Source organism: Phreatobacter stygius, from assembly GCF_005144885.1.
GTDB classification, from domain to species: domain Bacteria; phylum Pseudomonadota; class Alphaproteobacteria; order Rhizobiales; family Phreatobacteraceae; genus Phreatobacter; species Phreatobacter stygius.
Genome location: NZ_CP039690.1, coordinates 3,336,708 through 3,784,268, shown reverse-complemented (window position 1 = coordinate 3,784,268; position 447,561 = coordinate 3,336,708). Strand labels below are relative to the sequence as shown.

General features: G+C 66.8%; 449 protein-coding genes, 2 tRNA genes, 1 other RNA gene and 2 pseudogenes (2 of these 454 running past the window's edge). 261 read left to right on the top strand and 193 right to left on the bottom strand.

Annotated elements, in window-relative coordinates:
* On the top strand, positions 1-1,458 hold the final stretch of the coding sequence (locus tag E8M01_RS17850; RefSeq protein ID WP_136961357.1) for an efflux RND transporter permease subunit. 1,725 nt of this gene lie to the left of the window's left edge; only the last 1,458 of its 3,183 coding nucleotides appear in the window; the start codon falls outside the window, past its left edge; its stop codon occupies positions 1,456-1,458.
* A gap of 99 nt (positions 1,459-1,557) precedes the next feature.
* The gene (locus E8M01_RS17845) at positions 1,558-2,193 is read left to right on the top strand and encodes a TetR family transcriptional regulator (protein ID WP_136961356.1); all 636 of its coding nucleotides are present in this window, start codon (positions 1,558-1,560) and stop codon (positions 2,191-2,193) included.
* Here the strand turns inward: E8M01_RS17845 and E8M01_RS17840 are convergent.
* The 13 genes from E8M01_RS17840 to E8M01_RS17780 all read right to left on the bottom strand — a co-directional run bounded on the left by E8M01_RS17840 (position 2,190) and on the right by E8M01_RS17780 (position 15,708).
* On the bottom strand, positions 2,190-3,194 hold the full coding sequence (locus E8M01_RS17840) for a Bug family tripartite tricarboxylate transporter substrate binding protein (RefSeq protein WP_136961355.1): 1,005 nt from the start codon (positions 3,192-3,194) through the stop codon (positions 2,190-2,192). The two genes, E8M01_RS17845 and E8M01_RS17840, sit on opposite strands and share 4 nt — an antisense overlap.
* A gap of 130 nt (positions 3,195-3,324) precedes the next feature.
* Positions 3,325-4,125, bottom strand: coding sequence for an enoyl-CoA hydratase/isomerase family protein (locus tag E8M01_RS17835; protein ID WP_246088342.1), 801 nt, complete (start codon positions 4,123-4,125; stop codon positions 3,325-3,327).
* A gap of 53 nt (positions 4,126-4,178) precedes the next feature.
* Positions 4,179-5,600 (bottom strand): MmgE/PrpD family protein, encoded by a 1,422-nt coding sequence (locus E8M01_RS17830; protein ID WP_170181949.1) that lies wholly within the window; start codon positions 5,598-5,600, stop codon positions 4,179-4,181.
* A gap of 69 nt (positions 5,601-5,669) precedes the next feature.
* Complete coding sequence (locus tag E8M01_RS17825; protein ID WP_136961353.1) at positions 5,670-6,863, bottom strand: CaiB/BaiF CoA transferase family protein; 1,194 nt, start codon at positions 6,861-6,863, stop codon at positions 5,670-5,672.
* A gap of 116 nt (positions 6,864-6,979) precedes the next feature.
* Positions 6,980-7,720 (bottom strand): GntR family transcriptional regulator, encoded by a 741-nt coding sequence (locus E8M01_RS17820; protein WP_136961352.1) that lies wholly within the window; start codon positions 7,718-7,720, stop codon positions 6,980-6,982.
* 89 nt (positions 7,721-7,809) lie between these two features.
* The gene (locus E8M01_RS17815) at positions 7,810-9,090 is read right to left on the bottom strand and encodes a TRAP transporter large permease (protein ID WP_136961351.1); all 1,281 of its coding nucleotides are present in this window, start codon (positions 9,088-9,090) and stop codon (positions 7,810-7,812) included.
* 12 nt (positions 9,091-9,102) lie between these two features.
* On the bottom strand, positions 9,103-9,669 hold the full coding sequence (locus E8M01_RS17810; RefSeq protein ID WP_170181948.1) for a TRAP transporter small permease: 567 nt from the start codon (positions 9,667-9,669) through the stop codon (positions 9,103-9,105).
* Between the two features lie 133 nt (positions 9,670-9,802).
* Positions 9,803-10,795: a sialic acid TRAP transporter substrate-binding protein SiaP gene (locus tag E8M01_RS17805; RefSeq protein ID WP_136961349.1), complete on the bottom strand. Its 993-nt coding sequence runs from the start codon at positions 10,793-10,795 to the stop codon at positions 9,803-9,805.
* 100 nt (positions 10,796-10,895) lie between these two features.
* A complete protein-coding gene (locus E8M01_RS17800; RefSeq protein WP_136961348.1) occupies positions 10,896-11,621 on the bottom strand; it encodes a GntR family transcriptional regulator in 726 nt (241 codons plus the stop codon).
* A 114-nt stretch (positions 11,622-11,735) separates the two neighbouring features.
* On the bottom strand, positions 11,736-12,182 hold the full coding sequence (locus E8M01_RS17795; protein ID WP_136961347.1) for an RbsD/FucU family protein: 447 nt from the start codon (positions 12,180-12,182) through the stop codon (positions 11,736-11,738).
* Positions 12,183-12,234: 52 nt separating this feature from the next.
* Positions 12,235-13,284, bottom strand: a complete 1,050-nt coding sequence (locus E8M01_RS17790) for an aldo/keto reductase (RefSeq protein WP_246088341.1) — start codon at positions 13,282-13,284, stop codon at positions 12,235-12,237.
* Complete coding sequence (locus tag E8M01_RS17785; protein ID WP_136961346.1) at positions 13,281-14,687, bottom strand: amidase; 1,407 nt, start codon at positions 14,685-14,687, stop codon at positions 13,281-13,283. The genes E8M01_RS17790 and E8M01_RS17785 overlap by 4 nt, the downstream gene beginning before the upstream one ends.
* Positions 14,677-15,708 (bottom strand): LacI family DNA-binding transcriptional regulator, encoded by a 1,032-nt coding sequence (locus tag E8M01_RS17780; RefSeq protein WP_136961345.1) that lies wholly within the window; start codon positions 15,706-15,708, stop codon positions 14,677-14,679. Before E8M01_RS17780 ends, E8M01_RS17785 begins: the two co-directional genes overlap by 11 nt.
* 228 nt (positions 15,709-15,936) lie before the next feature.
* Here E8M01_RS17780 and E8M01_RS17775 point away from each other — a divergent pair, with 228 nt between their 5' ends.
* From E8M01_RS17775 to E8M01_RS17750, 6 genes are all read left to right on the top strand, one after another.
* Positions 15,937-16,878 (top strand): ABC transporter permease, encoded by a 942-nt coding sequence (locus E8M01_RS17775; protein ID WP_136961344.1) that lies wholly within the window; start codon positions 15,937-15,939, stop codon positions 16,876-16,878.
* Between the two features lie 7 nt (positions 16,879-16,885).
* A complete protein-coding gene (locus E8M01_RS17770; RefSeq protein ID WP_136961343.1) occupies positions 16,886-17,782 on the top strand; it encodes an ABC transporter permease in 897 nt (298 codons plus the stop codon).
* Between the two features lie 7 nt (positions 17,783-17,789).
* Complete coding sequence (locus tag E8M01_RS17765) at positions 17,790-18,824, top strand: ABC transporter ATP-binding protein (protein WP_136961342.1); 1,035 nt, start codon at positions 17,790-17,792, stop codon at positions 18,822-18,824.
* Positions 18,821-19,825 carry an ABC transporter ATP-binding protein gene (locus E8M01_RS17760; RefSeq protein ID WP_136961341.1) on the top strand — a complete coding sequence of 335 codons (1,005 nt, stop codon included), beginning with the start codon at positions 18,821-18,823 and terminating at the stop codon, positions 19,823-19,825. The genes E8M01_RS17765 and E8M01_RS17760 overlap by 4 nt, the downstream gene beginning before the upstream one ends.
* 22 nt (positions 19,826-19,847) lie before the next feature.
* Positions 19,848-21,425: an ABC transporter substrate-binding protein gene (locus E8M01_RS17755; protein ID WP_246088340.1), complete on the top strand. Its 1,578-nt coding sequence runs from the start codon at positions 19,848-19,850 to the stop codon at positions 21,423-21,425.
* A gap of 67 nt (positions 21,426-21,492) precedes the next feature.
* Positions 21,493-23,070, top strand: coding sequence for an ABC transporter substrate-binding protein (locus E8M01_RS17750; RefSeq protein ID WP_136961340.1), 1,578 nt, complete (start codon positions 21,493-21,495; stop codon positions 23,068-23,070).
* Between the two features lie 304 nt (positions 23,071-23,374).
* On the opposite strand, the gene E8M01_RS17745 is transcribed toward E8M01_RS17750, so the two are convergent.
* Both E8M01_RS17745 and E8M01_RS17740 read right to left on the bottom strand, forming a co-directional pair.
* Complete coding sequence (locus E8M01_RS17745) at positions 23,375-24,061, bottom strand: glutathione S-transferase family protein (RefSeq protein WP_136961339.1); 687 nt, start codon at positions 24,059-24,061, stop codon at positions 23,375-23,377.
* A 154-nt stretch (positions 24,062-24,215) separates the two neighbouring features.
* On the bottom strand, positions 24,216-25,538 hold the full coding sequence (locus tag E8M01_RS17740; RefSeq protein WP_136961338.1) for an LLM class flavin-dependent oxidoreductase: 1,323 nt from the start codon (positions 25,536-25,538) through the stop codon (positions 24,216-24,218).
* A 346-nt stretch (positions 25,539-25,884) separates the two neighbouring features.
* Here E8M01_RS17740 and E8M01_RS17735 point away from each other — a divergent pair.
* From E8M01_RS17735 to E8M01_RS17715, 5 genes and pseudogenes are all read left to right on the top strand, one after another.
* Positions 25,885-26,856, top strand: a pseudogene (locus E8M01_RS17735) (aliphatic sulfonate ABC transporter substrate-binding protein).
* A gap of 35 nt (positions 26,857-26,891) precedes the next feature.
* On the top strand, positions 26,892-27,686 hold the full coding sequence (locus tag E8M01_RS17730; RefSeq protein ID WP_246088827.1) for an ABC transporter permease: 795 nt from the start codon (positions 26,892-26,894) through the stop codon (positions 27,684-27,686).
* Between the two features lies 1 nt (position 27,687).
* Entirely contained in the window at positions 27,688-28,473 is a 786-nt protein-coding gene (locus E8M01_RS17725; RefSeq protein ID WP_136961336.1) for an ABC transporter ATP-binding protein, read from the top strand.
* Between the two features lie 20 nt (positions 28,474-28,493).
* A complete protein-coding gene (locus tag E8M01_RS17720; RefSeq protein WP_136961335.1) occupies positions 28,494-29,006 on the top strand; it encodes an OsmC family protein in 513 nt (170 codons plus the stop codon).
* Between the two features lie 91 nt (positions 29,007-29,097).
* Positions 29,098-30,039, top strand: coding sequence for an aldo/keto reductase (locus E8M01_RS17715; protein WP_136961334.1), 942 nt, complete (start codon positions 29,098-29,100; stop codon positions 30,037-30,039).
* 21 nt (positions 30,040-30,060) lie between these two features.
* On the opposite strand, the gene E8M01_RS17710 is transcribed toward E8M01_RS17715, so the two are convergent.
* The 4 genes from E8M01_RS17710 to E8M01_RS17695 form a co-directional block, all read right to left on the bottom strand.
* Entirely contained in the window at positions 30,061-30,801 is a 741-nt protein-coding gene (locus E8M01_RS17710) for an amino acid ABC transporter ATP-binding protein (RefSeq protein WP_136961333.1), read from the bottom strand.
* Positions 30,802-30,805: 4 nt separating this feature from the next.
* Entirely contained in the window at positions 30,806-31,681 is an 876-nt protein-coding gene (locus E8M01_RS17705; protein ID WP_136961332.1) for an amino acid ABC transporter permease, read from the bottom strand.
* 5 nt (positions 31,682-31,686) lie between these two features.
* Positions 31,687-32,436, bottom strand: a complete 750-nt coding sequence (locus E8M01_RS17700) for an amino acid ABC transporter permease (RefSeq protein ID WP_136961331.1) — start codon at positions 32,434-32,436, stop codon at positions 31,687-31,689.
* A 102-nt stretch (positions 32,437-32,538) separates the two neighbouring features.
* Positions 32,539-33,414: a transporter substrate-binding domain-containing protein gene (locus E8M01_RS17695; protein ID WP_215908760.1), complete on the bottom strand. Its 876-nt coding sequence runs from the start codon at positions 33,412-33,414 to the stop codon at positions 32,539-32,541.
* Between the two features lie 381 nt (positions 33,415-33,795).
* On the opposite strand from E8M01_RS17695, the gene E8M01_RS17690 reads away from it, so the two are divergent.
* From E8M01_RS17690 to E8M01_RS17680, 3 genes are read left to right on the top strand one after another with little or no spacing between them, the layout of a single operon-like run.
* The gene (locus E8M01_RS17690) at positions 33,796-35,073 is read left to right on the top strand and encodes an MFS transporter (protein ID WP_136961330.1); all 1,278 of its coding nucleotides are present in this window, start codon (positions 33,796-33,798) and stop codon (positions 35,071-35,073) included.
* Positions 35,074-35,080: 7 nt separating this feature from the next.
* Entirely contained in the window at positions 35,081-35,842 is a 762-nt protein-coding gene (locus E8M01_RS17685) for an SDR family NAD(P)-dependent oxidoreductase (RefSeq protein ID WP_136961329.1), read from the top strand.
* 37 nt (positions 35,843-35,879) lie between these two features.
* Complete coding sequence (locus E8M01_RS17680) at positions 35,880-36,779, top strand: polysaccharide deacetylase family protein (RefSeq protein WP_136961328.1); 900 nt, start codon at positions 35,880-35,882, stop codon at positions 36,777-36,779.
* Positions 36,780-37,099: 320 nt separating this feature from the next.
* Here E8M01_RS17680 and E8M01_RS17675 read toward each other — a convergent pair whose 3' ends face one another.
* From E8M01_RS17675 to E8M01_RS17645, 7 genes are all read right to left on the bottom strand, one after another.
* Positions 37,100-38,695, bottom strand: a complete 1,596-nt coding sequence (locus E8M01_RS17675; RefSeq protein ID WP_136961327.1) for a GMC family oxidoreductase — start codon at positions 38,693-38,695, stop codon at positions 37,100-37,102.
* A 17-nt stretch (positions 38,696-38,712) separates the two neighbouring features.
* Positions 38,713-40,269, bottom strand: a complete 1,557-nt coding sequence (locus tag E8M01_RS17670) for an ABC transporter substrate-binding protein (protein WP_136961326.1) — start codon at positions 40,267-40,269, stop codon at positions 38,713-38,715.
* 116 nt (positions 40,270-40,385) lie between these two features.
* The gene (locus E8M01_RS17665; RefSeq protein ID WP_136961325.1) at positions 40,386-41,360 is read right to left on the bottom strand and encodes an ABC transporter ATP-binding protein; all 975 of its coding nucleotides are present in this window, start codon (positions 41,358-41,360) and stop codon (positions 40,386-40,388) included.
* Positions 41,357-42,373, bottom strand: coding sequence for an ABC transporter ATP-binding protein (locus tag E8M01_RS17660; RefSeq protein ID WP_425467657.1), 1,017 nt, complete (start codon positions 42,371-42,373; stop codon positions 41,357-41,359). Before E8M01_RS17660 ends, E8M01_RS17665 begins: the two co-directional genes overlap by 4 nt.
* Positions 42,373-43,314 carry an ABC transporter permease gene (locus E8M01_RS17655; RefSeq protein ID WP_136961324.1) on the bottom strand — a complete coding sequence of 314 codons (942 nt, stop codon included), beginning with the start codon at positions 43,312-43,314 and terminating at the stop codon, positions 42,373-42,375. Before E8M01_RS17655 ends, E8M01_RS17660 begins: the two co-directional genes overlap by 1 nt.
* The gene (locus E8M01_RS17650; protein WP_136961323.1) at positions 43,280-44,239 is read right to left on the bottom strand and encodes an ABC transporter permease; all 960 of its coding nucleotides are present in this window, start codon (positions 44,237-44,239) and stop codon (positions 43,280-43,282) included. The genes E8M01_RS17655 and E8M01_RS17650 overlap by 35 nt, the downstream gene beginning before the upstream one ends.
* Positions 44,240-44,288: 49 nt before the next feature.
* Complete coding sequence (locus E8M01_RS17645) at positions 44,289-46,079, bottom strand: peptide ABC transporter substrate-binding protein (protein WP_136961322.1); 1,791 nt, start codon at positions 46,077-46,079, stop codon at positions 44,289-44,291.
* Positions 46,080-46,520: 441 nt separating this feature from the next.
* Here E8M01_RS17645 and phnF point away from each other — a divergent pair, with 441 nt between their 5' ends.
* From phnF to E8M01_RS17550, 19 genes are all read left to right on the top strand, one after another.
* Positions 46,521-47,237, top strand: a complete 717-nt coding sequence (gene phnF, locus E8M01_RS17640) for a phosphonate metabolism transcriptional regulator PhnF (RefSeq protein WP_170181947.1) — start codon at positions 46,521-46,523, stop codon at positions 47,235-47,237.
* 107 nt (positions 47,238-47,344) lie between these two features.
* Positions 47,345-48,532 (top strand): ABC transporter ATP-binding protein, encoded by a 1,188-nt coding sequence (locus E8M01_RS17635; RefSeq protein ID WP_136961320.1) that lies wholly within the window; start codon positions 47,345-47,347, stop codon positions 48,530-48,532.
* Positions 48,525-49,460: a carbohydrate ABC transporter permease gene (locus E8M01_RS17630; RefSeq protein WP_136961319.1), complete on the top strand. Its 936-nt coding sequence runs from the start codon at positions 48,525-48,527 to the stop codon at positions 49,458-49,460. Before E8M01_RS17635 ends, E8M01_RS17630 begins: the two co-directional genes overlap by 8 nt.
* Positions 49,461-49,468: 8 nt before the next feature.
* A complete protein-coding gene (locus E8M01_RS17625; RefSeq protein ID WP_136961318.1) occupies positions 49,469-50,314 on the top strand; it encodes a carbohydrate ABC transporter permease in 846 nt (281 codons plus the stop codon).
* Positions 50,315-50,350: 36 nt separating this feature from the next.
* Positions 50,351-51,643: an ABC transporter substrate-binding protein gene (locus tag E8M01_RS17620; protein ID WP_136961317.1), complete on the top strand. Its 1,293-nt coding sequence runs from the start codon at positions 50,351-50,353 to the stop codon at positions 51,641-51,643.
* Positions 51,644-51,713: 70 nt separating this feature from the next.
* Positions 51,714-52,583, top strand: a complete 870-nt coding sequence (locus tag E8M01_RS17615; protein ID WP_136961316.1) for a metallophosphoesterase family protein — start codon at positions 51,714-51,716, stop codon at positions 52,581-52,583.
* Between the two features lie 669 nt (positions 52,584-53,252).
* Entirely contained in the window at positions 53,253-54,812 is a 1,560-nt protein-coding gene (locus E8M01_RS17610) for an ABC transporter substrate-binding protein (RefSeq protein WP_170181946.1), read from the top strand.
* Positions 54,813-54,814: 2 nt separating this feature from the next.
* Positions 54,815-55,831, top strand: coding sequence for an ABC transporter ATP-binding protein (locus tag E8M01_RS17605; RefSeq protein ID WP_136961314.1), 1,017 nt, complete (start codon positions 54,815-54,817; stop codon positions 55,829-55,831).
* Complete coding sequence (locus tag E8M01_RS17600; RefSeq protein WP_136961313.1) at positions 55,828-56,820, top strand: ABC transporter ATP-binding protein; 993 nt, start codon at positions 55,828-55,830, stop codon at positions 56,818-56,820. The genes E8M01_RS17605 and E8M01_RS17600 overlap by 4 nt, the downstream gene beginning before the upstream one ends.
* Position 56,821: 1 nt before the next feature.
* On the top strand, positions 56,822-57,760 hold the full coding sequence (locus E8M01_RS17595) for an ABC transporter permease (RefSeq protein WP_136961312.1): 939 nt from the start codon (positions 56,822-56,824) through the stop codon (positions 57,758-57,760).
* Positions 57,760-58,683 (top strand): ABC transporter permease, encoded by a 924-nt coding sequence (locus E8M01_RS17590; RefSeq protein ID WP_136961311.1) that lies wholly within the window; start codon positions 57,760-57,762, stop codon positions 58,681-58,683. The genes E8M01_RS17595 and E8M01_RS17590 overlap by 1 nt, the downstream gene beginning before the upstream one ends.
* 28 nt (positions 58,684-58,711) lie before the next feature.
* Positions 58,712-59,632 (top strand): sugar phosphate isomerase/epimerase family protein, encoded by a 921-nt coding sequence (locus tag E8M01_RS17585; RefSeq protein ID WP_136961310.1) that lies wholly within the window; start codon positions 58,712-58,714, stop codon positions 59,630-59,632.
* A 381-nt stretch (positions 59,633-60,013) separates the two neighbouring features.
* Entirely contained in the window at positions 60,014-60,781 is a 768-nt protein-coding gene (locus E8M01_RS17580) for an ABC transporter ATP-binding protein (RefSeq protein ID WP_136961309.1), read from the top strand.
* 55 nt (positions 60,782-60,836) lie between these two features.
* On the top strand, positions 60,837-61,529 hold the full coding sequence (locus E8M01_RS17575) for an ABC transporter ATP-binding protein (protein WP_425467742.1): 693 nt from the start codon (positions 60,837-60,839) through the stop codon (positions 61,527-61,529).
* A gap of 43 nt (positions 61,530-61,572) precedes the next feature.
* Complete coding sequence (locus tag E8M01_RS17570; protein WP_136961307.1) at positions 61,573-62,784, top strand: ABC transporter substrate-binding protein; 1,212 nt, start codon at positions 61,573-61,575, stop codon at positions 62,782-62,784.
* Positions 62,785-62,850: 66 nt separating this feature from the next.
* Positions 62,851-63,738, top strand: coding sequence for a branched-chain amino acid ABC transporter permease (locus E8M01_RS17565; RefSeq protein WP_136961306.1), 888 nt, complete (start codon positions 62,851-62,853; stop codon positions 63,736-63,738).
* Positions 63,738-64,736 carry a branched-chain amino acid ABC transporter permease gene (locus E8M01_RS17560; RefSeq protein WP_136961305.1) on the top strand — a complete coding sequence of 333 codons (999 nt, stop codon included), beginning with the start codon at positions 63,738-63,740 and terminating at the stop codon, positions 64,734-64,736. The genes E8M01_RS17565 and E8M01_RS17560 overlap by 1 nt, the downstream gene beginning before the upstream one ends.
* A 168-nt stretch (positions 64,737-64,904) precedes the next feature.
* Complete coding sequence (locus E8M01_RS17555) at positions 64,905-65,678, top strand: response regulator (protein ID WP_136961304.1); 774 nt, start codon at positions 64,905-64,907, stop codon at positions 65,676-65,678.
* Complete coding sequence (locus E8M01_RS17550; RefSeq protein WP_136961303.1) at positions 65,675-67,003, top strand: HAMP domain-containing sensor histidine kinase; 1,329 nt, start codon at positions 65,675-65,677, stop codon at positions 67,001-67,003. The genes E8M01_RS17555 and E8M01_RS17550 overlap by 4 nt, the downstream gene beginning before the upstream one ends.
* A 24-nt stretch (positions 67,004-67,027) precedes the next feature.
* On the opposite strand, the gene E8M01_RS17545 is transcribed toward E8M01_RS17550, so the two are convergent.
* The 4 genes from E8M01_RS17545 to E8M01_RS17530 all read right to left on the bottom strand — a co-directional run bounded on the left by E8M01_RS17545 (position 67,028) and on the right by E8M01_RS17530 (position 71,799).
* Positions 67,028-67,870, bottom strand: a complete 843-nt coding sequence (locus tag E8M01_RS17545) for a DUF3313 domain-containing protein (RefSeq protein ID WP_136961302.1) — start codon at positions 67,868-67,870, stop codon at positions 67,028-67,030.
* A 442-nt stretch (positions 67,871-68,312) separates the two neighbouring features.
* A complete protein-coding gene (locus E8M01_RS17540; RefSeq protein ID WP_136961301.1) occupies positions 68,313-69,293 on the bottom strand; it encodes a Bug family tripartite tricarboxylate transporter substrate binding protein in 981 nt (326 codons plus the stop codon).
* A 107-nt stretch (positions 69,294-69,400) separates the two neighbouring features.
* A complete protein-coding gene (locus E8M01_RS17535) occupies positions 69,401-70,897 on the bottom strand; it encodes an AMP-binding protein (protein WP_136961300.1) in 1,497 nt (498 codons plus the stop codon).
* On the bottom strand, positions 70,894-71,799 hold the full coding sequence (locus E8M01_RS17530) for an SDR family oxidoreductase (protein ID WP_136961299.1): 906 nt from the start codon (positions 71,797-71,799) through the stop codon (positions 70,894-70,896). The genes E8M01_RS17535 and E8M01_RS17530 overlap by 4 nt, the downstream gene beginning before the upstream one ends.
* A 133-nt stretch (positions 71,800-71,932) precedes the next feature.
* Between E8M01_RS17530 and E8M01_RS17525 the strand changes: the two genes are divergently transcribed.
* The 3 genes from E8M01_RS17525 to E8M01_RS35275 all read left to right on the top strand — a co-directional run bounded on the left by E8M01_RS17525 (position 71,933) and on the right by E8M01_RS35275 (position 74,571).
* Entirely contained in the window at positions 71,933-72,892 is a 960-nt protein-coding gene (locus E8M01_RS17525) for a LysR family transcriptional regulator (protein ID WP_136961298.1), read from the top strand.
* Positions 72,893-72,975: 83 nt separating this feature from the next.
* Complete coding sequence (locus tag E8M01_RS17520; protein WP_136961297.1) at positions 72,976-73,917, top strand: glycine/sarcosine/betaine reductase selenoprotein B family protein; 942 nt, start codon at positions 72,976-72,978, stop codon at positions 73,915-73,917.
* Positions 73,918-74,166: 249 nt separating this feature from the next.
* Positions 74,167-74,571, top strand: coding sequence for a hypothetical protein (locus E8M01_RS35275; protein ID WP_211596656.1), 405 nt, complete (start codon positions 74,167-74,169; stop codon positions 74,569-74,571).
* Positions 74,572-74,745: 174 nt separating this feature from the next.
* Here the strand turns inward: E8M01_RS35275 and E8M01_RS17510 are convergent, their stop codons facing one another.
* Positions 74,746-75,228: a YbhB/YbcL family Raf kinase inhibitor-like protein gene (locus E8M01_RS17510; RefSeq protein WP_136961296.1), complete on the bottom strand. Its 483-nt coding sequence runs from the start codon at positions 75,226-75,228 to the stop codon at positions 74,746-74,748.
* Between the two features lie 241 nt (positions 75,229-75,469).
* Between E8M01_RS17510 and E8M01_RS17505 the strand changes: the two genes are divergently transcribed.
* Entirely contained in the window at positions 75,470-75,715 is a 246-nt protein-coding gene (locus E8M01_RS17505) for a hypothetical protein (protein WP_136961295.1), read from the top strand.
* Positions 75,716-75,743: 28 nt separating this feature from the next.
* Positions 75,744-75,932 carry a hypothetical protein gene (locus E8M01_RS17500; protein WP_136961294.1) on the top strand — a complete coding sequence of 63 codons (189 nt, stop codon included), beginning with the start codon at positions 75,744-75,746 and terminating at the stop codon, positions 75,930-75,932.
* A 187-nt stretch (positions 75,933-76,119) separates the two neighbouring features.
* Here the strand turns inward: E8M01_RS17500 and E8M01_RS17495 are convergent, their stop codons facing one another.
* Positions 76,120-76,686, bottom strand: a complete 567-nt coding sequence (locus E8M01_RS17495) for a cysteine hydrolase family protein (protein ID WP_136961293.1) — start codon at positions 76,684-76,686, stop codon at positions 76,120-76,122.
* Positions 76,687-76,805: 119 nt separating this feature from the next.
* On the opposite strand from E8M01_RS17495, the gene E8M01_RS17490 reads away from it, so the two are divergent.
* A complete protein-coding gene (locus E8M01_RS17490) occupies positions 76,806-77,243 on the top strand; it encodes an Lrp/AsnC family transcriptional regulator (protein WP_136961292.1) in 438 nt (145 codons plus the stop codon).
* Positions 77,244-77,354: 111 nt separating this feature from the next.
* Here the strand turns inward: E8M01_RS17490 and E8M01_RS17485 are convergent, their stop codons facing one another.
* Positions 77,355-77,606 carry a GlsB/YeaQ/YmgE family stress response membrane protein gene (locus E8M01_RS17485; RefSeq protein WP_136961291.1) on the bottom strand — a complete coding sequence of 84 codons (252 nt, stop codon included), beginning with the start codon at positions 77,604-77,606 and terminating at the stop codon, positions 77,355-77,357.
* A 373-nt stretch (positions 77,607-77,979) separates the two neighbouring features.
* Between E8M01_RS17485 and E8M01_RS17480 the strand changes: the two genes are divergently transcribed.
* Entirely contained in the window at positions 77,980-78,606 is a 627-nt protein-coding gene (locus E8M01_RS17480) for a hypothetical protein (protein WP_136961290.1), read from the top strand.
* 115 nt (positions 78,607-78,721) lie between these two features.
* Here the strand turns inward: E8M01_RS17480 and E8M01_RS17475 are convergent.
* From E8M01_RS17475 to E8M01_RS17445, 7 genes are all read right to left on the bottom strand, one after another.
* Positions 78,722-78,797 (bottom strand) — tRNA-Phe (locus E8M01_RS17475).
* Positions 78,798-79,056: 259 nt separating this feature from the next.
* Positions 79,057-79,647 (bottom strand): L,D-transpeptidase, encoded by a 591-nt coding sequence (locus E8M01_RS17470; RefSeq protein WP_136961289.1) that lies wholly within the window; start codon positions 79,645-79,647, stop codon positions 79,057-79,059.
* A gap of 97 nt (positions 79,648-79,744) precedes the next feature.
* Entirely contained in the window at positions 79,745-80,125 is a 381-nt protein-coding gene (locus tag E8M01_RS17465; protein WP_136961288.1) for a hypothetical protein, read from the bottom strand.
* 292 nt (positions 80,126-80,417) lie between these two features.
* Entirely contained in the window at positions 80,418-81,140 is a 723-nt protein-coding gene (locus E8M01_RS17460) for a response regulator (RefSeq protein WP_136961287.1), read from the bottom strand.
* Positions 81,137-82,891, bottom strand: coding sequence for a sensor histidine kinase (locus E8M01_RS17455; protein WP_136961286.1), 1,755 nt, complete (start codon positions 82,889-82,891; stop codon positions 81,137-81,139). The genes E8M01_RS17460 and E8M01_RS17455 overlap by 4 nt, the downstream gene beginning before the upstream one ends.
* A gap of 23 nt (positions 82,892-82,914) precedes the next feature.
* A complete protein-coding gene (locus E8M01_RS17450) occupies positions 82,915-84,957 on the bottom strand; it encodes a sensor histidine kinase (RefSeq protein WP_136961285.1) in 2,043 nt (680 codons plus the stop codon).
* Complete coding sequence (locus E8M01_RS17445; RefSeq protein ID WP_425467656.1) at positions 84,954-85,958, bottom strand: TRAP transporter substrate-binding protein; 1,005 nt, start codon at positions 85,956-85,958, stop codon at positions 84,954-84,956. Before E8M01_RS17445 ends, E8M01_RS17450 begins: the two co-directional genes overlap by 4 nt.
* Positions 85,959-86,331: 373 nt before the next feature.
* Here E8M01_RS17445 and E8M01_RS17440 point away from each other — a divergent pair, with 373 nt between their 5' ends.
* Positions 86,332-86,640 (top strand): hypothetical protein, encoded by a 309-nt coding sequence (locus tag E8M01_RS17440; RefSeq protein WP_136961284.1) that lies wholly within the window; start codon positions 86,332-86,334, stop codon positions 86,638-86,640.
* Positions 86,641-86,697: 57 nt separating this feature from the next.
* Here the strand turns inward: E8M01_RS17440 and E8M01_RS17435 are convergent, their stop codons facing one another.
* Together E8M01_RS17435 and E8M01_RS17430 are read right to left on the bottom strand one after the other, a co-directional pair.
* On the bottom strand, positions 86,698-86,970 hold the full coding sequence (locus E8M01_RS17435) for a DUF2798 domain-containing protein (RefSeq protein WP_136961283.1): 273 nt from the start codon (positions 86,968-86,970) through the stop codon (positions 86,698-86,700).
* 82 nt (positions 86,971-87,052) lie between these two features.
* Entirely contained in the window at positions 87,053-87,925 is an 873-nt protein-coding gene (locus E8M01_RS17430; RefSeq protein WP_136961282.1) for an NmrA family NAD(P)-binding protein, read from the bottom strand.
* A gap of 108 nt (positions 87,926-88,033) precedes the next feature.
* On the opposite strand from E8M01_RS17430, the gene E8M01_RS17425 reads away from it, so the two are divergent.
* On the top strand, positions 88,034-88,960 hold the full coding sequence (locus E8M01_RS17425) for a LysR family transcriptional regulator (protein WP_246088824.1): 927 nt from the start codon (positions 88,034-88,036) through the stop codon (positions 88,958-88,960).
* Between the two features lie 245 nt (positions 88,961-89,205).
* Positions 89,206-89,511 carry a hypothetical protein gene (locus E8M01_RS17420; protein ID WP_136961281.1) on the top strand — a complete coding sequence of 102 codons (306 nt, stop codon included), beginning with the start codon at positions 89,206-89,208 and terminating at the stop codon, positions 89,509-89,511.
* 80 nt (positions 89,512-89,591) lie between these two features.
* On the opposite strand, the gene E8M01_RS17415 is transcribed toward E8M01_RS17420, so the two are convergent.
* The gene (locus E8M01_RS17415; protein ID WP_136961280.1) at positions 89,592-90,998 is read right to left on the bottom strand and encodes an FAD-binding oxidoreductase; all 1,407 of its coding nucleotides are present in this window, start codon (positions 90,996-90,998) and stop codon (positions 89,592-89,594) included.
* A 169-nt stretch (positions 90,999-91,167) separates the two neighbouring features.
* Here E8M01_RS17415 and E8M01_RS17410 point away from each other — a divergent pair, with 169 nt between their 5' ends.
* Complete coding sequence (locus E8M01_RS17410) at positions 91,168-91,686, top strand: thioesterase family protein (RefSeq protein ID WP_136961279.1); 519 nt, start codon at positions 91,168-91,170, stop codon at positions 91,684-91,686.
* Here the strand turns inward: E8M01_RS17410 and E8M01_RS35095 are convergent.
* The 26 genes from E8M01_RS35095 to E8M01_RS17285 form a co-directional block, all read right to left on the bottom strand.
* Entirely contained in the window at positions 91,676-91,840 is a 165-nt protein-coding gene (locus E8M01_RS35095) for a hypothetical protein (RefSeq protein WP_170181945.1), read from the bottom strand. The genes E8M01_RS17410 and E8M01_RS35095 overlap by 11 nt on opposite strands.
* An 86-nt stretch (positions 91,841-91,926) precedes the next feature.
* A complete protein-coding gene (locus E8M01_RS17405) occupies positions 91,927-92,163 on the bottom strand; it encodes a hypothetical protein (protein WP_136961278.1) in 237 nt (78 codons plus the stop codon).
* 229 nt (positions 92,164-92,392) lie between these two features.
* Positions 92,393-94,813, bottom strand: coding sequence for an NAD-dependent DNA ligase LigA (gene ligA, locus E8M01_RS17400; protein WP_136961277.1), 2,421 nt, complete (start codon positions 94,811-94,813; stop codon positions 92,393-92,395).
* Between the two features lie 68 nt (positions 94,814-94,881).
* Complete coding sequence (locus tag E8M01_RS17395) at positions 94,882-95,577, bottom strand: hypothetical protein (RefSeq protein WP_136961276.1); 696 nt, start codon at positions 95,575-95,577, stop codon at positions 94,882-94,884.
* Positions 95,577-97,232 (bottom strand): DNA repair protein RecN, encoded by a 1,656-nt coding sequence (gene recN, locus E8M01_RS17390; protein WP_136961275.1) that lies wholly within the window; start codon positions 97,230-97,232, stop codon positions 95,577-95,579. Before recN ends, E8M01_RS17395 begins: the two co-directional genes overlap by 1 nt.
* A gap of 359 nt (positions 97,233-97,591) precedes the next feature.
* Complete coding sequence (locus E8M01_RS17385) at positions 97,592-98,467, bottom strand: outer membrane protein assembly factor BamD (protein ID WP_136961274.1); 876 nt, start codon at positions 98,465-98,467, stop codon at positions 97,592-97,594.
* 131 nt (positions 98,468-98,598) lie between these two features.
* The gene (gene lpxC / locus E8M01_RS17380; protein ID WP_136961273.1) at positions 98,599-99,531 is read right to left on the bottom strand and encodes a UDP-3-O-acyl-N-acetylglucosamine deacetylase; all 933 of its coding nucleotides are present in this window, start codon (positions 99,529-99,531) and stop codon (positions 98,599-98,601) included.
* A 361-nt stretch (positions 99,532-99,892) separates the two neighbouring features.
* Positions 99,893-101,593, bottom strand: coding sequence for a cell division protein FtsZ (ftsZ, locus tag E8M01_RS17375; protein ID WP_136961272.1), 1,701 nt, complete (start codon positions 101,591-101,593; stop codon positions 99,893-99,895).
* Between the two features lie 122 nt (positions 101,594-101,715).
* The gene (gene ftsA, locus E8M01_RS17370) at positions 101,716-103,041 is read right to left on the bottom strand and encodes a cell division protein FtsA (protein WP_136961271.1); all 1,326 of its coding nucleotides are present in this window, start codon (positions 103,039-103,041) and stop codon (positions 101,716-101,718) included.
* Complete coding sequence (locus tag E8M01_RS17365) at positions 103,038-103,943, bottom strand: cell division protein FtsQ/DivIB (protein WP_170181944.1); 906 nt, start codon at positions 103,941-103,943, stop codon at positions 103,038-103,040. The genes ftsA and E8M01_RS17365 overlap by 4 nt, the downstream gene beginning before the upstream one ends.
* Before the next feature lie 77 nt (positions 103,944-104,020).
* The gene (locus E8M01_RS17360; RefSeq protein ID WP_136961269.1) at positions 104,021-104,944 is read right to left on the bottom strand and encodes a D-alanine--D-alanine ligase; all 924 of its coding nucleotides are present in this window, start codon (positions 104,942-104,944) and stop codon (positions 104,021-104,023) included.
* Positions 104,945-105,006: 62 nt separating this feature from the next.
* On the bottom strand, positions 105,007-105,936 hold the full coding sequence (murB, locus tag E8M01_RS17355; protein ID WP_136961268.1) for a UDP-N-acetylmuramate dehydrogenase: 930 nt from the start codon (positions 105,934-105,936) through the stop codon (positions 105,007-105,009).
* 4 nt (positions 105,937-105,940) lie between these two features.
* Complete coding sequence (gene murC, locus E8M01_RS17350) at positions 105,941-107,353, bottom strand: UDP-N-acetylmuramate--L-alanine ligase (RefSeq protein ID WP_136961267.1); 1,413 nt, start codon at positions 107,351-107,353, stop codon at positions 105,941-105,943.
* Entirely contained in the window at positions 107,350-108,468 is a 1,119-nt protein-coding gene (murG, locus tag E8M01_RS17345; RefSeq protein WP_136961266.1) for an undecaprenyldiphospho-muramoylpentapeptide beta-N-acetylglucosaminyltransferase, read from the bottom strand. The genes murC and murG overlap by 4 nt, the downstream gene beginning before the upstream one ends.
* Position 108,469: 1 nt before the next feature.
* Positions 108,470-109,615, bottom strand: a complete 1,146-nt coding sequence (gene ftsW / locus E8M01_RS17340) for a putative lipid II flippase FtsW (RefSeq protein WP_136961265.1) — start codon at positions 109,613-109,615, stop codon at positions 108,470-108,472.
* A gap of 125 nt (positions 109,616-109,740) precedes the next feature.
* A complete protein-coding gene (gene murD / locus E8M01_RS17335) occupies positions 109,741-111,147 on the bottom strand; it encodes a UDP-N-acetylmuramoyl-L-alanine--D-glutamate ligase (RefSeq protein WP_136961264.1) in 1,407 nt (468 codons plus the stop codon).
* Between the two features lie 5 nt (positions 111,148-111,152).
* On the bottom strand, positions 111,153-112,235 hold the full coding sequence (gene mraY, locus E8M01_RS17330) for a phospho-N-acetylmuramoyl-pentapeptide-transferase (protein ID WP_136961263.1): 1,083 nt from the start codon (positions 112,233-112,235) through the stop codon (positions 111,153-111,155).
* A gap of 21 nt (positions 112,236-112,256) precedes the next feature.
* The gene (locus tag E8M01_RS17325) at positions 112,257-113,717 is read right to left on the bottom strand and encodes a UDP-N-acetylmuramoylalanyl-D-glutamyl-2,6-diaminopimelate--D-alanyl-D-alanine ligase (RefSeq protein WP_246088767.1); all 1,461 of its coding nucleotides are present in this window, start codon (positions 113,715-113,717) and stop codon (positions 112,257-112,259) included.
* A complete protein-coding gene (locus E8M01_RS17320; protein ID WP_136961262.1) occupies positions 113,714-115,198 on the bottom strand; it encodes a UDP-N-acetylmuramoyl-L-alanyl-D-glutamate--2,6-diaminopimelate ligase in 1,485 nt (494 codons plus the stop codon). Before E8M01_RS17320 ends, E8M01_RS17325 begins: the two co-directional genes overlap by 4 nt.
* Before the next feature lie 75 nt (positions 115,199-115,273).
* Positions 115,274-116,995, bottom strand: a complete 1,722-nt coding sequence (locus E8M01_RS17315) for a peptidoglycan D,D-transpeptidase FtsI family protein (RefSeq protein ID WP_136961261.1) — start codon at positions 116,993-116,995, stop codon at positions 115,274-115,276.
* 53 nt (positions 116,996-117,048) lie between these two features.
* Positions 117,049-117,456, bottom strand: coding sequence for a cell division protein FtsL (gene ftsL / locus E8M01_RS17310; protein ID WP_211596729.1), 408 nt, complete (start codon positions 117,454-117,456; stop codon positions 117,049-117,051).
* On the bottom strand, positions 117,453-118,424 hold the full coding sequence (rsmH, locus tag E8M01_RS17305) for a 16S rRNA (cytosine(1402)-N(4))-methyltransferase RsmH (RefSeq protein WP_425467741.1): 972 nt from the start codon (positions 118,422-118,424) through the stop codon (positions 117,453-117,455). Before rsmH ends, ftsL begins: the two co-directional genes overlap by 4 nt.
* A gap of 343 nt (positions 118,425-118,767) precedes the next feature.
* The gene (locus E8M01_RS17300; RefSeq protein ID WP_136961259.1) at positions 118,768-119,427 is read right to left on the bottom strand and encodes an HdeD family acid-resistance protein; all 660 of its coding nucleotides are present in this window, start codon (positions 119,425-119,427) and stop codon (positions 118,768-118,770) included.
* Between the two features lie 85 nt (positions 119,428-119,512).
* Positions 119,513-120,214: a M15 family metallopeptidase gene (locus E8M01_RS17295; protein WP_246088766.1), complete on the bottom strand. Its 702-nt coding sequence runs from the start codon at positions 120,212-120,214 to the stop codon at positions 119,513-119,515.
* Between the two features lie 81 nt (positions 120,215-120,295).
* On the bottom strand, positions 120,296-121,045 hold the full coding sequence (locus tag E8M01_RS17290) for a peptidoglycan recognition protein family protein (RefSeq protein ID WP_246088823.1): 750 nt from the start codon (positions 121,043-121,045) through the stop codon (positions 120,296-120,298).
* 89 nt (positions 121,046-121,134) lie between these two features.
* The gene (locus E8M01_RS17285) at positions 121,135-121,866 is read right to left on the bottom strand and encodes a TerB family tellurite resistance protein (RefSeq protein WP_136961257.1); all 732 of its coding nucleotides are present in this window, start codon (positions 121,864-121,866) and stop codon (positions 121,135-121,137) included.
* A 126-nt stretch (positions 121,867-121,992) separates the two neighbouring features.
* Between E8M01_RS17285 and E8M01_RS17280 the strand changes: the two genes are divergently transcribed.
* The 3 genes from E8M01_RS17280 to E8M01_RS17270 all read left to right on the top strand — a co-directional run bounded on the left by E8M01_RS17280 (position 121,993) and on the right by E8M01_RS17270 (position 123,453).
* Positions 121,993-122,559 (top strand): DUF4337 domain-containing protein, encoded by a 567-nt coding sequence (locus tag E8M01_RS17280; protein WP_136961256.1) that lies wholly within the window; start codon positions 121,993-121,995, stop codon positions 122,557-122,559.
* Between the two features lie 38 nt (positions 122,560-122,597).
* Positions 122,598-122,939, top strand: a complete 342-nt coding sequence (locus tag E8M01_RS17275; RefSeq protein WP_136961255.1) for a DHCW motif cupin fold protein — start codon at positions 122,598-122,600, stop codon at positions 122,937-122,939.
* Between the two features lie 145 nt (positions 122,940-123,084).
* Positions 123,085-123,453, top strand: a complete 369-nt coding sequence (locus E8M01_RS17270) for a hypothetical protein (protein WP_136961254.1) — start codon at positions 123,085-123,087, stop codon at positions 123,451-123,453.
* A gap of 10 nt (positions 123,454-123,463) precedes the next feature.
* Here E8M01_RS17270 and E8M01_RS17265 read toward each other — a convergent pair whose 3' ends face one another.
* The 4 genes from E8M01_RS17265 to E8M01_RS17250 all read right to left on the bottom strand — a co-directional run bounded on the left by E8M01_RS17265 (position 123,464) and on the right by E8M01_RS17250 (position 127,857).
* Positions 123,464-124,075, bottom strand: a complete 612-nt coding sequence (locus E8M01_RS17265; RefSeq protein ID WP_136961253.1) for a GNAT family N-acetyltransferase — start codon at positions 124,073-124,075, stop codon at positions 123,464-123,466.
* A 24-nt stretch (positions 124,076-124,099) separates the two neighbouring features.
* Positions 124,100-125,365, bottom strand: coding sequence for a M16 family metallopeptidase (locus E8M01_RS17260; RefSeq protein ID WP_136961252.1), 1,266 nt, complete (start codon positions 125,363-125,365; stop codon positions 124,100-124,102).
* A gap of 23 nt (positions 125,366-125,388) precedes the next feature.
* Positions 125,389-126,222, bottom strand: coding sequence for a hypothetical protein (locus E8M01_RS17255; RefSeq protein ID WP_170181943.1), 834 nt, complete (start codon positions 126,220-126,222; stop codon positions 125,389-125,391).
* A 216-nt stretch (positions 126,223-126,438) separates the two neighbouring features.
* A complete protein-coding gene (locus E8M01_RS17250; protein WP_136961250.1) occupies positions 126,439-127,857 on the bottom strand; it encodes an amidase in 1,419 nt (472 codons plus the stop codon).
* 186 nt (positions 127,858-128,043) lie between these two features.
* On the opposite strand from E8M01_RS17250, the gene E8M01_RS17245 reads away from it, so the two are divergent.
* From E8M01_RS17245 to E8M01_RS17210, 8 genes are all read left to right on the top strand, one after another.
* Complete coding sequence (locus E8M01_RS17245) at positions 128,044-128,823, top strand: GNAT family N-acetyltransferase (RefSeq protein ID WP_215908898.1); 780 nt, start codon at positions 128,044-128,046, stop codon at positions 128,821-128,823.
* 85 nt (positions 128,824-128,908) lie between these two features.
* A complete protein-coding gene (locus E8M01_RS17240; RefSeq protein ID WP_215908897.1) occupies positions 128,909-129,235 on the top strand; it encodes a PadR family transcriptional regulator in 327 nt (108 codons plus the stop codon).
* On the top strand, positions 129,223-129,897 hold the full coding sequence (locus E8M01_RS17235; RefSeq protein ID WP_136961248.1) for an HAAS signaling domain-containing protein: 675 nt from the start codon (positions 129,223-129,225) through the stop codon (positions 129,895-129,897). The genes E8M01_RS17240 and E8M01_RS17235 overlap by 13 nt, the downstream gene beginning before the upstream one ends.
* A gap of 61 nt (positions 129,898-129,958) precedes the next feature.
* Positions 129,959-130,576, top strand: a complete 618-nt coding sequence (locus E8M01_RS17230) for a ferric reductase-like transmembrane domain-containing protein (protein ID WP_136961247.1) — start codon at positions 129,959-129,961, stop codon at positions 130,574-130,576.
* A gap of 100 nt (positions 130,577-130,676) precedes the next feature.
* On the top strand, positions 130,677-132,059 hold the full coding sequence (locus E8M01_RS17225) for an aminotransferase (RefSeq protein WP_136961246.1): 1,383 nt from the start codon (positions 130,677-130,679) through the stop codon (positions 132,057-132,059).
* 108 nt (positions 132,060-132,167) lie between these two features.
* Complete coding sequence (locus tag E8M01_RS17220; protein WP_136961245.1) at positions 132,168-133,163, top strand: flagellar motor protein MotA; 996 nt, start codon at positions 132,168-132,170, stop codon at positions 133,161-133,163.
* Between the two features lies 1 nt (position 133,164).
* Entirely contained in the window at positions 133,165-134,193 is a 1,029-nt protein-coding gene (locus E8M01_RS17215; RefSeq protein ID WP_136961244.1) for a peptidoglycan -binding protein, read from the top strand.
* Positions 134,190-134,663: a GNAT family N-acetyltransferase gene (locus E8M01_RS17210; protein WP_246088764.1), complete on the top strand. Its 474-nt coding sequence runs from the start codon at positions 134,190-134,192 to the stop codon at positions 134,661-134,663. The genes E8M01_RS17215 and E8M01_RS17210 overlap by 4 nt, the downstream gene beginning before the upstream one ends.
* Here the strand turns inward: E8M01_RS17210 and E8M01_RS17205 are convergent.
* Positions 134,629-136,440 (bottom strand): ABC transporter transmembrane domain-containing protein, encoded by a 1,812-nt coding sequence (locus tag E8M01_RS17205; RefSeq protein ID WP_136961243.1) that lies wholly within the window; start codon positions 136,438-136,440, stop codon positions 134,629-134,631. The genes E8M01_RS17210 and E8M01_RS17205 overlap by 35 nt on opposite strands.
* Before the next feature lie 150 nt (positions 136,441-136,590).
* Between E8M01_RS17205 and rpmE the strand changes: the two genes are divergently transcribed.
* Positions 136,591-136,824 (top strand): 50S ribosomal protein L31, encoded by a 234-nt coding sequence (rpmE, locus tag E8M01_RS17200; protein ID WP_136961242.1) that lies wholly within the window; start codon positions 136,591-136,593, stop codon positions 136,822-136,824.
* 260 nt (positions 136,825-137,084) lie between these two features.
* A complete protein-coding gene (locus E8M01_RS17195; protein WP_136961241.1) occupies positions 137,085-137,690 on the top strand; it encodes a GNAT family N-acetyltransferase in 606 nt (201 codons plus the stop codon).
* 40 nt (positions 137,691-137,730) lie between these two features.
* Here the strand turns inward: E8M01_RS17195 and E8M01_RS17190 are convergent, their stop codons facing one another.
* From E8M01_RS17190 to E8M01_RS17100, 19 genes are all read right to left on the bottom strand, one after another.
* Positions 137,731-138,435 carry an AprI/Inh family metalloprotease inhibitor gene (locus tag E8M01_RS17190; RefSeq protein ID WP_170181942.1) on the bottom strand — a complete coding sequence of 235 codons (705 nt, stop codon included), beginning with the start codon at positions 138,433-138,435 and terminating at the stop codon, positions 137,731-137,733.
* A gap of 124 nt (positions 138,436-138,559) precedes the next feature.
* A complete protein-coding gene (gene creD / locus E8M01_RS17185) occupies positions 138,560-139,900 on the bottom strand; it encodes a cell envelope integrity protein CreD (protein ID WP_136961239.1) in 1,341 nt (446 codons plus the stop codon).
* Positions 139,901-140,188: 288 nt separating this feature from the next.
* A complete protein-coding gene (locus E8M01_RS17180) occupies positions 140,189-140,971 on the bottom strand; it encodes a succinate dehydrogenase iron-sulfur subunit (RefSeq protein ID WP_136961238.1) in 783 nt (260 codons plus the stop codon).
* A gap of 103 nt (positions 140,972-141,074) precedes the next feature.
* A complete protein-coding gene (locus E8M01_RS17175) occupies positions 141,075-141,260 on the bottom strand; it encodes a DUF2065 domain-containing protein (protein WP_136961237.1) in 186 nt (61 codons plus the stop codon).
* A 111-nt stretch (positions 141,261-141,371) separates the two neighbouring features.
* The gene (gene hflC / locus E8M01_RS17170; RefSeq protein ID WP_136961236.1) at positions 141,372-142,295 is read right to left on the bottom strand and encodes a protease modulator HflC; all 924 of its coding nucleotides are present in this window, start codon (positions 142,293-142,295) and stop codon (positions 141,372-141,374) included.
* Positions 142,292-143,440 carry an FtsH protease activity modulator HflK gene (gene hflK, locus E8M01_RS17165; RefSeq protein ID WP_136961235.1) on the bottom strand — a complete coding sequence of 383 codons (1,149 nt, stop codon included), beginning with the start codon at positions 143,438-143,440 and terminating at the stop codon, positions 142,292-142,294. Before hflK ends, hflC begins: the two co-directional genes overlap by 4 nt.
* A gap of 195 nt (positions 143,441-143,635) precedes the next feature.
* Positions 143,636-144,154: a dihydrofolate reductase gene (locus tag E8M01_RS17160; protein WP_136961234.1), complete on the bottom strand. Its 519-nt coding sequence runs from the start codon at positions 144,152-144,154 to the stop codon at positions 143,636-143,638.
* Positions 144,151-144,462, bottom strand: coding sequence for a pyrophosphohydrolase domain-containing protein (locus E8M01_RS17155; protein ID WP_136961233.1), 312 nt, complete (start codon positions 144,460-144,462; stop codon positions 144,151-144,153). Before E8M01_RS17155 ends, E8M01_RS17160 begins: the two co-directional genes overlap by 4 nt.
* On the bottom strand, positions 144,462-145,256 hold the full coding sequence (locus tag E8M01_RS17150) for a thymidylate synthase (protein WP_136961232.1): 795 nt from the start codon (positions 145,254-145,256) through the stop codon (positions 144,462-144,464). The genes E8M01_RS17155 and E8M01_RS17150 overlap by 1 nt, the downstream gene beginning before the upstream one ends.
* A 161-nt stretch (positions 145,257-145,417) precedes the next feature.
* Positions 145,418-145,738, bottom strand: coding sequence for a DUF2853 family protein (locus tag E8M01_RS17145; RefSeq protein WP_136961231.1), 321 nt, complete (start codon positions 145,736-145,738; stop codon positions 145,418-145,420).
* A gap of 159 nt (positions 145,739-145,897) precedes the next feature.
* Positions 145,898-146,365 carry a YHS domain-containing (seleno)protein gene (locus E8M01_RS17140; protein WP_136961230.1) on the bottom strand — a complete coding sequence of 156 codons (468 nt, stop codon included), beginning with the start codon at positions 146,363-146,365 and terminating at the stop codon, positions 145,898-145,900.
* 177 nt (positions 146,366-146,542) lie between these two features.
* Positions 146,543-148,111, bottom strand: coding sequence for a tripartite tricarboxylate transporter permease (locus tag E8M01_RS17135; RefSeq protein ID WP_136961229.1), 1,569 nt, complete (start codon positions 148,109-148,111; stop codon positions 146,543-146,545).
* 10 nt (positions 148,112-148,121) lie between these two features.
* The gene (locus E8M01_RS17130; protein WP_170181941.1) at positions 148,122-148,613 is read right to left on the bottom strand and encodes a tripartite tricarboxylate transporter TctB family protein; all 492 of its coding nucleotides are present in this window, start codon (positions 148,611-148,613) and stop codon (positions 148,122-148,124) included.
* Between the two features lie 149 nt (positions 148,614-148,762).
* Positions 148,763-148,993, bottom strand: coding sequence for a ribbon-helix-helix domain-containing protein (locus tag E8M01_RS17125; RefSeq protein WP_136961227.1), 231 nt, complete (start codon positions 148,991-148,993; stop codon positions 148,763-148,765).
* A gap of 8 nt (positions 148,994-149,001) precedes the next feature.
* The gene (locus E8M01_RS17120) at positions 149,002-149,178 is read right to left on the bottom strand and encodes a DUF4169 family protein (protein WP_136961226.1); all 177 of its coding nucleotides are present in this window, start codon (positions 149,176-149,178) and stop codon (positions 149,002-149,004) included.
* A gap of 322 nt (positions 149,179-149,500) precedes the next feature.
* Complete coding sequence (locus E8M01_RS17115) at positions 149,501-150,079, bottom strand: SspB family protein (RefSeq protein WP_136961225.1); 579 nt, start codon at positions 150,077-150,079, stop codon at positions 149,501-149,503.
* Between the two features lie 102 nt (positions 150,080-150,181).
* Positions 150,182-150,539: a transfer-messenger RNA gene (gene ssrA / locus E8M01_RS17110) on the bottom strand.
* 13 nt (positions 150,540-150,552) lie between these two features.
* The gene (locus E8M01_RS17105; protein WP_136961224.1) at positions 150,553-154,173 is read right to left on the bottom strand and encodes an AsmA family protein; all 3,621 of its coding nucleotides are present in this window, start codon (positions 154,171-154,173) and stop codon (positions 150,553-150,555) included.
* A 101-nt stretch (positions 154,174-154,274) separates the two neighbouring features.
* Positions 154,275-155,051: an extensin-like domain-containing protein gene (locus E8M01_RS17100; protein ID WP_136961223.1), complete on the bottom strand. Its 777-nt coding sequence runs from the start codon at positions 155,049-155,051 to the stop codon at positions 154,275-154,277.
* 181 nt (positions 155,052-155,232) lie between these two features.
* On the opposite strand from E8M01_RS17100, the gene E8M01_RS17095 reads away from it, so the two are divergent.
* Entirely contained in the window at positions 155,233-156,042 is an 810-nt protein-coding gene (locus E8M01_RS17095) for a 3'(2'),5'-bisphosphate nucleotidase CysQ family protein (RefSeq protein ID WP_136961222.1), read from the top strand.
* Between the two features lie 18 nt (positions 156,043-156,060).
* Here the strand turns inward: E8M01_RS17095 and E8M01_RS17090 are convergent, their stop codons facing one another.
* Genes E8M01_RS17090 through E8M01_RS17075 form a run of 4 tightly spaced genes read right to left on the bottom strand, consistent with a single transcriptional unit; the run spans position 156,061 to position 158,186 of the window.
* Entirely contained in the window at positions 156,061-156,489 is a 429-nt protein-coding gene (locus tag E8M01_RS17090; protein ID WP_136961221.1) for a YeeE/YedE family protein, read from the bottom strand.
* Positions 156,486-156,914, bottom strand: a complete 429-nt coding sequence (locus E8M01_RS17085) for a YeeE/YedE family protein (protein WP_136961220.1) — start codon at positions 156,912-156,914, stop codon at positions 156,486-156,488. Before E8M01_RS17085 ends, E8M01_RS17090 begins: the two co-directional genes overlap by 4 nt.
* Entirely contained in the window at positions 156,911-157,282 is a 372-nt protein-coding gene (gene bigR / locus E8M01_RS17080) for a sulfite-sensing transcriptional repressor BigR (RefSeq protein WP_136961219.1), read from the bottom strand. The genes E8M01_RS17085 and bigR overlap by 4 nt, the downstream gene beginning before the upstream one ends.
* A 4-nt stretch (positions 157,283-157,286) precedes the next feature.
* Positions 157,287-158,186 carry an MBL fold metallo-hydrolase gene (locus E8M01_RS17075; RefSeq protein WP_136961218.1) on the bottom strand — a complete coding sequence of 300 codons (900 nt, stop codon included), beginning with the start codon at positions 158,184-158,186 and terminating at the stop codon, positions 157,287-157,289.
* Between the two features lie 340 nt (positions 158,187-158,526).
* On the opposite strand from E8M01_RS17075, the gene E8M01_RS17070 reads away from it, so the two are divergent.
* Complete coding sequence (locus tag E8M01_RS17070) at positions 158,527-159,561, top strand: Fe(3+) ABC transporter substrate-binding protein (protein WP_136961217.1); 1,035 nt, start codon at positions 158,527-158,529, stop codon at positions 159,559-159,561.
* Positions 159,562-159,565: 4 nt separating this feature from the next.
* A complete protein-coding gene (locus tag E8M01_RS17065) occupies positions 159,566-161,266 on the top strand; it encodes an ABC transporter permease (RefSeq protein ID WP_136961216.1) in 1,701 nt (566 codons plus the stop codon).
* Positions 161,267-161,283: 17 nt separating this feature from the next.
* On the opposite strand, the pseudogene E8M01_RS17060 reads toward E8M01_RS17065, so the two are convergent.
* Positions 161,284-161,711, bottom strand: a pseudogene (locus E8M01_RS17060) (nucleoside deaminase).
* A gap of 1,067 nt (positions 161,712-162,778) precedes the next feature.
* Between E8M01_RS17060 and E8M01_RS17055 the strand changes: the two are divergent.
* Positions 162,779-165,073 carry a pseudouridine synthase gene (locus E8M01_RS17055; RefSeq protein WP_425467740.1) on the top strand — a complete coding sequence of 765 codons (2,295 nt, stop codon included), beginning with the start codon at positions 162,779-162,781 and terminating at the stop codon, positions 165,071-165,073.
* 3 nt (positions 165,074-165,076) lie between these two features.
* On the top strand, positions 165,077-165,631 hold the full coding sequence (rsmD, locus tag E8M01_RS17050; protein WP_136961215.1) for a 16S rRNA (guanine(966)-N(2))-methyltransferase RsmD: 555 nt from the start codon (positions 165,077-165,079) through the stop codon (positions 165,629-165,631).
* Between the two features lie 69 nt (positions 165,632-165,700).
* Here the strand turns inward: rsmD and mscL are convergent, their stop codons facing one another.
* Positions 165,701-166,114, bottom strand: a complete 414-nt coding sequence (mscL, locus tag E8M01_RS17045; RefSeq protein WP_136961214.1) for a large conductance mechanosensitive channel protein MscL — start codon at positions 166,112-166,114, stop codon at positions 165,701-165,703.
* A 234-nt stretch (positions 166,115-166,348) separates the two neighbouring features.
* On the opposite strand from mscL, the gene E8M01_RS17040 reads away from it, so the two are divergent.
* From E8M01_RS17040 to E8M01_RS17030, 3 genes are all read left to right on the top strand, one after another.
* On the top strand, positions 166,349-167,467 hold the full coding sequence (locus E8M01_RS17040) for an MBL fold metallo-hydrolase (RefSeq protein ID WP_136961213.1): 1,119 nt from the start codon (positions 166,349-166,351) through the stop codon (positions 167,465-167,467).
* Between the two features lie 27 nt (positions 167,468-167,494).
* The gene (locus E8M01_RS17035; RefSeq protein WP_246088763.1) at positions 167,495-168,109 is read left to right on the top strand and encodes an SCO family protein; all 615 of its coding nucleotides are present in this window, start codon (positions 167,495-167,497) and stop codon (positions 168,107-168,109) included.
* A 153-nt stretch (positions 168,110-168,262) separates the two neighbouring features.
* Positions 168,263-171,805 (top strand): hybrid sensor histidine kinase/response regulator, encoded by a 3,543-nt coding sequence (locus tag E8M01_RS17030; RefSeq protein WP_136961212.1) that lies wholly within the window; start codon positions 168,263-168,265, stop codon positions 171,803-171,805.
* 3 nt (positions 171,806-171,808) lie between these two features.
* Here the strand turns inward: E8M01_RS17030 and E8M01_RS17025 are convergent, their stop codons facing one another.
* On the bottom strand, positions 171,809-172,768 hold the full coding sequence (locus E8M01_RS17025; protein WP_136961211.1) for an alpha/beta hydrolase: 960 nt from the start codon (positions 172,766-172,768) through the stop codon (positions 171,809-171,811).
* A gap of 136 nt (positions 172,769-172,904) precedes the next feature.
* Here E8M01_RS17025 and E8M01_RS17020 point away from each other — a divergent pair, with 136 nt between their 5' ends.
* Complete coding sequence (locus tag E8M01_RS17020) at positions 172,905-173,810, top strand: patatin-like phospholipase family protein (protein WP_136961210.1); 906 nt, start codon at positions 172,905-172,907, stop codon at positions 173,808-173,810.
* Between the two features lie 14 nt (positions 173,811-173,824).
* Here the strand turns inward: E8M01_RS17020 and mutL are convergent, their stop codons facing one another.
* Positions 173,825-175,648 (bottom strand): DNA mismatch repair endonuclease MutL, encoded by a 1,824-nt coding sequence (mutL, locus tag E8M01_RS17015; RefSeq protein ID WP_136961209.1) that lies wholly within the window; start codon positions 175,646-175,648, stop codon positions 173,825-173,827.
* A 31-nt stretch (positions 175,649-175,679) separates the two neighbouring features.
* Positions 175,680-177,287 carry an EAL domain-containing protein gene (locus tag E8M01_RS17010; protein WP_136961208.1) on the bottom strand — a complete coding sequence of 536 codons (1,608 nt, stop codon included), beginning with the start codon at positions 177,285-177,287 and terminating at the stop codon, positions 175,680-175,682.
* Between the two features lie 194 nt (positions 177,288-177,481).
* Here E8M01_RS17010 and E8M01_RS17005 point away from each other — a divergent pair, with 194 nt between their 5' ends.
* From E8M01_RS17005 to E8M01_RS16990, 4 genes are all read left to right on the top strand, one after another.
* A complete protein-coding gene (locus E8M01_RS17005; RefSeq protein WP_136961207.1) occupies positions 177,482-177,868 on the top strand; it encodes a RidA family protein in 387 nt (128 codons plus the stop codon).
* A gap of 104 nt (positions 177,869-177,972) precedes the next feature.
* A complete protein-coding gene (locus E8M01_RS17000; protein ID WP_136961206.1) occupies positions 177,973-178,425 on the top strand; it encodes a MaoC family dehydratase in 453 nt (150 codons plus the stop codon).
* Positions 178,426-178,489: 64 nt separating this feature from the next.
* The gene (locus tag E8M01_RS16995; protein ID WP_136961205.1) at positions 178,490-179,455 is read left to right on the top strand and encodes a bifunctional riboflavin kinase/FAD synthetase; all 966 of its coding nucleotides are present in this window, start codon (positions 178,490-178,492) and stop codon (positions 179,453-179,455) included.
* A gap of 130 nt (positions 179,456-179,585) precedes the next feature.
* Positions 179,586-181,295, top strand: a complete 1,710-nt coding sequence (locus E8M01_RS16990) for a methyl-accepting chemotaxis protein (protein ID WP_136961204.1) — start codon at positions 179,586-179,588, stop codon at positions 181,293-181,295.
* On the opposite strand, the gene ubiA is transcribed toward E8M01_RS16990, so the two are convergent.
* A complete protein-coding gene (gene ubiA / locus E8M01_RS16985) occupies positions 181,296-182,237 on the bottom strand; it encodes a 4-hydroxybenzoate octaprenyltransferase (RefSeq protein ID WP_136961203.1) in 942 nt (313 codons plus the stop codon).
* 6 nt (positions 182,238-182,243) lie between these two features.
* Complete coding sequence (locus E8M01_RS16980) at positions 182,244-182,729, bottom strand: hypothetical protein (RefSeq protein WP_136961202.1); 486 nt, start codon at positions 182,727-182,729, stop codon at positions 182,244-182,246.
* 220 nt (positions 182,730-182,949) lie between these two features.
* Here E8M01_RS16980 and E8M01_RS16975 point away from each other — a divergent pair, with 220 nt between their 5' ends.
* Entirely contained in the window at positions 182,950-183,696 is a 747-nt protein-coding gene (locus E8M01_RS16975; protein ID WP_136964682.1) for a 16S rRNA (uracil(1498)-N(3))-methyltransferase, read from the top strand.
* Positions 183,697-183,967: 271 nt separating this feature from the next.
* The gene (locus E8M01_RS16970; protein WP_136961201.1) at positions 183,968-185,089 is read left to right on the top strand and encodes a carboxylate-amine ligase; all 1,122 of its coding nucleotides are present in this window, start codon (positions 183,968-183,970) and stop codon (positions 185,087-185,089) included.
* A gap of 194 nt (positions 185,090-185,283) precedes the next feature.
* Here E8M01_RS16970 and E8M01_RS16965 read toward each other — a convergent pair whose 3' ends face one another.
* Together E8M01_RS16965 and E8M01_RS16960 are read right to left on the bottom strand one after the other, a co-directional pair.
* Positions 185,284-185,955, bottom strand: coding sequence for an alpha/beta hydrolase (locus tag E8M01_RS16965; protein ID WP_136961200.1), 672 nt, complete (start codon positions 185,953-185,955; stop codon positions 185,284-185,286).
* A gap of 132 nt (positions 185,956-186,087) precedes the next feature.
* A complete protein-coding gene (locus E8M01_RS16960) occupies positions 186,088-186,984 on the bottom strand; it encodes a LytTR family DNA-binding domain-containing protein (RefSeq protein ID WP_170181940.1) in 897 nt (298 codons plus the stop codon).
* 27 nt (positions 186,985-187,011) lie between these two features.
* On the opposite strand from E8M01_RS16960, the gene E8M01_RS16955 reads away from it, so the two are divergent.
* A complete protein-coding gene (locus E8M01_RS16955) occupies positions 187,012-187,986 on the top strand; it encodes an alpha/beta hydrolase (RefSeq protein ID WP_246088822.1) in 975 nt (324 codons plus the stop codon).
* 8 nt (positions 187,987-187,994) lie between these two features.
* Here the strand turns inward: E8M01_RS16955 and xseA are convergent, their stop codons facing one another.
* A complete protein-coding gene (gene xseA / locus E8M01_RS16950) occupies positions 187,995-189,599 on the bottom strand; it encodes an exodeoxyribonuclease VII large subunit (RefSeq protein WP_136961197.1) in 1,605 nt (534 codons plus the stop codon).
* Between the two features lie 73 nt (positions 189,600-189,672).
* Here xseA and purD point away from each other — a divergent pair, with 73 nt between their 5' ends.
* Complete coding sequence (gene purD, locus E8M01_RS16945) at positions 189,673-190,959, top strand: phosphoribosylamine--glycine ligase (RefSeq protein ID WP_136961196.1); 1,287 nt, start codon at positions 189,673-189,675, stop codon at positions 190,957-190,959.
* Between the two features lie 77 nt (positions 190,960-191,036).
* Positions 191,037-191,945, top strand: a complete 909-nt coding sequence (locus tag E8M01_RS16940; RefSeq protein ID WP_136961195.1) for an alpha/beta fold hydrolase — start codon at positions 191,037-191,039, stop codon at positions 191,943-191,945.
* Between the two features lie 7 nt (positions 191,946-191,952).
* Here the strand turns inward: E8M01_RS16940 and E8M01_RS16935 are convergent, their stop codons facing one another.
* Positions 191,953-192,411: a nuclear transport factor 2 family protein gene (locus E8M01_RS16935; RefSeq protein ID WP_136961194.1), complete on the bottom strand. Its 459-nt coding sequence runs from the start codon at positions 192,409-192,411 to the stop codon at positions 191,953-191,955.
* A 111-nt stretch (positions 192,412-192,522) separates the two neighbouring features.
* Here E8M01_RS16935 and E8M01_RS16930 point away from each other — a divergent pair, with 111 nt between their 5' ends.
* Positions 192,523-193,398: a TIGR01459 family HAD-type hydrolase gene (locus E8M01_RS16930; RefSeq protein WP_136961193.1), complete on the top strand. Its 876-nt coding sequence runs from the start codon at positions 192,523-192,525 to the stop codon at positions 193,396-193,398.
* Positions 193,399-193,437: 39 nt separating this feature from the next.
* On the opposite strand, the gene E8M01_RS16925 is transcribed toward E8M01_RS16930, so the two are convergent.
* Positions 193,438-194,127 carry a protein phosphatase CheZ gene (locus E8M01_RS16925; protein WP_136961192.1) on the bottom strand — a complete coding sequence of 230 codons (690 nt, stop codon included), beginning with the start codon at positions 194,125-194,127 and terminating at the stop codon, positions 193,438-193,440.
* Positions 194,128-194,236: 109 nt separating this feature from the next.
* Positions 194,237-194,620, bottom strand: coding sequence for a response regulator (locus tag E8M01_RS16920; RefSeq protein ID WP_136961191.1), 384 nt, complete (start codon positions 194,618-194,620; stop codon positions 194,237-194,239).
* Between the two features lie 317 nt (positions 194,621-194,937).
* Here E8M01_RS16920 and E8M01_RS16915 point away from each other — a divergent pair, with 317 nt between their 5' ends.
* The 5 genes from E8M01_RS16915 (at position 194,938) to E8M01_RS16895 (ending at position 196,894) form a co-directional block, all read left to right on the top strand.
* Positions 194,938-195,309, top strand: a complete 372-nt coding sequence (locus tag E8M01_RS16915; RefSeq protein ID WP_136961190.1) for a DUF983 domain-containing protein — start codon at positions 194,938-194,940, stop codon at positions 195,307-195,309.
* Between the two features lie 23 nt (positions 195,310-195,332).
* Positions 195,333-196,097 carry an SURF1 family protein gene (locus E8M01_RS16910; RefSeq protein ID WP_136961189.1) on the top strand — a complete coding sequence of 255 codons (765 nt, stop codon included), beginning with the start codon at positions 195,333-195,335 and terminating at the stop codon, positions 196,095-196,097.
* Between the two features lie 115 nt (positions 196,098-196,212).
* The gene (locus tag E8M01_RS16905) at positions 196,213-196,398 is read left to right on the top strand and encodes a hypothetical protein (RefSeq protein ID WP_136961188.1); all 186 of its coding nucleotides are present in this window, start codon (positions 196,213-196,215) and stop codon (positions 196,396-196,398) included.
* Between the two features lie 11 nt (positions 196,399-196,409).
* On the top strand, positions 196,410-196,637 hold the full coding sequence (locus E8M01_RS16900) for an RAG2 PHD domain containing protein (RefSeq protein ID WP_136961187.1): 228 nt from the start codon (positions 196,410-196,412) through the stop codon (positions 196,635-196,637).
* A 17-nt stretch (positions 196,638-196,654) separates the two neighbouring features.
* Complete coding sequence (locus tag E8M01_RS16895) at positions 196,655-196,894, top strand: hypothetical protein (RefSeq protein ID WP_136961186.1); 240 nt, start codon at positions 196,655-196,657, stop codon at positions 196,892-196,894.
* Positions 196,895-196,934: 40 nt separating this feature from the next.
* Here the strand turns inward: E8M01_RS16895 and E8M01_RS16890 are convergent, their stop codons facing one another.
* From E8M01_RS16890 to coxB, 9 genes are all read right to left on the bottom strand, one after another.
* Positions 196,935-197,459, bottom strand: coding sequence for an EF-hand domain-containing protein (locus tag E8M01_RS16890; protein ID WP_136961185.1), 525 nt, complete (start codon positions 197,457-197,459; stop codon positions 196,935-196,937).
* 90 nt (positions 197,460-197,549) lie between these two features.
* Positions 197,550-198,884, bottom strand: a complete 1,335-nt coding sequence (locus E8M01_RS16885) for a M16 family metallopeptidase (RefSeq protein ID WP_246088762.1) — start codon at positions 198,882-198,884, stop codon at positions 197,550-197,552.
* On the bottom strand, positions 198,881-200,239 hold the full coding sequence (locus E8M01_RS16880; protein ID WP_136961184.1) for a M16 family metallopeptidase: 1,359 nt from the start codon (positions 200,237-200,239) through the stop codon (positions 198,881-198,883). Before E8M01_RS16880 ends, E8M01_RS16885 begins: the two co-directional genes overlap by 4 nt.
* A gap of 177 nt (positions 200,240-200,416) precedes the next feature.
* On the bottom strand, positions 200,417-201,304 hold the full coding sequence (locus E8M01_RS16875) for a cytochrome c oxidase subunit 3 (RefSeq protein ID WP_136961183.1): 888 nt from the start codon (positions 201,302-201,304) through the stop codon (positions 200,417-200,419).
* A 57-nt stretch (positions 201,305-201,361) separates the two neighbouring features.
* On the bottom strand, positions 201,362-201,967 hold the full coding sequence (locus E8M01_RS16870) for a cytochrome c oxidase assembly protein (RefSeq protein WP_136961182.1): 606 nt from the start codon (positions 201,965-201,967) through the stop codon (positions 201,362-201,364).
* 8 nt (positions 201,968-201,975) lie between these two features.
* The gene (locus tag E8M01_RS16865; RefSeq protein ID WP_136961181.1) at positions 201,976-202,140 is read right to left on the bottom strand and encodes a CoxF protein; all 165 of its coding nucleotides are present in this window, start codon (positions 202,138-202,140) and stop codon (positions 201,976-201,978) included.
* Between the two features lie 11 nt (positions 202,141-202,151).
* Positions 202,152-203,042 (bottom strand): heme o synthase, encoded by an 891-nt coding sequence (locus E8M01_RS16860; RefSeq protein ID WP_136961180.1) that lies wholly within the window; start codon positions 203,040-203,042, stop codon positions 202,152-202,154.
* A gap of 200 nt (positions 203,043-203,242) precedes the next feature.
* Complete coding sequence (gene ctaD, locus E8M01_RS16855) at positions 203,243-204,868, bottom strand: cytochrome c oxidase subunit I (protein WP_136961179.1); 1,626 nt, start codon at positions 204,866-204,868, stop codon at positions 203,243-203,245.
* A gap of 51 nt (positions 204,869-204,919) precedes the next feature.
* A complete protein-coding gene (gene coxB / locus E8M01_RS16850; protein ID WP_136961178.1) occupies positions 204,920-205,834 on the bottom strand; it encodes a cytochrome c oxidase subunit II in 915 nt (304 codons plus the stop codon).
* 521 nt (positions 205,835-206,355) lie between these two features.
* Here coxB and E8M01_RS16845 point away from each other — a divergent pair.
* The 8 genes from E8M01_RS16845 (at position 206,356) to E8M01_RS16810 (ending at position 215,523) form a co-directional block, all read left to right on the top strand.
* Positions 206,356-206,850 (top strand): invasion associated locus B family protein, encoded by a 495-nt coding sequence (locus E8M01_RS16845; RefSeq protein ID WP_246088821.1) that lies wholly within the window; start codon positions 206,356-206,358, stop codon positions 206,848-206,850.
* A 97-nt stretch (positions 206,851-206,947) separates the two neighbouring features.
* Positions 206,948-208,363, top strand: coding sequence for a metalloprotease TldD (gene tldD, locus E8M01_RS16840; protein ID WP_136961176.1), 1,416 nt, complete (start codon positions 206,948-206,950; stop codon positions 208,361-208,363).
* Between the two features lie 132 nt (positions 208,364-208,495).
* Positions 208,496-210,337, top strand: coding sequence for a monovalent cation:proton antiporter-2 (CPA2) family protein (locus tag E8M01_RS16835; protein ID WP_136961175.1), 1,842 nt, complete (start codon positions 208,496-208,498; stop codon positions 210,335-210,337).
* Positions 210,334-211,764, top strand: a complete 1,431-nt coding sequence (locus E8M01_RS16830; RefSeq protein ID WP_246088761.1) for an MATE family efflux transporter — start codon at positions 210,334-210,336, stop codon at positions 211,762-211,764. The genes E8M01_RS16835 and E8M01_RS16830 overlap by 4 nt, the downstream gene beginning before the upstream one ends.
* Before the next feature lie 68 nt (positions 211,765-211,832).
* Entirely contained in the window at positions 211,833-212,663 is an 831-nt protein-coding gene (locus E8M01_RS16825) for a DUF937 domain-containing protein (protein ID WP_170181938.1), read from the top strand.
* 137 nt (positions 212,664-212,800) lie between these two features.
* Positions 212,801-213,355, top strand: coding sequence for a Spy/CpxP family protein refolding chaperone (locus tag E8M01_RS16820; protein ID WP_170181937.1), 555 nt, complete (start codon positions 212,801-212,803; stop codon positions 213,353-213,355).
* A gap of 202 nt (positions 213,356-213,557) precedes the next feature.
* Positions 213,558-215,003 carry a sigma-54-dependent transcriptional regulator gene (locus tag E8M01_RS16815; RefSeq protein WP_136961172.1) on the top strand — a complete coding sequence of 482 codons (1,446 nt, stop codon included), beginning with the start codon at positions 213,558-213,560 and terminating at the stop codon, positions 215,001-215,003.
* A 46-nt stretch (positions 215,004-215,049) separates the two neighbouring features.
* Positions 215,050-215,523 carry an META domain-containing protein gene (locus E8M01_RS16810; protein WP_136961171.1) on the top strand — a complete coding sequence of 158 codons (474 nt, stop codon included), beginning with the start codon at positions 215,050-215,052 and terminating at the stop codon, positions 215,521-215,523.
* A gap of 41 nt (positions 215,524-215,564) precedes the next feature.
* Here E8M01_RS16810 and E8M01_RS16805 read toward each other — a convergent pair whose 3' ends face one another.
* Together E8M01_RS16805 and E8M01_RS16800 are read right to left on the bottom strand one after the other, a co-directional pair.
* Positions 215,565-217,664 (bottom strand): ABC transporter ATP-binding protein/permease, encoded by a 2,100-nt coding sequence (locus E8M01_RS16805; protein ID WP_136961170.1) that lies wholly within the window; start codon positions 217,662-217,664, stop codon positions 215,565-215,567.
* Between the two features lie 112 nt (positions 217,665-217,776).
* A complete protein-coding gene (locus E8M01_RS16800; protein ID WP_136961169.1) occupies positions 217,777-218,055 on the bottom strand; it encodes a hypothetical protein in 279 nt (92 codons plus the stop codon).
* 262 nt (positions 218,056-218,317) lie between these two features.
* Between E8M01_RS16800 and E8M01_RS16795 the strand changes: the two genes are divergently transcribed.
* Positions 218,318-219,802 (top strand): TolC family outer membrane protein, encoded by a 1,485-nt coding sequence (locus E8M01_RS16795; protein ID WP_170181936.1) that lies wholly within the window; start codon positions 218,318-218,320, stop codon positions 219,800-219,802.
* A gap of 38 nt (positions 219,803-219,840) precedes the next feature.
* On the opposite strand, the gene E8M01_RS16790 is transcribed toward E8M01_RS16795, so the two are convergent.
* The 4 genes from E8M01_RS16790 to E8M01_RS16775 all read right to left on the bottom strand — a co-directional run bounded on the left by E8M01_RS16790 (position 219,841) and on the right by E8M01_RS16775 (position 226,459).
* Positions 219,841-222,990 carry an efflux RND transporter permease subunit gene (locus tag E8M01_RS16790; protein WP_136961167.1) on the bottom strand — a complete coding sequence of 1,050 codons (3,150 nt, stop codon included), beginning with the start codon at positions 222,988-222,990 and terminating at the stop codon, positions 219,841-219,843.
* 34 nt (positions 222,991-223,024) lie between these two features.
* Complete coding sequence (locus E8M01_RS16785) at positions 223,025-224,326, bottom strand: efflux RND transporter periplasmic adaptor subunit (RefSeq protein ID WP_136961166.1); 1,302 nt, start codon at positions 224,324-224,326, stop codon at positions 223,025-223,027.
* Between the two features lie 280 nt (positions 224,327-224,606).
* Positions 224,607-225,395, bottom strand: coding sequence for a ChbG/HpnK family deacetylase (locus tag E8M01_RS16780; protein ID WP_136961165.1), 789 nt, complete (start codon positions 225,393-225,395; stop codon positions 224,607-224,609).
* Positions 225,395-226,459, bottom strand: a complete 1,065-nt coding sequence (locus E8M01_RS16775; RefSeq protein WP_136961164.1) for a glycosyltransferase family 2 protein — start codon at positions 226,457-226,459, stop codon at positions 225,395-225,397. The genes E8M01_RS16780 and E8M01_RS16775 overlap by 1 nt, the downstream gene beginning before the upstream one ends.
* A 125-nt stretch (positions 226,460-226,584) precedes the next feature.
* On the opposite strand from E8M01_RS16775, the gene E8M01_RS16770 reads away from it, so the two are divergent.
* The 5 genes from E8M01_RS16770 to E8M01_RS16750 all read left to right on the top strand — a co-directional run bounded on the left by E8M01_RS16770 (position 226,585) and on the right by E8M01_RS16750 (position 230,686).
* Positions 226,585-227,079, top strand: coding sequence for a GtrA family protein (locus E8M01_RS16770; protein WP_170181935.1), 495 nt, complete (start codon positions 226,585-226,587; stop codon positions 227,077-227,079).
* A 279-nt stretch (positions 227,080-227,358) separates the two neighbouring features.
* Entirely contained in the window at positions 227,359-227,844 is a 486-nt protein-coding gene (locus tag E8M01_RS16765; RefSeq protein ID WP_136961162.1) for a hypothetical protein, read from the top strand.
* 65 nt (positions 227,845-227,909) lie between these two features.
* A complete protein-coding gene (locus tag E8M01_RS16760; RefSeq protein WP_136961161.1) occupies positions 227,910-228,353 on the top strand; it encodes an acyl-CoA thioesterase in 444 nt (147 codons plus the stop codon).
* A 230-nt stretch (positions 228,354-228,583) separates the two neighbouring features.
* The gene (locus E8M01_RS16755; RefSeq protein ID WP_136961160.1) at positions 228,584-230,071 is read left to right on the top strand and encodes a L,D-transpeptidase family protein; all 1,488 of its coding nucleotides are present in this window, start codon (positions 228,584-228,586) and stop codon (positions 230,069-230,071) included.
* 6 nt (positions 230,072-230,077) lie between these two features.
* Positions 230,078-230,686 carry a hypothetical protein gene (locus tag E8M01_RS16750; RefSeq protein WP_136961159.1) on the top strand — a complete coding sequence of 203 codons (609 nt, stop codon included), beginning with the start codon at positions 230,078-230,080 and terminating at the stop codon, positions 230,684-230,686.
* Positions 230,687-230,704: 18 nt separating this feature from the next.
* Here E8M01_RS16750 and E8M01_RS16745 read toward each other — a convergent pair whose 3' ends face one another.
* Complete coding sequence (locus tag E8M01_RS16745; RefSeq protein WP_136961158.1) at positions 230,705-232,378, bottom strand: formate--tetrahydrofolate ligase; 1,674 nt, start codon at positions 232,376-232,378, stop codon at positions 230,705-230,707.
* Positions 232,379-232,539: 161 nt separating this feature from the next.
* Between E8M01_RS16745 and E8M01_RS16740 the strand changes: the two genes are divergently transcribed.
* The gene (locus E8M01_RS16740; RefSeq protein ID WP_170181934.1) at positions 232,540-233,448 is read left to right on the top strand and encodes a 2-dehydro-3-deoxygalactonokinase; all 909 of its coding nucleotides are present in this window, start codon (positions 232,540-232,542) and stop codon (positions 233,446-233,448) included.
* 23 nt (positions 233,449-233,471) lie between these two features.
* On the opposite strand, the gene E8M01_RS16735 is transcribed toward E8M01_RS16740, so the two are convergent.
* The 7 genes from E8M01_RS16735 to E8M01_RS16705 form a co-directional block, all read right to left on the bottom strand.
* Positions 233,472-234,743: an RNA polymerase sigma factor gene (locus tag E8M01_RS16735; protein WP_136961156.1), complete on the bottom strand. Its 1,272-nt coding sequence runs from the start codon at positions 234,741-234,743 to the stop codon at positions 233,472-233,474.
* Complete coding sequence (locus E8M01_RS16730; protein WP_136961155.1) at positions 234,740-235,096, bottom strand: YciI family protein; 357 nt, start codon at positions 235,094-235,096, stop codon at positions 234,740-234,742. The genes E8M01_RS16735 and E8M01_RS16730 overlap by 4 nt, the downstream gene beginning before the upstream one ends.
* Before the next feature lie 96 nt (positions 235,097-235,192).
* Complete coding sequence (locus E8M01_RS16725) at positions 235,193-235,579, bottom strand: MAPEG family protein (RefSeq protein WP_136961154.1); 387 nt, start codon at positions 235,577-235,579, stop codon at positions 235,193-235,195.
* Between the two features lie 179 nt (positions 235,580-235,758).
* Complete coding sequence (arfB, locus tag E8M01_RS16720) at positions 235,759-236,178, bottom strand: alternative ribosome rescue aminoacyl-tRNA hydrolase ArfB (protein WP_136964679.1); 420 nt, start codon at positions 236,176-236,178, stop codon at positions 235,759-235,761.
* 46 nt (positions 236,179-236,224) lie between these two features.
* Positions 236,225-237,157 (bottom strand): dihydrodipicolinate synthase family protein, encoded by a 933-nt coding sequence (locus E8M01_RS16715; RefSeq protein ID WP_136964678.1) that lies wholly within the window; start codon positions 237,155-237,157, stop codon positions 236,225-236,227.
* 153 nt (positions 237,158-237,310) lie between these two features.
* Positions 237,311-238,498 (bottom strand): DUF418 domain-containing protein, encoded by a 1,188-nt coding sequence (locus E8M01_RS16710; protein ID WP_136961153.1) that lies wholly within the window; start codon positions 238,496-238,498, stop codon positions 237,311-237,313.
* Between the two features lie 4 nt (positions 238,499-238,502).
* Positions 238,503-239,105 (bottom strand): TetR/AcrR family transcriptional regulator, encoded by a 603-nt coding sequence (locus E8M01_RS16705; protein WP_136961152.1) that lies wholly within the window; start codon positions 239,103-239,105, stop codon positions 238,503-238,505.
* Between the two features lie 422 nt (positions 239,106-239,527).
* Between E8M01_RS16705 and E8M01_RS16700 the strand changes: the two genes are divergently transcribed.
* The 3 genes from E8M01_RS16700 (at position 239,528) to E8M01_RS16690 (ending at position 243,211) form a co-directional block, all read left to right on the top strand.
* Positions 239,528-240,463, top strand: a complete 936-nt coding sequence (locus E8M01_RS16700; protein ID WP_136961151.1) for an N-carbamoyl-D-amino-acid hydrolase — start codon at positions 239,528-239,530, stop codon at positions 240,461-240,463.
* 120 nt (positions 240,464-240,583) lie between these two features.
* The gene (locus E8M01_RS16695; RefSeq protein WP_136961150.1) at positions 240,584-241,360 is read left to right on the top strand and encodes a hypothetical protein; all 777 of its coding nucleotides are present in this window, start codon (positions 240,584-240,586) and stop codon (positions 241,358-241,360) included.
* 204 nt (positions 241,361-241,564) lie between these two features.
* A complete protein-coding gene (locus E8M01_RS16690; RefSeq protein WP_136961149.1) occupies positions 241,565-243,211 on the top strand; it encodes an ABC transporter substrate-binding protein in 1,647 nt (548 codons plus the stop codon).
* A gap of 69 nt (positions 243,212-243,280) precedes the next feature.
* On the opposite strand, the gene pgi is transcribed toward E8M01_RS16690, so the two are convergent.
* On the bottom strand, positions 243,281-244,921 hold the full coding sequence (gene pgi, locus E8M01_RS16685; RefSeq protein WP_136961148.1) for a glucose-6-phosphate isomerase: 1,641 nt from the start codon (positions 244,919-244,921) through the stop codon (positions 243,281-243,283).
* A gap of 147 nt (positions 244,922-245,068) precedes the next feature.
* Positions 245,069-245,581 (bottom strand): RNA pyrophosphohydrolase, encoded by a 513-nt coding sequence (locus E8M01_RS16680; RefSeq protein ID WP_136961147.1) that lies wholly within the window; start codon positions 245,579-245,581, stop codon positions 245,069-245,071.
* A gap of 82 nt (positions 245,582-245,663) precedes the next feature.
* Between E8M01_RS16680 and E8M01_RS16675 the strand changes: the two genes are divergently transcribed.
* Positions 245,664-246,428 (top strand): DeoR/GlpR family DNA-binding transcription regulator, encoded by a 765-nt coding sequence (locus E8M01_RS16675; RefSeq protein WP_136961146.1) that lies wholly within the window; start codon positions 245,664-245,666, stop codon positions 246,426-246,428.
* 12 nt (positions 246,429-246,440) lie between these two features.
* Here E8M01_RS16675 and E8M01_RS16670 read toward each other — a convergent pair whose 3' ends face one another.
* From E8M01_RS16670 to E8M01_RS16655, 4 genes are all read right to left on the bottom strand, one after another.
* Positions 246,441-247,352, bottom strand: coding sequence for a copper resistance D family protein (locus E8M01_RS16670; RefSeq protein ID WP_136961145.1), 912 nt, complete (start codon positions 247,350-247,352; stop codon positions 246,441-246,443).
* 85 nt (positions 247,353-247,437) lie between these two features.
* Entirely contained in the window at positions 247,438-248,640 is a 1,203-nt protein-coding gene (locus E8M01_RS16665) for an MFS transporter (RefSeq protein ID WP_136961144.1), read from the bottom strand.
* Positions 248,641-248,741: 101 nt separating this feature from the next.
* A complete protein-coding gene (locus E8M01_RS16660) occupies positions 248,742-249,368 on the bottom strand; it encodes a glutathione S-transferase family protein (RefSeq protein WP_136961143.1) in 627 nt (208 codons plus the stop codon).
* 91 nt (positions 249,369-249,459) lie between these two features.
* Positions 249,460-249,888 carry a hypothetical protein gene (locus E8M01_RS16655; protein ID WP_136961142.1) on the bottom strand — a complete coding sequence of 143 codons (429 nt, stop codon included), beginning with the start codon at positions 249,886-249,888 and terminating at the stop codon, positions 249,460-249,462.
* A 244-nt stretch (positions 249,889-250,132) separates the two neighbouring features.
* Here E8M01_RS16655 and E8M01_RS16650 point away from each other — a divergent pair, with 244 nt between their 5' ends.
* The 5 genes from E8M01_RS16650 (at position 250,133) to E8M01_RS16635 (ending at position 253,006) form a co-directional block, all read left to right on the top strand.
* Positions 250,133-251,152 carry a Bug family tripartite tricarboxylate transporter substrate binding protein gene (locus E8M01_RS16650; protein ID WP_215908896.1) on the top strand — a complete coding sequence of 340 codons (1,020 nt, stop codon included), beginning with the start codon at positions 250,133-250,135 and terminating at the stop codon, positions 251,150-251,152.
* Entirely contained in the window at positions 251,149-251,565 is a 417-nt protein-coding gene (locus E8M01_RS16645) for a GNAT family N-acetyltransferase (protein WP_136961141.1), read from the top strand. Before E8M01_RS16650 ends, E8M01_RS16645 begins: the two co-directional genes overlap by 4 nt.
* Before the next feature lie 82 nt (positions 251,566-251,647).
* Positions 251,648-251,806 (top strand): hypothetical protein, encoded by a 159-nt coding sequence (locus tag E8M01_RS35090; protein WP_170181933.1) that lies wholly within the window; start codon positions 251,648-251,650, stop codon positions 251,804-251,806.
* A gap of 46 nt (positions 251,807-251,852) precedes the next feature.
* Positions 251,853-252,533: a leucyl/phenylalanyl-tRNA--protein transferase gene (gene aat / locus E8M01_RS16640; RefSeq protein ID WP_136961140.1), complete on the top strand. Its 681-nt coding sequence runs from the start codon at positions 251,853-251,855 to the stop codon at positions 252,531-252,533.
* Positions 252,530-253,006, top strand: coding sequence for a GNAT family N-acetyltransferase (locus E8M01_RS16635; RefSeq protein WP_136961139.1), 477 nt, complete (start codon positions 252,530-252,532; stop codon positions 253,004-253,006). Before aat ends, E8M01_RS16635 begins: the two co-directional genes overlap by 4 nt.
* A 29-nt stretch (positions 253,007-253,035) precedes the next feature.
* Here the strand turns inward: E8M01_RS16635 and E8M01_RS16630 are convergent, their stop codons facing one another.
* Positions 253,036-253,713 carry a glutathione S-transferase family protein gene (locus tag E8M01_RS16630; RefSeq protein WP_136961138.1) on the bottom strand — a complete coding sequence of 226 codons (678 nt, stop codon included), beginning with the start codon at positions 253,711-253,713 and terminating at the stop codon, positions 253,036-253,038.
* A 194-nt stretch (positions 253,714-253,907) separates the two neighbouring features.
* Complete coding sequence (locus E8M01_RS16625) at positions 253,908-255,326, bottom strand: M20 family metallopeptidase (protein ID WP_136961137.1); 1,419 nt, start codon at positions 255,324-255,326, stop codon at positions 253,908-253,910.
* 249 nt (positions 255,327-255,575) lie between these two features.
* On the opposite strand from E8M01_RS16625, the gene E8M01_RS16620 reads away from it, so the two are divergent.
* The gene (locus E8M01_RS16620; protein ID WP_170181932.1) at positions 255,576-256,265 is read left to right on the top strand and encodes a GntR family transcriptional regulator; all 690 of its coding nucleotides are present in this window, start codon (positions 255,576-255,578) and stop codon (positions 256,263-256,265) included.
* 65 nt (positions 256,266-256,330) lie between these two features.
* Here E8M01_RS16620 and E8M01_RS16615 read toward each other — a convergent pair whose 3' ends face one another.
* On the bottom strand, positions 256,331-257,383 hold the full coding sequence (locus E8M01_RS16615; protein ID WP_136961135.1) for an MBL fold metallo-hydrolase: 1,053 nt from the start codon (positions 257,381-257,383) through the stop codon (positions 256,331-256,333).
* A 76-nt stretch (positions 257,384-257,459) separates the two neighbouring features.
* The gene (locus tag E8M01_RS16610) at positions 257,460-258,125 is read right to left on the bottom strand and encodes a peroxiredoxin (RefSeq protein ID WP_136961134.1); all 666 of its coding nucleotides are present in this window, start codon (positions 258,123-258,125) and stop codon (positions 257,460-257,462) included.
* Positions 258,126-258,791: 666 nt separating this feature from the next.
* On the opposite strand from E8M01_RS16610, the gene E8M01_RS16605 reads away from it, so the two are divergent.
* The 5 genes from E8M01_RS16605 (at position 258,792) to E8M01_RS16585 (ending at position 262,878) form a co-directional block, all read left to right on the top strand.
* Positions 258,792-259,700, top strand: coding sequence for a dihydrodipicolinate synthase family protein (locus tag E8M01_RS16605; RefSeq protein WP_136961133.1), 909 nt, complete (start codon positions 258,792-258,794; stop codon positions 259,698-259,700).
* A gap of 164 nt (positions 259,701-259,864) precedes the next feature.
* On the top strand, positions 259,865-261,187 hold the full coding sequence (locus E8M01_RS16600) for an MFS transporter (protein ID WP_136961132.1): 1,323 nt from the start codon (positions 259,865-259,867) through the stop codon (positions 261,185-261,187).
* A gap of 143 nt (positions 261,188-261,330) precedes the next feature.
* Complete coding sequence (locus E8M01_RS16595) at positions 261,331-262,065, top strand: AzlC family ABC transporter permease (RefSeq protein ID WP_136961131.1); 735 nt, start codon at positions 261,331-261,333, stop codon at positions 262,063-262,065.
* Between the two features lie 11 nt (positions 262,066-262,076).
* On the top strand, positions 262,077-262,400 hold the full coding sequence (locus tag E8M01_RS16590; RefSeq protein WP_136961130.1) for an AzlD family protein: 324 nt from the start codon (positions 262,077-262,079) through the stop codon (positions 262,398-262,400).
* An 82-nt stretch (positions 262,401-262,482) separates the two neighbouring features.
* Positions 262,483-262,878, top strand: coding sequence for a hypothetical protein (locus tag E8M01_RS16585; RefSeq protein WP_136961129.1), 396 nt, complete (start codon positions 262,483-262,485; stop codon positions 262,876-262,878).
* Between the two features lie 30 nt (positions 262,879-262,908).
* Here the strand turns inward: E8M01_RS16585 and hisG are convergent, their stop codons facing one another.
* From hisG to E8M01_RS16570, 3 genes are all read right to left on the bottom strand, one after another.
* Positions 262,909-263,889, bottom strand: coding sequence for an ATP phosphoribosyltransferase (gene hisG, locus E8M01_RS16580; protein WP_136961128.1), 981 nt, complete (start codon positions 263,887-263,889; stop codon positions 262,909-262,911).
* Positions 263,886-265,028: an ATP phosphoribosyltransferase regulatory subunit gene (locus E8M01_RS16575; RefSeq protein WP_136961127.1), complete on the bottom strand. Its 1,143-nt coding sequence runs from the start codon at positions 265,026-265,028 to the stop codon at positions 263,886-263,888. Before E8M01_RS16575 ends, hisG begins: the two co-directional genes overlap by 4 nt.
* Before the next feature lie 99 nt (positions 265,029-265,127).
* Positions 265,128-266,039 (bottom strand): LysR family transcriptional regulator, encoded by a 912-nt coding sequence (locus E8M01_RS16570; protein WP_136961126.1) that lies wholly within the window; start codon positions 266,037-266,039, stop codon positions 265,128-265,130.
* A 147-nt stretch (positions 266,040-266,186) separates the two neighbouring features.
* Between E8M01_RS16570 and E8M01_RS16565 the strand changes: the two genes are divergently transcribed.
* The 3 genes from E8M01_RS16565 to E8M01_RS16555 are packed head-to-tail and all read left to right on the top strand — an operon-like array spanning position 266,187 to position 270,291.
* On the top strand, positions 266,187-267,659 hold the full coding sequence (locus E8M01_RS16565) for an FAD-linked oxidase C-terminal domain-containing protein (protein ID WP_136961125.1): 1,473 nt from the start codon (positions 266,187-266,189) through the stop codon (positions 267,657-267,659).
* 13 nt (positions 267,660-267,672) lie between these two features.
* The gene (locus E8M01_RS16560) at positions 267,673-268,851 is read left to right on the top strand and encodes an FAD-binding protein (protein WP_136961124.1); all 1,179 of its coding nucleotides are present in this window, start codon (positions 267,673-267,675) and stop codon (positions 268,849-268,851) included.
* 6 nt (positions 268,852-268,857) lie between these two features.
* A complete protein-coding gene (locus E8M01_RS16555) occupies positions 268,858-270,291 on the top strand; it encodes a heterodisulfide reductase-related iron-sulfur binding cluster (protein ID WP_136961123.1) in 1,434 nt (477 codons plus the stop codon).
* Here E8M01_RS16555 and E8M01_RS16550 read toward each other — a convergent pair.
* Entirely contained in the window at positions 270,288-270,755 is a 468-nt protein-coding gene (locus E8M01_RS16550) for a MarR family winged helix-turn-helix transcriptional regulator (protein ID WP_136961122.1), read from the bottom strand. The genes E8M01_RS16555 and E8M01_RS16550 overlap by 4 nt on opposite strands.
* A gap of 181 nt (positions 270,756-270,936) precedes the next feature.
* On the opposite strand from E8M01_RS16550, the gene E8M01_RS16545 reads away from it, so the two are divergent.
* Positions 270,937-271,359, top strand: coding sequence for an organic hydroperoxide resistance protein (locus E8M01_RS16545; protein ID WP_136961121.1), 423 nt, complete (start codon positions 270,937-270,939; stop codon positions 271,357-271,359).
* A gap of 70 nt (positions 271,360-271,429) precedes the next feature.
* Here the strand turns inward: E8M01_RS16545 and E8M01_RS16540 are convergent, their stop codons facing one another.
* Positions 271,430-272,386, bottom strand: coding sequence for a glycosyltransferase family 2 protein (locus E8M01_RS16540; protein ID WP_136961120.1), 957 nt, complete (start codon positions 272,384-272,386; stop codon positions 271,430-271,432).
* Between the two features lie 194 nt (positions 272,387-272,580).
* On the opposite strand from E8M01_RS16540, the gene aceB reads away from it, so the two are divergent.
* The 6 genes from aceB (at position 272,581) to E8M01_RS16510 (ending at position 278,874) form a co-directional block, all read left to right on the top strand.
* The gene (gene aceB / locus E8M01_RS16535) at positions 272,581-274,191 is read left to right on the top strand and encodes a malate synthase A (RefSeq protein WP_136961119.1); all 1,611 of its coding nucleotides are present in this window, start codon (positions 272,581-272,583) and stop codon (positions 274,189-274,191) included.
* Positions 274,192-274,457: 266 nt separating this feature from the next.
* Entirely contained in the window at positions 274,458-275,363 is a 906-nt protein-coding gene (locus E8M01_RS16530; protein WP_170181930.1) for a TorF family putative porin, read from the top strand.
* 281 nt (positions 275,364-275,644) lie between these two features.
* Positions 275,645-276,592, top strand: a complete 948-nt coding sequence (locus tag E8M01_RS16525; RefSeq protein WP_136961117.1) for a DUF2076 family protein — start codon at positions 275,645-275,647, stop codon at positions 276,590-276,592.
* A 180-nt stretch (positions 276,593-276,772) separates the two neighbouring features.
* The gene (locus E8M01_RS16520) at positions 276,773-277,180 is read left to right on the top strand and encodes an NADH:ubiquinone oxidoreductase subunit NDUFA12 (RefSeq protein WP_136961116.1); all 408 of its coding nucleotides are present in this window, start codon (positions 276,773-276,775) and stop codon (positions 277,178-277,180) included.
* 187 nt (positions 277,181-277,367) lie between these two features.
* Positions 277,368-278,048, top strand: a complete 681-nt coding sequence (locus E8M01_RS16515) for a DUF2155 domain-containing protein (protein WP_211596740.1) — start codon at positions 277,368-277,370, stop codon at positions 278,046-278,048.
* A gap of 175 nt (positions 278,049-278,223) precedes the next feature.
* Complete coding sequence (locus tag E8M01_RS16510; protein WP_246088760.1) at positions 278,224-278,874, top strand: flavin reductase family protein; 651 nt, start codon at positions 278,224-278,226, stop codon at positions 278,872-278,874.
* Between the two features lie 39 nt (positions 278,875-278,913).
* Here E8M01_RS16510 and E8M01_RS16505 read toward each other — a convergent pair whose 3' ends face one another.
* The 5 genes from E8M01_RS16505 to E8M01_RS16485 all read right to left on the bottom strand — a co-directional run bounded on the left by E8M01_RS16505 (position 278,914) and on the right by E8M01_RS16485 (position 282,959).
* Complete coding sequence (locus E8M01_RS16505) at positions 278,914-279,237, bottom strand: helix-turn-helix domain-containing protein (protein ID WP_136961115.1); 324 nt, start codon at positions 279,235-279,237, stop codon at positions 278,914-278,916.
* An 82-nt stretch (positions 279,238-279,319) separates the two neighbouring features.
* Complete coding sequence (locus E8M01_RS16500) at positions 279,320-280,303, bottom strand: FUSC family protein (RefSeq protein WP_170181929.1); 984 nt, start codon at positions 280,301-280,303, stop codon at positions 279,320-279,322.
* A gap of 76 nt (positions 280,304-280,379) precedes the next feature.
* Positions 280,380-280,895 carry a tRNA (N6-threonylcarbamoyladenosine(37)-N6)-methyltransferase TrmO gene (tsaA, locus tag E8M01_RS16495; protein ID WP_136961113.1) on the bottom strand — a complete coding sequence of 172 codons (516 nt, stop codon included), beginning with the start codon at positions 280,893-280,895 and terminating at the stop codon, positions 280,380-280,382.
* Between the two features lie 730 nt (positions 280,896-281,625).
* On the bottom strand, positions 281,626-282,198 hold the full coding sequence (locus E8M01_RS16490; RefSeq protein WP_136961112.1) for a hypothetical protein: 573 nt from the start codon (positions 282,196-282,198) through the stop codon (positions 281,626-281,628).
* 86 nt (positions 282,199-282,284) lie between these two features.
* Positions 282,285-282,959: a LexA family transcriptional regulator gene (locus E8M01_RS16485; protein WP_136961111.1), complete on the bottom strand. Its 675-nt coding sequence runs from the start codon at positions 282,957-282,959 to the stop codon at positions 282,285-282,287.
* A gap of 118 nt (positions 282,960-283,077) precedes the next feature.
* Here E8M01_RS16485 and E8M01_RS16480 point away from each other — a divergent pair, with 118 nt between their 5' ends.
* From E8M01_RS16480 to E8M01_RS16415, 15 genes are read left to right on the top strand one after another with little or no spacing between them, the layout of a single operon-like run.
* Entirely contained in the window at positions 283,078-283,347 is a 270-nt protein-coding gene (locus E8M01_RS16480) for a helix-turn-helix domain-containing protein (protein ID WP_170181928.1), read from the top strand.
* Between the two features lies 1 nt (position 283,348).
* The gene (locus E8M01_RS16475) at positions 283,349-285,541 is read left to right on the top strand and encodes a Mu transposase C-terminal domain-containing protein (RefSeq protein WP_136961109.1); all 2,193 of its coding nucleotides are present in this window, start codon (positions 283,349-283,351) and stop codon (positions 285,539-285,541) included.
* Positions 285,542-286,312, top strand: a complete 771-nt coding sequence (locus E8M01_RS16470; RefSeq protein ID WP_136961108.1) for an AAA family ATPase — start codon at positions 285,542-285,544, stop codon at positions 286,310-286,312.
* Complete coding sequence (locus E8M01_RS16465) at positions 286,312-286,875, top strand: MarR family transcriptional regulator (protein ID WP_136961107.1); 564 nt, start codon at positions 286,312-286,314, stop codon at positions 286,873-286,875. The genes E8M01_RS16470 and E8M01_RS16465 overlap by 1 nt, the downstream gene beginning before the upstream one ends.
* Entirely contained in the window at positions 286,866-287,249 is a 384-nt protein-coding gene (locus E8M01_RS16460; protein WP_136961106.1) for a LysR family transcriptional regulator, read from the top strand. Before E8M01_RS16465 ends, E8M01_RS16460 begins: the two co-directional genes overlap by 10 nt.
* Complete coding sequence (locus E8M01_RS16455; RefSeq protein ID WP_170181926.1) at positions 287,246-287,626, top strand: hypothetical protein; 381 nt, start codon at positions 287,246-287,248, stop codon at positions 287,624-287,626. Before E8M01_RS16460 ends, E8M01_RS16455 begins: the two co-directional genes overlap by 4 nt.
* Complete coding sequence (locus E8M01_RS16450) at positions 287,623-288,129, top strand: helix-turn-helix domain-containing protein (protein ID WP_136961104.1); 507 nt, start codon at positions 287,623-287,625, stop codon at positions 288,127-288,129. The genes E8M01_RS16455 and E8M01_RS16450 overlap by 4 nt, the downstream gene beginning before the upstream one ends.
* Positions 288,122-288,766 (top strand): DUF3164 family protein, encoded by a 645-nt coding sequence (locus E8M01_RS16445; RefSeq protein WP_136961103.1) that lies wholly within the window; start codon positions 288,122-288,124, stop codon positions 288,764-288,766. The genes E8M01_RS16450 and E8M01_RS16445 overlap by 8 nt, the downstream gene beginning before the upstream one ends.
* 8 nt (positions 288,767-288,774) lie before the next feature.
* On the top strand, positions 288,775-289,032 hold the full coding sequence (locus E8M01_RS16440; RefSeq protein ID WP_136961102.1) for a hypothetical protein: 258 nt from the start codon (positions 288,775-288,777) through the stop codon (positions 289,030-289,032).
* A 1-nt stretch (position 289,033) separates the two neighbouring features.
* Positions 289,034-289,483: a hypothetical protein gene (locus E8M01_RS35270; RefSeq protein WP_211596727.1), complete on the top strand. Its 450-nt coding sequence runs from the start codon at positions 289,034-289,036 to the stop codon at positions 289,481-289,483.
* Complete coding sequence (locus E8M01_RS16430) at positions 289,480-289,854, top strand: winged helix-turn-helix domain-containing protein (protein WP_136961101.1); 375 nt, start codon at positions 289,480-289,482, stop codon at positions 289,852-289,854. Before E8M01_RS35270 ends, E8M01_RS16430 begins: the two co-directional genes overlap by 4 nt.
* On the top strand, positions 289,851-290,069 hold the full coding sequence (locus E8M01_RS35085; protein ID WP_170181925.1) for a hypothetical protein: 219 nt from the start codon (positions 289,851-289,853) through the stop codon (positions 290,067-290,069). Before E8M01_RS16430 ends, E8M01_RS35085 begins: the two co-directional genes overlap by 4 nt.
* Positions 290,066-290,770: a DUF7168 domain-containing protein gene (locus E8M01_RS16425; RefSeq protein ID WP_170181924.1), complete on the top strand. Its 705-nt coding sequence runs from the start codon at positions 290,066-290,068 to the stop codon at positions 290,768-290,770. The genes E8M01_RS35085 and E8M01_RS16425 overlap by 4 nt, the downstream gene beginning before the upstream one ends.
* On the top strand, positions 290,767-291,084 hold the full coding sequence (locus tag E8M01_RS16420; protein WP_136961099.1) for a hypothetical protein: 318 nt from the start codon (positions 290,767-290,769) through the stop codon (positions 291,082-291,084). The genes E8M01_RS16425 and E8M01_RS16420 overlap by 4 nt, the downstream gene beginning before the upstream one ends.
* Complete coding sequence (locus tag E8M01_RS16415) at positions 291,081-291,302, top strand: hypothetical protein (RefSeq protein WP_136961098.1); 222 nt, start codon at positions 291,081-291,083, stop codon at positions 291,300-291,302. The genes E8M01_RS16420 and E8M01_RS16415 overlap by 4 nt, the downstream gene beginning before the upstream one ends.
* 2 nt (positions 291,303-291,304) lie before the next feature.
* Here the strand turns inward: E8M01_RS16415 and E8M01_RS16410 are convergent, their stop codons facing one another.
* Positions 291,305-292,030 carry a DUF4145 domain-containing protein gene (locus tag E8M01_RS16410; RefSeq protein WP_136961097.1) on the bottom strand — a complete coding sequence of 242 codons (726 nt, stop codon included), beginning with the start codon at positions 292,028-292,030 and terminating at the stop codon, positions 291,305-291,307.
* Here E8M01_RS16410 and E8M01_RS16405 point away from each other — a divergent pair.
* The 36 genes from E8M01_RS16405 to E8M01_RS16225 all read left to right on the top strand — a co-directional run bounded on the left by E8M01_RS16405 (position 292,029) and on the right by E8M01_RS16225 (position 319,429).
* Positions 292,029-292,217: a hypothetical protein gene (locus tag E8M01_RS16405; RefSeq protein WP_136961096.1), complete on the top strand. Its 189-nt coding sequence runs from the start codon at positions 292,029-292,031 to the stop codon at positions 292,215-292,217. The two genes, E8M01_RS16410 and E8M01_RS16405, sit on opposite strands and share 2 nt — an antisense overlap.
* 8 nt (positions 292,218-292,225) lie before the next feature.
* Complete coding sequence (locus E8M01_RS16400) at positions 292,226-292,624, top strand: gp16 family protein (RefSeq protein ID WP_170181923.1); 399 nt, start codon at positions 292,226-292,228, stop codon at positions 292,622-292,624.
* Positions 292,621-293,043 (top strand): hypothetical protein, encoded by a 423-nt coding sequence (locus E8M01_RS16395; protein WP_136961094.1) that lies wholly within the window; start codon positions 292,621-292,623, stop codon positions 293,041-293,043. Before E8M01_RS16400 ends, E8M01_RS16395 begins: the two co-directional genes overlap by 4 nt.
* Positions 293,044-293,114: 71 nt before the next feature.
* Entirely contained in the window at positions 293,115-293,675 is a 561-nt protein-coding gene (locus tag E8M01_RS16390; protein WP_136961093.1) for a TIGR02594 family protein, read from the top strand.
* Complete coding sequence (locus tag E8M01_RS16385) at positions 293,668-293,925, top strand: Acb2/Tad1 domain-containing protein (RefSeq protein WP_136961092.1); 258 nt, start codon at positions 293,668-293,670, stop codon at positions 293,923-293,925. The genes E8M01_RS16390 and E8M01_RS16385 overlap by 8 nt, the downstream gene beginning before the upstream one ends.
* Before the next feature lie 3 nt (positions 293,926-293,928).
* Entirely contained in the window at positions 293,929-294,186 is a 258-nt protein-coding gene (locus tag E8M01_RS16380) for an NAD(P)+ transhydrogenase beta chain (protein WP_136961091.1), read from the top strand.
* Positions 294,186-294,572, top strand: a complete 387-nt coding sequence (locus E8M01_RS16375; protein ID WP_136961090.1) for a hypothetical protein — start codon at positions 294,186-294,188, stop codon at positions 294,570-294,572. Before E8M01_RS16380 ends, E8M01_RS16375 begins: the two co-directional genes overlap by 1 nt.
* 413 nt (positions 294,573-294,985) lie before the next feature.
* Positions 294,986-295,210: a hypothetical protein gene (locus E8M01_RS16365; protein ID WP_136961089.1), complete on the top strand. Its 225-nt coding sequence runs from the start codon at positions 294,986-294,988 to the stop codon at positions 295,208-295,210.
* Between the two features lie 7 nt (positions 295,211-295,217).
* On the top strand, positions 295,218-295,718 hold the full coding sequence (locus E8M01_RS16360) for a DUF1804 family protein (protein WP_136961088.1): 501 nt from the start codon (positions 295,218-295,220) through the stop codon (positions 295,716-295,718).
* Positions 295,715-297,379, top strand: coding sequence for a phage terminase large subunit (terL, locus tag E8M01_RS16355; RefSeq protein ID WP_136961087.1), 1,665 nt, complete (start codon positions 295,715-295,717; stop codon positions 297,377-297,379). Before E8M01_RS16360 ends, terL begins: the two co-directional genes overlap by 4 nt.
* A gap of 1 nt (position 297,380) precedes the next feature.
* Complete coding sequence (locus tag E8M01_RS16350; RefSeq protein ID WP_136961086.1) at positions 297,381-299,021, top strand: DUF935 domain-containing protein; 1,641 nt, start codon at positions 297,381-297,383, stop codon at positions 299,019-299,021.
* Positions 299,022-299,023: 2 nt separating this feature from the next.
* The gene (locus E8M01_RS16345; RefSeq protein ID WP_136961085.1) at positions 299,024-300,301 is read left to right on the top strand and encodes a PBECR2 nuclease fold domain-containing protein; all 1,278 of its coding nucleotides are present in this window, start codon (positions 299,024-299,026) and stop codon (positions 300,299-300,301) included.
* Positions 300,302-300,416: 115 nt separating this feature from the next.
* Entirely contained in the window at positions 300,417-300,908 is a 492-nt protein-coding gene (locus E8M01_RS16340; RefSeq protein ID WP_136961084.1) for a phage virion morphogenesis protein, read from the top strand.
* A gap of 362 nt (positions 300,909-301,270) precedes the next feature.
* On the top strand, positions 301,271-302,329 hold the full coding sequence (locus E8M01_RS16335) for a hypothetical protein (protein ID WP_246088759.1): 1,059 nt from the start codon (positions 301,271-301,273) through the stop codon (positions 302,327-302,329).
* A gap of 7 nt (positions 302,330-302,336) precedes the next feature.
* Complete coding sequence (locus tag E8M01_RS16330) at positions 302,337-302,678, top strand: capsid cement protein (RefSeq protein ID WP_136961082.1); 342 nt, start codon at positions 302,337-302,339, stop codon at positions 302,676-302,678.
* A gap of 11 nt (positions 302,679-302,689) precedes the next feature.
* Positions 302,690-303,631, top strand: coding sequence for a major capsid protein (locus tag E8M01_RS16325; protein WP_136961081.1), 942 nt, complete (start codon positions 302,690-302,692; stop codon positions 303,629-303,631).
* A gap of 8 nt (positions 303,632-303,639) precedes the next feature.
* A complete protein-coding gene (locus E8M01_RS16320; protein WP_136961080.1) occupies positions 303,640-304,005 on the top strand; it encodes a hypothetical protein in 366 nt (121 codons plus the stop codon).
* A 244-nt stretch (positions 304,006-304,249) separates the two neighbouring features.
* Entirely contained in the window at positions 304,250-304,711 is a 462-nt protein-coding gene (locus tag E8M01_RS16315) for a DUF1320 domain-containing protein (protein ID WP_136961079.1), read from the top strand.
* Positions 304,708-305,223, top strand: a complete 516-nt coding sequence (locus tag E8M01_RS16310; RefSeq protein ID WP_136961078.1) for a Gp37 family protein — start codon at positions 304,708-304,710, stop codon at positions 305,221-305,223. The genes E8M01_RS16315 and E8M01_RS16310 overlap by 4 nt, the downstream gene beginning before the upstream one ends.
* Before the next feature lie 8 nt (positions 305,224-305,231).
* Positions 305,232-305,516: a hypothetical protein gene (locus E8M01_RS16305; protein WP_136961077.1), complete on the top strand. Its 285-nt coding sequence runs from the start codon at positions 305,232-305,234 to the stop codon at positions 305,514-305,516.
* Positions 305,509-306,819, top strand: a complete 1,311-nt coding sequence (locus E8M01_RS16300; protein WP_136961076.1) for a phage tail sheath protein — start codon at positions 305,509-305,511, stop codon at positions 306,817-306,819. The genes E8M01_RS16305 and E8M01_RS16300 overlap by 8 nt, the downstream gene beginning before the upstream one ends.
* Positions 306,820-306,838: 19 nt before the next feature.
* Positions 306,839-307,360, top strand: a complete 522-nt coding sequence (locus E8M01_RS16295; protein ID WP_136961075.1) for a phage major tail tube protein — start codon at positions 306,839-306,841, stop codon at positions 307,358-307,360.
* Between the two features lie 50 nt (positions 307,361-307,410).
* The gene (locus tag E8M01_RS16290; protein WP_136961074.1) at positions 307,411-307,722 is read left to right on the top strand and encodes a hypothetical protein; all 312 of its coding nucleotides are present in this window, start codon (positions 307,411-307,413) and stop codon (positions 307,720-307,722) included.
* A gap of 173 nt (positions 307,723-307,895) precedes the next feature.
* The gene (locus E8M01_RS16285; protein ID WP_136961073.1) at positions 307,896-311,312 is read left to right on the top strand and encodes a phage tail tape measure protein; all 3,417 of its coding nucleotides are present in this window, start codon (positions 307,896-307,898) and stop codon (positions 311,310-311,312) included.
* Between the two features lies 1 nt (position 311,313).
* Positions 311,314-311,796, top strand: coding sequence for a phage tail protein (locus tag E8M01_RS16280; RefSeq protein WP_136961072.1), 483 nt, complete (start codon positions 311,314-311,316; stop codon positions 311,794-311,796).
* 1 nt (position 311,797) lies between these two features.
* A complete protein-coding gene (locus tag E8M01_RS16275; protein WP_136961071.1) occupies positions 311,798-312,058 on the top strand; it encodes a tail protein X in 261 nt (86 codons plus the stop codon).
* Positions 312,055-313,056: a phage late control D family protein gene (locus E8M01_RS16270; RefSeq protein WP_136961070.1), complete on the top strand. Its 1,002-nt coding sequence runs from the start codon at positions 312,055-312,057 to the stop codon at positions 313,054-313,056. Before E8M01_RS16275 ends, E8M01_RS16270 begins: the two co-directional genes overlap by 4 nt.
* Entirely contained in the window at positions 313,046-313,546 is a 501-nt protein-coding gene (locus tag E8M01_RS16265; RefSeq protein WP_136961069.1) for a phage baseplate assembly protein V, read from the top strand. Before E8M01_RS16270 ends, E8M01_RS16265 begins: the two co-directional genes overlap by 11 nt.
* Before the next feature lie 53 nt (positions 313,547-313,599).
* Positions 313,600-314,043 carry a GPW/gp25 family protein gene (locus tag E8M01_RS16260; RefSeq protein ID WP_136961068.1) on the top strand — a complete coding sequence of 148 codons (444 nt, stop codon included), beginning with the start codon at positions 313,600-313,602 and terminating at the stop codon, positions 314,041-314,043.
* A gap of 246 nt (positions 314,044-314,289) precedes the next feature.
* Positions 314,290-315,168 (top strand): baseplate J/gp47 family protein, encoded by an 879-nt coding sequence (locus E8M01_RS16255; RefSeq protein WP_136961067.1) that lies wholly within the window; start codon positions 314,290-314,292, stop codon positions 315,166-315,168.
* Complete coding sequence (locus E8M01_RS16250) at positions 315,165-315,824, top strand: phage tail protein I (protein ID WP_170181922.1); 660 nt, start codon at positions 315,165-315,167, stop codon at positions 315,822-315,824. Before E8M01_RS16255 ends, E8M01_RS16250 begins: the two co-directional genes overlap by 4 nt.
* A 1-nt stretch (position 315,825) precedes the next feature.
* Complete coding sequence (locus tag E8M01_RS16245; RefSeq protein WP_136961065.1) at positions 315,826-316,794, top strand: phage tail-collar fiber domain-containing protein; 969 nt, start codon at positions 315,826-315,828, stop codon at positions 316,792-316,794.
* Positions 316,728-317,879: a hypothetical protein gene (locus E8M01_RS16240; protein WP_170181921.1), complete on the top strand. Its 1,152-nt coding sequence runs from the start codon at positions 316,728-316,730 to the stop codon at positions 317,877-317,879. The genes E8M01_RS16245 and E8M01_RS16240 overlap by 67 nt, the downstream gene beginning before the upstream one ends.
* On the top strand, positions 317,879-318,361 hold the full coding sequence (locus tag E8M01_RS16235) for a DUF4376 domain-containing protein (RefSeq protein ID WP_136961063.1): 483 nt from the start codon (positions 317,879-317,881) through the stop codon (positions 318,359-318,361). Before E8M01_RS16240 ends, E8M01_RS16235 begins: the two co-directional genes overlap by 1 nt.
* Before the next feature lie 163 nt (positions 318,362-318,524).
* Complete coding sequence (locus E8M01_RS36000) at positions 318,525-318,764, top strand: Com family DNA-binding transcriptional regulator (RefSeq protein WP_136961062.1); 240 nt, start codon at positions 318,525-318,527, stop codon at positions 318,762-318,764.
* A complete protein-coding gene (locus E8M01_RS16225) occupies positions 318,695-319,429 on the top strand; it encodes a DNA-methyltransferase (RefSeq protein WP_136961061.1) in 735 nt (244 codons plus the stop codon). The genes E8M01_RS36000 and E8M01_RS16225 overlap by 70 nt, the downstream gene beginning before the upstream one ends.
* Before the next feature lie 30 nt (positions 319,430-319,459).
* Here the strand turns inward: E8M01_RS16225 and E8M01_RS16220 are convergent, their stop codons facing one another.
* The 5 genes from E8M01_RS16220 to E8M01_RS16200 form a co-directional block, all read right to left on the bottom strand.
* A complete protein-coding gene (locus E8M01_RS16220) occupies positions 319,460-320,416 on the bottom strand; it encodes an LAPAL motif-containing putative phage structural protein (protein ID WP_136961060.1) in 957 nt (318 codons plus the stop codon).
* A gap of 336 nt (positions 320,417-320,752) precedes the next feature.
* Positions 320,753-320,828 (bottom strand) — tRNA-Lys (locus E8M01_RS16215).
* Positions 320,829-320,984: 156 nt separating this feature from the next.
* Positions 320,985-321,902 (bottom strand): ROK family protein, encoded by a 918-nt coding sequence (locus tag E8M01_RS16210; protein WP_136961059.1) that lies wholly within the window; start codon positions 321,900-321,902, stop codon positions 320,985-320,987.
* A 9-nt stretch (positions 321,903-321,911) separates the two neighbouring features.
* Positions 321,912-323,471, bottom strand: coding sequence for a 2-isopropylmalate synthase (locus E8M01_RS16205; protein WP_136961058.1), 1,560 nt, complete (start codon positions 323,469-323,471; stop codon positions 321,912-321,914).
* A gap of 341 nt (positions 323,472-323,812) precedes the next feature.
* On the bottom strand, positions 323,813-324,706 hold the full coding sequence (locus tag E8M01_RS16200; RefSeq protein ID WP_246088758.1) for a DMT family transporter: 894 nt from the start codon (positions 324,704-324,706) through the stop codon (positions 323,813-323,815).
* 213 nt (positions 324,707-324,919) lie between these two features.
* Between E8M01_RS16200 and rpsT the strand changes: the two genes are divergently transcribed.
* From rpsT to dnaA, 3 genes are all read left to right on the top strand, one after another.
* A complete protein-coding gene (gene rpsT / locus E8M01_RS16195) occupies positions 324,920-325,186 on the top strand; it encodes a 30S ribosomal protein S20 (protein WP_136961057.1) in 267 nt (88 codons plus the stop codon).
* A 799-nt stretch (positions 325,187-325,985) separates the two neighbouring features.
* Positions 325,986-326,366, top strand: coding sequence for a rhodanese-like domain-containing protein (locus tag E8M01_RS16190; protein WP_246088757.1), 381 nt, complete (start codon positions 325,986-325,988; stop codon positions 326,364-326,366).
* A gap of 157 nt (positions 326,367-326,523) precedes the next feature.
* Entirely contained in the window at positions 326,524-327,930 is a 1,407-nt protein-coding gene (gene dnaA / locus E8M01_RS16185; RefSeq protein ID WP_425467739.1) for a chromosomal replication initiator protein DnaA, read from the top strand.
* Positions 327,931-328,057: 127 nt separating this feature from the next.
* On the opposite strand, the gene E8M01_RS16180 is transcribed toward dnaA, so the two are convergent.
* Entirely contained in the window at positions 328,058-328,507 is a 450-nt protein-coding gene (locus E8M01_RS16180) for a hypothetical protein (RefSeq protein WP_136961056.1), read from the bottom strand.
* 315 nt (positions 328,508-328,822) lie between these two features.
* On the opposite strand from E8M01_RS16180, the gene dnaN reads away from it, so the two are divergent.
* The 5 genes from dnaN to E8M01_RS16155 all read left to right on the top strand — a co-directional run bounded on the left by dnaN (position 328,823) and on the right by E8M01_RS16155 (position 333,267).
* Positions 328,823-329,941: a DNA polymerase III subunit beta gene (dnaN, locus tag E8M01_RS16175; RefSeq protein WP_136961055.1), complete on the top strand. Its 1,119-nt coding sequence runs from the start codon at positions 328,823-328,825 to the stop codon at positions 329,939-329,941.
* Between the two features lie 5 nt (positions 329,942-329,946).
* Entirely contained in the window at positions 329,947-330,855 is a 909-nt protein-coding gene (gene folD / locus E8M01_RS16170) for a bifunctional methylenetetrahydrofolate dehydrogenase/methenyltetrahydrofolate cyclohydrolase FolD (RefSeq protein WP_136961054.1), read from the top strand.
* Positions 330,856-330,875: 20 nt separating this feature from the next.
* A complete protein-coding gene (locus tag E8M01_RS16165; protein ID WP_136961053.1) occupies positions 330,876-331,901 on the top strand; it encodes a 2-dehydropantoate 2-reductase in 1,026 nt (341 codons plus the stop codon).
* A gap of 93 nt (positions 331,902-331,994) precedes the next feature.
* The gene (gene grpE, locus E8M01_RS16160) at positions 331,995-332,639 is read left to right on the top strand and encodes a nucleotide exchange factor GrpE (RefSeq protein WP_136961052.1); all 645 of its coding nucleotides are present in this window, start codon (positions 331,995-331,997) and stop codon (positions 332,637-332,639) included.
* Between the two features lie 4 nt (positions 332,640-332,643).
* Complete coding sequence (locus E8M01_RS16155; RefSeq protein WP_246088756.1) at positions 332,644-333,267, top strand: trimeric intracellular cation channel family protein; 624 nt, start codon at positions 332,644-332,646, stop codon at positions 333,265-333,267.
* Positions 333,268-333,289: 22 nt separating this feature from the next.
* On the opposite strand, the gene lepB is transcribed toward E8M01_RS16155, so the two are convergent.
* The 3 genes from lepB to E8M01_RS16140 form a co-directional block, all read right to left on the bottom strand.
* A complete protein-coding gene (gene lepB, locus E8M01_RS16150) occupies positions 333,290-334,009 on the bottom strand; it encodes a signal peptidase I (protein WP_136961051.1) in 720 nt (239 codons plus the stop codon).
* 64 nt (positions 334,010-334,073) lie between these two features.
* Positions 334,074-335,561: a histidine--tRNA ligase gene (hisS, locus tag E8M01_RS16145; RefSeq protein ID WP_136961050.1), complete on the bottom strand. Its 1,488-nt coding sequence runs from the start codon at positions 335,559-335,561 to the stop codon at positions 334,074-334,076.
* A gap of 109 nt (positions 335,562-335,670) precedes the next feature.
* Complete coding sequence (locus E8M01_RS16140) at positions 335,671-336,357, bottom strand: hypothetical protein (RefSeq protein WP_136961049.1); 687 nt, start codon at positions 336,355-336,357, stop codon at positions 335,671-335,673.
* A gap of 325 nt (positions 336,358-336,682) precedes the next feature.
* Between E8M01_RS16140 and E8M01_RS16135 the strand changes: the two genes are divergently transcribed.
* Positions 336,683-338,053 (top strand): glutamate--cysteine ligase, encoded by a 1,371-nt coding sequence (locus E8M01_RS16135; protein WP_136961048.1) that lies wholly within the window; start codon positions 336,683-336,685, stop codon positions 338,051-338,053.
* Positions 338,054-338,078: 25 nt separating this feature from the next.
* Here E8M01_RS16135 and E8M01_RS16130 read toward each other — a convergent pair whose 3' ends face one another.
* Both E8M01_RS16130 and E8M01_RS16125 read right to left on the bottom strand, forming a co-directional pair.
* Entirely contained in the window at positions 338,079-338,480 is a 402-nt protein-coding gene (locus E8M01_RS16130) for a GFA family protein (protein ID WP_136961047.1), read from the bottom strand.
* Positions 338,481-338,484: 4 nt separating this feature from the next.
* Positions 338,485-339,366: a LysR substrate-binding domain-containing protein gene (locus tag E8M01_RS16125; protein ID WP_136961046.1), complete on the bottom strand. Its 882-nt coding sequence runs from the start codon at positions 339,364-339,366 to the stop codon at positions 338,485-338,487.
* A 195-nt stretch (positions 339,367-339,561) separates the two neighbouring features.
* Between E8M01_RS16125 and E8M01_RS35080 the strand changes: the two genes are divergently transcribed.
* The 3 genes from E8M01_RS35080 (at position 339,562) to E8M01_RS16110 (ending at position 341,828) form a co-directional block, all read left to right on the top strand.
* Positions 339,562-339,897, top strand: coding sequence for a DUF1127 domain-containing protein (locus E8M01_RS35080; protein WP_170181920.1), 336 nt, complete (start codon positions 339,562-339,564; stop codon positions 339,895-339,897).
* Between the two features lie 270 nt (positions 339,898-340,167).
* Entirely contained in the window at positions 340,168-340,947 is a 780-nt protein-coding gene (locus E8M01_RS16115) for a sulfite exporter TauE/SafE family protein (protein ID WP_136961044.1), read from the top strand.
* The gene (locus tag E8M01_RS16110) at positions 340,944-341,828 is read left to right on the top strand and encodes a DMT family transporter (RefSeq protein ID WP_246088755.1); all 885 of its coding nucleotides are present in this window, start codon (positions 340,944-340,946) and stop codon (positions 341,826-341,828) included. Before E8M01_RS16115 ends, E8M01_RS16110 begins: the two co-directional genes overlap by 4 nt.
* Before the next feature lie 2 nt (positions 341,829-341,830).
* Here E8M01_RS16110 and E8M01_RS16105 read toward each other — a convergent pair whose 3' ends face one another.
* Both E8M01_RS16105 and E8M01_RS16100 read right to left on the bottom strand, forming a co-directional pair.
* On the bottom strand, positions 341,831-342,313 hold the full coding sequence (locus E8M01_RS16105; RefSeq protein ID WP_136961043.1) for a PaaI family thioesterase: 483 nt from the start codon (positions 342,311-342,313) through the stop codon (positions 341,831-341,833).
* Between the two features lie 61 nt (positions 342,314-342,374).
* Positions 342,375-342,833, bottom strand: a complete 459-nt coding sequence (locus tag E8M01_RS16100) for a MarR family winged helix-turn-helix transcriptional regulator (RefSeq protein ID WP_136961042.1) — start codon at positions 342,831-342,833, stop codon at positions 342,375-342,377.
* A gap of 198 nt (positions 342,834-343,031) precedes the next feature.
* On the opposite strand from E8M01_RS16100, the gene groES reads away from it, so the two are divergent.
* The 3 genes from groES (at position 343,032) to E8M01_RS16085 (ending at position 346,812) form a co-directional block, all read left to right on the top strand.
* Positions 343,032-343,322: a co-chaperone GroES gene (gene groES / locus E8M01_RS16095; RefSeq protein ID WP_136961041.1), complete on the top strand. Its 291-nt coding sequence runs from the start codon at positions 343,032-343,034 to the stop codon at positions 343,320-343,322.
* 52 nt (positions 343,323-343,374) lie between these two features.
* Positions 343,375-345,015, top strand: coding sequence for a chaperonin GroEL (gene groL / locus E8M01_RS16090; RefSeq protein WP_136961040.1), 1,641 nt, complete (start codon positions 343,375-343,377; stop codon positions 345,013-345,015).
* 210 nt (positions 345,016-345,225) lie between these two features.
* Positions 345,226-346,812: an ABC transporter substrate-binding protein gene (locus E8M01_RS16085; protein WP_136961039.1), complete on the top strand. Its 1,587-nt coding sequence runs from the start codon at positions 345,226-345,228 to the stop codon at positions 346,810-346,812.
* Between the two features lie 36 nt (positions 346,813-346,848).
* On the opposite strand, the gene E8M01_RS16080 is transcribed toward E8M01_RS16085, so the two are convergent.
* Complete coding sequence (locus tag E8M01_RS16080) at positions 346,849-347,166, bottom strand: hypothetical protein (protein WP_136961038.1); 318 nt, start codon at positions 347,164-347,166, stop codon at positions 346,849-346,851.
* 294 nt (positions 347,167-347,460) lie between these two features.
* On the opposite strand from E8M01_RS16080, the gene E8M01_RS16075 reads away from it, so the two are divergent.
* Positions 347,461-347,868 carry a DoxX family protein gene (locus tag E8M01_RS16075; protein WP_136961037.1) on the top strand — a complete coding sequence of 136 codons (408 nt, stop codon included), beginning with the start codon at positions 347,461-347,463 and terminating at the stop codon, positions 347,866-347,868.
* 35 nt (positions 347,869-347,903) lie between these two features.
* Here E8M01_RS16075 and E8M01_RS16070 read toward each other — a convergent pair whose 3' ends face one another.
* Positions 347,904-349,073, bottom strand: a complete 1,170-nt coding sequence (locus tag E8M01_RS16070) for a site-specific DNA-methyltransferase (RefSeq protein ID WP_136961036.1) — start codon at positions 349,071-349,073, stop codon at positions 347,904-347,906.
* Positions 349,074-349,306: 233 nt separating this feature from the next.
* Between E8M01_RS16070 and ypfJ the strand changes: the two genes are divergently transcribed.
* A complete protein-coding gene (ypfJ, locus tag E8M01_RS16065; protein WP_136961035.1) occupies positions 349,307-350,212 on the top strand; it encodes a KPN_02809 family neutral zinc metallopeptidase in 906 nt (301 codons plus the stop codon).
* Positions 350,213-350,283: 71 nt separating this feature from the next.
* On the opposite strand, the gene E8M01_RS35075 is transcribed toward ypfJ, so the two are convergent.
* Positions 350,284-350,448 (bottom strand): hypothetical protein, encoded by a 165-nt coding sequence (locus E8M01_RS35075; protein ID WP_170181919.1) that lies wholly within the window; start codon positions 350,446-350,448, stop codon positions 350,284-350,286.
* A 182-nt stretch (positions 350,449-350,630) separates the two neighbouring features.
* Positions 350,631-352,370, bottom strand: a complete 1,740-nt coding sequence (locus tag E8M01_RS16060; RefSeq protein WP_136961034.1) for a hybrid sensor histidine kinase/response regulator — start codon at positions 352,368-352,370, stop codon at positions 350,631-350,633.
* A gap of 133 nt (positions 352,371-352,503) precedes the next feature.
* Between E8M01_RS16060 and E8M01_RS16055 the strand changes: the two genes are divergently transcribed.
* From E8M01_RS16055 to E8M01_RS16035, 5 genes are all read left to right on the top strand, one after another.
* Positions 352,504-353,166 carry a response regulator gene (locus E8M01_RS16055; protein ID WP_136961033.1) on the top strand — a complete coding sequence of 221 codons (663 nt, stop codon included), beginning with the start codon at positions 352,504-352,506 and terminating at the stop codon, positions 353,164-353,166.
* Between the two features lie 236 nt (positions 353,167-353,402).
* Complete coding sequence (locus E8M01_RS16050; RefSeq protein ID WP_136964668.1) at positions 353,403-354,017, top strand: LysE family translocator; 615 nt, start codon at positions 353,403-353,405, stop codon at positions 354,015-354,017.
* A gap of 20 nt (positions 354,018-354,037) precedes the next feature.
* The gene (locus tag E8M01_RS16045; protein WP_136961032.1) at positions 354,038-354,916 is read left to right on the top strand and encodes a c-type cytochrome; all 879 of its coding nucleotides are present in this window, start codon (positions 354,038-354,040) and stop codon (positions 354,914-354,916) included.
* A gap of 36 nt (positions 354,917-354,952) precedes the next feature.
* On the top strand, positions 354,953-355,720 hold the full coding sequence (locus tag E8M01_RS16040) for an outer membrane protein (RefSeq protein ID WP_170181918.1): 768 nt from the start codon (positions 354,953-354,955) through the stop codon (positions 355,718-355,720).
* A 189-nt stretch (positions 355,721-355,909) separates the two neighbouring features.
* Complete coding sequence (locus E8M01_RS16035) at positions 355,910-356,776, top strand: EamA family transporter (protein WP_136961030.1); 867 nt, start codon at positions 355,910-355,912, stop codon at positions 356,774-356,776.
* Positions 356,777-356,786: 10 nt separating this feature from the next.
* On the opposite strand, the gene E8M01_RS16030 is transcribed toward E8M01_RS16035, so the two are convergent.
* Positions 356,787-357,467, bottom strand: a complete 681-nt coding sequence (locus tag E8M01_RS16030) for a response regulator transcription factor (RefSeq protein WP_136961029.1) — start codon at positions 357,465-357,467, stop codon at positions 356,787-356,789.
* A 404-nt stretch (positions 357,468-357,871) separates the two neighbouring features.
* On the opposite strand from E8M01_RS16030, the gene E8M01_RS16025 reads away from it, so the two are divergent.
* Positions 357,872-358,630, top strand: a complete 759-nt coding sequence (locus E8M01_RS16025; protein WP_136961028.1) for a S1 family peptidase — start codon at positions 357,872-357,874, stop codon at positions 358,628-358,630.
* A gap of 28 nt (positions 358,631-358,658) precedes the next feature.
* Here the strand turns inward: E8M01_RS16025 and E8M01_RS16020 are convergent, their stop codons facing one another.
* Positions 358,659-360,743: a M3 family metallopeptidase gene (locus E8M01_RS16020; protein WP_425467730.1), complete on the bottom strand. Its 2,085-nt coding sequence runs from the start codon at positions 360,741-360,743 to the stop codon at positions 358,659-358,661.
* Between the two features lie 83 nt (positions 360,744-360,826).
* Positions 360,827-362,308 carry a dihydropyrimidinase gene (gene hydA, locus E8M01_RS16015; RefSeq protein WP_136961027.1) on the bottom strand — a complete coding sequence of 494 codons (1,482 nt, stop codon included), beginning with the start codon at positions 362,306-362,308 and terminating at the stop codon, positions 360,827-360,829.
* A gap of 71 nt (positions 362,309-362,379) precedes the next feature.
* Here hydA and E8M01_RS16010 point away from each other — a divergent pair, with 71 nt between their 5' ends.
* On the top strand, positions 362,380-363,039 hold the full coding sequence (locus E8M01_RS16010; RefSeq protein ID WP_136961026.1) for an aspartate/glutamate racemase family protein: 660 nt from the start codon (positions 362,380-362,382) through the stop codon (positions 363,037-363,039).
* Positions 363,040-363,045: 6 nt separating this feature from the next.
* On the opposite strand, the gene E8M01_RS16005 is transcribed toward E8M01_RS16010, so the two are convergent.
* Positions 363,046-364,053, bottom strand: a complete 1,008-nt coding sequence (locus tag E8M01_RS16005; protein ID WP_246088753.1) for an ABC transporter substrate-binding protein — start codon at positions 364,051-364,053, stop codon at positions 363,046-363,048.
* Between the two features lie 319 nt (positions 364,054-364,372).
* Here E8M01_RS16005 and E8M01_RS16000 point away from each other — a divergent pair, with 319 nt between their 5' ends.
* Positions 364,373-364,933, top strand: coding sequence for a glyoxalase superfamily protein (locus E8M01_RS16000; RefSeq protein ID WP_136961024.1), 561 nt, complete (start codon positions 364,373-364,375; stop codon positions 364,931-364,933).
* 72 nt (positions 364,934-365,005) lie between these two features.
* Here the strand turns inward: E8M01_RS16000 and E8M01_RS15995 are convergent, their stop codons facing one another.
* Positions 365,006-366,016, bottom strand: a complete 1,011-nt coding sequence (locus tag E8M01_RS15995) for an aldo/keto reductase (RefSeq protein ID WP_136961023.1) — start codon at positions 366,014-366,016, stop codon at positions 365,006-365,008.
* Positions 366,017-366,150: 134 nt separating this feature from the next.
* On the opposite strand from E8M01_RS15995, the gene E8M01_RS15990 reads away from it, so the two are divergent.
* Positions 366,151-367,071, top strand: a complete 921-nt coding sequence (locus E8M01_RS15990; protein WP_136961022.1) for a LysR family transcriptional regulator — start codon at positions 366,151-366,153, stop codon at positions 367,069-367,071.
* A 36-nt stretch (positions 367,072-367,107) separates the two neighbouring features.
* Here E8M01_RS15990 and pxpA read toward each other — a convergent pair whose 3' ends face one another.
* Entirely contained in the window at positions 367,108-367,854 is a 747-nt protein-coding gene (gene pxpA / locus E8M01_RS15985) for a 5-oxoprolinase subunit PxpA (protein ID WP_246088752.1), read from the bottom strand.
* A gap of 230 nt (positions 367,855-368,084) precedes the next feature.
* Here pxpA and E8M01_RS15980 point away from each other — a divergent pair, with 230 nt between their 5' ends.
* From E8M01_RS15980 to E8M01_RS15945, 8 genes are all read left to right on the top strand, one after another.
* Positions 368,085-369,188, top strand: a complete 1,104-nt coding sequence (locus E8M01_RS15980; RefSeq protein ID WP_136961021.1) for a microcin C ABC transporter permease YejB — start codon at positions 368,085-368,087, stop codon at positions 369,186-369,188.
* A gap of 2 nt (positions 369,189-369,190) precedes the next feature.
* A complete protein-coding gene (locus E8M01_RS15975) occupies positions 369,191-370,366 on the top strand; it encodes an ABC transporter permease (RefSeq protein ID WP_246088820.1) in 1,176 nt (391 codons plus the stop codon).
* Positions 370,367-370,420: 54 nt separating this feature from the next.
* A complete protein-coding gene (locus E8M01_RS15970) occupies positions 370,421-370,648 on the top strand; it encodes a hypothetical protein (protein ID WP_136961019.1) in 228 nt (75 codons plus the stop codon).
* On the top strand, positions 370,629-371,105 hold the full coding sequence (locus E8M01_RS15965) for a type II toxin-antitoxin system VapC family toxin (protein ID WP_170181917.1): 477 nt from the start codon (positions 370,629-370,631) through the stop codon (positions 371,103-371,105). The genes E8M01_RS15970 and E8M01_RS15965 overlap by 20 nt, the downstream gene beginning before the upstream one ends.
* Complete coding sequence (locus tag E8M01_RS15960; RefSeq protein WP_136961017.1) at positions 371,102-372,766, top strand: ABC transporter ATP-binding protein; 1,665 nt, start codon at positions 371,102-371,104, stop codon at positions 372,764-372,766. The genes E8M01_RS15965 and E8M01_RS15960 overlap by 4 nt, the downstream gene beginning before the upstream one ends.
* Positions 372,763-373,713 carry a 2-hydroxyacid dehydrogenase gene (locus E8M01_RS15955; protein WP_136961016.1) on the top strand — a complete coding sequence of 317 codons (951 nt, stop codon included), beginning with the start codon at positions 372,763-372,765 and terminating at the stop codon, positions 373,711-373,713. Before E8M01_RS15960 ends, E8M01_RS15955 begins: the two co-directional genes overlap by 4 nt.
* A gap of 142 nt (positions 373,714-373,855) precedes the next feature.
* A complete protein-coding gene (locus E8M01_RS15950; RefSeq protein ID WP_136961015.1) occupies positions 373,856-375,949 on the top strand; it encodes a methyl-accepting chemotaxis protein in 2,094 nt (697 codons plus the stop codon).
* Between the two features lie 95 nt (positions 375,950-376,044).
* On the top strand, positions 376,045-376,737 hold the full coding sequence (locus E8M01_RS15945; protein ID WP_136961014.1) for a DsbA family protein: 693 nt from the start codon (positions 376,045-376,047) through the stop codon (positions 376,735-376,737).
* A gap of 6 nt (positions 376,738-376,743) precedes the next feature.
* Here the strand turns inward: E8M01_RS15945 and E8M01_RS15940 are convergent, their stop codons facing one another.
* Entirely contained in the window at positions 376,744-377,592 is an 849-nt protein-coding gene (locus E8M01_RS15940; protein WP_136961013.1) for a C40 family peptidase, read from the bottom strand.
* 73 nt (positions 377,593-377,665) lie between these two features.
* Positions 377,666-378,016: a MarR family winged helix-turn-helix transcriptional regulator gene (locus E8M01_RS15935; RefSeq protein ID WP_136961012.1), complete on the bottom strand. Its 351-nt coding sequence runs from the start codon at positions 378,014-378,016 to the stop codon at positions 377,666-377,668.
* A gap of 165 nt (positions 378,017-378,181) precedes the next feature.
* Here E8M01_RS15935 and E8M01_RS15930 point away from each other — a divergent pair, with 165 nt between their 5' ends.
* The 3 genes from E8M01_RS15930 to E8M01_RS15920 all read left to right on the top strand — a co-directional run bounded on the left by E8M01_RS15930 (position 378,182) and on the right by E8M01_RS15920 (position 380,987).
* On the top strand, positions 378,182-378,658 hold the full coding sequence (locus tag E8M01_RS15930; RefSeq protein ID WP_136961011.1) for a YqaA family protein: 477 nt from the start codon (positions 378,182-378,184) through the stop codon (positions 378,656-378,658).
* A gap of 61 nt (positions 378,659-378,719) precedes the next feature.
* Entirely contained in the window at positions 378,720-379,919 is a 1,200-nt protein-coding gene (locus E8M01_RS15925) for a multidrug effflux MFS transporter (RefSeq protein ID WP_246088751.1), read from the top strand.
* Between the two features lie 105 nt (positions 379,920-380,024).
* The gene (locus E8M01_RS15920; RefSeq protein WP_136961010.1) at positions 380,025-380,987 is read left to right on the top strand and encodes a complex I NDUFA9 subunit family protein; all 963 of its coding nucleotides are present in this window, start codon (positions 380,025-380,027) and stop codon (positions 380,985-380,987) included.
* 18 nt (positions 380,988-381,005) lie between these two features.
* Here the strand turns inward: E8M01_RS15920 and E8M01_RS15915 are convergent, their stop codons facing one another.
* Entirely contained in the window at positions 381,006-381,809 is an 804-nt protein-coding gene (locus E8M01_RS15915; RefSeq protein WP_136961009.1) for an undecaprenyl-diphosphate phosphatase, read from the bottom strand.
* 209 nt (positions 381,810-382,018) lie between these two features.
* Between E8M01_RS15915 and E8M01_RS15910 the strand changes: the two genes are divergently transcribed.
* Genes E8M01_RS15910 through E8M01_RS15900 form a run of 3 tightly spaced genes read left to right on the top strand, consistent with a single transcriptional unit; the run spans position 382,019 to position 384,698 of the window.
* Positions 382,019-382,705 carry a glutathione S-transferase family protein gene (locus tag E8M01_RS15910; protein WP_136961008.1) on the top strand — a complete coding sequence of 229 codons (687 nt, stop codon included), beginning with the start codon at positions 382,019-382,021 and terminating at the stop codon, positions 382,703-382,705.
* Positions 382,603-383,808 carry a tRNA epoxyqueuosine(34) reductase QueG gene (queG, locus tag E8M01_RS15905; RefSeq protein WP_425467729.1) on the top strand — a complete coding sequence of 402 codons (1,206 nt, stop codon included), beginning with the start codon at positions 382,603-382,605 and terminating at the stop codon, positions 383,806-383,808. The genes E8M01_RS15910 and queG overlap by 103 nt, the downstream gene beginning before the upstream one ends.
* Complete coding sequence (locus E8M01_RS15900; RefSeq protein WP_136961007.1) at positions 383,805-384,698, top strand: SDR family oxidoreductase; 894 nt, start codon at positions 383,805-383,807, stop codon at positions 384,696-384,698. Before queG ends, E8M01_RS15900 begins: the two co-directional genes overlap by 4 nt.
* Before the next feature lie 275 nt (positions 384,699-384,973).
* Here E8M01_RS15900 and E8M01_RS15895 read toward each other — a convergent pair whose 3' ends face one another.
* The 3 genes from E8M01_RS15895 to E8M01_RS15885 form a co-directional block, all read right to left on the bottom strand.
* On the bottom strand, positions 384,974-385,813 hold the full coding sequence (locus tag E8M01_RS15895) for a 23S rRNA (adenine(2030)-N(6))-methyltransferase RlmJ (protein WP_136961006.1): 840 nt from the start codon (positions 385,811-385,813) through the stop codon (positions 384,974-384,976).
* A 76-nt stretch (positions 385,814-385,889) separates the two neighbouring features.
* Complete coding sequence (locus tag E8M01_RS15890) at positions 385,890-386,822, bottom strand: class I SAM-dependent DNA methyltransferase (protein WP_136961005.1); 933 nt, start codon at positions 386,820-386,822, stop codon at positions 385,890-385,892.
* A 4-nt stretch (positions 386,823-386,826) separates the two neighbouring features.
* Positions 386,827-388,227 (bottom strand): AmpG family muropeptide MFS transporter, encoded by a 1,401-nt coding sequence (locus E8M01_RS15885; protein WP_136961004.1) that lies wholly within the window; start codon positions 388,225-388,227, stop codon positions 386,827-386,829.
* 436 nt (positions 388,228-388,663) lie between these two features.
* Here E8M01_RS15885 and urtA point away from each other — a divergent pair, with 436 nt between their 5' ends.
* From urtA to E8M01_RS15850, 7 genes are all read left to right on the top strand, one after another.
* Positions 388,664-389,896 (top strand): urea ABC transporter substrate-binding protein, encoded by a 1,233-nt coding sequence (gene urtA / locus E8M01_RS15880; RefSeq protein WP_246088818.1) that lies wholly within the window; start codon positions 388,664-388,666, stop codon positions 389,894-389,896.
* Between the two features lie 113 nt (positions 389,897-390,009).
* Positions 390,010-391,620 carry an urea ABC transporter permease subunit UrtB gene (gene urtB, locus E8M01_RS15875; protein ID WP_136961002.1) on the top strand — a complete coding sequence of 537 codons (1,611 nt, stop codon included), beginning with the start codon at positions 390,010-390,012 and terminating at the stop codon, positions 391,618-391,620.
* Complete coding sequence (gene urtC / locus E8M01_RS15870) at positions 391,620-392,759, top strand: urea ABC transporter permease subunit UrtC (RefSeq protein WP_136961001.1); 1,140 nt, start codon at positions 391,620-391,622, stop codon at positions 392,757-392,759. Before urtB ends, urtC begins: the two co-directional genes overlap by 1 nt.
* 62 nt (positions 392,760-392,821) lie before the next feature.
* A complete protein-coding gene (gene urtD / locus E8M01_RS15865; RefSeq protein WP_136964663.1) occupies positions 392,822-393,580 on the top strand; it encodes an urea ABC transporter ATP-binding protein UrtD in 759 nt (252 codons plus the stop codon).
* 3 nt (positions 393,581-393,583) lie between these two features.
* Positions 393,584-394,279, top strand: coding sequence for an urea ABC transporter ATP-binding subunit UrtE (gene urtE / locus E8M01_RS15860; RefSeq protein ID WP_136961000.1), 696 nt, complete (start codon positions 393,584-393,586; stop codon positions 394,277-394,279).
* A gap of 140 nt (positions 394,280-394,419) precedes the next feature.
* Positions 394,420-396,021 carry a gamma-glutamyltransferase family protein gene (locus tag E8M01_RS15855; RefSeq protein WP_136960999.1) on the top strand — a complete coding sequence of 534 codons (1,602 nt, stop codon included), beginning with the start codon at positions 394,420-394,422 and terminating at the stop codon, positions 396,019-396,021.
* 77 nt (positions 396,022-396,098) lie between these two features.
* Entirely contained in the window at positions 396,099-398,912 is a 2,814-nt protein-coding gene (locus E8M01_RS15850) for a [protein-PII] uridylyltransferase (protein WP_136960998.1), read from the top strand.
* Between the two features lie 86 nt (positions 398,913-398,998).
* On the opposite strand, the gene E8M01_RS35070 is transcribed toward E8M01_RS15850, so the two are convergent.
* Positions 398,999-399,535 carry a hypothetical protein gene (locus tag E8M01_RS35070; protein ID WP_170181690.1) on the bottom strand — a complete coding sequence of 179 codons (537 nt, stop codon included), beginning with the start codon at positions 399,533-399,535 and terminating at the stop codon, positions 398,999-399,001.
* Between the two features lie 196 nt (positions 399,536-399,731).
* Between E8M01_RS35070 and E8M01_RS15840 the strand changes: the two genes are divergently transcribed.
* On the top strand, positions 399,732-401,675 hold the full coding sequence (locus E8M01_RS15840) for a transglycosylase domain-containing protein (RefSeq protein ID WP_246088750.1): 1,944 nt from the start codon (positions 399,732-399,734) through the stop codon (positions 401,673-401,675).
* Positions 401,676-402,357: 682 nt separating this feature from the next.
* Here E8M01_RS15840 and E8M01_RS15835 read toward each other — a convergent pair.
* Positions 402,358-403,038 carry an XRE family transcriptional regulator gene (locus E8M01_RS15835; RefSeq protein WP_170181916.1) on the bottom strand — a complete coding sequence of 227 codons (681 nt, stop codon included), beginning with the start codon at positions 403,036-403,038 and terminating at the stop codon, positions 402,358-402,360.
* A 152-nt stretch (positions 403,039-403,190) separates the two neighbouring features.
* Here E8M01_RS15835 and E8M01_RS15830 point away from each other — a divergent pair, with 152 nt between their 5' ends.
* The 30 genes from E8M01_RS15830 to E8M01_RS15680 all read left to right on the top strand — a co-directional run bounded on the left by E8M01_RS15830 (position 403,191) and on the right by E8M01_RS15680 (position 429,212).
* A complete protein-coding gene (locus tag E8M01_RS15830; RefSeq protein ID WP_136960994.1) occupies positions 403,191-403,472 on the top strand; it encodes a helix-turn-helix domain-containing protein in 282 nt (93 codons plus the stop codon).
* Entirely contained in the window at positions 403,469-404,404 is a 936-nt protein-coding gene (locus E8M01_RS15825; RefSeq protein WP_136960993.1) for a ParB/RepB/Spo0J family partition protein, read from the top strand. Before E8M01_RS15830 ends, E8M01_RS15825 begins: the two co-directional genes overlap by 4 nt.
* Positions 404,401-406,554 (top strand): DDE-type integrase/transposase/recombinase, encoded by a 2,154-nt coding sequence (locus tag E8M01_RS15820; protein WP_170181915.1) that lies wholly within the window; start codon positions 404,401-404,403, stop codon positions 406,552-406,554. The genes E8M01_RS15825 and E8M01_RS15820 overlap by 4 nt, the downstream gene beginning before the upstream one ends.
* A 61-nt stretch (positions 406,555-406,615) precedes the next feature.
* On the top strand, positions 406,616-407,425 hold the full coding sequence (locus tag E8M01_RS15815; protein ID WP_136960991.1) for an AAA family ATPase: 810 nt from the start codon (positions 406,616-406,618) through the stop codon (positions 407,423-407,425).
* A 23-nt stretch (positions 407,426-407,448) separates the two neighbouring features.
* A complete protein-coding gene (locus E8M01_RS15810; RefSeq protein WP_136960990.1) occupies positions 407,449-407,814 on the top strand; it encodes a hypothetical protein in 366 nt (121 codons plus the stop codon).
* A complete protein-coding gene (locus E8M01_RS15805) occupies positions 407,811-408,188 on the top strand; it encodes a hypothetical protein (RefSeq protein WP_136960989.1) in 378 nt (125 codons plus the stop codon). Before E8M01_RS15810 ends, E8M01_RS15805 begins: the two co-directional genes overlap by 4 nt.
* Positions 408,185-408,406, top strand: coding sequence for a hypothetical protein (locus E8M01_RS15800; RefSeq protein ID WP_136960988.1), 222 nt, complete (start codon positions 408,185-408,187; stop codon positions 408,404-408,406). The genes E8M01_RS15805 and E8M01_RS15800 overlap by 4 nt, the downstream gene beginning before the upstream one ends.
* Entirely contained in the window at positions 408,403-408,900 is a 498-nt protein-coding gene (locus E8M01_RS15795) for a gp16 family protein (RefSeq protein WP_136960987.1), read from the top strand. The genes E8M01_RS15800 and E8M01_RS15795 overlap by 4 nt, the downstream gene beginning before the upstream one ends.
* Positions 408,897-409,310: a helix-turn-helix domain-containing protein gene (locus E8M01_RS15790; RefSeq protein ID WP_170181914.1), complete on the top strand. Its 414-nt coding sequence runs from the start codon at positions 408,897-408,899 to the stop codon at positions 409,308-409,310. The genes E8M01_RS15795 and E8M01_RS15790 overlap by 4 nt, the downstream gene beginning before the upstream one ends.
* A 108-nt stretch (positions 409,311-409,418) precedes the next feature.
* Complete coding sequence (locus E8M01_RS15785) at positions 409,419-409,883, top strand: M15 family metallopeptidase (protein ID WP_136960985.1); 465 nt, start codon at positions 409,419-409,421, stop codon at positions 409,881-409,883.
* Positions 409,880-410,236, top strand: a complete 357-nt coding sequence (locus tag E8M01_RS15780; RefSeq protein ID WP_170181913.1) for a DUF2730 family protein — start codon at positions 409,880-409,882, stop codon at positions 410,234-410,236. The genes E8M01_RS15785 and E8M01_RS15780 overlap by 4 nt, the downstream gene beginning before the upstream one ends.
* 535 nt (positions 410,237-410,771) lie before the next feature.
* Positions 410,772-411,359: a hypothetical protein gene (locus E8M01_RS15775; protein WP_136960983.1), complete on the top strand. Its 588-nt coding sequence runs from the start codon at positions 410,772-410,774 to the stop codon at positions 411,357-411,359.
* Positions 411,356-411,901: a phage baseplate assembly protein V gene (locus E8M01_RS15770; RefSeq protein WP_170181912.1), complete on the top strand. Its 546-nt coding sequence runs from the start codon at positions 411,356-411,358 to the stop codon at positions 411,899-411,901. The genes E8M01_RS15775 and E8M01_RS15770 overlap by 4 nt, the downstream gene beginning before the upstream one ends.
* A 70-nt stretch (positions 411,902-411,971) precedes the next feature.
* On the top strand, positions 411,972-412,334 hold the full coding sequence (locus E8M01_RS15765) for a GPW/gp25 family protein (RefSeq protein ID WP_136960981.1): 363 nt from the start codon (positions 411,972-411,974) through the stop codon (positions 412,332-412,334).
* Positions 412,331-413,248: a baseplate J/gp47 family protein gene (locus E8M01_RS15760; RefSeq protein ID WP_136960980.1), complete on the top strand. Its 918-nt coding sequence runs from the start codon at positions 412,331-412,333 to the stop codon at positions 413,246-413,248. Before E8M01_RS15765 ends, E8M01_RS15760 begins: the two co-directional genes overlap by 4 nt.
* Positions 413,241-414,506 carry a phage tail protein I gene (locus E8M01_RS15755; RefSeq protein WP_136960979.1) on the top strand — a complete coding sequence of 422 codons (1,266 nt, stop codon included), beginning with the start codon at positions 413,241-413,243 and terminating at the stop codon, positions 414,504-414,506. The genes E8M01_RS15760 and E8M01_RS15755 overlap by 8 nt, the downstream gene beginning before the upstream one ends.
* A 1-nt stretch (position 414,507) precedes the next feature.
* The gene (locus E8M01_RS15750; protein WP_136960978.1) at positions 414,508-416,775 is read left to right on the top strand and encodes a hypothetical protein; all 2,268 of its coding nucleotides are present in this window, start codon (positions 414,508-414,510) and stop codon (positions 416,773-416,775) included.
* Between the two features lie 40 nt (positions 416,776-416,815).
* Positions 416,816-417,028, top strand: a complete 213-nt coding sequence (locus E8M01_RS15745; protein WP_136960977.1) for a hypothetical protein — start codon at positions 416,816-416,818, stop codon at positions 417,026-417,028.
* Between the two features lie 40 nt (positions 417,029-417,068).
* On the top strand, positions 417,069-419,708 hold the full coding sequence (locus E8M01_RS15740) for a tail fiber domain-containing protein (RefSeq protein ID WP_136960976.1): 2,640 nt from the start codon (positions 417,069-417,071) through the stop codon (positions 419,706-419,708).
* Positions 419,705-420,079 (top strand): DUF7936 family protein, encoded by a 375-nt coding sequence (locus E8M01_RS15735; RefSeq protein WP_136960975.1) that lies wholly within the window; start codon positions 419,705-419,707, stop codon positions 420,077-420,079. The genes E8M01_RS15740 and E8M01_RS15735 overlap by 4 nt, the downstream gene beginning before the upstream one ends.
* 277 nt (positions 420,080-420,356) lie before the next feature.
* Positions 420,357-420,923 (top strand): hypothetical protein, encoded by a 567-nt coding sequence (locus E8M01_RS15730; protein WP_136960974.1) that lies wholly within the window; start codon positions 420,357-420,359, stop codon positions 420,921-420,923.
* On the top strand, positions 420,923-422,233 hold the full coding sequence (locus E8M01_RS15725; RefSeq protein WP_136960973.1) for a radical SAM/SPASM domain-containing protein: 1,311 nt from the start codon (positions 420,923-420,925) through the stop codon (positions 422,231-422,233). The genes E8M01_RS15730 and E8M01_RS15725 overlap by 1 nt, the downstream gene beginning before the upstream one ends.
* Positions 422,234-422,493: 260 nt before the next feature.
* On the top strand, positions 422,494-423,732 hold the full coding sequence (locus tag E8M01_RS15720) for a phage tail sheath protein (protein ID WP_136960972.1): 1,239 nt from the start codon (positions 422,494-422,496) through the stop codon (positions 423,730-423,732).
* 2 nt (positions 423,733-423,734) lie between these two features.
* Entirely contained in the window at positions 423,735-424,250 is a 516-nt protein-coding gene (locus E8M01_RS15715) for a phage major tail tube protein (RefSeq protein WP_136960971.1), read from the top strand.
* An 8-nt stretch (positions 424,251-424,258) separates the two neighbouring features.
* Positions 424,259-424,801, top strand: a complete 543-nt coding sequence (locus E8M01_RS15710; protein ID WP_136960970.1) for a hypothetical protein — start codon at positions 424,259-424,261, stop codon at positions 424,799-424,801.
* Between the two features lie 173 nt (positions 424,802-424,974).
* Positions 424,975-426,984 (top strand): phage tail tape measure protein, encoded by a 2,010-nt coding sequence (locus E8M01_RS15700; protein WP_136960968.1) that lies wholly within the window; start codon positions 424,975-424,977, stop codon positions 426,982-426,984.
* Positions 426,981-427,370 (top strand): phage tail protein, encoded by a 390-nt coding sequence (locus E8M01_RS15695; protein ID WP_136960967.1) that lies wholly within the window; start codon positions 426,981-426,983, stop codon positions 427,368-427,370. Before E8M01_RS15700 ends, E8M01_RS15695 begins: the two co-directional genes overlap by 4 nt.
* A gap of 1 nt (position 427,371) precedes the next feature.
* Positions 427,372-427,599, top strand: coding sequence for a tail protein X (locus E8M01_RS15690; RefSeq protein WP_136960966.1), 228 nt, complete (start codon positions 427,372-427,374; stop codon positions 427,597-427,599).
* Between the two features lie 3 nt (positions 427,600-427,602).
* Positions 427,603-428,649 carry a phage late control D family protein gene (locus tag E8M01_RS15685; protein ID WP_136960965.1) on the top strand — a complete coding sequence of 349 codons (1,047 nt, stop codon included), beginning with the start codon at positions 427,603-427,605 and terminating at the stop codon, positions 428,647-428,649.
* A gap of 197 nt (positions 428,650-428,846) precedes the next feature.
* Complete coding sequence (locus tag E8M01_RS15680) at positions 428,847-429,212, top strand: hypothetical protein (RefSeq protein ID WP_136960964.1); 366 nt, start codon at positions 428,847-428,849, stop codon at positions 429,210-429,212.
* Positions 429,213-429,224: 12 nt separating this feature from the next.
* Here E8M01_RS15680 and maiA read toward each other — a convergent pair whose 3' ends face one another.
* Together maiA and E8M01_RS15670 are read right to left on the bottom strand one after the other, a co-directional pair.
* Positions 429,225-429,869 (bottom strand): maleylacetoacetate isomerase, encoded by a 645-nt coding sequence (gene maiA, locus E8M01_RS15675; RefSeq protein WP_136960963.1) that lies wholly within the window; start codon positions 429,867-429,869, stop codon positions 429,225-429,227.
* Positions 429,870-429,935: 66 nt separating this feature from the next.
* A complete protein-coding gene (locus tag E8M01_RS15670; RefSeq protein ID WP_246088749.1) occupies positions 429,936-430,442 on the bottom strand; it encodes a MarR family winged helix-turn-helix transcriptional regulator in 507 nt (168 codons plus the stop codon).
* Between the two features lie 205 nt (positions 430,443-430,647).
* Between E8M01_RS15670 and E8M01_RS15665 the strand changes: the two genes are divergently transcribed.
* From E8M01_RS15665 to E8M01_RS15650, 4 genes are read left to right on the top strand one after another with little or no spacing between them, the layout of a single operon-like run.
* The gene (locus tag E8M01_RS15665; RefSeq protein WP_136960962.1) at positions 430,648-431,661 is read left to right on the top strand and encodes a fumarylacetoacetate hydrolase family protein; all 1,014 of its coding nucleotides are present in this window, start codon (positions 430,648-430,650) and stop codon (positions 431,659-431,661) included.
* Positions 431,658-432,905 (top strand): cytochrome P450, encoded by a 1,248-nt coding sequence (locus E8M01_RS15660; protein ID WP_136960961.1) that lies wholly within the window; start codon positions 431,658-431,660, stop codon positions 432,903-432,905. The genes E8M01_RS15665 and E8M01_RS15660 overlap by 4 nt, the downstream gene beginning before the upstream one ends.
* Before the next feature lie 5 nt (positions 432,906-432,910).
* The gene (locus E8M01_RS15655; RefSeq protein WP_136960960.1) at positions 432,911-433,864 is read left to right on the top strand and encodes an MBL fold metallo-hydrolase; all 954 of its coding nucleotides are present in this window, start codon (positions 432,911-432,913) and stop codon (positions 433,862-433,864) included.
* 35 nt (positions 433,865-433,899) lie between these two features.
* Positions 433,900-434,823 carry a DMT family transporter gene (locus tag E8M01_RS15650; protein ID WP_136960959.1) on the top strand — a complete coding sequence of 308 codons (924 nt, stop codon included), beginning with the start codon at positions 433,900-433,902 and terminating at the stop codon, positions 434,821-434,823.
* A gap of 4 nt (positions 434,824-434,827) precedes the next feature.
* Here the strand turns inward: E8M01_RS15650 and E8M01_RS15645 are convergent, their stop codons facing one another.
* Positions 434,828-436,381 (bottom strand): hypothetical protein, encoded by a 1,554-nt coding sequence (locus E8M01_RS15645; protein ID WP_136960958.1) that lies wholly within the window; start codon positions 436,379-436,381, stop codon positions 434,828-434,830.
* A 149-nt stretch (positions 436,382-436,530) separates the two neighbouring features.
* On the opposite strand from E8M01_RS15645, the gene E8M01_RS15640 reads away from it, so the two are divergent.
* Positions 436,531-437,916, top strand: coding sequence for a class II 3-deoxy-7-phosphoheptulonate synthase (locus E8M01_RS15640; protein WP_136960957.1), 1,386 nt, complete (start codon positions 436,531-436,533; stop codon positions 437,914-437,916).
* Between the two features lie 103 nt (positions 437,917-438,019).
* On the opposite strand, the gene ltrA is transcribed toward E8M01_RS15640, so the two are convergent.
* Positions 438,020-439,369, bottom strand: a complete 1,350-nt coding sequence (ltrA, locus tag E8M01_RS15635; protein ID WP_246088531.1) for a group II intron reverse transcriptase/maturase — start codon at positions 439,367-439,369, stop codon at positions 438,020-438,022.
* Between the two features lie 459 nt (positions 439,370-439,828).
* Positions 439,829-440,761, bottom strand: coding sequence for an outer membrane protein (locus tag E8M01_RS15625; protein ID WP_136960956.1), 933 nt, complete (start codon positions 440,759-440,761; stop codon positions 439,829-439,831).
* A 179-nt stretch (positions 440,762-440,940) separates the two neighbouring features.
* Here E8M01_RS15625 and E8M01_RS15620 point away from each other — a divergent pair, with 179 nt between their 5' ends.
* From E8M01_RS15620 to E8M01_RS15610, 3 genes are all read left to right on the top strand, one after another.
* Entirely contained in the window at positions 440,941-442,680 is a 1,740-nt protein-coding gene (locus E8M01_RS15620) for an NAD+ synthase (protein WP_136960955.1), read from the top strand.
* Between the two features lie 218 nt (positions 442,681-442,898).
* Entirely contained in the window at positions 442,899-443,600 is a 702-nt protein-coding gene (gene rpiA, locus E8M01_RS15615; RefSeq protein WP_136960954.1) for a ribose-5-phosphate isomerase RpiA, read from the top strand.
* 55 nt (positions 443,601-443,655) lie between these two features.
* A complete protein-coding gene (locus E8M01_RS15610) occupies positions 443,656-444,219 on the top strand; it encodes a DUF2059 domain-containing protein (RefSeq protein ID WP_136960953.1) in 564 nt (187 codons plus the stop codon).
* Positions 444,220-444,262: 43 nt separating this feature from the next.
* Here the strand turns inward: E8M01_RS15610 and E8M01_RS15605 are convergent, their stop codons facing one another.
* The 3 genes from E8M01_RS15605 to E8M01_RS15595 are packed head-to-tail and all read right to left on the bottom strand — an operon-like array spanning position 444,263 to position 447,226.
* Positions 444,263-445,768: a tripartite tricarboxylate transporter permease gene (locus tag E8M01_RS15605; RefSeq protein ID WP_136960952.1), complete on the bottom strand. Its 1,506-nt coding sequence runs from the start codon at positions 445,766-445,768 to the stop codon at positions 444,263-444,265.
* Positions 445,769-445,775: 7 nt separating this feature from the next.
* Positions 445,776-446,249 carry a tripartite tricarboxylate transporter TctB family protein gene (locus tag E8M01_RS15600; protein ID WP_136960951.1) on the bottom strand — a complete coding sequence of 158 codons (474 nt, stop codon included), beginning with the start codon at positions 446,247-446,249 and terminating at the stop codon, positions 445,776-445,778.
* On the bottom strand, positions 446,249-447,226 hold the full coding sequence (locus tag E8M01_RS15595) for a Bug family tripartite tricarboxylate transporter substrate binding protein (protein WP_136960950.1): 978 nt from the start codon (positions 447,224-447,226) through the stop codon (positions 446,249-446,251). Before E8M01_RS15595 ends, E8M01_RS15600 begins: the two co-directional genes overlap by 1 nt.
* Positions 447,227-447,388: 162 nt before the next feature.
* On the opposite strand from E8M01_RS15595, the gene gor reads away from it, so the two are divergent.
* A protein-coding gene (gene gor, locus E8M01_RS15590; RefSeq protein ID WP_136960949.1) for a glutathione-disulfide reductase crosses the window boundary here: on the top strand, positions 447,389-447,561 show its 5' portion. It continues 1,204 nt past the right edge of the window; the window shows 173 of its 1,377 coding nt (coding positions 1-173); it begins with the start codon at positions 447,389-447,391; its stop codon lies off the right edge, out of view.

Here is a 447,561-nt window from a genome sequence, read left to right as displayed (position 1 = left end):
GCGCCCTCGGATGCCACCGCCAACCGCACGCTGAGCGCCATCGAGGCGGCGGAGAAGCATTTCCTGGCCGAGCCGGGGGTGGCCCGCATCATCGCGATCTCGGGCTTCAGCTTCTTCGGCACCGGCCAGAACGCCGCGCTCGCCTTCGTCACCTTGAAGGACTGGAGCGAACGCGGCCCGAAAGACAGCGCCGCTCAGATCGCCATGCGCGGCAGCATCGCGCTGTCGCAGGTGCGCGACGCGATCGTCTTCGGCCTGTCGCCGCCGCCGATCCAGGGCCTTGGCAATTCCAACGGCTTCGCGTTCCGGCTGCAGGCCCGCGCCGGCCAGAACCAGCAGCAGTTGGCCGAAGCGCGCGACCAGTTGCTGGGTGCCGCGCAGAAGAGCCCGATCCTCAGCCAGCTGTTCGTCGAAGGCTTGCCCGACGCTGCCCAGGTCAACCTGGTCATCGACCGCGAAAAGGCCAATACGTTCGGCGTCACCTTCGCCGACATCAACGCCACGCTGACCACCAATCTCGGCTCGGCCTATGTCAACGACTTCCCCAATGGCGGCCGGCAGCAGCGCGTCCTGGTGCAGGCCGAAGCAACCAGCCGCATGCAGACCGCCGACCTGTTGACGCTCAACGTGCGCAACACCAATGGCGGCATGGTGCCGCTGTCGGCCTTCGCACGCATCGAGTGGCAGCGCGGGTCGTCGCAGATCATCGGCTATAATGGCTATCCGGCGGTGCGCATCAGCGGTCAGGCCGCGCCCGGCTATTCGTCGGGTGACGCCATTGCCGAGATGCAGAAGCTCGCCGGCGAACTGCCGCTCGGTTTCGGCTATGAGTGGACCGGCCAGTCGCTGCAGGAAATCCAGTCGGGTTCGCTGGCGCCGCTCTTGATCGCGCTGTCCTGCATCCTGGTCTTCCTCTGCCTGGCAGCTCTCTATGAGAGCTGGTCGATCCCGATCTCGGTCATGCTGGTGGTGCCGCTCGGCGTCATCGGCTCGGTGCTGGCGGTGACGCTGCGCGACATGCCGAACGACGTCTATTTCAAGGTCGGCCTGATCGCGATCATCGGACTTTCGGCCAAGAACGCGATCCTGATCATCGAGTTCGCCAAGGACCTGAGAGCCCAAGGCAAGGGCCTGCTGGAAGCGACGGTCGAAGCGACGCACCTGCGCTTCCGGCCGATCATCATGACCTCGCTCGCCTTCGCGCTCGGCGTCTTGCCGCTGGCGATCGCCAGCGGCGCCAGCGCCGGCAGTCAGCAGGCGATCGGTACCGGCGTGCTCGGCGGCATGATCACGGCCACCGTGCTCGCGGTGTTCTTCGTGCCGATCTTCTTCGTCGTGGTGTCGCAGCTGTTCGGCGGCCGGGACAAGACTACGGATAGCACGCCGGCCGACCAGCCGACGCCCGGCGACCATGCCGCGCCCGCCAGCCGGCAGACCGAGCCGAACCCGAGCCACTAGGCCGATCCAGCCGGTTGCGGCCGCGGCACTGCCGCGGCCGCCTCGCGCATGCAGGCCTTGCCTGCACCAGACCGCTCGATGCGGAGACAGGACGGAGCCGTGCGCAGGACCAAGGCCGACGCTGGAGAGACGCGGCAGAGCATCATGGATGCCGCGGAACGCCTGTTCTTCGCCAACGGGGTGGCGGATACCTCGCTCGAACAGATCGCGGCGGAGGCCGGCGTCACGCGTGGCGCCATCTACTGGTATTTCGCCAACAAGACCGAGCTGTTCCTGGCGATGCACGACAGCGTGCCGCTGCTGTGGGAAGAGGTGATCGCCCGCGCGGTGGTCGAGGGCCATCCGGATCCGCTGACGCTTTTGGAAAATATCGCGCTGGACAGCCTGCAGCTGCTGGCCAGCGACGAGCGCCGCCAGCGCATCTACCGGATCATGACGCGCTGCGAGTACCAGGGCGATATGGCGCGCGTGCTCGACCGGCAGCAGGAGGCGATGACGCGCCAGCGCTCGCTGTTCATCGCCGCCTTCAAGCTGGCCAGCCAGAAAGGCCAGCTGAGCGCCTCGTGGCATCCGGAGACGGCCGCCCGCACCTTCGACTGGCTGTTCTGCGGCATGGTGATGGAATGGCTGCATTTCGACCAGCATTTCGACCTGGTCGCCTGCGGCGCGACCAGCATACGCCGCCTGTTCGCCGAGTTCCGGACGACCGTCGCACGAGAGGTCGCGACCGCCTAACCGGAAATCCGGATGCCGGTTCGCTCGGCGATCGCCTTGAAGCGCCTCAACTCAGCCTCGACCAGTTCGCGCGCCGCGTGCGGCGTGTTGACCCCGGCCCAGGCCTCCATGCCGGCGCCGACGAAGCGCTGCCTCAGGCCCTCCTGCAGGATGCCCTTGGCGGCGGCCTGGTTGAGCTTGGCGACGATCGGCTGAGGCAGGCCCGCCGGCGCATGCAAGAGATAGTGGATGTTCAGTTCCATCGCGGGCACGCCGGCTTCGATGAAGGTCGGCACGTCAGGGAATTGCGAGAACCGGACCGGGCTGGTGACGGCGAGCGCGCGGACCATCTGGCCCTCGATCAGGCCGGCGGCCGAGCCGAGCGAGGCGACGCCCCAGGCGGTCTCGTTCTTCGCCACGCTCAGCACCGCCGGTGCGCCGCCACGATAGGGAATATGCGGCGACCTGGCGCCCGGCCCGAGCGTGTGGCGCAGCAGTTCAGCGCCGATATGCGGGATCGAGCCGGCCCCGGAGCTCGAGAAGCTCAGGCTTTCCGAGCGCGGCGAGCCTAGCACGGCGAGCGCCTCGGCCAAGGTCTGGGCCGGAAAATCGGGGCTGACGATCAGCACCAGAGGCGAGGTGCAGACCGTCGAGATCCAGGTGAAATCCTCGACCGGCTTATAACGTGTGCCGTCGACATGCATGCTCGGCCAGATCGCGAAGGACGAGGACTCCGACAGCATCAGCGTATAGCCGTCGGCAGCCTGGCGCCTCAGCCATTCGCTCGCCAGCGTGCCGCTGGCGCCGGCCCGGTTTTCGACAATGGCCGTGGCGCCGCCGAGCTCCGTGGACAGCGCCTGGGCGAGCAGGCGCGCCGAGACATCGGTCGAACCACCCGGCGCATAACCATTGACGATCGACACCGCCCGCTCGGGATAGCCGGCGGCCATGGCCCGGGAGGCGAGACAGGGGCCAACGAGCGACGCAAGCGCCAGGCCCCGGACAAGATCGCGGCGATGCATGGTGTCTCTCCCTGGACCCCGGCCCGATCCGGCCCCGAAGCAAGGGCGGCCAAGCCGTTCTTTGTTTTGTCGAAAGGTGAAATGCGAAATGTCCGGCGTCAACGTGGCGGAGCGGCTCGCGCCGAGCCGGTCAGCGCCCCTTGAAGGCCGGTGACCGTTTTTCGTTGAAGGCCAGCACGCCTTCGTGCCGGTCTTCGGTCGGCACCATGCGATTATAGGCCTCGATCTCGAAGGCCAGGCCGTCGCGCAGCGACAGCTGCAGGCCGCGATGGATCGACTGCTTGGCCTGGCGCACCGAGATCGGCGCATTGCGGGCAATGACCGCCGCGGTCGCCAAGGCCGCATCCATCAGACCGGCGGCCGGGACCACCTGATTGACCAGGCCCCAGCCGGCGGCCTCCGCCGCGCTGAACGGCCTGCCGGTCAGGATCAGCTCCTTGGCGCGCCGCTCGCCGAGCGCACGCGCCAGCGTCTGGGTGCCACCGGCGCCCGGCATGATGCCGAGCGTCACCTCGGTCAGCGCGAAGCGGGCGGTCTCGGCCGCATAGAGGAAATCGCAGGCCGCGGTGATCTCGCAGCCGCCACCATAGGCCGCGCCGTTGACCGCTCCGATGACCGGCACCGGGCAATCCAGGATGGCCCGCACCATGCGTTCGAAGATGACATGCTGGCGCGTCCAGGCCTCGTCGGTCATGCCCTTGCGCTCTTTCAGGTCGCCGCCGGCGCAGAACGCCTTGTCGCCGGCACCGGTCAGCACGAGGCATCTGATGTCAGCGGGGTCGAGCGCGACATCCTCGAAGCAGCGCACCAGGTCGCGGCCCATCTGGGTGTTGAGCGCGTTCGACCTGTCGGGCCGGTGCAATTGCACGACGACGACATGCTCCTGGGGCTCGGACAGGCGGAGCGTTTCGAATTCCATCATGGCAGCCATCGGTCTCCGATCATGCGCTTCCAGGGCGTCTTGCGGCGCGCAGCATAGGGCGATCAGGCGGCCGACACAGCGTGCCTGAGGCCGGCCAGCCAATCGCTCACGCGTGGCAGGGCGGCGAGATCGAAACCCTGAGCGAACAGCCGCGCGGCGGTGGCGCTGTCGATGCCGGGCGCCGCGCGCTCCAGGCAATCGGTCCATTTGGCCTCGAGCTGTGCCGGCGTCAGCGGGTCTTCGACCGACCCTGGCGACACCAGGATGGTCTTTGCGAGCCTTGCACCATCGCGCAGCGTCAGCGTCACGGTGACCGGCGCGCTGCCGACGTCGGCCCCCTGCAGCGAGGTGCCGGCGGCCTCGACCACGTCGACATCGCCGAGGCGCGCCTGGATTTCCGGGCGCAGCACGGCGGCATCGGTGAAGCTCTTCAAGTCGATACGCCGGTCGGCAAGGCTCGCGACGATGGCATAGGGCGCGCTGAACAGGGCATTGAGCCCGGACTTCGGGAAAGGGTGAATCAGCGGCCTGGTGCCGCCCGGGGGCATGTCGACCCGCGCCGCCGCCACATCGGCGAGCCCGACGCCGGTTTCGCGGACCATGGCCAGGGTCGCCTCGATCATCCTGTGCAGCAGGTAGCAGCAGGGATAGCGCTTCTGCTCGAAGCCCGGCTCGGTCAGCACGAAAGGCGATCCGAGCGACAGATCGCTCGGCCAGCGATCGGTCTCGCCGCCCGAGAACGCCCTGAGGAAACCGTCCTGCTCGAGCGGTTCGGCGGCGCCTTCGATGCCGGCGGCGGCCCAGCGCGCCGCCTTCAGGCCGTTGGATGCGGCAAGGCCGACATGCAGCGACTTGACCATCGAGCCGAAATTCTTGCGCAGGCCCGAGGCGAGGCTCGCCGCGATCGCCAGGGCATGGACGATCTTGGCCTGGTCGAGCCGCATCAGCCGGGCGGCGGCGGCCGTGGCGCCAATCGTGCCGAGCGTCGCGGTGGCGTGAAAGCCGAGCGCATAGTGGCGAAACCCCATGGCCTGGCCGAGCCGGATCATCACCTCGGTGCCAATAGCGACCGCATCGGCCAGGTCACGGCCGGAGAGGTCGTGCCAAGGCACGGCCGAGAGCGCGGCGCTGAGCACCGGCGCGGTCGGATGGCAGACCGCGAGCATGCTGACATCGTCATAGTCGAGAATATGGCTCGCCATGCCGAACAGCAGCGCGGCATCGTCGGCGCGATAGGCGGCCCCCCAGAGCGAGGCGACCTCGCCGTCCTGACGCGGATCGAGGCTGCGTGCCAGAAGCCTGACCGCCGGTTCCGCGCCGCCGGCGATGGTCACCGCCAGCGTATCGACAATGACGGCAACGGCGCGGCGCTGGGCGAAAGCGTCGACCTGGCCTTCACCGATGAAGCCGGCGAGCCGGCGGGTCAGCGGCAGATCCCGCCCGTCATCGGCAAGGCGCGCGGAAAAAGCGGCATGAGCAGACATGGATCTCTCCATCAGGTGAGCCGGGACCAGCCCGGCGCGCGAATGACAAGGCTCGGCTCCGGCGCGGCATCAGCCGACCGCGCCCTGCCGGCTCAGGCGATCGATCTCGGCAGCGGCGTAACCGAGCGAGGCCAGCACGGTTCGCGTGTCGGCGCCGAGCGCCGGCGGCGGCGCCACGGCGCGGCTGCGCGCGCCATTGGCCTTCAGCGGCAAGGCCACGACACGATGATCCTTGGCCGTCTCGACCGGCAGATCCTGGACGATGCCGGCGGCCTTGACCTGTTCGTGGTCGAGCATCTCGGCGACAGTGTTCATCTCGCTGCACGGCGCGCCGGCCTGCCTCAGCGCCGCGACAATCGCCACGGTGGTCTTTTTGACGGTGACCGCTTCGAGCGCGGCCTTGAGCGCCGGCCGGTTGGCGACCCGCAACGGATTGGCGGCGAAGCGCGGATCCTGCGTGAGCTCCGGACAGCCGAGGCCGGCGCAGACCTTGTCGAACAGGCGGTCATTGCCGGCGGCGATGAAGACATGGCCGTCGGCGGATGCGAACAGTTCGTAGGGCGCGGTCATGGTCATGGCCGAACCGAGCTTCTGCGGCAGCCGGCCGGTGGCCAGATAGCTCGCGACAAACACCGTCATCCAGCTGATGCCGGTCTCCATCAGGCTCGCCTCGACCAGCATGCCCTCGCCGCTCCTGGCGCGGTGCATCAGCCCGCCCATGATGCCGAGCGCCGCCCACATGCCGGTGCCCATGTCGATCAGCGATACGCCGACGCGAACCGGATCGTCGCCCGGGCTGCCGGTCGTGCTCATGATGCCGGTGAAGGCCTGCATCAGCGGGTCGTAGCCGGGCAGGCCCTTCAACGGTCCGACCTGGCCGAAGGCGCTGATCGCGCAATAGACGAGCCGCGCGTTCAGGCCGTTCAGATCGTCATGGCCAAGGCCGCGCGCCTCGGCGCTGCCGGGCTTCATCGAATGGACGAAGACATCGGCCGTCGCCGCCAGGTCACGCAGCACCCGCCGGCCGTCGGGCTGGTCGATGTCGATGCAGATGCTCGATTTGTTGCGGTTGAGCGCCAGGAAGGTCGAGGACTGGCCACCGATCTCCGGCGGGCGCCAGTCGCGCGTGTCGTCGCCGCGCCCCGGCCGCTCGACCTTGATCACCTCGGCGCCGAGATCGCCGAGAATCTGCGTGCAGAACGGCCCGGCGACATTCTGCGTGAAGTCGACGACCTTTATGCCGGACAAAATGCTTTCGAGCATGGCGCGATCAGCCTGAGATGTTCCTGGCGCGGCGATGGAGCTTGCGGTTCGCCTATTTGTTCGAACTTAATAGGAGGCGACATGAACTGCAATCGGCCACTCGGCCAACCCGCGCCTCAGGCCCGCTGGCGGAGCATGCTGCGCAGCGAATAGCGGCCGGCCGGATAGAGGTTCTGCGAGACCTCGAAGGTCGCCCCGGTATGGGCAACGTAGCGGCGCGTCACCATCAGGGCCGGGCTGTCCGGCTCGGCGCCGAGCAAGGCAGCGATCGGTCCCGGCAGGGCCGCCGCGGTGACATCCTGCTCGACATATTCGAGCTTCAGGCCGTGCTGCTCCAGCACCCGTTCATAGATGGCCCGGTCGGGCTGACGGATCCGGTCGCGCTCCGGCGCAAACCGATCGGGAACATAGATCTCCGACCAGCACAGAAGCTCGCCATTGCTGCGGGTCGACCGGACACCGGCAATGCGGAGCCAGCGGGTGTCGGGCAAGCCCTGCAGCTCCGGCGGACCGCGCTCGGAGGTCGAGACGAAGCTCTCGTAGCGAATGTCGAGCAAGGTGTTTTCGGCAAAATCCAAGAGGCCGCGCAGGTCGCGCAGGCTATGGGCATAATGCGACACCGGCCGGGCCGACAGCACCACCGTGCCGGTCTTGCGCCGGCGGCCGAGCAGGCCCTGTTCGGTCAGGATCTTCAGCGCTTCCCTGACCGTGTGGCGGCCGACCTGGAAGCGCGCCTGCAATTCCTGCTCGGTTGGGAAGCGGCCACCGATCGGATAGACCGCGCAGGCTATTTCGTCGGCCAGGACGGCGGCGAGGTTCCGGTGCCGCGGCTGGGCCGCGCTGGTCTTGTCGGTCATGGCAGCGTCAGGCGTTTGCTGGGGCGCATGGCCGGCATGGATAAGCCAAAACCGGCCGCGCGTCTCGCCGCGGCCGGCCCGCCGCGCCGCTATTTGAGCATGCCCATGTAGCGCGGCAGCCAGAGCGTCAGTTCCGGGATGAAGGTGATGGCGAGCAGCGACAGGAGCAGCGGAACCAGCCAGGGCAGGATCGCCATCGTCGTGCGCTCGACCGAGAGGCCGGAAATGCGCGCCAGCACGAACAGCACCATGCCGAGCGGCGGATGCAGCAGGCCGACCATCAGGTTGAGCGTCATGACCACGCCGAAATGGATCGGGTCGACGCCGACCTTCAGCAGGATCGGCATCAGCACCGGCACCAGGATGCTGATGGCGGCGATCGTCTCCAGGAAGCAGCCGACCACCAGCAGCAGGAGGTTGACCAGCACCAGGATGATATAGGGATTGGTGGTGATCGAGAGCAGCGCATCGGCCGCCTGCTCGGTCAGCCGGGTGGTGGTCAGCACCCAGCCGAACAGCGATGCGGCGGCAACGATCAGCAGCACGCCGGCGGTGGTCTCGACGGTGTCGAGGGTGACCTTGTAGAGCTGCTTCCAGCTGAGCGAACGATAGAGGAAGGCGCCGAGCATCAGCGCCCAGGCGCAGGCGGCGATCGCCGCTTCGGTCGGCGTGAACCAGCCGAAGGCCATGCCGCCAATGATGATGACCGGTGTCATCAGGGCGGGGACCGCGGCGATGAACGTGTAGAACAGGACGCGCCAACGGAAGGCCTGGTCGCGGCCCATGCCGTATTTGCGCGCGCACCACCAGACATAGGCCATCATGAAGATGGTCATGACCAAACCCGGAATGATGCCGCCGAGGAACAGCGCGCCGATCGAGACATTGGCCATCATGCCGTAGATCACGAAAGGCAAGGACGGCGGGATGATCGGCCCGAGCGTCGCCGAGGCCGCCGTAACGCCGACCGAGAATTCGGTCGAATAGCCATGGTCCTTCATGGCCTTGATCTCGATCGTGCCGAGCCCGGCGGCATCGGCGATCGCGGTGCCCGACATGCCGGAAAAGATCACCGAGCCAATGATGTTCACCTGCGCCAGGCCGCCGCGCATCCAGCCGGCGATGGCCACCGCGAAGTCGTAGATCTTGTTGGTGATGCCGGCTGAATTCATCAGGTTGCCGGCCAGGATGAAGAACGGCACGGCCAGGAGCGGAAACGAGTCCAGGCCGCCGGCCATGCGGTGCAGCACCACGAAGTCGGGGATATGGGCGATGAAGTGGGTATAGACCAGCGACGAACCAGCCAGCGCGATGAACACCGGCAGGCCGGCGATCAGTGCCGCGAGGAAGATGAAGATGACAATGGCCATGGCGTGCGGCGCTCAATCGACGTCGGGAATGGAATGGGGCGGCGCGCGCCGGAAGCCGTTGCGGGCCTCGCGCAGGAGGTTCAGCGCCTGACGGAACACCATCAGGAAACAGCCGACCGCGATGCCGCCATAGACCAGCGACATCGGCCAATCGACCACCGTCATGTAGAGGCCGTGCATGCGCTCGGTGATCAGAATGGAAAAATAGGCGAGCAGGCCGACGAAGAAGAGCTTGGTGATCTCGACCGCCGCGATCAGCACCCGCCGCCGCAAGCCGTCCTGCATCAGGTTCATCACCAGCTCGACCGAGATATTGGTATTGCGGCGCATGACCATGGCGCCGCCGACGAAGACCAGCACCATCAGCAGGTAGCGGGCGATCTCCTCGGTCCAGGCCAGGCTGTCGTTCATCACGTAGCGGGTGAAGAACTGCAGGAAAATGATGAAGGCCAGCGCCCAGAACAGGGCGATCGACAGCCAGTCCTCGAGGAAATATTCGACCGTCACCTCTTCGTCCTCGGCGACGATCAGGTGGACGTCCTCGACGGGGTCTGCGGGCGCTCTCGCACTATCGGTCATGGCGGCGGTCCTGGGATCGTTCATGCGTCAAAAACCCGACGGCAAGGACCTGGGAGGCCAAGCCGCCGTGGATGATGCGGGCTGGTGAGCAGCGCTTGTCCGGAGGGCGGAAAACCGCCCCCCGGCGCAGCCCTCAGCTCGACGGCGCAAGCGCCTGCAGCGCGTCATATTCGGCGCGCGACCAGCCGGCGCCGGCCGAAGCATCGTTGTGCAGGGGGATGGCGACGGCCCGGAAGGCGGCCCGGTCCGGCTCGATCACGGTCTTGCCGAGCTTCCTGAACTCGTCCGCCAGCAGGCCTTCGGACGTGCGGATCGCTTCCGAAGCGCGCGCCGCCGCCTGCATCAGCACCTCCTGGAAGGTGGCTTTCTCGGCGTCGTTGAGCTTGCTCCAGACATGGCTGCCAACCACCGACACCAGCGATTCCGTGATGTGGCCGGTCAGCATGATATGGCTCTGAACTTCGTAGAACTTCTTCGCCATGATGGTCGGCAACGGATTTTCCTGGCCGTCGACCGTGCCCTGCTGCAGCGCCAGATAGACCTCGGCGAAAGCGATCGGCGTGGCATTGGCGCCGACCGACTTGGTGAACATCAGGAACAGCGGCGCCGGCGGCACCCGAAGCTTCATGCCGCGCATGTCCTCGGGCTTGTTGATCGCCTTGTTGGCGGTGACATGACGGGCGCCGTAATAGGTCAGCGACGCCACCTTGTGGCGGGTGCGGCCCTCGTAGCCCGACGCGATCTGCCGGAACAGCGGCGCATCGCGATAGGCCTTCCAGTGGTTGTAGTCGCGCAGCACATAAGGCGCGTTGGTGATGGCGATCGGCTTGTGGATCGAACCGGCAAAGGCGACGCCGGTATAGATCATGTCGACCGTGCCGAGGCTCAGGCCCTCGTTGATCTGGTTCTCATTGCCGAGCTGGGACGCCGGGAAGACGTCGATCTGGTATTTCCCGTTGGTGCGCTTGGCGATCTCCTGCGCGGCCCACAAGGCTTCGGTGTGGTAGGCCTCGTTGGTCTCGTAGACATGCGCCCATTTCAGCTTGGTCGTCTGGGCCCGAAGCGGGGTGGCGGCGAGTGCGAGGCCCGCGCCTGATATCAGCGCATTGCGGCGAGTGACGATCATTGGGTTTCCTCCCTGGGGGTTCCTGCCTTGTATCTGTTGGCATCGGGCGGTTGACCCGCCACTCATTGCGCGACGCCCTCGCAGGACGCACGGGCATCAGTCAGGCGACGAAGCGCTGGATGGTCGCGACGTCCTCCTCAAAATGGTTGGGGTTGATCCGGCGGATCTCCGCCAGATTGACGTCGAGACCGGCAATGTGGCGACCCATGGCCTCGGCCGCGGCATCGGCGTCGCGCGCCTCGATGGCGTCGAGCACCAGCTTGTGCTCGCGAATGACCAGCGCCATGCGGCCGGGCTGCGGCAAGGTCAGCCGGCGGTAACGGTCGACCTGCAGCTTGACGGTCTGCACCAGCGCCCAGATGCCGGGAAACCCGCCAGCCCGCGCGATCGTCTCGTGAAAGGCCTCGTCGGCCAAATGAAAGGCGCCCTGATCGCCGGCCTCGGACGCCTCGGCCTGACGGGTCAGCAGGGCCCGCATCTCGATGATCTGGCTCGGTGTCGCATGGGCCACCGCCGCCCGCACCGTCACCTCCTCCAGCGCCTTGCGCACCACGATGGTCTCGGCCAGCGCCGAGAGGCGAATGCGCGAGACATAGGTGCCGGCCTTGGAGACGACGTCGATCAGGCCTTCGCCGGCCAGCCTGAGGATGGCCTCGCGCACCGGCGTGCGGCTGACCCCATGGGCCAGCGCAATGGCCTTCTCATTGACCTGCGAGCCGGGCTTGCGGGCAAGCGAGACGATGTCGTCGCGCAGCGCCAGATAGACGGCTTCCGCCGCCGTGCGGCCGCGCGGCATCCGGCCCGATCGTGGCTCATCATTCGACATCGCCACCTGTTCCTCCCAGGGAAAGGGAGCATGTATGCCTTATATATAAGACGCAAGGGCGAATCGTGTCGGCCGCGATTTTTGGCCGAAACAGCCGGCGGAGCGGGCCATGGTTCAGCCGGCGATGACGCCCTTGCGGATCAGGAAGCAGCCATAAGGCCTGGGGTCGCCGACCTGGACGACGGCAAAGGCCTGTTCCGCCGCCGCGTAGAAATCAAAGCGCTCGAGGCCGGCCATGGCCAGGCTGCGGCCGGCCGCCCGGTCGACTTCGGCCTGCACTTCGGCCTGAACCTCGGGGATCGTCCCGGGGTCGCCGACCACCTGCATCCGCCTGACCGGATCGGCGGCGAAATCGTCGACCGGCAGGACCGACAGAATGGCGCTGGCCGCATGTCCCATGGTGAGCCCGGGCAGGCGGACCAGGCGGCCCGAAATGGTGGCGCCGGCGATCCGCTCGGCCGGATGGTTGGCGTCGACCAGAGCCAGGTCGTCGCCATGACCCATGGCGGCAAGGATCCATAGGAGATCCGGCGTCAGCAGCGGGTCCAATCCCCTGAGCATCATGATGTCCTGTCGCAAGAGGTCGGTGTCACGGTGAAACGCCTGCCGATCGTCATGCCGGCGTCGGCGCATCGGCGGGCAGCAGCCCTGCGCTCTTCAGATCGCTCCAGAGCGCCTGGGGGATCGGCTTTTTCAAGGTCTCGACATTCTGCCGGATCTCATCCGAGGTCACCGCGCCGAGCACGATGGAGGCAACCGCCGGATGGGCGGCCGGGAAAGCCAGCGCCGCATGGGCCAGTTCCGTGCCGTGCGCCTTGCAGATGGCCTCGATACGGCTGACGCGGTCGAGCAAAGCGGGCGAGGCCGGCGCATAATTGTAGAATGCGCCGGGCCGGGCGCCGGTCGCGAGGATGCCGGAATTGAACACCCCGGCCAGCAGCACGGCGATGTTGCGCGCGAGCGCCAGCGGCAGGAAGGTTTCGAGCGCGCCCTGTTCCAGAAGCGTGTAGCGGCCGGCGAGCATCATCACGTCGAAATCGCCGGCGCGCGCGAAGCGCTCGCACATCGCCGCCTCGTTGACGCCGACACCGATCGCCTTGACCACGCCCTCGTCGCGCAATCGCACCAGGGCCCGGTAGGCGCCGCTCATCGCCGTCTTGAAATGCTCCTCGACGGCGTCGCCATGGGTCCAGCGGTCGACGTCGTGGATCAGCAGGATGTCGACATGGTCGGTGCCGAGCCGGATCAGCGACTGCTCGAGCGAACGCAGCGCGCCGTCATGGGAATAGTCGATCACCGCCCGGTGCGGCAGGCCGCCGCGATAACCCGAGCCATCGGCGCGCGGCGCACGCGGATCCATCCAGCGCCCGACCTTGGTCGACAGGATCACCGCGCCGCGCGGCACGGCCCTGAGCGCGGCGCCGATGCGATGCTCCGACAGGCCGTGGCCGTAGAGCGGCGCGGTATCGATCAGGTTGATGCCGGCGGCAAGCGCCGCGGCGACCGCGCCCTGGGCCTTGGCCTCATCGAGCTCTTCATAGAGATCGCCGAGCGGCGCGCCGCCGAAGCCGATCAGCGTCGGGCGGAGCTCAGCGCCGATGCGCCGGCGCGGCAGTGGATCGACGGGGACGGTCGAAGGCCCGGGCATGGTCACCGGCGTCATCTCGGATCGACCGGCAAAGCCGGCAGGCCGAGCTCACGTTCGATCCAGGCGGCAAGGCCGAACAGCGCCGCCTCGTGCCGGCTATGCGCCAGGATCTGCACGCCGATCGGCAGGCCGTCAGGCGCGAAGCCGATGGGGATCGAGATCGCCGGCAGGCTGGTCATCGACCAGATCGCGGTGATCGAAATCCAGTCGAGATAGGAGGTCGAGGCGACACCCTCGATGTCGGCGGGATAGAGCGTCTCGACCGGAAACGGCATGGCCTGCGCGGCCGGACAGACCAGGAAGTGATGCTCGTCGAGAAAATCGGTGGTGCGCCGGAACAGCTCGGCGCGATAGCGATGGGCCTCGGCGAGCGCGGCTCCCGCCTGGTCGCGGCCACGGTCGAGGTCGCCAAGCACGGGGTCTGGAAACTTGTCGCGATCCGCCGGCAGGAACGGTTTCCACGAGCCGTAGAAACCGGCACCGCGCAGCGCGCGGAACGCTTCCATCGATCCGGTGACATCGGGCGCGCCCATGCGGACATCGACGCCGGCCTGCGTCATATGCTGCGCGAAGGCGCCGACGGCGGCGCGGATCGGCGCGGCGATCGGCAAGATGCCGAGATCCGCCGAAATCGCCAATCGCTGCGGCTTCGAGGGATTGAGCGCGGCATCGAGGAACGGCGCCTCGGTCGCCGGCGTGGTCAAGGGATCGCCCGGGTCGAAGCCGACCATGGCATCGAAGAACAGGGCGAGATCGGCAACGTTGCGCGCCATCGGCCCTTCGACCGCGATCGTGTCGAACGGGTCGGCCAGCCGCTTGCGCGGCACGCGGCCCGGCGTCGGCCTCAAGCCCGTGACATTGCAGAAGGCGGCCGGGATGCGCAGGCTGCCGCCATAGTCATTGCCATGCGCCAGCCAGGCTTCGCCGGTGGCCAGCGCTACCGCCGCGCCGCCCGACGAACCGCCGCAGGTCAGCCTGACGTCATAGGGATTGCGCGTCGTGCCCAGCACGCGGTTGGTGGTTTGCGCCCCGCCGAGCTCGGACAGGTTCGACTTGCCCAGCACCACCGCGCCATTGCGTTCGATCAGCGCGACGGTGCGGTCGGAGACCTCGGCCACCCGGTCCTTGAACAGGAGCGTGCCGCCTGTCGTGCGGACGCCGCCGACATCGGCATTGTCCTTGACCACGATCGGCAGGCCGGCGAGCAGCGTCGCCTGGCCGGTCCGCCGCGCCTGATCGGCGGCGGCCGCCTGCTCGCGGGCACGCTCGAGGCAGAGCGTCGGCACGGCGTTCACCTGGGGTTCGACGGCCGCGATGCGCGCGGCCGCCGCCTCGACCAGTTCGAGCGACGTCACCTCGCCACGCTGGAGCAGTTTGCGCGCGGTGAGCGCGTCGAGCCGGATCAGATCACTGGACATGACTGGCCTTGGACAATGCGGGAGCGGCACATGAATTGCGGACGATCAAGCGGGGCGCCATGACGGTGGTCGCGCCGGCGCTGGTGCGGGCACCGGACATGCGCTCGACCACCAGATCCAGCGCGGTCTCGCCCATGGCACGAACCGGCTGGGCGACAGTGGTCAGCCGGGGCGTCACCGCCTCGGCCCAGGACAGGTCGTCGATGCCGACGATCGAGACATCGCGCGGGCAGCTCAGGCCAAGATCGGCAACGGCGCGCAAGGCCCCGATGGTCATCAGGTTGTTGGTGGCGAGGATGGCGGTCGGCGCAGCCGCGCCACGCAACAGGTCGATCGCCGCGTCATAAGCCGCCTGTTCCTGGAAATCGGCGTCGCGGACGAGCGCCTGGTCGAAGGCGAGACCGGCGGCGAGCAGCGCCTCCCGATAGCCTTGCAGACGATCGGCCGCCGTGCGGACGATCTCCGGGCCATTGATCAGCGCGATGCGCCGATGGTCGTGGCCGACGATATGGGTGGTCGCCTCGTAGGCCGCACGGTGATTGTCGAGCACGACGGCATCGTAGCCGAGGCCGTCCATGGCGCGGTCGACCAGCACGACCGGAATTTCCAGCGCCGCCAGCAAGGCCGCGCGGTTCATCGAGACGGCGCCGGTCGGCGCCAGGATCAGTCCGTCGATGCGCTGCGACCGCAACATTTTCAGATGGGCCTCCTCGCGCTCGACCCGCTCGTTGGAATTGCACAAGAGCACAAGATAGCCGCGCGCGGCCGCCGCGTCCTCCACCGCCTCGAACAGGTCGGAGAAGAACGGGTTGGTGATGTCGCCGACGATCAGGCCAATCAGCCGGCTGGAACCCTTGCGCAGGCTGCGCGCGGCGGCATCCGGCGCGTAGCCGAGCTTGTCGACGGCGGCGCGCACCCGCGCCAGCAGTTCGGGACTGACCCGCTCCGCATTGTTCAGCGCATTCGAGACCGTGGCGACCGACACATTGGCCAGCCGCGCCACGTCGCGGATCGTCGCCATGACACCTCTCGATCGAGCCGGGGCCGGCTCAGTGAAACGATACAAACGCTTGGCTCATTCTTTCCCGAGCCGGCGACGAATGGCAAGCGTGGATCGAAAAACAATTGGCTTGTGTCGCATAATCATCTGTGACAGCCTAATTGAAACGTTTCACAACAAGCACATCGGGAGGGTTCGGGACATGACACGCAGGCAGGTCGAATCCGTCCCGGCATCGGCGTAACGGTCATGCTCGGCTATATCCTGCGCCGCCTGGCGGCCACCATTCCCGTGCTGCTGTTCGTGGCGCTGCTGGTGTTCTTCCTGTTGCGGCTGACCCCCGGCGATCCGGCGATCCTGATCGCCGGCGACCAGGCCACCACGGCACAGATCGAAGACATCAGGCAGAAGCTCGGTTTCGACCGGCCGCTGAGCGAGCAGCTCGTCACCTATGCCGGACAGCTCGCCCGCGGCGACCTCGGCAGCTCGATCTTCTCCGGCATGGCGGTCACCCGGCTGATCGGCATGCGCGTCGAGCCGACCGCCATGCTGGCGCTGGTCGCCATCGTGCTCGCCCTGGCCATCGCGGTGCCGCTCGGCACCATCGCGGCGGTCAAGGCCGGCAGCCCATTCGACCGGGCGGTGATGGCCTTCGCCATGCTCGGCTTCTCCTCGCCGGTCTTCGTCATCGCCTTCCTGCTGGTCTATGTCTTCGCACTTGGTCTCGGCTGGTTCCCAACGCAAGGCTATGTGCCGCTGGCGCAAGGCCTCGCGCCTTGCCTCAACAGCCTGGCTTTGCCCGGCCTGACGCTGGCCCTGCTCTATGCCGCGCTGATCGCCCGTATCACCCGGGCAAGCCTCCTGGAAGTGCTGTCGGAGGACTATGTCCGCACCGCCCGCGCCAAGGGGCTGCTGCCGGGACGGGTCATTCTGCGCCATGCGTTGAAGAACGCCGCCATCCCGATCGTCACCGTGGTCGGCGTCGGCATCGCCGCCCTGCTCGGCGGGGTCGTGGTGACCGAGACCGTGTTCAACATTCCAGGCCTCGGCCGGCTGACCACCGATGCCATCCTGCGGCGCGACTATCCGGTGGTGCAGGGGCTGATCCTGGTGTTCTCGACCATCTATGTCCTGATCAACCTGCTGGTCGACCTCAGCTACGTGCTGTTCGACCCGCGCGTGCAGTATTGAGGCCGCGATGGCGATGACCGAAATCACCGGCCATGCCAACCGCCGGCCGTCGCGGGCGATGCGCCGCTTTCGCGCGCTCGGGCAGTTCCTGCGCGGCCAGCCGGTCATCCTGGCCGGTGTCACGGTGCTCGCCTGCTTCGTGATGCTGGCCATCGCCGCGGCGCTGTTCCTGCCGGATCCGGCCCGGCTCAACCCGATCGTCCGGTTGCGTCCGCCGAGCCTCGATCATTGGTTCGGCACCGACCAGCTCGGCCGCTCCACCTTGTCGCGCACGCTCAACGGCACCACCGTCTCGCTCACCGTCGGCGCGCTGGTGACCATCGTCACGACGGTTTTCGGCCTGGTGATCGGCCTGGTCTCGGGCTTCACCCGCTGGCTCGACGGGATCGTGATGCGGTTGATGGACGGGGTCATGGCGATCCCCGGCATCCTGCTGGCCATCGCACTCATGTCGCTGTTCGGCTCGAGCGTGCAGAACGTCATCGTCGCCATCAGCATCGCCGAAATCCCGCGCATGGCCCGGGTGGTCAGGAGTTCGGTGCTGGTCATCCGCGAGCAATTGTTCGTCGAGGCCGCGGTGACCAACGGCACGCGCCTCACCCGGCTGCTCGCCCGTCACGTCCTGCCCAATGTCGCCGCACCGGTGATCGTCCAGGCCACCTATGTCTTCGCCTCCGCCATGATCGTCGAATCCGTCCTGTCCTTCCTCGGCGCCGGCACCCCGCCGACCATTCCGAGCTGGGGCAACATGCTCGCCGACGGCCGTCAATATCTGCAGCGCGCGCCTTGGCTCGTCGCCTTTCCGGGCGTCGCGCTGGCGCTTCTGGTGCTCACCGTCAATGTGCTCGGCGATGCGCTGCGCGATGCGCTCGACCCGCGCCTGGCGCGCCGGCCGCGGAATTGAGGCGGCGATGAAAAAAGCCCCTCTCCTCTCGGTCGAAAACCTGACCGTCTCGGTGCGCAGCTCGGCCGGCTGGACGCCGATCGTGCGCGACCTGAGCATCGAGGTCGCGCCGGGCGAAACCTTGTGCCTGGTCGGCGAGTCCGGCTGTGGCAAGAGCGTCACGGCTTTGGCCGTGATGGGGCTCTTGCCGCGCGGCGCGCGCATCGACGCCGGCCGCATCCTGCTGGATGGCCGGGACATCGCGAACCTCGACGAGCCGGCGCTGCGCGACCTGCGCGGCCGCGATATCGCGATGATCTTCCAGGAACCGATGACCTCGCTGAACCCGGTGCTGACCATCGGCGAACAGGTCGGCGAAGCCCTGATACGCCACGAAGGCCTGTCGGGACGCGCCGCGCGCCAGCGCACGTTCGACCTGTTCGAGCGGGTCCGCCTGCCCGACGCGGCGCGGCGCATCTCGGCCTATCCGCACCAGCTCTCCGGCGGCATGCGCCAGCGGGTGATGATCGCCATGGCGCTCGCCTGCAAGCCGAAACTCCTGATCGCCGACGAGCCGACCACCGCGCTCGACGTGACCATCCAGGCGCAGATCCTCGCCTTGATGGCGGAGATCCGCGCGGAGCTCGGCACCGCGATCATCTTCATCACCCACGATCTCGGCGTGGTCGCCGAGGTCGCCGACCGGGTTGCGGTGCTCTATGCCGGCAAGGTCGTCGAGGAGACCGACGTGTTCTCGCTGTTCGACAATGCGCGGCATCCCTATACGCGCGGGCTGATGCGTTCGACGCCCAGGCTGACCGCCGGCCAGGCGCGTGACGCCAGCTTCCGACTGACCGAGATTCGCGGCACCGTGCCGCCGCCGACCGACCTGCCGGAAGGCTGCGCGTTTCAGCCGCGCTGCGAGCGGGCGAGCGACCGCTGCGGGCTCGATCCGATCCTCGCCGCCGGCCTCGACGGCCGTCATGTCGCCTGCTGGCATCCCCAGGAGAATGCCCATGACGACACCCTCGGCCTGGCCTCGAGCGAGCGAGCCGCGTCATGACACCAGTGCTCTCGGTCGACGGCCTGTCCAAACATTTTGCCTTCCGGCGTGGCCTGTTCCGCGCCAAGGGGACGGTCCGGGCGGTCGACGACGTGTCGTTCTCGCTCAACCGCGGCGAAACACTCGCGATCGTCGGCGAATCCGGTTGCGGCAAGTCGACGGTCGCCCGCCTCATCCTGCGCCTGATCGCGCCGACGGCCGGCACCATCCGGCTCGACGGCGAGGACATTACCCAGGCTTCGGGCGAGCGCCTGCACCGCGCCCGGCGCAACATGCAGATGGTGTTCCAGGACCCCTTCGCCTCGCTCAATCCGCGCCTGACCGCGCGCGACATCGTCGCCGAACCGCTGATCAATTACCGCATCGCCGAAGGTGACGCGCTGGACGCCCAGGTCGCGGCGCTGTTCGAGCAGGTTGGCCTCGCCCGTTACCAGGCCGACCGCTATCCGCACGAGTTCTCCGGCGGCCAGCGCCAGCGGATCGGCATCGCGCGGGCTTTGGCGCTCGATCCGAGCCTGGTGGTCGCCGACGAACCGGTCGCAGCCCTCGATGTCTCGATCCAGGCTCAGATCCTCAATCTGATGCAGGATCTCCAGCAGGCGCGCGGCCTCGCCTATCTCTTCATCAGCCATGACCTGAGCGTGGTCGAGCATGTCAGCCGGACGGTCGCCGTGATGTATCTCGGCGCCATCGTCGAGATCGCGCCGCGCGATGCGTTCTTCCATGAGCCGCTGCATCCCTATTCGCGCGCGCTGATCGACAGCGTGACGATCACCCATCCGCGCCAGCGCGGCACCCGCCGCCTGCTGCAAGGCGAAATCCCCAGTGCCAGCGCGCTGCCGTCGGGCTGCCGGTTTCGTACCCGCTGCCCGCTTGCCGCGCCGATCTGTGCCGAGATCGCGCCGCCGCTCGAGGACAAGCGCCCCGGACATCGGGTCGCCTGCCATTTCGTGGCGCCCGAAACACCACCTGCCGCGACGGGCGGGACAGAAGAAGCATGACGAGGATCCAAGGGAGGTGGCGATGACGACGCTGAGAGGCCGATTGAAAATGGCGCTGCTGGCCGCGGCGCTTGGCATGGCGACCCCTTCCATCACCGCATTGCCGGCCATGGCGCAAACCGTCCTGAAGGTCCGCGTGTTCGGCGACCTCAAGACGATCGACCCGATCGTCAACTCGGACTACCAGGTCCGCAACCACGGCTACATGGTCTATGACACGCTGTTCGCCCAGGATGCGACTGGCCAGATCCAGCCGCAGATGGCCGAAGGCCATACGACCTCGCCCGACGGACTGACCTGGACCTTCGTGCTGCGCGAGGGACTGAAGTTCCATGACGGCGCGGCCGTGACCTCGGCCGATGTCGTCGCCTCGCTGAAGCGCTGGGGCGAGCGCGACGGCCTCGGCCAGCAGCTCATGGCGCGGACCGCCTCGCTGACCGCCACCGATCCGAAAACCATTACCCTGACCTTGAAGGACCGCTGGGGCCTGGTGCTCGACGCGCTCGGCAAACCGAGCTCGATCGTGCCCTTCGTCATGCCGGAGCGGATCGCACGCACCCCGTCGAACCAGGCGATCACCGATCCGACCGGCTCGGGCCCGTTCATGATGGTGCGGGCCGAATGGTCACCCGGCGCCAGGGTCGTCTATGCGCGATCGCCCTCCTATGTGCCACGCCCGGAGCCGGCAAGCGGCCTTGCCGGCGGCAAACGCGCCCATGTCGACCGGGTCGAGTGGCTGATCATTCCCGATGCGCAGACCGCCTTGAACGCGCTGCAGGCCGGCGAGATCGACATTTTCGAGGAACTGCCACCCGACATGGTGCAGCTCATCCGCGACAATCCGCGCGTCGTCATCGGCAAGATGTCGTCCTTGCAAGGTGTCTGGCGCTTCAATCACCTGCAGCCGCCGTTCGACAATGTGAAGATGCGCCAGGCGATCCTGCGCCTGGTCAACCAGCAGCAGACGCTCTCGGCCTATGTCGAGGACAAGAGCCTCTTCACCGTCTGCCCGTCGTTCTACATGTGCGACTCGCCCTATTTCACCAATGCCGGCTGGCCCGCCCCCGATGTCGCGGCCGCCCGCCAGCTGGTGCGCGAGAGCGGCTATGACGGCGCCCGCATCGTCGTCCTCGACGCGACCGAAACCTCGGGCAGCCCGGCCACCCAGGTGATCGCCCAGGCGATGCGCGAGATCGGCCTGAATGTCGACTATCAGGCGATGGACTGGGGCACGCTGTCGGCCCGCCGCGCCAACAAGAACCCGGTCGCGCAAGGCGGCTGGTCGGCCTTCGTCTCGGGGCCTGCCGCGCCCGACATGACCGAGCCGGTCGGCCATATGGCGCTGCGCTCCAATTGCGAGGGCGCCTGGTTCGGCTGGCCCTGCGACCCGGCGATCGAGACGCTGCGCGCCGAGTTCACCCTGGCGCCCGATCTCGCCAGCCGCCGGGCGATCGCCCAGGCGATCCAGCAGCGGGCGCTGGAAACCGTGCCCTATGTGCCGACGGGCCAGTTCTTCCTGCTGCGCGGCTACCAGAAGACCGTGACCGGGCTCCTGAGCGTCGGCATCCCGATCTACTGGAACATCGGCAAGACGCGCTGACGGCGCGCCGAGATACCGCCGGCCACAGGCGGAGCATGACCAGGACAACGGTTCAAGGGAGTGAGACATGACGACGTTGAGAGGCGGATTGAAGACGGCGCTGCTGGCCGCGGCGGTGGGCCTGCTGGCCAGCTCCATGGCGGCGCTGCCGGCGCTGGCCCAGAGCGTGCTGCGGGTGCGCCCGTTCGGCGACCTGAAGACCATCGATCCGATGGTCACCTCGGACTATATGGTCCGCAACCACGCCTACATGGTCTACGACACGCTGTTCGCCCAGGACGAGCACGGCGCGATCAAGCCGCAAATGGTCGACCGCTTCACCACCTCGGCCGATGGCCTGACCTGGACCTTCGTGCTGCGCGACGGACTGAAGTTCCATGACGGCGCGGCCGTGACCTCGGCCGATGTCGTCGCCTCGCTGAAGCGCTGGGGCGAACGCGACGGCCTCGGCCAGCAATTGCTCGCCCATACCGCCTCCCTCACCGCAACCGACCCGAAGACCATCACCCTGGTCCTGAAAGACCGCTGGGGCCTGGTGCTGGATGCGCTCGGCAAGCCGAGTTCGATGCTGCCGGTGATCATGCCGGAACGGCTCGCGCAGACGCCGTCGAACCAGCCGATCACCGACCCGACCGGCTCCGGCCCGTTCATGATGGTGCGCGCCGAATGGTCGCCCGGCGCCAAGATCGTCTATATCAGGGCGCCGACCTATGTGCCGCGCGCCGAACCGCCGAGCGGGTTGGCCGGGGCCAAGCGCGCCAATGTCGACCGGGTCGAGTGGCTGGTCATCCCCGATGCCCAGACGGCGCTCAACGCGCTGCAGGCCGGCGAGATCGACATTTTCGAAGAAATGCCGCCGGACATGCTGTCGCTGGTCAAGAACAATCCGCGGATCGCGGTCGCCAGGCTGTCGGCGCTGCAGGGCGTGATGCGCTTTAACCAGCTGCAGCCGCCGTTCAACAACCCGAAGCTGCGCCAGGCGATCCTCCGGCTGGTCGACCAGGAGCAGACGCTGCGCGCCTATGTCGACGACAAGAGCCTCTATACCAACTGCCCGTCGTTCTACATGTGCGACTCGCCCTATTTCACCAATGCCGGCTGGCGCGGCCCCGACGTGGCGGCGGCCCGCCAGATGGTCCGCGACAGCGGTTATGACGGCACCAAGATCGTGGTTCTGGATGCCACCGAGACGGCATTGAGCCCGGCCACCCAGGTGGTCGCCCAGGCGATGCGCGAGATCGGTCTGAACGTCGACTACCAGGCAATGGACTGGGGTACCTTGTCGAGCCGCCGGACCAGCAAGAACCCGGTCGGCCAGGGCGGCTGGTCGGTGTTCATGTCGGGCCCGGCATCACCCGACATGGCCGAGCCGGTCGGCCATCTGGCACTGCGCTCGAATTGCGACGCCGCCTGGTTCGGCTGGCCTTGCGACGAGGCCATCGAGAAGCTGCGCGCCGCCTTCACCATGGTGCCGGACCTGGAAGGGCGCCGGGCCATTGCCCGGCAGATCCAGGAGCGCGCGCTCGAGACCGTGCCCTATGTTCCGGTCGGCCAGTTCTGGCTGGTGCGGGCCCATCAGGCGAGCCTCACCGGGCTCATCGCTGCCGGGCTGCCGGTCTATTGGAACGTCGGCAAGCCGCGCTGAGCGGTGGCGTCGGCAAATCGACCCTCTCCGTTTGGGCTACCGGATTCACGCATCTCGACAATCCATGTCTTGGCGCGGTGTTTCTCGCTTCGTCATGGCCGTGCTTGTCACGGCCATCCACGTCCTCCGCGGTCAAGGCAATGCGTGGATGGCCGGCACAAGGCCGGCCATGACGAACAAGGACGGCGCATGCGCTATCCGTGGTTCTCGTGCGAAGCCTTGAGAGGTGGCGAATTCAGGCCCCTTTGAGAGATGTGTGAATGTCGTAGCCGTTTGGGAGAGGGTCGGTTCAGCGGTTCCCCGCTCACCCCGCGCTGTTGGCAATGTGGCGGAACATGTGGCGGCGGGCTTCGTCGTCCATCTCGGCCTTGAACACGTGCTTGGTCTTCAGGTCATTGGCGCGGGCCGCGGCCGGGCGCGCGCTGATCTCGTCGAACAGGCGCTTCAGGTTCGGGAACCTTGCCCAGGCATCGTCGCCGAGAATGAACGGCACCATGCGCGCCCAGCCCCAGGCCGCCATGTCGACGATCGTATAGCTGTCGCCGACCATGTAGCGGCGCTTGGCCAGATGGTCGTCGAGAATGCCGAAATGGCGCTCGGCCTCGTATTGATAGCGGTTCAGCGCATAGGGCACCTTCTCCGGTGCGAAATGCTTGAAGTGGACCGCCTGGCCGGAATAGGGGCCAACGCCGGTTGCCACGAACATCAGCCAGGACAACATCTCGCCGCGCAGCGCCGGCGTATTGGCGGGCAGGAACTGGCCGGTCTTTTCGGCGAGGTAAAGCAGGATGGCATTGCTGTCGAACACCACCGCGCCGTCGTCGACGATGGCGGGGACCTTGCCGTTCGGATTGATGGCGAGAAAGTCGGGATTGAACTGGTCGCCCTTGCGGGTGTCGACCGGCACCGCCTCATAGGGCAGCCCCGACTCCTCCAGGAACAACGCCACCTTGGTCGGATTGGGCGAACCGTTGAAATAGAACTTCAGCATCCCGGAGGCCTCCATGACGTGTCTCGATCACGTGTCTCGATCGGCGGCGGGACCGTTGTTCAAACGCAGCCCATGCTCGCACCGCTTGTTACGACGCAGCGGGGGATGGCGGTGATCACGGCCGCGTGATCGGACCGAGGATGCCGATGTCAGCTCATTTTGGAAAGAAGCGGTTTTCCGGCCGCGCCAGGCCGAGATTTTCTCTCAGCGTCCGGCCTTCATATTCGCGCCGGAACAGGCCGCGCCGCTGCAGTTCCGGCACGACCTTGTCGACGAAATCGTCGAGCCCTTCCGGCAGGTAGGGGAACATGACGTTGAAGCCGTCGCTGCCTTCGGTGAGGAGCCATTCCTCCATCTGGTCGGTTATGGTTTTCGGCGTGCCGACGAAGGCGAGGCCGGCAAAGCCGCCAAGCCGCTGGGCAAGTTGCCGGACATTGAGGTTGTCGCGCCGGGCGAGCTCGATCGCCCGCTCCCGGCCGCTTTTCGAGGCATTGGTTTCGGGGATCTCGGGCAGCGGGCCTTCCGGGTCGAACCGAGAGGCGTCGATGCCGAGCGCGATCGACAGCGAGGCGATGGCGCTGTCGTAATGGACCAGGCTGTCGAGCAGGTCCCGCTTGGCACGCGCCTCCTCGACCGTATCGCCGACGACGACAAAAGCGCCCGGCAGGATCTTCATGGCATCGCGCGAGCGCCCCAGGGCGGCCATGCGGCCTTTGACATCGGCATAGAAACGCTGGCCGTCGGCGAGCGTACCGCCGCCGGTGAACACCACTTCCGCGGTCTCGGCGGCGATCTGGCGGCCGGCCTCGGAGGCGCCGGCCTGGACGATGACAGGCCAGCCCTGGATCGGCCGGCCAATATTGAGCGGCCCGCGCACGGCGAGCTCCGGCCCTTTGTGATTCAGCACATGCAGCTTGTCGGGGTCGAAATAGATGCCGTTGTCGACGTCGCGGATGAAGGCATCGTCGGCCCAGCTGTCCCACAGGCCGGTGACCACGTCGTAGAACTCACGGGCGCGCTTGTAGCGCTCGCCATGTTCCATGTGCTCGTCCAGGCCGAAGTTCAGCGCCACGTCCGGATTGGCCGTGGTGACCAGGTTCCAGCCGGCGCGGCCGCCGCTGATGTGGTCGAGCGACGCGAATTTCCGGGCGATATGATAGGGCTGCTCATAGGTGGTCGAGGCGGTGGCGACCAGGCCGATATGGTCGGTGACAGCGGCGAGCGCCGGCAGCAACGTCAAGGGATCGAACGAGGTGACCGTGGCGCTGCGCTTCAGGGCCTGGATCGGCATGTTCAGCACGGCCAGGTGATCGGCCATGAAGAAGGCGTCGAAGCGGCCGCGCTCGAGCGTCTGGATGAACCGCTTCAGGTGGGCGAAGTTGAAATTGGCATCCGGATAGGCGCCGGGATAACGCCAGGCCGCCGTGTGAATGCTGACCGGACGCATGAATGCGCCGAGGCGAAGTTGACGCGCCATGGCTTGGTGACCTCGTGTCGAGAGGGGATCACGGTTCCCGGTCCGCCGGCGATGACCTCGAGGGGCTGCGGAGAGCCGTGGATTGACCTGCAAGGTGGCAAGCAAAGCCAGCCGTGGTCAAGGCCGCGGGAGTGCCGAAGGTGCCGGCGGACGCCCCGGAAAGCGGCGCTGCCAAGGGGCGCTGCCGTGGCGAAGAAAGCGGTGATCGCGGATTTCGACGATGCAGCAGCCTCATGCTACACGCATGCGACAAGAGAGAATTTATTTTCTATTTTTCACAAGAGATTGATCTTGTACGAGAACATTATTTTAGTCGGCCGCTATTTCCAGCACTTTTGAGGCCGCCATGTCCGTGATCACCCGCCGTTCCGCCGCCTCGCTGCTGCTGGCGAGCCCGTTCATCGCCGCCGCGCGCACGGCCTCGGCGCAGGTCCGCGAGCTGCGCGTCGACTATGCCACCTATAGCCCGGTGAGCCTGGTGCTGCGCGCCAAGGGGTGGCTGGAGGACGAGTTCAAGGCCGACGCCATCACCATCCGCTGGGTGTTCTCGGCCGGCTCCAACAAGGCGCTCGAATAACTCAACGCCGGCTCGCTCGACATCGGCTCGACGGCCGGCGCCGCCGCCCTGGTCGCCCGCGTCAACGGCAATCCGGTGCGCGCGGTCGGCGTGTTCTCGAAGCCGGAATGGACCGCCCTGGTGACCAGGCCGGAGAGCGGCGTGACCAAGCCGGCCGATCTCCGCGGCCGCCGGGTGGCGGTCACCCGCGGCACCGATCCGCATATCTTCCTGGTCCGCGCGATCGCTGCCGCCGGCCTGAGCGAACGCGACGTCAAGGTGGTGCCGCTGCAGCATGCCGACGGCCGGCTGGCGCTGGTGCGCGGCGATGTCGACGCCTGGGCCGGGCTCGATCCGATCATGGCCGCGGCCGAGCTGGAGAACGGCGCCAAGCTGTTCCACCGCGACGCCGAAGCCAATACCTGGGGCGTCTTGAACACGCGCGAGGCTTTCCTCGCCGCCCAGCCCCAGCTGGTCGCCCGCGTGCTGCAGGTCTATGAGCGGGCGCGGGTCTGGTCGCTCGCCAACCAGGCCGAATTGGCCGCGACGCTTGCCAAGGAGGCCAAGCTCGCCGATCCGATCATCGCCAGGCAATTGGAACGCACCGACCTGACCCATGCCAAGATCGGCCCGACCCAGGTGGCAACCATTCGTGCGGCGGGCGAGGCCTTGCAGGCGGCCGGCGTCATCCCGGCCAATGTCGACATCGCCGCTGTCAGCCGCGAGCTGGTCGACGCCACGCTCAGCCCCCGTTCGGCCTGAGGTCCGGCGTGACCTTTCGGATCGCCGAGGAGAGCATCGCAGTACGGCCGCGCCGCTTGCGGCTGACGCTGTCGGGGGCGCCGCTCGGCCTGATCCTGCCGGTCGTGCTGGCGCTTGGCTTCGAGCTCGCGGTGCGGTTCGGGCTGATCGAGGGACGGCTCCTGCCGCCGCCGTCGCGGATCGCCGCCACGCTCACCAGCCTCTACCAGTCGGGCGATCTCTGGCTGCATATCCTGACGACGCTGGCGCGTGTCGGCGCGGGGTTCGCGTTTGGTGTCGCCGCCGGCACGCTGCTCGGCGCGGCGGCCGGCGCTTCCTCGCTCATCCGCCGGCTGATCGATCCGACGCTGCAAGGCCTACGCTCGATTCCCTCGATCGCCTGGGTGCCGCTGTTCATCCTCTGGCTCGGCATTTTCGAAGCCTCGAAAGTGGCGCTGATCGCGGTCGGCGTGTTCTTCCCGGTCTATCTCGGCGTCTCCGGCGCGATCCTGGCGATCGACCGCAAGATCGTCGAGGTCGGCCGGGTGGCGCGGCTGTCCCGGCTCGGCATGGTCAGGCGCATCCTGCTGCCGGCGATCCTGCCGGCCTATGTGCTGGCGCTCAGGGCCGGCCTCGGGCTCGGCTGGATGTTCGTCGTGGCGGCCGAATTCATGGGCGCCTCCGAAGGCCTCGGTTATCTCTTGGTCGACGGCCAGCAACTCGGCAAGGCCGACCAGATCCTGGCCACCATCCTGGTCTTCGCCGTGCTCGGCAAACTGACCGATAGCGTCATCTCGGCGGTGGCCCGGCCGTTCCTGGCCTGGCAGGACATCGCCGCGGAGGCGCGCTGACATGTTGACCGTCTCCGACGTCGGCAAGACCTATCCGAACGGCACGCGCGCGCTCCACGGCATTTCGCTGAAAGTCGAGCGCGGCGAAACGGTCGCGCTGGTCGGCGGTTCGGGCTGCGGGAAGTCGACCTTGCTGCGGCTGATCGCCGGCCTCGACAGCCCGTCCGAAGGCAAGCTCACGATCGATGGCGAGACCATCAGCGGTCCCCATCCCAAGATCGGCGTGGTGTTCCAGGAGCCGCGCCTGCTGCCCTGGCTGACGGTCTCGGCCAATGCCGGCTTCATGCTGGAAGGTCATGACGTCACGACCCGTGCGGCACGGGTCGCCGAGCGGCTGGCCGCTGTCGGCCTTGCCGACAAGGCCGATGCCTGGCCACGCGAATTGTCCGGCGGCCAGGCGCAGCGGGTAGCGATCGCCCGCGGGCTGGCGCCCGACCCGGAAGTGCTGATCCTCGACGAGCCGTTCTCGGCGCTGGACGCGCTGACCAAGGCCGACCTGCAGGATCAGCTGGCGGCGCTGTGGGAGGCCGCCGGCACGGCCCGCACCACCTTGCTGATCGTCACCCACGATGTCGACGAGGCGATCGTGCTGGCCGACCGGATCATCGTCATGCAGCCGAGCCCCGGACGGCTGTTCGCCGAGATCGTCCATGACCTGCCGCGACCGCGCGAGCGCACCAGCGACGGCTTCAACGCCATCCGCCGGCAGGTGCTGGCGGCGCTCGACAGGTCACTTTCCGGCGCGCTAGATGCCCGCCGAGAGCTGCGCGCCGCCGGCGCCGGCTGAGCAGCACCGGAGACCGGATGATGGACGCCAATGCCCTGCGCGCGCTTCAGGCGCCGATCAAGGACAGATACAAGACCGATCCGGATGCAGCCGTCATCGTGCTCAAGGCGCGCGGCCGGATCGACGACCAGTCGATTGCCTGCAAGGTGGAGACCGGCCGGGCGCTGGCGACCGCCGGCCTGCATCCGGCGTCCGGCGGCACGGGCCTCGAGCTCTGCTCCGGCGACATGCTGCTGGAGGCGCTGGTCGCCTGCGCCGGCGTGACCTTGAAGGCGGTCGCGACCGCGCTCGAGATCAGCCTGGAGGATGCCACCGTCAGCGTCGAAGGCGACCTCGACTTCCGCGGCACGCTCGGCGTCGACCGCGAGGCGCCGGTCGGCTTCCGCGACATCCGCCTCACCTTCGCGGTCAGGACCGACGCGCCCGACGACAAGCTCGCCAGCCTGATGAAACTGACGGAACGCTATTGCGTGGTCTACCAGACCATCAAGGGTGGCACGCCGATCCATGCCGCGCTGGTGCGGGCGGCCTGAACCAAACCTGTCGGGGCCCCTGCCATGCGTGGGCGGACGCTGTGCCTGATGGCCCGCCGTGCCAGGCTGTGATCGACAATGGAGCCACGCCATGAACCATCGCCCGCTCGGCCGTTCCGGCCTCTCGATCGCACCGCTGATGTTCGGCGGCAATGTCTTCGGCTGGACCGCCGAGGAGGCGACCTCGTTCGGCCTGCTCGACGCCTTCGTCGCCGAGGGTTTCAATGCCATCGACACGGCCGACGTCTATTCGGCCTGGGCGCCCGGCCATGCCGGCGGTGAATCGGAAACCGTCATCGGCAACTGGCTGAAGCGGCGCGGCCGGCGCGACGACGTGGTGATCGCCACCAAGGTCGGCATGTGGGCGAAATACCCGGACCTGAAGGCTGCGACCATCGCGGTAGCCGTCGAGGAATCGCTGAAGCGGCTCCAGACCGACTATATCGACCTCTACCAGTCGCATAAGGACGACGCGGCGACGCCGCAGGACGAGGGGCTGGAAGCCTATTCGCGGCTGATCAAGGCCGGCAAGGTGCGCGCCATCGGCGCCTCCAATTTCAGCGCCGCCAGGCTCGCCTCGGCGCTCGATGTCGCCGGCGCCAGGGACCTGCCGCGCTACGTGTCAGTCCAGCCCGCCTATAACCTCTACAACCGCGCCGAATTCGAAGGCGATCTCGCCAAGGTGGTGAGCCAAGGCGGGCTCGGCGTCATCAGCTATTTCGCCTTGGCCGCCGGCTTCCTGACCGGCAAATACCGCACGGAGGCGGACCTGGCGAAAAGCCCGCGCGGCGCCGGCGTGAAGAATTATCTCGACGAGCGTGGCTTCCGCATTCTGGCTGCCCTCGATGCGGTTTCGGCCGAGCTCGGCGCGACCCAGGCGCAGGTCGCCCTGGCCTGGCTGATCGGCAGGCCCGGCGTCACCGCGCCGATCGTCAGCGCAACCAGCCTCACGCAATTGACCGAGATCCTGAAGGCCGCCCGGCTGGTGCTGCCGGCCGATGCGGTCGCCAAGCTGGATGCGGCGAGTGCGTGAGAGGGCGTGAGCACCCCTCCCTCACAACACCTTGCCCAGGAACTCCCGCGTGCGCGGGTCGCGCGGGGCCGAGAACAATTCCGCCGGCGCGGCGTGCTCGACGATCACGCCGCGGTCGGTGAAATAGACCTGGTCGGCGAGGTCCCGGGCGAAGTTCATTTCATGGGTCACCAGGAGGCAGGTCATGCCGTCCTCGGCGAGCTCGCGAATGGTCAGCAGCACCTCCTTGACCGTTTCCGGATCGAGTGCCGCGGTCACCTCGTCGAACAGCATCACCTCGGGCTGCATGCAGAGCGAGCGGGCAATCGCGACCCGTTGCTGCTGGCCGCCGGACAGTTCGCCGGGATAGGCATCGGCCTTGTCGGTGAGCCGGACCTTGGCGAGCAGGGCGCGCGCCCTGTCCTCGACGACGCGCCGGTCCTGCTTCAGGACCTGGACCGGCGCCATCATGACGTTCTGCAGGGCGGTGCGGTGCGGGAACAGATTATATTGCTGGAACACCATGCCGACACGCTGGCGCAGCGCGATCCTGTCGAGCTTCGGATCGGTCACGTCGGTGACGCCGACCAGGATGGTGCCGGCCTCGATCGGCACCAGCGCGTTGATGCAGCGCAGCAGCGTCGACTTGCCGGAACCCGAGGGTCCGATGATGCAGATCACCTCGCCCCTGGCGACATCCAGGCTGACGCCCTTCAGCACTTCGAGCGCGCCGAAGCGCTTGTGAACATTGCGGATCGAGACGAGGGCTTGGGGCACGGTCATCGGCTCAGATCTTCACCTGGTAGCGTTGTTCCAGAACCCGGGTGGCGCGTGCGATCGGGTAGCAATAGGCGAAGAACCACAAAAGCAGATAGCCGTAGAAGGGGATCAGCAGGTCGCCGCGCCGCTCGGCATTGAGCGCGCCGCGGGTCAGCGCCATGGCCTCCTCGACGCCGACCACCGAGGTCAGCGGCGTCGCCACGATGACGATGGCATAGAGATTCATCCAGGGCGGCAGCATGCGCTTGACGCATTGCGGCAGAATGATCGAGCGCAGCGTCGCCCAGCGCCGGTAGCCGAGCGATTCGGCGGCCTCCCACTGGCCCTTGGGCAGGGACTGGACCGCGCCGCGGACGATCTCGGAGACATTGGCCATCACCGGCAGGATCAGGCCAATGGTGGCGCGCAGCCAGTTCGGCACGTCATGGACCTGGCCGAACAGGGTGACCCGGAACGGCAGGACATAGATGCAGTAGAACAGCAGCACCAGCCAGGGCGCGTTGCGGAAGAACTGGGTCAGCACCCAGGACCCGGCGCGCACCGGCGGCAGCAGCGAGATCTGGGCCAGGCCCAGGAACAGGCCGAACAGGCTGCCGATGCCCATGGCGATCAGGCTGATAGCAATGTTCAGCGCGAAACCGCGGCCGATCAGCGGCGTCCATTTCCACATGGCCGCCAGCACGCTCTCCTGCCCGCCGGCCAGTGCCTGGGCCTCGGCGACGCCGCACCAGAGGAGCAGGAGAGCAACCAGCGCCAGGCCGAAACGCCAGTCGAGATCGAGGCGGGGCAAGCCCATGGCGCGGTCGGTCTCGGCCCGCACCCTGAGCCTTTCGGCGGCGGGCAGCAGAACCGGCAGGTCGGTCTTGTCGGGCAAGGCGCGCATGGCGATCAATTCCCGTAACCGGGCATGCGCATGGCCTTCTCCCAGCGATGCATCAGCCAGACCAGCAGGCTGACCAGCGCGATATAGATGAACAGGAGCAGGTTCATCATTTCCGGCACGTTCAGCGTGTCGGACCAGATCTGGTTGGCGACATAGAGCATTTCCGGCACGCCGATGGCGTAGGCCAGCGTCGTCGTCTTGATCAGGTTGACCAGGTTGTTGTTGAGCGCCGGCAGGCAGACCCGGAAGGCCAGCGGCAAGACGATGTGGATATAGGCCTTGAGCCGGGAATAACCGAGCGCCTCGGCGGCCTCGACGGTCGCCTTGGGGATCGCCTCGACACCGGAGCGGAAGATCTCGACATTGAAGGCGCCGGCGAAAAAGGACAGCGACACCAGCGCCCAGGTGAAGTTCGAAATGAGCGGCACTTCCATGCCGATGTCGTCGCGCATGGTCGGCGTGACCGCGCCCAGCGCGAAATAGAAGAAATACATCTGGACCAGCGGCGGCGTGTTGCGGAACAGCGCGATATAGCCGTTGACCAGCCAGGCCAGCGGCCGGAACGCCGCCTTCTGGACGAAGGCGCCGATGACACCGATGACCAGGCTGCCGGCAACCGACAGCACGGAGAGCTGCACGGTGGTCAGGAAGGCGCTCCAGAAGCGCGCGCGGTCGAACGGGTCGTAGAAGATCGTGAAGTTGAGGCCCCTGGTGTCCTTCAGATTGCGGAAAAACTCGGCGACGAGATCAAGCATCGAGGATCGGGCTCAAGCGGCGGCAGGCGCAACGATGCAACCGCCCGGAGCGGCCTGTCCATCTCCGGGCGACGATTTGCCGTGCAAGGCTGAATTGACCGATCAATTCGTCCGCACGTGGTCGCGCAGCGCGTCGTGCATGCGGCGCAGGAACGGGCTCTCGGCGATGCCGGCGGCCTTTTCCCATTCCAGCAGCTTGCCCGTGCGATGCCATTCGGCGATCGTGCCGCCGACGTAGCGACCCCAGGCGCTGTCGCGGTCTTCCAGCCGTACGGCAAGCCCCCAGGGCGTGTCGCTCTGGCTCGCCAGCGGCTGGTGGAAATCCTTCCAGCGGCCCGACGCATCGGCCAGCATCACGGCGATCAGGTTGTCGTCATAGATCCAGCCGAGGCAACGGCGCTGCTCGAGCGCGGTTTCGACCTCGGATACGCCGGTGAAGGCCAGGATCTCGACGCCGAAACGCTCGGTCGCGGGGCGATTGTACCAGGCGCCCTGGATGGCGCAGAGCGTCCGGCCGCGCAGGTTTTCCCAGGCCGCCGGCGTGACGCTTTTCGGCATGATCACGTTGAAGCCCGAGGAATAATAATTCGGGTGGACGATGCCGACGACGCGCCGCCGGTCCGCCACATCCGACATGGTGGCGATCATCAGATCGGTCTGGCCCTGCTGCAGGAACTGCATGCGGTTGGAAGCCACCACCGGCACGAACTCGACGCGCACACCGAGCGAGCGGGCGATGTCGCGCGCCATCTCGATCTCCAGGCCGACAAATTCGCCCTGCGGATTGCGGAAGCCCCAGGGCCGGTAGTCGGCGCGCACGCCGACCTTGAGCACGCCTTCGCGCTGGATCTTCTGGAAGGTATTGACCGGCGGCTGGGCCGCCGGCGTCGCCGGAGCCTGGGCCGCGGCGGATGTCGCCAGCCCAAGAGCCACCATCGCGGCCAGAACGCCGCTCCTGATCTGATCGGCAAATATCATGACATGCCCCTCCAAGCCCTCTCGGCCCCGATGTCCTTCGCGCCCGCGCGGCGGAAGCCGACCGCTGGCGCAGGACCGCACTGTCCCGGTTTTCCCGGAACCCGTCGAGAGCAAAGAATGATCGAGCTCAGTCCGTTTGGAGCAAGTTTGATCCACCGCAATGCCAAGGTTTGACGCGCCGTCGCGACACCGTTCATCCCTGATGAGACAGATAATGCGACAGATCTGACGCAGCCTTGTCTTGCAACGCTGCTCTGCGGCCGGTCTGCGGCCGTTGCCTCACCGGAACCCGCGCGCCATCCTGCCGGCAGGGCACCGGTCTCCCGACCATAAAAAACCATCGGAGGCTGAACGGGTCCGTTACCAGAGTGGGGGCACTTCATGTCGGCGCAAGATCGGGTCAAGAGCAAGAAGGCGGTCACGGCCGCGGTCGTCGGCAACGTCCTCGAGTGGTACGATTTCGCCGTCTACGCCTATGTCGCAAGCATCATCGCCAGAAAATTCTTCCCCGTTCAGGACGAGGTGACGGCACTCCTGTCGGCCTTCCTGGCCTATGGGCTCGGCTTCCTCGCAAGGCCGCTCGGCGGCATCGTCATCGGCCGCATGGGCGATGTCAGCGGCCGCAAGAACGCCTTGTTGCTGACCATGTTCCTGATGGCCGTCGGCACGGTGATGATCGGCCTGTTGCCGACCTATGAGAGCATCGGCTACCTGGCGCCGCTGCTGCTGGTGGTGGCCCGCCTGCTGCAGGGCTTCTCGGCCGGCGGCGAATGGGGCGGCTCGACCGCCTTCATCGTCGAATGGGCGCCGAAGAACCAGCGCGGCTTCTACGGCAGCTTCCAGCAGATGAGCGTGGTCGCCGGCCTGCTGCTCGGCTCGGGCGTCGCCGCCTTGATGAACACCGTGCTGACCACGCCGCAGATGGACGACTGGGGCTGGCGCATCCCGTTCCTGATCGGCGGCATTCTGGGACCGGTCGGCCTCTATATGCGCCGGACCATCGAGGAGACCCCGGCCTATAAAGCGGTCGCCGAAGGCAAGGTCGTGGCACCCTCGGTCGACGACCATGTCAGCCCCTGGCTGCTCGCCGGCCGGGCTTTCGGCTTCACCATCGTCTGGACCGTCTGTTTCTACGTGCTGCTCAACTACATGCCAACCTGGACCCAGCGCTATATGAGCCTGACCGCCTCGCAGGCCTTGTGGGCCAATACGATCGGGCTGCTGGCGCTGATGGTCGCGATCCCGATCATGGGCAAGCTGTCCGACCGCTTCGGCCGCAAGCCACTGTTGATCGCCTGCTGCCTCTGCTTCGTCATCGTGCCCTATCCGGTTTTCAGCTATCTCCTGTCCGGCGGCGTCTCGCTGACCTCCCTGATCATCGTGCAGGTCGTCTTCGCGGTGATGATCTCGATGTTCTCCGGCGCCGGGCCGGCGGCGATCGCCGAGATCTTCCCGACCCGCAACCGCTCGACCTGGATGACCTCGGGTTATGCCCTGGCGGTCGCCATTTTCGGCGGCTTCGCGCCATTCATCTCGGTCTGGCTGATCAGCACCTTCGGCTCGCCGATCGCCCATACCTATTACCTGGTGGCGGCGGCGGTGGTCTCGACCATCGTCATCTGGCAATTGCGCGAGACCGCCTTCGAGGACCTGCAATGAGGCGCCCATGCTGATCCGTTTCGACGGCAAAACGATCATCGTCGCCGGCGCGGCGCGCGGCATCGGGCAAGCGATAACCCGATCGCTGGCGGCGGACGGCGCCGAGGTCTTCGCCTGCGACCTGCTGGCCGAGGCGCTCGGCCCCCTCACGGCCAAGACCGAGGCCGGCGGCGCCATTCACGCGCTGCCGGTCGACATCACGGACGAGGCCTCGATCGGCGCGGTGGTCGCGGCCGCCGGCGGCGCGGTCGACGTGCTGGTCTATGTTGCCGGCGGCGTGCGCGGGCAGCAGGCACGGCCGCTGGAGGAGGTCAGCGCCGACGATTTCGACGCGGTCGTCGACGTCAACCTGAAGGGCGCCTTCCTGTTCGCCAAGGCGGTGGCGCCGGGCATGAAGGCCAAGGGCTCGGGCCGCATCATCACGATTTCCAGCCGCGCCGGGCTCGCCACCAGCCTGACCGGCATCCAAAGTTATGCCGCCGCCAAACATGGCCAGATCGGGCTGGTCAAGCAGCTGGCCCAGGAGCTCGGGCCGTTCGGCATCACGGTCAATTCGGTGGCGCCCGGCTTCATGGCGACGAGCCCCGACTATGAGCGGCAATGGGCCAGCTACACGCCGGATTTCCGCGCGACCTTCACCGATCGCATCGCCATGCGCCGGATGGGCAAGCCCGACGACATCGCCGACGCGGTGACCTTTCTCGCGTCCGACTTCGCGTCCTGGATCACCGGCCAGACCTTGCCGGTGACCGGCGCGCCGCTTTTGTGACGGCGCCGGATTCGTGATCGAGCCTGAGGAGTGATCGATGACCGAGACCCCGAAACTCGAACCCTGGCAGTGGCCGGAGGAGCATTGGCGCAAGCTGGTCGGCCAGGTGCGGGCTGGCCGCAGCTATCGCCCGAAGGCCTGGAAGGACGGCGCGCGCTGCGCCTTCGCCCTGTCGTTCGATGCCGACCACGAGACCAACGAGCTGCGTGACGGCGGCAATTCCATCGGCCGCATGGCCTGGGGCCAATATGGGCCGCGGGTCGGCGTGCCGCGCATCCTGAAGATCCTGGAACGATACGGCGTGCCGGCGACCTTCTACGTGCCGGCGGTGGCAGCCCTGCTGCACGAGGACGAGCAGCGCCGCGTGGTCGCCGAAGGCCACGAGATCGGCATTCACGGCTGGATCCATGAGCTCAATTCGGTGCTGCCCTATGAGGCGGAACGCGACCTGATGATGCGTTCGACCGAGACGCTGGAAAAGATCACCGGCGTCCGACCGGTCGGCCTGCGCACGCCGTCCTGGGACTTCAGCCCGAATACGCTCAAGATCGAGAAGGAAATGGGCCTGCTCTACGACTCCTCGCTGATGGCCGACGAGGACTGTTACGAGCTCATGCTCGAGGGTAAGCCGTCAGGCGTGATCGAGCTGCCGGTCGAATGGGTGCGCGACGACGCGGTCTATTTCATGATGCACCGGTTCCAGTCGCTGAGGCCCCACACCGCGCCGGAAGCCGTGTTCAACATCTTCAAACGCGAGTTCGACGCGGCTTATGACGAAGGCGGCATTTTCCAGCTGACCACCCATCCGCACATCATCGGCTATCGCTCGCGCATCTGGATCATCGAGGAGCTGATCAAACACGCCAAGGCCAAGGGCGATGTCTGGTTCGCGACCCATGCGCAAGTCGCGGAGTTTGCGCGCGACAATGCGGTGTGAGGCGGGAGGTCGCGGCCGGTTTTCACCGCGTCATGGCCGGCACAAGGCCGGCCATGACGAGCAAGGCCCGTTCCCCGGGGATTTTGCCCCGAGGGTTTGCGTTGCCGCGAGCCGAGCGCGAATCCGAGCGCCCGCAAGACTGATCACTTCGTCTTGCCCGGCCTTGTGCCGGGCATCCACGACTTGCCCCGGTCCCGATGCGTGGATGGCCGGGACAAGCCCGGCCAAGACGAAAAAGGGCGGTGAGGCCGGATCAGGGCTCCTGTGATCGCCGGGGAGAGGTGAAGCGGTCGTGTTTCAGGTGCCCGGCCGAAGACCGTTCACGGCGCTGCAGCCACCGCGACCTTCGCCGACGCAAGGCTCGCCGCCCGCATGCGGGCGGCAATGGCCTCACCGATCACCACGGTGGTGAGATGGGTGTTGGCCCGGCAATCGGCCGGCATGATCGAGGCATCGGCGACGCGCAGCGCGCCAAGGCCCTTGACGGTCCCGTCGGGGTTCACCACGCCGTCGGCATCGCCAAACCCGGACATCTTGCAGGAGCCGGCGGCATGCTGGATATCGCCGGTCTCCTGGCGCAGCACAGCTTCCAGTTCGGCATCGGGCAGCGCTGCCGCCTCGGGCAGGCTCAAGGCCGTGTCGCCCAGCCGGATCCACTGCGAAATGCCCGACAGCGCCGGCTGAACCGCCAGCACCGCCAGCCGCTTCACCGCGTCGGTCATGCGCAGCATGTCGCGCGGGTCGGCCAGCATGTTCTCCTCGACGATCGGATCGATGTCGGGATCGGCCGAGGCGAGCCTCAGCGTGCCGCGCGAAAAGGCATTGAACAGGCCGGCGCCAATGGCGCCCGAACGCGCGGGGTTCTCGATGCCGCGGTGGTTGAAGGCGATCAGGATCATGTCGCGCTTGCCGCCGCCGGCGAGGCCGGAACTGTAGGTGACACAACAATTGGTGTGGCGGGTGTCGGGATCGGTCGGCCGGTGCGCGTCGTCGAGTTCGACCGAGGCACGGAACAGCGGATGGTCGAAGAAATGCTGTCCGACCGGCAGGTCGCGCTCGACTGCGAGCCCCAAGGCCTTGAGGTGTCCGGCCGGCCCGACGCCGGAGCGCATCAGGATCGCCGGACTGTGGATCGCGCCGCCGCAGAGCACCACCTCGCGCGCGGCGATCTCGGTCCAGCCGTGGCCGGAAAGATGGACGCGTACGCCGGTCGCCCTGCCGTCGCGGATGAGCACCCGGTCGACCAGGGCATGGCCGCGGATTTCCAGATTGGGGCGATGCCGCGCCGGTTCCAGATAGGCTTCATTGGTCGAGATGCGCCTGTGGTCGCGGCTGTTGATCGGGTAGCAGGCGACACCCTCGCCGTCGGGCCCGTTGACGTCGGCGCACCAGGGATAGCCGGCGGCAAGCGCCGCATCGCGCAGGCCGTGGTCGACCGGCCCCCAGGCTTCCGGCGGCGCGCGATAGACCGGCAGCGGTCCGCCGCGGCCATGGCCGGGCTCGCCGCCGAGAGCCAGGTCGTCCTCGATGGTCGAGAACAGCGGCATGATCTCGCGCGCCGACCAGCCCTCGCAGCCAAGCGCCGCCCATTCGTCGAAGGCATCGGCGACGCCGCGAATGGCGATCTGGCCGTTCATCATGGAACTGCCGCCGAGCCCCTTGCCGCGCCAGTAGAAGCGCTGGTCCTGACCGGCGATGCGGCGCGTCATCAGATCAGGCCATTGCCATTTTTCCTGGAATTCGCGCCGGTGGATGATCGGGATCGGATTGGGCGTGGTGATCTCCCAGGGCGCCTCGCCGGCGCGCCAGTCGAGACCTGCCTCGAGCAGCAGGACGCGCCGGTCGGCATCCTCGGTGAGGCGGGCGGCGAGCGCCGCGCCGGCAGAGCCGCCGCCGACAATGATGACGTCATACATGAGCATGTTTCCTGGTCTTACTTCTCGACGTTCCAGAATACCGGAATGGCCGACGGAATCAGATTGCGCAGATTGGCGCGATGGGCGGCCGGCTGGGCGAACTGGCCCCAGGGAATGCCCGGCGCCTGTTCGTACATGATGGCCTGGATCTGATCGGCGAGCGGCTTGCGCGCGGCATCGTCGGGCGCGCGCGTGAAGGCTTCCAGGAGCGGCGTGATGCGGGCGTCGCACTGCCAGCCGGTATAGTCGGCGCAGTTGAAGGCGACCATGACATTGGTCAAGGGTGACGCGAGATCGAAACCGCCGGCATGGACGCCATAGACGCTCCAGCCCTCGCGCTTGGCGCGGCGCGCCAGGACCGAAGCCCAGTCCATCACCTGCAGGTCGACATTGAAGCCGACGCGCCGGAGCTTGTCGGCCAGCACCTCGGCCGAGACGCGCGGCGCTTCCAGGTCGCTCGCCTGCAGCACGACCACCGGTTCACCGGCGTAACGGGTCTGGCTCAGCGCCTTGCGGGCCGCCTCGATCGACGGCGCGGACGCCGCCGCGATGCCGGCGGTGCTCTCATAGGTGCCGCCGCACATGAAGAAGCTCGCGCAGGTCCTGGCGTAGCGCGCCGACAGGCCAAGGCCGTCGAGCACCTCGCGCTGGTCGACCAGTTGCCACAGGACCCGGCGGATCGCCGGATCATCGAACGGCTTTTGCGTGGCGTTGAGGCGATAGGCGCCGGCGAACATATGCGGCCCGGAAAAGCCCAGGACCCTGATCCGGCTGTTCTTCTCCAGCATGGGCAGGAGATCGAAGGGGGCATATTGCATGAAGTCGATTTCGCCGGCCTGCAGGGCCGAGGCGGCGGTCGCACCATCGGGGATGACGCGGATCTCCAGCGCGTCGATATTGACCCGCTTGCCGCCGGCCAGGAAATCGGCCGGCTCGTCGCGCGGCACATAGGCGGCGTTGCGGCGCAGGGTCATCCGGTCGCCGGAGCGGTGGTCGGCCTTCGCATAGACGAACGGGCCGGAACCGATGACCTCCGGGATCCGCTGTTCGCCCGGCGTGTTGGCAAGGCGTTCCGGCATCATGAAGGCGCCGGGGCTGACCGGGTGGCCAAGCGCGTGGATGACCAGGCCGAACGGCTCCTTCAGCTTGAGCACGAAGGTCTTGGCGTCGCGCGCCTCGATCGACGCGGTCGCCGCCATCAGCCGGCGGCCGAGCGCATTGCGGGCACCCCAGCGGCGCAGCGAGGCGACGCAGTCGGCTGCCGTCACCGGCTGGCCGTCATGCCATTTCAGGCCGTCGCGCAAGGTGAAGGTATAGGTCATGCGGTCGTCCGAGACCTGCCAGTCCTGCACCATCTGCGGCTTGATCTCGCCCTTCGAATCCATCGCGAACAGGGTGTCGAACACCATGTAGCTGAAGGTGCGCGAGATATAGGCGGCGTTGAAATGCGGATCGAGCGTGGTGATCTCCGCTTCCAGCACCGCGACGAGCGTGCCGGCGGCCTGCGCGGGCGGCGCCGCAAATGGGGCTGCGAGCGCCAGCGACAAGGCGAAGACCGATCGTAATTTCAGCATGATGAGCCCAGGTGAGAGATCAAGTGTGACGGCGCATCACACAGCAATGCCGGTACCATCTGACCATGCCCGCCGGCGCTCTTGAGCTATGCGTTTTCCAGCCCGCTCGGACGGGCCTAGCCGCGAAGGTGGCAAGCAACCCAGTGCCCGTCGGCGCTTTGCTTCAGTTCGGGCGAGGTCTGGCTGCACAAGGGCAGTTGGCGCACCGGGCAGCGCGTGTGGAAATGGCAGCCGGTCGGCGGGTTGATCGGGTTCGGCACGTCGCCCTGCAGCATGATGCGCCGGCGCTTGACCTTGGGATCGGGGATAGGGACGGCCGAGAGCAGCGCCTCGGTATAGGGGTGCAGCGGCGTGGTGTAGAGGTCGCGCGCCGGCGCGATCTCGACGACCCGGCCGAGATACATCACCGCGACACGGGTCGAGATGTGCTCGACCACGCTGAGATCGTGGGCAATGAACAGATAGGTCAGGCTGAACTTTTCCTGCAGGTCCTCCAGAAGGTTGATCACCTGGGCCTGGACCGACACGTCGAGGGCCGAGACCGGCTCGTCGCAGACGATCAGCTTGGGCTCGACCGCGAGCGCCCGGGCAATGCCGATGCGCTGGCGCTGGCCACCGGAAAACTCATGCGGATAACGGCTCATATGGTCGGACCGCAGGCCGACCGTTTCGAGCAGGTCGACGACACGGGCGTCGAGGTCCTGTTTCGACTTCGCCAGGCCGTGGATGATCAAGGCCTCGGCAATGATCGCGCCAATGGTCATGCGCGGATTGAGCGAGGCGTAGGGGTCCTGGAAGATGATCTGCATGTCACGGCGCAGCGCCGTCAGCGCATCATGGCCGAGCGCCATGACGTCCTTGCCTTCGAACCAGATTTCGCCGGCGGTCGGCTCGATCAGCCGGAGGATGCAGCGTCCGGTGGTCGACTTGCCGCAGCCGGATTCACCCACGAGACCGAGGGTCTCGCCGGCCTTGATGTCGAAATTGACGCCGTCGACCGCGTGAACCCGGGCGACTTCGCGCGACAGCAGCCCGCCTGTGATCGCGTAGTTCTTGACCAGGTTCTTGACGCTGAGCAGGGCTTCGGTCATCGGGCGATCTCCTCTGCTCGGATGCAGGCGACCTTGTGGCCGGGCACGATCTCGCGCAGTTCCGGCGGCGCCTCCGTGCAGACCGGCCGGGCGAAACGGCAGCGCGCCGCGAAGCGGCAGCCGGGCGGTGGGTAGAGAAGGTTGGGAACGCTGCCGCCGATCGCCTCCAGCCGCGGCTTGTTGAGGGCGGCGGTGTCGATACGCGGGATCGAGCGGATCAGGCCTTGGGTATAGGGGTGCCTCGGATTGCCGAACAGCTCGTCGACGGTCGCCTCCTCGACCACCTTGCCGGCATACATCACCACCACCCGTTCGGCGGTTTCGGCGACGACGCCCATGGCATGGGTGATCAGCATGATCGCCATGCCGAAGCGTTCCTTCATATCCTGCAGGAGGTCGAGGATCTGCGCCTGGATGGTGACGTCGAGCGCGGTGGTCGGCTCGTCGGCGATCAAGAGCTTCGGCTTGCAGGACAAGGCCATGGCGATCATCACGCGCTGGCGCATGCCGCCGGAGAACTGATGCGGGTAGTCGTGGACGCGGCGCTCCGGATTGGGGATCTGCACCAGCCTGAGCATCTCGATGGTCTTGTCGATCGCCTCGCGGCGGCCGAGCTTCTCGTGCAGGCGGACCACCTCGGCGATCTGTTCGCCGACCGAATAGACCGGGTTGAGCGAGGTCATCGGCTCCTGGAAGACGATGGCGATCTCCTTGGACCGCACCTTGTTCATCTCGGCCGACGACAGCGGCACCAGGTCGCGGCCCTGCCAGAGGATCCGGCCCTCGGCGATGCGGCCCGGCGGCATGGCGATCAGCTTCAACACCGACATGGCGGTGACGGTCTTGCCGCAGCCGGACTCGCCGACCACGCCCACCGTCTCACCCCGGCCGATTGCGATATCGACCCCGTCGACGGCCTTGACCATGCCGTCCTCGGTGGCGAAATGGGTCTTCAACCCGCGAATGTCGAGCAGCGGCTCGGCAACGCCGGATCCCGTCATCAGTTCCGGCATCACATCACCTTGCGGGGGTCGAGCGTGTCACGCAGCCCGTCGCCGATGAAGTTGATCGACAGAACGGTGAGGAAGATCGCCGCACCCGGGAACAGGGCCCAATGCGGCGCGTGGTCGAGATAGTCCTTGGCGTCGAACAGGATGCGCCCCCAGGTCGGAATATCCGGCGGGAAGCCGAGACCGAGGAAAGACAGGGTCGATTCCGCGATGATCGCGGCGGCAACGTCGATGGTGCCGGCGACGATCACCGGCCCGAGTGCATTGGGCAGGATATGCCGCACCACCTGGCGCCATTTCGACGCGCCGAGCGCGCGGGCCGCCTCGACGAATTCCTTCTCGCGCAGCGACAGGAACTGGGCCCTGACCAGGCGTGCGACCGGCATCCAGCGCAGGCCCCCGATGACCACGACGATCAGGATGAAGACGCCGCCCTCGACGCCGAACATGGTCTTGAGCGCGTCGCGGAACAGGTAGATGACCAGCAGCAGCAGCGGCAATTGCGGCAGCGACAGGAACAGATCGGTGACCCACATCAGCGCCGCGTCGACGCTGCCGCGCGAAATGCCGGCAATGGCCCCGATGATGGTTCCAACCGTGATCGCCACCAGCATGGCGGCGAGACCGACGGCCAGCGAGATGCGGCCGCCATAGATCATCCGCGCCAGGAGATCCTGGCCGAGATCGTCGGTGCCGAAGGGATGATCCCAGGACGGCCGGGCGAGCCTGGCGGAGAAGTCGATCTCGTCGATCGGCACACGCCAGATCCACGGACCGAAGACGATCGCCAGAACCATCAGGAACAGGATGCCGCCGCTGACCACGGCGAGACGATGACGGCGGAAACGCCGCCAGGCATCGAGGCCCGGCGAAACGTGGCGTGACTGAACGCCGGCGGCGATGCCGACGTCAACGGTAGGAGATGCGGGGGTCGAGCCAGCCATAGAGGATATCGGCCACCAGGTTGAAAAAAACCACGAGACAGGAAAACACGAAGGTCACCGCCATGATGACCGGCGTGTCGTTGGCGAGGATGGCGTCGATCAGCAGCGAGCCGATGCCGGGCACGCGGAAGATCTGTTCGGTAACGATGGCGCCGCCGAAGATCGCCGGCATCTGCAGTGCGACCAGCGTGACCACCGGGATCAACGCATTGCGGACCACGTGCTTGACGATGACGATGCCTTCGTCGAGGCCCTTGGCGCGGGCCGTGGTGACATAGTCGAGCCGGATGACGTCGAGCACGGCCGAGCGGATGTAGCGGGTGTAGGACGCCGCCTGGAACAGCCCGAGGACCGCGATCGGCATGATCGCCTGGCGCAGATGCTGCCAATAAAATTGCCAGCCGGTGGCGCTGATGTCGGAGCGATAGACGAAGGGCAGCCAGTCGAGCTGAACGCTGAACACCAGGATGAACAGAAGCCCGGTGAAGAAGGTCGGCAGCGAGAAGCCGACGAAGGCGAGCGTATTGGCGACCTGGTCGAAGATCGAATAGGGCTTGGTCGCGGCATAGACGCCGATCGGCAAGGCGATCATCAAGGCCAGGATCTGCGACGATCCGACCACGAACAAGGTGGTCGGCAGCCGCTGCAGGATCAGCGTGTCGACATTGATGCGGCTGGCAAACGAGAAGCCCCAGTCGCCCTGCGCCATGGCGACTATCCAGCGCAGGTAGCGCACCATGATCGGGTCATCGAGGCCGAACTTGACGCGCAGTGCCTCCCGGACTTCGGGAGGCACATTCGGATTGGTCGCGAGTTCGCCGAAGGGATCGCCCGGGGCGAGCGCCAACACGGTGAAGAGCACGAGGCTGATACCGATCAAACTCGGTATCGCGATCAAGAGGCGCCGGACGAGGTAACTGCCCATCAGCCGCCTCGCCGGTCAGAACGATCCCTTCCAAGGCATGCCATCATCATCATGCCTCGCGGAACCATTCCCCGATGAGCCAGAGCGAATTGTCCCAGCCGCTCACATTGGTCTTGAGCTTGTTGATCACGGCGGCGGTCTTGGGCCGGTTCACCACGCCCATGACATGCCCGTCGGCAATCACGAGATCGTTCATCTGGACAAACAGGGCAGCGCGCTTGACCGGATCGAGCTCGCCCTGGCCGGCGCGGAACAGCCGGTCATAGTCCTCGCTGCGCCAGCGGACGATATTGCGGCCCTGCCACTTGTTCTCCTTGGTGGCAGCTTCCCATGAACAGTACTGGTTCATGAAGCGCTCGGCGTCCGGCTGCGTCATGGTCGTGGTGAACATCTGCATGTCGCAGTAGAACTTGGTGTAGGTGTCGGGGTTGGCGACATCGGAGGAGAAGAACACCGAGCCGACGACCGATTTCAGTTCGAGATCGATACCGGCGCGCTGGCAGGCCTGCTTGATGATCGCCTGGGTCTTCTGGCGTGGCGCGTTGATCGAGGTCTGGAAGACAAATTTCAGCCGTTTGCCGTCCTTGGCGCGGACGCCGTCCGCGCCGCGCTTCCAGCCGGCGCTTTCGAGCAGTTGGGCCGCCTTCTCGGCGTTGAACTCCCAGGTCGCCTTGGCCGAACGGAACTGTTTCGGGTTGGTCAGGAAATTCGGCGTGGCGACGCCGGTGCGGCCATAGATGAACTTCTGGATCGAGGTCCGGTCGACCAGCAGGCCGATCGCCTGGCGCACCGCCTTGTCGGTCATGATCGGGTGCGGCGCCTTGAGGCTCGCGCGCTCGCCATCGATCTCGGTCCAGGGGTCGCAGGTCTGCAGCTGGATGAACTCGATGTCACCGCCCTCGGTGATCATGGTGCGGCCCTTGCCGCCGGCCTCCATGCGCAGCAGGACCTCGTCCTCGACCTGGGTGTTCCAGGCATAGTCGAATTCGCCCGTCTGCAGCACCGCGCGCGCCGCCGAGACGGCATCGCCGCCGCCCTTCATTTCGACCGTGTCGAAAAACGGCCGGTTCGGCCGGTGGTAGTCGGGATTGCGCTCGCCGCGGACGATATCGCCCGGCTTGAACTCGACGAAACGATAGGGGCCGGTGCCGACCGGCTTGAGATTGGTCGGCGCATCGCGCGACTTCGCGCCGATATAGTCCTCGAACAGGTGCTTGGGGATGATCTGGCCGAGCGCGGCGACGAAGGCATCGCCCCAAAACGGCGTCGCCTTCTTGAATTTCACCACCACGGTGTGATCGTCGATCTTCTCGGTGACGACGTCGATATAGCTGCCCGAGGTGACCGCGGCGGTCTCCGGGTTGGAGGCATATTTCCAGGTGAACACGACGTCGTCAGCGGTGAACGGCTTGCCGTCGTGCCATTTGACGCCGCGCTTCAGTTTCCAGGTCACCGACATGCCGTCGGCGGCAAGGCCGCCGTTCTCCCGGCTCGGCACTTCGGCCGCCAGGATCGGCACCATATTGCCTTCCGGGTCCCAGCCGGCCAGCGGCTCGTAGAACAGACGCGAGCCTTCCTGGTCCTTGGTGCCCACGGCAAAATGCGGATTGAGCAATGTCGGCGCCTGCCAGAACAACAGCTTCAGGGGGCCGCCGCCGCCCGCCTTGGTCGGCGTATAGGCGCTGCTCGGCTGCGCCATGGCGACGCCGTGATGGGCCAGCATCATGGTTGCCATCGGCGCAGTCAGCCCAAGTGCCACCATGCGCTGAACGAAGCTACGCCGCGACAGCGTGCCATCCTTCACCTCCGCGACCAGGCCGCGCAGTTCTTGCTCTCTCATCGAAATGCCCCTCGTCCACCGTCTTTGACGCACGCCGCTTGATGCGGCGTTCTTGAATGCACGTTTCTTCCTCATGCACGGCACGTGAAGGCACTGCGGTCGAGGCCGCTTGCGCGGCCTGCCTGGCGGCGGCCCGAGCCCTGCTATGTCGCAGCGCAGCAAAGCAAGGCATGGGCCACTTCGGCTGCGGGGCAGGTTAGCGCGGCTACGATAAAGCGCGATCCGATGTTTAGCGGATGGAAAAAACGCTTGTTTGCGCTGGACAAGCCCTCCGGCGTCGTGGTCCGCACAAGACCCTTGCGAAGGGCGAGACCGTCATCGCGGGCCGGTTTGGCCATGTTATGAGCGGGCCGGCATGGGCGCCGAAGGCATCATCGCCTGCCCGTTGTCGCGGCGGCAATCTGGCGGATGGCGCCCCGAGGGCACGACCAAGGGCACGACATGGCGAAGAACCGATTTCCGGTCTGGCGGCTGATCCAAAGCGAGCTCGAGGCGGAAATCCGCTCCGGCCTGATCGGCCCGGGCGACCAGCTGCCGTCGGAACACGAACTCGCCGAACGGTTCAAGGTCAATCGCCACACAGTGCGAACGGCCTTGGCCAACCTGGCGATCGCCGGGCTTGCCCGCGCCCGGCGCGGACGCGGCGTTTTCGTCGAGGACAAGCCGCCGGAATATCGCGTCACCCGCGATTCCAAATGGAGCGAGATCGAGCGCGAGATGAATGCCGCGCCGTCGGGCCGCCTGGTCAGCGTGTCGGAACGGCCAGCCTCGGCGACCATTGCCGAGATGCTGGGCTTGAGCCAGGGCGCGACGATCCTGATGGTCGAGACGGTGCGCGGCTCGACCCCGGCCTTGCTGATCTACAGCTATCACGTCTTCGACCGCGACCGCTTCGCCGGCATCGAGGCGGCGGTCGCCCGCACCGGCAGTTATACCGAAGCGCTGAGGGAGTTCGGTGTCGAGCGCTTCTACCGGGCCTCGACCTGGATCGACTGCCGCATGCCGCGCCCGCGCGAGGCCGAAGCCTTGTCGATCCCGCTCGATGCTCCCGTGCTGGTCATGATGTATGTCGATCGCGACGCCGACGGCCGGCCGTTGCTCTACGGCAATGCGGTGATCCCCAATGGCAGCCTGGTGGTGCGGGTCGACACGCTCTGAGCCTTCATCGCCGCAAAGCCCGATCGTCACACGCCCGTTAACTTGTCGAGTTAATGCCGACAAGTGAGGCGCGTGAGCCTCGACCACGACGATCGGGCAGACGATCCATGGCCGGCATTTCGATCAAAGGCATCCGCAAGAGCTTCAAGGATGCGCCCGTGCTTCACGGGGTGTCGCTCGACATCGCCGACGGCGAATTCCTGACCCTGGTCGGGCCTTCCGGCTGCGGCAAGACCACGCTGCTCAGGATTCTCGCCGGTCTCGAGACGCAGGACGACGGCGACGTCTTTATCGGCGACACCATGGTCGACGATCTGCCGCCCAAGGCGCGCGACGTCGCCATGGTGTTCCAGTCCTACGCGCTCTACCCCTATATGACGGTCGCCGAGAACATCGCGCTGCCGCTGACCATGCGCCGGCTGTCGACGATCGAGCGCCTGCCGCTGATCGGCCGGCTGGTGCCGGGATCGGCGGACAAGCGCGCGACCATCGACGCCGACATGCGGGCGGTGGCCGAGGGCCTGTCGATCGGTCATCTGTTGAACCGCCGGCCGGCGCAATTGTCCGGCGGCCAGCGTCAGCGCGTGGCGCTCGGGCGCGCCATGGTGCGCCAGCCCAAGGCCTTCCTGATGGACGAGCCCTTGTCGAACCTCGACGCCAAGATGCGCGTCCAGGCGCGTGCCGAGATCGCCGAACTGCATCGCAGCCTCGGCACCACCTTCGTCTATGTCACCCATGACCAGGCCGAAGCGATGACCATGTCCGACCGCGTGGCGGTCATGATGGGCGGTCATCTCTTGCAGGTCGCCCCGCCTCAGACGATCTATGACGATCCCGCCGATCTCGCGGTCGCCACCTTCATCGGCACGCCGGAGATCAACTGCATCCCCGGCACGGTGCATGGCGACGGCGCGATCGAGGTGCTCGACCGGACCTGGCCGATCAGCGTCGCCGCAGCCGCCGGCAGCGCCGTGACGGTGGCGGTCAGGCCCGAGGCCTTTTCGCTGGTGCAGGGCCCGCGGACCGAAGCCGCGACGATTTCGGGCACGATCCGTCATCTCGAACATCTCGGCGCCGAGACGCTCGTTCATGTCGCCGCCGCGCCCTTGCTCAAGCCGGCGGTCGCGCGGGTCGAGCCGGTCACCGGCAGCGCGCTTGTCATCGGCGACCCCGTGACCCTGGCGGTCAAGCCGTCGCGCATCCTGGTCTTCGGTGCCGACGGCAAGCGGCTGCGGCCGCGCGAAACCGTCGCCGTGCCGTCACGCGAACGCCTGCGCGAGGCCGCCCATGGCTGACGTCGCCATGGCACTTCCCGGCATCGCCGCGCGACGTGCCAAAGGCCGCGCCGGCGCGCGCGCCGAGATCCTCGCGGCCTGGGTGCTGGCCGGGCCCGCCATCACGCTGATGTGGATCATGCTGCTCGGCCCGGCGGTGGCGGTGCTCGCCCTGTCGTTCACCGACTGGACCTTCGGCATGCCGACCATCGGCTGGATCGGGCTCGGCAATTACCAGGAAATGTTCGCCGACGAGGTGTTCTGGAAGACCCTGAAGAACACCCTCGTCTATGTCGCCTTCGTGGTGCCGCTGTCGGTGTTCATCGGGCTCGGCGCGGCCTTGCTGATCGAGGCCGGATCGAGCCTGCGCGGTTTCTACCGCGCGGCCTTCTTCCTGCCGGTCACCTCTACCCTGCTCGCCATGGCACTGGTGTTCCAGTTCGCCTTCCATCCGAGCCTCGGCGCGATCAACCGGGTCATCGCCTTTGTCGGCCTGCCGACCACCGACTGGCTGAAGAACCCCGACACGGCGATCTTCGCGCTCGGCGTGATCGGCATCTGGCAGGCGGTGGGCCTGTCCATGGTGCTGTTCATCGCCGGCCTGAAGGCGGTGCCGAAAGAGCTCTACGAGGCCGCCGCGGTCGACGGCGCCGACGGCGCGGTCGAGCGGTTCCGGCGGGTCACCTGGCCGATGCTCGGGCCGGCCATGCTGTTCGTCGTCACCATCACCGCGACGCGCGCCTTCCAGGTGTTCGACACGGTCTCGGTCTTGACCGACGGCGGGCCGAACAAGGCGACCAACGTGCTGCTGTTCCAGATGTACCAGGAAGGTTTCTCCTTCCTGCGCTCGGCCTATGCGGCGGCGCTCACCGTCGTCTTTCTCGGCTTCGTCCTGCTCATCACCCTCGTCCAGGTGAAGCTGCAGGAGCGGCGCACCCATTACGGCTGAGGCCCGCCATGCGAACCAAGACCCTCGAACCCGGCCGCATCGGCTTCGCCCTGTTCCGGCACGCGCTGCTCGGCCTTGGCGCGCTGATCATGCTGGCCCCCTTCGTGCTGATGATCTCGGTCAGCCTGAAACCCTCGGGCGAGATCTTCTCGCCGGAATTCACACTGCTGCCGAAGGTCTGGCACGCCTGGGAAAACTATTCGGCCGCCTTCACCAAACAGCCGCTCGCCCGCTTCATCCTGAACGGTTTCATCGTCACCGGCTCGATCTTCGTCTGTCAGCTCATCGTGGCGCTGCCCTGCGCCTATGCGCTGGCCAAGCTGCGCTGGCGCGGCAAGGAAACGGTGTTCCTCATGGTGCTGCTCGGCCTGCTGATCCCGCACCAGGTGACGGCCATCCCGCTCTACATCCTGTTCTGGAAGTTCGGCCTGCTCGACAGCTATGCCGCGATCATCCTGCCCTCGACCATCTCGGTCTTCGGCATCTTCCTGATGCGCCAGTTCTTCCTGACCGTGCCTGACGACCTGATCAACGCTGCCCGGCTCGACGGCCTCGGCGAATTCGCCATCGTCTGGCGCATCATGATGCCGACCGCGGTGCCGGCGGTGATCGCCTTCGGCGTCTTGTCGCTGGTGTGGAACTGGAACGAGTTCTTCTGGCCGCTCATCGTCATCCAATCCGAGCACCTGGCGACCCCGCCGCTCGGCGTCGTGTTCTTCAACAACGCCGAGGCCGGCACCAATTACGGCCCGCTGATGGCCGCCGCCACCGCAATCACCGCGCCCTTGGTCATCGCCTTCCTCGCCGCCCAGCGCTGGTTCATCGACGGCGTCACCATGACCGCGGTGAAGTGACGCCCTGCCTTTCCGTCCCCTCCAGGAGACTTTGCCATGACGACGACACGCCGCAGCTTCATGACCACGACGGCGGCCATCGCCGGTTCGGTTGCCCTGCCCGGTTACCTGCGCGCCCAGAGCGCCACCATCGAGCTGTCCTGCCAATATTCGACCCCGGTCCTGTTCAAGGACCTGATCGAAAAGCTCGCCGCCGAATTCCAGGCGAAGAACCCGACCATCAAGATCACGCTGCGGGCGCCCGAGGTCGGCTATGAGGAAATCCTGCAGCGCAACCTGCGCGACGTGGTGACCAGCACGCTGCCCGACATCGCCTTCCACGGGCTGAACCGCCAGCGCACCCTGGAAGAGCGCGGCATTCCGGTGAACCTCAAGCCGTTCATGGATGCCGACCCGGAAACCGCGTCGCTCGGCTTCTCGCCGACGCTCCTGTCGCTCGGCCAGGTCGGCGCCAAGCAGACCGGCATCGGCTTCGCGCTGTCGACGCCGATCCTCTATTACAACACCGAACTGGTGACGGCGGCCGGCGGCAATCCGGACCAGCTCCCGACATCCTGGGACGAGCTGATCGCGCTTGCCGGCGCCATTGCCAATCCCGGTCAGAACCGGGCCGGCCTGTTCTTCGACTGGACGATTACCGGCAACTGGTCGTGGCAGGCGCTGGTGCTCGCCCATGGCGGCACCATGCTGAACGCCGAGGAGACCAGGGTCGCCTTCAGCGAAGAGCCGGGCCAGAAAGCCATCCGGGTGCTGCGCAAGATGGTCGATGCCGGCAAGATGGCCGATATCCAGTCGGCCACCGCCTTCCAGGACTTCTTCTCCGGCCGGCTCGGCATTTCCATGCAGTCGACGGCGCAGCTCGCCCGCTACAACCGCGAGATCGGCGGCCGGTTCAAGCTGGTCTGCGGCCGCTTCCCGCTGTCGGCGGCAACGCCGCGCCTGCCGGCCGGCGGCAATGTCGCGATGATGTTCACCAAGGACCGGGCCAAGCAGGAAGCCGCCTGGAAGTTCATCAAATTCGCCACCGGGCCGATCGGTGCGACCGCCATGGTCAATGCCACCGGCTACATGCCGGGCACCACCGTGCCGGCGGAACGCGACGACCTGCTCGGCAAGTTCTATCGCGACAATCCGAACCACATGGTGGCGATCCGCCAGCAGGACGTGATCACCGGCTGGTACGCCTTTCCGGGCCAGAACGCGCTGCGCATCACCGACGTGATCAACGATCACATCCAGACCGTGGTCAACAAGTCGCGCGAGCCCGAGGCGGCCCTGACCTCGATGGCCACTGCCGTGCAGGGCCTGCTGCCGCGCCGCACCGGCTAAGCACCTCTACGAACAGGCCCGCGCCGCAACAGGCGCGGGCACGTCCCTCCCCATTCCACCGAGATCCGCCATGTCCCGCGCCGTCCGCCTTTGCCTCGTCACCGACATCCATCACGGCAAGCCGTCCTTCACCAAGGCCGGCCCGGCCGCGCTCGGCCTGATGGCGGAGTTCCGCCGTTTCGTCGCAGAGACCCGGCCCGACGCGGTGCTCGACCTCGGCGACCGCATTTCGGACGAGGCGCGCGACAGCGACCTCGTGCTGGAGCAGGAGGTCGCCGAGGCCTTCGCGCCGATCGCGGTTCCGCGCTTCCACATCGACGGCAATCATGACCGCGATTATCTGACCGTCGGCGACAATGACCGGATCCTCGGCCGCAGCGCCCATCACGAGACGCTTGATCTCGGCGACTGGCGGCTGGCGATCTGGCGGGCGGATGCCAAGCTGCACCGCCCCGGCGGCTTCGCCCTGGTCGAGGCCGACCTGTTGTGGCTCGCCGACGTGGTGCGCAGCGCTGACCGGCCGTTGGTGATCGTCAGCCATGTGCCGGTCTCCGGCCATTCGCAGGTCGGCAATTATTGGTTCGAGAACAACCCGCACTATGCCACCTATCCCTCGGCCGATCGTATCCGCGCGGTGCTGCGCCAGGCCCGCGTGCCGGTGATCTGCATCTCCGGCCACGTCCACTGGAACACGCTGACGACCGTCGACGGCATCGCCCATATCACGCTGCAATCGCTGACCGAGACCTTCACCACCCAGGGCGAGGCAGCCGGGGCCTTCGCGCTGCTCGAGCTCTCCGACACGGTGCTGTGGCAGGTCCATGGCCGCGACCCCTTCACCTGGTCGACCGACCGCGCCGATCTCGCCCGGCGCTGGATGACGCCGCTGCCCGATTTCCGCGAACTCGCCGGCGCCAAGATGCGGCTGGCCGCGGAGTAGAGCGGGAGCCGGCTTAGGGGCTGCACACGTCTCTCAAAGGGATCTGAATTCGCCGCCCTTCGAGGCTTCGTACGAGAACCGCGGATAGCGCGTGAGCCACCCCTTTCCGTCATGGCCGGCCTTGTGTCGGCCATCCGCGCATGGCCTTGGCCGCGGAAGACGTGGATGGCCGTGACACGCACGGCCATGACGAAGCGAAGAGCGGCGCGCCGTCGACCTGGTCGTCGGTGTTTCCGCGTCGCCGGGGCGACCGGATTGGCCTGTCCGACCTCACCGCCGATGTCCGACCGCGCCATCCCATTCGTCATGGCCGGGACCGTGAGGCCGGTGGCTCCGGTGCGAGATCCCGAAGGGGAGCAAACCCTGCGACCTCGCGCTGAAAATCACAGCTTGTCGAGACGTGTGAATCCGACGGCGCAACCGCCTGGAGATTGTCACGGGACTGTCGTCGCGGCGAGACGCTCCTGACACGCTCGCGCGGTCTAGTCGCCGACACGTTGCGTGCCGGCGCGATGGTGCTTGCCCTGGCGGCGGCACCGGTCGCACCCACCGCGACACCAGAACTTAGGCGGCTAAGCGACTGAAGCTCCAACCGCCTTCGCATCCCTGTCACGAGCCGGGCGCACCATGCAGTCCGGCTTCTTTGCCTTGCACAGTCGGACAGACCCCATGACATCAGCGACGCGCCGGACGTTCACCAAGGGCCTCGCGGCCTCGACCGCATTGGCCGCGACCGGCCTGCCGGCAGTGGCCCAGCCCGCCCGCCGGCTCACCGTCGGCATCCAGGGCACACCGCGCTCGCTCGAGCCGCTGCGCGAGTTCTCCAACGTCGCCTGGCGTGTCGGCTACAATATCTTCGAGGGCTTGCTCGGCATCGACTACAAGAACGGCCTCGCCGTCGTGCCCGGCCTCGCCGAAAGCCACCGGCGGATCTCACCGTCGATGATGGAATTCACGCTGAAGGACGGCGTCCGGTTCCATGACGGCGAGATCATGACGTCGGAGGATGTCGCCTTCTCGTTCGGGCCGGAGCGGATGACCGGCGAGCGGGCGCCGGGACGTGCCATCGCCAATGTCTTCGTCGGCACCATCAGCCGGGTCGAGGCCATCGACCGGCGCACTGTCCGGGTGGTCACCCGCACCACCGATCCGCTGCTCGAGCAGCGGCTGGCCGGCTGGGGCGCCCAGGTCATCTCGAAAAAGGCCTTCCTGGCCGCGGCGAGCTACGAGGCCTGGGAGCGCAGCCCGGTCGGCACCGGACCGTTCCGGGTCAAGGAGTTCCGCATCGACGAACGCTGCCTGCTGGAAGCCCATGCCGGCTACCACGGCGGCAAGCCGCCGGTCGGCGAAGTGCTGTTCCGCGTGCTGCCCGAACTCGCCGCGCGGATGAACGCGCTGGCCGCGGGCGAGGCCGACATCGTCACCGAGGTGTCGCTCGACCAGGTGCGCAATGTCGAGGCCATGACCGACCGCCATGTCGTCGGCGGACCGATCCTGAATTTCCGCGCCCTGGTGTTCGACAAGGCGCATCCGCAACTGGTCGACCCGAGGGTTCGCCGCGCGCTGTCCCACGCCATCGACCGCAAGGCGATCGTCGACAGCCTCTATGCCGGCCGCACCGTTGCCCGCGCTACCCAGATGCATCCGGCCTTCGGCGCGCTCAACGACCCCACCCGCCCCGGCACGGCCTATGATCCGGATCTCGCCAGGAAGCTGCTCGCCGAAGCCGGCTACAAGGGCCAGCCGATCCCCTACCGGACCCATGCGAGCTATTACACCCAGCAGGTCCAGACCGCCCAGATCCTGGTCGAGATGTGGCGTCAGGTCGGCATCAATGTCGACCTGCAGGTGCGCGAGAACTGGCAGCAGATCTTCGACACCGCGTCGCCGCGCGGCATTCGCGACTGGTCGAACTCGATCCTGTTCCAGGACCCGGTGGGATCGTTGACCCGGCTCTACGGCGCCGCCGGCTCGGTCCAGAACGTCAGCAAGGAATGGAGCAACGCCCCGTTCAACGAGACGGCGCGGGTGCTCGAAACCAGCCTCGATCTGGCCGAACGCAAGCGCGCCTTCGCCCGCCTGCTCGACATTTACGAGACCGAGGATCCGCCGGGCTGCGCGCTGCACGACCTGGTCATGTTCTACGCCAAGAAGCGATCGGTGAACTGGACGCCCTATCCGGTCGAAAGCATGGATTTCGGTCCCGGCAACCTGACCGTGGGAGCCTGATCATGACCGCTCCCCTGGTTTCGCTCTCCGGCCTCACCGTCGATTTCGACCAGGGCGCCCGCCACGTCCGGGCGCTGCATGGCATCGACCTCACCGTCCGCCGTGGTGAGGCTGTCGGCCTCGTTGGTGAATCCGGCTGCGGCAAGTCGATCACCTGGCTCGCCGCGCTGAGACTGCTCGGGCCCCGGGCGCGCGTCGGCGGGCGTGTCGAGCTCGACCGGCAAAACCTCCTGGATCTGCCCGAGACCGAGCTGTCGCGGGTGCGCGGCAGCCGCATCGCCATGATCTTCCAGGATCCGGCGTCATCGCTCAATCCGGTGCACCGGATCGGCGCGCAGATCGGCGAGGCACTGACGCTGCACAAGGGCCTGACCGGCGAGGCCGCACGGGCCGAAGCCAAGCGGCTGATCGACCGGGTCCGCATTCCCGCCGCGGCGACCCGGCTCGACGCCTATCCGCATGAATTGTCCGGCGGCATGAACCAGCGGGTGATGATCGCCATGGCGCTGGCCGGCGATCCGGACCTGCTGGTTGCCGACGAGCCGACCACGGCGCTCGATGCCACCATCCAGGCGCAGATCCTCGACCTGATCGACGAGATCCGCCGCGACACCGGCATGGCCCTGGTGCTGATCTCGCATGATCTCGGCGTGGTCGCCGACCTCTGCGACCGCGTGGTGGTGATGTATGCCGGCCGGATCGTCGAGGAAGCGCCGGTCGACGCCTTGTTCGACGAACCCGGCCATCCCTATACCCGCGGCCTGCTCGCCGCCCTGCCCGATCTCGACGGCCCGCGCCGCCGGCTGACCGCCATTCCCGGCACCGTGCCGGCGCCGGGCAGATTGCCCCATGGCTGCGCCTTCGCGCCGCGTTGCGCCTTTGCCGAAGCCGGCTGCTCGGAACGGGTGCCTGTGCTGGCAGGCGCCGGCGACCACCGCATCGCCTGTCCGGTCGAGATCGCCGTCCCGGCCGAGCCCGTGGCGGAACCGCTGCCGGAACGGGTTCTGGTCCCGGCATGACCGCGCTTCTGGAAGTCGCAGACCTGACGCGGGCCTTCACCGTCCGGCTGCCTGGCGGCCTGTTCGGCCGCACCGCCGCGTTGAAGGCGGTGGACGGCGTCTCGTTCGAGGTCAAGGCCGGCCGGACGCTCGGCGTCGTCGGCGAATCGGGTTGCGGCAAGTCGACCACCGCCAAGCTGGTGCTCGGCATGATCCCGGCGACCTCGGGCAGCATCCGTTTCGAAGGCCAGGCCGTGGGGTCGGTCCATAACGGCACCTGGCGGGCGCAGCGCCGGCAAATGCAGATGATCTACCAGGATCCGCTGGCGGCCCTCGACCGCCGGCTGACGCTGGCCGAGCAGATCGGCGAGCCGATGGCCATCCACGGTCTCGGCGGCGCCAAGGCCGAGCGCCGCGAAAAGGTGCGCGAGCTGATGGACGCGGTCGGGCTCCGGACCGACATGGCCGAGCGCTACCCGCACGAGATCTCCGGCGGCCAGCGCCAGCGCGTGGTGATTGCCCGCGCCTTGTCGCTCGAACCCAAACTGCTGGTCTGCGACGAGCCGGTTTCGGCCCTCGACGTGTCGATCGCGGCCCAGGTGGTCAACCTGTTCCAGGACCTGCAGGAACGGCTCGGCGTCGGCTATCTGTTCATCTCGCACGACCTGAAAGTGGTGCGCCAGGTCAGCCACGAGGTGGCGGTGATGTATCTCGGCCGGATCGTCGAGCGCGGCGCGCCCGACGTGCTGTTCCACCGGCCGGCCCATCCCTATACCCGCGCGCTGGTCGCCGCGGTACCGACGCCCAAGCGGCGCAAGCAGCGCGAGCGCCTGATCCTGACAGGCGATCCGCCGAGCCCGGTCGACGTGCCCCGCGGCTGCGCCTTTCACCCGCGCTGCCCTTTCGCGATCAAGGTCTGCGGCGAGGTCACACCACAATTGCAGCCGGGCGACGACGGGCGGCTGGTCGCCTGCCATGTCGTGCACGGCGAAATGAAAGCCGCCGCCTGAGATGACCCGCTTCCTTTTGACCCGGCTGGCCCGTGCCGCGCTGACGCTCGTCTTCGTCGTCACCATCGCCTTCGTCATCCTCAGGATGTCCGGCGATCCGGCCTTGACCATCCTGACGCCGGATGCGCCACCCGAGGCGATCACGGCCTTCCGCAAGGCCTGGGGCCTCGACCAACCGCTCTGGGTGCAATATTTCGAATATTTCCGGGCGATCTTCGAAGGCAATCTCGGCCGCTCCATGCGCGACGGCCGTTCGGCGATCTCGATCGTCGCCGAGCGCGTGCCGCTGACGCTGGCGCTGACCATCCCGGCCTTCCTCTTGAAGCTCGCCATCGGCATTCCCGCCGGCATCTATGCAGCGCTTCACCGCAACAGCTGGATCGACCGGGCCATCATGACCGTCTCGGTGATCGGTTTCACCGTGCCGAGCTTCGTGCTCGGCCTGATGCTGGCGCTGATCTTTGCCGTCAAGCTCGGCTGGCTGCCCTCGGGCGGATCGGAAACCTGGCGCCACGCCATCCTGCCGATCGCCACCTTGAGCCTGGTCGGCGCCGCCGTGATCGCCCGTTTCACCCGTTCGGCCATGCTCGAGGTGTTGGGCCAGCCTTATATCCGCACGGCGAGCGCCAAGGGCGTCACCTGGCGCGACGTGGTGGCCCGTCACGCCCTGCCCAATGCGGCGATCCCGACCATCACCATTGTCGGCTTCCTGGTCGGCTCGCTGGTCGCCGGCGCGGTGGTGGTCGAGAGCGTGTTTTCCTGGCCGGGCGTCGGCCGGCTCCTGATCACCTCGGTCGCCAACCGCGACCTGGCGGTGGTGCAATGCATCCTGCTGCTGGTCGGCGCCACCATGGTGGCGGCCAATCTGATCGTCGATCTCGCTTATGGCTGGGTCGACCCCCGGCTCCGCACCGCCTCGGCCAAGACGGGAGGCGGCTGATGGACGCGCGCACGCCTGAAGACCTCTTGCGCAAGACCGAAACCGAAGCGCGCACCGGCGCGGTCGTGTCGGCCAAGGGACGGCTCGCCCATGTGTTCGAGCGGTTCCCGCCGGTGGTCATCCTGGCACTCGCCTGGATCGCGCTGATGGCGCTGACCGCGCTCCTGGCCGACGTGCTGCAGCCTTATGACTTCAAGGCTCTCGACCTGCGCGGCCGGCTCAATCCGCCGGTTTTCATGACCGGCGGGTCGTGGCGCCACCTGCTCGGCTCGGACGAACTCGGCCGCGACGTGCTGGCGCGTCTCATCGTCTCGATCCGGCTGAGCCTGTCGCTCGCCTTCATGGCGACCATCATCTCGGCCGTGCTCGGCGTCACGCTCGGTTTCCTCGCCGCCTATTTCCGTGGCCGCATCGAGCAACTGATCCTGATGATCGTCGACGCCCAGGCCTCGATGCCGTTCATGATCATCGCGCTGGCGGTGCTCGCCTTCTTCGGCAATTCGCTCGTGCTGTTCACCGTGCTGATGGGCTTCCACGGCTGGGAGCGGATCGCCCGGATCGCGCGCGGCCTCGCCATTGCCGCCAACGAACACGGTTATGCCACCGCCGTGCGCGACCTCGGCGCCTCGCCCTGGCGCATCTATGGCCGGCACATCCTGCCGAACATTGCCTCGACCCTGATCGTCTCGATGACGCTGACCTTCCCGGAAGTGATCCTGCTCGAATCCGGGCTGTCGTTCCTGGGCTTGGGCGTCCAGCCGCCCTTGACCTCGCTCGGCAACATGGTCGGCTACGGCCGGGAATATATCCAGACCGCGCCGTGGATCCTGATCGCGCCCTGCTCGGTCATCGTGCTGACCACGCTGTCGGTGTCGATCCTTGGCGACTGGCTGCGCGACCGGCTCGACCCGACGCTCAAGTGACCCTTTTTCCAACCAAGGACCCAAGACCATGACTGAGAAAACCCTCGGCGTTGGCCTGTCGATCGATGTGAAGGACCCGAACTTCAAGGATATCGGAGCCGCCATCGACGACGCCCGCCAGCTCGGCGTCAATTTTGTCGAGCTGCCGCTGCACAAGCTCGATATCGTGGTCGGCGGACGGATTCTCAGGGATCGCCTCGCCGATCTCAAGGAGCGCATCACCAATCGCGGCGTCGCCTATTCGCTGCACGGCCATCTCGGCATCAACCTGATGGAAGATCAGCATGTGATCGGCCTGCACAAGGACGTGCTGAAGGCGAATCTCGAAATCGCCCAGGCGCTCGGCGCCGTGCACCTGATCATCCATTCCGGCTTCTGCCGGCCGCAGCAGGGCAGCGCCGTGGAGCTTGCCTATGATCGCCAGCGCGAGATCCTGGCCGCCTTCGGCGCGGAAGCCGAAGCCGCCGATGTCGTGGTCTGCGTCGAAAACATCTTCACCTATGATTTCGGCCGCCATACCGCGCTGCCATCAAGGCTCGCCGCCGAACTCGCGCTGATCGACCATCCCTTCATCCAGGCGACCTTCGACTTCAGCCACGGCTATCAGCATTGCGGCCAGGTCGGCGTCGACTTCGTGACCGAGGCCAAGGCGCTGACGCCGTTCTCCAAGCACCTGCATCTGCACGACAGTTTCGGACGGCCCAAGGATTTCTGGACCTATTCGCAGACCGAGGATCTCGCCTTCGGCGCCGGCGACCTGCACCTGCCGATGGGCTGGGGCTCGATCCCGTGGGACCAGATCGCCGCCGAGTGCAGCTTCCCGGACGGCGTGGTCGGCGATATCGAACTGCAATATCGCTACTGGTCGGAAGCCCGCGATACGGTGGAAACCGCCAAGGCGTTCTGCGCCAGGCTCGGCGCTGCCGAGCTCGCCCAAGCGGCGGAATAAGCCTCGCCATGGCGCCGGGCGCGACGGTCTGAGCGCCGTCGCGCCGCGATTCCGGCTACGGCCGTCAAACGCGCCGATCAATTTGCCGTGCGCGTGCTGCGGTCGCCGCTGGCCATCGCGCCGATCATCATCTCGGCCGCTTGGCACGAACGCACCGCTGGCGAGCCCGCCCATCGCCGGTTCCGCAAGGCGCTGTCGCAGGCTGTGCCTGGCCTCCAGCCTCCGCGTGCAACCCTGCCGTGCCGCTTGCGCGGGTCCGGCCGGACCCGCGCTGGACCGTTCTAAAGACCGACTGGAAAAGGAAAAGCCCTTCGTGTTGACTGCCGCCTGCTGCCATGCAGCAATGGCAGGTGAGGAATGCGTCAAGAAGAACAGATTTGCATGGTTGAAGCGAGCGACGACAACATCCTGGTGACGGAGGGTCTGACCAAGGACTTCAAGGGCTTCACCGCGGTCAGCGAAGTCGACCTTGCGGTCCGGCGCGGCTCGATCCATGCGCTGATCGGTCCGAACGGTGCCGGCAAGACCACCTGTTTCAACCTGCTGACCAAGTTCCTGACCCCGACGCGCGGGCGCATCAGCTATAACGGCCGTGACATCACGGCCTCGAAGCCGGCCGATATCGCCCGGCTCGGTCTGGTCCGGTCATTTCAGATTTCGGCGGTCTTTCCACATCTGACGGTGACCGAGAACGTCCGCATCGCGCTGCAGCGCAAGCGTGGCGACTCCTTCGATTTCTGGGTCTCGGAACGGGTGCTGAGCTCGCTCAACGCCGAAGCGCTCCGGCTGGTCGAGGCGGTTGGCCTCGCCGATTTCGCCGAGGCGACCGCCGGCGAACTGGCCTATGGCCGCAAGCGCGCGCTGGAGATCGCGACGACGCTGGCGCTCGACCCGGAAATGCTGCTGCTCGACGAACCGATGGCCGGCATGGGCCGCGAGGACGTCGACCGAATCGCCGCGCTGATCCGCAAGGTCTCGGCCAACCGGACCATCCTGATGGTCGAGCACAACCTGTCGGTGGTGGCGGAACTGTCCGACCGGATCACCGTGCTCGCCCGCGGCCGGGTGCTGGCCGAAGGAGACTATGCCACCGTGTCCAAGGATCCCCGCGTCATCGAAGCCTATATCGGGGGAGTTGGTCATGGTTGACACAGCCGCCGACACCACAGCCGCGCGCGGCGCCGCGTCGACCGCCGCCCAGCCGATGCTGGCGGTGAACGACCTTCACGGCTGGTACGGTGAATCCCATGTGCTGCACGGCGTCAGCTTCGACGTCGCGGAGGGCGAGGTGGTGACCCTGCTCGGCCGCAACGGCGCCGGCAAGACCACCACGATGAAATCGATCATCGGCATCCTGCAGAAGCGCCAGGGCTCGATCCGGTTCCAGGGCGAGGAGACGATCGGCTACCCGTCGCGCGCGATCGCCCGGCTCGGCATCGGCTATGTGCCGGAGGAGCGTGGCATCTATTCGACCCTGTCGGTCGAGGAGAACCTGCTGCTGCCGCCGTTGGTCCGGCCCGGCGGGCTGTCGCTCGACCAGATCTATGAGCTGTTCCCGAATATCCGCGAGCGGCTGACCAGCCAGGGCACCAAGCTGTCGGGCGGCGAGCAGCAGATGCTCGCCATCGCCAGGATCCTCAGGACCGGCGCCAAGCTGCTGCTGCTCGACGAACCGACCGAAGGCCTGGCGCCGGTCATCGTCGAGCAGATCGGCCGCACCATCGCCCGCCTCAAGCGCGATGGCTTCACCATCGTCCTGGTCGAGCAGAATTTCCGCTTCGCCCAGACCGTTGCCGACCGCCACTATGTGGTGGATCAAGGCCGCGTCGTGGATATGATCCCGAACGCGGACATGGACCGTAACATCGCCAAGCTGCACGCCCACCTGGGCGTCTAGGCGCAAAAGCAACAAGAACGCATTGGACCCGGAGGAACCCACGATGGATCGACGCTCTTTGCTCGCCGGCGCGCTCGCGACCGGCTTCTCCATGAAGGCCATGGCCCAGGCGCAACAGCCGGTGCCAATCAAGATCGGCGTGCTGAACGACCGGTCGGGGCTCTATGCCGACCTGACCGGCGAGGGCTCGGTGGTCGCCGCCCGCCTGGCGGTCGAGGATTTCGGTGCGGCCGCCAAGGGTCTGCAGGTGCAGATCGTCTCCGCCGATCACCAGAACAAGCCGGATGTCGGCGCCAATATCGCCCGGCAATGGTACGACAATGACGCCGTCGACGTGATCGCCGACGTGCCGACCTCGTCGGTCGCGCTGGCGGTCAACCAGATCACCCGCGAGAAGAACCGGATCCTGCTGAATTCGGGCGCCGCGACCTCGGACCTGACCGGCCCGCAATGCTCGCCCAATACGGTGCACTGGACCTATGACACCTATGCGCTGGCCCAGAGCACCGGCGGCGCCATGGTGCGTGCCGGCGGCGACACCTGGTTCTTCATGACCGCCGACTACGCCTTCGGCCATGCACTGGAGCGCGACACTGCCGCGGTGGTCCAGAAGGCCGGCGGCCGCGTGCTCGGCGCCGTCAGGACGCCGTTCCCCGGCACCGACTTCTCGTCCTTCCTGCTGCAGGCGCAGGCCTCCAAGGCCAAGGTGATCGGCCTTGCCAATGCCGGCGGCGACACCATCAACTCGATCAAGCAGGCAGCCGAATTCGGCATCACCCAGGCCGGCCAGAAGCTTGCCGGGTTGCTCATCTTCATCACCGACGTCCATGCCCTCGGCCTGCAGACGGCCCAGGGCCTGGTGCTGACCGAGTCGTTCTACTGGGACCTCAACGACGGCACCCGCGCCTGGTCGAAGCGGTTCGCCGCGCTGCGCGGCGGCAACATGCCGACCATGGTTCAGGCCGGCGTCTATTCGGCGGTCCTGCACTACCTGAAGGCGGCCGCGGCGACCAAGTCGCGCGAGGCGGCCGGCAACATGGCCTGGATGAAGGCCAATGCGACCGAGGATCCGCTGTTCGGCACGGGCAGCATCCGCCCGGACGGCCGCAAGATGCATCCGGTCTTCCTGTTCGAGGTCAAGAAGCCCGCGGATTCGAAAGGTCCATGGGACTATTACAAGCAGATCTCGACGCTGTCCGCCGAGCAGGCCTTCCGCCCCGTTGGCGAGGGCAATTGCCCGCTGGTGCGCGCCTGACCTGACCCCGCCCAACGGGAGCGCCGGCTTGCCGGCGCTCCCGCCCCTCACCAGGATCGACGCCTCATGTTCGAGCTTCTCGGCGTGCCGCCCCAGGCCCTGTTCGGGCAACTTCTGCTCGGCCTGATCAACGGCTCGTTCTACGCCATCCTGAGCCTTGGCCTCGCGGTCATTTTCGGGCTTTTGAACATCATCAACTTCACCCATGGCGCGCAGTACATGATGGGCGCCTTCGTCGCCTGGATGCTGCTCAACTGGCTCGGGCTCGGCTATTGGTGGGCGCTGGTGCTTGCCCCGATCATCGCCGGCGTGACCGGCGTCGTCATCGAGCGGCTGTTTCTGGCCAGGCTGTATCATCTCGACCATCTCTACGGCTTGCTGCTGACCTTCGGCCTGGGCCTGATCATCGAGGGACTGTTCCGCAACCAGTTCGGTTCGTCGGGCCTGCCCTACCAGATCCCGGCCGAGCTGCGTGGCGGCCAGAACCTCGGCTTCATGTTCATGCCGAACTATCGCGGCTGGGTGGTGGTGGCCTCCGTCGTCGTCTGCCTGGCCACCTGGTTCATCATCGAGAAGACCAAGCTCGGCTCCTATCTGAGAGCGGCGACCGAGAACCCGGCGCTGACCGAGGCCTTCGGCATCAACGTGCCGCTGCTGATCACCCTGACCTATGGTTTCGGCGTCGGCCTTGCCGCCTTCGCCGGCGTGCTGGCCGCGCCGATCTATTCGGTCAACCCGACCATGGGCGCGAATATCATCATCGTCGTCTTCGCCGTGGTGGTCATCGGCGGCATGGGTTCGATCCTCGGCGCCATCGTCACCGGCTTTGGCCTCGGCATCATCGAAGGCCTGACCAAGGTCTTCTACCCCGAAGCCTCGGCCACCGTGATCTTCATCATCATGGCGATCGTGCTGCTGGTGAAGCCAGCCGGTTTGTTTGGAAGGACCGCCTGATGGCCGATACCGCCGCCTATGGAACTGCTCCGGCCGGCCTCGCCCTGCCCGAAACCAAAGGCGCGAGCGCGCTGCACCGGGCGATCTTCATCGCCCTGGCGGTGGCGCTGGCGGTGCTGCCCTTCATTCCGGTGATCGGCTATCCGTTCTTCCTGATGAAGGTGCTGTGTTTCGCGCTGTTCGCCTGTGCCTTCAACCTGATGCTCGGTTATGGCGGCCTGCTGTCGTTCGGCCATGCCGCCTATTTCGGCCTGGCGAGCTACGTCTCGGCCTATACGGCGAAGCATTGGGGGCTGACGCCGGAACTGTCGATCCTGCTCGGCACCGCGTCCGGCGCCGCGCTCGGCTTCGTCTTCGGCTCGCTGGCGATCCGCCGCCAGGGCATCTACTTCGCCATGATCACCCTGGCGCTGGCACAGATGGTGTTCTTCTTTTCGCTGCAGACGCCGCGTTTCACCGGTGGCGAGGACGGCATCCAGGCGGTGCCACGCAACAACCTGTTCGGCCTCATCCCGGTCGGCTCCGACCTCGCGATGTATTATCTGGTCGCCACCGTCTTCATTGTCGGTGTGCTGCTGATCTACCGCGTCATCCACTCGCCCTTCGGCCAGGTGCTGAAGGCGATCCGCGACAACGAGCCGCGCGCCATCTCGCTCGGCTATCGGGTCAATCAATACAAGCTCACGGTCTTCGTGCTGTCGGCCTCGCTCGCCGGCCTTGCCGGCGCGACCAAGGCCATTGCCGTCCAGCTCGCCTCGCTGACCGACGTGGCCTGGCAGATGTCGGGCGAGGTGGTGCTGATGACCCTGGTCGGCGGCATGGGAACGGTGTTCGGTCCAATCGTCGGGGCCGCTGTCATCATCTCGATGCAGAACTTCCTCTCCGGCCTCGGCGCCTGGGTTACCGTTGTCCAAGGCCTCATCTTCGTGGTCTGCGTGCTGTTGTTCCGCGAGGGCATTGTCGGCGTCATCAGCAAGGCGCTGCGCCGGCCGCTGTGACCAATGCTTCGAGCCCGCCGCGCCGGCTGCGGGACGGCGGCGGCGAGCCATTTCGAGGAGCCTTTTCCAAAAGTCCCCGGCAGGCCCGACCCACCGGGCCGCGGCGGCGCCCAGCAACACGACAATGCCATATTGATTCGCGAGATCCTGTCCGGCGGATGAAGGACCATGGCTCGCGACGGTCGCTCGAATCTGTCTGAGGTGACAGCGTCCCGGTTCGTGCCGCCGGGCCGACCGGCCAGCGTCCTGCTCGTCGAGGACGATGCCGAAATCTCACGCATGCTGATCGATGTGCTGCATGCCAGCGGGTTCCGGGCGGCGGCGGCAGCCTCCGCGATCGAGATGGACCGGTCTTTCGCCGCCGACGAGATCGACCTCGTCGTGCTCGACGTCATGTTGCCCGGCGAAGACGGACTGAGCATCTGCAAGCGGCTGCGCGGCGCGTCCGGCATTCCGATCATCATGCTCACCGCGCTCAAGGAGGACATGGACCGCATTGCCGGCTTCGAAATCGGCGCCGACGACTATGTCACCAAACCGTTCAACCCACAGGAGCTGGTCGCCCGGATTCGCGCTCTGCTGCGGCGCTCCTACGCCGACCGGCATGGGCCGGCCAGGGCGGCGCGCGCGCTCGGCTTCGCCGGCTGGCGGATCGATTGCGTCGCGCGGCAGCTGGCCGACCCGACCGGCGTGAAAGTATCGCTCACCAGCGCCGAATTCGACCTGCTGCTCGCATTCTGCCGCAACCCGGGGCGGGTGCTGTCGCGCGAACGGCTGCTGGAGCTGACTTATGGCGGCCTGGCAGGGCCGATCGAGCGCAGCGTCGACGTGCATGTCAGCCGGCTTCGCCGCAAGATCGAACAGAGCGCCGGCGATCCCGCCTTGATCAAGACCGTGCGCCTGGGCGGCTATGTGTTCACACCCAGCGTGGAGGCGCTATGACGCACCTCCTGCCACAAACCATCCGCAGCCAGATCACCGGCCTGATCGTCGTGACGCTGGCGATGGCGACCGTGCTGGTGATCTGCCTGGTCCAGCTGCAACTGCTGGGTTCCGAAACGCCGCGACTGGCGCGATCCGTCGCCATCGTGCCAATCATCACCATCGTTCAACTCGCCCATGCCGGCGCACCGGAGGAGCTGGACCAATTGGCCTCGGCCGGCGCGCGTGCCGGCATCGAGGTCCGCAAGGCCGCACCTGCCGAACTCCTGGCGCAACCGGCCGAGGCCAGCCGCGCCCGCCTGATCAGCCGGTTGAACAGGTTCGGCAATGTTCCGGGCAGCGGCGTGCTGCAGGACGCGATCGCGCTGGCGGGCGACGACGATTCATTCCTGATCAGGCGCGACGAAACCAACGGCCTGGTCTTTCGGCTGCCGGCCGAGCGCGGAATGTTCGCAGTGGTCACCCTCAGGACCGGGACCGCCCTTGGCATCGTCGCGATTTTTCTGACGGTCCTGTCGGTCTACGCGGCGCGCTGGATTACGTCGCCCTTGTCCGCCTTTGCCAGTGTCGCACGCACGTTCGGCCAGTCGCCGAACGATGCACGGGTGCTGGGCGAGCGCGGCCCGCGGGAGATCGTCCAGCTGGCGCAGGCGCTCAACGAAATGCGCACGCGCATCAGGGCGCTGGTCGAAAGCCGGACGCGCATGCTGGCCGCGATCGCGCATGACCTGCGCACACCATTGACGAGGCTGCGCCTCTACGCCGAACTGCCGCACACCGACGCTACCAGGGACAATTTGATCCGGGAGATCACCGCCATCGACACCATGCTGGGCGAGACCCTTGCCTATCTGCGCGACGATGCGCAGGCGGAGGGCATGTCGCCGGTCGACCTGCCGAGCCTGTTGCAGACGATCTGCTCCGATTTCGCCGATCTTGGCCATCGCGCTTCCTATTACGGCCCCGACCGGATTGCTTTTGCCTGCCAGCCCTCGGCGTTCCGCCGGGCGATCACCAATCTCGTCGACAATGGAATCAAGCACGGCTCCGCGGTGTCGGTCCGTCTGGCGCGCCTGGACGCCAGCCGGATCACCATCGAGATCACCGATGACGGCCCGGGGATCCCCGAGGCTCTCCGGGACAAGGTGTTCGAGCCGTTCTTCAAGCTCGATCCCGCCCGGACGAGATCGGGACAGGCCGGCTTCGGTCTCGGTCTTTCGATCGCGCGCGACATCATCAGAAAGCATCGCGGCGAGATTCGCCTGCACGACCGGCTGCCGCACGGCCTGCGCGTTCGGATCATGTTGCCGGCTTCGACGGCCTGAGGCCGCCGTCGGTCCCCACGCCGATCATCTCGCCGACGAGGTGTCGGTCCGCGCGCCATTGTCGGTCCATTCCGGCGGCAGGCCGATGGCCGCCCCCGCCAGACCGGCGACACCGCCGCGACCGAAGGCGTCGCACGCACTTTCCTTCGGCGCCGCGCCAACCATCGATCCGACCCGGTGCATGGCTGGCAGAGACGGCATGGTCTTGAACGGGCTTGCGCCGGTCACGAGCAGCTTGCTGAAGTCGTCGCCGAATGCGGAGGCCAGATCATAGGCATCGCCGGCCGGTGAGGCCCGCGGTTGGCCGATGAAGGCATTGGCGCCGCGCGCCCACATCATCGCGGCCTTCTGCGTGCCGCCACCGTCGCGTGCCTCGGCCTCGAGCGCGAGCCCGCCGAGGCCGATCGGAATTCGCACCGACGGCACCGGAACCGACACCGAGGCGGCATGGGTCGCCACCGAGGTTGCGACCGAGAGAGCCTTCGACGCGACAACCGCAGCTTCATTGGTCGGAACGATGGATGTGATGGACGCCTGGACCACCAGGTCCGCCGGCTGGGACCCTGTGACGATCTGAAACCGGTCGCTGAGGCCAATGCAGAGCGATCGATCGACGGCATTGGCGACCAGCCGGCGTTGCGTGTCGGGCAGTTGTATCTGCAGGGCAGAGGCGACAAACGTCGTCGGTACGATGCGTATCGTCTTCGCGGCCAGGATATCGTCCCGGCTCACGCTCACCTGTGCCCGCGTGAACCAACCGTCCTGAGGCGCCATATGGTCGTAAGACGAGAGCGAACCGGCACGCTGCAGCGGGACCGAGGCACATCCGGCGACAAGCGGCAGCAGCAGGCCAAACAGCACGCGCATGCCCGGCGGAAGGCCTGACGGCTCCTTGTGGGCCTCTGGCCACGATACCGCGGGATCGCGGCGGGACGGGCTCTGTCGCAAATCTCGAACGGCACTCACCATGGGGCTCCTGGCGGCGGTTTGTCTCCCGATCGCCCGCCAAGGCGAACAAGACATCGTCGATGCCGCGCCTGAAGCGATACACGGCGATCAACGCCAAGAGGTGCCCGGTGTTGTTAAGAGATGTTTCAACCGCGCGCCGCGGCTGTCCCGACGGGTCGGGACAGCCGGCCGGACCGCACCGGGCCCTCCGGCCGGGCTGGGCAGCGCACACGGATCCTGCTTTGTGGCGGAGCCCCGCGGCCTTGCCGACCGCATCCGAGCCCGCTCTCGGCAAGGCGTGAAGTATCGTCGGGATCCCGGCGTCTCTCGCCCTGCGACGGCCGCCGAAGGCAGCCGCCGTCTAATCCAGCGTGATGTTGTTGGACGCGATGGTCTCGGCCCAGCGGGTCCGTTCCTCGGCGATAAAACGGGCGATCTCGTCGGGCGTCTGCGCCTTCAGCACGATGAAACCGAAGGGCTCCAGCGCCTTGCGCAGCGTCTCGTCGGTCAGCGCCTTGGCGACCCCCGCGGCAAGCCGGGCGGCGACCTGATCCGGGATCTGGCGCGGCGCGGCAAGCCCGAACCAGACGGAAGCGCGATAGCCCGGATAGCCGCTCTCGGCGACCGTCGGCACGTCGGGCAATTGCGCCAGGCGTTCCGGCGTGGTCACCGCGAGAGCCCTGAGATTACCCGCCTGGATATGTGGCAGCGAACTCGAGATCGTGTCGAACATCACCTGCACCTGGCCGGAGACCAGGTCGGTCAGGGCCGGGGCGCTGCCGCGATAGGGCACGTGGGTCATGCGCACGCCCGAGGCCATCTTGAACCGCTCCGCGGCCAGATGCAGCGGGTTGCCGATGCCGACCGAGGCATAATTCAGCTTGTCGCCGTGGAGCCGTCCGTGGGCGACGAATTCAGCCAGCGTCTTCGCCGGCACCGAGGGATGGACGACGACCACCAGCGGCACCTCGGCAAGCAGGCTGATCAGGCGCAGGTCCTTGTCGGGATTGTAGGACAGCCGGCGGTAGAGCAGCGGATTGAGCACCATGTTGGCGCCGCTCGCCAGGAACAGCGTGTGGCCGTCGGGCTCCGAACGGCTGACCGCCTCGGCGCCCAGGCTGGTATTGGCCCCCGGCCGGTTCTCGATGACCAATTGCTGGCCGAGATCCCTCGACAGGATGTCGCCAAGGCCGCGCGCCAGCTGGTCGCTGGCACCGCCGGCCGCATAGGGCACGATGAAACGGATCGGCCGTGTCGGATAGTCCGCGGCATGCGCCGGGGCGCCGGCGCCGGCAAGGCCGAGTGCAAGGCCGAAAAGCCGGCCGGTGAAACGCAGTGCCATCAGAAGTCCTCCCTGGAATTGTTGTTCGTTGAAGGCTGGATCGAGACGTAGGCTGCTCAAGCCTGGGCGCCCCTCAGACCTGGGCGCTGCTCAGACCTGGGCGCGGCTCAGATCTGGCGGCCGCTTTTGGCCCAATAGGCGTCGCGCAGCCGGCGCTTGGCGATCTTGCCATTGTCGTCGCGCGGCAACGCGTCGACGATCTCGATGCGGCGAGGCACCTTGTAGCCGGCAATGGTTTGGCGTAGCCGCTCGGCAAGCTCGGCCGGAACCGGCGTGGCGCCAGGTTCGGGCAGCACCAGGGCCAGCAACTGCTCGCCGAACTCGTCATCCGGGATGCCGATGACGGCGCAATCGAGCACGCCGGGCAAGCGGACCAGGGCGTGTTCGATCTCCGCCGGGTAGATATTCACCCCGCCCGAAATGACCATGTCGGAAGCGCGGTCGCAGACATAGAGATAACCGTCCGGGTCGAGGTAACCCATGTCGCCGAGCGTGATCAGGCCGTCCCGGTCGATCTTGCCGCGGGCGTCGGGCTGGTTGCGATAGACGAAGTCGGGATAGGCCGGCTGGCGGACATAGATCAGTCCGATCTCACCGGTGGCGCAGTCCCGGCCGTCCTCGGTCAGGATGGCGATCCTGGCCTCGCCGATCGGACGACCGCTGCTGCCCGGACGGGCGAGCGCTTCTTGCGAGCCGATGACCGTGATCATGCCGCTCTCGCTCGAGGCATAGGTCTCATGGATCACCGGTCCGAGCCAGTCGATCATCGCCCGCTTCACCTGGGGCGCGCAGGGCGCCCCGGTGGACGCGACGAAGCGCAGCGAAGACAGGTCGTGACGGGCGCGCGTCTCCGCCGGCAATTTCAACAGGCGCACATACATGGTCGGCACCAGATAGACCACGTCGATCCGGTGCTCTTCGATCAGTTCCAACACCTCCTCTTCGCGGAAGCGCTGAGTCAGCACGACCAGCTCGGCCTGCTGCAGCGCCATCTGGGCGATCAGGCTCGGCGCGCTGTGATAGAGCGGCGCCGGGATCAGCGCCCGGCAGCCCGGCTTGATGCCGAAGGCGATTTCGGCCACCGCCCTGGCGCGCTGCTGCGACGCTTCGGCCTCGCCGAGCGGCACGGCCTGGCGAACGATGCCTTTCGGCCGGCCGGTCGTGCCCGAGGTATAGGCCATGTGGCCGCGCGGCGAGACCACGGGACCGGCATAGCGCCCCGAGGCCGCGAGCCAGCCTTCATAATCCTGCAGGCCGGCGGCCAGGGTTGCGCCCACGGCGAGCACCGGCAGAGCTTGCGGCAAGACCTCGCCTGCGGCCGCCAGCAGGTCGGCATGGCCGATGATCGCACGGGCGCCGCTGTCGCTGACGAGGAAGCCGATCTCGGCCGGCGTGAAATGCCAGTTGACCGGGCAATAGGTGAAACCGCCGATCCGGCAGGCATGGATCACGTCGAAATAGACCGGATCATTGCGCAGGAGGACGGCAACCACGTCGCCCTCCTTCAGGCCGAGAGCGGCAAGGCCGCCGGCGAGCCGGCGGCCCCTATCCTCAAGCTCCGCCGCAGACCGTTCCGTGGCGCCGAAACGCAGCGCGGCCGTCATGACCGCGGCTCCGACGACGACGCCGGCGCGTCGCGGCCGGCCTTGTCGGTGGTGTTCTGGGCGGTGATGCGCGCGCGCGCGGCCTGCCACTCGGCATCACCCCAGGCCAGATAGTCGGTGAAATAGGCGCGGTTGGCGAGCCAGTCGCCGCCGTCGAGCGCAATGGTCTGGCCGTTGATCCAGCCGCTTCCCGGTGCCAGCAGGAAAGCCGCGAGATCGCCGAGATCGGCCTCGGTGCCGACCCGCCCGAGCGGGTTCCGCCGGGCCACATCCTCCTCGCCGGCTTCGGCCGGGCGCAGCCGCTTCATGGCGCCCTCGGTCGGGATGACGCCCGGCGCGATGGCGTTCAGGCGAATGCCGTAGCGGCCCCATTCGACCGCCAGCGACTTGGTCATGGCGTCGATGCCGGCCTTCGACATGGCCGAGGGAACGACGAAAGGCGAGCCGGTCCAGATCCAGGTCACCACGATCGACAGCACCGCGCCGCCGGTGCCGCCGGCAATCCAGCGCTTGCCGACGGCTTGGGTGACATAAAAGGTGCCGCGAAACACGATGTCGGCAATGGCGTTGAAGCCACGGTGCGACAGGTCTTCGGTCCGGCTGATGAAATTGCCGGCGGCATTGTTGATCAGCGCCGTCAGCGGCCCGGCCTCGGTCCAGATCCGCTCGACCATCGCGTCCACCGCGTCGGGATCACGGATATCGACGGCATGCCAGGCGACCTTGCCGCCATGCTCGGCCATCAGGGCCGTGGCGGTCTCTTCGAGAACCGCGGTGCGGCGGCCGCAAATGTGGATTTCCGCGCCGAGCGCCAGCAGGCGCCCGGCCATGGCGCGGCCGAGACCGGTGCCACCACCGGTGATCAGCACGCGCTGGCCGGCGAACAGATCTTGCCTGAACATGACAGTCTCCTTCCCTGGTCGAGCTCGGCTCGTTTGCTTGTTGTTGACGTCATTCTACGTCGGCATAATCTCAGGACAATCCGAGCAAGCTCGACATCACTGTGAAGCAAAGCTGGACAATTGAAATCCGACAATGGCTGTCGACCTCAACCTGCTTCTGCTGTTCGCCGAGATCGCCGAGACCCCCAATCTGAGCCGGGCGGCGAAACGCCTCGGCGTGTCGCGGTCGAGCATCAGCCAGCGCTTGAAGGTGCTGGAACGGCAGATGGGCGCGCAACTGTTGCGCCGCACCACCCGGCGCGTCGACCTGACCGATGCCGGCCGCACGGCCTATGAGCATGCGATCCGGATCCGCGAGGATGCCAGCGCGGTGCAGGCGGCCATGGCCGGGCATACCAAACATCCGCGCGGCCATGTCCGCTTGAGCGTGCCGACCGGCCTCGGCCGCCTCGTGCTGGCGCCGGTCCTCATCGACTTCCTGGCGCGCTATCCGGACATCACGCTGCAGGTCAGCTTCTCCAACCGGGTCGGCGACCTCATCGCCGGCAATATCGACGTCGCCGTCCGGATCATGTCGGATCCGCCGGATACCGTGGTGGCGCGCGAACTGTGCCCGGTCGAATGGCGGCTCTGCGCCGCGCCTGATCTTGTCGAGGCCTTGCCGGTTGCGAACCCCGACGATCTCGCCGGCCATGCCATCGTCGCGCCGCCGCCGGCCGGCCGCGACCACGTCATCCAGCTCAGGCGGAACGGCCGCAACCGCATCCTGTCGGTGGTGCCGCGGGTGCAGGCCGAGGATTTCCTGTTCCTTCAGGACGCGCTGATGGCCGGCGCCGGGATCGGCATGCTGCCGGACTACATGGCCGATCCGGCGATAAGCGACGGCAGGCTGATGGCGCTGCTGACCGACTATCAGGTCATCGGTCCGGGCGACCGGATCCTGCTCTTGACCACACCGACCGCACATCCGGCACCGGCAGTTCGTGCGCTGGTCGAATTCCTGCGCGCCTCGGTGCCGGACTGGGCGCTGGCCCGGCGCGCCGGCCGCCCGCCGCCGGCCGGCACCGAGAGCGCGGCATTGCCCCGCTCCTGACCGCGCGGCCGCCGTGCTGATTTGCCTGTCGCACCGGCAAGCTCATCGATGGCATGATTGGCGGCCCAAGGAGGCGATGATCCATGACGGCCGACGACAATCTCGGATTTGCGCCCGACGACGATCAGCCGATCGCCTATATGCAGCGGACCCGCGACTATTATCTGACGCTTGGCTACGGCAATCCCTATCGCTGGGCGCATTACGACCATGTGCCGTTCCAGCCGCTGGCGAAGCCGCTGACGCAGAGCCGGGTTGCCCTGGTCACGACCGCGGCCCCCTATCAGGCCGACAAGGGCGATCAGGGACCCGGGGCGGCCTATAACGCTTCGGCCAAGTTCTACGCGGCCTATTCCGGGCGGTCGGACGAGGATCACGACGTCAGGATCTCCCACATAGCCTATGACCGGACCCACACGACGGCCGAGGATCCGAACAGCTGGTTCCCGCTGCCGCTGCTTCGGCAGTTCGCGGCGGAGGGGCGCATTGGCGCGCTCGCACCGCGGTTTCACGGCGCGCCGACCAATCGCAGCCAGAAGACCACGATCGAGACCGACGCGCCCGAAATCCTCGAGCGCTGCCGGGCCGATGGCGTGGATGCCGTCGTGCTGGTGCCGAACTGCCCGGTCTGCCACCAGACCGTCAGCCTGGTGGCGCGACATCTGGAGGCGAACGGCATCGCCACCGTGGTCATGGGATGCGCCAAGGACATCGTCGAATTCGTCGGCGTGCCGCGCTTCCTGTTCAGCGACTTTCCACTCGGCAATTCCGCCGGCCGGCCGAAGAACCCGGTGTCGCAACGCCAGACGCTTGCGCTCGCCCTCGACCTGCTGGAAGCCGCGCCGGGCGCACGCACCACCATGCAGTCGCCGCAGCGCTGGAGCGCCAGCGCCGACTGGAAACGTGACTTCATGAATCCGGCGCGGATCCCGGCCGAAGAAATCGCCCGCCAGCGCGCGGAGAACGACCGGCAGAAAGCCATCGCCAAGACGATCCGCAGCGACGGCCGGGCCGCCGGCTGCTGATCAGGCAATACGAAGCACAGCCCAGGTAAGCAGGCCGGTTTTGCACAGCCTACTCGTTCGCCGCATGCTCTTCTCTGGTTGGTATCAAGGCTGCGCAATCAGCGTTAACCGGCGGCCGCGTGCCTTTGTTTCAAATATTTTTCTGGATTTTCGCTACGTAAGAGATCAAACTCTAGGATCGCCAGCCACGAAATATCTGGCTTCCTTGTGCAAAGGTACTTGATTCGTACCGTTTCAGGAGAGCGTTCCGTGAACGTTGCAATGGACAAGAGATTCACTTTATCGGCCGCTGCAGGCGCCCTGGCGCTGTGTGCCGCATTGATTTTGCCGTCGTCCGCCGCCCAAGCCGCCCCAATGGGCGAGCGCTTCGCGGTGGGCACGGTCCTCGAGGATCAATCGCCGGTCGAAATGCAGCGCCGGCATCATAGCGGTCACCGCCATGGCGGTTATCGGCATCGCCACGGACACCACCACCACCATCGTGGACGCGGCTATGGCGGTAACGGCGCCCTGATCGGCGCCGGAGCGGCAGCCCTGATTCTCGGCGGAGCCGCGGCTGCGGCCGCTGCTTCGCAGCGCGAATGCTGGATCGAGCGCCGCTGGGTCGATGGCCCCTATGGGCCGGAGCGCCGCAACGTCCGCATCTGCGAATAACGCGGCTTCGCCGGCCGGGCCGCAACACGGCGGGACGGCGCGACAATCAACCCGCCTCGGCCCCGCAGGGCCGGGGTGGTTTTTTTGCGGCCCAAGGGCCCCCGCCGGGGGGTCAGACGGTCCGGCGCCAGTTCCGCCGATGCCTCCTCCGCCGGATGCGTTCGGGTTGCAGGGTCACCTGTCGTTCGGCTGGCTGCTCTCGAAGGTCCCGATCAGTTCCGCCTCGGCGATGATATGCGGGCGGGCGCGCGCCCAGACGGCGTCGACCCGGGCGCCCTCGCCGAGTTTCAGCGTCTCGACATCGAGCGCCGCGAGGCGGAAATGGTAGTGGTGAATGCCGTGCCCGCGCGGCGGCTGCGGCCCGTCATAGTGGGCGTTGCCGAAATCATTGACGCCGTGCCCCAGGCTCTCGGTCTTGGCTCCGCGCGTCGTGCCCTCGGGCAGTTGATCGCGCTGGCGGTCGATGTTGTAGATCGCCCAATGCCGGAACACGCCGGAGGGGGCATCGGGATCTTCGACGATCAACGCGAAACTTCTCGTCTCGGGTGGCGCCTCCTTCCACCTGAGCGGTGGCGAGAGATTTGCGCCCTCTCGCGCATATTTTCGCGGGATCGATCCACCATTGGGGAAGGCGGGGCTTTCAAGCATGAAGGCCATGGCAATCCTCCTCTCGCCGGCAGTGGCAATGTCTTGGAAAACCCGGCTCTTGCGCCAGAGTTCCGGCCACACGCACGCTGCCGTGCCGCGGACGCGTGCCCGCGACCACCACCGGCCTTGCCAAGGCCGGGCCCGGCAAGGCGGCAGAGGGTCGCGATGCCGCTTTCCGGCGGCCAAATCCCGAAGCTACGGAACTCTTGCCCGACGGGCCGGGTTGCTCCTGCACAGAAGGAGTTCCCCCATGACCACGATCCTGCGCAAACCGCCGGACAGGACGAAAGACCAGCGCTCGCAGAGCAGCTTCGTCGAGCCCGACAATATCCGTACGCCGCCGTCGGAAGCCGCGCCCGGTCCCCAGATCATCACCACCGACACGGCACGGCAGGGCCCTGCCGGCTTTCCGGTCTTGTTCGTGCTGATTGTCAGCCTGGCAGCGGCGGTCGTCGCCCTCGGCCTCTATACCGTGCTGTGGACGAGCGCGTTGTGAGGCCGGAGAACGACGGCGAGGAGCGGTCATGAACAGGCTTGACGTCGGCGACCTCGTGACGGTGAGGGCGACCGGCGAGATCGTCGCCGTCCAGGAGATCGGTCCGGGGCGGGGCTCCGAGACCAAGGTCTTCTGCCGCAGCATCCTTCATCTCGAGCGCGCGGCCGAGCTTCATTTCGCCAGGGACCTGGCAATGCGCGCGGCAGGGCACTGCTGAGCGACAGGCGCCAGCGCAAAAGGAACTCCGGCCGGCAACCCTGCCGCCCGCCTGGCGGTTACCTCATATGGTCCGCGTCACCCGTGTTCGACGGAGACCGCTGACAAGCACGTTTCGGTCGACGCCGAACTGAACGACGTCCCGGAGGTCGCTCCCAGCGAGCGGCCTCCGTCGTCATGGGCCGGTTTCAAGCGGCGGCGGCCGCGGCGAGGAGTTCGGCCGTCGTCGCGACGGTGGCGAACTCGAACCTCAAGGTCGCGACATGGGCGGCGTGGATGGCCGCCGCCGGAATGACGCCGCCCTGGCCATCAGGCAGATCGAAACAGTCGCAGGCGTCGCTCGCCAGGATCATCCGGTAGCCGAGATTGGCGCCGACGCGAATGCTGGTCGAGACGCACATATCGGTCGAAAGGCCGAAGGCCACGATCGTGGTGACGCCGAGCCGGCGCAGCCGCAAATCGAGATCGGTGCCGATGAAGGCGGCATTGACGCTCTTGGCGATCATGGGTTCGTCACCTCGAGGCGCAAAGCCCTCGCGCCAACCATGGCCGGGCTCGCCCGGGCGCAGGCTGGACCCTGGCTGCACCGAATCATGCCGGACATGCAGGATCGGCCGGCCGGCCCGGCGCCAGGCGGCAAGCAAAGCGTGGCCGTTGCGGTCGAGCTCGCGGTTCCAGCGCGGTGGCCAAGGCGGCTGGTCGAAGGCCTTCTGCATGTCGATCGGCAACAGTGCGGCGGTCTGGTCCGACAGCATCGGCGAGCCCTTCATTCGGCCCTGGGAGCTTGCCCGGCGATTGCGCCGGCCGCACTCGACAAGATGTCGTGTCCTCCGCCAGAGTGCCGGTCCTTTGGTCATCGCTAAGGACAATCGCCGTGCCGCTCGACGACCGGGATCGCGGGCTGATCGCCGCGCTGCGCCGCAATGCGCGCGAAAGTCTGGTCGCGCTCGCCCGCCGTGTCGGGCTGTCGCGCAGCGCGACGCAGGAACGGCTGCGCCGTCTTGAACGCGACGGCGTCATCCTCGGCTATACCGTGCGCCTCGGCCAGGCCGCCGAAGCGGCCCCGGTGCGCGCGCTGATCGCGGTCAGCTTCACGCCGGGGCGCAATTGCGACCATGTCGTACCGCGGCTCGCCGGCATCCCGGAAATCCTCGCCTGCCAGTCGCTCGCCGGCGCGATCGACCTGATGCTGACGGTCGACTGCGCCTCGACCGTCGCACTCGACCAGGTTCGTCAGGCGATCGCCTCGACCTCGGGTGTCGCCGATGCGACCACTCATCTCGTCCTGCGCAGCCATTTCGACGGGCGTTAGACCCATGCCGGTCGATCGCACGACAAGCCCGCATTGCCATGACGGGCAACGCGGGCCGTGATTTCGGGCGTTCCCTCCGGCCTCACCGGAGCGCCGGCTCCGGCCATCCAGCTATCCACGCACCGCCCGGCCGACGCCGATCAGGATGCAGGCGCCAATGAAACCGGCGACCAGATAGCCGAGCGTGCCGGCAAACGACACGCCGAACAGCCCCAGCAGGGCGCTGGCGACCGCGGCGCCGACGACACCAAGGACGACGTTGCCCAGGATGCCGGTATTGGCGCGCATGAACATCTGAGCGAACCAACCGGCGAAGCCGCCAACGATAATGGCTGCGATCCAGCCGATCTGAGTCTCATTCATGTCTGCCCCTCCTTGCCGAAGCATCGGGACAACACCGCGGGCCGACAATGGTTCCGTGGGACCGCCACGTCGGAACCTTCGATGTTTGACGCACGCGGCCGGCCCGGCCAACCCTGGATCCACCCGAAGGGCGGGGCGTCATCAGATCATCGACGCCCTGAGAAACCCGGACAGCTCCGTCTTCCTATACGGGGTCAAATTGCGCGTGACGGTCTCACGCAACTTACCGGTCATGATCTCGATCCGGCGCAAATAGCCCGGCTTTCACGGGAGGTGGTGCACCCGTGTTCTGCGTGACGGTCTCGTGCCACTCCCTCACTTCACCGAATATGAACGGCCGGCCGGTAGCCTCAGGGCTGAGAGGTTGCCAAGTATGGACGGCATTGACGGCGCCGATGAACTCGCGATTCCGGGCGCGATGGACGGATTGGCCAAAACGACCACGCCAACCGAGATCGTCCAACTTCCCATCGAGGCAAAAATGGCCCCGCAAGCTCCGCTTGTCGCGCTGTTTCTGGTCGCCTTCGGCGGCCTCATGGCGGGCGGGGCAATCAGCCGATTTCCGAAACTGCCGGCCGCAGACTATCTGTTCGTTCTCCTCGGCTGCGTGTCCTTCATTGTTGGATTGTCCGGCCTCATCGACAACAGGCAAAAGGGCAGCGTTGTCAGCATCACGCGCGCCGGGCTGCTCGATCGCCGTTTCTCGGACCTGTGGATCCCGTGGTCGGAGATCGAGACTGTGAATTTCCGCCACGGCCAGATGGGAGTGCTTCAGCGCGTAGAAATAGGCCTGCGAACGCCTCACTGGCGCAACCCATTATGGTTCCGGCTAGAGGGGCTCGTATCGTGGAGGGCGGTTACGCGTTTCGGCATCGGATTACGGTATTTCGACCGAGAGCCGCATGTCGTCGGGCATTCGATCGCCGTTCTGGCGAAACAAGCGGGCGCCTTGGTCGGCGCTCCCCTATCGACGGTTCAAGACTGGGAGCAGCGCCGATGATCGGGCAGCCCTGATCCACACCGATGCTGGCACCACCGAGACGCCACGAGACGAGACTTCCAACGCCCGTTCCAACGTCGTCCAGCGGAAAGTCAGCTATGTGCTTGATTTAGAGTGGTGCCCGGGGGCGGAATCGAACCACCGACACTGCGATTTTCAGTCGCATGCTCTACCAACTGAGCTACCCGGGCGCCGCACGCAACGCGACCGTTCGATGACGGCGCGACGCGAGCGAGCGGGGTTATAGGGTCTCGTTTCGGTCCTGTCCACCCTTCCGGCACGCACAATCGCATCGAAAAATCAGGATGTTGATGCAGGGGTCCTGCCAGGGGCCCGACAGGCGTCGAAACCAGCCATGATCAGGCAGCGCTGCGCACAGAAAAATGCCCCGGGCGCCTGACGGCGACCGGGGCAGTTGGAGGTCATGCGGGGCATGCACGGAGGAGGAAATCAGCGCAGGACGACCACGCGGGTGCCGACCTGGACGCGGTTGTACAGATCGACGACATCGTCGTTCAGCATGCGGATGCAGCCGGAGGACACGGCCTGGCCAATGGTGTGCGGCTCGTTGGAGCCGTGGATGCGGTAGAGCGACGAGCCGAGATACATGGCGCGAGCGCCGAGCGGGTTCTGCGGGCCACCGGCCATGAAGCGCGGCAGGTCCGGCCGGCGCTGCAACATCTGCACCGGCGGGCGCCAATCCGGCCATTCCTGCTTGCGCGTGATGTGCTGGCTGCCGCCCCATTCGAAGCCCGGCCGGCCGACGCCGATGCCGTAGCTGATCGCCTGCCGGCCCGGCAGCACGTAAAAGAGGCGGCGGGAATTGGTATCGACCACGACCGTGCCCGGCGCATAAGCCCCGGTGAAGCTCACCACCTCGCGCGGAATGGCCTGGGCCTGGGAGCGCGCCTGCTGCATCAGCGGCGCGGTCATCATCGGCTGGCGGGTATCGGGGTCGATCATGAAATTCGGGGCGGCCTGGGCCGAGGTGCCGGCGAAAGCGGCGAGCGACAGGGCGGCGGCGAGAGCAAGGCGGCGCATCGGAGGTCTCCTGGGAGCGCGGTGTTCGGTCAAGATGAGCTGGGATGCGACTGCGAAGGGATCGCGATTGCGATCGGGATCGCGACTGCGATCGGTATCAGCGGGTGGCGGCGACAGTGTCGACCGTCACGGTGCGGATCTGACGCAGTTCCCGGCCATTGGCCGCGGTCTGGCAGGTCCGGGGAATATGCGGCCAGGTATATTGGGCGCAGACGCCCCGGCTGGCGGCGTCGGCACGGTCGCCCTGGATCATGGCGGCCTGGCCCTGGGTCGCGGCGGGGCGAGGCGCACCGTCGAGCTGGTTCTTGAAGCCGTCGAACGCGCGGTGAGCGTGATCGATGTCGGCCGACGAGAAAGCGTGGGTCAGGCCGGGCGCCGGCGAAACGGCCGCGCGGCTTGCCGGCGGGATCACCAGGGCCGCGGCGACAGCGATGGCGGCGAATGCGCTGAGAACCAAGGTCTTCGACATCCGGGTCATGACTGCCTCCCCCACATGGCCCGTTCCGGGCCGGTCTCCACGTGAGTAGCGGTGGGCTTGAAGAAGGTTCATTCCTTCCGGCGCCGACCGCGTCATCGCGTTGCATGTGGTTCTAGGAGGCGGTGTTTTCGTAGCGGTGTCTTGGACGAGACGATCGCATTTCAGATCGAAACAGAGTGTTTCAAGGCTTTCCCGGCCGTGTCGCGGGCTCTCGGCCGGCGTTTCAGCCTGCCGGAATTTGTTTCAGAAGCGGGCCATCGGGCGAGACGATGCGGGGCGACAAGCCGATGCCTCAGCGCTTCTCGCCATCGGGCAGGAACATGTAACCGGCGCCGCGCACCGTCTTGATGAAGGCCGGCACTTCCGGATCCGGCTCGATCTTCTTGCGGATGCGGGTGATGCGCACATCGATCGCCCGGTCGAAAGCCTCCGGGTCGCGCGCGCCGGCCAGATCGAGCAGCCGGTCGCGCGACAGCACCCGGCGCGGGTTCTCGGCAAAGGCCTTCAGGAGATTGAACTCGGACGAGGTCAGCGTGTGCTCGGCGCCATCGTCGTCGCGCAGCATATGGCCGGCGAGATCGAGCCACTTGGTGCCGAAGCGGACACGCTCCCTGGTTTCCGGCTTGCCGCCGGCGGCCGACGCCACCGCCCGGCGCAGCACCGAACGGATGCGGGCGAGCAGCTCGCGCAATTCGCAGGGCTTGGCGAGATAGTCGTCGGCGCCGAGCTCCAGCCCGACGATCCGGTCGACCGCGCTGGCCGTCGCGGTCAGCATGATCACCGGCACCGGCGTATTACGCTTGAGGTCGCGGATGATCGACAGGCCATCCTCTTCGGGCATGTTGAGGTCGAGCACGATCAGGTCGGGCCGGCCGGCGGCAATGGCGCGCCGGAGCGAGGCCGCGCCGTCGCAGAGCGTCACCTGGAAGCCGTGCATCTTGAGATAGTCGCCGACCATGTCGCGGGCGGCCGGCTCGTCGTCGACCACCATGATGTGCTGGTTGGCGGCGGTCATGACGGCACTCCAGCCGACGGCGGCGGCAAGGTCAGGCTGAAAGTGGCCCCCTCGCCCGGGCCGTGGCTCGCCGCGGTGATGCGCCCGCCATGCAGCTCGACGATGCGGCGCGCAATGAACAGGCCAAGGCCGGTCGAGCTTTCGCCCGCGGTCGGCTTGGCCGAGAGCCGCTGGAACCGCCCGAACAGGCGGTCATGGTCTTCCGGCGACAGGCCCGGACCACTGTCGGTCACCGCCACCCGATGACCGTTCTCGCCGGTCGACAGCGCCACCGCGATGCGCCCGCCCGGCGGCGAATATTTGATCGCGTTGGAGACCAGATTGTCGATCGCCTCGCGGATCCGGTCCGGGTCGGCGCGGCCGGCGAGGGTCCGCGGACCGTCATAGACAAGGTTCTGCTGCTTGCGCTCGGCGAGCGGCCGGTTGGCGTCGATGACCGCCGCGATCACCGTCACCGTGTCGATATCGGCGAGCCTGAGCACGATGTCCTCGGCATCCAGCATGGCATCGTTGATCAGTCCGTCGACCATGGTGGTCATGCGCGCGACCGAGGAGCGCACCTGTTCGATCTGCGCCTTGGCGCGCTCGATATTGGGCGGCGCCAGCTCGAGCAGCTCGCGCATCATCTCGGAGCGGCCGAGAATGACGCCCAGCGGGTTCTTGAGGTCATGGGCGACCGTGCCCAGCACCTCGGCCTTGTGGTCGTTGGTGCGCTTCAGCCGGGTCCATTGCGCGGTCAGCCGCTCATTGGCGCCGGTCAATTGGCGCGTCCGCTCGCCCACCCGCTGCTCCAGCGTCTCGTTGGCCGCCTGCAGCTGCTCGTAGAGAATGACATTGTCGAAGGCGGTCGACAGCCGGCCGCAGAACACCGCGACCAAAGTGCGGTCGGTCTCCGACAGCGGCCGGTCGGAGCGGAGGGCGACCACCACCTCGCGGGCGCTGGCGGTCTTGATGTAGAGCATGGTCTGTTCACCCCGGAAGGTGTGGCAGCGCTGCTCGAAGGCCGAGCCGACGAGATCGGCCATGGTCTTGTCGAGACCGCTCTCGCCGGTGCCGACGACGCCGGCATAGACACCCGATCCGGCGAGGATGGCATAACCGTCGCGCTGGTCCTCGCGCAGCACCAATATGCCCTCGCAATGAGCCTGGATCAGCCCGGCGATCTGGGTCAGCACGCCCTCGGCGAGCTTGCGCATGGATTTCAGGTCGAACAGTTCGGACGCCGCGTCGACGATCAGTTCGAGGCCGCGGCGGGTTTCGACCAGCCGCATCAATTGCTGGTAGCTGCGGATCGCGGCGGTCAGCGCGGTGAACAGCTTGTCGGCGGTCAGCTCGGTCTTCGCCTTGTAGTCGTTGATGTCATAATCGACGATCACCTGGCGCTCGGGCGCCTGGCCCGGCTGGCCGGTGCGCAGGATGATCCTGACCGTGTCGTTCTTGAGCACGTTGCGGATCTGCTGGACCAGTTCCAGGCCGGCGCCGTCGCTTTCCATCACGACGTCGAGCAGCACCACCGCCATGTCCGGATGGGCCGCGAGCAGCGCCCTGCCCTCGGCGGCCGAATAGGCGGACAGAAGCTCGAGGCCGGCGCCGGCCAGCTCATAATCGTAGAGCGCGTAGCGCGTGCCGGAATGAACCGCCGGATCATCGTCGATGATCGCCACCTTCCAGCGGTGCTGCTCGCGCAGCGGCGCCTTCGGTCCATCCTCAACCACATGGATCAGATCGTCGTCGCGGTCTTTGTCGTTCATGAGGGCACTCGGATCGGACGGCATCAGGCCGGGGGACGTTCGGCGGGCTCCTGCGGCGCGCTGAGCGGCAGGACCATACGGAAGGTGGTGCCGCGCTCGGGCACCGAAGACAGCGTGATGCGGCCGCCGAGGCGGCGCGTCACGATGTTGAAGACGATGTTGAGACCAAGGCCGGTGCCGCCTTCGCCACGCCTGGTGGTGAAGAACGGATCGAAGGCCTGACGCTGGACGGCTTCCGTCATGCCGGCGCCGTCGTCCTGGAAGGTGACGACCACGGTGTCGCCGGCGGCAGCCTCGGCGACGATGCGGAACGTGCCCTTGCGGCCCTCCGGAAAGGCGTGGGTCAGGGCGTTGATGAAGAGATTGGTGACCACCTGGCCATAAGGGCCGGGATAGCTGTCGAGCACGATGCCCTCGGGCACCGAGACATTCAGCCTGACGCCGCCGCGCTTGAGCGTCGGCCGCAGGCTGGCGACGATCTGGTCGGTGGCCTCGGCGAGATCGAAGGAGCGCCGCTCGGCATGGCTGCGGTCGACCGCCACCTGCTTGAACGCCTGCACCATCTCGCCGGCGCGCTGCAGGTTCATCGACAGCTGCGCCGCCGCTTCGCGGCTGCCTTCGACAAATTCGGTCAGTTTCGACCGGCGCAGCTCACCACGCTCGACATCCCGGCCGAAATCGTCGATCCGGCGGGCCAGCGTGGAGGCGACCGTCAGGCTGATGCCGATCGGGTTGTTCACCTCATGGGCGACGCCGGCGACCAGGCCGCCGAGAGCCGCAAGCTTCTCGGCCTCGATCAGGCTCTCCTGGGTCTCGCGCAAATGGGCGAGCGCGGTCTCGGCCCGGTCCTTGGCGGCCACCAGGTCCAGTTCGGCGCGCTGCTTCTCGATGGCGTTCTGGCGGAACACCTCGACGGCGCGCGCCATGCGGCCGATATCATCGCCGGCCATCAGGCCGGCGGGCGGGCGGGCGAGATCGCCACGCACGATATTGGCCATGCTGCCGGCGAGGTCGTCGAGCGGCACCCGGATCGAGCGCGCGATCAAGGCCCAGATCGCCGCGACGAACAGAAGGAACAGGCCGGCAACGCCGACCGCCTGGACAAAGACCGAGCGCAGGGTGCGGTCGAGGCGCTCCTGCGCCGCATCCTCGTGGGAGCGGACGCGTTCGGCGACCTCCTGGATGACGGTTGCCATGACCGCCTGATTGCCGTCGATCTCGACCTGCAGCAGCCGGTTCTGCATGCCGAGCACGGTGACCAGGCGGCCGAAGCCGGCGCGCAGGGCGTCGGTCCGCTCGCGCAGGGTCTGCACCGCCGCCTTCTGGAACTCGGTCTCGGCGAGATCGATCATGACCGGCGCTGTCGCCTGGATCACTTCGATGCTCGAGGAGGCCTCGCGCTGGGCCTGCACCGACTGGGTCAGGTAATAGTCGTTGATCGCCACCAGGAAGACCGAAAAGGCCTCGCGCGACTTGCCGAGCGAGGGTGCGATCAGCGAGGCGCGGTTGCTCATGGCCGCCTCGACCACGGCGTAGAGCTGGGACAATTCGCTCGCCGGCTTGCGGATCTCGTTCTCATAGATCGACGAGATGGTCTCGCGCACGCTGCGCAATTCATCGAAGCCGAGCATGAACCGTTCGGTGACGCTGGTGACCGAGCGCGCCGGGTTCTGCAGCGCCAGATCGATCTCCTTCTCCAGGGCGAGCTTGGCCAGCAGCGCCTTGCGGCGCGCCTCGATGTCGTTCAGCACGACGTCGTTGGGCAGCGCGAAATAGCGGTGGATCAGGGTCTGCAGGCGGCCGGCCTCGTTTTCGATCGAGGCGAGCAGGCGATCGATGCGCCGGGCATCCTGCAATTCGTTCCAGGCCGAGCGGATCGCTCCGGCGCCCGAGCCGATCAGCAGCAGCAGGAGGCCAATGAAGGCGAGGTTGAGGATGACGACGGTGGCGATGCGCCAGCGCACCGGAATATGCCGAAGCGTCTGCGAGGCCGCATCCAGGCGTCCCCGCAACGACCGGATGGCGGGACGGACCACAACCCGCCTTGCCGTGGTCGCGTCCATCATTGCGCCTGGCGGATCCGCTCGACCAGCGCCGCAAGCCCGGGTTCGCCGGCAAAACGCCCGACAAGGCCAGAAACCGCCCGTTCAAAGCCGCTGCGGTCGGCGAGCGTGACGACATTGACGCCGGCCACCTCGGCTTCCCGGCGCGAGGTCTGTTCGAGTTTCAGCCATTGCTCGCGCATCGAGCGCGACGATTCACGCGCGGCGTCCCGGAAGATCGCCTTGTCCTCGGCCGACAGGCCCTCCCAGACCCGCTTGGAGACAACCAGCACCTCCGGGCTCATGGTGTGCTCGGTCAGCGTCAGATAGCGGGCGCTGCGGAAATGATCTGTCGTGACATAAGAAGGCCAGTTGTTCTCGGCGCCCTGGATCAGCCCGGTCGACAGGCCGACATTGACCTGGCCATAAGGCAAAGCCACCGGCTCGGCGCCGAGCGCCCGCATCATCTCGACCATCATCTCGGACTGCTGCACCCGGATGCGCAGGCCCTTCAGATCGTCGACGGTCCGGATCGGCCGCACGGAATTGTAGATCGAGCGGGCGCCGGAATCATAAAAGGTCAGGCCAACCAGGCCGTGAACCTCGAAGCGGGCGAGGATTTCCTCGCCGATCGGTCCGTCGAGCACGCGGTGAAGATGCTCGACCGAGCGGAACAGGAAGGGCAGCGCCAGCACATTCGCCTCGGGGATGAAGCTCGCCAGCGGCGCGACATTGGTGCGGTTGATATCGATGGCGCCAATGCGGGTCTGCTCGATCGTTTCCTTTTCCTCGCCGAGCTGGCGCGAATGGAAGATCCTGAGACTGTGGCGGCCCTGGGTGCGCTCGCGCACCAGTTGACCCATGCGTTCGAGCGCCTGGACGGTCGGATAGTCGGCGGCCTGGGTATCGGCGACGCGGAACTCGCGCGCCACGGCCGACGGGGCGGCCGCCGCCAGGACGGCGGCTCCGAACGCGATCATCGTCAGAACCGCGCGGCGGTTCCTGCGTTCGCGCCTTTCGACCATGTGATCCTCTCCACCTCGGTGGTGGCGACCGGGACTGCCGCAAACCGTGGCGAGCATGCCACAGAACGCAGGTCCTTCGCTACCGCGCTGCCCGCGCGGAAGCCGCCGGGAAGCCGTGCCGATGCCAGGCCCTCCCGAGCGCGCGGCGGCGAGCCTATGCGCCCTCGGTTTCGCCTCCGTGTCACGGCGGCCGCCGCGACGCTTCAAATGTTTCTCAAATCGTCTCCGACGAAACAAAGGCCCCCGGCCGAACCGCGCGACGACATCCTGCGGAAATGCGCAGCGGGCAATTTCGCCGGCAATCGGCGGGGCCCTCGATCAGGCTGCGCCACCGTCTTGAAGTGTCATTGCCTGCCCCCAGGAGAATACCCGCATGGTATCCCGTCTGGCCCTCGCGCTCGCTGTCGGCGTGCTCGTGCACGTTTCCGGCGCCGCCCGCTCGACCGAGACGATCGGCATCCCCGATTGCGACCAGTTCATCACCAGCTATGAGGCTTGCGTCACCACCAAAGTGCCGGCGGACCATCGCGTCACCTTTACCCAGCAGGTGGCGCAATTGCGGGCCAGCTGGAAATCGCTGGCCGAGAACCCGCAGACGCGGGCGCAGCTCGAGCAGGTCTGCCGCACCCAGGGCGCCCAGATGCGGCGCGGGCTGGAGCCGTTCGGCTGCACGTTCCAATAGCGTGGCGGCGGGCCGGGTCCCGGCCCGCCGCCCGCCCCTCGCCGCACCGCGTCGCGCCTATCGGCGGCCACTTGCCGGCGGCTGAACGATCGCCGCGACGATCCGGCGAACGACCGGCAGGGCGACGATCAGTGTCGGAAAGGCGACAAGCCAGGATACCGACCAGGCCCTGAGCCAGATCCAGGCGATGCCCTCGACCAGGCCGATGCTCTTCAAGGTCGCAATGGCCGAGACCACGGCCGACATGAAGACCGACAGGATCAGCGGCATGGCCACGGCGGCATAGCGGGCGGGAAGCTTCCAGCCGGCGGAATTTGGAACGGATGTCATTGTGGACCTCGTAGCGATGGGCTGACGTCCGGCGGTTCGGCCGGTCCTGGTGGGCGGTCATGCGAACGGGGTTGCGCGTGCCTCAGGCTCGAGCGGCGAGCTCTTCGATGTAGCGGCGCAGCGACCGCGGCTCGCGGCCGAGAAGGGCGCGCAGCGTCAGGCTATTGCCGCCGGAGCCGTGGGCCGCGTAATGGCCATGGACCAGCGCCAGCAGCCGCTTTTGGTCGGCGTCGAGCGGCAGGCTGGCGCGCGCCGCCCAATCCGCGAAGCTCGGCTCGCCGGCCGTGATCGGCCGCCCGAGCACATCGCTCATGATGGCGACGATGTCCTCGCGGTTCGGCATGCCCTCGGCACAGAGATCGAATGAGCCATAAGCCAGACGATCCTCGGTCAGGGCGATCGCCGCGACCTCGGCGACGTCGCGATAGTCGACGCGCGCAACCCGGGCGGTCTTCGGGAAGGGTTCGGCAAAGACCCCCTGGGCCAGGACGCCGGGCCAGGCCGCGCCGATGTTCTGCATGAAATTGGTCGGATGCAGAATGGTGTAGCGCAGGCCCGAGGCGAAGAGCGCCGCTTCCACCGGGATCTTGCTGGCATGGTTGGCGAGCGGCGTGAAGGTCGGCTGGATCACGGACGAGAACACGAAGGTCCGCACCCCCGCGCGTTTGGCCGCCGCCACCGTGTTGAGACCCATCCCGGTCTCGTCAGGCGCGAAAGCCGGGCCAATATGGAAAACACCGTCGACGCCGGCCAGCGCCCGATCCAGGCTTTCCGGATCGCGCAGATCGCCGATGGCGATCTCGGCCGCACCCCGGCCGCGCGCCATGGCCGCGGCGGCTTGGTTGCGGACGAGGCCGCGAACAGTGGCGCCGCGCCGGACCAGTTCCGGCACGACGAGGCCGGCGAAGCGGCCGGCGGCGCCGACGACCAGGACGGTCGGATGATGTGTCGACATGGGTCTTGATCCTCGTTTCTGGCGATGGCTGGAGCCGGTCAGGGCGGTCCCGCTCGCATCGAGGCTTGAAATAGTGACCCCTGAAAATCGGCGGTAGATTTGAAATTTGTGATATATTCTCTCGATATTCGGGAGGATGTTCTGGACAAGATCGATGACCTCGAAGCCTTCCTGGCTGTCGTCGAAGCGGGCAGCCTGACGGCCGCGGCGCGCCGGCTAGGCCGGTCCCTGCAGGCGGTCAGCCGGTCGCTGGCGACCCTGGAGCAGAGCATTGGCGTCGAGCTCATCCGGCGCACCACCCGGCAGTCCCATCCAACCGATGCCGGGCTCGCCTTCCATCGGCGGGTCAAGCCGGCCTTCGACGAGATCGTCGGCGCGCGGCTCGAAGCCGCCAGCCGCAGCGCCGAACCGTCGGGGCATTTGACGATCGGCGCGCCGGTTCTGTTCGGCCCGGCGCAACTCGTGCCGATCATTGCCCGGTTCATGGAACGCCACCCGCGAATCGAGATCTCGCTGAAGCTCTCGGACCGCTTCGCCGACCTGCAGGACGACAACCTCGACCTGGCGGTGCGCATCGGCGAATTGCCCGACACCGACCTGATGGCGAAACGCCTCGGCGCGCTTCGCCGGGTGGTCTTCGGCGCGCCGTCCTATTTCGCCAGGCAGGGCCGGCCGGATCACCCCGACGCGCTGGCCGGGCATTGCTGCATCGTCCGCACCGCCGGTGCCGATGCCGACACATGGCCGTTCCTCATCGACGGCCGGCACAGGGCGGTCAAAGTCACCGGCCGTTTTCGCGCCGACAGCACCGCGGCGACCTATCAGGCCGTGGCGCTCGGGCTCGGCATCGGCTTCACCCCGCTCTGGCAGATCCGCGACCTGGTCGATCAGGGTGTGGTCGACATTGTCCTGGAAGCCTTCGAACCGCCGCGGGCTCCCATTCACGTGGTGTGGCCGGCCAGCCGGCTGCCGCTTGCCAAGAGCCGGCTGTTCATCGATTTCCTGGCGGCCGAACTGAAGGCCGAGCGGCTCTAGGTGGCCGCGCGACTCCGGGGCGCGGCGACAACCCGTCGTTGCCTTGTCATCTCTCCTACGTCATAACGGCCGCGACGGATTCGTTCTCTTCTGACCAGGTCAGCGGAGAGAATGCTGCTCTGGTGGCGTGAATGAGAACACAGCCAGAGAGTAGAATTCCGTCAACAGCAATGGTGAAGGGCCAAACTCTTTGAAATCATTTTAATCAACCTTCGCCTTGACGATCCTCATCTGGAGCAATCCCAATGATCTCCCGTGTTATTTTTGGCCTTGCAGCCGGCCTTCTTGTCTTTTCCAACGTCAATGCACGCGCCGCCGATGATGTCGGGGTGCCCGAGTGCGACCGGTTCATCACCAGCTACGAGACCTGCGTGACCACCAGGGCCCCGGCCGCGCAGCGCCCCGTCCTCACCCAGCAGATCGCCCAGATGCGCAGCCAGTGGAAGGCGCTCGCCGCCAATCCGCAGACGCGCGCCCAGCTGCAGCAGGCCTGCACCATGCAGGCCGAGCAGATGAAGCAGGCCATGGCGCCGATGGGTTGCACCTTCTGAGGGTTTCCCCCTGACATGACGTTCGGCGCGCGAGCCAGTCAGGCCTCGCGTGCCGGGCCTCTCGCGCAAGGCCCGCCAGGTCAACCGGCGACGATCTTGCCCGGGTTCATGATGCCGGCCGGATCGACCGCGCGCTTCAAGGCCCCCATCAGCGCCAGCGCGGCGGCGCCGTGCTCCGCCTTCAGATATTTCATCTTGCCCTGCCCGACGCCATGTTCACCGGTGCAGGTGCCGCCCATGGCGAGCGCGCGATCGACGATCCGGCCCATGAAGGCCGTGACGCGTGCGACGTCGGCCGGATCATTTTCGTCCATCAGCGGCAGGACGTGGAAATTGCCGTCGCCAACGTGACCGACGATCGGCGCGACCAGGCCGGTCTCGACGATGTCCTTCTTGGTCTCGTCGATACATTCGGCGAGCCTGGACAGCGGCACACAGACATCGGACGACTGGCTCTTGGTGCCGGGCCGGAGCGCCAGGGCTGCCCAATAAGCGTCATGGCGCGCCTGCCACAGCCGGGTGCGGTCTTCGGCCTTGACGGCCCATTCGAAATTGCCGCCGCCGAAATCGTCGGCAATCGCGCGGAACCGCTCGACCTGCTCGGCGACGCCGGCGTCGGTGCCGTGGAATTCCAGCAGCAGCAGCGGGCTCTCGGGCAGCGCCAGCTTGGAATAGACATTGACCGCCCTGACCTGGACCTCGTCGAGCAACTCGATGCGGGCCAGCGGAATGCCGGACTGGATCGCCGCGATGGTGGTATCGGCCGCGGCCTTGACTGACGGGAACGAGCAGACCGCAGCCGAAATCGCCTCGGGAATGCCGTGCAGCTTCAGCGTGACCTTGGTGATCAGGCCGAGCGTGCCTTCGGAGCCGACGAACAGATGGGTGAGGTCATAACCGGCCGAGCTCTTCTTGGCGCGCCGCGACGTCTCGATCACCTCGCCATTCGGCAGCACCACCTCCAGCGCGATGACATTGTCCTTCATCGTGCCGTAGCGCACCGCGTTGGTGCCGGAAGCGCGGGTCGACGCCATGCCGCCGATCGACGCGTCGGCGCCCGGATCGATCGGGAAGAACAGTCCCATGTCGCGCAGATATTCGTTGAGCTGCTTGCGCGTGACCCCCGGCTCGACCACCACGTCGAGATCCTCGGCATGAACTTCGATGATCGCCTTCATCAGCGAGGTATCGACCGAAATGCCGCCATGAGGCGCGTTGACATGGCCCTCGAGCGAGGTGCCGGTGCCGAACGGAATGACCGGCACATCATGTTTCGCGGCCAGTTTCATCACCGCGACGCAATCGTCGACGTCCTGGGGGAAGACCACGATGTCGGGCGGCTGGTTGGCGATGACGGTGAGCGTGTGGCCATGCTGCTGGCGTACCGCTTCCGAGGTCACCGCGCGATTGCCGAACAGCGCCTGCAATTCGGCCGTGACGGCGCTCAGGACCTCGGGAGACGGGCGGGTTCTGGCGGACGCGGACATCGAATGCTCCTCGGGACCTTGCGCTCAAGCGCTCTTGTCTCGAGCGCTCTCGTCTTGGGCAAGCGGCGAGCTTAGCCGGGCGGCCGGCGGCGCGGAAGCGCCGGCAGCGCGCGGATGGCTGTCGTTCGACGGGATTGCCGGCGGCGCGCGGCTCGCTTAATCCGATATCATGACCACGATCGACCTCTGCCCGGAAACCGGACTCCCCATCACGCCGCGCCTGGCGATCCGGCCGGATTGGATCGACTATAACGGCCATCTCAACGTGGCGTTTTACGTCAAGCTGTTCGACGAGGGCATCGACCTCTTGTTCGAAAGCCAGGGGCTGGCCGAATCCTATGTCAGGGAGCGGCAGCTCGGCTTCTTCGCCGCCGAGCTTCACGTGCGCTATCTGCGCGAACTGCACCTGACCGATCCGGTCCAGGTCAGGCTGCAAGTGCTCGATTTCGACGCCAAGCGCATCCACTACTGGATGGAACTGGTGCATGCCGACGGGCGCTGGCTGTCGGCCACCATGGAATCCATCTCGCTGCATGTCGACATGACGACACGCAAGGTCGCGCCGTTTCCGGACGACGTCATGACCAAGCTCGGGATCTGGAAACAGCAGACCGCCGGGCGCGGCACGCCCGAGGGCGTCGGCCGGACCATCGGCATCCCGCGAAAGGCGGCTGCCGTCAGCGGTTGAACGGCAGCGTGAACGAACCGGCAAGCGTCCGCAGGATGCCGGCGCGCCCGAGCTCGTCGACCGGCACGGCCGCGCGATCGGCACGCAAGGCACGCGCTGCGGCGCGCCTCGGGTCGCGCTCGCGCAGCAGATGGGCAATCACCGCGATCAACATGGGAAACTCCGAGACCCCGGGTCAATGACCGCGGGGTTCAAACAGGATGATGCGGCCCCGCGAGCGGGACCGCCGCATGGTCGATGTCAGAAGCTGGACATCATGCTGCGCGTGCGGCGGATCATCTGGGTACGGGTCATGCCGAGACCGGCAAGTTCCTCGTCCGACAGATGCGCCAGGTAGCCGTTGACATAGGTCTGGGCGCGCAATTGCTGCGCCTCGACAAATGCCTCGTAGCCGGCACGCAGGAATGATTTCAAGCTGCGCCTGGTCGGAGCCGGGGCGGCGTCGGTGCCAAGCTTGTCGAGTGTGATGGTGGCCATGGTCTTCTCTCCTCTGAAAGCGAGTGGACGACCTCGAGGCTTCCTCCCTTTCGACTATCCCTATTTTGGTGCAGTGCAGCAGATTCGCAAGATTGTGCACTGCACCATCAGCCCTGCCGGCTTTGCATGGCTCGGCTCACCAAGGCTTAACCATCGCGACCGCGGGTACCTGCGCGAAAAGGCGCAACCCAAGCGCTGACGGCGGCCGGGCCGAAGACGGCGGGTCGCGTCAGGCGCCTTGAATGAGCTGCAACCACTCGTCTTCGGAGAGCACCTTCACGCCGAGCTTTTCGGCATCCTTGAGCTTCGAACCGGCGCCCGGGCCGGCAATGACAAAATCGGTCTTCGACGAGACCGAGCCCGAGACCTTGGCACCCAGCCGCTCGGCCCTGGCCTTGGCCTCGTCGCGTGTCATCAGCTCCAGCGATCCGGTGAAGACCACCGTCTTTCCGGCGACCGGCGTTTCCTTCGACACGGCCTCGGCCGCCTCGATCGTCACCTGCTCCAGCAAGGCGGCGACCGCCTTGGCATTGTGGTCTTCTTCGAAGAACTCGATGAGCGAATTGGTCGCCACCGTGCCCATCTCGCCGTCGGCGGCCAGCAGCCCATAGGCCTCGGTCGGCCGTTGCGCAGCCGCAGCCTTCAGCGCCGCCATCACGGCGTCCTCGTCGCCATAGCGCTCGATCAGGGCCGCCCGCTGGGCCTTGCCCAGGCGCCCCAATATCGTCGCCCGGTCCAGCTCGGAGCGGTCCGCGGCCTCGTGCGCCGCGGCCTCGACGACGCGCTCCAGCGTCACCGGACCGATGCCGGGAAAGCCCGACAGCTGGAACCAGGCTTCGCCGGGCCGCCCCTTGGCGGCCGCATCGATCGCCGGCAGCAGGGTCTTGATGTCAGGGAAACGCCGGGCCAGGGCCTTGGCCGTGGTTTCGCCGATATGACGGATGCCAAGACCGAAAATGAACCGGCTGAGCGTGATCGACCGCCGCGCCTCGATGGCGCCGAGCAGGTTCTTGATCGCCTTGTCCTCGTCCTGATCGGCCTTCTTGGCGGCCTGGCGCCTGGGCGGTTCCTTGCCGAGCGCGGCATAACGCTCATTGCTCACCTGGATCCGGCGCCGCTCGATAGCCTCCTTCACCTCGTCGAACTTGAGCGTGAACAGGTCCGCCGGCGCCTTGATCAGACCGGCCTGGAACAGCGTCTGAATATAGATGTCGCCAAAGCCTTCGATGTCGAAGGCCAGGCGCGACACGAAGTGCCTGAGCCGCTCGACGCTCTGGGCCGGGCAGATCAGGCCGCCGGTGCAGCGGCGGACCGATTCACCCTCGTCGCGCGCCGCGTGGCTGCCGCAGGCGGGGCAAATCTGCGGAAACGAATAGGGCACCGCCGTCTTGGGCCGCTGCTCCAGCACGACGTCGATGATCTGCGGAATGACATCGCCGGCGCGCTGGATGGTCACCGTGTCGCCAATCCGGATGTCGACGCCGTCGCGGATCGGGCTGCCGTCGCTGCCGATCGCCTTGATGTAGTCCTCGTTGTGCAGCGTCGCGTTGGACACCACCACGCCACCAACCGTCACCGGCCGCAGCTTGGCGACCGGCGTCAGAGCCCCGGTGCGGCCGACCTGAATGTCGATGCCTTCCAGGACCGTCGTCGCCTTCTCGGCGGCGAATTTATGCGCGATCGCCCAGCGCGGCGAGCGCGACACGAAACCGAGGCGCTCCTGCAAGGCGAGGCTGTCGACCTTGTAGACGACACCGTCAATGTCATAACCGAGGCTCGCGCGCTTCGCCTCGATCATCCGGTAATGAGCCAGGAGATCCTCGGCGCTCCGGCAGACCACGGTCAGCGGATTGACCGGAAAACCGAGGTCCTTGAACCAGTCGACCATGCCGGACTGGCTGTCGCGCGGCAAAGGCGGGGTGATCTCGCCCCAGGTATAGGCAAAGAAGCGCAGCGGCCGCGAGGCGGTGATCTTGGCGTCGAGCTGGCGCAGCGATCCCGCCGCCGCATTGCGCGGATTGGCGAAGGGCGCCAGCCCGCGCTCTTCCTGGCGGGCGTTGATGGCGCGGAAGTCCTCGTGGCTGAGATAGACCTCGCCGCGCACCTCCAGCACCTCGGGTGCGCCTGTCAGCGCCTGGGGCAGGCCCTCTATGGTGCGGACATTGGCGGTGACATCCTCGCCGACGGCGCCGTCGCCACGGGTCGCGGCGACACTCAAAAGGCCGTTCTCATAGCGCAGCGAGCAGGACAGGCCGTCGATCTTCGGTTCGGCGGTCATGGCCACCGGCGCGTCCGCGGCAAGGCCGAGGAAGCGCCTGACCCGTCCGACGAAATCGAACACCTCGTCATCGGCGAAAGCGTTCGACAGCGACAACATGGGTACGGCATGGCGCACCTTGGCGAATTTCGACGACGGCGCCGTACCGACCTTGCGGGTCAGGCTGTCATCGGTCTTCAGCTCGGGAAACCGGTTTTCCAGGGCCTCGTAGCGGCGGCGCAGCGCGTCGTAATCGGCGTCGCTGAGATCCGGCGCATCATCCTGGAAATAGAGCCGGTCGGCCTCGGCGATCCGTTCGCCGAGCGCGGCATGTTCGGCGGCGGCCTCGGCGGGCTCGAAGGCGTCGATGGGCTTCATATTTTTCGCGGACATGATCGAAACCAGGATTCGGGACCGGCCGATCATAAGGGGCCGGCGGGCGGCGGGCGAGCGGCGTCAGCTCAATCCAGGATACCAAGATTCATGCCTTGCGCCCTGCCCTCGGCAATCACGCTGGCGCGGTCCGGCCACCACATCGAGACGATGCCGCGAACGCCATGGCGGGCGAGCGCCGCCGGGCTCGCCGCCCATTCGTCGGCACCGTCGCGAGACCCCCTGAGCGGCGGTTGGTCATAGGTGATCGCGCCATTGACGCCGATCTCGCGAAAGAACCCTTCGGTCTGGGCCAGCAGTTCGCGCTCCTCGCCGCCACCGCCGAACAGACCGCCAAAGGCCGCCGGCGCGATGCCGCCGTGGAAGACCACGAGGGAGCGCGGGGCGACCACTTTGCGGCGCGCCGCGGTGAACAGGAAATTGGCGCAGGAGGAGACGCATTGGCGCTGCACGACCAGCGTCAGGCCGCGCGCGCGGATGGCCCGCGCCAAACGCAGCGAGACGGTCACCTCGCCACCATTGGAGGTGATCACCATGGTCGCGATCGACCGGTCGGCCGCAAGCAGCGCCATGGCGCGCTCGGCACTGGCACGGGTGATCTCGCCGGAAAAGCACAAGGTCGAACCGGCCGCGCGCACTGCAACGCCGGCACTGGTGGCGCATTGGCCGAGCGGATCGGCCCCCTGAGCCCAGGCCGGGCCCTGCGTCGCACCCAGCACGGCCAATGCCGCGCCCAACAGCCGGCCGCGCGCGCGGCACCCCATCAGCCGACCGTCAGCAGCCGCTCGGCCGCCGCCCGTGCCTCGTCGGTAATGGTTTCGCCAGCCAGCATGCGCGCGAGCTCCTCGCGCCGGAGTTCGAAGCCGAGCGGCTTGACGCGGGTCGCGACCCGTTCGCCGGCCGCCTCCTTGGCGATCAGGTAATGCCGTGTCGCCTTGGCGGCAACCTGCGGCGCGTGGGTGACCGAAAGCACCTGGACGCGCAAGGCGAGCCGCGACAGGCGCTGGCCGATGGCGTCCGCCACCGCGCCGCCGACACCGGTATCGATTTCGTCGAAGACCAGCGTTGGCGCCGACCCCTGGTCGGCCAGCACGACTTTCAGCGCCAGCATGAAACGCGACAGTTCGCCGCCCGAAGCCACCTTCATCATCGGCCCGGGACGGGTGCCCGGATTGGTCTGAACCCAGAATTCAGCCCGGTCGATCCCCTCGGGACCTTCGCCGTCATGGTTCATCTCGGTGATGAAGCGGGCGCGATCGAGCTTCAGCGGACCGAGTTCGCCATTGACGGCATTGTCCAGCCTGATCGCGGTCGCCTTGCGCTTGGCCGACAGCGCCTCGGCGGCCTTGCGGTAGGCGGCTTCGCCTTCGCGCGCGGCCTTCTCCAGCGCCACCAGATGGCCTTCGCCGGCATCCAGCGCCGCGACATCGGCCTGATAGCGCTCGGCAAGCGCGGCAAGGCCATCGACCGGCACGGCATATTTGCGCGAGACGGCGCGCAACGCGAACAACCGCTCCTCGATGCGCTCCAGTTCACGCGGGTCGAAGTCGGCCTCTCGCTGGGCCGCCTCGACCGCCGAGCGAGCATCCTCGATCCGGTCCAGCGCCTCACCGAAGGCCCTGACGATCGGCTCGATCATGGCGGGAGCCTGCTGGGCCCGCCGCTCGAGCCGGCGCCAGGCCGCGGCAAGCGAGGGAACCGCCGAACCCGGGCCAGCCAGCACATCGGCGGCGTCGGCCAGGTCGGACGCAATCTTTTCCCACTGCATCATCGCCTGCCGGCGTTCGGCAAGCTGGGTCTCCTCGCCGGTCTCCGGCTTGAGCTTGGTCAGTTCGTCGACCGCATGGCGCAGGAAGTCGCCGTCGGCCCGGGCCTTGGCAAGGCGCGCCTGGGCCGCCTCGACGGTCCGGCGGGCCTCGCGCCAGCCCTTCCAGGCGGTGCGCACGCCTTCGGCATCGGGCAGCAGGCTGCCATAGGCGTCGACCAGCGCACGATGGGCTTCCGGCTCGACCAGCGCCCGGTCGGCGTGCTGGCCGTGGATCTCGACCAGCGACGCGCCAATGGCGCGCAGCACCTGGACGCTGACCGCCTGATCGTTGACGAAGGCGCGGGTGCGTCCGTCGGCAAGCTGCACGCGGCGCAGAATCAGATCACCATCGGTGTCGATATCGGCGTCGGCCGCGATCCGGCGCGCCGGATGGGCCGCCGGCACGTCGAACACCGCGGTCACCTGGCCCTGGGTCTGGCCGTTGCGGACCAGCGCCGCGTCGCCGCGCGCGCCAAGCGCCAGCGATGTCGCATCGAGCAGGATCGATTTGCCGGCGCCGGTCTCGCCGGTCAGAACCGACAAGCCTTCGGCAAAGGTCAGATCGAGCCTGTCGATCAGGACGATGTCGCGGATCGAAAGCTGGGCAAGCATGAGCGGTCCGCGTTTCCCTGCCGAAACCTTAGGGTCCGAACTCAATAAGGATGGAGCTCACGACGCGAGGATTTTTGGCCGGATGGCAGGAGGCTTGCCGACGCAAGCCTCTCGGCTTGCTCAAGGCAAACCAATTGGTTTGCCGGGGCGAGACGACGTACCAGCCGGCCAAAAGGACCGCGCCGCTTCGCGGTGAGGCGAAAATGGCCGATGGCTGTGCGAAGCCCTTGCCCGATGGAAACATCGGGCTGTGCGCTTCTCCTGGCCCTCGGCCATTTTGGCCTCATCGTGAGCCCATCCTTATTGAGTCCGGACCCTAGGCTACGGCTTAGCGCGAACGGAGCGCGAACGGAAGGGCGTCAGCCGGTGACACGACGGAAGGCGCGGCTGATCCACGAGCCGGTGTCCTCGCGCGGCGCCAGTCCCTGGGTCGCGATCAGCGCGTAACTGTCCTTGTACCACTGGCTGTCGGGGAAATTGTGCCCGAGAACCGCGGCCGCCGTCTGTGCTTCATTGACGATGCCGAGCGACATGTAGCACTCGGTGAGGCGGGCCAGCGCCTCCTCGACGTGGCGGGTGGTCTGGAACTGCGAGACCACGGTGCGGTAGCGGTTGATCGCGCCGGCGAACTGACGGCGCTCCAGATAGTAGCGGCCGACCATCATTTCGCGGCCGGCGAGCTGGTCGCGGGCGACCTCGATCTTGCGGCGGGCGGCGGTGGCATATTCCGACTGCGGCCACTTGCGGGTGACCTCTTCCAGCACGACCAACGCGCGCTCGGTACGGCCCTGGTCGCGGTTGACGTCCGGGATCTGGTCATATTGCGCCGCGCCCATCAGATATTGGGCATAAGCCGCGTCCGACGAGCCCGGATGCAGCTGGATATAGCGGCGCGCCTGGTTGATCGTCTCTTCGTAGTCCTGGGCCTCGTAATAAGAATAGGCCGCCATGACCAGGGCCCGCTTGGCCCATTCCGTATAGGGATGGGTGCGGTCGATCTCCATGAATTTCAGCGCGGCGCGGCGCCAGTCGCGCCGGTTCTGCAGCGCCAGGCCCTCATTGTAGAGCTTCTCGGCCGGCTCGTCCGGCAGATTGGTCGGATCCGGACCGGCGAACAGATTTCCGAACGACGGCGCATTGGCGCAAGCGCCGAGCGGGAAGGTCGCAGCCAGTACCGTCGCCAGCACGAAAGTGCGGCGCGGCAGTCGATCAAACGGACGCTTTACCAAGCTCACGAACCTTCCCCGGTCTTCCCTGCGGCCCCCACAGCCCGGCAAGGCTCATACCTCAAATTAAACAGCGGGGCCACTGCCCCGCCGCAAGCTTCTGATCATGGGGTTGAGGCCAGATTGCGGCGCGCCGACGCTCAGTTGGCGTCGGGCCCATAGGCCGGCATCGCGACACCGAGATCGGCATGGCCGCGCTCGCGCCGAACCACCGATTCGACCATCTCATAAGCGCTCGGATCGGCGAACAATGTCTGCAACAGTGCGACGTTCATGCGGTGACCGCCACGATAGGAGCGGAAGCGACCGATGATCGGGGCACCGGCGAGCGACAGGTCGCCGATCGCGTCGAGCAGCTTGTGGCGGACGAATTCGTCGCGGAAGCGCAAGCCTTCCGGATTGAGGATGCGGTCGTCGCCGACCACGATGGTGTTCTCCAGCGAAGCACCGAGCGCCCGATTCGCGGCCCACAGCTTGGAGACATCCTGCATGAAGCCGAAGGTGCGCGCCCGGGCGATGTCGCGCCGGAACACGGTCGGATCGATATCGACGCCATAGACCTGGCGGCCGACCAGCGGATTGGCGAAGTCGATCTCGACTTCCATCCGCATGCCGCGGTCATGCGGGTGCAGCTCGACCACGCCGCGGTCGGTCTCGACCACCACGGTCTTGAGGATCTTGATGGCGCGGCGCGAAGCCGGCAATGTCGCCAGGCCAACCTGGTCGATCGCCGCGACGAAGGGACCGGCCGAGCCGTCCAGGATCGGCATTTCCGGACCGTCGACCTCGACGACACAATTGTCGACACCGAGGCCGGCGAACGCCGCCATCAGGTGCTCGACGGTGGCCACGCCACCACGCTCGGGATGGCCAATGACCGTCGACAGGTCAGCGGAGGAGACGTTGCGGAAAACGGCTGGAAGTTCGAGATGATCCTGGTCGGAACGAAGGAAGGCGATGCCGGTACCAGCCTCGGCCGGATGCAGGGTTACCGAAACCGCAGCACCGGAATGGACACCGATTCCATCAAGTTGGACTTGCTCGCGAAGCGTTGTCTGCCGTGCAGTCTTCATTTCGACCGTCTCTAGCCACCCGCACAGGCGGACCAATTGATCCACTTGCAAACGGGGTGGCCCCCTTCATGACCCCTCGAACCTGGTGTCCAAATCCCCATTGGCGGGCTTCGGAGGTTTCGCGGCGAATCAGAATCGCTACGGTGATTCATCACAGGCTCGAACGGGCCGGACCATAAACAGCGCCCCCAGGGGTGCCAAGTCACGGTTTGTGTCCGACTGTTACCAAATTTCGGTCGCATTCTCGCGAGTCCGTTAACACTATAAAAAGCGTGACTTAACAAAAGCTTACCCGGGCACTGGGGCCCGGGTAAGTTGATCGTCTGCAAGATTTCGTAACAATTCGGGTTGTGGATAGCGCTCAGTTCGCCTGACGCCGCAGGAAGGCCGGAATATCCAGGTGGTCCTCCTCGGCACGCGCCTGCGGCGCGGCCGGGCGGCCGTGGATATCGAGACCCGCCGGCTCGCGGCGGATCTGCGGTGCGGGCGCGGCCGGGCGCTGGGCCTGCGGAGCCGGACGCGCCGGCGCCAGCGGCGGGGCCATGCGCGGCTGGGGCGCCGCCGGGGCCTCATGCTCGTCGGCGCGGCGGGTGAAGCCGATCGCGGCGAGCTTGTCCATCAGCGACGTGCGCTTGCGCTCCACCGGATTGTCGGCCGGAGGTGCCGCCGCGGCGGCCTGAGCGGCGCGGACCTGCTGCTGGCCCGGCCGCGGCAGTTCATCGACGCTCGGCATGCGCACGGCGCGCATCGGCTTCTCGGCCGCCGGCGGGATGAAATCGCGGGCCGGCATCGGCTCGTCGCGCGGCGGCAGGCGCGGCGCGTCGAGTTCGACCGGCGCTTCGCGGAACAGCGAAGGCTTGGCCGGCACCGGCTGCAACGTCACCTCGCTTGCGGTGATCACCGGCTGCGGCGGGGCGACCGGCGCCTCCATGACCGGCGCGTGACGCAGCTGCGTCTCGACCGGCTGGGGCTCCTGCATCGAGCGGGTCTCGATGACCGGGGCTTGCGCCGGCGCCATCGAGGCGAGCTTCTGGGTGTTCTGCTTCAGCTTGGCGGTCAGCTCGGCAATGGTCGAGCCGCCGACGTTCTGGTTGGGGATATGATCGATGCCGGTGGCCACCACCGAGACCCGGATCGTCCCGTCCAGCGCCGCGTCGAAAGTGGCGCCCAGGATGATATTGGCCTCCGGATCGACTTCCTCGCGGATGCGGGTCGCCGCTTCGTCGACCTCGAACAGGGTCAGGTCGTTGCCGCCGGTGATCGAGATCAGCAGGCCGCGCGCGCCGCGCATCGACACGTCGTCGAGCAGCGGATTGGCGATGGCACCCTCGGCCGCCGTGATGGCGCGCCGTTCGCCGGTCGCCTCGCCGGTGCCCATCATCGCCTTGCCCATGTCGCGCATGACGGCGCGCACGTCGGCGAAGTCGAGATTGATCAGGCCTTCCTTGACCATCAGGTCGGTGATGCAGGCGACGCCCGAATAGAGCACCTGATCGGCCATGGCGAAGGCGTCGGTGAAGGTGGTCTTCTCGTTGGCCACCCGGAACAGGTTCTGGTTCGGGATGACGATCAGGGTGTCGACCGACTTCTGCAGCTCGATGATGCCGGATTCGGCCGTCTTCATGCGGCGCACGCCCTCGAAGTGGAAGGGCTTGGTGACCACGCCGACAGTCAGTATGCCAAGCTCGCGGGCGACCCGCGCGATGACCGGTGCCGCACCCGTGCCGGTGCCGCCGCCCATGCCGGCGGTGATGAAGGCCATGTGGGAGCCGGCGAGCTGGTCACGGATCTCGTCCAGCACCTCTTCGGCCGCGGCCGCACCAACTTCCGGGTGCGACCCGGCGCCGAGGCCCGAGGTGACCGCGATGCCCATCTGGATGATGCGATCGGCCTTGGCCGACAGCAGCGCCTGGGCATCGGTATTGGCGACGACGAAGTCACAACCGAGCAGACCGCCCTCGATCATGTTGTTGACGGCGTTGCCGCCGGCGCCGCCCACCCCGAACACGGTGATCCGGGGCTTGAGTTCCCGGATATCGGGCATCTTCAGGTTGATCGTCATCATGAGCCTCGTTCGAATCACTCACGCGACAGCCACGTCGCGTTTCTAACTCAGGTTTCGCGGCCGGTGGCACCCGGTCAGCGATCTTTTTTTCCAGCCAGCATCTCCGCCGGCCGGATCGTTCAAAAACTGTCCCGTATCCACTTACCGACGCGCGAGAAGTAGCCGTCCGTACCGGTCGCGGCGAAGAAGCGCCGCTGCGGTTCGAAATGCTCGATTCCCGCGATCTGCGGATAGACGGTAAGGCCGACCGCGGCGGCAAAGGGCGGGCCCTTGGCGCTGTCGGGAAGTCCGGTAATGCCGACCGGGCGGGCAACCCGCACCTGACGGCCGAGAACCTGGGCGGCGAGATCGGCCAGACCCGGCAATTGCGAGCCGCCGCCGGTGAGCACGATGCGCCGGCCGGCCTCCGCCGCGGCGCCCGAGGCGGTCAGCCGGTCGCGCACCATCTCCAGAATCTCGTCGACGCGCGGACGGATGATGCGAATGACCTGGGCACGGGTGACCTGATTCGGCAGGTCGCGCTCGTCCTCGGAAATCAAGGGCACGTTGATGATGTCGCGCTCGTCCGACTTGGCGGCGAAGCAGGCACCGTTCAGCACCTTGATCCGCTCGGCGTCGCTGAGCCGGGCCGACAGCCCGCGGGCGATGTCCATGGTGACGTGATGCGAGCCGATGGCGACCGCGTCGGCATGGACGAAATGGCTGCCGGCGAAGACCGCCAGCGTCGTCGTGCCCGCGCCCATGTCGATGCACACCGTGCCGAGCTCGGCCTCGTCATCGGTCAGCACCGACAGGCCGGACGCGAAGGGGGCCGCGACCATGGCCTCGACGGTCAGGTGGCAGCGCTCGACGCAAAGCATCAGGTTGCGCGCCGAAGCGACGTCGCAGGTCGCGACATGCATGTCGACGCCGAGGCCCGAGCCGAGCATGCCGCGCGGATCCTTGATGCCGCGGGTATCGTCGAGCCGGAAGCCGATCGGCATGGAATGCAGCACGGCGCGGCCCTGGCGAACCGAATGGTCGGAGGCGGCCTCCAGCACCCGGTGCAGGTCGTGGTCCTGCACGCGCGGCGCCGCGCAGGTGACCCGCGCCTCATATTGCTCGGAGCCGATGCGACCGGCCGAGACGGTGACGATGACACGGTCGACCTGGACCTCGGCCATTCGTTCAGCGGCATCGACCGCCTGGCGGATCGAGGCTTCGGCCTTGGCCATGTCGGCGACGCTGCCGGATTTCATGCCGCGGGCACGGGTATGCCCGATGCCGAGCACCTCGGCCTTGTGGGTGCGGTTCGGCAGGATGTCCGAACCCTCGCGCGGCCGGAGCCGGGCGATCATGCAGACGATCTTCGAGGTGCCGATATCGAGCACGCAGAGAATAGCCGAACGACGCGGCGAGATCGGCCGCATCTTCGGGGTCAGGCCATATTTGAACGGGGAGGTCATGTGGCTGTCCCCGTCCGGCGGCGGGCGCGCTGGCGCTCCTTCAGGGCCGCCTCATGGGCGCGGAAAGCCTCCTCCGACAGGCGCACCGTGACACGGCCGGGAACGCGCAGGTCGATCATCGAGACGTCGCGGGTCATCAGTTTCTTCTCGGCGTCGAGGCGCGTAAGCGTCGCGAGCGCCTGATCGACATCGGTGTCGGGCAGGCGAACGTCGATGCCGTTCTTCAACACCAGGGTCCAGCGCCGCTCGGCGACCAGCACGGCGGCACGGACGTTCGAGGCGATCGCCGGCCGGCCGTTCATCAGCCCGACGATCTCGCGCACGCGCTTTTCGGCGCCGCGCCCGACGACCAGCGGCAGATGCTGGAACCGGCTGTCGAGCTGGTCGACGATCACAGTGCCGTCGCCGGCGATAACCGCGATCTTGCCGTCGCGCTGCCACAGCGCGAAGGCTTCGCGTTCGACGATTTCGACCAGCAACTGATCGGGATAGAGCTTCTGCACTGTGGCTTCCGCGATCCAGGGGTTGGCCGTCAGGCGGGTGCGCGCCGCGGCCGGATCGAAGAACAGAACGGAGGTGGTCGGGCTGATGCCGGCGGCCTCGAGGATTTCCGGTTGGCTCAGTTTGGTATTGCCGGTGAGGCGCACGGCCCGCACCTGCAGGCCGGTGGCATTGGCCATCTCGTCGCCGAAGGCGAGCATGGCACCGTTGAGCGCCGGCCAGTGACCGCCGCGCTGGACGCCGTAAAGGCCGGTCGCCGCCAAGAGCAGCGCGGTGGCATAGGCACCGGCATGACGCGGGATATGCAGATTGGCGATGCGGACCGAAAGGCGGCGCAGCCAGAAATCCCAGGCGCTCGGACGCGCATAGGGCTCGGCCGAAGCCGCCTGCTGTGCCGCCATGCTGCGGCGATGGCGGGCGAGCAGGCTGCGATGCGCAAGCAGAAGCGCGTCCGCACCGACCCTATCGAGTCGTGCGATCAGCGATCTAGCGAAGCGTCCAACACCATCCATTCGACCAGCTCTGCGAACGAAATGCCTTCGTGAGCGGCCATGTCAGGGACGAGCGAAGTCCCGGTCATCCCGGGCTGCGTGTTGACTTCGAGACAGACGAGATCCCCGGTTCCACCGGGCGTGTCATCGTATCTGAAGTCCGCACGGCTGACCCCTTTACAGCCGAGCGCATGATGCGCTGCGAGGGACAGTCTTTGGACCTCAGAGTAAATATTTGGTTTAAGCGGCGCAGGAATCAGGTGCCTCGACCCCCCGGGCGCATATTTCGCCTCATAGTCGTAGAACCGGTTGTCCTGTACGATCTCGATCACCGCCAGCGCCCGGTCGCCCATGACGGCGCAGGTCAGCTCGCGGCCGGCGATGAAAGGCTCGACCAGCACGGTTTCATCGAGCCCCCATTCGGCCGAATTCAGCTCCTGCGGCGGATGCTCGTGCTCGGCGGTGACGATGAACACGCCGATGGAAGAGCCCTCGGCATTGGGTTTCACGACATAAGGCCGGGCAATCAGGTGCTCGCGCGCCGCTTCCAGGCGATGGACGCGCAAGCCTCCCGGCACGGCGATGCCGGACGCCGACAGGACCCGCTTGGCCATGGCCTTGTCCATGGCGAGCGCCGACGACATGACGCCGGAATGGCTGTAGGGGATGCGCATCACCTCGAGGATCGCCGAGAGCGTTCCGTCTTCGCCGGGCCTGCCATGCGTGACGTTGAGGACCACATCCGGCTTCAGATCGGCCAGGCGCAGCGCAATATCGCGGCCGACATCGATTCGCGTGACCGGATAGCCAACTGATTCGAGCGCATCGGCACAGGCCTTGCCGGACCTGAGCGACACCTCACGCTCGGCGGACCAGCCGCCCATCAGGACCGCGACGTGAGGTTTGGTCATGCTCTTGATCCTCGCTGATCGGTCGGCCGTCGGGACGGCGACCTGGTCGTTGTCCAATGCCGCTACTCGGCCGGCGCGCCGAGGCCGACCCGCTTGATTTCCCAATGCAGTTCGATGCCGCTCGTGTCCCTGACACGCTGGCGGACCGCCTCGCCCAAGGCCTCGATATCGGCGGAAGTGGCCTCCGGCGCGGCGATCAGGAAATTGGTGTGCAGTTCGGAAACCTGGGCACCGCCGACCCTGAAGCCGCGGCAACCGGCCTGGTCGACCAGCTTCCAGGCGGAATGACCGTCGGGATTGCGGAAGGTCGAGCCGCCGGTGCGGGTATTGACCGGCTGGGTGGCCGAGCGCTGCCGGGTGATCTCGTCCATGGCGGCGAGCAGGACGGGCGGCTCGCCGGCCGATCCCCGGAACAGGGCCGAGACGAAGATGGCGTCGTCGGGCGCGGCGCAGCGGCGATAGCCGAAACCCATGGCGGCATGGTCGAAGGTCTGGGTCGTGCCGGAACGCAGGATGGCGCGCGCCTCGACCAGGATATCGGTCACCTCGCCGCCATAGGCGCCGCCGTTCATCCGGAGCGCCCCGCCGATGGCGCCCGGGATGCCGCGCAGGAAGGCGAAGCCGGCAATGCCGGCCTCGGCCGCCGCGCGCGCAACCTTGACGTCAGGCGCAGCCGCACCTGCACGTATGAGGTGGCCCGGCAACAGTTCGATTTCGCCGAATGATTTTCCGAGTTTGATAACGACACCGGGCACGCCGCCGTCGCGGACCAGCAGGTTCGAGCCGAGACCGACGACCATCACCGGCCAGTCGAGCGGGATGTGGCGAAGAAATTGCACCAGATCCAGCTCGCCCGCCGGCTCGAACAGCAGCTGCGCCGGCCCGCCGGTGCGGAACCAGGAGAACGGCTTCATCGAGGCATTGGCGGTGACCTGGCCCTGCAGGCCGGGCACCAGCGCGCGAACGATCGGGGTCAGGTCCTCGAAAGCCATCCGGTCACCCGGAGCTGGCGAGCTTGGCGAGCTCGCCCGGCAGGGCATAGGCCCATTGGGTGATGTTGCCGGCGCCGAGACAGATGACGTAGTCGCCGGGCTTGGCGAGGCCGGCGACAATGCCGGCGAGCTGATGGGCGCCGTCGAGCGCGACGACCGATTTGTGGCCGCGCGTCTTCAGGCCCGACACGAGGTCATCACGCGAGGCGCCGGGGATCGGTTGCTCACCCGCGGCATAGACATCGGCGACAATGACCGTATCGGCATCGTTGAAGCAGGTGCAGAACTCGTTGAACAGCGAGGCGAGCCGGGTGTAGCGATGCGGCTGGACCACCGCGATGACGTGGGTGTCGGTGGAGGCACGCGCCGCCTTGAGCACTGCGGCGATCTCCACCGGGTGGTGGCCGTAATCGTCGAAGATGGTCGCGCCGTTCCATTCGCCGGTGCGCGTGAAGCGTCGCTTGACGCCGCCGAAGCCGGCCAGCGCCTTGCGGATCTGCGGCCCGGCCATGCCGAGCTCCCGGGCCACCGCGATCGCCGACGTGGCGTTCAGCGCATTGTGCTTGCCCGGCATGGGCAGCACGAGATCGTCGATCTCGTCGACGACCGCGCCGGCGCGATCACGGAACTGCACCTTGAAGCGGCAGCGGCCGCCGGTCAGGTCGATGTCGATGATGCGCACGTCGGCCTGCGGGTTCTCGCCATAGGTGATGACGCGCCGGTCGGCGATCGAGCCGACCATGTCCTGGACCACCGGATGGTCGATGCACATGACCGCGAAGCCGTAGAACGGGATGTTCTCGACGAAGGCGCGGAAGGCCGCCTTCACGGCGTCGAAATCGCCGTAGTGGTCGAGGTGTTCCGGGTCGATATTGGTGACGATGGCGACATCGGCCGGCAGTTTCAGGAACGAACCGTCGGATTCGTCGGCCTCGACCACCATCCAATTGCCGGCACCGAGGCGGGCATTGGTGCCGAGCGCGTTGATGATGCCGCCATTGACGATGGTCGGATCGAAGCCGCCGGCATCGAGCAAGGTCGAGACCATCGAGGTGGTGGTGGTCTTGCCATGGGTGCCGGCGATGGCGACGCAGGACTTGAGCCGCATCAGCTCGGCCAGCATCTCGGCCCGGCGGACCACCGGAATGCGCCTTTCGCGGGCGGCTACCAGCTCGGGATTGTCCTTCCTGATGGCGGTCGAGACCACCACGACCTCGGCCTCGCCGAGATTTTCGGTGGCATGGCCGATCGATACGACGGCGCCGCGATCCTTCAATCGCTTGATCGTATAGCCCTCGGCGGCGTCCGAGCCCTGGACCTTGTAGCCGAGATTGAGCAGCACTTCGGCGATGCCGGACATGCCGATGCCGCCAATGCCGATGAAGTGGATGGGTCCGATGTCGCGGGGAAGTTTCATGAGGCAGGTCCTGCCGGGGTAATTCCGGCGGTTTTAAGAACAAGGTCGGCCAGACGGTCGGCCGCATCGGCATGGCCCTGCGCTTTTGCCGCCGCGGCGGCGGCGATCAGCGGCGAGGGATCGGCCATGAGCCTGGTCAATTCGCCGGCGAGCCAGTCGGGGGTGAAATCGGCCTGCCGGACAACGGTTGCGGCCATGGCGGAGGCCAGTGTCGCGGCATTCATCAACTGGTCCTGGTCGAGCGCATGGGGCAAGGGCACCAGGATCGAGGGGCGGCCGATGACCGCCAGTTCGGCGACCGTCGAGGCGCCGGAGCGGGCAACGACAAGATGTGATCTGGCCAGCCAGCCCGGCAGGTCGACGAAGAAAGGCGCCACCTCGGCATCGATGCCGAGGCGCTGATAGGCCGCCTTGACGTTCGCCTCGTCCTCGCCGCGCGCCTGTTGCACGACCAGCAGCCTGTCACGCTCGGCCGGACCGAGCTTTTCCAGCGCCGGCGGCAAGATCTCGCTCATCACCCGGGCGCCCTGGCTGCCGCCGAAGACGCAGAGCCGGAACGGACCGCCGGCAACCGGCGGATCGTATGGCAAGGCGGCGGCGGTTATGACCATGGGGCGCACCGGATTGCCGGTGAAGGTCGCCTTGGCACGCAAGGCGGGGTCCTTGTCGAGCACGCCAGGAAAGCTGGTGGCGATGGCGGTCGCCTTACCGCTCAACTGGCGGTTCGCCCGGCCCATCACGGCATTCTGGTCATGGATGATGGTGGGGACACCGAGCTGGGCCGCGGCGAACATCGGCGGCAAGGTCGGATAGCCGCCGAAGCCGACCACCGCCTTCGGCCTCAGCACCCGGATCACCTTGCGGGCGTGCAGATAGCCGCGCCCGAGCGTCAGCGCGGTTTTTGCCAAGGCCAGGGGGTTCTTCGAGGTGACCGTCGCCGATGCGATGATATGGGTGGCGCGCGCCGGGAAGGCGCTGCCATATTTCTCGGCGCGTTCGTCGGTGACGAGATCGACCAGGCAGCCGCGCGCTTGAAGCGCGACGCTGAGCGCCTCGGCGGGAAACAGGTGGCCGCCGGTTCCGCCGGCGCAGACCAGCACGAGGGGTTGGCTCATCTCAGGCCCTGGCTTGGTAATGGCTCAATTCGGCCAGCGTTTCGGCCCTCGGCCGGCGGCGTGTCAAGGCGATCAGCATGCCCATGCCGAAGGCGAGCGCGATCAGCGACGAACCGCCGTAGGAAACGAAAGGCAAGGTCATGCCCTTGGGCGGGATCAGATGCAGGTTGACCATCAGATTGATGCAGCTCTGCAGGCCGAACAGCATGGCAAGGCCTGCCACCGCGAAGCGGCAGAACGGGTCCTCGTCTTTGTAGGCATGATTGAGCGAGCGCAGCACGATGAAGGCGAACAGGGCGACGATGACCAGGCACAGGATCACCCCGAACTCTTCGGCCGCCACCGCGAAGATGAAGTCGGTATGGCTGTCCGGGATGATCCGCTTGACCGTGCCCTCGCCCGGTCCCTTGCCGAACCAGCCGCCTTGCTGGAAGGCATCGATGGCGACATCGACCTGGAAGGTGTCGGCGGTGCCGGGTTCGAGGAACTTGTCGACGCGGCGCCGGACGTGGCCAAAGGTGTAATAGGCGCCGATCAGGCCGGCTGCGCCGACACCGGCAAGGCCGAAGACCCAGAGCCAGCGCATGCCGGCCATGAAGAACAGGGCGGCCCAGACGACGGTGATCAGGGTGGTCTGGCCGACGTCGGGCTGCATCACCAGCGGCGTCACGGTGGCCATGAGCAAGAGGATGGCCAGGATATTGGCCGGCATTTCCGGACGCTTGGCGCTTTCGGCGAACAACCACGCGGCCAGGACGACAAAGGCGGGCTTGAGGAATTCCGAGGGCTGCAGGCCAATGCCTGCAAGGTTCAGCCAACGCCGCGCGCCCTTGATCTCGGTGCCGATGAACAGGGTCGCGACGACCATGATCAAGGCGCCGATGAAAGCAACGAAGGCGAGCCGCCGGATCCAGCGCGGCGGCAGGAACGAGGTCACAATCAGCACGATGGTCGCCGGGATCAGGAAGAAGACCTGCCGGTTGACGAAATGAAACGTATCGAGGCCGATGCGATGGGCCACCGCCGGCGACGCGGCAAGCGACAGCACGATGCCCGTCAGCATCAGGCCGAACAGGGCGGACAGCAGCAGCCGGTCGACGGTCCACCACCATTCGCCGAAGGCCGTGCGTTCAGCGCGGGAGATCATGCGTGTTCTCCATCGAACCCATGCGTCGTCATCCGGCAAAGCCGGCTCTTTGCAGCGAGATTAAGGGGTGCACCTCAACGGCTCGTTAACCCTAGAGCGCTTCCTGCCCGGCTTGGCCGAATGTTTCAGGCGTCCGGGCCGATCGGCTCGAGCCCGGGCAAGGCCAGGACCAGATCGCGGAAAGCCTTGCCGCGGATTTCGAAATTGGGGAACTGGTCGTAGCTGGCGCAGGCCGGCGACAGCAGCACGACCGGATCCGGCGCGCCGTCGGCGGCGGCATCGGCAGCGGCCATGGCGACCGCCTGGTCGAGCGTGCCGGCTATGACGTGGGGGCTGGAGCCGAGCGTCGCCGCAAATTCCTCGGCGGCCGCCCCGATCAGGTAGGTCTTGGCGATACGCGGGAAATAGCGGGCGAGCGGGGTTATGCCGCCCTCTTTCGGTTTGCCGCCGGCGATCCAGTAGATGCGGGAGAAGGCCGCCAGCGCCTTCTCGGTCGAATCGGCATTGGTCGCCTTGGAATCATTGACGAACAGCACCTTGCCGATGCGGCCGACCTGTTCCAGCCGATGGGCGAGGCCGGGAAAACTCCGCATCGCCGCGACGATCGCCTCGGGCGACAGGCCGAGCGCCTCGCAGGCGGCATAGGCCGCCATGGCGTTCTGGGCATTGTGTGAACCGCGCAGCGACCCGACGCCGGCGATCGAGAAACGGAAGACCGCCGCACCGGCCTTGATCCGCACGATGTCGGCGCCGTCGAGGCAGAGCCCGTCCGAAACCGGATTGCGGATCGACAGGCGGACGACCCGCCGGCCGGCGCGCTCGGCGCGATCGGCCATGGCCTGGCAGTGCTTGTCGTCGATGCCGATCACCGCGGTGCCATCGGCCGGCACGCCGGCGATCAGCCGCTCCTTCACCGCCGCATAGCCGTCGAGCGTGCCGTGACGGTCCAGGTGGTCGGGGGTGACGTTGAGGCAGATTCCGACGCTCGGATCGATCGACGGGGTCAGGTCGATCTGAAACGACGAGCATTCGATGACATGGGTCCGGCCGGTGCCCGGCGGCTCCAGCGACAGGATGGCGGTGCCAATATTGCCGCCCATCTGCGCGTCGTGGCCGGATTTCGCCAGGATGTGGCTGATCAGCGCCGTGGTGGTCGACTTGCCATTGGTGCCGGTAATGGCGACGAAGCCGGCAGCGGGAGCATGGGCGTCACGCTCGCGGCAGAACAATTCGATGTCGCCAATGATGGCGACGCCGGCCAGGGCCGCCTTGCCGACCGTCCAATGCGGCGCCGGATGGGTCAGCGGCACGCCGGGCGTCAGCACGAAGGCGGCAAGGCCCGTCCAGTCCAGCGTGTTGAGATCGGCGGTCTCATAGCCGGCAGCCTCGGCCTTGGCGACCGATGCCGGATTGTCGTCCCAGGCCATGACCCGTGCACCGCCCGCCTTCAGCGCGGCGCAGGTGGCGAGCCCCGAGCCGCCGAGTCCGAAGACGGCAACCGTGGCATCCTTGAACAGGCTGACCGGGATCATCCCACTCACCGAAGCTTCAGGGTCGACAGGCCCGCCAGCGCCAGCACGAAGGCGATGATCCAGAAGCGTACGACGACCTGCGGCTCGGACCAGCCCTTCTTCTCGAAATGGTGGTGGATCGGCGCCATCCGGAAGACGCGCTTGCCGGTCAGCTTGAACGAGGCGACCTGGACGATGACCGAGACGGCTTCGAGCACGAACAGGCCGCCGACCACGGCCAGCACGATCTCATGCTTGGTGGCGACCGCAATGGTGCCGATCAGGCCGCCGAGCGCCAGCGATCCGGTATCGCCCATGAAGATCTGTGCCGGTGGCGCGTTGAACCAGAGGAAGCCGAGGCCTGCGCCGATCAGCGCCCCGATCACCACCACGATCTCGCCGGTGCCCGGCACATGGGTGATCTGCAGGTAATTGGCGAAAAAGGCATTGCCCGAGAGATAGGCAATGATGCCGAACGTGCCGCCGGCGATCATCACAGGCACGATGGCCAGCCCGTCGAGGCCGTCGGTCAGGTTCACCGCATTGCCGGAGCCGACGATGACCAAGGCGCCGAAGGCGATCATCAGGAAGCCGATATTGATCGACAGGTCCTTGATGAACGGGAAGAAGATCGAGGTGTTGAGCGGCTCGCGGGTGACGAAGACCACGGCGGTGACGGCCAGGCCGGCAATGACAAATTCGAGCGCCAGGCGGGCGCGCGACGAGAAGCCGGCATGGGTCTGCTTGGTCACCTTAAGATAGTCGTCATAGAAGCCGATGGCGCCGAAGCCGAGCATGACGAACAGCAGGATCCAGACATAGGGGCTGCGGAGATTGGCCCAGAGCAAGGTCGATATGACCAGGCCCGACAGGATCATCAGCCCGCCCATGGTGGGCGTGCCCTTCTTGGCCATGTGGCTTTCCGGGCCGTCGCTGCGGATCGGCTGGCCCTTGCCCTGTTTCAGGCGCAGCAGCTGGATCAGGCCCGGTCCGAACAGAAAGACGAAGATCAGCGCGGTGACGATCGCCCCGCCGGTACGGAAGGTGATGTAGCGAAAGATGTTGAGCGGTCCGAAGACGCTGGTGAATTCGGCGAGGAAAGCGAACATCTCTCGGGTATCTCTCGTATCTCAGGCCGCGCCGAGATGGGCGTCGTCGGTGACCTCGGCGGGAAACTTGGCTTTCAGGGTCTCGACCAGCGGCGCCATGCGGCTGCCGCGCGACCCCTTGACCATGACGATGTCGCCAGACCTGAGCGTGCGGATCACCTCAGACTCCAGTTCGGCGGCGGTCGGGGCATAAGCACCCCGACGGCCGACTGGCAAGGCCTTCCAGAGATTTTCCATCAGCGGTCCCGCGCAGAAGACCAGATCGACATGGGCGTCGGCGAGCGGCCCGACGAGGCCGGCATGCAGGGCCTCGCCCTCGGCGCCGAGCTCCAGCATGTCGCCGAGCACGGCGATGCGGCGGCCCTTCGGGGCCGGCTTGACCGCGCCGAGCACCGCGAAGGCGGCGCGCATCGACACCGGATTGGCGTTGTAGCTCTCGTCCAGAAGCGTGAAGCTGCCATGGGGCAACCGGCGCTGCGAACGCTCGCCGCGGCCCGAGACGGCCCGCATGTCGGAGAGCGCGATCGCGGCGATCGCCAGATCGGCGCCGGCGAGCTTGGCGGCCGCCAGCACGGCCAGCGAATTCATCGCCAGATGCCGGCCGGGCGAGCCCAGCTTATAGGTGACCTCCTGGCCCATGACCCGGGCATGGACGGTCGAGCACTGGGCCGAAAGCGAGACGCGCAGCAGCCGGACGTCGGCCTCTTCGTGCTCGCCGAAAGACAGGATGGTGTCGATGCCGGCGGCCCGGGCGGCGCGCGCCAGCCGGTCGAAGAAGCGGCTGTCGCGCGGCAGCACGGCGGCCCCGCCATGCTCGACGCCGGCGAAGATTTCGGCCTTGGCGTCGACGATCGCCTCGATCGAGCCAAGATTTTCCAGATGCACCGCCTCGATCGTGGTGACCACGGCGACATCCGGCCGGACCATGCGGGTCAGCGGCGTGATCTCGCCGGAATGGTTCATGCCGATCTCGAAGACGCCGAACTGGCTGGTCGCCGGCATGCGGGCGAGCGTCAGCGGCACGCCGATATGGTTGTTGAAGCTCTTCGGCGGGGCATGGGTACGGCCCTCGCGCGCCAGCACATGGGCCAGCGCCTCCTTGCTGGAGGTCTTGCCGACCGACCCGGTGACCGCGACGATGCGCGCCGCGGTGCGCGCACGTGCGGCGATGCCGGCCTTTTCAAGCGCCTTCAACGGATCGGCGACGATCAGGTAACGGCCGGCCGGCGCAGTGGCGGCCCAGTCCTCGGAGACCACGGCGAGAGCGGCGCCCTTGTCGAGCGCGGCGGCGACAAAGCCATGGCCGTCATGGGCGAGGCCCTTGATCGCCACATAGGCTTCGCCCGGTTCGAGGGTCCTGCTGTCGATGGAAATGTCGGTGACGACCTTCGCCGGCGTGCCGACGCTGCGCGCGCCCATGGCGCGGGCCAGCGCCTCGGTGGTCCAGAGCGGATGGCCTTCACTGTTGCTCGGCATGCTCATGCGGCAGACCCTTTCGAGGCGGCTTTCGTCTGAAAATCGCGGATGGCCTTCGCCGCAACCTCATGATCGGAGAAGGGAAGCGTGATGGACCCGACGATCTGGCCGGATTCATGGCCTTTTCCGGCGATCACCAGGAGATCACCCGATTTCAGGTCGCGCACCGCGGTGCGGATCGCTTCGGTCCGGTCGCCGATTTCCTCGGCGCCGGGCGCCGCGGCCAGGATCGCGGCGCGAATGGCGGCCGGGTTCTCGGAGCGCGGATTGTCGTCGGTAACGATGACCCGGTCGGCCCGTTCCACGGCAATACGGCCCATGATCGGCCGCTTTCCGGCGTCGCGATCGCCGCCGCAACCGAACACCACGACGAGGCGGCCGGCGGCAAAGGGGCGGGACGCCTCCAGCACCTTGTCGAGCGCGTCGGGCTTGTGGGCATAGTCGACCACGACCGGCGCGCCGTCCTTGGCGCCGACAAAATCGAGCCGGCCCTTGGCGCCTTCGAGATGTTCGAGCGCGGCGAAAGCCGCCTTGGGCGCAACCCCGCAGCCAATGGCAAGGGCCGCCGCGACCAGGGCGTTGTCGACCTGGAAACTGCCGAGCAGCGGAATGCGGGTGATGAAGCTTTCGCCGAAACCCGCCGCCTCGACGATCTGGCCGGCGCCGTCGATGATTTCCCGGCGAATGACGATGCCACCGGTCTGGTCCTGGCCGGTCCGGCCGATCTCGATCAGCCGCTGGCCTCGCCGCCGCGCGGCTTCGGAGAAAAACTGCCCGTCCGGGCTCGTCATCACCACCGCCGTTCCGTCGGCGGGCAGCAGTTCGGCAAACAGTCTCAGCTTGGCGGCGCGATAGGCCTCGACGGTGAGGTGATAGTCGAGATGGTCGCGCGACAGGTTGGTGAAGGCCGCGGCGGCGATCCTGACGCCGTCGAGGCGGAATTGATCGAGCCCGTGCGACGAGGCCTCGAAGGCAAGATGGGTGACGCCTTCGCCGGCCAGGGTGTCGAGCGTCTCGTGCAGGGTCAGCGGGTCCGGCGTGGTCAGGCCGCCATAGACCTCGCCGGAGGGGCGGACCACGCCGACCGTCCCGATCGAGGCGGCAGCGAAGCCCTGGGCCGCGAAAATCTGGCGCAGGAAGGCCGCGACCGAGGTCTTGCCGGAGGTGCCGGTGACCGCCGCGATGGTCGCCGGCTGGCGCGGATAGAACCGGCTGGCGGCGAGCGCCAGGGCCCGGCGGGCATTGGCGACCCTGGCCACCGGAACGCCGGCAATATCGGACGGCCCGTCCATGCTGTCGGTGACGACAGCCGCGGCCCCGGCCCTGACCGCGGCCTCCGCATAGGCCATGCCGTCGGTTTTCTCGCCCTTCAGGGCAAAAAAAACACTACCGGCCCTGACCGCGCGGCTGTCGGCGGTGAGGCCGGTGACCGGTATGGGCGCCAGGGCGGCTGGGGCATCGTCTTTCAGGAGGGCGGCGAGATCCATGGCGGCATCGGGTGGCGGGAGACTTGGGGCGCGCTCGGCCAAGCGAGCATGGAATGCACTGCGCAGACGGCGATTTTAGCGCCCGGCGCCGCGAAAGCCGACCTGGATGGTCTGCATGGCGGGCGCCATGTCGAAGCGCGGCTGCAGCCCGAGAAGCGGGGCTGCCCTGGCGATCACCCGGCCGGCGGTCGGAGCGGCGTTGAAGCCGGCGGTCGCAAGGCCATGGGTCTCCGGAATGCCCTTCGGTTCGTCGAGCATGATCAGCAGGATGTAGCGCGGCTGGTCGGCCGGGAACACCGCCATGAACGAATTGAGCAGCCGATCCTTGGCATAACGGCCGCCAATGACCTTTTCGGCGGTGCCGGTCTTGCCGCCGACATAATAGCCCTCGACGTCGGCACGCCGGCCCGAGCCGCGCTCGGCGTTGAGCCGCATCAGGAAGCGCATGTTGGCCGAGGTTTCCGGCCGGATGACGCGGGTTGCCACCGCGCGCGCCTGCTCCTGGGTGCGGCGCAGGAAGGTCGGCGTGATCAGCAGGCCGCCATTGACCAGGGCAGCCGTGCCCATCACCGCCTGCAGCGGCGCCACCGACAGTCCATGGCCGAACGAGACCGTCGCGGTGGTGATCTCGGCCCAGCGGCGCGGCACCAACGGCGCAGCGCTTTCCGGCAGTTCGGTCTGCAGCCGGGTCAACTGGCCCATGCGGCGCAGGAAATTGCGCTGATGCTCGCCGCCAAGCGTCAGGGCCAGGCGGCTGGTGCCGATATTGGAGGAATAGGTGAACACCTCGGGCAGCGATAGCACCCGGCGCTGGGCGTGGAAATCCTTGACCTGGTGCCGGCCGATGCTGAGCGGGAAACGCGCATCGATCTGCGAATTGATGTTGAAGCGGCCGGAATCCATGGCCATGGCCGAGGTCAGCGACTTCATCACCGAGCCCATTTCGAACACGCCGGTGGTCAGCCGGTTGATCCGGTCGTCGCCTTGCGAGCCGCCCGGGTGGTTCGGGTCATAATCGGGGATCGAGGCCATGGCGATGATCTCGCCGGTGTCGACGTCCATGATGACGCCGGCCGCGGCCTTGGCCCGGAAGCGCTGGAAGGCCTTGATCATCTCGTCGCGCAGCACATGCTGGACGCGCAGGTCGATGGACAGCTGGACCGGTTCCTGGTTGCGGCTGGTGGCGAAACCCGCGCGATGCAGCTCGGCCAGGCCCCGCCCGTCGATATAGCGCTCGAGACCGGCAATGCCCTGGTTGTCGACATCGACATGGCCGAGCACGTGGGAGAGCGTCGGGCCGTTGGGATAGGAGCGCTTGGCTTCGCGCAGGAAACCGATACCGGGAATGCCCAGCCGATGGATCTGCGCCTGCTGCTCGCGGGTGATCTCGCGGCGCAGCCAGACGAAACCCTTGCCGGAGCGCAGGCGCTCGCGCACTTCGCGCTGGTCGAGATCCGGCAGCACGGCGGTCAGAAGCTCGGTCGCCTCGTCGACATCGAAGGCCGCGGCGAGCTTGCGCGGCTCGGCGAACAGGGACTGGGTGCGGATATCGGTCGCCAACACTTCGCCATTGCGGTCGATGATGTCGGGGCGTGCCGACGACACCGCGTCCTGGGCGCGGCCGGCATTGCGCTGCGACGGGTCGCCGTTGACGGCATAAAGGATCATGCTCGTCGCGATGATCAGGTAGAGGCCGGCGAAGCTGACCATGGCCAGGACGACGCGCGATTTGGCTTTCTTCAACCGCTCCGCTTGCGGACCGGCGAGCAGCCAGGCGAAGAACAGCCGGGCGCGCATCAGAAACCTCGGCCGCGGCCCGTTCGCGTTCGGCTCGGTGGGATTCGGCTCCATCAACGAGCTCCCTGCTGCGGCCGGCGCGACGGCACGGGGGTTGGCCTGATCGACCCGGTGGCGTTCGGATCGGTCGCGCCGCTGCCGTCCATGGCCTCCAGCATGGAACCGATCGGATCCGGGTCGACGAATGGCTTGTCCGGTAGATTGTTGAGATTGTTCAACTGATCGATGGCCAGCGGGCGCAGGCTCAGATGGCGTTCGGCCAGCGCCTGCAGGCGATCCGGGCGGTTCAGCTTGGCCCATTGCGCCTTGAGCTCGGCGATCGCCTCGCGTTCGCGGCTGATCTCCAGCTTCAGCCGCGCCGCCTCCTCGGCGTGGCGCGTCGCCTCGTATTTGACCCGGTAGACGACGACGGCGGCAATGATCAGCGCCGCGACGACCAGAATGTTGAGGAAACGCATCATGACCGCGCCTCCCGCGCCGGCGCGCCGGTTCGTTCCGCCGCCCGAAGCTTGGCCGAGCGGGCGCGCGGATTGGCTGTGCTTTCCGCCTCGCCGGCCGCGACCGCCTTGCGGGTGATCAAGAGGAAGGTGGGGTCCGGCACCTTGGCGGCCGGCACGTGGCGCGAGCCGCCGGCGGTCCGGGCGGAGCGCTCGACCAGGAACTGCTTGACGATACGGTCTTCGAGCGAATGGAAGGTGACAACGACCAGCCGCCCGCCGGATTTGAGGATGCGCTCGGCCGCTGCCAGCGCCTGTTCGAGCTCGGCCAGTTCCTCGTTCACGGCGATGCGCAGTGCCTGGAAGGTGCGGGTCGCCGGATGGATGTCGCCGGGCTTGGACCGGACCACCTTGGCAACAATGTCGGCAAGCCGCCGGGTGGTGACGATCGGCTCCAAGGCCCGTTCACGCACGATGGCGCGGGCGATGTGGCGGGACAGCCGCTCCTCGCCATAGGTGTAGATGAGATCGGCGAGCTCGGCTTCCGGCAGCCGGGCAATCAGATCCGCGGCGCTTTCTCCCGCTATCGCCATGCGCATGTCGAGCGGCCCATCGAAGCGGAACGAGAAGCCGCGGCCGGCCTCGTCGATCTGCATCGACGACACGCCGATATCGAGCACGACGGCATCGGCCTCGTCGTGGCCGAGCGTCGCGGCCACCTGATCGAGCTGGGAAAAGCGGTCCTGAACCAGCGTCAGGCGGCCCTTGGCCTCGGCCACCAGGGCGCTGCCTCCGGCGATCGCGGTCGGGTCGCGGTCGATGCCGATCACCTGGGTGCCCGGCGCGGCGAGAATGGCCCGGCTGTAGCCGCCGGCGCCGAATGTTGCGTCAATGACCAGGGCGCCCGGGCGAAGCGCCAGCGCCTCGATCACCTCGGCCAGGAGCACGGGGACGTGACGGGCCGGTCCGCCAGCGGCATCGGTCCCTGTCATGCCGCGACCCGTCGTCATCCACACGCTCCCACGCCTTGCCACTCTCGATCGCGACCGGGAGCCTGGTCCGAGCCGCCGATGCCGGGTCCAAGCGCTGGCCTCGCGCGGGAACGGCGTCGGGAAATGCAACTCGTTTTCGACCGGCATGGCATCACGGGCGTCGGTGACGATCACGCCCGAGGACGCCCATGTCACAGGGTCCGTGTCGTCAACGCTTCATTAGCGCGATCCGCGGTTAACAAAGGGTTTCGGCAAGACTTTGGTGACCATGCCGCGGTGGACGAGCAAACGCCCGGAACCGGTCGAAACCGGGGCCGGGCGCGCCAAATTAAATGTTTCTCGGTCAGGCAGCCGAGGGAGGCGGGGGCGGGCTCGGCTGACCGGCCTCGGGCGCCGCGGCGGCCGGTGCCGGTACCGGCCGCGGCCTGACGCCATCGAAGGTCGAGCGCACGGCCTGGGCCAGCATCACGTAAGACCAGCCCTGGAAGATCAGTTCGATCGCCAGGAAGGTGCCGAGCACCCAGGTGGCGGACATGGGCCATTGCGCCACGATCAGCACGCCGAGCACCAGCGACAGGAGCCCGGACACCAGCACCCAGACCCAGACATCGGCAGGCCTGAGCTGAAACGCCATGATGATGCGCAAGATGCCGACCGCCAGCAGGGCCGAACCGGCCAGCAATGTCAGGGCGGCCAAGGCCGAGATCGGATTGTAGAAGACCAGTGCGCCGGTGACGATATAGAGCAGCGCCACCAGCAGCATCAGGATCCGGCTCTTCCAGCCTTCACGACGGAACGCATCGACCAGCAGCACGCCGCCGCCGATCAGCATCATGGCGCCGAACGACAAGGTGCTGGCGATGCTGAACAGGAAGGTCAGCACCAGCCCGGCCATGCCGAGCAGGATGAGAATGACGCCGGCGCCCATCAGCCAGCCCCAGTTGCGACGAAGCGGAATAAGGTGGGAGCCGAGCGAGTGCCCCGTGCGAGCCGTGTCCGTCATGGTCAAGTCTCCCAATTGATCACGGCAGAATGCGCCTTCCGGTCGCAAAGTCCAGGCATGCACGGCACGGCGGCCATGCCGGGCGCTATCGATTTCCGCGGGAAACGACCGGAAAATCAAAGGTCTGGTTGGGGAAGGGTTCGTTCCTTAGTTGGAAATGCCACCATTCCCGGGGATATCCCCGAAAGCCATGCCGGGTCATCACCTGCAGCAGCATCAGGCGATTTGCCCGCGCCACCGACCCGATGCGCCGATCGGCAAGCCCCGAGCGCGGATCGAAGCAGTCGAAGGCCGTGCCAAGATCGAGCGTGCCGTCGTCGACCCGCTGCCCGGGAGGCGCGGTGCAGGCGCCCTGCCCGCCACTGGCGCCGCGCGCCGCGCCGGCGCGCGCCACGCCGACATCCACGGTGCTGCCGCGGGAATGGGTCGAGCGGGCGGAAATATAGCCCTCGGCCGAGAGTGTCCGCTTGTCGACCTGCGGGTAGAACACCCGGCGCATCCGATCGTCACCGGCATCGCGGCTCCAGGCCATGAAATCCTGGACCGCTTGCACCGGCCGGTAGCAATCCCAGACCACCAGCGTCAGACCGCGGCTGGCGAGCTCGGCCTGGGCTGCGCTCAAGGCGCGCGCCGCCTTGTCGGTCAGAATGCATTCCGCGGCGCGATAGCCGGCGATCGGACGGCCGACAAAATTGAAACTGCCGTGGTAGCGGATGTCCTGGCGAATGCTGGGATCGATCGCCGCGAGATGGACAAAACCCGCCGGCAGGCCTGGGGTATCGGCCAAGGCCCGGGGCGCCAAGATCACGGGCGCCGACAGCGTGACGGTCGTCAAGAGAATCCAAACAAGTCGACGCATCCGGCAGCCTCACCGCGCCGCGAGCAGATCCCTGAGGGTCTTCAAGGTCGAGGCATCGGCAACGCCATCGACCCTGTCCTGGCGCCAGTGCCGCTGGAAGGCGGTGACGACGGCCTCGGTCAGCCTGTCATAGACACCGGTGACCTGGACGTCGTAGCCGAGCATGGCGAACAGCGCCTGGACCGCCTGGATCGGTGGACCCTCCTCGCCCGGCGAATAGGCCTTGCCGTCCTGGAACGGCGCCGGCGGAACCCACAGGCCGACGCCTGCGGCGGCCAGCCGGAACCAGGGAAACAGTTCACCCGGATCCTGCTTGCGCAGCGGCGCGGTGTCGGAATGGCCCAGCACATGGCGCGGCGCGATGCCGTGGCGGCCGACAATGTCGCCGGCAAGCGCGGTCACCGCCTCGATCTGGGCCTCGGGAAAAGGCCGGTAGCCGAATTCATGGCCGGGATTGACGATCTCGACGCCGATCGCCCGCGAATTGACGTCGCCGCGGCCCTCCCAGGAGCCGATGCCGGCATGCCAGGCCCGCCGCTCCTCGGCAACGCTCTGGACGATCTCGCCGTCCTCGAAGACGACATAGTGCGCCGAAACCCGCGGCGGGTTCGGGTCACACAGCCGCCGCAGCGCCGCAAGTCCGTCCCGCATGCCGGTATAATGCAATATCAGCATGTCCGGCCGCTCGACGCCCTTGCGGCCATCATGGTTGGGCGAAGCCGAGAGCGATGCGACAAGGGCCGAATCCGGCCGTTCCACCGGCAGCACCACGTCGTCGACCAGATCATGATGGTGATCGTGGTCGTCATCGTGATGCTGATCGTGATGGTGATTCTTGGGACCGCCGCTCACGCAAATCCCCTCGCCTTGCGCAAGGTGCTGTAGGCCGCGTTGATCGCGGCGATCTTGGCGGTCGCGAGCGCTATCATTTCGGCCGGCACGCCGCGGGCCATCAGCTTGTCCGGATGATACTCGGTGACGAGCGCCCGCCAGGTGGTCTTGATTGTCTCGTTCGACACGTCAGGGGCAATGCCGAGCACGCGATAGGGATCGGCGCCGCCGCCGATCACCACATGGCGCGACTTGACGCATTCGAACTCGGCCTCGCTGAGCCCGAAGATCGAAGCCACTTCCGCGAGATAGGCCAGTTCCGCTTCATGCACCGCGCCATCGGCGGTGGCGATGCCGAACAGGCCGTCGAGCAGGTCCTCCAGCGTCTTCGGCTCATCCTTCAAGAGATCGCGCAACTGACGGGCATAAGCGTCGAAGCCGGCGACACTCTGCTTGGCAAGATCGAACAGGGCTACGACGCGCGGTTCGTCCTCCGGCGCGATCTTGACCAGCCGACGGAACGCGTCGACTTCGTTACAGGTGATGACGCCGTCGGCCTTGGCCATCTTGGCGGCAAGCGCCACCAGGCCGACCGTGAAGGCGACGGTTTCGCGCGGCGGGCGCGCGTCGGGCGCGAGCAAACCTTCGTCGACCAGAAAATGCCCGGCGAGCGTGCCGGCCAGCGCCCCGATCGGCCCTCCCAGTGCAAAACCCGCGGCCGCGCCGCCCAGTTTTCCCCATATTGTCATGACTGCTGTTTAGGCTGTTCGGGCCACCAGGCAAAGAGCAAGCGGCAAAAAGCCGCTTCCCCTTGCGCCCTACCTGACGAAACGGCACACGGTTACCCGTCGTCCTTGCCTCATAAGGAATCACCTATGTCCGGCGGCCACGCCCATCTCGATGCCTCCAACAAGAAGATCGCCCTGCTGATCGCCGTGATGGCGCTGCTGCTCGCCCTGGCCGAGACGGCGGGCAAGAGCGCGCAGACCGACGCGATCAATTCCAATGTCGAGGCCTCCAACCTCTGGGCCTTCTTCCAGGCCAAGACGATCCGCATGACCAATGTGCGCACCGCCGCCGAGGACATGACGATCACCCGCGACGTCTTGACCGACGCGGCGGCAAAGGCCGCGATGACCCGCCAGATCGAGGCCTGGCAGCGCTCGGCGCAGCGCTGGGACAGCGAGCCGGAGACCCAGGAAGGTCGCCGCGAACTGTCGGCCCGGGCGCTGGCCGCGGAGAAGAAACGCGACAAGAAATACAAGGCCTATCACGACTTCGAAGTTGCCTCGGCGGCGTTCCAGATCGGCATCGTTCTGGCCTCCGCCACGGTCATCACCGGCGCCTTCGCGCTCGCCTGGCTCGCCGGCGGCCTCGGCATCGTCGGCATCGGCTTCATGGCTCTTGGGGTTTTGGCGCCGGGGACGATCCACCTTTTCTGACCTATCCTGGCGGCACCACTTATGAACGAGGTGCCGCCATGCGCATGTCAGAGATTGCCTTCAACACCGTCGACTGGTCGACGGTCGAGCCGACCCGCCATGCCGGCGATGTCGGCCATGCCTTGTGGCGGACCCAGCATTTCGGGCCCGCCGACAACCCGATCCGCGTGCGCATGGTCGAATATGTGCCGGGTTATGTCTCGGATCACTGGTGTTCCAAGGGCCATGTCCTGTTCTGCCTGGACGGCGAACTGGAAACGACGCTGGCCGACGGCCGCGTCTTCCTGCTCAAACCCGGGATGAGCTACCAGGTCGCCGACAATGCCGAAGCGCACCGGTCGCGGGCACCCAAGGGCGCCCGGCTGTTCATCGTCGATTGAGGGATCGCGATCGGCCCCGGCCGACCGCCACAATCTTATACTTTCGTTCTAAGACTTTCGTATAAGGACTTCCCCGATCTTGCGGGCGATATTGCAGCGCAACATATTGGAGGCGGCAAATCACTCGATTGCCCTGGAGGTCGCCATGGAGCGGATCAGGGAATTGGCTTTTGCATGGGCGGCGCGCGAGTCCGGCCTGGCCGTGCTCGGCGTGATCGGCGTGATGTTCACCCTCGCCGGCGACCCGGTCCTGGCCTTGAAGGCGGGAGCGATCGGTTTCACGCTGGTCGCTGCACTCCTGATGTTTCGCGCCGACCGGGCGCCGTTGCGCGAGCCGGAAGGCACCGAAGTCTGGAGCGGGCTGAAGCGCGAGGAACGGCCGCCGCGGGCGGTCGCGCGCCGGTTGATCGGCAGAGCCAACAGGGAAGCCGCCTCGACCTTTGGCTGGTATTCGGCCGGCACGGCCGTTGCCCTCTGGATCACCGAGATCGGCGTGACCCTGTCCGGCTTCTGAGCGCTACCGATCAGGACAGCGGGTCGCCCTTGACCATCGCGAACAGGAGATGGTCCATCCAGTTGCCGTTGATGCAGAGATATTGCCGGGCCAGGCCTTCACGGGTGAAGCCGACCCGCTCGAGCAGATTGACGGAGGCCGTGTTGTGCGGCACGCAGGCCGCTTCGATCCGGCGAAACCCGAGCGGCCCGAAAATATAGGGAACCAGCGTGCGCACGCCGGCGCTCATGTAACCCTGGCCGGCAAAGGCCTCGCCCATCCAATAGCCGAGCGAGACGGTCTGCGCGACGCCGCGCCGCACATTGGTCAGCGTGATGCCGCCGACCACCGCGGCGTCCTGGTTGCGGTGAATGAACAGCGCGTAACCCTGATCGTCACGCCAGTCCTGCCGGTAACGCGCGACGCGGCGCCGGAACGCCTGGCGGGTCAGATCATCGGGCGGCCAGGCCGGCTCCCAGGGCATTAGGAAGGCGCGGCTCGCGCCACGCAGTCCCGACCAGGCGTCGAAATCGGCCATGTCGGGCACACGCAATGTCACTTTGCGCCCGACGATCGGCTCCGGCGGCTCGTAGGCGAGGCCTACGGCGCGCAGCAGCGACAGACGGCCGGTCGATGTGTTCATCGCGATGGGTTCACGGTGACGGGCTCATGACGAACGGAATTGTTCGGCGATCCGCGCCACCTTGTCGAGCCCGCGTTTCGGGCCGATCGCGGCAAAGGTGATCGGCGACGAGCGCACCAGCTTCTCAGCCGAGCCGCGGACGTCATCGATCGTCACGGCCTCGATCTTGGCGGCGATGTCGTCGAGGTCGAGCAGGCGGCCGAAAGCCAGGATCTGACGCGCCATCTGATCGGTGCGCGCCGACGAGCTTTCGAGCGCGCCGAGCAGGCCGACCTTCATCTGCGCCTTGGCCCGGCCGATCTCGGCTTCGGTCGCGCCGGACGCGGTGGCGTGCAGGATGTCGAGGGTCAGTATCGTCAGGTCGCTGACGTCCTTCGGGTCGGTGCCGGCCGAGATGCCGAACAGGCCGGTATCGGCATAGGACCAGTGGAAGGAATGGATCTCGTAGCAGAGACCGCGCTCCTCGCGGACCTCCTGGAACAGGCGCGAGGAGAGCCCGCCGCCGAGCAGATTGGTGAACACGCCGATCGCATAGATCGCCGGGTCGAGATAGCTGATCCCTTCGAAGCCGATGACGATATTGCTCTGCTCGAGCGGCCGACCGACGGTCTTGATGCCGCCGCCGTAGCGCGCGCCCTCATGCGCCGGCGCGATGGCGTCGGTGAAGGGCGCGAATTTTTCGGCGACCAGGGCGACCACCTGGTCGTGGTCGACCGCGCCGGCCGCCGCCACCACGGTGTTCCGGGCGGTATAGGAGCGGCCCATGTAACCGCGCAGCTTGTCGGAGGTCGCCGAGCGCACCGCCTGCGGCGTGCCCAGGATGGTGCGGCCGAGCGGCTGGCCGGGAAAGGCTGCGGCAACGAAATGGTCGAACACCACATCGTCGGGCGTATCCTCGGCCGCTCCGATCTCCTGGACGATGACGTTCTTTTCCTTGGCGAGCTCACCGGCCTCGAACAGCGGGTCGGTCAGGATGTCGGCCAGGATATCGGCGGCAACCGGCAAGTCCTCGCCCAGCACCTTGGCGAAATAGGAGGTGTTTTCCGAGGCGGTGGCGGCGTTGAGATCGCCGCCGATCGCCTCGATCTCCTCGGCCATGCCGCGCGCGGTGCGCCGGCTGGTGCCCTTGAAGGCCATGTGCTCGAGCAGATGGCTGATGCCGTGTTCGTCGGGGCGCTCGTCGCGGCCGCCGACACCGACAGTGACGGTGATGGCCGCGGTCTTCAGATGCGCCATGGCGTCCGTCACGACCGTCAGGCCGGACGGGAGCGTTGTCATGTGTGTTGTCATGACCAGATTGTAGCGAGCCCGGATCAGAACCGGAAGCCGCCCGAGACCATCAATCGGCGCGCAATGATCCAATTTTCCGAGCGCAGCGTCGCATTGCCGCTGGTCGACAGCACCTGGCCGGTCGGTGCGCCGCCGGCCGTGACGATCGCCTGGCCGACCAGTGTTCGGGTCAGGTTCTGGGACGGCGCGAAGACCGCCTCGGCCTCCGCGTCGACACGGGCAAAGAACCGGCCGAACGGAATTTCGAGACCGGCACCAATGACCGCCGACGGCAGCCAGCTCGATTTGCTGCTGGCGATGGTGCCGCCGGTCGTGCAGCCCGGCGGAACAATGGTGCAGATCTTCGCGCCGGTGGCATTGAAGTCGACCGCCTCGGTGAGCCGCGCCGCGCCAAGCCCGATGCGCACGAAAGGCAGGAAGCCCGAGACGGCGTAGCCATAACGCAACGACAGGGCCAGTCCGCCGTCGAGGCTTGCCTTGTAGGCGCCGCTGGCCGAATTCAGATAGGCCGGCACGCCGGGCATGGTGACGTTGGCCGTGCCGCCGAGACGGCCGGTTCCGCCTTCCCGGCCGAGCCGGCCGCGGGCCTCGATGCCGGAGACCCAGCCCTCGCCGCCGGACAGGTTCCAGCCCAGGATCGCATGGGCGGTGACGCCGCTCATCGCGACATTGGTCGCGCAACCCGAGCCGCCGCCATAGGTGACCGGCCCAATATAGGGCAGTGTCGTGCCCGGACAGGCATAACCGTCGATGATCGAGAAGGCGCGAGGCGGCGCCGATCCATAGCCGAGCCCGCCGGCGACATAGCCGCCGGCAACGCCGCGCGAGGCGGTGGCGACGGCATTGAAGTCAGGCATGGCCGATGGCCTGACATCCTGCGCCGCGACCGGTGCGGCAAAGCCTGAAAGGGCTGGAAACAGCGCCGTGCAAACGGCAAGAAAACGCGCGACGCGGCGAACCACGACCCAACCCCCACAACCCCGACGCGACCCCGATCGTGTTTAACACGCGATGACCAAAGCGTGCGCAAAACCACCGATCGAGGTCGACGAAGTGTTAAGGGCGATGCGGGCTCAGCCCCTCGGGTCGATCGGGCGGACCGTGTCGAGCGACAGGATGTCTTCGAGCATCTTGGCGCCGATCAGCACCTGGTCCTCGCCATGCGGGCGAGCGGCGATCTGCAGCCCGACCGGCCGGCCGTCCTTGGTGAAGCCGCAGGGCAGCGACAGCGCCGGACAGGACACCGTGGTCAGCGCATAGGCGATCGACAGCCACTGGACATAGTCCGGGAAGGTGAAGCCGTCACATTCGGCGACATAGCGCTGCTCGACCGGATAGGCGGCGACGATGGTCGCGGGCGTCAGGATCAGGTCATAGCTGTCGAAGAATTTCAGCGTCCGCTGCAGCATGGTCTGGCGCTGCGCCTCGGCGCGGGCCAGCTGCTCCATGGTCAACTGCATGCCCTTCTCGATGTTCCAGATCACCTCGGGCTTCAGCTGGTCGCGATGGGTGCGCAGCAATTCGGCCTTGGTGACCGCGAAGGCATAGGCGCGCAGGACGCCGAAACATTCATGCACTTCGGAGAAGTCGGGATGGGCCTCCTCGACGATCACGCCGGCGGCCGCGAACCGTTCGGCCGCCCTGCGGGTAATCTCCTTTACCTCCGGGTCGACCGGGGTGATGCCGAGATCGGGCGAATAGGCGACACGGGCCGGCTTCCAGGCCGACCGCAAGGCCGCCCGGAAGCCGCGCTTCGGTGCGGGCAAAGAGCGCGGGTCGCGGTGGTCGTCGCCGCTCATGGCGTCCAGAAGCAAGGCAAGATCGGCGACCGTGCGCGCCATCGGCCCCTCGATGCCGAGCGTCGCGTCGATCTTGGTGCCCGGTGTCGAGGCGACGCGGCCGGGCGACGGACGCATGCCGACAATGCCGCAGAAGCTTGCGGGATTGCGCAGCGAGCCGCCCATGTCGGAGCCGTGGGCGAGCCAGGCCTGGCCGGTGGCCAACGCCACCGCCGCGCCGCCCGACGAGCCGGCCGCCGACAATTTGGTATTGTAGGGGTTCAGCGTGCGGCCGAAGACCTCGTTGAAGGTGTTGGCGCCAGCGCCAAATTCCGGCGTGTTCGATTTGGCATAGATGATGCCACCCTTCGCCTCGAGATTCTCGACCAGAATGTTCGAGGTCTCGGGAATATGGTTGGCGAAGATCGGCGAGCCCTGCGTGGAACGCACGCCTGCGACATCGGTCAGGTCTTTGATCGGAACCGGGATGCCCATCAGCAATCCGCGCCCTTCCTTCGGGCGTTTCATCAGGGCCTTGGCATGTTTACGTGCGCGATCAAAGCACAGAGTCGGCAAAGCGTTGACATGACCATCGACGGCCGAAATCCTGGCCTCGAGTGTATCGAGAAGATCGAGAGGACTGACCTCGTCTTTCTTCAAGAGCCTCAGAATGTCGGTTGCGCTCTTCTCGATCAACGACAGATCAGCGGCCATGCAGTGCTCCCCAGGATTGCCCCAGCCCAGCGTTGCACCGCCGCCACATGGCCGGCAAGACCGGCGCAGCGGTGGGACCGCTATGCGTTCTGGTCATGGGTCGTTTCGGAAGGGCTGACAAATCGACTGCCGCAGCCAAGCTTTGCGCAATTCGTCAAATGCTAAGAAGATAAGACGAAACGAAATGTGCCTCGAAAGCAGACCATCGTCATGAACGCGACCAGGACCGCCCTCAAATCCGGCGATGACGTCGAACCGGAAGTGCGGATCCGACGCCTGCACCGCCGCGATCTCAACCGCACCTGGGAATTCCTCAAGCAGGTGTTCCGCGAGGTCAACCGGACGACGGTCGAATATCAGCGGCCGCGCTCGAAAAAGCGCTTTCTCGAGGTCTATGAGGAAAAGGGCATCGAGCAGTTGCTGTTCGTGGTCAGCGGCAGCGGCAAGGAGCAGATCGTCGGTTATGCCGAATGTGCCCTGGCGATCCTCGGCACCGACAACTGGATGAACGAGCGTTATTTCCGGATGCGCGACATGCGGCCGCTGTTCGTCGAAGAGCTGGCGGTGCACCCGGACTTCCAGGGCCGCGGTCTCGGTTCCTTCGTGCTCGACCAGCTGGAGCACCTGGCCCGCCTGCGCGGCTGCACACATCTCGTCCTTGAGGTCGCCGAGAACAACAACCACGCCCTGAAATTCTATCGCACCCGGAGCTTCTACAAGCTCGACGCCGCGGTGTTCCTGGCCAAGAAAGTGGTCAACGACGCCGAACTGCTGCCGCCGCGGCCGCTGAGCAAGCGGGGCGCCACAGCGGTGGTCGAGCCGGTTGCACCGGTCGTCCTGCCGACCGACGACCCACAAGCGGCCACCCAGACCACTTCGAAGGCTCGGCCTTCGACCAAGGCGCCCCGGCCCAAGCGGACCAGTGCCGCCGGCACCCGCAAGGCCAAGACCGACACCAAGCCGTAATCACGCCGTCGTGCGTCAGGCGGTGCGGCCGTCGACTTGACGCCTAGCAACGCGAGGTATAGCGTTTCTGGGTATGGAACCGGAAATGCTCAAGGGCCACCTCGACACGATCGTACTCGCCGCGCTGGAGGCGGGGCCGGCACACGGCTATGCGATCATCGAAGAAATCAAGCAGCGCAGCGGCCAGACCTTCGATCTGCCGGAAGGCACGGTCTACCCGGCCCTGCACCGGCTGGAACAGGCGGGGCTCCTGGCAAGCGCCTGGACCACGCCCGCCGGTGGCCGGCGACGGCGCGTCTATACGCTGACCGATGACGGCCGCAAGGCGCTGGCCAGACGCCGCGACGTCTGGGACCGCTTCGCCCGGGCAGTCCAAGCCCTTGTTGGAGGAGGCCGGCCATGGCCAGCCTGATCGACCACTATCTGAACGATCTCGAAGCCCAACTGGATTTCGACCGCCGGCTTGCCCGCCGGGTGCGCGATGAATTCGCCGATCACCTGGCCGAGGCCGTGGACGCCAGCCGGGGCCTCGCGCCGGATGCCGCGGAACGCCAGGCGCTCGCCCGCATCGGCCCGGCCCGCAGCATCGCCGCGGCTTTCACGCTGGACGCCTTGAGCCGTCAGACCGAACGGCTCTGGCTGGTGATTCTCGCGACCTTCCTGGCAACCTTCCTGGCCATGCGGCTCAGGTCCTTGGGGCTTGCCGACAGCGGAACCGCCAGCCTGGTCGCAACGCTGGTGGATCGCTACGCCTTTGTCGGCGCGCTGGTCATCGGCTGCGGCGGTTGGCTCGCCGCGCGCCGGCGGCCGCCGGCCGCGGTGCTCGATGACATGGCCACGCGCGGCTTCCGGATGGTGACGCTGGTCGCCACCGCGACCCTTGGCGCATTAGTGGTCTCGATCGGCGCCGGTCTTGCCCGCATCGCCTCGAGCAGCGATGGCGCGTTCGGCTTCGCACCGCTGCTGGTCGTCGCAGGCAGCCTTGTCGAACTTGGTCTCGTCACCTGGCTGATGGTGCAGGTCCTGACCTTGCGACGACGGACCGGACGGGCCAGGGCGCTGCTCGCCGGCTGAGCCGCCCGGCGACATCAAAAACTCCCCGATCATCGATGCAACCGACCTCTGGAGGCGCGGAATGCGGACCTTTGTCTCGAAATCACTCGAAAGCTGGCCCCTGCTCGGCACACTCGCCGTCATCCTGATCGCGGCGACGGCCGCGGCCTATGGCCTCGCCGCCGGCGACAGCGATGGTCTGCGCAGCATCATCCGCCTGACGGCACGGACCTCGCTGGCGCTGTTCCTGATGGCCTTTGCCGCGGCCGCGCTGGCATGGCTGGTTCCGAGCGGGCCGACACGCTGGCTCAGGCGCAACCGCCGCCAACTCGGCCTGTCGTTCGCGCTATCGCACGGCATCCATCTCGTCGCCATCATCCTCCTGGCGCGCCATGATCCGCTGCTGTTCTGGCAATTGACCAATATCGGCAACGTCGTCTCCGGCGGGCTCGCCTATCTGTTCATCGCCGCCATGGCGGCAACCTCGTTCGACCGGAGCGCCGCCTGGCTCGGGCCGCGCGCCTGGCGCCTGCTGCATTGGACCGGCGGCCATTACGTCTGGATCAGCTTCGTCGTCGCCAACGGCAAGCGGGTTCCGATGAGTGCCTGGTATCTCCTCCCCGTCGGCCTTCTGGCGCTGGTGCTGGTGCTGCGCCTGGTTGCCAGGTTCCGCGTCTCCAGCCGACGGGCGACCATCTGACGCGGCCATCCGCCTCGCACGCCGATCAGGTCTCTCCTGCTTTGACACTCGCCGGCCGGATCGGCTTCACTTGAAGCCGCTCGCTTTGCCGGAGGATGCCATGCCGCTGACCAACCTTCAGATGCGCGACGTCGAGACCCTCGTCCATCCCTACACCAACCAGGCGACCATTCGCGAAACCGGCCCGCTGGTCATCGAGCGCGCCAAGGGCATCTATGTCTATGACGTCGACGGCAAGGCCTATATCGAGGGCATGGCGGGGCTGTGGTGCACCTCGCTCGGCTACGGCAACGAGGAGCTGGCCGAAACCGCCTACGAACAGATGAAGAAACTGTCGTTTACCCATCTGTTCGGCGGCAAGAGCCACGACCCGGCAATCGAGCTTGCCGAGAAGCTGAAGGAGGTCGCGCCGGTGCCGATCTCCAAGGTGTTCTTCGTCTGCTCCGGCTCGGAGGCCAATGACAGCCAGGTCAAGATGGTCTGGTACATGAACAATGCGCTCGGACGGCCGAAAAAGAAGAAGATCATCTCGCGCATCAAGGCCTATCACGGCGTCACGGTGGCGGCCGCCTCGCTCACCGGCCTGCCGGTCAACCACACCGATTTCGACCTGCCGATCGCCAATATCCTGCATGCCTCATGCCCGCACTTCTATCGCTTCGGCCAGGACGGCGAGACCGAGGACGAATTCTCGACGCGCTGCGCCCGCGAGCTCGAGGAGCTGATCATCAAGGAAGGCCCCGACACGGTCGCCGCCTTCATCGCCGAACCTGTCATGGGCGCCGGCGGCGTGCTGGTGCCGCCAAAGGGCTATTTCGAGAAGATCATGGCGGTGTGCGATGCCCATGACATCTACATGATCGCCGACGAGGTGATCTGCGGTTTCGGCCGGCTCGGCGAATGGTTCGGCTCGCCGGTGCTCGGCTACAAGCCGCATGCGATCTCGATCGCCAAGGCCTTGACCTCGGCCTACATGCCCGTTGGTGCGGTGATGATCCCGGAGATCATGCACGAGGCGCTGGTCAGCGAATCGAAAAAGATCGGCACCTTCGGCCACGGCTTCACCTATTCCGGCCATCCGGTCGGGGCGGCGGTGGCGCTGAAGACGCTGGAAATCTACCAGCGCGACAAGATCATCCAGGGCGCGGCGGCCAAGGCGCCGCAATTTCAGGGCCATCTGAAGGCGCTGGGCGATCATCCCCTCGTCGGCGAAGCGCGCGGCGTCGGCCTGGTCGGGGCACTCGAACTGGTCGCCGACAAAACCAGCCGCAAGGCTTTCGACGCCAAGGCCGGGATCGGCGCGAAGGCTGCGAAATTCGCCGAGGACGAAGGGGTGATCCTGCGCAGCGTCGGCGATGCGCTGGCCTTCTGTCCGCCGCTGATCATCACGCCCGACGAGGTCGACGATCTGTTCGCGCGCGCCGCCCGGGCGCTGGACAAGACCCATGCCTTCGCCAGGGCGGAGGGGCTGACCGGAACCTGATGCGCGCTCCGGCGGTTTTCACCGTCATATCGCCGCCACACGCCTTGCTTCTCATCCGGGATGGCGCAGGTTAGCCTCTGCGTCACCACAACCTGCCGACGAGTGCCGATGGCCCGCGAAATCGATCCCTTCAAGGTCACTTCCCCGCGGATCTTCCTGTTCCGGATGGTCGTGTTCCTTGTGCTCGTTGCGCTGGTGGCGGTGGTGCTGCAGCGTGAAATCAAGACCGCCTTCATGGCCAATCCCGGCCTGAACGGGCTGATCGTGGCGGTCGCGGTGATCGGCATCCTATTGACCATCCGCCAGGTGATCCGGCTGTTTCCCGAAGTCGCCTGGGTCAATTCCTTCCGCTTGGCCGATCCCGGCATCACGGTCGAACGGGCGCCGGTGCTGCTCGCCCCGATGGCGACCATGCTGGGCGAGCGGGTCGGCCGCATGACGATCTCGACCTTGACCATGCGCAGCCTGCTCGATTCGCTGGCGACCCGGCTCGACGAGGGCCGCGATCTGTCGCGCTATCTGACCAGCCTCCTGGTCTTTCTCGGCCTGCTCGGCACCTTCTGGGGCCTGATCGACACGGTCACCTCGGTCGGCCGGGTCATCAACAGCCTGTCGACCCAGGGCGAGCTCGGCACGATTTTCGAGGACATGAAGCGAGGCCTGGCCGAGCCGCTCGGCGGCATGGGCATCGCCTTCTCGTCCTCGCTGTTCGGCCTGTCCGGCTCGCTGGTGCTCGGCTTCCTCGACCTGCAGGCGAGCCAGGCGCAGAACCGCTTCTATACCGAGGTGGAAGACTGGCTGTCGTCGACCGTTCAGGACATGTCGGTGGTCAGCCCGGCGGCCGACGGGCCTGCCGCAAGCATCAGCGTCGCCGACCTGCAGCGCGCCTTCGACCGGCTGCGCGAGGCCATGAGCGAAGGCCAGACCAATCAGCGCGCCACCGCGGCCATGGCCAATCTCGCCGAAGGCATCCAAGGCCTGGTCACCCATATGCGGACCGAACAGCAGATGATCCGCGACTGGGTCGAGGCGCAGGCCGGCGACCAGAAGGAAATCCGCAAATTGCTGGAACAGATGCTGCGCGAACGCGCGGGACGGGTCTGACATGGCCCTGTCGCGCTCCCGCCGCGGCGAACGCGGCATCGATTACTGGCCGGGCTTCGTCGACGCCCTGTCGACCTTCCTGCTCGCCATCATCTTCATGCTGTCGGTGTTCATGCTGGCGCAATATTTCCTGTCGCGCGAGATCGCCGGCAAGGACGATGTGATGACCCGGCTGAACCGGCAGATCGCCGAATTGAGCGACCTGCTGCAGCTCGAGCGCGGCCAGCGCCAGGGTCTGCAGGAGAACCTGTCGTCGATCAGCGCGACGCTCGGCACCACCGAACAGGACCGCCGCCGGCTGCAAGGACTGGCCGAGCAGGCCCAGGGACAGGCGGGAGCCGCCTCCAACCGGGCGCTGGCGCTCGAAACCGAAGTCTCGGTCCAGCGCCAGGCGGCCCAGACGGCGCTGGCCCAGGTCGAACTGCTGAACCAGCAGATCGCGGCGCTGCGCCGGCAATTCGCGGCGATCGAAAACGCGCTGCAGGCCAGCGAAACACGCGATCGCGAGTCGCAGACGCGCATTTCCGATCTCGGCCGCCGGCTCAATCTGGCCCTGGCGCAGCGGGTTCAGGAATTGTCGCGCTACCGTTCGGAATTTTTCGGCCGCCTGCGCGAGATCCTCGCCGAGCGGCCGGATATCCGCGTGGTCGGCGATCGTTTCGTGTTCGGTTCGGAAGTGTTCTTCGCCTCCGGCCAGGCTGTGCTCGAACCGGGTGGACGGGCCGAACTCGACAAGCTCGCCGAAGCATTGACGCAGGTTGCCCGCGACATCCCCGCCGACATCCCGTGGGTGCTGAGGGTCGACGGCCATACCGACGCCCGGCCGATCGGCGGCGGCCGCTTCGCCTCGAACTGGGACCTGTCGGCAGCCCGCGCCATTGCCGTCGTGCAATATCTGATGACCAAGGGCATTCCGCCGCAGCGACTGGTCGCCGCCGGTTTCGGCGAGTTCCAGCCGATCGAACAGGGCGACAGCCCGGAGGCGCTGGCGCGCAACCGGCGCATCGAGCTGCGGCTGACCGACCGGTGACGCACGGGCCGGCAGCGATCCGCCTTTCGGCCTTCGATCCCGTCTGGCTGCCCACCATGGCCGACCTGTGGGTAACGACCTGGGCGGCGACCTATCCGGCGATCGATTTCGACAAGCGGCGCCCCTGGTTCACCGATCGCATCACCGCCTTCGCCGGCAGCGGCGTGGCGATCCCGCTCGCCTTCGTCGGACCCGCGCTCGCCGGCCTGGTCACCGTCGATCCGGCCGGCGGCTGGATCGACCAGATGCTGGTTGGCCTTGCCTATCAGGGCTCGGGCGTCGGACAGGCCTTGATGGGCGAGGCCAAGCGCCTGTCGCCCAATGGCTTGTCGCTCGACGTCAATGCCGACAATATCAGGGCCATCGCCTTCTATCGGCGCGAGGGTTTCGCCAAGACGGCCGAGCGGATCAACGGCCAAGGTTTCGCGATCGACGTCATGGTGTGGTCGCCGGAGCCTGACCGCCATTGAACTGCAGTTCGGCGAGCCGGGCATAGAGCCCACCGCTGGCGGCGAGTTCGGCATGGGTGCCTTGTTCGACGATGCGGCCCTCGTCCATCACCAGGATGCGGTCGCAATTGAGCACGGTCGCCAGGCGGTGGGCGATGACCAGGGTGGTACGCCCCTCCATCAGCCGCTCCAGTGCCGCCTGCACCATGGTTTCGCTCTCGGCATCGAGGGCCGACGTTGCTTCATCGAGCAGCAGCAGCGGCGCATCGCGCAGGATCGCGCGGGCAATGGCGATGCGCTGGCGCTGGCCGCCCGACAGCGTTACCCCGCGTTCGCCGATCAGGCTCGCATAGCCGCCCGGGAGCTTCATGATGAATTCGTCGGCGAAGGCGAGCTTGGCGGCCTCGACCACCTCGGCGTCGCTGGCCTCCGGCCGGCCGTAGCGGATATTGTCGCCGACGCTGGCGGCAAACACCGCGACATCCTGCGGCACCATGGCGATGCGGCGGCGCAACGCCTCCGGATCGACCTGGTCGACCGGCACGCCGTCGAAGCGAATGAGCCCGCCGGCCGGATCGTAGAAGCGCAGCAGCAGCGCGAACAAGGTCGACTTGCCCGCCCCCGAAGGGCCGACAATGGCGACCTTTTCGCCGCGCTTGACCTCGAAGCTGATGCCGTCGAGAACCTTGCTCTCCGGACGCACCGGATAGGCGAAGCGCACCGCGACAAAACCAACCTCGCCGCGCGGCGGCTCCGGCAGCGGCAGCGGATGGGCGGGCGCCTTCACCGCCGGCTCGATCAGCATGATCTCGGCGAGCCGCTCGGCGGCACCGGCGGCCTGGCTGATATCGCTCCAGACCTGCGAGAGCTCCGACAGGGCGCCGGCGGCGAACACGGCATAGAGCACGAATTGCGACAGCCGGCCGCTGGTCATGCTGCCGCTCAACACCTCCTGGGCACCGGCCCAGAGGATCGCCACGATGCTGGCGAAAACCAGGAAGATGACCACGGCGGTCAGGATGGCGCGGGCCTTGTTGGCGCTGCGGGCTGTCGTAAAGGCTTCTTCCGCCGCGGCGACGAAACGCTCGGACACGGTGCGCTCGGCGGTGAAGGCCTGCATGGTGCGGACCGCCTGGATGTTCTCATTGGCATAGGCCGAGGCATCGGCGAGCCGGTCCTGGGCGACGCGCGAGCGGCGGCGGACGTCGCGGCCGAAGGCCACCAGCGGCAGAACCAGGAGCGGGATCGCCGCGACCGCATAGAGCGACAGCTTCGGGCTGGTGATCACCATCATGACGACCGCGCCGACGAACATGATCAGGTTGCGCAGTGCGATCGAGACGGAAACGCCGACAGCCGACTTGATCTGCGTGGTGTCGGCGGTCAGCCGCGAGATCACGTCGCCGGTCTTGGCAGTGTCGAAGAAGGTCGGCGACAGCGTGGTCAGGTGCCGGAAGGCGGCCGATCGGACGTCGGCCACCACCCGCTCGCCAATGGTCGTGACCAGGTAGAAGCGTGACGCCGAGGCGATCGCCAGCACCAGCGCGACGATGATCAGCACACCGAAATACTGGGTGATCATGCCGTCGGTGGAAAAGCCGAAATCGATCATCCGGCGGATCGCCAGCGGCACCACGAGCGTCGCGAGCGAAGCCACGACCAGGGCAATGGCGGCGCCGATCAGCAGGCCCGGATAGCGCATGGCATAGGGCATCAGCCCGAGCAGCGGCCGCAAGCGGCGCTTCTTCTCCGGCGAAACGTCCGTCGGCTGATCTGCGGACGATGCGGCGACAGTCATGCTGCAATCCCATGTTCTTGCGCGATGCGCATATCAGGTGTCCGTCGTGTCTTGAAAACCCGACGAACTTCGCGTATGAGCGCGGCTTCTCGTCACAGGACGACCCGCGTGCCGGCGTATGACCGATCCGGCGCCCTTTGAGGACGACCCATGAAGACCGGCATCCATCCTGAATACCACACCATCAAGGTCGTCATGACCGACGGCACCGAGTACACGACCCGCTCGACCTACGGCAAGCCGGGCGACACCCTGCAGCTGGACATCGATCCGAAGTCGCACCCGGCCTGGACCGGCGGCTCGCAGCAGCTGATGGATCGCGGCGGCCGCCTGTCGCGCTTCAACCAGCGCTTCGGCACGCTCAGCGCCTCGCTGAAGAAATAAGCATTTTCGCCTCTTGCTGGTGAAAGAAAGCCCCGGCCCCACGGCCGGGGCTTTCGTTTGCGTGCGTTCTGTTCATCTGGCGTTAGGCCTCGCGCCGCATCGCGGTCGCCATCATGCCGCTGTCATGCTGCACTGCAAAATTAGGACTGGTCCCCGACCGAAGGCCCGCGCTAAGAACATCAGTCCAGGGAGACGACGTTCGAGGATCGAGGGTTCCACGTCAGGTGCCGCCGGATTGGCGGAGAAGCGAGGACCAAGGGATGACCGACGAACTGACTGCGTCCGGCGTAATCCGCAAGCTCATGCCGTGGGAGACCGCACTGTTGTGCGAGCACTTCCTGAGGCTCGACCCGGAAGCCCGCAATTGCCGCTTCGCCGCAGGCGTTTCGGATGACACCATAACCGGTTATGCCGACACCGCGCTCGGCCCCGACGCGCTGGTCCATGGCTTTCTGGTCGACGGCGTGCTGCGCGGCGCCGCCGAACTGCGCCTGCTGGACGACAATGCCGCCGAGGTGGCGGTCACGGTGGAGGACGCCTGGCGCTTGACCGGCGTCGGCACGGCGCTGTTCGGTCGCCTGCTGCTGACCGCACGCAATCGTGGCGTGCGCAGCCTGGCGATGACCTGCCTGCCGGCCAATCGTGGCATGCAGCGGCTTGCTGCCCGCTTCGACGGCAAGATCACCTATGCCTCCGGCGACGTGTTCGCCGATGTCAGCGCCCAGCCGGCCAATCCGCTGTCGCTCTGGCGCGAGGCCTGGCGGGATGGTTCATCGGTCGCGGCCACCGTGCTCGATGCCCAGCTGAACCTCTTGAAACGGGCCCGCAAGCGTTCGGCCGAACTCGGCGGCCAAGACAGCCGCTGATTTGACCGGCCGCTGATTTGACGGTCGCTGATCGCGCCGGTCAGCGTGCCATCGTCACGGTGGCGCCGGTGGCGGTGGCGCCGGAATAGCCGCCGGACCCTTGCGGGAACAGCCGCGCGGCGACCCGCCCGCCCGGCTGCAGCAGCACCACTTCCGAACCGCGCTGTTCCCAGGCGTTGATGCGGGCGAGCGACGGCGCCCGGCAATTCTGCGGGTTGGCCCGATAGAACTCGAACAGCGGCGTCGAGGTCAGCGTGATCCGGCAGCGGTCGCCGGCATCGCTCACCGTCCAGGTGCCGGCAATGGCGGTCGCGGACTGCGCGGCGGGCCGCGGGGCTTCCTGGCGCGGCAAGGCGGCGACCACCGGCGGCGCGGCGGCGCCGCGCGGCGGCGGCTCCTCGACCATGATGCGCGGCTGCTCGGACGGATTGGCCGGCCGCAAGGCCGGGTCGATCGCCGAGGGGCCGACATCGGAGGTGCGGCCGCTGCCGGGCGGCGGCGGGATATCTTCGGCGGCAACCGACTGATCGGGCGCCTGCTGGCCACCCGCGATGACATCCTCGTCGGCGGCCAATGGCCGGCGCTGCGGCGACGGCGCCATTGGCTGTTGCGAACCGAAGCTGCCGTCGATGCGCTGTGATCCGCTCCGGGGCATAGGCCCCGAGGCGAAGTCGCCGAAACGGTCCGACGTGCAGCCGGCAAGCGCAGCCGAGGCGAGAAGAAGGGCGACGGTGCGCGTCAGCATGGAGTGGTCCCGAATAAGATGTCGGCGCGATGCGGCGACACTGCCAAGGTCGGCCCAAGCTGCGGCGGTTCCATGGCGGTGGCGCGACATCGCGACGATGCTCAGTTTATCGTTAACCGATCCTTTACGACGTCGCAGCCGGTTTTTCCTCAGATGAGCGACCCGATAGCGCCGACCAGTCGGTCTTGACGGTGGTCAGCATGACAGTTGCCAGCACGGCGAAGACGACCACCGCACCAGTAACCAGCGCATAGTCCTCCGAGCGCAGCACGACGAACAGCAGGCCATAGGCCAGGCCGAGCTCGCCGGCGACCATGGCGCCCTCCCTGAGCCGCCCGAAAGCCAGCCCGACATAGAGCGACACCAGGCCGATGACGGCGGCGCTGGCCAAGGCATAGGCCCTGGTGAAACCGATATGTTCGGCAAAGGACAAGAGCAGCAGGTAGAACACCGTCAGCGCCGCTCCGACCATGAGATATTGCACCGGGTGGAACGACCGTGCCGCCAGAATCTCCAGGAGGAAGACCACCACAAAGGCGGCGCCGATGACCAGGATGCCGTATTTCAGGGCCCGCTCGACCAGGTGATAGACGTCGACCGGCTGGAAGAACCGGACGCCCGACCGTGCGGCGGCCAGGCGCTGGAACAGGACCGGGTCGGCCACGAACATCTGCGCCACCGGCCGCGCATAATGCGGCACCGACCAGATCGCCGAGAAGCCGGTCTCGCCGATCTCGCGCTCGCCCGGCAGGAAGGCGCCGAAAAAGCTCGGATGGCTCCAGTTGGACCGGAGCGCGATGGTCGACGTCCGGCCGATCGGCGACAGGCCGAAAGCCTGCGAACCCTTGAGCTCGAAGCGTGCCCCGACGGTGAACGCCGCCGTGCCGTCGATGCCGCCGACCGGCGCGTAAAGTGTCGGCACCTGGAAGGTGGTGGGCCCGGCACCCGGCTCGAGAGTCACCGTGGTGCCGCCGATACGCACCGACACTTCGCGTTGCAGGCCGCGCGGATCAAGCACGTGGAAGACGATTGCCGCCTCCTCCCAGACCGGAGCGACGGCGGCCGCATCGAAGCGGGTGAGATCGACCGGCGCAAAGCGCGCCTCGATATCGACCTCGCCGCGGAATACCGGCACCTCGAAGATGCCGCGCCGGCGCTGCTCGACCTTGAGATCACCGTTCTGGCGGAACGTCTCCGGCAGGATCGTCAGGACCCGCCTGACGGTGCGTTGCTCCAGATTGTCGCCGGCGCGGCTGACATAGGGCAGCACCAGGATGGGGCCGACAATGGTCTGCTCGCCGGCCCAGGCGCCGGCGACCTCGCGAACGACCTCGGCTGCGCGTTGCGAACGTTCGCCGCGCAGCGACGAAATGGCGATGAGGGGAACGACCAGCAGCAGCGTCAGCAGGCCAATGGCGGCGAGCTTGAACACCGGCGAGCGGATCAGCTGAGATCCCGAAGCCATGAATGAACCTCCCGTGAATGGAGGTCCAAACTCACGCGAGCGTGAAGGCGGCCGCAGGGTGACAAGCAGGAGTGGGCGGGGTGTTTCCGTGGCGGAAGCACGGCGGCGAAAACTGTCGCCGCACCGGTTCGATCAGCGTTCGTGCAGGCCAGGCCAGACCTGACACGCGCCGGGTCAGACTTGGCGCGCCGGGTCAGACTTGGCGCGCCGGGTCAGATTTGGCGCACCGGCTCAGACTTGGCGCACCGGTTCAGACTTGGCGCACCGGTTCAGACTTGGCGCGCCGGCTCAGACTTGGCGCGCCACCATCATCTTCTTGATCTCGGCGATCGCCTTGGCGGGATTGAGACCCTTCGGGCAAGCCTTCGAGCAGTTCATGATGGTGTGGCAGCGATACAGCCGGAACGGGTCCTCGAGATTGTCGAGGCGCTCGCCGGTCGCTTCATCACGCGAATCGATCAGCCAGCGATAGGCCTGCAGCAGAACGGCCGGGCCGAGATAGCGGTCGCCGTTCCACCAATAGCTCGGGCACGAGGTGGAGCAGCAGGCGCACAGGATGCACTCGTAGAGGCCGTCGAGCTTCTCGCGATCCTCCTTGGACTGGCGCCACTCCTTCTCAGGCTGAGCGGTCGTCGTCTTGAGCCAGGGCTCGATCGAGGCGTGCTGAGTGTAGAAACGGGTGAGATCCGGCACCAGGTCCTTGACCACGGGCATGTGCGGCAGCGGGTAGATCTTCACCGCGCCGGCCTTCACCTCGTCCATGCCCTTGGTGCAGGCCAGGGTGTTGGTGCCGTCGATGTTCATGGCGCAGGAGCCGCAAATGCCCTCGCGGCACGAGCGGCGGAAGGTCAATGTCGGATCGACCTTGTTCTTGATCCAGATCAGGCCGTCGAGAACCATCGGGCCGCAATCGTCGCGGTCGACGTAATAGGTATCGATGCGTGGATTGGCACCGTCATCCGGATTCCAGCGATAGATCTTGAACTCGCTGAGGCGATTGGAGCCGACCGGCTTCGGCCAGGCCTTGCCCTCGGTGATCTTGGAGTTCTTCGGAAGCGTGAACTGAGCCATGATATTCTTCAAGTCTCGCGAGATGGAGCGAAGCTGCCCCTCCCTTCAATCCTGAGGGCGCGCTTGTCAATCCGGTCTTTTGTCGAGCGCGATCAAGCGCGTGTCAGCCACGCATCCACCAGATGACGGCAAGCCCCAGGGCGGCCGAGACGAGGCCAATGATGCGCAATTGCTGGATCGGCGTCAGACGCATGATCTCCAGCGCCTGGCGCACCCGCATCGGCAAGGCGGCAAGCAGAATGCCCTCGATGACGAGGACCAGGCCCAAGGCGGTCAGGAAGTCTTTCATGACGCACTTCTTCTTGGCGCCATCGAAAAATCCCGGCGCAGTCGGAGAAATTCCTGGCGCAATCGAAAAGGCCGCCGCGACGGGGTCGCGACGGCCTGAATCAGTTGGAAATCAACGGCTGGCGGGAGGAGCGTCCGGCGCCCGCGCCGGTGTCGGTCCGTTGCGCTGCCCGGAGGCGTCGCCGAAATAGCGGAAGAAGTCCGAATTCGGCGAGATCACCATGCGGGTATCGCCGGTTTTCATGCTCTGCTCATAGGCTTGCATGGTGCGGTAGAAGGAGAAGAAATTCGGGTCGCGGCCAAAGGCCTCGGCGAAAATCCGGTTCCTTTCGGCATCACCCGCACCGCGCAGTTCGTCAGCCCGCCGGTTGGCCTCGGCGAGAATGCCGGTGACCTCGCGATCGGCGCGGGCGCGGATGGTCACCGCCGCCTGGCTGCCGGTGGCGCGCAGGTCGGCCGCCTCCTGCCGGCGTTCGGTCTGCATGCGGTTGAACACCGCTTCCTGGTTGACCTGGGGAAGGTCGACGCGGGTCAGGCGCAGATCGACGATCTCGACGCCGAGCGTGCCGGCCTCGCGGTTCACCTCTTCCTGGATGCGGTTCATCAGCACGCCGCGATCGGTGCGGATCAACGCCGACATGGTGGTGCCGGCGATGACGTTGCGCATCGACGAATTCACGAAGCTCGCAAGCCGGGTATTGGCGTTGGGAACCGTGCGCACCGTCTGGAAGAACCGCAGGGGCTGGGTGATCCGATAACGGGCGAAGGCGTCGACATCGAGGTTCTGACGATCGGTCGAAAGCACCGACTGAACCGGCAGGTCGAGATCGAGGGTCCGCTTGTCCAGCGGCACGACATTGTCGATGAAGGGCATCTTGAAATAGAGCCCCGGCTCGCTGATCGGCTCGCGCACGACCTGGCCGAAACGCAGCACGATGGCGTGCTGCGTCTGCTGGACCACGAAGAAGGAATTGGCCAGGGCGAAAACGACGACCGCCGCGACGATGCCGAGAACCAGTTTGGTGGTCGAGTTCATCGCGTCGTCCCCTGGGTGGTGCCGGCCTGAGGGCGACGGGTGAGCTGGTCGAGCGGCAGGAACGGCTGGACGCCGTGTCCGCCAGCGGGCTGATCGATGATGATCTTGTCGGTGCCGCCGAGAATCCGCTCCATGGTCTCCAGGAACATGCGTTCGCGGGTCACGTCGGGCGCCCGGCGATATTGCTCATAGACCTGGGTGAAGCGGCTCGCCTGGCCGCTCGCCTCGGCGACGACCCGGTCGCGATAGGCTTCGGCTTCCTGCAGCGTCTGCGCGGCACGGCCGCGGGCTTCGGGAACCACCTGGCTCGAATAGGTCCGAGCCTCGTTCTGGACCCGGCTCTGGTCCTGCTGGGCCGCATTGACGTCCAGGAACGAGCCACGAACCTGCTGCGGCGGCAAGGCCGACAGGAGCTGCACGACACGAACGTTGACGCCGGACTTGTAGTCGTCGAGCGTCTTCTGCATCAGCGTGCGGATTTCGGCGGCGATCGCCGACTGATCGGTGGTCAGGATCGGCTGGATGTTGCGCCGGCCGACGGCCTCGCGCAGCGCGCTTTCGGCAACCGACTTCACGGTGCCTTCGGGGTTCTGCATCTGGAAGACGAAATCCGCGACCTGCGCCGCGTTGACGTCCCACTGCACTTCCAGATCGATGTCGATGATGTTCTCGTCGCCGGTCAGCATCAGGCTTTCCTCGAGCACATCGCGGTTGCCGCCGCGCGGACCGCCGCCGGAGCGGTAGCCAACCTCGGTGCGCCGCACATCGGTGACCGGGACGCGGTAGACCGTGCCGAACGGCGCCGGCGGGTTCCAGTTGAGGCCCGGCGCGGCATTGCCGATGTGGCGACCGAACACGGTGTTCACGCCAACTTCGTTCTGGCTGACCGTGTAGAACCCGGTCGCGGCATAGATGAAGGCGCCCAGGATGGCGATCAGCCCGATGCCCTTGGCGCCGATATTACCGCCGCCGCCCGGCAGCACGCTCTTCAGCCGCTCCTGGCTCTTGCGGATCAGTTCCTCGAGGTCTGGGGGCTGGCCGCCGCCGCCACCGCCCTGTGGCCCCTGGCCCCAGGGGCCCTTCGGACCGCTGCCGCCACCGCCGCCGCCCCATGGGCCGCCGCCGCCTTGATTGTTCCACGGCATGAAAAAGTCCTCGCTGAGAGAGCCTGGCGACGCGGAAAAGCGTCTCTGTTGTCCAGGGATATAGAAGAGCCGCCCTCGCCTTTCAACGCGATGCCACCTGCGTCATTGCCGCATTTCGGCTCCGTGGTGAATGAGGACAGCCCGGAAACTTCAACAAAAACCATAGGCTGGGCGCTGGCTTGACGCCAGGGGAGATCAGGCGCTGCGGGCGGCACGGCGATATTCGACCACGCGGAAGGCATAATCGTCGACCGGCCCGGCCGGATGGGCGGATATGTCGCGCCCTGCCCACACCGATAAATCGATCAACGGGAAGAAAGTATCGCCGTCGGGCGCTGCTTCGACATGGGTAATCAACAGCCGGTCGGCGAAAGCCATGGCCTGGGCATAAATCTCGGCGCCGCCCATGACGACGATCTCGGTCGCCCCCGAACGCAGCGTCTCGGCCCGCGCGACGGCGAGCGCCACGTCCAGCCCCGAGGCCACGACCGCGCCGGCGAGCGACAGGCCGGGATGGCGCGTGACCACGATATTGAGGCGTCTCGGCAATGGCCGCCCGAGGCTCTCGAAGGTCTTTCGCCCCATCACGACCGGCTTGCCGAGTGTGGCGGCGCGGAATCCGGCCATGTCCGATTTCAGCCGCCACAGCAACGCGTTGTCGCGGCCGATGACGCCATTGGACGCGACCGCCGCGATCAGCAGAACCGGCGTCATGGCGCCACCTCGCAACGCATCCACTTGGCCTCCAGAGCCGCGCCGGCGTCGATGCCCAGCCGGTCAGCCAGAGCCAGGGTGAAGCCCAGCACATCGGCGATCTCGCGGGCCAGGGCTTCGCGCCCGGCGGCGCCCTCGGCCTTGTGGCGCGATCGCGCGGTGGCGGCGAGATAGGCCTGGGTCAGTTCGCCCAGCTCTTCCTGCAGCTTGAAGACGATCCAGTCCTCGCCCGGTGTTATTCCAAATGACGCTTCGTAGCGCCGGCTGATGCGCTCGGCGCGCTTTTGCACATCCGACAGTGCCGACATCACACCGCCACCGGCGCCTTGATATGCGCATCGGCCTCGTAGCCGGTCAGCGTGAAGTCGTCATAACTGAAGGAAAACAGGTCCTTCACCGCGGGATTGAGTGTCATGACAGGCAGCGGCCGAGGCTTGCGGGCGAGCTGCAGCTTCGCCTGGTCCAGGTGGTTCACATAGAGATGCGCGTCGCCCAGCGTATGGACGAAGTCACCGGGCTTGAGCCCCGTGACCTGGGCCAGCATCAAGGTCAGCAGCGCGTAGCTCGCGATGTTGAACGGCACGCCGAGAAAAATATCGGCCGAGCGCTGATAGAGCTGACAGGAGAGCTTGCCGTTCGCAACATAGAACTGGAACAGGCAATGGCAGGGCGGCAGCGCCATGGCGTCGACATCGGCCGGGTTCCAGGCCGACACGATGAGCCGGCGCGAATCCGGATTCTTCCTGATCATGGCGACAAGATTGGCGATCTGGTCGATGACCCGCCCATCCGGCGCCACCCAGGACCGCCACTGCTTGCCATAGACCGGCCCGAGATCACCCTCGGCATTGGCCCAGTCATCCCAGATGGAGACGCCATGGGCCTTGAGATAGGCAATATTGGTGTCGCCCTTCAGGAACCAGAGCAATTCGTGGACGATCGACTTCAGATGCAGCTTCTTGGTGGTGATCAGCGGGAAACCGTCGCCGAGATCGAAGCGCATCTGATGGCCGAAAACGGACAGCGTACCGGTCCCGGTGCGGTCGTCCTTGCGGGCACCGGTGTCGAGCACGCGCTGCATGAGGTCGTGATATTGGCGCAACTGAGCCTCTCGGTGCGGCGAATCTCGGGCATTATACCCGAGTGGCGGCTATCGGGCAGCCGCCTGATGACATGGCTCGTGCGGTGTGCCGGGTTCCACTGTCGTCCGGGCAACAAAAACGCCGCCCGGAGGGGGCGGCGCTTCGGGCAAGACGCGAACGCTCATTTCTTGATGAACAGATCCAGCTTCTTGAAGTGATCGGCCAGGAGATAATAGACGGTGACGCGGTTCTTGGTCTTGTCGGCCTTCAGCGCCTCATGAACCTGGGCGATCGCGGCGTCGATCGCCTTTTCATCGGTGAGGCCGAGCTTCTTGATCGCGAAATTCTGCTTCACGCGATCGACTTCTTTCGCGTCGGTAAAGGAGACGAGCGACGAATCCCGGTTGCGCAGCGCGATTCCAAGATATTTCACGATGCCGGTCACGGCCGCCTCGTTCGCCTTAGGCGCATACTTCTTCACGTCTGCCAGCCAGTCGCTCATGGTGCTCCCTCTCGCCGTTGCAGCGCAGCCCAATGGAGCCGCGCATCACGCAACGCTAGCACCAAGAATTCCCAGCGTCACCGGCTTGTTTCAATAGATATCTGCCAAAAAAACCGCCGTCTTCAGGCTATTGTCACCACGGTTTCTTAAATCACCAGGTCACTGTGCCGAAAGGACAGGCCAATGGCGATCGGCATCGCGAATGAAGCCGGCAATATTGTTCTGCCAGGTGCGGTGCACATTGGCATCGTAGTTGAGGAACAGGCGGCCATCGACGATCCGCCATTGGCGCGGATCGCCGGCGGCGCGATAGCCCTGCGATGCCGCCCAGGCGCAGTGGCCGCCATAGGCCGGCGCATAGCGTTCAGGGGCCAAGGCGAAGGCGTCCCGGTTCGCCGCGCTGGCAAACCGCCAGGTCGCGCCCTTCCAGCGATGCTCGAAAGCGCTCGAGCCTCCGACCGGCCGGCCCTCGGAAAAATAGGCGACGACATCGTGGCCGCCGGCGCCGAGCGACGACAGCGGGCGGGTGTAGATCTCGGCAGCGGCGGCGTGGTCGCCGGCCAACAGGCCCAGGCCTGCGGCAAGCCCGATGAGCCCGCGGCGGGAGGGGGACGACAAGGGATGCATGGCACGGCTCCGGAACGTCAGGCATCGGCCTCCCGGTGCGGGATAGCCGCCTGACAAGCCTGTTCGAAGCCGAAGCGGGGTTCGTTACGATGCCGGCCCGGTGTGAGGCGGGCGGCGGCGGCGCAATCCAGCGCGGACAGGATCCGGCGCGGGCAAGAACCCGCGCCGGACCGGGCTTCACTCGGTAAAGACTTCGTCGCGGCTCTTGTTGATCGACGGCAGGAACGCCACGACGATCATGATCACCGCGATGACGATCAGGGTCGCCGAGATCGGACGGTTGACGAAGTCGACGAATACCGACCAGTCGCCGCGCGACATCAGGATGGAGCGGCGGAGATACTCCTCCATCAGCTTGCCGAGCACGAAGCCGAGCAACAGCGGCGCAACCTCGAAACCCATCTTCATCAGGGCATAACCGACCATGCCGAAGAAGGCCGTCATGACCACGTCGAACGGATTGTTGTTGATCGAATAGATGCCGATCGAGCAGAACATCAGGATCGCCGGGAACAGCATATTGTACGGCACCTTGAGCAGCTTCACCCACAGGCCGATCAGCGGCATGTTGATGATCAGCAGCATCAGATTGCCGATCCACATCGAGGCGATCATGCCCCAGAACAGATCGGGCCGCTTTTCCATGACCTGCGGGCCCGGCACGATGCCGTGGATGGTCATGGCGCCGACCATCAGCGCCATCACGGCATTGGGCGGAATGCCAAGCGTCAGGAGCGGAATGAACGAGGTCTGAGCACCGGCATTGTTGGCGCTTTCCGGTCCGGCGACGCCTTCGATCGCGCCCCTGCCGAAGCGCGAGGGATCCTTGGCGATCTTCTTCTCGACCGTATAGCTGGCGAACGGCCCGAGGACCGCGCCGTTGCCCGGCAGAATGCCGAGCGCCGAACCAATGAAGGTTCCGCGCAGGATGGGTTTGGCCGCATCCTTCAGGTCCTGCCAGCTCGGCAGCAACTTGCCGATCTTGTTCTTCAGGACGTCACGGGTTTCCGGGTTCTCCAGATTGCGCAGGATCTCGGCGAAACCGAACATGCCCATGGCGATGGCGGCGAAGTCGAGGCCGTCGGAAAGCTCCGCCCAGCGGAAGGTCATGCGATCGGCGCCGGTTTCCAGATCCTGCCCGACGGTCGAGAGCATGAGCCCGCACAGCACCATGGCGATCGCCTTGACCACCGAGCCGCGCGCCAGGACGACCGCGAAGATCAGGCCCATGACCATCAGCGAGAAATATTCGGCCGGACCGAACAGGAGAGCGACCCGGGTCAGCGGAATGGCAAGGCTGGCGATGATCAGGGTGGCGACCGTGCCGGCGAAGAACGAGCCAATGGCGGAGATGCCGAGCGCCACGCCGGCGCGACCGTTGCGCGCCATCTGGTGGCCGTCCAGCACGGTGACGACCGATGTCGCCTCGCCTGGAATATTGACCAGGATCGCGGTGGTCGAACCGCCATATTGGGCACCGTAATAGATGCCGGCCAGCATGATCAGCGCACCGACCGGATCAAGGCCGAAGGTGATCGGCAGCAGCATCGCGATGGTGGCGATCGGGCCGACGCCCGGCAAGACGCCGACCAGCGTGCCGATCATGCAGCCGAGGAAGCACAGAAAGATATTGATCGGCAGCCGGTAGACCACGGCCTGCTCGAGAAGACCAAAGAGAGTGAAAGAGATAGGCTTCAGTTCCAGCGTCACGCCGAAGCCGAGCCAAAGGTTGGCGAACATATCCATCGTGTGCGCCTTACCAGCCTGCCCAGGGAGCGACCGGGATCGGAAGCTTCAGCGCAACTTTGAACAACAGAATACAGAAGATCGTCATGATCACCGCGAAGATGGCATTCGGCAGCCAGCGCGTGTCCTTGGCCGCGAAGGCGGAAACCATCAGGGCAAGCGGGCCGGCCACGACAAGCCCAAGCGGCCGGACGGTCACGGCAAACAGTAGCACCGCGCCAAGCACGAAAACCGGACCACGAACGGACCAGGCCTCCAGCTTCGGACCGATGGTGGTCAGAGCTTGCGCGATGACGACCGCGCCCACCGCCATCAGCAGGAAGGACAGGCCGCGCGGGAACGAGCCGGGGCCAAGATTGGCGCCACGCCCGCCCGAAAGATTGGACGAGGCCCACAAACAGAATAGCCCGAAGGCCACGAGAAAAAGGCCCGCCATAAGGTCCTGCGGGCTCTTGATCAGACCACGAGGCTCCGCAGTCGCATTTACGTCGGTGTCAGGCATTTTCCCCCGCTCCGAGCACCCAGGAATTCCCCAGTTTGGGACGGTGCTTTCGCGCGCGGATGACATCACGGTGACCGGCGGAACACAAGCGCCCGCCCGATCACGTCACAATGAATTTTATGGATCAGTGATGTGGTTCGACAGGGCTTTCAGGCAGGCCGCTCGTGGCGTGACCTGTAGTATTCCAGGACAAAAAGCCGGATCGAGGAAGACAGATTTCCGTGCGTGCGGTCGCCATCAATATGGCCGACCAGATCCGACAAGGTTTCTCGCCGCTCGGCCGCAATTTCCTTCACCGCAGTCCAGAATTCATCTTCGAGACTGACGCTGGTCTTGTGCCCTTCGACGACAATCGAGCGCTTGACGACATGGCTTTTCATGGTCGTCGTCACTCCGACCGCTTGTGGCCGTCAAGGCGATGCGCCTCGAGTTCGGCCCGGGCCCGTTCGATACGCCGTTCCGTGGCGGTCGCGCCGAAGCGCAATCGATTGGCGTCGGCCTTCATTTCGTCGGCAGCGCGCGCCTTGCTCTTACGCGCGCGCCTGAGGTTGACCACATCACCCATGACCCTGTTCCATGCTCGCGCCGGACTGATTGCCCCTGGTCGGCGCCCCGCCGGACGCCGCCGCGGATCGCCGCCGATCCATGACCTCACCTAGCGAGCTCCTTAGCCGCGGAACCTTTCTTATCTGTCGAGCACCGGCAAAGAAACCTTCCCTCGGTACCGCCACAGCACCTGTAGCCACTTTCCGCACCGTAAGGTGACGGTTGAGTCAAGACATCCTGAAGATAACCGTTAAAATTGCACTCAAATGGGGGATGCTACCAAACGTGGCTCAGAGGCCCGCATCACCTTGACGTCTTCGGGCAATCGTCGGCCAGCTTGCCTATTTCTTGCGGAATTTGTCGAGGCTGACAACCTCGGCGCCGCCCGGCGGCGCGGCATCGGTCTTGACCTCGGCCTCGGCCGCCGGCCCAGCCTCTTCCGGTTCCGAACCGGCGCCGCGCGCCGCGCCGCGCGGCTTGGCCGCGGCCGATGGGGCGGGAGGCTCGACCGTCGCTGGCGCGGACAATTCCTTCGGCGCAACTGCGGCCGCATCGGGCCCCGAACCGGCCACCTCGAACTGCAGGCCGAACTGGACCGAGGGGTCGAAAAAGCCCTTGATCGATTCGAACGGCACCAGCAGCCGCTCCGGTATGCCACCGAAGGACAGGCCGACCTCGAACGTATGTTCGGTCACCGACAGGTCCCAGAACTGGTGCTGCAGGACCACCGTCATCTCCTGCGGATATTTCTCGCGCATGCGGTTCGACAGCCGGACCCCGGGCGCACGCGTATCGAAGGTAATATAGAAATGGTGGTCCCCGGGCAGGCCTTCACGGACGGCGTCGGTGAGCACGCGCCGCACGACGCCACGCAGCGCATCCTGAGCCAGAAGGTCGTAGCGAATGAGGTCGGTCGGCATGGGCGCTATTTGGGTGCAATTCGATCGCGGACTGGGATCAGTCCTATAGCCGCGCGACCAGCAGAACGTCCATGGTCCCGCTGCGCGGAAACGGCGGGAGGAAGTGGAGGCTTCTGTTGCCAGGTGCCTCCGAACCCCGCCTTACAGTGCTACCCGCAAGGACTTTGATTTCGGTACCTTCACCGCATTACGCGGCGACGGCAACCGGAGCATAGTTGTCGTTGGCAACTATTGAGATAGCCCGATAACGGTGGAACCATGCCGAGCAAAAGAACACCCTTTACACCCTCGTCGATCCTGTTTCGCCCCCATCACCAAGACCCCTGACAGGATCCTGATGGTGGAGGCGCCGGGTACTGCCCCCGGGTCCGATAGGCTTATTACGATGGCCGTTTATTGCCATAGCCGGGTTGCCCCGGCAGAACCGAATATAGGCGAGGCGGCGCGCGGTTGGAAGGGCGCCGTCGCGAGCCTCAGCGCCGCATGCCCGGCGCGGGCCCGATTTCGACCGGCGGCGGCAGCGGCGGCAGGATAGACATGGGTTCGCCGGGCGTCGCGCGCTGGCCATCGAGAGCCCGGCGCACGACCGACGGCAGGTCCGGAGGCTGCGGCGGCGGGGTGGCGATCCGCGACGGCGGGCGCGGTTCGGCCGGACGGCGCAACGGCAAAGGCGTCGAATCCGGCCGGCTTTCGGGCATTTCGATTCGCGGCTCGACCGCGGCCGCGGCAGGTGCCGGTTCCAGGTCCGGCGACGCAGCCGCCGGCGCCGGCTCTTCCGGCGGGCGCAGGGGCAGGCGGGTGAAGGCGCGCTGGCGTTGCCGCTCGAACCGGTCGCTCTCGATCATTTCGATGCGCAGCGCCTCGCGTTCGACCAAGCGGAGGCCGAGCCAGCCGGAGACGTCGTCGGCATCGAGCCGGCCGGCGGCCGCACCGAGCGGACCGTCGAACCACAAGGCGATCAACGGCACGGTCTCGGCGCGCGGTGGCGGCTCGGGCGCAATCCTGACGCTGGCCGCCAGTTCGCCGGCCACCAGATCGGCGCTGCCGCTCCAGCTGACCCGCCCGCCGGCAATGGCGAAAGCAGCCTCGCCTGCCCTGAGGCGTGGACCGGACAGCGTCAGCGGAATGTCGATCGGGCCGAGATCGACCGGTTTCGCCAGTTCGCGCGTCAAGGCCGCCGCGAAGCCGGCATCGTCGAGCGGCCGGCCGAAATCCTGCGCGATCTCGGCTGTCCGGGTCGCCCGCCGGAGCGCGGTTGGGTGGACGCCGGCAACCGTCGTTCGCGGCCAGGCGTGGCGGCCTTCGCCACGCAGGCTCGCCAGGAGCGACGCCGGGCTGGTGCCGTCGCCGCTCAGCGTGATCGACAGCGGCCCAGCGCCGGCAGCCCCTGGAAAGACCAAGGCCAGCGGCACCCGATCGACGCCGAACGTCGCCTGGACAACGGTCGCCAGCGCCGTGCGATCGAGCGCGACGTCGGCGGTCACGGTGCTTGCGGCGAGCCTCGCCCTGAAATCCCTGAGCGCCGTTTTCGAACCCTGGCGGAGCAGCGTGACGGTGACACCGGTCAAGGCGGACGAGCCGCCGAGCCCGAGGCTTTCGGCGCCGACCGCGATCTCGCCATCAAGGCCGTCGAGCAGCGTGCGGCTGAACGATGCGTCGGCGACCCGGCCCGCCTCGGTATCGATCAGCCAGGCCGGGCCGGTGAGCAAGCTGGCCAAGGCCTCGAAGCTGAGGGCGCCGACGCCGACGCTGCCAATGATCGTCCGCCCCCGCCCGGCAAGGGCGGCCTTCAGCGTGGTCGATCCGACACGCCCTTCCAGCCCGTCGATGCGCCAGCTGGCTTCGCTCGATTCGATCCGCGCCGACAGATTGGCCGGAACCGTACCGGCAAGCTCCGCCGGCACGCCAGCCAAAGGCAAGATCGGCGCGATATCGGGTGATGCCAGCGTGACGCTCAGATTGCTGCGCCCATCGGTGCCGCGGGTGCCGGTAAAATTGACCAGCGTATCGGCGGCCTGGGCTTCGCCGCGCAGACTGATCGGGCTGTTCACCGGCCTGTCGACCACCAGTTCCAGGCGGCTCGGGGTCGCCGTCGCGGCGCCAAGAGGCGGCACCCCGGTGGCGAGGCCAAGGAGCTGATCGGCGCGTGGCGCTTCCAGGACGAGGCTCGCCTGGCCGGCCAGCCGCTCGAGGCTGGCGAGCTCACCGGTGCCCGCGGCCTCGAGATGCATCCAGGCCGCGCCGACGCGCCCCTGGGCCCGGAGCTTGAGCGCCGCGCCGGCGCCGGCGCCGGCCTCGAAGCTCAACGCCAGATCAGTTCCGCCGAGCGAGGCGGCTCGGTCGGCCAGCAACCGGCCGATGCGGGCCGTCGCCTCGTCGCGCGCCAGGAAGGCGACCAAGGCATCGATCTTGTCCGCGGTCAGCCGGCCGGCGAGCCGGCCATTGAGGGGACCGCCCAGGCCGTCGAGGCGGCCGGTCAGGTCGAGACCGATGCCGGCGAGATCGCGGATCTTCAGCCGCTCCGCGTCGAAACGGTTGCCGTCGGAGGCAATCGTCACGTCGAGGCCGCGCGCCGCGACACCGGCAAAGCTTGCTTCGGCGGCCTTCAACTGCAGCCGCGTGTCGGTGGCCGGATCGAGGCGCGCGCCAGCGCCGCGGGCGAGCCGCAAGAGCAGATCGAGATCGAGCGCTTCCGCCGCCAGATCGAGGGTCAGCGCATGCCGGCCGAGCGCCGGCATGTCGAGCGCGATGCGGCCCCTGGCATCACCCGCTGCGGTGGCCGCCTCCAGCCGGTCGAGGACCAGCCGGCCAGGTTCGGCCGTCATGCTGGTCGACAGGCGGATCGGGTCGTCCAGCGTACCGGCCGGCGTCGCCTGGCCGTCGAGCCAGGACAGCAGCAGGCCGGGGCGCGTGGATTGCAGCGCCAGCGCTCCGGAAAAACCGAGCTCCGGTCGGAGCGCGATCCGCCCCTTGAGCTCGACGCCACTGTCGCCGGGCAGCCGCGCCGCCAGCCGTTCGGCCGACCAGCCGTCAGCGCCGGATTGCAAGTCGCCGCGCAGGTCGGCGACCAGGGCCCCGCCAATCGTCACGCCGCTGACATCGAGGCCGACGGTGACAGGCAGGTCTGAGCCGCCAAGCGCCGGCACCGCCGCGATCAAGGCGGCGATCACCTCGCGCGGCGTGCGCGGATTGCCCGCGGCTGGCCCGCCAGTGGTGTCGGTCAGCCGGTCGAGATCGACCTGGCGGGCCGTGACGATGGCGTCGAGCGCCGGCGTCTCGCCCCAGACATAACGCAGCGAGCCGGTCGCGCGGGCCGCCCGTTCGCCTGAGCCGAGCATGGCTTCGGCCCGCTCGAAGACCAGCGCCGAGGCGGTGACCGAGGCGGCGCCGCCGATCCGCCAGGGCAGAGCCCCGGCATCACCGGACAGAATGATGGTGCCGTCGAAGCGCGGATTGCCCGGCCCGCCGGTCGTCCCTTCCGCCTCGACGCCGAAACCGGTCACCCGGTCGACCGAACGAAGGCGCAGCATCAGGCCGCCGGCTTCCGGGAAGTTCGCCAGGATCTGCAGCGGCATCGGGCGTCCGGCGACGACCGCCGAGCCTTCCAGGCGCACCGGCCCCCGCGCGCCGCGCGCTTCGCCGGTCAGCGCGATCCGCTCGGCGACCAGCGTGCGCCCGCCCGCGGCATCGGCGACCGACAGGCGGGCATTCTGGATGGTGATCTCCTCGGCCGCCAGGCCTTGGGCCGGCAGCCCCTGGTCGAGCAAGGTCAGGTCGACATCGCGCAGATGGACGGCGGTGAGCGCCGCCTCGCCGCGCAACAGCGGCGCCACCCGCAATTCGCCGCGCAGACGGCCGATCTTCGCGCCGCTTTCGGCGCCGCCAATGGTCACGTCGCGAGCGTCGACGGCGATGGTCGGCAAGAGCCGGATGGTCAGGTCGCCGCCGATCCGGACCGGCAGGCCGAACAGCCGCCCGGCTTCCGCCTCGATCAGCGGCTTGTGGCTGTTCCAATCGATCAGCCACGGCCCGACCAGAGCCGAGAGGATCGCGATGATCAAGGCGATCCCGATGGCGAGGAGCGTGTTCTGCACGATGGCGCGGTCCCGCGAGAAGCGTCTGGCGAGTGTAGGCCATGGTGATGGCGATCGGAAGGCGGAACGACCCGCCCGCCCCCGATCGACCGTTTATTGGATCAGCGGATCATACCGCCCTGATTGCCGAAGCCCCAGCCGAAGCTGCCGGCCGGTGTGGCCTGCGCCGGCATCTGGATCGTCTCCGGCCGCGGCCGGCAGACCCGGCGGGTCCAGCGCGCGTCGTGGCGCGCCAGGTCAAGATGGAAATGGTCGTAATGGAACGAGTTGTAGCCGGGCCCGAGCACCGTGGTGAAATGGTCGCAGGCGCGAATGAAGATCTCGCGCAGGAAGGCCGATTCCGCGCCGTCGCTGCGCCAATGCGAACGAATGACCACGGTCTGACCATTGGACAGCACGAAGGCGAAGACATCGAGCGCATTGCCATAGGCGTGTTCGGACATCCGCGAGGCCGAGCCGCCGACCATGCCGCGGCAGGCAAACGAGCCGGCCTTGACCTCGACGACGTTGGCGCCGAGCCAGCGCTGGGCCGAAGGCTGAACCACGTTGTCGATCCAGCGATCGACGGTCGGCACCATCTGGCAAGCCAGCGTCTGCGGCCGGTTATAGGCGACCGCGCCCTGCGACTGGGCGGCGACGCGCAGCGGAAAGTCCATGCCGCAGCCGCCGGGACCATTGATCGCGTTGGTGCGCTGGACATAACGCGACATCTGCACCGCGCCCGACGACATGCAGCGGCTCTCCAGCTCGGACCGCCAGGCTTCGCGCCGCTCATAGGCATAACGTCCGCAGGCCGCGAGCGTCAGCCCGACTGCTGCGAAGATCACCCATTTCACTGCCTTGCGGCTGAAAATTTCCCTGCCGAACACAATACTCACCGGCCTGTCCCGACAATTTGCGAGAAGCCCCTAACCCGGCGTTCATCATGACGGCGCGGGGTGAACGGCAGCCCAAGAAAGGCGGTGAAGAAAATCTGAAGAGCCTGCCTCTGCACGGGACGGCTGCAATGCCGGCGCTGGAGACGCTTCCCCTGAGCCGGAGCCCGGCCTAAACAGGAGCATGCCCATTCGGTTCAATGATTCCGCCCTGATCGACGCGCTCGGAACGCTGGCGGTCGCCGCCGGCCACCGGGTGATGGCGCATTACGGCTGCGTCAGCACGGCGAAAGCCGACGGATCGCCGGTCACCGCGGCCGACCAGGAAGCCGAAGAAATCATTCTCGAAGGCCTGGCAAAGCTCCTGCCGGGCGTGCCGGTGCTGGCGGAGGAGTCGGCCGCCGCCGGCAAGCTGCCGGTCAGCACCGACCTGTTCATTGCCGTCGACCCGCTCGACGGCACGCGCGAATTCATTGCCGGCAATGGCGAATTCACCGTCAATATCGGCCTCGTCTCGGCCGGCAGCCCGGTCGCCGGCATCGTCTATGCGCCGGCGCGCCACCGGTTGTGGATCGGTGCAGCCGGCAAGGCCGAGGCTATGACACTGGCACCGGGGGAAGTGATCACCGCGGCCGCCGACCGGTCGCCGATCCGCACCCGCGCGGTGCCGGCCGAAGGTCCGGTCGCGCTGGTGAGCCGCTCGCATCCGGAAGCCGCCAGCGAGACGTTCCTGGCAAAACACGGCGTGACCCGCCGCCTGGCCATGGGGTCGTCGCTGAAATATGCCGTCATCGCCGAGGGCGGCGCCGATCTCACGGTCCGCTTCGCGCCGATCACCGAATGGGACATCGCCGCGGGCCATGCCCTGCTGGTCGCCGCCGGGGGGCGGATGACCACGCCGGAAGGTGGCGCGATCGTCTATGGCCGCGCCGAGGTCCGCTTCCGCACGGCCTCGTTCCTGGCGAGCAGCGGCGCATTGAGGCTGACCGGCTGAGACAAGGCCGCGACGGCGTCAGACCCGGCCACTCGGCAGCAACCGGTCGTGAACGATCATGCCGATCGCCATGGCCGCGACGAACAGGGCCGTCGGCGCAAGCCCAAGGACGAGAGAAGCGACCGCCGGACCGGGGCAGAGCCCGGCCATGCCCCAGCCAAGGCCGAAAATGGCCGACCCGACGACGAGGCGCCGGTCGATGGCGGTGTCGGCCGGCAGGTCGAAAGCCCGGTCGAAGGCCGGCCGCTGGAGCTTCCGTTGAAGCCAGGTGCCAAGCCCTGCCACCATCACCGCGCCGCCCAGCACGAAGGCCAGGCTCGGGTCCCAATTCCCGGTCACGTCGAGAAAGCCGCGGACGCGCGCCGGGTCGAGCATGCCCGAGAGCGACAGGCCGAAGCCGAAGATCGTGCCGGAGGCAAGGGCTGCGAGAAGCCGGAACAAGATCATGTGCCAAGCCCTCGCATGATCAGGACGGTCAGCACGGCGGTGCCGAGAAAGGTGACGACGGCCACCACCGATCGCGGCGACAGCCGGGCGAGGCCGGCGACGCCATGGCCGCTGGTGCAGCCGGATCCGAGCCGGGTTCCGAAGCCGACCAGCAGGCCGGCCACCGCGATCAATGGCAGGGATACCTGGATATGAACCGCCGGCCATTGACCGAAACCTGCCCGATAAAGCAGCGGACCGAGCAACAGGCCGATGATGAAGGCGGCGCTGGCGGCAAGCCGCTGGTCGAGCGGCCTGAACAGCGGTCGAAACAGGCTTGCCACAATGCCGCTGATGCCGGCGATGCGGCCGTTGAGCAGCATGAGCATGGCGACCGACAATCCGATCAGCATGCCGCCGACAAGAGAAGGCCAGTAGCCGGTCATCGCGCGTCCTCCTTGGCCGGTTCGGCCGCGTCCGTGCAGAAGATGGCATAGAGCGCGCCGACAAGCTCGGCGGCCTTGGTTCCGGTCAGCCGGTAAAAGATCTGTTTGGATACGCGGCGGGTTTCGACAATGCCGGCGGCGCGCAGCACGGTGAGCTGCTGCGACAGGGTGGGCTGATGGATGCCGAGCCGGTCCTCCAGCGCGCCGACCGAGAACTCGCCTTCGACGAGGGTGCAGACCAGCATCAGCCGATTGCGGTTGGCGAGCGTGCGCAAGAGACCCGCGGCCTCGCCTGCCCGCTGCTGCATGACGGCGGCGATATTTGCGGATTTGACCTGCTGGCCAGCAGTAACGCCGATCGTTGTCATGACATCACCCCCATGCCGCGCCGTCGAGCGCGCCGAGCGGGAATTTGAGATAACGTCGGCCGTTGGCCTCGGGCTCTGGCAGCCGGCCGCCGCGAATGTTCACCTGCAGGGCGTGCAGGATCAGCTTGGGCATCGGCAGCGTGCGATCGCGCGCCTGGCGCAAGGCGACGAACTCGGCCTCGGTCTTGTCCACGACATGGGCATTGTCGCGCTTCTGCGCGGCCACCGTGCTCTGCCATAAGGGCGGGCGCCCGCCCGGCTGGTAGTCGTGGCCGGTGAACAGCCTGACATCGCCAGGCAGCGCCAGGATCGCCTGGATCGAGCGCCAGAGCTGGCGGGCATCGCCGCCGGGAAAATCGGCACGCGCCGTGCCGCTGTCGGGCATGAAAAGTGTGTCGTGGATGAAGGCCGCGTCGCCGATGACATAGGTCACCGAGGCCAGCGTATGGCCGGGCGAGAACATCACGCGGCCCTCGATCCCGCCAATGTCGAACCGGTCGCCCTCGGCGAACAGCCGGTCCCATTGCGAACCGTCGGCCGGCAGATCCGGCAGACCGTAAAGTCCCTTCCAGAGGGCCTGAACATCGACCACCCTGGCGCCGATCGCCGTCGGCGCGCCGGTCCTGGCCTTGAGATATTGGGCGGCGGAAAAATGATCGGCGTGCGGATGGGTGTCCAGGATCCAGGCGACCGACAAACCATGGTCCGCGACATGGGCCAGGATGGCGTCGGCGCTGGTCGTCGCCGTGGCGCCCGACTTTTCGTCGAAATCCAGCACGGGGTCGATGATCGCGCAGATCTTGGTCGCGGGATCGGTGACGACATATTGAATGCTGGAAGTCCGCCGATCATAAAAACCGGTGACCTCGGGGCGGCGGGCGGCGCTGCCGGCGGCTTCATTCATGACTGATGGCTCTCGAGATGAATATCGCGACGCTTGGCAACCTTCATTATATAGTCAAATATAATATATATCATGCGAAGGCAAGCGTGACGTGAGGCTGGTGCGGCCATCGCAGCCGCCGGCCGCGCCACCGCAACATGCCGGAAGTCACCGTGAGGTTTGGGAAATTTCCTCCGCCTGGATCATTTCTAAACTGCCAGTTTCGAAATATTCCAATGTATTTTCAGATACTTGCATGAAGGGCCGCGGGCGCTAGGATGCGCGTCCCAGGCATCCGGCACCATCGCTGGACTACCCAACAACCGCGCCGTGCTGAGCAGCGCATGGCGGAGATCGAAACATGACCCTGTCACCCACCCGTCGCGCCCTCCTCGGCGGCGCCGCCCTCGTTGTCGCCGCCCCGGCCTTGTTGCGCGCCCAGACGCGCGTGCTCAACCTCTATTCGTCGCGGCACTACGACACCGACGAAGCGCTTTATGCGGAATTCACCAAGGCCACCGGCATCACCGTCAACCGGGTCGAGGCGCAGCCCGATCCGCTGATGGAGCGCATGCGCTCGGAAGGCGCCAATTCACCGGCCGACGTGCTGGTTACCGTCGATGCCGGCCGCATCGAGCGGGCCCGCGAGGCAGGCCTGCTGCAGCCCTTCGCGTCCGAGGCGCTGGCAAGCCGGATCCCGGCCAGCTATCGCGATCCGGACGGCCATTGGTTCGGCTTCTCGACCCGCGCCCGGGTGTTGCTGGTTGCGAAGGAGCGTGTCGCGGATGGTGCGATCGCGACCTATGAGGATCTGGCCGATCCGAAATGGAAGGGCAAGGTGGTCATCCGCTCCTCCACCAATGTCTATAACCAGTCGCTGACCGGCTCGATCCTGGCGGCCCACGGGGCCGACAAGACCGAGGCCTGGGCCAAGGGCGTGGTGGCCAATTTCGCCCGCCCGCCGCGCGGCGGCGATACCGACCAGATCAAGGCGGTGGCCGCCGGCGAAGCCGATATCGCGGTCGCCAATACCTATTATTTCGGCGGACTGGCGCGTTCGACCAAACCCGAAGACAAGGCCATCGTCGAGAAGATCCGCGTGGTGTTTCCAAACCAGGGCGACCGCGGCACCCACGTCAATATCTCGGCGGCCGGCATCGCCCGCCACGCCAAGAACCTCGAAGCGGCGCGCGCCTATCTCGAATATCTCTCGACGGCGGCGGCCCAGCGCTATTTCGCTTTCGGCAATTCGGAATACCCGGCCGTGACCGGCGTCGACTGGCCGCCGGAAGTTGCCGCCTGGGGCAAGTTCAAGGCCGACGGCCTGAATGCCGGCGTGTTCGCCAAGAACAATGCCGAGGCCCTGAAGATCATGGATCGCGCCGGCTGGAAGTGACGGCGTGACCGACGTCGTCTTCGAGCCAGCGCCCCGCGCGGCCTGGCGTCCGGCCCTGCTGGCCGGGCGCGGAGTCTTGATCGCCCTGGCGATCGGGCTTGCGGCACTGATTTCACTGCCGATCCTGTCCGTGGTGTTGACCGCGCTGCAGCCCTCGGGCGGCGCCATCGGCCATCTCATCGAGACGGTGCTGCCGGAAATCCTGGTCAACAGCGTCGGGCTCATGGCCTTTGTCGGCGTCGGCACGGCGGTGATCGGGGTCGGCACCGCCTGGCTGGTGACGCTTTGCCGGTTTCCCGGCTCGCGCTTGCTGGAATGGCTGCTGCTGCTGCCGCTGGCCATTCCCGCCTATATCATCGGTTACGCCTATACCGACGCGCTGGCCTTTGCCGGCCCGGTGCAGGCCGCCTTGCGCGGCCTCACCGGCTGGTCGCACGGCGACTACTGGTTCCCCGACATCCAGTCGCTCTGGGGCGTCAGCACCATGCTCACCCTGGTGCTTTATCCCTATGTCTACCTGCTGGCGCGCGCCGCCTTTCTCGACCAGTCGGTCTGCGTGCTGGAGGCGGCGCGCACGCTTGGCGCCGGCCCCTGGGGCGCGTTCTTCCGGGTCGGCCTGCCGATGGCCCGGCCTGCGATCGCCGCCGGCGTCGCGCTGGCGCTGATGGAGGCGCTGGCCGATTTCGGCACAGTCGAATATTTCGGCGTCACCACCTTCACCACCGCCATCTACCGTACCTGGTTCGGCATGGGCGATCGGATCGCCGCGGCCCAGCTCGCCACCGCTCTGCTCGCCTTCGTGCTGGTGCTGGTGGTCATCGAGATCGCCGCCAGGCGCGGCCGGCGTTTCGGCGCCGGCGCCCGCCGGCACCGCCGGCTGGTGCCCTTGCGGCTGAAGCCGGCGGCGGCGGCGGGCGCGATCATCGCCTGCGCCCTGCCCGTGCTGTTCGGCTTCGCAGTGCCGGTCGCGGCACTGGCCAGGCTGCATCTCGACGGCGGCGACCCGCTGCTCGGGCCACGCTTCCTGCATTATGCCCAGAACTCGTTTCTGCTGGCCGGGCTTGCCGCCATCCTGGTCGTCGCGACCGGCGCATTCGTCGCCTATGCGGCAAGGCTGGCGCCGGGCACGGTGACGGCGGGCGCGATCCGGATCGCCAGCATCGGCTATGCCGTGCCCGGCACGGTCATCGCGGTTGGCATTCTCGTGCCGCTCGGCGCCTTCGACAATGCGCTGGATGGATGGACCAGGGCGACCTTCGGCTGGGGCACCGGTCTGGTTCTGTCGGGCACGGCGGTGGCGCTGCTTTATGCCTATCTGGTGCGCTTCCTGGCGGTGGCCGTCGGGCCGGTGGAATCCGGCCTGCACAAGATCCCGGCGACCTTCGATGCCGCCGCCCGGACGCTCGGCGCGACACCTTACGGCGTGGCGCGACGGGTTCACGCGCCGCTGCTGCGCCGCTCCCTGCTGACCGCGGCACTGGTGGTCTTCGTCGATGTGCTGAAGGAACTTCCGGCGACGCTGATCGTCCGCCCCTTCGATTTCGATACGCTGGCAGTCAGGGTCTACAATCTCGCCTCCGACGAGCGCCTGGCCCAGGCCTCGACCGGCTCGCTGGTCATTGTCGCCATCGGGCTGATCCCGGTGATCCTGATCACCCGAATGATCGCCCAGGAACGCAAGGCCGGCGAGCGCATCGCCTCCTGAGCGCCAAAGGTCCGGGATCAGCGCCGCTCACGGAAGAAATCCTTGAGCAGCGCGGCGGCGGCCGCCTCGCCGATGCCGCCATAGACATCGGGCCGGTGATGGCAGGTCGGATCGGCATAGAGCCGCACGCCGTTGTCGACAGCCCCCCCTTCGGGTCGGACGCGCCATAATAGAGCCGGCGGATGCGGGCGAATGAAATGGCGGCAGCGCACATCGGGCAGGGTTCGAGCGTCACGTAGAGATCGCAGCCGGGCAGCCGCTCGGAGCCGAGCGCCGCGCAGGCGGCGCGGATCGCGACAATTTCCGCATGCGCGGTCGGGTCCTTGTCGGCAAGCGTCCGGTTGCCGGCCGAGGCCAGCACCACGCCGTCGCGGACCACCACCGCACCGACCGGAACCTCGCCGCGCGCGGCGGCGAGATGGGCTTGTTCAAGCGCCATATCCATCGGGGCCGGGGCGCTGGACGTCCTATCTCTCGCCATTTCCGATCGTTCGTGCTAAAGGCGCCCATTCCTGCCGGGGACCCCGGCCGCGCACGCCGGATGGCGCCGCGACAACCCGATCTCACGAGACACCTATGCCCCGCAAGCGCGATGATGATCGTCCGGCTCCGAGCCGGACGCGAAAAACCGATTCCGAAACCGCTCCGAAGGCCGACAAGAAGGCTGGAGCCAAGGCCGCGACGACCGCCACCGAGACGCTGGTCGTGACTGCGCCCGCCACCGAAACCAAGCCGAAACGGACCGCGGGCAAGCCGGCGGCAACCGCCGTGGTCGCGGTCGAGGCCAAGGCCAAGCGCACCAAGACGGCGGCCGAGCCCGCCGTCGCGGTGGCCGAGGCCAAGCCGAAACCCGCCAAGAAGGCGGCCACAGCCGCCATCGCGGCACCCGAAGCCAAGCCGAAACCCGCCAAGAAGGCAGCAGCGCCCGTCGCCGCGGCCGAAGCCGCGCCGAAACCGGCCAAAAAGGCCGCCAAGAAGGCGGCCACCCCCACCGTCGCGGTGGCCGAGGCCAAACCGAAGCGCGCCAAGAAGAGCGCCGAGGCCGTCGCCGAAGTGGTCGAGACCAAGCCGGAGCGCACGCCGCGTCAGGCCGAGGTCGTCGCCGAAGCCGCAGAGGCTCCCCAGCGTGCGAAAAAGGCCGGCAAGGCCGACACCACCGCCGAGGCCGCGCCGAAACGCGGCCGGAAGGCCGTCGAGGCGTCGGACGAGATGCCGGCCTTTCTCGAAGACATCGACGAGGATCCGGTGGTCAAGGCTCTGGCCGCGGAAGCCGGCATCGACCAGCCCCGGCGTGCGCCGCGTGAGCGCGATGGCGAACGCGGCGAGAAGCCGCGCCGCTTCGAGGAACGCGGCGAGCGGCCTGCCCGCTCCGGCGACCGGGATGACCGTCCGCGTCGCTCAGGCGAGCGCGACGAGCAGCCGCGCCGCTTCGAGGAGCGTGGCGAACGGCCGCGCTTCGACAAGCCGAAAGGCGACTGGAACGACGCACGCGCCAATCGCGACCGCAACAACGTGCCGCGTGATCGCGACCGCGCGGTCGAGCCGGTCAATCGTGGCGACGAGCGGATTGCCCGCGTGCTGGCCCGGGCCGGGCTTTGCTCACGCCGCGAGGCCGAGGAATGGATCGAGGCCGGCCGGGTCAGCGTCAATGGCACGGTCCTGACCTCACCCGCCCTCAACGTGACCGAGAGCGACGTCGTCCTGGTCGACGGTGAGCGGCTGCCGGAGCGCGAGCGCACCCGGCTCTGGCTGTTCCACAAGCCGGCCGGCCTGGTGACCACGACGAGCGATCCTGAGGGACGCCCGACGATTTTTGATGCCATGCCGGAAGACCTGCCGCGGGTGATCACCGTCGGCCGGCTCGACATCAATACCGAAGGCCTGCTGCTGCTGACCAATGACGGTGGGCTTGCCCGCGTGCTGGCACTGCCGGCCACCGGCTGGCTGCGCCGCTACCGGGTCCGTGCCCATGGCACGATCGACCAGCCGACGCTCGACCGCCTGCGCGGCGGCATCGAGGTGGACGGCATCGAATATGGCCCGATCGAAGCCGAGCTCGACCGCATCCAGGGGACCAACAGCTGGCTGACCCTGTCGCTGCGCGAAGGCAAGAACCGCGAGGTCAAGAACGTGCTGGGCGCGATCGGCCTCGACGTGAACCGGCTGATCCGCGTCTCCTTCGGCCCGTTCCAGCTCGGCGAACTGCCCGAGGGCGAGGTCGAGGAGATCAAGACGCGCGTGCTGCGCGACCAGCTCGGCGAAGATCTGTCCGAATTGGCCGGCGTCGAATTCGACCGGCCGGTGTTCGAGCGGATCGGCGAGCGCGAAGAGCGCGGCGGCCGCGGTGATCGCCCGCGCCGCGACGAGCGTGGCGAGCGTCCTGGCCGTCCGGCCGGCCGCGACGACCGTCCCCAGCGCTTCGGCAGCCGGGACGAACGCCCGGCCCGTTTCGGCGATCGCAGCGAGCGCAACGAACGTCCTGGCCGCTTCGGCGACCGCGACGATCGTCCGAAGCGCTTTTCGCGTGACGACGATCGCGGCAGCCGTTTCGGTCGTGACCGGGATGGCGGCTTCGATCCGGCCGCCGAAGACGGCCGTCCGAAAGGCAAGAGCCCCGAGCATCGTTTCGGCTCGCGGCCGCGCATCTGGCGTGACGCCGAGGCAACCGATGCCGGTCCGCTCAACAAGGCGCGCCCCGGTTTCAAGGGCGAGCGCGCCAGCGAGGCCCGCGCCGATGGCGAGCGCGATTTCAAACGCGACACGCCCCTGACCGATTCCAAGGGCCGTCGCGTCAAGGTCGAGCGTATCGCCGGCGACGAAACCGTGGCACGCGAAGAAGCACCGGCCCGCGAGGAGCGCAGCTTCGGCGACCGGCCGCGGCGTTTCGAGGATCGTGGCGATCGCCCGCAACGGGATTTCAAACCCCGCGGCGACCGGCCTTATGGCGATCGCCCGTCGGGGGATCGTCCGGACCGTGGCTTCAAACCAAGGGGCGAAAGGTCCTTTGGCGACCGGCCCTATGGCGATCGCCCGTCGGGGGATCGCCCGGACCGCGGTTTCAAACCGCGCGGCGACCGCCCCTTCGGTGATCGCCCGTCGGGCGATCGTCCGGACCGCGGCTTCAAACCGCGCGGCGACCGTCCCTTCGGTGACCGCCCGTCAGGCGATCGCCCGGACCGCGGTTTCAAACCGCGCGGCGACCGGCCGTTCGGTGACCGTCCGTCAGGCGATCGTCCGGACCGCGGCTTCAAGCCGCGCGGCGACCGGCCGTTCGGTGACCGTCCGTCAGGCGATCGTCCGGACCGCGGCTTCAAGCCGCGCGGCGACCGGCCGTTCGGTGATCGTCCCTCGGGCGATCGCCCGGATCGCGGCTTCAAGCCGCGTGGCGACCGGCCGTTCGGTGACCGCCCTTCGGGCGATCGCCCGGACCGCGGCTTCAAGCCGAGAGGCGACCGCCCGTTCGGTGGCGATCGCGACGGCGGCGGCCGGGACTTCAAACCCAGGGGCGACCGTCCGGATCGCGATTTCAAGCCGCGCGGTGAACGGTCCTTCGGCGACCGCCCGTCGGGTGATCGGCCGCAGCGGGACTTCAAACCTCGCGGTGACCGTCCGTTCGGTGATCGCCCGTCGGGGGATCGTCCGGACCGTGGCAAAAGCTTCGGCGGGGGCAAAAGCTTCGGCGGAGGCAAAAGCTTCGGCGGCAAGCGCGAAGGCCGGCCGTTCGGCGACCGGCCGGGTGGCGGTGGCAAGCCGGGCGGCGGCAAGCCTTTCGGCGGCCGTCCCGGCGGGGGCAAGCGGGAGCGCTGAGGCTTGCGGATCGTCGGTGGACGTTTCAAGGGCCGCGCGATAAACGGGCCGAAATCGGACGCGATCCGTCCGACCTCGGACCGCCTGCGCGAAAGCCTGTTCAACGTGCTGGCCCATGCCTATGACGACGCTTGCGACGGCGCGCGGGTCATCGACCTGTTCGCCGGCACCGGTGCGTTGGGCCTCGAGGCTCTGTCGCGCGGCGCTGTCTTTGCAGCGCTCGTCGACCAGGGCGCCGAGGCACGCGGGCTGATCCGCGGCAATATCGATCATTTCGGTCTGTCCGCCGTGACCAATGTGCTCAGGCGCGATGCGACGAAGCTCGGCGATGTCGCGCCGTTCGAGCCGTTCACCCTGCTGTTCTGCGATCCGCCCTACGGCAAGGGCCTCGCCGAGCGGGCGCTGATCAGCGCCCGCGACGGCGGCTGGCTCAGACCCGACGCGCTGGTGGTGATCGAAGAGACGGCGGAAGCCCAGGTGGCGCTGCCCGAAGGCTTCAGGCTCGAGGAGCGGCGGGCGGCCGGCGACACCCAGCTGCTGATCGCCCGCAGAACCTGAACGATCTCGAGCCCAAGACAAAATCCCGGGAGGCGATCCCGGGATTTCGTCACGTGCAAAAGGCCAGGCTCACTTCTTCAGGAGATCGCGGATCTCGGTGAGCAGCACGACATCGGCCGGCGGCGGCGGCGGCGTGGCCGGCGCTGCGACCTCCTGCTTCTTCAGCCGGTTCATCGCCTTGACCACCATGAACAGCACCCAGGCAATGATCGCGAAATTGATCGCGACGGTGATGAACTTGCCGTAGGCGATCACCGCGCCCTGCTTTTGCGCATCGGCGAGATTGGCGGCGGTCACGGCCTTGCTGAGGCCAAGGAAGTAATTCGAGAAATCGAGACCGCCGACGATCGCGCCGATGATCGGCATGAACACGTCACCGACAAGCGAATCGACGATCCGGCCAAAGGCGGCACCGATGATCACGCCGATGGCCAGATCGACGACATTGCCCTTCAGGGCAAATTCCTTGAATTCCTTGAGCATATGGGCCCTCCTGCCGGTAATCGTCGCCGCCGCGCGAGGTTTCGCGCCCGGCTGGCTGCACGATCGGCAAATTCGCGCTGCCATGCAACCACCCACCCGGCAAGGCTGCCGGCCTGGAAAATCCTTCTCCCGGAGCCCTGCAATAGGCAATGCTCCTGCGGCCCAAGCTCCTTGCTGCGATCGGACCGACGAAATACGCTCGCGGATCGCTCGACGAGATCGAAAGTCAAGACGATGGACAGCTTCAAGACGCTTGGGCGCCGCGACTTTCTGAAGGCTTCGGCCGCCATGGCCAGCGCGGCGGCGGCCGGCAGCTTCTCCTGCATCGGCATCGCAAACGCCGCGCCAATCGCGCCGCCCGCCGTCGACAAGCTGTCGATCCGCGTCGTGGTCGACAGCGCCTTCGACAGTTTCTTCCGCCCGGCGCAGGTGAACGGCGTCTCGATCCGAGCCGCCGCACGTCCGTCGAACTGGCGCCGAACCCTGCACAACGAGTGGGGCCTGTCGCTCTGGCTGGAATCGCAGGTCCAGGGCGCGGCGCGCACCATCATGCTCGACTACGCCTATACGTCGCCGGTGCTGCTCAACAATATCGAGCTCCTGGGTCTCGATCCGGCCAAGCTCGACGCCCTGATCGTCAGCCACGGACATGCCGACCACTATGGCGGGCTGAACGGCTTCCTCGACAAGTTCCGGGCGGCGCTGCCCGCCGAGGTCACGCTTTATGCCGGCGGCGAGGACAATTTCTGCCATCGCCTGGCCGGTCCGGGAGCTGGCCAACTGGTCGATAACGGCACGCTCGACCGGCGTGAACTGGCGGCCCAGAGGATCAAGACGGTGTTGTGCGAGACGCCAACCGTCGTCGCCGGCCATGCCTTCACCACCGGCCAGATCAAACGCGACAGCATCGAGCGGGTGCTGCCCAACACCTTCGTCGAATTCGGCGTCAAGGATCAGCTCGGCTGCAATATCGCGCATTACCTGCCGGCCGAGATGGAGGGCAAGATCGTCCCCGACCAGCATCTGCACGAGCACGCCACCTGCTTCAATGTCCGCGATCGCGGCCTGGTCGTCATCAGTTCCTGCGGCCATAGCGGCATCGTCAATTCGGTGCGCCAGGCCCAGGCGGTCTCCGGCGTCGACAAGGTCCATGCCATTGTCGGCGGCTTTCATCTCGGCCCGGCGCCAGCGGATTATCTCAAGGTGGTCGTCGCCGAAATCGGCAAGCTCAATCCCGACGTGCTCATTCCCATGCATTGCAGCGGCCTGAACTTCGTCCAGGAGGCGCGCGCCCAGCTCGGCGAAAAGGTTCTGGTCACCACCACCGGCAGCCGGATCGATTTCGGCGCCTGAGGCTCCAAGCGCGACGGAATGCCTGAGGTGAACCGTATCCTGGCGACCGCCCTCGTCCTGACCGCGCTGGTGGCGACGGCACCGGCCGGGGCGGACGGCGCGCGCCGGTCGGCCGGCGAGCTGATGGATGTCGTCATGTGGGCACGCGAGCCCATCGGCGGCCCCTTCGCACTGGTCGATCATCAGGGCCGGACGCGAACCGATGCGGATTTTCGCGGCAGCCTGATGGTGGTCTATTTCGGCTACAGCTATTGCCCGGATATCTGCCCGACCGATCTCCTGGCGATCGGCCAGGCCATCGACCAGCTCGGCCCGGCCGGCGAGGCCGTCCAGCCATTGTTCGTCACGGTCGATCCGGCGCGCGACACGCCTGATCATCTCGCCGAATATGTGCCGCTGTTCCATCCGCGCCTGATCGGCCTGACCGGCAGTGCCGAGGCCGTCAGCCAGGCGGCCGAGGCTTACAAGGTCTATTTTCGCCGAGCCGACGGCGACGACCGCGACAGCTATGCCGTCGATCATTCGGCCTTCATCTATCTGATCGACCGGGACGGAGGCTATCTCGGCTTCGTTCCGCCGGGGACACCGCCCGACCGCCTGGCCGCGGCGATCCGGCCGCACTTGGCGCGGCGCGACCGCTGATCCCAGGCGAGGCCGCCGGCGCCTGTCCTGTCGCCCCGGCCGCTAAATTGGACAGCCGCCGTTGCGCATGATGAAGTCTGGCCGCCAGCGCCGCCTGGTGCCCCACGCCTTGGCCGATCGGGCCAGGCGGGCGAGAAGTGCTACGGGCCGTCGATGAGTTTGAGTTTCATCATCATCGTCACCGCGCTCGCCTATCTCGGCGGGTTGTTCCTGGTCGCCCATCTCGGCGATCGCAGCAAGTCGCGCGACCGGATGGTGGTCAGCCGGGCCTGGATCTATCCCTTGTCGCTGGCGGTCTACTGCACCTCCTGGACCTTCTTCGGATCGGTCGGGCTTGCCGCCCGCAGCGGCTTCGATTTCCTGGCGATCTATGTCGGGCCGATGATCATGTTCGGCCTGCTCTGGCCGCTGGTCACCCGCATGGTGCGCATCGCCAAGGCGCAGAACATCACCTCGGTCGCCGATTTCATCGGCGCGCGTTACGGCAAGAGCCAGGCGGTCGCCGGCATGGTTTGCCTGATCGTCACGGTCGGCACGATCCCCTATGTCGCGCTGCAGCTCAAAGCCGTGTCGTCGTCGCTCCTGACCACCATCAAGCCGGCCGAATTCGCCAACATCACCCATGAACTGCCGTTCTTCGGCGACCTGGCATTGCTCGTCGCCATGGCGATGGCGGCCTTCGCCATGCTGTTCGGCACCCGCCATGCCGATGCGACCGAACATCAGGACGGGCTGATGCTGGCGGTGGCGGCCGAGTCCCTGGTCAAGCTGGTTTGCTTCCTGGCGATCGGCATCTACGTCACTTATTTCATGTTCGACGGGTTCGGCGACCTGTTCGCCCAGGCGTTCGCACGGCCGGACATCATGGCCTCGACGCTGCGCTGGCCCGACTTCAGCACCTTCTTCGCCATGAGCGTGCTGGCCTTCGTCTGCTCCATCCTGCTGCCGCGCATGTTCCATGTCGTGGTGGTGGAGAGCTACTCGGCCAGCGAAGTCCGGCGCGCCGCCTGGCTGTTCCCGATCTATCTGGTGCTGATCAACCTGTTCGTCATTCCGATCGCGCTGGCCGGCCTGATCCTGTTCAAACCCGGCAGCTTCGACAGCGACATGACCCTGCTGCTGCTGCCGCTGTCGCGCGGCAACGACATCCTGACGCTCGCCGGCTTCATCGGCGGCCTGTCGGCCGCCACCGCCATGGTCATCGTCGCATCGGTCGCGCTGTCGATCATGATTTCGAACGACGTGGTCATCCCGGCCATGCTGACGCTGCGCGGCCAGTTGCCCTCCGGCACGGGCGGCGCCGACGAGCGTGGCGATCTCGGCTCGACCATCCTCAAGATCCGCAGAACGATCATCCTTGGCGTGCTGATCGCCGCCTATCTGTATTATCGCGTGGCCGGGGACGCCCAGCTCGCGTCGATCGGGCTGTTGTCCTTTGCCGCCGTGACCCAGCTCGCCCCGGCCTTTTTCGGCGGCATGTACTGGCAGCAGGCGACCGCACGCGGCGCCGCCTGGGGCATGGCCGTCGGCCTCGCCATCTGGGTCTATACGCTGCTGCTGCCGATGCTGGTGGAGACCGGCGCGATCAACCGCGCCCTGGTGACCGACGGCCCGTTCGGCATCGCGGCGCTCAGGCCCCAGCAACTGTTCGGCCTCACCGACCTGAACCCGCTCGCCCATGGCGTGTTCTGGTCGCTGCTGGTCAATGTGACGGTGTTCGTCGCCGGTTCGCTGTCGCGCCGGCCGATCGCCATCGAGACGCTGCAGGCCAATGTCTTCATGCCCGCCGAGCCCTCGGCCTATGCGCCGAGCTTCCGGCTCTGGCGCTCCGCCGTCACCGCCGACGAGGTGCGCAGCACGGTTGGCCGCTATCTCGGCGCCGAACGCACCGAGGCCGCCTTCGGCAGCTATGCGCTCGAGCGCGGCGCGCCGTTCGAAGGTCAGTCAGAGGCCGATATCGAGCTGTTGCGTTATGCCGAGCGTCTGCTGGCCTCGGCCATCGGCACGGCCTCGTCGCGCCTGGTCCTGTCGCTGCTCCTGAAGAAGCGTTCGGTGTCGACCACCGATGCGCTGAAGCTGCTCGACGATGCCAATGCCGCCATGCAGTACAATCGCGAGGTGCTGCAGACCGCGCTGGAACATGCCCGCCAGGGCGTCAGCGTGTTCGACCGCGACGGCAAGCTGATGGTCTGGAACCGGCCCTTCGCCGAGGTGCTTGACCTGCCGCCGGAGACCCTGCATATCGGCGCCGGCTTCGACGATGTGCTGCGCGGACTGGCCGCGCGCGGCGAATTCGGCGAAGGGGAGGTCGAGACCCTGGTGGCGGAACGCGCCCATCGCCTGCTGACCGCAACCGAACCTCAGATCGAACGGCTCGCCATGCGCGGCCTGGTCGTCGAGATCCGCGCCGCCCAGTTGCCCGATGGCGGCGTGGTCACCACCTTCACCGACGTGACGGCGAGCGTCGACGCGGCCGAAGAACTGGAGCGCGCCAACGAGACGCTGGAACGGCGGGTGCGCGAACGCACCGAGGAGCTGACCCGGCTGAATGCCGAGCTGGCGCGCGCCAAGGCGGAGGCCGACGAGGCGAACCTCTCGAAGACGCGCTTCCTGGCCGCCGCCAGCCACGACATCCTGCAGCCGCTGAATGCCGCACGCCTCTATACGACCAGCCTGGTCGAGCGGCGCGGCGAGAGCGCGGATGCCGACCTCGTGCAAAATGTCGATGCTTCGCTGGAAGCGGTCGAAGAGATCCTGGGTGCCCTGCTCGATATTTCCAGGCTCGATGCCGGCGCCATGAAGGCCGAGGTGACGAGCTTCCGCATCGACGACCTGTTCCGCCAGCTCGCCGTCGAATTCTCGCCGATGGCGAAACAGAAGGGCCTGACGCTCAGCTTCATCCCCTCGACCCTTGCCGTGCGCTCGGACCGCCGGCTGCTGCGCCGGCTGCTGCAGAACCTGATTTCCAACGCCATCAAATATACCGCCAAGGGTGACGTGCTGGTCGGCTGCCGGCGGCGCGGACCGAAGCTGTCGCTGGAGGTCCATGACAGTGGTCCCGGCATTCCGCAGAGCAAGCAGCGCATCATCTTCCACGAATTCCAGCGCCTCGAGCAGGGCTCCAAAACGGCGCGTGGCCTCGGCCTCGGCCTGTCGATCGTCGAGCGCATCGCCCGCGTCCTCGATCACAAGCTCACCGTGCGCTCCAGGCTCGGCAAGGGATCGGCCTTCGCGGTGGAGGTGCCTGTTGCGCCAGCCTTGCCGGCAGTGGCGGCCGGGCCGGCGCCGGCGCCCCTGCGCGCCGCGCCGCTCGACGGGCTGATCGTGCTCGCCATCGACAACGAGCCGAAGATCCTGGAAGGCATGCGGGCCCTGGTGTCCGGCTGGGGCTGCCGGACGCTAATCGCGTCGGGCTGGCGCACCGCCCATGACCAGCTCAACGAAACCTTGGCCATTCCCGACGTGCTGATCGTCGATTACCACCTGGACGAAGGCAATGGCCTGGATGTGGTGATGCAGTTGCGCTGGCGCTTCGGCGCGACCTTGCCGGCGATCCTGATCACCGCCGATCGCTCGCCCGAGGTGCGCGACCGGGCGCAGGAGAAGAACGTCCACCTCCTGCACAAGCCGCTGAAACCCGCAACGCTCAGGGCGCTGCTCGCCCAATGGCGCGTGCAGAAGCAGGCAGCCGAATAGGCTTCAGGCGCAAGCCTTGGTCATGAAAGCGTCGATCCGCGCGAGGCAGCGATCGGTGTTCGAGCCGGGGAAACCAATGAAGACGTGGCAGCCGGCCGGAAAGACCTCGAGCGCGGCAGCATTGCCGGAGGCGGCCCAGCGCGCCGCCATGAACAGCGTGTCGTCGACCAGGGGATCGCGTGAGCCGACCGTGAACAGGGCCGGCGGCAAACCTTTGAGATCGGCATGGATGGGCGAGATGTCGGGGCTCTTCACGTCACCGCCACGCACCAGGAAGTGGCGGACGAACATCTCGATGTCGCGGGTGTTCAGCACCAGTTTCTCCGCACCCCAGCGGCGCACCGAAGGGGTCAGCGCCAGATCGTAGCAGCCGGCATGCAGATTGGCGCCGCGAAACGGCGTCAGGCCGTGCCGGTCGCGCAGCCGGAGCAGCGTGACGGCAGCAAGATGGGCGCCGGCGCTCTCGCCGCCGATCACCAGCCGATCGGTGCCGAAACGCTTCTTGGCCTCGCGCACCAGCCAGAGCGCAGCGCTTTCGCAATCGTCCGGCCCCATCGGATAGGGGGCCTCCGGCGCCAGGCGATAGTCGACCGAAACGCAGGCCATGGCGGCGCGGTCGGCGAGCCGCTCCAGCCACATGTCGTGCTGGTCGGCCCCGCCGAGCACCCAGCCGCCGCCATGGATATGCAGATAGACGCCCTTCGGCCTGGATGGCGCGATGATGCGCAATCCGATCGGGCCGTGCTTGCCATTGATCTCGATGGTCTCGGCGCGATCTGAGACGGCCGGCGGCGGGAACGGGCCATTGCCTTCGCGCCGGAGCTGTCGGGTGACACCGATGGGTGCCGCCCAGTTGTCCCAGGTTTCCAGCCGCTTGAGGATGGCCGCGTTGACGGCCAACGCGTCGGCCGGCGCATTGGCCGGGTCGAAGGGCGAGGGATCGAACTGGAGCGGGCTGGTCATGCGCGGGGACACCGTTTGACAGCGGACTGAGACCCAACGGCTAAGCCAATTGGCCGCCAAGCTCAACCGAACTCATGGCGTCTCCCTTGCCTCGATACGTCTCCCTTGTCTCGATGGCATGGGCTAGGGTTGCGCAATGCAGCACGCCGGCACTCTCTCCGATGGCAGGACGCATTACCCCGCCGCGCCTTTCGCCCTGGTGCTGGGCGGCGGCGGCGCCAAGGGGCTTGCCCATATCGTGGTCATCGAGGCGCTCGATGAGCTCGGCCTGCGTCCCCAGCAGATTGCCGGAACCTCGATCGGCGCCATTATCGGAGCCTGCTATTCGGCCGGCATGGCCGGGCGCGACATCCGCGCCTATGCGCTCGACATGCTGCAGGTGCGCCCGGACATCCTGCGGCGATTGCTGACGACGCGGGTCGGGCGCTTTGCCGACCTGATCCGGACCGGCCTGACCAACCCCATGCTGATCGACCCGGAGAAGTTCCTCCACGTCTTCCTGCCGCCGGCGGTGCCGCTGCTGCTGGAGGATCTGATGATCCCGCTGACCGTCGTCGCGACCGACTATTATGCGCGCCTCGACATCGGCTATTCGGAGGGGCTGCTGATCCCGGCGGTCGCCGGCTCGATGGCGATCCCCGGCGCGTTGCGGCCGGTGGTCCATGGCGGCCGCGTGCTGATCGACGGCGGCATCATCAATCCGGTACCGGTCGACAAGGTCAGCGCACCGATCGTGCTGGCCGTCGACGTGCTGGATGGATCCTCCCACGACAGCATGATCGACGAAACCGTCCCGGCGCCCTGGGACGCCCTGTTCGGCTCGGTCATGCTGATGATGCAGGTGCTGAGCGGGGTGAAGCTCGAAGCGCATCGACCGACGATCCATCTGCGGCCACCGGTCGAACATTTCCGCGTGCTCGACTTCCTGAAGGTGAAGGACATCCTGGCCACCTGCGACCCGATCAAGGACGAGGTGAAGCGCCGGCTGACCCGCGCGCTGGAATCGAGCCCGGCGGAATTGCTGGAAGGGCCGCCCGATTAGGCTGTCGCCGACCGTCAGCGCCGGCCGAACAGCCGCTCGATATCGCCGAGCGACAGCGACACCGAGGTTGGCCGGCCGTGATTGCACTGGGCTGAGCCGGGGGTGGCTTCCATCTCGCGCAGCAGCGCGTTCATTTCGGCCGGTTTCAGCAGCCGCCCTGCCCTGACCGAGCCGTGGCAGGCCATGGTGGCGGCAACCGACAGGAGCCGGCGCTCGAGCGGATCCGTCGTGTCCCATTCGGCGAGGTGTTCGGCCAAGTCGCGGGTCAGTGCCTCGGCGTCGACATCGCCGAGCAGCGCCGGCGTCTCGCGCACCACCACTGCACCCGGCCCGAAACCTTCGATCACCAGGCCAAAGCGCTCGAGATCGTCAGCCCGGGTCAGAAGGCGGGCGGCATCGGCCGGATCGAGTTCGACGACGATCGGAATCAGCAATGCCTGGCGGCCAATGCCAGCCTCGGCCATTTGCCGCTTGAGCCGCTCATAGACCAGCCGCTCATGGGCGGCATGCTGGTCGACGATCACCAGCCCGTCGCGGGTCTGCGCCAGGATATAGGTGCCATGAACCTGGGCGCGCGCGGCGCCCAGCGGCTGGTCCAGGTCCTCCGGCTCGGGAGCGACGGCGGCGGCGCGCGCGTCGGCGCCCGGCGCGATATCCATGGCGAATGTGGCCTGGCCGAATGGCGCTTGGGCGAAGGCGGCCTGGCCGGCCTCGGCGAAGCCGGCCGTGCCGGGTCGCGCTGGCGAGTGACGCCAATCCCAGCCGCGCGCCGGCGCACCGCGTCCCATTGGCGCCCGGAAAGCGCTGATCGTCGCGGTTCCGATTGTGGTCGCGGTGGTTGGGGCGGCGCGGGCAATGGCGTCTCTGATGGCGCTGACGATCAGGCCGCGGACCAGGGCGGAATCGCGGAAGCGCACCTCAGTCTTGGCCGGATGGACATTGACGTCGACCTCGTGCGGATCGAGCTCGATGAACAGCGCCACCGCCGGATGCCGATCGCGCGGCATGACATCGGCATAGGCGCCACGCAGCGCGCCCAGCACCAGGCGGTCGCGGATCGGGCGGCCGTTGACGAACAGGAATTGCGAGGCGGCAGTCGCCTTGTGGAAGGTCGGCAACCCGGCAAAGCCGAACAGGCGCACGCCGTTGCGCGAAACGTCGAGCGCCAGCGCATTGTCGGCGAAGTCGCGGCCCATGACGTCGCCAATGCGCGCCAGCAGCCCGGCCTCGCCAAAGGCCTGCGCGGCATAGCTGCGCGTGCCCGCCTCGTCATCGGCGAGCGAAAAGGCAATGGTCGGATGGGCCAGGCAGAGGCGCTTCACCACGTCGACGATGGCCGAGCCTTCGGCCCGGTCGCTCTTCAGGAATTTGAGCCTTGCCGGCGTCGCATAGAACAGGTCCTCGACCTCGACCCGTGTGCCGCGGGCGAGTGCCGCCGGCATGGTTTCCCCCTCGTCGCCGGCATCGACGGTGAGCGCCCAGGCATGGGGCTCGTCGGCGTGCCGGGTGGTGATGGTGAGGCTCGCCACCGCACCGATCGAGGGCAGCGCCTCGCCGCGAAACCCGAGCGTGCGGATGTCGAGAAGGTCTTCACCGGCAAGTTTCGAGGTCGCGTGGCGTTCGACGCAAAGCGCGAGATCGGCGCGGGTCATGCCGGCGCCGTCATCGGCGACCCGGATCAGCCGGCGCCCGCCACCACCGGTCAGCACATCGATGCGCGTGGCACCGGCATCGATGGCGTTCTCCACCAGTTCCTTGACCACGGCCGCGGGCCGCTCGACGACCTCGCCGGCGGCGATGCGGTTGACGATCCCTTCGGGAAGCTGGCGGACGGGCATGGTTCTATCCTAGCGCGTTCGCGGCGGCCGGTCAGGAGCGTTCGCGGATGAGCGCCCGCAATCCCTGGCCGATGCCGCCGGCCCGGCGCGCTTCGCGCGGCGCGCCAACGGCTCCAAGCGCCAGCGCCGCGGCGCCGAGCGACTGCGGTTCGGCCGGGCGCGGCTCGGCACGCGGCTCGGACCTTGGCGCGCGCGCGGCCGGAGCGGGCTGTGGCGCCGGTGCCGCAGCGGCCTCGCTGAGAACCTCGGCGCGCACCGGGCGTGGCGGCGAGAACAGCGGGCCTTGCGCGAATTTCACCTCATAGTCGAGCAGGTCGACCACCAGCGGCTCGGTCTCGATTCCCTCGACGACAAAATCGATGCCATAACGGGCGAACAGGCCGGCAAGATCGGCTGGATGGATCGCCGCGCCCGCCGCGCCGGCGCGGGCCAGCATGAGATCGGCCGGGACCTTGATCTGGCGGAAGCCTTTTTCGGCGAGGTCGCGCGGTTCGATGCGCAGGTCGCCGACACCATCCATGGCGAAACGGAAACCGAGATCGGATAGCGCGCCGAGCGTCTCGATATCGAGCGGCGACAGGTTGCGCACCGCGTCCTGCCGGAAGCCGAGCACAAGCGAACCGGCCAGTGCCCGGTTGGCGTCGAGCAAAGCGACAAGCTCGGTGGAGAAGGCCGCGTCGCCAAGCGAGACACCAGCCAGGTCGCAGACGAGCCCGACATCGCGATTGCGCGAGGTCAGCCGGCGGACCACCTGGATGCAACGGCCGAGCGCCTCGACATCGAGCGCCGGCATCAAGCCGGCGGTTTCAGCCAGTTCGCGATAGTCCGACGGCAGGAGCAGGTCGCCGTCGGCGCTGCGCAGCCGGACCGAAGCCTGGTACCAGCGCACCTTGCGCTGCGGCAAAGTCACGATCGGCTGCAGGTAGAGATCGATGCGCCGGCTGTCGATCGCGGCGGTGATCGACGCGACAGCCTCGGCCCGCGACAGCCCGTCAAAGACGTCGGGCAGCACGGCCTCGAGGGCCGGCGCCAGATCCGACCGGTCGAGACGCTGGCGAAGCGTCTCGATCAGGCGCTGCGAGTTCGCGCCTTGCGCCTGCGTGGCGGCCGCCACCGGCACATCGGCGGCCTGCGGCGGCAGCTCGGTATCCGGCGACGTTGCCGGCACCGCCGCCGAAAGCGAGGCGGCGAGCGGGCCGACCGGCGGGAGCGCTGCGGCCGGCTGGACGGCCACCGCCGTCGCCCGGACGATCGCCGCTTCATGGACCTGCAGTGTCTCGGCGAATTGTTTGACCAGCGCGCCGAGCTGACCGATCTCTTCGGCGATCGGCTCGGTGGCGGCCCGGGCCTTGTCCATCGCCATGGTTTCGAAGCGTTCGACCCGGCGCGCCAGCTCGGTCATGTCGCGTGCGACATCGCCGGTCACACGGGTCAAGTCGGCGAGCCTCGCCTCGACCACCAGACGGTCGCCGGAACGCTGCGAGCCGAGATGGCCGATCACCATGGCGAGCAGCAGGCCGAACCCGATGGCGGTTGAAAAGCCGGCTTCGACATTGGCGACAAGATAGGCCAAGGCCGCGACCGAAACGGCGATCGTCACCATGCAGAGTGCAACGAAGAAGGAACCCGAACGAGGCATGGCTGAGCGGTCTTCATCCCCCGGCGTGAAGATCAGAGCGCGCATTCACTGCGGGCGGCGTCATGTGCGAATGCGCGCTGGCGCGACAGTGCCTCGAATCGCGCTGATTCGTCTCGAATGAACCATAGACGAAAGGCCGCATTCCCCCACAATAATGCCGTTTCCAACCGGCCACCCCAACGCGCGGAGTTTTCATGCCGAGCTTCTTCGACCCACCGACCGTTCACGCCCCGGCGCCGAGCTATCGCCACGGCGCGATCCACCAGCTCACCGGCCGCCGCCTGATCATTTCCGGCCAGGTCGCGTCCCGTCCCGACGGCACCGTGGCCGAAGGCCTGGAAGCCCAGTTCGAACAGGCTTTCGACAATCTGATCGCCGTCGTCAAAGCCGGCGGCATGGAGATCGGAAACCTGGTCAAGGTCGTCACCCTGGTGACCGTGCCGGACGCCGTCGCGACATTCCGTACCGTCAGGGCGCGCAAGCTCGGCAGCCATGTCTGCGCCGCCACCTATATCCAGGTCGCAGGGCTCGCCCGGCCGGACTTCCTGGTCGAGATCGAGGGCGAGGCCGTGCAGGACTAGGAGCGGGTACGGGACCCGGAACCGGGATGACCAAGGGCCTTCGCCCTTGGTCCTATTGCGCTGCAGCATGAATCTGGTGATTGTGCCTTCCCCTGGAGGTAACCATGCCTGTTCGCGCAATTCGCTCCCTGGCTTTCGAAGACCTGACGCTCGGCCTGTCCGAGTTGGTGTTCAAGACGGTCACCGACCAGGATATCGTCGGTTTCGCCGATATTTCCGGCGACCAGAACCCGATCCACCTGAACGAGCTCTATGCGTCGAAGACCCGTTTCGGCCAGCGCATCGCCCATGGGCTCTATACCGCCAGCCTGATCTCGGCGGTCATCGGGACGCGCCTGCCCGGACCCGGCGCGATCTACATGTCGCAGACGCTGAACTTCAAGGCGCCGGTGAAGATCGGCGATGTCGTGCGCATCCATGTCGAGGTGGCCGAGCTGATCGAGGGACGGCAAAGGGCACGGCTCGCCTGTGAATGCGCGGTCGATGCAACCGTCGTGCTCGACGGCGAAGCCTGGGTAAGGGTTCCCTCGCGCCTCGAACTCATGTCGGCGGCTTGACGGCGCAAGCGCCGGACGGCAGGGTCCGCGCGCCCTGCCCGTCAATTCCGCGATCCCGAGTTCCATGCCTCTGATCCTGCCGCCCCAGCGGCCATCGCCCGCCTTTCCCGTGCTTGCCCAGGCCACGCCGATGCCGGACACGCTGGCCGGCGGCGTGATCGCGATCGGCAATTTCGACGGGGTTCATCGCGGCCACCAATATGTCATCGAGCAGACGGTGGGGTTGGCCAGGAGGCTCGGCCGCAAAGCTCTGGTGCTCACCTTCGAGCCGCATCCACGGGCTTTTTTCCAGCCGGATCGGCCGCTGTTCCGGCTGGCCGACGGACCAACCAAGATCCGGCTGCTGGCGGCCCTTGGGCTTGATGCGGTGGCGATCGCCGGCTTCGACAAGGCGTTTGCTGCGCTGTCGGCCGAGGACTTCGTCACGCAGGTGCTGGTCGGCTGGCTCAAGGCCGCCCATGTGGTCATCGGCCAGGATTTCCACTATGGCGCGGCGCGCGCCGGCAATGCCCAGAGCCTGATCGAGGCGGGTATCGTCCACGGCTTCGACGTGACCCGCATGACCGCGCTCTGCGACGGCGAGGCGACCGTCTCCTCGACCGCCATCCGCGATGCGCTGATGAGCGGCCGCATCGAGGACGCCAACGCGCTGCTCGGCCACGCCTGGTTCATTTCGACCGAGGTCATCCATGGCGACAAGCGCGGCCGGACGCTCGGCTATCCGACCGCCAATCTCCGGCTCGACCCGAATAGCCAGCTCGCCCATGGCATCTATGCCGTGAAGCTCGGCCTCGACGGTATCTGGCACGACGCGGTCGCCAGTTTCGGCCGGCGGCCGACCTTCGACAATGGCGCGCCGCTTCTGGAAGTCCATGTCTTCGATTTCTCCGGCGATCTCTACGGCCGCGAAGTCGACGTCGCTTTCGCCGGCTATATCCGGGAAGAGCTGAAATTCGACGGACTGGACGCGCTGATCGCCCAGATGGACGAGGACAGCGGCAAGGCGCGCGCCATCCTGGCACGCCGTTGAAAGCTCCACCGCAAGCTGCATTAGCGGGCAATTTCTCACGTCATCGGTCAAAACCGCAGCGCTCTTACGAGACTATTAACCACCAGATCGGCTTCCTGGAGGGGATTTGCACCCCCAGGAAAAGCCCGAGATGGTCTCCCGCCTTCCAGTCCTGAAAATCGGCGCCAAAGCGGTCGCCTTCGTCACCGCGATCCTGCTCTTCACCGCCTGCCTCATCGTGCTCGCCGGCTGGCAATTGATCGAGACGCGCAATGCGGAACGCGCGGTCGCAGACGCCCAGACCAATACCCGGACGCTCGCCGTGCTGTTCGGGGCAGCCCATGCGGACGCCCGCTTCACGATCGCCGGCGAGCGGGTGTCGGAGGTGCGCATCCCCGCCATGCCGACCTTCGCGGATCATGCGATCGTCGACCGGACAGTGCAGGCGGTCGGCGGCGTTGCGACCATTTTCGTGACCGACGAGAAGGGCGCCTTCATCCGGCGCACCACCAACCTGAAAAAGGAGAACGGCGATCGCGCGGTCGGCACGTCGCTCGCCGCCGACCACCCGGCGCAGGCCGCGCTGCGTCAGGCCAGGGCCTATTATGGTCCAGCCGTGCTGTTCGGCCGGTCGTTCTACACCGCCTATCAGCCGGTCATCGGCGCAAATGGCAGCGTGATCGGCATCCTGTTCATCGGCATTGCCACCGAAGAGCTGCACGCCGCGGCGCTCAAGACCTTGACCGCGATGATCGTGTCGCTGGCCCTGGTGGTGCTGGTCCTGGGCCTGCTCTCGGCAGTCATCGTCCGTCGCGCGGTCAGGCCGCTGGTCGCGGCCACCGCGGCACTCGAACGGGTCGCCGGCGGCGATCTGGACAGCACCATCCCGGCGACGACCCGGGCCGACGAGATCGGCGATCTGACGCGCGCACTGACAATCCTGCGCGATGGAGCAAGAGCGGCGCGGGAGGCCGAAGCCCTCCGCCTTGCCGAGGCCCAGGCGCGTGACGCCCGCGCCGGCCGGCTCGAAGCCGCGATCATGACCTTCGAGAAGACCATGGCGGAACGGATCGGCGAAGCGGAAAAGGCGGTCGGCGATCTCGGCTCGAGCGCCGGCGAGCTGAACGCCGCCTCCCGCGCCATGGCGGCGCAGGTCGGCGCAGCTTCCGGCGCGACCGATGAGGCCACCGCCAACATGAGCGCGGTTGCCAGTGCCGCCGAACAGCTGACCGCGTCGATCGCCGAGATCGGCAGCCAGGTTGCCGCCTCCTCGGAGGTGACCGGACGGGCGGTCAAGCAGGCCGGCGACACATCCAGCCGGGTTGCGGAACTCGACAGCGCCGCGCGCAAGATCGGCGAAGTGGTCGGCCTGATCACCCAGGTCGCCGAGCAGACCAACCTGCTCGCGCTCAACGCCACCATCGAGGCCGCCCGCGCCGGTGAAGCCGGCAAGGGCTTTGCGGTGGTCGCCTCGGAAGTGAAGCAGCTGGCCGGACAGACGGCCAGGGCGACCGAGGAAATCTCGGCGCAGGTGGGACGGATGCAGGCGGCAACCAGCGGCACGGTCTCCGCCATTGGCACGATCACCGAGACCATCGGGGCGATGGATCAGATCACCACGACGATCGCGGCGGCGGTGGAGGAGCAGCAGCTTTCGACGCGCGAGATTTCGCGGGCGATCGCGGAAGCCAACGGCCATGCCGATACCGCGCGCAGCTCGATCATCGATGTCGATCGCGCGGCGACCGGAACCGGCAGGTCGGCCGGGCAGGTCGACGAAGCCACCCAGCGGCTCGCCGGCAGTTCCGCCAGCATCGACGGCGCCCTCAAGGCTTTCGTCGCCGAAGTGCGGGCGGCCTGATCAGCCGGCGGCGCGCAGCGCCGCTTCGGCCATCAGGCCGGCCAGGAAGATCAATCCGGCATCGCGGTTCGACTTGAACAGCCGCAGGCAAAGAGCCGGATCGGCAATGTCGATGCGGGCGACCTGCCAGGCCAGGTGAAGCGCGAAGGCGGCGAGCCCGCAATAGGCGAGGACCGAGCCGCCCAGCGTCCAGAGCGCCACCGCGAACAGGAAGACCGCGCCGGAATAGAACAGCGACAGGAACAGCGGCGTGCGCTCGCCGAACAGGAGCGCGGTCGACCTGACGCCGACAATGGCGTCGTCTTCCCGGTCCTGATGGGCGTAGATGGTGTCGTAGCCGATGACCCAGAGGATCGATCCGGCATAAAGCAGGATCGGCGCCGCATCGAGCCTGTCGAAGGCCGCCGCCCAGCCCATCAGCGCGCCCCACGAGAAGGCCAGCCCGAGCACCGATTGCGGCCAGGAGGTGATGCGCTTCATGAAGGGATAGATGGCGATGATGGCGATCGAGGCGATGCCCAGCGCCCAGGCGAAAGGCTTGGCGAGCGCCAGCAGCACCAGCGCGCCGACCACCACCTGGGCCATCAGGAACAGCTTCGCCTGGCGCCCAGTCACCTGGCCGGAGGGCAAGGGCCGCGAGCGCGTCCGCTCGACCATGGCATCGATGTCGCGATCGACCAGATCGTTATAGGTGCAGCCGGCACCGCGCATGGCGACCGCGCCAATGGCGAACAGCGCCATGTGCCAGAGATTGGGCAGCGCCTGGCCAGCGGCGATCGCGGCAAAAGCCGCCGACCACCAGCATGGCAGCAGCAGGAGCCAGGAGCCGATCGGCCGGTCGGCGCGGGCAAGCCTGAGATAGGGACGCCAGGATGCCGGAGCGAGCGTGTCCACCCACGAGCCGCGGACGGCATCGGCAACCCGGCCCTCGGTCATCGTCATGGCGGCTTACAGCGCGCCGGGCGTGCGCAGGTCGAGTTGCGGCCGGCGACCCGCCTGGGGCGCGAAGGGATTGGCACCGCCGGCCTCGGCCTGGCGGCGCTGCCGGTCGAGCGTCGCAACCCCCTGGCAGGCCTGACGGCGATTGCGGATGACATTGGTCAGACCGGTCGAGACGTCGTTGATCATCGTATCCGGCAGGCGGCAGAAGTCGCCATTGTCGGTGACCCATTTCTTCAGCCGCTCGAACGAGGTCTGGGCATTGCCGAGCGCCGTGCAAGCGCGCTGGGCATTGGCACGGGCCTGATCAAAATTGGTCGGCCGGCCGCGTGGCATGGCCGCCTGGGTCTGCTGCATCACCTGCTGGTGGCTCTGCAACAGCGGTTGAAACTCGCTCTGGCAAATCTCGTTGGCATTGGCCGGCACGGCAACGGCAAGCGCTCCGGCAGCGATCAGCCCGAGAAACAAGGTGCGGTTCGGCAGAGCACAGCGCATCATTCGGCCCCGGAAGGTGTCCGCAGGAAGGCGGAACTGCAAAAAACGGCATTCTCCATATCAATCCGACAGGATCGTGGCAATGCGGCACCCCGGCGCGGCCAGGTCCTGGACCCTAGCACATTCTCGCGCGCCGCGTCCGCGACGTCGCCTCGTCCTTGCCAGCAAGAGATCCCGGCGCTATCCGCGAAAAGACGGCAAGGCGAGGTTGTTTCAGATCATGGCGCTCTACGACTTCGGCGCGACGCGGCTGTTCGTGCAAGGGCCGCTCGGTCCCGGCACGGTGATCGCCTGCGACCGCGACAAGACCAATTATCTCGTCAATGTGATGAGGCTGGCCGACGGCGCGGTCCTGCATGTCTTCGACGGAGTGAACGGCGAATGGCGCGCCAGGCTCAGGCGCGCTGCCAAGAAAGCGGTCGAACTGCTGGTCGAGGACCAGGTCCGGCCACAGACCGATGCGAGCGACCTCTGGCTGATCTTCGCGCCGCTGAAACAGGCACGCCTCGACTACATGGTTCAAAAGGCGGTGGAAATGGGCGCGTCGCGGCTGGTGCCGGTGACCACCCGCTACACCCAGGTCGGCAGGCTGAACCTTGAACGGGTCAGCGCCAATGCCATCGAGGCCGCGGAACAATGTGGCGTCTTGTCGGTTACCCCGTGCGACGACATGAAGCCTCTGCCAACGGTGCTCGCCGCGCTGCCGGCGGATCGGCTGCTTGTCTTCTGCGACGAGGATGCGGCGATCGCCAATCCGGCCGAGGCACTGCAGCCCTTCGCATCCGCGCCGCAGCCGCTGGCTGTCCTGATCGGGCCGGAAGGCGGTTTCGCACCCGAGGAGCGGGCCATGATCAGCAAAAGGCCGCGAACGATCGCCTTGTCGCTCGGGCCGCGGATCCTTCGGGCCGACACCGCCGCGGTGGCGGCGCTGGCGGTCGTCCAGGCGGTTCTGGGCGATTGGAGATAGATTCGGTGAAGCGTGATCGGAGATGACGAAATGACCCGGCGCGGAAGGCCTCGCCGCGGAAAAAGTCAACCGATTTAAGTTCACGCAATCTTTCAATTGGTTACAGAACTGTGGCGGCGCGTGACCGGTTCGGCCACATTTTTGCCCCGCCCGGCTTCAGCCTGTCGCTCGCCGCGGCCCGTTTTCGACTGGGGTCGGCCGCGGCTTTGCGCGGGTTCGCAGCCTCGCGATCCGCGCCAACATTTCTGTGCCCGAACAGATGGAGACAATCATGTCGGACACCTGCCGTTTTGGTATCGAGGAAGAATTTTTTGTTGTGGACGCCGAGACCAAGGCTGTCATGCGGCGCATGCCGCAGGCCTTCTTCGATTCCGCGAAGCAGCGGCTCGGCGACCGCCTGAAAGGCGAATTGCTGCAGTCGCAAGTGGAGCTGACGAGCTCGATTCATTCATCCTTCGACACGGCGCGCAACGAGCTGAAGGCGATGCGCGGCGCCCTGGGCCAGGTCGCCGCCGAACATGGCCTGGCGATCCTCGCCTCGGGGACGCACCCGACCGCCTTGTGGGCCACCCAAAGAGCCAACGACACACCGCGCTCGGACAGCGTCATGCACGACCTGCAGATGCTCGGCCAACGCAACATCGTCTGCGGCCTGCATGTCCATGTCGAATTCGACGATCTGTCGCGCCGGGTGGACGTGATGGGCCGGATCATGCCCTACGTGCCGCTGCTGGTGGCGCTGTCGACGTCATCGCCATTCTGGCAGACCCGCGCGACCGGCCTGATGGGTTATCGCCTGGCGGCTTACGACGAGTTGCCGCGCACCGGCCTGCCGGAACTGTTCCGCAGCGAGGCCGACTACGACAATTATATTTCGCTGCTGGTCGAGACCCGGGTGATCGAGGATTCGAGCTATGTCTGGTGGGCGGTGCGTCCGTCGCGCAAATACCCGACCCTCGAATTGCGGGCGCCGGACTGTTGCACGCGGGTCGAGGACACGCTGGCGATCGCCGCGCTCTACCGGACCCTGGTCCGGCATCTGATCCGCCATCCGGAGATCAATGCCAACCTGTCGCCGGTCTCGCGCGCGCTGATGCAGGAAAACAAGTGGCGCGCCCAGCGCTATGGCGTCCATGGCAGCTTCGTCGACGAAACACGCCGTATCACCCTCTCGGTGCGCGACGTGGTGGCCGAGACCATCGACCAGGTCATGGAGGAGGCCGAGGCACTGAATTGCGCGGCCGAGGTGGCCCATTGCCTCGACATCGCGACCCGCGGCACCAGCGCCGACGGCCAGCTCGCGGTATGGAAATCAGCGCTCAGCCTGGCCGAGACGCCGCATGACGCGCTGCGCGCGGTGAAGACCTGGATCGCCCAGGAAACCCTGCAATAGACTGACGACCCTGCAGTAGACCGCAGACCCTGCAATAGATCGTCGCGCCGAGGCGGCACTGCGCTGCCGGGCTTGAACAGCGCCCCGAGAGCCCGCACCGCAAGGCGCGGGTTCTCGACGTTTCGGGCCGTGGGCTTGCCACGTCGCAACGTGGCCCACCACAGGCCGGCCGGTCGACTGCCGGGGCTCGGCGGCTACCGCGCGCCCCTCAAGGAATTCGCGAAGGCGACGATCAGCGAGACCACCTGTCCGTCAAGGCCGGCGAGACCATGGTGGCCGCCGGCCTGGCAGGGATCGCCCCGATCGACACCTCCGGTGAGCCAAACGACGCGGGCCCGCCCGCCGGCCCAGGCCGCGAATGGCGCCACCAGCGCGGGCTGCGTCACGCGGCAGCCATCCTGACGGTGATGAAGGACCAAGGTTCGCGGCAATGCCCCGGGCGAGCCGGCATAGGCCTGGAAGGTGTCGAGCATGGCCGACGTCAGGACGATGCCGTCTGGGCGGGCGGACAGCGCGGCCGGCGCGCGGGTGGCGCCCCGGCTCGTCGCCACCACGACAACCGGGCGAGCGATGGTCCGCATATATTCGACCGCCTGGGCAGGGCTGGCAGCGGCATCCAGCGTCAGCGTGGCAAAGCCTCTGGCCGCATAGACGTGCCGCGTGCGGACCAGTTGATTGCCGCGCAGCGCGGTGATGTTTCCGTCGCTCTGGATACCCAGCCGGCCGTCACCGCCCGGCATCAGGATGATGCTGCCGCGCGGACGGCCTGTCGGCCTGTCGAGCGTGGCCGAGCTTCCGAACTGCGGAACAAGCTCGGAAGCCCGAACAGGCACGCATGTCGACACCACCATGATCAAGCTCGCCACGGCCTTTCCGAACATTGTGTCCCCGCTTGCTTCGCGTCGGTTTCAACCGGATCGACTGCACGCCGTGGAACCGATCGCCCGCCATCGGCATCGTGCGGCCGGCAGAGACATGCAATCAGTTCGCCGGCCGGATCAGCCCGCCTCGGCGAGCAGCCGGCGGCCGCTGCGGCTCACCGGCAGGACCAGGCCGCAATCCAGGGTCAAGGCCGCGCGGCCGGCGCTCCGTCTGTGCCCGGCAAGGGCGTCACGCGCGACCCAGTGCGATCGGTGGATGCGCAGGCCCCTGGCAGGGCCGAGCGCTTCGACCGCCTGCGACAGACCCATCAGGATCAGGGCATGGCCACGATCGGTGTGGACCCGCAAATAATGATCCTCGGCGCTCAGCGCGATGAGTTTTGCATGGCGCAAGGCCAAGGGCAGCTTGGCCATGACGACATCGTCCGTCGCCGCATCGGCTGGCGGCGGCGTGTCCTCGGCCGGTACCGGCGCCGGCAAGGACTGCGGCCCGGCAGGCCCGTTCGCCTGCCAGCGCCGCTCGACAAACCAGCCGAGCCCGCTGAGCAGAAGGTTGATGACCAGCGTCTGCCCCATCAGCCCGCCGAACGTGACGTGGCGAAGCACGTGCGGCGACCACAGGTGCATCTGCATTTGGACCACCAGCGCGCCCGGCGGGGCCATGGCGATCGCGATGACGACCATCGCCCAGAACGGCAGGCGGCCGGAGAACAGGAAGCGCCTGGCCAGCATCGCGGTGCCGACCACCATGGCGCCGATCAACACGGCATTGCCGGCGAATTGCAGCAGCCGAACCCGGAGGTCGATGCTGACATAGGAGCCGAACGGCCCGAGCAGGCCGAGCACCAGACCGGCCGCGATGGATAGCCCGACGAAGGCGAGCCACTTTGCCGAAAGCCGTCGGCGCAGATCGGCCGCGTCGAGACTGGTCATTGGCGAAGAAACCATGTCGTTGGCGAAGACGGCCGAGACTAGGCCGGCGCTCGTGGCTAGGCAATCGGACCTCAAAGCCATCGCTCGAGGAGGTCTCTTTTGAAATATGTGATCGCCATTCCCGTCGCTCTCATCATTTGCGTCGTTGCAGCTTTCGCCGGAGTGCTCTCGCTGTCGCAGCCGGTGACGCCGCCGCCGCTCGCCGTCATGTCGCAGTCGGACCAGAAGCTGGCGCATCCGGTCGGGACCCTCCCGCCTTATGGGTTTTTCACGGCGCGCGACGGCACCCGGCTCGCCTATCGCCTCTATGAGGGCAGGCCGGGCGGTGGCGTCGCGATCGCGGTGCACGGATCGACCGGGCTTGCCACCGCCGTGCACGCGGTCGGGCGCGCCCTCTCGGCCGAGGGGATGAATGTCTACGCCATCGACGTCCGGGGCCACGGGGAAAGCGGGGCGCTCGGCGATATCGGTTATCGCGGCCAGTTGGAGGACGACCTTGTCGATCTTCTGGCCGTGGCCCAGCAGCGCTTCCCTAGGGAACGGCGGCTCCTGCTCGGCCATTCGCTTGGCGGCAGTTTCATCCTGCGCGTCGCCGGCGAGCCGATTGCCGACCGCTTCGATGCCTATCTCGCCCTGTCGCCGTTCATCTCGGTCCGGTCCGACACCAATCGTCCGAACACCGGCGGCTGGGCCGATCCCGCTATCCCCCGCATCATCGCGCTGTCGCTGCTGAACCGCTTGGGGATCTCAGGGCTCGACGGGCTTCCGACGATTGCCTATGCCGTGCCGGCAGACGCGCAAGGCAAACGGGCGCGTGTCTATTCCCATCGCCTGCTGGCCAATATGAGCTTGCCGCGCGACTGGCCGGAGGCGCTCGGCCGCATTGTCAGGCCGACCATCGTCCTGGTCGGCGCAGAGGACCAATTGTTCGTCGCAACGGCCTATGCCGCCGAGATCAGCGCGGCCAACCCGCGCATCGGCGTCGAAGTGCTCGCCGGCGTCGATCACATGGGCATGGTGATCGACCAGGCCGCGACCGACGTCATCGTCCGCACGGCCGTCCGGCTGCTGCGGACGCGATAGCCCAGCGGTCAGAACAGGTCGCCCTGGCCCTCGCCGGCGGCTTTCCGGGCAGGCTTCGGTTCGGCGCGCGGCGGAGACGAACGCGGCGCCGGCGGTCTTGGCGGCTCGTCGCCCTCGGCGCGCGCGGCCACCCGCCCGTCGGCGAATTCGATCGACAGGGCAAGGCCCGCGCTTACCGCCGCCGCGGTGCGCAGCGTCCGGCCGTCGCCGTCGCGGACCAGCGCGAAGCCGCGCGCCAGCACGCCTTGATAAGACAGCGCGCCGAGCAGCTTGGCGGCCGCCTCGAGCCGGTCGCCCCGGCGCCGGAGGATCAGGTCGATGGCGCGCGGCGCGCGGGCGAACAGGCTGTTCAGGCGCTCGCCGTCGCGGGCGATCCGATGGGACTGGGTGGTGGCATAGACGCCGAGCGAACGCGCCAGCCGGTCCGACAGCGACGAAAAGCCCTGCCGGCGCGTTTCGACCCGCCGCCCGAGCGCCGCCCTGGCACGTGCGCTCAAGGTTTCGATGCCGTCCTGGGCGCGCCCGACCCGCAGCATCAGGACGCCGGGCGCCAGCCGTCCGGACGCCCTGACCAGCCGGGTGCGGTGCGCGGCGGCATTGGCACGCAAGGCATTCGGCAGACGCTCGGTCGCGCCGTCCAGGCGCTGGCGGGCCGCCTCCAGCAGGTGCTCGGCGTCCGGCAAGGCGCGGATGGCGGCGCGCAGTCCGAGCCGGCGGTCGTCCAACAGCCGCAGCATGCCGGCGGCGTGGCGACGACCGAGGTCGCCGATTTCGACGATCAGGTCGGCGCGGACCGGCACCGCCATTTCGGCGGCGGCTGTCGGCGTCGGCGCACGCCGGTCGGCAGCAAAGTCGATCAGCGTGGTATCGGTCTCGTGGCCAACAGCCGAAATCAGCGGGATCCGGCTTTCGGCGGCGGCCCGGACGACGATCTCCTCGTTGAAGCCCCAGAGGTCTTCCAGGCTGCCGCCGCCGCGCGCGACGATCAGCACATCGGGCCGCGGCAGATCGCTGTCGGCATCGATGGCGTTGAAGCCCCGGATGGCGGCGGCGACTTCGGCCGCGCTGCCCTCGCCCTGGACCCTGACCGGCCAGACCAGCACGCTGCGCGGGAAACGATCCTCCAGCCGGTGCAGAATGTCACGGATGACCGCGCCGGTCGGCGAGGTGACCACGCCGATCACGCGCGGCAGATAGGGCAAGGGCCGCTTCCTGGCCGGATCGAACAGGCCTTCGGCGGTGAGTGCCTTGCGGCGCTCCTCGAGCAGCGCCATCAGCGCGCCGACGCCGGCCGGTTCCAGGCTCTCGACCACGATCTGATATTTGGACGAGCCCGGAAAGGTGGTGACACGCCCGGTCGCGATCACCTCCAGGCCTTCCTGCGGCTTGAAGCGCAGGCGCCCGAACACGCCCTTCCAGATCACCGCCTCGATGACGGCGCCCTGGTCCTTCAGGCGGAAATAGACGTGGCCGGACGGGCTCGCACCGCGATAACCTGAGACTTCACCGCGCAGCCGGACAAAACCGAAGGCGTCCTCGACCGTCCGTTTGATCGCGGTTGCGAGTTCCGAAACCGAAATCTCGGGAGCATTCGAGGGCGCTATGTCGGTCATTCCTGCCGAATCCGTTGCCGGAGAAGAGACTCTTGTCTAAGCCACGGAAGCGACGGCGTCATCGAGGTCCTTCATGAACGTGCTTCTGGTCGGCGGCGGAGGCCGCGAACATGCCTTGGCCTGGGCGATCTCGGCCAGCCCGCTGCTGACAACGCTCTATTGCGCGCCGGGCAATCCCGGCATCGCCGAAGTGGCGACACTGGTGCCGCTCGATGTGACCGATCACGCGGCGGTGGTCGCTTTCTGCCAATCGGCCAAGATCGACCTCGTGGTGGTCGGTCCCGAGGCGCCGCTGGTGGCGGGCCTGGTCGACGACCTCAATGGCCATGCGATCAAGGCCTTCGGGCCGACACGCTTCGCCGCCCGGCTCGAAGGCTCGAAAGGCTTCACCAAGGACCTCTGCCGCGACTTCGGCATTCCGACCGCGGCTTATGAACGTTTCACCGAAGCCGAACCGGCCAAGGCCTATATCCGCGCCCGGGGCGCGCCGATCGTGATCAAGGCCGACGGCCTGGCCGCCGGCAAGGGTGTCGTCGTGGCGATGACCTTGACCGAGGCGATCGAGGCCGTCGACATGATGTTTTCGGGCGGCCTCGGTGAAGCCGGCGCGGCAGTTGTCGTCGAAGAGTTCATGACCGGTGAGGAAGCGTCCTTCTTTGCGCTCTGCGACGGCCAAACGGCCCTGGCGCTGGCGACCGCCCAGGACCACAAACAGGTCGGCGACGGCGATACCGGGCCGAATACCGGCGGCATGGGCGCCTATTCGCCGGCCGCGGTGATGACGCCCGAGCTGATCGAACGAACCATGGCGGAGATCATCAAGCCGACGCTCGCGGCGATGACGGCCAAGGGCCATCCATTCCAGGGCGTGCTGTTCGCCGGGCTGATGATCACCACCGAAGGCCCGAAGCTGATCGAATATAACTGCCGCTTCGGCGACCCCGAATGCCAGGTGCTGATGATGCGCCTGAAGGACGACCTGCTGACGTTGCTGTTCGGCGCGGTCGATGGCCAGTTGAAAACCATGAGCGCACGCTGGTTCGACGAGATGGCGCTGACCGTCGTGATGGCGGCGAAGGGCTATCCGGGCGCGCCGGAAAAGGGCACCGTCATTCGCGGCCTCGACCAGTTGAAGGCCCTCGACGGCGCCGAAATCTTCCATGCCGGGACAGCCTTGAAGGACGGCCAACTGGTCGCCAATGGCGGCCGCGTGCTGAACGTCACGGCGGTCGGCGCGACCGTCGCGGAGGCCCAGGCCAAGGCCTATGAGGCGGTCGACAAGATCGACTGGCCGGGCGGGTTCTGCCGCCGCGACATCGGCTGGCGGGCGGTGGAACGGGAACGCGCGGCCAAACGTTAAGCCGATGCCGGGCACCCAACGGACTATCGCCGCCCGGTAGGGCTGCTAGTCTGGCCAGCCCGCTTGCAGGAGCGACCATGGCCACATCCGACCTGTTTCCAAGCTTCGCTTCCCATTGGATCGACACCTCGATCGGCAAGATCTTCGCCCGCTCGGGTGGCAATGGGCCGCCGCTCCTGCTCATCCACGGCTTTCCGCAGACCCATGTGGAATGGCATCGCATCGCGCCGGAGCTTGCCCGCTCGTTCACCCTGGTGCTGCCGGATCTGCCCGGCTACGGCTGGTCGGTGGCGCCGGCCGACGGCGCCAACCACTTCCCCTATGCCAAGCGCGACATGGCCAAGATTCTGATCGAGGTGATGGAGCAGCTCGGTCATGTCCATTTCGCCGTCGTCGGCCATGACCGCGGCGCGCGGGTCGGCTATCGCATGGCCCTGGATCATCCCGGCCGCATCGAGCGGCTGGCACTGCTCGACATCGTGCCGACCATCGTCATGTGGCAACGCATCAACGCCGCGCCGTCACCCAAGACCGAGCACTGGATCTTCCTGTCCGGCCCGAAGGGCGTGCCGGAGGCGGCGATCCTGAAGGACACCACCGGTTATCTCGAATCGAAGCTGAGCCTGTGGACCCGGGATGGCACGCTCCGATGCTACGACCCGCGCGCGCTGCAGCACTATCGCGACTTCTTCAACGAACCGAGCCGCGTGCATGCCTGCTGCGAGGACTACCGGGCCGGCGCCACGGTCGATCTGAGGGCCGACGAGGCCGACAAGGCGGCGGGCAGGACGATCGGCTGTCCGGTCCATGCGGTGTGGGGCTCGGCCGGCATTCCATCCGCCGGCGCGAGCCCGCTCGAGGCCTGGAAGCTGTTCGCCCCCGAGGCCAGCGGCGAGGCGGTCGATTCCGGCCATTTCCTGCCCGAAGAGAACCCCGAGGGCACGCTGGCCTCGCTGTTGCCGTTTCTGCGGCGACCGATCGACTAGGATCGCTTCAGAGCCCGATCGTCTTGCGTGCCTTGGCGCCGACCTTGGCCTGCAGGAAGGGCGTCCAGCCGAGCAGCAGGCCAGGCAGGCCGAGCGCCTGCCGCGACCAGTGCCAGAAGCTGAACACGTCCTTGTGGCGGATGATCAGGCCGTCGCGGCAGGTGAGCGTGCCGGTGACATTGTTGACCACCGGCCGGTCGGTCTGGCTGAAGGTATATTCGGCGATCCAGGCGACGCGCGCCGTCGTCTCGTCGGCGGTCTCGACCGTATAGGACACCGCAAGATCGGCCGCCCGCCCGACCAGAAGCCGCCACATGATACGGGTGTGCGCCGCATCCAGGCGGCCGAAGACCGGATCCTCGAAGGTTGCGTCATCGGCATAAAGCGCGCCCATCGCCTTGCCGTCGCGTGCCGCGAAAGCCTCGTAGAATGTCTCGGCGATGTCGCGCGGCGTGGCTGCTGGCATTGTCCCCTCCCCGATTTTGCAGGCAAACCTCATCCAGATCCGGACCGCCGGCAAGCCCGATCTGGCCGGGCGACTTGACCGCGGGGGCTCCAACCCCTTAACCCCAGGGTCATGACCACCACCATTGCCCTGCCGCCGACCATTGACGGTCTTTCGACGATCGCCAGCCAGTATGACCTCGTCCTGTCGGACGTCTGGGGTGTCCTGCACAATGGCATGAAAGCGCACCCCGCCGCCTCCGCCGCCCTGATGGCGATCCGCCGCCAGGGCGTGCCGGTGGTGCTGATCTCGAATGCGCCACGCCAGAGCCCTGTCGTGGTCGGCCAGCTCGACCGGCTGGGCATTCCGCGCGCGGCCTATGACGCGGTGGTCACCTCCGGCGACGTATCACGCGACTATATCCGGACCCGGCCGGGCGAACCGGTCCACCATGTCGGGCCGAAGCGCGACCTGGTGATCTTCGAGGATATCGGCACCCGGCTCGTCGGCATCGATGAAGCGGCCTATGTGGTCTGCACCGGGCTTGTCGACGATCGCAGCGAAACACCTGACGACTATACCGAGCGCCTCGAACGCATGCGCGCCCGCAACCTGTTCTTCGTCTGCGGCAACCCGGACAAGGTGGTCGAGGTCGGCGACAGCCTGATCTATTGCGCCGGTGCGATCGGCGATCGCTATCAGTCGATGGGCGGCGAGGTGCTCTACGCCGGCAAACCATTCGAGCCGGCCTACGAGACCTGTTTCGGCTTTGCCGAGCGGATCACCGGCAAGCCCGTCGATCGCACCCGCGTGCTGGCAATCGGCGACGCGATGCGCACCGATGTCGCCGGCGCCGCGCGAATGGGGATCGATTGCTTGTTCCTGGCCGAGGGCATTCACGCCGAACTGTTGCTCGGGCCTGACGGCCTGAAGCCGGCGGGCCTTGCCGCCCTGGTGGCGGAGACCGGCCTGCACCCGCGCTATGTGATGCCCAGGCTGACCTGGTGAGCGCCTGACGATCGCGGCCGGCCCGGCCCTTTCGGCCGCCTATTTGAACAGCGCGTCGACAGCATCCTGGCTGGTGCCGCCGGCATGCGGCTTGTCGAACAAGGCATCGACATCGCCCTGGCCGACACCTTCGCCATCCAGCTGCGGACCGTGCAGGATGTTCTGCAGCTTGCGCTCCTCGCGCTTGCGTTCGTCGTCGGTCATATAGCCTTCGGCATCGGCCGCATTGATCGCCTCGGCGAAGCGCGACACGCGGGCCTCGATATGCTGCAGCGTCTCGACGACCTTGGCGACGCGCTGGCCGGTAATGTCCTGGAACGAGCAGGCCTCGAAGATCAGCATCATCCGTTCGTCGACGATCGCCTTGTAGGCGGTCGGGTTGGACGGGTCGGCCGCCATCACCTCTTCGGCCGCGCCCATGATCGTGTCGGTCGCCTTTTCGGTGGCCTTGACGATGGCGTCGAGCTCCAGGCCGGCGGCCGGAATGCGGCTCTGCTTCAGGTCATTGGGCTGCAGCCGGCCGATTTCGGCTTTCATATTGGTGATGAAGGCCGCGATATCCGACAGCTCCCGATAGACCGACATGTCGATCGAGCGGAAGAAGCTGGAGAGCGATTCGACGGTCACCTCGGCGAGGCCGACGACATCGGCCAACGACACGTCGCGTTCACGCTTGGTGCGGACGAATTCGACGATCCGGTCAAGATGGTCGGTTGAGACGCTCTTCATGGCATTACCCATTCCTTGGGGCCTGGCGGCGGCGATGGCCCTATCGGCGTCAAGCCGTGGGCTCGGCTCGAGCATGAGCCGGAGCGTGCGGGATGCCTTGCGGCCTTTTTCAGTCGGCGAAGACGGCGTCGATCTTGGCCTTCAAAGTCTGGGCGTTGAACGGCTTGACGATGTAGTTGTTCACGCCGGCCTTCTTGGCCGCGATGACGTTCTCGGTCTTGGATTCCGCGGTGACCATGATGAAGGGCGTGCGGGCCAGGAAACCGTCCGAGCGAACTTCCTTCAGGAGCTCGTAGCCGGTCATCGGCTCCATGTTCCAGTCGGAGATCACCAGGCCGTATTTCTTCTCCTTCATCTTCGCCAATGCGGCCGAGCCATCCGACGCGTCGTCGATGTCGTCAAAGCCGAGCTGTTTCAGAAGATTGCGGATGATGCGGATCATCGTGTTGTAATCGTCGACCACGAGGATCGGCATCGAGAGATCAACAGCCATCTAACCTGCTCCAAGGCCGCGACGATGCTGACAAGCCCGTCGGAAATTCATGGAAGCCCAATCAAGCGAGGCTTCTTGGCGGAAAACCTAGAGATCAGCGTTGAAGAAGCGGTTAACGGACCCGTTGCCGGCCGGCAAAAAATGGCGCGTTTTGGGCAGCAATGGCCGGCAATTTTCTTAAGGTTACAGATTGGTTCAAAGCCGGTCATCGCGTCTTGACAGCGGCATCGGCTCCGGCGCGGCCATGGCATTCGGCCAGCCCGCTCGCGCCGGCCCGGCTTCCTCGGTAAACTGGGCGCCTCATGGGAGCCCTCGGCATGACCTTCTATCAAGAGCAATCGCCGTTCTCGACCGGGCTGCGCTGCCGCTGCCCACGCTGCGGCGAGGGCGCCCTGTTCGATGGCTTCCTGACACCGAAGGCCCGATGCAGCGCCTGCGGGCTGGACTATTCCTTCGCCGATGCCGGCGACGGCCCGGCGGTCTTCGTCATCCTCATCGCCGGCTTCCTGATCTGCGGCCTCGCGCTGTTCGTCGAGTTCCGTTATCAGCCGCCGTTCTGGCTGCACGCGCTGATGTGGGGGCCGTTGATCCTGATCGTGACGCTCGGCCTGCTCCGACCCATGAAGGGCATCATGATCGCTCTCCAATATGTCAACAAGGCGCGCGAGGGGCGGCTCGACAGCCAGTGACCGAGGCTTTATTCGCAAGCCACATGACCACATCCCGCCTTCGCCCGCTCGTCGTTCCGGGCCTCGTCGCGCTCGCGGCCCTTGCCGTGCTCATCCGGCTCGGATCCTGGCAGCTGTCGCAACTTGCCTGGAAGAACGGCCTGATCGCCCAGGTCGAAGCCCGCACCCATGCGCCGCCGGTGCCGTTGCCGCCGGCCGCCGCATGGCCGGCCATGACCGCCGCGGCCGACGAATATCGCCGCGTCGCCGTCACCGGCTCGTTCCGCCACGACGCCGAGGCCTATCTCTATACCGTCGCCGGCGACAGCAACCGGCCGGGCCAGCCCGGGCGGCCCCAGGGCCAGGGCTATCTGGTGCTGACCCCGCTGGTCACCGCCGAGGGCGCCACCGTCCTCGTCAATCGCGGCTTCGTGCCAACCGACCGGCGGGATCCGGCGACGCGCCAGGCCGGACAGACGACCGGCCCGGTGACGATCACCGGCCTCGTGCGCTTTCCCGAGCGGCGCAGCGTCTTTGCCGCCTCCGACGACCTGGCCCGCCGGCTGTTCTACACACGCGACACCCCCGTGATCGCCCAGACGCTCGGGTTCGATCGCAACAGCACCGCGCCGTTCTCGATCGACGCCGACGCCACGCCGGTCGCCGGCGGCCTGCCGCAGGGGGGCGAGACGCGCCTCAGCTTCCCCAACCGGCATTTCGAATATGCGCTGACCTGGTTCGGGCTGGCGCTGACGCTGATCGGCGTGTTCGCGGCCTTTGCCGTGCAGAAATGGCGCGGCACGGTCTGACCAGGGTGCCGGCGAGCCAGGGCTCTTTGCACGCCGCTTATGCGGCGAGCCCCTAATCCGAATGGCGGTTTGACGGCCGGACTCCCTAAATCCGTGACGACCGAAGGAGGTCGACATGGTATCGATTGCTCGCGAGCCCCGACCGGCCCGCCCTTACATTCACGCCCGCCCGGAATTCCCGATCCGCCCGATCGTATCGGCGGCCCGGCAAGTCACCGGCTACCTGCTGCTTGGCGTCTGCCTGGCCCTGCCGCTGATCGCGGCGTTGGCCTTGCGCGCCTATGTTTTCGTGCCGCGCTGAAGGTAACGGACATGTCCCAAGCCATCAGACGTTCCGGCGCGCAGGCGCCCCATCTTTTCATTGTCGGCCCGTGCTCGCACGGCCTGTGGACCGCGCGCGACCTCGACGGCAGCGCCGAAGGCGTGTTCCGGACCCGCAAGGACGCCATCCGATTCGCCCTGGTCGAGGGCGGCCACGACAATGTCGTCACGCTCAGCACCGAGCCGATCGAGCCGTCCTTCATGCGGGGGACATCCTGAGCGCTCTTGCCGCCGCCATGACCGGGCCGCGCAAGCCCGGATGCGACGAGCAGCTGGTCTGGCAGGATATCTTCTCGGCCTTCGTCGAGGCGACGCTGCCACTCATCCGCGATCACCTGGCGCGCGGCGTCGGCCATCACGGCATGATCGCGAACCTGCTCAATGCCCGGGGCATTCCCTGCTTCGGCCATGCACGCTGGACGGCGACCGATATCCGCATGGTTTTGAGCCATGGCGCGAGCCGGGAGCCGGGATGACCGGCTGCCGGAGATTGTCGTGCGAGTTCCGGGACGGCGGTCAGCCGGCCACTGCGCTGACCGAGGCGGACGCCGGGCCGCCGGCCGCGGGAGCAATGGTGGCCAGCGTTTGAGCCGATGCGACGGCGCCGGCCTGGGGATGCCGGCGCTGGCCGGTGCGAGCCGCATTCTGACCGCCGCCGAATTGCTCCTGGATGCTCAGCAGGGCCGCGCGTGCGGCCGTTTTCTGCGCCGAGAAGGCCGCGGCCTCTTCTTTCGAGATATTGCCGTCGCCGTCGCTGTCCATGGCCTTGAACAGGTTCCGGCGCGCGCCGGCCGAGTTGGTCGAGGCCGCCCCTTCGGCCGTCGAACCGGTGGTGGATTCTGCCGAGCCAGGCTGCAGATTTTGCCCAGACACCATGAACTCGGCTTGCGAGATCCGGCCGTCCTTGTTGGTGTCGAGCCGCTCGAAGAAACGGTCCAATTTGCCGGAATCGGATGCTTTTCCGGGGGAACCCGTCGAACTTCCCGGAGAATTCAGGGCATTTCCCGCGCTGGCCATGAGGCCGAGTGCCAATCCGTACATGACTGCTCCCTTGGGACCGTCCGTGATGATGGGACGAACCCCGCAGGATATGTGCCAAAGTGCCGGTGACCCGCCGGAACGCCGCCGGCGTCAGAACCCGATCGGCCGGCCGACGGCCACCACCAGGAGCCGCGGATCACCAAGCAGCCGTTTCGCCACCCGGCGCAGATCATCGATCGTCACCGCCTGGATCAGGCCGTTGCGCCGGTCGAGATAATCGGGACCGAAGCCGTCGAGCTGGATGCGGATGAGGTTGGAGGCAATCGCGTTGGAGGTCTCGAAGCGCAGGGCCCAGGACCCGATGAGGTAACGCTTGGCCTGGTCGAGCTCGGCTTCGGTCGGTCCGTCCGCGCCCATGCGGGCCAGTTCCGCCTCGATGACGGCCAGGCTCTCGGCCGCGCGGTCATTGCGTGTCGAGGTCCCGCCGGTCATCACGCCGGCGGCGTCGAAGGCGGCGAGGCCCGACGAGATCGAATAGGCCAGACCGCGCTTCTCGCGAACCTCGGTATAGAGCCTCGACGACAGCGAGCCGCCACCGAGGATATGGTTCATGACGAAGGCAGCAATGAAATCGGGATCGTCGCGCTTCAGGCCGGCGAGGCCAAAGGAGATGACGGTCTGGGGGACGTCGAGGGCAATGACCCGGCGTTCGCCCGCTCCGGCGAGCGTCACCTGCGGCACCGGCGTCAGCTCGGCCCGGGCCGGCAGATCGGCGAAGACATCATCGAGAACCACGGCCAGCGCCTCGGCGGTGATGTCGCCGACCACCGCGATCTTCAGGTGTTGGCGCGCCACGATGCGGCGGTGCAAGGCGACCAGGTCGTCGCGGGTGATGGCCTGGACGCTTTCGGCGGTGCCGACAGTGCGATGGCCATAGGGGTGGCCCGGGAAGGCGGTCGCCCAGAATGTCTCGTTGGCGATGGCGTTCGGATTGGTCGACGCCCGCCGGATATTGGCGAGCGCGGATTGCCGGATGCGCTCCAGGGGAGCGGCGTCGAAGCGCGGCTGCCGCAATGCCAGCTTGAGCAGGGCAAAGGCGTCCGTCTGATGCTCGCTCAGCATGCGCACCGACCCGGACAAGGCGTCGCGCCCGGCCGCGAAGGTCATTTCGATGGCCCGGTCTTCGAGCCGTTTGCTGAAGGTCTCGCCGTCCAGTTCGCCGGCGCCCTCGTCGAGCATGGCCGCCAGGATATTGGCGGTGCCCGGCCGGTCGGGCGGATCCTGGGCGGCGCCGCCACGCATGGAAAAGTCGAGTGCGATGATCGGCAAATGGGTCTGCCGGACCAGCCAGGCTTCGATCCCGCCGGGCGAGATCACCCGTTCGACGCGGCTGGCGGCCTCGGCGACGGGAGTGACGGACAGGAGAGCGGCGGTCATGGCGAAAGCCCCTGACAGGAAGCGGCGAAGCGCAGGGATCGGGGTCATCCGTGGTCCTGGCGCACGAGTTCGGCCGTGACGGCGCGGTCAAGGTCCAGCGCCCGCGCGGCGACCGCATGGACCTCGGCCAGCGTGACCTTGCGCACGCGGTTTGTCCAATCCTGCAGGTCGGCGACCGTCGAGCCGCAGACCAGGGCCGAACCATACATGCGTGCCATCGAGGCCTGGCTGTCCTGGGAAAAGATCGAGTCGGCGACAAGCCGGGTCTTCGCCCGCGCCAGTTCCTCCTCGGTGATGCCGTCGCGCACCAGGCGGCCGGTCACCTCGACCATGGCGGCCTCCAGGCGCTCCAGCGTCACGCCCGGCCGCGGCGAGGCATAGACGCCGAAGCGGCCGTCGCCGAGCGCTGCGCCGGCATAAAAGGCGCCGGCGCCGGCGGCCAGCCCCTGGTCGGCGACCAGCGCCTTGAAGATGCGTCCGTTGGGGCTGCTGCCCGCCACCTGGCCCAGGATCTCGAAGGCCTCGGCCTCGCCCTGGGCGGCCGTCGCATAGGACGGCACGATGACCGCATGGGTCATGCTGGGCTGGGCGACGCGCGCATCGGCAAGGCGCACGCGTTCCCGCTTGGCATGGACCGGCGCCGGCGGCCGGGTCCGCGGCGTGATCGCCGGATTGGCCGGGATCACGCCATAGCTGGTTTCGGCGAAGCGCAGGATCTCGTCGGGCGTGACGTCGCCGGCGACCACCAGGACGGCATTGTTCGGCGCGTAGTGACGCCGGTAGAAAGCCAGCGCATCGTCCCTGTTCAGCTGGCGGATCTCGCGCTCCCAGCCGATGACCGGAATGCCGTAGGGATGATCCCGCCACAAGGTGTTCGAGAATGTCTCCGACAGCCGCGCGCCGGGGTCGTTGTCGGTGCGGCTCTTGCGCTCCTCCAGCACGACATCCCGTTCAGGATCGACCACCGCGTCGGTCAGGACCAGACCGGTCATCCGGTCGGCCTCGAAATCCATCATGGTCGACAGGTGCTCGCGCGCCACGCGCTGGAAATAGCCGGTGTAATCGTAGGAGGTGAAGGCGTTCTCGGTGCCGCCGACCGCGGTCACGGCGGTGGAGAAGGTGTCGCCGGGCGCCCGGGTCGTGCCCTTGAACATCAGGTGCTCGAGGAAATGGGCAATGCCGGATTTACCTGGCACCTCGTCGGCGGAACCAACCCGATACCAGATCATATGAGTGACCACCGGTACCCGATGATCGGGGATCGCGATGACCTCCAACCCGTTCGGCAGGACGTGGCGGACCACCCGCTCGATCGGCACCGCGCCCACCGCCGCATGCGGCATCAGCACGGGGATGGAGCTCGCGGCAAGCGTCGTGGTGAATGAGCGGCGCGTGATCGGCATCGGGGGTCACCGCAAGAAAGAAGGGGCCTGAACCTTAGATAGCGTATTTTTTCATACCGCGCGGCCGGATGGCGCAAGCGTGATCGCCAGCGCCGGCGCCGCAAAGACGAAGGGGCGGCCGAAGCCGCCCCTTGCGAAGACCGTCAAACACGCCCGTGGCGAAAAGCGCCTGGCGCCTCAATGGCCACCGGCACCGGTGGCCGCGCCGGCAGCAGCGCCCGCCCAGCCATAACCCCAGACATAGATGCAGGCGAACAGGAACAGCCAGACCACGTCGACGAAGTGCCAGTACCAGGCGGCCGCCTCGAAGCCGAAATGCTTTTCCGGCGTCAGGTGCGTGTCCTTGTAGAGGCGCAGCGCGCAGATCAGCAGGAAGATCGTGCCGATGATGACATGGGCGCCGTGGAAGCCGGTCGCCATGAAGAAGGTGGCGCCGTAGATATGGCCCGAGAAGCTGAAGTGAGCGTGCGAATATTCGTAGGCCTGCAGCGAGGTGAACAGGGCGCCGAGTGCGACCGTGAACCACAGATACATCTTCGCGGCCTGGCGCTCACCGGTCACGATATAGTGGTGCGCGGCGGTGACCGTGGTGCCCGAGAGCAGCAGCACCATGGTGCCGAGCAGCGGCAGATGCAGCGGATTGAAGGTCTCGATGCCCTTCGGCGGCCAATGTCCGCCGGTCAGCTCGGTGCGCTGGAACTGGTGCGCTTCGCCGGGAAACAGCGAGACGTCGAAATAGGCCCAGAACCAGGCCACGAAGAACATCACCTCGGAGGCGATGAACATGATCATGCCGTAGCGCAGATGCAGCGACACGACCCGGGTATGGTCGCCCTGCTGGCCTTCCTTCACCACGTCCGACCACCAGCCGAACATGGTGTAGAGCACGCCGATGAAGCCGGCGAAGAACAGCACCGGGCCGAGCTTGAGGCCAGCCAGCGGCATCGCCTTCATCCACATGACGAGGCCGACCGCCATGACGAAAGCCGACATCGAGCCGATGAACGGCCATGGGCTCGGTGGCACGAGGTGATAGTCGTGGTGCTTGGTATGGGCCTCGGCCATTGCTGGTCTCTCCGGTTTCCCTTGGTCGGGGCTCGCGCCCGCTTGTCTCGTCGATCGTCAGTTCGCCCGGACCGAAGTCGGGGCACCGGCCACCGGCCGTGCCGCCGGCGCCTGCCGGAAGAAAGTGTAGCTCAGCGTGATGGTGTTGACGGCGCGCCCTTCCGGATCGTCGGCGATCGCCGGATCGACGAAATAGACGACGCTGAATTCACGCGTCTCGTGCGGCCCCAATGTCTGCTCGGTGAAGCAGAAGCACTGAAGCTTGTTGAAGAAGCGGCCGGTGCCGAGCGGCGCGACATTGTAGCTCGCCATGCCGGTGACGGGCTGGTCGGACAGATTGGTGACCTTGTAGGCCATGGTGTGGGTTTCGCCGGCCTTGACCGTCTGGCGCGGCGTTTCCGCCTGGAACCGCCAGGGCAGGCTCGGCGCCACATTGGCGTCGAAGCGCACGTCGATCACATGGTCGACGATACGATCGGCCGGCCGCTCGGCCACCATGGTGGTGCCGCCGAAGCCGGTCAGGCGGCAGAACATGTCGTAGAGCGGCACCATGGCATAGGCTGCGCCGAACATGAACAGGCCGAAACCAAGGGCGGCGCCGCCGACCTTCAGGTCGCGCGCCCAGTTCCGCTTGGCGGTTTGGTTGGTCGCTGGCTTGCTCATGCTGCGCCTTACATCGGACGATTGAACATGGCCGGCCCCTTGACCAGGGTCACCGCCCAGAACAGGACGCAGAGCGCGGTGAGCGCCAATGCGATGGCAACATTACGCTGCCTGCGCCGCTTCTTCTCCTCGTCGGTGAGGATGATCCCCGGCTCGCGGTCTTCAGTCGCCATGACGCCCCCCATCACAGGTATCGGGCGATCAGGCCCTGCTCGACCAGGAGCACGGCGAAGAGCGCGAACAAATAGATCAGCGAGAAGCCGAACAGACGTCCGGCGGCCTTGCGGGCCGGCGCGCCTTCGCGCAGCCGATAGACCTCGATGGCGCCGGCCAGCATGCCGAGACCGCCGGCGATCGATGCCACGGCATAACCGATGCCGGCAAAACCCAGGAACCAGGGCGCGACACCGAGCGGCGCCAGCAGGATGGAATAGATGAGGATCTGCTTGCGGGTCTCGGCTTCGCCGGCGACGACCGGCAGCATCGGCACGCCGGCGCGCGCATAGTCGTCCGACTTGAGCAGCGCCAGCGCCCAGAAATGCGGCGGCGTCCAGAAGAAGATGATCAGGAACAGCACGGTCGCCTCGACCGAGATGGTCCCGGTCACGGCGGCCCAGCCGATCATCGGCGGGAAAGCGCCGGCGGCACCGCCGATCACGATGTTCTGCGGCGTCGAGCGCTTCAGCCACATCGTGTAGATGACGACATAGAAGAAGATGGTGAAGGCGAGCAGGCCGGCGGCCAGCCAGTTCGCCACCAGGCCGAGCACCACCACCGAAAAGGCCGACAGGATCAATCCGAAAGCCAGCGCTTCGCCGAGTGAGACCCGGCCGGCCGGGATCGGCCGCTTGGACGTGCGCGACATCAGCGCGTCGATATCGGCGTCGTACCACATGTTGAGCGCGCCCGAGGCGCCGGCGCCGATCGCGATGCACAGAAGGCTGGCGGCCGACAGCACCGGGTGCAGCGAGCCCGGCGCAAGCACGATGCCGACCAGCGCGGTGAACACGACAAGCGACATCACACGCGGCTTCAGCAGCGCGATGAAGTCTCCTGGCGTCGCTTGGCTCACCATGGCCGCGCGGCTTGCTCCATTCGTATCGTCGACGAAAGCCAAAGCGTGCTCTTCACTCGTCTCGTTCCGGATGCCGAAGGCAACCGGTGCACTCGGGTCATCTCGGATACGGTCGGGGGTATCCGGGTGATCAGGCAAGCCCGGAACGCAAGTCCCGGGCTTCCCCTTAGTCGATTAGGCCGGTCCGCCGGCCAGCGCAATTATTTGATGCGCGGCAGCTCTTCGAACTGGTGGAACGGCGGCGGCGAGGACAGGGTCCATTCGAGCGTGGTCGCGCCCTCACCCCACGGATTTTCGCCGACCTGCTCCTTGCGCACAAAGGCCTGAGCGATGCCGACCAGGAAGATCAGCACACCGACGCCGGCGATGTAGGAGCCGATCGACGAGACATAATTCCAGGTGGCGAAAGCGTCGGGATAGTCGACATAGCGGCGCGGCATGCCCTGCAGGCCCAGGAAGTGCTGCGGGAAGAACACCAGGTTGACGCCGACGAAAGTCACCCAGAAGTGCAGCTTTCCGATGAATTCGGAATACATGTAGCCGCTCATCTTGGGGAACCAGTAGTACCAGGCCGCGAAGATCGCGAAGACCGCGCCGAGCGACAGCACGTAGTGGAAATGGGCCACCACGTAATAGGTGTCGTGCAGCGCGCGGTCGATGCCGGCATTGGCCAGCACCACGCCGGTGACGCCACCGACGGTGAACAGGAAGATGAAGCCGATGGCCCAGAGCATCGGCGTCGTCACCCGGATCGAACCGCCCCACATGGTGGCGATCCAGGAGAAGATCTTCACCCCGGTCGGCACCGCGATGACCATGGTGGCGGCGACGAAATAGGCCTGCGTCGCGGTCGAGAGACCGGCGGTGTACATGTGGTGGGCCCAGACGACGAAGCCGACCACGCCGATGGCGACCATGGCATAGGCCATGCCGAGATAACCGAAGACCGGCTTCTTGGAGAAGGTCGAGATGATGTGGCTGACGATGCCGAAGGCCGGCAGGATGAGAATATAGACTTCCGGGTGGCCGAAGAACCAGAACAGGTGCTGGAACAGGATCGGGTCACCGCCGCCGGCCGGATCGAAGAAGGTCGTGCCGAAATTGCGGTCGGTCAGCAGCATGGTGATCGCGCCGGCGAGCACCGGCAGCGACAACAGCAGCAGAAACGCGGTGACCAGGATCGCCCAGGCGAACAGCGGCATCTTGTGCAGCGTCATGCCGGGAGCGCGCATGTTGAAGATGGTGGTGATGAAGTTGATGGCGCCGAGGATCGACGAGGCACCGGCGAGGTGCAGCGACAGGATCACGAAATCCATCGCCGGGCCCGGATGGCCCGAAACCGACAGCGGCGGATAGATGGTCCAGCCGCCGCCGAAACCGTGGGCGCCGGGGGCGCCTTCGACGAACAGCGAGATCAGCAACAGCCCGAATGCCGGCGGCAGCAGCCAGAACGAGATGTTGTTCATGCGCGGGAACGCCATGTCGGGCGCGCCGATCATGATCGGGACGAACCAGTTGGCATAGCCGCCGATCATTGCCGGCATGACCATGAAGAAGATCATGATCACACCGTGGCCGGTGGTGAACACGTTGAAGGCGTGCGGATTGGAGAAGATCTGCATGCCCGGCTCCATGAGCTCGAGCCGGATACCGATCGACAGGGCGAAGCCGACAAGGCCCGCCAGGATGGCGAACCCGAGATACATCGTGCCGATGTCCTTGTGGTTCGTCGAATAGACGTAGCGGCGCCACCCGGTCGGATGAGCATGATCATCATGCGCGTGATCGTCATGCGCATGATCGGCGGACGCGTGAGCCTGAGCCATTACTTCAAGTCCTCGACAGCTGCTGTCGGTTATGAATTCAGGAGCGGCGCGTCAGCGCGCCGCGGGAATTGCGGTGGCGGCGGCAACCGCGGTCGGCTGGTCGGCCGCGGCGAATTTCTTCTTCGCCTCCTCGAGCCAGGCCGCGAAGGCCTGTTCGGATACCACCCGGAAGGCGATCGGCATGAAAGCGTGATCCTTGCCGCACAATTCCGAGCACTGGCCGTAGAAAATGCCCTCGCGGGTGGCATGGAACCAGGTCTCGTTGAGCCGGCCAGGAACCGCGTCGATCTTGACGCCGAAGGACGGCAGGGCGAAGGCGTGGATCACGTCGGACGAGGTGACCTGGACCCGGATGATCTTGTTGACCGGCACGACCACTTCATTGTCGACGGCCAGCAGGCGCGGCACTTCCGAACGCGGCGTGCCGCGGGCGACCCGCTCGGCGATTTCCTGCTCGCTCTGCATGGTCGAGACGAAGCTGAAATTGCCGTTGTCCGGATATTCGTAGGACCATTTCCAGGTCGAGGCGATCGCCTTGACGGTCAGATCCGAGCGCGGGATCGTCAACTGCTGATAGAGCAGACGGAACGACGGCACGGCGATGATGATCAGGATGAAGACCGGGATCACCGTCCAGGCGACCTCCAGACCGACATGATGGGTGGTCTTCGAGGCGACCGGATTGCGCTTTTCACTGAAACGGAAGCAGCACCACAGCAGCAGGCCGGCCACGAAGACGCAGATGATCACGATGATCGGCAGCAGGAAGGCATTGTGGAACCAGTGGATGAACTCCATGATCGGCGAAGCCGCGACCTGGAAATTGATGCCACCGAGCTCCGGCTGGCCGAGACCCGGGGTCTGCGCCATGGCCGGACCAAGGGCGCCGAGCAGCGCAACGGCGCCCAGGAGCGCCATGGCCCCGCCCCGTCCCGCCGACGCGCCGTTCCGCATCGCCTCACGCATGTTCTTCCGCTCCATATCCTTGGCTCGAACACATAAGTGATTTCGAGCCCGATCTTGTTCATCCATTCGCGTCTTGCGCACCGTTCGGGCGCCGCCTCGCGGGCAAAGACCCTTCACTTTCCGGCCGGGCGCGCACCGTCAAGGGATACGCCGCACACTGTGAAAGGAGGGGCTTTCGGCCCCCTTGAAACACAAAAACGCCATGCTCGCAATGCGACCGATGGGGCCCTGTGCGGCGCCCCGGTCACATCTAGCCTAAACTCGTTATAAACTCGACGACGGCACGGTGAAATCCTCCGAAAGGCGACATTCCCCTGCCTGAACCGCATGACGTACCGGCATTTGGCGCCTAGCCTTGACAGGGTTACGGTGGGATGGTCCCTCGCCTCGGCGGGCAGGTCCGACCGTCGACCTCAGCGATTCGATCAGGCTTTCGTTCCGGCGAATTCCAACTTCTGGGAGCTCTACCAATGACCAAGCCGTTCTCGATGCGGTCGCCCGGACGGTCCGGCCTCGGACAGATGGCCGCGGCGCTCGGCCTGTCGCTGGCGGCGCTGGTCGGTGCCGCCACGGTACCGGCCTTGGCCCAGGGCGCGGTCAGGACCACCCATGGCGACTGGCAGATCCGCTGCGATACGCCACCCGGCTCGCGCGCCGAGCAATGCGCGCTGGTGCAGAACGTCGCCGCCGAAGACCGGCCCAATGTCGCCTTGACGATCATTGCGCTGAAGACCGCCGACGGTCGCGCACGGCTGCTGCGCGTGCTGGCGCCGCTCGGTGTGCTGCTGCCTTCGGGGCTGGGCCTGAAGATCGACAATGCCGATGTCGGGCGGGCCGGCTTCGTCCGGTGCCTGCCGTCCGGCTGCGTCGCCGAGGTGGTCATGGAAGACACCCTGCTCAATCAATTGTCCGCCGGCCAGACCGCCACCTTCATCATTTTCCAGACGCCGGAAGAAGGAATCGGCGTGCCGGTTTCGCTCAATGGCTTCAAGGACGGGTTCGCCGCCCTGCCCTGATCGGCGCCGGACGGCTCGCGCCGAGCCGTGCGCCCGCCTACATATGGCCTATGGAAAAGTCCGCCGGCTGGCGGACTGCGATGCTTTGAAACGCCCGATGACCGATCTCTCACTGCTCGCCCGCGCCGATCTGGACGCCGCCGCCACCCGCGCCATTGTCGCCAAGGCGCTCGAGGGCGCCGATGACGGCGAACTGTTCCTGGAATACCGCCAGTCGGAATCGCTTTTGTTCGACAACGGCCGCCTGAAACAGGCCGGAACCGACAATTCCCAAGGCTTCGGCCTGCGCGCCGTCAAGGGCGAGGCGATCGGTTACGCTCATTCCTCGGACGTGTCGGAGGCGGCACTCAAGCGGGCCGCCGAAACCGTGCGCGCGGTCGCCGGCGGCTATTCCGGCACGCTCGCCGCGGCTCCCGTGCGTACCAATGTCCGCCTGTACGGCGACGACAACCCGCTCGACGGACCGCCCTTCGCCGACAAGGTCAAGCTCCTGGAGACGATCGACGCCTATGCGCGGGCCAAGGAACCCAAGGTCCGGCAGGTCACCGCCTCGCTCGCCGCCTCCTGGCAGGTGGTCGAGATCCTGCGCGCCGACGGCGGGCTCTATCGCGACATCCGCCCGCTGGTCCGGCTGAACGTCTCGGCGGTCGCGGGCTCCGGCGACCGGCAGGAAACCGGATCGCACGGGCTCGGCGGGCGCGCCGGCTATGCCGAGTTCATCACCGAGGGGCGCTGGCAATATGCCTGCGACCAGGCGATCCGGCAGGCGCTGGTCAATCTCGACAGCGTTCCCTCGCCAGCCGGCGAAATGGATGTGGTGCTCGGTCCCGGCTGGCCCGGCGTGATGCTGCACGAAGCGGTTGGCCACGGCCTCGAGGGCGACTTCAACCGCAAGGGCACTTCGGCTTTCGCCGGGCTGATGGGCGAAATCGTCGCGGCCAAGGGTGTCACCGTGGTCGATGACGGCACGCTGTCCGGCCGGCGCGGTTCGATCTCGATCGACGACGAGGGCACCGCCTCCAACCGCACCGTGCTGATCGCCGACGGCGTGCTGGTCGGCTATATGCAGGATCGCCAGAACGCCCGCCTGATGGGCGTCGCGCCAACCGGCAACGGCCGGCGCGAGAGCTACGCCCATACGCCCATGCCGCGCATGACCAACACCTATATGCTCGGCGGCGCACACAGCCGGGACGAGATCATCGCCAGCGTGAAGAACGGGCTTTACGCGGTCAATTTCGGCGGCGGCCAGGTCGATATCACCTCGGGCAAATATGTCTTCGAATGCACCGAGGCCTACCGGATCGAGAACGGCCGGATCGGCGCGCCGGTCAAGGGCGCCATGCTGATCGGCTCGGGCCCCGCCGACATGAAGCGCGTCAGCATGATCGGCGACGACATGGACCTCGATACCGGCATCGGCACCTGCGGCAAGGCCGGCCAATGGGTGCCGGTCGGCGTCGGCCAGCCAACCCTCAAGATGGAAAAGATCACGGTCGGCGGCACCGGCTGAACCCAGCCCGGCGGCCACTCCCTCCCTGTCTCTGAAGTCAACGTGGCACCCTCGGGAAAACACCAAGGGTGCCGAGGCGCCGTGCGCCGCATAAGTTAGGATCCGTCTCCCTCCCCCGAACATCGCGAGCGCATGGCCGTCGAACATTCTCCCACCGCCTTTGTCGTGCCCGCCGTGACCCTGCTCGCGGCCGCGGTCATCGCTGTACCGCTGTTCCGCCGGATGCGGCTCGGCTCGATCCTGGGCTATCTCGCGGCCGGTCTGGTGATCGGGCCGTTCGGCCTCAGAATCTTCTCCGACCCGGCGGCGATCCTGCACGTCGCCGAACTCGGCGTGGTGATGTTCCTGTTCATCATCGGGCTGGAGATGCGTCCGGCGCGGCTGTGGAGCCTCAGGCGGCAGATTTTCGGGCTCGGCGTGCTGCAAGTCAGCGTCTGCTCGGCCTTGCTGACCGCGGCGGGCATCGCCGGCGGCTTCCCGGTCGCGGCCTCCTTCGTCGCCGGCGCCGGCTTCGTGATGACCTCGACGGCCATCGTCATGCAGACCCTGGAGGAGCGTGGCGAAATCACCACACCAACCGGCCAGAAGATGGTCTCCATCCTGCTGCTCGAGGATCTCGCCATCGTGCCTTTGCTGGCGCTGGTGGTGTTCCTGGCGCCGGCAGTGTCTGGCACGCCGGAGGGCGGGCTGACCTCCCGGCTGATCGCCGTCGCCATCGGTGTCGCGGCGATCGCCGGACTGATCGTCGCCGGCCGCTATCTTCTCAATCCATTCTTCCGGCTGCTCGCCAGCTACGGCGCGCGCGAGGTGATGACCGCGGCCGCCCTGCTGGTCGTCCTCGGTTCGGCGCTGGCGCTGCAGCTCGGCGGCCTGTCCATGGCAATGGGGGCGTTTCTCGCCGGCGTACTGTTGTCGGAATCAACCTTCCGGCACCAACTCGAAGCCGATGTCGAACCATTCCGGGGCATTCTGCTCGGCCTGTTCTTCATGGCTGTCGGCATGTCGCTCAACCTATCGGTCGTCATCGCCGAGTGGACGACCGTCGCGACCTACGTGGCTGCCTATATTGTGGCCAAGGCGGCCGGCATCTATGCGGTGGCTCGCATCCTCAAATCCGACCATGCCGAAGCGCTCGAGCGCACCGTCATGATGGCGCAGGGCGGGGAATTTGCCTTCGTGCTCTATGCGGCGGCAAGCAGCACCGGCCTGATCGACGCCCAGGCCAACGCCATCCTGACCGCCATCGTCATCATCTCGATGGTTCTGACGCCGCTCGCGCTGATGGCGCTCGGCGCGCTCACGCCGGCGCCAACCCAGTCGCTCGACGACGTCGAGATCGCCGAGGGCCTGTCGGGCGAAGCCCTGCTGATCGGCTTCGGCCGGTTTGGCCAGGTGATCTCCCAGGCACTGCTGTCGGAACGCGCCGAGGTGACCATCATCGACAACGACGTCGAGATGATCCAGGCCGCCGGCACCTTCGGTTTCCGCATCTATTACGGCGACGGGACCCGGCTCGACGTGCTGCGCGCCGCCGGTGCCGGCGCCGCCCGGCTGATCTGCGTCTGCGTCGACAAGCGCGAGGTCGCCGACAAGATCGTCGAGCTGGTAAAGGCGGAGTTCCCGCTGGCCAAGCTGTTCGTCCGCTCCTTCGATCGGCAGCACACCCTGGCCCTGCGCGCCCAGGGCGTCGATTTCGAGACGCGCGAGGTGTTCGAAAGCGCCCTGGTGTTCGGCCAGGAGGCGCTGGTGGCGCTCGGCATCGAGCCAGACCAGGCAGCGGCGGTCGTCGCCGACCTGCGCAAACGTGACGCCGCCCGCCTCGAACTGCAGCAGCATGACGGCATCCAGGCCGGCGCGCACCTGATGCATCCCCAGGTGACCCCGGCACCGCTGGTCGAGCCCGCCCGACGTGCCCGCCCGCTCAACCCCGAGGCCGAGGACGTGCTCTCCGACGAGACGAGATTTTCCGGATGACCCTGGCGCCGCCGGCCAAATTCACCCAGGGCTCGACCATGCGCCACGTGATCGACATGACGGTCACCGGCGCGGTCGGACTGGTCGCGATCTTCGTGGTCGACCTGTTGAACCTGTTCTACATCGCAAGGCTCGGCGAGCAGGAGCTGGCCGCGGCCATCGGTTATGCCGGCACGGTGCTGTTCTTCCTGACCTCGTTCGGCATCGGCCTGTCGATCGCCGGGACCGCGCTGGTCGCGCGCGCCCTGGGTGCCGGCGACCGGGACCGGGCGCGCCGGCTCGGCACGTCGAGCCTGATCTTCATGGCTATCGGCATGACCGTCATCAGCCTTGGCCTGCTGCCGGTCTCCGGCACGGTGCTCAGCCTGCTCGGCGCGACCGGGCGGACGCTGGTCATTGCCGACCGCTTTCTCTGGATGGTCATGCCGGCCACGGTCTTTCTCGGCCTCGGCATGATGTATTCGAGCATCCTGCGCGCGGTGGGCGATGCCAAGCGCGCCATGTGGGTGACGCTGGCCGGCGGCATCATCACCGCGATCGCCGACCCGATCCTGATTTTCCTGTGCGGTCTCGGCGTCGACGGCGCGGCGATCACTTCGGTCATCTCGCGTGTCGCCATGATGGCGCTCGGCTATTACGGCGTGACCAAGGTGCACCGGCTGACCGACCGGCCGACGCTGGCCAGCACGCTCGCCGACGTCAAGCCGCTCGCCGCCATCGCGGTGCCGGCCGTGCTGACCAATCTCGCAACGCCGGTCGGCAACAGCATCGTCACCGCCATGATCGCCCGCTACGGCGACGGTGCGGTGGCCGGCTGGGCGGTGCTCGGACGGCTGGTGCCGGTGGCCTTCGGCGCCTTCTTCGCGCTGTCCGGCGCGGTCGGGCCGATCATGGGCCAGAATGTCGGCGCCCGGCTGTTTCCGCGGGTCCGCCAGACGCTGATCGATTCACTCATCTTCATGAGCCTCTACGGCATCGTGGTCTGGCTGATCCTGCTGATCATGTCGCCTTATGTGGTCAGGGCCTTCGACGCGTCGGGCACCGCGGCATCCGTGATCAGCTTCTTCTGCATCTATGCCTCGCTCGGCTGGGCCTTCAACGGTGCGGTCTTCGTCGGCAATGCGGCGTTCAACAATCTCGGCTTCCCGGCCTATTCGACCGTGCTCAACTGGGCCCGGGCGACGCTCGGCACCGTGCCCTTCGCCATGTTCGGCGCCTGGCTCGGCGGCCCGGCCTATGGCGCCGAAGGCATCATCGCGGGACAGTCGATCGGCGGCGTCGTATTCGGCGTCATCTCGGTGCTGATCTGCTTCAAGGTGATCGATCGCGCCGCCGACAAGCCGGCTGACGAATTGCCGGTGTCGGCCGGCCCGCCGACCGCGCAATCGCCATTCACCTCCGGCAAGGGCGCGACAGCCGGCCAGTGACGATCTTCCGGCAGCGTGATTAGATGCAGCCAAGGCCCGAGGAATCGGCTGCCCGGGGGAACGCTGCCATGTTCAATCTCGCCGACATCCTGGCTCAGGCGCAGGGCAATCAGAGCTTCGACGCCATCGCCAAGCAATTCGGCTGGTCGCCGGACCAGGCCCAGACCGCCATGGCCGCGCTGCTACCGGCCTTCACCATGGGCATGAACCGGGCGACCCAGTCGCCGACCGGCATGGCCGACCTGTTCAGCCTGTTCACCAGCGGGCCGAACTACGCGCAGATGTTCGACAATCCGATGGCCGCCGCACCCGGCATGATGAGCGCCGGCCAGGACGTGCTCGGCAAGCTGTTCGGATCGCCCGCCCTCACCCAGGCCATCGCCCAGCAGGCGGCCGCCGTCAGCGGCGTCGGCCAGGAGGTGATGAAACAGGTCATGCCGGTGATGGCATCCATGCTCATGGGCGGGCTGCTGAAAGGCGCCATGAACGGCCAGAACCCGCTCGGCTCGATCCTGGCCACGACGCTCGGCCAGATGATGCCCGGGATGGCCAAGACCGCATCGGATCCGGTGAGCGGCATGGTTGGCGTGTTCACCAATGCCATCGGCAACATGATGGGCGGCAAGCCGCAGCAGCCGGGGTCCGGATTGCCCGGCCTCGACCAGTTGATGGAGCTCGCCCGGCAAATGCAGGCGGCCAACCCGCTGCTCAACGGTTCGATGAACCCGGCGGCCGCTCCATCCGAATCGTCGGGACCGCGCACGCTTGGCCAGCAGGCCGCCGACACCTGGACCGCGACCATGGGACGGATGTTCCAGAGCGGCCGCGACATGCAGGACCAGCAATTGGCGCAGCTCGAGCAACTGTTCGAGCAATTCAAGCCCAAGCCGAAGGCCTGATCGACCAGCCGACGCCTGGCCCGGCCCGAGCGGGGCGGCAGCGCGGCCGCACATGAACGAAGTTTAACTCGGGGCCGGGGCGGTTCAGCCCTATGATGGCGACATTGCTGCGGGGGTGGCGCTCGAGGAGAAATCCGATGAACAAGATCGTTGTCGCAGGCGTCCTGGCGACCATGGTGACGGCGGCCCCCGCTTTCGCGCAGGCCCCGGCGCCGCAGCCCGGGCCGGCTCAGTCCAGCCCCGGGCCGCAAGGTTCAGCGCCGGAGCGCGGCCGCTGGGCGCAGATGAGCCCGGATGATCGCGCCGCCTTTCTCGATGCCCGCATCGCCAGCCTGAAGGCCCTGCTCCGGCTCAATGCCGAGCAGGAGCGGCTCTGGCCGCCGGTCGAGGCGGCGCTGCGCGAGGCTGGAACGCTGCGCGCCCAGCGCATGCAGCAATGGCGCGAGATGCGCAGCAACCCGAACGCTGCCCAGCTCGATCCGATCCAGCGCCTGCGCGCCGGCGCCGAACGCATGGCCGAGAGCGCCGCATCGATGAAGAAGCTCGCCGACGCGGCGCAGCCGCTCTACGCCTCGCTCGACGCCAACCAGAAGCGCCGGGCCGACGCCATTCTGAGCCGCGGCCGCGGCATGATGGGCGGCGGCATGGACCATGGTCCGCGGCGCTGGCAGCGCGGCGAAAACCGCCAGTAGCCTTCAGCCACGAAGCATCAGACAGCGGGCCCGCCTTGTGCGGGCCCGTTGCATTTCAGCGCTCCGCCGGATCTCCGTCTTTTCGCCGATCGAGACGGTTTGATCGATCTTGGCAACGGTCCGTTTACCCTGTTCACGCCACAGTGGCGGTGACAAATCCGTCCCGGTTGGTGTGAGGGGTCGCCCGGCCATGAGGCATGACATGGGCTCGCAGGAGCCTGAATCGCAGTCCTGTTCGCGTAGCGTTCTGGTGGTCGACGCCGATCCGACGTCGCGGCGCATCCTTGCCCAGAGCCTGAAGGGTGTAGCCCTCACGACCGAGGCGGCTGACAGCGACCAGGCCCTGGCGGCGTTCGACCGGATGACACCGGCCGCCGTCATCGCCTGCCTCGACAAGGGCGAGGCTGCATCGCCCGACGTCATCGAAGCGCTGCGTTACGGCGGCTACGAAGGACCGATCATCGCGGTGAGCGCGCGCGGCTCGCTGTCGGTCGCGGTCGAAGCGATGCGGGCGGGCGCCTGCGACATGCTGATCAAGCCGATCGCACCGGCCGAGATGGTCCGGCGGCTGATGTCGCAGCTCGGGCCGCAGGCCAGGTCGCCGGCCCAGGCCGACCGGCCCGACGAGGCCAGCCAGGATTTCGAAGGCTTCATCGGCAAGTCCCCGGCCATGCTCGCGGTCTATGACCAGATCCGGCGGATCGCGCCGTCCAGGGCGCCGGTTTTCGTCACCGGCGAAAGCGGCACCGGCAAGGAAGTGACCGCCCAGGCGATCCATCGCCGCTCGGGCCGACCGGCCAACCGGTTCATCGCGCTGAATTGCGGCGCCATCCCCAAGGACCTCATCGAAAGCGAGATTTTCGGCCACGTCAAAGGCGCTTTTACCGGCGCCATCGACGACCGCGTCGGCGCCGCCGAACTCGCCGACGGCGGCACGCTGTTCCTCGACGAGATCTGCGAGATGGACCTGGCGTTGCAGACCAAGCTGTTGCGCTTCATCCAGACCGGCGAGGTGCGCCGCGTCGGCGACACCCGCATGCGCCGGGTCGATGTCCGGTTCGTCTGCGCGACCAATCGTGATCCGCTGGCCCAGGTCGTTGCCGGGCGGTTTCGCGAAGATCTCTATTACCGTCTGTGCGTCTTGCCGCTGCATCTGCCGCCGCTCCGGCAGCGCGGTGAGGACGTGATGATGCTGGCGCGTGCCTTCCTGGTGCGTTTCGCGGCCGAGGAGGGCCGGCATTTCGACGGCTTCGACCCGGCCGCCGCCCAGATCGTCGCCGGCTTCGGCTGGCCGGGCAACGTCCGCCAGTTGCAGAACGTCATTCGCCGGCTCGTCGTGATGCATGACGGCAACCAGGTCAGCGCGCCAATGCTGCCGCTGGCCCTGGCGCACGGGTCGGCCGAAATCCGGCCCGATGAACCGCCGGTCGCGGCGGATCCGGCGCAGGTGCCGGCGGTCGAGCCGTTCTCGGTTCAGGAGCGGCGCATCATCGAGGAAGCGCTCGCCGCCTTCGACGGCAATCTGTCGCGCGCGGCGGCCGCCCTGGAAATCAGCCCCTCGACGATCTACCGCAAGCGCGAGAGCTGGGCCAAGGATGGCGAAACCGCCGACCAGCCGATGCCGGAGCCGGCCCGCCTGCACGCCTGAGCGGCCGATCTTGATCATCGGCCCGCCGTTGGCCTAAACGGGGCGAATGCACCAACAGTCCCGCACGATCTCCGTCATTGCCGTCCTCGCGCTCATCGGCTTGACCGCGACCGCCGAAGCCCAGCGTTCGCGCCGCGAGCCGCCGCGGCCACGGCCGCCGACCCGCGCCGAGGTCGAGGCCTATATGCGGTTCCCCGCCGGCGAGCGACTGGCCGTGGTCTCGATCAACGGCATCAGGCCGGCCGCCGTGGACAGGCCAAGCTTCACCTTCACCGCAAATTCCCGCATGACCGGCTTCGGCGGCTGTAATCCGGTCAATGCCGACTATCGCCGTGGCGTGAACGATATCCGCTTCGGGCCGCTCAATTTCATCGAGCGGCGTTGCGGCGGCGAGATCGATCGTCAGGAACGCGCGATCTTCTGGGCCATCCAGGGCGCCACCCATTGGCGCCCGGCAGGCCAGCGCGGCATGACCTTCACCGGCCGGCGCGGCACGGTCACCTTTGCCCGGGCGTTCTGAAGCCCGGGCGTTGTCGTGCCAACCGGCACCGCCCGAGTTCCTCAGGCCTTGGCCATCAGCATGAGCGGAGCGTCGGCGGCGACATGGATACCGTTGTCGCCGGGCGACAGGTGGACCCGCCGATCGTGGAAATTGGCAAGCGTCGAGCGGTGGCCGATCGAGACCAGCGTGGTGTCCGGCAGCCATTCCCTGATGGTGTTGTAGAGCGCCGCTTCGCCCGCCTCGTCGATCGCCGCCGTCGCCTCGTCGAGGAACAGCCAGTCCGGCTTGCACAAGAGCGCGCGCGCCATGGCAAGGCGCTGCTGCTCGCCACCCGACAGGATCATGTGCCAGGACGCCTCCTCGTCGAGACGCCCGGCGAGTCCCGGCAGCTTCACCGCTTCCAGCGCCTTGACGATATCGGCATCCGAATAGTCGCCGCGCCCGGCCGGATAGCTGACCGCGTCGCGCAGCGTTCCAACCGGGAAATAGGGCCGTTGCGGCAGCAGCATGAGCGACGCACCTGATGGCACGGTGACCGAGCCTGAGCCATGCGGCCAAATGCCGGCGAGTGCCCGGAACAGGGTCGATTTGCCCGACCCGGACGGGCCGGTGACCAGCACCCGGTCACCGCGCGAAACCGTCAGGCTCGGCGCGGTCACCACCGGTTTGCCATCAGGCAAGGTCACCGCCAGATCGGTGAGGGTGAGCGCTTCGCCGGCGGTCTGGGTGGCGATGGCCGGCGTCGGCGGCACCTGAACCGCCGCGGCGGTCCGGTTGAAGCCGGTCAAGCGATCGATCACCGACTTATAGTCGGCAAGCGATCCGTAGAGATTGGTGAACAGCGACAGCGCGTTCTCGACCCGGCCGAAGGCGCCGGCGGTCTGCGTCAGGGCGCCAAGCTGGACGGCACCGGAGAAATAGGCCGGCGCCAGGATGACATAGGGGAAAATGATCGACGTCTGGTTCAGGAAGGCGGTGAACCAGGTCAGCCGCTTGGTGTAGCGCATATAGTCGAACCAGTTCGACACGATGTTGCCAAACCGGCGGGCGAGCCCGGCACGTTCGGCATCCTCGCCTTTCAAGAGCGCGATCTGTTCGTCGTTCTCGCGCACCCGGACCAGGCTGAAGCGGAAATCGGCTTCATAACGCTGGCGCTGGAAGTTGATCAGGATCAGCGCGCGGCCGATGAGATGGGCGAAGACTGTGCCGATCACCGCGAAGATGAGGGCCGCCCAGACCAGATAGCCGGGGACCGATTCGAGATTGAAGCCGGCGACCTGGTATTTGAAATTGGTCGACAGGCCCCACAGGATCAGCACGAAGGAATAAAGCGTCAGCACCGCCGAGAAGAAGCGGATCATCAGTTCGAGCGTCGTCGAGGTGAACATCCGGACGTCTTCGGCGATGCGCTGGTCGGGGTTGTCGGTCTGCGATCCGGTCAGGCGCATGCGGTAATGGACGCCGCCGGTCAGCCAATGCTCGGTGAGCTGGCCGGTCAACCAGCGACGCCAGCGTATCTGGGTATATTGCGTCAGGTAGAGCTCGTAGACCGCCAGGACGACCCACAGGAAGGCGACGATGGTGAAGAAGCGCAGCTCGATCCAGAAGGTCGCCTCGGCACGCTCCTGCAGAGCGGTATAGAAGCGGTTGTTCCATTGGTTCAGCAGGACGGTCGCCAGCACCTGGGCGATATTGATGGTCAGCAGAACGAACAGCAGCCCGTGCGCGATGTAGCGTTCCTGCAAGGAGATCCTGAGCCCGAAGGGCAGCGCCACCACCCCCTTGTCGCGCGCCTCGAAATAGGGATCGGCCAGCCTGGTGATCTGCCGGATGGTACCAAGGAAACTCAGGCCGAACACCACCACCGCGAAGATCACCGACAGGAGAACGCTGGCCGAGGTCGGCAGATAGGGCCCGAGCTCGGGCCGGAGCAGGCCGAGCTGGTTGACGACCAGGATCGCCACCGCGGCCAGGTGCCAGACCACCAGGAAGCCAATGATCGCGCGGATCAGGGTTCCGGCCGATCGGCCGAAATAGCTGACCGCCGCCGCGACCAGCGTGAGCAAGAAGACATAGGGCGGCACGGCGAGCGCGCCCGAGGACCAGGCGCCTCCGAGCGCGATACCGGCAATGCCTGCTACGGCGGCGATGGGAAGCATGGAGAACCTCAGTAACAGATGAGGAAATGACGATGGATTGTCGGATGATTCAGCGCGGTGGCGCCTGAGCCCGCACAGGACCACGCGCGGGCCACGAAAGAAAGAGCAGAAATCACGTCACCGCATCCACCAGCGCCGCGCGCAACTCGTCGTCGGTCACCAGCCGCATGGCCTTCAAGACCTTGACCGCCTCGGTCCGGCGGCCGAGCCGCATGATCAGGATGACCGTCTCGGCGTCGCCGCACTCGGGATGCGAACAGGCGATCTCGCTGACTGTAACCCCGTCGTCAGGTCCCAGTGCTAAAATGTCACGAACGGCCAGGGTCAGCCGCCGCGAGGCATCGGCGATCTCGGGGTCCGCCCCACGGCGATTGAAGAAGAAGCGTGCCATGACGTGCCTTTTCGCGATGAGTTATGGCCGATCCGTGGCGGTGTCCAAAGACGATCGATATGCCACATCACACTCCCGTCAGCCGGTTGCGGCCCGGTTTCACATCGGTGCCACGGGATCGGCGCCGGCGCGGCTGATCGGCGGCCAGCCATCGCCGCGACGTCATTAGCAAATGCCGGCCGACCCGTCGTCAACCAATGCGCGGCGCGGCAATCCCGCCAGGGCGGGCCGAGCCTCGCCGAAGCGTGGTGCGGAACCTGGAATGTCACGCCACGCGACCATGAACATCGGCTGCCGCCTGATCGCCGCGACCGCCGCGACGATGATGGCGGTTGCCCCTGTCCTGGCCGAACCGGCGCGTCCCGGCCGGCCGGCACAGCAACGTGCGCATGCCGAAACCGTGGCGACACTGGCCGCCGCGTTCCAGCGCGCGTTTCGGTCCAACCCCGATATTCTCGCGCAACGCGCTTCGGTGCGGGCGACCCAGGAAGCCATTCCCCAGGCCCGCGCCGGCCTTCTGCCGCAGGTCAGCGCAACCGCCTATGCCGGCGTATTGTCGGCCCGCTCGCTGTTGTCGGGCACACCGACCAGTTCTTACCAGAGCGGCACTTTCTATCAGCGCGGCGTGGCGCTGACCGCGACGCAAACCCTGTTCGATGGCTGGCGCACCCAGAATTCGGTGCTGCAGGCGCAGGCGCAGGTCGGCACCCAGCGCGAGCAGATGCGCGCCATCGAACAGGCGGTCCTGCTCGACGTCGCCACCACCTATCTGGCCGTGGCGACCGGCCAGGCGCTGGTCGAAGTGCAGCGGCGCAATGTCGGCTTTCTCACCGAGACCTTGACCACCACCCGGACGCGGCTCGCCTCCGGCGTGGCGACCCCGACCGACGTCGCCCAGGCCGAAGCGCGGCTGAGCCGGGGTCTCGCCGACCTGAGTTCGACCGAGACCGACCTGTCGATCGCCCGCGACCGCTTCCTCAGGATCGTCGGCGCGCCGCCAGCCGCACGGCTCGCGCCGGCCAGCGCCGTGGACCGGCTGATCCCGCGGTCGCGCGACGCCTCGCGCGACATTGCCGGCCAGGACAACCCAGCGGTGCTGGCGGCGATCTCGTCGGTGAAGTCAGCGGAATCGGCCATTCGGGTCGCACAAGGCCAGATGCTGCCCCAGCTCAGCATGCAGGCCCAGGTGGCGCGCGACATCGGCATCGATGTCAGCACGCTGCGCACGGACAGCGCCCAAGTGGTCGGCCGGCTGACGGTGCCGCTCTATGCCGGCGGCGCTCCGGAAGCGCAGGTGCGCCAGGCCCGCGAACTGCTCGGACAGGCGCAGATGCAGCTCGACAGCGCTCGCGTGCAGTCGCGTTCGGTGGCCTTTGCCGGCCATGCCGCGCTCGACAATGCGACCTTCACGATCCGGGCGGCGACGGCCGAGGTTCGCGCCGCCGACGTGACGGTCGAAGGCGTCCGCAAACAGGCCGATGCGGGCCTGCGCACCTTGACCGAACTGTTGAACGCCCAGCAGGACTCGGTGAATGCGCGGGCGCGCCTGCTGCAGGCGCAAAGTGACCGGCTCGTGGCGTCCTACACCATTCTGGCGGCCACCGGCCGGCTCGAATTGCCGCGTCTCGGCGTCACGCAGCCGGCTGTCGGCGCGCCGCCGCCGCAATCCGACCTTGGCGTGCGGAGCGACGCCTGGGGCGAGCTGCGCAATCCAACCGGCCCGGCCCGGCCGGCCAGCGCGCGCTGAGCTCCGGACACCATAAGGACGGGGCTGACGACGCGTCGTCAGCCCAGCGCATTCTCGTCCCCGTCAGCCTTCTCGCGACGCGAAACCATGACGATCAGTGCCGGCAGGATGACCAGGATCAGGAACGGCGCGACCAGCACGCCGCCGACCACCACATAGGCCAGTGGCTTCTGCACCTGGCTGCCGATGCCGGTCGACAGCGCCGCCGGGGTCAGCCCGACACAGGCCGCGACGCAGGTCATCATGACCGGGCGCATGCGCACCTTGCCACATTCGACCGCCGCCGAGATGCGTTCGCGCCCCTGCGCCACCAGGCTGTTGAAATAGGTGATGACGATAATGCCCTCCATCACCGACACGCCGATCAAGGCGATGAAACCGATCGCCCCCGACACGCCGAAGGGCGTGCCGGTCAGGAACAGCGAGAAGACACCGCCGACCATGGCCAGCGGAATGACCGAGAGGGCCAGCAGCGTATCGGTGAGCGAGTTGAAACTGGCGAACAGCAGGAAGGCGATGAGCGCGAGCGTCAACGGCACCACCACCTGCAGGCGGGCGATCGCCGCAAGCAGGTTCTCGAATTCACCGGCCCATTCGATCCGCATGCCCGGCGGCAGCCTGATCTCGCCGGCGACCCGGCCCTGCGCTTCCGAAATGGTCGAGCCGAGGTCGCGATCGCGGACGCTGAAGCGGATCGGGATATAGCGCTGCTGCTGCTCGCGGTAGATGGTGGAAGCACCCGAGACCAGGGTCACCGCGGCGACCTGGCCGAGCGGGATCTGGGTGACCGTGCCGTTCTGGTCGGCAACCCCGATCCTCAGATTCTGGATCGCCTCCGGCGTCTGCCGGAACGCCGGCGCCAGCCGCACCATGATCGGGAAGCGGCGGTCACTGCCGGCTTCGAAAAAATCGCCGGGCGTATCGCCGCCGACCGCCGTGCGGATCGCGGTGTTGATGTCGCCCGGCGACAGGCCGTGGCGACCCGCCGCGACCCGGTCGATGGTGATGGCGATGGTCGGCTGGCCGAGCACGGTGAAAACAGCGAGATCGTCGATGCCGCGAACGCCCGCCAGGATCTTGCGGATGCGCTCGGCATAGTCGGTCACCTCGGCCAGGTTGTTGCCGAACAGCTTGATGGCGTTCTCGCCCTTCACGCCCGAGGCGGCCTCGGAGACATTGTCTTCGAGATATTGCGAGAAATTGAAATCGACGCCGGGGAATTCCTTCTGCAGCGCCGCCAGGATCTCCTCGACCAGCTTCGCCTTGTCGACGCCAGGGCGCCATTGCTCGCGCGGCTTGAGCGGCGTGAACATCTCGACATTATTGAAACCGGCGACCTCGGTGCCGTCATCGGTGCGGCCCTGCTGGGAAACCACCGAAGCGACCTCCGGAAATTGCGCGACGATGCGCCTGATCCGGTTGGCGTAGGTGTTGCCCTCCTCGAGCGAGATGGTCGGGTGCAGGGTCGCGCGGATCCACAGATTGCCTTCCTCGAGCTTGGGCAGGAATTCGAGCCCGAGGCTGCGGCCGGCGACGAGCGACACCAGCATCAGTCCGCCGGCGAACAGAAGCGTGACGCCGCGGCGGCGGACGGCGCGCTCCAGAAGCGGCTCATAGGCGGCCCTCAGCGCCCGGACGACCGGGGTTTCCCGCTCGGAAAGCTCGCCCTTGAGCAGGAAGGCCGCCAACGCCGGCGTGACGAAAAAGGCCGCGGCCAGGCCGCCGGCCAAGGCATAGGCATAGGTCTTGGCCATCGGGCCGAAAATATAGCCCTCGACGCCCTGCATGGTGAACAGCGGAATGAAGCTGGTCACGATGATCAGGCAGGAGAACAGGATGGCGGTGACCACCTGATTGGACGCCCCCAGAATGGTCTGCAGCCGGCGCTTCAGGTCGGTCGGACCATCCTCGACCACGCCATGCGTTCGCTTCTGATGACTTCGCTCGGCGAGCAGCCTGAAGATGTTCTCGGTCATGATCACGGTCGCGTCGACGATCAGGCCGAAATCGATCGCGCCGACCGACAGAAGGTTCGCCGATTCACCCCGCAGCACCATGATGGTGACCGCGAAGGCCAGCGCGAAGGGAATCGTGGCGGCGACCGTGATGGCGCAGCGCAGGTTGCCCAGGAACAGCCACTGGACAAAGAAGATCAGCGTGATGCCGAACAGCGCGCTGTGCAGCACCGTCGCGGTGGTGACGTCGATCAGCTCCTTGCGGTCATAGATGCGCTCGATGCGGACGCCCGGCGGCAGCACGCCGCCCGCCGAGATGCGTTCCACCTCGGCCTGGACCCGCAGGATGGTCGGCATGCTCTGTTCGCCGCGCCGCATCAGCACGATGCCCTGCACCACGTCGTCGTCATTGTTCTGGCCGGCAATGCCGAGGCGCGGCTGGTTGCCGACACTGACGGTTGCGATGTCGCGGATCCGGACCGGGCTATTGCCGACGGCAGCGATGAACGTGTCATTGAGGTCGTCGACTGACGAGATCAGGCCGACGCCACGAACCACACCGGACTGGACGCCGATCGAGACGGTGTTGCCGCCGACGTTCAGATTGGCGTTCTGCAGTGCCGTCATGACCTGGGGGAGCGTCAGGCCGTAGGCGAGCAGCTTGTTGAAATCGATCGAGACGTCATAGGTCTTGTTCTTGCCGCCCCAGCCGACCACGTCGACGACACCGGGGATGGCGCGGAAGCGACGCTGCAGGATCCAGCTCTGAATGGTCTTCAGGTCGGTGACGCTGTAGTCCGGCGGCCCGACCACCCGGTAGCGGAAGATCTCGCCGATCGGGCTCATCGGGGAAATCTGCGGCTGGGCGCCGTTCGGCAAGGGCGGCAGCAGGGCGAGCTGGTTGAGCACGCGCTGCAGAGCCAGCTCATAGGTCACGTCATAGGTGAACTGCAGCTTGACGTCGGACAGGCCGAAGACCGAGGTGGTGCGGATCAGCCGGAGGTTCTGCAGGCCGGCGGTGACGCCTTCGACCGGAATGGTGATGTAGCGCTCGATCTCTTCCGCCGACAGGCCGCGCCCCTGGGTGATCACATTGACCATGGGCGGCACGGGATCGGGATAGGCCTCGATATTGAGGCGCATGAAGCAGATCGCGCCGACCAGGCACATGGCGCCGAAGGCGAGCACCATCAGCACCCGCTGCTTCAGCGCGAATTCGACAATGGCATTCATGACGCAAGCTGCCTCGGCGGGAACGGCCTTGATGTCATCGGCGGAAGGCCGCCGTCATCTGGTCGATGAACAGCGCGCCGCGCACCACGACCTCTTCGCCAAGCTTCACGCCGTGGATGATCTGAACGGTTTCACCGCGGATCATGCCAAGCGTGACCCGGCGCAGCTCGACCGACCTGTCGGGATGGGCGACCCAGATCCGCGCCACCTCGCCTTCATAGATGATGGCGTTGCGTGGAACGGCCGGCGCATTGACGGGGTCGCCAACCTGGATCGCGACATTGGCAAACATCTGCTGCTTCAGTTCCCGGTCCGGGTTCTCGACCGTCGCGCGCACCAGCAAGCGGCGATTGCCGGCGTCGATCGAGGGCGCCACGAAATCGAGCCTGCCGACGAAAACCCGGTCGCGAAAAGCCAGCACGCGGAATTCGATCAATGCGCCGCGGGCGACCTTCGGCGCCTCGTCCTCGCGGACATAGGCGTTGAGCCAGAGGGTATCGAGATCATCGATGACGAAGATCGGATCGCCGGCACCGCCCGTGATGAACTGGCCGGGGCCGATCTTGCGCGAGACGACGGTGCCCTCGATCGGCGACAGCAGCGCCACTTCGGGGTCGATCCGCCGGCCGGCACGGAAGCGCTGGATATCCGCGTCCGACTTACCGAACAGGCGCAGGCGGTTCTCCACGGCCTCCAGCGCCGTCACCGCGGCCCGATGATCGGCGCGCGCCGCATCGAGGTCGGCACGGGCCTGGTCGACGTCACGCTGCGGCGCCGCGCGGCCGGCCAGCAGGTCTTCCTGGCGCCTGGCGTTGATCTCGGCGAGCCGCAGCTGGGTCTGCGCCTTGTCGAGCGCGGAGATCGCGGCGATGAAGTCGTTCTGCGTCTGCACCATGTCATTGGCTTCGAAGAACAGCAGCGCCTGGCCGCGGCGGACGATGTCGCCGGGCAAGGCGGTGATGCGCGTCGTGCGGCCCGAATAGGGTGAGATGACCGGCGTCGCGCTGTTTTCGTCGATCGCCAGACGACCTTCGGTGACGACCTGCTCGCGGAAGGTCGCCTCGGCGACGGTGACCCGCTCGAAGGTCGACCAGTCAGCCTCGGAGACGACGAAACGGCCGTCGCGCGGCTTGGCCCGCTCGGTCGACGCGGCTTCGGCGGGCGCCTCGCGACCAAAGCCCAGCAGTCGCGTGACGGACGGCAGGTCGAAGGCCGCGGCAGGCACCTGGCTCAGCGGCGAGACGATCAGCAGCGTGGCGAGGATGACGGCGCAGGCGGCGCGCGCGACCGGGCCGCGGTCGAGGCAAGCGGCCCAACAGGTTTTCGACTGATCCATGACGGCGCCTGCGATCTAGAAGGCCCGCCGGCGCCGCAAAGAGCCCGTCCGGCGAACCGATATCCGACCCAAGAACCCAGCCGCTGTGGACGGCCGGACCATGGGCCATGTCGCATGGCACCGGTCCACGCGGCCGCAGATGCCCACTGGCATCGGCGGCGGCGCGACAATAAGCATTGGACCTGACAGATCGATTGCAACCGAGGCGCCGGTTGGAGCCGGCCGAGGCTCAATAGCGGGCTGGATGCGCATGCGAAGACATGGACCGGGCCGGCGCGGCCTAGCCGAGCACAAAGCCAGCCGCGCCAAGCGCCTGCGGAAACCGGTCGCCGGCAAGATAAGCCAGCTCCATCTCGCGCGGCTCGTGCACCGGATCGACACGTCTCAAGGCATCGTCGACATATCCCGGATGCACCATCACCAGGCCGCCGTCGGGAAGGTCCGCCAGGAAGCGCGGGAAGATCTCGGCAAAATCGGTGGCGCGACCGAATTCATAGGCGCCGGAAAAGGCCGGGTTGGTGACGAAACCCGCCGTCTTGGCATCGGCGATGAGGCCACCGGACAAGCCCGAGATGATCCGTCCCTTCAGGCCTTCGCCAGCGTCCCGGCACTGGCGCAGCCAGGCGCCCGGAGCATGCCGGCGCGCCGCATCCAGCACGAGGCTGCGCACCACCGGCAGGAGATGAACATGCTGATGCCCGTCGATAAAGTCCGGCGGACGTCCGAACGCCCGGTCGAAAGCGGCGAACTGGGCCCCGATCTCGGCGGACAACGCCGTCTTGTCGACCATGCCGGTAAAACAGCGCAGCATCAGGCCGGTCAGACCGAAGAACCGTCGCAGGCGCGGCGCGGTCAAGGGTGCGAGTCCGCCGGTCAGCGTCACGTGCAGTCCGATCTGGAGGCCCGGCCGGCCGAGACCCAGGAGTGCCGCGGCTTCCGCCTGGAGATCCGGACCAGCCGACATCACCGATGTCGCGTTCAAGCGGCCGGCCAGCACCAGTTCGCGGATCGCCCGGGACACGCCGGGGCTCAGCGCATAGTCGTCGGCGCAGAGAATGAGGCGCTTCATCAGTCCGACAGGCTGGCCGATTGGCTGGTGGTATTGCCGGTCTTGTCGGACGCAGCCGGATTGTCGGCGGCACGCTTCAAGAGGTGCTCGCCGATCAGATAGACCGGCCGGCCTTTCAGCTCGGACAGGATCTTGCCGATATATTCGCCAAGCACACCGATCATCAAAAGCTGCACGCCGCCAATGAACATGATGCCGACGAACAGCGAGGGATAACCCGGCACGCTATGGCCGAAGAACAGGGTCTCCGCCATGATCACCAGGCCATAGATGAAGGCGATGCTTGCCAGCACGGCGCCGAACAGGCTCGCCATGCGCAGCGGCACGATCGAGAACGAGGTCAGCCCTTCGATCGAGAAGGCGAGCAGGCCGAGGAAGCTCCATTTGGCCTCGCCCTGGCGGCGCGGATCGGGCTCGTAGGGCACGCCGATCTGGCGGAACCCGACCCAGCTCGACAACCCCTTGAAGAAGCGGCCGCGCTCCGGCAATTGGCGCAATGCCTGGGCGGCCCGCGGCGACAGAAGCCGGAAATCGCCGGCATCGGCCGGGATCTTCTGGCGCACGCCGGCATTGACCAGCCCGTAGAAGGCGTTGACGAAAAAGGTACGCAGCCACGGCTCGTCGCGCCGATGCGCCTTGTAGGTGAAGACGACGTCATAGCCGTCGTCGAGCCAATGGGCGATCAGCGTTTCGGCCACCGCCGTCGGGTGCTGGCCGTCGGCATCCATGAACAGAACCGCGCCGTAGCGCGCCTGGTCGAGGCCGGCGAGCAGAGCCGCCTCCTTGCCGAAATTGCGCGAGAACGAGATGACCTGGACGTCGGCGCCCTCGGCCTTGAGACCGCGGGCAACCGCAAGAGTGCCGTCACGCGAGCCGTCATCGACATAAAGCAGCTCGACCGACAGGCCGCGCCTTTCCTTGAGCAAATGCGCCAGTGTCAGGAGCTTGGCATGGGTGTGCGGCAGCGCCTCGGCTTCATTATAGGCCGGCACCACGATGGTCAGCCCGAAAGGCTGGGTCTCGACACCTGGGAAGGCGATTACTCGCCCGTCATTCGCGGTCATCGTATTAGCGGCCCCCCGGCCGATCCTGAACAATTCACAATGATGCACTGTCTTCACAGCTGCGTGAAGTCATGCCCGACCAAGCCGGCTGTTTCATGACGCAAAAGCGTGTAGACCACGGCCCCATGATGAACGGCAGCCAACAAGATCGGTCGATCACGACCCGGTTTTTCGAGTTCGTCGCCCGCGAGGCGCCGAAATTCGTCTCCTTCGGCCTGGTCGGCGTGGTCAACGCGCTGGTCAACTACGTCATCACCGTCGGGCTCACACTGGGCGTGCTGATCCCGTTCGGCCTGGGCGCGTCCGATGGTGCGCTCGGCATCATCAAGGCGATCGGCTGGGCCGTCGCGGTGTCCAATTCTTACGTTCTCAACACACTCACGACATTTGCCGCCGAAAGCGGCCGGCGGCTCGCCTGGCCAACCTATGGCCGCTTCGTCGCGTCCGGCACGCTCGGGCTGGTCGTCGAGGTGCTGAGCTTCCTGGTGGCGGTCAGATATCTGCCGCTGACGCTCGCCGCCATCGTGCCGATCGGCTTTGCCTTCGTGACCAATTTCGCGATGACCCGCCTGGTGGTGTTTCCCGGCTCAAAATCGCCCGACGACACGATCCAGCGGTGATCCGATTCCGTCCGACCCGCGTAGCATTTGGTGGAGGCTCTTCTGAGCTTCCTTCCCGTGGCCGATCCAGCCCCCGGTTCGGCCATCCGTTGTCGCGGTCGCCTCAGCCCCGAGGCGGCCGCACTTTTTTGTCCCGACCGAAGGACGGGTGGTCCGGGGTCCGCCGATTTGGATCTGCCGATTTGCCTGAGCCCGGCCGGCGGCTAACCTGCGGCTGACGGGCGGCCGGGTGGCCCCCGCAGGTGGCCCTCACAAAGCGCGGCGAATGGACAATACGGCATGAGCATGCAGACCCCCGGGCGGCGTTTCCCGCCCTTCGACGCCGAGGACGCCATCCTCGCCATCATCGAGGGCTTCCGGACGCGAACGCTGCCGATCGCCGCTTGGACCCATCAGGCGCATCTGGCCGTCGGGCTCTGGCATGTCGCGCGCTTTGGCGAGACCGAAGCCCAGGCGCTGCTGCGCGACGGCATCCGCAGCTATAACGAGGCCGTGGGCACCCCGAACAACGACATGCGCGGCTATCACGAGACGGTGACGCTCTATTATTCCTGGGCGGCGGCGCGTTACCTCGAAACAGCCCCGGCCTTGCCGCTGGTCGACCGGGTGAACGGTTTCGTCGAAAGCCGCCTTGGCTCGAAGGACGGCATCTTCATGTTCTGGAGCCGCGACCTGCTGCTCTCGGTCGACGCGCGCCGCGCCTGGATCGCGCCGGATCTCATGCCGCTCGACGTCGCGGCGCTCAAGGCCATGGCCGTCGACTGACCTGCCTTTCCAAGATGCCGCCGATCGGGCTTGATGGCCCGCCCGTTTTCAAGCCGAGCCGGACCATGACCTCACGCCCGATAGCGCGCCCGCGCAATGCTTTCCGCTGGTTCACGCCGATCCAGACGCGCTGGTCGGACAATGATCAATATGGCCACATCAACAATGTCGTCTATTACGCCTATTTCGACACGGTGGTGAACGCCTTCCTGATCGGCGAGGCCGGGCTCGCGCCGGTCGGCGGCGCCTGGATGGGCCTGGTCGTCGACACGCGCTGCTCGTTCTTCGCACCCGCAAGCTATCCGGAGTCGCTGGAAGCCGGCATCGTCTTTGCCGAGCGCGGCCGGTCGAGCCAACGCTACGAGATCGGCATCTTCAAGGCGGGGGGAGCCGAGACGCTGGCGCACGGCCATTTCGTCCACGTCTATGTCGACGCCGCGACGCGTCGGCCGATCGCTCTGCCCGAGAGCCTGACCGCGGCGATCGACCGGACCACGACCCGGCCGTGATCCGTCGATCCCGCGGGTGTTTCGAGCCAAGCAACCACAGGATCCGCATGTCATTGACGCCGGCCAGTGCTGTCCTTCCAGGTCATTTGCGACCTTTCCGCCACGGCAGCGACCAAATATGCCGGCCCAGAAACTTCGTGGGTTGCAAGGCGTTGCCTTATTTGCGCTAAGGAGCCCACCTATCATTGTGGTTACCGATCCGATTCATGGCTTACCGCTTGGCTCTTCGCATGCTCCCGAGGTTCGTTCCGGCGGTGCTTTTCAGCGCCGTGTCGGTGCTTGCCTTCAGCATGGCGTCGGCCCAGACGCCGGTCGCGTCGGTCAATCCGCCGGTCGCGCCTGCTGCGGCCGCGCCCGAGCCGGCGCCGGCGGCGCCTGTTGCCGCACAGCCTTCGGCCGAGGCCGCGCCCGGCGCCGAGCCTGCCGCGACCCCGGCAGCCGTCCCGAGACCCCGGCGTCCCGCACCGCCACCGCCGCCGCCGCGCGTCACCGCCATTTCGAGCGATCCGCAGCCGACCTATGCACCGCAGACGGTCGCGATGACGCAGGCAGCGCTTGCCCGCTATCGCCAGATCGCACTCGCCGGCGGCTGGGGCACGCTGCCCGCCGGCGCGCGTTTCACCAAGGGCCAGCAAGGTCCGCAGGTGCTGGCGCTGAAGCAGCGGCTTGCCGCCGAAGGCGACCTCAACCCGGCTCAGAGCCACGGCCCCAATTTCGATGAAGCGACCGCCGAAGCGGTGCGCCGCTTCCAGCGCCGTGTCGGCCTCGTCTCGTCAGGCGTGGTGGCGGCGGCCACCATCCGCCAGCTCAACATACCGGTAGAGATCCGCGTCACAGCTCTGGAGAAGTCGCTGGAGCGGCTTTCCGACAGCCGGTTCCAGTTCGGACCGCGCTACGTCATCGTCAACATTCCGGCGGCTGCCGCCGAATCGATCGAGAACGGCATCGTCCGCCGCCGCCATGTGATCATTGTCGGAAAGCCGCAACATGCCTCGCCGATGGTCGAGACGCGGCTGACGGTGGTGAACTTCAACCCGACCTGGACCATCCCGACCTCGATCATCCGGCGGGACATCATCCCCAAGATGCGCCGCAATCCGGCAACGCTGGCCTCGATGCGGGTGCGCATGCTCGACGGCCGTGGCAACGAGGTCGACCCGCGGACCATCGACTGGTCGACCGAGCGGGCGGTGAACTACACGCTGCGACAGGATCCCGGCGTTGGCAATTCGCTCGGCCGCGTGCGCATCGACATGCCGAACCGCGAGGCGGTCTATATGCATGACACGCCGTCGCGGCGGCTGTTCACCTCGGATGCCCGCTATTTCTCGTCCGGCTGCGTCCGGGTCGCAGACGTCAACGAGTTCGTCACCTGGCTGCTGGCGCCGCAAGGCTATGACCGAGCGCGGGTCGATGCCGAAATGACCCAGACCCAACGCAAGGACGTGCGGCTGACCCAACCGGTACCGGTCGCCTGGGTCTATCTCACCGGCTGGGCAGCGCCCGACGGCACGGTGCAGTTCCGCGACGATATCTACGGCTACGACGCGCCGGGCGCGGCGCCCGTGCGCGTGGTCCGCCCGGCCGACCGTGCACCGGCCGAGCCGGTTCAGATCGCCCCGCAGGTGCAGCAGCAGCCCCCGGCGCATTTCTTGGGCGGCCTGTTCGGCGCGCCGCAGCAGCCGCGGCGCGATCCCTCGGCCGATCTCAGGTATTGAGCCGCCATGGCGCTGACCAACCGCGTCGATCCCTTCGGGACGATCCAGGCGGTTCCGGAGCGCGGACTGTTCTTCGGCAATCGCGGCGGCAGGTTTCACCGCGACGACCGGACGCTCAAGGCGCGGCCCTGGGCCTCGCGGCAATGGCTCTGCTGCGTGCTGTCGTTCAAGGGCCGCCGCCGCAAGGTGATGGACCGCGGCTATACGGAATTGTTCTTTCTCGACGAGCCCACCGCTTTCGCCGCCGGTCATCGGCCCTGTTTCGAATGCCGCCGCGCTGACGCCACACGCTTCGCCGCGGCCTGGGCACAGGCCAAGGGCCTGCCCGCGCCGCCGCGGGCGCCGGCGATGGATCTCGTATTGCAGTCCGAGCGCCTGGATGGCCGTGCCAAGCGGACCCATGGCGGTGCCATCGACGCACTGCCTGACGGCGCGATGGTCGCCGTCGGCGGCGCGCCTTTCGCCGTCAGGGGCGGCGCGTTCCTGCCCTGGTCATTCGCCGGTTATGGCCGGCCGCGGGCAAGGCCGGCGGGCGAGGCCAGGCTGTTGACGCCACCAGCGATCGTCGCAGTGCTCGCCGCGGGTTATGCGCCGCTCTGGCACCCGAGCGCCTGACGATCCCGATCGCACCGATCAGAACAACCCCTCGATCTCACCGTCCGGATTGACGTGGATCGCTTCGGCCGCCGGCAACCTGGGCAAGCCGGGCATGGTCATGATCTCTCCGCAGATGGCGACGACGAAGCCGGCGCCGGCCGACAGCCGAACCTCGCGCACCGGGACGACATGGCCGCTCGGCGCGCCGAGCAAGGTCGGGTCGGCCGAAAAGGAATATTGCGTCTTGGCCATGCAGACCGGCAGCTTGCCGAAACCGGCGGCTTCGAAAGCCGCGAGATCGGCGGCGGCCTTGGCCGAGATCACGACATCGGCTGCGCCATAGATCCGGGTCGCAACGGCACGGATCTTGTCGGCGAGGCCGAGATCGTCGGGATAGGTCGGCGCAAAATGCGCCGTGCCGGCTTCGCACAGCGCCACCACCTTTTCGGCCAGCAGTTCGGCCCCCTTGCCGCCCTCGGCCCAATGGCGGCACTGGATCGCCTCGACGCCGAACTGCTCCGCACAGATCCGCGCGATCAGCGCATGTTCGGCTTCGGTGTCGGAGGTGAAATGGTTGATGGCGACCACCACCGGGATGCCGAAGGAACGCACATTGACGACATGGCGGCCGAGATTGACCAGGCCTTGCCGCAGCGCCTCCAGGTTCTCGCGCGCGAGATCCGCCTTGGCCACCCCGCCATTCATCTTGAGCGCGCGGACGGTGGCGACGATGACCGAGGCCGAGGGCTTCAGCCCGGCCTTGCGGCATTTGATGTTGAAGAACTTCTCGGCTCCGAGGTCGGCACCGAAGCCGGCTTCGGTGACCACATAGTCGCCAAGTTTGAGGGCTGCCTTGGTGGCGATCACCGAATTGCAGCCATGGGCGATATTGGCGAAAGGACCGCCGTGGATCAGCGCCGGCGAGCCTTCGATGGTCTGCACGATATTCGGCTTGATGGCGTCCTTCAGAAGGGCGGTCATGGCGCCCGCGGCATTGAGGTCGCCAGCGGTTACCGGCTTCTTCGCCCGGGTATAGGCCACCACGATGCGCGACAGCCGCGCCTCCAGATCGGCGAGATCATCGGCCAGGCAGAAACAGGCCATCACCTCGGAGGCGACCGTGATGTCGAAACCGTCCTCGCGGGCAAAGCCATTGGTCACCCCGCCAAGCCCGACCGTGGTTGCGCGCAACGCCCGGTCGTTCATGTCCATGACCCGGCGCCAGACGATCCTCCTGATGTCGATGCCGAGGCTGTTGCCCCAATAGACGTGGTTGTCGACCAGCGCCGCGAGCAGGTTATGCGCCGAGGTGATGGCGTGAAAATCGCCGGTGAAGTGCAGATTGATCGCTTCCATCGGCAGGACCTGGGCCCGGCCGCCGCCGGTGGCGCCACCCTTGACCCCGAAAACCGGCCCGAGCGAAGGCTCGCGCAGCGCGATCACCGCGCGCTTGCCGATCCGGTTGAGGCCGTCGCCAAGCCCGATCGTGGTGGTGGTCTTGCCCTCGCCGGCCGGCGTCGGGTTGATCGCCGTCACCAGCACCAGCTTGCCATCCGGGCGGCCTTTCAGCCCGGCCAGGAAGTCGCCGTCGAACTTGGCGATATATTTGCCGTGGGGATCGAGAGCCTCGGCGGGAATTCCGATCTTCTCGGCGATCGCCGCGATGGGCTGCAAGGTCGCGGCGCGGGCCACGGCAAGATCATGGGACATGGTTTATCGGCACTGGGCTTCACGGGATGGGACAGGGCTCTATAGGGTCCCTACCCCAACGGGCTCAAGGGGTCCATGAAAGGCCGCCATGCAGGACAAGCTTGGGCGCCGGGTGCGGCCTGTCGGATAGAACCAACCGGACGAATGGAGAGCGCACTGACATGGCCGACGGCAAGCTGATCGGGATCGACTGGGGCACCACTTCGTTTCGGGCGGCGCTGATGGACGGCACGGGCGCCATCCGCGACCGCGTCGAAGGTTCCGACGGGCTGGTTTCGATCAGGGACGGCGCCTTCGAGGCCGTCCTGGCAGGGTCGATTGCCCAATGGGAAACGGCGGGGGTGCTGCCGATCATCGCATCCGGCATGGTGACAAGCCGCACCGGCTGGGTCGAGACGCCCTATCTCGCCTGCCCGGCCGACCCGGCCGACCTTGCCGGGGCGCTGAGGCGCATCGAGACACCTGCCGGCCGGCGCATCGCCTTCGTCACCGGCCTGTCGTTTCGCGGCACCGACGGCGAGCCGGACGTGATGCGCGGCGAAGAGACCCAGATCGCCGGCCTGGAGCTCGCCGGCTCGCGGCTTGCCGTCATGCCCGGCACCCATTCGAAATGGGTTCATGTCGCCGATGGCCGCATCGTCGGGTTTCGGACCGCGATGACCGGCGACGTCTTCGCCGCGGTGAAGAACCACAGCGTACTCCGGCTGACCACAGCCGAAGCGGTCGACGCTCCCGAGGCTTTCGCACAGGCCGTCAGGGCCGGTGCCGCCCATGCCGGCGCCGGCCTGCTCGGCAAGCTGTTCCGGCTCCGGGCCGGCAGCCTGCTGGGTGATTTTGCCGCGAACGAGACCGCCGAGCGGCTGTCGGGCCTGCTGATCGGCGCCGAAATCGCCGAAGCCCGGAGCTTCGCGCCGGATGTCGGCGGCAAGACCCTGATCGTCGGCGGCGAAGCACTCGCCGCCCGCTATGCCGCGGCTTTCGCGGCGCTCGACCTGGCGGCCGAACCGGCACCGGCGGATGCCGCCTTCGCCGGCCAGTTCAAGATCGCCAGGGCAGCCGGCCTGGTCTGACCTCGACCGCGCCATCGGGCGGCTCAGGCCGGCGTCTGGCGAGCGCCGACGAGCGCGCCGAGCCGCTGGGTCAGGAACAGCCTTTCGGCATCGTTGCCGGAGAGCCGGATCGCCTCCTGATAAGCCCGCCGCGCCGGCTCGACCTGGCCCAGTCGGGCGAGAATGTCGGCTCTGACGGCGTGATAGGGCTGATAGGCGCCAAGCGCCGCCGCGATCGTCGCGAGCCGATCCAGGGCGACGCCTGGTCCCTGTGCATAGGACAAGGCGACGATATGGTTGAGCTCGAACACCGGGTTCGGCCGCATGGCGACCAGAGTTTGGTAGATCAACGCGACCTCGTGCCAATCCGTCTCGGCAAAAGACGCGCCCTCGGCGTGAACCGCGACGATCGCCGCCTGCAACTGGTAGGGACCGGGCCGGCCGCGGCGAAGTGCCCGTTCGAGCAAGGTCGTTCCCTCCGCGATCAGGCCGCGGTCCCAGCGGCCGCGATCCTGGTCTTCCAGGGACACGATTGCGCCGAGGCCATCCAGGCGCGTTGCGCAGCGCGATTGATGAAGCAGCATCAGCGCCAGCAAGCCTTCCACTTCCGGCTCGCGCGGGCACAGCGCCGTCAGCACACGACCGAGCCTGATCGCCTCCACGCAGAGTTCGGTTCTCAGGTGCTGCTGCGATGAGGCCGCATAGCCCTCGTTGAAGATCAGATAGATCACGGCCAGCACGGCATCCAGCCGCTGGCTCCAGCCATCGGGACCCGGAACCTCGTAGGGAATACCGGCCTTGGCGATCTTGTGCCGCGCCCGCACCAGCCGCTGGGCCATCGAATCCGGGCTCACCACGAAGGCCCTGGCGATCTCCTCGGTCTTGAGACCGCCGATCGCGCGCAGGGTCAGAGCCACGCTGGTCTTCTGGTCGAGCGCCGGATGGCAGCAGGTGAAGATGAGTTTCAGGCGCTCGTCGGCAATCGCTTCCGTCTCGTCATCCTGGCTGGCCGCGTTGTCCAGGACGATCAAGGCGGCGAGCTCGGCCGACTTGGAACGGAAACTGGCTGCCTTGCGGATCCGGTCGATGGCCTTGCGCCGCGCCGTTCGCATCAGCCAGGCCGATGGAGAGCCGGGCAGCCCATCCCGGCTCCAGTGCATGACGGCCGATTCCAAGGCGTCCTGGAGACTGTCCTCGGCCAACTGGAAATCGCGCAGATTGATGATCAGGCACGACAGGAGGCGACCGCCATCGAGACGAACGAGCCGGTCGATTTCGTCCGGAATCGAAATCGCCTCCGTCGTGCCCGACGTCATGATCGCGTCAGGTCCTGCACCGGCCGGACCTCTACCGCGCCATAGGCGGCGGTCGGGATCATGGCAGCGTAGCGGATGGCGTCATCGAGGTTGTCGCACTCGAAAATGTAATAGCCGCCGAGCTGTTCCTTGGACTCGGCGAACGGTCCGTCCAGCGTCTCGGTGCGGCCGTTGCGGACGCGCACCGTGGTGGCGGTCGAGCTCGCCTCGAGCGCTTCGCCGGCAACCAGAACGCCGTCCTTGGCGAACCTTTCATTGGCGGCCTGATAGGCGGCCATGAAGGGCCCGAATTCCGGTGTTCCATAGGCCGGCGACGAATCCTGCGCCCGGTAGATCAAGGCCATGTACTTCATGGATGCGCTCCCTCTGGTTCGTGTGGCCGTCGCGATGAGCGGCACGTAATGACGAACAGGCCTTGTCGCGATCGACTCTCGGGTCTCAGAAAAAAATCAGCGCAGCGACCAGAGCAGGTAGCCGACCGCGCCAAACATGGCGATCTGTGTTCCGACCCCGCCGGCAATGCGCAGCGGCGAGGTTAGCCGCGAAGCATCGAGGCCAACAAGGTGGGCGGCGCGCGCGACGATCAACAGGATGCCCATGGCGTTGAGCCAGCCCGGGCCGAGGCCGCGCGCCTCGCAGAGCGCCATGAGGATGAGCGCCAGCGGCACGTTCTCGATGAGATTGCCGTGCCGGCGCGTCCACAAGGCGAGGTCGAGGTCGTCGCCATGCAGGATCGATATCCCGGCGCGGCCCCGCTTTGCGCTCACCACATTGGCAAGTACCATCACGGCAAACGCCAGGATCGCGGCATAAAATGCGGTGACCTGGAAGGTCATGAGTTGTCTCCGTCTGGGTCTGGATTGACGGCGCAATGACGAACGGCTTTCGCCAAATCGACAGACCCGGCAGTAATTATTTTCGACGTTCGGAACGGTGGCGTGCGCGAGCGAGAGCAGCCCTGTACTGCGATGACCGGTCGGAGAGGGTTTAAGCCAAGCGGACGTGGCGTCGACGCTCAGTCCATTCCCGGCTTGACGTTGCGTGTCTTCTTGACGCCGGAGCGCTTGGACTTGCCTTCCAGCCGGCGCTCCTTGGAGGCGCGTGTCGGCCGGGTGGCGATGCGGCGCTTCGGCCTGACCGCCGCGCGCTTGACCAGATCGACGAGGCGCGCCAGCGCGTCCTCGCGATTCATCTCCTGCGAACGGAAGCGGTCGGCCTGGATCACCACCACGCCGTCCTTGGTCAGCCGGGAGCCGACCAGCGGCACCAACCGCGCCTTGACGTCGGGCGGCAGGTCGGCGCCGGCGAGGTTGAAGCGCAGCTCGCAGGCGGTCGAAACCTTGTTGACGTTCTGCCCGCCGGGCCCGGAGGCCCGGACGAAGGTCACCGTGATATCGTCGGGATGGAGCGACAGCGAGGACGTGACTTCGATCATGTCGACCATGCCGCGCCTTCCCTCCGCTCGATCGCCCGGATAAGCGTCAGGCCGCCTTGGCGCGAATGTCGTGGCGGGCCAGCCGCTCGAACAGGTAATCGACCTCGGCGCGCGCCTTGGCCGACAGGCCGGCGCCCGGCTTGCGCTGGGCATCGGAAGCGATCACGCCACGCTTCTTCATCAGATATTTGCGCACCGCGAGGCCGGCGCCCGGCTGCTGCTCGTAGCGGACCAGCGGCAGATGGGCGTCGAACAGATCATGGGCGGCGTCGCGCTTGCCGGCCTGCTGCAGCTTGACCACGTCGACCAGCATGTCCGGGAAGGCGTAGCCGGTCATCGCGCCGTCGGCGCCACGCTCGCATTCGAAATCGAGGAACAGGCCGCCATTGCCGCAGAGGATCGAGACGTGGCGCATCGAGCCATCGGCCTCGAAACCGCGCAGCGTCGAGATCTTCTCCAGGCCCGGCCAGTCCTCGTGCTTCAACATGACGCAGGACGGCAGTTCCTGGATGATCGAGCGGATCACCTTGGGCGCCATGACCACCGTGAAGGTGATCGGGAAATCCTGGATGACGAAAGGCACGTCGTCGCCGATCGCATCCACCGCCTGCTTGTAATAGGTGATGATCTGGTCGTCGGTGCGCAGCGTGTTGGGCGGCGCGATCATGACACCGGCGGCGCCGGCATCCATCACGGTGCGGGCCAGCGAGCGCATATTGGCAAAGCCAGGCGCCGAAACGCCGACGATAACAGGCATGGACGGCCCGGCGCGCTTGATGATGTGTTTCGACAGCGAGACCGATTCCTCCTGGTCGAGCTTCGGCGCTTCACCCATGACACCAAGGATGGTCATGCCGGTGGCGCCGCAGGCGCGATAGAAATCGACCATGCTGTCCGTCGATGTGAGGTCGATACGGCCATCGTCATGGAACGGGGTGGCGGCAATCACATAGACGCCGCTGGCCTTGGTGAGATCGATACCGTTCGCCTGCATGGGACTTCCTCTCGTCGCGCTCTTCGCCGGGGCGATGTCAAGAATGCCAAGAACCCAAGCGATGCTAAGAACCTGGGCGATGCCACGAAAAAGCATGCGGGTCAAAGGCCCGGACCGCAAGGCTCGCATCCCGCGCGGTCAGCTTTGCCGCAACCGCATGGGCGGCGGCCGGCCGAGCGTCACGGCCCGCAACAGCCATTCGAGCGGGCCATAGGCAAACAGGCGAAGCCACCAGGCGCTGAGCATGAGCTGTACGCCGAAGATGGCGATGGCCAGGAACAGCACCAGCCAGGGCGGCAGCCGGCCGATCAGGCCAAGGCCGTAGGCATAGAAGATGAAAGCCGAGATCAAGGATTGCAGCAGATAGTTCGACAGGGCCATGCGGCCCGCGGGCGCCAGCAGGCGGGCGACCCTTGCGCCCGGCCCGGTCTGGAAGGCCAGCATGGCAGCCGCGATATAACCGCCGGTCAGAAAAGGCGCGGTCAGGATGCCGAGCGCGAGGCCGGCGAGCTCGCCGGCGGTGCCGACCCAGTAGACCGAAGTGAAGGCGTAGAACGCGGCCGTCGGCAGGCCAATGACGATGCCGAAAACCACCAGGTAGCCGGCAAGCGAACGATGGCGGTCGAAATCGCGGAGGAACTGGCGCCGGCCAGCAACCAGGCCAAGACAGAACATGGCCAAGGCGCAAGGGGCCTGAATCAAGCCGATCGGGATCCAGGCGGTGGTCAGGTGCTGGAGGTTCTGGCCGATGACGGCCGTGGGCGCGCTGCGATAGGCCGCCTCGGTGACGATCGCGGCCCGCGCCAGAGCTGCCCGATCAATGACCTCGCCAACGACATGGAGCAGCAGCGCGACAAAAGCCCAGACCAGGGCGGTGACCACCACCAGGACCTGGGCGAGGCCGAAGAGCTGCTCGTCCGAGCGATGGCGCAAGGCCAGCAGAACCAGGCCGAGCACGGCATAGGTGGTCAGGATATCGCCATAGAACAGCAGCACCGCATGGAGGAGGCCGATCAGCCAGAGCCCTGCCTGCCGGCGCAGCAGGCGCGGCATGAAGGGCTCGCCGGCCCGCTCGGCCGACTGCATCTGCAGGGTGAAGCTGTAGCCGAACAGGAAGGAAAACATCAGGTAGAACTTGGTTTCGAACAGCCAGGAGACCAGCCATTGCACGGCCTGGTCGAAGGGCGAGGTAAAGGCCGGATCGGCGACGCCGGTGCCGTAATAGGCCGAGGCGAAAGCCTTCATGTTGACCACCAGGATGCCGGCGAGAGCGATGCCACGCAGGGCGTCGACCCGGATGATCCGTTGCGCTGATGTCGCAGTCATGCCGTCACCGCCCCCGCGGGCCAAGGAAGCGGGTGATCAGCAGCCTGAGCGTCGCCGCCTGGTCTTTCGGCCGGAAGGTCGGGTCGACCGCCACCCGTCCGAAGATCCCGTCGATCAGCGCGCCGATCCAGGTCGCGGCGGCGGCCGGCTCGAGGCCCGGGTCAGCCTGTCCGCGCGACGCTGCTTCCGCGATCAGTGCGGCCAGCGCCGCCTGGATCTCCGCGTCATTGCGCGCCACCCGCTGGCCGATATCGGCATCACGCATGGCCTCGACGGAAATATCGAGCGCAAGGCGCGCATAGGCCGGGTCGGCCGCCAGGGCCAGGACGATATCCATGAAACCGAGCAGTTCGGCGAACAGGTCGTCGGCCTTGATCGCGTCCGCGAAATAGGCCGCCGTATCGCGCCGCTCGGCATCGACGATGCCTGCAATGATCGCCTGCTTGTTCGGAAAATAGTGAAACAGGTTGCCCGGGCTCATGCCGGCCTCGGCGCAGATCTCGGCGGTGCTGGTGCGGTGAAACCCCTTGGCCGAAAAACAGGCAATCGCGGCCTTGAGGATCTGCTGGCGCTTGGCCTCGTATTTATCGGGATCGACCTTGCGCATCCCATGCTCCTGCCAGCCAACGGACGGTGATATTTATTAGACTGACTAGTCGATCTAATAAATATCGTCAAGTCGAAAACGATCGGGCCGGACCTGGCCTACGCCCCGGGGGGCTCCTCCTTTGCCTCGCCCTGACCGTCGACGCGGGCGCAACCTCAAAACGAAAATCGCAATCGGCCATGCCATGCATGGGCCAAAGCGGCAGGATCAATGCCGCGACCGCGCCTGGTTGGCCGCGAAGCGCCATGCTGCGCGCCACGCGGTGATGTCGATCGGCTCACGCCCCCCCACTCGGCAGGTCAGCCCCTCGGGCCCGACGCCCCGCGTTGCGGTCTTGTGCCGGCTTCCCCCCGCACCCTAGGATTTGGCCCGATCGAAAGCGGCCGCCGAAGCGCAGCGCCGCGCACCAGCCAGGAGCCGCCATGTCCCGCGTTCTCACCGTCGCTGCCGCCCAGCTCGGCCCCATCCAGAAGGCCGAGGACCGGCAGAGCGTGGTGACCCGGATGATCGCGCTGATGGACGAGGCGCATGCCAGGGGCGGGAATTTCATCGTCTACCCGGAACTGGCGCTGACCACCTTCTTCCCGCGCTGGTACCATGAGGACCGCGCCGAGGCCGACAGCTGGTTTGAGGCCTCCATGCCGAATGCGGCGACCGCGCCGCTGTTCGACAAGGCCAGGGCGCTCGGCATGGCAATGAGCTTCGGTTATGCCGAGCTGACGCCGGAGGGCCGGCACTTCAACACCTCGATCCTGGTCGACCATGCCGGCAAGATCGCCGGCAAATACCGCAAGGTCCATTTGCCTGGACATGTCGACTATGACGACACCCGCTCGCACCAGCATCTCGAGAAGCGTTATTTCGAGCCGGGCGATCTCGGCTGGCCGGTGTGGAATTTCGCGGGCGGCCTGGTCGGCATGGCGATCTGCAACGACCGCCGCTGGCCGGAGACCTACCGCGTCATGGGCCTGCAGGGCGTCGAGATGGTGGTGCTCGGCTTCAATACGCCCTCGGTCAATTCACAGCGCAGCGACGAAGGCCTCGCCGACCGGCTGTTCCACCACCGCCTGTCGGTCCAGGCTGGCGCCTATCAGAACTCGACCTTCGTGGTCGCGGTGGCCAAGGCCGGCACCGAGGACGGCCATCACCTGACCGGCGGCACGCTGGTGGTCGATCCCAACGGCAAGATCCTCGGCGAGCTCGACCACGAACACGACGGCGTGCTGGTAGTGGCCTGCGACCTCGACGACACCCGGTTCGGCAAGGAGACGATCTTCGACTTCGCGCGCCACCGCCGGGTCGAACATTACGGCCTGATCATCGAACGTACCGGTGTCGGCGCGCCGCTGGGCGAATGAACCAGGGCCGCCGCCAGCAACGACGCGGCGTCCTGCGGCATTCGGTCTCGCGGCCTGTTCGCTGGCCCGGCCGGCGTCATGTAGACTAGAGCACAGGAGGCTTACCGATCAGGACACGGCATGGTGCTCAAGCCGATCATCAGGGACTTGAACACGTCGATCGAAAACCTGCGCCTCGCCTGGCGGATGCCTTGGGTGCGGGCCGCGACGGTGCTCGGCCTGATCGGTTATGCCCTTTATGCCTGGGTCCTGTTCCCGACCCAAACGGCACGCGTGCGCATCGGCATGGACGTCACTATCAACGGCGTCACCCGTTCGGCATCGAATGTGGTCGAGCTCAAATCGCGCAATGGCCTCGCTATTCTCAATGCCAACCATGCCTCGCTGCGCGGAGAAGCGGTCGTCCTGACGCTCGGCGCGCGGGCGGCGGTGGCCATGCTCATCACCCCCCTTCGAAACCCGTCGCCGGACTGGCTCATCCGGCAGGTCATCGCCGCGATGGGCGGCGACCTGCGCGAGCCGATCGAGACCGGCCTGATCCACGTCGCGGCCCAGTCGCGGCGCCATGAGTTCAGCTCCGCGGTGACCGAGGTCGACGGGCGGGAAGAGCACCCGCTTCAGCCGGATGTGATCTTCCTCGCCGACCGGCGCAACTTCCAGCCGGACCGCGACGGCCCGGGCGCCTGGGCGGAGGTGCCGATCCACCATCCCGACGCCGTGCTGGGGACATCAGGCGCGACCGTCGTGCTGTGGGTCGAGACGGTCTCGCGGCTGAGGCCGGTGACCCGCGGCGAGGTCACGGCCAAGCTGCCCTTCTTCAACAGCTTCTGGGCACGCAACCATGTCTCGCCGCCGGCGCCGCCGGCGCTGCGGCCGACCAATTTCAAGGTCGACTGAGCCAAGGCGGCGCTGCCGTGCCGGCCGAATCTGCCCGCCGAACGTGCGGCTCTGCCTTGGCTTCAGGCAGGATCGCCCGATTGCATACAGACCGAGCACCTGGATCCAGTGCGGTTATTCGCCTTATTTCATGACGTTAGCTCTCGCCGACGATCTGGCACGGAACTTGGAACCTTTCCGGCAGGCCCACTCCGGAGGTTTGCCGTGTCCCGCCTCACTCCCAGCCACCTCACCTTCACCCGCCGCGTCGTCCTGCAGGGCGCGGCGGCTCTTGCCGGCGGCGCTGCCATGACCGGTCCGGCGGCGAGCCAGACCGGCGGGCAGCCACTGCGCATCGGCATTTCGCTGTCCGACGTCCCGCGCATGTGGGGTGGGCCGGAGGGCGGCTTCGAGGGTGTCCGCTTCGGCGGCTACATGGTGTTCGATGCGCTGATCAACTGGGACATGACGAAGGCCGACGAACTGTCGCGGCTGACGCCGGGTCTCGCCGAGAGCTGGCGCGTCGATCCGACCGACAAGAAGCGCTGGATCCTGACCCTGCGCCAGGGCGTCAAATTCCATGACGGCACGCCGTTCGATGTCGAGGCGGCGATCTGGAATCTGGATTCGGTGTTCAAGCAGGACGCGCCGCAATATCACGCGCCGCGCTCCGGCCTGATCCGGTCCCGCCTGTCGTCGCTGGCAAGCTACGAGAAGATCGACGACAGCAGCATCGCCATATCAACCCAGTTCGTCGATGGTGCCTTCCCGTTCCAGCTCGCCTATCTCTGGTTCGTCAGCCCGGCGCGGCTCACGGAGCTCGGCGGCGACTGGCAGAAATTCGCTGTGAACCCGGCCGGCACCGGGCCTTACAAGGTGGTCTCGGTGACACCGCGCGAGCGCACCGAACTGGAAGCCAACGGCGCCTATTGGGACAGCAAGCGCGTGCCCAAGACCCCACGCACCGTGCTGATCCCGATTCCGGACGGCAATGCCCGGATCGCGGCACTCCGCGCCGGCACGATCGACATTGCCGAGACGTTGCCACCCGACGCGATCCCCTCGCTCAAGGCCGCCGGCATGGCGGTCGTCCAGAACTCCTATCCGCATATCTGGGCCTGGCGGCTCAACGTCAATCCGGGCACGCCCTTTGCCGATGTCCGCGTGCGCAAGGCGGCCAATCTGGCGATCGACCGGGAGGGCATGGTGCAGCTTCTCTCCGGCACGGCTCAGGCCGCCAAAGGCAATGTGCTGGCCGGCGAACCGTGGTTCGGCAAGCCTGGTTTCGACATCCGCTACGACGTCGACGCGGCCCGGAAGCTGATGGGCGAAGCCGGCTATGGACCGGCCAGGCGGCTGGCCGTGAAGGTCGTCATCGCGTCCGGCGGCGGTGGCCAGATGGTGCCCATGCCGATGAACGAGATGATGCAGGAGAACCTCAAGGACGTGTTCATCGACGTCACCTTCGAGGTGGTCGATTTCACCACCATCATCAACATGCTGCGCGGCGGCACACGGAGCGACCAGCAACGCGGGGTGCATGCCATCAATATCGCCATTCCGTCGATCGAGCCGACCGCCGGCTGGACGATCTATGACAGTGGCCTGACCGCGCCGCGCGGCAACAACTGGGGCTGGTACAACAATCCGGCGGTGGATCAGCAGATCAAGGTCATGCGCGAGGCGGTCGACCAGCCGGCGCAGGACGCGGCCATGGCCCGGCTGCATGAATTGCTGGTCGACGATGCGGCCGCGCTGTTCGTCGTCCACGACCTGAACCCACGCGGCCTGAGCCCGCGGGTCAAGGGCTTCGTGCAGGCGCGCAACTGGTTCCAGGACTATACGCCGGTCGTCGTCGGACCGGCGGCTTAGAACCTGGCCCATAGCGCATCCCTTGATGCTCGCGACAGGGGTGCACCGTCACATGCCAGGACTGAACATCTAGAGCCTGAGTTTCCGCAATGCCGCGACCAGCCCGGCGGTCGAGCCGTCGAGCCCGTCGATCGCGTGGACGCGGCCCGCCACCACCGGCTCCAGTTCGGTCGCCAGTTCCTTGCCGAGTTCGACCCCCCATTGATCGAAGGCGTTGATGCCGAGGACCGCCGCCATGACGAAGACCTTGTGCTCGTAAAGCGCGACCAGCATGCCGAGCGTCGCCGGGTCGAGCTTGCGATAGAGGAAGGTGGTGGAGGGCCGGTTGCCGGCGAACACACGATGCGGTGCGAGCGCCGCGGCTTCCTTGGCGCTCATGCCTTTGTCGCGCGCCAGGGCGGTCGCCTCCTCCAGCGTGCGGCCGCGCATCAGCGCCTGGCTCTGGGCCAGGCAATTGGCGATCAACAGGTCGTGGTGCTTGCGGCCACGCTCGTGCGGGCTCGCGGCGATCAGGAAGTCGCAAGGCACGACATCCGTGCCCTGGTGCAGCAGCTGGAAGAAGGCGTGCTGGCCGTTGGTGCCCGGCTCGCCCCAGATGACCGGGCCGGTGGCGCGCGGCACCGGATCGCCGGCAAGCGTGACGGATTTGCCCAGGCTCTCCATGTCGAGCTGCTGCAGGTGCGCCGGAAAGCGCGCCAGGCGCTGGTCATAGGGCAGCACCGCGTGGCTGGCATGACCCCAGACATTGCGATGCCAAAGCCCGATCAGCCCCATGATGACCGGCATATTGCGGGTCAAGGGCGCGGTGCGGAAATGCTGATCGACCCGCTCGGCGCCGGCCAGGAAGGCCTGGAAGTTACGTGGGCCGATGGCGATCATCAGCGCAAGACCGATCGCCGACCAGACCGAATAGCGGCCGCCGACCCAGTCCCAGAAGCGGAACATGCTCTGTTCGGGAATGCCAAAGGCGGTGACGGCGGCCAGATTGGTCGAGACCGCCGCAAAATGATGGCCGACCGCCGGCTCGCCGAGCGCCTGGGCCACCCAGGCGCGTGCCGTGGTGGCATTGGTCATGGTCTCGACCGTCGTGAAGGTCTTGGACGAAATGATGAACAGCGTGCGGGCGGGGTCGAGGCCCTTGAGCGTATCGGCCATATGGGCGCCGTCGACATTGGACACGAAGCGCACGCCGAGGCCACGCTTGGCATAAGGCGTCAAGGCCAGCGCCGCCATGGCGGGCCCGAGATCGGAGCCGCCAATACCGATATTGACGATGGTCGAAAACCGCTTGCCGGTGGCACCGCGCAAGGCGCCCGAGCGCAGGGCATCGGCAAAGGCGGCGCACCGCTCGCGCTCGGCGGCGACCGCCGGCATGACGTCGCGGCCGTCGACCAGCATGGGCGTGCCGGAGAGATTGCGCAGCGCGACATGCAGCACCGCGCGGTTCTCGCTCCGGTTGATCCGTTCGCCGGCGAACATCGCATCGCGCTTGGCCTCGAGGTCGCCGGCGCGGGCCAGGTCGGTCAGAAGCCGTATGGTCTTGGCCGTCACCCGGGTCTTGGAATAGTCCATCAGGATCGGGCCAAGCTTCATCGACAGGCGCTCGAAGCGCTTCGGCTCGGCGTTGAACAGAGCCTGAAGCGATGTCGCTTCGATCGAGCGCTTATGGCTCTCGAGAGCGGCGAAGGCGGCGGCGACGGCATCGGTCATGGCAGCGGGTTTCCGGTCTGGATGGCGATTCTTGGCGGGGACCATCGTGGCGCATCATGACCTTAAGATGATGAATTGCAGCATGATGCCATGACCGTCACCGGATCCCGCCGGCGAGCCCCGCCGGCCGGCAATGGCGCCGCGGCGTCACGCGCGCCGCGCGGCAAAGACGGCGAATTCGGCTGCCAGCCGCGCATAGATGGCGCGCTTGTAGGGCACGACCAGGTCTGGCAGACGCTCGAGCCTCTCCCAACGCCACAAATCGAATTCCGGCGGCTCGCCAGGCGCGGCATGCGACAGGTCGATGTCCTGGTCGGTTCCGGTGAAGCGAAAAGCGAGCCAGCTCTGCCGCTGGCCGCGCCAGCGGTCGAGCCGATGCGGCGGACCGTGATAGGGTGGCCAATCATAGCTGAGCTGTTCCGGGAGCATGCCGATGAGCACCGTGCTGGTGACGCCGGTCTCCTCGGCAAGCTCCCGGCGCGCCGCCGCCTCGATGTCCTCGCCGGGCTCGACGCCGCCTTGCGGCATCTGCCATTCGAAGCCGGCGGCGATCACTTCCGGCCCGTCATCGCTGGTGCGCCGGGCGATCAAGACCCGGCCGCGAACATCGAATAACGCAATGCCGACATTCGGCCGGTAGGTTGCGTCACCACCGCACATCCGTACACTCCCGAAGGACCCCATCACACGGCCGCGACCAACTATCTCCTCATTCGCATCGCATACCCGGAACGCATTGCATATGGCCAGACCGCTCGCCGTGAACCGCCACGACCGCATCCGCGAACGGATCGAAATCACCGGCTCTGCCACCGTCGGAGAACTCGCCAGCGAACTCGGCGTGTCGCGTGAAACGATCCGGCGCGACCTGAAGCTCTTGGCCGATCGCCGCGAGCTCGACGTGGTTCACGGCGGCGCCACCCGCAGGCTCGGCGTCGAGCCGAGCCTGGCCCAGCGCCAGGCCGACAATACGGCCGGCAAGGCCGCGATCGCCAGGGCCGCGGCGGCACTGGTCGAAGACGACATGGTGGTGCTGCTCGATTCCGGGACCACCGCGCTGCTGGTCGCCGAGGCGCTGACATCGAAGAGCCGGCTGACCGTCATCACCAATGGGTTGGCCAATGCGCTGCTCTTGGCCCGGGTGCCAAGCTTTCGGGTGATCGTGCTGGGCGGCGAGATCGATGCCGCCGACGAAGGTTCCGTCGGCATCGACACCATGGACATGCTCAGGAACTATCGCGTCGACATCGCCTTCGTCGCCGCGGGAGGCCTCGCTGCCGACGGCCAGCCGACCGATTTCTCCAGGCTCTGGGCGGAGCAGCGCCAGCGCATGATCGCCGTGGCGAAACGGGCCTATTTCATGGTCGATTCATCGAAATTCGAGCGCCAGACGCCAGTGCGCATCACCGGTGTCGACAATGCGACCGGCATCATCGTCGACATCGCGCCGAGCCGGCAGTTGAGCCAGGCGGTTTCGGACCGCGGCTTCGACATGCTGGTCGCCTGAGACGGGCGGCGGTCAGCCGGGCAGGCGATGGCCGTAATCGATCGGGTTGACCGAGACGAGTTCGGCGGTTGCATAAAAGACCAGCACGGCAATGACGATCTGCCGGCCGAGCGAGCGGCGCATGGCGGAGGCCGCCAGGACGTCGCCGCGCAGCATCAGCCTGGCATGGCGGAAGCGCGCGCCGAAGGCCGAAAGCAGGATCAACGCCACCAGGGCGAGCTTGGCGATCAGCGCCCAGCCGAACCAGGAGCCGGTCAGGTTGCGGGCCGCGCCAACAAGATACCAGGCGACGACCAGACCGGTGGCGGCAACCAGGATGACGAAGACTGTCGCATACCGCGACCAGACCGCCAGGGTCTCGGCCGCCGAGCGCGGATCCCGGCGCAGCGTGATGTTGCGCAAGGGGAACAGGCTGCCGAACCAGAAGGCGACGGCGGTCAGATGCAGGACGGTCAGCGCGGCCAGCTCCTGGCGCGGACGATATTGGGTGGTATGGCCGATGGCGACATAGCTCGCGGCGATCACCACGGCCCCGATGGCGCCGATGCCGGCGCCCCAGGTGCGGCGCACCAGGGCGAAAAGAACCAGGACCAGGCCGACGAGCCGCAGCAGGCCAGCGTCGCCGAAACGCGAGCGGGCAATGCCGGAATAGATCTCGAAGCGGAACGCCGCCTCGGGCATGCGGGACAGGCTCAAGGCGCGCATCGGCCAGGCGGCGAGGCTGGCGAGGAGGCCGGCCAGCACCAGCACGGCAAGCCAGCGGCGTGCCGCGGTCGCTTCGTCGGCGGTGAGCTCGCCGCTCATGAACAGCAGAAACAGGGCAACGCCGGCAGCCCCCAGCGTGCCGGCATAACCGGCGGCGCGCAGAAGCACGGTAAGCGCGTTCCAAAGGTCGCCCGAGCCTTGCCAGAACTCCAGGATCATGCCGGCCTCTCCGCGAATCCGCCTTGCCGTCCGCCTGACGGTTCAGCTAGCCCGAATTTGCCGCTCGGGCTACGGTCATCGCCGGCTATGGGAGATTTGGACGCGCGCGGAACCGCCACGCAAGCGCTGATGTCGCGGCAAATGATGCGAGCGCGATGACGAACAGAATGACGAAACCCCAGCCGGGGCCAATCGTATCGAGAACGAAGGCATAGGCCGTCGGCGCCACCGCGGTGACCACCAGGCCGGGCGTCGCGATGGTCGCGAGCACGCTGGCATAACCGTGCTTGCCGAACAGCACCAGCGGCACGGCGCCGCGCACGATGGTGACCAGGCCAATGGAAATGCCGAACAGGATCGAGAAGGCGAGCAGCGCCGGCGTCGAGGCGCCGCCGCCGGCCAGCGGCGCAAAGGCCAGCACCAGGATGCCGGTCGACAGCATGGCGAAGGCGAACGGATTTAGATTCTGCCCGAAGATCATTTCGGCGAGCCGGCCGAGCGTCTGGAACACCCCCCGGATCGAGGCGATCCAGACGGCGGTGGCGGCGGAGGCGCCGAGCATCACCACGGCCGGAATGAAATGGGCATTGAGCGCCACCGTGACGAAGGAATTGCAGGCAAGCGCAATGGCCAGAAGCAGGATCGCGGAGGCGCGCCGCGAGGCCGGCACCAGCGGTTCCGGATCCACACCATTGCCGTTCAGGCCGTTCCGCGGATTCGACGTCGCGCTCTTCTTCGGCAGCGCCAGATGCAGCGGCGTGCAGAGGACCAGGACCGACAGGGCGCAGACGATCCAGGCGACGCGCCAGCCATAGGCCTCGTTCACATAATGGCAGATCGGCCAATAGACCGTCGACGCAAGGCCGCCGAACAAGGCCAGCACGCTGATCGGCCGCCGCGCGGCGGTGCCGTGAATCTCGACCAGGGTCGCGAAGGCTGCGTCATAAAGGGTCAGACGCGACGCAAGGCCAAGGACGATCCAGGCGGCGGCATAGACGGTCGCCTCTGTCACCTGCGAGAGCAGGGCAAGGCCCAATGCCGCCACCACCGACCCCATGGTCATGGTCACGCGGCCGCCACGCTTTTCGAGGAAGCGCGCCGCCGGCTTTGCCACCAGGCCGCCGACCAGCAGCGATATCGAGAAGCCTAGGAAGATGAAGGTCTGGCTCCAGCCGAGCTCCGCCGCCATCGGCTTCGACAGCACGGATATGGCGTAGACGATGGTGCCCCAGGAAATGATCTGGGTGATGCCGAGAGCGACGATGATGAAAGCTGAGGAGATGGGCATGGCGAGCTGGCGCAACCTAGCCGAGCCGGCTCAGCTTAGACATCGCCGTTTCGGCAGAGGCCGGCTGCGCCGCGCGCTCGGCAAGACCGCCGCCGGCCCGGTCAGGACGGCGGCAGGAATGGCTGGGCGATCGCCCGGAACGGCGCCAGGGCCTCACAGCGCGCGGCGTGTCCGGCGAGCGCCGGCCAACGCTGATCGTCGAACAGGCCGGGATGGGCCTCACCAGTGCCCCTGAGAACACAGGCGACCGCAATATCGGCGTGTCCAATGGTGTCTCCGAACCAGAACGGCGTCGCCCGGATCGCCCGCTTGGCTTCGAGCACATCCAGGACGCCGCGGATCTGCATTTCCAGGCGATCAACCCAGACCTGCGATATCTGCTGGTGCAGCACCCGCTCATAGGTGAGGCTGCCGGCCTTTTCGCCGAGCCCGGCGGCCAGCGCGCAGATCTTCAAGGCGTGGCGCCGGGCCGGGCCGCTCTCGGCGATCAGCGCCCTGGACGGGCCGACGAGTTCATCGAGATAGTCGAGGATCGCGGCGCTTTCGATCAGCACTTCGCCGTCGTCGAGGATCAGCGCCGGCACCCGGATCAGCGGGTTGTAACGGGCAACCTCGTCTGAGTCGCTGAACACCGACCAGGGGCGATGCTCGAAAGCCAGGCCATAGAGGCTGAGCGCAATCGCAACGCGCCGGACGAAAGGCGAATCATATTGGCCGATCAGGATCACGGCGGTCGTCTCCGGTGAGTATCTCAGCGAGAAGCTTAGCCTGCCTCCGGCCGATTGACAGGGCCTGATCGATGATCCGGACGGCGCGCCGCTACCGGCGGTTCGCGCCGCCGCCGCCGCAACGGGCATAGACCATCATGCCGTAGCGGCCATGCGCTTCGTCATGGGTGTAGCGGGTGATGAAGGTATTGGCGTCGACGACGATCAGTTCGCGATTGGCGCGGTTGCCGGGTTCGACGGTGCCCGGCGGCACCAGATAGGTCTTGCCATTGGCCGAGACGAGCCGCAATTCGCTGGGCGCCGCGGCATCGGCGGCATGCATCATGGCGCCGCCGTTCGGCCCTCGCGCGATCACATAGGGATGGCCGCAGGAGCCGCGCGCGCCGGCGATCGACTTCGCCCGGTCGGCATCGTTCCAATAGGAGACGAAACCCCAGCGCCCGACAAATTGCTCGGCGCCCTGGGCCAGGGCCGGCGCAGCGGTGAGGACGGCGACAAGGACGAGGGCGGCGCGGCGCATGGGCGTTTCCGGGGAAGCGTTTCGATCGGCCGAGATTTAGGCGAGCCGCGCGATCCGGCCAAGAACCTCGCGCCTTGCCAAGCGCATATGGCCATCGACCGTGACCGGGAAACAACGCCATCTCGCCGTGGCCCCGGCGACAGCCATACAGGCCATGGTCGATGCGAAAAATCCGGGCTAGGGTCCGCCCTCAACGGCAACGGGCGCAGCAGTCGCCCGACGGCATGATCACGGGAGGTTTCACATGAACAGGGCAACGGGCAAGGCGCGGGCGTTCGGCAGCTTGATGCTGGTCAAATCACTGGCGCTGGTCGGCGCGCTGGCGGCATTCGGCGCGCTTGTCACGGCAGGCCCCGTCGCTGCGCAGAACTATCCGAACCGGCCGATCCGCGCGATCGTGCCCTTCGCCGCCGGCAGCGCCACCGACATCGTCGCACGCACCTTCGGCGACCGGATGAGCCTGCTGCTCGGCCAGTCGATCGTCATCGAGAACCGGCCGGGCGCCAATGGCATGATCGGTGCCGATGCGGTCGCCAAGGCGCAGGCCGACGGCTACACCATCCTGATCGGCACCAATTCGACCAATGCGGCGGCGCCCGCCCTGTTCAACAACGTACCGTTCGACATGCACCGGGATTTCCAGCCTGTGTCGTTCCTCTGTTCGGTGCCGCTGATCGTCGCGGTGTCCAACGCGGTTCCGGTCAGGACGCTCGCCGAGCTGATCGCGCTGGCCAAGACCCGCAACGACCTGACCTTTGCGTCCGCCTCGGCCTCCCAGCGCGTCTCCACGGAAATGCTGCTGGCCATGACCGGCATCAAGATGACCCATGTGCCCTATCGCCAGGGCCCGACCGCCATGCAGGACCTGATCGCCAACCGGGTGACGCTGTTCACCGCCGATCTCGGCGTGATGCTGCCGCAGGTGCGCGCCAACACGGTCCGGGCGCTGGCCGTCACCTCATCGACCCGTTCGCCGCAGATGCCGGACCTGCCGACGGTCGACGAGGCCGCCGGCCTCAAGGGTTATGAGCTGATTGCCTGGTTCGCCATGTTCACCCCGGCCAACGTGCCGGCCGAGGTGGTGACCAAACTCAATGCCGCCGTGCGCGAAGCGGCCAAGTCGCCGGAATTGCAGAATGCCCTGACCGCTGCGCTCGGCATGCAGGTCGCGCCGTCCTCGCCGGAAGAACTGAGCGCCCGGGTCCGCGAGGAAGCAGCCAAATGGATGCAGGCGGCAACCATCGCGGGTATCGAAAAGCAATGATCCGGGTTGCCACCCGCGCCGACCTCGAACGGATCGGCGAGATTCGCATGGCGGTTCGCGAGAACCGCCTGACCCAGCCGGCCAAGATCGTCGACCAGGTCGAATGGCTGATCGATCGCGACGGCTTCTGGGTCTGGGATCAGGACGGCACGATCCAGGGGTTCTCATCGGCCGACCCGCGCGACGGCTCGATCTTCGCGCTGTTCATCGATCCGGACTTCGAAGGGCGTGGCGCCGGCCAGGCCCTGCTCGCCGCGGCTTGCGCCGCGCTGAAGGGTGCCGGCCATTGCAAGGCCTGGCTGACCACTGGCCATGGCACCCGCGCCGAGCGGTTCTATCGCCTGAACGGCTGGGCCGCGACCGGTCTCGCCGACAACGGCCAGATCGTCTTCGAGAAAGGTTTCGCCGGCTGATCCGGAGAGCCGGCGAACCGCCCGTGGCCGTGCCGTTCAGTGCATGGATCGGGCGGCGCGCGGGTTTGACGGGGGATCGACCATGACACCTGCCTCGATCATCGCACGTTGCCTGGCCTTGATGCTGACGGTGCTGCTGCTGTCGACAACGGCAGGGGCCGCCGAAATCAAGGGGATGAATTCCGGTGGCTTCACCGCCGCCTATCGCGAATTGCTGCCGGCCACCGAGCGAAGGCCTTGACGGCGGTCTCCCCGCGGCTGGCGAACTGCGGTAAAATTAGCGCGCCATGACCCGCCATACCGACGACCTCGCCAATGCAATCACTCCGGAGGTGCTTCTCCGGGCTTATGCCTGCGGCATTTTCCCGATGTCGGAAGGCGCTGACGATCCCGGCCTCTACTGGGTCGAACCGGACCGGCGCGGCATCATTCCGCTCGACGGCTTCGACGTGCCGTCGCGGCTCGGCCGCACCGTCAAGTCCGGGCGGTTCGAGATCCGCATGGACCACGATTTCGAGGCGGTGATCGATGCCTGCGCCGCACCGGCGGACGGGCGCGGCACGACCTGGATCAACGGCCGCATCCGTGCGCTCTATGGCGCGCTGTTCGCCATGGGCCATTGCCACACGGTCGAGGCCTATCAGGACGGGCGGCTGGTCGGCGGCCTCTATGGTGTCCGGCTGGGCGCGGCCTTTTTCGGCGAAAGCATGTTCCATGTCGAGCGCGACGCCTCGAAGGTGGCGCTGGTCCATCTGGTGGCGCGGCTGATCGCCGGCGGTTTCCGGCTCCTGGATACCCAGTTCGTCACCGACCACCTGCGTTCGCTCGGCGCCATCGAACTGCCACGGCGGCAATATCAAAGGCTGCTCGACGAGGCGGTCGCGGCCGGCGCGACCTGGACGCCGGCGCCGCTCGCCCCTAAAGACGCGCTCGCCGTCATCCAGGCGACGAGGACCATCGCATTATGATCATCCGCCCCGCGACCGATGCCGATGGCACGCGCCTCGCCCGCCTGATCGCCCGCGTCTTCGCGGAATATCCCGGCTGCCAGTTCCTCGATGACGAATTTCCGGAACTCAGGGCGCCGGCCAGCCACTATCGAACCCATGGCGGGCAGTTGTTCATCGCCGAGAACGACAACCAACTCGTCGGGTCGCTCGCAGCGACAATGACCTCGGCGCCCGGCATCGCCGAACTGTTCAAGGTCTATGTCGCGGCCGATGCGCGCGGCTCGGGATTGGCGCAGCGGCTGTTCGCCGAGGGCGAGGCGCTGGTTCGCGCCAAGGGCGCCCGCGAGATCGTGCTCTGGTCGGACACCCGCTTCACCCGCGGCCACGGCTTCTACGAAAAGCTCGGCTTCAGCCGCGAGCCGGTCTCGCGTTATCTCGCCGATGTCAGCGAGAGCTGGGAGTTCTGCTTCCGCAAGGCGCTGGCGGGCTGAGCGGCACGGCTCGACCCGCCAAGCCGTCGTCAGGCGGCGAGCTTCAGCACCTGGGCGTCGTTGTTGCGCAGCCGGGTCAGGTAGAGCGCCTGGTAGTCAGCCGGCACCGCCGCCTTGACGCTCGGCCGCGCGGCCAGCGCCGCCCGCCAGGCCGCGACTTTCGGGAACGGCCTGGTCAAGCCGGCCTCAACGGCGGATTCCAGGGCGTCGATCTGCCGGAAGGCCGGCGCGAACACGGCATCGACATAACCGAAGGCGGTGCCGGCGAAATAGGGACCCTGGCCGAGCGTGTCTTCCAGGCGCTTGAACTTGGCGGTCACCGCGTCCCTGGCAGCGCCGAGTTCGGCGTCGGTCTTGGCCGTGCCGAGGCGAAACAGGTCAGCGAGGACGGTCGAGCCATATTCCATCCAGGCACGATGCTGGGCGCGTTCGAGCGGATCGGCCGGATGCAGCTTCGCACCGGCGGCGGTGTCCTCGATATATTCGACGATCACCGAGCTCTCGAACAGGATGGCGTCGTTCTCACCCGGCCGTTCGACCTTCAGCACCGGCACCTTGCCGAGCGGCGAAATCGCCAGGAACCAGTCGGGCTTGTTGGCGAGATCGATATAGACGACGTCGAAATCGACGTTCTTTTCCTTCAGCGCGATGATCGCGCGCTGAACATAGGGGCAGGTCGGAAAACTGATCAGCGTAAGCTTGGCCATGGGGTCGCTTTCTGCGGGGCGTGTCGGTGCGAGGAGAACGGCCTGGAGACCGGCTGATGCCGGCAGGTCAATTCTAGGTGGGCACCGACATCGCGCGAACCAAGCGGGCGCGGAGAGAAAATTCCGGCAAATTCGCGGGGCCGAAGAGATGATCCTGCGCCGCGGCCGAACCGCGACGCAGGGGTTGAACGGGCTCAGCCGAGCGACATGGTCAACGGCGGCACCACGGCCTCCGGGATCGGGCTGACATAGGGCGTCTTGCGGGTCCGCTCGGCGAGATCGGCCTTTGCCGCGGCGCGCAGCGCCGGGTCGGTCAACACCGCCGCGCCGGTGGCCGCCATGGCCTTTGCCACCTGCACCATGGCCTTGTGGGCGGCCGGGGCCTTGCCTTGCGCCACCACCTGCCAGGTATGGAACGGCGTGCCGATGGCGACCGTCGGCGCATGGGCCTGGACGGTCGGCACCACCCAGCTGACATCGCCAACATCGGTCGAGCCGATCGCCGGATTGCGCGGCGCATCGAGCGGCACCAGGAAATCGGCGAGCGGCGCATCGGTCTCCGGCAAGCCGATCGAGCGATAGACCGCGGCAATGTCCTGCGCCGACAGGGTCGAGCGGATCTGGCTGGCGAAAGCCCGGTCCTGTTCGTCGAAATGCGGCGGGCCGAGCTCCTCGAGGATCGAGTGCATCGCCTTCTCCAAGGGCCCGTTGCCGAGCACGTTGGAGACTGCGCTGACGATGCGCATCTCGACCTCGGTCTCGGTCATCATCGCCGCGCCCTTGGCGACTTTGTGGACCCGCTCGACCAGTTCGAGCATGCCGGGCAGGTCACGGGCGCGAATGGAATAGCGCACCCGGGCGGTCGCCTGGACGACGTTGGGCGCGATGCCGCCGGTATCGAGCACGGCATAATGGATGCGTGCGTCGCTCGGCATGTGTTCGCGCATGTAATTGACGCCGACGCTCATCAGTTCGACCGCGTCGAGCGCGCTGCGGCCGAGATGCGGTGCGGCCGCGGCATGGGCGGTGCGGCCGGTGAACAGGAAATCGGCGCGGGTATTGGCCAGCGACAAGGGCGGCGTCACCTCCCAGAAGCTCGACGGATGCCAGGAGATGGCGACATCGGCATCGGCGAAAGCGCCGGCCCGTACCATGAAAGCCTTGGCCGCCCCGCCCTCTTCGGCCGGACAGCCATAATAACGCACGCGGCCCGGGATCTTGTTTTCGGCCAGCCAGTTCTTCGTCGCGGTGGCCGCCAGCAGCGCGGCCGAGCCGAGCAGGTTGTGGCCGCAGCCGTGGCCGTGACCGCCAGCCTCGACCGGGCGGTGTTCGGCGACGCCGGCCTCCTGGCTCAAGCCGGGCAAGGCATCATATTCGCCAAGGAAGGCGATCACCGGACCGCCCTCGCCGGCCTCGCCGATCACCGCGGTGGGGATGCCGGCGACGTTCTCGGTGACACGAAAGCCCTGATGCCTGAGTTCCGCGACATGTTCGGCGACCGAACGGGCCTCGGTATAACAAACCTCGGGCATGCCCCAGACCCGATCGCTGAGCTCGATCAGCCGGTCCTTCGAGGCGTCGACGTGGCGCCACAACTCGTTACGATTGTCCATTCCGACCTCGCTTGATGATGTTGCGCCATTGTCCCAATCCGGCCTGGCGAAGTCCAGCTTCGCGCGCACCCTGGCAGCCGTGCAGGTCCTGCACATGCGGCGCATGGCCGGCGGCAAGCGCGCCGCCCGGGATTGCCGGCCGGCGCAATCTGATTGATTGAGAGGCGGCGGTGCCGGACAGCAATGCCCGGATCATCGCCCCTGAATGGCCATCGCCGGGGAGATCGACCTCGCATGAAAGGGCAGTCCATGACGCGCGCGACCGCAGCCGAAGAGGTCGTCCGGATCCTTCGCGACCGGATTCTCTCGGGCGTGCTCGAAGAGGGCGTGGCGCTCCGGCAGGAGAAGATCGCCACCGAACTGGGGGTCAGCCGGATCCCGGTGCGCGAGGCGCTGAAACAGCTCGAAGTCGAAGGGCTCGTCAAAATTGTCTCCCATTCCGGCGCCGTGGTGGCCGAACTCTCGCTCGACGAGATCCGGCAGACCTTCGAATTGCGCGCGGTGGTCGAAAGCTGGCTGCTGTCCGCCGCCATACCCTTCATGTCCGACGAGGACCTGGCGGAGGCCGAAGCCATCATCGCCGAGATGGACCATTCCGGCATCGAGACCTGGGGGGAAATGAACTGGCGCTTCCATGAGCGGCTGTACCGGCCGGCCAGGCGCGATCATATCACAGCGATGATCCGCAAGATCCACGAAGGCACCGACCGCTATATCTACATGCACATGAAGGTCACGGACGGGCGGCGAAAGGCTCAGGCGGACCATCGCCACATCCTGGAGCTCTGCCGGGCCAAGGATCTTCATCGCGCGGTCGCGGTTCTGGAAGCGCATATTCTCGACGTCGCGGACCGCTTGACCGAGAGTGTCGAAACCGCGCGGCAATCGGCAATGGCCAAGCGCCCCAGGCGGCGCCGGCGGACCGGTCAGCCGCAATGATCGCCCGCCTGCAGCGGCCGCTCGCCATGCCGGCCTGAGGCATTGCGAGGCCTCGGTTTGCCCTGTCAGCCGTGGCGGCGGCCGGTCGCCACCGGGCCGTCCGCCTGTTTCCAGGCACCGAGCCCGCCTTCGATATGGCAGGATGATGCAAGCCCGGCATCCTGGGCCGCCTGAACGGCCATCGCCGAACGCTCCCCGAAGGCGCAATAAAAGACCAGGCGCTTGCTGGTCGAAGCGACGAGCTCGTGCAGCAGGCCACCCGGCCTCACATTGTCCTCGAGATCGGAATAGGGCGCGTGCAGCGAGCCGGGAATGGTGCCGTGCTTGTCGCGCTCCTGCTGCTCGCGCAGATCGACCAGCACGATATCCGGCTGGCCGATCAGCGCCATGGCATCGCCCGGCGCGACCGCCCAGCCGCGCCGGGCGATCTCGGCCTGGGCCAGACCGACACGCATGTTGGCCGGCACCGCGACGTCCATCATCTTCGGATTCGGCAAATGGAGGCTGTTCATCAGGTCGACATATTGATCGACCGACGCGACCTGCAGCCGCGGATTGAAAGCTCGCTCTTCGGCGATCGTGCTGACCATGTCGCCTTTGTAGTCATGCGCCGGGAAGACCAGGGTTTCGTCCGGCAGCTTGAGCAGCTTGCCGAAGATCGATTCATACTGGGCACGCGGGTCGCCATTCTGAAAATCCGTGCGCCCGGTGCCGCGGATTAGCAGGGTGTCGCCGGTGAAGACCCGGTCGGGCAACAGGAAGCTATAGGAATCGTCGGTATGGCCGGGTGTGTAGAGCACATCCAGCGCAAGGCCTTCGATCTTCACCCTGTCACCCTCCGAGACGCGCATGGAAACCACGTCCACGCCGCTCTGCTCGCCCATGATGGTGATGCAATGGGTGCGGTCGCGCAGCGCCCCCAGGCCGGTGATATGATCGGCGTGAAGGTGGGTGTCCGCCGCCTTGACCAGTTTGAGGTCCAGCTCGCGCAACAGCTGGATGTAGCGATCCACCTTTTCCAGCACGGGATCGATGATCAGCGCCTCGCCGCCGCGCCGGCTGGCGAGGAGATAGCTGTAGGTTCCCGACGTCTGGTCAAAAAGCTGCCGGAAGATCATGACCTGGCCTCCACGCCCATGGTCGGCCGGCAGTCGTGAGGCCTCCACTACGACCGCCGCGCCCCCTTGTCAGGCCCTAAACCCGGCCCGGCTGCGGCACGATGCGGATATAGGGCCGCGGCGCTTTCCAGCCTTGCGGATAGAGCTGCCGGGCTTCGTCGTCGGTCACCGAGCCGGCAATGATGACGTCCTCGCCCTGCTTCCAGTTGACCGGTGTCGCCAGCCGGTGCTTGGCGGTCAGTTGCAGCGAATCGATCACCCGCAGCACTTCGTCGAAGTTGCGACCGGTCGTCATGGGATAGACCAGCACAAGCTTGATCTTCTTGTCGGGGCCAACCACGAAGACGTTGCGGACGGTCTGGTTGTCGGCCGGCGTGCGTGTCGTTGCATCACCGGTCGTGGCCGCGGCAAGCATGCCCCAGAGCTTCGAGATGCTCAGGTTGGTGTCGCCAATGAGCGGATAATTGGGTGCGAATCCCTGGGTCTCCTCGATGTCGCGTGCCCATTTCGCATGATTTTCGACCGGATCGACGCTCAGACCGATGACCTTGACGTCGCGCTTGTCGAACTCCGGCTTGATCTTCGCCATGTAGCCGAGCTCGGTCGTGCAGACCGGCGTGAAATCCTTCGGGTGCGAGAACAGCACGCACCACGAGTTGCCGATCCAGTCATGAAAACGGATGCGCCCCTGGGTCGTCTCTGCTTCGAAATCGGGCGCGATGTCGCCGATCTGGAGAGTCATGGCCAGTCTCCCTTCGCATCTTCGGGGGGCCGGCCCTTCCAGGGCCTCACCCCGGCCTCTGCTTGACGGGCCCGAACCGAGCACCGACCGACTGCAAAGCCTGATGAACGCGAGATCGACGAGCTTCAGCGCGCAGCGCCTCCCGCGAGGGACAATGTTCGGCTCGAACTGGTATTATCGTAACAGCTTCGCCTGTCCCGACTCAAGAGCCGACGCGCGCGTCTTGGCCTTTGCCCGACCGTCCGTCACGAGCCGACGCCCCGCGACATGCCCCTGAACGGTGCCGTCCACCCGAGACGCTCGCATTGGCGTCGGCCGCAAGACGCCCCGCCTGATTCCCGCCGCAGCGCCCCGGTTCCGCACGCCCTGCCTGCACCGGAACGATCGTTCAACGCGCCGTGCATCACTCCGAGATCAAAAGCATTTGCCATAATTGTATCCAAAATGTCGCTATTTTCGCCCATTTTCAGCCCCGTCGTCGCCTTCGAAGCGCTCGCAGCAAACGAAATTCAAGCACATTGACCAACAGATGTGCGGGATTTTCAGCATATTGAGGCATCTTGGACAGCGCTTGACGCGCTCCGCAAAAATGGCAAAATCGGATCCAATTTGGTGCATGCCGAGCATCGCGGTGATGCCGGCGCCAAAGGCCTTCAGGAGATCTTCATGGCCACATGGTCCGGCGTATTCCCCGCGGTGACGACAAAATTGAAGCAGGACGGCGCGATCGATCTCGCCGCGACGCAGGCCAGCATCGACCGCCTGATCGGCAACGGCGTCTCCGGGGTCATCGTGCTGCCAATGCTCGGCGAGAATGCCTCGATGCGCATGGAAGAAAAGGAAACCGTCATCCGCGCCGCGCGGGAAGTGGTCGCCGGCCGGGTGCCGCTGCTCTCAGGTCTCGCCGAGATCTCGACCGACGCCGCGGCCGCGTCCGCCCGCCTGTTCGAGCGCTTTGGCGCCGAGGGCCTGATGGCCTTCCCGAGCCTCGGCTACAAGACCGATCCGCGCGAGACCGCCGCCTGGTACAAGTCGCTGGCGGCCGCCTCGGGCCTGCCGATCATGATCTACAACAACCCGATCGCTTATGGCGTCGACGTCACGCCGGCGATCCTCGCCGACCTCGCCGGTACGCCGGGCATCGTCGCGATCAAGGAAGAGACCGGCGACATCCGCCGCATCACCGATCTCTACAACGCCCATGGCGACCGCTTCCGCATCTTCTGCGGGGTCGACGACCTGATCCTGGAGAGCATGGCGCTCGGCGCCATCGGCTGGGTATCGGGCATGACCAATGCCTGGCCTAGAGAATGCGTCGAGATCTTCAATCTCTGCGCCGCCGGCCGCTTCGCCGATGCGCTCGGCCTCTATCGCCTGATGACGCCGGCCTTCCATCTCGACACCCATGTCAAGCTTGTCCAGTACATCAAGATGGCCGAACACCTGGTCTATGGCGCGCCGGAATGGACACGCGCGCCGCGCCTGCCGCTGGTCGGCGCCGAGCGCGAGATGGTCATCTCCGTGATCAGCCGAACGATCGCCGATCTCGCCGCGCGCGAGAAGCGCGCGGCCTGATCGCGGCACAGCCGACGGGGCCGCGCCTGACGCGGTCCCGCCTCTGCTACCCGCCAACCAAGAAGCCCGGCCGCCCGACCGAAACCGTCGCGCGACCACGGGACTGCGCATCAAGCCCGGCGCCAGCCGGCTCGCCACAATCCGTTGAACAGAATGAGGGGATCATGTTCAAAGACAACGCTTCCGTCCTGCCCGCCGCGACAGCGCCGGCACCCGCCATGCCCGCCATCGGCGGCGTCGAACGCCGCGTGCTGATCGCCAGCCTCACCGGCAGCGCGATCGAATGGTTCGACTATTTTCTCTACGGCACGATCGCGGCACTCGCCTTCAACCGCCTGTTCTTCCCGAATTTCGATCCGGTCGTCGGGTTGATGCTGTCCTACCTGTCGTTCTCGCTGACCTTCTTCATCCGGCCGTTCGGCGGTTTCCTGTTCTCCCATATCGGCGACAAGATCGGCCGCAAGCGCACGCTGGTCCTGACGCTATCTCTGATGGGCGGCTCGACCGTGCTGATCGGCCTCCTGCCGAGCTATGACAGCATCGGCGTCTGGGCGCCGATCCTGCTGGTCACGCTGCGGGCGATCCAGGGCCTCGGCATTGCCGGCGAATGGGGCGGCGCTTTGTTGCTGGCCTATGAATATGCGCCGGCCGAACGCAAGGGCTTCTTCGGCTCGATCCCGCAAATGGGCATTCCGCTCGGCCTGGTCATGGCAACCTTGTCGCTGTCGCTGATGAGTCTCTTGCCGGACGACCAGTTCTTGTCCTGGGGCTGGCGCGTGCCCTTCGTGGCCAGCGCCGTGCTGGTGTTTCTGGGCCTTTGGATCCGCAACGGCATCGACGAGACACCGGAGTTCGAAAAGGCCAAGCGTGATGGTGACGTGGCCAAGGTGCCGTTGTTCGACACGCTGCGCTACCACTGGCGCGAGGTGCTGATCGCCACCGGCGCCAAGGTGGTCGAGACGGCGCCCTTCTATGTCTTCACCACCTTCGCGGTCAGCTATGCGACGACCAATCTGAAGATCGAGCGCTTCACCATCCTGAACTCGATCACGGTGGCGACCATCATCACCACCATGATGATCCCGATCATGGGACGGCTGTCGGACCGCTACGGCCGTCCGGCGGTGTTCCTCACCGGCACCGTGCTGATGGCGCTGTTCGCCTTCCCCTATTTCATGCTGCTCGACCTCAAGCACTATTGGGCCGTGGCGCTCGCCACCATCGTCGCGGTCGGGCTCATCTGGGCGCCGATCAACGCGACGCTCGGCACGCTGATGTCGGAGATCTTCGCCACCCGGGTCCGCTATACCGGCATCACGCTCGGTTCGCAGATCGGCGCGGCGCTGGCCGGCGGCACGGCACCGCTGATCGCCACCTGGCTCCTGGTGACGTTCAACGGCGACTGGTCGGCAGTGGCGATCTATATCATCGGCTGCTCGCTGGTCTCGCTGATCGCAGTGGTGAGCATTCGCCGCCTCGGCCGTTGACCCCGATCACGGCCCTGGCCGTGATCCCGATCGGACGCCGCGGCGCAATCCGCCCCGCGCGCCGACATCCGCGAAAAACGCCCGTCGCCCTTGCAGTTTCCTGCCTGGACGGGGGCCGCGCGACACGGCATGGCTCGCAAGCCATGCCGACCTCGTCCACCTCTCCGAGCCCCAGCGCACCAGCCGGCTTCAGCCTTGCCGGCATGGTCGAAGGCGTCAGACTGTCGCTGCCCATGGTGCCCGGCATCCTGATGGCCGCCGGCGCGGTCGGTGCGGCGTCTGCCGAGAAAGGCCTGAGCCTCGGCGAGGCGACGCTGATGAGCTTTCTGGTCTATGCCGGCGCCTCGCAACTGCTCGCCCTGCAGCTCTGGCCCTCGACCTGGACCTGGCCGGCACTGGCCGCCCTGGTGCTCGTGGTCTTCGCGGTCAATCTCCGGTTGGTGCTGATGGGCGCGGCGCTGCAGCCCTATCTCGCCCGCGGCATGCCGCGCGGCACACCCTATCTCGCCCTGGTCACCCTGACCGACGCCAATTTCGTCATCGGCTCGCGTTACAGCGCCGACGGCGGTCGCGACACCGGCGTGTTCCTCGGCGCCGGCCTGTTCATGTGGCTGATCTGGGTGGTGGCGACGGTTCCCGGCCATGTGCTCGGCTACATGCTGACCGATCCCCGGCGCTTCGGCCTCGATCTGGTCATGCCGCTGCTGTTCACCATCATGGCGGTCGGGCTGTTCCGGCTGAAGCGCGACAGGCTGGTCTGGCCGGTCGCGGCGGGCGTCGCCGTCGTCACCGCCCAACTCGTCTCCGGCTATTGGTTCATCATCGTCGGCGCCGTCGCCGGCTCGGTCGCGGCGGGACTGTTCCGCCGCCATGACTGACGGGCCGAACCATGACTGACTGGCTGGACCAAGGTTTGATCGGGCCGATCAGCGCCATCATCGCCATGGCGGCGGCCACCTATTTCATCCGCGTCCTCGGCTATTGGATCATGGGCCGCGAGCCGCTGACGCCGTTCGTCCGCGCCGCGCTCGAGGCGCTGCCAGGCGCCATCGTGGTGGCGACCATCGTGCCGCTGGTGGTGCGCGGCGGGATCAGCGCCTGGGTTGGCATGGCCTGCGCCGCCGGCACGATGATCCTGGTGCGCCGCGACGTCGTCGGGCTCGCCGCCGGCCTTGGCGGTGCCATTCTGGTGCGCGCGCTCGGCCTGCCTTGACGCCGGTCGGACCGCGCCCCAAGTCTTAATGAAACATGGCATGATTGACGATCGCGGATGTCGCTCACGAGGGCCTGACCGCATGACCATGCTGCCGCACGGCTTTCATCACATCCGCCTCAACCTGGCCCGCTCCAAGGACTTCCCGGAGGGCTCGAAACGTCACGGCTACGAGTTCGTTGCGCCGCTCAACAGCGCCGGCCATATCGACGTGGCCGCCTGGAAGACCCACAAGAACCTGTGCAAGGTGCGCCGGTTCTGGGCCGGCGAACCGGACGAACACGGCCTGCTGACCCATCGCCAGGGCGGCACCAGGGGCGCCACCTGGATCTTCGACTATGACGGGGCCGCCGCCGACGACGACGAAGCCGGCTATCGCTTCGGCGAGCACCCCTTCGAAATCGGCGAATATGTCTCGATCAAGGATGACGACGGCGCGCTGCGCACCTTCGTGGTGACCAGCGTCAATGCGGTTTGATCCGCCGCCCGGATTTCCCGCGCGGTCTGGTCAGGCGAGCGCGGCCGCCAGCGTCTCGTAGAGCGGGTTCTCGGCCGAGAAGACATAGTCGAGTTCGCTGACCGAAACGCTCTCAGCCCCCTTGTCGCGCAGGAAACGCGCCAGGGCGAACAAGGCCTGCGGCGGACAATGCAGCGTCAGCATGCCGGACGACGTCGGTCCGCCGAACGGTGCCGCCGCGCCGAAACGGGTCGTCACCTCCTCGACCAGCTTGTTGTCGGCGGCCTTGAAGCGGGTGCGAACCTCGCGGACCTTGCGGGCGCGCGCTTCCGAGGCGATGCGATCCAGCATGTCGCGGGCGCTGGCCCGCGCCGGCTCGCTCCAGGCCGCGGTGCGCGAGGCCACCAGATGGGCTTCGGATTTCAGGATCACGCCGTCGTCGAGCACCTTCAGCGCATTGGCGGCGAGTGTCGCGCCGGTCGTGGTGATGTCGACGATCAGCTCGGCGGCGCCGGCCGCCGGCGCGCCTTCGGTGGCGCCGGTCGATTCGACAATGCGGTAGTCGGCAATGCCGTGCCGGTCGAAGAAGCCGCGGGTCAGATTGAGATATTTGGTGGCGACGCGCATGCGCGAACGGTTGCGGCTGCGGAACTGGCTCGCGACATCGTCGAGATCGGCCATGCAACGCACGTCGATCCAGGCCTGCGGCACCGCGACGATGACATCGGCACGCGAAAAGCCGAGTGCCGAGAGCGAGATCATCTTGGCCTCGGGATCGGTCGTCGCCTCATGCATCAGGTCGAGCCCGGTCAGCCCGAGATGGACCGAACCGGCAACCAGTTCGCGGGCGATTTCGGAAGCCGACAGGAAAGCGACCTCGACACCGTCGAGGCCCGGGATGGTGCCGCGATAGTCGCGGACGCCGCGGCCTTGCACCGGTTTCAGGCCGGCACGCTCCAGAAAGCCCTGGGCGCTGTCCAGGATGCGGCCCTTGGAGGGAATGGCGAAAACGAGGCTCGACGGCTGGCTCATGCGCGGCCTCCCGCGACGGCGAGCCGCTCGACCCAGAAGGCGCAGCCGACCGCCGGCACCTTGAGGTCGAGGCCAAGCCGTGCCGTCATCATGTCGGTCAGCCGGTCGTAGCGGCCACCACCGACCAGCGGCTTTTCGACCTGGCCCGAGCCGTCGTGGATCTCGAAGACCAGGCCGGTGTAATAGTCGACGTCACGACCGAAATGGGTCGAAAACCGCACCGTCGAGAGGTCGACGCCGCGTTCGGCAAGCAACCCATTGCGGCGCGCCAGCGCATCGAGCGCCGCCGAAAGGTCGAGCCTGGCCTCGGCGGCGATCGCCCGCAATTGCTGCTCGGCCGAGACCGGGTCGCCTTCGACGCTCAGCACCTGCTGCACCACCGCGACCTTGTCCGGCCACAGGCCGCCCGAACCGAGAGCCGCCTGCTCCAGGAAGCGCTCGGCGATATCGGCGGCCGACCGGCCGCCCACCGTCGCGATGCCGGCGATCGACAGGAGATCGGTGACCAGCGCATGGGCCGCCTTCGGGTTGGCCCCCTCGAGCGCGGCGAGCAGGCCGGCATGGGCGGGCGCGTGGGTCGAGGGATCGGCCAGCCGCTTCAGGTCGTCGGCCAGCATGTCGTTGCGGCGGAAGTCCTTGATCAGCCGGCGGCGCCAGGCCGGCGACAGATCGAGCGCGCGCAGCAGTGCCAGGAAGATGCCGACATCGCCCATGGCGACGTCGAGCGGACCATCGGCATAAAGCCTGGCGCCCTCGAGCCCGAGCGCCACCACCTCGGCATCGGCCGCTTCGCGATCGGCGCGGCCGAGCAGTTCGATGCCGGCCTGGGCGAACTCGCCGGGCAGGCCGGGCCGGTGCCGGAACACCGGACCGAGATAGGAATAGGCTGCCGCCTCGCCCGCCCGAGCGCTTTCCAGATGCGCCTGGACGACCGGAATTGTGTAATCCGGGCGCAGGCACATCTCGGTGCCGTCGGCATCCGAGGTCAGGAACAACCGGCGGGCCATCGCCTCGCCGACCAGGTCGCGGACCAGATCGGCGGCGATCAGCAGCGGCGGCTCGGCGCGCGCGAAGCCGGCCTCTGCCAGCAGCGCGGCGAGGCTGAGATCAAGGGCGGGAGCGGCGGCGCGCGTGGTCATGACCAACCCGGAGAGAAATCAGGCGTCCTGTGTCGCATGGTCGAGTGAAAAGGTTCTGACTTTGCTCGACCATGGCTGTTCGCGGTTGCTGTAGCCGGCTCAGGCCGGAAGGTCGAGCCCTTCGTCCCAATAGGGCACCGGGCCATAGAGCGCGGCAAGCCAGTCGATGAACACCCGGACCTTCTGCGGCAGGAAACGGCGCGTCGGGTAGACCGCGTGAACACCGACCCGGCGCGAGGCGCGCCATTGCGGCAGCACGACCTTGAGCCGGCCATCCTTCAGTTCCGGGCCGACGTCCCAGGTCGAACGCAGGGATATGCCGATGCCGGCCAGCGTCGCCTCGCGGATGACTTCCGACGAATTGGTCTTGAGCGGTCCGTGCAGGCGAACCGTCTGATTACCCTCGGGACCCTCGAGCCGCCACGTGTCGGTATTGTGCGACAGCAGCGCGTGGCCTGACAGCGCGGCGATGGTTGCCGGCGCGCCGCGCTCGGCAAGATAGGCGGGGGCGGCGACCAGGAGGCGATGATTGGGCGCCAGCCGGCGGGCGACGAAGGAGGAATCGTCGAGTTCGCCAATGCGCACCGCCAGGTCATAGCCTTCGCCGACAATGTCGACGAAGCTGTCCGACAGTTCGAGATGGACCACCAGATCCGGATTGGCCGACAGGAACGACCTGAGATGCGGCGCGATATGCAGGCGCCCGAACGAGGTTGGCGCCGAGACCCTGAGCGTGCCGCGCGCCAGCGACGAGCGTCGGGTGACGAAGGCTTCGGCCTCGTCGATGGACGCCAGGATCGCCACCACCCGCTCGTAATAGCCCTGCCCGGCCTCGGTCAACGACAACTGCCGCGTGGTGCGCTGCAGGAGCCGCGTGCCGAGCCGGTCTTCCAGCCGTTTGATGCGTTTGGAAATGACCGCCGGCGACAGGCCCATTTCGCGGCCCGCGGCCGACATGCCACCGGCGGTGACGACCCGGGCAAACACTTCAAGATCGGCAAGCGGCGTCACGAAAGGTGGTCCATCTTTTCCGTTGAGGAAATAATCTTGGCCGTTTCAATCGCGTTCCGCCAGTCCCGAACCGCGCTATATTGGATGGTATCAAAGGGGCGGGGGACGCTGCGGACCTGTCGGGTCCGGACCTTTGTGGAGGAACCGATGACCATCGCCTTTCCAGAGCCACGTCCTGACGTTCTCGCCAAACGCGACGAGGTGATCGCCCGGCTGAGACAGATCGTGCCGGGTGAAGGCGTGATATCGGAAGAAAACGAGCGCCGGGCCTTCGAGACCGATGCGCTGACCTCCTACCGGCGCGTGCCCATGGTGGTGGTGCTGCCCGAGACCACCGAGCAGGTCGCGGAGATCCTCAGGTTCTGCCACCAGGAGGGCGTGCCGGTGGTGGCGCGCGGCGCCGGTACCTCGCTTGCCGGCGGCGCCATACCGCAGGAAGACGCCGTCGTGCTCGGCGTCGCCAAGATGAACCAGGTGCTCGAGACCAATTTCGCCGACCGCACCATGCGGGTTCAGTCTGGTATCACCAATCTCGCCATCTCGGGCGAAGTCGCCCATGCCGGCTTCTTCTACGCGCCGGATCCGTCGAGCCAGCTCGCCTGCACCATAGCCGGCAATGTCGCGATGAATTCCGGCGGCGCCCATTGCCTGAAATATGGCGTCACCGCCAACAACATCCTCGGGCTCAAGCTGGTGACCGTCGAGGGCGAAGTGGTCGATATCGGCGGCGAGGCGCTCGATTCCGGCGGCTATGACCTGATCGGCCTGATCGTCGGCTCGGAAGGCCAGCTCGGGGTCGTGACCGAGGTCACCGTGCGCATCCTGCGCTCGGCGGAAGGCGCCCGGCCGGTGCTGTTCGGCTTCGACGAGATCGGCCAGGCGGGCCGGACCGTGGCCGACATCATCGGCGCCGGCATCATCCCGGTGGCCATCGAATATATGGACAAGCAGGCCATCGAGATCTGCGAGGCCTTCGCCCATGCCGGTTACCCCCTCGATGTCGAGGCCATGCTGATCATCGAGGTGGAGGGATCGGACGCCGAGATGGACGCGACGCTCGCCCGCATCGTCACCATCGCCAAGACGCACGACGTCAAGGTGATCAAGGAGTCGAAATCCGCCATGGAGACGGCGGCGATCTGGAAGGGCCGCAAATCGGCCTTCGGCGCCACCGGCCGGGTCGCCGATTACATCTGCATGGATGGCACCATCCCGACCGGCCGGCTGCCCGAGGTGCTCGAGGGCATCGACCGGATCGTCAAGGGATATGGCCTGAGGGTCGCCAACGTCTTCCACGCCGGTGACGGCAACCTGCACCCGCTGGTCATGTTCAATGTCAACGACCCGGAAGAGCAGGTGAAGGCGGAACATGCCGGCGAAGACATCCTCAGGCTCTGCGTCCAGGTCGGCGGCTGCCTGACCGGCGAACATGGCGTCGGCATCGAAAAGCGCGACCTGATGCGCGAGCAGTTCAACGACACCGACCTGTTGCAGCAGACGCGGATCAAGTCGGCGCTCGACCCGAAATGGATCCTCAACCCCGCCAAGGTGTTTCCGCTCGACGCGCCCCGGGAGCCACTGCCCGGAGCACCGGCCGAGCCGCCGCGGCAAGCCGCATGAAAAGCCTGGCATCATGACCCTGCATCGCCCGACAACATCGGCCGAACTCGCCGCGATCGTCGCCGAGGCACGCGCCGCCCGAACGCCGCTCGCCATTGGCGGCGGCCTGACCCGCAGCGGGCTTGGCCGGCCGGTCCAGGCGGCCGCCGAAATCTCGACCCGGGGACTGACCGGCATCACGCTCTACGAGCCCGCCGAGCTGGTGATCGCGGCGCGCGCCGGCACGCCGCTCCGCGAGGTCACGGAAGCCTTGGCTGCCAAGGGCCAGCGGCTGCCGTTCGAGCCGATGGACCATCGCAGGCTTTACGGCACGACCGGCGAGCCGACCGTCGGTGGCGTCGCCGCCGGCAATGTTTCGGGCCCTGCCCGGATCAATCTCGGCGCGGCGCGCGATTCGATGATCGGCCTGAAATTCGTCAACGGCCGCGGCGAGGACATCAAGTCCGGCGGCCGGGTGATGAAGAACGTCACCGGACTGGACCTGGTCAAGGCGCTGGCTGGCTCGCACGGCACTCTCGGCATTTTCCATGAGATCTGCTTCAAGGTGCTGCCGGTCGCCGAAAGCGAAGCGACCCTGCAGTTGGGCGGGCTTACCGACATCCAGGCGATCGAAGCCCTGTCGACGGCGCTCGGCTCGCCATTCGAGCCGACCGGCGCGGCGCATTTGCCCGCCGGCGGCGGCGAGGCCGCGCGCACCCTCCTGCGGATCGAGGGCTTTGCGCCCTCGATCGCCTATCGCAGCGGCGAACTTGCCAAGCTCTTGAAGCGCTTCGGCATGCTTGAAACCATCGCGCAGGACCAGGCCGCGGCACTCTGGCGCGATATCCGCGATGCCGCCCTGTATGCCGGCTCGGGGACCGCGGTCTGGCGCATCTCGGTCGCGCCCAGCAAGGCCGCAGCGCTCGGCGCGAAACTCGCGGGACGCGGGGCGCGACTGTTCTACGACTGGGGCGGCGGGCTGATCTGGGCGGCGGTCGAACCCGCGGGCGACGCCGAGGCATCGTTCGTCCATGCCCAGGCCAAAGCCGCCGGCGGCCACGCCACCTTGGTCCGCGCGCCCGACGCGGTCCGGCTTGCCGTCGACGTCTTCGATCCACCGGCACCGCCGCTGATGGCCATGCAGAAGAAGCTCAAGGCGAGCCTCGATCCCGACGGCATCCTCAATCCAGGCCGCATGTACGCAGGCGTGTGACATCCAATGCAAACCAATTTCACTGCCGAGCAACTGGCCGACCCGAAGCTTGCGAGCTCTGAGAAGATCCTGCGCACCTGCGTGCATTGCGGCTTCTGCACCGCCACCTGCCCAACCTATCAATTGCTCGGCGACGAGCTCGATTCACCGCGCGGGCGCATCTACCTGATGAAGGAGATGTTCGAAACCGGCCGGCCGGCGACGGCCGAGGTGGTGAAACATGTCGACCGCTGCCTGTCCTGCCTGTCCTGCATGACCACCTGCCCATCGGGGGTCAACTATATGCACCTCGTCGATCATGCCCGTGCGCATATCGAGGAAACCTATGCGCGGCCCTGGCAGGATCGGCTGGTCCGCGCCGTGCTGGCGCGGGTGCTGCCCTATCCGAACCGGTTCCGGCTGGCTCTGGCCGGCGCCTTTGTCGCCAACAAGGCGCTCAGGGTCGCCTCCCGGCTGACCTGGAAGGGCCGCGTGCCGGTGGCGCTGGCGCGCCGCGCCGCCGGCCCGATCTCGGACAAGATCGGCCTGATGAAACGCACCCGTGCCATGCTGGCGCTGGCGCCCGAGCGACTGCCGAACCGCTCGCCGATCGACCGGCCGGCGGTTCATGCGGCGCAAGGCGCGCGCAAGGGCCGCGTGGCGATCCTGCAAGGCTGCGCGCAGCCGGTGCTGCAGCCCTCGATCAACGAGGCGGCGCTGCGATTGCTCACCCGCAATGGCATCGAAGTGGTGTTCGCGGCAGGCGAAGGCTGCTGCGGCTCCCTGGTCCACCATATGGGCCGCGAGCAGCAGAGCCACGCCCAGGCGAAACAGGCAATCGACGCCTGGATCAGGGAAATGGACGGGGCCGGTCTCGACGCCATCGTGATCACCGCGTCCGGCTGCGGCACCACCATCAAGGACTACGGTTTCATGCTGCGCGACGACCCTGCTTATGCCGACAAGGCCAGGCGGGTTTCAGCGATCGCCAAGGACATCACCGAATATGTGACGAGCCTGACCCTTGGCGCTCCGGTACGCCAGGTCGACCTGATTGCGGCCTATCATTCGGCCTGTTCGATGCAGCATGGCCAGCAGATCAAGGACCAGCCGAAAACCCTCCTGAAAGCCGCGGGATTCACCGTCAAGGAGCCGCCGGAAGGCCATATGTGCTGCGGCTCGGCGGGCATCTACAACATCATGCAGCCGGAGATCGCCGGGCGGCTGCGCGACCGCAAGATCGGCAATATCGAAAAGCTCAGGCCCGACCTGATCGCCACCGGCAATATCGGCTGCATCACCCAGATCGCCAAAGGTTTCGCCGAGCGCGAAAAGCCGATCCCGATCGTCCACACCGTGGAGCTTCTCGACTGGGTGACCGGCGGACCGCGGCCGGAAGCATTGGCCGATGCCGGCCTCGATGAGGTTGCGCAAGCGCAACTGGCGGCGGTGTCGCGCTAGACGGTCTCCGCCGCAGCCTCGTGTGCAATGACGTCGAGAGCGTCACGCAAGGCAGCGAGTTCGTCCTTCAACTGGCTGATCTCGGGCAGGCTTCGACCGATGGCGCAGGCCATGGCGATGGGCACGCCGCGCGCCTTGTCGCGCAGCTTCCGTCCTTGATCGGTGAGTGACACGCGGACCGAACGTTCGTCGGCGGGATCGCGCAAGCGCCGGACCAAACCGGCACTCTCCAACCGCTTCAACAGCGGCGTCAAGGTTCCGGAATCGAGCGCGAGGCGCTCGCCGATGGCCTTCACCGTCACGTCGTCCCGCTCCCATAGAACCAACATGGCGAGATATTGCGGATAGGTCAGGCCGAGCCGGTCCAGGTGCGGCTTGTAGACACGGTTGAAGGCATGCGCCGCCGAGTAGACCGCGAAGCACAGCTGGTCGGCCAGATTCAGGCCGTCATTCCGGTCGGGCATGGCTGCCTCCTCGCGCGGCAAAGACTCGATCGCGGATTATGGAGCACGCACTTCAATTGCGCAAAATCGAATTGCGCATGCCCTTTATTCGCAATTTAAGTTGCGCACAATTTAATTGCGTGCAATTTACAACGCCGCTCACGGGGCAATGCTGAGCCCAAGACACGGGAAGGACAACGCCATGAAGGTTCTCTACACGACCAAAGCCACCGCTACCGGCGGCCGCGAAGGCATCGCGTCCAGCGAAGACAAGCATCTTTCGGTCAAGCTGAACACGCCTAGGGAACTCGGTGGCGGCGGCGGCGACGGCACCAACCCCGAGCAGCTGTTCGCGGCCGGCTATTCCGCCTGCTTCCTCGGCGCGCTGAAATTCGTCGCCGGCAAGGCCAAGGTGGCGGTATCAGATACCACCACGGTGACCGCGACGGTCGGCATCGGTCCGCGTGACGACGGCCAGGGTTTCGGCCTCGATGTGGCACTCGCCGTCAACCTGCCGGGGGTCGAGCGGGCGGTTGCCGAGGAGCTGGTCGCCAAGGCCCATGTCGTCTGCCCCTATTCGGACGCGACCCGCGGCAATCTGAACGTTCGCCTGTCGGTCGCCTGATCGGGCCGCCAACACGCAAGAACCCAGGCAAGGGCCTGAAGCGGTCCCGCCGCTTCGGGCCCTTTGGCGTTCAGGCGGTCACCGGCTCGCCGAGCTGGTAACGCGCGACAAATTCGGCGAGGTCCGCGTCGGTGACATGCTCCTTGGCCATGGCGCGGGCACGATTGCCGATCAGCGCCCATTTGTCGAAGGGGATGCGGCTCATCACCGCCGCCCTGACCGACGGCATCGCTTCGGCGACCTCGGCAACCGTGATCACCTCGCGGCGCGCGTGGAAATCCTTTTCCTTGCGGGCAAAACGCCGGTTGCGCCCCTTCTGGATCTCGTAATTGGCAAAGCCGAGCCCCGACTTCAGATATTTCATGTGCCAATAGGCGAAACCGGCGAAGACCCGGTCGAAGTAATATTTGCGGAAATCCTCGAACCGGCGGTCGTGGACGAAATAGGCGTCCGGCGTCATGGCGAAGAAGCCGATATCGCCATTGCCCGAAAACGGCGTGCCGGCATGCACGCCAATACGGCCTTCGGCGTCGCGGGCAAGATTGAGACCGGAGAAACAATTCATCCGGCCGGGCTTCAGCCCATTCTCGCGCAGGTCGGCAACCATCGGCCGCAGCAGCCGGTCGAAGGCGACGTGGTCGTCATCGAGTTTCACAACGATCTGGCGCGAGGTCTGCGCCAGCGCGAAGTTCGAATAATTGACGACGCTATGCGGCGAATCGCCGGGTTCGGCGGCGTGTTCCTTCGAACCCGGCGGATGGACCCGCGGCAAATAGTCGAACAGCTTCAGCTTGTCCGGGCCGAGCTCGCCTTGGAGGCGGAGCAGGATTTCGGCGGTCGCATCGGTGCACTGGTTATAGACGGCGATGATCTCGTCGACATAAGGCGCGTGGCTGAGGATGGTCGGCGCAATGAAATCGGCGCCGTTCTTGGTCCGCACAAAGGCGGAAATGCCGGGCAAACGGCTATCGACTTTCAGGTCGGCCGGGCTGAAGGAATAGGTCTCGATCGATGTGACGTGCGCCATGGGCTCGAAATTTGTGGCGGGCGCGATCACATAGACGGGCATTGGATGAAAAGCCAGCGAGGCCGCCCGACACGGGATCTTTTCCCTCACGGAACAAGTGCTCGTCGCTTTTGCTTATTTTAGCAAAGACCCCGGTCGGTTAGATAATTCCCTCGAAGCGGGCGAAGGCCCGCGAGCCACGAAGGACCAGCGCCATGACCGCAGCCCAGACAATCGAGCGTGCCCTGCCGGGCGTCACCATCAAGGCACCAATGGGACCGCGTTTCGACGAGATCCTGACGCCCGAGGCGGTCGGCTTCATTGTCGACCTGCAGCGCAAGTTCAACGAAACCCGCAAGCGGCTCTTGAAGCTGCGCGCCGAGCGGCAGAAGCAGTTCGACACCGGCGCGCTGCCGGACTTCCTGCCCGAGACCAAGCATATCCGCGACGGCGCCTGGACTGTCGCATCGATCCCCGCCGACTTGCAGGATCGTCGTGTCGAGATCACCGGTCCGGTCGACCGCAAGATGGTGATCAATGCCCTGAACTCGGGCGCCAAATGTTTCATGGCCGACTTCGAGGACGCCAATTCGCCAACCTGGGTCAACCAGATCGACGGCCAGATCAATCTGAAGGACCGCTGGGCCGGCACGCTCGCCTTCACCGACCCGAAGAGCGGCAAATCCTACGCGCTGAACGATACGGTGGCGGTGATCATCCCGCGGCCGCGCGGCTGGCACCTGCCGGAAGTGCATGTCGAGGTCGACGGCGAAGCCATGTCCGGCGCACTGTTCGATTTCGGCCTCTATACCTTCCACAACGCCAAGAACGCCATTGCCCAGGGCTCTGGCCCCTATTTCTACCTGCCCAAGATGGAGAGCCATCTGGAGGCGCGGTTGTGGAACGACGTGTTCGTCCATGCCCAGGACAAGCTCGGCATTCCCAAGGGCACGATCAAGGCAACCGTGCTGATCGAAACCCTGCCCGCCGCCTTCGAGATGGACGAAATCCTGTTCGAGCTCAGGGATCACATGGCTGGCCTCAATGCCGGCCGCTGGGACTACATCTTTTCGTTCATCAAGAAGCTGGCCAAGAACCAGAACTATGTCCTGCCGGACCGCGGCCAGGTGGTGATGAGCAAGGCTTTCCTGAAGGCCTATGCCGAGCTCCTGGTGAAGACCTGCCACAAGCGCAACGCCTTCGCGATGGGCGGCATGGCGGCGCAGATCCCGATCAAGAACAATCCGGACGCCAATGCGGCCGCCTTCGCCAAGGTCAAGGCGGACAAGGAGCGCGAGGCGACCATTGGCCATGACGGCACCTGGGTCGCCCATCCCGACCTCGTGCCGGTGGCCATGGAAGCCTTCGACCGGCTGATGCCGCAGCCGAACCAGGTGGCCAAGCAGCGCGACGACGTCACCGCCGGCCAGAAGGAACTCCTGACCATCCACGAGGGCACCCGGAGCGAGGCCGGCTATCGCGAGAACATCCGCGTCGGCGTGCAATATATCGAAGCCTGGCTGCGCGGCCGCGGCGCGGTGCCGATCTACAACCTGATGGAAGATGCGGCGACCGCCGAGATCTCGCGCGCGCAGATCTGGCAATGGACCAAATATGGTGTGGCGCTGGAGGGAGGCGTGACCTGCACGCCGGCCTATTTCGAAAAGGCGCTGCCGGAGGAAATGGACAAGGTGAAAGGCGAGGTCGGCGCCGAGGCTTTCGCCAATGGGCGCTTCCCGGAAGCCATCGCCCTGTTCAAGAGCCTGTCGCTGGCCGCCGAGTTCGAAGAGTTCCTGACGCTGCCGGCCTACAAGATGCTGGTCTAGTCATCGGGAACGCCGCGCCGGCCGGATGATCGGCCGGCGGCAAGCTGACAGCTCCCTGACATTCGACGGCTGTGGCGGATCCGCCACAGCCGCTTTTGTTTCGCCCACATTGCACCACATTTGAGCAGACTGGCCCGGTCCTGCTGCCTTTATAATCTTGTCAGAAATCAGCGAACGGTGTGCTCTCGATGGGTGTTTTCGAGGTGACTTCTGCGGTTTCGCGCCGCCGGATGATCACCTTCAAGATCGCCCATGGAGAGAAAATTATGGCGCGTATGACCATCCTCGCCGGCCTGATGGCGGCGACCCTTGCAGGTCCGGCTTTCGCGGCCGACGTGGCAGTGCCGGTCGCCCCCGCGGCACCGGTCTCGCCCTGGGACTTCGCCTTCGGCGCCAAGGCGATGTCCGACTACAATTTCCGCGGCATCTCGCAGTCGGCACGCGGCCCCGCGTTCAGCGCCTATGGCGAGCTGCGCTACAACTGGCTCTATGGCGGCGCGGCGTTCTGGACCACCAAGCTGCCGAATGCGCCGGTCGGTGAAATCGACCTTTATGCCGGTATCCGCCCGGTGTTCGGCAACCTGACCCTCGATCTCGGTGTGATGTATTACCTCTACACGCCGGAGCGGCAGTTCATCACCGACTATGTCGCCGGGCCGGCGCCGGTCATCGTGGTGCCGCCGACCGCGCTTGCCGGCATCTGGACCCCGAAGAATACCGACTTCTGGGAATTCTACGGCAAGGCCGGTTATGATTTCACGCCGCAGCTGAATATCGGTGCCGCGGTCTATTATGCGCCGAACTGGCTCGGAACCGGCGCCTCCGGTACCTATGCCGAATTGAACGCCAAGTATAAACTGCCCAGCGATTTCGCCATCTCCGGCGCCATCGGCCACTACTGGCTCGGCACGACCAGCTTCCTGCCGACCGGCACCAACTTCAATATCAAGGACTATCTCTACTGGAATGCCGGCGTGTCCTGGACCTACAAGGAAACCGTCACGCTCGACCTGCGCTATCACGGCACCAACCTGAACTCGACCGATTGCTTTGCCACGACCAGCGACTATCGCGGCGTCTTCAGCGGTTCGGGGCGCTCCAACTGGTGCGGCCATTCGGTGGTCGCCACGCTGTCGGTCGACCTGCAATGGTCGAAGCTGCCGCTGCGCTGACGCCCTCCTTGATCCACGACGACAAGAGGCCGGGTTTCGACCCGGCCTTTTTCATGCGCGGCGTTCGCGCCGAGCCCGCCGGCCGATGCGACGTCACGCCGCGCCCGTGCCGCCACTGGCGTAACCCATTGAGCTGTCCCATGTTGAGCGGGCAGCGGGTTCGCCTTGGTCTTGTCACGACCGGATGATGGTGTGACATCTTCCAGCAATACGGCGGTGCGAAACCGGCTGTCGATGCGGGGGCACCCCGCCACGAATGGTCTTCCGGAGGATCTTTCCCCATGAATGAACAAGAGCGCGACATTCTCGCCGGCCTGTTTGATCGCTTGAGGTCGGCCGAGGGGCAGCAGCGCGACCCGCAGGTCGACGCCTTCATCAGAGAGCGTCTGGCCCAGCAGCCCGGCGCCGTCTACGCCATGCTCCAATCCATGTATGTCTCCGACCAGACCATCGCCGAGATATCGCGGCAGAGCGAAGAACAGCAGGCGCAGCTGCGCCAATTGCAGGCCCAGGTTCAGCAGTTGCAGCAGCAGGCCGCTCAGCCCGCGCCACAGCAGGGTTCAGGCGGGTTCCTGTCGGGCATTTTCGGCTCCAAGCCGTCGGTCCCCTCGTCCGCGCCGCGCCCGATGGGCGGGCCGCCGCAAGGTGGACCGCAGGGTGGCCCCTGGGGCCAGCCGCAGGGTGGACCGCAGGGCGGTGGTTATGGTGCGCCGCCTCCCGGCGCTTTCGGCGGACCGCCTCCCGGTGGTGGCTATGGCGCCCCGCCGCCGCAGGCCATGGGTCAGCCCGGCCCCTGGGGCGGACAGCCGCAGCAGCAACAGCCGCCCCAGCGTCAGGGCGGCGGCTTCCTGGCGACGGCCGCCACCGCGGCGGTTGGCGTGGCCGGCGGCATGCTGGCTGCCAATGCCATTTCCAGCATGATGGGCGGCGGCTCGCGCGCGGCCCAGGCGCTCGGCGGCACGCCGGCAACGCCCGCCGCCGGTGCGACACCGGCCTCGTCGACACCCGCGGCCGGATCGACCCAGGCCTCAGCCGACGACAAAGCGGCCAGCTCGCCGGACAGCGTCACCGGCAGCGACGGCGGTTATGACAAGAGCGGCAACCAGAATGCCGATTACGGTGGCGACAGGAACTACGACACCGCGTCCAACAACGGCTCCTACGATAACGCCTCGTATGACGACGGCGGCGACGACTTCGGCGGCGACGATTTCAGCGAGGACGTCTGAGCCCCTGGCCGGCGCCTGAGCGGAGGCTCGGCGCTCGAAAGAGCCGAGACTTTGCCTTGAAAGCCATGCAGCGGCCGCCCATCGGGCGGCCGTTTGCTTGTGTGCACCGCGTCATACTGGACAAGGCCCCTGACGGGTGGCATGAACCAGCGCGAACGACGAACCAAGAGCGGATGGGCGATGAAGACCTTCTTCCTCAAGTTCTTCACCTGGTGGAACAGCCAGACCTTCGGCACGCAATATACCGTGTGGCGTTACGGCGTGTTCGTCGGCGAGGACGAGGCCGGCAACAAATATTACCGCTCGCGCTACGCCAAGGATCCGGCGCTCGGCCATGAGCGGCGCTGGGTGGTCTACAAGGGCCTGGCGGAAGCGTCCGCGATTCCGCCGGGATGGTGGGGCTGGATGCACCACAAGACCGAGACGCCGCCGACCGAAGAGGCTTATGAGCCGCGGCCGTGGCAGAAGCCGCACCTGCAGAACATGACCGGCACGGCGCACGCCTATCGTCCGCCCGGCTCGACGCTTGCCGGCGGCAAGCGGCCGCATGCCACCGGTGACTACGAGGCCTGGACCCCGGGCCGGTGATCTCGGAGACCGGCCGTGATCCGGCCGGATCTCGCTGAAATCCTTTGCCTCGGCTTGGTTCCGCCACGATCGACGTGATAGTTCCAGGCTCGCACCGGGCGCCAGCGCCCTTGTTTTCATGCCGTGCATCGGGCTCGCATGGGCCCGCTGCTGAGCGGCGTAGCAGAGACGGTAGTCCCGCTTGGCGATGCTCTTTGTCCCGCGCTTCGCGCTCCTGACCGGTCTTGCCGTCCTGCCGATGATCGCCACGAGCGCTCTGGCGCAGCTGCAGCTGGGGCCGCCGCCGCAACAGCAGCAGCGCCCGGCCCAGCCGGGTCAGCCCGGCCAGCCCCAGCAGTTGAGCCCGCAGGCACCGCGCCCGCCGCAGCAGGCGCGGCCGGCCCGGCCGGCGACGCCCTCCGACACGCCACCGTCCGGCCAACCCGACGCGTCGCGCGACCAGCGCCGGCGTGCACTGCCCGGCGAGACCGTGGCACCGGCGCCGGACGAGACGGTGATCGCTCCGCCGCGGCAGCGCATCACCAATCCGACCGCGGTGTTTTCCGGCCTCGACAAGATCACCGGCCGGATCATCGCCTTCGACGTCGCGATCGACGAGACCGTGCAGTTCGGTGCGCTGCAGGTCACCCCCAGGGTCTGCTACACCCGGCCGCCAACCGAAACACCACAGACCACGACTTTCGTGGAGGTCGACGAGGTGACGCTGAACGGCGAGGTGCGGCGCATCTATTCCGGCTGGATGTTCGCCGCCAGCCCCGGCCTGTCGGGGGTCGAGCACGCCGTCTATGACGTCTGGCTGACCGACTGCAAGCAAAGCGCGCCGGTCATTCCGGGCCAGGCCCAGAGCCAGCCGCCAGCGACACGCTGAGCGCGCGGAGCGCAGGCCTCCTCCCCCTTTCGATGCGGTTCCATCCCTGCCGGACATCCGGCACGCCGCTGCGCCGCATCGCGGCAGGGACGCCGGATTGTGGGTTGAAACCACGGGAGATGCAGGGTGAATAGGAAACCCCACGCCCGGGGCCGGATGACCAGGTGCTGCCTGCATGACCATGCGCTCGATTGCCCTCGATACGCTGCCCGATGACCGCGTCTACAAGATCCTCTGTTCGCTGGTGATCCCCCGGCCGATTGCACTGGTCTCGTCGATGAGCGCCAAGGGCGAGGTCAATGCCGCGCCGTTCTCCTTCTTCAACGTTTTTTCCGAGGCGCCGCCGCTGGTCGTGCTCGGCCTGCAGCACAAACCGGATCATTCCGCCAAGGACACCACGCTCAACATCCAGGAGACCGGCGAATTCGTGGTCAATCTGGTTGACGAGGCGCTGGCCGAAGCGATGAACATCTGCGCCACCGATTTCCCGGCCGAGGTGTCGGAGATCGCGGCCGCAGGGCTGACGACCGCGGCCTCCACCCTGGTCAAACCGCCGCGCATCGCGGAGGCGCCGGCCGCGCTGGAGTGCCGGCGCGAGGTGTCGCTCGCTTTCGGCCCGCAGCGCGAATTGCTGGTCGGCCGCGTCATGCATGTCCATGTCCGCGAGGACGTCATGAACGAGCGCTTCGACGTCGATATCGAGGCCTACAAGCCGATCGGCCGGCTCTACGGCAATCTCTATACGCGCCAGCACGACGTCTTCGCGTTGAACCGCGTGAGTTATGCCGACTGGCAAGCCAGCCAGGCCAACAAGAGGACCGGCTGAGCCCGCGGGCCGGGCGCTGGCGCTGCCCGGCGTGCAAGATCAGGGCACGTCGTCATCGGCTGCGCGACCGCCCTCGCCTTCCCAGCGGCCGATCTGGCGCGTCTCGAGGCGGGTGAACTTCAGCCTGACGCCGGCGCCAAGGCCGTCCTCCGGGATGAACACGGCGCCGGCCTGCTCGAGCGCCGCCCGCACCGCGGCGATGGCGTCGGCGGGCCCGACGGCCGCGCCGCTGGCCGATTCGATCTGGCGCAGCGCCTCCACGGTGATCTTCGCCTCGGCCGCAAGCTCCGCCTTGCTCAGGCCGATGAGAGCCCGCGCGGCCGCGATCTGGCGGCCCAAGAGATGATCCTGACTGCTCGGCATGGGATACCCGTCGCTCCGGTTCGACACCGCCGATCCATAGCATAGCGTCGACCAAACGCAGCTGCGAGGAGATCGCGCGATCTCAGATCAGCGGCGCGCGGCGGGTCAGGCGGATCCGCAGCACGGTCCGGCGCAGCAGATGCTCCAGGAGCAGAGCGACCAGCGCGAAGACGCAGCCAAGCGCCGTGTCGAGAATGCGCGCCTCCAACAGCGGCAAGGCGTCACCCGAGGAGATCGCCGTGATCTCGATGGTCAGCATGACGAAGGCGGTCATCGAGGCGACACCGAGGATGCCGTGCTGCTGCTGCGCCGGCCAGCGCAGCAGGGCCACCAGGATCAGGGCCGGCATCATCGCGTGGTGCGAGGGCGCGACATAGGCGAGCAGGCCTGCGGCCATCACGCCCAGCAAAGTGCCGGCGAAACGATCGAGCATCTGCCGGCGGCTCGACAGAAAATCGACGCGCAGGACCAGGACCAGGGTGAGCATGGTCCAATAGGGCTTCTGCAGGCCGAGCGCCGAGCTGGCGAGAAAGGCGAGCGGAATGGTGATGGCGGTAGCGACCGCGAAGGTGACCCGCTTCAATTCCCGCGCATGCAGCGCCAGCATGACCGCGCGCCAATGCGGCACGGTCGAAGGGCGCCAGGCGCCGGCGGCGAGATCCCAGGCGATCGAGATGAGCCAGGCCAGCAGCGTGACGCCGGCCAGGATCTTGAGATCGAACAGGCCGAGCGGCGCCTGCAAGGCACTCAGCGCCAGTGCGAAACAGCCGAAGCGCGACATGGTCAGCGCAATGGCATGGGCGCTTTCGGTCAGCGCATAGAGGATACCGGCGAGCGCGAAGGCGAGGCAGAGCAGCAGCGGCGAGCCTTGCACCCAAGTGCCAATGGCGCCGCCGATGGCAAGCGCGCCAACCGCCGCGGCCATCCAGGCAAGCCGTGGCCAGGGCTGGCCGCCGGTATCGCCACTGAAGCCGACGATCGCCGCCAGCATGCCATAGGGCAGCCAGGCGCGGCCGCCGGCCGACAGCCCGACCATGACCGGAACCAGGACGTGGCGGTGAAACACAGCGAGCGCGCCCAGAGCGGATCGCCCGATGGCGGCGGCACGGCAGACCCGTCGGCCGTCGCGTCGTCGCGGGTTGTCACGCCGGTTCGTCCGGCTTGGCATCGCCGACGTCGAAGTCGCCCTTCTGTGGCCTGGCGAGCGGCGTAAACAGCCCGCGATCGGGTTTCAGGTCGATCAGTGGCGTGCCATCCAGGCAGTCGAGCCCACGCACCGACAAGGTCGCGCCCTCGATGCCGACCAGCGTGACGATGGCGGTGCCGATCGGATTGGGGCGGGCCGGCGAGCGCAGCGCAAAAGTGCCGCGTGTGACGCCATCATCGGCGGGGCTCTGCCGCACCAGATCGCGGCGCGACAGATGCATCCAGTAGAGCACCTCCAGCCGTTCGAAGGCGGCGATGCCGTCGAGCGCCGCGAGCCAGGGTTCGAACAGCGCGACGCGGCAGACCGGACCGTCGGGCCGGCCGAGCCGCGGACATTCGAGCCGCGAGGTCCAGGGGGTGTGGATCCGGCCGATGAAGACCAGCCCGGCATCGGTCGCCGGCGGCGCATCCACCGTCACTTCGCCTGCACGGATTTCGTTGAGCCTGACCATGATGCCGCCAATGCGCCGATGCGATGGGCCACTATCAGCTTGGCTGCCTGCTGGGACAACCGATTTGGCGGCGGAGCGCCGCGCGCGACCTTTGTGGGGGACCTGTTCATTTTGGACACCAGACGCGGCCCCTGGACACCATCTAAGGCATTGATGCGGCGGCGGTATCTGCGAGGATCGGTTGTTCCGCGCTTCTGGACAGAAATGAGCGTCACGACGGGCACCTGACGCGACATTTTGGACAGTTGCGATCGAATGTGGCGCGCTAATGCGCAATTGCGATCAATATGTTGCGGAACGACGTGCCGCAGACCGTCCGACCAGTTCGAAAGTCGTACTGGCCGGAACACCGGCCAGTTTCATCGGCGCCGGCCAAGTTCATGTATGGTCTTGCAACGCTTAGGGTTTCGACCCGGCCTCTGCGGGAATTGGCCGGCGTTGCCGGAGTCAACTGGCCTGTCGTGGCTAACGCCGAGGTGCCCGACGCAACGAGATGAACTCCGCGACCTGCCTCAGCGCAACCATGAGCCCGCCGGGCGCGACGTCGTCCCTGAGCATGTAACGCCGGGCCAGTTCGTTTTCTGGGAACTGGCCCTATGAGGGGGCCAGTTCTCTGCCTCCGGGCCAGTTTACCTAAAGCATTGGCGGTGAAGTGGATATTTCACCCGCCTTTCGATTGGGCCGGCCCTGGACAGTCGATCGAACTGGCCCGCCGGCCTGTCCCTTCTGGCTAGTTGAGGGGTATGCGCCCCTGTCGCGCTCGTACGTCCACAACCCGCTTCGCGACCGGATCGAAATCACATTCATAGGTGTGGATGATCCAGGCACCGAAGCCATTCTGGAACTTCACTTTGTCACCGATAAGCGTGATGACGCCCGATGCTCGGTTGGCCCATCGATAGTGACTGAACTTGGGCTCCAGAAGACTATCGTACCACTCGAAATTGTTCGCAGCCAGGCGCTCGACATAAGGCCGACAATAGACGCTACCCGCAATGGAGTGCTTCTCACCCCAGCATTTCAGGTCAGCCTTGCAGGCGGCTTGCTCAGCAGCCTCGCGGGTTGCGGCCTCCGCAGCCTTCTGCGCCACCTCCTTTTCCTTGCGTTCACGCTCGGCTGCGGCTGCCTTCTGCGTGGCCTCCTCGTCGGCTTCGCGTCGCCGCTTCCATTCCGCCGGATCTGTCACGCCGGCTCGCTCTGCTGCGTTCTTGTCGCTCATATTGAGGAAGCCCTGCGCTTGTGCCCGCTCGTCAAGTTTGCCGACGATGAACACAAGGGCCACCGCGCAGAGAATAGCGCTCATGATCGCTAGCCGCCTTGTGCGCCTGGGAAAGACCGCCACAAACGAGACGACAAAAGCTAAGGACAGAAAGACAATTACGACTTCCATTATATTAACCTCTCAGTCCAGAACGCCCGACCGACGAAACGGATGGCGTTTGCCTCCCGCGCGGCGATGTGCTCCGGGGTGTAGAGTTCTCTGTTGTCCGAGATGAGAAGCATCCCGCCGTCCATCTGCAGTTGGATGCGCTTGAGACGCAGCCCGTGGGGAGCCCAGATCGCGTAGATTGCCCCATCCTTCAGATCGGTTGTGTCTGTGTTGATCAGAACCATCTGACCATCCGCGATGGTCGGAAACATGCTGTCCCCGCTGGCCCGCAGCGCGATTACTTTGGCCGGGGATATGCCGAGATTGCGTAGCGACGCACGCGCGAAGACCGTTCGCCCAATGACGTTAGGCTGATCGTTCTCAGCGCCGCCCCCAGCCGCCGCGACGACATCGAGAATCGGAATGTCAACATAGGTCGCCAGATCTGGAATTTCAGTTCCAGATCCGGCGATCGTTGACGAACCGAAGAGCTGATCAAGTGATATTCCGCAGCCCTTCGCAATCCGATGAAGCGCAAGGGCTGCAGTGGCATTCACGCCCGTTCGCCAGTTGTAGATCGTTTTGACCGCCACGCCAGATCTGGGGGCAACCTTAGTCGCACCGCCAGCGCGATCGATCGCGGCGTTTAAGCGCTCCACAAAGGCGGCTTCTTCGGGCGGCAACGGCTTTTCCATATCAAGCCCCGAAATCCCTGATCAGGCTTGACACGTTTTGCCTGATCAGGCAAAGCTCCTACAAGTCTGATAGTCAGAGATGGTTATCACGGCCACATCTGGCACGCGAGGGGCATTTATGGGCAAGAACTGGCACCGCCAGGACATCATCGCCGCTGTTCGTAAGCGTGGGTCGTCCTTGCAGCGCCTCGGAAAGGAGCATGGCTTCGCCCGTGACACCTTCAACAAGGCGCTGACCGCCCGTTTTCCGAATGCCCATGCGATTATTGCCGAGTTCATCGGCGTCGAGCGTCATGAGCTTTGGCCACAGTGGTATGGCCCTGACGGCCAGATGCTCTTCTCAGCACGCGCGGATCTCCATACGCGCATGACGCTGCAGGTGGCCTGAGATGACTGTGTCATCCTGGCTTGCCGCTTCGGAGATTGCGTCAGCCCGATTGCCGGGACTGCCAACATCTCGCTCCAAAGCCAAAGACTTCATTGCGCGCATCCGAGCCGATCGTCCCGACCTCGTTCGTCCCCGCGCCGGCCGCGGCGGCGGATATGAGGTCTCGGCCGATGCGTTGCCCGACGTTGCACGTTCCGAAATCGTGGCCCGTGCACAGAAGACCGCGCTGACGGACCCCGCCGCCCCCAGCCAGGAACTGATCGACGCTCACGAGGCGGACAAGCGTCAGATGGCCTCGCGCGGCACCGGCGATCTGACGGCCCATCAGCGTGAAGTCATGGAGGCCCGCGCCGCCGTTCTGATGGCGATCGACGCCCGCTGTTTGGCCAGCGGCCTCGGCCGCAGGCCCACCGTGTTGTCCTTCCTGCAAGCGGTGGCCGATGGCCAGCTCGATCCGGCCGAGATGGACATGGTCTGCAAGGCGAACGATCGCCGTGGCGATGTCCGGACCCTGGCGCGCTCGACCATCTATGCGTGGTTCGCCGTACGGGCCGATCGCGGCATCATCGCCTTGGCGCCGGGCCAACGGGCGAAGGAGGCCCTGCCGGCCTGGTTCGACGATTTCCTGCGGCTCTACGCCAAGCCGTCCAAACCGTCGATCGCCGAGGCCCTGCGCGACTTCAACAGATCGGTCGCCCCTGGCACTGCGCAGCCAACTGAGGCGCAGGTTCGTCGTTGCCTCGCCAAGATGCCCGAGCTGGAGCGCATGAAGGGCCGCGTGGGCAAGCTCGCCATGCGCACACGGCTCGCCTATACGGCGCGTGACTTCGAAGACCTGCTGCCGACTTCGGTCTATGTCGCGGATGGAAAGACGTTCGATGCCGAGGTCAGTCATCCGATCCACGGCGGGCCGTTCCGACCTGAGCTGACCACCATCATCGACGCCGGCACCCGCCGCGTTGTCGGCTGGTCGGCAGCACTCGACGAAAACACCTTTGGCGTGGTCGACGCATTGCGCCGCGCCTGCGCCGGCGCCGGTGTTCCGGCCATCTTCTATACCGACCGTGGCCCGGGCTATCGCAACAAGGCGATGGACGCGCCGCTGACCGGCTTCATGGCCCGCGCTGGCATCACGCCGATGCGCGCGCTCCCCTACAATTCCCAGGCTAAGGGCGTCGTCGAGCGCCTCAACCAGATCTACACCGGCGCGGCAAAGCGCCTGCCGACCTATATCGGCCGCGACATGGATAAGGAGGCGAAGCTCCTCGTCTTCAAGACCACGCGCCGCGACCTCGCCATCACCGGCACATCCCGCCTGCTCCCCGGATGGGATGCCTTCCTCGAGCACGTCGAGGCCGAGATCGCCGACTACAACGGTCGGCCGCACTCGGGCTTGCCACGCATCCGCGATCCGCAGATCGCCCGCACGCGTCACATGACGCCGAACGAGATGTGGGCCGCGAAGGTTGAGGGGTTCGAGCCGATCATCCCCGACCAGGCGGAACTGGACGACATGTTCCGACCCTATGTCCTGCGCCGCACCCGCCGCGCCCTCGTCGAATGGCTGGGCAACAGCTATTTCGCACCGGCCCTGGAGCCGCTGGACGGCCAGGATGTCGTCATCGGCTACGACATTCGCGACGCCTCCAGGGTGTGGGTGCGCACGATCGAGGAAATCGACGGCGAGCGCGTGCCGGGGCGCCTGATCGCAGTCGCAACCTTCGAGGGCCACAAGACCCGCTACGTGCCGGTCTCCTACGAGCAGGCAGCCATGGAGAAGCGCCATCAGGCGCGCCGGGCACGGCTCGAACGGAAGATCGACGCGGTCGACCGCGAACTGTCGCCGGCCGCCATTCTGGACATGCGTCCAGCCGCGCCAATGCCCACGCTGGCCGATCGCGACGGTGCCTTGGTCAATGTCGGAGCGGTCGAGCTGGCCGCATCGCCCGAGCCTGTTCAGAAGATCGTCAGCATCAACGGCCGCCCGCTCTTCCCCGACGACGTCGCCTTTGCCCGGTGGGTCGCCGAGAACCCGTCCCGCGTGACCGAGGTCGATCGCGAGTATCTGCGCGACCTCATCCTAACCCACTCCACAAACGAACTGCTCCGGATGTCGGGGCTCGATCTCGTGCGCCTGCGAAGCATCGCGAGAAACGAACTCGACCATCCGGAGCGAGCGGAAAGGTCTGCATAAATGAGAAACTCCTTCGTGGAAACCGCCAACGTCAATCGCTTCTCGACGGCGCTCACGGCGCTTGAGCGGCGCGGCGCCCAGGAAGCCTGCCTGATGGTGGTCGATGGCCTGCCCGGCCTCGGCAAGACGACGGCCTTGCACCGCTGGGCGGCCCAGACTGGCGCGATCTATGTGCGCGCCAAGAAAGAGTGGACGCCGAGCTGGTTCCTCAACGACCTGCTCGCGCAGTTCCGCATCACGCCCGGCCATAGCTACCAAAGGCGCTATTCCCAGGCCCTTGAGGCGATGCTGCAACAGCAGTCGAGCCTGACGCTGCAGAAGCGTACTTTCGCGGTGGTTATTGACGAGGCCGACCACATCTCGCGGTCCGGCCGGATCATGGAGAGCATCCGCGACTTCTCGGACATGGGCGACATCGTCTTCGTCCTGGTCGGCATGGGCAAGATCCGCGACAACCTGACGGCCTTCCCGCAGGTCGCCAGCCGCATCGCCCAATATGTGCGGTTCGAGCACGCCACCAAGAGTGATGTCCGCGCCTTCTATGACCGGATTTGCGAAGTGCCGGTGGCAGACGACGTCGTCGACTTCACCCACTCCGTGACCGCCGGCTTCAATCGCGAGATCAAGGAGGCGCTCGCCACGGTGGAACGTTTCGGCCGTCGCAACGGCGCCGCCGAGGGCAAGCCGGTTCAGCTCGGCCACCTCTCCGGCCAGGTGCTGGTCAACGACCGCCGCACCGGCGCGCCGATCGTGGTTCCGGGAGGCCTGTGATGAGCACCCCTCACCAGATCGCGGTGATGGGCGCGATCGGCCGGCAGTCCATCAACATCGACCAGCTCGCCGATGCACTCCCTGTGTCGCGCAAGGGCATTTCCTCCGCGGTCGGCCGGCTGGTCGCCCGCGGCTACGTCGAGCGCCTCGAAATCGGGGTCTATCGGTTGACCGTGTCGGGGCAGGAAGCTCTGGGAGACGGTTCGGCCCGCCGGTTCACGCACTATCGGACGCGCAAGGACCGCATCTGCCCCGACAGCCTGCGCCAGCGGGCCTGGAAGGCGATGCGCCTGCAGATCCGATTTGCGATCGGCGACATCGTCACGCTGGCCGCTCGCCCGAACGACCGGAACCCGGAGAACGCCCTGAACCGCTGGTTCAAGGCTCTGACCCGAACCGGTCACATTGTCGAACTGCCCGTCCGCGCCCGGGGTGCCGCGCCAACCTCGAACGGCTTCAAGCAGTGGCGGCTGGTGCGTGACACCGGCGACATTGCGCCGAGCCTGCGTGGCGACGGCTCCGTTGTCGACCGCAACACCGGCGAGGTCTTCCCATGCGCGTGAAGACCTATCCCCAGTTGGACGGCGAGGCGCTGGCCTTGTTGCAGGCCCGCGTCGCAACCCTCGGCTCGAAGGCCGCAGCGGCGCGCGAGCTTGGTGTGTCGCGGACAGCCGTGTCATCGGCGCTGTCCGGCAGCTACGTCGGAGACACCAAGCACCTTCGGGCGAAGATCGTCGAGGCCTTCGCCGACCAGGTGTTCTGCCCTCACCTCGATCGGGCACTGGCGCCGACCACTTGCAAGACTTTCCGCGAGCGCGACATCGGCGCCTGCACCGGATCGCGGGACGACGTGAAGCACTGGCAGGCCTGCCAGGGCTGCCCGCAGAACCCGGCCAGCAGATCTGGCGCCGGTGTCCGCACTGCGGAGGCCGCATGATGACCCGGCTCTCCGACAATCTGCACCAGCTCGCCGATCTCTTCACCGCTCAAGGTCTTGCGCGGCAGGCGCTGCCGGCTCGCCTGGTCGTGCTGTTCGGCCAGGTCTTCCGGGACCTGGAGCAGGAAGCGCTACGCCTGGAAGCCGCCGGCTCGCCGGACTGGCCCGTGGCCGATCCGCGGCCCGTTCCGGTCGGTTTCGAAGACGAGCACGATCCGGCACTGGGTGCGATCGTTATCGATCTAGCCGAGATATTCCGGCGCGAGAGCTTGAACATGGGCCAGATGATCGGTCCGCGAGGCGTACTCGCCGCCACCGTGATCCCGTTGCCGGTGGTCCGCATCGAACGCCACCAGCCGGACGGCGGTGCCGCATGACCGTCTCTCTGTCCGTTCGGATCATCGCGGAAACCGTCGCCGAACATTTCGGCTTCACCTATCGCGACCTGGTTTCCCATCGAAAGCCGGTCGAGATCCGCGAGGCGCGGGCCATTGCCTATCTGATGGCCCGCCGGTTCACGCCCCTGAGCTATCCGGCGATCGGCGAGGCTCTCGGCGACCGCGACCACACGACCGTTCTCCACGGCGTCCGGACCGTCGAGCGGCAGTGTCGGACCTCGAACAGCCTCGCCAATGCCGTCTTCGAGATCGACGCGGCACTGCGGGCGGTGGAGCTGACGCTCGCGCGAGCGGCGCTCGTCCCGCCGCCCGATGTCGATCCGCTCGCCGTCGCCTATCGCGTCCTGTCGGCCGAGCGTCAGACCATCAGTCCGTCTCGGGACGAAATCCTCGCCCTGGCTGTCGCCGTGATCGGCGCAGCCGTCACCACCCCATCCCAACAATCCGAACCTAAGCCGGCACAGGAGCCGAAACATGTCTGAGCAGACCACTGCTGCCGAACCCACGATCGATATGGACGGCCGGCCCTACATGCGCGATGCGCGCGGCGCTCTCGTGCCGGTCGAGGTGATCAAGCCGATCGACCGGCTCATGGACCAGCTCGTCCGCAAAATCGAAGGCTATGCACAGCCGCTCGCCGAGCAAATCGCGCGGTTCAAGTCGCATTCATTCGCCGATGTCGATGCCTTTGTCGCTTTGGTCGGCGAGCAGTACGGAAAGAAGCTCGGTGGCGTGAAAGGCAATACCACCTTCACGACTTACGACGGCTGCTTGAAGGTCCAGGTCGCGATCACCGACCATTTCGAATACGGCACCGAACTTCAGGCCGCCAAGGCACTCGTCGATGACTGCCTGCGCGAGTGGTCTGGCGACGCGAATGTCAATCTGCGCGCGATCGTCGAGCGGGCGTTCAACGTCGACCGCGAAGGCAAGATCAATCGAGCCGAGCTGCTGTCGCTTCGCCGTCTATCGATCGATGACGCACGCTGGATCCGGGCGATGGAGGCGATCGTGGATGCCGAGCGCGTCATCGGCTCCAAGCGCTACCTCCGGATCTATCGCCGCCCGACACCGGACGGTCAGTGGGTGGCGGTCACTCTCGACGTCGCGGCGGCTTGAGGTACGCGATGGCCATCATCCATTGGAAAGACGGCGAGGTCCGGCTCGCCAGCTTCTCGTCCCGTTCGAACGGATCGAAGTCGGCGGTCACTGTCCGCCTGGAAACGTCAAACCCGCGCGCCTTCGGCTGGCTCCTTGAGGAACTGGCGGAACTCGATCGGGCGCAGAGAGCCGCGGCCCGTGTCGGCCGCCGGAAACCCGCCCCGCAGCTCCTGCTCGAAGACCTGCGCGGCGTCACCTCCGGCGAACCCGAAGAGGAGTACTGACATGAAGACCTATTGCTGGACCGACCGGCGCGGCGTCATCGGCTTCGGCCGCGTTCCCCCCAAAGACATGCTGGTGATCGCATGGGCGGAGAGCCGCCCGCTGCGCAAGGCGGTCGAGGCCCAGGCTCGCCACGCATATGACGGTACCTCGCTGCTCGTGCCAGGAGTTCCCGAGGCCGGCTCCGAGCAGGTTGCGATCAATGCGGTCAATCGCTTCGCGAGCCGCATCGCACGCGCCCTGGGATCTCCGGAGGCGCCCTTGGAGCTGACGCCCGATACGCGGGTCAGCATCGCTGAACACGATTGGGAGCGCGGCCTCGTCGAGTTCAATGGCGTGGTCGTTCGCCGGTTGTCGCCGACACATGTCCAGGTCCGCGTTGACGACGGCCTGTTGATCGCCGCGCCGATCGAGGCCTGCACGGTGATCGAAGCCGAGAGGAGCGCAGCATGACCAGCCTTGCCAAACGCACAATCGCGCGTCTGGCGGCTGACCTCGCCGAAGCGCGGGAGCATCTGGAGCGGCTCGAACGATCGCTCGGGCAAGACCTCGCCTTGCCCTTGGAATGGCGGCTGACGCCACTGCAAGGGCGTGTCGTCAGTGCGCTGCTGAGCCGTGATGTGGTGCCGGAGCAGACCCTATCGGAACTGCTCTATCTGTCACGCGGCGTGGTCTATCGCGACCCGGCGGCCGTCAAGGTGCACATCTCGAACATCCGTCGCCGGCTGCGGCCGTTCGGCATTGAAATCGCCCATCACCGGGGCCGGGGCTACGCGCTCGCGGCCGATGTCCGGGCGCGGTACGGCCAGCGGAGCGCAGCATGACAGCGCTCCCGCATTTCATTCTTCTCTGCTCGGCGGGAGCCGCCGGTCTGATGGCGCTGCTCCTGGCCTGCTGGATGGGCTTGACGCTCGCCGGCCGCGCGCCGGCCGGGCACGAGGCGTCCGCCGAGGCCGTCTTCCCGTTCTTCCTGTTCCTGGCCGTTGCGGCGGTCTGTCTGATCATCGCCCAGCACGCCGACTTCTGGAGCGCACCGTGAGCACTACCCGCGAGAAGGTACGCGCCAAGATAGCGGCTTTGCGCAGGATGACGCGCGCAGCGGGCTGCACGGAGGCCGAGGCGCTCGCGGCTGCCGCGCTGGCGGCCAGGCTCATGCAGGAACACCTTCTGAAAGAGGTCGACCTGGACATAGGCGAGGCCTCGGCGCGGGAGCCCGTTGTCCGACCAGGCTGGCGAACACTGCTGGCGGCGACAATCGCCAGATGCACCAACACCGCCCTGATCAGGATCGAGGACATCGAGGGGCGTAGGCCGGTTGCCAGCGTCATGTTCATCGGTACCTCGCCGGGACCGGAGGTCGCGCTCTACCTGAGGGACGTCTGTTTCCGTGCCGTCGACAAGCAGGTCGCCGAGTTCAAGACCTCGACCTTCTATCGCCGTCGCCGCAATCTCTCGACCAAGCGGGCGGCGGTCGCGGACTTCACCGCCGCCCTTATCATGCGGTTGCGGATGCGCTTGGTCGACCTGTTCGCTCCGCTCAAGAACGACGCGGCTCGCTCGCTCGCAGAGGCCGCCAGGGACCGCCGTTTCCCCTCGGCTTCAGGGATCAAAGTACCCCCTCGACGGAGCCGCTTTGACGAGGCCGGTTCGCTCGGTTGGCGGGCTGCGAATGACGTCGCCCTGAACCGTGGCGTTGCCGGCGATCCGGACGCGCCTAAACTGATCGGGCAGGCGCCATGACCGCAATCATCCCTTTGCGCGAGCAGATCGCTGAGCAGCGCGGCGACATCGAGAACCGAGAGCGCACCTATCCCCGGCTGGTGAACCGTGGCGAGCTTCGGGAGGCAGAAGCCGACCGTCTGCTGCAGCGGGCCAAGGCCATCCTGTCGACCCTCGTGTGGTTCCAGGAGCGGGAACACGAATTGCGTACGTTCCTGGCAATGGCACCGGCCGACCGCGCCGTGATTGTCACGCATGGGCCGCTCGTCGCGGAGATGGCGCTGGAGCTGGCGCGCCGCGAGGAAATCGCCAAAGCCGGAGGCGCAAGGCGGTGACACCTGTCCGCGCCTTCATCGACGGGCCGCTTTTCGATCGCGTCGATCTGGATCGGCTCGCCGCCCTACGCGCGGAGCGTGACCGCCTGACGCGCCTTGATGCGCGCTGGCGGCTGCGGCCGCGATCGTCACGCTGCAAGGCGCTTCAGGGCCGATTGGAGCAGCTCACTCTCGAAATTCTGGAATTGGAGAGGGCTTTTGGGGAGAGCGTGCGATGAACTCACTGCGCCTCGTTTCGCGCCCTCAGCCCCTTGATTTCTTCGGGAAGTTCGAAGGCTACGCGCAGAAACAATTTGATGAAGGCGACATAGTCCCGCGCCTCGGCATCGGTGCCAGCTTCCAATTCGTGCACCGCTGCGTTGCCGCGCTTCCTGACTTCGTCGGCCCAATCTCTAACCGAGCCGGTGACGGTCCCCTTTCGCGCGAGATCGTTGATCCGTTCGAAAGGCGTTTTCCCCTCACCGCCGAGTTCCTTCGTTGCGACCTCAAGAACAGAGCGACAGGTGGTCAGGATGAGCGAAGGGCTCATTCGCGCATCGACCATTTGCTGGACGTCGATGAACGGCTTCCGGATCCGTTCCGGCCAGGCCGGATGCGACCGATGCGGCTCAACCGTTGGATAGGTCTGTACGACCTCGAAGGCGTAGATCGCGCGCTCTTTCGCCCCGTACGAGCCGGACATCGCCAGGGCCGCCTTGGCTTGGACGTCGGTGGTCTCCACGACGAACATGACGGGGTTGCCGCAGTGCGGGCACCGCGAAAGGCCACAGAACTCAGCCCCGTGCGCCGTGGTCGTGCGCTTGGGTGGGTGGTCACTCGTCCAGTTCCACAGCGGCGGCGTGCGCTTGCCCACGTCGACGGTCCGAACCTCCGAGATCTCGCTCAACGAGAAGTCCTTCAGTTCCTTGCAATGCGGGCAACGATGTTGAATTTGGAGAATTGCCATGGCTGACCGTCGTGACGAATCGGTGGTCGATACAGTCAGGAAGGTTGAGGCGATCTTCAAGGACCGCCTGGATCAGGCCTTCACTGCGATCAACGCTGACCTGCTGAAGCTCGACGATGAAGTGGATCGGGACCAGGTCATTCAGGCCCTGGTGGTTGCTCTGTTTCGCGCGGAGACCCGTCGATGAGCCGTGCGATGCTTGCCAAGGTGCATATCGCGCGCAAGGAGTTGGCGCTCGATGAAGTTGCCTATCGCGCCGTGCTGATGTCGGCGACCGGCAAGGCCAGCGCGAAGGATTGCTCGGAGCGGGAGCTGAACGCGGCCCTTGCCGAATTCCGCCGTCTCGGCTGGCAACCGAAGGGTGGCCCAACGAAGAAGTCGGACAAGCTCCACGTCCGCAAGGTCTTTGCCATCTGGGGCGACCTCGGCCGAAGCGGCGCTCTCGCCAACGCGAGCCGCGAGGCGCTGCGGGCCTTCGTGAAGCGTCAGACTGATGTCGCGGATCCGGAATGGCTGACGGCGGCCCAGGCCAATCTGGTCACGGAAGCTTTGAAGGCCATGCAACGCCGGCACGCGTCGAAGGGGGCGGCATGACCCCGGAGGTGGAGGATTTCACGGAGGCCTTGCAGCCGATCGCCGCCGAGGTCGGGGTGGACGCGGCTCGCGCACTGGTCACTCATTTCGGCGGCACCCGCCTTTACGTGCCGAAGATCTGGCGCGACAGTCTCGACCTCAACGTGATCGGGGTGGACGCGGCGAAAGATCTGTGCAGGCTCTTCGGTCCGGAGAAGATCGACATTCCGAAGGTTGCCTATAGCGCGGCCTCGCTCCAACGTCTGACGTTGCGGCTGCGCGGCAAAGGGCTATCGAATGCGGAGATCGCTCGCGCCGTTGGGCTCTCGTGGCGCACAGTGACGCGCTATACCCATCGCGCGCCGCTGCCGGCCAAGCGCCAGCGGGCGACCGATCCTCGTCAGATCGATATCGAAGACCTGATCAGGCAGGCGGGCTGACACCGTCACCTCAGTCCGCATGGACCGCGCAAGCAGGGTCGTGACACGTCCCAACCCTTGCGAGTTGCGCCATGTCCAAAGCCTCGGCGAAAGCCCCCCATCTCGACGCTTGGCCGCTGCCGCCCTGGCTTCGGGCGGCGATCGAAGAGATCGGCACGGCCGAAGTGCCGGGGCCGAAATCCAATCCGCGCATCGTCGAGTATCGGAAGCTGTCGGGCATCAATCTGCCCGGTGACGACGGCGCCGTGCCGTGGTGCGCGATCTTCGTCAACGCGATGCTGGCCAAGGCCGGTGTAGCTGGATCTGGCTCCGGAATGGCGCGATCCTTCACGTCGTCACCGAACTTCGAGCGGCTCGCAGCGCCGGTCGTGGGCTGCATCACGGTGTTTTCGTCGACCCGCGGGCCGGCGTCCGGCCATGTGAACATCTACACCGCCGAAAACGGCATCATGTTCCAGGGGATCGGCGGGAACCAGAATGATGAGGTGAGCATCTCGATGTTCCCGAAGTCGAAGCTGGTCGGTCATTTCTGGCCCAAAGGGCACCCAAAGCCCAACGCGCCCTTCGACCAGCAGGTCAGGTTGACCCGTCCCCTCCTGCCGCACGAGCGGAAGGCAGGGCGCGATGTCTGAACATGTCGACAGCACCGGCGATCGGCGCACAGTCAACAACACGATGCGCCATGAATACCGTGTTCTCTCGGAAGACGAGAAGCGTCGAATGGCTCAGATCAAAGGCCTTGGCGAGGACTTCCTCAGGTTGCTTCATTCAATCGGTGGGACGCCTCATCAATTCGACCGCCAAGCGAGCCGCGAACTCGCCCTGGCGCAAACGAAGATCGAAGAGGCGGTCTTCTGGGCCGTCAAACACGTGACACGGTGAGCCATGGGAAAGCCCGGTTATAGCCTCACCCGTCAAGCCTTTTGGGTCTCGTTCGTGCTGGCCTGGTGTGTGATCCTTGCCATCGTCTACGGCGCACTCGCCGGTCAAGCGCAGGCCGTCGCGCTGGCGCCGATTGTGGTGCCGTCCATGGTGCTGATGATCGCAGCCCTGCTCGGCATCCATCGCGCCTTCGGATCCATGGACATGCGCGCCCAGGCGGCAGCTGCCGCGTCCCCGCTCGACAAACCGGAGGCCGGGTGATGTTCGCCGCCATTGGTGCATGGTCCATGCAGCGGATCGGCAAGGCATCTCTGATCCTGCTGGCGGTTGTCGCGCTGCTCGCCGTCGCCAGCCTCTGCATTTGGCGCACCGCTGTGACGGTTGACGGATGGATCACCTCGGCCGCCGTCTCAGCTCGCGCCGAACGTGATGCTCATTGGCGCGCGGAGTTCGAGAAATCCAACCGCTTGATCGCGGAGGCGCAAGCCCAGCGGGCGACGGCCGTCGCCGCCCTGGAGGCCGGCGCAGGCGCCGAGATCGCCATGCTGCGCGAGCAGCTCATCACCCTGGAGGGACAGAATGCGACACTGCCCGGCGCTGATCGTTGTGGTCTCAGCCGTGATCGTGTCCGCCTGCTCCCTCCGTAGCGAGCAGCCGACGCCCACGATCCGAACCGTCGCGGTGTCCGCACCGGTGCCCGCGACCGCGCGCCAGCCCTGCGTGCCGGCACCGGTTCCCGACAGGGAACTGAGCGCGCGTGAGGTCACGTCCCTGTGGGGCCGGGATCGCATCACCATCCGCGTCTGCGACACGCGCCGGTTGCTCGCGGTCGATGCCGCCGACACCGCGGCATCGCCGCTCGCGGACCGGCCGTGACCGGCCCAGTGGTTTTCATTCGGGCTTTCGCCCGCTCCCTCTTCGCCGGTCTTGGCCGGCGGAGGCGGGACCGCGCTCTGGCGGGTCCCGCAGCCCTCCTTGGGCGTTTCCTCCCTAGCCTTGCCCCGGCGCGGTTCGCCCGCGCCGGGGTCTTTCCGCGCAATCGCGTAACAGGTGCCCTGATATGAGCCCGCCCTCCGCCCGCAGTATCCATGAGCGCCTCGCGGCGATCGAGACCACCCAGACGCATCAGAACGACACGCTGAAGTCCATCAACGGCAAGCTCGACGGTATCGGCGGGCGTCTGTCCTCGCTGGAAATGCAGAGCGCCAAATACGGCGCGCTGTCCGGCGGCATCATGAGCGTCGGCATCGCCTTCATCGTCGCCAAGCTCAAGGGCCAGGTGTGAGAGCACCATGGCGCATGATGACCGGAAGAAGCGCGATGCCCGCAAGAAGTACGTCTTCGAGCGCCAGGCGCTGCCCGTCGTCGCTCTGACACTCGGCGTGCCCGAGGCGACCCTCCGCCGTTGGAAGCGGGAGGCGGGAGCCAAGGGCGACGATTGGGACACCGCCCGCTCGGCGAATACGATCGCCGGTGAAGGGCTGGATAAGCTCATCACCGAAGTCGTGCAGGACTATGTGACGGTCCATCAGGCGACGATCGAGGATCTGCGGACCCAGCAAGGGCTGACCGCTTCGGAGCGGGCCAAGATCTTGGCCGGGCTCGCGGACAGCTTCAACAAGACCGTGTCCGCCGCCGGCCGCATCTCGCCGAAGATCTCGGAATTGGGCGTGGCGATGGACGTGCTGAAGCGCTTCGCCGAGTTCGTCACCCGGCAGCACCCGAAGCTTGCCCCGCCGCTGCTGGAAGTCATCGAGCCCTTCGGCCAGCACCTGGCGGAGGTCTACGGATGACGCCCCGCCCCGACCTCAAAGGCCGCAATCTCTCGAAGAAGGAATTCGGCGACGCGCTGGCCGGGCTCCAGTCGAGCCTGCGCGCCCAGATCGAGGTCGAGGTTGATGGCTTCGAGACGGACGAGGCGGCCAGGCGCACGCGCCGCGCCGCGGTCGAAGACCCGTTGAGCGGGTTCGAGTTCTTCGCGCGCACCTATTTCCCGCACTACATCAAGTCGGCGCCGTCGCGGCTGCACCGGCACCTCTATGACGATCTGCCGGCGATGCTGACGACCGATGCGGGGCCGGACCGTAGGGGGCACCGCAAGCTGAAGATCGCCCCGCGCGGCGCCGCGAAGTCGACGCTGGTCAGCCAGATCTTCGTCATGTGGTGTGCGTTGCGGCGCCTCAAGCGCTTCGTCATCGTGGCGATGGATACCTATGAGCAGGCCGCACTGATGGTCGAGGCCATCAAGGTCGAGCTGGAGAGCAATCCGCGCCTTGCCTATGACTTCGCTGAGTTCGCCGGCGCCGGCCGACGCTGGCGCGAGGGTGAGATCGTCACCCGCAACGATGTGATGATCCTCGGCGCCGGCGCCCGGCAGAAGCTGCGCGGCCGGCGCTTCGGCCCGTTCCGTCCGGACCTGGTCATTCTCGACGACATCGAGAACGACGAGAACGTGTTGTCGCCCGAGTACCGGAAAAAGCTCGAAGCTTGGGTCGAGCGCACGGTGATGAAGCTCGGGCCGCCGGACGGATCGCTCGATCTGCTGATCGTCGGCACCGTGCTGCACTACGATGCCGTGCTCGTTCGGCTATCGAAAAAGCCCGGTTTCAACGTCTATCACGGGCGGGCGGTCGAGCGATTTCCCGACCGCATGGATTTGTGGGACCGCTGGCAGGAGATCTTCCTCAATGTCGGCGAAGACGATGCTCGAGCATACTATGCCCGGCACCAGGTCGATATGGATGCGGGCGCGGTCATCAACTGGCCGGAGGTCGAACCGCTCTATGCGCTGATGGTCGAGCGCGCCTCGTCCGAGACCGCCTTCATGTCGGAAAAGCAGGGCGAACCGATCTCGGAGGAGAGCCCGTTCCGATCGCTCGTCTTCTGGGTCGTGAAGAAGGCGTCGTGGATCTTCTTCGGCGCCGTCGATCCATCGCTCGGTCGGCACGGAGCGAACCGCGACCCCTCGGCCATCCTGGTCGGCGGCCTCGATCGCGAAACCGGCGTGCTCGACGTCGTCGAGGCCTCGATCCGGCGCCGCCTGCCCGACGTCATCATCGCCGACACGATCGCGCTCGCGAAGCTCTATCGACCGGCGCTCTGGTTCATCGAGAGCGTCCAGTTCCAGGAGTTTCTGCGGACCGAGATCATGAAGCGCGCCGTGCTGGAAGAGGTTGCCCTGCCGGCCATCCCGGTCATCCCCGTCGCCGACAAAGCGCTTCGCATCCAGCGGCTCCAGCCGCCGACCGCCGCGGGCCTGATCCGGGTCCATGCGAGCCAGACCACCTTGATCGAACAGATGCGGCAATGGCCCTCCGGCGCCCATGACGACGGTCCCGACGCCCTCGAAATGCTCTGGTCGGGCGCGGTCGCCTACGGCGGAGCGATGACCGGCGGCAGCCAGATCCTGATCGCCCGCGGCAATCGCGGCCGCACATTCGACGGATATCGCTGACATGGCCGAAACCGAAACGTCCGAGCGGAAGAACCTGCCCGCGGCCCAGCGCACCCTGATCGCCTCGGCCCGCAACGACATCACCATCCCGCGCTTCAACACGGTGATGCAGCCGCTCGATGAGACGCTGCTGGCGCGCGGCGGCGGCAAGGGATTGGCGCTCTATGACGAGATCGAGCGGGATACCCATGCCTATGCAGTGCTGCAGAAGCGCAAGCTCGCCCTGGTCGCGCGCGAGTGGGAGGTGGAGCCGGCCTCCGACGACGCGCTGGACCAGCGGGCCGCAGAGTTCGTCAACGCCCAGCTTCTCGCCTTGCCGTTCGACCAGATTTGCCTGGATCTCCTCGACGCGACCCTGAAGGGCTTCGCGGTGTCCGAGATCGTCTGGCAGAAGGACGGCGCCGCGATCGTTCCCGAGCGGGTTATCTCGCACGATCAGCGACGCTTCGCCTTCGACGAGCACTGGCAGCCGCGCTTGCGAACTTGGGAAAGCCCGCTGGACGGCATCGCGCTGCCGGCCCGGAAGTTCATGGTTCATCGCTTCGGCGTGAAGGGCAACGATCCCTACGGGCTCGGCATGGGCACGCGCCTGTTCTGGCCGGTTCTGTTCAAACGCGAGGGCATCGCCTTCTGGCTGACCTTTCTGGAAAAGTTCGCCTCCCCGATCCCGATCGGCAAATACCCGCTCGGCACCTTGCCGTCCGACCAGGACAAGCTGCTGTCGACCTTGGAAGGCATGGTCCAGGCCGGCGCGATCGTCGTGCCGATCGGCACCGACGTGTCGTTCATGGAGGCGACCCGCGCCGGCCAGGTCAGCTATGCCGACTGGTGCCGCTACTGGGACACCCAGATGTCGCTGGCGGTGTTCGGATCGTCGCTGGCGACGCATGTGGAGGGCCAGGGCTCGCGCGCGGCGGCCGAGACACACCAGGAGGGTGAGGAGCGGATCGTCGACGCGGATGCCGATCTCCTGACCGACACGCTGTCGCGCACGCTGATCCGCTGGCTGGTCGAGTTCAATGAGCCAGGCGCCCGCATCCCCGCGGTGCGCCGGATCCGGGCCAAGAACGAGAGTGCGCATGAGGACTTGAGGAAGAAGCGCGCCGAGAACGCCAAGGCTGAGCTGGACCTCCTGTTCGATCTCGCGGCCAAGGTGCCGGCGGAGCACTTCGCCGAAACCGCTGCGGCGCTTGCCGGCATCGACCTGATGCCGCAAGTGCCAATCGAGGTCTTGCGCCAGCTCGCACCCCATCTCGCTGCCGCGCGTCAGAATCTGGTTGCCGCCGCGCGCTCCGGCCAACTCCGGATCCCGGCCAACGGACGCGAGGCGGAGGCGGTACGGCAGATTGCCTTTGCCGGCAACGACTTCCACGACCACGGACTGCGCGACCTCGCCGAGCAGCTGAGCGGACATGCCGGGCCGGCGATCGACGCCATGATCGAGCACATCCGACGCGAGTTGGAAGCGGCGGACGCGGCCGGCGAGACGCTGGAGCAGGCGGGCGATCGGTTGCTCGGCGCCTTCGCCAACATCACCGTCGATCCGCTTGGCCGCGTCCTCGCCCCGGCCTTCGCGCTCGGCGAGCTGACCGGGAGATCCGACGTCCAGGACGAAATCGCGGCTCGCAAGCGGAAGCGTTGACCATGAGCGTTTTGCCGAAACCGGCGGAGTTCGCCGACCCGCCTTTCCAGGTGCCGTTCCAGGAGGCGATCGACTACCTCCGTCAGAAAGTGAACATGCCTTCGCGCACCTGGCGCGACATCGAGGGCCGCGCCCATGATCGCTCATTCGTCGTGGCGGGGGCGAACGCCGCCGGCCTGATCGAGGACTTCCGCCGCGCCGTTGACGATGCCAACGCCAAGGGCGAGCGCCTGGCCGAGTTCAACAGACGGTTCGAGGAGATCGTCCGGCGTCATGGCTGGACCGGTTGGACCGGCGAAGGCACCGAGGCCGGCCGCGCCTGGCGCGCCCGTGTGATCTACGAGACGAACCTGCGCACGGCGTATGCCGCCGGACGCTACGCCCAGATGAAGGACCCGGATGTGGTCCGCCTCCGGCCGTACTGGAGCTACCGGCATGGCTGGACGCGCACCCCGCGGCGAGCGCGGCCGGAGCATGTGAACTGGAACGGCGTCTGTCTCGCCCATGACGATCCCTGGTGGAACACCCACTATCCGCCCAACGGCTGGAACTGCTCGTGTGGTGTCGAGCCCATGTCGCGCGGCGAGCTGCGCGCCGAAGGCATCGAGCCCGGCGAAGCGCCGCCGATCGTCACCCGGCCCGTTACGGACCCGCGCACCGGCGCCACCGTGCAAGTGCCAAACGGCATTGATTTCGGTTGGGATCATGCACCAGGTCAAAGTTGGGCGCGCGGCCTGGTGCCGCCCCAGCTCCAGCAACCTCTGGCGCCGCTCGCTCCGTCCGCGCCGCGATCGGCCGTTGTCCCTGCCGCCCCCGCGATGCCGGCGGCCCGGCCCTTCACCGCGCCGACCCTGCCGGCCGGACAGGCGCCTGAGGCTTACGTGGACGCGTTCCTGGGCGCGTTTGGGGCGGCGCGCGGTCGGCCGGCGCTCCATCGCGACGCGGCGGGCCATGTGGTGCCGATATCAGACGACTTGTTCAGATCGTCGGGCGGCGACTGGAAGGTCATGAAGCGCGGCCGGGAGGTCGACGTCCTGCGCCTGGCCGAGGCGGTTCGCGATCCCGATGAGATCTGGGTGGCATGGGCGAGAGCCCGCGACGGCGTCGCCCGCCTCGTCCGGTCCTATTTGCGCCGGGACGCTCAGACCAACGGCTTCGCCGTGTTCGAATGGTCCGGTGAGGGCTGGCATGGCACCACGGCCTTTCCGGCGGACAGCGCCCGCTACCTCGAAGGGCAGCGACGTGGCGCGCTGCTCTGGCGCCGGCCGGATGCGGAATGAAAAAGCTCCCCCCGAACGCCCCGGGGAGAGCTGGTAACGAGCGCCTACGAGGGCGGGCGAGCCTCGGCGCACGAAACCTGAAGCGTCAATATAGCACTCGGTAGCGGCGGTTTGAATGGCCATTACGATCTCGATCAACTCGGCCACGGCCGACGCGATGCTGGCCGACCTTGCCGGCCGCACGTCCAACCTGCCGGGAGCGCTCAAGAACATCGGCGAAACGCTCGTCAAGGTTCAGCGGCGCCGCTTCATGACCGGCACTGATCCGCAGGGCAAGAAATGGGCACCGCTCAGTCCGTTAACTGTCGAGCTTCGCGGATCTTCTGGGCCCGTGCTCAATCGCTCCGGTCGACTGATGAATTCCAGCGCCTATCAGGTGAGCGGCTCGACTCTGCATGTCGGGCTCAACACGATCGACGCCGCCGTGCATCAGTTCGGCGCGACGATCGTGCCGAAGAAGGCGCCGATCCTCGCCATCCCGAGCAAGGGCGGTTTCGTCTTTCTGAAGAAGGCGGTCATTCCGGCTCGACCGATAGTCGGCTTCGGTCCGGAGGACGAGCGGGCGGCACGCGACACGATTACCGAGTGGCTCGCCCTGGACAAATGACGATCGCCACAGGAGGCTCAGGACGGCCTTCGCGGGCCTCGCCGCTGCCGGCGGCCACGTTCGCCGGAGACGGGGCGTTAGATACCCGTCAGAAACCCGGCAATCGCCTGCCCCGTTCGAGCCGTCCCGAAGGAAGCAGAACGCGAGCGATCGGCCCTTGCGCAACCTGACGGTCGGAGCGCAAATATCACCAGCGTTGTTCCCCCGCCCGAGTCGGCCCGAGGGGTGACGCTGTCACCTCAAACGCCTGCCTTCTCCTCCGTAGTGTCGCTTGTCTCAACCGACGAGAGCGACCGGGCAGCATGGCGAAGGCCTCCACCACCAGGACAATCGAGGTTTTCCGGCCGGGGACATTTACCCCGATGTCCGGCGTGGCCGTCACATTCTCGGCTGACGATCTCCGTGCGCTCGCCTCCGTCTATGACGCCGCGGCCGCGCCGATCCCGGCCGTCGTCGGCCATCCGACCACCGACGCGCCGGCCTATGGCTGGGCGACCGGTTTGCGCTACGACGACGCGAACGAGCGTCTGCTCGCCGATCTCGGCGAGGTCGAGCCCGCCTTCGCCGAGGCAGTCGGGGCCGGCCGGTACAAGAAGGTCTCCTTCTCACTCTTCCCGCCGGACCACCCCGGCAACCCGAAGCCCGGCGCCTGGTACCCTAAGCATATCGGCTTTCTCGGCGCCGCCGCGCCCGCCGTGCCGGGCCTGAAGCCCGTCCAGTTCTCAGCGGATGACCGAGCCGTCACCTTCGAATTCGCCGATGCTTCGGTGCTCAAGGATGTCGCCGGCCTGTTCCGTTCCTTGCGCGAATTCCTGATCGAGAAGTTCGGCTCGGAAGCCGCCGACAAGGCCGTACCGGGCTGGACCATCGGCTGGATCGACGATGCGGCCGACCGCGATCCGCCGCGCACCATCCCTGCCTATTCAGCCCCTCCCGCCCCGGAGCCCTCCATGACCGTGAAGACCCCCGCCGGCAACTCGGCGGACGACCTGGCGCGCCGCCAGGCCGACCTCGACAAGCGCGAGCGCGATGCGAACCACAAGGACCATGTCGCCTTCGCCGAGGGCCTGATCGGCGACGGCAAGCTTCTTCCGGTCCTGAAGGACAAGGTCGTGGGCTTGCTCGACGGCCTCGCCCCGGTCGGCGGAGCGGTGATCGAGGTGAGCTTCGCCGAGGGTTCTGCCACCAAGACCTCGGGCGCGCTCGACCTGGTCAAGGACATCCTGGCCGCGCAGCCGCAGGTCGTGAGTTTCGGCGCTGTCGCTCTCGGCCGCCAGCCGGGCGCGGCGGTCGACTTCGCGCTGCCGTCCGGCATGTCGGCCGACCCGGCCTCGGCGGAGCTGCATGCCAAGGCGGTCGCCTATCAGGCCGCCCATCCCACCACCGACTACATGGCCGCCATTGCGGCGGTCCAGGGCTGAGGACGCCATGCACACCCAGACCTTCACCCACACCTTCACCGCCACCGGTAGCGGTGTTCAGCGCCGCTTCGTCAATTTCGCTGGCGCCCAGGCTGGCGCGGCCGATCCCGTCCTCGGCGTCGCCATGACCGATTTCGCGGCCGGCCAGCCGACCGCCGCTCATGTGCTCGGCGTGGCCGCCGTCGAGAGCGGCGCGGCGGTGGCGCTCGGCGACGGTGTCACGCCCGACGCCCAGGGCCGCGCCGTCACCGATCCGACCGCCGCGGGCGCGGTCGCCCCGAACCGTGTCGGCCGCGCCCTCAATGCCGTCACGGCCGCCGGCCAGACGCTCTTCATCCTCATCCGCTGAAAGGCCCTCCCATGCGCGGCATGACTACCCAACAGGCTGGCATCGTCGACGTCGTCCTCACGAATTACGCCCGCGGCTACTCCAACCAGGAGTTCATCGCGCATCGCGTCGCGCCGAACGTCGACGTTCCCGCACGCAACATCCGCTTGCTGAAGTTCGGCAAGGAAGGCTTCCGCAAGCTCAACACCCGCCGGGCGCCGGGTGCGCCGATCCTGACCGTGCAGTACGGCTATGCCTCCGATCCGATCGCGCTGGCGCAGGACGCCCTTCAGGGCCTGGTGCCGGTCGAGAGCCAGGAAGAAGCGGCGCGTGTGCCCGGCATCGACATGGGCCAGCAGGCTATCACCATGGTGCTCGACAGCCTCGACCTCGGCAACGAGATCGATACGGCGAACATGGTGCGCAGCGCCGCGTCCTATGCCGCGTCGAACAAGCTCGCCCTCGCCGGCGCCGACCGCTGGACCGATCCGGCCTCCGACCCGAAAGCCGTGATCGATGCCGGCAAGGAGGCCGTGCGCCGCCAGGTCGGGCGCTATCCGAACAAGCTCACCCTCGGCGCGCCCGTGTTCAACGCGCTGTCGAACCATCCGAAGATCAAGGAGCAGTTCAAGTATACGAGCGCCGACAGCATCACCGAGGCGATGCTCGCCCGCTATTTCAACATCGAAGAGGTGATCGTCGGCAAGGCCGTCTACCTGCCGGACGGCACGGCCGACAACGCCGCCGCCACCGACATCTGGGGCAATGACGCGATCCTGGCCTATGTGCCGAAGGGCGCGAACTGGATGGTGCCGGCCTTCGCCTACACCTATCGGCTGCGCGGCTATCCCATGGTCGAGGCGCCCTGGTACGACCGCGATATCAAGTCGTGGAAGTACCCGACCACGGTCGAACGCCGGCCCTATCTGGTCGGCGCCGATGCCGGCTATCTCATCCAGACGGCAGTGGGCTGAGGCCGGTCATGACCAAGCTCACCTATCCCGTGCTCTCGCCGCTGCGCCACGACGGCAAGCTCTATTCGCCCGACGATGCGAAAGCCAATGCCGTCGCTCTGTCCGAGGAAGAGGCCGAGGGGCTGCGCGCCATCGGCGTGCTCGGCGATCCGACCAAGATCGAGGCGCCGGCAGATGAGGCCGGTCGTGTCGCCGTGATCCTCGACCACGTTGCCGGTTTCGCAGTCGGCGATTTCACCAAGGACGGAAAGCTTCGCGCCGCGGCCCATCGCGCTCTCGCCGGGAAACTCGGCTGGGAACCTAGCCCGGATGACATCGCGACCGCCCTGAAGGCGTTCGTGTCGAGCCAAGCGAATTCCGAAGCCGGCGAATAGCGCCGGCTTCGAGCCGGCCCGGCGGCAGGGACGCAAGGACAGATCGGTATCGCGTCGCCCTTGTCTCACCGGGAACCATTCGGCGCGCAAGCGCCACATGTGGTGCAAGCGGTCGACGGCCTGTGACAGCGCATTGCGCGCTTCTCGGCCCGAGGACCTGAAGCACGCCGAGGACGGAAGGCAGATGCCGTGACAGCCGGGAGAGACCGGCAACCATTTCAGCGTCAGACGACGCAGCGAGGGCATGATGTTTCTGACGGTCGAGGACATGGTGGCGACGTTCGGCGAGGAGGAAATGCTCCAGCTCGCCGGCACCGGCCCGCGCGACATGCGCTCGCTCGATCGTCCGAAGGTCGAGGAGGCCATCACCCACGCCGTCACGATGGTGCAGGGCTATGTCCGCTCCCGCTGGCCGGCCGTCGTGCCGGGTGGCACGCCCATGCTGCAGGGCTATGCCGCCGACATCGCCCGCTGGCGCCTGCGCGGTCGCGGTGGCCAGCAGACCGCCATGAACGAGACCGTTCAGAAGCGCTATGACGAGGCGATCCGGACGCTCCGCGACATCGCCGCCGGCAAGCTCACGCTCGATCTCGATCCCGCCACCGCGGCGGTCACCGGCGCGGCGGACGCGGCCAATCAGTTGCGCGTCACCGGCCGAATGCCGGATGCCAGGACGCCCGGCCTGCTCGCGGGGTTCCGGCCATGACGGACACCCTTGTGCCGCCCGATCATCCTGCCGGCACCGGATCCGTCGTCTTGGATCCGTCGAGCCCGATCGACGGCATCTGCGAAGCCGCCGTTGCCCGCCTGAAGGAGCGGCTGCCGCCGCGCGTCCAGATCGAGGATTTCCCGGCCAAGCCCGACGATTACGATTTCGAGGGCTACGAGGCCGCCGCCCTGGTCATCTATGAGGGTTCGGACTTCGACCGTGCCGGCCTGCGCGGCGAGCAGGGGATGGCTGAGGAGCTGCGCCTCACCGTCGTCCTGCTCGTCCGGTCGCTGCGCGGTGCCAACGGTGCCTATGGCCTCCTGCGCGACATACGCACCTCGCTGCATGGCGTCAGCCTCGCCGGTTCGACCGGGATGCGGCCGGTCAAGTGCCATCTCGATAGCGCGCGGGACGGTGTCTACCAGTACCAGTTCGCCTTCGCCGGGCAGCTCCCGGCGGTCCCCGTCAAATCAGGCGTGGCGATGCCGCGCACCTTCGAACGCCGCTGAGGTCATTCATGGCGCTGAAATCCTATGTCTGGCACGGCCCGCCGACCACCCTCGACATCTGGCCGGCCGAGATCGCCGAGGGTGTCGCGCCCCTGTTCTCCGGGCACCTGGTGGCCGGTGGGGTGATCCCGACACCTCTGCCCGACGACCTGTTCCAGGTCCAGTCGCTGGTGGCGTTCAAGCTGCTGGTCGAGACCGCGCCGCAGCCGATCGCCGTGCCGGCCGAGGCGTCGGAGGAACCCAGCCCCCGTCGCACCCCCAAAACCTCGAAGCAGGAGCCCACCGATGGCTGAGTATCACCATGGCCCCGAAGTCATCGAGCGCTTCGAGGCCGGCACCGTCGTCCGCGACGTCAAGGCCGCGACCCTCTATCTGATCGGCACCGCGCCGGTCCATGTGCCGCACGCAACCCCCGAGGCCCGCGCCGGCTACATCAATACGGACATCATCGTCCGCAAGAAGGAAGACGCCGTCGCTGCCTTCGGCGCCTTCTCGGCCGGCGCCGGCTATACCATTCCCTCGGCGTTGCATGCGATCTTCAACAAGGATCGCGGCCAAGGTGTCGGCACGATCATCGTGCGCAACGTCTTCGACCCGGACGTGCACAAGGAAGCCGCGGCGCCCGATCCGACCAAGGTTCTGCCGGCCGACATCATCGGCGAGTTGACGGTTGCCGGCGTGCCGAAGGGCCTGGAAGCCGCCATGTACACCTACGGGAAGTTCGGCTACTTCGCGCGCCGGCTCATTGCTCCCGGGTTTTCGACCACGCTCGGCGTCCGCCAGAAGATGCTGGCGGTGGCGAACAAGATCAAGGCGCATGCCATCGCCGATCTGCCGCCGGGCCTCACCAAGCAAGGCATCGTGGCCAAGCGCGGTGTCGCCCAGGACTACCAGGCGAGCGACGATCGGCTGGTCTACTGCGCGCCGCACGTCAAGGCGCTCGACGCCGTCACCGCCGATCAGTCGCTGCAGCCGCTCAGTCAGCATTTCGCGGGGGTGTGGAACGAGGTCGTGAACCGCGAGGAGGGCGACAACGACGGCGGCCCGGCCGCCTCGCCGTCCAACCGGGCGATGCCCGACGTCTCCGGCACCGAGATCCCGCTCGCGTTCTTCCCCGGCGATTATTCCTCGGACACGAACTTCCTCAACGAGGTTGGCATCGCCACCGCCAATATGGGCCAGTTCGGCTCCGGCATCGTGACCTGGGGCGCGCACGCCTCGACCCAAGGTGCGACCGGCCAGGGCCAGGTCACCCGCTGGCTGCACGTGCGCGCCATGTACGACGTGCTCCATGAGGCGATCTTGTTCTACCTCATGCCGCACGTCGATCGACGCGGCACCCCGCAGCGCATCGAGTACATCGAAGACCAGATCCAGCAGTACCTCAACCGCAAGGAACGGGACGGTTGGCTTTATGGCGGCCGGTTCCGCTTCGATCGGTCGAAGAACACCGCCGAGGAAATCCTCGGCGAGGGCCGCTTCTGGTACCGGATCGACGGTGCGCCGGTCGGCATCCAGCACCGCATCACGGTCGAGAACTACATCGACCTCTCCCTTGTCCGCTCAGCCCTCGGGCTCGGCGGCGCCACCTCCTGACGCCTGAGGGGACACCGCCATGCGCGAGATCAAGATCGGTCAGACCACCAATGCCGATGTCTATGTCGAAGGCAATCGGCTGGTCGGCCGGATCAAGGAATTCGAACTGGACAAGGTCGGCTACGAGCGCGTCACCCACGAGGCGCTCGGCATGGTCGGCAAGGTCAAGCTGCCCGGCCGGGCCATGGAGCCGATCGACGCCAAGATCAAGTTCTCCTGGCTCGAAACGGAGATGATGATGAAGACGGCGCTGCCCAACCGCGCCGTCCCATTCCAGTTCGAGAAGTTCGTCGACATCTTCGACCAGGGCGGCCTGGTCGCGGCCGACGGCTATCGCATCATCACCACGACGCACCTGCTCTTTGCGGAAGAGGCCATGGACGCGTTCAAGATGGGCGACGATGCCATCGGTCGTGAACTTGAGTGCTCGGTGATCCGTCTGGTCGTCAAATCGACGGAAACCGACCAGTTCATCCGCGAATACGCGCCGTTCGAGAACATCAACCGCGTCAACGGCGCCGACGTCTGGCCGGCCTACTGACGACGACTGGCAGACGCTACTCCCCACAGTTGCACCCACCTGGAGACCTCATGGCCGACAAGACCGAACAGCCCATGCGCGCGCCGAAGACCGTCACCCTCAAGCGTTCGAAGATCGTCATGATCTACGATCAGGACTTTCCGACCGAGGCCGTCATTGCCGCCCAGAAGGCGGCGGCAAAGAACTCCGGAATGTTCGCTCTCTACCTCGCTCAGCAGGTCGCAACCTTCGACGGCAAGAGGCTCACGATGGGCGAAATCCGCGAGAGAGTTCGGGGCAAGGACTATCTTCAACTCACCGGCGTGCTCCTCGGCGATGACGAGGACGGTGATGAGGACGGTGACGTCGGCCCTTTGAACTGACCGCCTGGCCGAGCCCTGGCGCCGTCATCGCCATGGTCAATGACGGCTGGGCTTACGGCGAGCTGATGGCCATGCCCGCACGCACCTTCATGTTCTGGTTCGGTGAGCAAGAGAAGGCCTGGAAGGAACGGGCGGCTGCCTCGAAGCCTCCCCGATAGCGGCAGAGGTCTCAAGTGCGCGTCGAGCTGATCCTGGAGGCGATCGACAAGGCGACGCGCGTCATCAACAACGTGCGCGCCGCCGCCCGCGGCGCATCCTCCGCCGACCAGGCCGCCGCGACCCGCGATGCCGCACGCACAGCCAAAGCGCAGCGGGCGAGCCAGCGCGTCATCGAACGGGCGGTCGACCGCACCACGGCGGCGACCGTGGAAGGCCTCGCCGCCTCGCGCGACGCCACAGTCCAGGCCAATGTCCAGGCCGCCGCCCAGACCAGCGCCTCCCGCGCGATCGAGCGCACCAGCTCCGCGACATCAGCCCAGGCGACCGCCACGCGCCGAGCCACCGCCGAGGTGCAAGCCCAGGCAGAGGCCGTGACGGCGGCCAGTCGCTCGGTCGCGCGACAGCGCAACATGATGGGCGGGTTCCGGCCCACGTCGTCCATTCCCGCTGCACCGCCCCCGACAAGCCCACCTCGCGCGGCGGCTCCTGGTCGGCTTGGCCAAATCGCCCAGAATTACAACAGCGCGCCCGTCCAGGAGGCCATCGCCCGCGGCCGCGAGCGCGCCGGTCAGCGCCAAGCCGAAGCACAGAGCAATCTCATAGGCGCCGCCGGGACGGCCGCTGCCGTCGCCGCGCCGATCGCCAAGGCGGTATCGCAGTTCAACACATACGAGGATGTGTTGACGGACGTGGGTCTGAAGGCCGAGCTCGCCGGCAGCAGACTTCAGCAACTTGGCGCCAGGATCCGAGCTCAGGCTCGCGGCCTGAATATGAGTTCCGTCGACTTGCTCAAGGCCATGGATGTCATGGTGTCGGGTGCGCTCGACGTTCGCATGGCCGAAGAAACGCTTCCCGCCATCGCGCGGGCGGCCTTGGCAACGAAGGCCTCGATCGCGGATCTCTCCGACACGGTCGTCACGTTGATCAACAATGCGAAGGTCGCGCCGGCCGATATCCAGAAGGCGCTCGACATAATGACGCAGTCCGGCAAGGACGGACAATTCGAGCTGCGTCAGATGGCTCAGTATATGCCGCGGCTTCTGTCGCTCTACGCGAGGCTCGGTCAAACCGGCGTTGGTGCAGTGGCCGATATTTCGGCGGCGCTCCAGGTCATTCAAGGCCAGACCAAGAATGCCGAGACCACCACCGCTGGCCTCAGGGATGTCATCAACAAGATCACGTCCGATCGAGCGGTGAAGGCATTCGAGGCCATCGGCATCGACATCAAGGCGGTAATGCAGGCTGCCCAAGCGGCTGGACGGCCGATCGATGCGATCGTCGAGAACATGCGGAAACTGACGAACGGTGATCTCAGTCGCATCCCGGAAGTGTTCGGCGATGTCCAGGCGCAGGCCGCCATAGGTGCGCTGATGGCGAAATGGGCCGAGTTCGAAGAAATTCGACGGAAGGCCTTGGGCGCCCAAGATACTGTCGTGCGAGATTTCGCCATCCGCCTTGGCTTGGGCGTTGAGCAGGTCCGAGCTGTCACCGTGGCCTTTTCCGAGCTCGGCGTTTCGATTGGCCAGATTTTTGCGCCGGTCACTGCTGCAAAGGCTCAGCAGGTCATTGAACTGGTCTGGGCGATAAGGAGTTGGGCCGAGGCCAATCCGGAATTGACCAGAACGCTCGGCAGCGCAGCGATTGCTGTCACGACGTTTCTTGTCGTGATGGCCGCGCTGGGTGTCGTCTCCGCGGTGGTGAGCCGTGGACTGTTCACGCTGCTTTGGGCACTGGGGCCGATTGCCCGCGTGCTGTGGTTCATTCTGGCGCCGGCTCGTCTGGTTATCGGATTGTTCGCCGGCCTCGCGTCCGGCATGGCCGGCGGCATTGCCGCCGCCGGCGGCTGGGCTGCAGCCCTCGCCCTGCTCGGCGGCAGGATCGCCGCGCTCGGTCTGTGGGTCCTGCGCCTGGCCGGCTGGCTCACCGGCATCACGCCCGCATTTCGGATGATCGCGGCAGCCGGTCCATGGGTCCTGAGCGGGCTCATGCTCGCCGCGCGCGGGTTCTTGATGCTCGGCGCCGCGATCATGGCGACCCCGGTTGGCTGGATCCTCGCCGGCATCGTGGCTATCGCGGCAGGCGCCTACCTGATTTACCGGAACTGGGATCGCATCGGCCCGATGCTGGCCGGCGCATGGGCTTCCATGCTCTCAGGTCTGCAATCGGCCTGGTCGGGCGTTGTCGGATGGATCTCCAGTGTGCTGGCGCAGCTCGGGGCGGTCATCAAGGCGGGTCTCACCGACGTGTTCGTCAACGCCCCGGTCGCCATCGCTCAGGCGGCGATGAGCGGTCTGCAATCCGTCTGGTCGGGCCTCACCGGCATCGTCTCCAGCGCGATCGAGGCGGCCAAGGGGGCGGCGGTCTCCGCCTGGTCGGGCCTGACCGGCGCGCTCTCGTCGGCAGCGTCGACGGTCTGGGCCGCGCTGCCTCCGCTCAACTGGTCGACCCTGATGACGGTCCTCAATTGGGCGTCGTGGATCCTGCCGATCCGCTGGCTGGAGCTGATCCCCGGCTTCGAATGGTCCAACATCATCCCGACGATCGACTGGCGGAGCTGGTTCAACTTCTCCTGGCGCGACGTTCTCCCAGCCTGGAACTGGTCGGACATCGTCCCGAAAATGCCGAACTGGCGCGCCTGGTTCTCCGGCGCTGGCGGCGAAGCTGCGGCGGCGGCCCAATCCGTCCAGGCGGCGGTCAACGGCGCCGCGCCGGCCGGCAATCCCACGGCCGCGACGACGGCCGGCATTCAGGAGGCGACCGCCGCCGCCCAGACGCTGCAGCAGGCGCTGACCTCCGTCGCAACCGTTGGGGCCAAAGCGGCCGAGGTACAGGCCATGGTCCAGGCCATCCCCACCGCCGCGCAGGCCGCCGTGACGGCCGCGGGCTCCACCTTGTCGGCCGCCAACTTCCATTCCCACGGCGTCGCCATGATGGAGACGCTGGCCACCGGCATCCGGGCGGGCGCCGGCTCGGCCGTTGCAGCAGCGCGTCAGACCGTGCAACAGATCCGCGATCATCTGCCGCATTCGCCGGCCAAGACCGGCCCGCTCTCCGACCTCGACCGCGTCCAGTTCGGCCAGACCCTGGCGGGGGCGATCGATGCCGGTAGTCCGCGTGCCATCATGGCTGCGCGCGCCATGGCCGCCGGCTTAGCCGCCGCGATCCCAGCCACCGTTGCCGCGCCAGCGATGGCCGGCTCGACGGCGCCGACCTTCGCGCAGGCGCCGGCCGAAGCCGGCCGGGCGGGGCAATCGCAAGCGGGCGGTTCCACCGGTCCGATCTCGGTCAGCCTGACGCTGAGCCCGAACTTCGCGGGCTCGTCCTCGGCCGACTTCGTGGCGCAGCTCCGCGCCGCGTTGCCCTCGATCGGCCACGAGCTGGCCGAAGCGATCCGATCCGAGATGTCGCGACGCGAACGCACGGAGCATTGACATGATCTTCGCCCTGCTCGGCGACATCCGCATCGGCAACGCCGTTTGGACCGGGCCGACGTCGGCCAAGGAAACGTCCAAGGCCACGTTGCCGGAGCACAAGGTCGCGCGCGGCAAACCGGTCGTCCAGGACATGGGCGACGAACTGGACACCAAGGCGCTCGAGTTCTTCTTCGACGAGACGTTCTGCGAGCCCCAGGCCGAGCTGGCCCGGCTGGAGATGGCCTTCGCCGCCCGCATGCCGCTGCCGTTCGTCGGCGGCGACGGCGCCTTCGACGGGATCCGCTGGATCATTGAAGAGATGGATGTCCAGACGCTCAAGACGACGCCATTCGGCCGGCCGGTCCGGTTTCGGATCTCACTCAAGATGAAGGAGGTTCCGATGCCAAGCCTGTTGTCGTTCCTCGGCCAGGTCGCCCGAGGCGCGGCGACCGCGCTGACGTCCACGGTCGCCTCGGCGTTAAACCCGCTTGTGAGGCGCTGACATGGCCGGCTGGATCGAGCATGTCACCGGCCCGGCCGAGCGCTGGGACCATCTCGCCTATCGCTACTACGGCGATGCCAATCGCTTCGGCCCGATAATCCGCGAGAACCAGCACCTGTTCGTCGGCGCCACCTCGGGCGGAGTAGCTTCGCCGGTCCCGACTGTGCTGCCGGACGGCCAGGCGCTACGGATCCCGGTGTTAGATCCCGACCCGATCGCGACGGACCTTCTGCCGCCCTGGAAGCGCGGGGATGCCGCATGATCCCTCTGCCGCAGCCTGCCGAGCCACTGTTCAAGCTGTTGATCAAGGGCATCGACGTTTCGTCGGAACTGGCACCGCAACTCATCTCCTGCACCTACACGGATCACGTCCACGGCAAGGCCGACGAGATTGAGGTTGAGGTCCACGACAAGGACGGCTGGTGGCGCGGCCCCTGGTGTCCAGAGCACGGCGACAAGGCACAGCTCTGGATCGGCTACAAGCCGGCTCTGCTAGTGCCGGCCGGCTCGTTCGAGCTGGACGAGCCCAGCGCCAAAATCAGTCGGAGCGGCGACACGTTCTCCATGCGCGGCGTCTCGGCACCGATCACACGCTCCCTTCGAACTCGCCGCACGCGCGGATACGAAAACCAGTCGCTCCGCCAGATCGCCCAGAAGATCGCCAGCGAGCATGGGCTGACGGTGGTCGGCAACCCGCCCGACGTCCAGTTCGAACGGCGTGATCAGCGACGCGAGCGGGATCTCGAATTCCTCTCCCGCTCGGCCGAGGAGTTTGGCGCCTATTTCACGGTCAAGGGCAACCAGCTTGTGTTCTCGCGCCGCGACGAGGTGCATGGCCGGGCGAGCGTGCTGACGATCGAGGTCAGCGATCCAAACCTGATCACGGCCGACCTGAAGAAGGGATCGCATCGGACCTATTCGCGCGCGCGCGCGAGCTATTACGAAGGCAACCAGCGGCGACATATCAATGTCGAGGTTCAGGACCAGTCCGTCCGCAACGGCGATACCCTGCGCATCGACGAACGGTCCGAGAACGAGGGCCAGGCGCGTCAGCGGGCGAGGTCGAGCCTTCAGCGCGAGAACCTAAAGAAACTGACTGGCAATCTGGTCTTCGTCGGCAATCCGTACCTCCTCGCTGGCCAGAACATTGCGCTCGGCCAGACCTTCGGCAAATGGGCGGGGAAATACGTCATCAAGCAGAGCCGCCACCACATCACCCGGTCCGGCTACACCACCAATATCGAGGTCAATGGTGTCTGATCTGGGCAATGCCTCCTTCAAGCGGGGTGTCATCGTCGAAAACGACAACGCGCGCGGACGGTCGCGCGTGCGGTTCGACGACGAAGACGAACGCACATCCGGCTGGTACTACTGGAACACGCCGAATGCCGGCGGCGGCAAGGTCTACTCGGCCCCCGACATCGGCAGCCAGGTCAACACACTGCAGGACGGCCGCGGCGAGGACGGCATCATCCTCGGCTCGCGCTATTCCGAGGTCGACACACCGCCGACCACGGACGGCGGCCTCATCAAGCTGAAATATGCCGGCATCGATATCGAGATCAACAAGGCGAGCGGCGCCATGTCGATCCAGTCGGCGGGCACGGTCCGGATCAAGGCGGCGAAGATCATCCTCGAAGGCGAGGTTGACCTCGGAGGCGAAGGCGGGCAGCTTCTCCACCGCAAAGGTGACCAGGACAGCGGCGGTGACGCGGCTGTCGGTTCGGCGACCAAGGTGCGCGCCGTCTGAGCGGGTGACTGTGTCACCTCATGGCGCCGGGCCTGTCGGGGCAAGACAGGTCCATGCCCGCGCCCGTCGACCGCCGCTCGATCCCCTATCATCACTGGCAGCCACGCATCGGCCGCCAGGCGCCGGCCCTGGGCGAGATCGTCACCGGCCTGGACGACATCGAGCAGTCCATCAACACGATCGTCTTGACGGAAAAGGGTTCGGTCCCGCTGCAGCCGGAGAAATGCACCCGGCTGATGCCCTACGTGGACCGCCGGCCGGACTATGCGATCCCCTACATCACCCGTGAGATCTGGGACGCGATCACCATCTGGGAGCCGCGCGTCATCGTCGATCGCGTGACCATCACGCGTGAGGATTTCGAGCATTGGCGTTACCCGGTGTTTTGGCGTCTGCGCTCGGACGTGGCAGGCGAGATCCGCCGCACCGTAATCGTGCTCCCGGAAGAACGTCGGCCGGGCGTGTCGACCAACGTCGGGCCCTCCAATGCGTCGTGATGATGCCGGCCCGTACAGTCTGGACACGCTGGCGGCCGTCGCCATGCCGGAGCTGTTCACGCGCGACCCCGCGATCCTGAAGGCGCGCTATGTCGCGTGGTTCGAGGAGGCATCGGGCCGGACGCTCTACCCGATGCAAGTCGAGATGCTTCTCATTGAAGCGCTCGCCTACGCCATGAGCGTGCTCGGCGAGGAGGCGCAGCTCACCGCCGAGCAGCACCTGGTCGCCAAGGCTTCGGCCGCCGGATTGGAGGCCCTCGGACCGAACCGGTCGACGCCCCGGTTGCCGGCGGCAAAGGCGCGCGTCACCTTGCGGTTCTCCATTTCCGAGGCCCGACCGGAGACGGTGTTCGTGCCGGCCGGAACGCGCGTCGCGGCCGGGGGCAGATCGTCTTCGCGACCCTCGCGCCCGCCTCGATCGCGATCGGCGCCAGCTCGGCCACCGTGACCGCCGAGGCGCTTGAAGAGGGCACTGCCGGCAACGGTTTTCTGCCCGGTCAACTCACCAGCATCCTTGATCCGGTCGGGGGTGTCGCCGTCACCAACATCACCGAGAGCAGCGGCGGCGCCGACATCGAGGACATCGAGCTTTACCGCCTGCGGCTGGCTAACGCCTACGAGCGGATTTCGACCGGCGGTTCCTGGGCCTGGTACCGGGAAACGACCATGGGCGTTTCGTCAGCAATCATCGACGTGGCGATCATCAGGCCCAGTCCCTGCTTCATCGAAATCTACCCGTTGACGGCGACCGGAGCGGCGGGCGTCGACCTGCGCGATCAGGTCGCCGCCACGTTCAACACAGCTTCCGCCCTCGACATCCGGTTCGGCGACGACGTGAGCGTCAAGCCGCCGATCGCCGTCACCAGTGCACCGGTGGTCACCGTCAGAGTGCGAAGAGCGGCATCCACCATCCAGGCCGACGCGCTGGCTGCAGCCACCGGTGTCCTAGATCGCTGGCGCCAAAGCCTGGGTTCCATCATCGCGCCGTCAGAGGTCGAGGCGGCAATCCGCAAGCTGCGGGGTGTGGTCGACGCCGAGGTATCGGCCATGCCGTTCCAGCGGCTCGCACGCAATGAATTTCTGGTGGCGACATCGTTGACCATCAACGTGATGGATCTGTCGTGACCGGTCGCGTCGACAGAAGCATCGTCCCGCCATCGGTTTCGGATGAGCGCGGCCGAGCCTTTGGCGAAGTCCTGGCTCTTGCCTTGGAGGCCCCGGATTTCCGGGTTCTTCTGACCGAGCGCATAGACACGGTCGACGCCAGCGTCCTGCCTTTCCTGGTCCGCGAGCTATCGATCGAGGACATGGTGGAGCCGGGCATGACGGACGCCGTGATCCGTCGCGTGCTCAAGGGCTCGTTCGCGCTTCACGCGCGTAAGGGCTACGTCGACAGCGTCATTGCGGGCCTTGGCTTGCTGGGTGTGCGCGTGACCCGCTGGCGGCAGTGGTTCCAGGAGACGCCTCAGGCGGCAATCGGAACGCATGTCATCTCGATCGCAGTCGATGATGAGGTGTTCGAGGCTGAGGGCCGTGCCATCACTGCTCGTCTGCAGCGCGCCATCGGTCGCATGATCGATGCGACCAAGCGGTACAGCCAGGACATCACCATCCGTGTGTCCGCGGATTGCGACGTCCCTCTCTATATCGGCGCGGCGACCGTGAGCCGCATTGCCATCCGGCCGTCGACCGAACCCATCACCACGCTCGCTGCCCGGCCGCCCGTCTTTGTCGGCGTGGCGATGGCCAGCCGCTTGCGCATCCAACCGAAGGTCTCCTGACATGAACGAGTTCATCGGCGTCGTCACGACGGTCGGCCAGACCAAGATCGCAGCGGCGATCGGCGGCGCGGCACTCAACTTGACGACGGTTCGGGTCGGCGACGGCAACGGCGTGCCGATCACGCCCGTTCCCGGGATGACCGACCTCATCCGCCGAGTTGGCAGTGCCTATGCCATCGTCTCGCAGGGCCGTGACCCGGTGAACCCGAACCACTGGCGGATCACAGCCCTTATCCCGGCCGCGGCAGGTCCGTTCGACATTCGTGAAATCGGCGTCTTCGACGCGGCCGGCGACATGATCGCGATAGCGCGGCACGTCTTGGTCGAGAAACGCTCCCCGGCACAGGGTGCCGCTGTCGAGCTGACCACTGACATCGTCTTTCCGGTTTCCGAGACCGCCCAGGTCACGGTGCAGGTTCAGCCGGAGGCGGCCATCTCGATCTTCCGCATGCTGCGCGCCGGCTTCACGGTGGTCGAGAGCGCCGGCCTAACATCGCCACCAGCCAATCCGGCGCTGGGGCAAACTCATGTTGTTCCGGCGGGCGCGACGGGCGCTTGGGCTGGCCTTGTCGGTCGTCTCGTCCAATGGGACAGCAGCCTTTGGGTCTCCGCCGATGTTCCGGCCGGCTTCGTGGTTGTCGACAACAGTAAGGGCCGGTTCGAAGGGGGACGATATTTGGAGCGCACCGCGACCGGTTGGGTCGCGGGCCTTACACAGGTCATCCAGCGGCAAGCGGGCAATTTTTTCAGTGCAGCCGGCACGCCGAATGCGCTGACGGCCACCCTGGACCCAGCTCCGGCCACGTGGGCTGATCTGGTTGGCGCGCATCTACGCTTCCTCACGGCGGTGGCGAACACCGCGAGCGATCCAACAATCAGCGTCAATGGCTGGGCGCCAAGACCATGGTCTGGGCGGATGGCTCATCGATCGGGGCGAACGCATGGGCGCCGGGTCAGTTGTTGGAGATAATCTATGACGGCGCGGCGGTCCGCGTGGTGTCCGGCGCCGATCCGCTGGCGATCAACACGGCCATTACGCGGATCGTCTATGGCGCCGGGGCCGATTTCGCGGACTTGCAAACCGCCTTTGCATGGCTCTCGCGCCGCCGGATCACAAGCACGGGCCAAGTGACGCTGCAACTGGCAGCCGGCCAATTCACCTCGTCGGCCGCCATCGGAATGTCTCACCCCGATTTAGGCCGTGTGCGTATCATTGGTGCGAACATGACCGGGGCGCTACCCGGCGACGCTGATTTCGCGGTGACCGGCAGTTCGCCGGCGGCCCGCGCCGCCGATGCGCTCACCAATCTGACCATGCTGCGCGCGCGATTTGCGACCGAGTTGCGCTTCACCGGCGGCGCTGGCATCTCCTTGGTCGGCCCGCTCGGCTTGCTCGACCAGGTGCTCATAGCCGGGGACGGATCGACCGCGCCATCCTCGACGGGCGGTCGAGGGCTGCAGATCGCCAATAGCTCAATCAGCATGGGCCGGGTTGCGGTCATTGGCTTCGGCGGCGCTGGCATTCTGGTGCGCTCGTCGATCGTCGCGATCTCCAACCGGATCTATGTCGTCGCCTGCGCCGAGGGCTTGGTCTCGGCGGCCGGCGGCGCCGTCGATTTCTCGGCGAACTTGTATGCCTATGGCAATGGCGGCGCCGGCGTTCGGGCGACGTCCGGCTCGCTGGTCGACGGCACGCTGGCCAATGGCATCATCTCTCGCGGCAACGGGGGGATCGGCCTGACCGCTGCCGATGCGGGGGTGGTCAACGCCGGTGCCGGATCGATCATCAGGCAGAACGGCGGGGTCGGCGTCGACGTTCGGCGCTCGACCATCAATCTCGGTACGCCGACGATCAGCAACAACGGGAGCTGGGGCATCGCCAATGGCCATTCGATGGTCCAGATCCTGAGTGGCGTGTTCGCGTCCAACGTCAACGGCGACAGCGTCGTCACGGATAGCGGCAACACCGCCCTGCAGAGCTGCACCGGGCTCGGCACGCTCTCACCGGCGGCCAACACGCTGGGCAATCGCAACGGCTACAACGGGGTGTACTGATGCAGGTCTATGTCAAATCCGGGCACGTCATCGCTCATCATTCCGACAGCCAGGAGGTCCCGGCCTCGGCCTATAGCGAGGACGTCACCATCGTGCCGATGCCGGACGGCAGCCCGATCGACGTTGGCGATGCGGCACCGACGCCCGATCTGAACGCCTATGCCGCCGCGCGCCGCTATCAGGTCGAAACGGGCGGCGTCACTATCGCCGGCCGGCGGATCGCGACCGATCGTGGGAGCCAGGGCATGGTCAATGGCGCCGTGGCGGTCGCCAAGGAATTTCCCGCAGACGTCATCGACTTCAGCGGCCTGAACGGGTTCATCACACTGACATCGGCCGAGATGATCGCCATCGGCCGGGTCGTCGGCAAACATGTGCAATCCGCGTTCTCGGTCCAGCGGGCAGTTGCCGAGGGCATTGCGGCTGGCGAGATCACCACCATCGAACAGATCGACGCGGCGGCCTGGCCGAGCAACGGCTGATCTGGCCGGCAGCCTCCGCCGCAACGGGGGCCGGGATGCGTCAACATCCCGAACCACGGGCAAAGCCGGCAAGCCAGTCCCGTGAAGCGTCAGAAGCTCTTACCGCCACCCCGCGCGCCGAAGTCGGCCAGGTCGAGGTGGATGATTCGGCCGAGCGGAACAAGTGGAGAACATTAGATGCGGCTCATGCAGCGCCCTGCTGCTCAGAATGGCGCCTCGCGCGCTGTCCGGCCGCGTGGACATCAAGTGCCGCCGGTGCGGCACCCTCAACAGCCTGAGGCCATCAGAGCCCGCACCCGAACGCCATGCAGAGCGTCCAGCAGGAGACGCCGCATGTCGCGGTTCGAAATCCGATCCATCGGATCGGCCACCCTCTATCGGGGCGATGCCCTCGAAGTCTTGACCACTCTGGCGCCGGGCTCGATCGGTGATGTCCTGACGGACCCGCCTTATTCCTCGGGCGGCAATGTGCGCGACAAGGCGCAGGCCACCAGCGCCAAGTACCAGTCGAGCGAGCACCGCGGCCTCTACCCCGAATTCCAGGGCGACACCCGCGACCAGCGGTCCTATCTCGCGTGGTCGACGCTCTGGATGGGCCGCGCCCGCGACCTCGTTGCACCAGGAGGCATGATCGCGGCGTTCAGCGATTGGCGTCAGGTCCCGGTGACCTCTGACGCCCTTCAATGCGCCGGCTGGGTCTGGCGCGGCATCGTCACCTGGGACAAGACCGAACGCTCCAGGCCCCAGCTCGGCCGCTACCGCAACCAGACCGAATTCGCGGTCTGGGGGACCAACGGCCCCAGGCCTCTGGTCGGCGCCACCGCGCCTGGTGTCATCCGGGAGCCGGTGCCGAAAGTGAAGCACCATATCGCCGGCAAGCCTGTCGAGCTGATGGACGGGCTGATGACGATCATGAAGGGGCCGGTCCTCGATCCGTTCATGGGGTCCGGGACCGTGGGCGTCGCCTGCGCGGCCCGCGGCATTCCCTATGTCGGTATCGAAGTTGACCCGACCTATTTCGAGATCGCCTGTCGAAGGATCGAGGAGACGCAATGCGGCCCACCGTGAGGCCGCTGCGAGAACACCCCAGTTTAGGGGTCACCCATTTTTTTCGTCTGACGATGGGGGGTCGAACGCGATCGCCATCTGAGTTGGCGCGGGGCGGTGTTCGATGACCTGAAGGACGGTATGCTCGGTCTTCAACCCTTCGGGCGTCTGCTTCTGGACCGTCCGAACTTGACAGATCAAAACGTCTCCCTTCGCAAACCGAGCCAAACTCCGGTCGACCTGATCGAGAAATCCCTTGTCGTCGATTGTTGCAGTGATCACGTTTTGACCATCGAACAACCGCCACTTGTTTCCTTCTGTGAAGGCCAGCGAGCGGATCGACAGCGCCATTCGCTGGGTAGTTTCGACCACGGTTTCGGATGGTGGTTCGATGGGTTGAACGATTGCGCGATCAGCCTTTGTCAACTGAACGGGAGCTGGGGCCTCCTCGTCCTTCTTCTTGTCGCGAGGAATGAAGGTGATTGTATCCACGTCCTCAGAGGCAAGGGTGTCCAGGAGAACCTTGAGTTCCCGCTGCACGGCAAACTCTTGATAGACACGAAGGACTTCTGCGGGGACTACCAAGCTGGTCTCGCCGCCGTCGTCACCTGGAAACCGTATGGTCACATTGCCATCGCTTGTCCGGGAGGCGCTCGTGATCGGCCGCCCCTTGAGTCTTCGAAGCAGAAAAATGAGGCCGCCACCGGCCGACCCGACGAGCCCTAAGGCCTGCACAAGCTTGAGGGCCCCGTCGACGTCCTGCGAAATTAGCAAGCCGCGCAGTTGCTCCCAGTAAGGAAGCACGACGTCAATCAGGACCTCGAACGAGCCGATCTTCGTGGCGACTGCTTCGACCTTAACGGGATTGTCTGGACCGTTGAGTGCTCGGTTTGCAGTTTCGACCACTCGCCCGAACGCAAGGAGCGCGGGCGCTAGCTGCCGGACATCCATCCGCCCTTCCTTGAGGGCTGGGCCATCAAAGGCAATCGTGAAGCTCGTCTTGCTCATTAGGTGCTCCGGATCGAGCCTATATGGCGATCCAAACGTGACGATATGGTTATCGCTCGTTGAATGGTCGTGAGGTCAAAGGCGGGAGAAGGTTGGCCAAACCATGACGAGCGCCAGCGCCCGCGCTACTGCAGAACGCCGGCGCGCGCCGGTGTCCAGAATGTCCCGTCGAACTGTCCGAAATATCGCGGCGCGCTACAACCTTAAGCCCGGCAATGGGCGGGACGAGCAGGTCGTGGCCGAAAACCGTCCGTCCGACTTAACCAAGTGTCGTCGGCGATTCCGTCTGCCTTTTGCGAAAACCCTCGAGAACAGCAATTCGATCAAAGGGTTAAGTGGTGGGTGATGAAGGATTCGAACCTTCGACCCGCTGATTAAGAGTCAGCTGCTCTACCAACTGAGCTAATCACCCATCCGCCCGCCACGGCCGACACCGTCGCGGGAGCGCGGTGACTAGCAGAGACGAATACGCATGTCCAGAACGGCGCCGAGGAATTTTCACGCGCCGCACGGATCGTGCCATGGCCGCACCCCGCCGACATGGCCACCGGCGACGCCGGATCCCGCCTCAAGATGCCGGCGGCCAGAGCCAGGCGGCGCCGCGCACGCCCGAGGAATCGCCATGGAGCGGCTTGGCGACCGGTGTCGCCACGGCATCGGAGAAGACATGCGCGCGCATCGCCTGGCCGAGATCGGCATAGAGCCTGTCGACATTGCCCATGCCGCCGCCGAGCAGAATGATGTCGGGGTCGAGGATGTTGATGATATGGGCGAGCGCCCGGCCGAGCCGGTCGACATAACGCCAATAGGCTTGGCCGGCTGCCTGGCCATGCGGCTCGCCCTCCCGGACGGCCTCGGCAATGATCTCGCTCGCGGTAAGCCTGCGGCCGGTGGCGCGGGTGAAGTCGGCGGCAAACCCGGGACCCGACAGCCAGGTCTCGATGCAGCCGCGCCGGCCGCAATAGCAGGACGGCGCGTTGACCACTTCTTCAACCGACGGCCAGGGCAAGGGATTGTGCCCCCATTCGCCGGCGATCAGATGGCGGCCGCGCAGGATCTGGCGGCCGATCGAGATGCCCGCACCGACGCCGGTGCCGAGAATGACGCCGAACACGACATGGGCGTCGCGGCCGGCACCGTCGACGGCTTCCGACAGGGCGAAACAATTGGCGTCGTTCTCCAGCCGCACCTCGCGGCCGAGCATGGCGGCGAGATCCTTGTCGAGCGGCTTGCCGATCAGCACCACGGAATTGGCGTTCTTGACCAGACCGCTCGTCGGCGACACGGCGCCGGGAATGCCGACGCCGACCGTGCCGGTTTGATCGAGTTCGGCCTCGACCCCCTCGACCAGGCCGACGATGGCGCCAAGGATCGCGCCATAGTCGTCCCTGGGCGTCGGCACGCGACGACGGACGAGCTCCCGGCCCTGATCGTCAAGGGCGAGGATCTCGATCTTGGTGCCGCCGAGGTCGATGCCGATGCGCATCGGAGCCGCTTATTCCGCGGCTTCGATGGCGCGCTGCGGGTGCAGCCGCTCCTGCTTGGCGATCACCTTGTTGAGCGCCGAAAGATAGGCCTTGGCCGAGGAGACCAGGGTGTCCGGATCGGCGCCCTTGCCGGTGAAGCTCTGGCCGTCGGTCTGCAGGCGGACCGAGACCTCGGCCTGGGCATCGGTGCCGGCGGTCACCGCATGAACCTGGTAGAGCTCCAGGATGGCCTCGTGCGGCACGATCGCCTTGATGGCATTAAACACCGCGTCGACCGGGCCGTTGCCGGTCGCCTGCACCGTACGATGCACGCCGTCGAGATCGAGTGTCAGGGTCGCCGCCTGCGGCCCCATCGTGCCGGCCACGACCAGCAGCGACATGACCTTCATGCGATCTTGGGAATTGGCCAGCTTCTCGTCGACCAGCGCCTCGATATCCTCGTCATAGATCACCTTCTTGCGGTCGGCGAGATCCTTGAAGCGGACGAAGGCATCCTCCAGCTGGTTGTCGGACAGGCTGTAGCCGAGGTGCTTCAGCTTGTCCTTGAAGGCATTGCGGCCGGAATGTTTGCCCATCACCAGCGAGGTCGATTTCACGCCGACCGAGGCGGGCGTCATGATCTCGTAGGTCTGGGTGTTCTTCAGCATGCCGTCCTGGTGGATGCCGCTCTCATGGGCAAAGGCGTTCCGGCCGACGATCGCCTTGTTGTATTGCACCGGAAAGGAGGTGACGGTGGCGACCAGCTTGGAGGCGCGGGTGAGCAATTTGCTCTCGATGCCGCAGTCGTAGCGGAAGATGTCATTGCGCGTCTTGATCGCCATGACGATTTCCTCGAGCGCGGCATTGCCGGCCCGCTCGCCAATGCCGTTGATGGTGCATTCGATCTGGCGGGCGCCACCTTCGACGCCGGCGAGCGAATTGGCCACGGCCATGCCGAGGTCGTTGTGGCAATGCACCGAGAACACCGCCTTGTCGGAATTCGGCACGCGCGCGCGGACCATCTCGAACAGCGCCTTGTATTCGTGCGGCGCGGTATAGCCGACCGTGTCGGGGATGTTGATGGTGGTGGCACCGGCCTTGATCGCCGCCTCGACGCAACGGCACAAGAAGTCGTGCTCGGTGCGGGTGCCGTCCTCGGCCGACCACTCGACATCGCCGACATGGTTGCGGGCGCGCGCCACCGAGGCGATGACCATCTCCAGGACCTGATCCGGCTCCTTTTGCAGCTTGTGCTTCATATGCACGGGCGAGGTCGACAGGAAGGTGTGGATGCGCGGCCTCACGGCGTGACGCACCGCTTCGCCCGCCCGGTCGATATCGGCCATGCCGGCACGGGCAAGGCCTGCGACGGTGGCATTCTTGATCCGCCCGGCGATCGCCTGGACGGCTTCGAAATCGCCGTTCGAGGCGATCGGAAATCCGGCCTCGATGATGTCGACGCCCATCTCGTCGAGCAGGTCGGCGACCTGCAGCTTCTCGTCCAGCGTCATGGTGGCGCCGGGACACTGCTCGCCGTCGCGCAGCGTCGTGTCGAAGATCAAGACGCGGTCCTTGGGTGACGTCGTCATGGCTTTGGTCCTTCTCAGCGGCTTGGCCGGCGGCTGCGCCCGCAGGCGCAAGACATCGCGGGCCCGATGGTTCGGGTGCGGCGATTTTCCCCTGAGCGCCAAGGCCTGATGGCCCTGTCGGTGCTCAGGGGCAGATAAGCAGAAGGAGCGAAAGCGAGGGGGTGGCGCAGAATGCGCGAATGCGGACCGGTGCTTGAGCACGCGCGATCGGCACGAAAATCACCCTCGACAGATGCGGCCCGTGCCGCAGTTGATGTCCTGCGTAACCGATCCGGGGGACCGATGCAAGGGGCAAGGCAATGGCGCTGCGCGATCCGGCCGCCACCTGGATCACCCGGGCCTCACGTGCGTGCGCGCGATTCAGCGTAGATATTGATGAGAACGCCGGTGACGACGACGGCCGCGCCGATCAGGACGGCAAGCTCGGGCTGCTCGGCATAGATCAGCCAGCCGATCAGCCCGATCAGCGGCACGCGCAGAAAGTCGATCGGTATGACGACAATGGCGTCGCCATGACGGAAGGCGTTGGTCAGGCAATAGTGCGCGGTCAGGCCGCAGACGCAGATACCGGCGACCGGCAGCCAGAGACCGGGGTCGAGCTTGGTCAGGAAGAACAGCGGCTGGCCGATCGCCACGTCGGCGGCGAGATTCAGCGGCAATTGCATCAGGTTCATCCAGAACAGGATGGTCCAGGTCGAATTCGAGCCGGTGAGAAACTTGGTGGTGGTGATCTGGATGCCGAAACAGACCGCGGCGGCGGCCACCAGCAGCGCCTCGGGGCGGAAACTGTCCATGCCGGGCCTGAGGATCACCAGGACACCGAGAAAGCCGAGGATCAGCGCGACCAGGCGCGAGGCGTTCATCCGCTCGCCAAGGAAGATGACCGCGAAGACCGCGACCCAGGCCGGCGTGGTGAACTCGATGGCGAACACCGTGGTCAGCGGCAGCACCGTCAGGCCATAGGCCCAGAGCCCCTGGCCAGCGAAATGTGGACCGTTGCGCAGGATATGGATCCACGGCTTGGCCGGCTTCAGGCGCATGCCGGGGTCATGGGCGACCAGCGCCATGACGCCGAGAATGACCAGGCCGCCGATATTGCGCAGTGCCAGGATCTCGAACACGGTCAGTCTGGCACTGAGCTCTCGCACGGAGATGGCCACCGCACAGAAGGACAGGAGCGAGCCGGCCATCCAGAAGACGACCATGCCAAAATTGCGGGGAGACGACTGGGCCATCGGGTCTCGAATGCGCCTGGGTAAGGCCGGGGCCCTTGTTCTAATGGCGCGGCAGCCCCCGGTCCCCCGCGATTTTCGCAGGGCCGGCCCGTTTGCAGTTGACGACCGGGACCCTCTTGCGTATAGACCGCCCTCCGTGGCGGCCTCGTGCCGCCGCTCTCATTTTCTTCGGGCGGCGACTCCGTCGACGCCAGCCACCGGGACAGGAAACCCATGGCCAACACCGCTTCTGCCAAGAAGGCCGTCCGTGTCATCGCACGGCGCACCGCAGTGAACCAGTCGCGCCGCTCGCGCATGCGCACGTTCCTGCGCAAGCTCGACGAGGCGATCGCCAGCGGCGACAAGACCGCCGCGACGGCCGCCCTGAGGGCGGCTGAACCGGAGATCATGCGCGCGGCCCAGAAGGGTGTTCTTCACAAGAATACCGCTTCACGTAAGGTCTCGCGCCTGGCTCATCAGATCGCCAAGATCGGCGCCTGACGCTTCATTCTCTGCAACCATTGCAGGACATACATAACCCGGCCTCGCGGCCGGGTTTTTGTTGTGCGCCGCACCCGGCCGAGCGCCACAGAAGAGGGTTCCGTAAGGGAGCCGTTGCGGCCTTGCCACAGCATTGAGAGAAGCAATGCAACCTAAATTTTTGGTTTCAAGCGAAACCAGGGGACCGTGATCCGGCTCAAGATCTCTCAGAAAAAAGTAAGCAATATCAATTGATTGCAGAGGGGACAGTTTGTATCGCATCCGCAACGATCGGCCCGGAGGTATCCCAAAACCTCTGTTCGAAGCGAATTTTTGTCTCGCCCGCGTCCAAGTCGACCTTGTCGGGATTCGGATTTCAACGATTCGTCAGTGGGTTGAAAGCCGGCTCATCGCGTGCCGAAAACGCGTAGCCTGTCAAGGCCGCGCCATTTACCATTTCTTAATTGAAATCCGTTGCCCAGGCCGGGGGCGCTGTGTATCGTTCAAAGCACTCGGGGGGGCCACTTCGAGTTTCACGAAACATCTGAAGTAACAGCCCATCGAAGGATGGGGCCGGAAAGTTTGTCCCTCTTCGAGGGTAAAATAATCCAGGTAAAACTTTAGAAAAATTGTTGAGACTTCGTGGTTCGGTTGCTGCAGCGGCGTCAAGACTAAGCGGCGATCGATCTCCTGAACAAGAATGAACCATTTGGAATGAGGCATGCGGGCGCAATGACGTTCGCATGGGGGTCACATGTCGTCTTTGAATGATGCCGGATATGCCGGGGACGTAACGCCGCGGGCTTGCCTGGAAACGCTGGTGCAGGATGCATCGGCCCAGCTCGTCGACGTGCGCACGACCGCCGAGTGGGCCTATGTCGGCCTGCCCGACCTGAAGGCTGCGGGCAAGGAGCCGATCCGCAGCGAATGGCAGGTGTTTCCGGCCATGAAGATCGACGCCGATTTCGCCGCCAAGCTGGATGCGGTTTTGGCCGAACGCGGCGTCGGCAAGGATGCGCCACTCTATTTCATCTGCCGGTCGGGCGTTCGTTCGAAGGCTGCCGCCATCGCCATGACCAATGCCGGCCATGTCAGCTGTTTCAATGTGGCCGGTGGCTTTGAAGGCCCTCCCGACGCCGACGGTCACCGTGGCCGTGTGGCGGGGTGGAAGGTCGACGGATTGCCCTGGATCCAAACTTGATTGCCTAGCGCCTTTCTTGCCGTTCCGATCCTCGACCAGGATCACCGCGTTTCGCCCTGCTAATTGCCGCATACCGACGATGGAGAATCTCGTGTTCGCCACCCCCGAACTTGTCCGTGACCTGACCGAAGACAAGACCGAGACCATGAGCGACGCCATGCGTGCGGGCGCAGTTTGGGAAAGGGTGCGCCGGCGCCTGCGTGCCGAGTTCGGCGAGGACGTGTTCAACAGCTGGTTCAAGAGCATCGAGATCGATCATGCCGCAGACGACGCCGTGCGCCTGTCGGTGCCGACCCGCTTTCTGAAGAGCTGGATCGACAATCATTATCGCGACCGCATCATCGCGCGCTGGAGCGAGGAGGCCGCGCAGCCGATCCGTATCGACATGATGGTGCGCTCGGCGGTCACCAACCGTGTGCCGTTGAAACCGAAGGCCGCCCCCGAAAGCGTCCGCCCGATCATCCAGTCCGGCGCCCGCACGCCCGACCAGGCTCCCGTCATCAATGGCCATAGCGACGCGCTCGGCGGCTCACCGCTCGATCCGCGCCTGACCTTCGACAGCTTCGTGCAGGGCCGGTCCAATACGCTCGCCCGCGCCGCGGCGCTTCAGGTCGCCCAGTCGCGCACCACCGACAGCGTGCTGTTCAATCCGCTCTACATCCATGCCGGCGTCGGCCTCGGCAAGACCCACCTGTTGCAGGCCATTGCCGGAACCGCCCAGGCCGCCGGCCGGCGCATTCTCTATCTCACCGCCGAAAAGTTCACCTTCGGCTTCGTCGCTTCGCTGAAGAACCAGACGGCGATCGCCTTCAAGGAGGCGCTGCGCAATATCGACCTTTTGATCATCGACGATCTGCAGTTCCTGCAGGGCAAGCAGACCCAGGCCGAATTCTGCCATACGCTGAATGCTCTGATCGATGCCGGCCGGCAGGTCGTGGTGGCCGGCGACCGGCCGCCGTCGGACCTGGAGAACCTGGACGAGCGGGTCCGTTCGCGGCTGGCCGGCGGCCTGACGGTCGAAATCGGCGGGCTCGACGAGAACCTCCGGCTCGACATCCTCAAGCAGAAGCTGAACCAGGCCAGGGCCCAGCACCAGGGTTTCGACGTGCCCCTTGCCGTGCTCGGTTATGTCGCCAAACATGTGACCCAGAACGGCCGCGACCTCGACGGCGCGTTCAATCGCCTGCTCGCCTCCAACCGGCTGACCAACCAGCCGGTGACGATCGAGATGGCGGAACGGTCGATCCGCGACCTCGTCCGGGTCGCCGAGCCGCGCCGGGTCAAGATCGAGGAAATCCAGAAGATCGTCGCGCAGCACTACAATGTCAGCCGCTCCGACATCCTGTCGTCGCGGCGCACCGCCACCGTGGTCCGCCCGCGTCAGATCGCCATGTATCTGGCCAAGACCATGACGCTCCGGTCTTTGCCGGAGATCGGCCGCCGCTTCGGCGGGCGCGACCACACCACCGTACTGCACGCCGTGCGCAAGATCGAAGGCCTGGTCGGCCAGGATCCGGCGCTCAACGAAGAAGTGGAAGTCTTGAAGCGCCGGCTCAACGACTGAGCCCGAAAGCCATGTTGCGTCGCGGGTGGATCACCCGCGACCGCTCATGCCCGGCGCGCCTCGACTGCGCTCGTCAGACCGCCATCGATCGGGCGGTCGTCGATCAGGGCCTTGTGCGTCCCGGCGCTCAGATGCAATCGCCGGGGTTGCGCCGGAACGGCGCGGCGTCGCGCTGGGCATATTCCAGCCCCTGCACGGCATCGCGCTCGGTGCGGGCGCTGGACAGTGCGTTCTCGTAAGCGGTGACGCCCAAGCTCGCCATGACACCGGAATTGAAGCGGACGTGGTAAAGCCGCTGATTGAGCCTCGGATCATAGCCGACCGCTTCCACCGCCCGCACGCAGAAGGCGCCGACCGGCACCGTACGCACCGAGACCGTCACCCGGTTGCGCGGATCCTCGATCTGGAACCGATCGCCTCCAGGCGCACCACCAAAGCGATCGGCGGAAGCCGGCGCGGTCAGCAGGAGCGGCACGACCGCGACCGCGGCTGCGAGAGCCAAGAGACCGGGCCCCGCGCAACGGCGCGACGCCCGCAATTGCCGTTCAAGCCATTCCTTGGACATGACGAAAGACATGACGAACTCCTCCCACCGGCCGGTGGCATGCAAAATTACCAAGCGATTCTTCTCTCTTTCAGTGGCCAATTCAAGGCTCGGCGGCATGCCGAGACCGCGCAGCCGACCCGCGCAAGCCGTTGATTCCGACGAAATCAGCCCGGAATGCCGCAACCGGCGAAGCGGCGCTTGCGCAATCGGCCAAACCGGGGTTGAAAGCTGTTCGCATGTGCAGCGCACACCTTGAAACGCGCGCGTCGGCAGGCTTGACTGTCGGCCCTTGTTTTTGAGGGGCGGCCTGATGGCACGCCCTGGTCATGTCTTGGAGCAGCGTTGATGAAGGTGACCGTTGAGCGGGCCCAGCTCCTGAAATCCCTCGGACACGTGCATCGCGTCGTCGAGCGGCGCAACACGATCCCGGTCCTGTCCAATGTGCTGATGCGCGCCGACGGCCAGTCGCTGCGCCTGAAGGCGACCGATCTCGACATCGAAGTGGTCGAGAGCCTGGCCGCCGAGGTCGGCCAGTCCGGCGGCACCACGGTGCCAGCCCACATGATCTACGACATCGTGCGCAAATTGCCCGACGGCTCGCAGGTGGTGATCGAGACGGTGGGCGACAAAGGCACGCTCGCGGTGCGCGCCGGACGCTCGCGCTTCACCTTGCAGACGATCCCCGAGAGCGATTTCCCGGATATCGCAGCGGGCGAGATGAGCCACAGTTTCGAGGTTGCCGCCAAGGACCTGAAGCGGCTGATCGACAAGACCCAGTTCGCCATCTCGACCGAAGAGACACGCTATTATCTGAACGGCATCTATATCCACACGGTCGAGAAGGCCGGCGTCAGCCTGATCCGCGCTGTGGCGACCGACGGTCACCGGCTCGCCCAGGTCGAATTCGAGGCGCCGCAGGGCGCCATCGGCATGCCCGGCGTCATCGTGCCGCGCAAGACGGTCGCCGAGGTGCAGCGCCTGGCCGACGACCCCGAAGCCACCGTCACGGTCGAACTGTCGACCGCCAAGGTGCGCTTCCGCTTCGGCGAGACCGTGCTGACCTCCAAGCTGATCGACGGCACCTTCCCCGACTATGCCCGCGTCATCCCGCTCGGCAACGACAAGATCCTGACGGTCGAGAAGTCCGAGTTCGCCGCAGCGGTCGACCGCGTGTCGACGGTGTCGTCGGAGCGCGGCCGGGCGGTGAAGCTGTCGGCCGCCGACGGCAAGCTGACACTGTCGGTGACCAATCCGGATTCCGGCAGCGCGACCGAAGAGGTCGAGGTGTCCTATGAGGCGGATGCCATCGATATCGGCTTCAATTCGCGCTATCTGCTCGACATCACCGGTCAGGTCGATGGCGACACCATCGAACTGAAGCTGGCCGATCCGGGCTCGCCCACCCTTATTCAGGATCCGACCGGCCCGGGCGCGCTCTATGTGCTCATGCCGATGCGGGTGTGACGCCAATGGCTGCCGAGATCATCGACGGCAAGGCGATCGCTCAGACCGTGCTCGCCAAAGCGCGCGCCGCGGCTTCGGCCTTCACCCCCCGGGCGGGTCGCCCACCAGGGCTCGCCGTGGTGCTGGTCGGCGAGGACCCGGCAAGCCAGGTCTATGTCCGCAACAAGAGCCGCGAGGCCGAGGCCGCGGGTTTCCGCTCGGAGCAGCATAACCTGCCGGTGACGACCACCGAGGCCGAACTGCTGGCCCTGGTGGCACGGCTCAATGCCGATCCCGGCATTGACGGCATCCTGGTGCAATTGCCATTGCCCAGGACGATCGACACCGACCGGGTGCTGATGGCCGTCGATCCGGCCAAGGACGTCGACGGCTTCCATCCGGTCAATGTCGGGCTGCTCGGCAGCGGTGCCACGGCGCGCGCCCTGGTGCCCTGCACGCCAGCCGGTTCGCTGATCCTGATCGAAAGCGTGCTGGGGCCATCGCTTGCCGGCAAGCAGGCCGTCGTCGTCGGACGGTCGAATATCGTCGGCAAGCCGATCGCCCAGTTGCTGTTGCAGCGCGACGCAACCGTCACCATCGCCCATTCCAAGACCGCCGATCTTGCCGCCGTCTGCCGTCGCGCCGACGTGCTGGTCGCGGCCGTCGGCCGCCCGGAAATGATCCGCGGCGACTGGATCAGGCCCGGTGCGGTGGTCGTCGATGTCGGCATCAACCGCATTCCGGCGCCGGAGCGCGGCGAAGGCAGGACGCGCCTGGTCGGCGACGTGGCAACCCGGGAGGCGGCCGAAATCGCCCGGGCGATCACGCCGGTGCCCGGCGGTGTCGGACCCATGACCATTGCGTTGCTGATGGCCAATACCGTGACCGCGGCGCATCTTCGCGAAGGCCTGCCACGGCCGGTTTTCGGAGCCTGACCACAACGGAGGGACCGACAATGGCAACCCGGTTCGTCATTGTCGGCGCCGGCGCCATCGGCTGCCATGTCGGCGGCCGGTTGGCGGCAGCGGGCGAGCAGGTGGTGTTCGTGGCGCGGCGGCGCATTGCTGATGCGCTGGAAGGCCATGGCCTCGTGGTCAGCGACCTCGACGGCTTTCGCGCCGCGCTCGAACCAAGATGTTTCGTCGCGGTCGACACCGTCGCGGAGGCCGCGGCGGGTGGCCAGCCGAGCTTTGTCCTGTTGTGTACCAAAGGCGGCGCGACCGTCACGGCCGCCGGCGAGATCGGCGCAGCCTTTGCTCAGGGCACGCCGATCCTGTCGCTGCAGAACGGCATCGACAACGGCGATCGGATCCGCAGCGCCGCACCCGGGTGCCAGGCGCTCGCCGGAATGGTGCCGTTCAACGTCGTGCTGACGACGGGCAGCGACGGCCGGCTGACCGCCCATCGGGCGACGTCGGGCCAGTTATATGCCGAAGACCATGTCGCATGCCGGTCCGTCGAGGCCGCGTTCGCACGGGCCGGGCTGCCGCTCAAACTGGCCGCCGACATGGCCGCGGTACAATGGGGCAAGCTCCTGTTGAACCTCAATAATCCGGTGAATGCGCTGGCTGGACTGCCACTGCGCGAGGAGTTGCTGGATGCCGGCTACCGGCGCGTGCTGGCGGCACTCCAGGACGAGGCGCTTGACGTGATGCGCAAGGCCGGCATCAGGCCCGCCAAGGTCGGCGCGGCCCCGCCGCGCCTCATCCCGACCATCCTGCGCCTGCCGACCTGGGCTTTTTCGCGCATCGCCGCCAGCATGCTGAAGATCGATTCGTCAGCCCGCTCGTCGATGTGGGACGACATCCACGCCGGGCGGACGACCGAAATCGACGATCTCTGCGGTGCGATCGTCCGCCTGGCGACGGCGCATGGCCTGACCGCACCGAAAAATGCCGCGATGGCAGATCTGGTGAAACATCCCGGCGGATCGCGGCGTTATTCCGGCCCAGACCTGCTACAGCGCCTTCACCAGCCATGATCGGTCCCTGCCCCGCGCGTCGCCAACCTTGATTTCCGGCGCGCAAGGCTCGATATCGGGCCCAACCCCTTTGTCCGTAGTCAGCGAGTTGCCATGAACAACCCGAATAAAGCGCATGAGTTCGCGCCCATCGATGATGCCCCGGCCCACGAGAACCCGCCGGGCGCCGATCCGGCCCTGGACGTGCCCAAGCACGAGGAGGCCGAGGGCGACACCGGCGATCCGCGCGAGGCGGAGCTTGCCGCCGCGCGCGCCGAGGCCCGTGACATGAAGGACCGGCTGTTGCGCACGCTGGCCGAGATGGAAAATCTCAGGAAGCGCACCGAGCGCGAAGTGGCCGACGCCAAGGTCTATGGCGTCGCCTCGTTTGCCCGCGACATGCTGAGCGTCGCCGACAATATCCGCCGCGCCTTCGACAGCGCGCCTGCCGAGGCCCAGGCCGAAGACGGACCGCTGAAGGCCTTCGTCGACGGCATCAGCCTGACCGAGCGCGAACTGCTCAAGACGCTGGAGAAGCACGGCGTCAAGAAGATCGAGCCGGACGGCCAGAAATTCGACCCCAACCTGCATCAGGCCATGTTCGAACTGCCCAATCCGGACGTGCCCAATGGCACGGTGGTGCAAACGGTCCAGGCCGGCTACGTCATCGGCGAGCGGGTGCTGCGCCCGGCCCTGGTCGGCGTCTCCAAGGGTGGGCCGAAGACGGCTCCGGCCGCGGCGTCCTCCGAAGGCGCATGAGGGAGTGACCGGGGTCCAGCCGGCCATCGAGCTGATCGGCGTGGGCGTCTTCGCCCTCACCGGAGCGATGGTCGCGGCGCGCAAGTCGATGGACCCTTTCGGCTTCATCATGCTCGGCACCGTGACGGGGATCGGCGGCGGCACGCTGCGCGATCTCCTGATCGGGGCGACGCCACTGGCCTGGATCTTCGATCCGACGGTGGTCATCATCTGCGCCGTCGTCTCGATCGTCGCCTTTTTCACGGCGCATCAGTTCGAGAAGGAAAGTCGCGCGCGGATCCTGCTCTGGGCCGACGCGGTCGGACTTGCGCTATTTGCCGTCAGCGGCACGGCCAGGGGTTTCGCGGCCGGCGCCCCGGCGATCTCGGCGATCCTGCTCGGCGTCGTCACCGCGACCTTCGGCGGCATCATCAGAGACGTCATGGCCGGCGACGTGCCCCTGGTGCTCAAGCGCGACATCTATGTGACCGCGGCGCTGGCCGGCGCGATCGTCTTCGCCCTGACCTCGTCGGTCGTCCCCTCGCCGCTTCCCGCGCTGTTCGGCTTTGCGGTCGCCTTCGTCGCGCGGGCGCTGGCGATCACCCATGGCCTGTCCTTGCCGCAATATGGCAGCCGGCGCGACGAGTAACGGGCGAGCGATCCCCCGGGCCTTATTCGACGCGCTCGAGCATGCGACGCGGCGCGCAGCGCAGGCCGGCCTCACCGGCGCAACTGGCGAATGAATAGAGGATCGCGTCGGCGCGGCCGATCAGGTTCTCGACCGGCACGAAGCCCATCGACGAGAACCGGCTGTCGGAGGAATTGTCCCGGTTGTCGCCAAGCATGAACAGCCGGCCTTCGGGAACGATCGCCTCGGCCATGTCGCTCATCGGGCTGCGCCGGTCGCGCAGCAGGATGGTGTGTGGCTCGGCGCCGGGAAGGGTCTCCCGATAAGCGGTGACGGCGACGATCGCACCGGACGGGTCGCGATAGGTCCAATGGCCGGATTCGGCGAGCGGCACCGCGGCACCGTTCAGCCAGACGCGGCCCTCGCGGATCGCCACCCGGTCGCCCGGCAGGCCGACCACCCGCTTGATGAAGTCCTCGCCCGAGACCGGGTGGCGGAACACCGCGACATTGCCGCGCGCCGGCATGGCCGCCGGAATGCGGCCGGTCTCACCGGGGAAGCGCGGCAGGTAGTCGCCGCCGACCAGGGAGAAACGGCTGTAGCCATAGGGGAATTTGACCGCCGCGACGCGGTCGCCAACCTCGAGCGTCGGCACCATGCTTTCGCTCGGGATATGATAGGTGGCAAAAGCAAAGGAGCGCAGCACCACCACGATGGCCAGCGCGCCGATGATGGTGTTGGCGAGGTCGCGAATCTTCGACATGAAAAGGGGTCCGAACGATGCGGCCGGACCATCCTTGTCGAATGCGGCCAGGATGGGGCGGTCTTCAGCTCTTGCTCAGGAGGTCCTGGATCGCCTGCACCAGTCCGGCGCGCGGGGCGGCGAACTGCGCCGGCCGCGCCGCCCGCCATTCGGCATTGTCGGTGATCGACTTGGCCGCTTCCGCGCCGGCGACCAGATCCTTGATCATCACCTCGCCGGCGGCGAGTTCGTTCGAGCCTTGGATGATCACCGCCGGCGCGCCGCGCCGGTCGGCATATTTCATCTGCGCCTTCATGCCGGACGAGCCGAGATAGATCTCGGCCCGAATGCCGGCGCGGCGCAGTTCGGTGACCATGGCCTGGTAGTCGGCGACCCGGTCCTTGTCCATGACCAGCACGACGATCGGGCCGGGGATGGCGGCGGCGTCGAGCTTGCCAAGCGATTTCAAGGCGGCGGCGAGCCTGGAGACGCCGATCGAGAAGCCTGCGGCCGGCACCTCTTCGCCGCGAAAGCGGGCGATCAGGCCGTCATAACGGCCGCCGCCGGCGACCGAACCGAAACGCACCACCTGGCCTTCGTCATTGGTGACCGGGAAGGTCAGTTCGACCTCGTAGACGGGCCCCGTGTAATATTCGAGGCCACGCACGACCGAGGGGTCGATGACGATGCGGTCCTCGCCGTAACCGCCGGCGGCGAACAAGCCGGCCATGGTGCGCAATTCGCCAACCCCGGCCGCAGCGCGTTCGAAGCCGTCGACAACCCGATCGAGATTGGCCAGCGTGGTCTGAGCGTCAGCCCCCTTGGCCGCGGTGAAAGCCAGCACGCGGCTGATCGCCGGCTCGTCCAGCCCGGCGCCCTTGGTGAAATCGCCGCTTTCGTCCTTGCGCCCGGGCCCCAGCAGCAGCCCGACCCCCTCGGGGCCGAACTTGTCCAGCTTGTCGATTGCCCTGAGCACAGTCAGCCGCTTGCCGGCATTGTCGTCGCCGCCGAGGCCGATCGCCTCCAGCACGCCGTCGAGAACCTTGCGGTTGTTGATCCTGACGACATAGTCGCCGCGCTGGATGCCGAGCGCTTCCATGGTATCGGCAGCCATCATGCAGATTTCGGCATCGGCTGCCGGCGTCGCCGAGCCCACGGTGTCGGCATCGAACTGCATGAACTGGCGGAACCGGCCGGGGCCGGGCTTCTCGTTGCGGAAGACATAGCCCGCGCGATAGCTGCGATAAGGTTTCGCCAGGGCGTCGAAATTCTCGGCGACGTAGCGCGCCAGCGGCGCGGTCAGGTCGTAACGCAGGGACAGCCACTGCTCGTCGTCGTCCTGCAGCGAGAAGACGCCCTCGTTCGGCCGGTCCTGGTCTGGCAGGAACTTGCCGAGCGCATCGGTGAATTCGAAGGCCGGGGTCTCCACCGCCTCGAAACCATAGAGCTCGTAGACCTTGCGGATGGTCTCGAGCATGGCATTGGTGGCGGCGATCTCGGCCGGCCCGCGATCGGCGAAGCCGCGCGGCAGGCGGGCCAGGGGGCCGGCTTTCTTTTTCGGATTCTCGGACATGAGGCGGCCTTTTGGCGCGAAACTTCAGGCCCGCTTGCTAGCGCACCCTCGGTTCGATGTCGACCGCAGGCCGGATCGGCGGCCAGCTGACCCGGATGTCTCGCACGGGCTATGGCTTGACGGTAAAAGACAGGTCGAACGAGGTCTGCTTGCTGCCGGCGCGGTCACGCACCGTGGTGCGCACGACATAGTCGCCAGGCTCGACGCCCGAGAAGGAATAGGTGACATAGACGAAGAATTCGCGATTGCGCCGCCGGCTGGCGGTGGCGATCGTGTTGAAGGCCTGCTGGGCGACCAGCGCCTGGCCGTCCTTGGTGCGCAGCTCGAAGTCGAGCACCAGGTCGGTGCGGAACAGATCGCCGGAGCGGCGCCAGCCCTGGCCGTTGAGCTCGACATAGACGAGCAAGGGCTGGCCGGCGTCGAAACTCGATGAATCGCGCGGGTTGAACACGCCATAACCCTGCGGCTCCTCGGCGACCAGGGTCGCCCGGCGCACGGTCAGCGGCATGCGTTCCCAGATCGTCACCGCGGCCTCGTCGAGGGCATCGAGCGCCTCGGTCGAACGGCCGGCGCTGGCCGCCTCCTGGGCCCGCTTGATGGCGGCGGAGATGTCGACCGCAGCCGGGCCAACCGGCGCCGGCAGCACGGTGTCGGGCGCCTGCTGGACCGGCGGCACCGCCTGCTGCACGGGCGCCGGCGTCGCCCCGGTCGAGGGCGGGGTCTGCGCTTCAGCGGCGAGCGGCCACGCGAGGAGGCCGGCGGCGAGCGCACAGCGTTTCAGGGCGGTCGGATGCATTGGCGAGACTGGCCTCCGGTCGAATCGCGAGCCTGACGATATCATGGCCGCCATATCATGCCCGACCGCCCGGCAAGATGACTTGGCTCCGGCAATATGACTTGGCTGCCGCGACGGCTGAGCCTGAGAGGCTGGGGCAGGACGCAGCGGGGAGCGGCCATGCAGCCGCCTGGTCAGGGCTGCATTGTGTTTGCCGGATGGCAGCACTATGACCGTCTCCCCTTTCGAAATGGTCGCGTCATCGTTATCTCCCCGGACTATCCCGCCTCCGCGGCGTCGTGGTTTGTTGCCCGGCCCGTAACCGCCTCCCGCTCAGGACATGCCGATGGCTCGTGATACCGTCGACCTCACGCCGATCGAATCTCGCGACGAACTGGTCGCATGGATCGAAAAGGGCGTGAAACCGAAAGACCGCTTCCGGGTCGGGACGGAGCACGAGAAATTCGGCTTCTACCGCGCCGATCATCAGCCCGTGCCCTATGGCGGCCCACGTGGCATCGCCAAGATCCTCGAAGGCATGGAAGGATTGCTCGGCTGGGAGCCGATTGTCGACGACGGCAATATCATCGGGCTCGCCGATGTCACCGGCGGCGGCGCGATCTCGCTGGAACCTGGCGGCCAGTTCGAATTGTCGGGCGCGCCGTTCGAGACGCTGCACCAGACCTGGATGGAGGCACATGCCCATTTCGCCCAGGTGCGCGAGATCGCCGATCCCATGGGCATCGGCTTTCTCGGGCTCGGCATGAGTCCGAAATGGTCACGCGCCGAAACGCCGGTCATGCCGAAATCGCGCTACCAGATCATGACGCGCTACATGCCGCAGGTCGGCAGCCTCGGCCTCGACATGATGTACCGGACCTCGACCGTGCAGGCCAATGTCGACTTCGGCTCGGAAGCCGACATGGTCAAGAAGCTCAGGGTCTCGCTCGCCTGGCAGCCGGTCGCCACCGCGATCTTCGCCAATTCGCCGTTCACCGAGGGCAAGCTCAACGGCTATCTGTCGTTCCGCTCGGCAGTCTGGCTCGATACCGACAACAACCGGTCGGGGATGCTGCCTTTCGCCTTCGAGGACGGCATGAGCTTCGAGCGTTACGTCGACTATGCGCTCGACGTCCCCATGTATTTCGTCAAACGCGGCGACATCTATCATGATGTCGCCGGTGCCTCGTTTCGCGACCTGATGGCGGGAACGCTCAATTCACTGCCCGGCGAGCGCGCGGTCTTGTCCGACTGGGTCAACCATCTCGGCACGATCTTCCCCGAGGTCCGGCTCAAGCGCTATCTGGAAATGCGCGGCGCCGATTCAGGACCGCTGTCGCGGATCGTCGCGCTGCCTGCCCTGTTCGTCGGCCTGCTCTATGATGACGGTGCGCTCGATGCGGCCTGGGACATCGTCAAGCACTGGACCGCGGAGGAGCGGCAGAAACTGCGCGAGGACGTGCCGAAGCTCGGTTTCAAGGCCGAGATCCGCGGCATCACGGTGCAGGAACTGGCGCGCCAGATGCTGACGCTGGCGCGTGCCGGCCTGCGCCGGCGCGACCGTCTCGACATCAATGGCTGCGACGAGACGCGTTACCTCGAGCCGATCCAGATGATCGTTGACGACGGCCGCACCGCCGCGGAGACACTGATCGAGAAATATCTTGGCCCATGGCAGGGCCAGATCGAGCCGGTGTTCGACGAACTGGCCTATTGATCACCTCGCGCCGCGTGCCGGCGCGTCACACCGCCGGGTCGCGCGGCCCCGGCCATTGGTCGCGGGCGGCCGGATCGACAACCGTCATGCCGATGCCCTCGGTCGCGCGCACCGGCACCGCCGACGGGTCGAAATCATCCAGGCAGAAGATATTGACCCCGTAGTGGTCGGGCGCGGCGCGCTTGCGGTGAAAGGTGTAGATGCCGCAGACCGAACAGAAATAGTGCTTGGCGCGGCGCGTATTCCATTCATAGAGCCTCAGCGCGTCGGCGCCGGACAGGATGGTCAATTGGCTCTCGTGGACCTTGGTCATGAGGGCATTGCGCTTGGCGCAAAGCGAACAGTCGCAGGTCGTCAGCTCGACGATATCGGCATCGAGCCGGAAGCTGACCGCGCCACAATGGCATGAGCCGAAATGGCGCCCCATCGGACTATTCGGCGGCTTGCGCGTGTTCGCTGAGGTTGTCGAGGCCGGACACCACGTGGTCGGCCAGCGCGTCGGCGAGCGCCGACATTTCGTGGGGGTTGCGCAGCAGCGCGATGCGCACGCTCGGCAGCGCCGGGAAGCCGTCCGCGGCCTGCAGCACACGCATGCCGGGACGCAGGGCCGATTCCGGCAGCACCGAGACGGCGAGCCCGGCCATGACGGCGGCACCGACCGCGGTCGAGTTCCAGCTGGCATAGAGGATGCGATAGGCGCGTCCGGCGCTCTCCAGCCTTTCGGTGGCGGCGCGGCGCCAGTCGCAGGTCGGCCGGCCGACGGCCAGGGGCACCGGATCGTCGCAATGGACCGAAGCGCGGGCGGAGGCGACCCAGAGCAGCTGTTCGCGCCGGAACACCAGGGCCGGGCCCTTTTCCGGCCGATGGGTGATGATGGCGATGTCGAGATCATTGGCCTGAATGCGTTCGGCCAGCATGGACGAGGGTTCGCAGACCACCGTCACTTCGGCCCGCGGGTTCGACCGCGAGAACCGCGCCAGGATTTCCGGCAAATAGCGGTCGGCATAGTCGTCCGGCACGCCGAGTCGGACCCGGCCGGTCAGTTCGGCGCCGGAAAAGGCCGAAACCGCCTCCATGTTGAGCTTCACAATGCGCCGGGCGTAGTCGAGCAGGCGCTCGCCATCCTCGGTCAGCCGCGAAGCGCGGCCGTCGCGTTCGAACAGCGCCTTGCCGACCCGCTCCTCCAGCCGCTTCATCTGCATGGACACGGCCGACTGGGTCTTGAACACCACGTCCGCCGCCCGGGTGAAGCTGCCGGTATCGGCAATCGCCATGAAGGTTCGCAATTGATCGATGTCGAGAAGAATGGCCATGGGGTGCCCAAAAGGTTCGCATCAACGTCTCTGATGAGAGACATTAAAAACATTCGCTTCAATGATCAATCTCAATGTGCGATCGTTTGCCCATCGGAAAGCGTCCATTCGCACGGGAGATTCCCGGCCGCACGTGCCACCCGGCACGAGCGTCAGGTGCTGCTTGTCCGCATGATGTCTGAAAGGAGACACCTCATGGCTATGATCACCGCTACTCTCGCTTCCGCCTTTTTCTCGGTGGTCGGCGTTGCGCGTCGTCAGGTCCAGGTGATCAATTCCTGGCGTCAGGCGCGACAGGACTATGCTGCCCTGTGCGAGATGGACGACAAAACGCTCGCCGACCTCGGCTTGTCGCGAGGCGATCTTCGAGACGCCACGGCAGCCGGATATTTCGGCGATCCGACTGTGATCGTCGCGACCCGTGCCGCCGAACGTGGCCATGGCCGCCGGCCGCAGGTAGTCGCCGTCACCGGCCCGTCGATCGTCCCCGACGTCGTCAGTCATCTGCCGCGCGTCGCCACCTGCAATTGATCCCAGGCGTTTCTCCGTTTCAGTGGAACGGAGAAACGCCTGGCCACGTTGTTCCCACGCATTTTGCGCGGAGAGCCTTACCCCGCGCTCCGCACAGCCTGTCCCGAGGGCCGGTCGTCCCCTCGCCCGCCACTCGGGACAACCTCAAGCCGCCGTGGTCCGCCGCGGCGGCTTTTTTCTTGTTTCCGCGCGCGCCATCGCAAGGCCGCGCATGGTTGCATCGCTCCGGCCGACCTATCGCGACCCGCGCAACGCAGATAGCAATCGCTCATGACGCTTGCGGCCTTCCCAACCGATCCAGCCTTTTATGCCGTCGGCATCACCGCGACCTTCCTGATGGGGCTCGGCAAGGGCGCCTTCGGCGGCGGCCTGGCGATCCTCGGCATTCCGCTGCTGGCGCTGGTCATGGATCCGATCCAGGCGTCGATCGTCACCGCCCTGCTCGTCGCCTTCATGGACATTTTCGCGATCGGCAGCTTTCCGCGCAGCGCCTGGTCAAAGCCCGATCTGGCCTGGCTGCTGCCGGGCCTGGTCGCCGGCACCCTTGCCGGGTTCATGGTGTTTGAATATGTCGACCAGCGCGTTCTCGCGCTGATCATCGCAGTGATCACGCTTGCCTTTACCGCCCGCTATTTCCTGAAAACCGGCGCCGCCGCGCCAAGCCTGCCGGTATCGCCACGCCTGGCGCTCGCCGCCAGTGCCGGGGCCGGCTTCACCACCTATATCGCCCATGCCGGCGGCCCGCCGCTCGCCATGTATCTGCTGCGCCGCGATCTGACCAAGACCGCCTATGCGGCAACCACCATCGTCGTGTTCACGCTCGGCAATCTGATCAAGCTGCCGGGCTTCGTCTATTCGGGGCTCGACCAGCCGGGGGTGTTCGTCAAGGCGCTGGCGCTCGCGCCGATCGTGCCGGTCGGCGTGCTGATCGGCCGGCGGCTGCATGACGGCCTGTCGCGTGAAAAGCTCTACGGTCTTTGTTATGGCCTGGTCGGAATCGCCGGCGCCAAGCTGCTCTGGGATGCGATCCGCGCATTGTGGCCGACATGACGACCCGCCCATCCAAATCGCCAGTTCCCATGCCATTCCTGGTCGGAGCCTTCGGGGTCTTCCTGCTGGCGCTGATGGACGCGCTGATCAAGAGTGTCGCCGCGGCCCATGCGACACCCCAGATCGTGTTCATGCGCTTTGCCTGCGGCCTGCCCTGGGCGATCCTGGCGCTCGCCGTGCTGCGGCCGCCCATGCCTGGCAGGGAAATGGTCCGCGCCCATCTGTTCCGCGGCGCACTGGTGGTGCTGACCGCCGGCCTGTTCTTTTATGCCCTGGCCAAGCTGGAGCTCGCCGAGGCGATCACGCTCGCCTTCCTGTCGCCGCTGTTTCTCGCCGCACTCGCGGCCCTGATCCTCAAGGAAGCGATTTCTCCGGCGGTGATGATCGCCATCGTCGTCGGTTTCATCGGCATGGCGATCATCGTCGCCGGCAAGGTCGGCGGCGGCGTGTTCGATCTCACCCGCATTCTCGGCATCGCCGCGGCGATCCTCAGCGCATTCTTCTACGCAGCCAATCTGGTGCTGCTCAGACAACGCGCCCAGACCGACGCGCTCGGACTGATCGTGCTGTTCCAGAACCTCTTCCCCATGCTCATGATCGCGCCCTTCGCCTACATGGTCTGGGAGACCCCGGACCCGCGCTCCTGGGTGCTGTTCGCCGGCATCGGCCTGCTCGGCCTCGCCGGCCACCTGTGCATGGCCTGGGCCTTTGCGCGCGCCAATGCCGGCCCGCTCGGCGTGCTCGAATACAGCGCGCTGATCTGGGGCTCGGCGCTCGGCTATCTCGCCTTCGGCGAAGTGCCCAGCTGGACGACCTGGGCCGGCGCGGCGCTGATCATCGCCGCCTGCCTGGCGGTCGCGCGGCGGCAAACCGGCCGCTGAGGTCAGGCTGCCGGCGGGCGGGCTTCGAAGATCATGCAGGTTTCGGTGCCATGGGCGATCAGACGGCCCTTGGCGTCGGTCAGGCGCGCCTCGGACGTGGCGATCCGGCCGCCGGCATGAATGACCTTGCCTTCGCAGCGCAGGACGCCGGCGTCGGGCAGAAGCGCGCGGACATAATTCACCTTCATCTCGACAGTGGTATAGCCCTGCCCCGCCTTGATGACGGTATGGACGGCGCAGCCGAGTGCCGAATCCAGCATGGTGGCGTGCCAGCCGCCATGGATGGTGGCCAGCGGATTGTAGAAATCGGCTGACGGCGTGCCCTCGAACACGGCCTTTCCGGGCTCGACCTCGACCAGCAGGAAACCCATGGTCTTGGCGATCGGCGGCGCCGGGTGGCGCCCGGCAAGCATGTCGCGCAGAAAATCGATGCCATCCTGGGCGGCGGCTTCAGCGGGCGGAACAACACCGTAATGAATCGTCATCTGTCACCTATCGTGTAACTGCACGTTACGGATGCTGCCACGGCCGGTCAAGCGCCGCCGCTCAGGCCTCGCGCGCCTTCAGCGTCCTGCGAATGGCGCGCAAGCCCTCGCGGGTGTCGTGCCACAGCGCCGCGCCCACGGCTCCCTCCATCCGGGCATGTTCAGCCTCCCAGAGCGGGATGGCGGTGGACAGGAGGCCGGTGCCGGTCTCGGTCAGTTCCGGCTTCATCGCCCGGCCTGGGCCGCTGGAAACGCTGACCAGGCCGGATGTCTCGAGCCGCTTCAGATTGCGGGTCATGGTGGTGCGGTCGAGCGCCAGCACATCGGACAAGGCGGTAACCGAGGCCACATGTCCCGAGGCCAGCGCCGCCAGGATGTTGAACTGGGTCACCTCCAGGCCGAGCGGGGCGAGGATCCGGTTATAGGCGCGCGTCACCGCATGGGCGGTCATGCGCGTCTGGAAACAGATGCAGGAACGCGCGATCCGCGTCAGCGTGGCTTGATCGGGGGCCGTCTTCATGTCGTCACGATCCGGCGAGACAAGGGCGACGTCAAGTTTTGGTCGCGAGCGGCGCGTTCTTGACTCTCTCCGGCCATACGCTTATCTCCCCGACCAGCTGTTAGCAGTCACGCTACACGAGTGCTAACAGCTCGGCCGATCTCGGCCGCCACGATATTCTGCGGCCTTCGCGCCGCTCATTTCAGGGACCATCAACCCATGAAGTTCCGTCCGCTGCACGACCGCGTGGTCGTTCGTCGCCTGGAGTCCGAGGAGAAGACCAAGGGCGGCATCATCATCCCGGATACCGCCAAGGAAAAGCCGCAGGAAGGCGAAGTGATCGCCGTCGGCGCCGGTGCCCGTGACGAAGCCGGCAAGCTGGTTCCGCTCGACGTGAAGAAGGGCGACAAGGTGCTCTTCGGCAAGTGGTCGGGCACGGAAGTGAAGATCGACGGCGTCGACCTCCTCATCATGAAGGAGAGCGACATCATGGGCGTGATCGCGAAGTAATTTCGCACCGCCCAGCCCCTCCCCTTTAGTTCTTTCCGACAGGAGTAAGCCAATGGCTGCCAAGGACGTGAAATTCGCCCAGGACGCGCGCGAGAAAATGCTGCGCGGCGTCGACATCCTCGCCGAAGCCGTCAAGGTGACGCTCGGCCCCAAGGGCCGCAACGTCGTCATCGAAAAGTCGTTCGGCGCGCCGCGCATCACCAAGGACGGCGTCACCGTCGCCAAGGAGATCGAGCTCGCCGACAAGTTCGAGAACATGGGCGCCCAGATGGTGCGCGAAGTGGCCTCGAAGACCAACGACCTCGGCGGCGACGGCACCACCACCGCCACCGTTCTCGCCCAGGCGATCGTCCGTGAGGGCGCCAAGTTCGTCGCCGCCGGCATGAACCCGATGGATCTGAAGCGCGGCGTCGACCAGGCTGTGCTCGAGGTCGTCAAGACCCTCGAAAAGTCGGCCAAGAAGGTCAAGTCCTCGGCTGAAGTCGCCCAGGTCGGCACCATCTCGGCGAACGGCGACAAGCTGATCGGCGACATGATCGCCAACGCCATGCAGAAGGTCGGCAACGAGGGCGTCATCACGGTCGAAGAGGCCAAGAGCCTCGACACCGAAGTCGACATCGTCGAAGGCATGCAGTTCGACCGCGGCTACCTGTCGCCCTACTTCATCACCAATGCCGACAAGATGATCGCGGATCTCGAGGATGCCTATATCCTCATCCACGAGAAGAAGCTGACTGGCCTCCAGGCCATGCTGCCGGTGCTCGAGTCGGTCGTCCAGACCGGCAAGCCGCTGATCATCGTCGCCGAGGACGTCGAGGGCGAGGCTCTGGCCACCCTCGTGGTCAACAAGCTGCGCGGCGGCCTGAAGGTCGCAGCCGTGAAGGCTCCGGGCTTCGGCGATCGCCGCAAGGCGATGCTCGAGGACATCGCGATCCTCACCGGCGGCCAGGTCATCTCCGAAGACCTGGGCATCAAGCTCGAGAACGTCACTCTCCAGATGCTCGGCCGCGCCAAGAAGGTGCTGATCGAGAAGGAAAAGACGACGGTCGTCGACGGTGCCGGCAAGAAGAAGGACATCGAGGCCCGCATCGGCCAGATCAAGGCGCAGATCGAGGAGACCACCTCGGACTACGACCGCGAGAAGCTGCAGGAGCGTCTGGCCAAGCTCGCCGGTGGCGTGGCGGTGATCAAGGTTGGCGGTGCCACCGAGATCGAAGTCAAGGAGAAGAAGGATCGCGTTGACGACGCGCTCAACGCCACCCGCGCGGCCGTGCTGGAAGGCATCGTCCCGGGCGGCGGCGTCGCTCTGCTCCGCGCCAAGGCCAGCATCGCGAAGCTGAAGTCGGAGAACGTCGACGTTCAGGCCGGCATCAATATCGTGCTGAAGGCCATCGAAGCGCCGATCCGTCAGATCGTCGAGAACGCCGGCGTCGAAGGTTCGATCGTGGTCAACAAGATCATGGAGAGCAAGTCGGCGACCTACGGCTTCAACGCCCAGACCGAAGAATATGTCGACATGTTCGATGCCGGCATCGTCGACCCGGTGAAGGTGGTTCGCACCGCCCTGCAGAACGCCGCCTCGGTGGCTTCGCTGCTCATCACCACGGGCGCGATGATTGCCGAAGCGCCGAAGAAGGAAAGCGCTGCTCCGGCCATGCCGGGCGGCGGCGGCATGGGCGGCATGGATTTCTGATCCAGCCACTCCAACCTCCACGCATACGGAAGGGGCGCCGCAAGGCGCCCCTTTTCGTTTGGCCTTGCCGGCATCGGGCAAGCCCTCCGGGCACGCAAAGCTGTCCAGCCATTGGCACCGGCTTTCGACCGTGGGAGTTTAAGCGATATCGAGCCGCCTGGATCCGCGGCTGGCTGATCCACCCGATGTGCAGCGAAACGGGAGACTGACATGCGACGCCGTAGCTTCCTCACCGGCGCCCTCGCCGCGGCGGCCTTGCCGCGTTCCACCCTGGCCCAGACGCCCTCCCGCGCGAATGTGCTGAAATATGTGCCGCAGGCCGATCTGACCGTGCTCGACCCGATCGGCACGACGGCCTATGTCACCCGTCACCACGCCCTGCTGGTCTATGATCAGCTCTACGGCATCGACAGCCAGTTGAAGCCGCAGCCGCAAATGGTCGAGGGCCACACCGTCGAGGATGACGGCAAGCGCTGGACGTTCAAGCTGCGCGACGGCCTGCGTTTCCACGACGGCGAGCCGGTGCGCGGCCGCGACTGCATTGCCTCGATCAAGCGCTGGGCGGCGCGCGACGCGCTGGGCCAGGCGTTGATCGTCCGGATCGCCGAAATGACGGCGCCCGACGACAAGAGCTTCGTCATCCGCCTGCACAAGCCGTTCGGAGCGCTGCTCGACGCGCTCGCCAAGGTCGGTCCGCCGGCACTGGTCGTCATGCCCGAGCGTTTCGCCAATACCGACCCGTTCAAGCCGATCACCGAAGCGATCGGCTCCGGGCCGTTCAAATGGGTCCCGGGCGAACGGCTGGTCGGCGCACGGGCGGTCTATGAACGTTACGACGGCTACAAGCCGCGCGAGAGCGGTCAGCCAGACTGGCTGTCGGGCCCGAAGGTGGCGCATTTCGACCGGGTCGAATGGCTGATCATGCCGGATCCGGCGACGGCCTCGGCCGCCCTGCAGAGCGGCGAGGCGGACTGGTGGGAAAACCCGCCCAACGACCTGCTGCCGCCGCTGGAGCGCAACCGCAATGTGGTGACCGAACAACTCAACCCGCTCGGCATCATGGGAACCGGGATCTTCAACTGCCTGCATCCGCCCTTCGACAAGCCGGCGGTGCGCCGTGTCGTGCTCGAAGCCATGTCGCAGGCCGACTTCATGACCTCGGTCGCCGGCACCGACCAGACCATGTGGCGCGAGGGCGTCGGCATCTTCCCGCCGGGAACACCAATGGCGAGCAATGCCGGCCTCGAGGTGATCACCGCCAAGCGCGACATGCCGGCGCTGCGCGAGAAACTGAAACAGGCCGGCTATCAGGGCGAACGCGTGGTGCTGATGTCGGCCAGCGACCAGTCATCGCTCGCCGCCATTGGCGAGGTCGGCAACGACCTGCTGCGCCAGCTCGGCATGAATGTCGATTTCGCCGTTTCCGATTGGGGCACGGTGGTGCAGCGCCGCGGCAAGAAGGAACCGCCGGCCCAGGGCGGCTGGAACATGTTCCACACCACCTGGACCGGCCTCGACGTGGTCAATCCGGCGGTGATGCAGCCGCTCAGGGCCAATGGCGCGAAAGCCTGGTTCGGCTGGCCCGACCTGCCGGACCTGCAGCGCCTGCAGGATGCCTGGCTCGACGCGCCCGATACCGAAACCCAGAAGCGCGTCGCCGCCGATATCCAGAAGGTGACGCTCGAACAGGTGCCGTTCCTGCCGACAGGCCAGTATTTCTCGAAATCGGCCTATCGGCGCAACGTCACCGGCATCCTCAAGGGCCAGATCGTGTTCTGGAACGCCCGGCGCGCTTGAGCGTCGGGCTGACGCCGGCGGCAAGACACGCCGGTGTCAGCCGCAGGTGGCGCTGCGGACGATATTGCGGCCGTCGAGCCCGAAGGTCAGGCGGTTCGGCCGGTAGTCCCGCGTGCACATCATGCAGTAGCGCACGGCGACGCCGGCCGGCGCGCGGTAACGGGCTCGGACCAGGGCTTCCGGGCGGCCAACGAAGCGGCGTGCCGCCGGCAAGGCCCGCCGGCAAGCGGCCGCGCCTTGCTGGAAACCCGGCAAGGCGGGCTGGGCTTCGGCCGGCACGGCCGACGGCATGGCGGCCAGAACCATCAGCAGCAGCGCGGATCCGAAGCTGCTCGTCGCGAAACCTTTGATCATGGCGATGTCCTTGCCTCCCGATGGGATCGCGGCGCGACGCGCCGGCTGATCCGTCGCCAATCTAGGCGATCTGGCGCCCGGATGAACATGGCCGCGGGTTGTATCAGCCGCGCGGCTGCGATACCCGCACGCCAGCTGCGGCAAGTGTTCAAACGCCGATCCGGCTCACCAACCCAGTGGCGACATTCTGTCGCAGGTCCGGCATGACGCGGGGCTGCATCGACTCAAGCCGGTTCATGACAGTGTCTCGCGCTCAGGGCGCGCCAAGTCGTCCGCCAGGCAAACGGGGACATCATGTTCGACAATCTGTTCGACAATCCAGCGCTCAACAATGCGGCGAAGCTTGCCGCCCGCATTCTGCTCGCGGCGATCTTCATTCAGGCGGGCTTCGGCAAGATCTTCGGTTATGCCGGCACGTCCGCCTATATGGCCTCGGCAGGCGTGCCGGGCATTCTGCTGCCGCTGGTCATCATTGTCGAACTGATCGGCGGCCTGATGATCCTGGTCGGCTATCAGACCCGGCTCGCGGCGCTGGCGCTCGCCGTCTTCACCCTGCTCGCCGCGCTGCTGTTCCACTTCCAGCCAGGCAATGCCATGCAGATGGGCCAGTTCATGAAGAACCTGGCGATCGCCGGCGGCTTCCTGCAGATCTTCGCCACCGGCCCGGGCCTGTGGTCGGTCGATTCACGCAGCAAGGGCTGAGAGCGAAGGCAGAAAGTGCGAGCCCGGGACGGGCGTCAAAGGACGCCCATCTCCTCGCGGATGCGGGCGCGCAGGGCATCGATCGGCGACAGCCGGCCGTTATTGTCGTTGACGTGCCAGAAGGTCCAGCCATTGCAGGCCTGGGCGCCCTGGACCAGGGCGCCGATCTTGTGGATCGACCCGACCTGCGGACCGCTCATCAGCGATCCGTCCGGGCGTACGGTCGCGACATAGCGGCGCTTGTCGTCGGTCAGGACGGTGCCGGCGGTCACCAGGCCGCGTTCGACCAAGGACGAGAAAGCCACCCTCGGCGCCTCGCGCGCGGTGGTGAAATTGGCCAGCGAGGCTTCCGGCAAGGGATCGATCAAGGCAATGCGCGCCTCGGCCGCTGCGGCATAGGCGGGATCGCGTTCGATCCCGATGAACCGCCGGCCGAGGCGCTTTGCGACGGCCCCGGTCGTACCGGAGCCGAAGAATGGGTCGAGAATGACATCGCCGGTTTTCGACGATGACAGCAGCACCCGGGCAATCAGCGCCTCGGGTTTCTGGGTCGGATGCAGCTTGCGGCCAGCGCCGTCCTTCAGGCGCTCGTCACCGGTGCAGAGCGGAATGAACCAGTCGGACCGGACCTGGACATCCTCATTGCCGGCCTTCAGGGCCTCGTAATTGAAGGTGTAGCGCGCCTTGGCGTCGCGCGAGGCCCAGATCAGCGTTTCATGGGCATTGGTGAACCGGCGGCCACGAAAATTCGGCATCGGATTCGCCTTGCGCCAGATCACGTCATTGAGCACCCAGAAGCCGAGGTCCTGCAACGCCGTGCCGACCCGGAAAATGTTGTGATAGGAGCCGATGACCCACAAGGCCCCGTCGGGCTTGAGCACACGCTTGGCGGCTTTCAGCCAGGCGCGGGTGAAGGCGTCATAGGCTGCGAAGCTCTCGAACTGGTCCCAGTCGTCGTCGACCGCATCGACCAGGCTGTCATCGGGACGATGCAAGGCCCTCTGCAACTGCAGATTATAGGGGGGATCGGCGAAGATCAGATCGACCGAGGCCGGCGGCAAGGCATCCAGGACCTGGATGCAATCGCCGAGCACGATCCGGCTGCCGAAACCGAGGCCGGCACTGTCGCTTGGCACAAGGGAAGGTGAACGGACCGCCCGTACGCGGTCACCTGATCGGGCGGTTCCGTTCAAACTCGAACGCATGAGGCGACACTCGGTACGCTGAACAAATGTGACGCTGCACACACGAGGGGAGAGTGGCCCGACAGGGTAAAAGGATACTTAAGTCGACCAATGAATTTGTCTTTTATTCTGTCAACAAAAGGTAAATCTAAATACTTCGTAAAACTTAAAGTGCCGTAAATCCTTGTGTCATCCTGGGAGTTGCGAAAGCTTGCCGTCGGCGGCATGATCCGGCCGATCCAAGGGGAAGTGCCATGCGCTACGATGATTTCCGGCGTTCGGAGAATGTCGAGGACAGACGCGGAGGCGGCGGAGGCGGCCGCATTCCGGGCGGCCCGGCAGGGCTCGGCATCGGCGGCATGATCGTCATCGGCCTGATCTCCTACATGACCGGCATCAATCCGGCGATCCTGATCGGCGGCTATGACGCGGTCACCGGCGGCGGCCAGGGCCAGGTGCAGCAGCAACAGCAGCAGGGCCAGCAAGGGCGTCCGGGCGACCAGATGGGCGATTTCGTCGCCGCGGTGCTCGGCTCGACCGAGGATGCCTGGACCAAGATCTTCCAGGAGGCCGGCCGGCGTTATGAAGCGCCGGGACTGGTGATGTTTTCGCGCGCGACGCGGTCGGGATGCGGCGCGGCGCAGTCGGCGATGGGGCCGTTCTATTGCCCGACCGACCGCAAGGTCTATCTCGACACGGCCTTTTTCCAGGAGCTGACGACACGCTTCCGCGGCTGCACCGGCGAGGCCCAGGCCTGCCAGTTCTCCTATGCCTATGTCGTGGCCCATGAGATCGGCCATCACGTCCAGAACCTGATGGGCCTGCTCGACCGGGTGCATCAGGCCCAGCAGTCCGCCGGCAGTGAATCCCAGAGCAATGCGCTGCAGGTGCGCGTCGAGCTGCAGGCCGACTGCTTCGCCGGCGTCTGGGCGTTCCACACCCAGCAGCGCGCCCGCTTCATCGACGAGAACGACGTGCGCGCTGCCATGCAGACGGCCGCCGCCATTGGCGACGACATGCTGCAGAAGCGCTCGCAGGGCTATGTCGTGCCCGACAGCTTCACCCACGGCTCGTCCGAACAGCGCCAGCGCTGGTTCATGACGGGTCTTCGAAGCGGCCAGATCAGCGCCTGCAACACCTTCCAGGCGCAGCAGCTCTGAGGTTGCGCCTCCGCGGGCCCAGCGGGCGCTGGTTTACGCCCGCCGCCTGAGCGGCGGGCGCGCGGTGCTTGTCAGCGGTAGTAGAACCCCCGGGCGAGTTGCTCGGCGCCGGCAGGCTTGGCTTTGGCAATGGTCGTCGCCTTGGCCGGTTTGGTCGTCGCCGCGGACGGCGTTGCCGCCAAGGCGGCACCGACGGACATCAGCGACACCAAGGCCGCAATCGTGATCGTCTTCATGGCTGGTCTCCTCCGAGGGCCGGCGCGAGGCCGGTCTGACGACGCGAGACGGGGCGCATCGGCGCCGGACGGCATGCGCGCCGGAATGCCGCCCGATATCGTGACTAGTCGAGGAGTGCGGCGCAGCGGATACGACCGATGCCGTATATCGCCGAAGCGGATCGTCGATCCGTCAAGCGTGGTTAGCGAAGACTTGCCGCGATCGCTTCGCGCAGATTGTCGGCGCCGATCGGCTTGTGAAGCAGGCGATGGCCGCTCGCGGCAGCTTCCTTAAGGCGCACCGGCGAGGTGTCGCCAGTGATGATGATCGCCGGCGGGGCGCAGCCGAGATGGGCCGCGATCTCGCGGATGGCGTCGGCGCCGGTGACACCGCCGCTCAGCCGGTAGTCGACCAGGATGAGGTCGGCCGGCGCATCGCCCTGCCGCGCCGCTTCGGCGTGAACGCGGCAGGCTTCTGCCGCCGAGCGGCCGGCATAGACCCGATGGCCCCACAGATCGAGCAAGCCACTGATGGCATCGAGGACATCGCGCTCGTCGTCGACGACGAGGATGCCGAGCCCATGCGTCGCCATGGCCGACGGGATTGCCTGTCCCATAGCGGCTGGCGCGGCGACCGGCACGGTCAGCGAGAAAACCGAGCCGCGCCCGTCAATCGAACGGAGGCCGACCCCATGCTCCAGCAGTTGGGCGACACGCCGGACTATGGCAAGCCCCAGGCCGAGCCCCTGCGCGCGGTCGTGCTCGGGATTTTGCAACTGGACGAACTCATCGAAGATCACTGCTTGCTGGTCGCCGGCAATGCCGATGCCGGTATCGAGCACCTGGATCTCGACCTTGCCGCCGCTGCGGCGACGACAGCCGAGCAGGACGCCGCCGGTCGTCGTGTAGCGAAAGGCATTCGACACAAGATTGCCGAGGACGCGCTTGAGCAGCACCGGATCGCTGTCAACCCAGAGGCTCGTCTTCGCGATCCGCCAGTCGAGCCCCCGTTCGCGCGCGGCGCCGGCATATTCATGGCTGAGATCGGCGAACAGCCGTCCAAGCGATACCGGCTCGCGCCCGACCGGGACGACGCCCGCGTCGAGACGCGAGATGTCGAGCAGACCGTTCAGGAGATCGCCGAGATTGCCGACCACCGCCTGGAGCCGTCCGGCCATGTTGCGAGCCTCCGCTGCGCGAACGTCGCCGCGCTGCGCCAGGGTCGCCAGGGCCGCGATGAACAGGCTGAGCGCGTGGATCGGCTGGCGCAGATCATGGCTCGCCGCGGCAAGAAAGCGCGACTTCGAGCGATCGGCAGCCTGGGCGCGGTCGCGCTGCCGCTCGAGGCTGCCGATCAGTTCCAGGTTTTCCGAGCGCAGCCGCACCGTCTCCACCAGTGTCAGGTAGGTGACGCGGCTATAATAGAGATTGACGGCGGCCAGGCAGATGATGAAACCGAGATAGACCGAATAGATCGGTGCTTCGCTGATCAGACAGCGCACCGCCATCGGCAGCAGCATGGCCACGAGCGAACCGGCATAGGCCGCCGGAAAGGCCGAAAGCGACGGCACCGCCCCGCAGACCAGGCCGGTCAGCACGATGCAGGTGAAGGCGAAGATATGCGGTTCGCCATGGACGAAACCGAGCCAACCGATCAAGCCCCATAGCAGGCTCGACAGCCAGGAGAGCACGGTCGCCCGCCAGGCCCAGCGCAGCGCCGGCGCGGCGGCCTCGTCCCGCTTGAAATAGCGATGGGCCAGGACGATGCGCAGGACACTCAGGAGGTAGATGGCGCCGACCCAGGTCAGCAACGCCGTTTCCGGCAGGACACCCCGGAACACATAGGCCACCGGGATCGGAATCACGAAATTCGCAAACAGCACCGCGTAGGACTGACGATAGAGAAGATCGATGAGCGCCTCGCGCGCGCGGTCGCTTTTCATGGCTGCCCCTTCAACTCCCGCCGGTTGCATGACAGCCGGCTCAGCGGACCGGGACGACATATCCGTCACAGCTTGGTATCTGCGAGGTGAGCTGCAGTCGACGATCCCAAGTCGATGATCTCATGGACCGAACATGAAGCGCCCCTTCACCGTCGTGCTCGCCGATGACCACGCGATCGTGCGCGAAGGGCTGAAGCTTCTGCTGTCGACAGTGGACGACGTGGTCATCGCGGGCGAAGCGGCCGACGGCGAAGGCGTCTTCACGGCGCTCAAACAGGGTTCCATCGATCTGCTGGTGCTGGATCTCGGCATGCCGGGCGTCACCGGACTACAATTCATCCGCTCGCTCCGCGAGTCTTTTGGCCGGCTCAAGATCCTCGTGCTGACGGCCAATTTCGAACCGCGCATGGTTCGCGCGGCAATCGAGGCGGGGGTCGACGGCTATCTGACCAAACATGACGACCCGGCCGAACTCGTTCGTGCCATCGATGCGATCCGCCAGGGCGAAACCTATCTCGCCACCGCGATCCGTTTCGCCACGGATGACGGCAGCGGCCCGCGCGCGGCCGGCGAGCCGCTTGCCGACGCCCTGTCGCCGATCGCGCTGACCCGGCGCGAGCGGCAGATCTTGGCCCTGGTTGCCCATGGCGCGACGGCCCGCGACATGGCGGAGCGGCTCGGCATCAGTCCGCTGACGGCGCGCAAGCACCGCGAGAACCTGATGCGGAAACTCGACCTCCATAGCGCGGCCGAACTGACCGCCTTTGCCGTGCGTCTTGGCCTTCCGGCCGGCTGAGGCGATCATTCGGCTCCTCCAAGCAGCACCGCCCGCCTCGCTAACGCGCCGCTAACCCTGGCAGGTTAGCCGGCCTCCGGCCCTGCCGAAATACGCTAGGCGCCGTATACGCCGCTGCCCTGTCGCGGGCTTAGGTCTGTCCCCGACACGCCTCCGGCCTCGAATCGCCGAGGCGCTGTCCCATGGACACCACCCCTGACCACAAGGGCGGTGCGCGCATCGGGGGAGCCAAGACAATGCCGCCGCCGGAACACTGGATTCCGTTCGCGCTCGCGACACTGGCCTTTGCCGCCATGCCCGGCCCCGCGATGCTCTACATGACGGCCCAGACGCTCGGCCACGGCCCTCGGGCGGGGCTCAAGGCGGCTCTCGGCATCCATGTCGGCTGTTATATCCACATCGCCGCGGCGGCGCTCGGGCTTGCCGCGATGCTGCATCATGCGCCGCTTGCCTATGCCTGCCTCAAGGCCGCCGGCGCGGGCTATCTCGTCTGGCTCGGCGCCATGATGATCCTGGGCCGGACCGGCGGTGCCGAACAGCCCACCGCGTCCGGTGCTGCGGTGTTCCGCGCCAGCATCATGGTCGAGGTTCTCAATCCCAAGACCGCGCTGTTCTTCCTGACCTTCCTGCCGCAATTCGCCGATCCGGCGGCGGCCTGGCCGGTCTGGCTGCAACTCCTGCTGCTCGGCCTGATCGTCAACGCCGTCCTCTCGGCCGCCGACATCGCTGCCGTCGTCATCGCCTGGCTGACGCTCGGCCGCTTCGCCACGGGCCTGTCAGGACGGCTGGTGCCGAGGGCCTGCGGTTCGATCCTGATGGGGCTCGGCGTGACGCTGGCGCACCAGGCATGACCCAACGAACCGGAGCGGACATGACGACATGGCGATATCTGATCCTGGTGGCGGCGGTCGCGCTGACGGCCGGCGCGGTACGGGCGGAAACGGCGGCCGAGCGCGGCCGCTATCTGGTCGAAGGCATTGCCGCCTGCGGCAATTGCCACACGCCGCGCGGGCCGAACGGCCCGCTTCCCGGCATGGAGCTCGCCGGCGGCACGGTCATGGAGGAACCGGCCTTCACCGCCAGGGTTTCGAACATCACACCCGACAGGGAGACCGGCATCGGCGGCTGGAGCGATGACCAGATCATCGCGGCCATGCGCGAAGGGCGCCGCCCCGACGGCTCGATCATTGGCCCGCCCATGCCGATCGAGCCCTATCGCGATATGTCCGATACCGACGCCAAGGCGATCGTCGCCTATCTGCGCAGCATCAAGCCTGTCCGCAATGCGGTGGCGCGATCGGACTATCGCATTCCCTTGCCGGTATCCTACGGCCCTCCTGTCGGATCCGTGCCCGATGTTTCGCCCTCGAACCGGCTTGGCTACGGCCGCTATCTCGCGACCGCACTCGGCCATTGCATCGAGTGCCACACACCTGTTGTCAACGGCCGCCGCGACATCGCGCACCAGGCCTTCGCCGGCGGTTCTCCCTTCGCCGGTCCATGGGGCGTCTCGGTCGCACGCAACCTGACCGCGCACGGAACGGAAGGCCTCGGTCGCTGGACCGACGCGGCATTGAAACGTGCCATCCGCGACGGCATCGGCGCCGACGGGACGCCGCTGCTGCCGCCCATGGGTTTTGCCTATTACCGCACCATGATCGAGGCCGATCTCGATGCCCTGGTCGCCTATCTCAGAACGCTCCCGGCGCGCCCCATGGGGCGCGACGTGCCCCCGACGGGCGGCCAATGAGCAGCTTTCCCCCCTCACCACCCAATGGAGATATTGATGAAAACGATCCTGTCCGGGCTCGCTCTCGCCGTCGGCCTGACGGCGCCGGCACTTGGCGCCGACGCGCCCCTGCGGGCTCCGGCACCGTTTGGCGCCGCGGCTTCGGCCTACCAGTGGTCCGGCCTTTATGCGGGCATCAGTGGCGGTTATGGCAGGGGCAGCGCCCACCAGGGCATGACGACGTCGGCATATCAGGGTCTCGGTCTCTATTATGGCGACGTCAATGAGAGCCTGCCGGCCAATGGCGGCCTGATCGGCGCGACCGTCGGCTATAATCGTCAATTCGACCGGTTCGTGCTCGGCCTCGAGGCGGACTTCTCGCTGACCGGCATGAAGAGCCACGGCCAGGCACCCGATGGCGATATCTGGGTTCCCGGCGATCGCGCGACCCAGAATTGGTCAACCACGCTGAACTGGCTCTCGACCCTTCGTGGCCGCGTCGGTTTCACCTTCGACCGCTTTCTCGTCTACGCGACCGGTGGTCTCGCGGTTGGCGGCGTGACCGACCGCACCCGGCTCGACTATGACGACGGCGCCGGAGGCGGCTTTTCCGCATCGGACCGGAGCAGCAAGACACATGTCGGCTGGACGCTGGGCGCCGGCGTCGAAGCGGCAATCACCGACAGGCTGACCGCCAAGCTCGAATATCTCCATGTCGACCTCGGCACCCAGACCTACCGGACCGATCTCCGGCGGATCCTGATCCACGCCGACGCCAAGGTGACCGCCGACATCGTCCGCGCCGGCCTGAACTATCGCTTCTGAACTTGCGCGCCTGAACTTGCACTTCTGAAACTGCACTTCTGAACTTGGCAGCGAAAGCCGGACCAGCGCCGGCGGCAAGCAAATCTTGGTCTTGCCGCCGGCCTCGCGCGATCCGGCATCAACGCCGGCGATGCCGGACATCACCCGATTCCGTTTGGCCAACCACGGCCCGCGCGGCAGTCTGGAGCGATGAAACCCGTCGATGTCGCGCTCGCCCTGCTTGTCACGCTGGTCTGGGGTGTCGCTTTCGTCCTGACCAAGGTCGCGCTCGAAACCATATCGCCGCCGCTCCTCATGGCGGTTCGATTTCTGGTCGCGGCCCTGCCCGTGCTGTTCGTCGCACGGCCGGGCTTGCCCTGGCCATTGCTCGTCGGCCTCGGGCTGACGCTGTTCGTCGGGCAGTTCCTGTTCCAGTTCATCGGCATCGCGCAGGGCGTGCCGCCGGGACTTGCCTCGGTCATCGTGCAAAGCCAGGCGCTGTTCACGGTCGGCTTCGCGGCGGCCCTGCTCGGCCAGGTCCCGACACAGCGGCAGATCGGCGCGCTGGTCATCGCCACCGCGGGTCTCGTCTGCATCGCCGGCACCATCGGGGAGGAGTTCGATGCCCGCGCGCTTCTCCTGATCCTGGTTTCTCCGGTGAGCTTCGCGCTCGGCAACGTCCTGCTGAAACGCGCCGGCGAGACCGACATGTTCGGCCTGATCGCCTGGCTGAGCCTGGTGCCGCCGCTGCCCGGCCTCGCCCTCGCCGCGGCGATCGACGGCCCGGCTTCGATCTGGCGCTCGGCGGTGGAGACCCCGGCGCTCGGCTGGATCGCGGCTGGCTATCTCGGGCTCGTCGCAACGACCTTCGGCTATGCGGCCTGGGGGCGGCTGATCCGGCGCTATTCGGCCGCGACGATCGCGCCCTTCGCACTGCTGGTGCCGTTCGTCGGCGCCGCAGCCTCGTCGCTGGTCTTCGGCGAGGCCTTCGGCCCCTTGCGCCTGACCGGCATGGCGCTGGTGCTGGCCGGCCTCGCCCTGCTGCTGATGCCGGCCACGTCACGCCGCCCGGCCTAGATCGCGGCCTTCAGCCGTTCAGCGCCTGGCCCGGCCAGCCCTCGGCAGCGATCTTGGAGGCGGCGATGACCGCCTGGGTCCGGCTGTCGACGCCGAGCTTGGTCAGGATCGCCGAGACATGCGCCTTGACGGTGGCTTCCGAGACGGTGAGCTCATAAGCGATCTGCTTGTTGAGCAGGCCTTCCGACAGCATCATGAGCACACGCACCTGCTGGGGCGTCAGGCTTGCGAGCCGCGTCACCAGCTTGGCGCTTTCGGAATCGCGGCCGGTGGAGAGATCGATGTCGACGGGAACATAGGTGCCGCCGTCGAGCACCATGCGTATGGCGTCACGCATCGCCTCGGTTCCCAGCGTCTTGGGGATGAAACCCGACGCGCCGAATTCGAAACAGCGGCGGATCACGTCGGCGTCCTCGGTCGCCGAGACGATCACCACAGGCACGCCCGGATATTGCGCGCGCAGATACATCAGGCCGGAAAAGCCCTTCACCCCGGGCATGGCGAGATCGAGCAGTACCAGGTCGACATCGGGGTCCGCGCTGATCAGATCCGACATCTCGGTGAACGAGCCGGCCTCGGTAATGACCAGCCTGACACCGAGCCCGGTCACCGCCTCGCGCAACGCGCCGCGGAACAGGGGATGATCGTCAGCGATGACGATCCGATAAAGCGCGGTCGCCGCATCCAACATCTGCTACCCCCATTGGCCTTCCCCGGATGATCTTCTGGCGGATCATTGCGAGCAATTTTCTCAATTCTTGCAAGGCAATACAAGTGCGAAGCCGCAAATCAAGGGAATATCGACGGCGGGCGCCTCCAGATCGCCCGGCAATTGGCCGGCCGCGCCGCCGGCGCGCTTCGCCGTGCAGGCCGCACGAGATGCTCGACAGGCGTGATTTGCCGGCCACGATGTCCCAACGGAAGCCGGGTCGGGCCCGGATGACCTCATCAGACTGTCACGGAGTTATGGGACTGCCCGATTGACAGGTCGCTCCAAGGGAGGTCTGTTAATCCCTGTGAGGTCCGGGTTGGCGGCTCTGCCCGGCTCAGAGCGCGAGGTATCCCGTGGCGCGACATATCGGTTGGATTGCTGCAATGGTCGGCCTTCTGGCGGCCATGCCTTCGGCGGAAGCGGTGATGCGCGGCGAGCCCGCCAGGGATCCCAACGGCACAAGACGTTCGACGGTTCTGATCGAGACGCCGGAAGGTGTCTGCACGGGCGCGCTCATTGGCCCCGATCTCGTCCTGACGGCCGGCCACTGCGTCTCGGCGCGGGGCCGCTATCGCGTGCGCTATCTCGACCGCTCGTTCCGGCGCGCCACCGCCAGTGTCGCCCGGGTGCAGGCCCATCCCGGCTTCGACGCCCGTCACGGCTTCGCCTCCGACGATGTCGGGTTGATCCAGCTCGCCCGGCCGCTCGGTGCCGATGCCCGCGCCGCGGCCCTGCCCGGTGGCTGGGGCGCCAATGGCCGGGGCGAAGAGATGATCATTGCCGGCTTCGGCTCGACCGAGCGGGCGCGCGCCCGCGACGGCGTGTTGCGCGAAGCCTTGATGCGGACCTCGCAGCCCAGCGTCCAGGGCCGCGGCTTTGCCGGCCTGTCCGGCGAAGACCGGGCGCAGCGCTCCGGCATGTGTGTCGGCGATTCCGGCGGGCCGGTCTATCGCCGCTCCGGCGGCGCCTTCACCGTGGTCGGCATCCTCAAGGGCGGCACCACGGATCCCGGGCGCGAATGCACCTCGACGCCGATCTATGTGCCGGTGCGCGACTATGTCAGCTGGATCCGCGGCACGGCCGCCCAGTGGCGCACCTCGGTCGGCCTCCCCGCGACCGGCACGGTCGAGATGCGGCAATAGCGCCGCATCCTGCAGTTCACCTGGCGCTTCAGGCCACCTTGGCAAGGCCGCGTTTGATCAGCAGCGCCTGCGGGTCGGGTTCGCGGCCGCGGAAGGCAATATAGGCCTCCAGGGGATCGCGGATATTGCCGGCCGAATAGACGAAATCGCCGAGCCGTTGCGCCAGCGCCGTGTCGAAGACATCGCCTGTCTCCTCGAAGGCCGCAAAGCCGTCGGCATCGAGCACCTCCGACCACATGTAGCTGTAATAGCCGGCGGAATAGCCGTCGCCCGAGAACACATGGGCGAAATGTGGCGTGCGATGGCGCATCACCATGCCGTCGGGCATGCCGATGCGGGCAAGCTCCTGGTGCTCGAAGGCAATCGGATCGAGGCCTTCGGCACCTTCGAGCGAGTGGAAGGCCATGTCGACCAGGGCCGACGAGGTATATTCCACCGTGGCGAAGCCCTGGTTGAAATTGCGCGCCGCGATCAGCCGGTCGATCAGCCCCAGCGGCATGACCGCGCCGGTCTCGGCATGCACCGCGAAACGCGACAGCACTTCCGGCCGCGCCAGCCAGTGTTCGTAGAGCTGCGACGGGAACTCGACGAAGTCGCGCGCCACCGACGTGCCTGACAGCAGCGGATAGGTGACGTCGGACAGCAGGCCATGCAGCCCGTGGCCGAACTCATGGAACAGGGTGCGGGCATCGTCGAAGGACAGGAGCGCCGGCTTGCCTTCCGGCGGCTTGGCGAAATTCATCACATTGACGATGATCGGAAGGACCTCGCCCGACAGTTTCTCCTGGCTGCGGAAAGCGCTCATCCAGGCGCCCGAACGCTTGGTCGGACGGGCGAAATAGTCGCCCAGGAACAGGCCGATCGGCTTGCCGCCGCGCGACACCTGATAGGCGCGCACATCGGGATGATAGACCGGCACGTCGTGGCGCCGCTCGAACGTGACGCCGAACAGGCGCGTCGCCACATCGAAGGCCGCCGCGATCATCCGGTCGAGTTGGAAATAGGGCTTCAGCTCGGCTTCATCGAGCGCATGGCGCTGCTGGCGGACCTTCTCGGCGTAGAAGCGCCAGTCCCACGGCTCGATCTTGTCATTCATGCCCTCGGTACGCGCGACCTCGGCCAACGCCTCGCGCTCCTCGCCGACACGATCCTTGGCGCGCACCCAGACCCGGTCGAGCAGCGAGCGCACCGCATCCGGCGTCTTGGCCATGGTATCGTCGAGCTTGAAGGCGGCGAAGGTCGGGTAACCGAGCAACCGGGCGCGCTCGATGCGCAGCGCCACGGTTTCGGCGACGATCGCCGTATTGTCGGTCGCCCCACCCATCTCGCCGCGCCGGACCCAGGCCTTGAACACCTTTTCGCGCAGGTCGCGGCGCGGCGACACGGCGAGAAAGGGCTCGACCATCGACCGGCCGAGCGTCATCACCGCCCCGTCGAGCCCGCGATCGCTCGCCGCCTGATGCAGCGCGGAGACGAGATAATCCGGCAGGCCTTCGAGATCGGCCTCGGCGAGCTGCAAGGTCCAGGTCGCCTCGTCCTTCAGCACATTCTGGGCGAACTGGGTGCCGAGCGTGGCGAGCCGCTCGGTGACGGCACGCATGCGCTGCTTGGCCTCGTCGCCGAGTTCGGCGCCGGCGCGGACGAAGTTCTTATAGGTCTTTTCGAGCACGCGGATCTGCTCAGGGCTGATGCCGAGGCTGGCGCGCGCGTCGTGCAGCGCCTTGACCCGCGCGAACAGCCTGACGTCCAGGCTGATCGCATTGCCGTGCTGGGCAAGGATCGGCGCCATGTCGCGCTGGATCGCCTGGATCGCCTCGTCGGCATCGGACGAGGCGATGTTGAAGAACACGCCGCAGAGCCGATCCAGCGCATGGCCAGCTTTCTCCAGAGCGTCGATCGTATTGGCAAAGCTCGGCGCTTCCGCCTGGGTTGCGATCACCTCGATCTCGGCGCGATGTTCGGCAAGCGCGCTGTCGAATGCCGGACGGTAGTCGTCAATGGCGATCTCGCCGAAAGGCGCGATGCCGAAAGGCGTGGTCCAGGGACGGAAGAAGGGATTGGCGGCGGTGGCAGTCTGGCTGTGCTGGGTCATGGGGCCAATGTGGCGGGCCATACCCGATTGCTCAAGGCCCTGGTCGTTCAGGGTCCCGATTGTTCATGGCCTGCCTGTCATCCGCGCCGCGACCAGACCATGGGCTACAGAATTTTTGCGCCGAAATTGGTCTCGGGGTTCATGTCCGCGGTCAGTCTGCCGGTCGGCTCGGCCGCCCAACCGCCGGTCCGCTTCAGCCATTTGCCCGCGCCCGGTTTCGCCGCGAGCGCGCCGTTGGCCACCACGTTGCGGCCGCGCACGAGGACATGGTCCGGCCAACCGGTGACGGTGCGCCCGGCGAACGGCGTGAAGCCGGTCTTGTCGTGCATCAATTCGTCGGTGATGGTCACCGATCTCTTGGGGTCCCAGACCGCGATATCGGCATCCATGCCCGGCGCGATGGTGCCCTTGTTCGGCAGGTTGTAGATCGAGGCCGGGGCGGTTGCGGTCAGATTGACGAAGGCTTCGAGCCCTCTGCCCTCGAATTCCGGCCGGCCCTTCGACACCATCGCGTCGAACATCAAGGGCAGGCGCACCTCGAGGCCCGGCAAGCCGTTGGCGATCTGCTTGAAGTTCGGGTTCGGCCCGGCCGACAGCTTGCCGGTCTCGTCGAACCGGTATGGCGCGTGATCGGAGGTGACCGTCTGGATGTCGCCGAGCGCCAGTGCCCGCCACAGGGCGTCCTGGTCGGCGGCCTCGCGCGGCGGCGGCGAGCACATCCACTTGGCGCCCTCGAGCCCGGGCTTGTCGAGATCGTGCCGGGTCATGAACAGATATTGCGGGCAGGTCTCGGCGAACACCTTAAGGCCCTGGCCGCGCGCCTGGCGGATCACCTCGGCGCCCTCCGACGTCGAGACGTGGAAGATCATGATCGGCTGGTCGATCAGGGCGGCGGCGGCGATCAGCCGGGTGAAGGCCTCGGCTTCCGAGCCGCGTGGATGGCTGATGGCGTGATATTTCGGCGCGGTATAACCCTTGGCCACCAGCCGCTTGCCCAGCCAGGAAATCATGCCGTGGTTCTCGGCGTGGACACAGACCAGCGCGCGGTTTTCCCGCGCCGTCAGCAACACGTCGAGCAGCGGCTCGTCGTCGACCTTGATCAGGTCATAGGTCATGAACACCTTGACCGAGGCGTGACCTTCCTTGATCAGCGCCGGCAGGTCGGTCTCGATGGTCTTCTTGTCCGGGTTCGCCACGATCATGTGGAAGGCGTAGTCGATCAGGGCGCCGCGCGCGGCGAGCGCCGCATAATCGTCGACGACGTTCCTCAGATCGAGCCCGCGGTGCTGGGCGGCAAAGGAGATCACCGTCGTGTTGCCGCCAAAGGCGGCGGATGTCGTGGCGCTCTCGAAGCTATCGGCATTCAGCAGCCCGCCGGCCGAGACCTGCTCGATATGGGTATGAGTGTCGATGCCGCCAGGCAAAACCAGCTTGCCCGTGGCGTCGATCTCGCGCGCCCCTTCGGCCAAGCCGAGGCCGACCGCGACGATGGTCTCGCCCGTCACCGCCACGTCGGCCTTGAAACTGCCGGTTGCCGTCGCGACGGTGCCGCCGCGAATGACGAGGTCGTAGAGGGAAGCGGGCATGTCTTTCTCCGACTGGACGGGATTCCGGTTCGGGCCGACAATAGACATGCGATCAGCCCGAGCGGAACTCCATGACACGCAGACCCCGTATCCTCGTCATCAATCCCAATTCCAACGAGGCCGTCACCGAAGGCCTGCGCCAGGCGGTGAAGCCGTTGAGTTATGCCGAGGGGCCGGAGATCGTCTGCACGACGCTGGCCGAAGGACCGTTCGGCATCGAAACACAGGAACATGTCGACAGCCTCGCCATTCCGCTTCGGCGCAAGATCGAGGCGACCAATGACGCCGACGCCTTCGTCATCGCCTGTTATTCCGATCCGGGCATCCATGTGGCGCGCGAGGGCACCAGCCGGCCGGTCTTCGGCATTGCCGAAAGCGGCGTGCTGACCGCGCTCGCCCGGGCCGAACGTTTCGGCGTGATCGCCATCAAGAGCCGGTCGATCCCGCGGCACCTGCGTTATCTGCGCCAGATGGCGCTGATGGACCGGCTGGCCGGCGAACGGGCCTTGGAAATGTCGGTCGCCGAGACCGCCACCGGCGACAAGACGCTGGAGCGGATGATCGAGATCGGCAGGCAGTTGCGGGACCTGGACGGTGCCGGCGCCATCGTCATGGGCTGCGCCGGCATGGCCCGGCACAGAAAGCCGCTCGAAGAAGCGCTCGGCATCCCCGTCATCGATCCGACCCAGGCCGCCGTCACCATGGCGATCGGCACGATCGCGGTGGGCTGAAGCCCATCAGGCGGCGAAGTCGCTCGCTTTCAGGATGATGCCGCTGGTGCGCGCCGAGGAGCGCACCACCCGCTCGGTAACCAGGGTCTCGACAAAGGCCTGGTAGGAATGGTGATCGGCCTCGCCGAGATCACGCCAGCCTTTCAGATAAGGCTGCGGCACGAGGCCTGCCTGGCTCGCCGCGACCACGGTGCAACTCGTCAGCAGCGGCCGGTATTTGTCGAAATCGGCCTCGACGCGGTGTGTCGCCTCGTCCAGCACGCCGACCAGGCGGGACGCAACCTCCGGCCGTTCGCGGACAAACTTGGTGCTCAGCAAGGACACGCCGGCGAAGAACGGATCGGCGATCGAGGTTGCACAGAGATTGGTCATCACCCGCTTGGCTGTACCGCCGGCGACGGCAAGCGAGACGGTCGGTTCGATCGACAGCACGGCCTCGACCGTGCCCGAAGCGAGCGCCTGGGCGTGCAGATCGGCGGCCAGTTCGACAAAGCGGACATCGCGGTCCGGATCGAGGCCGGCCCGGCGGATCATGTGGCGGGCGACGGTGCGCCAGGAGGCGCCGGGCAAATGGCCCAACGACCGGCCGCGCAGGTCGGCGAGCGTGCCGATCGGCGCCTTGCGCAGCGCGATCAGCCCGTCGGCGACCCGGTTCAAGGCAATGCTGCCGCCCTGCAGGCCGGACAGCTTGAGGCTGCCCGGCGTGTTGGATTCGGCGATGGTCGCAAGCCCGGCCGAAGCGCCCGGCGCGCTGCAGTCGGCGCGGCCGGCGACCAGGGTCTCGACCAGATGGGCCTGGGCCTGCAGGCGCATGACCTCGACCTCCAGGCCGGCCTTGTCGAACAAGCCGTCCTGGCGGGCGACGCAGAACGGCAAGGATTGCAGCAGCGGCATCCAGGCGAGCGTCACACGGTCGCGCCGGACCTGGCCAGAGGCCGGCGCCGGCAGGGCAGCGGCAAGCGCCAGGGCCCCGGCGCCCTTCAGGAGATCGCGACGACCAGCATGCGTTTTCAAGATCTCGTCCTTCATGCGCCAGCACCACCACTGATTTCGGCAGGGCCGAGGCGGCACCACCCCGCGGCAGCAAGAATGAGCCGGCGATGGAACCCTGGCCTGCCAAGGTCTTCCGGCTTGCGGCGGCGCCTTGCTTGACCGCAGGCGATTTTAGCAGATATGGCTTGCAGAAGGCTGATACGGCCCGCCGCTCGCGCCCGCCAGGGTTCGGTGAACGTATCCACGACAAGCCCGTTCTTCCTGGTCCGACCGGACGGCGAACGAGTCAGCAATGCGAGCCCTGATCATCTTGTTCGCCTGACGAAAAGGATCGGAAGCGATGCGCTCGTTCCGCGATGCAAAGACCATGGCCAAGGCTCTGCGCGAGTCCCTGGCGAAAAAAGACACCCACCTCAGCCACGGCGAAGCCCTGGAACTGGTCGCCGCCCAGTTCGGCTACGACAGCTGGAATGTGCTGGCCGCAAAAATCGCCGCCGACAGCACCGAGCCCGAGCCGGGCGGTGCGATCAGCTTCGAGCAGGCGATCCCGATCATCCGTATTTTCGATATCGCCAAGGCCAAGGAGTTCTATTTCGGTTTCCTCGGCTTCGCGACCGATTGGGAACACCGGTTCGGCGAAGGCTTCCCGCTCTACACTCAGATCTCGCGCGCCGGCCTGCAACTGCACCTGAGCGAGCACCACGGCGATGCCAGCCCCGGCGGCACCTCGTTCATCCGGATGCGCGGCCTCAGGGCCTTTCATGCCGAACTGATGGCCAAACATTATGCCTATATGAAACCGGGCATCGAGGAGCCCGGCTGGGGCCTGGAAATCACCGTCCTCGATCCCTTCGGCAACCGGCTGCGCTTCTGCGAACAGTCGGACGCGACCACAAGCTGAGCCCATCGGACGGCGCCGCACGCCGGCGCCGTCCCCTTGCGGGCATGGTGGCCCGCATCTCGGCAGACCGTGTCAGGCGTGGCGTCCATTGGCCTTCTCGCTGTCGAGATGGGCCAGTTGGGCGGCCGGGTAACGGTCGCCGGCGGCAGCGTCGGGCGGCACCGCCCCTGCCAGCGCCGCCAAAGTGTCGGCCGACACGGTGACGTCGAGTGCCCTCAGGGCCTCGGCCAGCCGGTCGCGCCGGCGTGCGCCGACCAGCGGGACGATATCGGTGCCCTGCGCCAGCACCCAGGCAATGGCGAGTTCGGCGACCGACGCCCCGGCTTCGCCGGCAATGGCGCGGATCCGCTCGACCAGGGCGAGGTTGGCCTCCAGATTGTCGCCCTGGAAACGCGGGCCGGAACCGCGAAAATCGCCGGGCGCCACGCCTTGTTTCGACCAATGGCCGCTGATCAGCCCGCGCGACAGCACGCCATAGGCAGTGATGCCGATGCCGAGCTCGCGGCAGGTCGGTAGGATGTCCCGCTCGATGCCGCGCGAGATCAGCGAATATTCGATCTGCAGATCGGCGATCGGATGCACCGTCTGGGCGCGGCGGATGGTGTCGGAACCGACCTCGGACAGTCCGACATGTCTGACGTAGCCGGCCTTCACCAGATCGGCGATGGCGCCGACCGTATCCTCGATCGGCACGGCGGGATCGAGCCGGGCCGGGCGGTAGATGTCGATGTGGTCGACACCCAGCCGGTGCAGCGAATAGGTCAGGAAGTTCTTCACCGCGGCGGGCCGGCAATCATAACCCGACCAGCCGCCGGCCGGATCACGCAACGCGCCGAACTTGACGCTGATCAGGGCCTTGTCGCGGTCGACGCCCTGGAGCGCCTCGCGGATCAGAAGCTCGTTGTCGCCCATGCCATAGAAATCGCCAGTGTCGATGAGCGTGACACCGGCATCGAGGGCTGCGTGGATGGTGGCGATGCTCTCGGTCCGATCGGCCGGGCCATAGAGACCCGACATGCCCATGCAGCCGAGGCCGAGCGCCGAGACGACCGGACCGCTATGGCCGAGTTTGCGATTGATCATGGTGTTGGCTCCTTGGCCGCGACGCGTGAAAATCTCGCGTCATCCTGGTCAAGCGATATGACACTGGTCAGATCATTCGATAATCTGGCTAAATCCAAATAGCTTGTTCGGCATTCCGAACAATGGAGACCACGATGAGCGATGCCGACCTGCGCGATCTCGACGCCTTCGCAGCGGTTGCGCGCCATCGCAATTTCCGCCGGGCCGCGGTCGAGCTGAGGGTTTCGGTCTCGACGCTCAGCCAGCGTCTCAGCGACCTGGAAGCCCGGCTCGGCGTGCGCCTGCTCAACCGTACGACACGCAGCGTCGCGCCGACCGAAGCCGGCGAGCGGCTGGTCGCCCGTGTCGGACCGGCGCTGCGGGAACTGTACGACGCCGTCGGCGATATCAGGAGCTTCAGCGACCGCCCGTCGGGCCGGCTCAGGATCAATGCTCCGGCGCCGGCGATCGATCATGTGCTGGCACCGATGGTCGCGCCGTTCCTGCAACAATTCCCCGGCATCAATCTCGAGATCGTCGCCGAACCATCGCTGATCGATATTGTCGACGGTGGTTTCGATGCCGGCATCCGCTACGAAGAACATCTCGACCAGGACATGATCGCCGTGCCGCTCGGCCCGCCGCAGCGCTATGTCGTGGTCGCCGCGCCGGACTTTCTTGCCGGCCGGCCGCGGCCGCTGGAGCCGCGGGACCTGCTCGGCCAGCCGCTGATCGCAACCTGCTTTCCGAGCGGCCTCCTGCCGCCCTGGGAGTTCGAGAAGGCGGGCCAGGTGGTCAAGATCGCGCCGAAGGGGCCGCTGGCGACCCAGCATGTCGGCCTGCAGATCAAGGCCGCGGTCGACGGACTGGGCTTCCTGATGACCTTCGAGGCCGATGCGCGCAGCGCGATCGGCGACGGGCGGCTGGTCAGCCTGCTGGAGGACTGGTGCCCAGCCTTTGCCGGCCCCTTGCTCTATTACCCGAGCCGGCGCCAGCCGCCGCCGGCGCTCGCCGCCTTCATCGCCTTCGCAACGACGTGGCGCCGCCAGCAGGCCGGTCGATCGGCCCAAGGCTGACCACCGCCGCCGCGAGCCGGCGCCGGTCGGCGCGTATCAGGCGGGCAGGTAGGGCCCGATCGCATCGCGCACGGCCCGCAAGACGTCGATCGCGTTTGGCGTATCCGAATGGATGCAGATCGAATCCGCTCTCACCGCGATATCCTTGCCACCCTGGGACGCAACCTTGCCTTCCGTCACCGCGCGCAGCGCGCGCGCTGCGGCACGCTCCGGGTCGATCGCGCCACGCGAACGCACGATCACCAGATGGCCGCTGTCGGCATAATCCAGGTCGGCATAGAATTCCGAGACCAGCCGGTGTCCCCGGCCTTGGTAGACGGTCTCGTGAAGGGTTCCGGCCATGCCGAAAATCGGCACCCGAAAGATGTCGGCTGCGTCGCAGATCGCCTCGGCCGCGTGCTCCTGCTGCGCCGCCATGCCGTAAAGCGCGCCATGCGGCTTGATATGGTTCAGGCTCATGCCCTCGGCGTCCAGGAACCCCTTCAGCGCGCCGATCTGGTAGATGATGCAGTTGGCGAGCTCCTCGCGGCTCATCTTCATCTCGCGCCGGCCGAAACCCTGGAGATCGGGCAAGGACGGGTGGGCGCCGACCCGGATGCCGTGCCCGCGCGCCAATTGCACCGTGCGGCGCATGTGGTTGAAGTCCGAGGCGTGGAAACCGCAGGCGACATTGGCCACCGAGATCAGCGGCATCAGCGCCTCGTCGTCGCCCATGCTGTAGAGGCCGAAGCCTTCGCCCATGTCGCAATTGATCTCGGTCATGACACGATGCGCCGCGTTCATTTTGCCTCCACCGTCCGAATCCGTCGGCAAGCGCCCGCCGCATAAACCGTCATGTGCGCGAACAAGGCCGGAGCATCGCGTGACGCGCGCCCGTTGTGAAATGCCAAATTCTTCTCGTTCCTATCCATTTTCGGCTATTGATCGCCGCCGGCCCAGAAATCGCCCGGGCGTGTCGTTCGGCCACGGTCGGCCCCATTGACGCCAGAGTCCGGGCGTCCGAGTCTCTGCCCATGCTGACCTACATCGTCCGCCGTATCCTGCTGATGATCCCGACCTTGCTCGGGATCATGCTCGTGTCCTTCGTGGTCATCCAGTTCGCACCGGGCGGACCGGTGGAGCGGGTCATCGCCCAGCTCACCGGCAATGACGTCTCGGCGTCGCAGCGCGTCTCGGGTGGTGGCGCCGACGCCGCGCGCCAGGCGGCTTCGACCGCGGCGGACGCCGCCGCCAGCCGCTATCGCGGCGCCCAGGGGCTCGACCCGCAATTCATCGCCCAGCTCGAGAAGCAGTTCGGCTTCGACAAGCCAGCGCATGAACGCTTCTTCCTGATGCTGAAGAATTACGCCACCTTCGATTTCGGCAAGAGCTATTTCCGCGACGTTTCGGTGCTCACCCTGATCAAGGAAAAATTGCCGGTCTCCGTGTCGCTCGGGCTCTGGCTGACCCTGCTGACCTATGCCATTTCCATCCCGCTCGGCATTCGCAAGGCGGTGTCCGACGGTTCGCGCTTCGACGTCTGGACCTCGGCGGTGATCATTGTCGGCTACGCCATTCCAGGCTTCCTGTTCGCCATCCTGCTGATCGTGGTCTTCGCCGGCGGCTCGTTTCTCGACTGGTTTCCGCTGCGTGGCCTGCATTCCGACAATTACGCCCAGATGAGCCTCGGCGCGAAGGCGCTCGACTATGCCTGGCACCTGGCCCTGCCCTTGACCGCCATGGCGCTCGGCGCCTTCGCCACCATGACCTTGCTGACCAAGAACTCGTTCCTCGACGAGATCCGCAAGCAATATGTCATGACCGCAAGAGCCAAGGGACTGGACGAAAGCCAGGTGCTTTATGGTCACGTCTTCCGCAACGCCATGCTGATCATCATCGCCGGTTTCCCCGGCGCCTTCGTGCACGCCTTCTTCACCGGCTCGCTGTTGATCGAGACGATTTTTTCGCTCGACGGCCTGGGCCTGCTCGGTTTCGAAAGCGTGCTCAACCGCGACTATCCGGTGGTCTTCGCCACCCTGTTCATCTTCTCGCTGGTCGGATTGGTGGTGAACCTCATCTCCGACCTCATGTACACCTGGGTCGATCCACGCATCGACTTCGAGGCGCGTGAGGTCTGATGATGGACGCCACCACCAGGACCGCTGCTGTGCCGGCCGATGCCGCTGCGAACAAAAGCCGGCTGTCGCCGCTCAATCAGCGCCGGCTGGCCAATTTCAGAGCCAACGGCCGCGGCTTCTGGAGCTTCCGGATCTTCATGGTGCTGTTCGTGGTGACGCTGTTCGCCGAGCTGATCGCCAATGACCGGCCGCTCTATGTGAATCTCGAAGGCCAGCATTTCTTCCCGGTCCTGTTCGACTATTCGGAAAAGACGCTTGGCGGCGAGTTCGAGACCCCGGCCGATTACAAGGACGCCTTCCTGCTCGACCATTTCGAGGAGAAAAAGGCCTTCCTGATCTGGCCGCTGGTGCGCAACAACGCCTCCTCCACCGTCAAGGACCCGGTGACCCCCTTCCCCTCGGCGCCAACCTGGATGCAGCGCGACAGGCTGCCGGACTGCGCGGCCGCCGAACGGCTGCCACGCGGCCAGAGGCCGGCCGGTTCGAGCTATTGCGCGCTCGGCAACTGGAACTGGCTCGGCACCGACGACCAGGGCCGCGACGTGGTCGCCAGGGTCATCTACGGCTTTCGGATTTCCGTGCTGTTCGGGCTGACGCTCACCATCATTTCGTCGCTGGTCGGGGTCGCCGCCGGCGCCGTGCAGGGCTATTTCGGCGGCTGGACCGACCTCCTGTTCCAGCGCTTCATCGAAATCTGGACCGCGATCCCGTCGCTCTATCTGCTCTTGATCATCTCCTCGGTGCTGGCACCCAGCTTCTTCGTGCTGCTCGGCATCCTCCTGCTATTCTCCTGGGTCGCGCTGGTCGGGGTGGTCAGGGCCGAGTTCCTGCGCGCCCGCAATTTCGAATATGTCAATGCGGCGCGTGCCCTGGGCGTCTCCTCGATGACCATCATGACGCGCCACCTTCTGCCCAATGCCATGGTGGCGACGGTCACTTTCCTGCCCTTCGTCCTGTCGGGCTCCGTGATGACGCTGACCGCCCTCGACTTCCTCGGTTTCGGCCTGCCGGTCGGCTCGCCGTCGCTCGGCGAATTGTTGCAACAGGGCAAGTCCAACCTGCAGGCGCCCTGGCTGGCGCTGACCGCTTTCATCACTGTCGCCGTCATGCTGTCGCTTTTGATTTTTGTCGGCGAAGCCGTGCGCGATGCCTTCGACCCGCGCAAAACCTTCACGTGAACCAGATTCTCACCTGAACCGAGGCCGTCACATGAACGAGAGCAGGATCGGGCGATGAACGCGGAGATCAGGAAGATCGTGTCGGTCCGAGACCTTCCCGAACCACTTCGCCACGGGTTCGACCCGCTGGTGCCGGTCGAGCTCGTCCAGCGCAGCGCGCCGGCACTCTCCGCCTCGCAACGGCTGCGCGCCCGCATGGCGAAGCTCGACTTCAAGCGTATCGGCTCCTCTGTGGAAGCGGTGGCGCGGGTCCGGCGGATCCGTGACGGCGGGCCGCTCTGACGTGGCGCCAGCGCTCTATCTCGACGCGAATTTCTTCATCCGGCTGTTCGAGAGCGCGACGGCGAACGTGTCGGCACACGACCGGCTCTGGGACATTGTCGAAGCCGGCCGGGTGCGGGCGGTGACGAGCTGGCTGACCTATGGCGAAGTGCTGGTGCAGCCGCTGCGCGACGACAGCGAAGGCCTGGTGCTGGCTTATGAGGACCTCTTCGCCGGCCGCATGCTGCCGCTCGCCTGCGTCGGCGTGTCCGAACAAATCCTTCGCGCCTCGGCTGTCCTGCGTGCACGATGGCCGGCGCTGAAACTGCCCGATACGATCCATCTGGCCACCGCCGAGGCGGCCGCCTGCGCCGCCTTTGTTTCCAGTGACAGAAAGCTTGGAGTGCTTGACCAGGTGAGCTTCATCGACCCGGACTCCCGCCACGACATCGACCGCTTTCTGACGGCGCTGCCATGACCGACCAAAGGTCCGATCATTCGTCCGCGCCGTCCGGTCCGCCACTCCTGTCGGTCCGCGATCTCTCGGTGGCGTTTCGCCAGATGGGCGTCGAGACGCTCGCCGTCGACCACATCTCGTTCGACCTGCGCAAGGGTGAAACCGTTGCGCTGGTTGGCGAGTCCGGTTCCGGCAAGTCGGTCTCGGCGCTGTCGGTGATGAAGCTTCTGCCCTATCCGGCAGCCTCGCATCCTTCAGGCCAGATCCTGTTCCGCGGGCGCGATCTGCTCATCGCCGACGAGCCGACCATGCGCGCGGTGCGCGGCAATGACATCACCATCGTGTTCCAGGAACCGATGACCTCGCTCAACCCCCTGCACACGGTCGGCAAGCAGGTTGCCGAGGTGCTGATCCTGCACAAGGGCTATTCCGAGCAGGCCGCCCGCAGCCGCGCCATCGGACTGCTCGACAAGGTCGGCATTCCGGATCCGCAGGAGCGGCTCGACAGCTATCCGCACCAGCTGTCGGGCGGCCAGCGCCAGCGCGTCATGATCGCCATGGCGCTGGCCAACGAGCCTGATCTGCTGATCGCCGACGAACCGACCACCGCGCTCGACGTCACCGTGCAAGCGCAGATCCTGACCCTGCTGAAGGACCTGCAGCGGGAAGAGGGCATGGCGATCCTGTTCATCACCCACGACCTCAGCATCGTCCGCAAGATCGCCGACCGGGTCTGCGTGATGCGCTACGGCAAGATCGTCGAACAGGGGCCGGTCGCCGAGATCTTCGAACGCGCCCAGCATCCCTATACCCGCGAGCTGATGGCGGCCGAGCCGAAGCCGATGGTCCGCACCGACAAGGGCGACGGGCCGGTGGTGATGGAAGCCAGGGAGCTGAAGGTCTGGTTCCCGATCAAGCGCGGCCTGCTGCGCCGGACGGTCGGCCATGTGAAGGCGGTGGACGGCATTTCGATCGCGGTCCGGCAAGGTCGCACTCTCGGCATTGTCGGCGAATCCGGATCGGGCAAGACGACGCTCGGCCTGGCCTTGCTCCGGCTCATTTCCTCCGACGGCCCCATCGTGTTCATGGGCAAGCCGCTGCAGGGGCTCGGCTTCGACGCCATGCGGCCGAACCGCCGGCACATGCAGGTGGTGTTCCAGGACCCCTATGGTTCGTTGTCGCCGCGCATGTCGGTCAGCGAGATCGTAGCCGAGGGCCTGACCGTTCACCACCCGCAGCTTTCTGACGGCGAACGGGAGCGGCGCGTCGTGACGGCATTGACCGATGTCGGCCTCGATGCCGAAACCCGTCATCGCTATCCGCACGAATTCTCCGGCGGCCAGCGCCAGCGCATCGCCATTGCCCGCGCCATGGTGCTGGAACCATCCTTCGTGCTGCTCGACGAGCCGACCTCGGCGCTCGACCGTATCGTCCAGGCACAGATCGTCGACCTTTTGCGCGACCTGCAGGTGCGGCGCAACCTGACCTATCTGTTCATCTCGCACGACCTCAAGGTCGTCTCGGCGCTGGCCGACGACATCATCGTCATGAAGAACGGCAAGGTGGTCGAATCAGGTCCCGCGGCGCGGGTGTTCAAGACGCCCGAGAACGATTACACCAAGGCGCTTTTTGCTGCCGCCTTCGATCTTGAAACAGCCGGATACGGAAGTCCTTCACCGTGAATAACCTGCTTCTCGGCATCACCGCCTGGGACCCCGAACCCTGGCGCGCCCGTTTCCAGAAAGCCCTGCCGGGCTGGAACGTCGTCCTCCACACCGAAGATTACGACCCGGCGACGATCGCCTACAGCGCCGCCTGGAAGCAGCCGGAGGGCGCATTCTCCGGCCTGCCGAACCTGAAGGCGATCTTTTCGCTCGGCGCCGGCGTCGACCATCTGTTCAAGGACCGGAAACTGCCGCCGGGCGTGCCGATCGTCCGCGTGGTCGATCCCGACCTGACCACCCGCATGTCCGAATATGTGGTCATGCACTGCCTGATGGCCCTGCGCCGGGTGCGCATCTATGACGGCTTCCAGCGCCAGCGCGCATGGACCGACCTGCGTGATCAGCCGCAGGCCAGCGACATCCGTGTCGGCCTGCTCGGCATGGGCAAGCTCGGCCAGGACGCCGCCCGCAAGCTTGGCGTCATGGGCTTCCAGGTCGCCGGCTGGAGCCGCCGGCCGAAGGCCGTCGCAGGCGTCGAAATGTTCGACGGCGACGACGGGCTGGCGGCCATGACAGCGGTATCCGACATCCTGGTGGCGATCCTGCCGCTGACCCCGGACACCGCCGGCTTCCTCAACGCCCGGCTGTTCGCCCGGATGCCCAAGGCGGAAGCCATTGGCGGACCGGTGCTGATCAATGTCGGCCGCGGCGGATTGCAGGTCGAGGCCGATATTCTCGCCGCTCTCGACACGGGCCAGCTCGGCGCGGCCGTGCTCGACGTGTTCGAGACCGAACCCTTGCCCGAATCGAGCCGGCTCTGGCTGCATCCGAAGGTGACGGTGACGCCGCATAACTCGGCGATCTCGTCGCCGCCGGCGATCGCGGCCTATGTGGCGCAACAGATCCTGGCGGCCGAAACCGGACAACCCCTGGTCAATGTGGTCGACCCGGCACACGGATATTGACGGCCTCGGGCCATCTGACGTTGCGGCAACACAAGAAACTCACGCGAAATGTGGCAACCCGCCACATTTCTTAGCGGTTCGTTTACACAGCCATTAGAAATTGCGGCTTCAGGACAGGATCGGCCTGCTGGAGCGCGTTGGAATGTTGAATCGCCTATCGGTGAATGCCCTCCTCAAGTCGGTGATTTCGATCCTGATCCTGGCGGTCGTCGTGCTGGTCGCCAACGGCGCCTGGACGTCCTGGACCCAGCTCAGGACGGCAAGCCGGATCGCCACGGTGAGCGAGGCGACCGCCCAGCTGTTCACCGCGCTTCACAACCTGCGGGTCGATCGCTCGACGACCAATCGCGACCTCATCGGCGAGGCGCGCCTGACCGCGATGAACCCGCAGACCGCCCAGAACCGCGCGGCCGAGATGCCGGCCCTCAGGGCGGCGCTCGTCGCGCTGCGCGAGCTCGACTTTCCGGCGGGCGCCCCGCTGGTCGCGAACCTCGATCAGGCGGTGGCGAAACTGGCCGCGCTGCATGCCGAAACCGGGCGCGCAGTGATGCAGCCGAAGGCCGAGCGGCGCGCCGGCCTCGCCCAGGAATTCGTCGCCCATACGTCGGGCATGATCGAATTGCTCGAGAAGCTGTCGGGCCAGTTGACCGCCCTGGTCAAGCTCGACGACGCCTTCATCGACCAGGTGATGCAGTTGAAGCAGCTGGCCTGGGTCGCCCGCGAGGCCGCCGGCGACGCTTCGGTGTTCATTTCCAACCCGTTGGCGGGCCAGCCGTTGCCGGCCGACCCGCTGGTGAAATACGCCGCCATCAATACCCGGCTGGAAACCGCGTGGTCGGAGCTTGAGAAACTCGCCGCCGGCCTGCCGCTGCCGCCGCAATTCGCCGAGGCGGTTACCGCCGCCAGGAAGGGCTATCTCGATCCGGATTACGTCGCCTATCGCCTGGAGATCTTGACCGCGCTGGTCGCCGGGCAGCCGCCGGGCGTAACCGTCGGCCAATGGACGCCGGTGGCGGTTGCGCGGCTGGTGACGCTGCTGGGAGTCGCCGATGCCGCGCTGAACGCGGCCAAGACCCATGCCGCCCGCCAGCAGGCCGAGGCAACCGCCAGGCTCTATGGTCAGCTTGGACTTCTGTTGCTCGCCATCATCGCGGCAGCCGGCATGACGATCGCGGTTTCGCACCGCGTCACCGGCCCGCTCAAGGTCATGCAGGAAGCCATGCTGAAGCTCGCCGGCGGCGACCTCTCGGTCGAAACGGCTTACGCCAACCGGCGCGACGAGATCGGGGCGCTCGGCGGCGCCATGCAGACCTTCAAGAACAGCATGGTCGAGGCCGATCGGCTGCGCGGCGAACAGAAGGCGCTCGAGCAGCGCTCGGCGGCCGAGCGCAAGGACCAGATGGCCAGGCTCGCCGACGAATTCCAGACGGCAGTCGGCGACATCGTCGCCGCGGTGTCCCGGGCCTCGAGCGAACTTGAGTCGGCGGCCGGGCAATTGACCCGTACCGCCGAGAGCACCCAGCTGCTTGCCGGCGTCGTCGCCGGCGCTTCCGACGATGCATCGAGCAATGTCCAGTCGGTGGCGAGTGCTGCGGAGGAGATGAGCAGTTCGGTCGCCGAAATCGGCCGGCAGGTGGAAGAATCGAGCAAGATCGCCTTCGAGGCGGTGAAACAGGCCGAACTGACCGACACCCGCATCGCCGAACTGTCGGCCGCCGCCAGCCGGATCGGCGATGTCGTGAAGCTGATCACCGCGATCGCCCAGCAGACCAACCTGCTCGCGCTCAACGCCACCATCGAGGCGGCGCGGGCCGGCGAGTCGGGCAAGGGCTTTGCGGTGGTCGCCTCGGAGGTCAAGGCGCTGGCCACCCAGACCGCCAAGGCGACCGACGAGATCAGCATGCAGATCGCCACGATGCAGTCGGCCACCCAGGATTCGGTCCTGGCGATCAAGGAGATCGGCGGCACCATCGGCCGGCTCGCCGAGATCGCCTCGGCAATTGCCGCGGCGGTCGAACAGCAGGGCGCGGCGACCCAGGAAATCTCGCGCAATGTCCAGGAGGCCGCCCAGGGCACGACCCAGGTTGCGGCGAATATTTCCGATGTCAGCCGCGGTGCGGCCGAGACCGGGTCGGCTTCGGCCCAGGTGCTCGGCTCGGCGCAGGACCTGTCGCGCGAGAGCAGCCACCTGCGCCACGAGGTCGAGAAGTTCGTCACCACGGTGCGGGCTGCCTGATCGGGCAGCTGCGCCGCGCTCGTCACGCAGGCGTGACTTGCCTGACGCGGCGCGGCAGCCATGGTGCGGCCATCAGAGCAGACCATGATGTGCCGATGATCCTGACCCGCCGCCGCCTGATCGCAACCGGAGCCGTCGCTGCCATGGCCCCCATGGCCGTGCCGGCTAGCGGCGCCGACGATGCCTGGTTCCCCTTGCGCGGTCCTGACGGCCGCGAGGTGTCGAATTTCCGGGTGCCGGTCGAACTCGAGACCGAAATCGCCGAACTCGACAATGGTTTTTCGATCGGCTCGGAAAGCCCGGATATCACGCTGACCGAGATCTATGACTCCAATTGCGGCTATTGCCGGCGCGCCGCCAATGACGTGAAGGCCATGGCCGAGGCCGATCCGGACCTGCGCATCCGCTTCGTCAACGCGCCGAGCCTGGGGTTGCCGTCGTTCCAGGCGGCACGCGTCGAATATGCCGTGAAGCTGGTCGGCGGCGAAGCCAAGGCGCGCGCGTTCTTCGACATCTCGATGGCCGCCCGCGGCGTGTTCGACGGCCTGCGCGCGCTCGAAGCGGCCAAGGATATCGGCCTCGATGACAACGAGATCGAGACCGTCGCCGACAAGCCGGAGACCGGCCAGGTGCTGGCCCAGGCGGTCCGGCTCGCCAATGCCACCAATCTCGCGGCAACCCCGTCCTGGCTGATCGCCGGCGTGGCGCTGATCGGCTGGCCGGGGCGCGGCACTATCGAGGCCGCGGTGCGCGCCGTACGCGAATGCGACAAGCCGGTCTGCAGTTAGCCGATCCTAGAGCCGCCGGGCGCTGGTCACCGCGCCAAAGGATTTGTCGGCAATCCGCCTGACCGCTTCGGCCACCGGCTCGGCGGCGACCGCCATGTGATAGCCGTTGGCGTGGAGGAGTTCCGCCGGGCTGGTCATGATGCCGACATGGCCTTTCCAGAACAGCAGGTCGCCGCGCCGGAGATTGGACAGATCTGGCGCAAGCGTGAAGGCCGTGCCGACCTGCTGCTCCTGCAGGTCGGAATCGCGCGGCGCCTGAAACCCGGCCGCCTCCAGCGCCGTCTGCACCAGGCCCGAACAATCCAGCCCCAGGCTGGTGCGCCCGCCCCACAAATAGGGTGTGCCGAGATAGCGCTCGGCGACCGCGACGTAATCCGCCTCGTGCTCGCCGAGGCCGGCGAGATGGCGGGCGAAGACATGGGCACCGCTGTCGGTGACGGCAAAAACGCCGGTCAGGTGCGTGACCGTGACGAGGGCATTCATCGGGATCAGGCCGAGCGGCGGCGATTTGATGCTCGGCCCCGGATAGAGAAAGGTGCGCAGCGCCGTCACCCGATGGGTTGCGGGTCCCGCGGCACCGAAGGCACCGATCGGCGCGTAACCGACATAGTTGTCGCGCGCCGATTGCAGATAGGCCCAGCCGTCACGCTCGTCATAGATTGCGACCGGCTCGCCATAGGTCAGTTCGGTATCGAGCATGGCATCGTCCCGCGGCGCGCCGCGCAGTGGCACGACCGGCTGCACCACTCTTGCCGGCCGACCCTCGACGAACCGCTCGGCCTCCACCAGCCCTTTCAGGCTGATGGCTGCAAGGTCGGGACGGGCCGGGGTCAGGCGACGATCCATGAAAGTCATGTCTTCCTTCTAGCGGTTTGGCCTTAACGGTGCGTCGCCGCGAGCCAGATGCTCGCGGGGATGACCTGAAATCCTAAGGCGGCAGCGACTTCGCCTGTTCGACGATCAGGTCGCCGATCCGCTCGACCGCGAGCGCACCCTTCACTGTGCGCTGGATGATCACGTCGCGACGGTCGCGTTCGTCACGGCGGCGCGACACCAGTTCGAGCTTGCCCATGCTGTCGAGCGCCCGTGTGATCACCGGCTTGGTCACTTTCAGCCGGGCGGCCAGGTCGCGCACGTGGTGCGGCGGCGGCTCGAGATAGATGGTCAGGAGGATCGCCAGTTGACGGGAGCTCAGATCCGGCTCGCCATCGTGGACCAGGGCCAGCGACAGTTCGTGCATCAGCTTGATTGCCTGGGCGGGACGCAACTGAACAGCCATCAACACGCACCAAACTCGTTACGGAGCCGTATTAAACGGCGGTGAAAGCCCCTGTGCAAGAGGGAGCCGAAATGGCAAGAGAGCGCGCCGACCGGGCCGCCTGATGGCCCGGGCCATCCGGATGCGGGTCCTTGTCGTCCGCGCTCGTCGCCACACGGAGCCTTCTTGCTGGCCGATCTCGCCACCCTTACGACCATGGCCTTCGCCGCCTTTTCGGCGGCGACATTGCTGCCAGGCGGGTCGGAGCTGGTCTTCGTCGGATTTCTCGCGGCCGGCTACCAGCACCCTCTGGCGCTGTTTCTGGTCGCGACCTCAGCCAATATCGCCGGCGGCCTTACCAATTGGTGGATCGGCACGCTGATCGCGCGCGGCGCCGATAGCCAGGCCGGCCATGCCTGGCTCGAGCGCTTCAAGCTGCCACCCGACATGATTGACCGCGTCGAGCGCCTGTTCGGCCGCTTCGGCTGGGCAGCATTGCTGCTCTGCTGGGTGCCGGTTATCGGTGATCCGATCACCCTGGTTGCCGGCATGGCGCGCTATCCGCTGCTACCGACCGCCGTGCTGACCGGCATTGCGCGGATGCTGCGTTACGCGCTCATCTGGCTCACCGCCGCAGGGCTGCTCGGCGCGCTCGGCGGCTGAGCCATGCTCGACTCCCCGATGACCGCAGCGTAGAGCCAGCGCCATTGCCGGAATCGCATTGATGCTGCTGCGCCCCGATACCTTCGCCTTGACTGCGCTTCTGGCGGTGCTCATCGGGCTCGGACCCGTTTCGACCGACATGTATCTGCCGTCGCTCCCCGATATCGGCCGGCTGCTCGGTGCAAGCACCGCCCAGGTGCAGCTGACGCTCTCGGCCTTTCTCGGCGGCTTCGCCGTCGGTCAGATCTTCTATGGCCCGATCTCCGACAAATATGGCCGCAAGCCCGTGCTGGTCGCGGCCCTGACGCTCTATGGCGTCGGCACGGCGGTCTGCGCCGCATCCAATTCGATCGACATGCTGACCGCCGCGCGTTTCCTGCAGGCGCTCGGGGCGGCCGGGCCGATCGTGCTGGCCCGCGCCATCGTGCGCGACCTCTACGAGGGCCGCCGGGCCGCCAAGGAACTGGCCCTGATGGGCACCATCATGAGCCTGGTGCCGACGCTGGCGCCGATCGCCGGCGGCCTGTTCCATGTCGCCTTCGGCTGGCGCGCGACTTTCTTCGCGGCGCTCGCCTTCGGGCTCGGGGCGCTGCTGCTGGTGGTGTTCAGCTTGCCGGAGACGCTGAAACAGCGCTCGACCGCGGCGATATCGCCGATCGGCATCCTCAGGACCTTCGGCCAGATCATCCGCAACCACACCTTCATCGCCAATACCGCGATCTTCGCAGCCGGTTATTCCGGGCTGTTCGCTTTCATTTCAGCCTCCTCTTTCGTGCTGCAGGGGGTCTATGGCCTTGGCCCGGTCGCAGCCGGTGCCGCCTTCGCCAGTTGCGGCGTCGGTTTCGTCTCCGGCAGTCTCGGCGGCACCCGGCTGGTGGTGCGCAAGGGCGAAAGCTGGACGATCCGCGCCGGCGTCAGCCTGCTGGCGCTCGGCGGCCTCGCCATGGCCGCTGCGCTTTTGGTCGGCGGGCTCGGCCCGGCCGGCATCCTGGTGCCGATGGCGATCTATACCTGCGGCTTCGGGCTGACCATGCCGCAGACGCTGGCCGGCGCGATGAAACCGTTCCCCGACAAGGCCGGCGCCGCCTCGTCGCTGGCCGGTTTCATCCAGATGACCTCGGGCGCCGCCACCGGCATCCTGGTCGGCCATGGGCTCGGCGACAGCGCCTGGCCCCTGGCGATCGCCGTCAGCGCCACGGCGCTCATCGCGCTGACGGTCTTCCTCGCGTCCGGAGCAGCGCGGCGCGGTCCGGCGCTCTAAGCAGCGGACGCATCGGCACCCCTTCATGCTGAGGTCGCTCTGTACGGCTCTTTTGAAATGGACTAATCACCCGGCATTCGAGATGCGATTTCAAAGAGGCACGAGATGCAGACCTTCGACCGGCTCGTGACGGTTTACGGCGGTTCGGGTTTCGTCGGACGGCATGTGGTGAGAGCGCTGGCCCGGCGCGGCTTCCGCGTGCGCGTCGCGGTCCGCCGGCCCGACCTGGCCGGCCATCTGCAGCCGCTCGGCGCAGTCGGCCAGATCAATGCGGTCCAGGCCAATCTGCGTTATCCGGACTCGGTACGCCATGCCGCCGAAGGCGCGGAAATCGTGATCAACTGCGTCGGCATCATGCATGAAACCGGCCGCCAGAAATTCGATGCCGTGCAGGCGCGCGGCGCCGAGACGGTCGCCCGGGCCGCGGCCGAGGCCGGCGCGAAGCTGATCCATGTTTCGGCGATCGGCGCCGATGCCGAGGGCGAAGCGCTCTACGCACGCTCGAAGGCCGCCGGCGAAGCCGGCGTGCTGCGCCAGCAGCCCGGCGCGGTGATCCTGCGTCCGTCGGTCATATTCGGGCCGGAGGACGATTTCTTCAACCGCCTGGCCGCCATGGCGCGCATGCTGCCGGTGCTGCCGCTGATCGGCGGCGGCACGACCCGGTTCCAGCCGGTCTTCGTTGGCGACGTCGCCGACGCGGTGATGGCCGCGATCGACGGCAAGACCACGGCCGGAACGGTTTACGAACTCGGCGGCCCGGCGGTGAAGACATTCAAGGAGGTGGTCGAATTCGTCCTGGAGACGATCGGCCGCAAGCGTCTCCTGATGTCGCTGCCCTTCGGACTTGCCGCATTCCAGGCGAAGTTCCTGCAATATGTGCCGGGCGCGCCGCTGACCCCCGACCAGGTCAAGCTCTTGAAGTCCGATAGCGTGGTGAGTGCGGGCGCGAGCGCCGACGGCCGCACCCTCGAGGGCCTGGGCATCGGGCCGAAATCGATCGAGGCGATCGCGCCGAGCTATCTCTGGCGCTTCCGGCGCCATGGCCAGTTCACCGAACAGGCGCAATAAGGCCGATAGAGCCGGGCTTCAGCGGAAAGCGAAAAGCCCGATCAGGCCGACCGTGCCGACAGTGATCCGCCACCAGGCGAAGAGCGCGAAGCCGTGGCGGCTGACATAGTCGAGCAGGAAGCGCACCACGATCAGGCCGGAAACGAAGGCGGCGACGAAACCGAGGCCAATCGTGGTCACGTCGGAAAAGTCGAGCAGCTTGTAGTTCTTGTAGAGATCATAAGCGAAGGCCCCCGCCATGGTCGGCATGGCGAGAAAGAACGAAAACTCGGCCGCCGCGCGCTTGGTGGTGCCGAGCAGGAGCGCGCCGACAATGGTGGCACCCGACCGCGAAACCCCGGGAAACAGCGCCGCACACTGGCAAAGGCCGATTTTGAGCGCCAGCATGGGCGAGAAGCGGAAGGCGTTGTCCTCGGTCGGCTCGAGCTTGAGCCGGTCGACGAACAGCAGGACCACGCCGCCGAGGATCAGCGCCACGCAGACGAGGTCCGGGCGCTCGAACAGCGACTTGATGGTGCTGTGCAGGACCGCGCCCAGCGCCGCCGCCGGCAGGAAGGCGACCAGCACCGAGACGACGAAGCGACGCGCCCAGGCATCGGTCGGCAGGCACAGGACGACACCCAGCAGCCGGGTGAAATAGACCAGCAGGATGGCCAGGATGGCGCCAAGCTGGATCAGCACCTCGAAGGTCTTGCCAGTCGACAGGAAGCCGAGGAAATGGCCGAGGAGAATCAGGTGGCCGGTGGACGAGACGGGAATGAACTCGGTGCCGCCCTCGACGAGGCCGAGGATCAGCGCCTTGGCGAGATTGGCGATGTCCATGGTTCTCTCCGAATGAGCAATGCCGCACCGGCGGGTTCATAGCGCAACCGCCTTCATGAACGGTTAAGCATGACACGGCGTTAAACTCATCATGCAAATCCCGAGGTTGTTTCGCCGGCGCGGGGAGGCTATGCACCCCACTTCCGAACCATATGTCATCGAAAAACCACATCGGGTCCGTCGATTGCGGACCGTCCAGGTTTGATCGAATGCAATTGCACCATCGATTCTTCTGTCCTCATTCGCGCTTCGTCAGGCTGATTCTGGCCGAGCGCGGGGTCGAGGTGGAACTCATCGAAGAAAGGCCCTGGGAGCGGCGCGAGGAGTTTCTCCGGCTCAATCCCGAGGGCACGACGCCGATCCTGACGGTGGGCAGCGGGCTCGCCATTCCGGGCTCGGAGATCATTGCCGCCTATTTCGACGAGCTCGACCGGCCCGAGACCGATCGCCGGCTGATGCCGCAAGGCGCGATCGCCAGGGTCGAGGTCAGGCGCCTGATCCATTGGTTCAACGTCAAGTTCTTCGAAGAGGTGTCTGGCCCGCTGGTCGCCGAAAAGATCGACAAGCGGTTCATGGCGCCCGAACATGGCGGCGGCGCGCCGGATACCAATGCCCTGCGCGCGGCACGCGCCAATATCCGTTATCATATTCGTTATATCGGCTGGCTCGCCGCGCGGAATGACTGGCTCGCGGGGCCCGAATTGAGTTACGCCGATCTCGTCGCGGCCGCCCACCTGTCGGTCGCCGACTATCTGGGCGAAGTACCGTGGAACGACGACGAGACAGCCAAGGATTGGTATGCGCGGGTGAAATCGCGCCCGGCATTCCGGCCGCTGCTGGCGGATCGGGTGGTCGGCACGCCCGCGAGCGCGACCTACGCCGATCTCGACTTCTGAACGACCCGCCAGCGCTCCGCCAGGCGATCACCGATCAGGCCCGCCTGCAGGGCTTCACCGCGATCGGCTTCACCCGGCCCGACGCGATCCCCGAAGCAGCCCCGCGCCTGGCCGAGGCCATTGCCGAGGGGTTCCACGGTGCCATGGCGTGGATGGAAGAGACCGTGGAACGGCGTGCCGATCCGGGCGTGCTCTGGCCGGCGGCCAGGAGCGTCATCATGCTGGGCCTCAACTACGGACCGGACGAGAACCCGCTGGACGGGCTTGCCGATCGCAGCTCTGGCCTCCTGTCGGTCTATGCCCGGGGCGACGACTATCATGACCTGGTCAAGAGCCGGCTGAAGGCCCTCGGGCGCTGGCTCGGCGACGAGACTGGCTGCGAGCTGAAGGTCTTCGTCGACACCGCCCCCTTGATGGAAAAGCCGCTGGCCGCCGCCGCCGGCCTCGGCTGGCAGGGCAAGCACACCAATCTCGTTTCGCGCGATTTCGGTTCCTGGCTGTTCCTCGGCTCGGTCATGACGACGCTCGAGATCGACGTCGACGAACCGGAGCATGACCGCTGCGGCTCGTGCCGCGCCTGCCTCGATGTCTGCCCGACATCGGCCTTTCCGGCGCCCTATCGGCTCGATGCGCGCCGTTGCATCAGCTATCTCACCATCGAGAACAAGGGGCCGATCCCGCGCGAATTCCGCAAGGCCATGGGCAACCGGATCTATGGCTGCGACGATTGCCTGGCCGTCTGTCCGTGGAACAAGTTCGCCAAACAGGGCCATGAACTGAAGCTCGCCGCCCGCGACGGGCTGCGCCGGCCGGCGCTCGCCGATCTCGCCCGGCTCGACGATCCGGGCTTTCGTGCGCTGTTCTCGAAAAGCCCGGTCAAGCGCATCGGCCGCGACCGGTTCATTCGCAACGTGCTGATCGCCATCGGCAATAGCGGCGACGTAGAGCTGGCGGCGGAGGCCGAAAGCCTGATGGCCGACGCCTCGGCCCTGGTGCGCGGTGCCGCTGTCTGGGCCTTGCGCGAGCTTGCACCGGCGCGGCTCGCGGCCCTCGACCGCGGCGCCGAAACCGATCCCGACGTGCTGCTGGAATGGGCTTCATGACGACATTGCTGATCTTCGGCCTCGGCTATTCCTCGGTCGCCACCGTCGGCGCCGCCGGCGAGCGCTATCGGCGCATCGTCGCCACCGTCCGGTCGCCCGAGCGTGCCGGGACGCTCAGCGCGCAAGGCGTCGAAGGCCGCCCGGTGACCGTCCGGCCATTCGACGGGTCAAGCCTTTCGCCGGAGCTCGCCGCCGCCATTGCCGAGGCCGACGATGTCCTGGTTTCCGCACCGCCGGATGAAACCGGCGACCCCGTCCTGAAGGTTTGCCAAGCTGTGCTTGCCGCGCGAAAGCCCAGGGCGATCGTCTATCTCTCCACCGTCGGCGTCTATGGCGACCACCAGGGTGGCTGGGTCGACGAGACCACGCCGCCAAAGCCGGTCAGCCCGCGCAGCGTCGAACGGCTGGAGGCGGAAGCAGCCTGGGCCGCCTTCGGCACGGCGCAAGGCGTGCCGGTCGCCATCCTCAGGCTCGCCGGCATCTACGGGCCCGGCAACAATGCGCTGGTCAATCTGCGACGCGGCACCGCGCGGCGCATCATCAAGCCGGGCCAGGTGTTCAACCGCATCCATGTCGACGACATCGCGGCGGCGGTGCTGGCGGCCTTCGCCAAGCGTTATGACGGCATCGTCAACGTCACCGATGACGAACCGGCGCCGGCCCAGGACGTGGTCAGCTATGCCGCCGAACTCATCGGCCTGCCGGTGCCGCCGGATATTCCGATCGATCAGGCTGGTCTCTCGCCGATGGGCCTGAGCTTCTACGGCGAGTGCAAACGCGTGTCGAACCAGCGCTTGAAAGGTGAACTGTCTGTTAATCTGTTACATCCAAACTTCAGGAAGGCGCTCCAGGCCTTGGCCGCCGGGGGCGATGGGCAAACGCATCGGTAGGCATCGCAATGTTGCATTGCAGCAGTCCGAAAGCAGCATTGCTGCGACGCACAAATCACGGAACCATGCCCCTGTCGTAAGCCGCAGCGAATCCCCGACGGCCGAAGCCGCGGATGACGACCGTCACCCGAGCCTTCAGGGGTTTGTCATGATCGAACTTGTCCTTGCCGATCTCGCCATCGTTGCCATCGGCCTCGCGGTCGGAGCTGCGCTCGCCCTGTTCGTCGTCGATACGGCGAAACAGATGAACCTGCGCACCGACCCGTAAAGCTGTATCAGTCGACGTCGCCGGTCACGGTCATCCGGCCGTTCGGGACGCGCAGCGCGTCCCACAAGAGACGGGACGCCGCCCGGCAGGTGGGCGCCAGCGTGTACGGCGCATTGACGGTGACGAGGCCGGCGCCGGACAGGCGCTCGCCGTCGACGGCGCGCCAGGTCGCCTCGATCGTCACACATTTCGGAATGGCGAGATCACCGATCATCCGATGGAAGCGCCTGACCTCGGCGGCGTCCTTGACCGGATACCACAAGAGGAAGACGCCGCCGGCCCAGCGCTTGTGGCCGGCATCGAGCGCTTCGACCAGACGGTCATAGTCGCCGCGCTCCTCGAAGGGCGGATCGATCAGCACCAGCCCGCGCTTCTCCTTTGGCGGCAGAAAGGCCTTGGGCGCCAGCCAGCCGTCGAGATTGATCACCTTGATGCGCTTTTCGCGGGCATAGAGGCCGGCAAGCGAAGCGCCGTCCTCCGGATGCAGTTCGCAACAGGTGATGCCGTCGGTCGGCCGGGTCATCAGCCGGGCAATCTCGGGACTGCCGGGATAGAAGCGCAGCCGTCCGTCCGGATTGAGCCTTGCCACCAGATCGAGATAAGGCCCGAGCAAGGCCTCCAGATCATCCGGAATGGCCTGCCCCCACAGCCGGCCAATGCCCTCGACCCATTCGCCGGTGCGTTCGGCAGCATCCGAGGTCAGGTCATAGCGGCCGATGCCGGCATGGGTGTCGATGACCCGGATCGGTGCCTGCTTCTGCATGAGGTAGTCGATCATGAAGGCCAGCACGGCGTGCTTGATCACATCGGCCGGGTTGCCGGCATGGTAGGCGTGACGATAGTTCATGGAGCGATGCTGTGGCCCCGCGAACGGCCAGCGTCAATCGGCGATGCGCCGATCCCCCGCGCTTTCATCGTGCGGCTCAGCCAAGCCGTTCCGCCACGACGACCAGTCCCGGCACCGGCAGCTTGCCCTCGAGCCGGGATGAAACGTCGTCGCAGCTCACCATGCCGAGCGGCAGCCCGGCCATGACCGTGCGCAGATAGGTTTCAGCATGGGCATAACGAAGACCGGCGCCCAAGACGGCGTCCTTGCCGTCATGACTTTCGACCGTGAAGGCAAGGAGGCCGCCCGGCTGAAGCACCCGCGCGCATTCGGCGAAGATGGGGCCAAGATCGGCGCAATAGACGAAGACATCCGCCGCCACGATCAGGTCGGCTCCGGCAGACGGCCGGCGGCCTAGAAAGGCCAAGAGATCGCCCGCCTCGACCGTGGCGTAGAGACCCTTGGTTTTGGCGATTTCGACCATCTTGCGCGACAGGTCGACGCCGTCGATGGCGTCGGCATGGGCCTTGAAGGCCGCGGCGGCGAGCCCGGTGCCGCAGCCGAGATCGAGCATGCGGGCGAACCGGAACTGCCGGTCGCGCAGCCCGCAGGCGCGCTCGACCGCCTCGGTCAAGATCTCCGGACCACGATAGCCAAGGCCCTGGCGCAGGGCTTGATCGAAACGCGGGGCATATTGGTCGAACAGGGTCGCGACATAGGCGGCCGACATGGCCGTGGCACCGTCGCCGGCGCCGAGCCGCGCCAGCATCAGCCCGGCGCCGAGCGCATCGGCCGGATCACGCTCGCCGGCCGCGCGGAACGCCATGATCGCCGGTTCGGTCAAGTCCTGCGAGAGCTCGACCTCGCCCAGCGCGAACCAGCCGGCGGCCCAGCCAGGTGCGATTTCGAGCGCCTGACGCAACAGATCGGCGCTGGCGACCAGATCGCCGTCGTCCTTGGCCGCCATGGCGTAGTCGTAGCGGCGATCGGCGAGAAAATCGCCGGACGAGCGGAAGACGGAATTGGTCATGACATCAATCGTCCGCGGACAAGGGGCCGCTCGGTCGGACGAGCGCATCGAAATGGCCGCGCGCCTGCAACCACCAGAGCAGCAGGAAGCTCGGGATGGCGGTCAGGCATGACAGCACGAAGAACCAGAACCAACCGGTCTGTTCGGCGATCGAGCCGGCCGGCGCCGACAGATAAGTGCGCCCGACCGCAGCCAGCGCCGACAATAGCGCATATTGGGTGGCCGTGTGCAGCGGCGAATTGCACAGCGACGACAGATAAGCGACGAAGATCACCGTGCCGATGGCGCCGGTGAAGTTCTCCACGACGATGACGAAGGCGAGCATGCCATAGCTGGCGCCGGCCTGGGCCTGTAGCGCGAAGACCAGGTTCGAGGCCATTTGCAGGAAGCCGGCAAGCCACAGACTGGTCTTCAGATCCAGGGCGCGCGCCACGAAACCGCCGGCAAAACCGCCGCCGAGCGTCGCCGCCAGCCCCAAGCCTTTGACGATCGCGGCATATTCCTCGCGGCTATAACCCATGCCCCGGATCACGAAGGGGCCGGTCATGGCACCGACAAAGGCGTCGCAGAACTTGAACAGCACGACGAAGGCCAGCACCACGAAGGCCATCTCGCGGGTGAGAAACTGCGAGAAAGCCCCGACCGCGGCGGCCGCGACGCGCGCCATCGGATTGCCGCCGGCGCGGGCGCGGGCAACCGCCTCGGCCGAGCGTGCCGGTTCGCGCGCGACCAGGGTCGTGATCATGCCGACCAGGACGAAGCCGGCCATGACGCAATAGCCGAGCGACCAGGACGTCGCCTTGGCGAAGCCCTGGACCTTTTCGAAATAGGACACGATCAACAGCGCGCCGGCGGTCGAAACCAGCATGCCGATGCGATAGGCCGCAACATAGGAGCCCATCCCGGCAGCCTGTTCCGAGGTATCCAACTTCTCGACGCGATAGGCGTCGATGACAATGTCCTGGGTGGCCGCGGCGGTCGCCACCAGCACGGCACCGACGGCGATCATGGCGGGCGAGACATCGGGGTTCTGCAGCCCGAGGAAGGCGATCGCCACCATCAGCAGGATCTGGCTGAAGATCAGCCAGCCGCGGCGGCGGCCCAACCAGCCGGACAGCCAGGGTATGTCGAGGGCGTCGACAACGGGCGCCCAGAGGAACTTGATCGTGTAGGGCGTGCCGACCAGGGCGAACAGTCCGATCGTCGTCAGATTGACCGAGCTTTCGGCCATCCAGACCAGCAGCGTCGAGCCGGACAGTGCCAGCGGCAGGCCGGCGGCAAAGCCGAGGAACAGGACCACCAGGACGTCGCGACGGAAATAGACGGCAGCGGCCTCGCGCCAGCTGGTCTTGTCCGGGGCCGGGCCTGTGTCCGAGGTCTTGGCCACGGTCTCGCTGACGGTCATGAAGCCCCTCCTCGTTCGGGTCCCGGTCCGAGGTGACCCTCTTATGGTTAAAGAAAATTGAAGGCCAGATCATTGCGCGGACTTCGGCGGGCCTGCCCAAACGTCACCTGCCTGAATTGGCCGCACCGCCAGTGCCTGCCGCATATTTATGCATATGCCGTTGACTAAATCTTAGGCAGCCGCATTGCGTTGCAGCAACCGCACCCCTCGCATTTTCCCGTAGCCGCGCCGCGATCGCGACGGATTCGGAAACCGAGTCAAGGCTTTGGCTATCCAGCAGGGGGCTGGCACAGCGGTTGCGAGATGATCCTGCTGACCGGCGGTCGACAGGCCTTCCAGAGCCGACGGCAAACACGAGAAACGGGAAACCTCCATGTTGAACCTCAAGTCAAAAGTGCTCGGCCTGGCGGCCAGCGTAGCACTTGCGGCAGGCCTGATGGCCGGGCCGGCCAAGGCGCAGGACACGATCAAGGTCGGCATCCTGCATTCGCTGTCGGGAACCATGGCGATCAGCGAGTCGACGCTGAAGGACGTCATGCTCATGCTGATCGACGAGCAGAACAAGCGCGGCGGCCTGCTCGGCAAGAAACTCGAGGCGGTGGTGGTCGACCCGGCTTCGAACTGGCCGCTGTTCGCGGAAAAAGCCCGCGAACTGATCACCCGCAACCGCGTCGCCGTGACCTTCGGCTGCTGGACCTCGGTGTCGCGCAAATCCGTGCTGCCGGTGTTCGAGGAACTGAATTCGATCCTGTTCTATCCCGTGCAATATGAGGGCGAGGAATCCTCGCCAAACATCTTCTACACCGGTGCGGCGCCGAACCAGCAAGCGATCCCGGCAGTCGACTATCTCATCGCCGAAGGCGTCCAGCGCTTCGTGCTCGAAGGCACCGACTACGTCTATCCGCGCACCACCAACAAGATCCTGGAAGCCTATCTCCTGTCGAAAGGCATCAAGCCGGAGGATATCTCGGTCAACTATACGCCGTTCGGCCATTCCGACTGGCAGACCCGGGTCGCCGCGATCAAGCGTTTCGGCGCGGCCGGCAAGAAGACCGCCGTCATCTCGACGGTCAATGGCGACGCCAATGTGCCGTTCTACAAGGAACTGGGCAACCAGGGCGTCAAGGCCACCGACATCCCGGTGATTGCCTTCTCGGTCGGCGAAGAGGAGCTCGCCGGTTTCGACACCAAGCCGCTGGTCGGCCACCTCGCCGCGTGGAACTATTTCCAGTCGGTGGACAATCCGGCCAATCGCGACTTCATCGCGCGCTGGCGCGCTTTCAAGAACAATGCGCGCGCCGTCACCAACGACCCGATGGAAGCCCATGTGATCGGCTTCGCCATGTGGGTGAAGGCGGTGGAAGCGGCCGGAACCACCGACCCGACCAAGGTGCGCGAAGCAATGATCGGCATCGCCGTTCCCAACCTGTCGGGCGGCCTCTCCACCATGATGCCGAACCACCACATCACCAAGCCGGTGCTGATCGGGGAAATCCAGGAGAACGGCCAGTTCTCGACCGTCTGGCAGACGGCCGGCACGGTGGTGGCGCAGGAATGGTCGCCGCATCTGGAGGGCTCGCGCGACCTGATCGCCGACCATCGCGCCCCGATGCGCTGCGGCAATTTCAACGTCAGGACCGGCCGCTGCGGCGGCGCGGCGCAACGCTGACATCGACCGATGACGACGGGGGCGCGCCGGCCAATGGCGCGCCCCTCATTCGCGGCGACCGCCCTGCCGCCGACCGCCAAGACCGGGGTCTCGCCCCTCATTCGGGATCGTTCATGCGACGCTTGTCATTCTTCGCGACAATCCTGGCGCTCGCGGCGCTGATCATCACCGGCCCGGCCTTGGCCCAGACGGGTCATGGCCCGGACAGCCAGGCGCTCGCCCAGCGTTTCGCCACCGAGAATTTCAACGAGATCGCCGGCGCCGTCGCAGCCCTTGCCAGCTCCGGCTCGTCCCAGGCCGCGCCGATCATCGAGGCGCTGCGCGACGGCCGCCTGGTCTACCGGCCAGCCGACCGCAGCGTCTTCATCCGCCAGGCCGACGGCAGCTTCGCGCTCGCCGCCACCGGCACCGCCGCGCCGGCTCCGGAAGGCACCCGCCCGGTCCGGCTCAACAACAATGTCCGGCGTGCCATCGACGCCGCCATGGGCGCCCTCAGCCTGATGCATCCCGACCCCGCCCGTCGCGTGGCGGCGGCCGAGGCCGTGTTCAAGTCGCGCGACGCGACCGCGCTTGCCGCCCTCGCCATTGCGCTGCCCGGGGAGCGCGATGCGCGGGTAAAAAAACGGATGGAAGAGGCACGCGCGGCCATCCTGGTCGCCGACAGCAAGGCGCCGGATGCCGAGCGCATCGAGGCCATCGGGGTCATTCAACGGCGCGGCGACCAGGATGCGCTCGCCATGCTCGGCTCGCTGCCATCGGATACCTCGCCACTGGTCCGGCAAGCTGCTGACAACGCGATCACCGCGGTTGGCCGCTCGCTGGTGGTCTGGGAAGCGGCCCAGAACGTCTGGTATGGCCTGTCGCTCGGCTCGGTGCTGCTGCTCGCGGCCATTGGGCTGGCCATCACCTTCGGCGTCATGGGCATCATCAACATGGCCCATGGCGAGATGGTGATGATCGGCGCCTATACCACCTTCGTCGTGCAGCAGGTGATCCGCACCTCGGCGCCGGCGCTGTTCGACGTCTCGCTGTTCATTGCCCTGCCGCTGGCCTTCCTGGTCGCCGGCGGTGTCGGCGTGCTGATCGAGCGGCTGATCATCCGCCATCTCTACGGCCGACCGCTGGAGACGCTGCTCGCCACCTGGGGCGTCAGCCTGATCCTGCAGCAGGCGGTGCGCTCCTGGTTCGGCCCGACCAATCGCGAGGTCGGTACGCCGTCCTGGATGTCCGGCTCGTTCGAGATCGGCAATCTCGCCATCACCACCAACCGGCTTGCCATCATCATCTTCGCCGGCCTGGTGTTCGCCGCGCTGCTCTTGGTGCTGAAGCGCACGCCGTTCGGCCTGCAGACCCGCGCGGTGACCCAGAACCGGCGCATGGCCGGCGCCATGGGCATTCGCACCAACTGGGTCGATGCCTTCACCTTCGGGCTCGGCTCGGGCATTGCGGGGCTAGCCGGGGTGGCGCTCAGCCAGATCGACAATGTCAGCCCCAATCTCGGCCAGGGCTATATCATCGACTCGTTCATGGTCGTCGTGTTCGGCGGCGTCGGCAATCTCTGGGGCACGCTGGTCGGTGCGCTGACGCTCGGTATCGCCAACAAGTTCCTCGAGCCTTATGCCGGCGCCGTGCTCGGCAAGATCCTGCTGCTGGTCTTCATCATCCTGTTCATTCAGAAGCGTCCGCGAGGCCTGTTCGCCCTCAAGGGCCGGGCGGTGGAATGATGTTCAGCCGTTTCCTGTTCGAAAAGATCGACCGCTCCGGATGGATCTTCCTGGTGCTGCTGGCCGTCACCTGCGTGCTCGTGCCGATCCTCAATCTGGCGGTGCCACCGACTTCGGTGTTTCACGTGTCGAACACCGCCATGGGGCTGTGGGGCAAATACATGACCTATGCCCTGCTGGCGGTGGCGGTCGACCTGGTCTGGGGCTATTGCGGCATCCTGTCGCTCGGCCATGGCGCCTTCTTCGCGCTCGGCGGCTATGCCATGGGCATGTATCTGATGCGCCAGATCGGGCCGCGCGGCGTCTATGCCAATCCGATCCTGCCGGATTTCATGGTGTTCCTGAACTGGAAGGAACTGCCGTTCACCTGGTGGGGCTTTTCCTCGCTGCCCTATGCCTTGTTGATGGTCTGCCTGGTGCCGGGTCTCCTGGCCTTCGTGTTCGGCTGGTTCGCCTTCCGGTCGCGCGTCACCGGCGTCTATCTGTCGATCATCACGCAGGCGCTGACCTATGCGCTGCTGCTGGCGTTTTTTCGCAACGACATGGGTTTCGGCGGCAATAACGGCCTGACCGACTTCAAGGACATTGCCGGTTTCAACATCCAGGCGCAGCCGACCCGTGCGGTCCTGTTCTCGCTGTCGGTCATCGCCCTGATGCTCGGCTATCTCGCGGCCCGCGCCATCGTCACCTCGAAGGCTGGCAAGATCCTGATCGCGATCCGCGACGCCGAAGCCCGCACCCGCTTCCTCGGCTACCGCGTCGAGCATTTCAAGCTGTTCGTCTGGACCGTCTCGGCGGTCATGGCGGGCATTGCCGGCGCGCTCTATGTGCCGCAGGTCGGCATCATCAACCCCTCCGAATTCCAGCCTGCCAATTCGATCGAGACGATCATTTGGGTAGCGGTCGGCGGGCGCGGCACCCTGGTCGGCGCGGCGCTCGGCGCCGGAATCGTCAATTTCGCCAAGAGCTGGTTCACCGGCGCCTTCCCGCAGGGCTGGCTATTCGCACTCGGCGGTCTGTTCGTCTTCGTCACGCTGTTCCTGCCGAAGGGTGTGCTCGGCACCTTCACCGAATGGTGGAACGCGCGCCGGTCGGCGCCCAAGCCGCCGGCCAGTGCCGCCACCCAGCCGGCAGAATGAGGACTAACGACATGTTGCTGGACCCGGTGGGAGCGTCGCTGAATCTGGAGCCGGTTCAGGCGATGACCCGGCCGCAGGTGGTCACCCAGTCGCTGCTCTATGTCGACGGGGTGTCGGTCACCTTCGACGGCTTTCGCGCGCTCAACCAATTGAGCTTCATCATCGCGCCCGGCGAGATGCGCGCCATTATCGGCCCGAACGGCGCCGGCAAGACCACGATGATGGATGTCATCACCGGCAAGACCAAGCCGGATACCGGCGACGTGATCTTCGCCGGCGAAACCGACCTGACCCAGCTCGACGAGACGGCGATCGCCAATCTCGGCATCGGCCGGAAGTTCCAGAAACCCACCGTGTTCGAAAGCCACACGGTGGAGGACAATGTGCTGATGGCGGTCAAGGCCGACCGCACCGTGTTCGGTACGCTGTTCTCGCGCCATTCCCGACCGATCATGGCACGCGTCGACGAGATCCTGGGCATTGTCAGGCTCGGCGATCACCGCGCCCGCATGGCCTCCGAACTGTCGCATGGCCAGAAGCAGTGGCTCGAGATCGGCATGCTGCTGGCCCAGGACCCGAAGCTCCTGCTGGTCGACGAGCCTGCCGCCGGCATGACGGATGCCGAAACGGCAGCGACCGCCGACCTGCTGAAGGACATCGCCAAGAGCCATTCGGTCGTCGTGGTGGAACACGACATGGGTTTCATCCGCGAGCTCGGTGTGAAGGTCACCTGCCTGCACGAAGGCTCGGTGCTGGCCGAGGGCACGCTCGATCAGGTCAGTTCCGACGATCGGGTCATCGAAGTCTATCTCGGACGGTAAGTCATGTTGGAAGTCAAAAACGTCGACCTGCATTATGGTGCGGCCCAGGCGCTGCGCGATGTCTCGCTGGCGGTCGTGCCGGGGGCGGTCACCTGCGTGCTCGGCCGCAACGGCGTCGGCAAGAGCTCGCTGTTGCGCGCCATTGTCGGACACCAGCCGATTTCGGCCGGCGAGATCGTGTGGGAAGGGCGCGACATCACCCGCATGCCGCCTTTCGAGCGGGCGCGGCGCGGCATCGCTTATGTTCCGCAAGGCCGGGAGATCTTCCCGCTGTTGACGGTGAAGGAGAACCTGGAGACCGGTTTCGCGCCGCTCCGCCGTTCCGACCGGACGATTCCCGACGACATATTCTCCCTGTTCCCGGTGCTCAGCACCATGCTGGGACGGCGCGGCGGCGATCTCTCAGGCGGCCAGCAGCAGCAACTCGCCATTGGCCGGGCGCTGGTCACCCGGCCGCGCCTGCTGGTGCTCGACGAACCGACCGAGGGCATCCAGCCCTCCATCATCAAGGATATCGGCCGGGCCATCGTCTATCTCCGCCAGAAGGGCGACATCGCGATCCTGCTGGTCGAGCAATATCTGGATTTCGCCGAGGAGCTCGGCAACCGCTTCGCCGTGATGGAACGCGGCCGGGTGGTGCTGTCAGGTGCCAAGGGCGAGGTGTCGCGCGAGGCGCTCGGCCGCTCGATGGCGCTCTAGCCAAAAGGATCGAAGCTTTCGGCTAGAAACAAACGCTTACGCGCGGTGGGATTGCGTCGGGGTTTGCACTGGCGCTACGACGGTTCGCCGTGGGCGCGCTGCTCCGCTATCCTCGGCCAGCATTCGAGGGATCGTTCCTGATGACGCAAGGCCCATTCTCGCGCGGTGTCGTCGCTGCGCCCCATTCGGCCGCGGCCGAGGCCGGGCGTCAGATTCTGGCGGAGGGCGGCAATGCGATCGAAGCGATGATCGCCGCCGCCGCGGCGATTGCAGCGGTCTATCCGCACATGACCCATGTCGGCGGCGACGGCTTCTGGCTGATCCACCAGCCGAACGGCCGGGTGCACGGCATCGAAGCCTGCGGGTTTGCCGGCGAGAGCGCGACCATGCGCTCCTACTGGGACCGCGGCGACTATGAGATCCCGACCCGCGGGCCGCGCGCGGCCCTGACCGTCCCGGGTGCGATCGGTGGCTGGCGCATGGCCAATGCCATGGCCAAGGCCGCCGGTGGCCGGCTGCCTCGCACGGTCCTGCTCGAACCGGCGATCCGCGCCGCGCGCGACGGCTATGTGGTGACGCGGTCGCAGGCGCGGCTGACCGTCGACAAGCTGTTCGAGCTAAAGGATTGTCCCGGCTTTGCCGACACCTTCCTGGTCGACGGACGGCCGCCGGCCGAAGGCACCGTCATGAAACAGCCGGCGCTGGCGGCATCCCTCGAACATATGGCGCGCGCCGGTTTCGAGGATACCTATCGCGGCGATATCGCGCGCGAGCTGGCGAACGATCTGGAAAAGATGGGCGCGCCGGTCAGCCGCGCCGACCTGCAGGCCTATTATGCCGTCGAGCGCGCGCCGCTGACGCTCGACCATTCGCTCGGCCAGATTTTCAACATGCCGCCGCCGACCCAGGGGCTGGCCTCGCTGATGATCCTCGGCATCGTCGACCGGCTGGAAGCGATGCACGGCCCGGTGACGCCAGAGACCGTCGGCTTCGTCCACCGCCTGGTCGAAGCGACCAAGCGCGCCTTCATGATCCGCGACAGTTTCGTGACTGATTTCGACCGGCTCACTGGCGATCCGCAGGACTTCCTGACGATCAAGGCGCTCGACCGCGAGGCGCAGGCGGTGAAGCTGAAGCAGGCACTGGCCTGGCCGCAGCGGGCAGCGCCCGGCGACACAATCTGGATGGGCGCGGCCGATGCCGAGGGCCGCGTCGTCTCCTATATCCAGTCGATCTATTGGGAATTCGGTTCCGGCTGCATCTCGGGCTCGACCGGCTTCCTGATGCAGAACCGCGGCGCCAGCTTCGCCCTCGATCCGAAGGCGGTGAACCCGCTGGAACCGGGGCGCCGGCCGTTCCACACACTCAATCCGGCTCTCGCCAGGCTCCATGACGGCCGGGTGTTTTCTTATGGCACGATGGGCGGCGAGGGCCAGCCGCAGACCCAGGCCATGGTGTTCGAGCGCCATGTCCGTCACGGCGTGCCATTGGACGAGACGCTCGACCGGCCGCGCTGGCTGCTCGGCCGCACCTGGGGTTCGGCGGTCACCGGGCTGCGCCTGGAAAACCGCTTCGATGACAGCCTGGTCACGGCGCTGCAGCGCATGGGCCATGCCGCCGAAACCATTCCCGAGGCCTATTCCGATACGATGGGCCATGCCGGCGGCGTCACCTGGTTCCCGGACCGGTCTATGCTCGGCGCCCATGACCCGCGCGCCGACGGCGGTGCCGCGGGGATCTAGATCGAAAACCTTGGCGATATCGCGCGGTCCATGCGAAACGCGTATGGTCGCCAGTCCGTATGCGACCGTGAGAACCGATGGATCAGACGACCCTCGAAGTCAGCCCGCGCCGACGGGCCGCAGACCACGGCCCGCTGGTCGATCCCGCCGATATCGCCCGCGATATCGGCGCCGTCGGCGTCCATGCCGGCAATAGCCGTGAAGCCCGCGCGGCTGTCGTCCAGATCCTCAAGCGCTGGCTTGCCGAAGCGCGCAAGACGGCCGAGCAGCGGCTGATCGCCGACGCCGACGGGCGCAGCTGCGCCGAGGCCCTGTCGCGCTTCCAGGACGACGTGATCCGCGTCGTCTACGACTGGATCGTCACCAAGCTCTACCCCTCCGACAACCCGTCATCCGGCGAACGGATGACGGTCGTGGCGACCGGCGGTTATGGCCGTGGCATGCTGGCGCCGGGCTCCGACATCGACCTCCTGTTCCTGCTGCCCTACAAGCAGACCGCCTGGGGCGAGAGCGTCGCCGAGGCCATTCTCTACTGCCTGTGGGACATGGGCCTGAAGGTTGGCCACGCCACCCGCTCGGTCGACGAATGCATCCGCCAGGCGCGCGCCGACCAGACCATCCGGACCGCGATCCTGGAGGCGCGCCATATCCTCGGCGACATGGTGCTGTTCAACGAGCTGGAACAGCGCTTCGGCGCCGAGGTGGTGCGTGGCACCGTGCCGCAATTTGTTGCCGCCAAGCTTGCCGAACGCGACGAGCGGCACCGCAAGACCGGCCAGTCGCGTTATCTGGTCGAGCCCAATGTAAAGGACGGCAAGGGGGGCTTACGCGACCTGCACACGCTGTTCTGGATCGCCCGCTACGCCTATCGGGTGAAGACCGATGAGGAACTCGCCAAGAAAGGCGTCTTCACCCGCCGCGAGGCGCAGACCTTCCGGCGCTGCGAGCGGTTCCTCTGGACCGTCCGCTGCCACCTGCATTTTCTCACCGGCCGCGCCGAGGAGCGGCTGTCCTTCGACCTGCAGCGCGAACTGGCGCCGCGCCTCGGCTATCGCGGCCATTCGGGCCTGGTCGATGTCGAGCGCTTCATGAAGCACTATTTCCTGGTGGCCAAGGATGTCGGCGACCTCACCGCCATCCTCTGCGCCGAACTGGAAGAGCGGCACGAAAAGCCGGCGCCGGTGCTCGACCGGTTCATCGCCAGGCTCCGGCCGAAATCGCCGCGCGGCTTCAAGGAGAGCCCGGACTTCCAGATCGATCACGACCGGATCACCGTCTCCGACGCCGAGGCCTTCGCACGTGACCCGGTCAACCTGATCCGCATCTTCGCGCTCGCCGACCGCTACAACCTGGCGCTCCATCCCGACGCCATGCGGCTCTTGACCCGCTCGCTCAAGCTGGTCGACGAAAAGTTGCGCCACGATCCGATCGCCAACCAGCTGTTCATCGCCATCCTCACCTCGGCCAATACCGCCGAGGTGGTGCTCCGGCGCATGAACGAGGCGGGCCTGCTCGGCCGCTTCGTGCCGGATTTCGGCCGCGTCGTGGCGATGATGCAGTTCAACATGTACCACCATTATACGGTGGACGAGCATCTGTTGCGTTGCATCGGCACGCTGCAGCAGATCGAGCGGGGCGGCGATCCGAACCTGGGGCTGGCCGCCGACCTGATCAAGACGATCCAGCCACGCAACCGCGATCTGCTCTATATCACGCTGTTCCTGCATGACATTTCCAAGGGCCGGCCGGAGGATCACTCGATCGCCGGCGCCAAGGTGGCGCGCCGGCTCGGGCCGCGGTTCGGGCTGACCAAGGCCGAGACTGAAACGGTCGCCTGGCTGGTCGAGAACCACCTGGTCATGTCGACCATCGCCCAGTCACGTGATCTCAGCGACCGCAAGACCATCGAGACCTTCGCCGGCGTGGTGCAGTCGCTCGAGCGCATGAAGATGCTGCTGATCCTGACCACGGCCGATATCATCGCCGTCGGGCCCGGCGTCTGGAACGGCTGGAAGAGCCAGTTGCTGCGCACGCTCTATTACGAAACCGAACCGGTGGTGACCGGCGGCTTCTCGGAGGTGAACCGCACGCGGCGGGTCGAAATCGCCCAGGAGGAGTTTCGCCGGACCGTGCCGGAGGCGCTGCCCGATCTCTCCGGCCCGACGCTCGAGGCCTATATCGGCCGTCACTATGCCGCCTATTGGCTGAAGGTCGACCTCGCCACCAAGATCGAACATGCCCGCTTCCTGCTGGCAGCGGAGGCTGCCGGCCAGTCGCTGGCGACCCGCGTCGACCTGGTCGCCGGACAAGGGGTGACACATCTCACCGTGCTCGCCCCCGACCACCCGAGGCTCCTGTCGATCATCGCCGGCGCCTGCGCCGCAGCCGGCGCCAATATCATCGGCGCGCAGATCTACACGACGACCGATGGCCTGGCGCTCGACACGATCTCGATCAGCCGTGGCTTCGATCGCGACGAGGACGAGGAGCGGCGCGCCAAGCGTATTGCCGACAGTATCGAGAAGGCGCTGCGCGGTGAGATCAAGGTCGGCGAGGCGGTCGCGGCGGCACACCGCAAATCATCGGCCCGGCAGCGTTCACGCACCTTCCGGATCGCCCCGGACGTCGCCATCAACAACACCTGGTCGAACCGCTACACGGTGATCGAGGTGTCCGGGCTCGACCGGCCGGGCCTGCTGCACGACCTGACGGCCGCCCTGTCGCGCCACAGCCTGAATATCGGCTCGGCCTATGTCGCGACCTTCGGCGAGAAGGCGGTGGACGTGTTTTATGTCACCGACCTGATGGGCGCCAAGGTGCAGACCGCGCAACGCCAGGCGGCGATCCGCAGGGTGCTGACCAGCGTGCTGGAAGACGACGGCAGCCGCTGAAGGCCGGCTCATCGATCGGGATTGATGAACAAGCCGACCAATCGGGATCGACCGAAACCGATCAATCAGGATTGATGGGAAGACCATCAATCGAGATAGACGATGTCGACCCCTTGGTCGTCGGGCGGGCGGCGGCGCGCCTCGAGTTGAGCCTCGATCTTTTCCAGGCGGCCGTGCAGGACGGCAGCGTCCGAGGCCGGCACAAGGCCGCCATCTTCGGTCTCGAGCAGAACGCGCATGGTGCGTACCCGGGCCAGCAGGGCAATCGACAGGGCTTCGGCGATGATGGTCTCAGACACTCTGTCGCCGGCTTCGGGCGGCACGCCGGCGGGACTTGACGACATCTGCACGGGCTCCAAGAGGAGACGATGTACCCGCCCGGTTGTTTCATGTTTCCTGTCAAAACCCCGGCAAAGCGGTAAATGTCCCTTTACCTTGACCAACAATGAAAGCGTGACGCGATATCGCCTTAACGACCCCTTCATTGCGCCCTGATTATTGCAAAGAAGCGAGGAAAGGGTGCGGCCCATGGCGGGCCGGGTGGTGATATCCAGGGCGATGGCACGGGGACGCGGCGGCAACGATCGAATCGAGCCGAGCTTCGGGACGGCGCGCGGCGGCATGGACCTTCGCGCGATGCCCGAGGACAGACCTTCCGTGCGCGTTGCAAGCCCCGCCAAGCCAGCCAAGCGCCGCCCCGATCCGCAAGACATCCAGGAGCCCGAACCGCGCCCTATGCCACGCAAGCAGCCAAAACGCCGGCCGAGCAAGGATGAGGCGCCAAGGCGCCGCAAACGGCGGGGCATTTTTGGCCGGTTGATGGTCTGGGGTCTGACCGCGGCGGTCTGGGGACTGATCATTTGCGCCGGCGTCGTCGCCTGGTATGCCGCCCGCCTGCCGCCGACCCATACGCTGGAAGTGCCGAGGCGACCGCCGAACATCGCGATCGTTGCCGCCGACGGCGCGGAACTGGCCAATCGCGGCGATACCGGCGGCGCGGCGGTACAGCTCAGAAGCCTGCCGCGCCACGTGCCGCAGGCACTGATCGCCATCGAGGACCGGCGCTTCTATTCACATTTCGGCCTCGACGTGATCGGTCTAACCCGTGCCGTCGTGACCAATATTACCAACCGGGGCGTGTCGCAGGGCGGCTCGACGCTGAGCCAGCAGCTCGCCAAGAACCTGTTCCTGACGCCCGATCGGACCATGGGCCGGAAGATCCAGGAAGCGATCCTGGCGCTCTGGCTGGAGACCAATTATTCCAAGGATCAGATCCTCGAACTCTATCTGAACCGGGTCTATTTCGGCGCCGGCGCCTATGGCATCGAAGCCGCGGCGCGGCGCTATTACGACAAGCCGGCCACCGCGCTGACGCTCGCCGAAGCAGCGACCATTGCCGGCCTGGTCAAGGCGCCCTCGCGGCTGGCGCCAACCCGCAACCCGGAAGCGGCCGAAGCGCGCGCCCAGCTCGTGCTGATGGCCATGGCCGAGCAGGGCTACATCACCGAGGCGCAGGCCAAGGCGGCGATCGCCAATCCGGCCGAAACCAGCCGCACCGCCGCCAGCGGCTCGATCAATTATGTCGCCGACTGGGTCATGGACCTGCTGGACGATTATGTCGGCAAGGTCGAGACCGACCTGGTGATCGAAACCACCATCGTCGCGCCGCTGCAGCAGGCCGCCGAGGCCGCGCTGAACGAGGTGCTTTCGCGCAGCGGCACGCGGTACGACGTGCGCCAGGGCGCCGTGGTCGTGCTCGATACCGAAGGCGCGGTGCGCGCTTTGGTCGGCGGCCGCGACTATGCCCAAAGCCAGTTCAACCGTGCGGTGGCGGCCCGGCGTCAGCCCGGTTCGGCGTTCAAGGCCTTCGTCTATCTGAGCGCGCTGGAGCGCGGCATGACGCCCGACACGACCCGGGCCGACGCGCCAGTGGCCATCGCCGGCTGGCGTCCGGAAAACTATACTCGCGACTATCGCGGCGAGGTGACGCTGTCGACGGCGCTGTCCGCCTCGCTCAACACGGTCGCCGTCCGGCTGACCAATGAGGTCGGGCCGCGCAGCGTCGTGCGCACCGCCCAGAAGCTCGGCATCGGCTCGCCGCTGCAGGCCAATCCGTCGATCTCGCTCGGCACCTCGGAAGTGACGCTGCTCGAGCTGACCGGGGCCTATGTGCCCTTCGCCAATGGCGGCAACGGCGTGATCCCGCATGTCATCACCCGCATCCGCACCACCAATGGCCGTGTGCTGTTCCGGCGCACGCCGGTCAATCCGGGCCGGGTCATCGAGCCGCAGCATTCGGCGATGATGAACGCCATGATGCACGAAACCACGGTCTCGGGCACGGCCCGCGCGCTCAGGCTGCCCGGCTGGATCGCCGCCGGCAAGAGCGGCACCAGCCAGGATTTCCGCGACGCCTGGTTCCTCGGTTATACCGGCCGCTATGTCGCCGGTGTCTGGCTCGGCAATGACGACGGCCAGCCGACCAAGCGGCTGTCCGGCGGCAGCCTGCCGGTCGAGATCTGGAACCGGGTCATGGCCGAGGCCCATCGTGGCCAGCAGGTCGTCGATCTGCCGGGCAACTGGCGCTCCTTCGGTGTTCCGACCCGCGCCCTGCCTGGTGAGATCATCGATCAGCCGATGCTGATGTCCCGCACCGACCAGGCACCGCGGCGGGTGGCCGGCCGGTCAGGCGAACCTGAAAACCGCGGCGACGTGATCCGTCCGCAGCCGGGCGCAGGCTTCTTCGACCGCTTCTTCCGCTGACTTTGTACCTGTAACGCGAAGCATCAGGTGGCATCCCGCAGGGGCCGGCAAGATGCCGCGGGGGTTGGGAAAGTTGTCATTATCGCAGAGGCTTGAGGTGCGGCGGGGACCGGGCCGGGCGGATCGCGGGGGGCGGGGCCGGCGATGGATCGCATGGCAGTGGTCGGTGATCCGAGCCGCCGGAGTGCCGGCAAGGCGGCGGAACCGGGCGTGGCGGCGGCGCCAACCGTGACCGCGGCGGCGGCCCCCGGGGCGGGCGCGGTCGGCCGGTTGTTGTGTTCGGAAGATCAAGCGCTTGCGCCGGGAATGACCGGGCCGCGGGCGGCGGCGAACCGTGACCGCCGGCCCCGGGGGCCGAAGCGAGGCCGCGGGAGATTGCCGGCCAAGCGAGCCGGCCAGGCGTGCAGGCCAAGCGACCCGGCCGAACGTCCAGGTCAAACGTCCAGGCGAACCGGTCAAACGTCCAGGCCAGGCGTCCGGGCCAAGGGTGCAGGCCAAGGGTGCAGGCCAAGGGTGCAGGTCAAGGGCGCAGGTCGACGTCGCCGTGGCCGGACGACGCCATGTCGAGATGATGCGTCGCGGCGGCGGCCGGCGGCCGGGGGCCGGCTGGACGGACGCGCGGCAGGGGATCTGTCTGCCACGCCGGCGGGCGGTTCAGGCGGTGGTCCGGGCCTGGCGGGGCTCAGAACAGGCGCTCGCTCCAGAACACCCGGCCGACGACCTCGAGCTGGTCGAGCCGGTCGCGCGCCAGCCGGTCCGGGCCGTAGAGCGCGGCATTGTCGGAAATGAAGATCAGGCTGCCGTCGAGGCCGCGCTGGATCCGCTTGATGCGCGCCTGGTCGTCGACCACGAAGGCATAGATGGCGTCCTCGACAATGTCGCGCCTGCCGGTATCGACCAGCACCAGGGCCTGGTCGGCAATGGTTGGCCACATGCTGTCGCCGGCGGCGCGGATGGCATGGGCCCTGGCGGGATCGACGCCGTGGCGCCTGAGCTTATCGAACGAGAAGGGCAGCCGGCCGACAATTTCGGCGCGCTCGTTCCAGCGGCCGGGCCCGGCCGCCGCCGCGACATTGAGAATGGCAAGCTGGACGGTGTCGGGATCGGCCTCGATGCCGATGCCGGCCTCGTCGGGTGCGGCGCCGGCCGGTGCGGCGCGCTCCGAAAGCCCGGCGAGCCAGTCCAGCGAGACCCCGCAGGCCTGCGCGATGACCGCGAGCTTGCCGATCTTCGGGTCGGCCTTGCTGGCGAGATAGAGCTGCAGGGTGCGTTCCGACACGCCGGTCGCCCGCGCGACCCGGCGCGGGCCGCCGGCTGCGGCGATGGCCCGGCGCAGCCGGTTCGCCAGCAGCCTTGATGCCATTTCTTGCGCATCATCCATCATATTGGCCCCAATTTAGGCAATTCACGTTCTCTTCTCGTTGTAGGCGCTTCGGCATCGCACTACAAGCAACATAAGTTGCCTTTCGATGCTTGCGACGGCGACGTGAATGACCTGACCTGCGGGAACACCCCATGCACGCAGCCGACATCCTGGCGCTGGTGAAAAAATCCAGGTTCCGCTTCCTGACCAATATTGCCCGGGCGTCCAACATCGCGCCGACCACGCTGCGCACGGCGCTCCGGCGGCCGCAACGGCGCGCCGAAATCGCCATTGCCACGGCCGTCGGCAAAAAACTGCACGAGCTCTGGCCCGAACGCTGGGACAAGACCGGCAACCGACTCAGCGCGCCCGGCCGATCCCGCATCAAGGCGGCCGCGGCGACCAGCCGGCCGGGCGACCGGAGGGCCGCATGATGCAAGGCCTGATCTTCCCCTGCCCGCTCGCCGCGATCGACCGTTCCGGCCGGCTCCGGCCGAGCGACGCCGCCCGTGTCGAGGCGCTGGCGGCCTCCATGGCCGAGATCGGCCTGCAGGCGCCGATCATCGTGCGGCCCGGCCCGGATGCGGCGAACAGCATCATCCTGGTCGCCGGCGGCCACCGGGTGGCGGCGGCGGAACGGCTCGGCTGGACCGAGATCCCGGCGATCAGGCTCGATCTCTCGGCAGCCGAAGCGCGGCTGGTCGAGATCGACGAGAACCTGATCCGCCACGAGCTGACCGCGCTCGACCGGGCGATTTTCCTGGCCGAACGCAAGCGCATCTATGAGAGCCTCCACCCGGAGGCCGCCCACGGCAAGGCCAGGAAAGGCCGCAAGACCGAGCCGCGCGGAGATGGCAAGGCCCTGGGCGAGTTCGCCGGCAATGTCGCCACCATGGCGACTTTCCAGCGCTATTCGAAAGACGCGGCGAAACGCACCGGCCTGTCCGAGCGCGTGGTGCAGCGGGCGGTCGAACTGGCGGGGCGCCTGTCGCCCGCCATTGTCGCGGCGATCAGGCATGCGCCGATCGCCGACAACCAGGCAGAGCTCATGGCGCTGGCGGCGCTGCCGGCCGATCAGCAGCAGGCCTGCGCCGAGGCGATCGCCACCGGCGCGGCGCGCAGCGTCCAGGCCGCGCGGATCGCCACCCGGCTCGCTCCGCCGCGCCTGACCGACCCCGACGAACAGGCGTTCCAGCGCTTCGTCGCGCTGTGGGAACGCGGCTCGCTCCGGCTGCGCCGGCGGATCGAAAGCCATATTGGCGCGGGCGTCATCGACCTTACGGCCGGGGCGCATCAGGCCGCCGAAGCATGCGCGGCCGCCGAAGCACGCGAGGCCGCCGAAGCATGCGAGGCCACGGGCCCGTGAAAACCTGGCTGACCGCGGATGAGATTGCCAGGCTCGCCTTGCCCGGCCTGCCGGAGAGCCGCGAGGCCATGTCGCGCAAGGCCGCCCGCGACGGCTGGTCGAGCCATCGCGCCCTGGCCCGGCCGCGCGCCGGCCGCGGCGGCGGCTTCGAATATCACGTCGGGCTGCTGCCGCTCGACGCCAGGCTCGCTTATGCCGCGCGCCAGATGGGTGGCACGATCGAAGCCGGGCTCGCGGCGGTCCAGGCCGCCCCCGACATCGCGGCGGCAACCACCCGGCAGGCCCAGGCCGAGCGCGACGCCAGGCTCGCCCTGATCGGCGCCTATGACGCCTTCGAACGCTCGGCCGACCTGCCGCGCATGGCCGCCGTGTCGATCTTTGCAAGGCTCTATCGGCGCGGCGACCTCGCCGTGCCGGATTTTGTCCGCGCCACCGTCAAGCGGCTCTCCGGGCGCACCCTGATGCGCTGGCTCGCCATGCGGCGCAGCGGCGATATCGGTCGGCTGGCGGTCGACCGCGGCGCGGCCAGGCGCGGCCAGGGCATTCTCGAGCAGGCCGAGAACGGCGAGATCAAGGTCAAGGCGCTGGCGCTGATCGTGCGCCAGCCGGCGCTCTCGGCCGACCATGTCAGGGACTATCTGATCGACCTCTATGGCGAGACGCTGAGCTATCGCGGCCGCAGCGTCGCCATGCCGACGGTGCGGGCCTTCCAGGCCGCGCTGAAGCGCTGGCGCGCCGGCCACGCCATGGAACTGATGGCGCTGACCCATCCCGACGGCTTCAAGAGCCGCTACCGGGCGTCGGGCGCGCGCGCCCATCTGGTCACCGCGCTGAACGCCTTGTGGGAGATCGACGCCTCGCCCGCCGACGTGCTGACCCGCGACGGCCGCTACAGCCTCTATGTCTGCATCGACGTGTTCTCGCGCCGGCTCACCATCCTGGTGACCCGGACGCCGCGCGCCGAGGCCGTGGCGCTCTTGATCCGCAAGGCGCTGATCGCCTGGGGCGTGCCCGAACGGATCAAGACCGACAATGGCTCGGATTTTGTCGCCAAGGCGTCGAAACGGCTGTTCGCCGCGCTCGGCATCGAGGCCGATACGGCCAACCCCTTCAGCCCCGAGGAGAAGGGCACGGTCGAACGCGCCATCGGCACGGTGCAGCGCGACCTGATGGCGACCTTGCCCGGCTTCATTGGCCATTCGGTGGCCGACCGCAAGGTGATCGAGCAGCGCAAGGCCTTTGCCGCGAGGCTCGGCCAGGACGACGCCCAGGCCTTTTGCGTCGACCTCTCGGCCGCGGAGCTCGGCCGCTATTGCGACACCTGGGCCGAGGGGCGCTATGCCCACCGGCCGCATGGCGGCCTTGCCGGCGCGACGCCGTTCCAGGTCGCGGCGGCCTGGCGCCAGCCGGTGCGCCGGGTCGCCGACGAGGCGGCGCTCGCCCTGCTCTGCGCGCCGATCGCCGGCCAGGACGGCTATCGCACGGTCGGCAAGCAGGGCCTGAGGATCGACCACCTGTTCTATCTCAGCCCGGAGCTGAGGGTCGGCGAGCGGGTCTTCGTGCGGCTCGATCCGGCCGACATGGGCCGGGTCTTCGTCTTCGCCGAGGACGGCGAGACGTTTCGGGCCATTGCGCTCGCTCCCGGCATGGCCGGCCTCGACCGGGCGGCGATCGTCGCCGAGACCCGCGCCAGCCAGAAGCGCTTCATCGACCAGGGGACCAAGGCGTTGCGCCGCGAGGCCCGGGCGATCAAGCCGCGCGACGTGGTCGAGGCCCTGAACCGGCGGGCGGCGGCGCGCGCCGGCACGCTGGTGGAATTTCCGAAACGCGCCGAAGCGCATTCGACCCCGGAACTCGCCGCCGCCGGCAGCGCCGTCAGGGCTGGCCGCGCAGCGGTGCCACCGAGCCATGGCGAGGCCGTGCCGGGGCCGGCGCCCGCGGCCGATCCGACGCCCGAGGTCACCCCGCTTCGCTCCTTCGAAACACCGCAGATCCGCTATCGCCGGGCGCTCGGGCTGGAGGCCCGGCTCGCCGCCGCCGAGACGCTGTCGACCGAGGAGGCGCTCTGGCTCGGCGGCTACCGCCAGACCCCGGAATACCGGTCGCTCGCCACGCTCTACGCCGATTTCGGCGACCAGGCCTTGCGCTGAACGCGGCTGGACCAGACCGCCCCGGCAGCGGGGCCCAAGCATCACGCAAGAGGGACAAGCGATGAGCTCCAAAACCCTGTCGACAACCCTATCGACAACCCTGTCGACCACCGGATCGACACCCCGATCGACCCCGCCGGCCGCCGCGCCGCCGAGCTTCGCGCCGCTGAAGAACGTCGTGGCGATGATGGGCCTGGTCAACGGGCTGATCGCCCGGCCGGCCAATCTGCCGGGGCTCGGCGCCTTCTATGGCCATTCCGGCTTCGGCAAGACCTGGGCGGCGATCTATGCCCAGAACAAGATCCGCGGCGCGCTGCGCGTCGAGATCGGCGACAGCTGGACCCGGAAAAGCCTGTTGCGCGCGCTGCTGCGCGAGGACGGCGTGAGCGAGCCGCGCGGCACCGTCGCCGACATGGCCGAGCAGTTGATCATCCGGCTGGCGGCGCCCGGTCATGCCCCCGTCTTCATCGACGAGGCCGACCGGCTGGTCGACAAGGGCATGATCGAACTCATCCGCGAGATCCACGAGGGGGCGCAGGTGCCGGTCGTGCTGATCGGCGAGGAGGCCCTGCCGCAAAAGCTCATGAGATCCGAGCGCACCCATAGCCGGGTGCTCGACTGGGCCATGGCCGAACCCTGCGACCTCGACGACGCGCGCAAGCTGGCGGGGCTTTTCGCCGCCCGCGTGACGCTCGCCGACGACCTCATCGACCATATCCGGGAGATCGCCGAGGGCCGCGCGCGGCGCATCGTGGTCAATCTCAACCGGGTCGCCGAATGGGCCGCGGTGAAGGGCGCGACGGCGGTCGACCGGGCCGCCTATGGCGGCGGTTTCTTCACCGGCGCCGCGCCGGTCAGGCAGCGCCGATGACCCGCCGGGCCGGAGCCACGACGATGACGGTCAAAAGGCCGAAGCCGGCGGCCGAAAGCCGGCAACAGATCTGGACCGCGCTGCGCGGCCTGAAAGGCGCGGTGGACACGCGCGAGCTGAGCCTGACCGCCAGCACCGACACGGTGGTGGTCTCGCCCGCCGCGGCCGGCGCCTTTCTGCGCCGGCTGGCGCGTGCCGGCTATGTGTTCCGGCTCGCCGCCGGCCGCAGCTGCCACTGGCGGCTGAACCCGGCCGCCAATAGCGGGCCGCGCGCGCCGGAGCCGCGCGGCGACCGGCTGTTCGACGCCAACCGCCAAATGCCGGTGACCACCCTGGCAACCACGCCGGTGGTCGCCTGCCTGCAAGACCCGGAGGAAACCGCGCCATGACCACAGTGTCCGGCCTGCTCGCCGACCTGGCCGAACTGTTCCAGCGGACCAGCCGGGCCCGGCTGCCGCTCTCGGCCGGGCTTGCCGGCCGGCTCGCCGAGGGCTTGAGGGATCTCGCCGCCGAGGCCCGCCGGCTGGAGGACAGCGAGCGCCGGCTGATGGCGCTCTGCGCCGAACCGGCCGATCGCGCCGAAACGGCGTCGGAAGCGCACGACCCGGCTGCGAGCGCCGTGATCATCGACCTCCCGAATTTCCTCGGGCGCGACAGGGCGCCCGGCCCAGCCCGGACCACCGTCGACCAGGCGCCGGCGACGATCATTCCGCTGATGGCGGTGCCTTGCGAACGCCATCCGGCCGGGGGAGAAGAGCCATGAGCCCGCTGCCGCTGGCCATCCTCCTGAGTTCGACCGGCGGTGCCGTCGCCATGGCGCTCGCGCTCGGCTGGTGGCTCGCCGCCTCGGCGGCCGGCCGCCTGGCCCCGGCCGAGGCCGCCCCGAAAGGCACGTTCGGCGCCTTCCTGATGGCGCTCGGCATCGCCGTGCTGTGCCTGGCCATATCAGGTCATCCGGCCTTCTGGGGCGAGGTTCGATGAACGCGTCTGAGCCTATCGACGACGATCGCCCGGCGAGGCGCGCGCTGCTCGCCAAGATCCATATCGCGCGCCGCGACCTCGGCCTGGACGAGGCCAGCTATCGCGCCTTGCTCGCCGCCGAGACGGCGAAGCACAGCGCGGCGGATTGTGACAGGGCCGAACTCGCGCGGGTGGTCGCCCGATTCGAGCGGCTCGGCTGGAGGTCCAAGGTTGGCGGCGGGATGGCGGGCCCGACCGCGTCGGCCAAGCGCCATGTCCGCAAGGTCTTCGCGCTGTGGACCGATCTCGGCCGGCTCGGCGCGCTCGACGATGGCAGCCGTTCTGCCCTCGGCGCCTTCGTCAAGCGTATGGCCGGTGTCGACGAGCCCGAATGGCTGGATGTCGCCGGAGCCACCGGCGTGACCGAGGCGCTGAAGGCCATGCGGGCCCGCCACCTGGCCAAGGTGGCGGGCAGGATGGCCAGCAAGCTGGCTGGCGGGAAGCCCGGATCATGACCGAGCGCCGGACCTATCTGCCGCCCCGGCTGATGGAGATCGCCGAGGCCGCCGGCACCAAGGCGGCGCTGAGCCTCGGCGTCGCTTATGCCGGGCGGCGGTTCTATGTGCCGAAACGGCTCGGCCAGCAGCATCCGCTGACGCAGCTGCTCGGGCTGGAGGCGGCGCGCAAGCTGGTGTCGCTGTTCGGCGGCGAGACCGTGCTGATCCCGCCGGCGCTGGCGGGCGAGGCCCGGCGGCGGCGCGAGGCGATCATCCGGATGAGTGCTGCCGGCGCCAGCCAGACCGAAATCGCCCATGCGCTGGGCATCGACCGCACCACGGTGCAGCGCAACCAGCAAAAGGCGCGCGGCGGACCGAAGCTCGCCAAGGCGCGCGGCCGCCGCGGCCAGGACGATCTGTTCGACTAGGTCGCCGCGATTGGGGAGGCGTTTGCCGCCCCTCCTATTGCCCGCCCCATCAACCACTCTCAGCGCCAGCGCGCCGTCGCGGTGCGGCCGGTGCCTTGGATGTCCGTCATGAGTCGATTCCTCACCCCTCCGTCGCTGGCCCAGCTCGACGGCGTCCATGCCGATCTCCGGCGCGTCGTGTTGCGCGCCGCCGCGCAAGCCGCCGAGGCCGGCACGCCGTTCGAGGTCACCGAGGGCCGCCGCAGTCTCGCCCGCCAGCGCCAGCTGGTCCGCGACGGCAAGTCCAGGACGCTTCAGTCGCGCCACCTCGGCGGTTTCGCCGTCGATGTCGTGGCGACCGATGGCGGCAAGCCACATCATCGCGCCGCGTCCTATCAGGCGATCGCCCGCAGCTTTGCCGCGGCGGCAGCGGCCGAAGGCGTCAGGATCCGCTGGGGCGGCCATATCAAGGGGCTTTTCGACGGCCGGCATTTCGAGCTCGACCGCGTCGCCTATCCGGACCCGACGGCGGCGCGGCTGCAGCGCCGAGCCCCGGCCGCGCCGGCGGACATGCCGGCCGGCGGGCCGTCGTGATGGACCCGGGTTCGATCCCGAGCTGGCTATCGATCATCGTCACCACCGTGGCGCTGACCTATACGGTGGTGGCCAGCCGGTCGCGGGCGGCCAAGGACGATGTCGAGAAAAACCGCACCGAGGCGGCCGGCCGGCACGGCGCGCTGGCGCTGAAGATCGACCAGCTCGACGACCGCCTGACCCGCGCCGAAGGCGAGCTGGAACACCTGCCCGACAAGGACACCGCGCATCGCATGAAAATGGCGATCGCCCGGCTGGAAGGCCGGCTCGAGACCATGGACGAACGGCTGAAGCCGGTCGCGGCCATGGCCAGCCGCATGCAGGACTATCTGATCGAGGACCGCAGCCGGTAGGGGCGGGTGGCGGCGAGGCGGACGCAAAGCTCGCGTCTCATGCGCAGCACAGAGGTCGGCCGTCCTTCGAGGCTCGCAAGAGGTCGGGTTTTGCACAGGGGCGGCGCGGAATGCGCCGCGCCCGCGCTGCCAAGTCACTTCCCCCGCCGGAGTGCCCCCGGCGCCCCCTCCCCCTCCGCTGCCCATCCCACATGTCCAAACCCCCCGGACACCGCCGGCGACGCGTCCCGGCCCTCGGGCGCGCCATTGGACGCCCGGCGCCCGCCGCGTTAGGCTCCCTGCGCGCCGGTTCGTTTGCCGAACCGGCGCCCCGGGCCGCAAATGCGGCCCTCATTGCGCGGACGCGGGTGGGCCAAGGTCCATTCATGACGACCGCCACCCACACCCCTGTTGCCGAGCCGGCCCGCGCGAGACCTCTCCGCGCCTCGGCGGCTCCTGCCAGCGTGGCCCTTGCTGCCGCCGGCGCGATCCCTGTCATCGCCCGCGCGGTTCGGGTGGCGGTCGTCGGCCTCGGCGCAAGCCCGCGGAGGCCGGCATGAGCCTGTTCGGACCGCTGGTCGACCGCATCACCACCTTTGCCGGCACCCATGTGCCGGCGGCGACGCCGATCACCGAAATTCCCGGCACGCCCGGCATCGCCGACATCCGCGCGCTCGCCATGGCCGATCCGGCGCTGCGGGTCATTCTCGGGTCCCGCGGCAAGGCCACGGTCGAGCCGGTCGAGGCCGGCGACGGCGCGCTGGCCATCACCTTTTCCGCCTGTTTCGTCGCCCGCGGCGGGGCGTCCTTGAGCTTCCCGACGCTGGCCGCGGCCGGCCGCGCCACCGCCGATGCGGCGGTCGGCCTCGCCGCCCAGCTGGTCTCCTGGCTGCCGGGCATCGACCGGGTCACCGAGACGCGCGCGCTGGCGGTCGATTTCGACACGCCGATCGAGCTGCAGCCCGACGGCATCGTCTGCCACACCGTGTCCTGGGTCCATCAGCTGATCATCGGCACCCCGCAAGCCGACAGCTTCGATGCCGAGATCGGCGCGGCGCTGGTCAGCGCCGAATGGGAGCGCGGCGAGACCGTCGTCGCGGTCATGCCGGCCGAGGTCATCGCCGAACTGGGAGCCCCGTCATGAGCACCTCGCTGGAAGACATCATCGGCGAGATCGTGTTTCGCCAGCAGGACGAGGACCGCCGGCGCGCCAACAACCGCGTCGAGGGCACGGTCAAACAGGTCGATGCGGCCAAGCGCCGGATCAAGGTGGATGTCGGCACGCCCGGCCAGGAGCTGATGACGCCGTGGATCCGCACGCGTGAGATGAACGGCCGGTTCCAGACCCATTTCCTGCCGAAAGCCGGCGAGAAGGTCACCGTCGTCTCGGTCGACGGCGAGATTTCGGAAGCCAGCGTCGTCGAGCCCGGCACCTATTCGGATCAGAAGGAAAGCCCGTCGGATCGCGCCGACGAAGGCGTCATTCAGACCGGCAAGACCCGCATGACCTGGCGCGAGGACCGGCTCCATGGCCGCGTCGGCGAGGGCGCCAACGCCGCCTCGTTCTCGGCCGGCAACGGGGTTGCCAAGCTGCGTGTCGGCTCGGCCTTCATCGCGGTGTCGGGCGGCCGGATCGTCGCCTCCTCCGAGGTGGTGGTCGGCGCCGATCCGAACCCCGATCTCTGACGCGGGCCGTCTTGACCGAACCGAAGCCAAAGACCGCAGCGAACGACTGCAAACCGGAAGGGGACATCAGGTGACGATCACGGGCATCGACCGCGAGAGCTTCGCGCTGGTGAGCGGCTGGACCTATGTCGCCGGCACCCTGGTCGCCGACGCGCTGACCACGCCATCCGGCACGCGCGTGCTGCAGCGTGAGCTCGGCGCCGGGCACATGGCGCTGGTCGACCGACCCGCCAATGGCGAGACCCTGGCGCGGGTCAGCGTCGCCATGGCCCGCGCGCTCGACCAGATCCGCCACCGCGAGACCGGCGCGGCGCCCTTGCGCTTTCGCGGCATCACGCCTCGGACCATCGGCCAGGACGGCGTCACCAGGCTGACGGTCAGGCTCGAAGACCTGGTCGACGATGTCGGCGCCGAGCGGGAGATCGCCCGATGATCCCGGTCTCACCACGCGCAACCCCGATCGACCTGACGCTGCTCGCGCCGCCGACGATCATCGATCCGATCGATCCCGACCGCCTGGTGCTCGACTGGATCGCCGACCTGAAGCGGCGCCTGCCGGAGTGGACCGGGGTGTTCGACCAGGATCCCTTCGTCAAGGCCTGCCATGTCTGGGCCTATGCGCTGGCGAACAAGCTCGCCCGCGACAACAAGCGCTGCGAGGCGGTGCTGCTGGCAACCTCCAGCGGCGCCGATCTCGACCAGATCGCCGCGACCTATTATGCCGATCTCGGCGTCCGGCGGCTGGTCGTCACGGCCGGCGACGCCGATGCCGTGCCGCCGGTGGCGCCGGTCATGGAAAGCGACGACCGCTTCCGCGACCGCATCCGCCTGGCGCCCGAAGCCTATGCCGGCACCGGCACCGAAGGCGGCTATCGTTATTGGGCGCTGACCGCCGTGCCCCGGCTGATGGATGCCGGCCTCGGCGTCTCCGACGACCTGGACCGGCGGCTGACCCTGATCGCCCTGCCGCCCGACGATCTCGACCCGGCCGCGGTGTCGCTCGCCATTCTCGACGAGGTCAGGAAACACAAGCCCCTGACCGATGTCGTCTCGGTCGGCATCGCCCGGCCCATGGCCTATCGCATCAAGGGCGTGCTGCAGCACGGCGCCGGCGCCGATCCGGCCATGCTGCGCCAGATCGCGGTGGAACGCTGCCGGGCGGTCGCCGATCACGCGAGCGCCCATGTCGGCGAGATCGTCGGCACCGATGCGCTGATCGCCGCCATGCGGGTGCCCGGCGTCACCCGCTGCCTGCTGGAAGAACCGCTCCAGCATTTCGACCCCGGCTTCGACGGCGTGGCCCGCGCCGTCTCGATCGACATCCGCACGGAGCGCCGGGATGGCTGACGGGTTCGCCTTCGCCGACCATCTCCTGCCGCGCAATGCGACCACGCCCGAGCGCGCGCTGGCGAGCCTGAAGGGCCGTGCCTTCGATCTCGCCTTCCCGATCGACACCCTGTGGAACCCCTGGACCTGCCCGGAACGGCTGCTGCCCTATCTCGCCTGGGCGCTGTCGGTCGATATCTGGTACGAGGACTGGCCGCTCGACCGCAAGCGCTGGGTCTGCGCCCAGTCGCTGGCGCTGCACCGGCAAAAGGGCACGCTCGAGGGCATCCGCCGCTATGTCCAGCTCGCCGGCGGCGAACTGGTGCGCGCCGTGGTGCCGCCGGCCAAGTTTTATGTTTCCGCCGGCCTGACGCTCGCCGAGCGGCTCGAGTTCATGAAGCGCCTGCCGGAGATCCGCATCCGCACCCGCTCCGACCGCGAGCGGGCCGGGCGCCGGCTGATCTGCGGCCCGCTCATGGGAAGCATCCGCTCGTTCCTGTCGGATGCCGGCAACCGCATCCCGGCCTTTCCCTTGCCGAGCCGGGCGCCGCTCCTGTTCGGCCGGCGGGCCAGCCTGCACGACCAGGGCACGGTGACGCCCCTGCAGATCGAGACGGTGGCGACCGACACCGGCCAGCCGGTCCATGGCGCCGAACGCTACCTGATCCCCGGCCGCGGCCGCGGCGGCTATTTCCTCGGCGCCGGGCATCGTTACGCCCGCTATTTCACCAAGCCGGTGCAGGCGAGCCGCATCGTCTCGGTGTCCTTTGCCGCCGCCTCGCTCGACGGTTACGACCGGCTGACCTCGGCGACCGAGGGCCTGAGCCCGGTCTCGATCGTGCCGGAGACGGTCCACGAGCTCGGCCGCGGCGGCAAGAGCCTGTTCTCGGGCGTGATCCCGACCGGCCGCTATCTGGTGCCGAGCCGGGCGGCGCTGACCATCTATGACAGCATCAGGCTGCACGACCCGCGCCGCAGCATCGCCAGGACCGGCGCCATCGCCTTCATGGGCAAGGCCCGGCTCGGCATCGCGCCGCGCACCGCGGAACTGGCGGTGGCGGTGCTCGGCCGCCGGCACCGCTGGACCTTCGGCCGTTATGTCCAGGGTTATCTCGTCCGATCCGACCAGACCAAGCTCGCGCGCGTACTCGACGCCATCCGCACCGCCAAGTCGGCGCGCGACACCATCCTCGTCGATACCGAGGTCTACCGCCCGCCGATCTTCGGCGGCGACCTCTATTTCGGCGCCTTCCGATTTGGCCAACCCGTGAGAGGCTGACATGCTGAGCAAAGTGACGTTTCGTGCCCGCCAGGAGGTCGTCGAGAACGACTTCAACAATCTCCAGGGCCATGTCGAGGCAACCCTGGACCACCTGGTCGCCGATACCATTTCGACCCAGAAGCGCTTTTCCGGCTTCGAGGTGACCAGCGTCTCGGCGACCGAGATCAATGTCGCGCCGGGCCGGCTGTTCGCGTCCGGCGAAGTCTATGCGGCGGCCGCGACGGTGCAGAAATCGCTGTTCGATTTCCTGCCCGCCGCCGCCAAGCGCCTGGTCACCGTCTATATCTGGCAAGGCACGGCGGAGGTCGACATCCAGCCGCGCTCCTACCTGATCGACGTCGACAATGACGTGACCCAGTCGCAGACCGTGTCGATGCGCCACGACCGGGTCGCCAATGTCGGCCTGATCGCGGGCCTTGAAAGCGCCGACCCGCAGCGCTCGCCGCTCGGCGCCCAGTTCCTGGCGGTCTGCGACATCCTGTTGACCCCGACCGGCATTGCCGATGGCGGCATCACCATGATCGCCGGCAACCGCATGCCGCGGCTGACCGAGGTCGACAGCCGCGTCGGCCTGCTGGAGAAATTCCAGGCGTCCGCCGAACCGCGGATCCAGACCATCGGTTCCGACATCTCGGCGCTGGCCAACCGGCTGAAGGGCAGCGCCTCGACCCGCGCCATCATCGAAATGGCCTCCGACATCGCCCGGCTGAAGGATGTCGTCGGCCTGCCCGACGACTATTCGAGCTATGCCGCCGATTTCTACCTGACCTCGGCGGAAACCGACGTCACCAATCTCGACCTCCTGGCCAAGGTCGAGGAAGGCGTGCGTTTCGGGCCGGAGAACCAGGGCGACAGCCAGATCAGCGTGTTCAATGCGCTGGATCCGGCCCAGGTGGTGAAGAACGGCGTGCTGCTGCCGGCGCATGCCTCGATCCCGCGCATCACGGTCGCGTCTTATGCCGGCGAGCTGCGCCTGTCGCAGTACCAGAGCCAGGCCCAGACCATCGTCCAGAAGACCATGAGCCGGCAACGGGTGCGTTACGGCCAGGAGTTCTCGGTCTGCACCAATGCCCGCAACTATTGGGCGCAAGGCCAGATCGACCCGACCAGCAACGTCTTCACGCTGAACGGCGAGAGCTTCATCATCAACAATCCGGAGGAGCTGCGCGGCGCGCATAATTTCATCCGCCTGCAGCAATATTGGATCGACAGCTACGAGGAGCCCTATTGGGACGTCCTGACCACCACAACGGTGGTCAACGGCCAGACGGTGGCGCAGACCTTCCTGAACTCCCAGGACGGCTGGCTGACCGGCCTGCGCGTCGGCCTGACCCGGCTCGCCGGCTCCGGCGCCATCACGCTTGCCGTCTGCGAGACCTATCTCGGCGCGCCTGATCTCTCCAAGACGGTCGCCCAGGTGACCGTGCAGCGCGCCGACCTGAGACTGTTCCCGCAGGACGGCATGACGCTGTTCCCGCTCGCGCCGACCTTCCTGTCGGCCGGCGGCCGTTACGCCATCGTGCTGGTGACGGCGGCCGACCACTATGCGGCGGTAGCCTCGGGGGGCGAATATGCCCAGGGGACATTGTTCTATTCGACCGATGGCGCCTGGTTCGAAGGCGACTTCACCAAGGACCTGGTGTTCTCGGTGGAATTCGCCAGGTTCGAACGGGTGCGCACCGTGGTGGAACTGCAGCCGCTGCAGCTCAATGGCGGCATTTCCTCGCTCGACATCCTGGCCGGCATGGTCGTGCCGCGCTCCTGCCAGTGCTATTTCGAGGTGCAGAAATCCGGCTCCGGCTGGGAACCGATCGACAGCCTGACGCCGGCCAAGCTGATCGGCCTGCCGCCCTTGCTGCAGTTCCGCGCGGTGCTGATCGGCACCACCGATGTCGCGCCGGGCATCCGGCTGTCGGGGTCGCGCGTCAGGCTGTCCCGGCCGCGCACCACGTTCAAGCACATCTCGACGCCGCGCACCCTGCCGGTGCCGACATCCCAAGTGCAGGTGACCGTGCGTCTGGAGAACTGGAGCGGCACCCGCCACGCCCATGCCATGCGGCTTCTGTGCGGCGCGCCGGGCTTTGCCACGATCGAGCTGCCCGACGTCACCGATACGACGCCGACCGAAGATCCGAAGGCGATCATCCGGACCTACACCTTCAACACCACGGCGCCGGTCTCGGCCTACAAGATCGAGCAGAGCGGCACCACCTCGACGGCGCTCGACACCTATCTCGTGTCGACCCGCGTCGACATTGCCTTCTGAGCCTCCAAGCCCCTTCAGACATCCGAACGGAGCGCCTCCCATGGCCAAGAAACCCAGCCCCGACACCCCGGCCGAAAGCCTGCCGGCCGCGACCAAAGACGTCTTCTTCGACATCACGGTCGCCCGCGTCACACCCAAGGTCGCCGGCGTCGTGTTCCGCCCGGGCAAGACCTACACGGTCAAGCAAAGGGTCAAGGAGGCGATCGGCGACGACATCGCCTCGGCCTATCCCGTGGCCGCGGCCGCCGCCTGACCGACCAGCCCCCTCTCCTCATCGCCGAGGTCCATGCCCGATGCCGATCCGCTTCGAAAAATACCGTATCAAGGACGGCGACTTCGCCAATGCCGCAACCGTCAACCCGATCCTCAAGGATCTGGATGTGCGCACCGCTGCGATCGAGGACAAGGCCGTCTCGTTCGACCAGGAGAAAGCAAAATTCGTCTCGGCGGGGCTTGCCCGCCTCGACGAGATCATGGCGCCGATCGTCGAGAACCTGAACGACTATGCCTCGCTCGGCGCGATCCTGACGACCTCGTCGGCGAGCCAGATCGAGGTCAGCGTCGACCGCAAGGTGTTCATCGTCGACGCGGACCATCGCCGGCAATTCGCACCCGCCGCCTATCTCGCCATGATCAAGACCGGCGAGCCGACCGAAGCCATGCTCGGCAGCCTGGTCGCCTATGACCCGACATCAGGCGAACTGACCATCGATGTCGACCGGGCCGCCGGTTCCGGCTTCCACGCGGGCTGGACCATTTCGGCGGCCTCGGCCACCGACAATGCCGCGGCGATCCCCGCGGTCCATGGCCACCGGGTGGCGGCGGAAGCCGCCGCGGTCCAGGCGCTCAGCCGGCGCGACGAGGCGGCGCAATCCTCGGCCGATGCGCTGGCGGCGCGCGACGTCGCGCTCGCCGAGGCGGCGGCAGCCGACAGCTCGCGCAACCAGGCGCAGATCGCCCAAGGCCAGACCGAAACGGCGGCGGCGGCGGCCATCGCCCATATGCGCGGTTTCCTCGGCGTGCATACGAGCCCGCCCGCGACCCAGACCGACGGCACGCCGCTCGCCGTCGGCAACTGGTATTTTCATGAGGTGCCGGGCCCGCCGGCGACCTATTATATCGACTTCGTCGCCAGTATCGCGCCGGTCACCTGGCGCTCGCTGGTGGCCGCCTCCGACACCTCGGTGACCTCGTTCAACGGCCGGGTCGGCGGCGTCAACCCGACCGCCGGCGATTACAGCGCGGCCCTGGTGACCGGCACGGCCCCGGCGGGCCTGAGCGGCACCACGGTCCAGGCGATCCTCAACGCGATCGGGACCGGGCTCGCCGCCCGGCCGCTCACCACCCGCACGGTCACCGGCAGCGGGCTTGCGTCCGGCGGCGGCGACCTGACGGCCGACCGCGCGATCACCGTGACCGCCGCGTCGCAGGCCCAGGCGATCGCCGGCAGCGACAATGCCACCGCCATGACGCCGCTCAGGACCGCCGAGGCGATCGCGGCACTGGCACCCTCGGCCAGCCAGACGGTCGCCGGCATCGTCAGGCTGGCCACCGGCGCGGAGGCGACAGCCGGCACCTCCACCACCCTGGCGGTCGATCCGGCCGGGCTGAAACAGGCGCTCGACGCCAAGATCGCCGCGATCACCGGCGCTGCGCCGGCGGCGCTCGACACATTCGTCGAATTCGCCAATGCGCTGGGCAATGATCCCAATTTCGCCACCACCATCACCACCTCGCTCGCCACCAAGCTGCCGGCCGCGAGCTATAGCGCGGCCGACGTCATGGCCAAGCTGCAGACCGTCGACGGCGCGGGCTCCGGCCTCGATGCCGACCTCATCGACGGCCAGCATGCCGCGGCCTTCGCGCTCGGCGCCACCACCATCACGGCCGGCACCGGGCTCACCGGCGGCGGCACGCTCGCCGCCAGCCGCACGCTCGCCTTCGACTCCGCCTGGGGCGATGCGCGCTACGCGCTCGGCACCACCGCCATCGCCGCCGGCACCGGGCTTTCCGGCGGCGGCAGCCTTGCGGCGAGCCGCAGCCTGGCCTTCGACACCGCCTGGGGCGATGCCCGTTATGCCGTCAAGGCCGGCGCCGCCCTGTCGGGCGCGGTGACCCTGAACGGCCGCCTGTCGGCAATCGACACCAATAGCACGGCCATGGCCACCGCCACGGGCGGCCTCGGCTCGCTCGAGATCCGCAGCAGCGGCGCCACCTCCGCGGCGATGATCGGGTTCCACCGCCCGAATGCCTTCGCCGCCTATTTCGGCCTCGACAGTGACAACCAGTGGAAGGTCGGCGGCTGGTCGACCGGCGCGCTCGCCTACACGCTCTGGCACAGCGGCAATTTCACCCCGGCGGGCTACTTCAACAACCAGGTCAGCGCCTGGAAAAACACCAATGACGGCCACCCCCGGATGCATTTCGAGAACGCCGGCCCCTCGACATGGCGAGGCTATGGAAGCTGGTTCCATCAATGGCAGGACGGTGCCGGCGCGGTGCGAGCCTTCCTGGAGGGCGCGGGCAACTTCTACGCCACCGGCAATGTGGTCGCCTATTATTCGGACCGGCGGCTGAAGGACGAGATCCGTCCGATCGACGACTGGCGCGCCATCATCGAGGGCATCCGAGGCGTCCGGTTCCGCTGGAACGGCATCGGCCGCCAACTTGTCGGCGAGGCCGAGGCCGGGCAGGACCAGGTCGGCTTCATCGCCCAGGAGGTGGCCAGTGTGCTGCCCCAGGGCGTCGCCGAGCAACTCCTCCAGTACCAGGACGAACACAAGACGCCGCGCACCGACGTCCCCGTCGATCCGGCCGATCCCTATCTGACCGTGCGCCCGGAAAAGCTCATCCCCGTACTCGTCCAGGCCGTGAAGGGCCTGATGGCCGAAGTCGACAGCCTCAAAGCCAACCTCGCGAAGGAGGTCGCATGACCACCGCCCCAGCCCCTGAATTCTCCTGGACTGCGACCGTCGTTCATGTCGCCCCGGAACTCAACGGCCTGACCAATGTCGTTGAAGCCGTCACGTGGCGCTGCTCGTACGGCACGAGCGCCTATTTCGTGCAGCGCGAGGGAACCACCTTCCTCGCCCCGCCGGATCAGGCCTCCTTCACCCCGTTCGATCAGCTCGACCGGCCGACCGTGTTGCAATTCGCGCGCAACACCATGTGCGATGAGACCGTCGCGCGCATCTTGATGGCCGAATACGCACTAAAGGTCCCGATGCTCGCAGCTGTCCCGCAGGTCCCGTCCGTCCTCGACCAGATGTTCGTTCTCGCCTCCGTGAATACCAAGGGGGGCTGAACATGCCATTGCCCACCAGCGGAGAGCTGAGCCTCTACACCATCAGGAACCACACGGACCCCCCGTACAATTCCGGGTGGGGCAATCGGAATGCTGTCACCAATCTCGACGCCGGCCCATACCCAAAATACGGCACCTACGATTTGAACTGGTACCGTGGGCGAATTCATGGCCTCGATAACGCTCCGGAACAGTTCCCGACCGGGACGATATCGATCGCCGACTTCTACGGGAAGGTGACATTCGCGCTCAGCGCCTGTGCCTGTGGTGATTGCGCATGATACGCAAGCTCACGACAGACGACGCCCGATCGACCGTTGAATTCGGCGACCGCATGATCCACGCGAACGGCCTCGAAATGTCGCTGTCCCATAAGATAGCGATGCAGTCGGCGTTGTTGCGCCGCCTCTGGACGGTCACGACGCATGCATTGTTCTTTGACGACGCGATACGCGACGCCATGATCGTGTGCGTGAACGAGCCAGGGAGCCGCGAGTGGTTGATCCAATCGGAGCTTGCCGCCGTCTTCGCTGGTCCTGCCGCGGCGGTCGCGCTCGTTGACCACGCCGTGACCCATTTTGAAGGCCTGGACTGCCGGGCGTGCTGGGCAACCGCTCCGGCTGGCTTCGACCAGGCGACAGCCGCCGACAATCCCGCCGGCAGGCTCGGCACCTATCGCCGCACTGTGACGGGGATCATTCCGGCAGGCGTGTCGTTCCCGAACCTCCCGCCGCCGACGCACGATCCGAGCGTGCCGTGGCTGCAACCAGACCGACGAACCTATCTGGCGTCGCCGCCGATGCCCATGGACCGTTCCGTCATCCGCTACGACAGGCCCGCCTGATGTTTTCAATTCATGCCATGGACAAGGCCGGTCGCCAGCGGACGTTCGGCTACGACCAGCACACGTCCCGCCTGACGGACGAGCGCGGGGACCTTGTCGTGCAACCGGGGTCGCCGATCCACACGATGTCCGGCGTCTCCCCGCCCGGCGCGTGGCCCGTGCCGCTCGGCCCGCTGACGCCGGATGAGCCCGGCCGCAAGAGCGCAGCCCCGCGCCGCTTGAAAATCCAGCTCGGTCTTGGCTGCAACTATGGCTGCTCCTACTGCCTTCAGGGGCAGCAGAAAGGGACAGCCGAGAAGACCTCCACCCGCGACGCCGAAATCTTCCTCGCGCAGCTCGACCGCTGGCTCGATCCTTCGAGCCTGACCCGCATCGAATTCTGGGGCGGCGAACCGCTGTTGTATTGGCACAAGATCGAAGTTCTTGCGCCGGCTCTCAGGGCGCGGTTCCCGCAAGCAGAATTCGGCACGGTTACGAACGGGTCTCGCGAGGGCGACAAGCCGCTGATGACGCGCGAGCGCCTGGACCGGATGCGGGAATGGGGGTTCCACTTCGCGATCTCCCATGATGGCCCCGGTCAGGGCATCCGTGGTCCCGACCCACTGGACGATCCCGAAGTCCTGGACCTGTGGCGCTATGCGGCAGACACGTTCGGCCATCGCCTGTCCATCAACGCCGTGCTCACGCCCGTGTCGAGCGACCCTGTCGCTGTCACGACGTGGCTGCGCAAGCGTTTGGACCGGCCCGAGCTTGTGGTGAGCTTCGAGGGGGTCGTCCACGAGTACAACGAAGGCGACCCGACCTCGAGGTTCTCTCCGGCGCAGCTCGCCGAGCTGACAAGCCGTGTCGTGGACGGCGTCATGACGGGCGCGCTCACCAAGGTCCCGGCCTTTCAGCGCAAGGTCAGGGATTGCATGAACTCTATCCTTCGGCAGCGCCCCTCGTCGGTGCTCGGGCAGAAATGCGGAATGGATCGGGAAGACCAGCTCGCCGTCGACCTGCTCGGCAATGTCGGCACCTGCCAGAACGTCTCGACCAAGGGGCCGCATCGCATCGGCCATGTCATGGCGATGGACAAGGTCAGGCTCAATACCTCCTGGCGCTGGTCGGCCCGCAAGGAGTGTCCGACCTGCCCGGTGCTGCAGCTCTGCCAAGGCGCCTGCATGTATCAGACCGGTGACGGCTGGGTGTCGTCCTGCAATGCCGAATTCGCCTATAACATGGCCTTCCTCATCGTCGCCGTGCAGTTGCTCACCGGCACGCGCGTCGTGTCGCTCGACGGCCCCGCGCTCAGGCCGCAATACGCCTGAGCTCCGGCCGCCTGGCCGGCTCAAGACCTTCGACCCGGCCGGCCTCGCGCCGCCCGCACCAGCCACCGGCCCGGCCTCGCACCCGCGAGGCCGGGCCGGTTTCGTTTCGCGCGCCCGACGCCGTCCGCCCCCATTCGCCATTCACCACGCGCTATTCGCCCCCCGAAGGGGCCGCATTTGCCGCCCTCATGCGCGCGCGCGCGGCATGGTCAACTGCTCCTCGAAGGCCCTGACGCCAATGAAACGAGGACCGACCGCTCATGACCGAGCTTCCGCGCCACCACGGCACACGCATTATCAGGTTGAACGACGACCAGCCGCTGTTGCGCGTGCCGGATCGCGACGTCATTGGCGTCATGGGGATCGATGCCGCGACCGTCAGCCCGATCTGGGAGCTGAACAAGCCGGTCGGGCTGATCAATGACGATGCCGACGACGCCAAGATCGCCGCGCTGACGCCGGGTTCGGACCTGGCGATCAAGATCAACGCCATCCGGGTCGCCTCCGGCGGCCAGGCGCGCATCGTCGCGGTCCGCACCGCCGAGAGCACCAACGCCAATGCCGCGACCAAGCTCGAGGAGACCATTGCCAACATGGTCGGCAATGCCAGCGCCTTTACCGGCTGGCACGCTTTCAAGAAGGCCAAGGTCGAGACCGGCCTGACGCCCAACCATTTCACCTTCGGCTCGTTCACCGCGCATCGCCTGGGCGATGCCAAGAATCCGATCCTGGCGGCCATCGAGCCCTATTGCGAGGCGCGCCGCGGTTTCGTTTATGCCGACCTGCCCTCGACCACGCGCGAGGCGGCGGTTGCCTATCGCGCCGATTCCGGCTCGCTCTCGACCATCCTGATCGACCCCCGGGTGAAGGCGTCGAGCGACACCGGCACCACCGTGCTGCAGGCCGCCAGCCCCTGGGTGCTCGGCATGGGCATGGGCGTGATCGCCAATGAAGGCTTCCACTTCTCCTGGTCGAACCGCAATATCGGCGGCATTGTCGGCACCGAGCGGCTGATCGACTACGACATCAGCGACCACACGACCGAAGCCAATTTTCTCAACACCAATGCGATCAACACGATCGTGCGCGACCAGGGCTTCGAATATCAGGGCGGCCTGACGGCGGCCGAGGACAGGCGCTGGCAGTTCCATCCGGTCGTCGCCGCGCGCTACGCCTTCGAGGTGATGGCCGCGACCGAGCTGAAGCCGGTGATGGACCGGCCGATGACCGCGCCGCAGGTGATCAACACCATCGCCGCGCTCGACGACAAGGCCAAATATTGGGCCTCGATCGGCATCCTGGCCGGTGGCCGGGTCGAGCTGCAGCCGCACAAGAACCCGTCGGCCAAGCTGCGCGACGGGGTCATCCGCATCACCTATACGGCCGAGGAAGTTCCACCGATCTACACGCTCGAAATCGAGAGCGCGCGCGACCCGCGCTATCTCGTCGACATGGTCGGCCGGATCGTCCGCGCGCTCGACAGCACGTTGGAGGTCTGACCATGGCTTACATCAAGACGGGACGGTTCTGGTCGGTCGCCATCGGCGACAGCCTGAAGCTCGCCAACAACGCCAAATTCACCCCGCCGAAGCTCAAGCATATCCGCCAGACCTATGCCGGCGGCGGCATGGCCGGCCAGGTCACCTCCTCGATCGGCCTGGTCGAGGCGATGACCGCGCCGATCGTCTTCTCCGACTACGACCTGGAGGCGGCGGCACTTGCCGGTTTCGGCCCGGGGGCGGCCAAGCCCCTGCTGCTTCGGCGCGAATTCTACGAGCCGCGCACCGGCACCTCGAGCGTCGAGGTGTTCCGCATGGTGGCCCAGGCCGATCTCGAATTCGGCACCTGGGACCGCGGCACCACCGGCGGCGAGATGACCGTCACCCTGCATATCCAGTCGATGCGCTGGCTGAAGGGCCAGGTCGAGATCTATCATGTCGATCCCGAAATGGGCATCTTCTCGGGTCTCGGCCTCAACCAGATCCAGAGCGCCATGTCGCTCATCGGCACGGGCTGAGCACTCAGATGGCCGTCACCCGGATCAAGCTGTCGCCGCCCTTGGTCTTCGACCAGCGCACCATCGCGGTGATCGAACTGAAAGCGGCGACAGCCGCCGACATGTTCGCCGCCGCCCGCAATCTCGGCGAGGGCGGCGAGGCGGAACTGAAGAACCGGCTGGCGGCGCTCGCCAGCGGCCTGCCGCACGCCGCCCTGCGCGCCGTGCCGCTCGCCGTGCAGCGGGCGATCGAGACCTGGGGCGACCGGCAATGGCGCGAGCCGCCGGCCGACCTGCCGGAACCGGCGCGCGAACCGCGCGCCGGCGACTGGATCGACGCCTTCGCGCTGTCGGGGGCCAAGGCCAGCCGTTCCGAGGTCGAGGCCCGGATCTATGCCGCCTGCGCCGGCGTCACGCTCGACGCCATCGCCAGGGCGCCGCTGTCGAGCCTGATCACCATCCGCAGCTGGTACGACGCCAAGATCGGCCAGGCGGTCGAGGTCGAGACGGCTGACGAGACCGGTGAAGAGGCTGGCGGCACGCCGGCCGCGGACCCTTCGCCGGAGGGGTGAGCATCGGCGCGCTCCTCCTCGTCTTCGAAACCGTCGCCGGCACTTATCCGTTTCCGAGGAGCGACCTGATGGCCATGACGCTCGCCGAACTGACCTGGTGGCGCAAGGCCGCCGAGATCCGCCGGGTCCGGCGCCAGGTGGATCTGGCGCTGGCGATCAGGGGAGGCTGAGCCATGGCCGAGACGCCATCCTCGCCGTCCGCGCCCGGCGGCATGCTGAGGCGCCTTTGGGACTATATCGGCGGCCCCGTCTACGATACAGCCAAGCACGGCCTCGAGGTTGCGACCGAGCTCGACCGGACGATGGTCGACCTCGGCCGCGTCACCCGCGCGACCGGCGACGAGCTGGAGGCCGACCGCGAGACGCTGCAGCGCACCGCGCGCAATACCGGGCTGGCCACCAAGGACATTGCCGGCATCATGACCGCCGGCCTGCGTGGCAGCCGGCCCGCGGCGGACCGGACGCGCTTCACCGAATATGGCGCCAGGGCAGCCGTCGCCTGGGGCGCCGACTCCGCCGAAACCGGCCGGGCACTCGCACACGCCGGCCGGGCCTTGCAGGCCAGCCAGCCGCAACTGGAACGGGTCACCGACACAGCCACCGCCGGCGCCCACGCGGTGAATGCCGCTCCGCTCGACATGATGTCGCTGGTCGGCAAGGTCGGCCGCGAGGGCCGCGGCATGGGCCTGTCGCCAGACCAATTGGTTCCCTATGGCGCCGCCATGCACGTCGCCGGCGTGGAGACCGACGACGCCGCCACCGGCTTGAACGCGCTGTTCGGGGCGCTGGGCAATCGCGGCAATCGCGGCGAGGAATTCGCCGGCGCTTTTCGCCGCGCCGGGATCGACCTGGGGCAGTTCGACCGGCAGCGCGCGCGCGACCCGAACGGCGCGATCAACCGCTACCTGGAAACCGTGCGCGGCATGACCGATGTCGCCAAGCGGCGCAAATTCCTCAACGACACGGTCGGCGAAAGCGCGGCCGATGCCATCGAACGGCTGGCCGAGGAGAACCCGCGCCGGCGCGAAATCGAGCACGATCTCGCCGCGCGGGGCACGGCTGGTACGGTCGATCGTGAATTCGCGCAGGCCAGGGGCAGCAACAGCGGCGAAATCGACCGCAGCAGGCGGCTGTTCGACGACGTCACCGGTCGCGCCGGACGACGGGCGCTCGACGGCATTGGCGTCGGTGCCGGCGCCGTCAACCGGCAAGCCGAGGCGGAGTATCCGACCACCGCGGAAGCGGTCGCCGCAGGCAGGGCACGGATCCTGCGCGAAGAGATCGCAGGGCTCGATCGCGACATCGCCGAGGCCAGGCGAGACGGTGGCCTCGCCGGTCGTGTGCCCGGATTGGAACAGACCCGTGCGGCCAAGCAGGCCGAGCTGGCCGCCGCCCAGCGCGCCGCAGCCGGTCCGCCCGGCGCCAATGACGGCACCGCCAGCGCGGCTGTGCCCGGATCGCGGCCGGGCGATGCGCCGGGAATGCCCGGCGCGCCTGTGCCGATGCCGCGCCCGGCCGAGGCCGAGGCGCAATATCCGCAGACGCCGGCGACGCTGCGGGCCGAGTTTGGCATCGTCCAGGCCGAGCAAGCGACGGCGCTCGCCGAAGCCGACCGGCTGCGCAATGGCGGCGCTGCTTTCAACGCGCCGGAGCGCGCGCAGTACCAGAGGATATGGGAACGGATCGGCGCGCTCGAGGCGCTCGGCACCGCGCTCGACCAGCGGATCAGGGCGATGACGCCCGCGGCAAGCCCCGCTGGAGCGGCCGGAGCGAACCTGCCCGGCGCCGCGACCCGCCCGAGCACCGGCGCGGCGCCGGCGCCCGTGCCGCCGATTCTCGAATCGCCGGGCGGGCCGGTCCAGCCGCTGCCGATGTTGGGCGGCCAGGCACCCGACGCAGGGTCGTCCACCGGACCGTTCACCCCCCTGCCCATGTCGGGCGGCACGGTCAGGCCGAACGCCGACAACTGGACGCTGCCGACGCGCGCAAGCCTCGACGGCGGCGAGGCCGGCGGCCATGGCAATGGTCTTAGCGGCGCGCGCGGCGCGCCGGTCTCGGTCGCCATCACCATGGGCGGCGTCACCGTGGCGCAGCACGGCCTGTCGGTTGCCGAACTCGCCCAGGAACTCGGCACGCGCATCGCCCAGCGTCTCAACGGCAGCCTGCATGAGGCCCACGCATGAGCCTGGTCATGATCATCGGTCCGGTGGCTTTCGGCCTGCGCGCCTTTTCCCCGCATGCCCGCGAGGTCAATGCCAAGTGGCGCTGGCACGAGGTCGAGCGCATCGGCGCCTATCCCGGCCTGCAGTTTCTCGGCAAAGGCGCCAAGTCGATGGCGCTGGTGGGCACGCTGATGCCCGGCGCGGTGACCGGCCATTCGGCCGCGACACCCTATGCGCTGGAGGCTTTCGGCGATCTCGGCCAGCCGCTGCCGGTGGCGCTCGGCAATGGCGACTATTGGGGGCTGTGGGTGATCGACAGCCTGAAGGATGCCGGCCTCTATCTCGGCCTCGGCGGCGTCGCGCGGAAATCCGACATCACCCTCACCCTCAAATATTTCGGCGGCTGACATGGCGCGGGTCATCACCACAGGCGACGAATTGCTCGACCAGCTGATCTGGCGCGAACTGGCGCCGCGGCCGGCCGACCAGCGCCGGCTCTATGCCGCGGCGCTGGCGCTGAACCCGCATCTCCTGGCCGAGCCCGGCCGGTTGCCGGCCGGCCTTCCGGTCAACCTGCCGGCACGGCCGGATCCGGCCGCCAAGACGCCCGCGCCCATGCTCCGGATCTTCGGCTGAGCCATGCTGGATCGGTTCGGCATCGATCTCGCCCCGTTCATGCGCGACGGCCATACGCCGGCGATCTGGTGCCTGGTCGACGGGCAGAACGTGTCCGACCTCTTGTTCTCGCGGATGATGCGGGCCGAGGTGGTCGACGGCATCGGCATGCGCAACGACACGCTGGCGATCACCGTCGACAACAGCCAGCCGAAAATCGCCAGGCCCAAGGTCGGCGCAAGGATAGAGTTCGGCGGCGGTTACAAGGAAACCGGCATCATCCGCTTCGGCTCCTACACCATCACCGAGGTCGCCCATGAGTTCTATCCGGACCGGCTGACCATCACGGCCAAGGCCTTCGACGACCGCAAGGCGGCCAAGGAGCGGCGCAACAGGGCCTATGCCGATACCACGCTCGGCCAGATCTATGGCGAGATCGCCGGCCGCATGGGTCTTGCGCTGGCGATCGCGCCGGCGCTCGCCACCGTCAAGGTGTCCTATCTCGCCCAGCGCGCCGAGAGCGACCTGCATCTGGCCACCCGGCTGGCGCGGCGCGAAAATGCCGCCGCCGCGCCCAAGGACGGCCGGCTGGTGGTGGCCCCGCTCGGCCAGGCCAGGTCGGTCACCGGCCAGGCGCTGCCGCCGCTGGTGGTCAAGCCTGCGGATCTCGCCGGCCCGGGTTCGGTCAAGGTCACCGAGACCGAGGCGCCGACCCACGGCCAGGTCGTGGCGCCCTGGAACGACCGGGCCACCGGGCGCATCCGCACCTTCACGCTGTCCGGCCTCGGCGGCGCCGCCGCCTTCACCTTCCGCGACCCGTTCCAGAACGAGGCCGACGCCCGGCGGGCCGCCGAGGGCAAGCGCGGCGAACTGGCGCGCGCCCGCGGCAAGCTGTGGATGCGGCTCTACGGCCGCCCCACCGCCCAGGCCGAGGCCAATCTCACGCCCGCCGGCATCGACCCCGCCGTCGACGTCACCTGGTCGATCACCAAGGTCAAACATACCTTCGCCGCCAATCTCGCCTATCTGACCGAGATCGAGGCCGTGCCCCCGGGCAAGACCACGTCCTGACCGGCCCGGCGCCCACCGCCGCCCGCCCGGCCATCACAACCGCGCCCGAACGCCCGGCCACCCGAGGCCGGCATGCTGCCATCCGACCGCGCGCCAAATGCCATTCGATCGCGCGCGCTACAGGTGCAGAGCAGCCGGGATCTTGCACAGGCCAAACGGCACCCCACATCGCGTGGAGCGAGGAGGAAGGTCCGCCTATGCGCAAATTCATCTGGTGGGGCACCGGCATAGCGATCGCGCTCTGGTCGATCGTCGCCTTCATCGCCTATTCGCTGATCGACCTGTTCGGGTCGAGCGCCGCAGGCATGAGCAACGTGCCGGGCTTCACGCCCGACCCCTATTCGTTCGGCTGGTTCGCCGATGCGCTGCACAGCCTCGGCCTTTCCGTGGTGTTCCTGGTGTGGCTGGTCGGCGCTCTCGGCATCCTGGCCGGTGCCGGCATCGGCCATGCCGTGTCCGGCGGCCGACGCACCAGCTTGCCGGAACGGCGCAGCTGGGGCTCGTCGATCCCGTCGAACCCACCCGCCGCGACCGGCCACCGCGACCACGGCCATCGCGGCTGAGCCACCCGCCCATTATTCGGCGTCGGGTTGCGCCTCCGGGCGCGCATCGGCGAAAGCCTTCAGCTTCAGGCAGGCCTCGGTGATTGCAATGAGCCGTGGGAAGTCGTCGAGCGGCACATTGAAGCGCCGGGCGTTGAACATTTGCGGCACGATGCAGAGATCGGCGACGGTCACCGCCGCCCCGAAGGCGTAGGGACCGGGCTCGACCAGCCGTTCCAGCGCCGTGAAGCCATCGCGGATGAAATGGCTGTACCATTGGCTGATCGCTTCCGACGACTGGCCCATGACCGTCTTGAGATAGCCGGTCGTGCCTGGATTGTTCAGGGGATGAATGTCGCAGGCGATGAGCTGGGCCGCGGCGCGAGTCCGCGCCCGGGCAATCGGGTCGGTCGGCAGCAGTGGCGGTTCGGGAGCGATCTCATCGAGATATTCGATGATGGCGAGCGATTGCGTCAGCACGGCCTCGCCTGCCGGCCCGTCGACGATCAAGGCCGGTAGCCGGCCCTGCGGATTGATCGCGCGGTAGGCGGGCTTTTTTTGTTCGCCGCCGTCGCGGACGAGGTGGATGGGGACCGATTCATAGCTCAGTCCTTTGAGATTCAGGGCAATCCGGACGCGGAACGCGGCGGATGAGCGGAAGTAAGTATAGAGTTTCATCGGGGCCTCCCAGCAGCAGCTTAAGCGCAGCCCGGCGCGTCGTCATCGACGATCGGCCCGACCGGCTCAGTCTTCTCCGTTCGCCTCGGCGTTGTCGCGCAACAGCTTCAGGCCGCGGTCCATCAGCTTGGCGAGCAAGATATCGAGTTCGGCGCGCTCGGTCCTGGTCAGGCCCTGGGTCAGCTCGGCGGCAAAGGTCAGGGCGACCGGCACCAGATCGTCATAGATGGCGCGCCCATGCTCGCTCAGCGACAGAAAGGCTTCGCGCAGATCCTGCCGATTGGCCCGGCGCTGCACCAACAGACGCTTCTCCAGAACCGCGACGGCGCGCGAGACCTTGGTCTTGTGCATGCGGCTATGGCTGCCGATGTCCTTGGCGGTCATGGCGCCGAACTGGCCGAGCGTCGCCATCACCCGCCATTCCGGAACGCCGATGCCGTAGCGCTTGGCGTAGATGCCCGAGAGCCCCTGGCTGACAATGGTGGCCAGCACATTCAGCCGGTAGGGCAGGAAGGTCTCAAGTTCCAGCTTCGCAGCCGATCCGGCTTGTCCTTCCATCGCACGGCCGTCCATCGGGTTTTTTCCCCGCCGGAGAACAAGCGTCCGGCTAACCAAATCTAGGATGTGGCGGCAGCCCGCGCAACGCGGGAGACCCATGCCCGGCCGAACCGGACACTCCGTTGCGAAGACGCTGGCCAATCCGGCTCCGACAGGCTTTGATAGCTCCCCGGCCGATGACGTCCGGATCGTGCTTCGATAGCCGCCGAGGTTCGCCTACATGAAACTTGCTTCGCTCAAACACGGCCGTGACGGACGCCTGGTGATCGTGTCCAGGGATCTCACCCGCGCGACCGATGCCTTCCCGGTGGTGGCGACGCTGCAGGCGGCCCTGGACGACTGGGAGCGGCTGTCGCCACGGCTCGCTGACCTCGCCGAACAGCTGGAAATCGGCTCGGTGCCGTCATTCCGCTTCCACGAACATCATTGCGCAAGCCCGCTGCCGCGCGCCTATCAATGGGCCGATGGCTCAGCCTATGTGAACCACGTGGCGCTGGTCCGCCAGGCCCGGGGGGTGGAAATGCCACCGTCGTTCTGGACCGACCCGCTCATGTACCAAGGCGGTTCGGATTCGTTCCTCGGGCCGCGCGACCCCATCACCTTGCCGGACGAGGCCCATGGCATCGATTTCGAAGGCGAGGTCGCCGTCATCACCGACGACGTGCCGATGGGCGTAACCCCGGCCGCAGCACGTGGGCTGATCCGGCTCGTCATGATCGCCAATGACGTCAGCCTGCGGAACCTGATCCCCGGTGAGCTCGGCAAGGGTTTCGGCTTTTTCCAGTCGAAGTCGTCAAGCGCCTTCTCTCCCGTGGCGGTGACGCCGGACGAACTGGGCACGGCCTGGCAGGACGGCAAGCTCAGCCGGCCGCTGCTCGCCTTCTTCAACGGCGAACCTTTCGGCAAACCGGATGCCGGCGTCGACATGACCTTCGACTTCGGCACGCTGATCGCCCATGCCGCCAGGACCCGGCCGCTGGTCGCGGGCACCGTCATCGGCTCCGGCACGGTGTCGAACCGCGATGCCGATGGCGGTCCCGGCAGGCCGATTGCCGAGGACGGGCTCGGCTATGTCTGCATTGCCGAGCTGAGGACGGTTGAAACCATTCGCAACGGCGAGCCGAAGACACCGTTCATGCGCTTCGGCGATGCCGTGCGCATCGAGATGAAGGATGCCAAGGGACATTCGATTTTCGGCGCCATCGATCAGATCGTCAGGAAACACCACCCGTGACGACGACGGCGGCGACCGGCTCGGAGCGGAGCCCCGCCGCCGAGCTCGCGGCGCGTTTCGACCTGCGCGCGCCGCCCGAAGGCTTCACCGACGATCCCTTCCCGATCTACCGGGCGCTGCGCGAACACGAACCGGTCAGGCGCATGCCCGACGGCTCGATCTTCCTGACACGCCATGCGGACCTCGAGGCCGTCTACAAGGACACTACGACTTTTTCGTCCGACAAGCGGGTCGAATTCGCTCCGAAATATGGCGACAGCCCGTTGTTCCGGCATCACACCACCAGCCTGGTGTTCAACGATCCGCCGCTGCACACCCGGGTGCGCAAGATTCTCGCCGGCGCGCTCAATCCGCGCGCGGTTTCGGCGCTGGAAGCCAATGTCGAGGCCCTGGTCGACCGGCTCATCCAGGCCATGGCGAAGCGCGGCGAGATCGACCTGATAGACGATTTCGCTGCGGCCATTCCGATCGAGGTGATCGGCAACCTGCTCGCCATTCCCCATGGCGAACGCGAGCCGCTGCGCGACTGGTCATTGGCCATTCTCGGCGCGCTCGAGCCGGTGCTGGCGCCTGAACAGATGCAGCGCGGCAACCAGGCCGTCAGCGATTTCCTGGCCTATCTCGAAACCCTGGTGGCGCGCCGGCGCCAGACCCCGGGCGATCCCGACAAGGACGTCCTGACCCGGCTGATCCTGGGCGAAGCCGACGGCGACCGCCTGTCGGAAGCCGAGCTTCTGCAGAACTGCATCTTCATCCTCAATGCCGGCCACGAGACGACCACCAACCTGATCGGCAATGCGCTCTGGCTGATCGACCGGTGGCCGACAGAGCGGGCCAGGCTGATCGCCGATCCAGGCCTTGCCCGGCTGGCGGTCGAGGAGGCGCTGAGGGTCGAGAGCTCAAACCAGCTCGGCAACCGCATCACCACCGCGGCCACCGCGATCGGCGATGTCGCGCTCGAAGCCGGCACCCGCGTGACGTTGTGCATCGGGGCTGCCAATCGCGACCCGGTGGTGTTCGCCGATCCGGACCGTTTCGACGTCGGACGCCAGCCGAACCGCCATCTCGGCTACGCCTCGGGACCGCATCAATGCGTCGGCATGGCAGTTGCGCGTCTGGAGGGCCGCATTGCCGTGGGCCGTTTCCTCGCCCGCTTTCCGTGCTATCGGCTGACCGGAACCGCCATCCGGACCGGACGCCTGCGCTTTCGTGGGTTCCAGTCGCTGCCCGCCATTCTGGAGTGACCCCTGTGAGCAAGGCCTTCGCCTCCACCGCCGATCTCGGCCCGAAAAAGATCTCGTTCGACCAGCTCGGCGAGGGGCTCTACGCCTATACCGCGGAAGGTGATCCGAATTCCGGCATCATCGTCGGCGACGACAGCTGCATGGTGATCGATGCCCAGGCGACACCGGCCATGGCGGCCGATGTCATCGCCAAGGTCAGGACGGTCACCGACAAGCCGATCAAATATGTCGTACTGTCGCATTATCACGCGGTGCGCGTGCTCGGCGCCTCGGCCTATGACGGCGCGACCATTCTCGCCTCCGACGCCACGCGCGGCCTGATCGTCGAGCGCGGCGAGCAGGACAAGGCCAGCGAAATCGGCCGGTTCCCGCGGCTGTTCCCCGGCGCCGAATCGATCCCGTCGGGCCTGACCTGGCCGCATGCCACCTTCGCCCGCGAGATGACGGTCTGGCTCGGCAAGCGTCAGGTGAAGCTGATGCATCTCGGCCGGGGCCACACAGCCGGCGACATCGTCGCCGTCGTACCGGATGCCGAGGTCGCCTTCACCGGCGATCTCGTCGAATATCACTCGGCCTGCTATTGCGGCGATGCCCATTTCAAGGACTGGCCGGCAACTTTGGACGCGATTTCGGCCCTGAACGCCAAGGCCGTCGTGCCCGGCCGCGGCGCGGCCCTGACCAGCGCCGCCATGGTCAAGGACGGCATCATGCTGACACGCGACTTCCTGTCGACGCTTTACGCCTCGGTTGCCGACAGCGTTGCCAAGAAGCGCTCGTTGAAAGAGGCCTTCGACGCCGCCCGTGTGGCGATGGATCCGAAGTTCGCCTCCTTCGCCATCTACGAACATTGCCTGCCGTTCAACGTCTCACGCGCCTATGACGAGGCCAGCGGCATCGACTGGCCGGTGATCTGGACCGACATTCGCGACCGCGAGCTGTGGGCCAAGCTGCAGGGCTGAAGGCGTCGCCAAGGTAGCATCATGAGTCGATCAGCATGACCCTGGGCATTCTCGCCGGTCTCGCAGCCGGCGCGCTCTGGGGCCTGACCTTCGTCGCGCCGCTGATGGTCGCTCCGTTCAAGCCGATGGACCTGGTGATCCTGCGGACGCTGGTCTTCGGCCTCGTGTCGCTGGCGCTCCTGGCCTCGCGCGGCTTTCGCGACTGGCGGGATCTTCCCGCCGGCATGAGCTGGACCCTGGTTCTGTTGGGCGCCGCCGGCTTCAACGTCTATTTCGGCCTGATCGCACTCGCCATTCCGCTCGTCGGCACGTCGATCGTCGCGCTGATCATCGGGGCCCTGCCCGTCGCCATGGCGATCGGCGGCAACCGGGGCACCGACCGATTGTCGTTTCGGCGCCTGCTGCCACCGCTGACGGCCATCGCGCTGGGCCTTGCCATCGTCAACGGCGCAGCCTTCGGCGAGACGCCGGAAGCCGGCAGGCCGGGCATTCTGCTCGGCGTCGCCCTGGCCGTCGGCGGCTTCGCCAGCTGGTACTGGTACGGCATGCGCAATGCCGCCGTCTTGCGCCAGGGCGAGGTGGCCGCCGATGCCGTCGGCTGGACCGCGCTGACCGGGACCGCAACGCTTGCCACCTTGCCCCTGCTTATCGCAATCGCCTGGGCGTGGGGCCTTTCCGCCGCCCCGTCGATCGGTCTGGCTGTGCCCGCGCTCGGGCCGCTGGTCGCCTGGAGCCTGATGGTCGGGCTGGCCTCGTCGTTTCTCGCGACCTGGCTGTGGTCGATCGCTTCGACCCGGCTGCCGGTTTCGCTCGCCGCCCAGTTGATCGTCTCGGAGACCCTGTTCGGCCTGACCTATGGCTTCATCCACGCCGGGCGCTGGCCGAGCCTCGCGGAGGCCGCCGCCATCGTGTTGATGGTCGGGGGCGTGGTCGGCGCGATCCGCGCCTTCACGCGCTGAGCCTTCAGCGCGCGGCGCGTTCCCACACGTTGCGGGTCACCTGTACAAAGGCGGTGGAGCGCAGCCCCGGATCCTTCATAGCCGCAGCGATCTTGGTCATCAGCACCGGATCGCCGGAAGCGATGGCGACATCCAGCATGATCGCCCATTCGTCGTCGGCCGGCTCCTCGCCCTTGTTGCCGGCGGCGATCTCCTGCATGCGGGCCGTGAGCCGCTCGACACGCGCCATATAGTCTTTCGCACCGGGCGAGGTGATCCGCGCGGCGAGCGCCTCGACGGTCTGCTTGGGCCCATTGCCGACAATGGCGCGCCACAGCGTTTCGAACACCACGCCAATGCGTTCCTGATCGAAGGTGACACGGTTCAGCTCATCGAGCCGGCCGGCGCTGACGAACAGATCGCGCGCCTCGGCAATGGCGCCGCGCCCGATCAGCATTTCCACCGCGGTATCGACCACTGCGCCGCGCGCCGAGCCGGTCGCCTCCGCCGCAGCTGCGACGCCGACCAGCTTGCCGATCGGCAGGGCGCGCATCGAGCCGATATCCTCATCGACCGAAACGCTCTCGCCGGCCGGCAGTTGCAGCGCCGGGCCAAGCACCCGGATCCAGTCGGCACGGCCTTCGCGCATCAGGATGCGCAGGAGCTTGCTCGCCCCTTCGGCGTCGGCGGCGGTGTCGAAAGCCGGTCGGCTGGTGATGCCGAACCGGAAGGCGTCGAGATTATTGGCTGCGACGGCGCCGCGCAGGAAGGTATCCCAGCTCTCGCGCCGCGCCGTGTCGGCATCGTCGAACGGGCTCGTCTGGTTGGCGCGCGCGCCGCGCGCCCATTCATCGATCGAGCGGCCGATCGCCTGGTCGCCGCGGGCGCCAGCCTGCAGGGCCTGGGCCATGCGGCGCGAAAACCGGTCCTTGATGCCGCCGGCGACCACGTCGGCATCATGGGGCGCGCGGGCAAGTGCGATTTCCAGAATTTCCAGGCGCAGGTCGTCGCGGCTGTCACTTTCCACCAGCCGCTCGATCCGCGGCAGCGTGTCGCGGATGCGGCCGGCACGCGCCTCGTCGAGGATCAGCACCGAAGGCTCGGCCAGGGCGTCGGGCTGCGCCCGGTCGAGGCCGAGCTCGCGATAAGCACCGGCGAAGTCGCCCTTGCGCGCCAGATGTTCGGCACGCACCGGAATGATCCGCTCCTTGATGCCGTCGACGGTGGCGACCGCCGCCCAGGCTTCGTAGCGCTCCATCCAGCGGTCGCGCGCGGCCAGATCCGGATCCGCGGCAATAAAGGCCTCGAAGGCTGCGGTCACCGCCCAGCCCTCGGCTTCGTCGCGGGCGGCCAGCAAGGCGAGCTCGGCGGTGCAGGCCGGTTGCGGCCGGGTTATGCAGGCCGGCTGGTCGACGGTCACGTCGAGCTTGTGGCTTGTCGCTTGGGCGAGAACCGGTGCCGCCAGGCCAAGCGCCGTCGATGCAACGGCCGCGAATAGGACAGAGCGCAGGACGCGGGTCATTTCAAAGCCTCGAGGTCGTCGCTGGAAGCGCGTACAAGAGAGAACGGAAGAACGCAATGCGTGGTTCCCATGAGGAAACTCATCATCGATTCTCCGACACTCGCCGGGATCGCCGGTGTCGTGTATAAGCCGCGATCCTGATCGTACCTTGTCCGTTCCGGCGAGGCGGCGATCACATTTTCGCATCAATGCGCAAGGAGGATGTCATGGGCGAGCGTTGGAGCCCGTCGAGCTGGCGGTCGAAGCCGATCCTGCAGGTGCCGGTCTATAAGGACCAGGCTGCTCTTCAGGACGTCGAGAAGCGCCTTGCGGGCTTTCCTCCACTCGTTTTTGCGGGCGAGGCGCGAAATCTCAAGAAGGCGCTCGCGAAAGTCGCAAAAGGCGAAGCCTTCCTGCTCCAGGGCGGTGACTGCGCCGAGAGCTTCGCCGAGCATGGCGCCGACAATATCCGCGACTTCTTCAGGGCTTTCCTGCAGATGGCGGTGGTGCTGACCTATGCCGGCGGCATGCCGGTGGTCAAGGTCGGGCGGGTCGCCGGGCAGTTCGCCAAGCCGCGTTCGACCGATACCGAGACCATCGACGGCGTGACTTTGGCGTCCTATCGCGGCGACATCATCAACGACATCAATTTCACGCCGGAGGCGCGCGAACCCGATCCGCAGCGCCAGGCCATGGCCTATCGCCAGTCGGCGGCGACCCTCAATCTGCTCAGGGCCTTCGCCTATGGCGGTTATGCCAATCTCGACAATGCGATGAAGTGGATGCTGGGCTTCGTCAAGGACAGCCCGGCCACCGACAAATACCGGCATCTGGCCGAGCGCATCCAGGAGGCGCTCGACTTCATGCGCGCCTGCGGCATCGATCCGGAAGCCCATCCGGAAATGCGGACGACGGAGCTCTTCACCAGCCACGAGGCGTTGCTGCTCGGTTATGAGGAGGCGCTGACCCGCGTCGATTCGACCAGCGGCGACTGGTATGCGACGTCAGGCCACATGTTGTGGATCGGCGACCGCACACGCCAGCCCGACCATGCCCATGTCGAATATTTCCGCGGCGTGCAGAACCCGATCGCGTTCAAATGCGGGCCGAGCCTCGAGCCGGACAGCATGCTGCGCCTGTTGGATGTGCTGAACCCCGAGGACAAGGCCGGGCGCATCACGCTAATCTGCCGGTTCGGCGCGGACAAGGTGGAAAAGCACCTGCCGGCGCTGATCCGCGCGGTGGCCAAGGAAGGCCGCACGGTGGTCTGGTCCTGCGATCCCATGCACGGCAACACGATCAAGTCGGGCAATGGCTACAAGACCCGCCCGTTCGACCTGATCATGGGCGAGGTCGAGCGGTTCTTCGCCATCCACGAGGCCGAAGGCACCTATGCCGGCGGCATCCACCTGGAGATGACCGGCAAGAACGTCACCGAATGCACCGGCGGCCGGGCGGCGATCACCGATACCGAGCTGTCGGACCGCTACCACACCCATTGCGACCCGCGGCTGAATGCCGAGCAGGCGCTGGAGGTGTCGTTCAAGGTCGCCGAAATGCTGAAACGCCAGCGGCTCAACCGCGGGCCGGGCGTGCGTGAAGCCGCCGAATAGGCGGTCCGGAACACTGAATCGGCATAGGGGGCGGTCGTTTGACCGCACCCCTGCCACACCACCCGGCATGCGGGTCCGCACCGGGCGGTTCGAGAGATTGAGGTCAGGCGAGCCTGGGCATTCCCAGTTGGTCGGCCCATTTGATCGTGAGGACTGAGTTGAGGAGCATCCCGCTGTTGCGCCACCAGCAGCGGGAGTTTCCCGCTACCTTCTGAGCGACGTTGGGTTTGGCTCCCATCGCTATCAGCTCCCGAAGGATTGTCCTGCCCCGCTTCCAGTGCTTGAGCTGGATGGCCCGCAAGCGATGACGCATCCACTCGTCCAGCTCGCGCCAGACCTTGGGTGTTTGCGCCAGTCGGAAGTAGGCTTTCCACCCCAGCACGAAGGAGCACAACCGCGCCGTCACCGCTGTTAACGATCGCCCGGTCACCCGGGGTGTCAGTTCACGGATCCGGGTCTTGAACGCCTTGATCGCCTTGTCGGCGACCCGCCGTTTGACCACCCGACCCGGCGCCACCCAGAAGGCGTAGCCGAGAAAGCGGCGGCCGAAGACGGAAGCCACGGCACTCTTGGTCTCGTTCACCGTCAGATGAAGCCGGCCGTAGAGTCGTCGCAGCAGAGCCATGACCCGCTCGCCCGCCCGCCTGGACCGCACATAGACGTTGCTGTCGTCGGCATAGCGGCAGAAGGCATGGCCGCGTCGTTCAAGCTCCTTGTCCACCTCGTCGAGCAGCACGTTGGCCAGCAGCGGTGACAGCGGGCCACCTTGCGGCGTGCCCCTGGTCCGCTTGATGACCGCATCCCCATCAACAATGTCAGCGTTCAGGAAGGCACGGACCAGACGGATAACGCCGGGATCCGGGACCTTCCGGCGCAGACGATCGATCAGGATGTCGTGGTCCACCCGGTCGAAGAATTTCTCCAGGTCGACATCCACCACAACCCGCCGCCCGGACTGCACGAACGATTGCGCCGCCAAAACGGCATCGTGTGCGCGTCTGCCCGGGCGGAAGCCGTAGCTGTGCTCGCTGAAGGTCGGATCAAGGATCGGCTGCAGGACTTGCAGGAGCGCCTGTTGGATCAGGCGATCCAGCACCGTCGGGATGCCGAGCTCGCGCTCGCCTCCCCCCGGCTTCGGGATCATCACGCGACGCACCGGCTGCGGCTGGTACGTCCCCTTCAGCAGACTGTCGCGGATCACGGACCAGTCGGTTCGCAGCATGCTGGCCGTCTGGTCGATATCCAGACCATCCACGCCTGCCGCACCCTTGTTGGCGCGCACCTGCTTCAAGGCCCGCAGAAGGTTCTCTCGCGCCAGAACCGCTTCGAGCAGTCCCGGCCCCGTGTCGTTCCTGGTCCGGGGCGGGGGCGCGGCTTCGTCGAGACAGGAGCCCGAGCGGGCTTCACCCGTTCGCCTCTCCCGCTTCCCGGGCGTACCCGGCATCTGACGCATGGCCTTGCTCATCCTTGGGGGAACTTCACTCTCTCTCGTTCGGTCCTTCGCCGACGGTGGCCCGCCGGCTACTACGACCTCGGCTGACTTCTCGCTCCGGTTCGACACTGTCGCCCTTTCAGGCACGAGGCGAGATCTCCCCAGGTAAGAACGCAATCCTTCCCCGCACAAACGCCGGATTTACGTCATCGAGCCTTGACCACAAGGGCTTTGCGGTTCGTTGCCCGCTCGCCCTGCTCGACACCGCCTTCTATCCGGTTCTTGTCCATCGTCTCGCGGGTTACGCTCCACGCTTCCTCCCCACGGTCGGTCGCCCTTCCGCAGTTGCGCTTCGCTTCGTTCGCTGTGGCCAGCTTACGGGAGGACTTCCACCTCCAAGATTGCGCCCATGCTGGGCGCACAACGAGAAAGACCCGCGCCGGGTGACCGGCGCGGGTCTTTCCATATTGAAGGCCAAGGTCAGTATTTGATGCCGACACCGGCGCGCACCGTTTGCAACGTGACCGGCACGCCGCCGAGGCTCGGCACACGAATGAACTGATATTCGCCGCGGACGAAGATATTGTCGGTGACCAGGGCTTCGAGACCGGCGCCAGCAGCGAACCCGAAGCCAGTCGCATTCGACGACGAGGTCGTGTTGAGCGGAGCCGCGGGGGTGATGAGACTAAAAGGTTGCGTCCAATTTGCCCCATCCGCGGCATCGGTATCGATCCGTTCATAGCCGGCGGTATAAGTCACCGACGTACTGCCGCGCGCCAAGACGGCACCCGCCGTGATGTAAGGCATCAGGCGCCCGTAAGCCCAGCCGGCGCGCATACGCAACGTGACATAGTCCTGCAGCCGTGCCGTGACGGTGGCGCCCTGCGAGAAGGCGTCGGTAAATCCCGTGCTGGAGTACATGACGGAGTAAGGCTGGGTCCAGGAGCGCGTACCGCCCGCGCTGCCACCGATACGGTTGTAGTCGAATTCGACGCCGATGACGGCGTCTTCATATTGCGCCTGATAACCAACGAACAAGCCGAAGATTGTCGGCGTGGATCGGATCGCCCCGATCTGAATCATGTCGGGTGCGGAGGGCAGACTATTCGAACCGAGAAAAACCAACCCCGCCAAGCGCCGGGTCGCATCTGAGCGCGCTGCGCCCGTCCCATCGAAATTGGCACTGCCGATGCCGCCATGAATACCGCCATACAGGCCGCCCCAGCCGGGCGTGCTTGCCTCATAGCTCGGCAGCGACCCCCTGAGTGCCATGTCGGCCGCCTGCGCGCCGCCCGCGACGGCCAGAAGGGCCGCCAGCGCCGTCAGCCCCGCAGCGATCCTCATACGCCTCGCCATGACCCGTCCCCCGCGCAGAATCGGCTTTGCGCCGCCGATGTCGAACACCCCATTCATGAATCATCAAGGTTACTGCCGCGTTAAGGCTCGCCACTCTGCAACCACTTGGCGCTTCTGTATTTTTTACCTTTTGTTCAGAAGACGCGGCGGATTGCCGAGCTCGCCGACCGACCCATGCATCCGCGCAAAGCCGGTCCCACATTGAGAAGCGGAGCGCGGCGCGTTACATCTTGACCATGTCCCAGCCGCCTTCCTCGCTCCGCATCGCGATCGCCCAGCTCAATCCCGTGATGGGCGATGTATCAGGCAATCTCGCCAGGGCCCGCGCCGCACGTGCCGACGCCGCTGCGCGGCAGGCCGATCTCCTGGTCTTTTCCGAACTGTTCCTGTCCGGCTATCCGCCGGAAGACCTCGTGCTGAAGCCGGCTTTCCAGGCCGCTTGCCGGCAGGCCGTCGAAGCACTGGCCCGCGACACCGCCGATGGCGGGCCGGCCATGGTGGTGACGACGCCTTGGGCCGATGCCGGCAAGGTCTACAATGCCGCCATCTATTGCGATGCCGGCCTGATCCAGGCGGTCCGCTACAAGGTCGACCTGCCGAATTATTCGGTATTCGACGAGAAGCGGGTCTTTGCGCCCGGTCCCCTGCCCGGACCGATCAACGTGCGCGGCGTGCGTATCGGCTTTCCGATCTGCGAGGACATCTGGAGCACCGAGGTCGCCGAGACCCTGTCGGAAACCGGCGCCGAGTTCCTCGTCGTGCCCAATGGCTCGCCTTATCGCGAGACGGTCTATGACGAGCGCATGAACACCATCGTCGCCCGCATCACCGAGACCGGGCTGCCGATGCTCTATATCAACCAGATCGGCGGCCAGGACGAGCTGGTGTTCGACGGCGCCTCGCTGGCGGTCAATGCCGACCACCGGCTGGCCATGCAGTTGCCGGCCTTCGTCGAGACGCTGGCTTTCGTCGAGGCCACCAAGGCCAATGGCGGCTGGAGTTTCTCCGGCCCGATCCATCCCCATGCCGGCGGCGACGAGGCCAATTACCAGGCCTGCGTGCTGGGCCTGCGCGACTATGTCGAGAAAAACCGCTTTCCGGGCGTCGTGCTGGGGCTCTCGGGTGGCATCGATTCGGCGATCTGTGCGGCCATGGCGGTCGATGCGCTTGGGCCCGACCGGGTTCATTGCGTCATGCTGCCCTATATTTTCACGGCGGAAGAATCGCTCAAGGACGCCTTCGCCTGCGCCCGCGCGCTCGGCGTGCGTTATGACGTGGTGCCGATAGCAAGCGCGGTGGAGGGACTGGAATCAGCCCTCGCACCGCTGTTCAAGGGCACCAGCCGCGACATCACGGAAGAAAACCTGCAAAGCCGGGCGCGCGGCACCATCCTGATGTCGATCTCCAACAAGTTCGGCGCCATGGTGGTCACCACCGGCAACAAGAGCGAGATGTCGGTCGGCTATGCCACCATCTATGGCGACATGAACGGCGGCTACAATCCGGTCAAGGATCTTTACAAGACCGAGGTCTTCCGCCTGTCGGCGCTGCGCAATCGCTGGAAACCACCGGGTGCGCTCGGCCCCGATGGCGAGGTGATCCCGGTCAATATCATCACCAAGCCGCCCTCGGCGGAATTGCGCGAGAATCAGAAGGACCAGGATTCGCTGCCGCCCTATGACGTGCTCGACGCCATCCTGGAGCGGCTGGTCGAAAAGGAGGCATCGGTCGCTGCCATCGTCGCCGAAGGCTACGACAAGGACACGGTCAAGAAAATCGAGCGCCTGCTGGCGATCGCCGAATACAAGCGGCGCCAGGCGGCCCCGGGGGTGAAGGTGACCGCGCGCAATTTCGGCCGCGATCGCCGCTATCCGATCGTCAACCGCTTCCGCGACACCGGCGATCCGGTGCCCGAGCCGGATCTCGAGGTGATGAGCCCGAGCGCCGCGCCGCGCATGGATACCGTTGATTTCTAAAAACCGAGCTTGCCGTCCGACCCCGACAATCCGTGCAAGGTCGTGCAGACGCCATTCACCACCTTGGCCCGGATCGAAGGTCGACGGGCCGCAGGCTGTGGATTTCCGACGGTTCGCGCTGGCGCGCGGCAAGTATGGCCTCGTAAGAACCGTTAAGCACTGGACCTTGTCGCCCGGCCGCGCTATCCGCCCTCAAGTTTCATGATGGAACCTTTCGCATGAGCGATCCCGAGGCCCTCAAACGCGATGCCGCCGCCAAGGCGCTGTCCTTCGTCGAGGACGGCATGCGTCTCGGGCTCGGCACCGGCTCGACCGCCAAACATTTCGTCGATCTCCTGGCCGAGCGGGTCGCCGGCGGGCTGAGGGTAATCGGCGTCCCGACATCCGAGGTCACGCGGGCCCAGGCCGAGCGGCTGAACGTGCCGCTGACCACGCTCGACGAGACCCCGGAGCTCGATCTGACCATTGACGGCGCCGATGAAATCGACCCCGCGCTCAACCTGATCAAGGGCGGCGGCGGTGCGCTGCTCAGGGAAAAGATCGTGGCATCCGCCTCGGCGCGGATGATCGTCATCGCCGACGCCTCCAAACAGGTCGCGACGCTCGGCCGCTATCCACTGCCCATCGAGGTGAACCTGTTCGGCCTGGAGGCAACCCGGCGCGCGGTCGCCAAGGTGCTGGATGCGGCCGGTTGCCCAGGGCCGCTGAATCTGCGCAAGAAGGCCGATGGCCATGTTTTCGTCACGGACGGCGGTCACATGATCCTCGACGCAGCCTGCGAACGGATCGCAGATCCGGTCGCGCTTGCCGCCCGCCTCCACGCCGTGCCCGGTGTCGTTGAGCACGGATTGTTCATTGGCCTTGCCAGTTTCGCGATCATTGCTTCCCCTGGGGGCGCGGAGGTCGTAGGACGTGTTTAACACCGACGTCGCCGCGGCATTCTGCGGCCGCTCGCTCTCTTGAGGAGTTTCTTTGATGCTCGTCCGTTCGTTCGTAGCTGCAGCGCTGGCTACTGCCGCTTTGGCCGCGCCGCATGCTGCCTTCGCGCAGAATGCGCCTGCCCAGCGGCCTGGTTCCTTGCTCGCCCAGGCGCCCGCCGCCCAGGCTCCGGCTCCCCAGCCGCCGGCCGAACAAGTCGCGCTCGCGCGCCAGGTGGTCGAGTTGTCGGGTGCCTCGACCTCGTTCGAGAATGTCATTCCGGCCTTCATCGAACAGGCCAAGGCCATGTTCCTGCCGACCAATCCGGATCTCGGCCGGCAGTTCAACGAAGTCGGCGAACTGCTGAAGGCGGAATTCCAGCCGCGCGTCAACGAGCTGATCCAGTCGATCTCGGTGGCCTATGCCCAGCGCTTCACCATGGACGAGTTGAAGCGCATCCAGGCCTTCTATCAGTCGGCCGAGGGCCAGAAACTGGTGCGCACGGTCCCCTCGATCATGGAGGAGACCTTCGCCCGGTCGCAGCAGTGGAGCCAGGTCGTCACCCGCGATCTCGTGCAGCGCTTCCGCGAAGAATTCCAGAAGCGCGGCATCCGGCTCTGAGACGAACGCGGCCGGACGCAGGGCCGGCCGCGACGACCATCCATCAGTCCTCGTCCGATTTCATCGACCAGCCGAGCCTTGCCCAGAGCATCGGCCCGAACAGCGCGATCACGGCAATCACCAGAAGCGTGGCCGAGATCGGGCTGGTCAGCAGCACCATGGCATCGCCGTTCGAGATCTGCAGCGCCCGGCGCAGCTGGGTCTCCGCCATCGGGCCCAGGATCATGCCGACGATGACCGGCGCGATCGGATAGTCGAAGCGGCGCATGCCGAAGGCGAGCAGGCCGAGCAGCAGCACCAGCGCCAGTTCGACCAGCGACGCCTTGGCCGCCAGCACGCCGACGGTGGCGAAGACCAGAATGCCGCCATAGAGCCAGGGCCTGGGGATCATCAGGAGCCGCACCCAGAGGCCGACCAGCGGCAGGTTCAGCACGATCAGAATGAAGTTCGCGATGAACAGCGAAGCGATCAGGCCCCACACGACATCAGCCGAAGTGACGAACAGCAATGGGCCCGGCTGAAGGTTATATTGCTGGAAGCCGGCCAGCATGATGGCGGCGGTGGCCGAGGTCGGAATGCCCAAAGTCAGCAGCGGCACCAGCGTGCCGGCCGCCGAAGCATTGTTGGCGGCCTCCGGACCGGCAACGCCTTCGATGGCGCCGCGGCCGAACTCTTCCGGATGTTTGCTGATCTTCTTTTCCGTCGCATAGGACAGGAAGGTCGGGATCTCGGCACCGCCCGCCGGCAAGGCGCCGATCGGAAAACCGAAAGCCGTGCCGCGCAACCACGGCCCCCAGGAGCGCCGCCAGTCCTCCTTGGTCATCCAGAGCGAGCCTCTGATCGCCTCGACCTGCTCGTCACCCGCCCTGGCGCGCGCGGCGGCCACCGCCATGGCCTCGCCGACCGCGAACATGGCGACCGCGACCGTCGTCACTTCCAGGCCGTCGAGCAGGTCGGGAATGCCGAAGGCCAGGCGCGACTGGCCGGTGAGCTTGTCGATGCCGACCAGGCCGAGCGTCAGCCCGATGGCGAGCGACGTCAGGCCACGCAGGCGCGACGAGCCAAAAGTGGCCGACACGGTGATGAAGGCGACCACCATCAGGGCGAAATAGTCCTCCGGCCCGAAGCCGATGGCGACCTCTGCCAGCGTCGGCGCCAGCACGGTCAACAGCGCGGTGGCAATGGTGCCGGCCACGAAGGAGCCGATCGCCGCGGTCGCGAGCGCTGGCCCGCCGCGCCCGGCGCGGGCCATCTTGTTGCCCTCCAGCGCGGTGACGATGGAGGCGCTTTCGCCTGGCGTATTGAGCAGGATCGAGGTGGTCGAGCCGCCATACATGGCACCGTAATAGATGCCGGCGAACATGATCAGCGAGCCGCCGGGGTCCATCTTGAAGGTGATCGGCAACAGGAGCGCGACCGTCATCGCCGGCCCGATGCCGGGCAGCACGCCGACCGCCGTCCCGAGCGTAACCCCGACCAGGGCGAACAGCAGATTGCCCGGCTGGATCGCGATCGTCAGGCCGTGCATCAGGGCGGAGAGGGTTTCCATCGCGGCCTCAGAACAGGGTTTCGACAAAGCCCGAAGGCAGCGAGAGGCCAAGAACCCGCACGAAGAACAGATAGACCACCAGGGCGATGACCGCGCCGAGCGCCAGGTCGACCAGCGCGCGGGTGGAACCGAAAGCGCGCGCGGTGGCGGCGAACAGCAACGCCGTTGCCGGTACGAAGCCCGCCGTCTTGACCAGGGCGATCATCACCGCAAGCCCGCCGGCAATCCACAGAACCGCCGACCAATCCTCGCTGTCACGCGCTGGCGCTACGCCACGCAGCCCCTCCAGGATGGTCAGCACGCCGAAGACCGCCAGCAGGCCGCTGACCAGGAACGGCATCATCTGGGGACCGATCGCCTGGTTGCCGAAGCTCGCCCTGAGGCCCCAGGACTGCCAGAACACCACGCCTGAGACCACCAGCAGGGCGGCGCCGATCGCGATGACGGAGCGATCGGGCGCCGTGTGGCTTTCATCCGCCATCACGCCCTCACCAGTCCAAGGTCGCGCAGCACGCCGTCGACCCGCTTGATTTCGTCGGCGACGAAGGTCTCGAAAGCCGGGCCGTCGAGATAGGTGTCCTGCCAGCCCTTCTGGGCGATCTGCTCGAGCCAGGCCTTGGACTTGACCATGTCGCTCGTGAGCTTGGTGATGCCGGCACGCTGCTCGGCGCTGAGACCGGCGGCGGCGAACAGGCCACGCCAGTTCTGCAGTTCCAGGTCGAAACCCTGGTCGGCGAGTGTCGGACCGGGCAGGTCGGGCGTGGCTTTCGGCGCGGTCAGGCCGATCCAGCGTAGCCGCCGACCCTTCACATGCTGCTCAAATTCGCTGCCGCCGCTGACCCCGACGGTGACCCGTCCCGACAGGATGGCGGCCAGCGCCTCGCCGCCGCCGGCATGGGCGATGTAATTGACCTTCGAGCCGTCGGCACCAGCCTTCGACGCGAACATGGCCGCGGTGATGTGGTCGACGCCGCCAGCCGAACCGCCACCCCAGCTGACCTTGGTGACATCGGCCTTCACTGCGTTGACCAGATCCTGCACGGATTTGATCGGCGAGTTCTGGGCGACGACGAGCGCCTGCCACTCGCCGGTGAGCCGGGCGATCGGCGTCACCTCGGCCAGTGTCACCGGCGACTTGTTCATCAGGATCGCACCGACCATGACGAAACCCGACACCATCAGGCCGGACGGATCGCCCTTGAAGCCGTTGATGAACTGGGCAAGGCCAATGGTGCCGCCGGCGCCGGGCACGTTGTTGACCTGGGCCGAGCGGACCATGCGCTGGGTGGTCAGCACGCTTTGCATGACGCGGGCGGTCTGGTCCCAGCCGCCGCCGGGCGCCGCCGGCACCATCAGCTTCAGCTCGGGCAGGCTTTGCGCATGCAAGCGCGTGCCACAAAGGGTTGCCAGCGCGGCCGCCGAACAGGCGACGGCTTCGCGGCGCGTCAAGACGCTCATCATGTCCTCCCCAAGTCGTTTGGCCGACTGTCGCCCTCCGGCGCGATCCCGGCCATAGAGGGGAAATGCGGATTCCGGCAGACCTGCCCTGTGGCCAATCTGATCTGTCGCTTCGACGCCACAATCCCTATCTTGGCAACGCTAATTCGAGAGGAAGCGGGCATGGCCTACGACGTCGATCTGTTCGTCATTGGAGCCGGTTCGGGCGGCGTGAGAGCCGCCCGCATCGCGGCGGGCCACGGCGCCAAAGTGAAGATCGCCGAGGAATACCGGGTCGGCGGCACCTGCGTTATCAGGGGCTGCGTGCCGAAAAAACTCCTGGTCTATGCCTCGCA

What these genes read in the sequence shown, in the direction of transcription:
- E8M01_RS17840 (WP_136961355.1), bottom strand. Translation starts at nt 3,194, where the DNA reads ATGCATCGCCGCGATCTTGTCCGGGGCCTGGCGCTTGCGTCGCTCGTT.
- E8M01_RS17835 (WP_246088342.1), bottom strand. Translation starts at nt 4,125, where the DNA reads ATGGCTGCCATGATGGAATTCGAAACGCTCCGCCTGTCCGAGCCCCAG.
- E8M01_RS17830 (WP_170181949.1), bottom strand. Translation starts at nt 5,600, where the DNA reads ATGTCTGCTCATGCCGCTTTTTCCGCGCGCCTTGCCGATGACGGGCGG.
- E8M01_RS17825 (WP_136961353.1), bottom strand. Translation starts at nt 6,863, where the DNA reads ATGCTCGAAAGCATTTTGTCCGGCATAAAGGTCGTCGACTTCACGCAG.
- E8M01_RS17820 (WP_136961352.1), bottom strand. Translation starts at nt 7,720, where the DNA reads ATGACCGACAAGACCAGCGCGGCCCAGCCGCGGCACCGGAACCTCGCC.
- E8M01_RS17815 (WP_136961351.1), bottom strand. Translation starts at nt 9,090, where the DNA reads ATGGCCATTGTCATCTTCATCTTCCTCGCGGCACTGATCGCCGGCCTG.
- E8M01_RS17810 (WP_170181948.1), bottom strand. Translation starts at nt 9,669, where the DNA reads ATGACCGATAGTGCGAGAGCGCCCGCAGACCCCGTCGAGGACGTCCAC.
- E8M01_RS17805 (WP_136961349.1), bottom strand. Translation starts at nt 10,795, where the DNA reads ATGATCGTCACTCGCCGCAATGCGCTGATATCAGGCGCGGGCCTCGCA.
- E8M01_RS17800 (WP_136961348.1), bottom strand. Translation starts at nt 11,621, where the DNA reads ATGTCGAATGATGAGCCACGATCGGGCCGGATGCCGCGCGGCCGCACG.
- E8M01_RS17795 (WP_136961347.1), bottom strand. Translation starts at nt 12,182, where the DNA reads ATGCTCAGGGGATTGGACCCGCTGCTGACGCCGGATCTCCTATGGATC.
- E8M01_RS17790 (WP_246088341.1), bottom strand. Translation starts at nt 13,284, where the DNA reads ATGACGCCGGTGACCATGCCCGGGCCTTCGACCGTCCCCGTCGATCCA.
- E8M01_RS17785 (WP_136961346.1), bottom strand. Translation starts at nt 14,687, where the DNA reads ATGTCCAGTGATCTGATCCGGCTCGACGCGCTCACCGCGCGCAAACTG.
- E8M01_RS17780 (WP_136961345.1), bottom strand. Translation starts at nt 15,708, where the DNA reads ATGGCGACGATCCGCGACGTGGCGCGGCTGGCCAATGTGTCGGTCGCC.
- E8M01_RS17775 (WP_136961344.1), top strand. Translation starts at nt 15,937, where the DNA reads ATGCTCGGCTATATCCTGCGCCGCCTGGCGGCCACCATTCCCGTGCTG.
- E8M01_RS17770 (WP_136961343.1), top strand. Translation starts at nt 16,886, where the DNA reads ATGGCGATGACCGAAATCACCGGCCATGCCAACCGCCGGCCGTCGCGG.
- E8M01_RS17765 (WP_136961342.1), top strand. Translation starts at nt 17,790, where the DNA reads ATGAAAAAAGCCCCTCTCCTCTCGGTCGAAAACCTGACCGTCTCGGTG.
- E8M01_RS17760 (WP_136961341.1), top strand. Translation starts at nt 18,821, where the DNA reads ATGACACCAGTGCTCTCGGTCGACGGCCTGTCCAAACATTTTGCCTTC.
- E8M01_RS17755 (WP_246088340.1), top strand. Translation starts at nt 19,848, where the DNA reads ATGACGACGCTGAGAGGCCGATTGAAAATGGCGCTGCTGGCCGCGGCG.
- E8M01_RS17750 (WP_136961340.1), top strand. Translation starts at nt 21,493, where the DNA reads ATGACGACGTTGAGAGGCGGATTGAAGACGGCGCTGCTGGCCGCGGCG.
- E8M01_RS17745 (WP_136961339.1), bottom strand. Translation starts at nt 24,061, where the DNA reads ATGCTGAAGTTCTATTTCAACGGTTCGCCCAATCCGACCAAGGTGGCG.
- E8M01_RS17740 (WP_136961338.1), bottom strand. Translation starts at nt 25,538, where the DNA reads ATGGCGCGTCAACTTCGCCTCGGCGCATTCATGCGTCCGGTCAGCATT.
- E8M01_RS17725 (WP_136961336.1), top strand. Translation starts at nt 27,688, where the DNA reads ATGTTGACCGTCTCCGACGTCGGCAAGACCTATCCGAACGGCACGCGC.
- E8M01_RS17720 (WP_136961335.1), top strand. Translation starts at nt 28,494, where the DNA reads ATGGACGCCAATGCCCTGCGCGCGCTTCAGGCGCCGATCAAGGACAGA.
- E8M01_RS17715 (WP_136961334.1), top strand. Translation starts at nt 29,098, where the DNA reads ATGAACCATCGCCCGCTCGGCCGTTCCGGCCTCTCGATCGCACCGCTG.
- E8M01_RS17710 (WP_136961333.1), bottom strand. Translation starts at nt 30,801, where the DNA reads ATGACCGTGCCCCAAGCCCTCGTCTCGATCCGCAATGTTCACAAGCGC.
- E8M01_RS17705 (WP_136961332.1), bottom strand. Translation starts at nt 31,681, where the DNA reads ATGCGCGCCTTGCCCGACAAGACCGACCTGCCGGTTCTGCTGCCCGCC.
- E8M01_RS17700 (WP_136961331.1), bottom strand. Translation starts at nt 32,436, where the DNA reads ATGCTTGATCTCGTCGCCGAGTTTTTCCGCAATCTGAAGGACACCAGG.
- E8M01_RS17695 (WP_215908760.1), bottom strand. Translation starts at nt 33,414, where the DNA reads ATGATATTTGCCGATCAGATCAGGAGCGGCGTTCTGGCCGCGATGGTG.
- E8M01_RS17690 (WP_136961330.1), top strand. Translation starts at nt 33,796, where the DNA reads ATGTCGGCGCAAGATCGGGTCAAGAGCAAGAAGGCGGTCACGGCCGCG.
- E8M01_RS17685 (WP_136961329.1), top strand. Translation starts at nt 35,081, where the DNA reads ATGCTGATCCGTTTCGACGGCAAAACGATCATCGTCGCCGGCGCGGCG.
- E8M01_RS17680 (WP_136961328.1), top strand. Translation starts at nt 35,880, where the DNA reads ATGACCGAGACCCCGAAACTCGAACCCTGGCAGTGGCCGGAGGAGCAT.
- E8M01_RS17675 (WP_136961327.1), bottom strand. Translation starts at nt 38,695, where the DNA reads ATGTATGACGTCATCATTGTCGGCGGCGGCTCTGCCGGCGCGGCGCTC.
- E8M01_RS17670 (WP_136961326.1), bottom strand. Translation starts at nt 40,269, where the DNA reads ATGCTGAAATTACGATCGGTCTTCGCCTTGTCGCTGGCGCTCGCAGCC.
- E8M01_RS17665 (WP_136961325.1), bottom strand. Translation starts at nt 41,360, where the DNA reads ATGACCGAAGCCCTGCTCAGCGTCAAGAACCTGGTCAAGAACTACGCG.
- E8M01_RS17660 (WP_425467657.1), bottom strand. Translation starts at nt 42,373, where the DNA reads ATGCCGGAACTGATGACGGGATCCGGCGTTGCCGAGCCGCTGCTCGAC.
- E8M01_RS17655 (WP_136961324.1), bottom strand. Translation starts at nt 43,314, where the DNA reads ATGGCTGGCTCGACCCCCGCATCTCCTACCGTTGACGTCGGCATCGCC.
- E8M01_RS17650 (WP_136961323.1), bottom strand. Translation starts at nt 44,239, where the DNA reads ATGGGCAGTTACCTCGTCCGGCGCCTCTTGATCGCGATACCGAGTTTG.
- E8M01_RS17645 (WP_136961322.1), bottom strand. Translation starts at nt 46,079, where the DNA reads ATGAGAGAGCAAGAACTGCGCGGCCTGGTCGCGGAGGTGAAGGATGGC.
- phnF (WP_170181947.1), top strand. Translation starts at nt 46,521, where the DNA reads ATGGCGAAGAACCGATTTCCGGTCTGGCGGCTGATCCAAAGCGAGCTC.
- E8M01_RS17635 (WP_136961320.1), top strand. Translation starts at nt 47,345, where the DNA reads ATGGCCGGCATTTCGATCAAAGGCATCCGCAAGAGCTTCAAGGATGCG.
- E8M01_RS17630 (WP_136961319.1), top strand. Translation starts at nt 48,525, where the DNA reads ATGGCTGACGTCGCCATGGCACTTCCCGGCATCGCCGCGCGACGTGCC.
- E8M01_RS17625 (WP_136961318.1), top strand. Translation starts at nt 49,469, where the DNA reads ATGCGAACCAAGACCCTCGAACCCGGCCGCATCGGCTTCGCCCTGTTC.
- E8M01_RS17620 (WP_136961317.1), top strand. Translation starts at nt 50,351, where the DNA reads ATGACGACGACACGCCGCAGCTTCATGACCACGACGGCGGCCATCGCC.
- E8M01_RS17615 (WP_136961316.1), top strand. Translation starts at nt 51,714, where the DNA reads ATGTCCCGCGCCGTCCGCCTTTGCCTCGTCACCGACATCCATCACGGC.
- E8M01_RS17610 (WP_170181946.1), top strand. Translation starts at nt 53,253, where the DNA reads ATGACATCAGCGACGCGCCGGACGTTCACCAAGGGCCTCGCGGCCTCG.
- E8M01_RS17605 (WP_136961314.1), top strand. Translation starts at nt 54,815, where the DNA reads ATGACCGCTCCCCTGGTTTCGCTCTCCGGCCTCACCGTCGATTTCGAC.
- E8M01_RS17600 (WP_136961313.1), top strand. Translation starts at nt 55,828, where the DNA reads ATGACCGCGCTTCTGGAAGTCGCAGACCTGACGCGGGCCTTCACCGTC.
- E8M01_RS17595 (WP_136961312.1), top strand. Translation starts at nt 56,822, where the DNA reads ATGACCCGCTTCCTTTTGACCCGGCTGGCCCGTGCCGCGCTGACGCTC.
- E8M01_RS17590 (WP_136961311.1), top strand. Translation starts at nt 57,760, where the DNA reads ATGGACGCGCGCACGCCTGAAGACCTCTTGCGCAAGACCGAAACCGAA.
- E8M01_RS17585 (WP_136961310.1), top strand. Translation starts at nt 58,712, where the DNA reads ATGACTGAGAAAACCCTCGGCGTTGGCCTGTCGATCGATGTGAAGGAC.
- E8M01_RS17580 (WP_136961309.1), top strand. Translation starts at nt 60,014, where the DNA reads ATGGTTGAAGCGAGCGACGACAACATCCTGGTGACGGAGGGTCTGACC.
- E8M01_RS17575 (WP_425467742.1), top strand. Translation starts at nt 60,837, where the DNA reads ATGCTGGCGGTGAACGACCTTCACGGCTGGTACGGTGAATCCCATGTG.
- E8M01_RS17570 (WP_136961307.1), top strand. Translation starts at nt 61,573, where the DNA reads ATGGATCGACGCTCTTTGCTCGCCGGCGCGCTCGCGACCGGCTTCTCC.
- E8M01_RS17565 (WP_136961306.1), top strand. Translation starts at nt 62,851, where the DNA reads ATGTTCGAGCTTCTCGGCGTGCCGCCCCAGGCCCTGTTCGGGCAACTT.
- E8M01_RS17560 (WP_136961305.1), top strand. Translation starts at nt 63,738, where the DNA reads ATGGCCGATACCGCCGCCTATGGAACTGCTCCGGCCGGCCTCGCCCTG.
- E8M01_RS17555 (WP_136961304.1), top strand. Translation starts at nt 64,905, where the DNA reads ATGGCTCGCGACGGTCGCTCGAATCTGTCTGAGGTGACAGCGTCCCGG.
- E8M01_RS17550 (WP_136961303.1), top strand. Translation starts at nt 65,675, where the DNA reads ATGACGCACCTCCTGCCACAAACCATCCGCAGCCAGATCACCGGCCTG.
- E8M01_RS17545 (WP_136961302.1), bottom strand. Translation starts at nt 67,870, where the DNA reads ATGCGCGTGCTGTTTGGCCTGCTGCTGCCGCTTGTCGCCGGATGTGCC.
- E8M01_RS17540 (WP_136961301.1), bottom strand. Translation starts at nt 69,293, where the DNA reads ATGGCACTGCGTTTCACCGGCCGGCTTTTCGGCCTTGCACTCGGCCTT.
- E8M01_RS17535 (WP_136961300.1), bottom strand. Translation starts at nt 70,897, where the DNA reads ATGACGGCCGCGCTGCGTTTCGGCGCCACGGAACGGTCTGCGGCGGAG.
- E8M01_RS17530 (WP_136961299.1), bottom strand. Translation starts at nt 71,799, where the DNA reads ATGTTCAGGCAAGATCTGTTCGCCGGCCAGCGCGTGCTGATCACCGGT.
- E8M01_RS17525 (WP_136961298.1), top strand. Translation starts at nt 71,933, where the DNA reads ATGGCTGTCGACCTCAACCTGCTTCTGCTGTTCGCCGAGATCGCCGAG.
- E8M01_RS17520 (WP_136961297.1), top strand. Translation starts at nt 72,976, where the DNA reads ATGACGGCCGACGACAATCTCGGATTTGCGCCCGACGACGATCAGCCG.
- E8M01_RS17510 (WP_136961296.1), bottom strand. Translation starts at nt 75,228, where the DNA reads ATGGCCTTCATGCTTGAAAGCCCCGCCTTCCCCAATGGTGGATCGATC.
- E8M01_RS17505 (WP_136961295.1), top strand. Translation starts at nt 75,470, where the DNA reads ATGACCACGATCCTGCGCAAACCGCCGGACAGGACGAAAGACCAGCGC.
- E8M01_RS17500 (WP_136961294.1), top strand. Translation starts at nt 75,744, where the DNA reads ATGAACAGGCTTGACGTCGGCGACCTCGTGACGGTGAGGGCGACCGGC.
- E8M01_RS17495 (WP_136961293.1), bottom strand. Translation starts at nt 76,686, where the DNA reads ATGCTGTCGGACCAGACCGCCGCACTGTTGCCGATCGACATGCAGAAG.
- E8M01_RS17485 (WP_136961291.1), bottom strand. Translation starts at nt 77,606, where the DNA reads ATGAATGAGACTCAGATCGGCTGGATCGCAGCCATTATCGTTGGCGGC.
- E8M01_RS17480 (WP_136961290.1), top strand. Translation starts at nt 77,980, where the DNA reads ATGGACGGCATTGACGGCGCCGATGAACTCGCGATTCCGGGCGCGATG.
- E8M01_RS17470 (WP_136961289.1), bottom strand. Translation starts at nt 79,647, where the DNA reads ATGCGCCGCCTTGCTCTCGCCGCCGCCCTGTCGCTCGCCGCTTTCGCC.
- E8M01_RS17465 (WP_136961288.1), bottom strand. Translation starts at nt 80,125, where the DNA reads ATGACCCGGATGTCGAAGACCTTGGTTCTCAGCGCATTCGCCGCCATC.
- E8M01_RS17460 (WP_136961287.1), bottom strand. Translation starts at nt 81,140, where the DNA reads ATGACCGCCGCCAACCAGCACATCATGGTGGTCGACGACGAGCCGGCC.
- E8M01_RS17455 (WP_136961286.1), bottom strand. Translation starts at nt 82,891, where the DNA reads ATGAACGACAAAGACCGCGACGACGATCTGATCCATGTGGTTGAGGAT.
- E8M01_RS17450 (WP_136961285.1), bottom strand. Translation starts at nt 84,957, where the DNA reads ATGATGGACGCGACCACGGCAAGGCGGGTTGTGGTCCGTCCCGCCATC.
- E8M01_RS17445 (WP_425467656.1), bottom strand. Translation starts at nt 85,958, where the DNA reads ATGGTCGAAAGGCGCGAACGCAGGAACCGCCGCGCGGTTCTGACGATG.
- E8M01_RS17440 (WP_136961284.1), top strand. Translation starts at nt 86,332, where the DNA reads ATGGTATCCCGTCTGGCCCTCGCGCTCGCTGTCGGCGTGCTCGTGCAC.
- E8M01_RS17435 (WP_136961283.1), bottom strand. Translation starts at nt 86,970, where the DNA reads ATGACATCCGTTCCAAATTCCGCCGGCTGGAAGCTTCCCGCCCGCTAT.
- E8M01_RS17430 (WP_136961282.1), bottom strand. Translation starts at nt 87,925, where the DNA reads ATGTCGACACATCATCCGACCGTCCTGGTCGTCGGCGCCGCCGGCCGC.
- E8M01_RS17420 (WP_136961281.1), top strand. Translation starts at nt 89,206, where the DNA reads ATGATCTCCCGTGTTATTTTTGGCCTTGCAGCCGGCCTTCTTGTCTTT.
- E8M01_RS17415 (WP_136961280.1), bottom strand. Translation starts at nt 90,998, where the DNA reads ATGTCCGCGTCCGCCAGAACCCGCCCGTCTCCCGAGGTCCTGAGCGCC.
- E8M01_RS17410 (WP_136961279.1), top strand. Translation starts at nt 91,168, where the DNA reads ATGACCACGATCGACCTCTGCCCGGAAACCGGACTCCCCATCACGCCG.
- E8M01_RS35095 (WP_170181945.1), bottom strand. Translation starts at nt 91,840, where the DNA reads ATGTTGATCGCGGTGATTGCCCATCTGCTGCGCGAGCGCGACCCGAGG.
- E8M01_RS17405 (WP_136961278.1), bottom strand. Translation starts at nt 92,163, where the DNA reads ATGGCCACCATCACACTCGACAAGCTTGGCACCGACGCCGCCCCGGCT.
- ligA (WP_136961277.1), bottom strand. Translation starts at nt 94,813, where the DNA reads ATGTCCGCGAAAAATATGAAGCCCATCGACGCCTTCGAGCCCGCCGAG.
- E8M01_RS17395 (WP_136961276.1), bottom strand. Translation starts at nt 95,577, where the DNA reads ATGGGGTGCCGCGCGCGCGGCCGGCTGTTGGGCGCGGCATTGGCCGTG.
- recN (WP_136961275.1), bottom strand. Translation starts at nt 97,232, where the DNA reads ATGCTTGCCCAGCTTTCGATCCGCGACATCGTCCTGATCGACAGGCTC.
- lpxC (WP_136961273.1), bottom strand. Translation starts at nt 99,531, where the DNA reads ATGAAGACTGCACGGCAGACAACGCTTCGCGAGCAAGTCCAACTTGAT.
- ftsZ (WP_136961272.1), bottom strand. Translation starts at nt 101,593, where the DNA reads ATGACGATCAACCTGAAGATGCCCGATATCCGGGAACTCAAGCCCCGG.
- ftsA (WP_136961271.1), bottom strand. Translation starts at nt 103,041, where the DNA reads ATGACCTCCCCGTTCAAATATGGCCTGACCCCGAAGATGCGGCCGATC.
- E8M01_RS17365 (WP_170181944.1), bottom strand. Translation starts at nt 103,943, where the DNA reads ATGGCGGCACAGCAGGCGGCTTCGGCCGAGCCCTATGCGCGTCCGAGC.
- E8M01_RS17360 (WP_136961269.1), bottom strand. Translation starts at nt 104,944, where the DNA reads ATGACCAAACCTCACGTCGCGGTCCTGATGGGCGGCTGGTCCGCCGAG.
- murB (WP_136961268.1), bottom strand. Translation starts at nt 105,936, where the DNA reads ATGGCTTTCGAGGACCTGACCCCGATCGTTCGCGCGCTGGTGCCCGGC.
- murC (WP_136961267.1), bottom strand. Translation starts at nt 107,353, where the DNA reads ATGAAACTTCCCCGCGACATCGGACCCATCCACTTCATCGGCATTGGC.
- murG (WP_136961266.1), bottom strand. Translation starts at nt 108,468, where the DNA reads ATGAGCCAACCCCTCGTGCTGGTCTGCGCCGGCGGAACCGGCGGCCAC.
- ftsW (WP_136961265.1), bottom strand. Translation starts at nt 109,615, where the DNA reads ATGATCTCCCGCGCTGAACGCACGGCCTTCGGCGAATGGTGGTGGACC.
- murD (WP_136961264.1), bottom strand. Translation starts at nt 111,147, where the DNA reads ATGATCCCGGTCAGCCTGTTCAAGGATGCCACGGTTGCCGTCTTCGGA.
- mraY (WP_136961263.1), bottom strand. Translation starts at nt 112,235, where the DNA reads ATGTTCGCTTTCCTCGCCGAATTCACCAGCGTCTTCGGACCGCTCAAC.
- E8M01_RS17325 (WP_246088767.1), bottom strand. Translation starts at nt 113,717, where the DNA reads ATGAGCATGCCGAGCAACAGTGAAGGCCATCCGCTCTGGACCACCGAG.
- E8M01_RS17320 (WP_136961262.1), bottom strand. Translation starts at nt 115,198, where the DNA reads ATGGATCTCGCCGCCCTCCTGAAAGACGATGCCCCAGCCGCCCTGGCG.
- E8M01_RS17315 (WP_136961261.1), bottom strand. Translation starts at nt 116,995, where the DNA reads ATGCGCGCCCGGCTGTTCTTCGCCTGGCTGCTCGCCGGTCCGCAAGCG.
- ftsL (WP_211596729.1), bottom strand. Translation starts at nt 117,456, where the DNA reads ATGATGCGTTTCCTCAACATTCTGGTCGTCGCGGCGCTGATCATTGCC.
- rsmH (WP_425467741.1), bottom strand. Translation starts at nt 118,424, where the DNA reads ATGACAGGGACCGATGCCGCTGGCGGACCGGCCCGTCACGTCCCCGTG.
- E8M01_RS17300 (WP_136961259.1), bottom strand. Translation starts at nt 119,427, where the DNA reads ATGACGGACACGGCTCGCACGGGGCACTCGCTCGGCTCCCACCTTATT.
- E8M01_RS17285 (WP_136961257.1), bottom strand. Translation starts at nt 121,866, where the DNA reads ATGACAATATGGGGAAAACTGGGCGGCGCGGCCGCGGGTTTTGCACTG.
- E8M01_RS17280 (WP_136961256.1), top strand. Translation starts at nt 121,993, where the DNA reads ATGTCCGGCGGCCACGCCCATCTCGATGCCTCCAACAAGAAGATCGCC.
- E8M01_RS17275 (WP_136961255.1), top strand. Translation starts at nt 122,598, where the DNA reads ATGCGCATGTCAGAGATTGCCTTCAACACCGTCGACTGGTCGACGGTC.
- E8M01_RS17270 (WP_136961254.1), top strand. Translation starts at nt 123,085, where the DNA reads ATGGAGCGGATCAGGGAATTGGCTTTTGCATGGGCGGCGCGCGAGTCC.
- E8M01_RS17265 (WP_136961253.1), bottom strand. Translation starts at nt 124,075, where the DNA reads ATGAACACATCGACCGGCCGTCTGTCGCTGCTGCGCGCCGTAGGCCTC.
- E8M01_RS17260 (WP_136961252.1), bottom strand. Translation starts at nt 125,365, where the DNA reads ATGACAACACACATGACAACGCTCCCGTCCGGCCTGACGGTCGTGACG.
- E8M01_RS17255 (WP_170181943.1), bottom strand. Translation starts at nt 126,222, where the DNA reads ATGCCTGACTTCAATGCCGTCGCCACCGCCTCGCGCGGCGTTGCCGGC.
- E8M01_RS17250 (WP_136961250.1), bottom strand. Translation starts at nt 127,857, where the DNA reads ATGGCCGCTGATCTGTCGTTGATCGAGAAGAGCGCAACCGACATTCTG.
- E8M01_RS17240 (WP_215908897.1), top strand. Translation starts at nt 128,909, where the DNA reads ATGCTCAAGGGCCACCTCGACACGATCGTACTCGCCGCGCTGGAGGCG.
- E8M01_RS17235 (WP_136961248.1), top strand. Translation starts at nt 129,223, where the DNA reads ATGGCCAGCCTGATCGACCACTATCTGAACGATCTCGAAGCCCAACTG.
- E8M01_RS17230 (WP_136961247.1), top strand. Translation starts at nt 129,959, where the DNA reads ATGCGGACCTTTGTCTCGAAATCACTCGAAAGCTGGCCCCTGCTCGGC.
- E8M01_RS17225 (WP_136961246.1), top strand. Translation starts at nt 130,677, where the DNA reads ATGCCGCTGACCAACCTTCAGATGCGCGACGTCGAGACCCTCGTCCAT.
- E8M01_RS17220 (WP_136961245.1), top strand. Translation starts at nt 132,168, where the DNA reads ATGGCCCGCGAAATCGATCCCTTCAAGGTCACTTCCCCGCGGATCTTC.
- E8M01_RS17215 (WP_136961244.1), top strand. Translation starts at nt 133,165, where the DNA reads ATGGCCCTGTCGCGCTCCCGCCGCGGCGAACGCGGCATCGATTACTGG.
- E8M01_RS17205 (WP_136961243.1), bottom strand. Translation starts at nt 136,440, where the DNA reads ATGACTGTCGCCGCATCGTCCGCAGATCAGCCGACGGACGTTTCGCCG.
- rpmE (WP_136961242.1), top strand. Translation starts at nt 136,591, where the DNA reads ATGAAGACCGGCATCCATCCTGAATACCACACCATCAAGGTCGTCATG.
- E8M01_RS17195 (WP_136961241.1), top strand. Translation starts at nt 137,085, where the DNA reads ATGACCGACGAACTGACTGCGTCCGGCGTAATCCGCAAGCTCATGCCG.
- E8M01_RS17190 (WP_170181942.1), bottom strand. Translation starts at nt 138,435, where the DNA reads ATGCTGACGCGCACCGTCGCCCTTCTTCTCGCCTCGGCTGCGCTTGCC.
- creD (WP_136961239.1), bottom strand. Translation starts at nt 139,900, where the DNA reads ATGGCTTCGGGATCTCAGCTGATCCGCTCGCCGGTGTTCAAGCTCGCC.
- E8M01_RS17180 (WP_136961238.1), bottom strand. Translation starts at nt 140,971, where the DNA reads ATGGCTCAGTTCACGCTTCCGAAGAACTCCAAGATCACCGAGGGCAAG.
- E8M01_RS17175 (WP_136961237.1), bottom strand. Translation starts at nt 141,260, where the DNA reads ATGAAAGACTTCCTGACCGCCTTGGGCCTGGTCCTCGTCATCGAGGGC.
- hflC (WP_136961236.1), bottom strand. Translation starts at nt 142,295, where the DNA reads ATGAACTCGACCACCAAACTGGTTCTCGGCATCGTCGCGGCGGTCGTC.
- hflK (WP_136961235.1), bottom strand. Translation starts at nt 143,440, where the DNA reads ATGCCGTGGAACAATCAAGGCGGCGGCGGCCCATGGGGCGGCGGCGGT.
- E8M01_RS17160 (WP_136961234.1), bottom strand. Translation starts at nt 144,154, where the DNA reads ATGACGCCGGTTCTGCTGATCGCGGCGGTCGCGTCCAATGGCGTCATC.
- E8M01_RS17155 (WP_136961233.1), bottom strand. Translation starts at nt 144,462, where the DNA reads ATGTCGGCACTGTCGGATGTGCAAAAGCGCGCCGAGCGCATCAGCCGG.
- E8M01_RS17145 (WP_136961231.1), bottom strand. Translation starts at nt 145,738, where the DNA reads ATGAGCGACTGGCTGGCAGACGTGAAGAAGTATGCGCCTAAGGCGAAC.
- E8M01_RS17140 (WP_136961230.1), bottom strand. Translation starts at nt 146,365, where the DNA reads ATGCATCCCTTGTCGTCCCCCTCCCGCCGCGGGCTCATCGGGCTTGCC.
- E8M01_RS17135 (WP_136961229.1), bottom strand. Translation starts at nt 148,111, where the DNA reads ATGGATATGTTCGCCAACCTTTGGCTCGGCTTCGGCGTGACGCTGGAA.
- E8M01_RS17130 (WP_170181941.1), bottom strand. Translation starts at nt 148,613, where the DNA reads ATGCCTGACACCGACGTAAATGCGACTGCGGAGCCTCGTGGTCTGATC.
- E8M01_RS17125 (WP_136961227.1), bottom strand. Translation starts at nt 148,993, where the DNA reads ATGAAAAGCCATGTCGTCAAGCGCTCGATTGTCGTCGAAGGGCACAAG.
- E8M01_RS17120 (WP_136961226.1), bottom strand. Translation starts at nt 149,178, where the DNA reads ATGGGTGATGTGGTCAACCTCAGGCGCGCGCGTAAGAGCAAGGCGCGC.
- E8M01_RS17115 (WP_136961225.1), bottom strand. Translation starts at nt 150,079, where the DNA reads ATGCCGACCGACCTCATTCGCTACGACCTTCTGGCTCAGGATGCGCTG.
- E8M01_RS17095 (WP_136961222.1), top strand. Translation starts at nt 155,233, where the DNA reads ATGCCCATTCGGTTCAATGATTCCGCCCTGATCGACGCGCTCGGAACG.
- E8M01_RS17090 (WP_136961221.1), bottom strand. Translation starts at nt 156,489, where the DNA reads ATGATCTTGTTCCGGCTTCTCGCAGCCCTTGCCTCCGGCACGATCTTC.
- E8M01_RS17085 (WP_136961220.1), bottom strand. Translation starts at nt 156,914, where the DNA reads ATGACCGGCTACTGGCCTTCTCTTGTCGGCGGCATGCTGATCGGATTG.
- bigR (WP_136961219.1), bottom strand. Translation starts at nt 157,282, where the DNA reads ATGACAACGATCGGCGTTACTGCTGGCCAGCAGGTCAAATCCGCAAAT.
- E8M01_RS17075 (WP_136961218.1), bottom strand. Translation starts at nt 158,186, where the DNA reads ATGAATGAAGCCGCCGGCAGCGCCGCCCGCCGCCCCGAGGTCACCGGT.
- E8M01_RS17070 (WP_136961217.1), top strand. Translation starts at nt 158,527, where the DNA reads ATGACCCTGTCACCCACCCGTCGCGCCCTCCTCGGCGGCGCCGCCCTC.
- mscL (WP_136961214.1), bottom strand. Translation starts at nt 166,114, where the DNA reads ATGCTCAAGGAATTCAAGGAATTTGCCCTGAAGGGCAATGTCGTCGAT.
- E8M01_RS17040 (WP_136961213.1), top strand. Translation starts at nt 166,349, where the DNA reads ATGGACAGCTTCAAGACGCTTGGGCGCCGCGACTTTCTGAAGGCTTCG.
- E8M01_RS17030 (WP_136961212.1), top strand. Translation starts at nt 168,263, where the DNA reads ATGAGTTTGAGTTTCATCATCATCGTCACCGCGCTCGCCTATCTCGGC.
- E8M01_RS17025 (WP_136961211.1), bottom strand. Translation starts at nt 172,768, where the DNA reads ATGACCAGCCCGCTCCAGTTCGATCCCTCGCCCTTCGACCCGGCCAAT.
- E8M01_RS17020 (WP_136961210.1), top strand. Translation starts at nt 172,905, where the DNA reads ATGCAGCACGCCGGCACTCTCTCCGATGGCAGGACGCATTACCCCGCC.
- mutL (WP_136961209.1), bottom strand. Translation starts at nt 175,648, where the DNA reads ATGCCCGTCCGCCAGCTTCCCGAAGGGATCGTCAACCGCATCGCCGCC.
- E8M01_RS17010 (WP_136961208.1), bottom strand. Translation starts at nt 177,287, where the DNA reads ATGCCTCGTTCGGGTTCCTTCTTCGTTGCACTCTGCATGGTGACGATC.
- E8M01_RS17005 (WP_136961207.1), top strand. Translation starts at nt 177,482, where the DNA reads ATGCCGAGCTTCTTCGACCCACCGACCGTTCACGCCCCGGCGCCGAGC.
- E8M01_RS17000 (WP_136961206.1), top strand. Translation starts at nt 177,973, where the DNA reads ATGCCTGTTCGCGCAATTCGCTCCCTGGCTTTCGAAGACCTGACGCTC.
- E8M01_RS16995 (WP_136961205.1), top strand. Translation starts at nt 178,490, where the DNA reads ATGCCTCTGATCCTGCCGCCCCAGCGGCCATCGCCCGCCTTTCCCGTG.
- E8M01_RS16990 (WP_136961204.1), top strand. Translation starts at nt 179,586, where the DNA reads ATGGTCTCCCGCCTTCCAGTCCTGAAAATCGGCGCCAAAGCGGTCGCC.
- ubiA (WP_136961203.1), bottom strand. Translation starts at nt 182,237, where the DNA reads ATGACGATGACCGAGGGCCGGGTTGCCGATGCCGTCCGCGGCTCGTGG.
- E8M01_RS16980 (WP_136961202.1), bottom strand. Translation starts at nt 182,729, where the DNA reads ATGCGCTGTGCTCTGCCGAACCGCACCTTGTTTCTCGGGCTGATCGCT.
- E8M01_RS16975 (WP_136964682.1), top strand. Translation starts at nt 182,950, where the DNA reads ATGGCGCTCTACGACTTCGGCGCGACGCGGCTGTTCGTGCAAGGGCCG.
- E8M01_RS16970 (WP_136961201.1), top strand. Translation starts at nt 183,968, where the DNA reads ATGTCGGACACCTGCCGTTTTGGTATCGAGGAAGAATTTTTTGTTGTG.
- E8M01_RS16960 (WP_170181940.1), bottom strand. Translation starts at nt 186,984, where the DNA reads ATGGCTTTGAGGTCCGATTGCCTAGCCACGAGCGCCGGCCTAGTCTCG.
- xseA (WP_136961197.1), bottom strand. Translation starts at nt 189,599, where the DNA reads ATGACCGACATAGCGCCCTCGAATGCTCCCGAGATTTCGGTTTCGGAA.
- purD (WP_136961196.1), top strand. Translation starts at nt 189,673, where the DNA reads ATGAACGTGCTTCTGGTCGGCGGCGGAGGCCGCGAACATGCCTTGGCC.
- E8M01_RS16940 (WP_136961195.1), top strand. Translation starts at nt 191,037, where the DNA reads ATGGCCACATCCGACCTGTTTCCAAGCTTCGCTTCCCATTGGATCGAC.
- E8M01_RS16935 (WP_136961194.1), bottom strand. Translation starts at nt 192,411, where the DNA reads ATGCCAGCAGCCACGCCGCGCGACATCGCCGAGACATTCTACGAGGCT.
- E8M01_RS16930 (WP_136961193.1), top strand. Translation starts at nt 192,523, where the DNA reads ATGACCACCACCATTGCCCTGCCGCCGACCATTGACGGTCTTTCGACG.
- E8M01_RS16925 (WP_136961192.1), bottom strand. Translation starts at nt 194,127, where the DNA reads ATGAAGAGCGTCTCAACCGACCATCTTGACCGGATCGTCGAATTCGTC.
- E8M01_RS16920 (WP_136961191.1), bottom strand. Translation starts at nt 194,620, where the DNA reads ATGGCTGTTGATCTCTCGATGCCGATCCTCGTGGTCGACGATTACAAC.
- E8M01_RS16915 (WP_136961190.1), top strand. Translation starts at nt 194,938, where the DNA reads ATGACCTTCTATCAAGAGCAATCGCCGTTCTCGACCGGGCTGCGCTGC.
- E8M01_RS16910 (WP_136961189.1), top strand. Translation starts at nt 195,333, where the DNA reads ATGACCACATCCCGCCTTCGCCCGCTCGTCGTTCCGGGCCTCGTCGCG.
- E8M01_RS16905 (WP_136961188.1), top strand. Translation starts at nt 196,213, where the DNA reads ATGGTATCGATTGCTCGCGAGCCCCGACCGGCCCGCCCTTACATTCAC.
- E8M01_RS16900 (WP_136961187.1), top strand. Translation starts at nt 196,410, where the DNA reads ATGTCCCAAGCCATCAGACGTTCCGGCGCGCAGGCGCCCCATCTTTTC.
- E8M01_RS16895 (WP_136961186.1), top strand. Translation starts at nt 196,655, where the DNA reads ATGACCGGGCCGCGCAAGCCCGGATGCGACGAGCAGCTGGTCTGGCAG.
- E8M01_RS16890 (WP_136961185.1), bottom strand. Translation starts at nt 197,459, where the DNA reads ATGTACGGATTGGCACTCGGCCTCATGGCCAGCGCGGGAAATGCCCTG.
- E8M01_RS16885 (WP_246088762.1), bottom strand. Translation starts at nt 198,884, where the DNA reads ATGACCCCGATCCCTGCGCTTCGCCGCTTCCTGTCAGGGGCTTTCGCC.
- E8M01_RS16880 (WP_136961184.1), bottom strand. Translation starts at nt 200,239, where the DNA reads ATGCCGATCACGCGCCGCTCATTCACCACGACGCTTGCCGCGAGCTCC.
- E8M01_RS16875 (WP_136961183.1), bottom strand. Translation starts at nt 201,304, where the DNA reads ATGGCCGAGGCCCATACCAAGCACCACGACTATCACCTCGTGCCACCG.
- E8M01_RS16870 (WP_136961182.1), bottom strand. Translation starts at nt 201,967, where the DNA reads ATGAGCAAGCCAGCGACCAACCAAACCGCCAAGCGGAACTGGGCGCGC.
- E8M01_RS16865 (WP_136961181.1), bottom strand. Translation starts at nt 202,140, where the DNA reads ATGGCGACTGAAGACCGCGAGCCGGGGATCATCCTCACCGACGAGGAG.
- E8M01_RS16860 (WP_136961180.1), bottom strand. Translation starts at nt 203,042, where the DNA reads ATGGTGAGCCAAGCGACGCCAGGAGACTTCATCGCGCTGCTGAAGCCG.
- ctaD (WP_136961179.1), bottom strand. Translation starts at nt 204,868, where the DNA reads ATGGCTCAGGCTCACGCGTCCGCCGATCATGCGCATGACGATCACGCG.
- coxB (WP_136961178.1), bottom strand. Translation starts at nt 205,834, where the DNA reads ATGCGTGAGGCGATGCGGAACGGCGCGTCGGCGGGACGGGGCGGGGCC.
- E8M01_RS16845 (WP_246088821.1), top strand. Translation starts at nt 206,356, where the DNA reads ATGGCCGCGGCGCTCGGCCTGTCGCTGGCGGCGCTGGTCGGTGCCGCC.
- tldD (WP_136961176.1), top strand. Translation starts at nt 206,948, where the DNA reads ATGACCGATCTCTCACTGCTCGCCCGCGCCGATCTGGACGCCGCCGCC.
- E8M01_RS16835 (WP_136961175.1), top strand. Translation starts at nt 208,496, where the DNA reads ATGGCCGTCGAACATTCTCCCACCGCCTTTGTCGTGCCCGCCGTGACC.
- E8M01_RS16830 (WP_246088761.1), top strand. Translation starts at nt 210,334, where the DNA reads ATGACCCTGGCGCCGCCGGCCAAATTCACCCAGGGCTCGACCATGCGC.
- E8M01_RS16825 (WP_170181938.1), top strand. Translation starts at nt 211,833, where the DNA reads ATGTTCAATCTCGCCGACATCCTGGCTCAGGCGCAGGGCAATCAGAGC.
- E8M01_RS16820 (WP_170181937.1), top strand. Translation starts at nt 212,801, where the DNA reads ATGAACAAGATCGTTGTCGCAGGCGTCCTGGCGACCATGGTGACGGCG.
- E8M01_RS16815 (WP_136961172.1), top strand. Translation starts at nt 213,558, where the DNA reads ATGGGCTCGCAGGAGCCTGAATCGCAGTCCTGTTCGCGTAGCGTTCTG.
- E8M01_RS16810 (WP_136961171.1), top strand. Translation starts at nt 215,050, where the DNA reads ATGCACCAACAGTCCCGCACGATCTCCGTCATTGCCGTCCTCGCGCTC.
- E8M01_RS16805 (WP_136961170.1), bottom strand. Translation starts at nt 217,664, where the DNA reads ATGCTTCCCATCGCCGCCGTAGCAGGCATTGCCGGTATCGCGCTCGGA.
- E8M01_RS16800 (WP_136961169.1), bottom strand. Translation starts at nt 218,055, where the DNA reads ATGGCACGCTTCTTCTTCAATCGCCGTGGGGCGGACCCCGAGATCGCC.
- E8M01_RS16795 (WP_170181936.1), top strand. Translation starts at nt 218,318, where the DNA reads ATGTCACGCCACGCGACCATGAACATCGGCTGCCGCCTGATCGCCGCG.
- E8M01_RS16790 (WP_136961167.1), bottom strand. Translation starts at nt 222,990, where the DNA reads ATGAATGCCATTGTCGAATTCGCGCTGAAGCAGCGGGTGCTGATGGTG.
- E8M01_RS16785 (WP_136961166.1), bottom strand. Translation starts at nt 224,326, where the DNA reads ATGGATCAGTCGAAAACCTGTTGGGCCGCTTGCCTCGACCGCGGCCCG.
- E8M01_RS16780 (WP_136961165.1), bottom strand. Translation starts at nt 225,395, where the DNA reads ATGAAGCGCCTCATTCTCTGCGCCGACGACTATGCGCTGAGCCCCGGC.
- E8M01_RS16775 (WP_136961164.1), bottom strand. Translation starts at nt 226,459, where the DNA reads ATGACCGCGAATGACGGGCGAGTAATCGCCTTCCCAGGTGTCGAGACC.
- E8M01_RS16770 (WP_170181935.1), top strand. Translation starts at nt 226,585, where the DNA reads ATGATGAACGGCAGCCAACAAGATCGGTCGATCACGACCCGGTTTTTC.
- E8M01_RS16765 (WP_136961162.1), top strand. Translation starts at nt 227,359, where the DNA reads ATGAGCATGCAGACCCCCGGGCGGCGTTTCCCGCCCTTCGACGCCGAG.
- E8M01_RS16760 (WP_136961161.1), top strand. Translation starts at nt 227,910, where the DNA reads ATGACCTCACGCCCGATAGCGCGCCCGCGCAATGCTTTCCGCTGGTTC.
- E8M01_RS16755 (WP_136961160.1), top strand. Translation starts at nt 228,584, where the DNA reads ATGCTCCCGAGGTTCGTTCCGGCGGTGCTTTTCAGCGCCGTGTCGGTG.
- E8M01_RS16750 (WP_136961159.1), top strand. Translation starts at nt 230,078, where the DNA reads ATGGCGCTGACCAACCGCGTCGATCCCTTCGGGACGATCCAGGCGGTT.
- E8M01_RS16745 (WP_136961158.1), bottom strand. Translation starts at nt 232,378, where the DNA reads ATGTCCCATGATCTTGCCGTGGCCCGCGCCGCGACCTTGCAGCCCATC.
- E8M01_RS16740 (WP_170181934.1), top strand. Translation starts at nt 232,540, where the DNA reads ATGGCCGACGGCAAGCTGATCGGGATCGACTGGGGCACCACTTCGTTT.
- E8M01_RS16735 (WP_136961156.1), bottom strand. Translation starts at nt 234,743, where the DNA reads ATGACGTCGGGCACGACGGAGGCGATTTCGATTCCGGACGAAATCGAC.
- E8M01_RS16730 (WP_136961155.1), bottom strand. Translation starts at nt 235,096, where the DNA reads ATGAAGTACATGGCCTTGATCTACCGGGCGCAGGATTCGTCGCCGGCC.
- E8M01_RS16725 (WP_136961154.1), bottom strand. Translation starts at nt 235,579, where the DNA reads ATGACCTTCCAGGTCACCGCATTTTATGCCGCGATCCTGGCGTTTGCC.
- arfB (WP_136964679.1), bottom strand. Translation starts at nt 236,178, where the DNA reads ATGATCGAAGTCACGTCCTCGCTGTCGCTCCATCCCGACGATATCACG.
- E8M01_RS16710 (WP_136961153.1), bottom strand. Translation starts at nt 238,498, where the DNA reads ATGACTGCGACATCAGCGCAACGGATCATCCGGGTCGACGCCCTGCGT.
- E8M01_RS16705 (WP_136961152.1), bottom strand. Translation starts at nt 239,105, where the DNA reads ATGCGCAAGGTCGATCCCGATAAATACGAGGCCAAGCGCCAGCAGATC.
- E8M01_RS16700 (WP_136961151.1), top strand. Translation starts at nt 239,528, where the DNA reads ATGTCCCGCGTTCTCACCGTCGCTGCCGCCCAGCTCGGCCCCATCCAG.
- E8M01_RS16695 (WP_136961150.1), top strand. Translation starts at nt 240,584, where the DNA reads ATGGTGCTCAAGCCGATCATCAGGGACTTGAACACGTCGATCGAAAAC.
- pgi (WP_136961148.1), bottom strand. Translation starts at nt 244,921, where the DNA reads ATGACCGATGCCGTCGCCGCCGCCTTCGCCGCTCTCGAGAGCCATAAG.
- E8M01_RS16680 (WP_136961147.1), bottom strand. Translation starts at nt 245,581, where the DNA reads ATGTGCGGTGGTGACGCAACCTACCGGCCGAATGTCGGCATTGCGTTA.
- E8M01_RS16675 (WP_136961146.1), top strand. Translation starts at nt 245,664, where the DNA reads ATGGCCAGACCGCTCGCCGTGAACCGCCACGACCGCATCCGCGAACGG.
- E8M01_RS16670 (WP_136961145.1), bottom strand. Translation starts at nt 247,352, where the DNA reads ATGATCCTGGAGTTCTGGCAAGGCTCGGGCGACCTTTGGAACGCGCTT.
- E8M01_RS16665 (WP_136961144.1), bottom strand. Translation starts at nt 248,640, where the DNA reads ATGCCCATCTCCTCAGCTTTCATCATCGTCGCTCTCGGCATCACCCAG.
- E8M01_RS16655 (WP_136961142.1), bottom strand. Translation starts at nt 249,888, where the DNA reads ATGCGCCGCGCCGCCCTCGTCCTTGTCGCCGTCCTCACCGCTGCGCCG.
- E8M01_RS16650 (WP_215908896.1), top strand. Translation starts at nt 250,133, where the DNA reads ATGAACAGGGCAACGGGCAAGGCGCGGGCGTTCGGCAGCTTGATGCTG.
- E8M01_RS16645 (WP_136961141.1), top strand. Translation starts at nt 251,149, where the DNA reads ATGATCCGGGTTGCCACCCGCGCCGACCTCGAACGGATCGGCGAGATT.
- E8M01_RS35090 (WP_170181933.1), top strand. Translation starts at nt 251,648, where the DNA reads ATGACACCTGCCTCGATCATCGCACGTTGCCTGGCCTTGATGCTGACG.
- aat (WP_136961140.1), top strand. Translation starts at nt 251,853, where the DNA reads ATGACCCGCCATACCGACGACCTCGCCAATGCAATCACTCCGGAGGTG.
- E8M01_RS16635 (WP_136961139.1), top strand. Translation starts at nt 252,530, where the DNA reads ATGATCATCCGCCCCGCGACCGATGCCGATGGCACGCGCCTCGCCCGC.
- E8M01_RS16630 (WP_136961138.1), bottom strand. Translation starts at nt 253,713, where the DNA reads ATGGCCAAGCTTACGCTGATCAGTTTTCCGACCTGCCCCTATGTTCAG.
- E8M01_RS16625 (WP_136961137.1), bottom strand. Translation starts at nt 255,326, where the DNA reads ATGGACAATCGTAACGAGTTGTGGCGCCACGTCGACGCCTCGAAGGAC.
- E8M01_RS16620 (WP_170181932.1), top strand. Translation starts at nt 255,576, where the DNA reads ATGACGCGCGCGACCGCAGCCGAAGAGGTCGTCCGGATCCTTCGCGAC.
- E8M01_RS16615 (WP_136961135.1), bottom strand. Translation starts at nt 257,383, where the DNA reads ATGATCTTCCGGCAGCTTTTTGACCAGACGTCGGGAACCTACAGCTAT.
- E8M01_RS16610 (WP_136961134.1), bottom strand. Translation starts at nt 258,125, where the DNA reads ATGACTCTCCAGATCGGCGACATCGCGCCCGATTTCGAAGCAGAGACG.
- E8M01_RS16605 (WP_136961133.1), top strand. Translation starts at nt 258,792, where the DNA reads ATGGCCACATGGTCCGGCGTATTCCCCGCGGTGACGACAAAATTGAAG.
- E8M01_RS16600 (WP_136961132.1), top strand. Translation starts at nt 259,865, where the DNA reads ATGTTCAAAGACAACGCTTCCGTCCTGCCCGCCGCGACAGCGCCGGCA.
- E8M01_RS16595 (WP_136961131.1), top strand. Translation starts at nt 261,331, where the DNA reads ATGCCGACCTCGTCCACCTCTCCGAGCCCCAGCGCACCAGCCGGCTTC.
- E8M01_RS16590 (WP_136961130.1), top strand. Translation starts at nt 262,077, where the DNA reads ATGACTGACTGGCTGGACCAAGGTTTGATCGGGCCGATCAGCGCCATC.
- E8M01_RS16585 (WP_136961129.1), top strand. Translation starts at nt 262,483, where the DNA reads ATGACCATGCTGCCGCACGGCTTTCATCACATCCGCCTCAACCTGGCC.
- hisG (WP_136961128.1), bottom strand. Translation starts at nt 263,889, where the DNA reads ATGAGCCAGCCGTCGAGCCTCGTTTTCGCCATTCCCTCCAAGGGCCGC.
- E8M01_RS16575 (WP_136961127.1), bottom strand. Translation starts at nt 265,028, where the DNA reads ATGACCACGCGCGCCGCCGCTCCCGCCCTTGATCTCAGCCTCGCCGCG.
- E8M01_RS16565 (WP_136961125.1), top strand. Translation starts at nt 266,187, where the DNA reads ATGACCATCGCCTTTCCAGAGCCACGTCCTGACGTTCTCGCCAAACGC.
- E8M01_RS16560 (WP_136961124.1), top strand. Translation starts at nt 267,673, where the DNA reads ATGACCCTGCATCGCCCGACAACATCGGCCGAACTCGCCGCGATCGTC.
- E8M01_RS16555 (WP_136961123.1), top strand. Translation starts at nt 268,858, where the DNA reads ATGCAAACCAATTTCACTGCCGAGCAACTGGCCGACCCGAAGCTTGCG.
- E8M01_RS16550 (WP_136961122.1), bottom strand. Translation starts at nt 270,755, where the DNA reads ATGCCCGACCGGAATGACGGCCTGAATCTGGCCGACCAGCTGTGCTTC.
- E8M01_RS16545 (WP_136961121.1), top strand. Translation starts at nt 270,937, where the DNA reads ATGAAGGTTCTCTACACGACCAAAGCCACCGCTACCGGCGGCCGCGAA.
- E8M01_RS16540 (WP_136961120.1), bottom strand. Translation starts at nt 272,386, where the DNA reads ATGGCGCACGTCACATCGATCGAGACCTATTCCTTCAGCCCGGCCGAC.
- aceB (WP_136961119.1), top strand. Translation starts at nt 272,581, where the DNA reads ATGACCGCAGCCCAGACAATCGAGCGTGCCCTGCCGGGCGTCACCATC.
- E8M01_RS16530 (WP_170181930.1), top strand. Translation starts at nt 274,458, where the DNA reads ATGGCGCGTATGACCATCCTCGCCGGCCTGATGGCGGCGACCCTTGCA.
- E8M01_RS16525 (WP_136961117.1), top strand. Translation starts at nt 275,645, where the DNA reads ATGAATGAACAAGAGCGCGACATTCTCGCCGGCCTGTTTGATCGCTTG.
- E8M01_RS16520 (WP_136961116.1), top strand. Translation starts at nt 276,773, where the DNA reads ATGAAGACCTTCTTCCTCAAGTTCTTCACCTGGTGGAACAGCCAGACC.
- E8M01_RS16515 (WP_211596740.1), top strand. Translation starts at nt 277,368, where the DNA reads ATGCTCTTTGTCCCGCGCTTCGCGCTCCTGACCGGTCTTGCCGTCCTG.
- E8M01_RS16510 (WP_246088760.1), top strand. Translation starts at nt 278,224, where the DNA reads ATGACCATGCGCTCGATTGCCCTCGATACGCTGCCCGATGACCGCGTC.
- E8M01_RS16505 (WP_136961115.1), bottom strand. Translation starts at nt 279,237, where the DNA reads ATGCCGAGCAGTCAGGATCATCTCTTGGGCCGCCAGATCGCGGCCGCG.
- tsaA (WP_136961113.1), bottom strand. Translation starts at nt 280,895, where the DNA reads ATGGTCAGGCTCAACGAAATCCGTGCAGGCGAAGTGACGGTGGATGCG.
- E8M01_RS16490 (WP_136961112.1), bottom strand. Translation starts at nt 282,198, where the DNA reads ATGAGCGCTATTCTCTGCGCGGTGGCCCTTGTGTTCATCGTCGGCAAA.
- E8M01_RS16485 (WP_136961111.1), bottom strand. Translation starts at nt 282,959, where the DNA reads ATGGAAAAGCCGTTGCCGCCCGAAGAAGCCGCCTTTGTGGAGCGCTTA.
- E8M01_RS16480 (WP_170181928.1), top strand. Translation starts at nt 283,078, where the DNA reads ATGGGCAAGAACTGGCACCGCCAGGACATCATCGCCGCTGTTCGTAAG.
- E8M01_RS16475 (WP_136961109.1), top strand. Translation starts at nt 283,349, where the DNA reads ATGACTGTGTCATCCTGGCTTGCCGCTTCGGAGATTGCGTCAGCCCGA.
- E8M01_RS16470 (WP_136961108.1), top strand. Translation starts at nt 285,542, where the DNA reads ATGAGAAACTCCTTCGTGGAAACCGCCAACGTCAATCGCTTCTCGACG.
- E8M01_RS16465 (WP_136961107.1), top strand. Translation starts at nt 286,312, where the DNA reads ATGAGCACCCCTCACCAGATCGCGGTGATGGGCGCGATCGGCCGGCAG.
- E8M01_RS16460 (WP_136961106.1), top strand. Translation starts at nt 286,866, where the DNA reads ATGCGCGTGAAGACCTATCCCCAGTTGGACGGCGAGGCGCTGGCCTTG.
- E8M01_RS16455 (WP_170181926.1), top strand. Translation starts at nt 287,246, where the DNA reads ATGATGACCCGGCTCTCCGACAATCTGCACCAGCTCGCCGATCTCTTC.
- E8M01_RS16450 (WP_136961104.1), top strand. Translation starts at nt 287,623, where the DNA reads ATGACCGTCTCTCTGTCCGTTCGGATCATCGCGGAAACCGTCGCCGAA.
- E8M01_RS16445 (WP_136961103.1), top strand. Translation starts at nt 288,122, where the DNA reads ATGTCTGAGCAGACCACTGCTGCCGAACCCACGATCGATATGGACGGC.
- E8M01_RS16440 (WP_136961102.1), top strand. Translation starts at nt 288,775, where the DNA reads ATGGCCATCATCCATTGGAAAGACGGCGAGGTCCGGCTCGCCAGCTTC.
- E8M01_RS35270 (WP_211596727.1), top strand. Translation starts at nt 289,034, where the DNA reads ATGAAGACCTATTGCTGGACCGACCGGCGCGGCGTCATCGGCTTCGGC.
- E8M01_RS16430 (WP_136961101.1), top strand. Translation starts at nt 289,480, where the DNA reads ATGACCAGCCTTGCCAAACGCACAATCGCGCGTCTGGCGGCTGACCTC.
- E8M01_RS35085 (WP_170181925.1), top strand. Translation starts at nt 289,851, where the DNA reads ATGACAGCGCTCCCGCATTTCATTCTTCTCTGCTCGGCGGGAGCCGCC.
- E8M01_RS16420 (WP_136961099.1), top strand. Translation starts at nt 290,767, where the DNA reads ATGACCGCAATCATCCCTTTGCGCGAGCAGATCGCTGAGCAGCGCGGC.
- E8M01_RS16405 (WP_136961096.1), top strand. Translation starts at nt 292,029, where the DNA reads ATGGCTGACCGTCGTGACGAATCGGTGGTCGATACAGTCAGGAAGGTT.
- E8M01_RS16410 (WP_136961097.1), bottom strand. Translation starts at nt 292,030, where the DNA reads ATGGCAATTCTCCAAATTCAACATCGTTGCCCGCATTGCAAGGAACTG.
- E8M01_RS16400 (WP_170181923.1), top strand. Translation starts at nt 292,226, where the DNA reads ATGCTTGCCAAGGTGCATATCGCGCGCAAGGAGTTGGCGCTCGATGAA.
- E8M01_RS16395 (WP_136961094.1), top strand. Translation starts at nt 292,621, where the DNA reads ATGACCCCGGAGGTGGAGGATTTCACGGAGGCCTTGCAGCCGATCGCC.
- E8M01_RS16390 (WP_136961093.1), top strand. Translation starts at nt 293,115, where the DNA reads ATGTCCAAAGCCTCGGCGAAAGCCCCCCATCTCGACGCTTGGCCGCTG.
- E8M01_RS16385 (WP_136961092.1), top strand. Translation starts at nt 293,668, where the DNA reads ATGTCTGAACATGTCGACAGCACCGGCGATCGGCGCACAGTCAACAAC.
- E8M01_RS16380 (WP_136961091.1), top strand. Translation starts at nt 293,929, where the DNA reads ATGGGAAAGCCCGGTTATAGCCTCACCCGTCAAGCCTTTTGGGTCTCG.
- E8M01_RS16375 (WP_136961090.1), top strand. Translation starts at nt 294,186, where the DNA reads ATGTTCGCCGCCATTGGTGCATGGTCCATGCAGCGGATCGGCAAGGCA.
- E8M01_RS16365 (WP_136961089.1), top strand. Translation starts at nt 294,986, where the DNA reads ATGAGCCCGCCCTCCGCCCGCAGTATCCATGAGCGCCTCGCGGCGATC.
- E8M01_RS16360 (WP_136961088.1), top strand. Translation starts at nt 295,218, where the DNA reads ATGGCGCATGATGACCGGAAGAAGCGCGATGCCCGCAAGAAGTACGTC.
- terL (WP_136961087.1), top strand. Translation starts at nt 295,715, where the DNA reads ATGACGCCCCGCCCCGACCTCAAAGGCCGCAATCTCTCGAAGAAGGAA.
- E8M01_RS16350 (WP_136961086.1), top strand. Translation starts at nt 297,381, where the DNA reads ATGGCCGAAACCGAAACGTCCGAGCGGAAGAACCTGCCCGCGGCCCAG.
- E8M01_RS16345 (WP_136961085.1), top strand. Translation starts at nt 299,024, where the DNA reads ATGAGCGTTTTGCCGAAACCGGCGGAGTTCGCCGACCCGCCTTTCCAG.
- E8M01_RS16340 (WP_136961084.1), top strand. Translation starts at nt 300,417, where the DNA reads ATGGCCATTACGATCTCGATCAACTCGGCCACGGCCGACGCGATGCTG.
- E8M01_RS16335 (WP_246088759.1), top strand. Translation starts at nt 301,271, where the DNA reads ATGTCCGGCGTGGCCGTCACATTCTCGGCTGACGATCTCCGTGCGCTC.
- E8M01_RS16330 (WP_136961082.1), top strand. Translation starts at nt 302,337, where the DNA reads ATGCACACCCAGACCTTCACCCACACCTTCACCGCCACCGGTAGCGGT.
- E8M01_RS16325 (WP_136961081.1), top strand. Translation starts at nt 302,690, where the DNA reads ATGCGCGGCATGACTACCCAACAGGCTGGCATCGTCGACGTCGTCCTC.
- E8M01_RS16320 (WP_136961080.1), top strand. Translation starts at nt 303,640, where the DNA reads ATGACCAAGCTCACCTATCCCGTGCTCTCGCCGCTGCGCCACGACGGC.
- E8M01_RS16315 (WP_136961079.1), top strand. Translation starts at nt 304,250, where the DNA reads ATGATGTTTCTGACGGTCGAGGACATGGTGGCGACGTTCGGCGAGGAG.
- E8M01_RS16310 (WP_136961078.1), top strand. Translation starts at nt 304,708, where the DNA reads ATGACGGACACCCTTGTGCCGCCCGATCATCCTGCCGGCACCGGATCC.
- E8M01_RS16305 (WP_136961077.1), top strand. Translation starts at nt 305,232, where the DNA reads ATGGCGCTGAAATCCTATGTCTGGCACGGCCCGCCGACCACCCTCGAC.
- E8M01_RS16300 (WP_136961076.1), top strand. Translation starts at nt 305,509, where the DNA reads ATGGCTGAGTATCACCATGGCCCCGAAGTCATCGAGCGCTTCGAGGCC.
- E8M01_RS16295 (WP_136961075.1), top strand. Translation starts at nt 306,839, where the DNA reads ATGCGCGAGATCAAGATCGGTCAGACCACCAATGCCGATGTCTATGTC.
- E8M01_RS16290 (WP_136961074.1), top strand. Translation starts at nt 307,411, where the DNA reads ATGGCCGACAAGACCGAACAGCCCATGCGCGCGCCGAAGACCGTCACC.
- E8M01_RS16280 (WP_136961072.1), top strand. Translation starts at nt 311,314, where the DNA reads ATGATCTTCGCCCTGCTCGGCGACATCCGCATCGGCAACGCCGTTTGG.
- E8M01_RS16275 (WP_136961071.1), top strand. Translation starts at nt 311,798, where the DNA reads ATGGCCGGCTGGATCGAGCATGTCACCGGCCCGGCCGAGCGCTGGGAC.
- E8M01_RS16270 (WP_136961070.1), top strand. Translation starts at nt 312,055, where the DNA reads ATGATCCCTCTGCCGCAGCCTGCCGAGCCACTGTTCAAGCTGTTGATC.
- E8M01_RS16265 (WP_136961069.1), top strand. Translation starts at nt 313,046, where the DNA reads ATGGTGTCTGATCTGGGCAATGCCTCCTTCAAGCGGGGTGTCATCGTC.
- E8M01_RS16260 (WP_136961068.1), top strand. Translation starts at nt 313,600, where the DNA reads ATGCCCGCGCCCGTCGACCGCCGCTCGATCCCCTATCATCACTGGCAG.
- E8M01_RS16245 (WP_136961065.1), top strand. Translation starts at nt 315,826, where the DNA reads ATGAACGAGTTCATCGGCGTCGTCACGACGGTCGGCCAGACCAAGATC.
- E8M01_RS16240 (WP_170181921.1), top strand. Translation starts at nt 316,728, where the DNA reads ATGGTCTGGGCGGATGGCTCATCGATCGGGGCGAACGCATGGGCGCCG.
- E8M01_RS16235 (WP_136961063.1), top strand. Translation starts at nt 317,879, where the DNA reads ATGCAGGTCTATGTCAAATCCGGGCACGTCATCGCTCATCATTCCGAC.
- E8M01_RS16225 (WP_136961061.1), top strand. Translation starts at nt 318,695, where the DNA reads ATGTCGCGGTTCGAAATCCGATCCATCGGATCGGCCACCCTCTATCGG.
- E8M01_RS16220 (WP_136961060.1), bottom strand. Translation starts at nt 320,416, where the DNA reads ATGAGCAAGACGAGCTTCACGATTGCCTTTGATGGCCCAGCCCTCAAG.
- E8M01_RS16210 (WP_136961059.1), bottom strand. Translation starts at nt 321,902, where the DNA reads ATGCGCATCGGCATCGACCTCGGCGGCACCAAGATCGAGATCCTCGCC.
- E8M01_RS16205 (WP_136961058.1), bottom strand. Translation starts at nt 323,471, where the DNA reads ATGACGACGTCACCCAAGGACCGCGTCTTGATCTTCGACACGACGCTG.
- E8M01_RS16200 (WP_246088758.1), bottom strand. Translation starts at nt 324,706, where the DNA reads ATGGCCCAGTCGTCTCCCCGCAATTTTGGCATGGTCGTCTTCTGGATG.
- rpsT (WP_136961057.1), top strand. Translation starts at nt 324,920, where the DNA reads ATGGCCAACACCGCTTCTGCCAAGAAGGCCGTCCGTGTCATCGCACGG.
- dnaA (WP_425467739.1), top strand. Translation starts at nt 326,524, where the DNA reads ATGCGTGCGGGCGCAGTTTGGGAAAGGGTGCGCCGGCGCCTGCGTGCC.
- E8M01_RS16180 (WP_136961056.1), bottom strand. Translation starts at nt 328,507, where the DNA reads ATGTCTTTCGTCATGTCCAAGGAATGGCTTGAACGGCAATTGCGGGCG.
- dnaN (WP_136961055.1), top strand. Translation starts at nt 328,823, where the DNA reads ATGAAGGTGACCGTTGAGCGGGCCCAGCTCCTGAAATCCCTCGGACAC.
- folD (WP_136961054.1), top strand. Translation starts at nt 329,947, where the DNA reads ATGGCTGCCGAGATCATCGACGGCAAGGCGATCGCTCAGACCGTGCTC.
- E8M01_RS16165 (WP_136961053.1), top strand. Translation starts at nt 330,876, where the DNA reads ATGGCAACCCGGTTCGTCATTGTCGGCGCCGGCGCCATCGGCTGCCAT.
- grpE (WP_136961052.1), top strand. Translation starts at nt 331,995, where the DNA reads ATGAACAACCCGAATAAAGCGCATGAGTTCGCGCCCATCGATGATGCC.
- lepB (WP_136961051.1), bottom strand. Translation starts at nt 334,009, where the DNA reads ATGTCGAAGATTCGCGACCTCGCCAACACCATCATCGGCGCGCTGGCC.
- hisS (WP_136961050.1), bottom strand. Translation starts at nt 335,561, where the DNA reads ATGTCCGAGAATCCGAAAAAGAAAGCCGGCCCCCTGGCCCGCCTGCCG.
- E8M01_RS16140 (WP_136961049.1), bottom strand. Translation starts at nt 336,357, where the DNA reads ATGCATCCGACCGCCCTGAAACGCTGTGCGCTCGCCGCCGGCCTCCTC.
- E8M01_RS16135 (WP_136961048.1), top strand. Translation starts at nt 336,683, where the DNA reads ATGGCTCGTGATACCGTCGACCTCACGCCGATCGAATCTCGCGACGAA.
- E8M01_RS16130 (WP_136961047.1), bottom strand. Translation starts at nt 338,480, where the DNA reads ATGGGGCGCCATTTCGGCTCATGCCATTGTGGCGCGGTCAGCTTCCGG.
- E8M01_RS16125 (WP_136961046.1), bottom strand. Translation starts at nt 339,366, where the DNA reads ATGGCCATTCTTCTCGACATCGATCAATTGCGAACCTTCATGGCGATT.
- E8M01_RS35080 (WP_170181920.1), top strand. Translation starts at nt 339,562, where the DNA reads ATGGCTATGATCACCGCTACTCTCGCTTCCGCCTTTTTCTCGGTGGTC.
- E8M01_RS16115 (WP_136961044.1), top strand. Translation starts at nt 340,168, where the DNA reads ATGACGCTTGCGGCCTTCCCAACCGATCCAGCCTTTTATGCCGTCGGC.
- E8M01_RS16110 (WP_246088755.1), top strand. Translation starts at nt 340,944, where the DNA reads ATGACGACCCGCCCATCCAAATCGCCAGTTCCCATGCCATTCCTGGTC.
- E8M01_RS16105 (WP_136961043.1), bottom strand. Translation starts at nt 342,313, where the DNA reads ATGACGATTCATTACGGTGTTGTTCCGCCCGCTGAAGCCGCCGCCCAG.
- E8M01_RS16100 (WP_136961042.1), bottom strand. Translation starts at nt 342,833, where the DNA reads ATGAAGACGGCCCCCGATCAAGCCACGCTGACGCGGATCGCGCGTTCC.
- groES (WP_136961041.1), top strand. Translation starts at nt 343,032, where the DNA reads ATGAAGTTCCGTCCGCTGCACGACCGCGTGGTCGTTCGTCGCCTGGAG.
- groL (WP_136961040.1), top strand. Translation starts at nt 343,375, where the DNA reads ATGGCTGCCAAGGACGTGAAATTCGCCCAGGACGCGCGCGAGAAAATG.
- E8M01_RS16085 (WP_136961039.1), top strand. Translation starts at nt 345,226, where the DNA reads ATGCGACGCCGTAGCTTCCTCACCGGCGCCCTCGCCGCGGCGGCCTTG.
- E8M01_RS16080 (WP_136961038.1), bottom strand. Translation starts at nt 347,166, where the DNA reads ATGATCAAAGGTTTCGCGACGAGCAGCTTCGGATCCGCGCTGCTGCTG.
- E8M01_RS16075 (WP_136961037.1), top strand. Translation starts at nt 347,461, where the DNA reads ATGTTCGACAATCTGTTCGACAATCCAGCGCTCAACAATGCGGCGAAG.
- E8M01_RS16070 (WP_136961036.1), bottom strand. Translation starts at nt 349,073, where the DNA reads ATGCGTTCGAGTTTGAACGGAACCGCCCGATCAGGTGACCGCGTACGG.
- ypfJ (WP_136961035.1), top strand. Translation starts at nt 349,307, where the DNA reads ATGCGCTACGATGATTTCCGGCGTTCGGAGAATGTCGAGGACAGACGC.
- E8M01_RS35075 (WP_170181919.1), bottom strand. Translation starts at nt 350,448, where the DNA reads ATGAAGACGATCACGATTGCGGCCTTGGTGTCGCTGATGTCCGTCGGT.
- E8M01_RS16060 (WP_136961034.1), bottom strand. Translation starts at nt 352,370, where the DNA reads ATGAAAAGCGACCGCGCGCGCGAGGCGCTCATCGATCTTCTCTATCGT.
- E8M01_RS16055 (WP_136961033.1), top strand. Translation starts at nt 352,504, where the DNA reads ATGAAGCGCCCCTTCACCGTCGTGCTCGCCGATGACCACGCGATCGTG.
- E8M01_RS16050 (WP_136964668.1), top strand. Translation starts at nt 353,403, where the DNA reads ATGCCGCCGCCGGAACACTGGATTCCGTTCGCGCTCGCGACACTGGCC.
- E8M01_RS16045 (WP_136961032.1), top strand. Translation starts at nt 354,038, where the DNA reads ATGACGACATGGCGATATCTGATCCTGGTGGCGGCGGTCGCGCTGACG.
- E8M01_RS16040 (WP_170181918.1), top strand. Translation starts at nt 354,953, where the DNA reads ATGAAAACGATCCTGTCCGGGCTCGCTCTCGCCGTCGGCCTGACGGCG.
- E8M01_RS16035 (WP_136961030.1), top strand. Translation starts at nt 355,910, where the DNA reads ATGAAACCCGTCGATGTCGCGCTCGCCCTGCTTGTCACGCTGGTCTGG.
- E8M01_RS16030 (WP_136961029.1), bottom strand. Translation starts at nt 357,467, where the DNA reads ATGTTGGATGCGGCGACCGCGCTTTATCGGATCGTCATCGCTGACGAT.
- E8M01_RS16025 (WP_136961028.1), top strand. Translation starts at nt 357,872, where the DNA reads ATGGTCGGCCTTCTGGCGGCCATGCCTTCGGCGGAAGCGGTGATGCGC.
- E8M01_RS16020 (WP_425467730.1), bottom strand. Translation starts at nt 360,743, where the DNA reads ATGGCCCGCCACATTGGCCCCATGACCCAGCACAGCCAGACTGCCACC.
- hydA (WP_136961027.1), bottom strand. Translation starts at nt 362,308, where the DNA reads ATGCCCGCTTCCCTCTACGACCTCGTCATTCGCGGCGGCACCGTCGCG.
- E8M01_RS16010 (WP_136961026.1), top strand. Translation starts at nt 362,380, where the DNA reads ATGACACGCAGACCCCGTATCCTCGTCATCAATCCCAATTCCAACGAG.
- E8M01_RS16000 (WP_136961024.1), top strand. Translation starts at nt 364,373, where the DNA reads ATGCGCTCGTTCCGCGATGCAAAGACCATGGCCAAGGCTCTGCGCGAG.
- E8M01_RS15995 (WP_136961023.1), bottom strand. Translation starts at nt 366,016, where the DNA reads ATGATCAATCGCAAACTCGGCCATAGCGGTCCGGTCGTCTCGGCGCTC.
- E8M01_RS15990 (WP_136961022.1), top strand. Translation starts at nt 366,151, where the DNA reads ATGAGCGATGCCGACCTGCGCGATCTCGACGCCTTCGCAGCGGTTGCG.
- pxpA (WP_246088752.1), bottom strand. Translation starts at nt 367,854, where the DNA reads ATGAACGCGGCGCATCGTGTCATGACCGAGATCAATTGCGACATGGGC.
- E8M01_RS15980 (WP_136961021.1), top strand. Translation starts at nt 368,085, where the DNA reads ATGCTGACCTACATCGTCCGCCGTATCCTGCTGATGATCCCGACCTTG.
- E8M01_RS15975 (WP_246088820.1), top strand. Translation starts at nt 369,191, where the DNA reads ATGGACGCCACCACCAGGACCGCTGCTGTGCCGGCCGATGCCGCTGCG.
- E8M01_RS15970 (WP_136961019.1), top strand. Translation starts at nt 370,421, where the DNA reads ATGAACGCGGAGATCAGGAAGATCGTGTCGGTCCGAGACCTTCCCGAA.
- E8M01_RS15960 (WP_136961017.1), top strand. Translation starts at nt 371,102, where the DNA reads ATGACCGACCAAAGGTCCGATCATTCGTCCGCGCCGTCCGGTCCGCCA.
- E8M01_RS15950 (WP_136961015.1), top strand. Translation starts at nt 373,856, where the DNA reads ATGTTGAATCGCCTATCGGTGAATGCCCTCCTCAAGTCGGTGATTTCG.
- E8M01_RS15945 (WP_136961014.1), top strand. Translation starts at nt 376,045, where the DNA reads ATGATCCTGACCCGCCGCCGCCTGATCGCAACCGGAGCCGTCGCTGCC.
- E8M01_RS15940 (WP_136961013.1), bottom strand. Translation starts at nt 377,592, where the DNA reads ATGACTTTCATGGATCGTCGCCTGACCCCGGCCCGTCCCGACCTTGCA.
- E8M01_RS15935 (WP_136961012.1), bottom strand. Translation starts at nt 378,016, where the DNA reads ATGGCTGTTCAGTTGCGTCCCGCCCAGGCAATCAAGCTGATGCACGAA.
- E8M01_RS15925 (WP_246088751.1), top strand. Translation starts at nt 378,720, where the DNA reads ATGCTGCTGCGCCCCGATACCTTCGCCTTGACTGCGCTTCTGGCGGTG.
- E8M01_RS15920 (WP_136961010.1), top strand. Translation starts at nt 380,025, where the DNA reads ATGCAGACCTTCGACCGGCTCGTGACGGTTTACGGCGGTTCGGGTTTC.
- E8M01_RS15915 (WP_136961009.1), bottom strand. Translation starts at nt 381,809, where the DNA reads ATGGACATCGCCAATCTCGCCAAGGCGCTGATCCTCGGCCTCGTCGAG.
- E8M01_RS15910 (WP_136961008.1), top strand. Translation starts at nt 382,019, where the DNA reads ATGCAATTGCACCATCGATTCTTCTGTCCTCATTCGCGCTTCGTCAGG.
- E8M01_RS15900 (WP_136961007.1), top strand. Translation starts at nt 383,805, where the DNA reads ATGACGACATTGCTGATCTTCGGCCTCGGCTATTCCTCGGTCGCCACC.
- E8M01_RS15895 (WP_136961006.1), bottom strand. Translation starts at nt 385,813, where the DNA reads ATGAACTATCGTCACGCCTACCATGCCGGCAACCCGGCCGATGTGATC.
- E8M01_RS15890 (WP_136961005.1), bottom strand. Translation starts at nt 386,822, where the DNA reads ATGACCAATTCCGTCTTCCGCTCGTCCGGCGATTTTCTCGCCGATCGC.
- E8M01_RS15885 (WP_136961004.1), bottom strand. Translation starts at nt 388,227, where the DNA reads ATGACCGTCAGCGAGACCGTGGCCAAGACCTCGGACACAGGCCCGGCC.
- urtA (WP_246088818.1), top strand. Translation starts at nt 388,664, where the DNA reads ATGGCCGGGCCGGCCAAGGCGCAGGACACGATCAAGGTCGGCATCCTG.
- urtB (WP_136961002.1), top strand. Translation starts at nt 390,010, where the DNA reads ATGCGACGCTTGTCATTCTTCGCGACAATCCTGGCGCTCGCGGCGCTG.
- urtC (WP_136961001.1), top strand. Translation starts at nt 391,620, where the DNA reads ATGTTCAGCCGTTTCCTGTTCGAAAAGATCGACCGCTCCGGATGGATC.
- urtD (WP_136964663.1), top strand. Translation starts at nt 392,822, where the DNA reads ATGACCCGGCCGCAGGTGGTCACCCAGTCGCTGCTCTATGTCGACGGG.
- urtE (WP_136961000.1), top strand. Translation starts at nt 393,584, where the DNA reads ATGTTGGAAGTCAAAAACGTCGACCTGCATTATGGTGCGGCCCAGGCG.
- E8M01_RS15855 (WP_136960999.1), top strand. Translation starts at nt 394,420, where the DNA reads ATGACGCAAGGCCCATTCTCGCGCGGTGTCGTCGCTGCGCCCCATTCG.
- E8M01_RS15850 (WP_136960998.1), top strand. Translation starts at nt 396,099, where the DNA reads ATGGATCAGACGACCCTCGAAGTCAGCCCGCGCCGACGGGCCGCAGAC.
- E8M01_RS35070 (WP_170181690.1), bottom strand. Translation starts at nt 399,535, where the DNA reads ATGCCGCCGCGCGCCGTCCCGAAGCTCGGCTCGATTCGATCGTTGCCG.
- E8M01_RS15840 (WP_246088750.1), top strand. Translation starts at nt 399,732, where the DNA reads ATGGTCTGGGGTCTGACCGCGGCGGTCTGGGGACTGATCATTTGCGCC.
- E8M01_RS15835 (WP_170181916.1), bottom strand. Translation starts at nt 403,038, where the DNA reads ATGGCATCAAGGCTGCTGGCGAACCGGCTGCGCCGGGCCATCGCCGCA.
- E8M01_RS15830 (WP_136960994.1), top strand. Translation starts at nt 403,191, where the DNA reads ATGCACGCAGCCGACATCCTGGCGCTGGTGAAAAAATCCAGGTTCCGC.
- E8M01_RS15825 (WP_136960993.1), top strand. Translation starts at nt 403,469, where the DNA reads ATGATGCAAGGCCTGATCTTCCCCTGCCCGCTCGCCGCGATCGACCGT.
- E8M01_RS15815 (WP_136960991.1), top strand. Translation starts at nt 406,616, where the DNA reads ATGAGCTCCAAAACCCTGTCGACAACCCTATCGACAACCCTGTCGACC.
- E8M01_RS15810 (WP_136960990.1), top strand. Translation starts at nt 407,449, where the DNA reads ATGACGGTCAAAAGGCCGAAGCCGGCGGCCGAAAGCCGGCAACAGATC.
- E8M01_RS15805 (WP_136960989.1), top strand. Translation starts at nt 407,811, where the DNA reads ATGACCACAGTGTCCGGCCTGCTCGCCGACCTGGCCGAACTGTTCCAG.
- E8M01_RS15800 (WP_136960988.1), top strand. Translation starts at nt 408,185, where the DNA reads ATGAGCCCGCTGCCGCTGGCCATCCTCCTGAGTTCGACCGGCGGTGCC.
- E8M01_RS15795 (WP_136960987.1), top strand. Translation starts at nt 408,403, where the DNA reads ATGAACGCGTCTGAGCCTATCGACGACGATCGCCCGGCGAGGCGCGCG.
- E8M01_RS15790 (WP_170181914.1), top strand. Translation starts at nt 408,897, where the DNA reads ATGACCGAGCGCCGGACCTATCTGCCGCCCCGGCTGATGGAGATCGCC.
- E8M01_RS15785 (WP_136960985.1), top strand. Translation starts at nt 409,419, where the DNA reads ATGAGTCGATTCCTCACCCCTCCGTCGCTGGCCCAGCTCGACGGCGTC.
- E8M01_RS15775 (WP_136960983.1), top strand. Translation starts at nt 410,772, where the DNA reads ATGAGCCTGTTCGGACCGCTGGTCGACCGCATCACCACCTTTGCCGGC.
- E8M01_RS15770 (WP_170181912.1), top strand. Translation starts at nt 411,356, where the DNA reads ATGAGCACCTCGCTGGAAGACATCATCGGCGAGATCGTGTTTCGCCAG.
- E8M01_RS15760 (WP_136960980.1), top strand. Translation starts at nt 412,331, where the DNA reads ATGATCCCGGTCTCACCACGCGCAACCCCGATCGACCTGACGCTGCTC.
- E8M01_RS15755 (WP_136960979.1), top strand. Translation starts at nt 413,241, where the DNA reads ATGGCTGACGGGTTCGCCTTCGCCGACCATCTCCTGCCGCGCAATGCG.
- E8M01_RS15750 (WP_136960978.1), top strand. Translation starts at nt 414,508, where the DNA reads ATGCTGAGCAAAGTGACGTTTCGTGCCCGCCAGGAGGTCGTCGAGAAC.
- E8M01_RS15745 (WP_136960977.1), top strand. Translation starts at nt 416,816, where the DNA reads ATGGCCAAGAAACCCAGCCCCGACACCCCGGCCGAAAGCCTGCCGGCC.
- E8M01_RS15740 (WP_136960976.1), top strand. Translation starts at nt 417,069, where the DNA reads ATGCCGATCCGCTTCGAAAAATACCGTATCAAGGACGGCGACTTCGCC.
- E8M01_RS15735 (WP_136960975.1), top strand. Translation starts at nt 419,705, where the DNA reads ATGACCACCGCCCCAGCCCCTGAATTCTCCTGGACTGCGACCGTCGTT.
- E8M01_RS15730 (WP_136960974.1), top strand. Translation starts at nt 420,357, where the DNA reads ATGATACGCAAGCTCACGACAGACGACGCCCGATCGACCGTTGAATTC.
- E8M01_RS15725 (WP_136960973.1), top strand. Translation starts at nt 420,923, where the DNA reads ATGTTTTCAATTCATGCCATGGACAAGGCCGGTCGCCAGCGGACGTTC.
- E8M01_RS15720 (WP_136960972.1), top strand. Translation starts at nt 422,494, where the DNA reads ATGACCGAGCTTCCGCGCCACCACGGCACACGCATTATCAGGTTGAAC.
- E8M01_RS15715 (WP_136960971.1), top strand. Translation starts at nt 423,735, where the DNA reads ATGGCTTACATCAAGACGGGACGGTTCTGGTCGGTCGCCATCGGCGAC.
- E8M01_RS15710 (WP_136960970.1), top strand. Translation starts at nt 424,259, where the DNA reads ATGGCCGTCACCCGGATCAAGCTGTCGCCGCCCTTGGTCTTCGACCAG.
- E8M01_RS15700 (WP_136960968.1), top strand. Translation starts at nt 424,975, where the DNA reads ATGGCCGAGACGCCATCCTCGCCGTCCGCGCCCGGCGGCATGCTGAGG.
- E8M01_RS15695 (WP_136960967.1), top strand. Translation starts at nt 426,981, where the DNA reads ATGAGCCTGGTCATGATCATCGGTCCGGTGGCTTTCGGCCTGCGCGCC.
- E8M01_RS15690 (WP_136960966.1), top strand. Translation starts at nt 427,372, where the DNA reads ATGGCGCGGGTCATCACCACAGGCGACGAATTGCTCGACCAGCTGATC.
- E8M01_RS15685 (WP_136960965.1), top strand. Translation starts at nt 427,603, where the DNA reads ATGCTGGATCGGTTCGGCATCGATCTCGCCCCGTTCATGCGCGACGGC.
- E8M01_RS15680 (WP_136960964.1), top strand. Translation starts at nt 428,847, where the DNA reads ATGCGCAAATTCATCTGGTGGGGCACCGGCATAGCGATCGCGCTCTGG.
- maiA (WP_136960963.1), bottom strand. Translation starts at nt 429,869, where the DNA reads ATGAAACTCTATACTTACTTCCGCTCATCCGCCGCGTTCCGCGTCCGG.
- E8M01_RS15670 (WP_246088749.1), bottom strand. Translation starts at nt 430,442, where the DNA reads ATGGACGGCCGTGCGATGGAAGGACAAGCCGGATCGGCTGCGAAGCTG.
- E8M01_RS15665 (WP_136960962.1), top strand. Translation starts at nt 430,648, where the DNA reads ATGAAACTTGCTTCGCTCAAACACGGCCGTGACGGACGCCTGGTGATC.
- E8M01_RS15650 (WP_136960959.1), top strand. Translation starts at nt 433,900, where the DNA reads ATGACCCTGGGCATTCTCGCCGGTCTCGCAGCCGGCGCGCTCTGGGGC.
- E8M01_RS15640 (WP_136960957.1), top strand. Translation starts at nt 436,531, where the DNA reads ATGGGCGAGCGTTGGAGCCCGTCGAGCTGGCGGTCGAAGCCGATCCTG.
- ltrA (WP_246088531.1), bottom strand. Translation starts at nt 439,369, where the DNA reads ATGCGTCAGATGCCGGGTACGCCCGGGAAGCGGGAGAGGCGAACGGGT.
- E8M01_RS15625 (WP_136960956.1), bottom strand. Translation starts at nt 440,761, where the DNA reads ATGAATGGGGTGTTCGACATCGGCGGCGCAAAGCCGATTCTGCGCGGG.
- E8M01_RS15620 (WP_136960955.1), top strand. Translation starts at nt 440,941, where the DNA reads ATGTCCCAGCCGCCTTCCTCGCTCCGCATCGCGATCGCCCAGCTCAAT.
- rpiA (WP_136960954.1), top strand. Translation starts at nt 442,899, where the DNA reads ATGAGCGATCCCGAGGCCCTCAAACGCGATGCCGCCGCCAAGGCGCTG.
- E8M01_RS15610 (WP_136960953.1), top strand. Translation starts at nt 443,656, where the DNA reads ATGCTCGTCCGTTCGTTCGTAGCTGCAGCGCTGGCTACTGCCGCTTTG.
- E8M01_RS15605 (WP_136960952.1), bottom strand. Translation starts at nt 445,768, where the DNA reads ATGGAAACCCTCTCCGCCCTGATGCACGGCCTGACGATCGCGATCCAG.
- E8M01_RS15600 (WP_136960951.1), bottom strand. Translation starts at nt 446,249, where the DNA reads ATGGCGGATGAAAGCCACACGGCGCCCGATCGCTCCGTCATCGCGATC.
- E8M01_RS15595 (WP_136960950.1), bottom strand. Translation starts at nt 447,226, where the DNA reads ATGAGCGTCTTGACGCGCCGCGAAGCCGTCGCCTGTTCGGCGGCCGCG.